Here is a 442693-nt window from a genome sequence, read left to right on the forward strand (position 1 = left end):
TGGTGGGAGTACTGATGCTTCTGGGTACTTTCAGCGAAGATACATCCGTTGGCCGTTACCCACGCCAATACTGGGCTCTGTATAACTGCTTGAGAACGGAGGTGTGTCTGAGCAACGCGGGCAATTTGCCAACGAGCTAATAGCTGTATCTGACGTATCATCTGTGTAATGTCGTTGGCTGCGAAAAACCGAATCGTCGTTATCACCGGGGCGAATGAGGGCATTGGCTACCACATGCTCACATCACTCCTCGAAAGCGGCTACCGCGTTGCTGGGCTGGATATCAACGGCGAACACATCTTGTCACTTCAGAAAACTCACCCAGAGCAGGTTCGTTTCGTTGCGTGTGATGTGACCGCAGATGACGCGGTTGAAACAGCAATCGAGGAGATAATCGACGACTGGGGGCGCATTGATATTCTCGTCAATAACGCCGCGATATTCAATTTCGCGCCCTTTGAAGCCCAGTCGCTTGCCGACACGAAACGCGAATTCGAGGTGAACTACTTCGGCTACATTCGGATGATTCACGCCGTCTTGCCACACATGCGAGCCCGAAATGAGGGCATCATCCACAACGTGAGCTCCGGGGCGGGTCTCGTTGGCCATCCCGGACTCACTGGCTACGCTTCAACAAAGGGTGCAATCGAAGCACTTGTCCGGTCTCTGCGACTGGAACTGCAACATGAAAACGTCTCGTGTACGCTGATGCACCCACCGCTTTCGAACACTGAGTCGGCAGCGGAACTTGGATATCCAGAATCACTGTTAAGTGATCCCGCTGATGTGGGCCGGAAATTGGCTGCACAAATCGAATCGACTGATCAAGTAATAACCGCTGATTGGCAAACGAAAATCGGACTGTATCTCTCTCAACGCATCCCATACTTGGTGAAAAAGGGGACTGAGCGATTCGTCACCCCTGCAAAATAACTATGCCACTCATCGGTTGATTCGTTGCAAAACGGGCCGGGCGCGATTATGAACCCCAGTCGCTCACTGCGTTCGCTCCTTCGTTCAAATCGCTTGTAACCCGCACATAATTCAGCTGTTCAGAGCACACGCTACGCGGTGCTCAGAGGGTAATGAATTATGAGAAGCGGGCCGGGCGCGATTATGAACTACGCCGAGACGGTCGGCTCGCTCCGCTCGCCGCTGCGACTCGTCTACTTCAAATCGCTCGTAGCCGTTTTGCCACTCATCAGTTGATTCGTGGCAAAAACGGGCCGGGCGCGATTTGAACCCACTCGCTTCGCTCGCGGAAACCGCAACAGGCGACCCGGATGGAGAGGCTACAGGCTCTGCGATGGAGCAACATGCCCGAAAATACTTTGGAGCCTATCAGCCCACGAGACGCCTACGACTGGTATCTCGACGCACAGACCCAAGAGTACAGTACCAACACCATCTACGCCCACAAATCCCGACTGGGTCACTTCCTGCGCTGGTGTGACCAAACCGGGATTGACAACATGAACCAGATAGACGGCAGGAAGGTCGAGCGATACAAAACGTGGCGGCAGCGAGAAGGGGGGTTGAACAAAGTGAGCCTGCGTACCCAGACCTCAACGCTCAAAGTGTTCTTGAGCTGGTGTGCGAGCATCGACGCAGTTCACCCGCATGTCGCAGAGAACGTCCGGGTTCCCTCCGTCAGCAAACGAGAGAAGAAACGGACGAAGGACGCAGACCCAGAGCAGATACTGGCCGCCCTTGACTACCTGCGAAAGTTCCACTACGCGACTAACAAGCACGTAGCGCTCACCTTGCTCTGGGAAACCGCGATGCGAACAGGTGGGTTACACAGCCTCGACTTCGGGGACTACTACCCCCGGAAAGCGTACCTGAAGCTCAAGCACCGACCTGAGACAGGAACCACGCTCAAGAATGGAGAGTCAGGAGAGCGACCAGTTGCACTGAATGACCGGACGTGCAACCTGCTGGATGACTACCTTGAGAACACGCGGGAACCCACGCAGGACAAGTACGGACGAGACCCGCTCATCACCACGTCGTTCGGACGGGCCGCAAAGGGGACTATCCGAATGTGGACGTACAAGTACACCCAGCCATGTCGTATCGGGCTTGAGTGTCCGGGCGGACGCAACCCAGACGTGTGCGAAGCTCGGCAAGAACACGAACAATGTGCTACCTGCCCGTACAACTACCATCCGCACGCTCTCAGGGGCGCAAGCATCACCCACCACCTGAATGACGGGTGGCCCGTGAATAACCTCTCAGAGCGCGTGGACGCCTCTCCAGAGGTCATCAATGACCACTACGATGAACCGACGGATGGAGACCGTCTCGATAGACAGTGGCGGTTCATGGACGAACACAGCTGAATAGGAGCGAGATGTCCCCGAACTTCAGAATTTTATGCTGGAACTCATTCGTGCAATCCCTTATTCAACAGACATAGAACTAACAGGGGAGGTTCAATGGCATTCTCTCTAACAGATGCGCTTCATTCCCACTAACCAAGTAGGTCGCCTTAGATGAACTATCAGCATCTGTTTGGTTGGTACTATATGAGTAGGGGTGAGAAACCTTCACCACATGTCCATCGAGACTGTAACTAATGACTGATGCTCGTTTCTTAGAAGTGACTTCAGACGTGTCCCACGCTGTGAGACAGGATGCATTTTCTAACGTTGTTTCTAAATACGCTTCCTCCTGTGTCAGCGCAGTATTTTTTGCACTTTGGTTAGTTACCACAACACCCACGACCAGTACTCCAACGATTACCAATAAGACTGAAAAGAATGGGCGATTATTCATTGATACCCACATTATTGATATGCGAATAAGTACTTTCTGTAGACTGAAAATATCAATATAAAATATACGTTAGAGCCTCACAGCACAACATTTGCTATCTTCGAGCGTCCATGCTCCCGTTCCATTTTTTTGCTGGAAACGACTGAGAACAACAGACACAAACGTTCTATCGTGGTTAGCTTATATACTTGATTTAAACAAGAACTGTAGCCGAAAGTATGGCTCTGTCAGTACGCAGGAAGCCTCCGCTACAATCCACCGCACCACCCGAACTGGAAGTCAAGTAGGACTGAAGAATCCTCACAGGCCCACTCTCTCCCTTCGGTCGAGTTGGTGGGCGGCGCTTCCTGCGTACTACCAGACCGAAAATACGAGGTTTATCACCCTGTTCTTGGGAGGATACTCATCACTCAATAGAATGGTTTACCCTTTATATACCCCTCATCGTGCCGTCTGCTAGGCGTTCTCGTTCTTCGAATTGCAGGTACCGCATTGGGTCTGCCGAGTCAGGATTCCGGAAGTAATTCTCCAATTTTGCATATTCTCGTCTAATCTCCTTTTCAGACAGTCCAAGATTTTTCGCAACCTCCGAGAACAACTTATCTCGATTTTCAGGCTTCTGGTTGTAGTGATACGACCGTTCTGTTTCGTCCTGATGAACGATTACTGCACAGACACAGAAGGCAATCAGTTCGGCCCGTTGTCCCCACTCTCTGAGGTTCAAACTCAGGAATGAGTGTCTGACACTGGAAAGCTGGAACGTGGTCAATTCCAAATGTCCTGAGATTATTTCAATCAAGTGTAAATTGTTTTGATAGTTGTACCATTTCTTGTTCACCCAACCACCATTTTTCAGCCCCCGGTTGTAGAAGTCTAAATTCTTGAATTTGAAATAATCCTCTGTTGCCCCCTCAATGTCTTGATACCGAATGTGGGTCGCGTTGTTTGTGTCTGGCTCTTCAAGAGTTCTTAGAGGGGGACTGGGTTGAGCTACTCCGGAGTATCTGTGAGGATTTCTCTGGTACTGCTGCCAATCGACGGGGACAATCTCACCGTCATGGATAAATCGCTGGTTCGTAGTGAGCATAACTCTGCTGAGGAGACATCAATAGATAATCAATTTTGTGCTTGGTCAATCTTACTGGAATAACTGGTACACCTATACCAACGGTTCCAAAATCACCAAAAATCTTCGTGCCGACTAACGCTCCCCCTGAACGAGTATTTTCGCCCAATGTCACAACCGTTCTCGTTGTGGGGGTTCCTGCTGGCGGACAGGAACCGTAGACCCGTTAGAATCCTCCTGCTGTGAGAGGTTTCAATGAAGTATCGGATACAGGAGAAGGATGCAGCAACTCATCAGCCGAAAAGCCCATAGATTAGGCAACCAACTAACATGAAATGGTCACTGGGTGGCTGAGGGGTGGTGCTCTTCTCCTTGGGATAGCTTGTCTCGTCTTTGCCGGAATCGGTGTGTATGGGCTGGCAACAGCGCCACCCGCCGGAGCGAGCTATGCAATAGCAACGGTCGAACCAGTTGAGGACACACCTCCTGCGACGAAGGTCATCGCGTACAGTCAGCTCCCACCAGCGGCACAGGCGTCGTTTGATGGCGCTCAACAGGATAGGACGGTGGTTGCGGTCTATGAGTCAGAAGACCCGGAGGCGGTTCGGAGCATCCTTGCCCATCGCTACGTGCGGAAAGACGGGAAGGACTTTCAGTATTCAGTCATCCACGGCGACAACACGTACCCCCGGAGTCACACAGTGCTTGTCCTCACCCTCTCGGGGCTATCTGGACTGGTGTTGGTCAGCTACGGGCTCGAAAAGCGAGACGGTCTCAGGTTGTCGAGTTGATGTTCTCAGGAAGTGCGTGTGTGCATCACTTCTATCAACCGACATCCTGTTGGATACAGCCTCTTTAGGCGATAAGCTATTCGAGTCATCTGTTGAGCGGTTCAGCGAATTGGAACAGTGACATACGCTTATGCTGGTCGAAGTTGACTACAGATTATCGCAGGACTGTGGCCCAATCGATTCGGTAGGTGACGAACTCAATCGCCTAATCTCAGTTCAGTATTTAACTGACGGACTTCCGTCTGTTGGATACAATTCCTCACGAAGTGAAGCGGGCCGGGCGCGATTTGAACACGCGACCGTCTGATTAAGAGTCAGACGCTCTGCCTAACTGAGCTACCGGCCCACGCAAATTCACCTAACGGCGGTTGATTAATATAGGTTGTGTTTCGGCAGGCGGCCGTCACGTCGTCGCATGACACCACCTGAAGAACCACCGCCGATAGAGAGATTTCTGCTGGCGTGTAAGCCACGATACGTGGCGAACGACAGGGTGAAACAAGCCGAATGAGGGACAAAAGGTGGGCAATATAAGTATCGTCCGCGGGATAGTCCGATTACGATGAGTACAGGCATCACGATGGCTTCGATGTCGTCCTACGCGATTCTTGGCTGTGGTAGCGTCGGGCACGCCGTCGCAGAGGAGTTGGTGGATGAGGGGAAGGAGGTTCTCATCTTAGACCAAGACCCCGGACGCGTCGAGGCCCTGCGTGACCAGGATTTGAACGCGAAAACCGCAGACATTCGCGAAGAAGACGTCATCGCAGAGTTAGATGAGACGGACGTCATTTTGATTCTCTCTTCAGACGTGGCCGCAAACCGGGAAGCCGTAGAGAACATCCGCGAGCGCGGCGGCGAGCAGTTCATCGTCGTCCGTGCCTCAGACCCCGTTTCGGCGGATGAACTCACGAAAGCCGGTGCGGACGTTGTCATCAACCCGTCTTCTGTCATCGCGGATTCCGCCCTGCGCGCTCTCGAAAGCGGCGAACTCGAATACAAAGCCGAACAGCTCGCCGAAGTCATCGACGACACGGAGTCGAAGATGGCGATTATCACCCACGATAACCCCGGTCCCGACTCCATCGCGAGCGCGGTTGCCCTTCAGGCAATTGCGAGCGCCCGCGGCGTCGAAGCCGACATTCTTTATGATGGCGAAATTGGCCACCAAGAGAACAGAGCCTTCGTCAACCTGCTCGGCATCGACCTCGTCTCCCGTGACGGAGTCAACCTCGATGACTACGACACCATCGCGCTCGTAGACCACGCGAAAGCTGCGGAAAACGCGGTGGACGTCGAAGCCGACATTTTCATTGACCACTTCGAACCTGACCCTGAGTACGATGCAGCGTTCATGGACGTGCGCCCGAACGTCTCTTCGACCTCCACGATTCTCACGAAGTACGTCCAAGAGTTCGATTTAACGCTCGGCAAGGAAGTCGCCACGGCGCTGCTCTACGGGATTCGCGCTGAGACGCTCGATTTCAAGCGCGATACGACGCCCGCAGACCTGACCGCCGCGGCCTATCTCTATCCGTTTGCTGACCACGACACGCTCGAACAGGTCGAGTCGCCGAGCATGAGCCCCGAGACGCTCGACGTGCTTGCAGAAGCCATCCGGAATCGTGACGTGAAAGGCAGTCATCTCGTCTCGAACGCTGGCTTCATCCGCGACCGCGATGCCCTCACGCAAGCCGCCCAACACCTCCTCAACTTAGAGGGTATCACGACGACTGCGGTGTTCGCCTTGGACGACGACACCATCTACCTCGCTGCCCGGTCGAAGGACATCCGGCTGAACATCAGAAACGTCCTCCAAGATGCCTTTGGCGAACTCGGCGAGGCGACGGGTCACTCGACCGACGCCAACGTCTCGATTCCACTCGGCATCTTCACGGGTATCGAAACGACCGAAAGCAACCGTGACACCCTCCTCCAACTCGTTGAAGAAGCCGTCCGCAGAAAGCTCTTTCAGGCGATGGGGGTCGAAGGAGCCAGCAGTAGCAGTGAAAGCGGAAACGGAAATTAGGCCGCGATTTCGTCGTCTTCTTCTGGTTGGCGCAGACGTTCTACGACGTCGTTGATGAGCACCACGTCGCCCACAGCGCGTACCCAGCGGTACGGAATGATGACCCCACGGTGCCCTTCGAGCCGGTTTCGGAACAGGTCGGTGTTGAGCTGACTCAGCGCGAGCCCCGTCACAACCTCTTGGTCGAGATCGAGTCGAATATCCTCGACCTCACCCACGAACACCCCGTTGTTGGAGTAGACTTCGCGGCCGACAAGGCTCGTAATTTCTTGCGGCATTGCGTCCATACATTCGAGGTCTGTCCAAGGGGCCTTAACTCTTGGCTGAGCGTCTGACGCAGCGCCGACGCGGGTGTCAGGGTTGTATCAGTTCAATGGGGTGGAGCGGCGACTCGGTTCTGAACGCCGCCAACTGTTCTTGACACGACGTGCCGCTTGCGACAACCTGCGTGGCATCAGCAAACTCCTCGGCCAACTGTTCACCGACGTCCATGCTCACCTCGTAGTACTCTTCTTTGTAGCCAAAGCTCCCGGCCATCCCACAGCAGTCAGCAGACGAGGTTTGTACGTCGTAGCCGAGGTCAGCGAGGACGGCTTCCGTGTACGCTGCCAACCCGTGCGAGCGTTGCTGGCAGTGGCTGTGGTAGGCAAGTTCTGTTTCGGAACCTTCAGTGAGCGCAGACGCATCCGCGCCGTTTTCGAGCAGCCCGTACACGTACTCGAACACCTCGTAGCTCGCCCCCGAAATGCGCTCGAAGGAGGCGGGTTCGAGGAACTTCTCGTAATCGTCGCGGAACATCGTGAGATCGCTCGGTTCGATGACCACAATATCTCTCCCCGCGTCGATGTGCTCTGCCACCTGCCCGTAGACGGTTTTCGCCTGCGTGCGTGCGGTTTCGACCATTCCCTGTGACAACGGCGCGCGCCCGCTTTCTTCGAGATGCGGAATCTGCACCCGACAGTCGAGCGCTTCGAGCACGCGCACGGCGGCTTTCCCGCGCGCCGGATTCACGTAGTTCGTGTAGATGTCTGGATAGAGCACCACGTCGCGGTCGTACGCTGCCACCGGTTCGCGCTCGGCCATCCACTCACGGAGCGTCTCGCCTGCGAACTCGGGCAGGTCGCGGCGAGCGTCGATACCAGCGACCGATTCGAGCAGCCTTCGCGCCGGGCCAATCTTCCCCACCCAATTCGAGACGGGCGCGAAGCGACTGCCCAGTTTGAAAAGCGTGCCCGCGTTGCCGAACACACGTTTTTGCAGGTCGAGGGTTCCCGGTTCTTCGTCCGGCGTCAAGCCTTCGACGAGGAAGCCAAGTTCGTCCTGTGGTTTGCCGCGATTCACGCGGTCGCGAACCACCGTGTTCACCCACGGAATGTCGATTTTCACCGGGCAGGTCGGCACGCACTGTGAACACCCGGTACAGAGGTCGTTGAACTCAGCTGCGGTGTCGAGTCCCGAGATTCCGGCTTCCCAGCCCGTACCGATGCCGCCGGTGTACGTCTCGCCACCGAAGCCGTGACCGCCGACGGCTTGGAAGTTGGCGCAGGTGTTCGCACACGCGCCACACCGGATGCAGTAGAGCGTCTCGCGGAGGTCTTCGTCCGCGCGCATCTCGCGGCGGCCGTTATCGACGAGCACAAGGTGGAAGTCGCGCTCGCCCGTCCCGAACTCGTTTGCCTCGAAATCGATTGTGGGGGTCTCTACCGGTGGCGTGAGCAGCGAGACGTACGACGTGATATCCTGACCCGTTCCTGTGCGGGCGATGAGTTCGACAAACGGTTGGAGGTCTGCGAGGGTCGGAACGAGTTTTTCAACGCCCGCCACCGCGACGTGGGTGTCCGGCGTGACCGCAGATTTGCGGGCGTTGCCCTCGTTCGTGACAATGGCGAGCGTTCCCGATTCAGCGACGATGAAGTTCGCCCCGGTCATGCCCACGTCGGCCTCAATGATCTTCTCGCCGACGATATCGCGGGCGAACGTGGTGAGCGCTTGCGGGTCGTCAGGGAGCGGCTCATCGAGGTCGAAGTGGTCGTTGAACAGGTCGGCGATTTCGTCGGTCGATTTGTGGAGCGCCGGGCCAATCAAGTGACTCGGCGTCTCGTGGGCTAACTGGATGACGAACTCGCCGAGGTCGGTTTCCCACACCTCGTATCCAGCGGCTTCGAGGTGTGCGTTGAGTTCGAGTTCCTCGGTCGTCATCGACTTGCTCTTGACGAGCGACTCCGCGTCCTTTGCGGCCATCACATCCTCGACGTAGCGGTTCGCATCCTCGGCGTCGGCTGCGACGTACACCTGCCCGCCGTTGGCTTCGACGGCCTCGGTGACCTCCTCGATGAGGTCTGGAAGGCGTTCGATGGCATCTTCCTTGATGGCTCGCGCCTCCTCTCTGAGTGCTTCGTAGCGGTCGAAGTGAGCGACGTTGAAGTCGGCGAGTTCCGCGAGGCCGCGTGTGTTGGTTCTGACGGCGTCACCCTCTTCGTCCATGAGCTTTCGCAACGCCGCCGCCTTCTGTCGGCGCGAACTCATCGTTCCTCCACGATGAGCACGTGAATGCTCTCAGGGCCGTGGACACCGCGAACGAGCGAGCCCATGTCGGCGGTCGCACTTGGGCCGGTGGCGAGAATTTGGGTGCGCGTGCCTGCGTCAAACTCTTCTTCGAGTTGGGAGAATGCGTCGGTCATGCTCGGTGTGATGTCCGCCTCCGCAACGACGATGACGTGGCGACTCGGATAGAGCGAGATGAACTCGTCTGCGTCAGTCGTCGTCCGGAGGGTGACGGTTCCGTAGTCGGCGACGGCGAGACCGGCGTGCGAGACGCCGGTTTCCGCGGCGAGCAGTTCTTGCGGCGTCGGGTCAACGGTGACGGAGGCGTCGTCGTACGAGAGCGATCCCCGGAGTGCGGTGCCGACGGTAGGTGGTTCGAGAAGGGCGGCGAGGTCGGTCGAAAACGTATCTGGAGACGTTCGCACGATGTCGTCCGCCTTCCCATCGAGTGCGGACTCGAACGTGCGGACGGTATCGGTACTCATGGCACGAACTGCCACGGCCTGCTAAATGATTGTTCGGGAACCGGTTACAGCGAATCGAGAACCTCAGCGAATGCCGCGAGTGCGGCTTCCACGTCTGCTGGTGACCGCGAAGCCGCGATTCGAAAGCCTTCAGGGACGCCGAAGAATCGGCCGGGGACGACGAGAATGCCTGCGTCCCACGCGGCGGCGGCGAGTTCGTCGCCATCGACTGCCTCGTGAAAGAGGAGCCCAAACGTACAGCCGGGCTGGATGGTTCCCGTGAGGTCGTCGCGGTCTTCGACGAACGCCGTGAGTTGGGCGTGGTTCTCCGTGAGGTGTGAGCGAGCGTGTTCTGCGAGCTGGGCTGCGTTGTGAAAGGCACGACGGGCGAGGGCGACGCTCGGGCCGGAAATCGACGGGACGTACTGCAAGATGTGATTTGCTCGCTTCACAAACGCGGCATCCGCGATGAGCCAGCCAATGCGGAGTTCACCGAGGCCGAGGAATTTCGTGAGCGACCCCGTGACGATGGTGTTGTCGAGTCCCGCTGCTGTGACGCCGCCGAAGGCGAGGTCACTGGCTGGCTCTTCAACGAACGCGCCGTACACCTCATCGACAAGCAAGCGCGCACCGGCGTTGGCACAGTCAGCTGCGAGGTCAGCGAGTGCGTCGCGGCCGGTCAAGACGCCCGAAGGATTGTGACGATTGGTGACCATGACGAGGTCTGTTTCGTCGGTGAGCGCGCTTTCGACCCGGTCTGCATCGAGTTGCCAATCGGTTTCCTCCATTCGAAGAAAGCGGTCGGTCTGGCTGTTGAGCGCTTCCGGCGTCACGACGAGCGGTTCGTAGCCCGGCTTTTCGACGAGGATTCGCTGTTCTGGGCTGTCTTCGGCTTCGCGCTCGATTCCAACGGTCGCCGCGATAGCGAGAAAGTTTGCGTGCGTTGCCCCGGCGGTGATGAGCACGTTTTTCGGCGCGACTCCGTAAGCGGCGGCAATCTGCGATTCGAGCGCTACCGTTTCGGGTGGGTCTTCGAGGCCTGAGAGGACCGATGGCGTTACACGCGTATACGAGGGACTGCTCGTGCGAAGGTCGCTCGACCCGAGGTCGTAGGCGGCCTCCTCTGGCCGCCCAGCAATCCAGTCGAGATACGAGATGACAGAGAACATAGTTTCTGTGTATCACCATACGAGTTTAGCTTTCCGCCGTGGGCGGCCAGCACACAGGGCGGTACGTGCGACCGACTGTCGAGATACATAAACACAGGAAATAGTTATATATGAGTGTTCACGGAGTGACCAAGTATGCAGTCAGTGAAGTAAATAGGTAAGCCAACAAAGAAACGGATGCCGGGTGCCTCTGACAAACCGGCAACGAAGACCGGTGGGGTGGCTTTGCCCGGGGCCGCCACACTCGGTTTCACTTTCGCTAAAAATTCACCCTGCTACCATTGGGTGGCACTGGATTTTCGAGAGGTTGGGTGGGCTCAGGGGGAATCGACCCCCTGAGGCCGAACATTACGGCTAATTTTCTGAGACGGCGTCGTCGCGCCACTGAGCGTACGCATCGAGAATTGCAGTCTCGTCAAATCGCTCGATACACGGCACGTCGTAGGGGTGGAGTTCACCAACGCGAGAGACGAGTGCATCGTACTGGGCGTCGGTGGTTTTCGCGAGAAGCGCGACTTCGTCGTCTTCGTGGACGGCGTCGTTCCAGCGGTACACCGACCGGCAAGGGAGGAGATTCACGCACGCCGCGAGTCGTGCTTCGACCAGCGCGTGGGCAATCGTGTCGGCGGCCTCCGGTGGGGCGGTAATGTAAACGGTGGGCATCGATGAGAAAATCGAGTCTGCTTAGGCTTCGAACGGGTTGTACGTGCCGTTTATATTCCACTCGTGGATGCAGTGGGGCGTGCCGATGCGCTTTTCGCCGTCAATCGTTGCGATTCGCCAGTTTTCAACCGCGTCGTCCCACACGTCAGCGCGCCCACACTGGAGGCAGGTTCGCTCTCGAGGTGGGACAATCGTTTCAGGCATGCGTGGTAACAGGCCACGCGGCATAATGAATCTCTCGTCTGCGCCCGGTCTGTCCATCGGCCCCACCGAAAGCACAAAGTGTTGTGCGAGCGACCCAACGGCAATGGGTCACACGGCCTGCTCGCTTGCTCACCATTCGACTTTGTACTACGCATGAACACCGCAACCCACCTCACAGAAACCCTCGTAGAACTGGACGTCGAGTTCGTTTTTGGCTACCCCGGCGGCCGCGTCATCGAACTGTTCTCAGAACTCGGTGACACGCCGATTCAAGTTATCCGCCCGCGCGACGAACGCGAAGCGAGCGTGATGGCGGAGCTGTACGGCCGACTCACCCGCAAACCAGGCGTCCTCGCCGGACAGGGACCATGGATTGGCAGCCTCGGCGCAATCGGACAGATGGAAGCCCGGCTCGGCTCTTCGCCGATGGTCGTCCTCACCGAAGCCTCAGAGCGCGGCGAGTATTCGACGCTCGCGCCGTACCAACAGGCAAGAGGCGACTACGGGGGTCTCTCACTTCCCGACATCCTCGGGGCGATAACGAAAGAACACTGGTTCCCTCGCACACCGGTCGAAACCCTACGGAGCGTCCACCTCGCGTTCAAACACGCGACCAGCGGGCGACCCGGCCCAACCGCCGTCATCCTTGATGGGGGTGCAGTCTCGAAGGAGGTTCCAGAAAACCCCGTGCCGCCGCTTTGGGACGCCAACGCACAGACGAAGACGTGGAAGTCCCGACCAACTGCTGGCGACCTCGACCAAGCTGTCGCCGCGCTCGAAGCCGCAGACCGACCGGTCATCGTCGCCGGCAATGGTATCCACGCCGCAGATGCCTACGACGAACTCGTCGCGGTCGCCGACGCCTACGACTGCGCCGTGGCGACCTCGTATCTCGGGAAATCCACCATCGCAGAGACCCACCCGCGCGCCGCTGGCGTCATCGGTTCGTTTGGTCACGAAGGCGCAAACCAAGTCGTGAGCGAGGCCGACGTGCTTCTCGTGGTTGGCTCGCGGCTCAACCCGATGGACTCGAACTGGCAAGCCCCCGAATTCATCCGCCCCGACGAGCAAACCATCATCCACGCGGACGCAGACACGCGAAACGCCGGGTGGGTGTACCCCGCAGACGTTGGCCTCATCGGCGACGCGAAAGAGACCTTGGCCGCGCTCGTAGCCCGTGGCGAGGCAGCTGCAGGGTGGGCGAAAGACCGGGTGGCCGAGGCTCAACAGGACTTCACCGCACCCGAGTGCGACTCGGACGCAGCTCCCGTCAAACCACAGCGCGCCGTCAAAGAAATCGAGCGCGTGGTTGACGAAGACACCATCGTTACCGCAGACTCCGGAAACAACCGCTTTTGGCTGTTAAACTACCTCCAGACGCCCGCGCCGCGAACCTACTTCGGGAGCGGTGGCGTTGGCGGGATGGGGTGGGCTGGTCCCGCGGCCGTAAGCGCGGCGCTCGCGACGGACAAAGACGTGCTTGCCGTGGCCGGAGACGGTGGGTTTGCGATGACGATGACCTCCATCGAGACAGCCGTCGAATACGGCGTCGCGCCCACCTACGTCGTGCTCAACGACACGAGCCTCGGGATGGTACGCGAGATGGACGCCGACATGCCTGGTGTGGAGTTCCAGAACACGGACTTCGTCGCCGTAGCGGAGGCGCTTGGCGGGACTGGGATTCGCGCAAACTCCCCTGGCGAACTCAGAGCAGGCCTCAAAGCAGGCAACGCCGCGGACACGCCAACGGTCATCGACGTGCGTATCGACCGGTCAGAACGGATGGCGGACACGCTTCAATCGTCGTTCTACGCCTCGGTTGGCGGCCTTCACGAGTGAACGACGAATTGGCGCACGATGCGGGCGACGAGAACGAACAGAAGTCCGCCGGTCACCATTCCGATTCCGAGAAGTCCCCAATCGCCGAGGCTGAGCGGGACGGTGCCAAAATAGGTGCGAAGCGGCGTGTAGACGACGGCGAGTTGGAGTGCAAGCGAGCCTGCAACCGCGAGAAACAGCCACCAGTTGATAACCGGCGTGCCGCGAAGCCAGCGCACGACGAACAGTTTGACAAATTCGAGCAGGACGAACCCCGTGAACACCATCGTGAGGGCGTAGGGTGTCACTGTTGGCGCGCCGTCGAGGACGACCACCATCAGTCCGAGCATCACCAGCGCGGCGGCCACGCCAGCCCCGCCAACAAAGCCAAGCAGTTCGCGGTCGAGGATGCCTGTGGCGCGCGCTCTTGGCTGTCTGTCCATCACATCGTCGCCCGTCGAATCAACACCAAGTGCGAGTGCGGGCAGACCGTCAGTAAGGAGGTTTATCCAGAGCAGTTGCACCGCCGGGAGGATGAGATACCCGGCGAGCGAGGCGATGAACACCAACAGCACCTCCGCGAAGTTCGCAGAGAGCAGGTAGGCAACGAACTTCCAGATGTTGTCGAAGACGGCCCGTCCGTTTCGGATTGCGGTGCGAATCGTGGCGAAATTGTCGTCGAGGAGGACGATGTCGCTGCTCTGGGCGGCCACGTCCGTCCCGCGTATTCCCATCGCCACGCCCACGTCTGCGCGCTTGAGCGCGGGCGCGTCGTTCACGCCGTCGCCGGTCATCGCCACGACGTGGCCCTGCGCCTGTAACGCTTCTAAAATTCGCACCTTGTGGGCGGGCGTCGCCCGGGCGAACACGGTGGTTCCAGACAGGCGCGCGGTGAGTTCGTCGTCGTCCATCGCATCGAGTTCCGTCCCGTCGAGCGTTGCGCCCGAAAGGCCAATATGGGCTGCGATGACGCTTGCCGTGACGCGGTTGTCGCCCGTGATGAGTTTGACGTCGATACCGGCGCGGTGGCACTCCGCGATTGCGGTGGCGACCTCTGGACGGGGCGGGTCAAGCAGGCCCTGTAACCCGACGAAGATGAGCGACTCGTCCGGGTCGTTGGTGGTGTTGTAGGCGAAGCCGAGAACGCGGAGCGCCGCCGCGGCGAAGGCGTCCGTTTGCTCGCGGATTTGCGCACGCAGGTCGTCAGTGAGCGGGACAACACCGGCCTCGGTGTGGACGTGTGAGCAGTGGTCGAGCACCGGTCGGGGAGCGCCTTTGACGAAAGCAACGTCGTCGTGGACGGTCATCATCTGCTGGGTCTCTGCAGAAAAGGGGCGTTCAGAGACGCGTGGGTGGGCGTCCCGAACCGCGTCCGGGTCGAGGCCGTACCAGCGCGCAGAGCCGAGTAACGCCTGCTCGGTCGGGTCACCCACGTCGTCGGTGGCGTCGTTGCAGACGACGCCGATTTCGAACAGGCGGCGCAGTCTGTCGTCCTCCGACGGGTCGTCTGCGAGCGAATACACGCGGTCTGGCACCCACACTTGACTCACGACCATCTCGCCTTCGGTGACGGTGCCCGTCTTGTCCGTGCAGATGATATCGACCGTTCCAAGGGCTTCGACCGCGGGGAGTGCCCGAACGAGGGCGTGTTCTGCGGCCATCCGTCTGACGCCGAGTGCGAGCGTGAGCGTCACCACCGCGGGAAGGCCCTCTGGAATGGCTGCCACCGCGAGGGAGACGGCGGCGAGCGCAGCCTGCACGGCGTCGGTTCCAGCGAGGACGACTAAGATTGGCGCAAGCAACGCAGACACGAAGAGAATGCCGATGCCGAGCGATTTTCCGAGCGCCGCGAGGTCGCGTTGAAGCGGCGTCAGCGGCGCGGTGGCTGCGGCGAGCGCCCCGGCGATTTCGCCCATCTCGGTGTCCATGCCGGTTGCCACGACGACGGCTTCGCCGCGACCGCGGGTGACGGTGGTTCCCCGGTACACCATGTTCGTCCGTTCGGCGAGTGGTGTGTCCGGAGAAACCGGCGCGACAGATTTTCCAACGGGCAAACTCTCCCCGGTCAGCGGCGCTTCGTCGCATTCGAGCGACTGGACCGAAGAGAGCCGGGCATCCGCCATCACGGCGCTGCCCTGCGTCAAAATAAGCATGTCACCGGGGACGACGTCGGTCGCCGGAATGTTCCGCTCACGGCCGTCTCTGCGGACGGTTGCGTTCGGCGTTGCGAGTTTTCGCAGGGCGAGCAGACTCTGCTCTGCGCGGTAGTCCTGTACGAATCCGAACGCGCCATTCGCGGCGACGATGATGCCGATAAGCAGCGCGTCGATGGCGTGACCAACGGCCGCAGAGAGAAGGGCCGCGACCACAAGTACGCCGATGAGCAGGCTCGAAAACTGGGCGACGAGTATCGACAGTGGTCGCCTGCCTTCGGTGTCGATGAGGTCGTTTTCACCGTGGGCTAAAAGGCGACGCGCAGCCTCGTCGCTCGACAAGCCGTCCGGTTGACTGCCGACAGAATCGAGCGTCGCCTCGACCGTCGCGTCGTGACCCACCACAGCCTACAGTTCGTCAGACTGATAGATAGGCGTAGCGTCCGTCTCACGGCAACGTTTTTCGCAATTCCCACCAACGTTCGTGACAATGGCAGAAACGGTACTCGTCACCGGCGGCACTGGCTTCATCGGCGCATACGTGGCCCAAGACCTCGTCCACGCGGGTCACGACGTGGTCGCGTACGACCTTTCGACCGACAAAACCCGCCTCGACAAACTCGGCGTGGCAGACGATGTGTCGGTGGTTCGCGGTGACGTGACCGACCCGACCGCCGTTGTCCGCGCGGTCAAAGAGTCGGGCGCGACGCGCATCATCCATCTCGCTGCGCTGCTCACGACGGCCGCAGAAGCGAACCCACGGGCCGCGATGGACGTGAACATCCAGGGGACGAACAACGTCTTCGAGGCGGCTCGCACCCTTTCTGACCAAGTCGAGCGCGTCGCGTGGGCCTCAAGCGCCGCCGCCTTCGCCCCGCCGAGCAACTACGGCGAGTGGGTGACCGAAGCCGACCTCGTGTATCCTGACACGCTCTACGGCGCGACGAAGGTGTACAACGAACATCAGGCGAAGGTATACTTAGAAGAGTTCGGCGTCTCGCACGTTGCCCTCCGCCCGACGGTAGCCTACGGCCCCTACCGAGAAACTGGCGGCTCTGCGTTCCTCGCCCAGATGATAGAGCGCCCCGCCCTTGGCAAGTCCTTCTCGGTCGAATTTGGTGACCAAATCATCGACTGGCAGTACGTCCGCGACATCGCCCAAGCGTTCCGCCTCGCCGCGTTCGCGCCCGAGGACGACCTGACACAGCGCGTCTACAACGTCCGCGGCGAACTCGCCACGATTCGAGAGGCTGCGGAGGTTGTGAAGAAGGTCATTCCGGACGCAGACCTCTCCGTCTCTGACGAAGGCGAACTGCCGTGGACGCAGGTGCTCGACATGACCAAAGCAAAGCAAGACCTCGGCTACGACCCCGAGTACGACCTCGAAACCGGGATTCGAGAGTACGTGAAAGTGCTCCGTGAAGAGGCTGGATTGGAACCGCTCTAATCTTCGTTCAACACGATTCCATCGTCTTTCACATTCGGCGCGCCGACGATGAACACTTCACCCGCGGTTACACAAACGAGTTGGCGGATTTCGTCGGGCGAGACGACCACCACGTCCCCCGCTTTCAGTTCTTCCGCCGAATCCTCGTAGTGCATCTCGAAGGTGCCGCTCAGGATGTGGTAGAGTTCTTCTTGGGTTTTCTGCCGGTGGCGATTCAGCCGTTGGCCGGGTTCGCACACCCAGACGTTCGGGCGCATCTTCTGTGGCCTGAGTTCGTAGCCGACGGCTTTCAGCTTTGGAGAGTCAGACCCGACTTCTCGCATCTCGATTTCGTCCAGATTCACCTTCGCGTGCATACCTGTATTTCGTCGGCTCACCGCAAAAAATCGCGCCCGTTACGCTTGGGTCTGGGAGTAGCGTTTGACCCACTCTTTCAGACTAATCCCCATCGTGGCCTGCGTGATGGCGTTCGAGGACGCCGAGTTCGCGCTTTTGACGAGTTCGGCTTCCATCGTCCGGCGTGGAATCTCGCCGATGAAATGCGGAATCGCGCGCTGGACGGCGAGCGGGACACCCACCTCATGGGCGAGGGCGTAGCCCGACAGTGAGTGCGGGATATCCTCGGTAACGTAGGTTGGGTTAGGGTCGGTCAGGTGGTCGTCCACGTGCGTGACGTATTCGTAGCACTTGCCCACGTCGTGGAGCAGGCAGGCGGCGCGAATCACGTCAAAATCGGGGTCAGCGCCGTGGAAGTCGCGCTGAATCTCCGCGCTCGCCACGGCGATTTTCACGACGCCACGGGTGTGTTCGACGTTGGTCACCTCGTGGATGTTCCATGCGTAGGGGATGTCCGCGATGTCGCGCCACCCGCCGCGTTCGAGACCGCGTGCCCACGCCTCGACGACACGGTCGCGGAGGTCGTCGTCGCGGATGGCATCGAGTTCAGGAAACGACTCTCTGACCTGTGCCTCTCGATCCATGGTCAGTGCCCCGTCTCGTCTTTCTGGACCGTTTCCTTCCCGATGAAGCGTGGGCGGTCGCCAATCGAGAGAAAGTTGTTCACGTCCTCGCGGGCTTCCTTTGCTTTGCCCTTTGCCGGGTCGTAGTCGCGCGAGCCTTCGCTCCCGAGCGCGTCGTGGAGCGCATCCAAATCCTCGAAGTAGAGTTCGGCCACGCCGTCGAACTCGGCGTTTTCGGGGTCGGTCGGCAAGATGGTGTCGTACTTGACGACGCCTTCGATTTCGCGAGCGATTGGCGTGTGGTTGTTCTGCCAGTGGTCGACGAATTCCTCGTGGGTCATCCCATCCTTGCGGACGAGGAACGCGGAGTGCTTGTAGAGGCCCTCGGTGTCGCCGCTCACGTCGTCTCGCTGGACGATGACCTCGCCGATGAACCGGGGGCGGCGCTGGATGTCGAGGAAGTTGTTCACGTCCTCACGAGCTTCTTTGGCTTTGCCCTTGGCCGGGTCGTAGTCGCGCGAGCCTTCGCTCCCGAGCGCGTCGTGGAGCGCGTCTAAATCCTCGAAATATAGCTCTGCGAGGCCGTCGAACTCGGCTGCCTCGGGCGTGACCGGGAGCACCGTCGCGTACTTGACGACGCCCTCGATTTCACGGGCGATTGGTACGTGGTTCGTCTGCCAATAGTCAACGAACGCCTCGTGGGTCAACCCCTCTTTTCTGACCAAAAGCGCGACGTGCTTGTACATGCGTCAGCGGATAGACTCAGGAGATCACAATAAACTATGAGGGATGGCGCTGGAAATTCAGTCAATTTCGCGGAACTTCTACGGTTAAGCCCTTACCCGTCGAAGATGCTGTATGAACCGTTCAGTTTTCGTAACGGTCCTCATGGGGCTGGTGGTAGTTCTAGCAGGATGTTCGGGGGGCGTCACAGACGAGACAACAACGACAGGGGCCGGGGCCGGAAACGATGTCACGACGACGACAACACAGACGACCACGATGGGAGAGCCGTACACGGCGTCCGGTGACGACCTTGACGCGACGACGCTGGCTGGCGCACACGAAGCGGCACTCAAAAACGCGGGGAGTTTCACGAATCAACTGAACATCTCAGTTGATACGACGAACGGTACGCTTGACCTCAACGCGGCGACGCGAGTGAATCTAAACGACGGAACGGCCACCCAGACGAATCTGCTCGCGTTCGATGAGTTCCGCTTTGAATCGACGGTATACACTGCTGGGTCATCATCCTACGAGCGCACCTACTTCCAATCGAACGATTCTGAGTACACTGAGTACCGCCAAGGAAGCGAACCGTATACCAATATGGAAGAGACAGAACCCGTGGACGTAACCGAGTCGATGCAGATTGACATCGTCACCGACACAGTTGACGGCGCAGACTGGACACAGGTTGGCGTCGAACAGTTCGATGGCGTTTCCGTGACGCGCTATGAGGCAAAGGGTGTAGAGAGCTTCAGAGACCTTCGGGAGGACATCGACCCGGCGAGCAACCAGACGATTACGAACGCACAAGCCGTGTTGCTCGTCGATGAGAACGGAATCGCTCGCTTCATCGAGATTCGGTTCGACGTCGAAGACGACGATGTCTCAGGGACGATTTACCTCATCTCCACGATGACCGATGTTGGCACCACGACAGTCGCAGAACCCGACTGGCTCGACCGCGCGAAACAGAGCTAATCGAATTCAATTTTTCACGAAAGACACAGCGCCGTAAAGGTTCTTCACGGTTGTCGGTGATTGATGCTGTATGACGCGATACCGTCGAGATTTCATGGAGGGAACCCGCGGCACGCAAGCGGTAGACTGGGAAGAGCGCATCAACACCCAGCGCCTCCGCGAAGAGCGCCACGCGCGGGCGGTCGAACAGCTCAACGCAGAAGGCCTCGGGAGCATGCTCCTCATCGACGACCCGAACGTCCGGTACGTGACCGGCCTCGCCATGACTGGCGGGAGTGGCGCAGACCATTATACGTTGCTCACAGCGGACGGCTCGGTCGTCCACTGGGACACCGCAGATCACGCGAGCAACCAGCGCTTTAACTGCCCGTGGCTCGCTGACATTCGCTACGCCTGCCCCGGCCTCGGAAACGTCCCACGGGCATCTGGAAGCCCCTCTGCCCGGAAGTTCTTACTCGGGAAGATGGCCGAAACCGTCGTCGAGGCGATGGAGGAGTACGGCGTCAAAGGCCAGCCCATGGGCATCGACGTGGCGAACGGCGGCCTCGTCTCTGCCTTCGAAGAGCGCGGCGTGCAGGTCGAAGCCGAGAAATGTTCGCGGGCGATGGAGACGGCGCGAAAGACGAAGACGAAAGACGAAATCGAGTGCCTGCGACAGGTCGCGGCCATCTGCGAAGCGGGCTTCCAGAAAATCAAGGAAGTCGCCCGTCCCGGCATGCGCGAATCTGAGGTGTGGGGCGAGGCTGTCCGCGAACTCTGGCGACATGGTGCGTTCGTCGGCGGGGGCTACCTCACCTCCGGGCCGAACACGTGGCCAAAACATCAGGCGAACACGACGGACAGAATCCTGCGACCCGGCGACCTCGTGTACGCCGACTTCTACAACATCGGCTATCTCGGCTACCGTTCGTGTTACTACCGCACCTTCTCGCTTGGCGAGCCAACGAAGGCGCAGAAAGAAGCCTACGAACTCGCTCGCTCGAACCTCTACGCCGTCCTCGACCGCATCGAACCGGGTGCGACGACCGACGACGTGTGCAAGGGTTTCCCCGACATGGAGGGCGAACACGCAGACTACTACGGCGCGACCGACCACTGGCAAATGACGACCAACCACTGGGCACACGGTCTCGGCCTCCAACTCTACGAGGTGCCGCTCATCTGGCGGGGTATCTCAGAAGACCACCCAATCGGACTGGAAGAAGGGATGACGATGGCCGTCGAAACGCAAGAACCCGCAGACAGACAGGGCGTGCGCTTAGAGGAGATGGTCGTCGTCAGGGAGAATGGCGTCGAAATCCTGAGCCAGTGGCCGTCTGACGAGATTACCGTTATCGACTATTGACGGTGGATGACGTAGACGGCTTCGGGGTAGGCTTTCTCACCGATGTACGTCTCGCCTTCGCGCTCAAGAGCGAATCCGTAGTCTTCGTAAAAGGAATTGCCGAGTCGGTTGTCTTTGAGCACCATCGCCCGGACGAGGTCGACGCCGCGGTCGAACAGTTCGGTGACCGCACTTTGGAGGAGGGCCGTGCCGACGCCGCTTCGTCGGGCTTCGGGATGGACGTACAGTCTGAGGATATCTCCCTCGTCGTGGTTCCAGAGGGCGTGGACGAAGCCCGTGACAGTGTCGTCTTTCTCCGCGACGAGCATGACGGTGTCCGTCCGTTCGATCTCCTTTTTGATGAGGGCGGGATTATACCAGTCAGCGACGCCCTCGCTTGCCGTTTCACGGCTGAGAATCGTCGGGTAGTCGCCCTCCCACGACGCCTGCGCAACTGTCAAAATCCCCGTTGTATCCTCCGGCATCGCGGCCCTCACTGACATGCATACTCATAGCACGACAGGTCGATTAGTCTTTTCGTCGAAGCCACACCTATAACGGTCGCTTGCGTGGGTCGCGTATGCAGATTGGTACGGGCCTGTTCACCTGCCAGCATCGCCCTGACGATGACCGCTCACTGAACGAAATCTATCAGGAGATGCTCACGCTCGGACGCGCCATCGAGGATGCAGGGCTTGCCAGTGCGTGGGTCTCAGAACACCATTTTACCGACGACAGCTACCTCTCAGGGACGATGCCCGCCCTCGGCGCACTTGCAGCCACGACCGACGCAATCGAGATTGGGACGTGCATCGCGCTCGCACCGCTCTACGACTCGGTTCGCCTCGCAGAAGACGCCGCCACCGTTTCCCTGCTCGCAGATGGCCGCCTCTCGCTCGGGCTGGCCGTTGGCTACGTAGACGACGAGTTCGATCGCTTTGGCGTGCCGAAAGACGAACGAACTGCCCGACTCGAAGACGCCGTTTCGGTCCTTCGCGGCGCGTGGTCTGACGGCCCACTCAATTTCGCCTCACAATTCCACAACGTGCCCGACGACACGCTCGTGACGCCGAAACCGGAGTCCGCGCCGCCGGTACTCCTCGGCGGAAAGGCCAAACCTGCGGTTCGCCGCGCCGCACGTCTCGCAGACGGGTGGATTGCCCCCTCTTCGCTCTCCATCAAAGGCGTAAAACTCCGACAAGAGGACATCCACACCGTCCGCGAGCAGGAAGGAATCGACGGCGAATTCACGACGTACCTGATTCAACATGGTTTCGTCGCAAATTCGAAGGAAGCGGCGTGGGAGACGATGAAAGACGGCTATTGCTACCTCCAGCGCAAGTACGCAGAATGGGGAAGCGGCGAGACACTCGACGAACTGCCTGGAGACCGCGTCGAGGAACTCAGAGAACAGGCCATCTTCGGCACACCCGAGCAAGTCATCGACCAACTCGAACCCTACCGCGAGGCGCTTGGAGATAATGTCCACTTCATCTTCCGCACCTACTACCCCGGCATCGGCACCGACGAGATGGTCGCATGTATCGACCGACTTGGTGACGAAGTCGTCCCACACTTCGCCTGAGGTTACACACTTTTCGCGTTCCCGGTCGTACACGAAGTATGGGCTTTCACACGTTCAACAAAGACCACGCAGGATTTCTTGATGACCCAATTCGCTATCGCTTCCTCTCGGTTGACGAACTCTTGGCTCACCTCGAACCCGAGAGCGAAATGACCGTCGGAGACCTCGGCAGTGGTACGGGATTCTACACCGACCACGTCGCACCCTACGTTTCGAAAGTGTACGCGGTGGACGTCCAGGAGGGAATGCACGACCTATACCGTGAGAAAGGCGTTCCCGAAAACGTCTCGTTGACCACGGCAGAAATCGGTGATTTGCCCTTCGCAGACGAGTCACTCGATGCGGCGCTCTCGACGATGACGTACCACGAGTTCGCGGATGACTCGGCGCTCGCGGAGGTACGTCGCGTGCTGAAACCCGGCGGCAAACTGGTCGTCGCAGACTGGTCTGCAAACGGCGAGAACGTCGAAGGCCCGCCGCTGACAGAGCGATTCTCACTCGCGGATGCGAAAGCGCATCTTGAAGCCGCCGGGTTCACCGTCGAATTTGCGAGCGAACGCGTGGAAACGTTCGTGGTTGTCGCGACGAAAAACTAGCTGAAGTCAGGGAGGTCTTCCGGAGCCTCGTATTCTGCTTCCCAGTCTACGTACTCCTCTTTTAACACGTCGCTCACGATCTGGCCGAGTTCGGTGAGTCCGGCGTTGATGGCAGAGACGTCACCCCACGAGGTGAGGCCGGGGTGGAGATTCTGTTCTTTCCAGTTTTCGGGGAGCCCCGGCGCGTGGTAGCCAACCCGGTCTGCAAAATCGTCCCAGAAGAAATCGAACTCGGAGATGAGCGAGAGGTCTTCGACGACGCCGAACTGGGCTTCGGTCACGTCCGTGTGCTCTGCCCACTCGTTGAACGAGCGTTCCCACGCACCGTCTTCTAAGAACTCCTGTAACTCCTCTCTGCGGTAGTCTTGGGAGCCAAACACCTCCACATCCTCGTAGTCAGCAACGTCCGTGTTGGCGACGATGCGCGGTGCGGGTGGGGCGTCGATGTCGAGACTCATAGGAGAATATATGTGAGAAGCCCGGATAAAACCGCGTCCCTACGCCCTGCCGTTCATTTCGGCTTCGGCGTTGAGGGCTTCGTCGAGGAGGCGTTGGCCGTCGGTAGTTGCCGCCTCGAGGTCGGGCACTTCCGTTGGCTTGTGGTGGTCGTCGATGGCGACGTAGACGAAAAACGACTCCGTCGTGAGTTCGGTGTCGCCGGTGAGTGGGTCTTCGCGGTAAGCGCGCAAGCGAACCCGGACGCTCGTCCGCCCGGCTTTGTAGACGTAGGCGCGGATGAGCGCGGTCTCACCAAGCGGAATCGGGCGGTGGAAGTTCACTTGGTCCATGCGCGCGGTGACGCAGGTTTCACCGGCAAACCGCATCGCTGACATCGCTCCGACTTCGTCCATCCACTTCATCACGTTGCCACCGTGGGCGATTTCGTAGGTGTTGGTGTGGTTTGGCAAGATGAGTTCACGATTCTCGATATACGTCTCCATGAGCGATGGCATACGTCGGGGTTTTCGCGGGAGGGAAATGAGTCTGCTGTCTCTCACGCTCGAAACCAAACTAGTACGATTCCAGACACGATTCGTGACCTTTACCGCACTCCGCCCCTGAGTGTGAGTGTATGTCACATGACAGGGTGACAGTTTCGCTCGACACCGACGCACGGGCGGCGCTCGAAGACCTGACGAGCCGCACCGGTGTGGGCCAGAGTGAGATGGTTCGACGCGCGCTCACCTTTTACGCCGCGAACTTTCAGGCCGCAACGACAGAGACGAGTGTAAATCTGCAAGACTACCACAAGATGCTCTCAGGTGGCGAACACGCACTGTTCGACATCGACTTCCTCCACTGCTTTCTCGACTACGTCGAAGGAGAAAACGGCGAGCCAGACCCGGAGTTTCTCGCGGACGCGGACAAAGTCTCAGACTACCACGCCCACGAGTACAAAGGCCAGTTCGATAACTTAGGCGAAATGCTCGAATGGCTCTCACTGTGTGGCTTTCTCACCGTCAGGCGCAGCGAGGAGAACACCTACCACGTCGTCTACCCCTCAGAACAGCTCCGCTGGTTCATGACCAGATTCATCCAACGGAGTTCGGTTCACCTGCCGTTCACAATCGAAATCGAAGAGGGACTCACGAAGGTGCTGATGACCGAAGTTCCAGAATAGTAGACCGCCGCTGCATAACTTTTCATACGTTTTCACAACAGTTCATACTCAGTATTGCTACTGTGAGACAGGGTAACAAGAGTCTATATATGGATAGTGGTCTGACTCCGACCATGGCATCGGGTGACAATTTCGTACGAGAACTTCAGCGTCGGCGGTTCCTGCGCCTCGCAGGGCTTGCAGGCGCGACCGGGCTCGCGGGATGTATCAGTCAAGAAGACGTCCAAGACGACGGCGGCTCCGATGGCGGTGGCGGCGGAACCGAAGAAGGCAGTGGCGGAGACGGTGGCTCTGAGACAGACGACGGCGACTCCGGCGACGGCGACAGCGGTGGCGACAGTTCGCCGGTCGATGTCGGCGTGGTCATCCCGTTCAGCGGCGACCTCTCTGACTTCGGTGGCCCAATGATGAACGCGCTCCGGATGGCCCAAGAGGACATCAACGCGGCGGGCGGCCCGCTCGGGCGCGAGCTTACCCTGCACGACGAGGACTCGGGCACCGACTCGACGCAGGGTGTGAACGCGGCGAACAAACTCGTGGACACGAACGACGTGAGCGCGCTCATCGGCGCGGTATCGAGCGGTGTCACCATCAGCATCGCAAAGTCGGTGACCGTGCCGAGCAACGTACTTCACATCACGTCCGCCTCGTCCTCACCGAGCATCTCGACGCTTGACGACAACGACCTCGTCTTCCGCACGCGGACAAACGACCGCTTCGTCGCAAAGGTGATGGCGAAAATCATCGAAGACCAAGGCGTCGAGAAGGCGTCGGTCATCTACATCAACAACGACTTCGGCGAGGCGCTCGCCGACACGTTCGAGTCGACCTTCTCGGGGACGACGACCACGACTATCGGGTACGAATCCGGGCAATCGTCGTACCAGCAAATTCTCGCAAAGGCGTTCGAAGACGACCCCGGCTTCGTCGCGTTCGCGGGCTACCCCGAGAGCGGGACGACCATGCTCAGCCAGTGGGCAGAAGAGGGCTACGGCGGCAACTGGGTGCTTCACACCAGCCTGCTCTCTGAGGACGTTATCGAAAACGTCGGCGCAGACGTGATGAACGGGATGTACGGCGTCCGCACGCAGCCACCAAGCGGTGGCGCGACGGAGACGTTCGTCTCGGAGTATCAGGAAGCTTACCCGGACGCGCAGGTGTTCGACCCGTACTCGTGGAACTCCTACGACGCGCTCGTCTCCTATGCGCTCGCCGTCCACAAAGCGGGCACGGACGACGCCGCAGACGTCAAAAAGGCCATGCGCGAGGTTTCGAACCCTGACGGCGAGCAAGTAAGTTACGCCGAGTTCGGTGCGGGCGTCGAGAAGTTAGACGCCGGAACGGCAATCGACTACAGCGGTCCGAGTGGCAACGTCAATTACGACGACAACGGCGACGTGGCCAGTGACATGGTTATCGTCCAAGTTGAGGATGGCGAGTTCAAAAACCAGGACACGATTCCAGCAGACGACCTCGTCTAACCACTTCAGTGAACCCATATTTCAGTACATGACCAACACAGCAGTGTCTACAAACGCGGAGGCCCCATGAGTGACGGACGGCGCATCGGCGTCGACATCGGTGGGACGTTCACGGACATCGTCACCATCCACGACGGCGAGGTGACGGTGAGCAAGACGCCATCGACGCCCGCCTCGCCCGACGAGGGCGTGATAAACGGGCTCCAGAAGGTGCGCGAACGCGAGGGCTTCGACGCCGCGGAAATCGGCTTTTTGGCTCACGGCACCACGGTTGCGACCAACGCCGTCTTGGAAGGCGAGTGGGCCGACACCGCCCTCATCACGACCGAGGGCTTTCGCGACGTGCTCGAAATCGGTAGACAGGCCCGGCCCGACATCTACGATTTTCAGGTCGAAAAGCCCGTGCCGGTGGTCGAACGCGACCGCCGCTACGAGGTGCGCGAACGCCTCGATGAGCGCGGGAACGTCCTCACGGAACTCGACGAAGCCGAGGTGCGCGACCTCGCCGCCCGTCTTATCGAGGCGGACGTAGACAGCGTGGCAATCAGCCTGCTCTACTCGTTCGAAGACGACAGCCACGAGCGGCGCGTCCGCGAGCTACTCCGGGAAGAAGGCTTAGACGCATCCTACTCACTGTCGAGCAATGTCCTTCCGGAAATCCGCGAGTACGAGCGCACGCTGACGACGGCACTAAACGGCGCGCTGAAACCGGTGATGGACCGGTACATCGGCAACTTAGAGACCAAAGTCGAAGCCGAGGGCGTCGGTGCGGAACTCAAAATCATGCAGTCAAACGGCGGCATCATCACCGCCGATATCGCGCGCGAACGCCCGGTCAACACGCTTCTCTCTGGGCCTGCGGGCGGCGTCCAAGGCGCAACCTACGTCTGTGGCCTCTCCGGCGAATCGAACCTCATCACGATGGACATGGGCGGCACCTCGTGTGACGTGTCGCTCGTCGAAAACGGCACGCCGCTCGTCTCGACGGATACGAACATCGGCGAGTACCCCGTCTCAGTCCCGACCATCGACATCCACACCGTGGGCGCGGGCGGCGGCTCAATCGCGTGGATTGACGCCGGGGGCGCACTCCGCGTCGGCCCGAAATCCGCGGGCGCAGACCCCGGCCCAATCTGTTATGGGCGCGGTGGCACCCAGCCGACGATTACCGACGCGAATCTCCTGCTCGGGCGCATCGACCCGAGCGCGTTCCTCTCGGGCGAACTCGACGTGGAACTCGAAGACGTGCGTCGTATCGTCAACGACCAAATCGCAGCCCCACTCGACATGACGGTCACAGAGGCCGCCCAAGGCATCTTAGACGTTGCGAACGCGAACATGGCACGAGCGCTTCGGGTCGTGAGCGTCGAACGCGGCTACGACCCCCGCGAGTTCGGCCTCGTCGCATTTGGCGGCGCAGGACCGCTGCACGCCTGCAAACTCGCAGAAGAACTCGACATTCCGAAGGTCATCGTCCCGCGGACGGCCGGTGTCCTCTCCGCGCTCGGCTTGCTCATCAGCGACATCCTCTACGACTACAGCACCTCGCGCGTGCGGCCGTGGCAGGACATCACGCCTGAGTCACTCGGCGCACAGTTCGCAGAGTTCGCGAAAAAAGGCGAACAGCGACTGGCCGCAGAGGACTTGGCCGCAGACGCGATGCAGTTCGAGCGGACGGTTGACCTGCGCTATGCGGGCCAAGCGTTCGAACTCTCCGTGCCGGTTCCAGACGGCGAATTGGACGACACGAAACTCTCGACCATCGCCGCGCAATTCCACGACCGCCACGAACAGCGCTACGGACACGCCTACCGTGATGAACCGGTCGAACTCGTCACCATCCGCCTGCGGGCGCGTGGCGTGGTCGAAACGCCAAATCTTCGCCCGGCGGATGCGGGCGGGGAAGTCGATGACGCCGTTCTTTCGGCCCGCGACGTGGCCTTTGACGGCGAAACGCACGAGACGCTCATCTATGACCGCGGCGACCTTCCAACGGGCGCGAGCTTCGAAGGGCCAGCCATCGTGAGCGGCGTCGAGAGTACCGTCGTCATCCACCCCGGCGGGCAGGTGTCGATAGATGACTTCGGCAGCCTGCACGTGGAGGTCTCCCAATGAACATCGACTCAGTCACGCTCGAAGTCATCAGAAACGCCTGTATCGCCATCGCAGAGGAGATGAACGCGAACCTGATTCGCACCGGTTACTCGCCGAACATCAAAGAGCGCCGCGACTGCTCGTGTGCGATGTTCGACGCGACGGGTGAACTCATCTCTCAAGCCGAAAACATGCCCGTCCATCTCGGCGCGATGCCGTTTTCGGTGGCCGCCGCCATCGACCGCTTCCCACCGGAAACGCTCGAAGAAGGCGATGCAATCCTGCTCAACGACCCGTTCCGCGGCGGGGCGCACCTGCCAGACCTGACACTTGTGACGCCCGTGTTCGTAGCGGGCGACATCGTCGCCTACGCCGCGAACCGCGCCCACCACGCCGACATTGGCGGGGCGCGAGCGGGCAGCGTGGCCGCAGACTCCACGGAGATTTACCAAGAAGGGCTGCGAATCCCACCCGTGAAACTGTTCGCCGGTGGCGAGGTGAACGAGCCGGTGATGGAGATGATTCTCTCGAACGTGCGCACGCCGGACGAACGCCGCGGCGACCTCCGGGCACAGGAAGCCGCGAATCAGACGGGCAAACGCCGGTTCATCGAACTGGTCGAAAAGTACGGCACGGACACGCTCTCAGTGGCGCTCGACGAAATCAAAGACTACTCAGAGCGACGGATGCGCGCAGAAATTGAGGAGTTGCCAGACGGCACCTACCAGTTCGACGACGTGCTCGACGACGACGGCGCGGGCAACGAGAACCTGCCAGTCGTCGCGCAAGTGGAGGTCGAAGGCGATTCCGTCCACGTCGATTTCACCGGGACGGCCCCACAGACAGACGGCCCCGTGAACGCGGTGTTCGCGGTCACAGCGTCTGCGACCTACTACGCCGTCCGCTGTGTGACCGACCCCGACATTCCGCCGAATCACGGGTGTTATCGGCCAATCGACATCCACGCGCCCGAGGGGACGATTGTGAACCCCCAACTCCCGGCGGCAGTCGTCGGCGGAAATTTAGAGACCTCCCAGCGCGTGACTGACGTGGTGCTCGGCGCGTTCGGCGGGCAGGTTCCAGAGCGCGTCGTCGCCGCCTGTCAGGGGACGATGAACAACATCACCTTCGGCGGCACTGACCCACGCGACGGCTCGCCATACGCCTTCTACGAGACGCAAGGCGGCGGCTTCGGCGGCCGCGCGGGCAAAGACGGCATGGACGGCGTCCACGTCCACATGTCGAACACGATGAACACCCCAATCGAGGTGCTTGAAACAGCCTACCCGCTCCGGGTGACGCGCTACGAACTGCGCGAAGATTCGGGCGGTGCGGGCGAGTTCCGCGGCGGCCTCGGCCTCCGTCGGGACATCCAAGTGCGCGACCACCGCGCGACGTTCAGTCTGCTCGCAGACCGCCACGTGAACGCCCCCTACGGCCTCGCTGGCGGCGAATCAGGCGGCAGAGGCGCGGCCTACCTCACCGACGACGGCGAGGAGACGAAACTCCCCCAGAAATCGACGCATAACCTCGAACCCGGCCAGACCGTGAGCGTACGGACGCCGGGGGCGGGTGGCTACGGCAGCCCCGACGACCGCGACCCCGAGGCAATCGCCCGGGACGTGCGCCTCGGAAAGGTGTCTGCCGACTTCGCCCGCGAACACTACGGCTACGAGGAATAAACATGGCGAACGCACCTGCACGGACACTCAAATACGCGCCCCACCTCGCGATGGGGTGCGTCGGGTACGTGACGTTCGCATACGCCGCCGTCCCGGACGTCCTCATGGCGACGTACGACGTGGGCTTTACCGCCGTTGGCTTGCTCATGAGCGCGGCGCTCGTTTCATTCGTCCTCGTGCAGGTGCCTGCAAGCCACCTCGTCGCCCGGTTTGCGACGACTCGCCTCCTGTTTGGCGCGGTGGTGTTTCACGCCATCTTCGCCGTTGCCCTCGACTTTGCGTCGAGCTACGAAACCCTGCTCGTCCTCCGGGCGTGTTGGGGGCTTGCCGGTGGGTTCGTTCTCTCGGTTGGCGCAACCCACATCGCCCGCCTCTACGCAGGCACGTCCGCGACGCACCATCAGGGTGTCTTCGGCGGGATGCTCACCTTTGGCGGTGCGATCGGCTTCGCCGCCGCCCCCACGCTCATCGAACTTGGACTGCTTCACAGTCCCGGTGCGCTGCTTTCTGTACCGGCGCTCGTCGCATGCTGGCGCGAGCGTCATGACGCACAGACGGCCCCATCAGGGGAGGGACCACGCGGAACCCTGTCATCCGTCCTCTCCCCGCCGGTCGTCCTCGCGTCACTTTGCTACATTGCAATTATCAGTTCATACATCACCCTCTCTACGTTCATCACGGCCTTCGCCGCGGATTTGAACGTGACCGGGCCGCTCAACGTGGCCGTGTTACTCACGGCGACTGCCGGGCGCATCACCGGCGGCACCGTCGTCTGGCGGTGGTCGCTTGGCGACCCGTGGTTTATCGGCGGCGCAACCGCCGTCGCCGCGGTCTGTTTTGGCGCGCTCGCGGTGGTTGCTCCATCGCCGCTGTTACTCATCTTACCCGTCGTGGCGATGCTCGCCGTATCGGTTCCGTTCGGCGCGGTGTTCAACGTCACCGCCGGAGCCACGTCCTCAGAGGGGTCGGCAATCGCGGTCGTCGTCGCGGCGGGCAACGTTGCGGCGTTGATTCTGCCAGCGGTCACGGGCGCGCTCCGCGACGCAACCGGCGAGTACGCGAGCGGATTCGTCTTGCTCGCCGCACTCAACCTCGTCGCGCTCGGCGCGGCCACATTGCTCGGCACGAAACAGTTCTCACCCCAGGTTCAGCACTCATGATTCGGAACACCACCCACACGGACGCACAGACCCACGCGGAGGTGGCTCGCTGATGGCATCGGCGGGCCTCCTTGACGCGATTTTACAGGGATTAATTACGGGTACGATTATCGCGGCGGGCGCACTCGGCCTGTCGCTCATCTACTCCATCGCGGAAGTGCCGAACTTCGCCCACGGCGACATGATTACCATCGGCGCGTATCTGACACTCGCGCTCAACAAACCCGGCGCGGTGCCGTTCGTCCCTGACTTCGGGGGCCTCCCGCTCATCGCCGCGGGCATCGTCGGTATCACCGTCGCCGGGGGAACTGGTGCGGTGTATGAACTCGCTATCTTCCGGCGGTTCCGGTCGAAAGGCGCAGACCTCATCACGATGGTCATCGTCTCGCTCGGCCTCGCGCTCGTGTTGCGCAACGTCGTGTTGTTCCTCGTCGGCTCGGGGAACATCAACTACAACACCGAACGCGTGACGAACACGAACGTCGAACTCTACCTGACCGGCAGCGGCCTCAGCGTCCAAACCGTCCAGCGGCAAGCGGGCGACCTCGTCACCCTCGGCGAATGGGGCTACGGCTGGCTTAGCCTGCTCGTCATCGTCGGTGTCGCCATCGCGGCGGGCATTGGCGTCTACCGCCTGCGAACCGACGACACGGGCTTCGAGACGGTACACCTCGTCTCCCCACGAGTCCTCGGCGTGGCAGCGGGTATCGCCACCTTCGGCGTGCTCGCAACCGTGCTCCAAGGCGCACCGCTCGCCATCGACGCCGCGGCGTGGTCTACGAGCATCGGCGTGAGCATCAAGTACGGCGTCATCCTCGGGCTGACGCTCGTCACGATGCTCGCCATGAATCTCCTGCTCAAGGGCACGCGAACGGGCCGGGCAATGCGCGCGACGGCGGACAACATGGCGCTCGCGGAGATTCGCGGCGTCAACATCGACCGCGTGCAGTTGGTCGTCTGGGTCATCGCAGCACTGCTCACCGCGCTCGCAGGGATTCTGACCGGCTGGTTTGCGAGCAACCTGAATCCGAACATGGGCTTTTCGCTGTTGCTCCCTATCTTCGCCGCCGTCATCATGGGCGGGATTACCTCGCCGTACGGTGCGGTGCTCGCCAGCCTCATCATCGGCGTCTCGATGGACGTGGGCGTGTTCTTGCTCCCTGCGGAGTTTGCGACCTACCGGACCGCAATTGCCTTCGTCATCCTCATCGCGGTGTTGCTTGTGAAGCCTGAGGGCCTGTGGGGTGATGTCTGATGGCGCTTGCTGATTTCTTCATCAGCCTCATGACGTTCGTGACCATCTACAGCCTCTTCGCGCTCGGGTTGAACGTGAAGTTCGGCTTTACCGGCCTCATCGACTTCGGGCACGTCGCCTACTTCATGATTGGCGCGTATGTCACCGTCTTCCTCGCCATGCCTGCGGGCATCTCAGAGACCTACGAAGGTATCTCTGGCCTCGGCCTCGCCACCATGTTCGCGGGTGTTCCGGGTGGCGACTTACTAGGGTGGGCACTCGCGCTCGTCCTTGGCATGCTCGCCGCGGCGCTCGTCTCGCTGCTCGTCGGGATTCCGACGATACGCCTGCGCGAGGACTATCTGGCGATTACCGCACTCGGCATTGCGACCATCCTGAACGCCGTGTTCCACAACGAACGCTGGCTGTTCAACGGCGCGTTCGGGATTCGTGAGATTCCACGCCCCCTCGAAGCTGTGTTCCCAATCGGGACGGGAAGCTTCCAACTCAATCTCCTCATCTTCGGCCTGCCTTCGGTGTTCGCCCTCGGGTATGTGGGCTACCGCACGGTGAAGGTCGTCCGCCCGCTCTCGGCGCGGGAAACTGCACTCGGTGTGGGAACCACCCTCGCACTGGCGGGGAGTCTCGGCTTCGTCATCACGACGATGCTCGGCCTCGTCGTGAATCTCGGCGTCGTCTCGCTCAACGTGGACAACACCATTGCGCTCCTGTTGCTCGTTCTCGCGGTGGTGCTCGGACGACAGGCGCTGCGCGAAACGGACCACATCGGCTCGTTGCTCGCGCTCGTCTCAGCGGTGTTGTTCAGCCTGTGGTATCTCGGACAGCCGCTCGTCAAACTCGTCACCGACGGAAACACGAGCGACTTGCTGCTCAACCTGTTCTGGCTCTACGACGCGAACGCTGGAAGCGCAGGCGGCCTCGACTACGACCGCTTTTTCTTCCTGTTCACGCTCGTGTTGCTCGCGGGCGCGTACTGGTGGGTCCAGCGCACCGTGAACAGCCCGTACGGGCGCGTCCTCCGAGCGGTTCGCGACGACGAGACGGTTCCGGAAGCCCTCGGGAAACCGACCTTCCGCTACAAGATTCAGAGCCTGATGTTCGGCTCTGCGCTCGCCGGCGCGGCCGGTGGGCTGTGGGCGGCGAACATTGGCTTCATCGACCCAACGCAGTTCGCTTCGACGGTGACGTTCTTTGCCTACACCGCGGTCATCATCGGCGGGACGGCGAACAACCGCGGTGTCATCCTCGGCACGGCGGTGTTCTGGGTCATCAACTCGGGGACGCGCTTCCTCGATGACTTCTTCCCGAGCGAGTACGCCCAGCAGCTCGCCGCGTTGCGACTCATCCTCATCGGGGGGCTGCTCATCGTCATCCTCTACTACCGGCCGGAGGGGATGCTCGGCGAGCAGGACTACGACATCGACCTCGGCCGGGGAGGTGTGAGCGATGACTGACATCCAGAACCCAATCCTCGACATTCAGGGCTTAGAAAAGCACTTTGGGGGTATTACCGCCATCGACGGCCTCGATATGCAGGTCGGCGACGGCATCACGGGTCTCATCGGCCCGAACGGTGCCGGGAAGACGACGTTTTTCAACTGCGTCACTGGCTTTCTCACGCCGGACGCGGGGAGCGTCGAGTTTGCCGGGACGAACATCACCGGCAAGCGTCCGTCTGCAATCGCAGACGAAGGGCTCGTCCGGACGTTCCAAATTCCCCGCGAACTGCCGGAGATGACTGTCCGTGAAAATCTACAACTCGCGCCGAAAGCCCAGAGCGGCGAAAACCTCGCCACCGCGTGGCTCCGCGGCGATTCGTTTGCTGAAGACGAACGGCGCGTCCGCCGAAAGGCGGCTGAGATGGCGGAGTTCCTGGAAATCGACCACGTCCTCGACGCGAAAGCCGGGACGCTTTCGGGGGGCCAGCGCAAGCTGCTCGAACTCGCGCGCGTCTTGCTCACCGAACCGGACATGGTTCTCCTTGACGAACCGCTTGCGGGCGTGAATCCGACGCTCGAACGCAAGATTCTCGCGCGCATCCACGACCTCGAAGCGGAGGGCTACAGCTTCCTCTTCATCGAACACGACATCGACATCATCATGGAAACCTGCGAACGCGTCGTCGTCATGCACCAAGGACAGGTGCTCACGGCTGGCGAGCCGGAGGCGGTAAAGCGCGACGAACGCGTCATCGAAGCCTACCTCGGGGAGGAGGTCTGAATGCTCGAACTCACGAACCTCGATGCGGGCTACGGCGACCTCCAGATTCTCACCGACGTGGACATGGTGGTCGAAGCAGGCGAATACGTGACGATTGTCGGCCCGAACGGCGCAGGTAAATCGACCGCGATGAAGTCCGTGTTCGGCTTGACGACGCACATGGGCGGCACTGTCACGTTTCGTGACGAAGATATTCAGGGCGTTGACACGCCCGAGATTATCCAGCGGGGAATTGGCTTCGTCCCACAGTCGGACAACATCTTCCCGACGATGACGGTGCAGGAAAATCTGGAGATGGGCGCGTACATCGACGACAGCGAAACGCAGGCAGCCATCGACGCCGTTTTCGAGCGGTTTCCCATCTTAGAAGAACGCAAGCGCCAGCGTGCGGGAACCATGTCCGGCGGCCAGCGCCAGATGCTCGCGATGGGGAGTGCACTCATGCTCGAACCGGATTTGCTCCTGCTCGACGAACCGTCTGCGGGACTCGCCCCGGATCTGGTCGATGAGATGTTCGACAAAATCGACGAGATCAACGATGCGGGCACGGCCATCATGATGGTCGAGCAGAACGCGAAGGAGGCGCTTCGCCGGTGTGACCGCGGCTACGTATTGGTGAACGGTGAGAACGCCTACGACGGGCCGGGCGACGAGTTGCTGGCAGACGACGAGGTTCGCCAGCGCTTCCTCGGGGGCTGAGTCAGAGACTCCGACAACGGTAAAAGCCGCGCCCCTGTAACGGAGGTGATGAGTGAGTCCGCGGAGCCGTCCCCCGCAGAAGGCAGCGTGCGTGTCGTGGGGACAGCCCACGTCTCCGCCGACAGCGTCGACGAAGTAGAGCAGGTCATCGACGACGAACGACCCGACGTGGTCGCCGTCGAACTCGACGAGGGTCGCTATCGCCAACTCAAAGGCGAGACGCCGGACAACCTCGACGCAAGCGACCTGCTTCACGGCAACACGGTGTTCCAATTTCTCGCCTACTGGCTGCTTTCGTACATTCAGACCCGAATGGGCGAGCGATTCGACATCAAGCCCGGCGCAGACATGATGGCGGCGGTCGAAACAGCAGAGTCGTTGGGAATTAACGTCGCCCTCGTTGACCGCGACATTCAGGTCACCATCCAGCGATTCTGGGCGCGGATGACCTTTTTCGAGAAGCTACGGATGCTCTGGCAGTTGACCGTCGGCCTCGCCGGATTCGGCGACGAAGCAGAAGACATTGACATGGACGAGCTGACTAACGCGGACGTGGTCACCGCGATGATGGCCGAATTCCGCCGCTTTTCGCCGGGCGGGGCAGAAGCCCTGATCGACGAACGCGACGCCTTCATCGCCCACCGCCTCGTGGCGCTGCGCGAACAGGGCTTCGACGTGGTCGCAATCGTCGGTGCAGGCCACCGTGCGGGGATTCTTGGCTACCTCGAAAACCCGGCCTCGCTGCCGCCGATGGAGAACCTCGTTGGCGTCCAGAAAAAGCGCTTTTCGGTGTACAAGGCGTTTGGCTACCTGTTCACCCTCGGTTTCCTCGTGTTCTTCATCCTGCTTGCGATGGCGGGCGCACGCGACGGCTTCCTGCTCGAACTGTTCGTCGCCTTCTTCCTCATAAACGGCATCTTCTCGTTTACGCTTGCGAAGGTCGCCGGTGCCCACTGGTCGAGCGCGACCATTGGCGGGGCCGTGGCGTGGATGACGAGCGTGAATCCACTGCTTGCACCCGGTTGGTTTGCGGGCTACGTCGAACTGCGTTACACCAGCGTCAACATCACAGACATCGGCAAACTCAACGACATTCTCTCTGACGAACAGAGCCCGATGGGCGACCTGTGGTCGCGGATGAAGGCCGTCCCGCTGTTTCGGCTCATTCTCATCGTGGCGATGACCAACATCGGGAGCATGATTGCGAGCGTCCTGTTCGCGTTCGTCGTCCTGCCGTACATGGCCGCTGACGTCGGCGGTATCGACGGGGTTGCCCGTCTGATGGTACAGGGCGCAGAAAACAGCGCAGACCTCATCTTGAGGCAGTTTACATGAATTTTAGCGCAAAAGAAGTCCAAGACCTCGTCATCGCGTGGATAGCCCTCGGCGTGGCGTTTACGTTCTTCCTCGCCGGGCCGAGTATCGTCCAATCAACCCAACTGCCGCTCGTCATCGGGGTGAGCATGCTCACCGTCGGCATTGGGTTCCTGCTCCACGAGTTGGCCCACAAGGTGACGGCCATCCGCTTCGGGCAGGTCGCGGAGTTCCGCGCCGACTACGGCATGCTCATGCTCGCCGTCGCGGCCGGACTCGCGGGCTTCCTGTTTGCCGCGCCGGGCGCCGTCTACCACGCCGGGCGCAACGTCACGAAGCGAGAAAACGGCCTGATTGCCCTCGCCGGGCCGGTCACGAACCTCCTGCTCGCGGCCGTGTTCGCGCCGCTCGCATTCGGCGTGGGCGGGACGCTTGGCTACGTTGGCCAACTCGGCTTGACCATCAACCTCCTGCTCGCCGGATTCAACATGCTCCCCTTTGGCCCGCTCGACGGCAAGAGCGTGTTTCGATGGAGTAAGGTCGTGTTCCTCGTGGTCTTCCTCCCGAGTGCGGCGCTCGCACTCCTCGCGTTGTTCAGATTCGGCCTCACGTAACCGGGCCGGGGAATCGGAGTCCTTTTTGTTCCATCCAACCCGCTCTCAGGCATGACCGACGAGGACGCAGAGGAACTCACGTACTCGAAGGCGGGCGTGGACATCGACGCGAGCGAACAAGCAACCGCAGCGCTCATCGGCGCTGTGGGCGACCTGGCGGGCGATTACGCGGGCGTCGTCGATATCGGTGATCGGTATCTCGGGCTTGCCACCGACGGCGTGGGGACGAAACTCCTCGTCGCGGAGCAACTCCATGACTACTCGACCATCGGGATCGACTGCATGGCGATGAACGCGAACGACCTCGTCGCGGCGGGCATCGAGCCAGTCGCCTTCGTGGACTACCTCGCCATCGACGTGCCGAACGACGAGATTGCACAACAGGTCGGCGAGGGCCTCGCAGAAGGCGCACGACAGGCGGGCGTCGCGCTCGTCGGCGGCGAGACGGCGGTGATGCCCGACGTCATCAAGGGCTTAGACCTCGCGGGGACGTGCGCCGGACTCGCGCCAAAGGACGCGATGTTCCCCGGTGAAGCCGAAGTTGGCGACGCGCTCGTCGGCTTCCCGTCTTCGGGCGTCCACTCAAACGGCCTCACCCTCGCACGGACCGCAGCGACGAGAAATCACGCGTACACAGACCCGTTCCCGGGCGACGAGTCGAAGTCCGTGGGCGAAGTGCTGCTCACGCCGACGCGCATCTACGCGGACATCCTCCCAGCACTCAGAGAGCACAACACCCACGCCGCAGCCCACGTCACGGGCGGTGGCTGGACGAACCTCACGCGCATGGGCGACCACCACTACGAAATCACAGACGCGTTCGACCCACAGCCAGTGTTCGAGTTCATCCAGTCAGAAGGCAACGTCGCAGACGAGGAGATGTACCGGACGTTCAACATGGGGACGGGCTTCGTCGTCGCCTGCTCGCCGGACGATGCAGAGAAACTGGTCGAAGCAACCGACGACGGAAAACTCATCGGCCACGTCGAAGACGGCGACGGAACGGTCTCGGTCCGTGGATTGACACTCGACTAACTACTTTATCCACCCCTCCTTTTTCTACGTATGGCCCCCGACGCGTCGCTCCCATCTTCAGTCCCCCTTACGTCCGAATATCGGGAGGTGAACGGCGTGACCCTGCACGTCATCACTGCGGGGCCGGAAGACGGCCCGCTCGTCGTGCTCCTCCACGGCTTCCCCGACTTCTGGTACGGCTGGCGCGAACAGATACCGGCGCTCGCAGACGCAGGCTTTCGCGTGCTCGTCCCCGACCAACGCGGCTACAATCTGAGTGACAAACCAAGCGGCGTCCGCGCCTATCGCATCTCGAAACTCGCAGGGGATGTCGCCGCGCTCATCCGGTCTGAAGGCCGTGACTCGGCCCACCTCGTCGGCCACGACTGGGGCGGCGGCGTGGCGTGGGACTGTGCGACCCGCTATCCCGAGATGGTAGACCGGCTTTGCATTCTCAACGCGCCACACCCGCGGGTGTTCGCGACCGCGCTGGCGACGAATCCTCGGCAACTGCTCCGAAGTTGGTACATTTTCTACTTTTTCCTCCCACTCCTTCCGGAGTGGACGCTCGGGCGAAATCGGCAGGCAACGCTCGAACTGGTGCTCACCGATAGCTCGCGGCCCGGCATCTTCCACGAGGGCGTGATGCGCTACTATCACGAAGCGTGGAGCCGAGACGGGGCGCTCAGGTCGATGATACACTGGTATCGGGCGATGCCGCTCGCGGGGCCACTTCCGCCGAAAACGCGGATTCGTGTACCGACACTCATCTGCTGGGGACAAGACGACGGAGCGCTGCGCCCAGAGCTGGCGGCAAAGAGTTTGGAGTACTGTGAAAATGGGACCCTCAAACGATTCGAGCGGGCGTCACACTGGGTGCACGTCGAAGAACCAACGGGCGTAAATGAGGCGCTGTGTGCCCATCTCGGCGTAGAATCTTAGCTCAGGTGGGCGGCGATGTCGGCTTCGGTGATGATACCGACCATCTGCCCGGAGTCGATGACGATGACGGCGTCGTGGTGATTCAGGTGGTTGTCGATTTCGTCGAGCGTCGCCTCGGGGGTGACCGTCGTAATCGACTCGCGCATCACTTCTGAGACCGGCAGGTCGCCTGCGTTATCGGTATCGCCGGCTTTGCGGATGTCTGAGTTGCTGATGAGGCCAACCGGGTAGCCGTCGTGAAGGACGGGAAGTTGGGAGAAGCCAGCTTTCAACATCAACTCGATTGCGTTTCGGACGCTGTCGTCCGGGGCGGTGCTGATGACATCTTCGTGCATCAGGTCTTCAGCCCGGAGAATGTCGCCCTCTGCCTCTTGCAGCGCGTTTACGATGCGTCGAAGCGTCGAGAGGCGCGGGTCTACGTCACCGCCTTCGATGCGTGCGATGAGCGGTTGGGACACCCCTGCCCGGTTTGCGAGTTCACTTTGGGTGAGACCCAGCCCGGTGCGTCGTTCCCGGAGGTCCGCTGGGGTCGGCAGTTCCATACGCAAAATTACTATGGGTTATACGAAAAACCTTCGGTTGCTCAGACGGTGGCGCTGAAAACGCGAAAAATGCTTACTGCTCGTCTTCGGTGTCGAGTTCGAACGTCTCGATGACGTTGAGGGGCACGTCGCGGAGCGCGCCACCGACTTCGCTCTTTGCGATGCGCTGGGCGTGTTCGGTACCCTCTGCGTTGAACACCTTCATCTCCAGGAGGAGACCGACGAGCGCCGTGTTCGCGGCGATGAACGCGGAGTCGAACGGCTCGTCACAGGCCGGACAGCCGGTGACGCCGACTTCGACCTCGACGTAGTCCATGTCCTTCTGGTTCAGTCGCTTCCCTGCTTCGCTGACCGCGACGCCGATGGCGTCGTCGATCTGCTTTACGTCTCTGACCAACCAGGCGGCTTCCATTGCGACCAAATAATCGCTCATACTCCTACTCAGTCGGCGGGGGGTTTGAAGCGTTGTGATTTCCCCGCGGAGCGCGCACGCTATCGGAATTATCGCTATAACTTATGCGTAGGGACGGGGTTGCTCATCGCTTGCTGATTGAACGCCCGGCCCAGTCTGTGTATTTTGTTGCGTCGGAATCAAGTTAGATTGAATCGATAGACGGCGCGGCGGTGTGCGGTGGCACCACCCCACATTTTAGTTCCGATGCGTAGGGAAGGTTTATATATACCCCCCTCGGCAGCAACAACCGAAGACGAAATGAACCGCCTCTACCGCGCAAGTCTGCTGGCCCTGTACCAACTGAGCATCTTCGCTGGCATTTTGCTCCTGCCGCTCGCCCTCGGCGCTCGCCGCCTCGGCATCCCACTGCCAATCCACCGTGTCATCGACCGGCTTGGGACCGCTGTTGACTCTGCTGACGACCGCTAACGACGAACCAACCGCCACCACCCTTTTTAAACACTTCCAGCTTCGAGCGGTCGCTCAAACCACGAGCCACCGGGTGATTTCACCCTGAAGAGGTGGTTTTATCAGTACTCGGCAACTAGGAACACGCAATGCGAGACCCAACGATTGGCTCTGAGTTCTCTCGGAACCTAAACCGCTTCGCCCCCCAGGATGCGAACCCGTATGCGTCCTCGTTCGCTTCGATTCCTGAGTTCGACGCCTCGAAAATCGACAACGACATGGTCAACAGCACCGGGACGACGACCATCGGCCTCACGACCGAAGACGGCGTCATCATCGCAACCGACATGCGCGCCTCCCTCGGCGGCCGCTTCGTCTCCAACAAGGACGTCCAGAAGGTCGAACAGATTCACCCGACCGGCGCGCTCACGCTCGTTGGCTCCGTCGGTGGTGCCCAGATGCTGATTCGTTCCCTGCGCGCAGAGGTCAACCTCTACCAGTCTCGTCGCGGCGAGGAGATGTCCATGAAGGCACTCTCCACCCTCGCAGGCCACATGTGCCGTGGACTGCCAACGACGCCAATCCTCGGCGGTGTCGACGACGACGGTCACCACGTCTACAGCATCGACCCAGCAGGCGGCGTCATGAAAGACGACTACACGGTCACCGGCTCCGGCCTAACCGTCGCCTACGGGACGCTCGAACGCCTCTACGAACCCGGTCTCTCGAACGAAGAAGCAATCGGCGTGGCCGCCGCTGGTGTCAAAGCCGCCGTCGAACGCGACACGGGCTCCGGTAACGGTGTCTACATCGCAGAGATTACCCACGACGGCGTCGACATCCACGGGCACAAAGACTTCAACGAAGTCTTATAGAGCCGTTTTCTGTTTTCGCATCGCAGCTTTTTCTCACAAGAGTGCGTTCACACTGAGCGGCCGTTCCCAGTTCCCACACCGACAGTGCGAGGCCACCGCACGAATCATTATCACTACTGCAGACGAATCTCTTTCAGGCATCTCGCGGGGTGTCCGAGGCTCACCAATGGTCAGTTTAGAGACGGCATTCATCGTGCTGGTAGTACTCGTCCCGCTCGCGGTCATTCTGGGGAGTGTCATCCTCTTTTCGTACGTCACAACCCAGTATCTCCAAACACGCGCCACAGTCTCTCACGGGTCGCTTTCTGCGGTGCAGGAACGCCTTGATGTGCTCGAAAGCGCCCGCTACATCACCTCGGGGACCATTGTGGACGTGCGCGAACATTCCCAGCGGTCGAAAAAATGGCTTTTCACCGGCCCTGCGGTTTCCGGAATTCAGGTCGTGATTGCCGTGCCGACCGAGACTGAGACCGACACCAGCCTCTGGTTCAAGACGCCCGAAAAACTCGATGGTACCTCGAAATTTGAGCGGTTTCTCGCCTACTGCAAGGTACACCCGAGCGAAGTCGAAGAACTCCTTGGCAAACAGGTTCCGGTCACGCTGAAAGACGGTGAGTGGCAAACGAACTGGATTACGGCCTCTCGGCGACGCGAACCGATTGTTTCGGTTTCGCAGGTTGTCTCCCGGCTGTTCGGCGAGGAAGAAGAAGACGTGGTGTAGTTCAGCTATCCGCCCACTTGGCAAACGTACCCTCGATGAGGGTGTCTTTTTGCTTTCGCATGTACTCGCGTTGCATCCCCGAGAGTGCGTCTGCGAAGGAGTCTCCCTTCTCGACGCGCGCGGTGACTTCGTCGTGTTTCCACTGCGCTGGCGTCATGCGGTGGCGTGCGCGCATCCGGAGTGGCCAGAGATATTTCGCGGCTTCTTCGTCCGAGTGACCGCGCAGTTTGAGGCCGTCTTTCGCGTGGGCGAAGATGTCTTCGTACATCGTTTCGAGATTCGTCGTTTCGCGGCCGTCGTTCGTAATCCATCGCATGTCTGCATCCAGCCCGTCGCGGACGGCGGCGTAGAAGTTCTCCTCTGCGAACTGCCAATCGAGGTCGGCGACCGGATGCTCCCTGCGCGGCAGGCTCTCCATCAGTCCGGCGAACATCGCTTGGAAGGCGATGGAGTCGCGGACGGTTGGCTGGGCGGGAATTGGTCGGAATTCGATGCGGGCGTTCGCCGCAGACCGCGTTGGCCCGCCGAACACCGGCCGCACCCACCGCCAGTACGTGCCGTGTTTCATCCGGAAGTGGGCAAACTTGTCGTCGAAGCGGTCAGACGCGGAGACGGGCATTGGGACGAGCGTCGAATCCTCGACGATGTTGTCGATGGCCGCTTCGACGCTGTCTATGTCACGCGGGAAGCTGACTTTTCCTTTCTCGCCGGTTGCCGGATTGAGCGCCGTCTCGAACACGCTGATACGGTTTTCCATCCACGCGTCGTCGAGAATCTCGTCTGTGGTGGCGTCCTCGTCGTAGAGATCTGCGGGGAAAAACGGCGCGTTCACGCCAAGAGCAAGCAGTGGTCCCGCGAATCGAAGCGCGTAGCGGAAGTGTCGCGGAAGGTCGCGCGCTTGGGCGACCTGATAGTGGGGTTGAATCGACGTGATAAGGCTCTCTGGCATTACCGTATCAGCCTGTAGCGAGACGTGTGGAGCTTCAAGCCGCATCCCGGCGTCGAGGCCGTCTTTTCGGTTCGCCATCGCGTGATAGCGCACCGAATCTGACATGTTAGTTGCAATCGTGACGTCGCCGTCAGTGATGCTGTTGGTCAGGTATTCGCGCGCTGATTCGCCCTCTGGCGGGATGGTCCACATGCCGTCGCTCACGAGGCGCATGCCCTCTGCACCGACGCACTCTTGGGCCGTCTGGAGGCGGGCGCGAACCTCTGCCTCCTGTGCGGCGAGGCCGTACTGATTGAGTGGTTGGGGGCTCGTGGACATCTCGGCGTTGTGCAGCCCGAGTTCCTTCTCGAAGCCGATGAATTCGAGCAAGCGTCGGGGAACCCGCATGAGTTCGCCCGCGCCGCCGCCGTCGTCGTGGCGACCCTCTGCGTCCGCGACGGCGTAGAACTCGTACTCGAAGCCGATGATGGCCTGTGGGTTGTCGAACGTGCCTGCTGCGACTTCCTCTTTGATGACCGAAGCGTCTTCTTCCACCCGTGTCTGGAACGCCTCTGCGTCGATTTCGAGGACGTCGTTGACCTGCGCAGCAAGGTCTAAGTCCATAGCCGAGGGTGAGAGGGCGACGACATAAAATCTCTTGGCAACACGTCAGCTTCGAGAAACGGTATCAAACGCCCCACAACGCGACGATACCGAGTGTCGTCACAACGGTGAGCAACAGTTGCAGTGGGGCGCCGACTCTGACGTAGTCGATAAAGCGGTAGCCACCCGGTGAGTACACCATGAGGTTCGTCTGATAGCCAACGGGCGTCATGAACGCCGTCGAGGCGGCGAACGTCACGGCGAGCACAAATGCGAACGGTTCGGCTCCAATTCTGAGCGCGGCATCGACCGCGATTGGCATGGTCAACACCACGCTTGCGACGGGCGTAATCACGTCTGCGAGCAGGCCGGTGAGCAGATAGAACAGTCCGAGAACGACGATGGCTGGGAGCACCGCACCGTACTCGACGATGATGCTCCCGAGGAAAGCTGCCCCACCCGTTTCCTGCATGGCGAGGCCGAGCGGGATGATGCCCGCGAGCAAGAAAATAACCTCCCAGTTCACCGAGTCGTAGGCCTCAGACGGCCGGATGACATCGGTCACGACCATCGCCACGACGCCGCCGAGCGCGGCGATGACGATGGGGAGCAGGTTCAACGCGGCGGTGGCGATGACCCCGGCGATGATAGAAAGGGCCAGCGCCACCTTCCGGCGGTCGAGCGGTTCTGGGTCGGTGAGCGCGCTCGTGTGGGCGACTTCGGTGATGAGCAGTTCACCGCGTTCTTCTAACAGTTCGACAGCAGAGTCGGTCGCGTGGAGCAAGAAGCCGTCCCCTTCCTGCAATTTCGGGCCGGAGAGGTGGTCGTGGAAGATGTCCTCACCGCGTCGGATGGCGAGCACCGTGGCCGCGTAGCGCTCTCTGAGACGCGCGGTTGCGAGCGTCTGGCCGATGAGCGAGGACTCGGCCGGGATGATGGTTTCGACGAGCGTGCCCGGGCCGCTCAGCGGGGCCAGTTCGAGTTCGGTCACCGGGGCTTTCCGCAGAACGCGCAGCGACTCACCGGCGGCGAAAGCGCTTATCGCGTTTTCGTCGCCTCGCACGGTGAGGATGTCGCGCACTTCGATTTCTTGGTCGGTCTCCTCTGCGAGATACAGACGGTCTCCGCGCGTTATCTGGAGCACGTCCACGTCGTAGACACGTTCTGCGAGTGCTTCGTTGATTTTCTCCCCGACGAGCGGCGAACTCTGGCTGACCGTGACCTTCACGAGATAGTCGGCTAACTCGAACTCGTCTGTAAGGTCTGCGGCGAGGATGCGCTCTGGCAGCAGATACTGGCCAATCGTCATCAGGTAGATGGCTCCGACCAGCAATATGAGAAAGCCAAGCGGGGTGAACTCGAACATCGAGAAGGGATGGTTGATGAGGTCAGCAGAGATGTCCGAGGCGACGATGTTCGTCGCCGTTCCGATGAGCGTGAGCGTCCCGCCAAGCATCGCGGCGTAGGAAAGCGGAATGAGCAGCTTTGACGGAGAGATGCGACTCTGGTCTGCGAGGTCGGTGACCATTGGGATGAACACGGCGACGACGGGTGTGTTGTTGATGATACCCGCGACTGGGCCAGTGATGCCGATGGTGGCCGCAAGCAGCTTCATGCGACTTCCCGCCGTGTACTCACCGACTCGACGGCCGAGTTGGGTCACGATGCCGGTTTGTTCGATGCCAGAGGAGAGAATGTACATTGCGACGATGGTGATGGTCGCCGCGTTCGAGAAGCCAGAAATCGCCTCCTGTGGAGAGATTTGCGTCCACGGCTGGAGGATGACCATGGTGACGAGCAGCGCAATCGCAGTGATGTCGGCGGGCAGCCGTTCGGTGACGAACAACACCACCGTGACGGCGATAAGGCCGAACACCACGAGCGCGCCGGTAGACGGTGGCGGAATTGCCATACCCAGTCATTCTCATGGCAAGACTATTACCATTGCCCCGCCCGTCGTTCGGGGCGTTTATTCTCACAGAGGACAACGGTTTCGTCAATGGAGTTCGCCGCGTTCGCCGCCCGCGCTCGCGCCATCGAAGCCGAGCCTGCAGACCTAGCAATCGTCTCGCTCGTTACGACCCTTTTTGCAGAAGCGGGCGACGACCTCGACACCATTTCGCGGTTCATCCAAGGCCGCGTGTTCCCCGCCCACGATTCGACCACGCTCGATATCGGCCCACGACTGCTGTACGAGGCACTCGCCCGTGCCGCCGGACAGAACATCTCCGCCGCAGCCGTCGAGGACCGCCTCGCCGAGATGGGCGAAATTGGCGAGGTAGCCGCGAGCTACGACTTCGGCGGCCAGCAAGGCCTCGCCGCGTTCGGAACAGGTGGAACGGACGCGCTCACCGTCGCTGAGGTGGATGAAGAACTACGCCGAGTCGCCGCCGCAGACGGGTCGGGGAGTCAAGACCGAAAACTCGACATCCTGTTCGGGTTGTTCAACCGCACCGACCCCGACGAAGCCCGGTATCTCGCGCGTCTCGTTCTTTCTGAAATGCGTATCGGCGTCGGGGAGGGAGCCGTGAGAGATGCCATCGCCCAAGCGTTCGAGGTCGATGTTGAACCGGTCGAACGCGCCTTGCAGGTATCGAACGATTACGGCCTCGTCGCCGTCACCGCCCGCGACGATGGCGAAGCTGGACTCGCTGACCTGACCCTCGAAATCGGGCGGCCCGTCCAGGCGATGCTCGCACAGGCGGGAACCGTCACGGATGCCCTCGAAGCGTGGGAAGAAGCCGCGGTCGAAGTCAAATTCGACGGCGCGCGCGTCCAGATTCACTCCGACGGCGAGGACGTCACCATCTTCTCGCGGAACATGGAGGAGGTGACCGAACCGCTGCCGGAAGTCGTGGCGTTCGTTCACGAACACGTCGCCGCCCCTGCCATCCTCGACGGCGAGGTCGTAGCCACCGACGACGACGGCCGCCCCCTGCCGTTTCAGGAAGTCCTCAAGCGTTTCCGACGAAAGCACGACGTGGCCCGCGCCCGCGAGGAGGTCGAACTCTCGCTGTACGTTTTCGACTGCCTGCACGCAGACGGTGACGACCTGTTAGAAGCCCCGCTCACGGAACGCCACGCTCGGCTCACAGACCTACTCGACGTGGGCGTTTCAGAACTGCACGTCACGGGCGACGCAGACGAAATTGCGGCTATCGAAGCCGACGCGCTCGAAGACGGCCACGAGGGTATCATGCTCAAGAATCCCGATTCGACGTACTCACCGGGTCGCCGCGGGAAAAACTGGCTCAAGCGAAAGCCAGCCGTGGAAACGCTCGACCTCGTCGTGACCGGCGCGGAGTGGGGCGAGGGCCGCCGGGCGAAGTTCCTCGGGACGTTCCTCCTCTCTGCGCGAACCGACTCGGGATACGAAACAATCGGCAAGGTGGCGACGGGCATCACCGACGAGCAACTCGCAGAACTCACGACCCTGCTCGAACCGCACATCGAACAGCAGTCGGGACAAACGGTCGAGATACACCCAGAAGTCGTGTTCGAAGTCGGCTACGAAGAGATTCAGACCTCGCCCACCTACTCCTCCGGCTACGCGCTCAGATTTCCGCGATTCCTTTCAGTGCGAGCGGACAAGACGGTCGATGACGCCGATTCGCTGGAGCGCGTCGAACGCCTCGCCCAAAATCAGTAAGCCACCTTCTTTGCCGTCGATTTCAAACCTGTGAGTATGACCTTCAGACACGACGGTCTGCTCGTCGATTGGCTCGGCTACGCGACCGTCCGCCTCGAATCCCAAGATGGGACGGTCGTCTACTTCGACCCCGGACGCTACGGCGTCTTAAACGACTACACCGCCCGAGACGGTGACGTGGTCTGCGTGACCCACGCCCACCACTACGACTCGGACGGCATCGAGCGCGTGGCGAAAGACGACGCGACGGTCGTCATCTTCGAGAACATCAACCACCGCTTCATCGACCGTGACGTGATGGACGTAAATCGCCTCCCCTATGAGGTGCGGAAGGTGGACGACGAGTCGGATATTGCCGTGGATGACGTTATCATCCGCTCGTTCGCGGCGTACAACGATCCCGACGGGCCACACCTCCGTGAAAACGGCGAGCCGTACCACAAAGAAGGGATGGGCGTTGGCTATCTCGTCACCCTTGATGGCATCAACGTGTTCTGGCCCGGCGACACGGACGTGCTCGACGGCCACGAGCGCCTCGACGTGTCGCTGTTCATGCCGCCGATTGGCGGGAGTTTCACGATGGACCGCCACGAGGCCGCAAACCTCGCAGAAGCCCTCGACCCCGACCTCGTCTGCCCGATTCACTACAACACCTTCGAGGCAATCGAAGCCGACAGCACGGCGTTCGCTGGAGACGTGGCTTCGCGGAGCGTTCCCGTGGTGCTCGATGAGCACTGAGGCGAGAAGGGCTAACTCGGTCGCCTGCGACACTATCGCATGGACACCACCAAGCAAGTGTACGAATCTGCGGCGTCAGGCTGGCAACGCGGCCTGTACGCGGACATCAAACACACCTTTCGCGCACCGCTCGTCAACTGGATTTTTCGGACGACGATGGCGAACGAACCCGCGTTTCTGCGGTACGCGTGGGGACAGGTCAAACCCGTCTTCGAAACCGAAGCGTTCGCCACATTCTCGGTGCGCTATCGTGACACCATCCTCGCGGAACTCGAAACTGGGCACGAACTCCCCGGGTACGAACCCGCAGATGTGGGTCTTACCCCCGCTGAATTCCGCGAACTGAACGGACAACTCACCACCTTCGACATCGTCTCGCCGCGACTCGCCGTCCTCTTTTCGCTCGTAGACCGTGGCCTGAACGGGGGCGACGTGGGAACAACTCCCGACACCAGCGAGGCCGCGTGTACGCCGTTTTCTGACTCTCTCGACCGAAATCGGGGGCTCGCACCAACAATGCTCCCACAAGGACACGTCCCCGACGAGGCCCAACAGGCACTCGACGGCCTGACCCAGTTCCACGGGTTCGGCGAGAGTCTTCCCAGTATCTACCGCTGTCTCGGGCAATGGCCGTCGTATCTGGATACGGCGTGGCGCGACCTCAAGCCGATTCTCGAAAGCGACGCCTTCGAACAGGCGGTGGCCGAGAGTGAATCGCTGAAAGGCGCGTTTGTCGAAGCCGTCGCCTTCAGGCCACAACTCGACCCGAGGACGCTCCGCGCGGTTGGGTTCTCGGAAACGACGATAGCGGCTGTCCAAGACCTCTTTTCGTCGTTCAACGGCGGCGCGGTCAGGACGGTCATCCCGGCGTTGCCACTCTTTGCGAAAACGGTAGGCGCAGAAGGGAAAAGAAGCCGTTAGATGATGTCCATCGCAGAGAGGCGTTCTGGCAGGTAGGTGTCGGTCACGAAGTCAAGCCCGCGCGAGGCGAGTGCCTGCTGTTCTGCCTTCTTGTCGATGTCGAGTTGGAGTTCGATCTGTTCGGTCCAGTAGTCGGATTGGAAGCGCGGGTCTTCGAGTTCGCTTTCGAGCGCGTTGCGGTCTGAGTCGCTGAGCGGGTCGGTCGGCAGGTCGTACTTCACGATGTCTTCTGGCTGGATGCCAACGAACTTCGCGTCGGGCGTGGCCAGATATTTCGACAGGTGGGCGCTCTTAATCGAGCCGTACGCAACGGAGCCGAAGATGCGGTACGACCACGGGTCGCCGTCTGTGAACACCACGACGGGCAGGTCGAGTTCGTTGTGCAGGCGCTTGGTGATGCGTCGGGTTGCCCGCGCGGGCTGTCCCTTCAGGTGGACGACGATGACGTTGTACTCCTCATCGAAGCCGTTTTCGACCAGTCGGTCGCGCATCCCACCGGTCTCCACACAGAGGATGAAGTCAGCGTCGTGGTCTAAGAACTCGATGGTGTCCGGATTGTTCGGGATCTGGTAGCCGCCTTCCCCGACGTCCTTCTGACAGTGGATGTCGCGTTCGCCACGGCGAGTCTGTTCGCGGAGGAACAGCGGCCCCATGAGCGTCGCTCCGGATTCTTCCGGGCGCATGTGCAGGTCTTCGCGGGTGACGTTCGAGACGATTTCTAAGTCTTCGATGAGTTGGTTCGACTCGTCCTGACTGGAGAACTGCGCTTCTTCCTCGTTCCACGATTCAGAGAGGTAGTACAACTCACGAAGGGTAGACGAGCGGTCTTCGTCCAGTTGTGTTGCGAGGAAGTCGATGGTGTAGACGGCTTTGAGCAGCTTTCGCGCCCCGCGGACGCTGTTCGCGCTCCGGGTGCTCTTTCGGTCGCCGTACACCCAGACGCCGAGCTCTTCGTCGTAGACGATGTTGCTCTTCGTCCGCGTGGGAATCTGCATCTTCGGGATGTCGCCCCCGGCGAACTGGTCGTAGAACGATGCGGCGAGGTCGATGAGTTGCTCGCGGGCAACGTCGTCGTTTTTACTTGGACTCATGCGTTTACTGTCAGGCGTTCATTCTCGACCCCGCTCACGCTGAGGTCGAACGATGCGTCGTCGTCTGCCACCGTGTATTTGAGTACGGCGTCATCTCCCGCGCTCACCTCGGCGGTCCACTTGATGAACCACTCGCCGTCCATTTCGACAACTGTTGCGCCTTTCGAGACGCTCTGTGGCTCTGCGGTGACGATATCGGTGAGTTCGAGGCTCGCATTCACGTTCGAGTGATTTTCGACCACTACTTCGACCGTGCCGTCCTCCACGTTTCGCTCGACGAGGACGTTGTTCATGATGCGCGCCATCGAGTCGTCGATGACCAGCGGCGGGCGTTTGGTGACCTCGGAGAGTTTCGTCGCCATCTTCGGGAGGATGGAGGCGAGGACGTCCTGTTTGCGCTGGCGCTTCTGGAGCGACCGGCGCTTTTTCAGGTAGGATTTGAGTTCGCGGGCCGCTTCGCGGATGGCGAGTTCGATTTCGTCGTGAATCGCCGGGACGTTTGCGAGGGCGTCTTTCGACTCGCTCGTGAACGGGACGTTGGTCGACGCGACGTGTACCATGATGACCGCGGGCCCTTTCGGCAGGCCGCTGCCGCCAGGTTGGTCTAAGCCGTAGTTGCGCCAGCCAATGGATTTCGTGACTTCCGTAATCGTACACGCCCCCTGCTGGTAGACCAGCGGTACGCGATTGGCGAAGCGAAGCAGTTCAACGGTTCCCTCCGCGGGAAGGTCGCCGCCGTAGGCGATACCGGCTTCCACGATGAACGGGTCGCCGCCGTGGACGTCTGCGTCGCGGGTCGCGGCGGAGTAGAAGTCCGCGTCGAACTCCTTTTTCAGCCCGGCGAGGAGCAGGTCGTCCGTAATCGGTGAGAGACACGTCGTGGGCGGCGCCATGATGTCGGCTTCGCGCATCCCTTCGAGCAGTTCGCTCGCCGTGTCTCGGCTTCCGGCAACTTCCTTGACGTTCGGGAGGTCGTCAGAAACCGTCTTCATGATACGCCAAAGCGCGTCTACGATGTTGTTTCGCGCCGTCTCCCCGACGGTCGCGTCTTCGCGCTTTTGGGTCTGCTCTGCGGCGCGGTCCACGAACGACCGGAGGGTTTTGAGTGTCGCGCGGTCGCGTTCGTTCTCACCACCAAATTTAGCCGCGATACGTTCTGCGAGGCTGTAGACGACGGCGTCGTCTTTGCGGCTGGTCGTCGCCTCGTCTACGAGCGAGTAGATGTCAGAAACACGGTTTGCAGCGATAACTTCCCACGCCGCCGCAACTGCGTTTTTGCGCACGGTTTTGCCGAACGTTGGGTCGAACGCATCTTCCGTCTCGTCTGCAACGTCTGCGACGACACGTTCGAGGTTGGTGTAGGAGACGCGCTCCATTACGGAAATACGGGAGGCGACCGTCTCTGCGAACGACTCTGTGGGTTTCTCGCCTTTGTTGACGACAGCCGCTTCGATGGCTCCGACGAGTGTCGTGACCTCGGGGTCGTCTTCAGAGCCGAGATTGACCTCCTCGGTCGCACCCGGCGGCATCCACGCCATCTCGCGGCCGAAGTGGCGGTCGCGGAAACCTTCTAAGATGCTTTCGGCCGTTTTCTTCCCGACGCGGGTGAACTCCTCTTGGAGGAAGCCGGAGACGGAGTGCGACGCCGTCCCATCAAGCATCTTGAGCAGTGTGCCGAGTTCAACGCCGTGTGGGTGCGGTCGAATCTCCTCAGTTTCTGCGGGCAGTTGGTCGGTCGCGCGTTCGAACTTGAACGTCTCCTCTGGCTCGCGCATCTCGATGCGAGCGTGGGGATTCACAACTGCGGTGTGCTTGATATAGCTGTGGAGGTTTGCGCGAGCGCGCATGTTCGCTTCCATCTCCAGCTCGATGCGCGTGCCGTGTGGGCGGTCCCACGTGGTTTCGCGCTCGGTCTGAATCTCCGGTTCGTTCGTGTCGGTGTCGATGATGAGTTCGAAGTATTTGGCCTCGGCACTCCCTTTCGTCCGACTCGTGATTTTCGCGGGTTTCCCGGAGGTGAGTTGTGAGTAGAGGACGGCCGCAGAGATACCGATACCCTGCTGGCCACGGGACTGTTCGCGCTTGTGGAAGCGCGACCCGTAGAGCAGTTTCCCGAACACCTTCGGGATTTGCTCGGCGGTGATGCCGGGGCCGTTGTCCTCGATGATGAGACGATAGTAGTCTCCCACCTCGGCGATTTCTACGTAGATGTCGGGGAGGACTCCGGCCTCCTCGGTGGCGTCGAGGGCGTTGTCGACAGCCTCCTTGACAGCAGTGACCAGACCGCGGGCACCGCTGTCGAATCCGAGCATATGCTTGTTCTTCTCGAAGAACTCGGCGATGGAGATCTCGCGCTGGCTTTGGGCCAGCTCTTCTGCGATCCCCTCGCCCTCGCCGAGTGTCGATTGGAACGAGGTCATTGAATGGTAGTTTATCGTGGGGGCATTAAAACGCCCGCGGTAGTAGAGTGAAAGTGAATATGGTGTCTGCGATTCTGAACGTTCAGGCTGGCAGGTTCACGCGCTGGATTACACGCCACGATACGAGGACGTGTGCACGCGCGGCTATCGGCGTTAATTCCGTGACAAATTGTGAGTGAAATCGAATGACGAAACTTACTTTCGCGCCCGCGCGTGCGAGGGGTTTATGACCCTTGCAACCTAAGCGAGAAACAGATTCTAATGTCCGATGAAGGCGAGTACGGAGCCGGCCAAATTCAAGTCCTCGAAGGGCTCGAAGCCGTTCAAAAACGGCCGGCAATGTACATCGGTTCGACAGATGCACGTGGGTTACACCACCTGGTCTACGAAGTCGTGGATAACTCCATCGACGAGGCGTTGGCTGGGTACTGTGACACCATCGAAGTCACCATCCACGAAGACAACTCCGTGAGTGTCTCTGACGACGGTCGTGGGATTCCGGTCGACACGCACGCAGAGTACGACCGCCCGGCGCTCGAAGTCATCATGACGGTGCTCCACGCGGGTGGGAAGTTCGACAACAAATCCTACCAAGTGTCCGGTGGCCTCCACGGCGTCGGTGTGAGCGTCGTCAACGCGCTCTCACAAGTCCTCGAAGTCGAGGTCAAGCGTGACGGTGCGGTCTGGAGCCAGCGCTACGAGCGCGGCCACCCCGTAGAAAACCTCGAAAAAGTCCGCGACATGGATGCAGACGAGGAAACCGGGACGACCATTCAGTTCTGGCCGGACATGGAGATCTTCGAGACGGGCGTGTACAACTACTCGACGCTCGAAAACCGGCTTCGAGAACTCGCATTCTTGAACTCCGGAGTCGAAATCTCGCTCGTAGACGAGCGCGAAGACGGCCGCTCTGAGACGTTCATGTTCGAAGGCGGCATCCGCGAGTTCGTCGAGTTCTTAAACGAAACGAAAACCAACCTCCACAACGACGTCATCTACTATGCGGACGAACAGGACGGCATTCACGTCGAAATCGCCGTCCAAGGCACGGAGGAACTCCAAGAGTCCATCCACGCGTTCGCAAACAACATCAACACGCGCGAGGGCGGGACTCATCTGACCGGGTTCAAAACGGCGCTCACGCGTGTCGTCAACGACTATGCGACGAAAAACAACCTCATCTCCGATCTCGACAACAACCTGAAAGGCAGTGACATCCGCGAGGGTATCACCGCCGTCATCAGCGTCAAACACCCCGACCCGCAGTTCGAGGGGCAGACGAAGACGAAACTCGGCAACAGCGAGGTTCGCGGGATTGTCGAAAGCATCACGCACACGCAACTCTCGACGTTCTTCGAGGAGAACCCGGACACGGCACAGGCAATCGTGATGAAGGCCGTCGAAGCCGCGAAAGCCCGGATGGCCGCGAAAAAGGCAGAAGAACTCACCCGCCGCAAGAACGCGCTTGGCTCCGGGTCGCTCCCCGGCAAACTCGCCGACTGCCAGTCGCGTGACCCGAAGGACTCTGAGCTGTTCGTCGTGGAGGGCGACTCTGCGGGGGGCTCTGCGAAACAGGGTCGCAACCCCGAGTTCCAAGCCATCCTCCCGCTCCGTGGGAAGATTATCAACGTCGAGAAACACCGCTTAGACCGCATCCTCGAAAACAACGAGATTCGTGCGCTGATTACCGCCATCGGGACGGGCATTGGCGACGAGTTCGACATCGAGGACGCGCGCTACGAAAAAATCGTCATGATGACGGACGCTGACGTGGACGGCGCGCACATTCGGACGCTCTTGCTTACCTTCCTCTACCGGCACATGCGGCCGCTGCTCGAAGCGGGCTACGTCTACGCCGCCCAGCCGCCACTCTACCGCATCCGCTACAAGGGCGAGACGTACGACGTGATGACTGAAGCAGAGCGGGAGAAAGTTGTCGAAGAAAAATGCAACGGGAAAGCCGAGAACGTCCAACGGTTCAAGGGCCTCGGCGAAATGAACCCCGAACAGCTCTGGGAGACGACGATGAACCCGGAAAACCGCATTTTAAAACGCATCACTATCGAAGACGGCGCCGCCGCAGACCGGATGTTCTCCGTGCTGATGGGTGACGCCGTTGGCCCGCGCAAGAAGTTCATCCAAGACCACGCGAAGAACGCGGAATGGGTTGATATCTAAATGAGTTCTGACGTACCTGCTGACGAGCCTGCAGAGATTCACTCGACCGTCCTCATAGAGGACGAAATGGAACAGTCCTACATCGACTACGCGATGAGCGTCATCGTCGGTCGTGCCCTTCCTGCCGTCGAAGACGGCCTGAAACCCGTCCACCGACGGATTCTGTACGCGATGCACGAGATGGGGCTGTCGAGTGGCTCTAGCCACCGAAAAGCCTCGTCCATCGTTGGCCAAACGATGGGTAACTACCACCCACACGGCGACAGCGCAATCTATGACGCGCTCGCCCGGATGGCACAGGACTTCTCGCTTCGCTATCCACTCATCGACGGGCAGGGGAACTTCGGGTCGATAGACGGCGACCCACCGGCCGCCATGCGGTATACGGAAGCGCGGATGAGTTCTATCGCAGAGGAACTCCTTTCTGACATCGAGAAGGACACGGTTGACTTCTCGGGCAACTACGACGACCGCCTGCAAGAGCCAGATGTCCTTCCATCGGCCATTCCAAACCTCCTGCTCAACGGGTCGTCCGGGATTGCTGTGGGAATGTCCACGAACATTCCGCCGCACAATCTGGGCGAAGTCATCGACGCAACCGTCGAGCTCATCGAGAACCCCGAGGCAGACGTCCAAGACCTGATGGAGTACGTCGAAGGGCCGGACTTCCCGACCGGAGCCAACATCGTTGGCCGCCAAGGCATCTACAACGCCTACACGACCGGCCGGGGTCGCCTGCGGGTTCGCGCCGAGTTCGAGGTCGAGGAGAACGAGAAGGACCGCGACCGCATCATCATCACGGAGATTCCGTATCAGGAGAACAAGTCGCGACTCATCGAGCGGATTGCGGACAACGTAAACGACGGCACGATAGACGGCATTTCGGACCTTCGGGACGAATCCGACCGCGAAGGGATTCGCGTCGTCATCGAACTCAAGCACAACGCGAACACGGACATCGTTCGCAACCAACTGCTCGAACACCACCTTGAGTCCACCTTCGGCGTCATCAACCTCGCGCTGGTCGATGGCCAGCCGCGCATCCTGACGCTAAAGGAGATGCTCGTCCACTACTTAGAACACCGCAAAGACGTCGTCCGGCGGCGTTCTGAGTACGAACTGAACGAGGCAGAAGAGCGCGCCCACATCTTGGAAGGGCGCCTGATTGCCTTAGAGAACGTTGAGGAAGTCGTCGAGACAATCCGCAACTCAGAAGACCGCGACGCGGCGAAGACCGGGCTGCAAGAGAACTTCGAACTCTCCGAAAAGCAATCTGAACACATCGTTCGGATGCAACTCGGGAGCCTCACGTCGCTCGAAGCCCAGGAAATCGAGACGGAGTACGACGACGTACTCGAAACCATCGAGCGCCTCGAAACCATCCTCGGCGACGAGGACGAGTTGCTCGCCGTCATCAGGGGCGAACTCCTCGCCATCAAAGACGAGTACGACGACGACCGCCGCACCTCAATCGTCGAGGATTACGGCACGGTCACGCACGAAGACCTCATCCCACAGGAGGACGTGCTGGTCGTCATCACGGAAGACGACTACGTCAAACGCATGCCCGTAAACCGCTTCGACGCTCAGGGTCGCGGCGGGAAGGGAATCATCGGGACGAATCTCAAAGAAGGCGACCGGGTTTCGAAGGTGTTCATGGCGAACACCCACGACTACCTGCTCGCCTTTACGAATCAGGGACAGGTCTATCAACTGAAGACCTACGAGATTCCAGAGGTCGGCAGGACGGCACGGGGGAAATCCGCCGTCAACCTGCTCAAACTCGACAAGGGTGAGGAGATTACGGCTGTCGTCAACACCGACGACTTCTCAGAAGAGGAGTATCTCACCTTTGCCACGAAACACGGCTACGTCAAGCGAACGGGTGCGGACAACTTCACCAACATCCTCTCGACGGGGATTCGCGCCATCCGCTTAGAAGACGGCGACGAACTCGTGGACGTCGAGATTACGGACGGTAAAGCAGACCTCCTGATTGCGACGGCGGGCGGCATGTCCATTCGGTTCGAGGAGACGGACGCTCGCGCTATGGGCCGCACCGCCCGTGGGGTAAACGGCATCAAGCTCTCGGGCGACGATACGGTCGCCGGACTCATCGCCGCAGACGAGTCCGCAGACCTACTGACCGTCACCGAGAACGGCTACGGCAAGCGCACGCCAATCAGCAAGTATCGCACCCAATCGCGCTACGGCAAGGGCCTCATCGACATCAAGACCAACGAGCGAAACGGCGAGGTCACCGCCATCAAGGCGGTCTCCGACGACGATGACGTCGTCGTGATGAGTGACGATGGCCAGATTATGCGCACCCACGTCGCAGACATCTCGGAGGTTGGCCGCAACACGATGGGTGTCATCGTGATGCGTCTCTCCGACGGCGACAAGGTGGCGAGCGTTGACGTGATTCCACCGCTCGACGCACGCGACGGCGCAAAAGATGACGAAGAAGACGAGGACGCAGAAGAAGTGGAAGCCGACGAGTAAGCACCCGGCAACCGCTGTCGCTGACCATACATTTTTGTGCACTGTTGTACATTGGCTTGCTACCATGCAACACAATTCGGGAGACAATCCGGGCAAATTCGGCACCTTTGGCGGCCGACACGTTCCAGAACCGCTCGAAGAACCACTCGCACAGTTGGGAGCGGCGTTCGACGAGATTGCGAAGTCGCCCGAGTTCAGAGCCGAGTTCTACGACCTACTCACGAAGTACGCGGGCCGTGAGACGCCGTTATATTACGCCGAAAACCTTTCTGCAGCGTACGGCGCAGACATCTATCTCAAACGCGAAGACCTGCTCCACGGCGGGGCACACAAAATCAACAACGCGCTCGGACAGGCGTTGCTTGCGAAGAAGGCGGGGAAAACGCGGCTCATCGCGGAGACGGGCGCGGGCCAACACGGCACGGCGACCGCCATGGTCGGTGCACTGTTCGGCCTTGACACCGAGATTTACATGGGGAAAAAGGACGTCGAGCGCCAGAAGATGAACGTCTTCCGGATGCGACTCATGGGCGCGACGGTGAACGAGGTCACCCGTGGCGGGTCGGGGCTCGCAGACGCCGTCGACGCCGCGCTCGAAGACTTTGCGGGGAACATGGACGACACGCACTACCTCGTTGGCTCTGCAGTCGGGCCAGACCCGTTCCCCCGGATGGTGCGCGAGTTCCAGTCCGTGATAGGCGAGGAAGCGCGCGCTCAGATACTCGACCAAACTGGGAGCCTGCCGGATGCGGCGGTCGCCTGCGTCGGCGGCGGGTCGAACGCGATTGGCCTGTTTCACGCCTTCCGCGACGATGATGTGACATTCTATGGCGGCGAAGGCGGTGGCGAAGGTGGAGATTCGAAGCGTCACGCCGCGCCGCTCGCGGCGGGGAAAGACGGCGTCATCCACGGGATGGCCACGCGCGTTATCGAAGATGACGTGGAAGTCCACTCGGTCTCTGCTGGACTCGACTATCCGGGCGTCGGCCCCGAACACGCCATGTTCCGGGCGGTTGGCCGGTGTGAGTATCGCGCCATCACCGACGACGAAGCCATCGACGCCTTCCGGACGCTAAGCGAGACAGAAGGCATCATTCCGGCGCTCGAAAGCAGTCACGCGCTCGCCCTCGCAAAGCAAGTTGCTGCCGACCACGATACTATCATCGTCAATCTGAGCGGCCGTGGTGACAAGGATATGGAGCAGGCTGCCTCGTTGCTCGACCTCGGCGCATAACGGCACTCCGCTCGGGACAGTCGTCTGGCGTGGCTGGAAGGGATGACGTTCAGATATGTAAATTCCGCAAGAATGCGTGCGATTGTCGAAGATTTTTCGATAAACTCGATTAATTTTTGTAGTAGTGTTACGACCGGAGTGACAAGGTATCGCCAGTTTATTCAGGCTCCAACCAGGCACCCGGTGCCGGTCGCTGGCAGTCGTACCACCCGACAAACAATGCCACTGGACAAAAACCGGTTTAACGACCTCTGGGGGAATCTCAACGACGTCCTCGAGGAGTTTATCGAACCGCCCGATGGTGAACGCGAGTTGGGCGACGAGGAGCCACAGATACGTGACGAGCAGGCAGCACCAACCGCTGAATCACCCACTGAATCGCCGCTCGACCAGTTGATATCGAGCGAGTCAAAGTCGAAGGCGGAAATCGTCCTCGAAACCGGGATGACGCCACAAGAACTGCTCATCGAACTGCTCGATGAGTACGATGGCAAGATGCGCCAACAGCAGGTCGTGAATGCGACGGGGTGGTCTGAAGCCTCCGTGAGTCGCCTCCTCACGAAGATGGAGCACGCAGAACAGATCACTCGGGTGCAGATTGGCAACGAAAAAGTCGTCTTTCTCCCAGACCACGTCCCTGACGCGGCCAAACACCCCTTCCAGCGAATTGCAGATGAGGAGATCCGTCGAGAGAGAATCGTAAACCGGAGTTGAGCGGGCTACAGAATCGTCTTCCCGAGGACGCTTGCGGCGAGTTCAGTTGCTAGTTCTGCAGTTTCGTTGTGTTCGTCGAGAATCGGATTCACTTCGACGATTTCGAGCGAGCGCATGAAGTCTGTTGCCCTGTTTTCCGCCGCAACGATTTCGAGTGCTGCGTGTGCCTCGCGGTAGGTGACGCCACCGCGAACGGGCGTCCCGACGCCGGGTGCTTCGTTCGGGTCGAGCCAGTCCATGTCGAGGCTGACGTGGACGCCATCGACGCCATCGCATGCGATTTCAATGGCATCGTCGACCACGGCTGAGACGCCGTATTCGTCGATATCGGACATCGTGAATGCCGTGATGTCGCTTTCGCGGATGGCCTCACGCTCGGCTTCGTCGACGCTCCGGAGGCCAACGATGACGATGTTCTCTTCGCGAACGTTCGGGGCGTGCGCCCACTCTGTGTCTGCAAATTCGTCGCGGCCGAGCACCGCCGCGAGCGGCATCCCGTGGACGTTCCCGCTCGGCGAGGTCGAGGGAGTGTTGAAGTCGCCGTGGGCGTCGAACCAGATGACACCGAGGCTCGCGTCTCTCGCGGCACCGGCCATCGTGCCAATCGCAATCGAGTGGTCGCCGCCGAGAACGAGCGGGAACTCGCCTGCGGACAGCGCAGCGGCAACGGTGTCCGCGAGTCGAGTGCACACCGTCGCCGTCTCATCGAGATATTTTGCCTTCCCGTGTTTTGGCTCACCGGCTTCCGGGTCGCGTAAGTGGGCGTGTGGGACGGTGATGTCGCCTGCATCGTTACAGGTGATGTCGAGTTTTTCCAGTCGGTCTACGAGGCCCGCGTATCGAATCGCAGAGGGGCCCATGTCAACCCCACGTCGGTCTGCGCCGAGGTCCATCGGAACCCCGATGAGTCGTGCTGGTTGCTGCATACAAACCACTACACGACAGGCCCTGAAAAAAGGAGTCGATTACTGATATTGTGCGCAGACGAGTTCCAGCCCTTCCTTGAAGGAGATGGCTGGTTCCCAGCCGGTTTCTGCTTTCATCTTCGAGCTGTCTGCCATCGTGTCGTGGACGTACACGTCCTCGGAGATGGGATTCTCGATGTACTCGGGTTCGACGCTCGTCCCAAGGGTGTCATTCAATTTCTCGACGAGCGTGGTGATGGTGTAGCTCTCGCCCGTGCCGAGGTTGTAGATGCCGGTGAGTTGGTGGTCTGCAGCGAGTTCGAGGCCACGGACGATGTCAGAGACGTGGGTGAAATCTCGGGTTTGGGTGCCGTCACCGTAGATGACTGGCGCCTCACCATTCGCAATATCGTCTGCGAACTGAGCGATAAGATTCGCGTACTCGCCTTTGTGTTCTTCTGCGCCGCCGTAGCCCTGGTACACCGAGAAAAACCGCATGCCTGCCATGTGCATGTCGTAGTGGTGGGCGAAGTACTCACCGTAGCGTTCGCGGGCGAGTTTCGACGCCTCGTATCCAGTCCGTGCAGCCACGCTCATCGACTCGGGAGAGGGTTCGGTTTGATTGCCGTAAATCGAGGACGTCGAAGCGTACACCACCGTGTCACACCCGTCGAGACGCGCTTGGTTCACGGTATTCACAAACCCTTCGACGTTGACGCGCGCGCCGGTCACTGGGTCGTCTTCGTGCATCTGATACGAGGAGAGAGCCGCGAGATGGAACACCACGTCAACGTCGGTCGGGAGGTCGTCATCGAGGACGCTTGTTTCGACGAATTCAACCGACGAATCGAGGTTCTCCGGCGTCCCGAGGTAACAATCATCGACGGCGATAACGTCGTTGTCTGTGGCGAGGTGGTTCGCGAGGTTCGAGCCGATGAATCCGGCCCCACCAGTCACGAGCACACGCATATCGTTCATTACCACAGCTAGATAGATGTGGGTGCAAAGAGGTACCGGAAACGGGACTCCAGCGACAATCTGTCCCGTCGCCTGCACGTAATTTCTGTCACTAATGTGTCTCGTACCCGGTCGATTTATCACGTACTATCCGCCGCCTTTAAGGAAATCTATCACGAAAGACGCCTATGTCATCAATTGAGCTGACCCCGAGCCAGAAACGCATCCTCTCTGCCCTGATTAACCTCCATCGCCAGACCGAAGACGCAGTAAAAGGCGAAGACATTGCGGCGGAAGTAGACCGGAATCCGGGCACAATTCGCAACCAGATGCAGAGCCTGAAAGCACTGCAACTGGTCGAAGGTGTCCCCGGCCCGAAAGGCGGCTACAAACCAACCGCAAACGCCTACGAAGCCCTCGAAATCCAGGACATGGACCAGCCAGCAGAGGTGCCGCTGTTCCACAACGGTGAGGCCGTAGACGGCGCAAACGTCACCCAGATCAACCTCTCGAGCGTCCACCACCCAGAACTCTGCCGTGCAGAGATTTCGCTTCGCGGCTCCATCCGTGAGTTCCACGAAGGCGACGAGGTCACCGTTGGCCCGACGCCGCTCTCGAAACTCGTCATCGAAGGCGTCGTTGACGGCAAAGACGACACAGACAACGTCATCATCCTGACGATTGACGACATGAAAGCGCCCGTCGGCGAGCCAAAGAAGTAACCCTCACTCTCATTTCAGTTTCTTCGCGGCGAGTGGCGACACGCTGCTAATTGGTGGCAATTATCATTGAAATCGGCCGCGGACGGCGTGACGATTCCAAAGCCTTTGTATCTCAGGACTTCAGAGTTGCCACCATGACCGAGAATATCGTGGTGCTCGGCGCGGGCTACGCCGGCGCAGCCGCGATTCAGAGCCTTGAAGCCGAAGTTGATAACGCAGATATTACCTGGATTTCGAAAGAGGACTATCATCTCGTCCTCCACGAAGTCCACCGTTGCATCCGCGACCCGAGCGTCCGGGACAAGATTTCGCTCCCCATCGCGGACATCAAATCTCCGAGCACTCGATTTATCAAAGCAGAGGTCGAGTCCGTCGACACCGACGACCGTGAAATCGAGCTTGACGACGGCTCGACCGTTGACTACGACTACCTCGTCGTTGGCCTCGGGTCGAAGACGGCCTACTACGGCATCCCGGGCTTAGAAGAAAACTCCCTCACGCTCAAAGGGCTAGACGACGCCCTCGAAATCCACAACCAGATCAAGGACGCCGCCCGTGAAGCCTCCCGCAACGACCCCGCCAAAATCGCCATCGGTGGCGCTGGGCTCTCGGGCATCCAGACCGCTGGTGAAATCGCGGAGTTCCGCGACATGCACCGCGCGCCACTCGAGATTTACCTCGTCGAAGCGATGGAGGAAATCTTCCCCGGACAGGACCCCGAAGTGCAGGGTGCCCTCAGAAAGCGTCTCCTCAAAGCCGACATCAACATCCTCACGAACGACCCAATCACCGAAGCTGCAGCAGACACCATCTACTTCGACGAGGGCGAACCCCTCGAGTTCGACGTGTTTGTCTGGACCGGCGGTATCACGGGACAGGACGCCCTCGAAGAGGCGAACGTCGAGAAGAACCACAACCGCGTGAACGCAGACGCGACGTTCCAGACCTCAGACGAGCGCGTGTTCGCCCTCGGCGACTCCGCTATCATCGAACAGCTCAACCAAGAGCGCCCCGCCCCGCCAACGGCACAGGCCGCGTGGCAGGCAGGCGGCGTCATCGGCGAGAACGTTGCACGCGCCATGAACGGACAGGCGCTCACCTCGTGGAGCTACAAAGACAAGGGGACGGTCGTCTCCATCGGCGACGACGCCGTTGCCCACAACGTCATGATGGTGCCAATCGGCACGTTCGGCGGCCCCGCAGCAAAAGTGCTGAAGAAGTCTATCGCTACCCGGTGGATTGCTGACGTGACCTCGGTGGGTCGCGCCGTCTCCGCTTGGGGCGACATGTAGAAGTCGGGAATCACGTTTCTGTTGCTGTCTGTGAGTGAGTCACCGAATTTGTTACTGGTTTCACGACCGGTCACCGCGAATGCGACTGACACCAGTTGACTGTCGCTTTCTGCGGTCTGTCTCGATTAACTGCGTGTTACGGCGGTGTAGTTGGCATAACAATGGCACAGACTGTCCACCTCTATCCTAGGGACTAGAGATGCACTGAGGCGAGCGAGTACCTGACGCGCCTCTCGGTCCACGACAAGGGGTGGAAATCATGACAGCAATCATTTCACGAAGAGCAGTTCTCAGAACAATCGGCATGGGTGGTCTCGTTCTCGCGATGGGAACCGTGAAAGCCGACGCGTGTGACGGCGTCGAGATACTGTTCTCCTTCGACGCCGCAAGCGGCGAGCTCCCGGAGAACCTCGCAGTCGATAGACGGGGGAACAAATATCTCGGCATGTCGACGCTCGGAGAACTCTGGAAAGTTCCAGCCGACAATACGACCCCGGAGACGCTTGCGACCTTCAGTGTCGGTGCAGGCTTCGGTGTGCTTGGCGTGACGGTCACTCCACAGGGAACCGCCTTCGTCTGCTTGTTGACCGGTGTTGGTGAGGGCGACGACGCAGCAGACACCCACGGTATCTGGAAAGTAGAACGGGATGGGACGAAATCGCTTGTTGCCCCGCTCCCGCCAACGACGTTCCCGAACGATCTCATGGCGTTCAGAGACGGGTTGCTCGTCACAGATTCTATCGGTGGCGCAGTCTGGTACGTGACCGAAGGGAGTGCCACGCCGTGGAGTACGGCGGAACTCCTCGAAGGAACGGGCGCGTTTGGCTTTGGGTTCCCCATCGGTGCAAACGGCATCGTCCGCGGCAAGGACGGTGCGGTCTACGTCGGCGTCTCAGAGCGAGGACACATCGTCAGGATTCCGGTCAACCCGGATGGAAGTGGGGGAACACCCGAACTGTTCGTCGCAGACGACCGGATTTTTGGGTGTGATGGAATTACCCTCGACAACCGTGGAAACCTCTACGTTGCGGTCATCGCACAGAACACCATCGTTCGGGTGAACGCCGATACTACGATAGAAACGCTGGCAACTGCCGAAGATGGTCTCGACGGCCCGTCGGACGTCGCGTTCGGAACGTCCCGGAATGAACAGCAATCGCTGTTCATCACCAACTTCGCGCTGCTCAACGCGGAGAATCCGATGCCAGGACTTGCAACGCTTTGCGTTGGGGTTCCTGGTCGGCCAGTAAACAGGTAACCCGAAGCCTGAGCTATTCGAGTGGGATGCCCGGATGCCACTGGTCGGCTCCGGCTTCCGCCGCGGCTTCGTCCATCTTCGCTAAGAGCCTCACCGCGAGAGAAGCTGTCTCCGCGGCGCGGCCTTCGCCTTCGGTGCGGAACTCGCCAGTGACGCGATTCGCGTAGACGGTGCAGACCGCACCCGCGCGAAGCCCGTAGATGTTGGCGATGGTCATGATGGCCGCGGCCTCCATCTCGATGTTCTTCACGTTCGCGTCCTTGAGTTCTTCAATCATCTCCTCGGCACCGCGGGCTTCAAAGCCCTCGAACCCGGCGCGACCCTGCCCGGCGTAGAAGCTGTCTGCGGACATCGTGATACCGGTGTGGTAGTCGTAGCCGAGGCGTTCTGCGGCTGCAATGAGCGCCATGACGACTTGTTGGTCTGCGACGGCGGGGTAATCCTCGCGGACGTATTCGGAACTCGTGCCTTCTTGGCGAACGCCACCGGTCGTAATCACGAGGTCACCAACGTCCATCTCGGGTTGGATTGCGCCACAGGAGCCAACGCGGATGAACGTGTCCACGCCGATGCGCGCGAGCTCTTCGACGGCGATGGCTGCGGAGGGGCTGCCGATGCCCGTGGAGGTGACGCTAATCTGCGCGCCATCGTAGCTGCCGGTTGCAGTGCGATATTCGCGGTGTGCACCGCGAATCTCGAAGTCGTCCCAGAACTGGGTAATCTTCTCTACGCGCTCTGGGTCTCCTGGGAGGAGCACGGCGTTTGCAACGTCGTCGGAGCTGACGCCGAGGTGATACTGTACGTCGTCGTTTGGGTCTTCTGCGTCCATTATTTGAGGTGAGATTCGGTGATGGTGTTCGGGAGCAGTTCGCCAAGGGTGTATTCTGTCACGTCTTCGCCTTCGTCACAGAGGACGGTGAGGGAAGGGTCGCAGAACTCAGACAGCGTCTGGCGACACATGCCACAGGGCGTGACGCCGTCGCGTCGCCCGGAGCTGACGGCGATGCGGGCGAAGTCGCGGTGGCCGTTTTTGACGGCTTCCGCGATGGCGACTTCCTCTGCGTGCAGGGAGTTCGAGTAGTTCGCGTTCTCCAGATTACACCCGGTGAACACGGTTCCGTCTGCGGTTTCAAGGGCTGCACCCACGCGATAGTCGGAGTACGGCACGTGTGCCGCCGACTGAATCTCGCGAGCGGCCGCGATGAGGGCGTCCATGCGCGACCTATGCGGAGGCGGTAAAAATAGCCACCGTGATTGCCTGAGAACTGTTGCGTGCGAAAGGTGACTGAGACAGTCAGAGAACCCTGAACTTGAAAGAATGTTGATATAGAATTGTCCCTTCTGTATCGTGGGGGACCCAAAATGAACGGAATTGACGGAAAGGTAGCGATAGTTACGGGAGCGAGTTCGGGAATTGGCCGTGCCACGGCACTGCGGTTTGCCGAAGAGGGCGCAAACGTCGTCGTCACAGATGTGCTCGAAGACGGTGGCCACGAGACAGTCGAATTGATAACCGACGCAGGCGGCGAGGCGACGTTCATCCGAGTCGATGTGACGGACGACGCAGACGTGACCGCGATGGTCGAGACGACGCTCGACGTGTACGGTGGCCTCGATTTCGCCCACAACAACGCCGGTATCGAAGGCGAGATGTCACAACTCGCAGACACGCCGGACGACGACTGGGCGCGCGTCATCGACGTGAACCTGACCGGCGTCTGGCGCTGTATGAAACACGAGATTCCGGTAATGGTAGAACACGGTGGTGGCGCCATCGTCAACACGTCGTCGGTCGCCGGACTGATGGCCGCTGGTGGCGGCCCCTACGTGGCGAGCAAACACGGCGTCATCGGCCTCACGCGCGTTGCGGCTGTCGAATACGCCAAACAGGGCATCCGCGTGAACGCGGTCTGTCCGGGCGTCGTCGACACGCCGATGGTGCGCCGCGCTGCGGAGGACACGCCGGAGCTCGTAGACCAGTTCGTCGCCATGCAACCGCTCGGCAGGCAGGCGCAACCCGAAGAAATCGCGAGCGCCGTTGTCTACCTCTGTAGTGACGACGCCTCGTTCATCACGGCGCACCCGCTCCCGGTCGATGGCGGGCTGTTGTCTACCTAACCGGAAAAATGCTTTTTCGCTCAATCTTCGCCCGAGTCGTAGTGGTCGCCAGCCGCGGCTGGCAGGCGCGTCCGGCCAACGAGCGCGAGCACGACGATGACGAGCACGAACGGAATCATCTGGATGATGGATTTCGGAATGCCGATGCCGAGAATCTGCAGGCGGAACTGCAGGGCTTCGAGCGTTGCGAACAACAACGAGGCGAGGAACGTTCCGACTGGGTTGTAGTTCCCGAACAGGTAGGCGGTGATGGCGATGAAGCCACGCCCGTTGACGATGGTCGCGCCGCCGCCGGTGAACTTCCCGACGAGCACGAGCGAGAGCGCCGCGCCGCCGATGCCGGTGAGTGCCCCAGAAAGCAGGACGCTCCCGTAGCGCACGCGGCGCACGTCGATACCCGCGGTGTCGAGTGCCTTCGGATTCTCACCGCTCGCGCGAATCCACTGCCCGAACGGCGTGTGGTAGAGGAAGTACCACGAGGCGGGCACGGCGATGAGCAGCATGTACACCGTTGGGTTCGCGTCGAACAGGATTGGCCCGACGACGGGTATCTGTGAGAGCCCCGGAATCGCAACCGTACTGAGCGTGTTCACGCTCGGAGAGTCGAACTGGCTGAACAGCACTTGCGCGGCGAACGGGCCGAGCCCAAGCGCAATCAGCCAGACGGCGAGACCAGCGATAATTTGGTCTGCCTCTAAGTCGATGGTGACCACGGCGAACAGCAGGGAGAGCAGGATGCTCGTGAGGACGCCAATGGCGAATCCAACCCACACCATGGTTTCTGAGGCCGCGCCGGGGTCGCCAGTCAACAGGGCGATGCTCGCCGCACCCGCGAATGCGGAGACGATGAGCAGGCCTTCGAGGCCGATGTTGATGACGCCCGCTTTCTCTGCGAACAGGCCACCGAGAGCAGCGAAAGCGATTGGAACCGCGGTGCGGAGCGCGGCAGACGCGAGGTTGCCGTCAATGAGGGCAAACACTTCGCCTGCCGTCTCTGGGTCGGTGACGGCAAGCGCGAGGACGGCGACCACCGCGAGAGCGCCAGTGCCGAGCGCGACTTTGCCGCGTTTGTCGAGTTGTTGGTATCGGTTCATTGGTCTTCACCGCCGTCGGTTGCGACGGCTGAATTCGAGCCGACGTTGAATCGCGTGCCGAGCATGCGGAAGAACTCGGGCATGGCGACGAACAGGATGATGAGGCCACGAAGGACGCCCACCAGCTGTGAGGGAACGTCGAGATTGAAGTCAATCGCGACGCGCCCGACTTTGAGCATGCCGAACAGGAACGCCGCAAAGATGGCTCCCACCGGATTGTTCCCGGCAAGGATGGAGACGGTGATGCCGTCGAACCCGAACGCCGGAGCCGTTGGCATCCAGCGGCCGGTCACCATCAGGATGTAGACCGCACCGGCGATGCCACCGAGCGCGCCCGACAGTCCCATCGAGATGACGGTCATCTTCTTCGCGCTGACGCCGCTGTAGGCGGCCGCGCCTTCCTGAATCCCGCTAATACGCAGGTCGTAGCCGAATGCCGTGCGTGCGAGGAACCACGTCATCGCGGCGACGAGTGAGAGTGCAATTGCGAGCGCGACGAGCGAGAAGTCACCCGGGAAGATTGACGAATCGAGCATCGCGTAGTCCGGAATCCGCGCCGTCTGCGTGTTGTTCGTGCTGTTCGGGTCTTTGAACCACGTCGAGACGATGAGCAGCGAGAGGAACGTCGCGATGAAGTTCAGCATGATGGTCGTGATGACTTCGTTGGCCTCTGCATAGGCCTTCAGCGCACCCGGGATGGCCCCGTAGAGGCCGCCAATGAGCGCACCAACGAACAGGCCGAGCGGAATCAAGATGAGGCCGCCAACGAGGCCGCCGGGGAGCGACGAAGCGAGCAGTGGGACGGTGATAGCCGTCGCCATAGAGCCCATCACGAACTGTCCCTGCGTCCCGATGTTGAACAGGCCAGCGCGGAACGCGAGTGCGACCGACAGCCCGGTCAGCAGGAGAATCGTCGTCTGCTGGAGCGTCTCACCGAACACGCCCGCATTCGAGAACGGGCCGGTGAACAGTTCGAGGTACACCGAGACGGGGTTGTAACACGAGTAGCCCACGCCCGGGAAGAACAGCACTGGTTGGGAACACTGTGCAACGAATCCGGCGGCCAGCACGACGATGCCACCGACGAAAATCGACGCGATGAGCGCGGCGATGCTGATGAGAATGCGTTCGAGGTTCGAGGCGGTGGTCATCCGCGCAACGGCGGCTTCGAACTGCTGTTTCACGAGTGGTCACCCCCGTCGAATCCAGCGGGATACTCCCCTGCCATGAGCAAGCCAAGTTCTTCTTCGGTCACGTTTTCGGGGTTGACGATAGCCATAAATTCGCCGTCGTGCATCACCGCAAGCCGGTCTGAAAGTTGGGTGACTTCTTCGAGTTTCGAGGAGACGAGTAAGACAGCCGTCCCCTCGTTTCTGAGGTCGATGAGTCGGTCGTGGATGAACTCAATCGACCCCACGTCCACGCCGCGCGTCGGGTGGGCGGCGACGACGAAGTCCGGATTCCGCTTGAACTCACGGCCAACGATGAACTTCTGTTGGTTCCCGCCTGAAAGCGACTCCGCGGTCGCGCGTTTGTCCGGCGGTCGCACGTCGTACTCGTCGATGATGTCTGCTGCGTGATTCTCGGTGTAGTCCCAGTCGATGCGCACGCCGCTCGCAAACGGCGCTGTATGCTGGTTGCCGAGGGCGGCGTTCTGGATAAGGTCGTAGTCCATGACGACACCACTTTCCTGCCTGTCTTCTGGGATGTAGGACATCCCGCGCTCGATGCGCCCTCTGCGCGGGAGGTCGGTGATGGTGTCGCCCTGATAGATAATGTCGCCCGTATCAATTGACGACAGCCCGGTGACGGCGTTGATGAGTTCCGACTGCCCGTTGCCGTCAACGCCTGCAATGCCGAACACTTCGCCCGCACGAACTTCGAAGTCTAAGTCAGATAATTTCGCCACGCCGCGGTCGTCGCGGACGCTCACCGAATCGACGCCGAGCACCTGCGAGCCGGGGTCTGCAGGCGCTTTATCGACTTCGAGCATGACCTCGCGGCCGACCATCAGCTCTGCGAGTTCTTCGCGGCTCGTGTCGTTCGCATCGACGCTGCCGACGTTCTTGCCGTCGCGGAGGACGGTGATGTCGTCTGCGGCCTCCATCGCCTCGCCGAGCTTGTGCGAGATGAAGATGATGGTCTTTCCTTGGTCGGTCAGTTCGTCAAACACGGTGAACAGCTCCTCTACCTCTTGGGGGGTGAGGACGGCTGTTGGCTCGTCGAGGATGAGGATATCTGCGCCCCGATAGAGGGCTTTCAGAATCTCGACGCGCTGTTGTTCACCGACACTCACTTTTTCGAGTGGCGCGGTGGGGTCTACGTCGAATCCGTATTTGTCGGCGAGTTCGGTGACTTCGGTGATGGCCTTCTGTCGGTCCATCGCCATGCCGAACCACTTTCGTGGTTCGTTCCCGAGGACGACGTTGTCTGCGACAGTCATCGGGTCGACCAGCATGAAGTGCTGGTGTATCATTCCGATGCCGGTCTTGATGGCGTCGCGGGGGGAGGAGAAGTCGCGGGGGGTGCCGTTTATGTTGACGGTGCCCTCGTTTGGCTTGTACAGTCCATAAAGGACGTTCATGAGGGTCGTCTTTCCGGCACCGTTCTCACCGAGCAGCGCGTGGACGCTTCCCTGCTCGACGGTCAGGTCGACATTGTCGTTGGCAACTACGCCCGGAAACCGCTTTGTAATCCCGGCTAGTCGTACGGCTGGTGTCTCACTCATTGAAATAGTTCCGCTAGTTTGCCCGAGGCTTCGGAGGGTTCAGGCAAGTATTGAACGGTTTCCGATTACAGCTCGGACGGAACCGTAATCTCGCCGTCTACGATCTGCTGTTTGCTCTCTTCGAGTTTGCTCTTTACGTCCTCGGGGATAGAGGAGCCGAGTTCCTGCCCGTACACTGCCTCGACACCGCCTTCGTCGAGACCGAGGCGGTTCTCGACGCCACCTTCGAAGCTGCCGTTGACGACGGCTTCGACCGACTCGTACACGGCGAGGTCAACGTGCTTGACCATGCTCGCGAGGATGACGTTCTTGTACTCGGCGTTGGATTTCGACTGGTCTGCGTCGACACCCATTGCGAAGCGTCCCTTCTGACGGGCAGCCTGGAAGACACCGAGACCGGTACCACCAGCGGCGTGGTAGACGATGTCCGCGCCGTTTTCGTACATCGTGAGCGCGATTTCTTTGCCCTTTGCGGGGTCGTTGAACGCGCCAGCGTAGGCGGACTGGACTTCGATGCTGTCGTCGTGGTGGGCAACGCCTGCTTTGAAGCCAGCGAGGAACTTTTCGATGAGCGGAATCTCGAAACCACCCACGAAGCCAACGGACTTCTGGTCTGGTTTCGTGGCGCTGTCGCCCGCGCTAAACTCTTGGGTCGTGAGCAGTGCCGAGAGGTAGCCAATCTGGAACGAGCCTTGGTGCTCTTTAAAGCGGTAGTTTGCGACGTTGCCGAGCATCTCGCCGTCTTCGGTCTGGGCAGTTTCGTCGATGAGGACGAAGCTCTGGTCTGGGAACTCTTGGGCGTTCGAGACCATCCCGTCTTTCTGGACGAAGCCGACGCCCGTCACGAGGTCGTAGTTCGGGTCGGTCTCCTGGGCGAAGCGCTTCTGGAGGTCGCCGACCTGCGAGGCTTCCTCTGGCTCTGCGTTCTCGTACGCCACGTTGTACTCTTCTGCGGCTTGTTTGACGCCTTGGTGGGCCATGTCGTTGAACGACTTGTCACCGAGACCGCCGGTGGCGTACACCATGCCCACGTTGACTGGGTCTTCGCCACCCTCGCCACCGTCGCCGCCGTCGGTGGATTCGCCGCCAGAGGATGAGTTCGTGTTCGTGGTACAACCGGCGAGGCCAGCGACACCGAGGGCGCTCGCTGCTTTGAGGAATCGTCTTCGGTCGACAGGCATGTCTCACAAAAGAAACGAAGAACTCTATAAATCGTTCGTTTTAGATTACAGTATGTGGTGGCTTAGCGCTTCACAACGGCTGTTTTTACGATTTCTATGACCGTGGAAACAAGGGTATCCACGTCCGCACTTTCTGCATACACTCTGACATACGGCTCGGTCCCGCTCGGGCGAACGAGCACCCACGACCCGTCTTCTCGTTCGAGGCGAACGCCGTACTCAGTTGATACAGTTGCGTCGGGGAAGGCGGCGGGAAGCGCCGTTTCGAGTTCAGCCATCGCGGCTTCCTTCCGGTCGTCGGGACACTCGGTGCTCACTTTGCGGTACGGGCGTTCGGTGACTGGTTCGCGGAGTGCAGAGAGGCCGTGAGCGGCGACGAGTCGGGCGAACACCGCGGCGCTCGCAGGGCCGTCAATCCAGCCGCCGAACTGGGTGTGGATGTGTTTCCACGGCTCTGCGGCGAACACGACGCGCGTCCCCTCTGTGCCGTTTTCGAGCGCGGTTTCGATACCTTCGTGGAGCGCGCCAAGTCGAATGCGCTCGACGCGACCACCGGCGTCGCGGACGCGCTCGTCGATGCGCGCAGAGGCGTTCGGCGTCGTCACGACGACGGGGTCTTCTGCGTCGCTCGTGCGCACGTAGTGTTCTGCGAAGATGGCGACGATGGTGTCCTCGTGGACGACTTCGCCATTGCCGTCTAAAAACACCGCACGATCTGCGTCGCCGTCGTGCCCGATGCCGAAGGCGAAATCGCCGTCTGCGAGGAACGCCCGCAGGTCTGCGAGCGTCTCGGGGGTTGGCTTGCTCTCGCGGCCGGGGAAGTGACCGTCTACGTTGCCGTTCAGCGTGACGACGTGCGCGCCGAGTTCGCGGAGGACGTAGGGCGTGGCGAGCGCGGCCATCCCGTTGCCGCAGTCGACGACGACTTTGAGGCCGTCGAGCGGCGCACCCATCGACGTCCCGTACTCACAGACGGCCTTCCGGTAGGCGGAGAGCGGTTCGCTCGTGCTCGCGACACCCCACTCGTCCCAATCGAGGGGCGATTGCCCTGCTTCGACCCGTTGTTCGATGCGGCGTTCTGCGTCGCGGTCGTATTCGACACCATCGCAAAAGAGTTTGAGCCCGTTGTCCTGTGGCGGGTTGTGACTCGCCGTAATCATCACGCCGTGTCGACCCTGCGCGGCGAATGCAAGCGCCGGAGTCGGCAGTTGTCCGGCGCGGTAGACGGTCGCACCGGCGCTTTCGAGTCCGGCTTCGAGGGCCGCGGCGAGCGCGGGGCCGGTTTCGCGGCCGTCGCGCCCAACGACGAATTCATCGTGTTCGTCGCCGGCGGCTCTGCCAACGGCGAGCGCCAGCGACGGCGTCACTCGGTCGCGGGCGCTTCCGCGGATACCCGCTGTTCCGAACAGTTCCATACCCCAAATTTTGCTGGCGGCTATTTATTTCCACGTAGTTCGAACCGTCAGAGTTCGACGCCGCTCGGGATGAGACTGTGTTGGTGGAGCAACTCACCCGTGTGGCTATAGACGAGGAAGGTCGCCTTCTCGAATGCAACGTCCTCTTCTGTGCCGTCTAACTGAAGGGTGTAGTGTTTCTCACCGTCCGAGAGATTACCATACCGCCGCGCGACGCGGATGAATCGGAGCACTTCGCGGGTTTCGAGATTTACTTCCAAGATGAACTCGCCGGTGGTCCGATTGGTCACCGCGAGGACGCCGTCGCTCCCGTCCGTAGTGAGGGGGCGTTTCAGTCGGAACGAAACGTCAACATCGGCGGCGGCGAGCGGTGTTCCATCGGCATGATTGTGCCACCCGCTGAACTTCTCACGCGGGCCGGTGTAAGAAATCGAAAGCGTTGGTTGCTGGGGCTCTGAGGTGTCGTCGTCGAGGTTTGTGAGGGAGACCCCGAAATAATCGCGCCTCATTGCGTGTGTCAAAGAGGCGCATAGGTATGAACGTACCGTTGTGTCAGACGCCCGTCTTGCGGTACTTTTTACTCACTGACAGTGGCGATGTGCAATATGGCATGGGTCAATAGTGAGTATGCAAACGAACTCGCCGTGTTGGCGACGTGGCTCTCGGCGCTGATGCCGTGGTCGTTTTCGTTCGCATCACTTGATTTCGGAACCGTCGTCGTCGTTCGATTTCTGTTCTTCCATATCCAGTACGTGCTCGGCGTCTCGTTTGGTGAGCAAGAACAGATTCTGTTCACCGTCCTCGAACTGCAGACGTTCTACGAAAACGCCCAGACCATCCTCGCCCAGCAGCTGTGGTTGGTCGGCGCAGTCGTGTTCATCCTCGCACTCGCGTTCAGCATCGCTCTATATCTCGCAGAAGACCGCGTAGCTGGCGCGCGCGCAGACCCCGTGCGGGTACTCGGTGGGCTGTTGCTCCTCACCGGGCTCGTGCTCACCGGCGCGACGGTCTTGCTCTACCAGTCGTTCATCGGCGTCGCTATCCCGCTTGGCGCGCTGTTCTTGCTCGTATTTGGCGTCACGCTCCTTCGGGTCGAACGCGCCTGAGATAGGGTCGGATTTATGTAGGTTCCGCCTGTCAGTCATGACAATAACCGGACGCCCACGTGGGGCAACGGCGGGGATTCCATGGCAAACGAGTTATCATCTGAAACTACCACACAGGCACACCACGACGAAGAAGCGAGCGTGCTCTCGCAGTTTCAACAGTGGCTTTCGCGCACATCGAAGATGTTGACCGGTTCGACGCTCAGCCTCACGAACTACGACCCGACCGCAGACGGGCCGCTCGTGACGTTCAGCGGGCTTGCTGGCTGGGAAGAACTCGACCGCTATTGGGTGAACGCCCCGTTCGCATTCGTCGCCATTCTCTACAGTCCCGAGAAAAACGACCACCGCTATCACGTCGTCGAGCCAGACCTCTCACCGGTCGAAGCCCGGTTGCTCGAAACGCTCGTAGACGACATCCGCGACCCGCTGCTGTACCGAGGCTCGACGAACACCGACCCCGAAGTGGTGTTGAAAGACGAACTCAGAAAGCGCCTTGAGGAGTACGGTGCGAGCGTCGAGATGGCGACATTCTACCGCCTGTTTTACTACCTCAATCGCTCGTTTCTCGGCTACGGCAAACTCGACCCGCTCATGCACGACCCACACGTAGAAGACATCTCGTGTGACGGCTACGACATCCCGTTGTTCATCTACCACGACGAACAGGACAACATCGAAACCACCATCACCTTCAGCCAAGCGGAACTCGACAACTTCGTCATCCAACTCGCCCAGCGCTCGGGTAAGCACATCTCGATTGGCGCACCCGTCGTCGGGACGACGCTCCCAGACGGCAGTCGTGCAGAACTCGTCATGGGCGAGGAAGTGACGCCACGCGGCTCTGCGTTCACGATTCGCCGCTACGCAACCGACCCGTTCACGCCAATCGACCTCATCAACTACGGGACGTTCACCCTCCGCCAGATGGCATATCTCTGGCTCGGCATCGAAAATGGACGGTCGCTCATCTTCGCGGGCGGGACGGCATCTGGGAAGACCACATCGATGAACGCCGTGTCGATGTTCATTCCACCGCGTGCGAAGGTGTTGACCATCGAAGACACCCACGAACTCACGCTCTTTCACGACAACTGGCTTTCTTCGGTCACCCGCGAACGCCTCGATGAGGGGGCAGACATCACGATGTACGACCTGCTTCGCTCCGCGCTGCGCCACCGTCCCGAGTACATCATCGTCGGCGAGGTGCGCGGTGAAGAGGCAATGACGCTGTTTCAGGCGATGAACACGGGTCACACCACCTACTCGACGATGCACGCAGACAGCGTCCAAACGGCCATCAACCGCCTCGAAAACGAACCCATCAACGTCCCACGCCAAATGGTCCAATCGCTCGACATCCTCTGCATCCAGTCGCTTGTCCGCGTCGAAGGCGAACGTTCGCGGCGCAATCGGACGATCGCTGAAATCGAGGGTATCAACCAACGCACGGGCGAACTCGACTACTCGACTGCGTACACGTGGGACGCGAGCACGGACACCGTCTCAGAGGGGACCAGTACCGTGTTAGACGAAATCAGAGACGAACGTGGGTGGTCGCAGAGCCAACTGCTCAATGAGGTGCGCAATCGTCGTCGCTTCCTCGAATATCTGCGCGAAGAAGGGATAAACGACTATCGGCAGTTCACCGCGATGGTAAACAAATACTACGCCGATACGGACGCGGTGATGGCGCAGGTTGACGCACACCGCACACAGGGACACGCAGCAGAATAATGGCTCAGATACCGCTTTCCGTGCTTCCGTTGGGTCTCGTCGCGATTGTTGTGGTGCTCCTCGCCGCCACCCCGTACAGCGACCGCCTCGACCGAATATCCACGCGTCTCGCCCTCGCGTCGTTCGGAAATCAGGTCGATAAAACAGCCACGCGTTTGGCGCGACGACGCACGCTCCAGCGCGCACACATCAACGTTCCGTACCGGGTGTACGCATCGAAATCGCTGCTGTACAGCGGGATTGTCGCCATCTGTGGAGCCATCATCGGTGCGTATCTCGCCACTTCGTTGCTCCTCGCCGTTGCCGTATGGAACGCACAGCTCGTCACCCAGATTCCCGCGCTGTCAGCCCTTGGACGGCTTCCCGGCGCACAGATTCCCGCGCTGCGACAGTTCCTATTCTTATTCTTCTCGGGCATCACCAGCGGTTTGCTCGCCGGGTACGCGACCTTCCGGCTTCGCTGGGGCGTTCCGAAAGCCTCCGCGGACGGGCGCGAACGCCGGATTGATGCGAGTCTCGCGCGGACAGTTGCGTTCATGTACGCCCTGTCGCGTGGCGGGATGGCGTTCCCGAAAATCATGCAGGCACTCCGCGACAACAGCGCCGTCTACGGCGAATCAGCGACGGAGTTCGCCGTCGCCGTCAGAGACATGGAGTTGCTCGGGGCAGACATCCTCACCGCCATTCAACGTGTCTCGCGGCGGACGCCGAGTCCGGAACTCAAAACCTTCCTCGAAAACCTCGCAAGCAACCTCCAGAGCGGCCAGAGCGTCTCCGTGTTTCTGCGAGAGGAGTACGACCGCCGAAAGCAAGAGGCAGAGGTTCGCCAGACATCGTTTCTCGAACTGCTCGGGGCGTTCGCGGAAGGCTACGTGTCGCTGCTCGTCGTCGGGCCGTTGTTCTTCATCACGGTGTTGCTCATCATCGGGCTCGTGAGCGGCGGGACGTTGGTCGCGCTCCAGGTGGTCGTCTATCTCGTGGTTCCCATCGCGACGCTCGCGTTCATCGTCTTTCTCGACCGCTATACGAATCCGACGGGCGGGTTTGCAAAGGAACGAACTGCAGTGTCATCACCGCTCGCCGTCACGGGTGTTCGCACGACCGACGCACCGGATGCGGCACGTGCACTCCCAGACGGCGGCTACGCCACGAATACGGAGCGTGAGGTGCAGGCGCAATTGAATCTGTACGAGCACTTTCGCACCATCGCGACGGTGCTCGAACGCCCGGTACAGACGCTAATCTCTCGACCGTTCGTGTTGCTCTACGTGACCGTCCCACTCGCCACGCTCTGGGTGATGGTTCATGCGTGGCCCGCGTTTATCCGCGGGACTGCGTCGATTCTGGTGCTTGACGACATCCTCGTCCAAAGCGTCCTGTTTATCACAGCAACGTTCGCGCTTGTCTGGGAGATGCACACCCACAGACGCGACACCATCGAAGCCGCGATTCCCGAATTGTTCGAACGTCTTGCGAGCCTCAACGAAGCTGGCATGTCAGTCGTTGGTGGTATCGAAAACATCCGATACAGCGACCTCGGGGCACTCGATACAGAGATGGAGCGAATCTGGCAGGACATCACGTTCGGCGCGGACGTTGAGACGGCGCTCCACCGCTTTGACCAGCGCGTTCGGGCACCGGGCGTTTCCCGCGCAGTGACGCTCATCACGAACGCAATCCGGGCGAGCGGCGACATCGCACCCGTGCTCAGAATCGCCGCAGATGAATCGCGCTCGCTCCAGCAACTGAAAGAAAAGCGCGAACAGGAGATGGTGGTCTATCTCATCATCACGTACATTTCGTTTTTCGTCTTCCTCCTCATCGTCTACGTGATGGTGAACGTGTTCATCCCGAGCATCCCATCGGGTGAACTCGTCGAATCGACCGGATTGACGGGACAAGTTGCGGGAATCACTGACGCAGGAAAACTCCAGTACACGACGGTTTTCTTCCACGCGGCGCTCATTCAGGGCTTTTTCTCCGGCCTCGTGGGCGGGCAGATGAGCGAAGGAACGATTCGAGCGGGCGCAAAGCACGCGACGGTGATGTTGCTCATCGCCTACGGGATGTTCCTCTTCGTCTGAGACAGAACTGAAAAGGCTTCAGAGCAAGTTGTGCGGGTATGGAACGGTCACGACAGGCGGTCAAAGACACCTACGACCGCATTGCGGCACATTTCTCGAAAACCCGTGAGTATGCGTGGCCAGAGATTGAGTCGTTTCTCGACAGCCAACAGCGCGTCCACACTGCCCTCGACGTCGGCTGTGGAAACGGGAGACACACGGAACTGCTCGCGGGCAGAGCAGACCAAGCAATCGGCCTCGACGTGAGCACAGGGCTCCTTCACGAAGCCCGCAAGCGTGCCACTGAGCGCGAGTTTGAAGCCGATTTTGTCGCTGGTGACGCGGCTTCGCTCCCATTCACTCACGACAGCATCACCCTCGCCGTCTACGTGGCGACGCTCCACCACCTCCCCGAACGCGAGCTTCGCCAAGCAAGTCTGAATGAACTGGCTCGCGTGCTCACATCGGGGAGCCGCGCGCTCGTGAGCGCATGGTCAACCGCCCACGACAGCTTCGACCACGAGGGAGACGAAGGGTTCGACACGATGGTCGATTGGACGCTCCCCGGTGGCGAAACCGTCCCGCGATTCTACCACATCTACGCGCCAGCAGAGTTCGAAGCCGACCTTGCAGCGAGTAATCTGCGCGTCGAGCAAACCGAAATTTCGAGCGGGAACTGTTATGCGGTCGTCACGCCGGAATGACCGTCACGGGGACGGGCGCGTGCTTTACGATGGTTTCTGAGGTGCTCCCGAGCAGGAAGTCTTCGAGCCGCCCGCGTTCGCCGTGGCGGCCGATGACGACTTGGTCGTAGTCGTCGGCTTCGAGGAGCGAAACGATGTGCTCGCCAATTTTGACGGAGGCCTTCGGCGAGTCGAGGCCGAGGCTCGTCACGAGTTCTGGCTCCGCGTCGATGCCAGCGGCTGAGAGCCTGTCTGTGGCTTTTTTGAGGAGTTCTTCGCTCGCGTCGGTCTCGTAGTCGGTGATGTGGATCACGTGGAGGGTGACGCCGCCCATGTTGTAGAGGTCGAGTGCGTAATCTAAGGCGGCGAAGCTACAGTCAGAGCCGTCGATGGGAACCAGGACGCGCATACGCCTAGATGGCCACCGGGCTACAAAAGATTCGTGCCGAGAAAAAGAAACACCCTTAACGGGGCACGATTTACACCTACTTGCGACACACGATTACCACGTCTGGCCTGGGCGGGTCGGACACGGTGTGGAGTATCATATCGTCGCGTGCTCGGGTTCTTCTGACCCGATTGCGCAACTTTCGTGTGATCGGTCCCCTCGTCGGTGTTCAAACAGAGCGCCGGTGTCTCGCGGAACGAAGTGACGCGAGGCTCGGGGCGCGAATGAAACGAGCGCCGGTGGTCTAACGGCATGACTTTGGCCTTCCAAGCCAACGATCCGGGTTCAATTCCCGGCCGGCGCATTCTGCGAGGAACAACGTGACGAGCGGATGCGCTACGGCGGGAATTGTGAACCCTGCAAGTCGCAGCGCGCGAGCGAAGTGAGCGCGACCGTCTTGCTCTGGTTCAATTCCCGGCCGGCGCACTCCCTGCGGTCGTTTGCCGCCCGACGTTCACCTCGCTTCGCTCGGTGAACTCCCGGAGAGACGAGGTCTCTCCGGCGTTCGCACCACTGACGCGGTGCTCACTCCCGGCCGGCGCATACCACAACCTCCCCTTATAGCGGTTTTCAGCAGTCACTATCGTGTAGGTCGAGATGTAGTTGCGAGGTTCGAGGTGAAACGAGAGTTAGGCTGTGGTATTTCCCGAAATGATTAGAGCTACGGTCGTCCTCTAATTACAAGTCCAATACCTTCCCGATATAGACGAGGAATTTCATAGATACGATTACCATTATCATCCCGATCTGTCCTGAAGAAACCAATATCGACCATTCGATCTATTGCGTTTTTTGGACTTGGATCAAGATCCTCAAACATTGTATATAAATCGTCGTATGAATATTCTGCTGTCTTTTTTGTGTCAAATCTGTCAAAATGTTCCTTCAAATCTGGGAATTCGCTAAGATACGTATTCACCCGCTGATTTGAAACTGTGTTATACGCATCCCGTACAGAATATCCCTCTATTAACCGATCTTTAGGATGTTCCTCTTTTCCAATTTCTTCTCTTACTGCTCCATTACAGAACGAGATGAGTTCACGAGGATATTTCCCACCGTGTCCGTCTTTAATTCGTGTAGTCATCCAATCGAAAAGCTCCGCCTCTCGTTCACCAGGATATACAGTGTCCTCGAATACAGAATAAAAAATCTCTTTTTGAGATCCCTGGTCGAAATTTTCAACTGTTCCTACATCAATTTCTGTCCCGATTGAATTTTCCACATACTCTTTGACGGAGTCGGATTGGAGCATCCGTTTATTCGTCATCTTTAATAGTTGTGAATCATCCCAATTTAGCTCAACTCTTTTGTCAGATACATGACTTTTATTCACGAAATTCAGTTCACTCCAAATATCTGTTCTGAGGAATATTTTCAGACGTATATTATCAAATTTTCCTAAAAACGTGAGTTGTGTTCGGAATAGAGCTTCAATAAGCTCTTTTCGCTTTTCTGGCTCTTTGCTCTCTAATTCGTCAATACGATCCAACAGAAGCCAGACCGTTTCATCGTTTTCGCTGAGCAAAGATTGTTCATTTTCTAATAAAAGCTCGGTATCAAATACCCCATTTGATGAACCGATTTCGATTGAAAAATTCCCATAAGAAAGTTTCCCACTTGAAGGCGGGTCACCAATACAATATTCCCAGACTGTTTTAAACACCGGAAGCAACCGCCAATCCTTCTGTTCATCTAATGCTCTAAGAACATTCCCGAGTTCTCCATCAGAAGTATACCCTGCTTCTCCCAACTTTTCAGCAATCTTGACTCCAATGTAGATCTCCCAGAAATCTTCATACGAGAATTCATCTTGATTTTTAATCTTTTGTAAATTTCTGTTATCCAGGCTTCGGAGATCGTTTCCTCCAGTAGCTTTTATTATATGTGTGTTTTTGGGAAGATCCTCTCCCAGAAAATTCTCTGCTTGGTCTTTAAAGTCTGTGAATAAACGGAACAGGGCACTTTTTCCTGAACCTTTAGGACCCAGAATGATTAGTGTATCTCTGTCAGAAATTTTGCCAAACCCTTGAGTTCGGACGAATCGCTTCGCCAATTTCTCTTCAGACTCAGCATCAACATTACCAAAATCAAGATCGTATAAATATTTGTTGTGATCAATCATACTTGTCAAAGTCACTGGAGTTATTTCAATTTTTCTGCTATAAGGTGTTAAACAAACCTTATTACGATGCTCTGACGCCCCTTCATAAATTAGGAAGTCGTAGTGTTGATAGAGTAACTGTGCTATTACGTTAACCCAGCCGTTGATAATATCCAATTGATACCTTTGGCTCCGATCGAAGCGGTCGTACCCTTCGTAGGTATACGATCCAATGCTGTCAGGTCAGCCTGAGCCATTTGGTTCGTCCGAGAACCTTTAGTCTTTCATAGAAGGCCCCGCGGTGCGTGGGCGTTTCAATACGAGAAATTTCGTCCCGCCGCCGACGTACTCGATTGTGTCGGTGAGTTCCCACCCGTCGGCCCCCAACTCGTTCAGGACGTCTCTTGGGTCTCTCGCTTCTTTTCTCGTCGGTTCGCGTTCTGGTCGAACCGTTAGATACTCCCACCCGCTTCCAGACTCGTCGCTCATAGTGCTGCTCTCATTCGAATTTTAGTAAGCGTGGTGGCCACCACACAGTTATCCCGAATGACTGGGAACACAGTAATACGCAATGCTCCACGATTATCACGTCCACTCGAATTACTCGGACGGGCGCTTTCTTTTCCAGATGTTGCAGGCCGCAGAGCAAGCCGGACTGAAGGGAATCGGGTTTGCAGACCACTGTAACGTCTCAGAGCGCGAGCGGATGCAGGACTTGAAACATCTTCTTGGATTCAACTTAGACCAGACGTACGACCGACGGCTGCGAGCGATAGAGAGCCTCAACGACCGCTTTGACGTCGAAATCTACAACGCAGTCGAGATGGACTACGACCCACGCGACACGGACGCGATTCGCGGATTTTTCAACGAAACCGACTTCGATTACACCATCGGGAGCGTCCACCACTTAGAGGACGTAAACGTCCACGTCGAGAGCTACTTCGGGAAGAAGTCGGAGACAGAGCGAAAGGCGCTCGTCAACGAGTACTTCAAAAAGCTCGTCGCGCTCGCAGAGTCAGAGCTTTTCGACATCGCGGCGCACGTCGATTTACTCGAACGCAACCCGGCATTCCGTGGGATGGGGACGGACGAACACTACCACGCCGTCGCACGGGCGTTCAAGCGCTCGCGGACGGTTCCAGAAATCAACGCCGGACGGGTGCTCACGGACTATGGGAAATTCCACCCGGTTCCAGGCTTCCTCGAAGTGTTCTGCGAACACGAGGTGCGCTTCACTGTTGGCAGTGACTCACACCGCCCAGAGGAGCTTGGCCCACGAGTGAAGAAACTGCGCACCTATCTCGAAGAAGAGGAACTCTCGCCGGTCTATCTCGTCTAAGCCTCGCCGAGGACTTTGCGAATGGCGGTTGCGACGTTGTCGAACGCCTGAATCGTGAGGCCGTCGGTCGTTGCGAACACGCCTTCACGGTCGGTGGTCACGCGGAGCAGGAAGCCGTTTTCGAAGGTGCGAATCGTGTACTTGTAATCGCCGAGTTCGGAGCCGCGGTAGGCTTCGCGTGTCGTCTTGAAACTGCGCCACTCGTTGCCGATGAATCCCGTAAGGTCTGCATCTTGTTCGAGGTCGTCGCGCAGATAGAGCTGGTCGAAGTCGTCGCGTGTGAAGTAGGTGACCGACCGAAGGCTGTCTCCCATTGCGGTTCGGCACGTTCGAACGATGACGTCAGCCGTGTCGGCTGAAAGCAAAGTGTTCTGCATTGGCTATATCATCATGATTTACCCATATAAATACGGTGGTCGGTGTGTTCCCTTGCCGCCGTCTGTCGAATCTGGTCAGTCGAATCGGGCCACTGCCCTGACGGGCGCACCGTCTGCGTCGGCGAGCGAGAGCGGGAACGCATCGAGGTGAAATCGGTCAGGCACGCGGTCGAGTTTGCACAGATTCTCCACGATGAGACAGTCGTGGCCGAGCAATGCGTGGTGAGCCGGGCTGCCGGTTGGCTCGCCCGCAGCCTCGTTCTGACTCGGCGTCGGGTCGGGGCTGAAGGCGTCGATGCCGACGTGAAGATTGCGGGTCGCACACCACTCCGCGACGGTGACATCGAGGTACGGGTGGTCGAGGTAGGCGTCCGTGCCCCAGTGCGCGTCCCAGCCGGTGTGAAACGCGAGCATGTCTGCGTCAGCGACATCGGTCTCGGCTGGTAAATCCGCGAGCCGAATCCGGTCTCGAGCGCCGCGGTGGCGACAATCGACGCATACCGCCTCGAACGAGAACGTCGAGATGGGGAAGGTATCGAGCGTCTTGCCGTTCTTCTCGGTGTGGCTTGGCGCGTCGATGTGGGTTCCGGTGTGACTCCCAAAAGACAGCCCAGTCACGCGATAGCCGTCGATTTGGTAGATGGCGTGGCCGCGGAACGTCACGGGTGGGTCGCCCGGATAGACGGGCATGCCGCCCGCAACTGGGTGCGTGAGGTCGATGGAAGTCATGTGTCTCCGAGTACCGTGGCGAGGTGTTCGTCCAGCTTCGCAAGCGGGACGGAAGGCGCGTCTGTCGCCGCCCCATCGAGTTCTTTGAAACCGGTTCCAGTAAGGATGAGCGCGACGCGGTCAGTTGCATCTACCTCACCGCGTTCTGCGAGTTGCCGGAGTCCAGCGAGCGCAACCGCGGAGGACGGTTCGACGCACAATCCTGCTTTGGTGGCGAGGTTGCCGGTTGCGTCGTGGATGGCGGCTTCTGACACCGATACGACCGCACCGTCAGTTTCGGCTGCGGCGGCGAGCACGCGATTGCCACTCGGTGGGTTCGCGTTGGCGATAGAGTAGGCGGCGGTTGGTTCGGGGTCGATTGGGCGAACCTCGTGGCCCTCGCGGAAGGCTTCTGCAATCGGGTCGCAGTTGGCGGCTTGCACGAAGTAGAGCCGCGGCAGGGCGTCGATGAGGTTTGCTTCCTTGAGTTCTCGCAGAGCTTTCCAGACGCCGCTTGCCTGCCCGCCGCTGCTTACCGGAAGACAGATTGCGTCGGGGACACCGTCAAACTGTTCTATGAGTTCGAGAGCAACCGTCTTTTGTCCGGCGACGCGCAGGGGTACGTCCGAGTTGACGAACTCGATGCCAAGTTCCTCTCCCAGTTCGAGACTGTCGAAATAGAGTTTCCCGTAGTCACCAGCCACACGAATGATTTCAGGCTCGTACTGGGAAATCGCGGCGAGACGCTTTTCGGAAATATCGTCGGGGACGAGCACGACGCAGGGAAGGCCTGTAGCCGCCGCGTGCGCTGCTGTACTCATCGCCATGTTCCCGTGCGAGACGGTTCCGACGGCGTTCACGTCCCGCGCTTCGGCCGCCGCCACCGCAACGGCGCTCCCGCGGTCTTTGAACGTCCCAGTTGGGTTTTCGGCTTCGTCTTTCACCCACAGGGTACAGCCCGCGTACTCGTCGAGTCGGGGCGTTCTGAGGAGCGGTGTGTTTCCTGCCGCCCAGCCAAGGCCGTCAGTCGGGGCTGCGGGCAGCAGCGACGCATAGCGCCAAACGCCGCGCACATCGTCGGTTGGCCACTCGAACGCTGTCGTATCGGTGTCGAACCAAACTGGTTCGCCACAATCACACCGGATGCGCGTCGCGTCGGACACTTCGTCGCAGGAATAACAGCGTGTGTTCATTACCAACCTGTACGCGAACCCACAGTATATGGGTTGGCCTCAGTCGGCGAGACCGTACCCGCGTTTGAACAGTGCAATATCGAGGGCGAGCACCGCGACGGTTGCACCCGTGAGCACCGCGAGGGCGAGGTTCGGGTCAACGTCGTAGTAGTCGAGGAAACCGTAGCGGACACCACTCACCATGTACACCATCGGATTCGCGAGCGAAATCGTGTACCACGGTTCCGGGAGCGCGTCCAAGGCGTAGAAGATGCCCCCGAAGAACACAAGCGGGCGGATGATGAACTGGTTCATCACGGTGAGGTAGTCAAAGTCGCGCGCCCAGAGGCCGCCAGCGACGCCGAGGCTCGCAAACAGCGATGGAATGACGACCATGAAGGCAACGAGATAGAGCGGGTGCTCGATGCCAACCGGCGTGAAAAACGCTCCCACGACGGAGATGATGATGCCAATGATGACACCGCGAAGCGCACTCGAGGCGACGTAGGCAAACACCATCTGCGGGTAGCTCATCGGTGAGGTGAGCGTTTCGTGAATATACTCGTTCCACCGGCCGTGGAAGATGGAGAACGAGGCGTTCTCGAACGCATTCGAAATCGTGCCCAACACGACGAGGCCGGGGAGGATGAACAGGACGTAGGAAAAGTCACTGGTCGGACCGATGCGCTCGCCGAGGATGACGCCGAACACCGAGAAATAGAGGACGTTCGTGATGAGCGGTGGCATAAACGTGTTACGAGGCCGACGGACGTATCGGAGAATCTCGCGGCGCACGAGCGTCAGGAAGCCAGTAAATCGGCTCATCGCTGTGCCTCCTGTTTTGCGCCCGCCGGTGGACGGTCGCCGTTTGTCGACTCTTGTCCGTTAGTGAGCGAGACGAACACCTCTTCGAGCGAGGTGCGAGAGATGTCTAAGTCCACGACCTCGTGGCCTGCGTCATCAAGCGCGAGGAGGACGTCGGGGGCGACGCTTCCCGCTCGGTGAGCGCGGACGACGAGCCGTCCCTGTTTCAGTTCGACCGACTGGACGCCGTCTACGGCCACGTCGGGGGCGGTGTTCGGCGGGTCGCGCAGCGTGATTGTGATATTGTCCACACCCTGGTCCATGAGGTCGTCGGGGCTTGCGACGGTCACTTTCTTGCCTTCGTTCATGATGGCGACCCGGTCACAGAGGCGCTCTGCTTCCTCGATGTAGTGGGTGGTGAGCAAAATTGTCGTGCCCTCCTCGTTCATCTCGGTGATGATGTTCCAGAGGTCACGCCGGAGTTGGACGTCCACACCCGCCGTTGGCTCGTCGAGAATCAGGAGGTCTGGTTCGGTGACGATGGCGCGCGCAAGGAGGAGTCGGCGCTTCATCCCACCTGAGAGCCAGTCAAAGCGCGTGTCGCGCTTGTCGTAGATACCGACCTTCTTGAGCGCGGCGTCCGCGCGCCGGGAGGCTTCTTCTTTGCCAATGCCGTGATAGCCCGCCTTGTGCATCAGCACTTCTTTGATGGGGAAAAACCGGTCGACGTTGAACTCTTGGGGCGCGACGCCGATCGCGTCGCGGGCCTGTTGGTAGTCGGCTTCTACGTCGTAGCCGAACACGCTGGCTTCGCCGCCGGTTTTGCGCACGAGGCCGGTGAGAATGGAGATGAACGTCGTCTTCCCCGCACCGTTTGGCCCGAGCAGGCCGAAAAACTCGCCTTGCTCGACGGCGAGGTCGAGTCCCTGCAACGCGTCTACGTCGCCGTAGGACTTTCGTAAGTTGTCTGTCTCAATCGCGAGAACCATCTACCGACACGAAAAAGCTGGGCACAGTTAACCCGCACTACTTGGGTTGGGCTTGCCGCCTTAGAGTTCGATGCGTTCGACGATTTGGTCGCCGTCCGTGTGCGTATTGAGCGCGACGATGCGGACGTAGCCTTCCAGCCCTGAGCCACGGAGTTTCGCCTTGAGGAGGTTATCGACCTGATAGACTCCTGCAGCGTTGGTCATCTCGATTTCGACGGTGACTGCAGTCTCGTCACCCTCTTGGAGCGTGACCTTTCGAATTGCCTGACTGGAGACGGTATTGATACCGCGCCCACCGCTCTCGTACGGGATGCGCGAGCGACCGTGTTCCATGTCAAGGGCGTCTGCGACGCGGATGACGCCTGCTTCGACCGTGAGTGGGTCTTCGACGGTGTGGTGACAGAGAATGGCGTGGAGGACTTCCGCCTTCACCTTCACCTGCTCAGTGATGGTGTCGTAGAACTCGGGGAGAACGCGGTCGAGAATGTCTGAGGCGAGTGGAATCGAGTAGTAGACGTGGTCGTCACGGTGGACGATGTGCCCGATGTCGTGTAACGTGGCAGCGAAGGCGATAATCACGGATTCGTCTTCTTCGGCGAGGCCCTGGTCGCCCGCGCCGTTGAACGAGATGCCGCCGCGCTTTAAGAGGTCGTAGAGGGTGAGCGCGCGGTCGCGGACGATTTCGATGTGCTTTGCGCCGTGGTCGTTGTAGCGCTTTCTCGCGACAGCGTTCACGTTCTGGGCCCGCAAAAGCGCCTGAATCTCCTCGTCGGTTTTGATAAAGGAGAGAACGCGGTGCAGTTTCTCGTCGGGGAACGAGTGGGCTGCACCCTGGTCGTACGATAGGATGTCACTCTCGCCATCTGGAAGGTCACTCATAGTGTACTGAACGCGGCGGAGCGAGAAAAAAACCTCGGGCGAGTGCGCGATTACGCGTCGGCTGCGGCCTGCGCGACTTCGTCGTAGTTTGGTTCGACGCCGGGATCGTCGCTGACCCACGAGTAGGTGACGTCGCCGTCTGCGTTGATGACGAACACGGAGCGCTTTGCGACGCCGTAGACGCCGAGGCCGTCGAAGTCCATCTCAACGTTGAACGCTTCGATGATCTCGCGGTTCAGGTCGGAGATGAGGCCGAAGTTGAGGTCGTTCTGGGCGCGGAACTCGTTGAGCGTAAACGGCGTGTCGCGGCTGACACCGAACACTTCTGCGCCGACATCCTCGAACTGGCTGAGGTTGTCGCGGAACGTACACATCTCGTTGGTGCAGACGCTCGTGAACGCGCCCGGGAAGAATGCGAGCACGAGTGGGGCGTCGTTGAGGCGCTCAGAGAGGTCGAACTCCTCGATGTCGCCGTTTGCTACCGGTGCGCTGAAGTCTGGTGCGTCGTCGCCAGTGTTGACCATTGCGTCTGGGCCTTACGGAGACAGTCAAAAGACGTTTGCGCTCTCGGCCAATCGCCCCGTCACAGACCAGTCAATCACGGGAGGGCTGTCGATTGCCTCACTTCTGGGAGGGTCTTGCCGGATGAGCAAAAAGCCTATATTAAACAGTAGGCAACGATGGGGTAGAGATGCTCGACACAATCACTCCGCTGTTCCCGGGAATCCCGGGCGGGCCGGAACTGCTCGTCATTCTGTTCATCGCCATCCTCCTGTTTGGCGCAAACAAGATTCCAAAGCTCGCCCGCTCTACCGGGCAAGCGATGGGTGAGTTCCAGAAAGGCCGCGAAGAAGTCGAAGGCGAACTTGAAGAGATGCGCAACAAAGGCAAAGACGAGGCAACCGACACCGAAGCGGCTGACGCAGACACCACGGACGCCGACGCAGACAAGGCAGAAACGCAGGCTGCCTCGGAAGAAGCCCAGCCAAACATCGGCGCAGACGACGAGGAAGACGACGTCGAAGCCGAGAAAGAAAAGTAAAAGAGTAATCGTTTTTCTCTCTCACCCTCGACCTATTAGCGGACGCGCCGTGTCTGTATTTCGAGGGCGTGTGGCCTAGTGGATAGGGCAAGCGGTTCCTAACCTCTTGATCGCGGGTTCAAATCCCGTCACGCCCGCTTCGACCTCGTTAGCACTCGGTCTCGCGGGCGTGACGACGTTCGCAAAAGCTCCGCTTTTGCTCACTCCCGCCACGCCCGTAAACTGTGTTGCGAGCGATGCGAGCAACCAGTTGAGAACCGTGTGGGATTTGCAACCCTGCCAGCCGCAGCGCGAACGAAGTGAGCGACCGTCTGGCTCTGGTTTGAATCCCGCCACGCCCGTTCTGCGACGAACGAAGGTGAGGAGCGAACGGGCCCGGAGATTCGTAACCCTACGAGACGAGCAAAGCGAGTCTCGGTCTGGTTCGAATCCCACCATGCCCGCTATCTTCTGTGACGCAAGTATATAGAAAAACGCCGTCAGTCAGACCGCTCTATCGTAAACGTTGTCCCGCACTCGGTGCAGTCGAACTCGAAACCGCCGGTGTCGGTCAGGTCGAGGCCATGGGCTGTTTCTTCCTCGCATTTTCGGCAGAAGGTGAGCGATTCGATTTCGTCCCAGTCGTGGCTCCTGCCGGGTGCGCCAAAGGCGAAGCCGACGGCCGTTTCGTCTTCCTCGTTGATTCCCTGCTGGAACTCGCCGGGGGCAAAGCGGATGGCTTCGCCCGCTTCGACGGTGACGCTGTCGCGTTCGTCGTCAACCAACGTCTCGAAGGTCGCCGCTCCCTCTTGGACGTAGAACACTTCTTCTTGGTCGTGGTGGGTGTGCAGGCCGCCCGAGAACGACTCGCCGGATTCGAGTTCGAAGTAGTTCATGGCGAAGTCTTCGGTGCCGAGCGCTCTCGAAACGGGGCGACGGACGCTGTGGACGTTCATCGGATTGGTCAGAATATCCACGTCGTCGATGGCGACTTTCTTCATAGCCTCACCTTTCTATTGGTCACCAAAAAGCGTGTGGCCAAAGCTGGAAGGGGCACTGACGAGGATACCGGCTACGGGTCGAGCAGTTTCGCTTCAGCTTTGCGCAAATGTTCTAAGAACGTCGTCTTCGACACGTCCATCTCTGCGGCCAGTTCCCGCGTCGAGACGCCGCGGGGCCACTGGTAGTAGCCGCGGTCGCGCGCCAGATTGAACGCATCGCGCTGGCTCGCAGTCAGGGTGTCACCGCGCTTTTTTCGCTCCGAGTCGGCTGGCGGCGACGCAGAGATACGAGAGACGGACACATCCGCGCCGGCGTCCCTGCGGACGCCGTCGAGTTGGGATTCGATTTCGCTTCGTTCGCCCGCGAAAACGACTTGCCAGTACTCGCGGCCGTCCTCGATGCGCACCGGTGCGCTGTGGACGAAGCCGTATTTCAACAGCGTCGGGCACACCATGTCTTGGGGTTTGTACTCCACGAAGAACTCGCGGGCGACGTTGCCCGGCGCGCTCGCTGAGGTCTGTTTACCAAACCGTTCTTGCAGTTCGTGGACCTCGCCTGCGTGTGGCGAGTCGTGGATGGTTTCGAGCAACTCCTCTACGTGGTCGAGCGTGTCGCCGTAGGCCGTGAACAGCCCGTTTACGACGGTGTCGGTCGTCTTTGGCGAGCTGTAGACCGCGTGGCCAAGTACTCCGCCGCCAACCTGCTCGGTCGATTCGATAGCCCAGCAGTTCGGGTGCCAGAGATTGAGCGTCAATCGAGTGCCCGCGTGCTGTCTGGTCTGGCTCATTAGCAAGGCAAACGAGAAGAACACACTTGTACCCTTCCATGGACGGGTTGGGTTATACCGCTCTTTCGACCCTAGATGAGCCATGGCTCAAGAGACGAACGTCTTTCAGCATTACATCAACGGTGAGTGGACGGATGGCGAAGGTGATGACACTTTCGTCAGTAAAAACCCGGCGACAGGAGCGGTGCTCGGCGAATTCCGCCGCGGCACCGAAGCCGACGTTGAGTCGGCCGTAGACATCGCAGAAGACTCGTTCGAGGAGTGGCGAAATCTCTCCCACATCGACCGCGCAGAGTACCTCTGGGACATCTACCACGAGCTGCGCGAGCGCACCGACGAACTCGCAGAAATCGTCACCAAAGAGTGCGGCAAAGAAATCTCCGAAGGCCGCGCCGACGTGGTCGAAGCCTACCACATGGTCGAATGGGCCGCCGCTGACGCCCGTCACCCGAAAGGCGACGTGATTCCGTCCGAGATTCCGAGTAAAGACGCCTATATGCGCCGTAAGCCACGCGGCGTCATCGGCTGCATCACGCCGTGGAACTTCCCGGTCGCCATCCCGTTCTGGCACATGGCCGTTGCGCTCGTTGAGGGCAACACCGTCGTCTGGAAGCCAGCTGAGCAGACGCCGTGGTGCGGACAGATCATCGCAGAAATGTTCGAGGACGCAGGCATCCCTGACGGGGTCTTTAACATGATTCAGGGCTTCGGAGACGCTGGCGCGGCCATCGTTGACGACCCAGCAATCGACACCGTACTCTTTACCGGCTCCGCCGAAGTCGGCCACGAAATCGCCTCCAAGGTCGGCGGCGAACCCGGCAAACTCGTCGCCGCGGAGATGGGTGGGAAGAACAACATCGTCATCACCGAGAACGCAGACCTCGATATCGCGGTGCACTCGGCGCTCATGTCCTCGTTCAAGACGACCGGCCAGCGCTGTGTCTCCTCAGAGCGTCTCGTCGTCCACGAGGAGGTCTACGACGAGTTCAAAGCGCGCTTCGTCGAACTCGCAGAGCAGGTGTCTGTGGGTAACCCACTTGACGAAAACACCTTCATGGGGCCGCTCATCGAGGACAGCCACAAAGAGAAGGTTCGCTCCTACGCAGAACTCGCCAAAAAAGAGGACGTGAACGTGCTCGTAGACCGCACGGAACTCGACGCAGACGAGATTCCAGACGGCCACGAAGACGGTCACTGGGTTGGCCCGTTCGTCTACGAAGCAGACCCGTACGAGCCGCTTCGTTGCACCCACGAAGAAGTGTTCGGCCCACACGTCGCCCTCCTCAAGTACTCGGGCGACATCGAGGAAGCCGTCTCCATCCAGAACGACACGGACTACGGCCTCGCAGGAGCCATCATCTCAGAGGACTACCGCCAAATCAACTACTTCCGCGACCACGCTGAAGTCGGCCTTGCCTACGGCAACCTCCCGTGCATCGGCGCAGAAGTACACCTCCCGTTCGGCGGCGTGAAGAAGTCTGGCAACGGCTACCCATCCGCCCGCGAAATCATCGAAGCCGTCACCGAGCGCACCGCGTGGACGCTCAACAATTCGAAGGAAATCCGCATGGCACAGGGCCTCTCCGCGGACATCAAGACCCAAGACGACTGAACGGAGTCGTCGCTTCGATTTTTCTCTCTGTTTTCGGGTGAGTACTGGTCGGTCTCGAAAAACGAGCGACGGATGCGTTCGGGAGTCCTAGGTTCCCGTCGCTTCAGGCATCGCGCCGATTTGCTGGAGCACGCCGACGAGGTCGGCTTCGCTCCATCGTTCGACTATCTTCCCGTCTTCGAACCGATAGACGACGATGCCGGACATGGTTACCTCCTTGCCCGTCGCTTCAACGCCCATGAAGGGCCCGTCGTGGGTTCCCATGAGGTCAAAACGCACCATCACTCGGTCGTCCTCTGCGAGCATGTCGTGAATATCGAAGCTGACGTCCGGGAAGGCGTGCGTGACAGATTCAGCGTGCGTTCTGAATGCGTCGATTCCACGTTGCTCACCCGGGGTGAGTTCGTCGCTCGATGCCGGCGTGTGATTAACCACGTCGTCAGCGACAAGCTCTTCTAACGTATCGATGTGTCCGTCTGTATGGTTCTCTATCGCTTCGAGGTACTGTCGTGCGAGTTCTTTGTTTTGGTCTGTTGTCAGGCCGCTTGTTGCTGCCATGTTTCCACCCCAGTATGTACTTGGTTACACGGGGAGATAAGGATAGGTTGAGACGTACTGAACCACTGGAGAGAGTCGCGTTCGAACGACGGGTTCCCACCGTTTCTCGCGGACTCTACTCCGACCGTGCATCCGAGTCACATACTGGCAACGGTTGCGTCCAACATGAACGTTTATGATAGTTCGGTTCGCAGGAAGGAGTGATGACACTTCATCACCACGCCGTAAGTCTTGCACGCAAACTCCGTCCGACCCAGCCTCGCTATCAAACAAATCGTAATCCACCCTCGACATGAGCACGAACTCGAAGACATACACCTTCCCCGGCGACAAGTGGGCCTCGCCCGCAGAACCGACACCAGAACCAACCGAACCAGCCTGGACACAGGCACAGCGAACCTTCTCTACGACGTGCAGAAGCCGTCTGCGGAACCTCGTTGACGCAGAAAATCAGAGTCAGCTCTCGACCAAGTGAGGAGAATCGATTAAGCCAGTTCGACGGCTGGGAACAGCTCGTCTAAGACTGGCTCGGAATCGAGTATCACGTAGCCGTCTTCGGTATTTTCAACCACGCCATCCGCTTCGAGATGCGAGAGGTGAGCGTACGCCTCGCCCGGGCCGTGGAGAATGTGAATCGAATGCAGGTCACCGAACAGGTGCGCACTCACCGTCCATGCGTCTGCAGGGCCGTGGTTGCGAAGGACATTGAGCACTTTTTCCGTGCGTTCGCGGTGGTGGTCGATGATGTACTTCGCGCGGCCTGCTGGGTCGTCGATGCGCTGGCGGTGACCGGGCCACGCGACGGTGTAGTCTGCGGCTACGATGTCCATCAGCGTATCGAGATATTTTTGCAGGGGTTTGTCTACGCGCACGTCAGCGCCGCCGACGTTTGGCGTGTATTTCGGAAGGAGTGCGTCGCCCGAGAGCAGTTCGTTGCCCTCGCCGCGGTCGACGACGAACCCACACTGACCGTCTGTGTGTCCGGGCATGTGGACGGTTTCGAACGTCAGGTCGCCCACCTCGAAGCGCGCACCCGCCTCGAATCGCGTAACGGTTGGCGCGCCATCTGACATCGTTTCAACGCCTTCGAGGAACGGGATGAGTTCTTCCTGTTTGTCCACAGGCATCCCCCACTCGTTCAACTTCGTTTTCTGGGCCTCGAACAACGACTCCCACGCGTCTACGTCGCGTTCGATGAGGTCTGCGTCCGCGTGGTGGGCGTAAATCGTCGCGTCGCTTTTTTCCTGAATGAATCCCGCCAATCCACTGTGGTCGCCGTGGAAGTGGGTCAGAAACACCGTTTCGATGTCCGCAAAGGAGAGGTTCTCGGAGGCGAGTGCTGACTGAAGTTGGTCGCGTACTTCTTCGACCGCAACGCCCGCGTCCACGAGCGTGACCGGTGTGTCCGGGTCGTCCGCACCGAAGAGGTACACGCTGTTTTCCCCCTCGAACACCGTACACTCAAGTTGAATCTGCTTCACACTCACTCTCACGGCGCAGAACACATGACTGTTTCTGGTGGGTGCTAACACCCAAGCGCTGGCTTGACCGTGAGCTCATCGCCCGCTCGAATCGCAGTTTCTGGCCCTCGTAACTCCTGTATTGCAGTGTCGTTCACGGAAACCTCGACGTGCCCGCGGAGTTGTCCGTTCGACCGAAACCAGAGTGCGTGAACGCTAGGATGTGTCTCCGCAATTTCCGAAAGCAGGGCAAACACGGTCGTCTCTGTCAAAACTGGTTCGGTGAGCGAAGCCTCGCCTATCGCGTCTGCGTAGGTCGAACCGAGGTGAACCGTGACCATTTGCCTCAGTCGTCTGCAGCCGCTTCACCCGCATCGTGTTTCGCAGCTGCTTCACGGAGTTTTTCCGAGATTGCTGGCGCTTCTGTGAGGTCGATTTCGCCGCCTGCGGCCTCAATTTCGTCTAGCGACATCGGGAACTTGCGAGCGCTGTAGTGGATGGAGATTCCAGCTTTCGCGCCTTCGCCGAGGGCGACGGGAATTTGGTTGTGGCCAGGCGTCACGTCACCGACCGCATAGATGCCTTCAACATTCGTCTCGCCGTGGTCGCCTGCGGCAATCATCCCGTCGTCGGTGAGTTCCACGCCGAGCGACTCGGCGAGGTCGGTGTTGAACTCTGAGCCGTACATCGGGAAGCCACCCTTGTACTCGCGGCGGGTGCCGTCTTCGAAGACAAAGCCGCCGAGCCACGTCGGGTCGTCTTCGTCTTGGAATTTTGACTCGATTTCCGCTTCGATGATCGTGACTGGGTGGGCGCGAAGGAGCTCGTCCGTTTCGTCAGACCACGTCGGCTCCTCACCGCGCAACAGCAGGTCAACGCGGTCGGTGAAGTTGAGCATAATCATCGCCACGTACGCGGCGCTGTTCGAGTGGCCCATCACGTACACCGGCTCGTCGACGAACATGTAGGCGTCACAGTGGAGACAGTAGTGGAGGCCACGACCCGTGCGCGGCAGTGGTGGGTCGGGTCGCTTGTCGTTGAAGCCCGTCGCCAACACGAGGAAGTCAGTGTAGACAGAGACGTTCCCGGCTTCGACGTGGTAGCGACGCGGCCCGTCCTCAGTCGCGGTAATCGAGGTGACGGTATCGCGGAAGTAGTCCGTGCCGTAGCCTTCTAACTGTTCGACTGCGGTTTGAAGGAATTCGTTGCCAGACACGTCTTCGGTGATGCCGATGACGTTGTGCGTCTCCATCATCATCGCCGCACGACCGCCGCCACGGTTGATGACCGCCGTGTCGTGGGACAGGCGGGTCGTGTACAGCGCGGCAGTCAATCCGGCGGGGCCACCGCCGACAACGGTCACATCGTACTCGGGCGTCTCACTCATGGCTCTGCATACAGGCGGGAGCCTCATAAGACGCTGGTAACCAGGCAGTAAGGGCGACAGTCGAGTCAGCCAATCATCGTTGCCACGCCTTTCGTCTGCCGGTAATCAGAGTTCAACAGCGCACGGAGGTTGGTTTCGAGGCGGTCTGCGTCGCCGCCGTCCCACTCGGTCGGGTCTCGAATCGGAAAGACGAGAAACCCGCCGCCGCGGATGTCGGTGGCGTGGAGGGCGGCCATGTCGAAATCGAGGTGACGCTCTTGAGTGGTGTACTCACGGACGACGTGGCGCGTGGCCTGCTCGCCGACCGGCAGCAAGATGTGGCCGTTGATGGCGCGCAGTTCGGCGTCGAAGAAGCGTTCGAGTGCTGCATACTGTTTTTCCGTGGGCGTTTTTCCGGCTGTGACGGCGCACATGTGGATGTACGACGCATACAGGTTGTCCGGCGTTGGTTCGTCTGCGTAGGTGGCATCGAGGAAGCCAAGCTCGTGGAAAATCGGCTGGAGGCGCTCTCCGGCCACGCTGTCGGTGAAGGGAACCCCGGTATCCGTTCCGCCGTGGACGCCCGGGTGGTCACCGATGAGGTGGAAATCAGCGTTTACGTCACCGTAGCCGAACGCCGTCTGCCCGGCGGTCTGTTCGTACTCTGCGGGCGTGCGCATTCCAAACGGGTTGCGCGTTCGGTCGGTAATCTTCTGCACGCCACCCGATAGCGCATTCTCCGATAAAACGCCAACGGTCGAGAGAGCCTCCCTCGCCCAGTTTTTCACGGTTTGTAACAGCGGGGGAACGTACTTCCCCGTTCCATGAGACAGTACGCTATGGCCGAATTTTCGAACACCTTTCACTACAACGGGGAAACGGTCGAGCCAGGGGAAGTGCGTACCCTCCGCCACGGAATCAGCGAGACGTATCTCGGTGACCCGGTCGAAATTCCCGTCACCATCATCAACGGTCGCCACCCCGGCCCGTCGGTGTTTCTCACCGCTGCCATCCACGGCGACGAACTGAACGGCGTCAAAGTCGTCCAAGAAGTCGCGTCGCGATACAGCCCAACCGAACTCCACGGCACCCTCGTTTGTGTCCACGTCGTGAACATCCCTGGCTACCTCGCTCAGCAGCGCTATCTCCCGATTTACGACCTCGACTTGAACCGGTCGTTCCCGGGGAGCGAACGATCGAACACCGCAGAACGCATGGCGAACGCCTTGTTTACGACGTTCATCAAGCAGTGCGACTTCGGCCTCGATTTCCACACCTCGACGCGCAACCGGACGACGATGTTCCACGTTCGCGCCGACATGAACAACCCCAACGTTGCCCGACTTGCGCGCTCCTTCGGGGCGAACGTCATCCTCGGCGGTGGCGGGGATGGCGGGTCGCTGCGCGGTGCGGCGACGAGCGCTGGCACGCCAACCATCACCATCGAGATGGGACAGGCACACCGCTTCCAACAACGGCTCATCAAACGGGCACTCGATGGGGTCGAAAGCGTTCTCGCGGAGTACGAACTGCTCCCCGACCGTGCCATTCACTGGCCTGGCTGGATAAAAGTGATAGACGACAGCAGCGACAAACGCTGGCTCAGAGCAGACGTAGGTGGCCTCGTCGAGATGCACCACGGACGGCGCGAGTTGGTGTACGAAGGCGAGGTGATAGCGACCATCAGCGACCACTTCAGAGACGAAGTACACGAGGTGACCGCGCCGTTTACAGGCTTGCTCGTGGGCTTGCTCCAAAACCCGGTTGCCGCGCCCGGCCACCCGCTCTGTCACCTCGTCTCGGTTGACGACCGAACCTTGGAAGTCATCGAATCAGAACAAGACCGGATACAACGGCGAAACGCGGTACTCGAAGGCTTTTAGTCCTCGAATAGCCCGCGAACCGCACTCAGTACTTTCTCGCGCTGGTGGTAGAACACGCCCGCCGTGCCGCCAATCGTGCCGAGGGTGAGCGTGTTCGTGTCCACGCCGCCCACGGTGTTTACTTCGGTCGTCGCTTTGATTTCGTGCCACGTCTCGCCGCCGTCGTGGCTGAACTCGACCGGGCCGAAAGTGTAGTCGCCGGTGGCTTCGACCCCCGTCGGCGCTTCTGCGAAGTAGTTGCGTACGCCGTCTGCTTCACTCACCGGCGTCGTGAATTCGACCATGCGCGCACCGCCTTCGAGGGAGGTGGTGTGGTCGTCGCCGTCCACCACTGACCACGACTCGGGGAGGCGGTCTCTGACGAGGACGGGTTCCCCCGCGTAATCAACCGAAAGCGTCACGTGGTCGGTCTGCCCGCCGGTGAACACGGAGCCGTCGTCCGACCGCGAGAGCGCGACAACCGGCGTCGCGCCGCTGATGGGGATTTCTGCGTTGTAGATGGCGTGGACGCCCTGATTGATGTCCGAGGCGAAGGTGACGCCGTTGCTCTCGTCTGCCCCCCAAATGTTCGGGGTGGTCGCATTCAGGCCGCCGAGCATGGAGTCTTCCGGCACGTCGTACTGCGGGCGCGACCAGCCATCTTCTTTGAGCGTCCAGCTCGCTGGGTCGATGCGGAGATACCGCAAGCCGCCGTGGTAGTGGGCTTGATGCACCCAGAAGTTCTCGTCGCCCGTTTCAGGGTCAAGGTGTTTTTCGACCGTCGAGTTGTGGGGACTCAACGCGAAGTTGGTAAAGGAGATGTCGTCTACGCCATCGATTGCGGCCGCGTTTTGCCACGTCCAGTTGTCGAGTTCGGGGAGTTCGGTGGTGCCAGCCTCCTCGTAAACCCCGTCTACATCCACCAGAAACACCGTTCCTGTGCTCTTTGGATTGGTCTTCTCTTCGACGCCCTCGTCGTAGTCGCCGGAGGGTTCTTCGTGGCTGGCGATGCAGACGCGCTTTCCGTCCACGAGGTCTGGCGCAGGCGTGGCGAAGTGTGCCTGTCGCATCTCGAACCTTCCGATCCGGGTGATGCTGGTCGGGTCGCTCACGTCTAACACTTGGAGGCCCGCGTCCCAGTAGGACAGATACGCCGTCGGCGTGCCCGTCTTCGGGTCGTCTTGGACTTCCACGTCGTGACAGTAGAAGAAGGGGAACGGCGCAGCGTCCGTGTTCGGCTCTTCTGGAACGGTCCACCGGTTCACGAGTTCGAGCAGGCCGGTATCGCGGTGGAACTCGAAGACGTACATCCCGGCGTCGCCTGCGTACTCGATGTCCTTACACGCAAAGACGTAGTCAGCGCCGCCGATGCGGTGGTGAAACAGGTTGTGAATCCCGGTCGAGAAAGCGTCAAACGTGCCCACGACGGTTGGATTCCCTTTGTCGGTGATGTCCACGGCGATGAGCCCGCCGGTGTTCGTCCCCGAGGTGCTGTCTGCGTCAGAATCCGTGCCCGTCGTCACTTCGTTGTACAGCGCCGAAATGGGCTGGGTGCCGAGGAACAGGTAGTTGCCGTCGGCAGAGCCCTTCACGTCCATGATAGCCGTGCCCGGACTCTGATTCCCGAAAAACGAGAGGACGGTCATCTCCGCCTGTTCTACGTCTGCCTGTGTCTCTGCGCGGTTGTAGTCGCTAATATCGACGATGGCTACGCCGCGCCCATCCGTCTCGGTGCGCGAGGAGAACAGCGAGACGAATGCATAGTCGCCGTGGGTGCGTATCTCGGTGACGCCGCCATAGTGGGGGTTTTCGGGGCGTCCAGCGGTGGACTCTCCGCCAATTCCGCCAAGACTGTGATAGCCGACGTTCGTGACGTTGTCGCTCGATTTGCCGACAGTCTCCGGCTTGAACGGGTCGTACTCGTCGCTCCCGGCCGCGACTCCAGAGACGGCAGCGACGCCGAGTGCACCGGCGGTGGCCTTCAAAATCGTTCTGCGTGTGGGTTTCCCAAGGGGAGTGGGTGGCATGGCAACCCAATCCATACAGTATCATTACGAATAGATTTTGGCAAAATCATCAAAATGTTCGCACAGTTGGCAGCAGAAAAGTGACAGCAGTGAGCGTTCAGTGGGCAGGGTTGTCCATCAGTGTATGGACGGTTACACCGTCTTACCGAAGCTTCCCGAGCAGCTCGTAGTCGTGGTCTGGCGTGTAGCGCCGGAACGCGAGACTGTTTGCGAGCACCGAAACGCTCGAAAACGCCATCGCAACCGCCGCGAGGACGGGTTGGAGCAGGCCAAGCGAGGCGAGCGGAATCATCGCGGTGTTGTACCCAAGCGCCCAGAACAGGTTCTGCTTGATTTTCTGGAGCGTGCCTTCGGAGATGCGAATGGCCTTGAGCACGTCCGCCGGGTCGTCGCGCATGAGCGTCACGTCTGCGGCTTCGATGGCCACGTCCGTCCCGCTCCCGAGTGCCGTCCCGACGTACGCGGCGGCGAGCGCGGGCGCGTCGTTCACGCCATCACCGACCATCATCGCCTTGCGGCCATCGGCTTGAATCGACGCTACTGCGTCGGCTTTGTCCTCGGGGAGCACCGCTGCGCGGACGTTTGCGGGGTCGATACCGACTTGTTCTGCGACCGCACGAGCCGTCCGCTCGTTGTCGCCCGTGATGAGCAACACCGAGAGGCCGCGCTCGCGGAGCGCTGAAACAGCGTCTGCCGCGTTCTCCTTGATGGTGTCTGCGGTGGCGACGACGCCGATGAGGGCCCCGTCAAGCGCGACGAGCATGGCGGTTTTCCCCTCGCGTTCGAGGCGCTCTAACGTCTCTTCGGCTGGCTCAGGGTCGATACCGTTGTCGGCCATGAGTTTGCGGTTACCGATGAGAACGGCCCCTTGACTCAGTTCGGCGCGGACGCCGTGGCCGGGGACGTTTTCGAACGAATCCGGGGTTTCGAGTGATAAGTCGCGTTCGTTTGCACCCTCCACGATGGCTTCGGCAAGCGGATGTTCGCTCCCGGATTCTGCGCTCGCGGCCATCGAGAGGACGAACGCCTCGTCGCCGAGTTGAGACTGGAGTTGCCCGCCGTCGGCTGCGGTGAGCGCGACCACGTCGGTGAGACGCATTTCGCCTTTCGTAAGCGTCCCCGTCTTGTCGAAGACGACGGTGTCAACGTCGCGGACGCGCTCTAAAATGTCGCCGCCTTTGAACAGGACGCCGTTTCGCGCGCCAATCGTCGTCCCGACCATGGTGGCCGCAGGTGTGGCGAGGCCGAGGGCGCACGGGCACGCGATGAGGACAGCCGAGGCGAACACGATGACTGCGAACTCGAAGACCGAGACGCCGCCGCCAATCACCTGTGGGCCGCCTTCGACGAGGCCCCACAACGGCAGGCGCTGGACGAATCCAGCGAGCACCTCGGGGAAGGCGAACCAGACGAGACTCCAGAACAGCGCGTTTGCGATGACTGCAGGGACGAAGGAGGCACTGATGCGGTCTGCGAGGTTCTGAATCTCCGGTTGGCGGCTCTGAGCCTCAGAGACGAGCGCGACGATTTGTTGAATCGCCGTTTCCTCTCCGACTTTCGTTGCTTCCACGACGAGCACGCCGTTTTCGTTGATGGTCGAGCCGACCACCTCGTCGCCGTCACCTTTTTCGACCGGGACAGACTCGCCGGTCACCATCGACTCGTCAACCGCGCTCTCTCCGGAGACGACGACGCCGTCGGTCGGAATCTTCTCGCCGGGGCGCACCTTCATCCGGTCACCGACTTCCACGGCTTCGAGAGGGACTTCGCGTTCGTTCCCCGCGTCGTCAACGAGCGTCGCGGTGTCGGCTTCGAGTTCGAGCAGTTCGCGGAGCGCGTCGCCCGCCTGCCCTTTCGAGCGGGCTTCGAGGTAGTTCCCGAGCGTGATGAACACGAGGATGAACGCGGCGGTGTCGAAGTAGACGGCTCCACCGACTAGCCCGAGCAGGACGGCGACCGAGTAGAAGTACGCTGTCGAAGAACCGAGGGCGATGAGCACGTCCATGTTCGCCCGCTGATTCTTCACGAGCGCGGTGTAGGAGTTCTCGTAGAACTCCTTGCCGAGGACGTACTGCACCGGCGTGGCAAAGAGGAATCCAATCCACCCAATCGGCAGGCCTAAGACGTTTTCTGGAAGGAGCACAGGGGCGAAGAGGTGGGCGAGAAGTATACCGAGCAGCGGGAGCGAGAGGGCTGCACCAAACATCACTAGTTTGCGCTGGCGGTCGATTTCCGCGTGACGAGCGGCGTCGCGACGCTCGCGCTCTGTGCCAGTGTCGCCCGTATCGTCGCGGACGGGCGTGTAGCCGGCTTCCTCGATAGCGTCGTAGAGCTGTGACCGCGTGACCTGTGCTGGGTTGTACGCGACGCGGGCTTCGTCGGTGGCGAAGTTGGCTTCGACGCTGATGACGCCGGGAACCCGCATGAGCGCCTGTTCATTGGTCGCCGCGCAGTTGGCGCAGGTCATGTCCGTAATGCCAATCGTAACCGTCTCGCGGGCCGCCTCGTAGCCCGCATGCTCGATGGCGTCGTAAATCGCACCGAGGTGTACCGTCTCGGGGTCGAACTCGACTGTCCCCTCGTCCGTGGCGTAGTTGATACTCGCCTCGGTGACGCCGTTGAGCTTCGTGACGGCCGTCTCGATGGTTTTCGAGCAGTTCGCACAGCTCATCCCCGTGATGGCGAACTGAACCCGTTGGGTAGTCATTGCCCAATAGTACGCACTGTAGATTGAAGCGGTTTGTCCCTCAGAAACCAGCGTAATTCGACCCCGCTAGCCTTTGATTCAAACATAAACTGTGGTGATTGGATGCGAAATCGAAATTGTCAACCGCAAAATGACCGCACATTCTAAGCCGCGTATGCCTCGTCCCGCCCGCGACCCAGATTCCTTGTTCGAGAGCGCGGTGGTGTACCCCAACGCCTTCGGTCCAGAGCACGTCGAGGAGGCACTCGACTGGTTGGCCGATTTCAACCGTGAAGCGTTCACAGAATACGTGGAAGTGACGATAATCACGGAACGAAAGCCGTGGGCGTGAGCGGAGACTTACTCGCTGTTTCTGAGTCGTGTAACGATGAGCGAGATGCCAATCCCGGTGAGCAGGAGGATGATGAGGTTGAACACCGCCTGAAATACCGGTTGGTAGTCACGGGCCACCCAAATCGAGATGATGCGGCCAACACTGAAGTAGAATTGAAGCGTCGCAATCGCCGCGAGCAGGGCGAGGCCGACGAGCGCACCCCAGTAGAGATAGGTCGGCAGGTCGTCTACGGAGGCGGTTCGAACAGCGGTCGTTGATTGGTCTGCGTCACTCATTTGTGGGGTCCTCGTTTGATTAGCGCGAGCGTTGCGATGGCCACGAGCGCGGCGAGGATGCCAAAGCCAGGGCCGGATTCTTCTGTTTGTGTCTCGGTGCCGGTCGGATTCTCGCGACCCCCTGAATCAGTCACAAAGTCGCCCGACTGGAGGCCCGTGTCGCGTTCGGTCGTGTTCACGGACACCGTCTCGTTCGGGTTCAGATTCGCCGCGGAACGGGTGTTGCCGACGATGACGCCATCTTTCCAGAGTGTGGCGTCGAGGTAGTAATTGTAGCCGTCTGGAACGTCGAGTGTGACCGACGGCGCTGCGGTGCGGCCGGGGGCGATTTCACCGACTTGCACCGACGCTTCGTCTGCGACGATGTTCGAATCAGCCTGTCGGGCCGTCACGACCAGTCTGAGGTCATCGTCTGCCTCGTCGCCGGTGTTCGTCAGGTAGGTCGAAACGTTGAGCATCGCGCGGTTCTCAGAGACCGATTGAATGCGATATTCGAGCGACGGCCGGTCTGGGAACTCGTGAAACTGCGTTGCGGTGCGTGCGTAGGCGGGGGTCAGGGTTTCGACGCCGCGAACCTCTTTCGTGCCGCGTTCGATGCGCCGGTCGTTGACGTAGGCGATGGACTCGATGCGGTAGCCGCCGGTTCGCGCGACGGTGAGCGAGCCAACTGCGGAAACCTCCTTCTCTGACTCGATAGTACCGACGGTGAGTGTGGTTTCCGTTTCGACCAGCCCTGTATCGAGGTCGATGGCTCGGAGCAGGATAGTCACGTTTTCGGAGGGGCCACCGCGGTGACTGAGGCGGGTATCAACAGAGAGGGTTGCAGAGCCGCCGGTGACGTTGGTGGAGGTAATCGTCATCTCTTCTAAGCCGAGGCGGCCCGCAGGTTCCCGGTCTAATTCCGGGTCTGCGAGCGTTCCGGGGACGAGGAACGCCGTGAGGAGGGAGACAACCACGAGAAGCCCCACACCCCCAGCGAGCAGTACTTCCTTTCGCATACGAAACGCTCAAGCAAATAACACATAAGTTTTGTGTGGCTGACAGCTGTTCGCGGCTCAGACACCCTGTTTCAGTTCCTCGTAGCGGTCGGTAAAGCGCGCCTCACACGACGAACAACAGAAGTGATAGCGGTCGCCGTCGAGGACGACGGACGTCCCTTCGGCGGTGACGGTGTTTCCACATTCGGCGCACTCGGGCGCAAACGCCGCCTCGCCAACGGCGGGTTGCCACGACACGTCTGAAAGGAGGTCTACGGAGTACGACTGGATGTCGTCGAGCGAGATGGCTTCGGAGAGGAGTGCTTCGACGTTTGGCTCACCGAGATGGCCCTGAAACACGACGTGTCCCTCGGCGGTGGTGAAGACGTGTTCGACTCCATCTATGTCGAGCACACCGGCTTTGACGCGTTCTGTGGCACCTGGTTTGACGGCGAGGTCTACCAACATTGGAAGCCCCTCGCTGAGCCGCGAGCGGTCGAGTGCGACGGTGAATCGCTTGATGAGGCCGAGGTCTTGGAGGCGTTCGACGCGGTCTGCAACGGTTGGCGGCGAGCGGTCTACTTCCTCTGCGATGTCGCTGTAGGGACGGCGGGCGTCTTCGACCAGCAGGCGCAAAATCGTGCGGTCGATGTCGTCGAGTGAAGTCATGGTTCAGTTCACGCGAACCACGAAAAAACCAGTTTCGGCAGTTATTCGGCCGAAATCGTCCCTTTCATTCCCGTGCCTTCGTGAGGAATACAGAAGTATTCGTACCGCCCCGGCACCTCGAAGGTGTGGGTGTACGTCTCGCCGGGTTCGATGAGGCCGCCGTTTACGTCGTTGCGGGCGGCCTTCTCGCTCGCGAACTCGCCGCTTGCGAAGTAGGCCGCGTCGCCCGGAATTCTCTGTTCGTAGGCCGTGACGGTGTGGCCGACTTCGCTGTCGTTGTCGAAGGTGACGGTCGTTCCCATATCCACGGTGAGCGTTTTCGGGTTGAATTTGAAATCTTTCATCCCAACGGTGTCGCCACCGGTTTCACTGCCGCTGCCGGTACACCCGGCGAGGGTGGTGGCGAGTGCCGCGCCACTGAGTGTGAGGAAGTCGCGTCGATTCATCCGTTAGAGTACCACCAGCAGGTCAGTCGCATACATGAGTACGAGTCCGGCAAGGAACCCGAGCAAGTTAAGCGAACTGCCTAGCTGTCCATTGCGCGAGATGAGGCCGCCAATCTCCCAGACGACTTGTAGGATTGCGCCCACGCCGATGGCGAGGAACAGCGCACCGAGCGTTGGCGAGAAGGCGAAGCTGCCAATCCAACCGCCGAAGATAACCGGAACCCCAGCGAGTGCGCCCATGGCCATGAAGTGCCCGAGCGACGGCCGCGACCCGCGCGTGACGGGAGCGACGACGGCGGGGCCTTCGGTCACGTTGTGGAGCATGAAGCCAATCACGAGGAACGCGCCGAGTGAGACGCGCCCGATGGCGAACGCGCTCCCAATGGCGAGCCCTTCTGCGAGGTTGTGGAGGCCGATGCCGAGCGCCACCATGTAGGCAATCCAGAGGCCAGAGGGTGTGCCCGTCTCTGAGGAGCGCCATTTCGTCACGGCTTGGACGATGAGGAGCGCGCCGAGAATGCCGAGGACGACGAGGAGTTGGCCCTCGAACGCCCCGGGAACTTGTTCAGCGATCTCGAATGCCTCGAAGCCCGCGTCGAACGCGAGGAAGACGAGGATCCCCACCGAGAAGGCGAGGATGGCGTGGAGCGCCCGGTCGCTCATCGACTGCATGAACGGGAACCAGAGCATCCCGAGGGCGACAGGAATAACGCCCACGAACAGGCCGATAATGGCGAGCGTCCAGAGGACGTCACCGCTTACGCCCGGACTCTGTTCGGGGGCCACGATGGTGTGGTGGATGGTCGTCCCGTCGTTCAAGACGAGCGCGGTCTCCAAGTCCCAACCGGGATTCCAGTGGTACGGTACCACCACTTGCGCAGATTCGCGCGCCCCAATAGTCCGCACCTCTTCGCCACCTTGCATCACCTGATGATTCCAGTAGGCGTCACCAACGAGCACCTGTGAGATAGTCACGTCCTCGGGGCCGTTGTTCACCACGTGTAAGACGATGGTATCATCGTTCGGAATCGTGTGGTGGGTGACGGATACGTCGGGAAGTGGCGCACCGGAGCCTTGGAGGCCCGCGAACGGCGTCGCCACGAAGAAGCCCGCGATGACGAGTGCGAGCAGCGCAATCGGGAGGATTGCAGCTAGCCAGCGTGGCAGGCCAAACGGCTTGTTGACGGTGTTCGTTCCGCCGTCACTTCTCGCCATTTAGACCACCTCGAAGAAGCTCATCCAGCCAAGTTCAGCGAACTCTGACTGGTGGGCGTGGAACATGTACAAGCCGGGTTCGTGGTCCGAGTAGTCGATTTCCAGAATCCCGCGCTGTGCCTGACACTGCATCACTGTGTCCACCGTCTTCAGGGTGGGCGTGAGCGTCGTTCCGTGGTCGTAGTAGTCGAAGAAGTTCGAGTGGGTGTGGAACGAGTTGATGGCGTCGAACTCAATGGCGTTCACGAGGTAGACGCGTTGGAGCTGCTGGCCATCGACCTGAATCGGGCGCTTCGTTTCGCCCGGTTCCCAGTTACCCTTCCCGTCGGTGTCGCCAACGCCGTAGGCGAACGCGCGGGTGTTCGCGGCGTACACTTCGTTGTCGCCGTCGAAGTTGGTGTCGAAGCCGTTCATGACCATCACCATCTCGTTTACGTCTTCGCCTTCGTCGTACTCGTGATTCCGACTCTCGGCTTTTGTGACGAGCTGGGAAACGAGGTCGTCGGTCATCGGTCCGTCGTAGTTGATGTAGTCGCGCGGATTCTCCCGCACCTGCTCTGGGTCGGGGTCGACGATGATGACGCCGTAGAGCCCCCGGTGGATGTGCTCTTTGAGCGGCAGCGAGTGGCAGTGGTAGAACTGCACGCCACACGGCTGGGCTTTCCAGCGATACGTGTAGGATTCGCCCGTTTCGAGGACACCCGGCCCATTCGTCGGGATGCCGTCCATCGCCGGATTGATGTTTTTCACGTGCGGGTGGATGGTGTGGGCGTGGCGGCCCCGGTTCGTGAACTCGACTTCGATAATGTCGCCTTCGGTCACCCGGAGCGTTGGCCCCGGAACCTGTCCGTTGTAGGCCCACGCGGAGAACGTGATACCGGGTGCGATTTCAATCTCCGTGTCCACAGCATTGAGTTCAAACCGACGGACACGCTGATCGCCTTCGAAGTAAACCTCTTGTTCGACTGACTCTTGACCGTCGTAGCCCGTGTTGAACTGATAGAGGTATTCGTGGGGGTCGAACTGGGTGCTCGAATACTCGCCCACGGCTCCGAAATTACCGTGGTGTTTCGTATCATCGTGGTCGCCTGCGGCTGCAACATCGTTGCTGAACCCGGCGATACCCGCCGCCCCGGCGAGTCCAAGCCCGCCAAGAACCGTGCGTCTGTCAATCGATTCGCCCTTGAGTGCTCCGACGAGCCGTTCTTCTAACGTCTTCGTCATCGCACCCGCTGTCTTGTAATCGTGGGATGGCATTCACGCCACCTCCGTTGCACTTTCTGACATAGTATCACTGTCACTGACGCGGATTACCTCCGCGATGCGCTCTGAGAGCGCGACTTCGGTGCCATCGGGGAGGCGAACTGTCACCAACCCGATTGGCGCGACTTCAACCACTTCGACCGGCGTACCGGGCAGAATCCCGGCGTCTGCGAGATACTCCAACTCGGCGGCACTGCCATCACGAACCCGTCGGATGACGACGGAATCACCGGCTGTGTGGGCAGTCAGCGCTGCCCCCATCGCATCCTCGATTGGGTCGAGGTTCGCGTTTGGAATTGGTGCGCCGTGAGGGTCGACTGTGGGGTTGCCGAGCATCTCGGCTACCCGGCGCTCGAACTCCTCGCTGATGTGGTGTTCTAAGCGGTCGGCTTCGTCGTGGACTTCCGCCCAGTCGTAGCCGAGGTGTTCTGCGAGATACGTTTCGAGCAAGCGGTGGTGGCGAAGCACTTCGAGTGCGACTGTCTCGCCTTCCGGGGTGAGACGGACGCCTTTGTACTCCTCGCGCTCGACGAGTTCGCGCGTTTCGAGTTTCTTCGCCATGCTCGTGACCGTCGGCGGTTTTACACCGAGGGTCTCGGCAATCGCGGAGGTTGAAATGGGACCATCAGTCTCTCGTTGGAGACTGTAGATGACCTTGAGATAATCCTCCATTTTGGCGCTTAGCATGAGGGATTTTAGACGCGTCTAAACTAAATATGTGTCGGAGGTATCTCGACAGCCACGATGCACTTACGGTGCTTGAGATAGCAGAAAACGAGTGACTGATGCCTACCGTCCCATCGTGTGGAACTCGTCGTTCGGGCGCATATCGGCGAAGTGAGCTAGCCGGTTCGAGAGGTTGAAAAATGCCGTGACGCTGCCGATGTCCCAAATTGCTTTGTCAGAGAAGCCCGCCTCGCGGAGTTTTTCGAAATCAGACTCATTGATTTCGGCCTGTCGTTCGGTGAGTTTCACTGCCACGCCGAGCATGGCCATGTGCTTTTCTGAAATCTCTGCGTTGCGGTAGTTCGAGGCGACTTGGTCTGCGAGCAGGGGTTGGTCGCTGAACAGCCGCAACAGCGCGCCGTGGGCGACGATGCAGTAATAACAATCGTTCGCGCCGCTCGCGGCGACGATTATCATCTCAATCTCTTCACGGGTGAGGTCAGTGTCCGAAACGAGCGCGTCGTAGTAGGCGAAAAACGCCCGGAAATGGGAGGGGCGGTAGGCGTAGGCCATGAACACGTTCGGCGTGAATCCGGCCTTCTCGGTCTCTTCTTCGATGCGCTCTCTGAGGTCAGCTGGCAGGTCCTCGAGGTCGGGCACGGGAAACCGCGTCATGGGTTCTTGTGGCATAGCCTACATGCCACTCGCCCGCGCTTAGCCCTTCCCCCGAACGCGATTGAGCGCGAGAAGCGCGCCGTAGATGAGAACGCCGCCGACGAACAGGGCGGCGGCAATCGCAAAGGGGCCAAACGTTGCGACAATCGTGTCGAGGAGACCGGCCATACCGTGCCTTTGGGTTCCAATGGCAAAGCCAGCCCGGAAGTTTATCTGTGAGAACGCAAATACGCCGGGTATGTACGCGACTGGCCACTACGGCGCGGCACTCCTCGTCTACGCGCCCCTCGGCGTCGCGCTGGCGCTGAGTGGACAGTTCGAACTCGCGGTTCTCGGTGGGGCGGGGATGCTTGCCTTCGCTACGCTCCCCGACATCGACATCAGAACACCGCTCATCCCGCATCGTGGCCCGACCCACACTATCCTGTTCGCTCTGCTCGTCGGAGCTGGGCTTGGCTGGGTTACGCTCCGACTCACCAACCCCACGCTCGCCATCTTCGGGTTCCTCATCGGCGCCCTCTCTATCACCGCCCACCTGCTCGCAGACTGGATTACGCCAATGGGCATCAAACCGTTCTGGCCGCTCTCACGACGCAACTACTCGCTCGACCTGACGACGGCAAAAAATCCCGTGGCCAACTACCTGCTGTTCGGGCTTGGCGTGTTCGTCACGGTCGTCGCATTGCTGGTCATACTCTAAGAACGGAGCGAATCAGCGACCAGACGCGCGTCTGTATGGTTAGATGTAGTCGTTTGCTTCGAGCTTGCCAAGGATGTCGTCGACGAAGGCTTCCGGGCTGTCGTACGGGAAGTCTCCGCCGCTGATTTTCGTGTTGAGCTCCATCGCCGTCATGGAGAAGTCACCAGACTCGAACTTCGTCGCTGGGCCGTTCGGGAGCGCTGGAACGAGGTCCATCGGGCTGGAAATTGGGTAGTTTGCACCTTCGAAGGCGTCAATCATCTGCTGGCGAAGTTCTGCTTTGTCTGCCATAACAAGCTATCACTGGTCCTCCGCAATGAAAAAACATTCGAGAACACCAGTCTTACCCGTTGTTAGGAGTTGTTTTCACGGCGACGCACTCCCGCAGCCCGCAGCTATTGTTTCGGACGATTTACTGTTGAAACAACACGAGAAACGGCCACAATGATTTTTGGTAACACACCGAGAAGAGTCAACCATGTCACATGACTCCGTGGACTACACTCAGTTCGAGGAAGGCCGCCACCTGAACTACTGGGAGCTAGACGAAACCCTCCAGTTCGAGGCTCGCCGGACGTATCCCGCAGACGAGTTTGAATGGGCAGAACCTCGACTTGGCGAGTTTGGCCACGTCGTTGGCCACACCATCGCGGACAACGCAGACACCATCGACAAACACGGTCCTGAACTCAGCACGTACTCGAAACACGGCGAGGTGATAAACGAAGTCGAGTATCACCCGAAACAGGCAGAAAACGAACGGCTCGCCTACGAGGCGGGCATCGTCGCAGATTCCTTCGAAGCACCCGAGGGTCGCACCTCGCCGCTCTGTCTCACGCACAATCTGACGATGGACCTCCTGCTCTCGTATGCGGACCCCGGCTTCACCTGTCCGGTAGCGATGACCGCAGGCGTCGCCCTCGTCCTCCAGAAGTTCGGCGACGGCACGACCGAGCAGTTCTACGAAGGCCTCACGAGCAAGAACCACGATTCGTTGCAGGAGGGCGCGATGTTCCTCACCGAAAAACAGGGCGGAAGCGACGTGGGCGCAAACGAAACCATCGCCGAGAAAGCGCCGGACGGCACCTACCGGCTCACCGGCGAGAAGTGGTTCTGTTCGAACATCGACGCCCAAGCCACGCTCGCCCTCGCGCGCAGACCTGGCGCGCCCGAAGGCACGAAAGGGCTTTCGCTGTTTCTCGTCCCCCACCGCCTCGAAAACGGCGACCTGAACGCCGCCATCTACCGCCGCCTGAAGGACAAACTCGGAACGACGAGCGTTCCCACGGGCGAAGTCGAGTTCCACGGCGCGACGGCCTACCTCATCGGAAAACCCGAACACGGCTTCCGATATATGACCGAGATGCTCAATTTAGAACGGCTTTCGAACGCCTTTGCCTCGGTGGGCGTGATGGGTCGCTGTCTCCTCGAAAGCAAGATTCACGCCGCAAACCGCGAAGCGTTCGGCAAACCAATCGACGAGTACCCGCTCATGCGCCGCGATCTCGTGGACATGGCCGTCGATTACGAAGCCGCCGCTGCATTTTCGTTCGAGGCTGCCCGCCAACTCGACGTTCGTGAGCGAAATGAGGGCGAGAGAGCCGAGGCCGCGTTCAAAGCCATGCGCGTGCTCGTCCCGATTGCGAAGTACAAAACCGGGCGCATGGCCGTCGATACAGCCTCCTACGCCTGCGAGATACTCGGCGGCAACGGCTACGTCGAAGCGTTCGTCACCCCACGCCTGCTCCGGGACGCGCAAGTGCTCCCCATCTGGGAGGGCACCTCAAACATTCTCTCACTCGACGTGCTCCGGGGGATGGCCCGCGAACAGTCCCACGAAAGCGTGATTGCGCTCGTAGAGGGGTGGCTCGGCAACACCGAACACGCCCATCTCGAACACCTCAAAGCGACCGTCGAAGCCGAGTTCGAATCACTCAGAGCGGCGTTTGCCACCCTCGCCACCGAGGACGATGAGTACGCCCAGCTGCACGCAAAGCAGCTCGCAGACTACATCTTCGACGTGGTGACCGCCGCGCTCTTGCTCGCGGAGGCGCAGGCGCAACTCGATACAGAAGACAACGCGCGCAAAGCCCTCGTCGCAGAACGGTTCATCGAAACTCGATTCGACACCCGCTCGGCGCGTGGACTTACTTCAGGGAGCCGCTTTGCTGTCGAACACTTTGCTGCAATCGTCCGTTACGCCGCGGTCGAACCCGACGCGCTCGTCGAATCGACGCCAGCAGACGACTAATCAGGTCGAAAGCGACGCGCCTGCACCCAGAATTAGCAAGCCACCAACGGTCAGCAGGGCGAGGCCGGGGACGAACGAATCGGTTGTGGTTTCGAGCGAGCCGATGAGAAATGGACCCAGAAACCCACCGATTTCGCCGACAGTGAACACGAGGCCGACCGCCGTCCCCGTAAGCTCCGGGCCGACGCCGTCTAACTCGACTGGGATGGCGCGTACGAGCGGCGATAGCGCGCCGATGCCGATGCCGATGACGAGTGCTCCGGCAACCGCAGCCGTGCCACCGAGCCCGGGAATCCACATGCCGAGCGAGCCTGCGGTCGTGACCACACCAATAGCTAACACGATTTTGCGATACGAAAGCCGTGACACGAACAGCGGGATGGCGAGTGCGCCGAGGATTTGTGCGCCGACCATGCCGCTCGTGATCGTCGCCGCGAGCGTCGGGGCAATGCCTCGATATTCGAGAATCGTCGCGAGCCAGCCCTGAATCCCGTGGAGGATGAACAGGTACATCGTCCCGATGACGATAACGCTCAGCATCCCCGGCGTGGTGAGCACCGCGCGAACGTTGGTGCGCGCAGAGTTGTGTTCGTCTGCGGGAGGCGCGTCGAGGTCGGCCCCGTTCGTTCCGCGCGTGACGAGAAACCAGCCGACGGAGAAAGCGATGCAGGCGACGCCACCCCAGAAAAAGACGGGGCGCCAGCCGCCGAGAAGTGGGCCGAGCACCCCGCGGCCGAGCGAGAACGCCGCCGCGACGCCGAGATACGACCCAATCATGTAGACCGAGGAGGCAACGCCGACGCGCTCTGCGGTATAGATTTTCGAGACGAGTTTTGGGAGGCCAAAGGTGATGCCCGTCCCGCCGACACCGAGCAACAGCGTGGGGAGCAACAGCGTCCAAAAGTCGGTCGCATAGCCACGGAAAATCTGGGCAACTCCGAAAATTACGAGCGCGAGGCCGACGCTCCGGCGCGGGCCGATGCGGTCTACGATGACGCCGCTCATCACCGAGAGCGGGATGTAGGAGAGTGGAATCGCACCGGCCAGAAACCCAGCTTCAGCAGACGTGAGCGTAAGCTCGGTCGAAATCGGGACGAGAAACGCGGGCAACGAAAACCAGACGAACATCAACGCGAGGTACGCGAGACTCCCGAGCGCGAGGAGCCCAGCAGAGCGTCGCGAAGCCATAGACTGTGCCATCAATACCCACTCGTCGGAGTCGTCCCTAATCAAACAGCGGGTGGCGGCAGACCCGACGACTTAGCGGGGGGTTTGGGTGCCCCACTTGTCGAGAGCGACTTTCAGCTCGGGGTGCGTTTCTGCGTACTCGGCGAGCGAGATGCCCTCCATCGAGGCATCGACCGACTGTCGGAACGCCTTCGCGCCCGCGGCGGTGCCGTCCGGGTGGCCGTGGATGCCGCCACCGGCTTGGATGATGAGATTCGAACCGAGACGGTTGATGAGTTCGTCCACGATGCCGGGGTGCAGACCGCCTGAGGCCACCGGCAACACGTCGTTCATGCCGTAGAGATCTGACTGGAGCCAGTCGTTGATGCCTGCGGTGTCTTCGTTTTCGAGCTTGCCCAAGTCCGCGGTTCCCGTGTGGATGTGGTCGACGCCGACGAGCCGCGAGATTTGTGCGAGGACGCGCATCGAGACGCCTTGGTCTGGGTGGCGGTCGAACGCGGCGTGCATCGCGCGGTGGGCGTGGATGGCGAGGCCCAAGTCCTCACAGCGTCGGCGCACGGTCTGGACGCTCGCCCAGCCCGCGGTCACGACGTCGACCATGACGAACTTCCCGCCGTGGTCTGCGACGAACTCGGCGCGTCGGAGCATCTCGTCGGTCTCTGCGGTGATATTCACGAGATAGTCTTTGCGCTCTCCGGTCTCTTCTTGGGCTTTGTCGCGGAGTTCGAGCGACCGCGCGACGCGTTCTTCGAACGGGTTGAACACTTGGTCGGTGAGGTTCTCGTCGTCTTTAAGCAAATCAACGCCACCCATCCACGCGTCGTAGCCGATTTGCGCGTGCGATTCGGTGTGGAGGCCGACTTTCGGCTTCGGGACGGTCGCCGTGACGGGACGGCCGTGAGCCGACAAGAGCTCCGTGGCGACCGACGAGCCGAACTGCGGCCCTGCGAAGCCTTCGACGATGGCTTCCGGCCACTCACAGTCTTCGAGGCGGATGGAATCGACCGCCTTCATCCCCATGATGTTCCCCGCGATACAGGAGAGAATCTGTGGCATGTTCCCCGGCTCGAACAGCGCCTCGGGGTAGGCGACGCGAACCGTGTTCCCTGAGAGGTCAAAGGCGGTGGCGCTGAGTTCGGTCACGCCGGCTTCGACCTGTAACTCGGCCCACGTCCCGTTCGAACTCTCGGAGGCGACCCGCGCGGCGGCGTCCTCCATGCTCATCCCCTCGCCGGGGCGGAGCGTGAAGGTGCAGACAAGGTCAGTGTCTACGGGTTCGTAGTCGAGGTCGAGGAAGTCTGAATACTCAATCCCTGTCATACCCCTAACATTCTACCCCCGAGTGTATAGCGTTTGTTGCGACTCAGGTCGCGTTATTCTCCAACGAACCGCTGCGGAGGAAAGTGTGGTCGTGACGTGAACACACCAATCCTGACTCCGCTGACAACGAAAGGAGAAAACTCCAACAAAACAGAACATTCAAAAATGACGATATGAAAATGGTTGGCAGATGGCAAACAAGCAACACCGCAGGCAGTTTCTCCGCACCGCGGGGCTCACAACTCTTGGCCTCCTCGCAGGATGTACTGGAAGCTCACCTTCTACTCAACAGACACAATCCACAGTCACAACCTCGCAAACACAAACTAAATCCACATCGAAAGAATCCGTCGAACACGACCATCAGAACAGCAATACCGTTGACTTCTCGGACGAAACGCTCGAACAAGCACGAGCCATCGGGAAGACCGTCCAGAAATCCGTGGTCAAACTCACGAATGGCAGTACCGGTGGGACGGGATGGATCATCGAAGACGGATACATCATGACCAACTCTCACGTCGTCCTCAATTCGGAAACGATGGCTGTCGAAACGTTCGATGGCAACACCGGAACTGCAACTCGTGTTGGCTACCATCAGAACATGGTTCCTGACATCGCATTGATGAAGACGGAGATAGAGACGCCAGCGCCACTGCCGGTGAAAACCGATGTCGATGTGTCGAAAGGCGACCCGGTTTTGATGGTCGGCCATCCGGGAAGCGTTGGCGACTGGGTGATTAGCGTGGGTCGATACGACTCATACCAGCAAGGGATCAATTGGGTGCTTTCTGACATTCCAACGAAAAGCGGAAACAGCGGCTCACCGCTGGTGACACTGGACGGCGTCGTGATTGGCTGCGTTAGTGGGGAATCGAAGGTGGGTGGCCAGAGCGGTGGTGTCGATCGGCCAGAGAAAGTGTACACCGAGTTCCCAGAGCCTGAAACGAAGACCACCGCCACACCGTCAGAAACGATCCAGAGGTGGGTTGGCGAGTGGAAATAGGTCGTTCCCGAAACGCCCCCCGAACGCTCTGTGGCCCGGTGTTTCCGAGTCGGCGTGTTTGGTAGGACGGAATCAGTACGTCGGTTCTTGCAGCTGTCGCAGCCCCCACGCCATGAGCACGTTGCTCGCAATTGCGGCGAGGGCGACGACGGGAACCGCTTGGACGAGATACGACGTGTCCCATAGCACGATTGAGACGGCGATGAGCAACGCAAGCTAGATGATGACGTTTACTGTCAACAGGTCGGTTCCACCTTCTCCGACGAATCGTGCAACTCGGTGTTCCATAATCCGTAGACGGGAGCAGACAGCATAATACGTGCTGACGAGTAGTGGAAGGTGGGCCGAAAAATTGCGGAAACTGAATCAACCGAGCCGACTCAGTCGTCTGCGGCCGCTGTCTCTTTGTGCTCGATGGTCGTTCCCAGTACGTCTAAGAACTGGGCGAGCCATTCCTGGTGATCTGGCCACGCTTGGCCCGTGACGAGGTTCCCATCGGTCGTCACGCTGTCTTCCCATTCCCCGCCCGCAGCGAGTACGTCCGGTTTCACGGCGGGATACGAGGTGCAGTGTTTCCCAGAGAGGACGTCCGCGGCGGCGAGAATCTGCGGGCCGTGACAGAGCGCGGCGATTGGTTTGTTCGCCGTGGCGAAGTGCCGGACGATGTCGAGGACATCCTCGTTCAGCCGCAGATACTCGGGCGCGCGCCCGCCGGGGATGACGAGCGCGTCGTAATCGGCCGGGTCGACGTCCGCAAACGTCGCGTTCAGCGCGAAATTGTGGCCGGGCTTTTCGGTGTACGTTTGGTCGCCTTCGAAGTCGTGAATGGCCGTCTTCACGGTGTCGCCGTCTGCCTTCTCTGGGCAGACCGCGTGAACCTCGTGGCCCACCATCTGGAGGGCCTGGAACGGCACCATCACTTCGTAGTCTTCGACAAAATCGCCGGTGAGTTCGAGAATGTTCATGTTCTCCACCGTGCACCCCTCTGTGCACACCTACTGTATGTGCATCGCTCCCAATAAACGTAAACGTCTCAGAGAACTTCGTCGATGTCCGCGAGCGAGTCGATGACGTAATCGGGTTCGACCGCTACTGCATCTCGGTTTTCGGCCGTCGTCACGCCCGAGCGCACGAGCACCGTCGTCATCCCGACGCGAGCGCCCATGGTGATGTCCGTGTGGAGGCTGTCACCGATGACGAGACACTCTTCTGGTTCGACGCCAAGGCGCGACAGTGCTAACTCGGCGGCTTCCTCGGAAGGCTTGCCGAGAACGTGGTCGACCGGGCGTTCTGCGACGCCTTCGATGGCGTGAATGATGGCTCCAGAGCCGGGAATCAGTCGCCCATCGCCGATAGGAACTCGCCGGTCTGGGTCGGTGCCAATGAACGCCGCGCCCGCCTGAATCGCCCAGAGCGCACTGGTGAGTTTTCGGTAGTCGAACGCCTTGTCCCACGACCCGACCAGCACGTCTGCGGCCTGCGGGTCGTCGGTGAGCGTGACTCCGGCAGCTTCGAACTGGGCGATGAGCCCGGGGTCGCCGATGACGAACACCTCGCCGTCTGCGTAGTTCGCGGTGAGATACGACGCGGTGACGGTCGCCGAGGACGCAATCTCGGCTTCGGCGACCGAGAGGCCGTGACCAGCAAGTCGCGTTTTGTATTCCGCTGGCGATTTCGTGGGGTTGTTCGAGAAAAAGACGAGGTTCAACCCTTCGCGTCGGAGGTGGTCGATACCGCCGCCAACGCCGGGAATCAGGTCGTCGCCTCGGTACACTGTCCCGTCCAAGTCTACGACGGCCCCGCGATAGGTCATTACCCGTCGTAGGCACGCCGGATGATTAACTCCAAGGGTCACACCATTATTCGAACCAACAGCGCGCGTGAAGGTCTTTTTCAAGCATGAACGAATCCGCCCGATAGAACAGGAAAGCGTACTCCTTTACGAACCCATCCGAGGTCGGCCCAGAGTAGATGACGCCTTCGAGGACGACCTGTGAATCGGGTTCCGTGGGAGCGATGACGCGACCGTGTGCGGACATCGCGCCTTCGCGTTCAGGGTCGGCCTCAGCGTAGCGTTCCATGAACGCAACCATTTCTTCCATCGCCGGTGACCGACCGCTTCGTTCGTCAGGATTCATGTAGCGCTGGTTGAGGAGGGCACGGGCGTCTGCGGGCGACAGCCCCTCGAATTTCACCTCGGGGGTGGTGGCGCTCCAGTCGATTTCGTGGCCGAAGATGATGCGTTCGCGGCCAGCATCCGTCGCGAGGTTCACACGACTGGTTGGGCGCGAGAGGAAATGGCGGTTTCCCGGTCGCCCAAATCTAGATAATCTCGCTCTGCGAAGTCTGCCCATGCGAGGGGGAGACTCAAAGCAGGATGTGGCATCAGCGTTTGGTCGAGCCAGCACGGGGTATCGGGACAGCCCAGTGCATCGCGGGGGCCGCGACTTGCGCTTGTTGAGCGAGTGGGCAAGTGAGGCTTCGCTCGCCCTTGACGTTGCAACGGGCGCGGGACACACCGCGAACGCGCTGATGAGAGCTGGCGTCGAAGAAGTGCTCGTCGTTGACCTCACCCGCGAGATGGTTGAGATGGCGCAGTCGTCGTTCCCGCTGCTCCGTGGCGTCGTCGGCGACGCAGAAGCCCTCCCGTTTGCCGACAACACCTTCGGTGCCGTCTCCTGTCGCATCGCCGCCCATCACTTTCCCGACCCCGAAGCGTTCGTCGCAGAAGTCGCCCGCATTCTCGCACCGAGCGGGGTGTTCGTCCTCGAAGACAACGTCGCCCCCGAAGACGAAGCGCTCGCAGCGTTCCTGAACACGGTCGAATCCATCCGCGACCCGACTCACGTCGAAAGCTACCCCGAACAGACGTGGCGTGACTGGCTGGATGATGCCGGATTCGTCGTCGAAGAAACCGCGTGGGTGCGCCGCACCCTCGAGTTCGACAGTTGGGTTGACCGGATGAACGTCCCCGAGGCTCGCCTCTCAGAACTCCAAACCATCTTCGACAAAGCCCCGAACGCTGCCCGCCGCTACTTCGACATCTGGTATGCAGAAAACGGCGTGGCGTCGTTCACGACGCCGAAACTGCTCGTCCGCGCTCGGGTCTGAGTCTACCTACTTTTCTTGGCGCAACTGTCGCTCCCAGCGCGGGCCAGCGCGATTGAGGAGGACCCAACCGCCGCCAGCCGCGAGCACGGAAAGGCCCACCGAGCTACCAGTCGTAAACAGCGGCGAGACGCTGTGGGCGAGCGAGGCGACGAGCAGCGGGACGGCGACAAGCGCGATGGCGACGCCGAACAGCACGAATCGCGGCGTGTCGAACAGCAGGTCGTTCGGGGCGAGACCAGTGAGCCACGCCGAGACACCAAATACGTAGACCGAAACGAGCGGGAAGATGACAAATCCGGAGACGACGCTCGTCACGTTGAATGCGAGCTCCGCGCCGATGAGGAACGCGAGCGAGACGGGAATTGTGAGGATGAGAAAGGCGTAGAACTTCGCGCGAAACACCCGCGAAAACGTAATCGGGTAGTGGAGATACTCGCTTGCGTCATCGAATTGGGTCACCCATGCGTAGGTGGTGAACGACCCAAGCCCGAGAAGTGTCCCGAGAGCGATTCCCGCACCCGGTCGGATGGCCGTGGCCTCTGCGACTTTATCGAGCAGGAAGCCAGTCGTGCCGAAGATGATGGCCGCGGAAATGATGACCTTCCAGAACGACCCACTGGAGCGTCCCACGTCGGTAATCGCCCGCGAGATGAGGTGCGGGTCGCGCCCCGGCAGCCGGTTTTTCAGCCCGGCGAGTCGTGAGGAGGGTTTTCGATGCGTGCGTTCTGCCCGCGGTTTGAACAGCGCAAGGCCGACGCCGCCAAGCGCGAGGAGGAGAACGAGTCCAACGCCAGCGCTCGTGAGCGTGGCCTGCTCGGTCAGCCCGAGGCTAAAGAGCGCGTAAATCGCGTTTCGAGCACCCACGATGAGCGCGCCAGCGCCGAGGAGGAACGTGGTGAGAACGAGTTTGCCGCGCGTCGAAACAGCGGCGGCGGCAAAGGAGAGCGCGACGCCGACGCCGAACACTTCCGCGACGGTTACCCACAGCAGCGCAATGCGCAGGGGCGACTGGCCCGCCTGCAGCGCAAACGGTGCGTAAGCGAGCACGACGGGCGTGATGTACAAGAAAACGTAGTAGACAAGGTCTTTTGCGAGAAACGTTGCGAGCAGGCGGCGTTGTGAGAGCGGGAGGGTGCGGGCAGAGAAGACGAGGAAGGTGATATCACCGAGCAAGTTTTCGAGCGCATCACGGCCGACGAAGCCAATCGTGCCGACCTGCAAGCCGAGGAAGAACACGATGGCGTGAAGCCCGAGTGCGATGCTTTCGACCGGGGTTCCGGTGAGGGTCAAAAACCAGTAGCTTACCCCGCAGATGAGACCGATAAACAGCGGAAACAAGGCAAAGCGCCCGGAGCCAAACAATCGGCTATGGAGCCGCCACTCCTCTTTGAGCATTCGGTAGAACAGGCTCATTGCAGCGCCTCTGCCTTCGCGGCGTCCACCTCAGAGAGAAAGTAGTCGAGCAGGCCAACGCCGCTATCGAGCGTCCGCGGGTCGCACTCTGCGGTGAGTTCGCCTTCTGTGAGGATGCCAACGTCCGTACAAATTTCTTCTGCGACGCTGATGAAGTGCGTCGAGAGAAAGAGTGTGTTGCCCACGTCGCAGTAATCGACGAACAGGCGTTTGACGCGCTCTTGCATAATCGGGTCTAAGTTCACGAGTGGTTCGTCGATGAACACGACCTGCGGGTCGTGGACGAACGCTTGGGCGAGCATGACGCGCTGGCGTTCGCCCTCAGAGAGGTCTGTCGTGAGCGTGTCGAGGCGGTCTTCGAACCCGAGGCGGTCGGCCCACCGCGCAATCTGGTACTCTGGGTCGTCTAAGTTACGCACTTCTGAGACGAAGGTCAGATACTCCCGCGGTGTCATGAAACTCGGCGGGTCCTCGCGCTCGGGGAGGATGCCAACATTCTCGCGCACCGCGACGGGTGCTTCGACAGGGTCGATGTCGAGGACGCGCGCAGACCCCGCGGTGGGGACGAGTTGGCCGGTGAGAATAGAGAGCGTCGTAGTCTTTCCCGAGCCGTTTGGCCCGAGCAGGCCGTAGAGCGAGCCGTGGTCGACCGAAAGTGAGAGGTCTCTGAGTGCCGCAAAGCCGTCGTACTCCTTCGTAAGGGAGGTCGTTTCGATGGCGGGCATTATTGGCGACATGAGCGCCGCTGAACATAACTATACTGTCGATAGAATAACATGTTTATCGGTCGGGAAGGTGGCCGTGGTATGGCTGGTACTCACCATGCAAGCCGACAGTAGCAAATCACCGACTGTGACCCGAATTGTTTTACGCCACTCCGCGCGAAACAGAGACACGGATGGTATTTCGGCGCGTCGTCAGCTCCGGGCTGTTCAGCAGAGAAAGCGGCCGCCGCAGACTCTTTATTGTCTATCTCCTCACGTTTCTGGGTGTTCTCATCGCGTTCACCGTGGCCTACAACACTGGAATGCGCGTGCTCGAAAACGACCCACAACCCATCTCGGATTCGCTCGTCGTAGTCGTTGAAACGTTTACGACGACTGGGTACGGTGAAGATGCGCCGTGGCAGACACTTCCAATGAAGGCGCTCGTCGTGTTCATGCAGTTTACGGGCATCTTCTTCGTATTTCTCGCCTTGCCCCTGTTCGTCGTGCCATGGATTGAAACCCGCCTGTCGATGCGCGCACCGAATTCGGTCGAAGAGCTCACAGACCACGTCATCATCTGTGGCTACACGCCGCGCGGCGAAACGCTGATCGACGAACTCGAACAGCGCAACATCCCGTCGGTGGTCATCGCTGCAAACCGTGAAGAAGCGAACGCCCTCTTCGAAAATGGTGTGCCGGTCATCTACGGCGACCCCGAGACGAACGAGACGCTGGAGGCCGCGAACATCGCCAAAGCGCGCGCAGTCGTCGCAGACGAAGACGACGAGACGAACGCGAGCATCGCACTCACGGCAAAAGACGTCTGTGACACCCAGGTCATCACGTTCGTCGAGTCGCACGATGTCGCCCGGTATCACCGCTATGCGGGGGCCGATTTCGTCTTTTCGCCGCGCAGACTCGTCGGTGAGAGCCTCGCGAACAAGGTGACGACGACGCTCAGCGCGGAACTCAGGGACACGGTCGAAATCGCGGACGATTTCGAGATTGTCGAATTCTCGGTTCAAGAAAACAGCCCGCTCGATGGTGTCTCCATCATGGAGAGCCAAATTGCAGAGAAAACCGGCGCGAACATCATTGGCGCGTGGCTCTCGGGTGAGTTTGTCAGCCCGCCGCCGCCGGAGACGGTCATCGACGAACACACCATGTTGCTCGTCGCCGGTCACGAGGAGCAACTCGAACAGGTAAAAGGCCTCACGCTCTCAGAAACCCGTCGCCATCGCCGAGGGGCGGTCGTCATCATCGGCTTTGGCGAAGTGGGCACCGAAGTCGCTCGCGCGCTCGATACGGCTGGCCACCCGCACACGGTGGTCGATATCGTGGAAAAAGACGGCGTCGATATCGTCGGAGATGCCACGGACGAAAAGACGTTGCGGCGGGCGAACATCGACGACGCGAGCGCAGTAATTCTCGCGCTCCCGGACGACACTGTGTCCGTGTTCTGTCTGCTCATCTTGCGCGAGCACTTCCCCGATATCGAGATTTTAGCCCGCGCAGAGGAGACCGACAGCGTACGGAAGATGTACCGCGCCGGGGCGGACTACGTCCTTGGGCTTGCCACCGTGAGCGGACGGATGCTCGCGTCGACCATCTTAGAAGAGGAAGTGATGACGTTCGACAAGCAAATCGAAATCGTTCGGATGAGCGCGCAGAATCTCGCAGGCCAGACAATTGCAGAGGCGGACATCCGCCAGCGCACGGGCTGTACTATCATTGCCGTTGAACGAAACGGCAGCGTGCTCACCGAAATCGGGCCATCGTTCGTCATCCAGCGAGACGACGAACTCATCGTGACCGGCCTCGACGACGACATCAACCAGTTTTCTACGCTTGCGGGTTAGGCGAGCAGGCGACGGGAAGCGAGGACCATCCAACTGGCGAACACGCACGCGCCGATGAACTCGGGGACAGCAAGCCCGCCGCGGGTAAGTGGACCCTGCGCAATCCAGACGAGCCACGTCATGATGTTCGTGATGCCGAGCCAGATGCTCACCAGCCCGGTTCGAGGTGCGCCCGCAAGCACCGACCCGGAGCCGTGAATCCAGAGGGCGACGGTAGTAAACAGGTAAAACGAGAGCGCCGCAGGGAAGTGATAGGTCGTTCCCATCGGGAACACGCCAACGAGAAACAGCCCGACGAGCGCGAGCGAGAGGAGGACAACGCCAATGCGCTGAAGGAGCTGTTCGCTCGCACGAAAGAACGCAACGAGAAACGGAACAGCGACGAGGCTTCCGAGCAGCAGGCCGCCGTTGAACAGCCATGCAGTTGCTGCGCCCACCGCACCGAGGTTTGAAAGGGCACTTTCGGTCCACGTGAACGTCGGAGAGAGGAGCGTTCCAAGAAGGATTGCCCCGAGAGTGAGCGTCGGGGCGAGAACGCCAGCCCACCCACCGACTCGCGCTGTTTGCATAACGTGGTTGAGATGACGATTCGAGAAAAAGCTGCTGGTGTCAACCGGTGTATATGTCCGTCTGTGGGTTAAATTTCGCCCACGCGAACCAGAACAGCGGCGAGACGTCGTTCGCCCGGGTCAGTTGGGTTCCGGCGTGGGGGCCGTCGAAGGCGACGCCGGTCGTCAGGTTCCACGTGGAATCGCCACCCGCCATCTCGTCTGGAGCGCCTGGTGCAAACGTTAAGACGTCGTCGCCAACCGTTCGGTCGTAGGCGACCAGCGACCCGTCGGTGAGCGCGGCGACAACAACGGGTCGCGAGCCGACCGTGTCGTTCACAACGCCAGCGCCATCAAGTTCGGGGAACGGATAGGCGCGCGCGGTGGCCCCATCGGTGACGCCGATGACGAGCGTTTTCGGGTGCAAGCGGTCGTCTTCGAACTCGGTGAAGCCAATTCCGATTTGGTCTGAGTTACCATACGAGGCGTAGGGGTTGGAAGAATAATCGCGCGAGGTTTCTCCGACGACGGTGCCCGACAACGGCGGTGGGAGGAGGACGACCGTGTCCGGGTGATTCGCCTGCCACGCGCCCCACGTCGTGAGCGATGATGGCGTGAGGGTGAGCGTATCACCGGTTCGGTCTCCTGAAATGGCCGTTGCGAGCAATTGACTCCAGAGGCTGTTCGTTTTCTCGTCGTACATCACGAGGTCTGCGTTCCAGAGCAGGCCCGAGACCCCGAAGTTCGTCACCTCGCCATCGACGGTGCGCTCTGCGGTGAGGCCGCTTCCACACAGCGGGCAGTAGGTCACGAGCAACGGGCCCTCGAACTCGTCGTTGACGATTTCGTGCCAGTTCAGGATTTTGAGCGGATACGCTCGCGCCTCGCCGTTTCGCTCGACACCGATGACACGGTCGTCCGGGGTGAGGCGCGGTCTTTCGGTGTACTCGCCGACGATGGAGTTTCTGCGGATCACTTCAATATTGTCCCAGTTCTCGCCAAACGCGGGGTCTACAATCGCTGGAATGGCGTCTTTCGGCGCGCCGCGATTCAACTCTTCGTCCGGAACTGGCAGTGTGAGTCCTTCGGGCGTTGGCGAGGATGTCGGTGTCTGAGAGCCGCCACCACCGCTTACACACCCAGCAAGCCCGATGAGACCGGCTGTGGCAACCGCGAGATACCGCCGTCGGTTCATGGTCTCTGTTGGCGCGCGCCCGATTAAGCCCCGGCGGGGTTGTGTGACTCCTGCTCACAAACGGCATATCCACTTCCTTCCTGGCGCCAACATTCAAATATGCAGTACACCCGGAGACGATTCCTCGGTGCGTCCGCACTCGCTGTTGGCAGTGGGCTCGCCGGGTGTACGAACGCGGCGAACCAACAGGAGCTGACCGTCGAAACGCTCGCCGTAGGTGGACTGAGAGGCGGGCCGCTCGTCGTCCAACCAACCGACCGACCGGTGTTACTCGACTTTTTCGCGACGTGGTGTGCGCCGTGCAAGCCCCAGATGAGCGACTTAGGAGAGATTCGCGCCCGCTACGGCCCCGACCAACTTCACATGCTGTCGGTCACCTGGGAGCGCGATGAAGCGGTCGTCCGCGGCTTCTGGGAGGAGTATCGTGGGTCGTGGCCGGTGGCGATGGACCCGGAGGTGACGACGGGCGAGCGTTACGGCGTCCAGAACCTTCCGACGCTGCTCGTGTTCACGCCAGAGGGTAAAGAGGTGTGGCGGCACGTCGGTCTCGCAGGACTGTCGTCAATCGAAGCTGCCCTCGCTCGCGCCGGAGTCGAGTGATGCTCGATGACCTCCGTCTCGGCTTTGCGTTCACCGCAGGCGTGCTCACCTTCTTTGCGCCGTGTTCGTACCCACTGCTGCCGGGCTACGTCGCGTACTATCTCGGGACGGCTTCGGATGACGAGCGAGCCGTCTCGAATCGGCTGTCTCAGGCGATTTTCGTCGGGTTGCTCGTGAGTGTTGGCTTCTTTCTCGTCTACGCCGCGCTCGTCGGCCTCGTCCTCGCTGTCGGGACGCGCGCGTTCGCCAACATCAGCGTCCTCGAACTGGTCGTTGGCACGCTGTTGATTCTCCTCGGTGGCGTGATGGCGCTTGACAAGACGCCGTCGTTTCTCCATCGCACCATCCAACTGCCCGAACGAAACCGGTCGAGTACGGGCTTCGTCCTCTTTGGCGTGGTGTACGCCGCCGCGGCCGCAGGGTGTACCGCCCCGTTGTTCATCGCAGTTGCGTTGTCTGCGCTCGCCGCTGGGCCGACGACGGCGTTCGCGACCCTCGGCGCGTACGCCGCGGGCATGAGTCTGCTTATGATTCTCGTCACCGCAGTCGCGGCGCTCGGGCGACACACGCTCCTCACAAAATTGTCGCAGAACACGGGGCGAGTCACGCGCGCTGCGGGTGTCTTGCTCGTGCTTGCCGGACTCGTCCAGATTTACCTGTTCCTCGTCGCTTTCGATGGGCTTCGATTACTCGGTCTTGGATGACTATCGAACCGACCGCCGCGCCACGAGCGATTGCTGGAGACGGTCTGCAACGGCATCCCTGAGCGTCGTCGCGGTCTGTTCGTCGATGTCTACCGCGCGCGCGTTCGCGCCGATAATGCTCCGCGCACCTGCTGTATCGACGCTCAACGTGGCAAGGTCGCGTCTTTGCTGGAAAACCGTCTCACTCGTCGCGACCGTTTGGACGCGGTAGTACGGCACGACCTTCGTGGTTCGCACCCAGAAGCCAGCCCGCGTTATCACGTAGTCGTCGGTGAGGGCGTACCCCAGATTCTTCCACTGGTAGTGTGCCGCGACAGGCGTGAGTACCACGCCGACCAGCGGCACCCACCACGCGATGTCGAAGGCGAAAACCTGTACGACGGCGTACAATAGTCCGGTTGCCACGAGGAGCACGAGCGTGTAGCGCACCGCATAGCGTTCACGGGCGCGTTTTGGGGGGCGCTCGAAGCTGAGCGTGCCGAACGGTTCGATGGTCTGTGCGAGCGAGAGGACACGCTCTGTTGGCGCGAGGGGAACCGCCGCCTCGGAGCCGCCGCGCCCGCCCTGTCCGGGAGCGTAGCCCGCCGTCTCGACACCAAGGCTCGCGTGGGAGACGAATCGTTGGAGGACGTTTTCACGTATCGTGAGCGCCTGCACCTTATCGAGCGGAATCGTGCCGTTGTACCGTTGGAGCAGCCCGCGTTCGTAGCGCAGGTCGCCGTTCGCTCGGGTGAGCCGGAAGCCGTAGTAGTTGGCAACCGCCGCTGCGCCGCTCGTCACGACGGAGAGGAGGATGAGCGCGACGACCCAGAGCGGGGCAGCGAGAATGAAGCCCGTAACCGGGTCTGCGAGCATGAAGCGCGACACGGTCGGCGCGACGACCGGGACCGCGAGGCTGAGCAAAGGGACGAATCGCAAGTCAAGCGAGACCAACGCGAGCAGGGCGAGTTCTCTGGTTGTGATTTCGTAGAGGAGCGTCGTGTCCTCGGCTGGTTCGTCTGCGGCCGTCTCACCGCGTTTGAGCCGGGCAACGTCATCGACGAGCTGTCCCGCCGCGGTCGTGCTCACGTACTGGAGGGCCGCTTCGGTCGAACTCCCTCCAGCAGTTTCGACACGGACTTCGGCGATGTCGAGTGCGCGCTGGAACAGATTTTGGTGGACATCGACGTTCTGGATGCGCCGAAGCGGGATTTCGCGATTCGTCCGCGAGAACACCCCGGAGGTGATGTCGAGTGAGTCTGCGGTGAGCGTGTACTCGAATCGCTGGTAGTAGCGCACCTGATACCCGACAAGGAGGGCACCGACGACCAACAGAAGGCCGCCAAGCGTGGCGACGCCAACTTCCATACCGAACATCGACGCAGAGCCAAAGCCAGCGAAGATGAGCACCCAAACGAGGCCGCCTGCGAAGCGAGCGAGTCGGTAGGGAATCGAAAGCGGACTGAGCTTCATACGGCGTCCTCGGGCTCTGCGTCGATGGCGAGTTCTTTGAGTTGGTTTTGGAGGTTATCTGCGCCGTCGGGGGTGAGGCCGGGGATGGTCACGTCTGCGCCGCGCGACCCGGCGGTGTACACCACCGCAGTTGCAAGTCCAACGAGGCGTTCGAGCGGGCCACGACGGGCGTCTACGTGCTGGACGCGGACGAACGGTACCACGGTGTTCACCCGGGTGAACACGCCGCGTTCTAAGTAGAGATAGTCCTCGTAGAGCGCAAAGCGCCAGCGTCGGTAGCGCGCAACCGCGAGCAGGCTTCCGACGAGCGCGAGAAAGCCGAACACGCCGCCTCCAAGGAGGAGGGTTTGCGTCGAAAAGCCATTTAGAAACGTCGCTGCGGCGGTGGCGACCGCGCCGAAAAAGAGGGCACCGACGACCGCCTGCCCAATCCAGAGTACCTGAACGCGCGCGTGGAGGCGGTGAAGCGTTCCTGCCGTGTCAGATTCCATTGGTGCTGTGTGGGCCGTCACAGGTCATAAACGTGTGTCCGAGAGCGATTCTCACTCGCACGCAGTCGTCCGTAGCGCTCCTCGAATCCCCACCGCTGGTGGTTGGGGGCGTGTGACTGGCGGATGAGGGGCAACACTGAAATTCGTTCATGCCTATTGGTAGCGTATGGCATTGGGGGCTGAGTCACCAGAGACGCGCGTCACCTATGCGCGGGTAGACTACCTCTTTCGTATCGGAATCGTCGTCGTCGGGGTCGCCGTCGTCGCGGCGACAATCGTGAGAGGGCTCGCAGGGATATTCGGCGTCATCCCCCCAGCGTTTGCCCCGCTCTCGTGGTCACAGGTGACTGGCGTGAGCGTCGTTGGCTCCGCAGGGGGCGTGTTCACCTACGCGCTCCTTGACCGGTATACGGCGCATCCACGGCGGAATTTTATGGCCGTCGCGGCAGTGATACTCCTTCTTTCGACTGCGCCACTGTGGGTTGCTGGGCGGATGGAAGGCGCCACCGTCCAGAGCATCTTCGTGCTTGCGCTGTTACACCTCGTCGTCGCAGTCGTGACGGTGGGATTGCTCGTCCGAATGGACCGCGGAACCGGGCGAGTCAACCCAGCAACCGCTAGCGATTCCTGAGAAAGTTATTTTCTATATCCCCGCGATAGACACGTTGTGAGTGTTATTGCCGAGTTTACCATCCCGTCGTCAGAATTTAATCTTGGGCGAGTGCTGCACACCGACTCAACGGTTCAAATCGACTTAGAACGGGTCGTCCCTACGTCAGAGGAGATTATGCCCTTTTTCTGGGCTTCTGGGGGTGATTTAGACGAGTTCGAGAGAATCGTCAGAGACAGCCCGGTTGTTAAAGAGCTGTCCCGGCTCGATGAGGTGGGCGACTCTGTACTCTATCGCGTCGAGTGGACGGAGTCAATCGAGAGTCTGGTATACGGCATCGCGGAGTCACAGGCGACAATTCTCAAAGCCCACGGCAACAAGACGTGGGCGTTCCACCTCCGCTTTGGCGACCACGCACACCTCTCTCAGTTTCACGAGTACTGTCTCGAACACGACATCACGTTCGACCTGACCAGAGTGTACACCCTCGCAGAAACCGAAGATGCCTTTGAATTTGGATTGACACCCGAACAACGCGACACGCTCATACTCGCTCTCCAACACGGCTATTTCGATGTCCCTCGGGAGTCGACGCTCAAAGACATTGCAACCGAGCTCGAGATAACCCAACAGGCGGTTTCAGAACGGGTTCGACGTGGGACGAAAGCCGTCCTCGAGGCGGTGTTGTTAGAAGAGCGTACATAAACGCCCTGAAATAACAAGCAACGGTGCGATAGTTCCTCCCTCAAATCTACAGATGTCGGGTTCGGTTGTGGCGAACTCGCCACGCTAGGGGTAGCGTACACCCGACGAGTTTGGGGAAAAGGGGCCGCTGTCCGGGGGTCTCCGGGGTCTCAATCCGCGGGGACCCGCGCCTAACCTTTCGGCGATGGGATTTTTGTGCTTATTCGTGTCCGGCAACGCGCACTGGTTGGTACGGCTCTTCGAGGTACGTCATGTCGCTTTCTGACAACGAAATGTCGAGCGCAGCGACGGCCTGCTCTAAGTGTTCGATGCTCGTCGTGCCGATAATCGGCGCGTCAACCCAGTCTTTGTGCAACAACCACGCGAGCGATAGCTGTGCCATCGTGACACCTTTGTCTGCTGCTACCTCCGCTACGCGCTCGTTGATGGTGCGTCCGCCGCCCTCAAGATACGGGTGTTTGCGGGCAAAGGTATCGGACTTCCCGCGCGTGGTGGCCTCTGATTCTTCGTGTGGCCGGGAGAGATAGCCACGCGCGAGCGGGCTCCACGGAATCACGCCGATATCCTTTTTCTCACAGAGTGGGAGCATCTCGCGTTCCTCCTCGCGGTAAAGCAGATTGTAGTGGTTTTGCATCGTCACGAAGCGCTCAATCCCGAGCGCCTCGCTCGTGTGAAGCGACTCTGCAAACTGGTGGGTCCACATCGAACTCGCACCGATGTATCTCACTTTTTCTCTTCGAACCGCATCCGACAGCGCGGAAAGCGTCACGTCGATTGGCGTGTTGTAATCCCAGCGATGGGTCTGATAGAGGTCGATGGTGTCCATGCCGAGCCGGTCTAGGCTCGCGTTCAACTCTTGTTCGATGCCCTTCCGCGAGAGGCCACTCGAATTGCGGTTTGCGTCGTCCATCTCGAAAAAGACCTTCGTGGCGACGACGTTCTCCTCGCGACGGCCTTCGAGGGCGGTGCCGAGGATGCGCTCTGATTCACCGACCGAATACATGTTCGCTGTGTCGAAGAAGTTGATGCCGAGGTCGATTGCCCGTTCGATGATGGGCAGGCTTTCTTCTTCCTCAAGCACCCAATCGCGCCATTTCGGGGTGCCAAAACTCATGCAACCAAGACACAGCCGACTGACCTCCATGCCAGTCGAACCGAGGGTGGTATACTCCATGCCAACAGGACACAGACCAGTACCAAAAAGCTACAGTTGGTCTTTGCCAGTTCGCCGCGCGAACTCGCGAAGCAAACCGAGACAGAGCGCACCAACGACGAGCGCCCCGGCCACGCTGATGAAGGAAATCGGAGCCGCGCTGTCGATGGCGAGACGCGCAATCGTCGAAGACGGGTGTTCTGGGAGGAACACCAGACTGGCGAAGAACAACAGCAGCCCTGTCGAATAGGCGAGTTGCGACCGCTGGCGGTCACCAAAGAACAGGGCAATTGCGGCCCCGCCACTCACGACCACCAGCGTGAGCGCGGTCACGAACACGAGGAGCAACCCAACATCGGAAATCGAGATGCCGTTGAGCGTAAGCAACACCAGCCACAGCGCCACCTGCGCGGGCGCAAGGACAACGGCGGCAAACAGTTTGCCATCGACGATATCGACCAGCGTGATGGGCGCAACTCGCAGGAGTTCGAACGTTCCGCGCTCGCGCTCTTCGGTGATGGAATCGACGATGAGCGACCCGCTGATGAACACCGGTAACAGACAGAGCAACGGGAGCAAGATGGTGTACGTAAAGCCGAAATACGGACTCGCAGACACCTCTCGTGGGAGAGTCACTGGCGTGGCCGAAAGCTCGTTCTGGCGCGCGACGCGCTCGTCGCGTTCGAGCGTTTCGAGCACCTCACGAACCTGTGTGACGACGAGCGTCGTGCGGAGGCTGCCTTTCGGCACGACTGTTTGGACCCCGATGCGGCCGTCGTCCCGATGGTTCGCAAGTAAGAGCGCATCGACACCCCCGTTCTCGAAGGCGCGTTCTGCTTGCTCGCGGCTGTCGAAAAAGCGGGCGCGGCTTCCAGATACCGGCCGAACGGCGTCTTCGACCGACTCGCTCGCATCGCCCGCGACGCCGACGGTGACGATTTGGCCGTCAGAGACGCTGCCGGGGTCATACAGCGAGACCAGCCCAACCACTAAAAACGACGAGAACGCCGCGATGAACAGTTGGATGAGCAGGGCGAGGACAATGGTCTTCTCGCTCGATATCGCCCCCAACTCACGCCGGGTGATGGCGAGACGTGGGTCACCCAAACTGCGTCACCACCGTTAGGTTGTACATCGTGTGAACGAAGATGGCCACGCCGAGGGCAACCGCGTAGGAACGCGCGCCGCGGGCGGCTCCAATCGCAGAGATGGTCGCGGTTACGACGTGGAGCGCAAGCGGCGCCAACAGGAGACCGAGGAGAGCGAGCCCGCTCGTTTCGATGCCCGTGAAGGCGACACTTCCCAACTGTAGCTCGGGAAGCCCGACAATCTGACTGATGAGCGTGAGCTTCTCTCCGAGGAAAAAGCCGAGTCCAGAAAGCGCCCCGAGAATGAGCGAAAGGGAGATGCGTCGGTCGAATTTCGCCGTCTCGAATCCGGCATAGATGTGGATGCTTTTTGCGATTTCTTCGACGAGCGCAATCAAAACCAGCAACACGGGTATCGAAAACGTCATCGGGAGCGCGAACAGTGTCGCAATCGCCATGAGTTCTGCGACGAACACGAACGGGATGAACAGTATCGAGAGGAACGCAATACTCCGCCGTCCGCGGATGCGACTCGAAACGGCGTCGAGCGCCTTCAGGTGAACCGCCCGCTGGGTGAACATGTCCTCCTCGCGGTAGACGCCGACGCCGAGGGTGAACAGGACCCCCGCAGTGAGATAAAGCGGCAGCGTTGCGAAAGCGTACTCACCCACGGTGATGGCTTGGGACTGGAGGTCGCGCACGACGAGCGTGAGCGGCGAGATGAGCGCAATCGCGTTCAGGTCGGTGAAGATGGCCGGGACGAAGGCGTAGGTCGTGAGAAACACGCTGATGGCAACGGTAACGAACGTGAGTTCCTTGAACGATCGGGCGAACATGCCCGCGAGAAACGACGCCGCGAGGAACACGAGTGCGAGCGGGATGACGGCCGTTATCGAGACGAGGCCGCCGCCGATGGCAAGTGCAATAATCGTCGTAATGGTGAGCGCTGCGGCGAAGTACGGGAGCGTTTTTCCGGCGACGATGTCGTAGCGAGACACCGGCGTGACGAGCAACAACACGCCTCGGCGGTTGATGCGTTCTTTGAGAATCGAGCCACCGTAGGCCTGAATCACGAAGTTCATCGGGAGGACGAACAGGAACGCAAGCGCGAGCGACTCGAAGGGGAACGGCGGCGTGATGTCGCTCGGCGTGTCGCCCGTGCCCCCGCCAAACAGCGCGTCGCTCACGGACCGGTCATTCTGTGGAAGCGGCGTACGGTCTCTGCCTCCGCCGTCGGTTTCACCGCCTGCCTCAGTCCTTTGTGCAGGCGTCTCTCCGCCCGCGGGTTGCGCCTGCGTCGTTGGTTGTGACTGCCCGACGTCACCCGGCACGACCACATCTCCCCCGCCGCGGTTGACGTAGGTGATGGAGACTGCGACCGGGAACGCCGCAGATTGGTTCTGCTCTGTCGCCATGACGCGGTCGTTGTAGCTCGCAACGGCGCGCCTAAGTTCGGTGAACGCGGCACGACCTTTTGGTGAATTGTTCACCCGGAATCGTCCGTCTTCGATGGCGATTTCAACGTCTTGCGTCCCCGGCTCGCGGATGGCGAACGTCGGGTCTGTAGCCACGGGGCCGTAGTACGGACTCGACTCATCGACGCTCACGCGGTAGATGCCGCGATCCAAGGTGACGCCGTGGCCAACGGCAGCCGACGAGACGAGGATGAGCAGCGCAATCGCGGCGATGCCCGCGACGAGGGTTTTGCGGTCTATCCCACCCGCGCCTTTGGTCACTTCCCAGCGGGCGATGCGCAGAATCTTCCGCGAGTTCACGCCGTCGTCGCTCCCTTCGCAAGGTCAAGGAAGATGTCTTCGAGGCTCGGTTCGTCGGTTCTGAGGTCTACCACGTCGCCGCCCGCCTCGCGCGCGGCCTCTCGAATCGAATCCACCTCGGCCATGCTCTCGACGACGATTTTGTGACGGCCGCCGTCGGGCGTCGTTTCGGGCAGAGGAACCGAAGTAAACACATGGTAGGCCGTCCGGCCGTGTTTTGCTCGAATCTCCTCGACCGTTCCGCGCGCCACGATCTCACCCTTGTTCATGATGACGAGGTGGTCGCAGATGCTCTCGACGTGATAGAGGTTGTGCGCGCTGAAGACGACCGTCTTGCCCTGCTCGCTCAACTCACGGGTGAATTCGAGGACGTAGTTCGTCGTGAGCGGGTCTAAGCCGCTCGCGGGTTCGTCGTAGATGAGCACGTCGGGGTCGTTGACGAGCGACCGGGCGATGGCGACCTTCCGGCGCATCCCCTTCGACATGTCCCCGAGTCGCCGGTCTCGGTAGGCGAGGTCTAAGGCGTCCAACGTCTCCTTGATGCGTTCGTTTGCCACGTCACGGGGCACGTCGTAGAGGTCTGCGAAAAAGCGAAGGTAGGAGTGGGGCGTCATCTCCTCGTAGAGCGGCGATTCTTCGGGCAGATAGCCGAGTTTTGTCCGCATTTGTGGGTCGTCTGCGGGGAGGCCAGCGACGGTCGCCGTGCCGTTCGTCGGCGTGAGCAGTCCGGCGAGCATCTTGAGCGTCGTCGTTTTTCCCGCGCCGTTCGGCCCGATGATGCCGAACACGTCACCGGGTTCGACAGAAAAGCTGCTATCCGAGACGGCGACGAATCCGCTGTATTCTTTCCTGAGGTTCCGAACCCGTATCATTCATCAGAACTGTATGAACGCAAAGACAATGTAGTTTTGCTACAGGAAATCCGCCCGAAAAACACGTGCCAGACCGCGAACCGCGTTGTTAGTTATCGTACGACCATCATGTCAGAGACGTAGTGGAGATCCTCACCAATCTCCTGTCCCTCACAGTCCTCTGTCGGACATCGATAGTACCACCCATCTCGTGTTGCCCGTCGTTCTGCAAATCGCTCACCACACTGGGAGCAAAACAACTGCGCGTCAGAGCAGTTGTCCTGGTGGAGCTGTAAGTCCAGTTTGCTGGTGAACGCCCGTTTGCAGTTTCGGCACGTGTGAACCATGCCTTACCCATACGCCTCCGAGGTAATAGAAACTCCGTTCTGTAATCCGACACAGTATGTCTAGTCCTAACATACGCTAGTATCGACACACAGAGAGAGCGTGCACTGGGAACGTGGATTTCTTCAAAACCAACATATCATAGAAAATAAAATTCTCACCGTGCCGTGAATACGCCGTTCCTGCCGCGTCGTTAAGCTGCGTTGATAGCTTCGAGCAGAAGGTCCGCACCGAGCGCCATCTCGCGCTCGGTCACGTCGAGCGGTGGGAGAAGGCGAACCGTCTTGTAGCCACAGCCGAGGATGAGCAAGCCGCGCTTCAACGCTTCGTTAATTACCGCATCGCGGCGTTCGCGCGAATCGAGTTCAACGGCGAGCATCAAGCCAAGCCCACGAACGTCTACGACCTTGCCGTTCGCGGCGTCGGCGAATTGTTCTTTCAACTGTTCACCGCGTGCGGTGGCGTTCGAAAGCAGGTCGTACTGCTCGATGGCGTCGAGCGTGAGCGTCCCCTGCATCGCGCCGAGGATGTCGCCCGCACCCCACGTCGAGGAAATGCGACCTTTCTCCGCCGGGAAGATGTCCGACCGTGAAACGGTCGCACCAACGCGAAGCCCCTTCGCGCAGGTGATGACGTCCGGCGTGATTGGGTAGTGGTCTGACGCCCACAGCTTCCCGGTGCGGCCGATGCCGGACTGGATTTCGTCCGCGATGAGCGTGATGTTGTACTCCGAACAGATGTCTGCGACTTCCTGCATGAACGCCTCGCTCGGGATGTTGTACCCGCCCTCGCCTTGGACGGGTTCCATGATGAGGTAGGCGACTTCTTCGGGGTTGATGTGGCCTTTCTTTGGATGCAGACGCTTTCGCAGCGAGGAGGTGTCGCCGGTGAAAAAGCCACAGTCACACGAATCGGGTGTGCAGCTGCGCTCGGCGCAGAATGGCGTGTCGTGAATCCCTGCGATTTCGGGGTAGTGGCGACGGTACACCTCTTTCGAGCGGTTGAGCGAGAGCGCGCCAAGGGTGCGTCCGTGAAACGCGCCTTGGAAGGTCAGCCCGTACTTTGCGCCGCCGCTGTTGTCGTAGCAAATTTTGATCGCGTTTTCGACGGCTTCTGCGCCGCTGTTCGAGAGGAACACGGTGTCCATGTCGTAGTGGGCGGTGATGTCCGTCAGTCGGTCCATCAGGACGGCCGGGCCGGGGATTTGTGGGTCGTCGGGGGTGCCCGCGCCCGCGACGTAGAAGTCTTGACCCGCAATCTTCATCGGGTCGACGAGGTCAAATCGTCGGAGTTTGTCCATGATTTTCGGGTTGTTGTACCCGAGCGGGGCGGCCCCCACGTGGCTCGTAAAGTCCATGAGCACGTTGCCGTCAACGTCGGTACAAAACGGGCCTTCTGCGTCCGCAGTGATATCCCAGACAAAATCGTAGACATAGGTGCTCGGCGCCGCGGTTTGCTGGTGGTATGACACCCATTTCTGAGCGCGTTTCCCGGGCAACTCGCGGACCTGTGGTCGAGCAGTCTCTCGGTCCATGCATAAAGTGCGCTACTAACCGTGATAAACTTGGTTGCGATACCGGCGAAATTTAGAACGTGACGACCACAGTCATCGCAGTCGCGGCAATGAGTAAAATGGCACTCCAAAACCCAACGCGAAGCGCGAACTTCCTGCTTGGTCCAAACGCGACGAGCGCGGCCTTCACGAGGATGCTCGATGCCGTGGCGATGAGAATGCCAACGATAGCTGTGTCGTACGGTAGCCCACCGGTTCGGTAGAGCACGACGGTGGAAGTGGTGACCCCGGCACTGGAGACGAGCCCCGAGAGAATCGCGGTCACGTAAAACCCAATCGTGCCGAATTGGGCTTCGGCGAGGCCCCCCGCGATAATGATGACGAGAAACATTGCGCCGAACCCGAGGGCGTTTCTGAGCGAGAAGGGGTTGTCGAGTTTCATCTCGACTTGCTCAGACCAGTCTGCGGTGTACGCCGCGACGAGCAAACTACAGAGGATGACCGCACCGAGCGGCGCGGCCGCCCCGACCAAGATGCGCTCAGCCGAAAGCGTAAATCCGATTGCGATGAGCAGATTGCGAAGCGCCATCGCCGCGTCCGCGAGGAGGATGGCGGCGACCGCATACGAGGTGGCGTCGGGGCGCTGGCGGACATGGTCCATCATCGTTCCGACGACCGCCGTCGAGGACGCGAGCCCACCGAAAAAGCCGGTGACGGCAATCCCACGGCCGCCGTAGCTCTTGACGATGGCGTAGTTCGCGATGCCGATGCCGGCGACCGTGACGACCATCAACCAGACGACCTGTGGCTCTGCGGCGACGCGAATCCCGTTTACGACAAAGCCAATTGGCTCACTCGGAAGCAACGGGAAGATGACGAACGCGAGGATGGCGAACTCGGTGGTCGAACGCACCTCTTCGCGCGACAGCCCCCATGCGAAACTGTGGAGTTCGCGTTTCAACACGAGCAACAGCGACGAGAGCATGGCAACCGCCACGCCCTCGATGATGAGGCCGCTTGCGACCAGCGAGCCAACGCCGTAGGCGACGAGCATCGACGTCGAAGTCGTAAGCGAGAGCCCCTTTTCTTCGTCTTTGAGCCCCTGAAATGCGAGGAGGACGCCCTGCACGATGATGAGGAGGCCACCCACCACGAGCAAGAGGTCGGTGTCAAGAATCGTGAACACCGCACCGAGCAGGCTCGTGAGCGAAAACGTGCGAATCCCCGCAGATTTCTGCGACCACTCGCGTTCGAGCCCAAGAAAGAGGCCGAGCGCGCCGGCGAGTGCGATGCGAACCACCATGCTATCGAGTGGTGCGAGCGCGATTTGGGCAACGAAATCAGTCACTTCGGGAACATTCACTGCCGATGACTATATAGCTCTCTCATCTTCCCACCCCACGAACGTTTATCCACTACGCACACAAACCGAGGGCCATGGTTGGTACGGACTTAGACCGCTCCCGCCTCGGTTGGTGGGCTGTCGGCGCAGTTCTCGGGATTTCCCTCCTGTTTGTCTTTTACTCGTTTATCGGCACGTTCGTCTTTGGCGTGTTCATCTACTACGCGACCCGGCCTATCTACGACCGGCTCAAAACGCGCATCTATCCGCGCTCGCTCGCCGCGTTCGTCGCGCTATTTACCCTTGCCCTGCCCGCGCTGGTGTTGCTTGCGTACTCCATCGCAATCGCCCTCCAAGAGCTGAACACCGTCCAGAACACGGTCGAACTCGGTCCGATCTCGTCTGCCGTTCAGCCGTATCTCAACGTCTCGACCATCGTCGATGATCCCGTCTCGTATCTCGAAACGGACACCGGCATCGAAACGCTCCAAGAGATTCTGAATCAGGGGCTCAACTATGCAGGATTCATCGGCAATCTCCTCTTACACCTGTTCGTCATGATTGCCCTCGCGTTCTATTTGCTGCGCGACGGCCACAAGATTACGCGGTGGTTCCAGAGTCGGTTCGGTGACGAACGCGGCGTGCTCGAAACCTACCTGAAAAACGTCGATGAGGACTTCCACAACATCTTCTTCGGCAACATCCTGAACGCCGTGTTGACCGCGATTATCGCCGTCCTCTCGTACTCGGTGCTCGACTTCATGAGTCCACCCGGCCTCGCCATCCCGTACGCCGCACTCATTGGCCTGCTCGCGGGGGTGGCGAGTCTCATCCCGGTCGTTGGCATGAAACTCGTCTACTTCCCCGTGACCGCGTATCTTGGCGTCGTCACAGTACTCTCTGACGAGCCGCAGTTCTGGTTCGTCATCGTGTTCGCCGCCGTCTCGTTCATCATCGTGGACACACTCCCCGACTTCGTGCTTCGCCCCTACGTTTCGGGGCGGAACCTCCACGTGGGTGCCGTGATGTTCGCCTACATCTTCGGGCCATTATTGTTCAGCTGGTACGGCATCTTCCTCGGCCCAATCTTGCTCGTGCTCATCGTCCACTTCGCCCGGGTTATCCTCCCGGAGCTCATTGCTGGCACGCAAATCCAACCGTATGCGGTTGACCCGACGTACTTAACAGAGCCACCCGAACCAGCAGCGAGTGTGGATGCGACGACCGACGGTGGCGAGAGCCAGTCGGCTGAGTAACAGTCTGTTTTGGGAGAACCGCAGAAAGCAGAAGACGGGCTATTCGATATAGCGCGCTTCCCAGTCGTTGCGCGCGTCGATTTCGCGGCGGCCACGACGGGTGAGCGTGTAGAAGTTCGTCCGGCGGTCGCGCTGTCCCTTTTCGACGAGGCCCTTGTCAACGAGGGTGTCGAGGTTCGGGTAGAGCCGCCCGTGGTGAATTTCTTTTTCGTAGTACTCTTCGAGTTCTTCTTTGATAGCGAGCCCGTGGGGGTCTTCGCTCCCAGCGATGACGTAAAGGAGGTCTCGCTGGAATCCTGTCAGGTCGTACATCTTTGCTTTCATTCAGACATATTAACCCGAATAGGATAAACATATCGGGCGGCAAAAGTGGTGGATAGATGGTTCTCCTTCTTGTGTTTTGCCACATATCTAGAAACTATTTGATTCTTGATGCGTGGGAGAAAGAGTGTGAATTTGATACTGACAGTTCGAACAGAATGTTATCCACGGTGTAATGAGAAAAACTCGGTGGCGAGAGCCTCGTAACTTATCCGTTCCGCTCTCGTAGAAGAGGGCGATGCCAGAAGAAGTATTATTCAAATCAGAGCAGTCACAGACACGCACAGAGGTTGCGACCTACCTACGCACGATTGCGGACAAGCTCGATGCAGGGGGTGAATTCACGCTTGAATCAGGTGGCGAGTCGGTCAGCATGAACCCACCCGCACGGGTCACCTTCGAGGTGAAAGCAGAGCGCGAAACGTCACGAGGTGCGAGTCAAGGTGAACTCAGCTTGGAGTTAGAACTCGAATGGGATGAGGGTGCAAGCGACGAAGACTCGTCGCTCTCAATTTCGTAGTGGTTATCAAAAGGTAAGCAACGCCTGAGGGAGCGGCCCCCAGGCATGCTTGCCGCCCTGAATTGGTCCCCGCTGACGCTTCGGCCCTCCAATCGAAGCGTCAACTGGATAAATTCCAGTATGATACATAAAAGTACCGAATGCGGTCTGAATCGCCTATATGTACTCTTCTTCGAGCACCCAACCGAGCGCTCGTTTATAATAGGTGAACATCTGTTTGACTCCCTTGTGGTTCATGTCCTCGTCTTCGAGTTCTTCTGCGAGAAATTCGTACTGTGCGCGAATTTCTTCTTCAGAGCGCATACGAATCGCTACACGTGCGGGCCAGAAGAACCTGTTCCCTACAGCCGGTCGAGTCGTGAAAGGCCATGCCAAAGCGCGTTCACGAGTCGCTCCTCGCCGGACCCACTTGCTGCGTCCCAGCCACGGGCGATGGCGTCTTCGATGACGGCGAGGTCGTGGTTCTCGAAGTTGTTGAGGCCGCGAAACTGTTCGAGTGCCTCTCGTTCTGCGTCTCCAAATGTCTCGTCGGCCGTCCCTTCGTAAAGTCCCAGTTTGGCGAGCGTCTCTGACACTTCCTGCGCCGACTCGCCAGCCAGTTCCCGCGTTTCCTCGGGGGCGGCCCGCGAAAGGAGCGTGATGTCGTAGCGCCGAAACACCCGTTCAAGTTCGGCAATTGGACTCTCGTGGTCGTCTACGCGCACGTCCACCCACCGGTCGTTTCCGCCGTCGTAGCCACCCTCTGGTTTGGCGATGTACATGGCCGCGCTCTGCTCACCGCGCTTGTCGCCGCCCGCGTCGTTTCCGGCGTGAAGCGCGGCCAGCAGCTTTTCGGGCAGGCCACCAGCCGTCTCCTCGAAGGCGTCGGCCATCGCGGTTAGCGTCTCCTCGCTCACGAGGATGTTACCTTGTACAGAGTAGTTCTCACCTTGCATGTCGCCCGCGTAGTCGAAACATTCCTCACCCGTAAAGGCCGCCACGGAGCCGTCTTGGCCGATGACGCCGACCTGCCGAGATTCGGCCTCATCGTCTGCGACGGTCAACTCCTCGATGACCGCTTCTGCGGACTCGCCCTCTCGGAGCAGTGCCAAGCCTTCAGGCCCGTATGCGACGTTTGCGAAGCTCTGGGTCGCAATCGCGCCCGCATCAGCGCTCACGAATGGGACGACGGAGCCGACGCTGATGAACTTCGAGTGGACGGCGACGCCAACGGCGTCCGTGTCGGGGTCGCGCGCAGCGATTGAGAAGGTCGCAGGTCGTGGTTGTGGCATACGAGAGCCACAACTGGCAGGCGCAAAAGCGTTCGGCGCTAGCCGATTTTTCGCGCCGTGAGCGGCTGGCGGCGCACGAGTCGGCAGTCGAACGCCGGATGCTCCACGAAGTGTCGCAACAGCATGTGGCGTCGGCCCCCGGTCAGCCCCGACCGGCTCAGGTCGTCCGCCGTGAACTCGTCTGGGAGGCGATCGTAGAGGCGTTCCAGTTCACGAACGTTCTCGAACACCTTGCTGTGGCCCGCCGACGTAGCGCCGCGCCGGGCGACGACATAGGAGCCATCTTCGCGGTAGGTTCCGGTCGTGTAGACGTACTCTCGGGTTTCGGTGAGGACGGTTTGGAGCGCGTCGCGCAGGCGGGTGGCGGTCGCTCTCGAAAGAACGGTCGTTTCATCGTTTACGCGCAGGACGGCACCTTCAGGCGTGCTCGTCACAGAAACAGTTTCATCGCCGGAGAATTTCTCGACCAGCCGCCTCGCGGCGACTTCGAGTATCCTCGGCACCGTCGTAGGTGAGTGTCTCACTCGACATTGTACGCCGTCGTAGGCGGCGGGCCACGATAAAAGGTGGCGGTCAGGCAGATCGAACTGTCGTCAGTCGGCGAGCGACTCGGTTCGATTTGCCTGCCGGATGTTCACCGCCGCGCGGTAGAGGATTGCGCCGCTCACGAGAATCGCCGCGCCGAAGATGAGCGCCATGCTCACCGTCGAGAGCAGGGAAATGGCGTACACCGCACCGAGTTTCTTGCTCGCAACGGCGAGTGCGCCCGCGAGCAACATCGCAGCGAAGTAGCCCTTGATGGCGTCTTCGTCCACGACATCGGTCGCGGCCGCCCCGACGCGCGCACCGAGGGCGCTCCCGGCGAGGAGCGTGGTCACGACGGGGAGGTCAACCGCGCCCTCCTGTGCGTAGCGGAACGCGCCGAACGCCCCGGAGATGGTGATTTGGAACACGTCCGTGCCGACCGCCACCGCCGCTGGGACGCCGAGGCCGTACATCATCGCGGGCATGAGGAGGAAGCCCCCACCAACGCCGAGGAATCCGGAGAGGACGCCAATGGCGAAGGCGATGGTCAGGCCAACCCACAGGGAAACTTCGATGCCGCCTTTGAGTTTGATGACCGGCGGCAGCCGGATGCGACGGAGCGCACGGAGGACGGCCGAATCGTCGTCACTTTCGGTACTGTCGGCAGTGCGGGCGTCTCTGAGGACGAACAGCCCAACCGTGGCGAGCAAGACGACGTACGCGACGCTCACGACCGTATCGGCGAGTCCGGCGGCTTCGAGGACGAGCACGAGCCGCTTGCCCACCTCGATGCCGGCGGTCATCCCGACGACGAACATCCCGCCGAGTTTGTAGTCAACCTGCCCGAGGTCACGGTGTCTGAGCGCGGCGATAATCGAGGTGCCGAACACGAACGCGAGGCCACTGCCGACCGCGACCTTCGCCGGATAGCCCATCACGAGCAAGGCGGGTGTGACGAGGAACGACCCGCCCATCCCGAAGAAGCCAAACAGGATGCCGATGAGGAGGCCAAAGCCGACGAACAACGCGGCGAGGCCAAGGCTCAAGCCGAGAATCGCCACGCTCAGTCACCCTGGACGGTTTCGCTGAGCGTCGGCCCAGCGAGGCTCGTGAGGGTGCCGTAGCCGACGTACAGCACCAGCGCCTCGCTCAGGACGAAGCCGACGGTTGCGGCCGCCTGGGCGGTTGCCGGAAGGGTTTCGATGCCGAACATCAGGTTCCCCCCGAGCGAGACGCAGGTTGTGTGGTGAGTCGAGTCGTGTGAGAGTCGTGTTGCGGTGTGTTCATCTTAATGTTATTACGATTTTGGAACTATTATACAATACTGTCTGTCAAATTTTTTGTCTACGCCGGTGCTGAATCGTCGCGTCGAATCGCCTTCCAGTAGCCCTGTACGTACGCGCCGACGAACATTCCGCCAATGGCGAGGAGTATGGGATAGTTCCCGATGCCAAGACTCGCGTAGCCTGCACCCGGGCAAATACCCGAAAGGCCCCAACCAGCGCCGAAGACGGTGCCGCCGACAAGCACGTCGCGGTCTAAGTCCTTGACCCGCGGTGTGTACTGGCGACCGGTGAGTGGCGCGTTTTGCAGGAAACGCGTACCCACAATGACCGCAAGCCCGGAGACGACGGCGGCCCCGCCCATCACGAACAGGAGGCCGAAGTCGTCGAACTGGAGGAAGTCGAGGACGACTTCCGGTTTTGCCATCTGGCTGAGCGCGAGGCCGAATCCGAAAACCAACCCGCCAACGAAGATGACGGGCATGAACAGCGGATGGCGCTCAGCGCTCACGGCGATACCCCCATTGCTTGCACGAGGTGTGCAATTCCGGCGGCCACCAGCAGAAAGACGGCGACGTTCGTGAGCGACGTGCGCGACCGCGAGCCAATTCCACAGACGCCGTGGCCGGAGGTACAGCCCTTCCCGAGGCGGGTGCCGATGCCGATGAGGACGCCCCCAACGAGGAGTCGCCACCATTGGACGTCGGTCACCCAAATGCCGTCCTGAAAGGCGAGCGCGTAGACGCCTGCACCGAGGACGATGCCGAGGGTGAACACGACGCGCCAGTCGCGCGACTCGCGGTAATCAAACCGGTTGAGCGGTTCTAAGTCGGAGACGTACGACAGCGACGATTCGAGGAACGTACTCGCTCCAGCGTGGATGCCGGTGGCGAGGTAGATGGTTGCGACGCCGACACCGATGAGGACGCCGCCGAGGGCGTACGGTACGACGCCTCTCGGGAACAGCGCGCTCAGGTCTAACGCAAGCTGAAGCGGGTACATGGATTAGTTGCTCGTGAGTGCGTCTTGGCTGGCCGCACAGTTATTTGGCCCGAGTTCGAGCGCGAACGCCTCTGCGTCGTCCACGTCAGCCGTGCCGAGGTTTGCGGCGATGATGTCCTCGTAGTTGGCCGGGCGGGGCGGCATATCCGAGAGAATGAACTCAACGAACTCGTCGCGGTCCATCGAGAGCGCTGCCATCGACGCTTCGAGGTCGCCAAGTCGGGCGGTGTACGTTCCGTCTCCCGCCGGCGTTGCCGCGTCGCTGAAGTGGGCTGGAGCCACGAGCGAGTCCGAGTCGCGGGTGAGGATGCGTTCGGTGAGCGAGTCATAGAGCAGTTTCGCCGCGTCTACTGCACCCTCAGCGCCATCCTCTAAGTCGGGGCGGGCAACGCTCTCGGTGAACAGTGTGTCGCCGGTGAACAGCACGTCACCGACCGCGTAGGCGGTCATGCCGGAGGTGTGGCCGGGCGTGTGGATGGCGGTGATGGTCACGTCACCAACCGTGAGTTCGTCGCCGTCTTCGACGGTCTCGTAGGTGTCGTCGTACTCGACACCGCGGGCTGCGGCGGCCGCTGGAATCCCGGCGGTTGCGTCTGTCTCGCGGGCCAGTGTGCGAACGCCGGAGATGTGGTCTGCGTGGATGTGGGTGTCGAGCGCGTACTTCAGCTCTGCGCCCATCGCGCGGGCGTCTGCGACGTATTCGTCTGCGAACGCCCGGAGTGGGTCGATAACGGCGGCTTCGTCGCCGGAGACGACCAGGTAGGCGAGACAGCCACTCGACGGCCGCTGGTACTGCGCAATCGTCGCATCCGTCTCGGTGTCGAGTTCCGTGTAGTCGTAGATCGACGCCCAGCCGTTCATCCCGCTCTGTAAGTGCGACACCTCGAAGCCGCGGTCTTCGAGCAAGGCGGCGACGTACTCGCTTGACCCGCCCTTGGCACAGAGGACGATGATTTCCTGGTCGTCTGGGAGGGCTGCGTACAGACTGTCATCGTCTTCGTCCATCAGGAACTCGAAGTAGGGCACGTTCTCGGTTTCGACGCACTTGCCGTCGATGTGCCACTGGTCGAACTCCTCGGTCGCACGCACGTCGAGGAGAAATACGGATTCTCCCTTGTCGATACGCTCTTTCAGGGTTTCCGGGCGGACGGCCGCGATGTCCGCCGCCGTTGTTGGGAACGCGTTGTTTGCCATCTGTGTAGCCGACCCTATCAGGTGCATCCTCAAAAGTGTTTGGACAGTTGTTCATAATTCTCGCAAAACCGTTTGGCAATGATGTGGGGGTGTTTGACTGGATAATTGACCCACAATAGTCTTTTATTGTGGTATTGGCTACTTGGCCGACACCGACATACTTTTCACAATCGCCACAATATTGCACAGATACAGCAAGACAAATGTTCGGTGATACTCCATGAACCAGAACGTAGACGTAGCAGAGACCCTCGACGCACGCGGCATGAACTGCCCGATGCCCGTGATGCAGACGAAACAGGCGAGCGACGACTTAGCGGAAAGAGCCATCCTCGAAGTGCTCGCCACTGATCCCGGTTCGATGAGCGACATCAAAGGCTGGGCGAATGGCGCACCCGGCGTCGAGCTGGTCACCCAGCACGAAGACGACTCGGCAGAACAGACCGTCTACAAACACTACATCCGCAAAACCGAATAACAATGGACAAAATTGGCATCATCGTTTCCGACGACAGCCCGAAGAATCTCGCAATGGCAATGAACCTCGGCCACACCGCCCTCACGACCGAAACGGAGGTTATGGTCTACTTCACGTTCGACGGCCTGACCCACCTGCTGGAAGGCGACAAGGACGTCTCCGAGATTCAGCCCCTCCTCGACCAAGGCATGCCGAACCCCTACGACATGCTCGGAATGTTCGTCGACCAAGGCGGCGACCTCGCAACGACCGTCGCGTGTACGACCACCCTCGACATGCTCCAGTGGGACCGGGACGCAATCGACGAAGCGGTCACCACCCAATTTGCAGGCGCTGCGACGTTCCTCGAAGTGATGGACGACGCAGACCAGGTGTTCAGTTTCTAACCACACTCATTTTTCCCCGACTCGATTGACTGTTCCCGTATTGCTAAGGCACAGCCTGCACATGCTCTGTGCATGCGCGTCGCAGCATTCACCGAACTCATCGGCCCTGAAGGCGTTGGCATCGTCGAGCAACCGACTCCCGAACCCGGACCGAGCCAAGCCGTCATCGACGTCGAAGCGTGCGCCATCAACCGCCACGACTTGTGGATTCTCGAAGGCGATTCCGCGATGGTCGCCACCGACGACCTCCCGTTCGTAAGCGGCCTCGACGTAGCGGGCGTCGTCCGCGAGGTTGGCGTTGGCGTCACTAGCGTCTCCCCCGGTGACCGCGTCGTGCTCTGTCCGAACGAAACGTGTGGCACCTGCCACTTCTGTCGAGAAGGCCCGGAGAACCTCTGTGAGTCCTACTCGCTCTACCACGGTGGGCTCGCAGAGCAAGCGCTCGTGACTGCAGACCGCCTCATCCAACTCCCCGAGAACGTAGATACCACCACGGCCGCGGCGATTCCAACGGCGTACATGACCGCCTTCCGCATGCTCAAGCGCGCAGAGGTCGGCCCCGGCGACCTCGTGTTCGTCCCCGGCGCAACGGGTGGCGTCGGTGTCGCAACCGTCCAACTGGCCTCGATTTTCGGCGCGGTCACGGTCGGAACGTCGTCGTCCGCAGAGAAACTCGCCCAACTCGACGCCCTCGGCCTCGACCACGCGATTCAGGGCACCGACCCTGACGAACTCCGCGAAGCGGTCGCGGCGATTGGAACCCCGGACGCCGTCATCAACCACCTCGGCGGCCCGTACACGAAACTCGGCCTTGGCCTGCTCCGACGCGGTGGCCGGATGGTCATCTGCGGCCGGACGGCAGGCGACAGCTCTGAAATCAACATCCCTGACCTCTTTCTCGGCCACAAGCGCGTCATCGGGAGTACGATGGGAACCCACGGCGACTTAGAGCGCCTCCTCTCGCTCGTCGCCGCCGGCGACCTCGTTCCAGAGATTGACGAAACCTACCCACTCGAAGAAACGGGTGCTGCGTTCGCGTCGATGCAAGAGCGCGATGCGGTCGGGAAAATCGTCGTCACGAACTGATACGCCAGAACTGTTTAGGCCGCGAATCGAGAACCAGCGACTATGGGTCCTAAAAACTCCGCCCTTCGCGTCGTCGGCCTGCTCGCGTTCGTCGTCGGACTCGTTGGCTTTCTTATCTACGGCTGGCGGTTCGACACGGGCGGTGACCCGATTGCGACGACCCTCGGCGTCGGCGCGGCGCTGCTCGCGATTCTCGTGACGCTTCGCCGTCGGCTGTAACATTTTCCACCGGAGTTTTGAGCCGTGGCACCCAACAATCACTAATGAAAATCCGTGGCGAGCGCGAGTGCAAGCGCTGTGGCACCCAGTGGTCGTACTACGAAACCGGCGGCGTCGAATGCCCGTCGTGTGGCAGCCTCGAAAGCGTCGGCATCTCCGGGGCGAAACAACATACCGCAACGCCCGATTCCCTCGACCTCACGGAGGCACGTGACCTTGCCTCTCGCGACGACCTTCGGGCGGCCGCCCGAACCGCGAAAGACGTCTGTCGGCGGTACGTCCACCGCCACGGCTTCATCAACGGCGGTGACCTCATCGCGCTTTCTCCGACCTACCTCGCCGCCGTCGAACTCCGCCACGTCGCAGACGTGGTCGGACGGGCGCTAAACCTCACCGACGACGAGGAGTTCTACTTCGTCTCGCTGCTACGCGGCGCGGACACGGGAGCGCGTCCAGACCCAAGCGAAGTCCCCGGTTCGCTCGCAGACGCCCGCGGCCTCGCCTACGCCGAAGCCGTGATGGCCTACCGCCGTGACCTCGACACCTACCTAAACGACCATCCAGACCAGCTGGCGAGGCAGGTGCTTGCGTCGCTCACAGAACACGTAAAACGGGTGCGTGCCCTCGAAGGCGATATTGCGCCAGAAAACGCAGAACGGCTCGTCGGTATCGCACAGGAACTCGGCACGTATCTGCGCGACGGCGACGAATCGGCGCTTGCAACGGCCCAAAACCGCCTTGCGTCGATAGAATGAGGGGGTTTACGGCAGGTCGACTGCAACGTCGGCGTCGAGACTCGCGCTTTTGACCGTGTTGTAGAGCAACATCGCAATCGTCATCGGGCCAACGCCACCGGGGACGGGCGTGATGGCGGCGGCTTTCTCCTTTGCGCTCTCGAACTCCACGTCACCGACGAGTTTGTAGCCCTTTTCCGTGTCGGCATCGACGCGGTTGACGCCCACGTCGATGACGGTGACGCCGTCTGTGAGCATTGAGCCGTCGATGAGTTCGGGGACACCAACTGCGGCGATGACGATGTCGGCTTGTTTCGTCTTCGCGGCGAGGTCTTTCGTTCGCGAGTGACAGACCGTCACCGTCGCGTTCCCGCCAGCGGTTTTCTGGATGAGCAGGTTCGCAAGCGGCTTGCCCACGATGTCGGAGCGGCCAACGATGACAACGTCTTTACCTTCCGTGTCCACGTCCGTGGCTTCGAGCAGTTTCTGAACGCCGTGGGGCGTGCATGGCTTGAACAACGGGTCACCAGCGACGAGGCGGCCAACGTTCTCGGGGTGGAAGCCGTCTACGTCCTTTGCAGGGTCGATGCGGCGGATGACCTCGCGTTTGTCGACGTGGTCTGGCACTGGCAGCTGGACGAGGATTCCGTGAACGTCGGGGTCTGCGTTCAGGTCGTCGATGGTCGCATAGAGCTCCTCGGCTGGGGCTTCGGGGTCGAGTTCGATGTGGATGCCGTTGATGCCGACTTCCTCACAGGCGCGCTGTTTCATCGACACGTACGTCTCACTCGCGCCGTCGTCGCTCATCAAAACGGTTGCGAGGCCGGGAGTCACGTCCGCGTCTGCGAGCGTCTCGATACTCGCGGCGAGGTTGTCTCGAATCTCCGCGGCGACGGCGTTCCCGTCGATGATAGTCGTCATTACCGAAACCGCGGACGGCGACCCACATTAATGCTCGGATTTGTGCCCATATACGCGATTCAAACGATGAAAATGAGCAAATGCGTGTATAAGTTAGGCTTCAGACCACGCTCTGAGCTCCGGTTCGAGTCCAATGACTCGGCTCTCGGTTACGTCGTCTCGCTCCCTGAACTCAGCGTGCACATCGTACGCGGCAGAGACGAGGTCGATCGAGTCCTCGTCCGTCGGCGCTCGATTGAGGAAGCCAATGCCGAGCGCAGCGGTGGCGTCAACCCGGCCACACAGCACGTGGAGGAATTTGAACACCGTGTTCGCGGTATGGAATTGCGCGAGCGTGGAGATGCTGTTCAGGCCGAGGCGAATCTGCCTGAAGCCTCGCTGATGGAGATACTGCATCGCGGTGGTAATGCGAATCCCAATCCCCGTCAAGTCGGTCGGTGACCCGACGTTGTAGACGGTGGCATCGTGTTCCATCGGAGAGGAATATCCAGAGCGAGCGTCGATGATAACGACGTTGGAGAGCGATTCGTCGCCGGTCACCGAACTGAGCGCAGAGAGGACCTTCTTCGCGCTCTTGTCCGTCGTGATGAAGATGACCCCCTCGCCTTCGGTTACGCCTTCGGCCATGAGCGAAAGGTACAGTTCATCAGCCCCGGTGTGTGGTGGCCCAGAAATGAGGATGTTTGTCCCGTTTTCAACCCGGTGGACGTCTCCGTCATCGCAGAGGTTCGTGATAGGATACATAGAGTAGTGTTAGTTGCTCAGTTGGCTGCTTTTCGATGGTGGCTCAGCGTCCATCGTGTGATGACGCTTGTTTTGGTGCGGCGATGTCGTCGATTGCGCTCACGAATCCGAAATCGTCCGCAAAACGGTCAGTATCGCCGTGGATGCGTTCGTGTAAGCGGTCTATCGTCGATGATAACTGTACGTATTCCTCGTTTTCTTCGAGTGCACTTGCATCGAACCGGTCGGTCAATAACCGCTGTTTTTTGAGCGCACTGAAGTACGCTTGCAAGTCGTCTTCGTACGCAGAAAGCGACAGCATTTCTGCGACGACTTCTTTGAGCTGGTCGCGCGTTGGTGGCTTCTGGACGTATGCGTCAAAGCCCATATTGATGATGTCGAAATCCGGTTCAACGGCGCTCACCATGACCACGCGACAGTCGAGGGCGCGCGCTCTGATTTGTTCGAGTACCGCATCACCCGACATGTCTGGCATCATTCGGTCTAAGAGGACGATGTCGATGTCGGGCGAGAGAGTGTCGAGCGCTTGTGCGCCATTGCTCGCGATGCGCACCTCGTAGTCGCGCTGTAAGAAGCGCTGGTACATGGTTGCAACGGCGGGTTCGTCCTCGACGATGAGGACCGTTGGGTGACTGGTTTCCTGTTCGTTGGTTTCGGGTTTCATTTTTATTGCGTGGATGGTTGTGAGCGTGGCAGGTGGCTGTCAGCGACGACGGACGGTTGTGGGAGTTCAATGACGAACTTCGCACCGTGGGGTTCTGCATCTTCGACCCAGATGCGGCCATCGTACGCCGATATCATCGTCTCACAGAAGAACAGCCCAAATCCAGAGCCTGATGTCTTCACGTGGGAGGTTTCGCCGCGTCTGAAGATGACCTCTTTTTTGTCATCGGGGACGCCGATGCCGTTATCCGTGACCTCGATGCGAACGCCATTAGTTGTTTCTTTGACAGACACTTCAATGCTCGGTGTGTCGACCTGTCCGTGTCTGATAGCGTTCGTGAGGATGTTACCAATTATCTCCTGGAGCATATCGTCTGCGAGCGCGTACACCGGAGTGCTCTCGACGGTGAGCGTCGCCTGCGGGTACGTCGATTTGATGCGGCCAACTTCGGCTTCGAGAACGGACTCGACATCGACCGGTTCTAACGCCGGCTCTTCTTCGCCGCTGAGCACCGCGAGCATGGTTCGCACCCGGTCTACGAGGTCAACGATGTCGTCGGCCCACTCGAGGATGGTCTCTGCATCGAACCGGTTCTGTTCGTCTTCTAAGTCATCGAGCAAGAACTCCGCGCTGCCTCGGATGACCGTCATGCCGTTGAGCACGTCGTGGCGCAGGAGACTGTCGAAAAATTCGAGTTGGGCGAAGCGAATCTCAAGTTCTTCTTTGTACTCGGTGAGCGACGCGTTGGCTTCACGGAGCTCTTTTTCCGCCTGTTTGAGCGGCGTGATATCGACGGCGACGCCGAGCAAACACGGCTCTTCGGTGTTCGGCATCGTTATCGGGAGCTTTCGCGTCTTGAAGATGCCTTCAGAGCCATCTGCGAGCGTGACCGATTCACCCTCGATGAGTATCTCGGTTCCGGTGTCGATGACGTGTTGGTCTATCTCTGCGACGCGAGCAACGATTTCAGCGTCGAGGATATCTTCATCGCTCTTGCCAACGAGTTCCTCTGGGCTGAGTCCGAACAGCGCACTCGCCGCCTCGTTTGCGAGGAGATACTCGCCGTCGTACGTCTTCACGAAGATGGCGTGTGGCACCGTATCGATAATCGTCCGGAGCCGTTCACGGCTGGATTCGAGCCGGTCTCTGTTCAGCTCTCCTCTGAGTTCGTACCCAATCCACTCAGCGAGCAACTGGACGAACGTCTCTTCGCTTTTCGTGAACGGTCGCTCACGCGGTTCGGCGCTCGAAAAGTTTACCGTGCCGAACGGCTCGTTGTCCACGACAACACTCGTGCCGATGTACGATTCGAGACCGAATGCTTCGTAGGCTGGGTGGCACTGTTCTCTGGCGGTCGATGCTTGCTCGTACGAGATGACCTCATCCGACGCAATCGTTTCGTTACAGAAGGTATCGGCAAGGTCGAACGTCGTTCCCGGCGTGATAGACCCGTCTGGGGTAACCGCGCCGACGACGGTGTAGTCATCGCCCTCTATGTTCGACAGGATTCCAATATCGAGGCCGAACCACTCACAGCCCAGCTCGAGCAACTGGTCGAGTTTCTCCTCGAACGGGAGCGACGAATCGGCACTAATGTGGGTGAGCTCTCGCATCGCTGCTTCGCTCTCTTTCAGTTTGTCTCTCGCTTCCTGGCTCGCCGTGATGTCTTGGAACGTCCCGCGGATGACCTGTCTTCCCTGTTCGCTCTTTTGAACCTCTCCGCGCAACCGAATCCATTTGAGCGAGTTGTTCTGGGTGACCACACGGAGGACAATATCCCAATTTTCGCCGTTTTCGAAGGCGCGTTCGACCGCCGCTCGAATCCGGGCTTGGTCATCCTCGTGGATGAACGAAATGGCCTCTTCGAGGGTTGGTTCATAGTCCAGTGGCAGTTCGTGGATGCGCTTTAGCTCGTCCGTCCACGTCATCTCTCGCGTTTCCATGTCGATTTCCCACGCACCAATCGACGCCATTCGCTGGACGCGCTCGAAGAGGTCTGCTGAGTGACGGAGTGCGGCTTCTTGCGCGTTCTTATCCGTCACGTCGTGGCCTTCGACGATGATGTAGACCACGTCGCCTTCGTCACCGAAATACGGCTTCATCGAAACGTCGTACGTCTTCCGTTCGCCAGTGGCCATGAGCGACACTTCGAGTTCGATGAGTTCGCCGGTTCGAGCCTGTTTGAGCGCAGTCGTGAGCCGTTTTTGTGACTTCGGAGTGATTGCATGAAGGAGCTCAGCGTCGAGAACGTGTCCAATTGCCGTGTCGCGCTCTACTTCAAGCAGGTCTTCGAATACTTGGTTCGCTTCGATGAGCGTCCCGTCCGGTCTGAGGACGCACATGAGTTCGTGCGAAGCGTCGAACACCGCGCTCAGGCGACGCTCTTGTTCTTTCTTTCGCGTCGTCTCCACCGAATAGACGGCGATTCCGTTTTCCGTCGGGTACACGCGAACCTCGACTTTGTATGCGTACGAACTCACTTTGGTTTCGAAAAACGCTGGCTCTCCGGTCTCGAACACTCGTCGGTAATATTCCTCGAAAATCGTCTCTTTGAACTCGGGAAACCGCTCCCAGATGACTTCTCCGACAACCGTCTCGCGGTCGTAGCCCGTTCGCTTCTCCATCGCCTCATTCCAGTAGGTGATGCGCCACTCCTGGTCTAATTCGAAGTAGGCATCGCTCATCTGTTCAAGTAAGGTTGCTGCTGAAAGTGACGGTGGAGACATAGAAGTATATCTATACTGTCTTGTTTTCTTATAAAACCAGCGGGGAAAATGCGAGCATGTAACTCACAGGCTCAATATTCGTCGAACGACTGCTTCTCTGACCCCTGTCTGACGGCTTCAGTCTCTCCAGTTTCGAGCGTAATACTCATCGCCTGCCCGCCGTAGCCGTGGGTCTGGTCGTGTCCACGGACGACGACGCGCGCCACGCCTTCGGGGATTTCGATGGTTCCTGAGCGAGTGAACTCCTGTGTTCCGTGCGCGTGGAGGAGTTCACGACGACCTAACTGTTCTCCAGCAAGGGTTTCGACCTGCCACCAGTTTGCGTACCCGTCCTCACCATCATCGTCGTGGAGCAGTGTCACGTCAAATCGATACGTCGTGTCTCCAGTCTTCTCGAACGCGACGGCCATCACGTTCGCTTCGCGCAAGTCGAGGTCTGTTTGTGTCGTCATTTCGGACTCCGAGGTGTCAGTCGTAGTTGGTTCAGCGCTCGTCGCGCTCGTCGCTGTCGACGGAGCGGTGTCCGCGTCCGTCCCGCCGCTCGTACACCCGGCGAAGAACACGGTTCCAGACACGAGTGCGAGGAGTCGGCGGCGTGAGAGAGAGAAAGCAGCGTGACTCATGCGTGTGTCTACGTTTGCCCGAGACGTTACCGTGACGGCTTAGTAGTCACCGGGGCGACGGCGGAGAAAGTCGAGGTCGTAGGCGCGTGCGAACTCACGGACGATGCGCTGGCCGATGACGACGGCGACGAGAAAGAGCGCGAATCCTACGGCCAAGACGGGTTCTGAGAACAGGCCGAGTACGTCACCGACACCGACACCTTCGCTGTTCGCGAGGGTACTCAGCCCGTCCGGATTCCGCACGAGCAGGAACATGAACATGAAAATCACTTCGACGAACAGGAGTTCTGTAATCAGGCTGAGTCCGACGATGTTTCCCATTCGAATCTGTCGGTCGCCAAGTCTCCCCACGGCCATAGAGAAACTACGAGCGTCGAGTCGATAAGCCTGCGTGAACAGTCTGAAAACGGAGAGTTTCGGATTATTCGTAAAGCGGGAACTCAGCGCAGAGGTCTGCGACTTCGCCTGCGGCCTCTGCTTTCACTTCGTCGTCGTCGTAGTTGTCAACGACTTTAGCGATGATGTCGCCCACCTTGCGAGTGGCGTCCTCGTCAAAGCCGCGCGTCGTGAGCAGCGGCGTCCCGGCGCGGATGCCACTCGGGTTGAACGGCGAGCGCGTCTCGCCCGGCACGGTGTTTTTGTTGAGGATGATACCGACTTCTTCGAGCGCTTCCTCTGCGTCGCCACCGGTCGTGTCCGGGTGCGATGGGCGAAGGTCGATGAGCAGGAGGTGGTTGTCCGTGCCGCCCGACACGATCGAAAGGCCGTGGTCTTTGAGCGTCTCGCCGAGCACCTTTGCGTTTTTCACGGTCTGGGCGGCGTACTCGGTGAACTCCGGCTGGAGGGCTTCTTTGAAGCCAACGGCCTTGCCTGCGATGTTGTGCATGAGTGGGCCGCCTTGGGTGCCGGGGAACACGGCCGAGTCGATGGCCTTCGCGTGTTCTTCGCTCGTCATGATGATGCCACCGCGACCCGCGCGGATGGTCTTGTGCGTCGAACCGGTGACGAAGTCTGCGATGCCGACCGGCGACGGGTGTTCGCCCGCGGCGACGAGACCCGTGATGTGGGCGATGTCGGCGAGGTGGTAGGCGTCTGCCGCGTCTGCGGCTTCCTGAATCTTGTCCCATTCGACGACGCGTGGGTAGGCGGAGTAGCCAGAGACGATGATATCCGGGTCGAACGCCTTTGCTTTCTCCATGATGCCGTCGTAGTCGAGGTAGCCGGTCTCTGCATCGACTTCGTACTGCTCTACCTCGTAGAGTTTGCCCGTGAAGTTCGCTGGGTGACCGTGACTCAGGTGGCCGCCGTGTGAGAGTTCGAGAGAGAGAATCTTGTCGCCGGGTTCGAGCATGGCGATGTAGACGCCCATGTTCGCCTGCGTCCCGCTGTGTGGCTGGACGTTCACGTGTTCTGCGCCCCAGAGTTCTTTCGCGCGGTCGATTGCGAGCTGTTCGACGACGTCTGCGTACTCACAGCCAGCGTAATAACGCGCGCCGGGATAGCCCTCTGCGTACTTGTTCGTGAGCGCACTCCCCTGTGCTTCGAGCACTGCCTCTGAAACGTGGTTCTCAGAGGCAATCATTTCGAGCGTTGAACGTTGGCGCTCGACCTCGTTTTCGAGTGCGTTTGCGACCTCCGGGTCAACTTCGCGAACCTGGTCGTAATCCATCGTATGAAAAGCTGAATCGCCTCGCTCAATAAGTGTACCTCTGTGTACGCAAGGCCAACACACCTATACTCCTAGAGGGTGAACTAACCGGTCAATGTTGCGCTGGGACCTGACTGCGTCCGGTGTGCGTCTCAGCAACGGTTCCACGTCGTTTTCATTCACCGCTCCTGACTGGCATCCAACAGCGGTGAGCCACACGCTTCCACGGCACATAAACGCCGTGACAGCCGGGACTGCTTCTCGCCTCCAACTCCCGGCACCAACCGGACGGCTCGTCACTGCGGACGGCACGCCACTTTCACTTTCTTCCAGCCGGTCGCTCACCGCTGATACCCACTACCTCACGGTTGGCCTGCAAACGTCGCGCAAGGCACTGCTTACCGATGGGAGCGGGGCGAAACAAGTCGCGCGCACGTCGGAGGCTGGGTTTGAAACGACGATTGCGTTCGACGGACCGGCAAGGATTCGCCCGCTCGGTAGCGACCTCTGCATCGACTTCGACCAGCAGACGGCGGTCACCGTGGGCGTCCCACACAAACACACGATTTCGGAAAACACCATCACTGTCACCCCCACGCCCGAAGGAATTGCAACCGCGCTCACGCACCTCGCTGCGGGGATGCCGACCACCGGCCCCGAGCGGTCGCATCCTGCGTGGCGACACCACCCGCCACTGGTCGAGATTGGGTCGCAAATCGACGTGCCGGTCGCCATCCAATCGCGCACCCCACAGACTGGAATCGAGTTGAAACTCCCGCCCGATACTGAATATCTGTACGTCGCCGCGCCGCTCGCGTACTATCTTGGAGCGCGCGTTACGGTTGAGAATCGGGCAGCACCAGTACTCCTCGCACCCGACGCGGACGTAGCCCACGCGTTCAACTCGCTTCCAGCGTTCCAGCACGAAGTGGCAAGCCTCCTGCGTCGCGTCTTCTTCGTCGATTGCCTTCTGCGGGACGATGGACACAGAACTTCTTCATCCGGCGACTCGCTGCTCACAGCGTGGGGGCTCTCACCTGAATCGCTCATGGAGGCGTCACTGGCGACACGCCTCGCTGCCACGCTGACGATTCCCCACGATGAAATTTCGCCACACCTGCCGGAGTGGTATCTCGCCACCTACGTTGACGCAGACCCCACGCACGTCCGGTCGTTCCCGTTCTTGCTCGACAGCATGAGTCTGGTCTACCTGCCAGAGGCGTCTGCGTTCGACGGCAAAGAGCTGATTCGTCGCTCGCTCGACGACTTCTACCGAGCAGGGCCACAGGCCGCGTCGGTGGACGTGCTGATGCCACGGCTCCAAGCTGGCTATCTCCACGGCTGGCTCGCGTCTGGGACGCCCATCGACGTGTTCAAACTCACCCACGCGGCCTACGAAAACCGCCTCAAATACGGACACAAAGACGGCGACCAGCTCACCGTCAATGTCGTCTTGAACGACGACGAGATGGACGCAGAACACGAAGAAGTGGCCGCGATATATCGCAACCGTGCTGTAGATGTGCCAATCGACCTCACCGTCCACAAATCGCTCAAGTGCAAGGACCTCGCGGCGGTGTTCGAATCGCCGACTGATTTCGTCCACTACATCGGCCACTGTGACGTAGATGGGCTTCGCTGTCCAGACGGCAACCTCTCGATTGCAGATATCGGCGAGATACAGGCGCGGACGTTCTTCCTCAACGCCTGTGGGTCGTATCACGAAGGCGTTTCGCTCGTAGAAAAGGGAAGCGTGGTGGGTGCGGTAACGCTCACGAAGGTGTTAAACGACCAAGCCGCAATCGTCGGCACGGCGTTTGCGCGGTTACTCATCAACGGCTACGATTTCGAGCGGGCGATGCAGCTCGCGCGGCGCAGAATCATGATGGGCAAAGACTACGCCGTCGTCGGCGACGGAACCTACGCGCTTACACCGGCAGACGAGGGGACGCCTGCAGTCGCGTGGATAGAAAAGCGCGGCGACCGGTTCGATCTGACCTACGAGGCACATGCCGCGTGGGCGAACGGCGCGACCTACCCAAACCCGCGCGACGACACGGACACAAACCTTTACGGGTCGAAGCCGACGTATTCACTGTCGAAAGCCGAACTCCGGGTGTTTCTCGATTCGCACGACCTCCCCGTCATCTTCGACGGCGATTTCACGTGGACGACCGACCTCATAGAAAAATTGTAAGTGAGAATTTTCGATAATAGTTCAGAACAACAGAGAATATCGTTGAACTAAGCCGTTCTTGCGCAACTATTGCACCTTCTCTCAAAAGTAGTTAATGTAGATTTGCTGATTTCAATGTAAAAGTAACGGTAAAATTAAATACTAATAGGGTCTTTTATACACGTACAGACATGAGTTCAAATTTACTAGAACCGGACATTGAAGGTATCCTTCGGGCGACGCTCGAGAACGCTTCGGGGGACGTTCTTGTGGTGAACCCATCGGACGAGACGGTAGAGGAGCTCGTAAGCGTCCTTGCCGACCTTTCTGACGCACCGTCGGTGCAGGTACTTGCTGACGATAGCGTTCTCAAAGACGTCATGGCAGACTTCATCGTCGCCTCAACCGCAGCAGACCTCATCGAAGCAGAAACACTCGCGCTCCACACCGTCGAGAGCCGACCTGAAAACTCGCTTCTCATCACCGAAGACAGCGTCGTCGCCGTCGTCGCTGCTGGTGACCGTGTCGCTGGTCTCTCGACTGACGATGACGCGTTCATCAAGAGTGCAAACGAGATGTACGCAGACCTCTGGGAACAGACGGCCGCGTTTACGCTCCGCACGCCACCGATTTCCCGCGTGCGCTCGTCGCTCTCTGAAGACCTTGGCTCCACCGTCGGTTCTGACTTCGAAGGCGTCCTCTCGTCGCTCGAAACCGCCCGCGGAGACGGCGATGGGCTTGACGAAGTGACCATCAGTCTGCTCGTTGCAGCGAAAAACGAAGCGCTCCTCTACGACATCAGCAAATGGGGCGAAGACGTGGGCATCGCTTCGAAAGCGACGTTCTCGCGCACCAAGACCAAACTCGAGGACATGGGCCTCATCACCACCGAAAAAGTGCCAATCGACGTTGGTCGCCCACGCCTCCGGCTCATGCTCGGTGACGAACGGCTGCGCGGTGCGAAGCCAGACCAGCTGGCCTCCGTCGCCCAGAGCATCTTAAACTAAGCCGCGAGACCCAGTCTTTTACCTGTGTTATTTCAAACTCTGCGTAATGACTCTCGGACTCGTCGGTGACGGACCTGCTATTTCTGCACTCGAAGCCGCGCTCGCAGATGTCTCAGTAACTGCTGAGCGAATTTCAGCAACCGACCTCGACAGCGTGGCGTTCGCCGCCGTCGTCGGAGACGTCGGTGACGCCGTCTTCCACAACGCGAACGACGCCGCGCTTGCTGGCGACACGACGTGGCTTGCCGTAGAACGCGGTGGCCTTGGCGGCCACGCCCTCGCAATCGACGGCGGAATCAGTGGATTCGGGCCGAACACCGGTTGTTTCGACTGTTTGTCCGGTCGCGTCGAAGCCAATCTCGAAGGGGACGCCGAAACCGCTGAGTCAGACCCGACGACGATGCGCGTCGCAGGTGCACTCGCCGGACGGGAACTTGCTACACTTGCCAGTGGAGCCGACTCGTCACTGCTTGGCGGCGTCCTCGAACTGCCCCACGCGACCCGCGAATTTCTCCCACTGCCGGGTTGTGACTGTGAGAGTGGAGCGAAAACCCACCTCTCGACCGAGTACGTCGAACGCGAGTTAGAAGACTCACTCGCCCGCGCAGAGCGCGCCATCGACAATCGCGTTGGGATAATCCACGAAGTCGGCGAAGCCGCGTCATTCCCGGTCCCCTACTACATCGCCCGCGGCGGTGACACCTCAGGATTCAGCGACGCAATCGCCGCACAGCAAGCCGCGGGCGTCGCTATCGACTGGAACGAGGCACTGATGAAAGCCGCTGGTGAGGCACTCGAACGCTACTGCGCGGGCATCTACCGGACGAGCGAGTTTACACAGGGTCAACCATCGGGGATGCCAAACGCCGTCAAACCGAGTGCGTTCGTCCTGCCGTGGGACGCAGCCGACGAGGCCCAGATTCCGTGGGTCGAAGGCGAACGCCTCGCCGGTGGCGACCCGGCGTATCTCCCCGCAGAGTTCGTCCACTTCCCGCCACCGACCCAACAGCACAAACCGGCGATTACGACCGGCCTCGGCCTCGGCAACTCGCTGCCGGAAGCCCTCCTCTCTGGACTCTACGAAACTCTTGAACGCGACGCAACGATGCTCGCGTGGTACTCAACGTTCGAACCGCTGAAACTCGACATCGAAGACGAGACGTTCGACACACTCGTCCGTCGTGCTCGGTCTGAAAACCTCGAAGTGACGCCGCTGCTCGTTACCCAAGACGTAGACGTACCCGTCGTCGCCGTCGCCGTCCACCGTGAGGGCGACTGGCCGCGCTTTGCGATGGGCTCTGGAGCCGACTGTGACGCGGTTTCAGCGGCCACCTCTGCGCTCGCCGAAGCCCTCCAGAACTGGACCGAACTCGGGTCGATGGGCAACGACGCGGCGATGCAAGCAGGCGCGTGGATTGGCCACTACGCGTCGTTCCCCGACGCCGCACAGGACTTTGTGGATGTGGACGCGACAGTCTCTGCGGAGGCCGTTTCGGTGGACGTCGCTCCGGAAAACGAGTTGCCAACGGTCGTCCAGCGTGCGGAGTCAGCCGGGATGGACGTGTACGCCGCCCGACTCACGACACGCGACGTAGAAGAACTCGGGTTCGAGGCGACCCGCGTGTTACTTCCGCAAGCACAACCGCTGTTCATGGACGAACCGTACTTCGGGAAGCGAGCAGAGACGGTTCCAGAAAGTCTTGGCTTCGAGGCGCGACTCGACCGCGAACCGCATCCGTATCCGTGAAGCAATCGGTTGCCTATCGGGTCGAAAGAGCAGTTATCGCCAACCCACCGAGTCCAGATACTGAACCCATTAAAAACGGGAGGAGAAAACCACTGAACAGGACGATTTGCCAGTACTGTGGCGTTGTCGTCGCAACCTGAAAAATGACGACTAGGAGGGTCAAGAGTGCTGTGACGCCACCGACGAGAAAGCCATCGCGTACCTGCGCAGGCCGAGACGCGGGAGAGTCCTGTACTGCGATTGCCCCACTGAGTAGCCCGACGATAGTGAACCCTGCCAATGCACCGCCTTCGCGTGAAGTAAGCAATTTACCGGCCGTGTCAGGGTTCAAAACCACCTCCAAAATCAGTACGAACATTCCAGCGGGTGTGAGCCGAACCCCACTGATTCCGAAGTAGCCAACCAACAGTCCGAGAGTCCAGAGAACGACGCCGATACAGACGAATCGCCATCGTATTTCAGAGATTCCAGTAGTGCCACGAGTGGCATAGAGGACACCCCCTACCACGAATACCGCGAGAAATAAACCACCAATGATAGCCTGTACTGGCCCCATAATATCAGTACTAGAGACAGTTGTATTAAATGATTGGTCGGAAGAATATGTGCCTGTGCCGTCTCAGATACCGAATGTCGCGCGGAGCATGTCGCGCGTGCCCGGCCCGAGCCCCACCGCGAGAATCGCAATGAGGAGCAAGATTGCGTAGCGCGGACTTTCCTCGAAGATGGTCTCATCGAACACCCAGACAACGGCGACGGCGGCGACGATTTTCACGACGAGGAACGGCCACGAGGTGCCGGTGACGGCGGCAATCGACTCGGGGAGAATCCCGTCGGTGAAGTTGATGATGAAGCGGTTGACCGGGTGTTTTGCGCTGTAGTAAAACGGTAAGCCAATCTCGACGGCCCAGTCTGCGGCGAGGACGTTTGCGACACCGTCCACAGCGTGACCCCAGATGATGACGAGGCCGATAGTTCCCGTCCCCTTGTTGATGTCGGGGGCGTACGTATCGACCAGCTTCCACGCGCCGTAGGCGATGATGGTCGCAAGCACCAACGTGAGAATCGTCATCTGCGGGAAGAAGCTGACGTAGTTCTCGGTGAACGCGAGCACCGTCAGGTAGCCAACCGTCCCGACCAGCAGGGCCGCGCCGAGCGCGAACAGCGGATTTCGGTAGGTGTCCACCGACCCGTTTCGCTCTAAGCCGACGCTCACGAGGATGGCGGCGAGCGTGAAGAAAAAGACGGTGAAGTAGATGAACGGGCTGATGATAAAGGCGCTCCACGGGAACGGAATCGCCGGGTCAACTCCGTTTCGCATGGCTGCAATTCCGGCGTCTTCGACGACGCGCAGTGCTCCGCCGAAGAACATGAACGGGAACAGCGCGAAGAACAGTTCGCGGTCTCTGCCGATGCCGAGGCCTCGAAGCAGGAAGATGAGGCCAACGAGCATGAGCAGGAGAATGACCGCGTAGCCAATCTCGGAGACGGCGGTGTAGCCGGGGTAGGCAACGAAGCCGCTTGCGGCGGTACACGCAGACGCACTATCGAGTAGCGTCGTCTCGCCACCCGACCGAACCGCACAGAACGCCCCGTTTCCGTCCGCGACGACCGGCCCCCAGAAGTAGTGCCAGAGGAACCCGTCCCAGACCGTCCGCGGGAAGGCGAGCGACCCGCCCACGAGCGCGACGGTGAGAGCGATGACGGCCGCCCACCACGTACGCACAGGGTCGAGTCGCTCCGAAAGCATATCCATGGGCAACAAACCGCAGGCCGAAGGTTTTACAGTTCCGGTCGTGTGCGATTGCGCTGCACAACGCACCAGCCGTTCGGGACGACGCCCCGAAGTGTCAACCCTTAATCCGCCCGCACCTCTCTGTGCTCACATGAACCCCATCGCAAAGCGCATCTACAACATCGCGCCCGACCCCGTCCGCCTCACCTTCGAGGACGGCACAACCGTCTCGCTCGCCATGCGAAGCGCCGAGTTCTTCCAAGAAGAGTTTCAGGGCGAAGGCACGTCGATGGACGATGACACAGCCTACCGCCTCATCACCGACGGCCCCAACAACGAGTCGCTCATCGCGGGCCGCGAAGTCGAGAGCGGCTGGGAGAACGCGGGCAAAGTGACCAAGGCAGAACCGGTCGAGTAGGCACTCAAGCGCGCGATTTCTGGAGAATGTTGCGAGGGCAAGATGCTCTCATCTTGCCGCACTCATTTCGTGGCTCGGTGGCCATGCCGAGCGGGTGCGAGCAGTTTTGCTCGCACGGCGCTGCGTGTTTGCAGCGCCTATCGAGTGCGAGGGACAGGATTTGAACGCCAGTCGCAACAAAGTTGCTCCTTTGTTCATATCCTTCCTTTTGCACCATCGTCGTCGCGGTTTTGCGACGACTCGTGAGTGCGAGGGACAGGATTTGAACCCGTGAACTCCTACGAGAGCGGAGCTTGAATCCGCCGCCGTTGGCCAGGCTTGGCTACCCTCGCACGCATACTGAATTCCACTGCCGGATAGGTAAAAGGTTCCGAAACCCGTTCACTCGGAACTCGACGACTGGCGACTAATCGCAAACAAAAACCCCGACAAAAACAGCAACTCGTTGCCCGAATAGATGTCGAGGACGGGTGCAATGAGCGTAAAAAACGATTGCGGGGCGGCGAAGCCGAGAATCGCCAGTAGCAGTGCGATTATCGCCGCGAAGCCCGCGAACCAGCGGGTGACTGTTCCGCTCACGAATCCGACGATAAAAATGAAAATCGCTTCGAGGAGTGCCATACCCGTACAGACGGGACAATTGGCCTTGAACTTCGCGTCGGTGCTACTCGCCCCAAATCGAGTCGGGGAAGAACGCTTCCGGGTCGTGGAGTTCAACCGAAACCGCCACGTCGCGCTGGAGGCGGTTCAGGTTGAGCGTGAGCGACTCGCCAATATGTTCGCGCAGTTCCGTGCCCTTCTCGAAGGGATAGTACCCCGGCACGAGCAACGCCTTCTTCTTGGAGGCGTCTCGCAGCACCGCGAGGAAGAAGACGGCGTCCGTTTCGGCGCGGTACACCTCCGATTCCTCGACCGTGTTGTTTTCGGTGAATTTGACGGCTTCTAAGTACTCGTCGTCCGCGACGAGAATGTCGAATCCGGGAAGCTGCATATCCGGAAACACCTGCCCCGGGTTCACCGTGACGACGCTCCACCCGCTGTCGCGGTACTGCTTTGCGGTGGCTTCCATATCCGAGATGAGCGTTTCCCAGTACTCGGCGACGGCGGCGGGCGCTTCGGCCTGTACGGCCGGGTTGTGCACGAACTCGTCTGGGTCGTCGTTATCGGTCATCAGTCATCCTCCGCTTGCATCGGCGCGTCAACCTCGCTTGGTTCGTACGCATCAGTGTGGGGAAGCGGTTCTGCATCCCAATAGGCGTGCTGGTCGTCGAGTCTGACGCACGCCGCCGTGTGGTCGAGACCCGCCGGGTAGTCGGCCGGTGGCGCGTTCTTACACGCCTCACGGGCGTACGGACAGCGCGTGTGGAACCGACAGCCAACAGGCGGATTGCGCGGGGAGGGAACGTCGCCCGGAAGCGCGTCCACACGCCTGCCGAACTCGCTCGTCTTTGCCCGCGGGACGCTCTGGAGGAGCGCCTCCGTGTAGGGATGTTGTGGGTCTTCGAATATCTGGTCTACCGGTCCTGTCTCGACGATTTTTCCGAGGTACATTACGGCAACACGGTCCGAGATGTGGCGCACCACAGAAAGGTCGTGTGCGACGAACAGGTAGGTCAGGCCGTACTCTTCTTGCAAGTCTTCGAGCAGGTTGAGCACCTGCGCTTGGACGCTCACGTCGAGTGCCGAGACGGGTTCGTCAAGCACGATGAACTCGGGGTCGAGGGCGAGCGCACGAGCAATCCCGATGCGCTGGCGCTGACCGCCCGAGAATTCGTGGGGATACCGGTCGATTTGGTCGGCAGAGAGGCCGACGCGTTCGAGCAGGTCTTTCGCCTTTGCCCGGCGCTCCTCGCGGTCTGCGAGGTCGTGGATGACGAGCGGTTCGGTGATGATTTCACCGGCGGTCATCCGCGGGTCGAGACTCGAAAACGGGTCTTGGAAGACGATTTGCGCCCGTCGCCGGAACGCGCGCAACGCCTCGTCGTCCATCTCGAAGATGTTCTCGCCATCGAATTTGACGCGCCCGCCGGTCGCCTCGCGCAGGCGAAGCAGGGTTTCGCTGGTCGTGGATTTCCCACAGCCCGACTCACCAACGAGGCCAAGGGTTTCGCCTTTGCGAACCTCAAAGGAGATGTTGTCCACTGCCTTCACGCTCTGGGGCTTGCGTCCGAGCATGCGGTCTAGGAACGTGTCCTGTTCGAAGTAGTACTTCTCCAGGTCTTCGACTTCGAGAATTGCCTTACTCATCGGTCACCACCTCCCTCGAAGTAGTCTTCGGGAAGGGCTTCGTGTTCGCTGTACGCCTGTGCTGCGAGCACACACCGCGCTTCGTGGGCATCGTCGCCCGACACCGCACGCATCGGCTGGCGGCCGAGGCAGTCGTGCATCGCGTACGGACACCGGTCTGCAAAGTAACACCGGTCTTCCATCTCTTGGTTTACGAGACTCGGAACGTTGCCTTCGATGGGCTGGAGTCGTGGAGCCGGGTCTTCTAAGTCCGGAATCGAGCCGAGCAACCCTTGCGTGTAGGGATGTGTCGGATCGTCGAACACGGCTTCGAGCGACCCCCGCTCGACGATTTCACCCGCGTACATGACGCCGACGCGGTCACACATCCGCGCCACGACGCCGAGGTCGTGGGTAATCAGCACGATGCTCATGCCACGGTCTTCCTGGATGTCGCGCAGCAGATTCAGAATCTGGGCCTGAATCGTCACGTCGAGCGCCGTGGTTGGCTCGTCTGCGATGAGCACGTCCGGTTCACCGGCGAGTGCCTGTGCGACCATCGCGCGCTGGAGCATCCCACCAGAGAACTCGTGTGGATACTGGTCGGCGCGCTCTACGGGGTCTGGAATCCCGACCTGTTCGAGCAGGTCGATGGCTCGCGCGTGGCTCTCCTCGCTCGTGTAATCCCGCGCTGGAATCACGGCATCAAGCAGGAGATTCGAGAGCCCGTATCCTTGCGTCCGCGAGCGCGTCCGGCGCGGGTTCGCCTTCGCGCGCTGTTGGACTTCGACGGCTTCTGCAATCTGTTCGCCCACGGTGAGCGAGGGATTGAAACTGCTCATCGGGTCTTGGAAAATCATGCTGAACTTCGGGCCGCGAAGCGATTGCCGGACGCCTCTCGGCAGTTGCCGGAGGTCTACGTAGTCGCCATCGACGGCCTCGGAGTTCTTCTCGCGGAACTCGTCTGCGAGTTCCGGATACCGGAACCAGACGTTTCCACCAGTCACGCGCCCCGGCGAGTCAACGAGGTCGATGACCGAGAGTGCGGTCACGGATTTCCCACTGCCCGACTCCCCGACGATGCCGAGAATCTCGTTCTCTTTGACGTCGAACGAAACCTTCTCGACGGCGTTGACCTGCCCTTCCTCGGTGAAAAAGCGGGTCGAGAGGTCTTCGACACGGAGGACATCACGGCGCATGAACGACGCCGTCATACGCCACCCTCTCCTTCGATACCGGGGTCAAGTGCGTCTCTGAGCCAGTCACCAACGAGGTTGAGACCAATGACGGTAATCACGATGGCGAGGCCCGGAATCGCGGCAATCCACCACGCGGTAGACTGATACTGTCGCCCGAGGGCGATGTCGAAGCCCCACGAGACGTTCGCGCCCGAAAAGCCAAGGAACGACAGCGCGCTTTCGAGCAAGATGATGGCGGCCACTTGAATCGTTGCAAGGACGAGAATCGGCGTGGCCGCATTTGGGAGCACGTGGCGTGTCAGGATGTACGAATCCTTCCCGCCCATCGAACGGGCCGCCTTGATGTAGGACTCTTCGCGCAAGCTGAGCGCCTCACCGCGGGCGACCCGGGCGAACCAGACCCAGTTTACGAGCGCGACGACAACGATAATCGTCCCCGGCAAGATAACGGTCGAGGGCATCGGTTCGGTCGAGAGGCCAACGAGGCCGCGGAACGCCTCTGAGAGTCCCGATATCACGAGTGGGTCAGGCAGTATCAGTTGGGCCTGTCCCGCCACGCCCACGAGGGCGATTGCGAGGACGAGCGATGGGAACGCGAGCATGATGTCCGCGCTGCGCATCAGTGCGTCATCGACCACACCGCGGTAGTAGCCCGCAGAGAGCCCGACGACGACGCCGATGAGCGTTGCGAGCGACGTGCCGAATATCCCGACGAGAATCGAGGTCCGCGCCCCGTAGATGACCCGCGAGAGGATGTCGCGGCCGTTACCGTCGGTACCAAAGGGATGGGCGAGCGTCGCATTCTCGTAGACGACTTGGGTTTCGGTTACGACCTGGCCGTCTTCGATGACGACGCGGCCGTCTTCCATTTTGGTCACTTCTTTTTCCTCTGCAGTGGAGAAGCCAAGCGGGGGCAGTCGAGCGTCGTCGAGCGACTGGTCGCTCGGATGATACGGCGCGATGAGCGGGGCGAGAATCGCCATCAAGAGGATGAACGCGACGATACCGATACCCACCTTTGCGAGGACGTTGCGATTCAGTTCGCGTTTGAGATTCCTGAGCGTACGTGGAGAGATCATCTTAGTCGAACCCCACTCTCGGATTGATGTAGGCGTAGAGCGTGTCTACGACGATGTTCACGAGGACGAAGCCAACGCCCACGACGATGAGCGACCCCTGAATCACCGGCCAGTCACGGCGGCTGATAGAGTCGATGATTAGCGTGCCAAGACCGGGCCAGTTGAACACCTGTTCGGTGATGACCGCACCGCCGATGAGCGTCCCCAACTGGAGGCCAATGACCGTGATGACCGGGATGAGCGTGTTGCGAAGCACGTGCTTGTAGCGCACGAGCGTCTCTGGGAGCCCCTTTGCGCGCGAGGCGCGGACGTAGGTTTTCCCGAGTTGGTCGAGCATCCCGCTTCTGGTCAGTCGCGTGATGAGCGCCGTGAAGTACGTCCCGAGCGTAATCGCCGGGAGCGTGATGTGGCTGAGCCAGTTTACGAATCCGTCAGCCGCGCCAGCAAACTGCCCGGCGGCGAGCATCGAAAACACCATGCTGAGGCCGACCGGTCTGCGGCTCGTCGGGAAGACGTTGAACTGGACGGCGAGGAGGATGATGAGCATGACCCCAAGCCAGAAGTTCGGCGTGCTGATTCCGACGAGCGAGAATATCGTCGCGCCGTAATCTGCGGGTTCGTGGCGACGGGTTGCGCTGATAACGCCGAGTGGGATGGCGATGATGACCGCAACAATCGTCGCAACGATTGCGAGTTCCAGCGTGGCTGGCAGCCGGGCGAGCACCCGCGAAAAAACGGGCGTGTTCGACACGAGCGACGTGCCGAAATCACCGAACGGAACACCAGCCAAGAAATCCAGATACTGGATGTGTAGCGGCTGATTGAGGCCTAATTCCTCGATGACGCGCGCCCGCGTCGCTGGGTCGACATCCGGCGGGAGCAACACGTTCGCTGGGTCGCCCGGCGAGACCAATCGGAGGGCGAACACGACAGTAATCACTCCCCAGATAACCAACACCCCCTGTAGCACCCGTTTTAAGAGAAAACGTCCAAGGCCCATTTGGACTAGTTTTTCGTAATCGCGTAGGCGTCGATGCGTTCGTCAGCGCGGGCCTCCCAGTTCAAGGCGCTGTTCACACCGTAGACGCTGTACTGCTGGTTGAGATACACCCACGGTGCCTCTTCGTTACACACGGCGTTTGCCTCCATGAGCGTCTGGGCGCGCGTCTCGCCCGACTCGTTGCCCGCGCGGGTGAGCAACTCGTCGAGTTGTTCGTTGCTGAACGTGGTGAGCGCACCGTCGCTTTTCAGGAGTGCCGTCATCACGAGGCCGCCGTCGAAGGTCGCCTCACCCCAGCCGATGAGGTACCACGGTGGCTTGTCTTCGATGTTGCCCGTGAGCAGTTCGTCCACGAGCGACCCGAAGTCGCGCTGGCGAACCGTGACCGACACGTTCGGCAGGTCGTTGACGAAGCCGGCGACTGCCTCTGCGATTTCTAAGTCTTTCAGGTAGCGGCCAACCGGAGTATGAAGTTCGAGTTCGACGCCCGCGTGGCCGGACTGTTCGACGAGTTCTGCGGCGCGCTCTGGGTCGTAGTCGTAGGAGGGGAGGTCTGGATTGTAGCCAACGAACTCAGGCAGGGTTGGCTGGTTGGTCGCAGCCGCGAACCCGTCGAGCACGTTCTGATTGATGCTTTCTACGTCAACTGCGTAGTTGAGCGCCTGACGGAACGCTTTGCTCGAAAACGGTTCGACGTCGTAGCGAAGCGCGTTGAAGATGACGCGCGTACTCGGTGCGGCCGCGATGGTCGCATTGTCGGAGCTGTTGACGCGCTGGACCTCTTGCGGTGGCACGTTGACGACGATATCAGACTCGCCTGCGAGCAGTTGGTTTACGCGCGTACTCGACTCTGCTGCGCCGCGGAACGTGACCGACGCCGCGGGGGCCGTGTCTTGCCAATAGTCGTCGTAGCGAGTGAGGGCGACTTCCTCGTCTTCGGTGTACGAGTCGAGCATGAACGGACCAGTTCCGTTCATGTCGCCTGCGATGTCTGCCTGTTCGCGGGCTTCGACCCACGACTTTTGCATGATGTCGCAGTAGGTCGCAAACTCAGAGAAGACGATTGGGTTGAGGCCGTCGCTCGTGACCTTCACCGCACCGTCCATCGCTTCTGCGCCGGTGACACCCGCGAGTTGGTCTGATTGCGGGCTCGCAAAGCCGACATCGTCGTTTACGATGCGGTTGATGCTGAAGGCAACGTCCTCTGCGGTCAGGGCGTCGCCGTTGTGGAACGTGACTTCGTCGCGAAGCTGGAACATGACGGCATTCTCGCCATCGACGCGGCTCCATTCGGTCGCGAGCGATTCGAGAACCTTCCCGTCCGCGTCGCGCGTGAGGACGCCCTCATACACGTGGAGCATGACGACCTCGGTCGGCGTTTCGCGGTGGTCGTGTGGGTCGAGTCCGGAGGGCAGCGACCCTTGGGTGATCGTGAGGTCGAAGTCTGCTTCGCCGCCGACGCTCGTCTCACCGCTCGTGGTCGTGGTGTCACCGCCAGACGTCGTCTCTTCCGTGGTCTCTCCGTCGCCCGTGTCGCCACCGGTACAACCAGCGAGCGCCACACTCGCTGCTGCGCCGCCTGAAAGCTTGAGGAACGTCCGCCGATCTACGGTATTTGATGGCATGGCTCTAAGATTACAAATAGGGACTAATAAAGGACACTATCAAATTTCGGATATATGTCGGTGTTTTTTCACGTGAAACCTTATTCCTGCAGCCGAATTTCTGGAGGAAATTGAAAGCAGTACTTGTTATATCTTTTGCCGCAATACGTAGGGTCATCTGCTAAAACATGCGTGTGCACACACTCGGTTCGGGCGATCCGGAGTTTGCGGTCGTCGCGTGCCTTCACGGAGACGAACTGTGCGGAAAGAACGCCATCGAGCGATTCCTCGCGGCGAAAATTCCCGTTGAAAAACCACTCAAACTCATCATCGCAAACGAGGAAGCCATCGCGGAAGGCGAGCGATTCCTCGACGAAGACCTGAACCGGGCGTTCCCGGGTCACGAAAACTCCGAGTCCCACGAAGACCGGCTCGCCGCCGCCGTCCTCGACGAACTCGACGGGCTCCAAGTGCTCGACCTCCACTCCACCGTGTCGTTCCCGGAACCGTTCGTGTTCTATCACCGCTTGACCTCGCATACCAGACGCCTGCTCCGGGCCACCGGCCTCGCGCGCGCCGTGAACATCAGCCACGTCGGCGGTGGACTCATCAACCACGTCGATGGCGTCGCCGTCGAATGTGGGCTAAAAGGGAGCGACGAGGCGAGCGAACACGCCTACAACGTGCTCGTAAACTTCCTCGCCTCTCACCGCATCATCGACCACGACCACGCCCTCTCCGACCCCGACGTGTACCGCGTGACTGAGGTCGTGCCGGGCGCAGGCTACGAGTTCTTGGGCGAGAACTTCGAGGAGGTCGAGGTTGGTGAGGTGTACGCGACCAAGGACGGCGAACCCGAAAAAGTCGCAGGCGAGTCGTTTTTCCCGGTGTTGATGTCCACGGGCGGGTATGACCACCTCATCGGGTTTGCGGCCCAACGGCTTGGTGCGCTTTCGTCGCTCGAAGACGACCCGAGCGACGACTGAGCGCGATTGCCCCTGTGAGAAGCTATCGTAGCTGACAACGTACTCTCAGGAATGGCGGTGTCGAAGTGGCGGAGCTACGGCGTTCTCAGCGGACTGTTTTTCCTCACTGCTGGGTTCATCGCCTACGCCATCGCCCCCGCAAGCGTCCTGCCGCTGTTCATGGAGTCGTTTGCTATCGATAGATCGACGGCGAGTGCATCGATTAGCGCCGTGTTCTTCACGTGGGCGTTGTTGCAGATTCCGGGCGGCTACGTGCTCGACCGCTACGATAACCGACGGCTCGTCCTCGGCGGCGGCGCGGTGTTCGTCCTTGCGGCCGCAAGCAGTGTTTTCGTCACGTCCTATGCCGTGTTCTTGGCGTTTCGACTGCTGAGCGGGGCGTGTGCCGTGTTCATCGTCGTTGGGAGCGTGAACGTTCTCAGCCGAACCGTCGCAGAGACGAACCGCGCTCTCAGCCTCAGTGTCTTCATCGCAAGCCCGCCACTCGGCGTCGCCCTCGCACAGTTTGCAGGCCCGCAACTCGCGCTTGCCTCCAGCTGGCAGACGGCATTTCTCGCCTACATCGCGCTCGCTCTCGTGGGCTATCTGCTCTTTTTCCTCGCCCTGCGCGACCCCATCCCCGTGAGCGGCCGGGTGTCGATTCGACAGTTCGCCACGACGCTCCGAAATCCCCACGTGTTGCTCATCTCGGTGGCCAACCTCTGTACCTACGCGGTGTGGACGTTCCTCACGACGTGGATGCCGAGTTACGGCACGGACGTCCTCGGCATCAATCTCGCTGCGGCAGGGGCGGCAACGGCGCTCGTTCCGCTCGCAGGAATCGTCGCGCGACCCGGCGGTGGCTGGCTGTCGGAGGTTCTCGAAGGGCGGCTGCGCCCCGTCATCCTCGTGTCGTTTGCGGCGACGGTGCCGATGCTCTATGGGCTGAGCAGTGCCCCGTCGCCGGTGGTGTTCGCGGTGTTTCTCGCCCTGACCGGCGCGGCGGTTAACCTTTCTGTCGGCCTCTATCTCGTCTACGTAAATCGGCTCACTGACGCAAGCACGCAGGGCACGAGTCTGTCTGTACTCCTTACCTTCTCGCAAGTTGGGAACCTCATCGCGCCGGTTGTCGGCGGCTGGGTCATCACCCAACTCTCGTGGACGGCAGGGTTCGGCTTCGCCGGTCTGCTCGCAGTACTTGGGTTCATCACAATCCTCCTTGCACCTGCCACGCGCGACTCCGTGACTCGTCCTCGCACCGAGTAGAACGCCCGAATCGTATCGCTTTTAGGTGGATAGGCGATTGTTTCGTCAATGATAGTCGAACAGTTAGGGGAGGGCGACCCCACCATCGCCGTCGTCGCAGGCATCCACGGCGACGAACCCTGCGGCGTCCGCGCAGTCGAGCGATTGCTCGACGAACAGCCACACGTCCGCCGCCCGGTCAAACTCGTCATCGCAAACGAGGAGGCCCTCGAAGCAGGCGTTCGCTTCCTCGATGAAGACCTGAATCGTACCTTCCCCGGCGACCCCGACGGCGACACCCACGAAGCGCGCCTCGCCGCGATGCTCGCAGACGAACTCGACTCCTGTTTGACGTTCTCGCTTCATTCTACGAAATCGCACGCAGAGCCGTTCGCCATCTTCGATGAGATGACCGAATACATCCAAGACATCATGCCTCGGCTTCCCATCTCGGCCGTCGTTGAGACGGGCAACTACGTCGAAGGACGACTGTTCACGAGCGTCGATACCATCGAAGTCGAGTGTGGCCTCCAAGGCACACACGACGCTGCAGAGAACGCAGACCGCCTCACGCGGGCGTTTCTCACGGCCACTGGCGTCCTACCGGGCGACGCACCGGAAAAGCCAGTCCCCCACTTCCGGCTTCAGAATAAAATCCCAAAAGGCCCCGCAGAGGAGTACGAAGTGTTCGTCGAAAACTTCGAGCCAGTCGAGGTAGGCAAACCGTTCGCAGCCGCAGACGGTGAGGTCGAAGTGGCGCGTGAACCGTTCTATCCGGTGTTACTCTCCGCGACGGGCTACAGAAACGTGTTTGGCTACACCGCCGATTATCTCGGCGAGTTGCGCGCAGACGGTTAGTCGTCCGCCTGCGACGCGCCGCGTGGGACGATGTTCTGATTCAATTTGAACAGATTCGTCGGGTCGTACGTTGTTTTAATCTCGACCAGCCGCTCGTAGTTCTCGCCAAAGAGGAGGTCGCCGGGTGCTTCATCGAAGCCGGGGAAGTTGCCGTATGCGCCAGCGACGCCTTCAAGCTGGCGGAGGTCGCTGATGCCGGTTCTGCCCCACGCCACGTTCGCGTCGTCCATCGCCGCATCCTCCCAGTTCGCCTCGTAGGTGACCATGTACGGCGCGTCGCGGTGAGCGAACGCCGTCTCGTCTGCGTCGCGGTCTGCAATCGCGCCGCCGAGGTGCCAGACATCGACGGTCGAGAGCGACGAGGGCGATTCTCCGTGGGTGTGAACGATGTGGTCGATAATTTCGTCAGTGAGGTCGTCTAGATAGACGGACTTCCAGTAATAGCGCAGGCCGTCGGGGTAGTCCTCGTCGAGTAAGCGTTGTAACTCCACATACGGGAGCGTGCCGCTGAAATCGACAATCGGGGCTGCGAGCGTCTTGAGAGGGGCGAACTCGGCGTCTGCATCCGACTCAGGCCCGTCGTACGCCCCGAACAGAATGACGGCTGGCTCGCCCCATGCCTCCTTCGGGAACTCCGCTAACTCGGGAACCGCGTAGGTGAACGCGAGCGTATTCGCGTCACGGGACGCTGTTTTCGTGTACTCACGATAGGCTTTCAGCACGTCCACCGCGTCGTCGCCGTGATACCAGACGAACAGCGACGGCAGCTCCGGGCCGACTTCGTACAACCGGAACTCGAAGGACGTGACGATGCCGAAGTTGCCCCCTCCGCCGCGAATCGCCCAGAACAGGTCGTCGTTCTGGTCTACGGTCGCCGTCCGCACCTGTCCGTCTGCGGTGACGATTTCTACCGAGACGATGTTGTCACAGGCGAGCCCGTATTTCCGTCGAAGGTGGCCAAGCCCGCCGTTCAGGGTCAGTCCGGCGACGCCGGTTGCGGAGACGACGCCGAGCGGTGTGGCGAGACCGTGCAACTGCGTCTCCCGGTCTACGTGGCCGAGGGTCGCTCCGCCCTGTGCGAGAACCGTTCTGGCCACCGGGTCAACCAACACGCCAGTCATAAGCGAGAGGTCGATGACGAGGCCGTCGTCCACGCTCGCGTAGCCCGCGACGTTGTGCCCCCCGCCGCGCACCGCGACCGGGAGGTCGTGTTCGCGCGCGAGGGCGACGGCTTCGACCACGTCAGCCGTGCCGGTACACTGTGCGATGAGTGCCGGTCGTTTGTCGATGACGCCGTTCCAGAGCGCCCGCGTCTCGTCGTATGCGGGGTCACCGGGTGTGATGACCGGCCCGGCAAATCGCGTTTCGAACGCCTGTATCGCGTCGGCCGTAAGTTCAACAGGCGTTGCGCCTTCAGTCGTCCGCCCCACCTTTGCCATACCCTCTAGTCGTCAAGGCAGGAAATAGCCTTCAACGACGGTTTTCAGGACACTCAAGTAGGGTTGAGTGTTCGCACGATGGGACGGCGAGTGTCAGTTCGTAGACAGCCTTATGCTGCCTGCCTGTGAAAATTACACGATGCTCACCGTGTTCAAAGAACTCCTCTTTCGAAACGAGACGTTTTGGGTAGCACTCGCACTGTGGGCTGGTGGGGTTTTCGTCGGAGACGTGTTCTTCGTCGGTTCGCGGTCTGTGGGTGAGTTACTCGCCGGTCTCGGCTTGCTCCTTATCACACTCCGGCTCCTCATCGGTTCGGGAGTTATCCTCCACCGAAGCTACCGTGCCGGGAAGACTGGCTACGAGGAAAGTATAGAGTAACTGTACGTACCGACAGGAACACACTGGTGGAGTGGGTAGTACCGGACATGGACGACCACACCCGCGACCCCTCCGTGAAACCGCCGCGTGGAAATCCCACCGGCTGGCGTGCAGACGGCCAATGGGAACACGCCACGCTCCGGCGCGCCGTCGTCCACGGGGTACGGCTCTATAACTCAGGCGAGTTCCACGAGAGCCACGACTGCTTCGAGGACGAGTGGTACAACTACGGTGCGGGGAAGACCGAAAGCAAGTTTCTGCACGGGATGGTGCAGGTCGCCGCGGGCGCGTACAAGCACTTCGACTTCGAAGACGACGCGGGGATGCGGTCGCTGTTCACCACGTCACTCCAGTATTTTCAGGGCGTCCCTCACGATTTCTATGGCGTGGACGTGCCTGACGTGCGCACCGTGTTGACGAATGCGCTCACCGACCCGACCGTGCTCCACGGCTGGCAGATTCGACTCGATGACGAACTACCGACGGCGAGAGACGCAGATTTCGCGTACGCAGAAGCACTCGATCACTGATTACTCGCCTTCGGGAGCGAGTTTCACGAGCGTGAGGTCGCGGTCTAGCATGCAGTAGTCGTGAGGTGGCTCCCCGACGATTTCTTCGATTTGATATTCCGTATCGAAGCTCGCGCCCATCGGGACGCAGTATTCGTGGCTCGGGCACTCGGTGTACGGACACGGCCCGGGAAGGGTGGCTTTACTCCCGGCATATGCGCCGCGAGCGGCGACGTTTGCGTAGACGGAGACGGCTTCGACTTCCACGGCTTTGACGCCCGCGTCGTGAACTGCACAGTCGAGCGTCTGGGCGTTTTCGCGGATACCGGTCACTTGGTAGCGCGTCCCGTCCGTGAGGTTGAGACATTGGTTGCGGTAGGGACACCCCTCGCAGGCACTCGATTCACCTTGGTAGATGAACTCCGTGCCGACTTCCGCGAGACGCGAACCGATGAGCGAGACCTTCGGCATAAACTGGGCTACGCCTGCCGGGTTGTTAAGCCTCGCGCCCCGTCAACTCGTCCAGTTTATCGAGATAGTCCTCGCGGGGTACCTGATACAGACCGCGATAGTCGAATTCGCCGGAAGCAAAGCGTTCTGTAAGCGAGAGCGCGCCCGAAACGGCGGCTTCGCGAGTGTCGAACGATTCTGCGGGGCGGCTCACGTCGGGTTCCAGATACAGCGTGATGTACCACGGGTCGTCGGGCCGAAGCTGGTGTTCGATGCCGGGGCGTCGATTTCGCCGTCCCTGCGTTAGATACAGCGTTGGCAGGCAGACGGGCGGGAAATCCTGTGTGTTGAACACGTCGGGACGGAAGGCGAGGACGGTACGCCCATCTTCCTCTTCAGACCAGACTTCCCAGCCAGCGGGGAGTGACTCGAACGAACTCATAACGGAAAATACCGGTGCCCGGGCAAAGAGTGGGGCGGTCTCTGAGCCTGCGCGCGCAAATTTCCCTTATAAACTATTTGAGTTAGCCCCCAGATTCCAGTCGGTTAGGAGGCAACAAAATGCCCATGTACCCTCTTTTCAGGGCTCAATTAACCCGAACGTACAGTGACAAAATCAGGTAGTGAGAGAATAGTTATATTGGTGGAGCACTCAAAGAATAAATAGTATCGGTGAGTTCGCTTACCGTACTGCCTGCTGTCTGGCCAGACGTACGCCGATTCGTGTTGTAACTCGCCACCCCAGAACGGGATTCGTTGCGTCTGCCGGATGGTAATAGTTCACACATGGCACACGACAACATCCGGTTCGACTCACTCCTTCGGAGTTCTCGCGGCGGACTAGCTGCCGACAGAGAAGGGTGCTTTCTGCGAGCGGACGCTTTCGCCATGGAGCGAGCTCGCCCAGTGTCCCACACCCGTAGTCGAGCGCAGATGGTGTCAGTCCCCGCCACGAGCACATCGAGGCGGCAATGGTCCGTGATAAAATGACAGGTGACATCGACACGTTAGAAATTTTGAGCGAGGAGTACCGCGAGTCCATTCCGGACGATTTCCGCGAGACGCGGACGTTCACGTGGTACTTACAGGAGGTCTTAGACCACCCTCGCATCGCCCGCAACGCACACCAGCGCGTCGCCGACATGTTCGACTTCTACGGTACAGAGTACAACGAAGATGCCGGAATCGTCGAATACAAGCTCGCGACAGAAGATCCGCTCCACGAGGGTGAAAACACCTTCTTTGGTCGGGTCATCCACGAAGCAATCCACGAGTTCGTAAACAAGGTGAAAAGTGGTGCCCGCGGCCTCGGCCCGGAAAAACGCATCAAATTGCTGCTTGGCCCCGTCGGGTCGGGGAAATCCGACTTCGACCGCCAGGTTCGCCACTACTACGAAGACTACACCATGCGCGAAGAAGGCCGCATGTACTCCTTCCAGTGGACGAACCTCTGTGACATCATCGACGACCAAGATCCGGCGGACGACCACGTCCGCTCGCCGATGAACCAAGACCCGCTCGTCCTCTTGCCACAAGCACAGCGCGACCAAGTGCTCGAAGAGATAAACGAGAATCTGGACGCGCCGTACACCATCCGCAACGAACAGGCGCTCGACCCGGCGAGCGAGTTCTACATGGACCGGTTGCTCGAACACTACGACGACAACCTCCAAACAGTGCTCGAAAACCACGTCGAAATCGTTCGACTCGTCGCAAACGAGAACAAACGCCAGTGCATCGAGACGTTCGAGCCAAAGGACAAGAAAAACCAAGACGAGACAGAGTTGACGGGCGACGTCAACTACTCGAAAATCGCCATCTACGGCGAGTCCGACCCGCGCGCGTTCGACTACTCGGGGGCGTTCTGTAACGCGAACCGGGGCATCTTCTCCGGCGAAGAGTTGCTGAAACTCCAACGCGAGTTCCTCTATGACTTCCTGCACGCGACGCAGGAACAGACCATCAAGCCCAAAAACAACCCGCGGATGGACATCGACCAGGTCATCGTTGGCCGGACGAACATGCCCGAATACCGCGAGAAAAAGGGCGACGAGAAGATGGAGGCGTTCAACGACCGCACGAAGCGCATCGACTTCCCGTACGTCCTCCAGTACGGAGAAGAGGCGAAAATCTACGGCAAGATGCTGCGCAACGCGGACGTGCCCGACGTGCACGTCGAACCGCACACCTTGGAGATGGCGGGGCTGTTCGCCGTCCTCACGCGCATCGAGCGACCCTCGACCGAGCACGTAGACCTGCTTCAGAAGGCGAAAGCGTACAACGGCGAGACCGACGACATCGACGACGTTGACGTGAAGAAACTGCAAGACGAAGCCGCCACCTCCGCCGACATCGGCGAGGGCATGGACGGCATTTCGCCGCGGTTCATCGGCGACGAAATCGCAGAGACCATCATGGACTCGATGCACCGTGGTCGCCAGTTCCTCGCGCCGCTCACCATGTTCAATCACTTAGAGGAGAACTTGGAGAATCACGGCTCGATCCCCGAGGACAACTTAGAGCGCTACCACCGCTACCTCGAGATGGTGCGCGAAGAGTACAAAGAACGCGCCATTGAGGACGTGCGCCACGCGCTCGCCTACGATCTGGACGAAATCCAGCGACAGGGCGAGAAGTACATGGACCACGTCATGGCGTACATCGACGACGATACCGTGGAAGACGAGATTACGGGCCGCGAATCCGGCCCAGACGAGAAGTTCCTCCGCTCTGTGGAGGAGAAACTCGACATTCCCGAAGACCGCAAAGACGACTTCCGCCAGGAAGTGTCGAACTGGGTCTCGCGCAGAGCGCGCGAAGGGACGAGTTTCAGCCCGCAGGACAACGAACGGCTCCGCCGGGCGCTGGAACGCAAGCTGTGGGAAGACAAAAAGCACAACATCAACTTCTCGGCGCTGGTTTCCGCTGGGGAACTGGACGACGAGGAGCGCAACGCCTGGATCGACGCGCTCGTAGACCAGGGCTACTCGCTCGAAGGGGCGAAAGAAGTCCTCGAATTCGCCGGCGCAGAGGTCGCAAAGGCGGAGATGGAGGAGTGATGATGCCGTGAGCAAAGGCACCGACTACATCGCCGCGGCGAACGAGGCGCTCAGAGAGGCCTACGAACAGCCGATGTCTCTGGCTGAGTACGTAGACGTCATCCTCGACAATCCGCGGTTGGCAAGCCACGCGACCAAGTACCTCCTCGAAGCAATCGAGAGTGCCGGGACGCGCACGGTCGTTGAAAACGGCGAGGAGAAACAGCGCTACTGTTTCTTCGACGACCCTTCACACGACGGCGAGCACGCGATTCTTGGCAACACGGAGTCGCTCAATGCCTTCGTCGACGACCTCCGGTCGATTGCGGCGCGCCGGGGCAAAGATGAGAAAATCATCTGGCTCCACGGCCCGACGGCGACCGGAAAATCAGAGCTCAAACGCTGTCTCATCAACGGCCTGCAGGCCTACTCGATGACCGAGGAAGGCCGACGCTACACTGTTGAGTGGAACATTAGTTCTGCGAACACCACGGGTGGGCTCACCTACGGCGACGAAGTCGAACTCACCGAAGACGACTGGTACGAGAGTCCGGTACAGGTACACCCACTCACGGTTTTCCCGCGCGAGGTTCGCGCCGAGTTATTGAGAGAACTCAACGCCCGGCCGGGCGACCACATCGACGTGGTCGTCGAAGGCCGACTCGACCCGTTCTGCCGCGAGGCGTACAACTTCCTAGAGGAGAAATATCGCCGCGAGGGCAAACACGACCTCTTCAGCGCCATCACGGACCCAAAACACCTGCGCGTGAAGAACTTTGTCGTGGATATCGGACACGGCGTGGGCGTCCTCCACTCGGAAGACGACGGGACACCAAAAGAGCGCCTCGTCGGCTCGTGGATGGGCGGAATGCTCCGCGAACTCGACTCGCGCGGGCGCAAGAACCCACAGGCGTTCAGCTACGACGGCGTGCTCTCACAGGGCAACAGCGTCATCACGGTGGTCGAAGACGCCGCCCAGCACGCAGACTTACTCCAGCGCCTGCTCAACGTGCCCGACGAGTCACAGGTAAAACTCGATAAGGGCATCGGGATGGACATCGACACGCAGTTGGTCATCATCTCGAACCCCGACTTAGAGGCGCGACTCAACCAACACGCAGAGCGCAACGACCAAGACCCACTGAAGGCGCTCAAACGCCGCCTCGACAAACACGAGTTTGGCTACCTGACAAACCTCAGTCTCGAAGCGGAACTCGTCAACCGAGAAGTCACGAACAAGCGCAACGTGTGGACAGTGACCGATTACGACGAGGTCAGAGACCTCATCCAGCAACCAGTTCGCCTCCAGGTGCGTGGTGGCGACCGCGATACGGTCGTTGAAAAAGAACTCGCGCCACACGCAATCGAAGCGGCGGCGCTCTACAGCGTCGTCACCCGCCTCGACAACGAAGACCTGCCTGCGGGCTTGACCCTCGTTGACAAGGCGTTGTTGTTCGACCAAGGCTACCTGCAAGAAGGCGACGAGCGCAGAGATATCGACGACTTCGAATTCGACCCGGACAGCCGCGATGGCGAGCGCGGGATTCCCGTCACCTTCACCCGCGACATCATCGCAGACCTGCTCAACCACGAGCAAGACCGCTATCACGCGACGCTGCCGGTCGAACACGTCATCATGCCACGCGACCTGCTGAACGCGATGGCAAAGGGCCTCGCAGAGGCTCCGGTGTTCTCCGCAGGGGAGCGCGCCGAGTTCGAAAATCGTGTCGTGACCGTGAAAAAACACATCTTCGACCAGCAAGAGCAGGACGTCATACAAGCGATAATGCGTGATAAGCGCGTTGACGAAGCGACCGTTGAGGAGTACATCGAACACGTCTACGCGTGGGCAAACGACGAGCAGATTGTGAACGCCCGCGGCGAGTCGGTTGACCCCGACCCGCTCAAAATGAAAATCTTCGAGACCGAACACCTCGGGCGGTTCGACGGCGAGGACTACCGGTCGAACAAACCAACGGCACCGGTCGAAGATTTCCGCCGCGAGAAAATCATCACGGCGCTCAACCGCCATGCGTGGCAAAACCGGGACGAAGACTTCCATGTCCGGGACGTGAACTTGAAAGAAATCCCCATCATCAAAACCGTGCTCGAACTGCACGACTGGGACGATGTTAAACGGATTTACCCGGACTTCAACCCTCGGCAGTGGGACGACCCGGCAACCGGCACGGAGACGACGACCGTGAAAGCGCACACGATCAAGAACATGGTCGAACTGTTCGACTACTCTGAGGCGTCTGCGGAGCTCACGAGCCGTCACGTCATGAAAGAGGTGGTACACAAATGGGACTGAGAGACGACGTTGAGCGCTACCGTGAGGTTGGCGAAGAACGCCGCCAAGACTTAGCCGAGTTCATTCAGTACGGCGACCTCGGCCGCAGCCTGCCCCACGAGGTGAAAATCCCCATCAAAATCGTGGATTTGCCCGGCTTCGAGTACGACCGCAGGGACCGTGGTGGCGTCGGGCAGGGCCAAGGCGGCACCCCCGACGTGGGAGCGCCCGTTGGCCAGCCACAACCAGGCGACGGCGAGGACGGCAAGCCCGGCGGGGAGGGTGGCGACCACGAGTACTACGAGATGGACCCCGAGGAGTTCGCCCAAGAGCTGGACGAAACCCTCGGTCTCGACCTCGAGCCGAAGGGCAAGGAAATCGTCGAAGAGATAGAGGGTGACTACACGGACATCACCCGAACCGGCCCCTCCAGCACGCTCGACTTCGAGCGGATGTTCAAAGAGGGGTTAAAACGGAAGCTGGCCTTCGACTTCGACCACGACTACGTCACCGAGGCGCTGAAAGTCGAGGGCTGGGGGCCAAAAGAGGTGTTCGAGTGGGCGCGCGCCCAGCACATGCCCGTCTCGCGTGCGTGGCTCGATGACCGCTATGCAGACATCCCAGACGAAGACCGCGCGACGTGGCCCTCGATAGAGAAGATGGAGGAGAACGTCGACCAAACAACCTCCATCGAGCGCATCCGCCGCGACGGTATCCGTCACCTGCCGTTCCGCCGCGAAGACGAGCGCTACCGCTACCCGGAAATCGTCGAAACCCGCGAGAAGAACGTCGTCGTGGTGAACATCCGCGACGTGTCCGGGTCGATGCGCGAGACCAAACGCGAACTGGTCGAACGCGTGTTCACGCCGCTCGACTGGTATCTGCAGGGTAAATACGACAACGCAGAGTTCGTCTACATCGCCCACGACGCAGAGGCGTGGCAGGTCGAACGCCCCGAATTCTTCGGGATTCGTTCCGGCGGCGGGACGAAGATTTCCTCGGCCTACCAACTCGCCAAGGTCATCCTCGATGAGGAGTACCCGTGGGCCGAATGGAATCGCTACGTGTTCGCCGCGGGTGACAGCGAGAACTCCTCGAACGACACCGAAGAGCGCGTCATCCCGCTGATGGAGGAAATCGACGCGAACCTCCACGCCTACGTGGAGACCCAGCCGTCGGGGAACGCCATCAACGCGACCCACGCAGAAGAGGTCGAACGCCACTTCAAAGAGAGCGACAACGTGGCGGTGGCCTACGTCACCAGCCCTGAGGACGTGTTAGACGCCATCTACACCATCTTGAGCACGGAGGAAACATGACCGGAGACGACTACGAGACCCGAAACGTTGCCGCACAGTTAGCAGAGCCGGTGCGCGAAGCGAACGCGCTCGCGCGAAAACTCGGCCTCGAACCGTACCCGGTCAACTACTGGGTCATCGACTACGACGAGATGAACGCGCTCATCGCCTACGATGGGTTCCAGACGCGCTATCCCCACTGGCGCTGGGGGATGAAGTACGAACAGCAACAGAAACAGACGCAGTTCCTCGGCGGCAAGGCCTTCGAAATCGTCAACAACGACAACCCGTCGAACGCGTTCTTGCAGGTGTCGAACTCGATGGCAGACCAGAAGGCCGTCATCACGCACGTCGAAGCCCATGCCGATTTCTTCCGCAACAACCGCTGGTTCCGGCTCTTTGCAGAGACGCAACCGAACGCGGCGGCGATGCTCGCCCGTCACGCAGAGACGATTGGCGAGTACATGGCCGATTCGGACATCGACCGCTCTGAGGTCGAAGCGTGGATCGACTCCATCCTCTGTCTCGAGGACAACATCGACCAACACCGGCCGTTCCGGTCTGCGTCGTATCGCGCCTCGCGGCTCCCAGACGAAGAGGACATCGACGAGCGCCTGAAGAGCCTCAACATCTCGGAGGAGGTGCTGCATGAGGTGTTCGACGAAGAATGGCTCGAAGCCCGCCGGAAGGGCGACGAGACGCCGACGTTCCCACCCGAACCGGAAAAAGACGTCCTCGCGTTCCTCTGGAGCTACGGCAAGCAGTTCGACGAAGAGAGCGGCAAGGCCCGCGACATGGAAGAGTGGCAACGCGACGTGCTCGAAATCCTTCGGCGCGAGTCCTACTACTTCGCCCCCCAGAAGATGACGAAAATCATGAACGAAGGGTGGGCGGCCTACTGGGAGTCGATGATGATGGGCGAAGAGCACTTTGCAGGTGCGGACGAGTTCATCAGCTACGCAGACCACCAAGCGAAAGTGCTCGGGTCGCCCGGCCTAAACCCGTACAAACTCGGGAAGGAACTCTGGGAGTACGTAGAGAACACGACGAATCGCGCGATGGTGGCAGAACGTCTACTCCGCATCGAGGACGTGACGTGGCGCAACTTCCACGACGTCATCGACTTCGATGCGGTGATGGAGTCCTTGCAGCCAGATGCGATGGTCGATTCGATTCGGAGAGAAACGCTGTCGAATCTCGACCCGGACGACCCGCGCATCGACGCAGACGCACTCGAACTCGCCAAAGCAGGCGAGATTGACGTAGACGACTACCCGTGGAAGGTGCTCACCTTCGAAGGGCTTGCAGAGCGCCACTTCTCGCTCGTCAAACACCAGAATCAGGGGTTCATAAAGCGCATCACCCAAGAGGAACTCGAACGGCTCTCGCGGTATATGTTCGACGACGCGCAGTACGCGACCGTCGGCGAGGCGCTTTCCGAGGTGGACTTCACGAAAGGCTGGGACCGGATGTTCGAAATCCGCGAGAGCCACAACGACGTGACGTTCTTAGACGAGTTTCTCACCCAGGAGTTTGTCGATGAGAACCATTACTTCACCTACGAGTACGTCCAAACGACGCGTGATTTCCGCGTGACGAGCGTGGACTACCGCGACGTGAAGAAGAAGCTCATGTTGCAGTTCACCAACTTCGGGCGACCGACGATACTCGTCCTCGATGGGAACTACAACAACCGCAACGAGTTGTTGCTGGGCCACCGCTACAACGGCGTCATGCTTGACTTAGAGCAGGCAACGCAGGTGCTAGAGCGTGTGTTCGACCTCTGGGGACGCCCTGTCTCACTCAAGACGATTATCAAAGAAGTCGATGACCACGCCATCGAAGTGGCTCGCCGTCGCGACCGCGAACCGGAGCCAGAAGAGCGTGGCAAGCTCATTCGCTACGACGGCGAGACGGTGAGCGTCGAAGACCTGCCGTGGGAGGAAGTCGAAGCCATCGCCGCAGACGATGTGGATTACGACACGAAACCAAAAGAGTGGCTGGCCTGAGCCAGCCACAGGTTTTTGACGGTTAGTTCGAGTTCGACTGCACCGTTTTCGCCGCTTGCTCGCCGTAAATCCGCGTGATTCGCTCCTCGAATTGGTCTACGATGTTGCGGCGTTTCATCTTCATCGATGGAGTGAGCAAGTCGTTTTCCGCCGTCCATTCCTCGGGGACGAGTTCGAACTGCTTGATTCGCTCAGACTTGCTGAACTGCTCGTTTTTCTCGTCGATGTCCGCCTGTACCCACTGTTTGACGCGTGGATGGTCACACAGTTCGGCTTTCGAGTCGGGAAGGTCGATATTCTCGCGCTTTGCCCACTCACGTAAGCTCTCGAAGTTCGGCACAACAAGCGCGGCGACGAACTTCTGGTCGTCGCCGAGCACCATGATTTGCTCGACGCGCGGACTCGTCGCAAAGGCATCTTCGATAGGGCCGGGTGCGATGTTTTTCCCCGTCGAGAGGACGAACAGTTGTTTCAGGCGGTCGTGGTAGATGAGGTAGTCGTCCGGGCCACGTTCGACGATGTCGCCGGTTCTGAACCAACCGTCTTGGGTGAACGCGGCGGCGGTAGCTTCAGAGTTCATCCAGTAGCCTGTGGAAACGTTTGGCCCTTTGACGAGGAGTTCACCGATTTCACCGCTCGCCTGCTTGCGTTGGTCGTCCGCAACGACGGTCGTGTCGAACTTGATGGAGACGTCCATGAGCGGGACGCCGAGGGTTCCAGGGCGCGGGTCTTCCGGTGGGTTCACCGTCAACACGGGCGCGGTTTCGGTCAGCCCGTAGCCTTCGAGGATGGGGAGTCCCATGCCGTTGAACAGCTCTGCAAGCTCCTTTGAGAGGCTGCCACCGCCGGAGATGAACATCTCGATGTTCCCGCCGAGTTGGTCTTTGACCGTCGAGAAGACGAGCCGGTCTGCGATGGCGTACTTGATGGTGAGCAGGGTGTCGGGGTTCTCAGAACGGTAGTGCGCTCGTCCGATGTCGATAGCCCAGTTGAAGATGCGCTCTTTGAGCGGTGATTGGCTCGCCTGCTCGCGCATCGAGTCGAAGATGCGTTCGTAAACGCGCGGGACGCTCGTCGCCGTCGTCGGGCGAACGATAACAATGTCATCGCCAACGGTGTCGGAACTCTCTGCGTAGGCAACCGTGCCCCCGGAGGCGAACATGACGAAGTGGCCCGCGGTTCGTTCGAAGACGTGAGCAAGCGGGAGAAATGAGAGTGCCGTCGTATCGGTGTCGATGGTCGGGACAGAGGGGTCGCGGTCAGGTCGCGGGGCGAATCGTCGGCGAATCTGATTCACGTTCGCGCGGAAGTTGCCGTGAGTCAGGCGGACACCCTTTGGCTTGCCCGTGGTTCCGGACGTGTAGATGAGGCTTGCAAGGTCGTCGAGTGAGCGGGTTGCAAGCCACTCCTCGTAGGCGTCTGGGTCGAACGTCGCTGCGCCCCGGTCGTGAACTTCTGCGAGCGTGTAGATGTCATTGCGGTCGTAGGAGGAGTCGACCGCGTCCATCACGACAATAAAGTCGAGTTTGAGGTCGGCTTCAACGTCGAGCACGCGGTTGAGCAACTCCTCATTTTCGACGACCACGCCGCGTGCGCCGGGGTTTGCGAGCAGGTATTCGACTTGCGTTGGCGAGGATTCGGTGTAGACTGTGGTCACGACGCAGCCAGCAGCAAGGAGAGCGAAATCAGTCTGTGCCCACTCCATTCGGGTGTCTGCGAAAATGCCGACGCGCGTGCCGTCTTCGACGCCAAGGTCGCGAAAACCAGCGGCGAGGTTGCGGACGATGTCGCGCATGTCCGCGTAGGTGAGCGAGGCGTACTGTCCGTCCGGCGCTTCGGGAAGGATGTCCGGCGTCAACGAGCGGTTGTAGATGCCGCCTTTGTACAACTGAGCGTCGTGGGCGGCGTTGCGCTCCGCGCTCGCCTCGAACAGCCGTGGAATTGTGTCATCGCCAATGACCTCGTCGCTATACTCCCGCTCTGCCGTGAGCCACTCGGCTGTCGTCATACTCCTGTCATTGAAGTCACGGGTTGTAACTGCTTCCCCTCTTATCGCCTGCGTTATTTATCCAGACACAACCCGACAGGAGCCGTTGTCCACGTCGCCTCGCGTGACCGAAGCAGTGCAATCCACACCAATTTGTGCCGCCCGTCAACCAATGGCAACCACCCCATCTACGGGTCGATACGGGCGCGAACCCACCAGAAATAATGTGCATAATATCCGAACAGTCCTGTCCGATTTACTGAATCTACAATTAACAATAATTAAGTTTATCTACTGAGACGTAGACTTTTGGATTGATGACTGCACGACAGTACACTGACGGTGAAAACACCGGCGCGCCAATCGTTCCACTCGTCGAAACACCAACACACATCAAGACCGACGGTGGCCAAAAAGACCAGCGCGCGTACCTTGAAGAGATGGTCTGGAGCCACTACATCTGAGGTTCTGCGACAGGGTGGGGAAACCATATTTTTCTGCGTCAATGTGTTCGTGAGTGAGAGCGATACTCAACGCACAAGATGCAGCGTAGCAGAACAACAATGTTGAGTGACAACTGGACGATTTGAAATTGGAAAAGTGCTCCGTCAGGGATTTGAACTTCACTCGCTCGTTGCACTCGCTCAAGCGTTCAATCCCTTCCTCCACATTCTGTACTCGCAACTACCTCGCTATCGCTCGGTAACTTGCTTCGAGAGAAATGCTCCGTCAGGGATTTGAACCCTGGTCATCGGCTCGAAAGGCCGAAATGATTGGCCGGACTACACCAACGGAGCGCTTACTGCGTTTCGCGCTACGTGCCACACGTCACTTCGTTCCGTGTGACAACGGAGCTCACTTCGTTCGCTCCGAGCATCGACGGACTTCGTCCGTCTCAACAACGGAGCACACTTGCTCATTCGGTCAGACAGTGGAGCTCATCCACCTGCTGTCGACCGGTTTCCCCTGCTTCGTCAGGGTACATTACTGCGTTTTGCGGAGAAAAGTTTAAACGTTCCGTTCCGTCGCCGCTGTGTTATTTGCCCGCAAACTCTGGGTCGCGCTTCTCCATGAACGCGGAAATACCCTCCATGAGGTCTTCTGTCGCCATCAGGTGCCCGAATGCGTTCGATTCGAGCGCGAGTCCGGCGTCGATGTTCTCCCAACCACGGAGCATCGCTTCTTTCGTCATCGACTGTGAGATTGGCGGGCCGCCGGCCAGTTTCGCGGCCAGTTCGTGGGCACGCTCCTCGAACTCGTCGTTCGGGACGACTTCGTTGAGGACGTTGTACTCGTACATCGTCTCCGCGTCGAAGCGCTCTGCGGTGAAGATGATCTCCTTTGCGCGGCTCATGCCGATGAGCCGTTGGAGGCGCTGGGTGCCACCCCAGCCCGGCAGGAGGCCGAGGCTGTGTTCTGGCAGGCCAATTTCTGAGCGTTCGGAGGCGATGCGCAGGTCTGCGCACATCGAGAGCTCGAACCCGCCGCCGAGTGCGAAGCCGTCGATGGCCGCGAGCACGGGCATCGAGCAGGATTCGAGCTTGCCAAAGGTTTCTTGGCCTTTCTTCGAGAGGTCGATGGCGTCGAGTGGGTCTGCGCTTCCAGCCATCGAGGTGACGTCTGCACCAGCGGAGAAGGCGCGCCCGCCCTTGCCGGTGATGAGGATTGCGCGAACCTCGTCGTCGTCTTCGAGGAGGTCGATTGCGGCTGCGAGGTCATCCAGCATCTCCTCGTTGACTGTGTTCATGCGCGCTTCCCGGGAGAGGATGAGGTGACCGACCTTGTCGCCGGGGTATTCGATTTCGATGGCGGAGAACTCGATTTCGTCGTCGCTACCGGCGTAGAAGCCGCCTTTGTCTGCGTGTTCGCGGAGGCCGTCAGAGACTTCGTAGCGGGCCGCACCGGTCTTCTCGTGGAGGTCGTCGAGCGTCTCGACGAGGACGGAGAGGCCGACTTCGTCAGCCATCTTCGCCGGGCCGGTTGGGTAGCCACCGCCGAGCATCACGGCTTCGTCGATGTCCTTTGCTGGGGCAACGTCGTTGCCGACAAGGTTGCCGACCTCGTTTGCCATCACGCCAAGCAGGCGGTGTTCGACGTCTTCGCGGCCTGCGTCGGTTGGGATGGTCGCGCCGTCGCCGTCTTCGTAGTCGTAGAAGCCCTTGCCGACCTTCTTGCCGTAGTGTTCTGCCTCGACCGTTTCCTTGAGCAGTGGGCACGGCGCGTAGGCCTCACCGAGCACGTCGTGCATGTAGTCGAGGACGTGGTAGGTCACGTCGTTGCCGACTTGGTCGCCGAGTTCGAACGCGCCCATTGGCAGGCCGAGTTCGAACTTGACGGTCGAATCGACTTCTTCCATCGTCGCGGTCCCGTCTTCGACAATCCAGCAGGCTTCGTTCATTAGCGGGACGAGAATGCGGTTGACGATGAAGCCGGGACTGTCCTTGCGCACGCGGACCGGCGTTTTGCCGAATGACTCTGCGAGTTCCTCGGTCAGGGCGAGGGTGTCTTCGCTCGTGTACGCGCCCGTGATGACTTCGACGAGCGCCATGCGAACGGGTGGGTTGAAAAAGTGCATCCCACAGAATCGCTCCGGGCGGTCTGTGACTTCGGAGAGTTCGGTGATAGAAAGCGAGGAGGTGTTGGTTGCGAAGATGGCGTGGTCGGGGGCGTATTCCTCGACTTCTGCGTACACCTCTTTTTTGATGTCCATCTTCTCGGGGACGACTTCGATAACGAAATCAACGTCAGAGACGGCTTCTTCGACGTCAACGAGCGGCGTGATGCGGTCTAAGGCGGCGCTCGCTTCCTCATCAGAGAGCTGGTCTTTCTCAGCGAGTTTCTGGAGCGACCACTCGATGTTGTCGTAGCCGTTCTGGACGAACTCTTCTTTGATGTCGCGGAGGTTCACGTCGTAGCCAGCGAGAGCGGCCAGTTCTGCGATGCCGTGGCCCATGTTCCCGGCCCCGAGAACCGCAATCGTGTTGATGTCATCAAGTTCCATGGTGTATCTGGTCATACATCCACGACACAGAGGTTTCAACGTTTTCCTTGTGCGATTTTGAAACGCGCGTTGAGTTTATCTACAGGCCTGAAAAACGCTAATTCAGTTTGAAATCGGTTACAAGGAATTAAGTATGCTATGACCATTCACACCCGCATGGAGTTTGGCTTTACCGACGAGCAAAAACAGATTCGAGAAGAGATTCGGCGCTTTGCCGAAAACGAGGTGAAACCCGTCGCGACAGAGTACGACGTCGAAGAAAAATATCCGCACAAAATCATCAAGAAGGCGGGCGACATGGGCCTGCTTGGCGCGAACATCCCAATCGAGTACGGCGGCGCTGGCTACTCGACGCTCGAACTCGCCATCATCATCGAAGAGCTGTTCGCCGCAGACCCCGGCATCGGCCTCTGTCTCACCTCCACTGGCTTCGGCGGCGAGGCCATCATGGAGTTCGGTACCGACGAACAGAAAGAAGAGTACCTCCCCGGCATCGCAAGCGGCGACGCCATCATGGGCGCTGCCATCTCCGAACCCGACACCGGCTCTGACGTGTCTTCTGTCTCCACGAAAGCCGAGAAAGACGGTGACGAGTGGGTGATTAACGGCAACAAGATGTGGATTACGAACGGCTCGGTCGGCGACTTCTTCGTCGTCCTCTGTAAGACCGACCCCGAAGCCGAAGGCCGCTACAACGGTTTCTCCCAGATTATCGTCGAATCCGACCGCGACGGCTTCGAGGCCGACAAGATCACGGGCAAACTCGGCATCCGCGCGAGCGACACCGCTGAACTCATCTTCGACAACGTGCGCGTGCCCGAAGCGAACCTCGTTGGCACCCGTGGTATGGGCTTCCTCCAGCAGATGCAGTTCTTCGACGAGACCCGCACCGGCGTCGCGGCACAGGGTGTTGGCATCGCCAAAGGGGCCTCAGAGCGCGCGCTTGAATACGCCAAAGAGCGCGAGCAGTTCGGCCGCCCAATCGGCGACTTCCAAGCCATCCAGCACAAGCTCTCGGATATGTACACGCGCACCGAAGCCGCCCGCAACCTCACGTACAAGTCTGCGTGGTCGGTGGACAACGAAGATGGCTTGCTCACGAAACTCGCGTCGATGGCCAAGGAATACTCCTCGCGCGTGGCCGTTGACGTCGCAAACGAAGCCGTCCAGATTCACGGTGGTGCAGGCTACGTCAACGACTTCGACGTCGAGCGCTTCTACCGTGACGCAAAAATCACCCAAATTTACGAGGGTACCACGGAGATTCAGAAGAACATCATCGCCCGCGAACTGTTGGGTAAAGGCTTCTAACGCAACTTTTTGAGCGGCGCGCATGAAGCGCGCCGCGAAAAACTTTCATGAAAAAGGTTGCGAGCGCATCCGCGCTCACTTTTCTGACTGGGCACACCTCCCACAACCGCACCGCACAGCACGATTTGTAATCGTTCCGGAACACGACTTCGTCTGAGTTTGCGCACTCGTCTCACAATCACCCGAACTGCAAACCCTCTTCAAACCCCCCGTATTACACGCTGGTAACAATGGTCGTCACCACCCGTGACCTGCGGCCGGTGTTGCCTGCTCACCAGCAGTCGCCACGCCGTACGTGTTGTTGCTGAACGACTCATTTCTACTCGCGTCGCAGCCGACCACTCTCACCCACTCAATCAATGTTCAGCCAACTTTCCGAAGACATTCACACCGCAATCGAAAACGACCCGGCCGCAAAGAGCACCGCAGAGGCGCTTACCTACCCCGGCGTCCACGCACTCCTGTTTCACCGCCTCGCCCACGCGCTGCACACCCGCGGCTTTCGCGTGACCGCCCGCATCATTTCGCAGTTCGCCCGCTTTCTCACCGGCATCGAAATCCATCCCGGCGCGACAATCGGGCGACGACTGTTCATCGACCACGGCATGGGCGTCGTCATCGGTGAAACCGCAATCATCGGCGACGACGTGGTCATGTTCCACGGCGTGACGCTCGGCGGCACGTCATCGAATCCGAAAAAGCGCCACCCGACCATCGGGAACAACGTATTGCTCGGCGCGAACGCGACGTTGCTTGGCCCCATCGAAGTCGGTGACGGCGCGCAGGTCGGCGCTGGTGGCGTCGTTCTCACTGACGTGGCCCCAGACACCACCGTCGTTGGTGTTCCCGCCGAGCCCGTAGAGGACTAGCGGAAACCGCTTTTTACATCCACCTCCTTTCCTGCACTGTGACCGACGCATACGCCCATCTGCGAACGGACTCGACGCTCGCCGCGCTGATTGACGAACACGGCGAGATTGCCGTAGAGCGAGCCGACGACCCCTTTGCTCGCCTCGTGACCGCAATCATCAACCAACAGCTCTCGGTGCAGTCTGCGGCCGCCATCCGCGGGCGGCTGTTCGACCGCTACGAAATCACACCAGACGGCATCCGCGCGGCGGATGAAGAAGGGCTCAGAGAATGCGGCCTGTCGAGTCAGAAAATCCGCTACGTGCGCAACATCGCAGCCCACTTCGAAGACGGCGTCTCCCACGACTACTTCGCGCCGATGAGCGACGAGGAAGTCATCGATGACTTGACCGAGATTACCGGCGTCGGCGTTTGGACGGCGAAGATGTTCCTCATGTCCGTCCTCGCCCGCGAGGACGTGTTCCCGGTCGAAGACTTGGGAATCAGAAACGGGATGACCAAACTCTACGACCTCGAAGACGAGCAGGCGATGGTTGAGAAAGCAGACGACTGGCGACCGTATCGCAGCTATGCGAGTCGCTACGTCTGGCGCGCTATCGACTGAGCGGTAATTCGCGGAGTGACAACTGTCTGTACGTGACTGCCGACGGCAACCAATCTTGTGGCTGGTGTTCACCGCACGCTGAAGCGCCATAAGGAACGGTTTTACGCCACCCTTCCTGAGAGCGTATATGTCCATCAGAACCGCCGCCCGCGCCGTCGTCATCGAAGACGGACGGCTCCTCGTCACCGAAAATGAGACCGACACCAACCGCTGGTATCTGACACCGGGTGGCGGCCAACAGGCAGGCGAGACGCTCCACGACACCCTCCGCCGTGAAGTGCGCGAAGAAGTCGGTATCGAGGTAACGGTGGGGCCGCTGGTCGCCGTCCAAGAGTTCATCCCAGAAAAACACGGCCGACCGGATGGCCAGCAGCAAACGAATTTTCTGTTTCGGTGTGAACGCACTGGCGGCACAGTCGAATCTGCAAACGACGACGACCCGTACCAGATTGGCTGTACGTGGCTCCGCATCACCGACCTCGAAACGGAGGCGTTTTTCCCGAAGGGACTGACGCCGCTGTTGAAGGCCGACGAACCAGAAAAAATGCCGGTCTATCTCGGCGAGACGCGGTAGTTACTCCTCTATATCCTGCTCTTCTTCTTCGTCTTCGGAGAAGTCCTCTTCTGCGAGACGGCGCACGTCGACGTGGTAGTGCTTGAGGATGTCCCGCCCAAGGAGCAGTGGGTAGTCCATGTGACTACGGTCTTCGATGCTTGCGGTGACGGTGTGTTGGGTGCCGCCAATCCCGACGACAAGGTCGACGACCGGGCGAGAGCGCCCAGATTTCAGGCTACCGGATTTGACACGGACGATGTTCTTGATTGGGCCAGTCCCGATTTCCGCGGCGAGTTGCGCGTCAATCGAGGTGCGCTTTGCGCCCGTGTCGGACTTCGCGAGGATGCTCTGACTGCCACGCGTTCCCGAGATAAGCACTTCCTCAGTGTAGCCAACCACGAGCGGCTCGGAGGGTGCCTTCTGGGCGCGACGTGGTTTGCAGGCGGGCACCGAGTCGTCGAGCGTCGCAGAGAGTTCGCGAACGCGCTCTTGGTCGACGTCGCCGCCCGCGGCTTCGATGGCGAGTTTGGCGATGTACGGCGCGGCACTGCGGCCGGTTGCCTCGTAGAGGCCTTTGAACCCAGCGGTCGGGTTGACTTCGAGGACGTACCAGCCGTCTTCACCTTCGACGATGTCCACACCGGCGTAGTCGAGGCCGATGATTTCCTTGGATTTGAGCGCCATCTCGCGCACTTCGTCGGGGAGGCGCTGGCTCGCGTCTTCGACGTCACCGCCAAGGGCGACGTTCGTCCGCCAATCGTCTTCGGGCGCATAGCGGTTCATCGCGCCGATAATCTCGTCGCCGACGACGTAGACACGCAGGTCTCGGTGGCGCTCGCCGTCGCGCTCGATGAGCTTCTGGAGGAACGCCTGCCGGGTCCCGACTTTCGGGTTGACGGGGTCGTCCAGGTCAACGCGCCACGTCCCACCGCCGTGGGTGCCGATGGCGGTTTTGTAGACCGCTTCCTCACCGAATCGGTCGCGGCCCGCGTTCAGGTTGTCGCTCGACAGCGCGAGGAGGGCGTCCGGAACGGAGACGCCGTTCGAGGAGAGTGCGGCGGCGGCGGCGAACTTGTGCATCGCCGTCATCGTCGCCATTGGTTTGTTGAGCATCGGCCGAAGCTTCTCGAACGTCATGGCGAGGCCGAGGCGTTCTGCCGGTTGCTCTACGTTCGAGAGGAGGAGGCGGTTCGCGATGATGTCAACGTCCGGTTTGAACGAGATTTCGCCGTCAACGATGTCAACCTGCGTGTTTTCATCACGCAGCCATTCGGTATCGTAGCCAAGGTCGTCAACAGCGTTGAGAATCGCTTTTGTCTCTTTGCTGTTATGCGTGCTCAAGACGCCCACAGTGATGTCGCCAGTCATTACCCACTCTTTTCTGCCCCCTTCAAAAGTAGTGTCGGTGTTCGTCTCACGGTGAATCCTTTTTATACTCCCCCGCCTGAGTCAAGTTATGTCAAACGCGGCACCGCCGTTTACATTCGACGGCGGCCGGGTCGACCCCGGCGAGACGCGAAACTTTCGGTACACTGTGAGCGAGACCTATCTCGGAGATCCGGTACGCATTCCGGTGACAATTGTCAATGGCGAGCACCCCGGTCCGACGGCATTCGTCGGGGCTGCTACCCACGGCGACGAGCTAAACGGCATCGAGGTTGTCCGAGAAGTCGCCCACGAGTGGGACCACACGAATCTCCACGGCACAATCGTCTGTATCCCCGTGATGAACGTCCCCGCGTTCATTGCTCAACAGCGCTATCTCCCCATCTACGACCGTGACCTGAACCGCTCGTTCCCGGGTAACGACTACGGGACGAGCGCGAAACGGATGGCCAATCGCATTTTCAAGAACTTCATCGAGCCGTGTGACTTCGCACTCGACTTTCACACCTCGACGCGCGGCCGGACGAACATGCTCCACGTCCGCGGCGACATGGCCAATGAGAAGGTCGCTCGCCTATCCCGGGCGTTCGCGTCGAACGTCATCCTCTCCGGGTCGGCACCAGACGGCTCGCTGCGCGGAGAAGCCACCCGCTACGGCGTGCCCTGTATCACCATCGAGATGGGCGAAGCCCACCGTTTCCAGCGCGAACTCATCGACCGCGCACTCGAAGGCGTCGAGAGCGTGTTCGCAGAGTACGGCATGCGCCCGACCAAATCCGTCCACTGGCCCGGCTGGCGGACGATCATCGAGGACACGAGCGAGAAGACGTGGCTGCGGGCAGACGCTGGCGGCCTCGTCGATATGCACTACGAACGCGGAGCGCTCGTCTACGAGGGCGACCGCATCTGTAAGATTACGAATCCGTTCAAGACAGACACCTCGGAGATCGAAGCGCCCTTCACGGGCCTGCTCGTCGGCGTGCTCGAAAACCCGCTCGTGTACCCCGGAAATCCGATTTGCCACCTCGTGAAACTGGACGAAACCACCCAACGCGCGCTCGAACGCGAGCAGACCGCGGCGATGAAGGCCGTCCACGAGAGCGAGCAGTCCTAACCACAGTTTTCACTTCTCGCGGACTCCGCCGGGTTAGTAACTTCTATACACCCGTAGTCCCACGCTCCGAGTAGGTACCATGAGTCAGTCTTACAACCGTGGCCTCATCGAGGACTTCGGCCGCTGGCGGGAGTTCTCCGCCGGGATGTGGGCTTGGATTTTCCACAAGTTCACCGGCTGGGTTCTTATTGGCTATCTCTTCACGCACATTGCCGTGTTGAGCACTGCAACCGCCAGCGACCCCGCGTTATACACTCAGACACTGCAGGGATTGGAGAGCCTGATGCTCGTCCGATTCCTCGAAGTCGGGTTGCTCGCGGTGGCCGTGTTCCACATCCTCAATGGCCTCAGATTGCTGTTCGTTGACCTCGGCGTCGGCCTCGAAGCCGAGGACAAGAGTTTCTACGCATCGCTCATCTTGACCGGTGCAATCGTCGTCGCAAGCGTGCCGACGTTCATGCACGGGGTGTTCTAAAATGGCAGAACGCTACTCCTCGTTCGAGTACGGTGGCACCCGCTGGCTGCTCCAGCGGCTGACGGCCGCCTTCCTCGTCGTCGTGCTTGCCTTCCACTTCATGCTTCTGCACTTTGCGAATCTCCCGTCTGAGATTACGATTGCCCAGACAGCCCAACGGATGCAGCAACCGGGCTACTTCGTCACGATGGTGCTGTTCCTCGTGACGGCAACGTTCCACGGCGTAAACGGCGTCTACAACGCGCTCGTGAACCAGGGCTTAAAGGGCACGCAGAAATCTGTCGTCAAGTACGTCCTCATCATCGCCGGACTCGCGCTGACCGCACAGGGCATCCGCGTGGCGATTGCAATGACCGGGGTGAGCCTCTAACTATGAGCACGCAAATTCCCGAAACTGAATCCGAATCAGAAGAGCTAGCACAGTCCTCGAAGCCAGAACACCAACAGCGCCGTATGGCCGAGAAACGCGAACGACGGGTCGAACGCGAGGCAGAAGCAGAAGCCGACGCCGCCGCGTTCGACGAGACCATCCACCTGAAGGTCTTCCGCTACGACCCGGAAGTCGAAGGCAAGAAAGAGCCGCGCTTCGACGACTTCCACGTCCCGTTCAAACAGGGCATGACGGTTCTCGACGCGCTCATGCAGGCGCGCGACATCTTCGACTCCAGTCTCACGTTCCGTCACTCGTGTCGTCAAGCCATCTGTGGCTCCGACGCGATGTTCGTAAACGGCAAACAGCGTCTGTGTTGTAAGACCCAAATCTCGGATCTTTCTGAGCCAGTTCGCGTCGAACCGCTCCCTCACCAAGAGGTCGTCAAAGACCTCGTCGTGGACATGGAGCACTTCTACGACCAGATGGAGTCGGTCGAACCGTACTTCCAGACGAACGACCTGCCCGCTGGCGAAGAACAGCGCCAGACCCGCGAGAACCGCGAGAAGGTCAAGATGTCCACGCGCTGTATCTGGTGTGGCGCGTGTATGTCCTCGTGTAACATCGCCGCTGGCGACAACGAGTATCTCGGCCCGGCCGCGCTCAACAAGGCCTACCGCTTTGCGATGGACGAGCGCGAGGGCGAGGACATGAAACAGCACCGCCTGCAGATTATCGAAGAGGAGCACGGCGTCTGGCGCTGTCAGACCCAGTTCTCCTGTACGAACGTCTGCCCGAAAGACATCCCGCTTACCGAGCACATTCAGGAACTCAAGCGAGAAGCGGTCAAGAACAACCTGAAATTCTGGTAACATGCACGAACACGACGTAATTGTGGTCGGCGCAGGCGGCGCGGGGCTCCGCGCGGCCGTGGCGGCCCACGAAGAAGGTGCGGACGTGGCAATGGTCACGAAGCTCCACCCGGTTCGCAGTCACACGGGTGCTGCAGAAGGTGGCATCAACGCCGCCCTCCGTGAGGGTGATTCTTGGGAAAGCCACGCCTACGACACGATGAAGGGGTCTGACTTCCTCGGTGACGCCCCGGCTATCGAAACGCTCTGTCAGACCTCGCCCGACGAGGTCATCCAACTCGAACACTGGGGCATGCCGTTCTCCCGCGAAGAAGACGGCCGTGTCTCCCAGCGCCCATTCGGTGGCCTCTCGTTCCCACGGACGACGTACGCCGGTGCCGAAACCGGCCACCACCTGCTCCACACGATGTACGAGCAGGTCGTCAAACGCGGCATCACGGTGTACGACGAGTGGTACGTCTCCCGCCTCGCGGTGACCGACCACGACGACCCAGAAGACCGCACCTGTCACGGTGTCGTCGCAATCGACATCCAGACCGGTCGCGTCGAGGGGTTCAAGGCAAACAAGGGTGTCATCATCGCAACTGGTGGGCCCGGACAGGCCTTCGACCACACGACGAACGCGGTCTCCTGTACCGGTGACGGCCCGGCGATGGCCTACCGAGCAGGCGTCCCGCTCGAGGACATGGAGTTCATCCAGTTCCACCCGACCACGCTGCCATCGACGGGGGTCCTCATCTCCGAAGGTGTCCGTGGTGAAGGTGGCATCCTCTACAACGCAAACGGTGAACGCCTCATGTTCGAGTACGGCTACGCGAACAACGACGGCGAACTCGCCAGCCGTGACGTGGTGGCGCGCGCTGAGTTGACGGAAGTCAACGAAGGCCGCGGCATCGAAGACGAGTACGTCCACCTCGATATGCGCCACCTCGGCGACGAGCGCATCATCGACCGCCTCGAGAACATCCTGCACCTCGCGGCTGACTTCGAGGGCGTAGACGGCCTTGAACGGCCGATGCCCGTCAAACCCGGCCAGCACTACGCGATGGGCGGCATCGAGACCGACGAGAACGGGGAAACCTGTATCGCCGGCCTCTACGCCGCAGGCGAGTGTGCCTGTGTGAGCGTCCACGGGGCGAATCGCTTAGGTGGGAACGCCCTGCCGGAACTCATTGTGTACGGCGCTCGCGCTGGCCGCCACGCGGCTGGCACGGACTTAGGCGAAGCGCAGATTCAGACCGGTCGGTCCGCAAAGTCCGAGGAGGGCAACATCGACAGTCCCGTCCCACTCGGTGCGGTTGACGCCACAGACGAGGACGTCGCCGCAGACGGTGCGGCAGTCGATGTCGAGACGGTCATTTCGAAGGCTGTCGAGGCCGAGAACGCCCGCATCGAGCGGCTGATGACGAAAGACGAAGGGCTTCAGCACGCAGAAATCCGTCACAAACTCCAGAAGGCAATGACGGCGAACGTGAACGTCTTCCGCACGGAAGACGGCCTGAAGCAGGCCCTGCGCGACATCCGCGAGGCTCGTGAGGCCTACGAGGACGTGTACGTCGCAGACCCAAGCCGGACGTTCAACACCGACCTCATCCACACTATCGAGACGCAGAACCTCATCGACATTGCAGAGACCATCACGGCCGGTGCGCTCGCCCGTACCGAATTCCGTGGCGCACACTGGCGCGCAGAGCACCAAGAGCGCAAGGACGAAGAGTGGATTAAACACACGCTCATGGCGTGGAACGACGGCAGCCCGGAACTCTACTACAAGCCAGTCATCTTAGAAGGCGAAGAGAAGACCTACGAGCCGAAAGTCCGCTCCTACTGAGCGAAATTTCTTCTTTCCCGTTTTTACCGAACGAAGAGTGGTAACGCAACCACCACACGACTATCCATTGAGTAGCGACACGACCACGACACAGTCCACGTGTGGTGCGTGGTGGAAGGCGGTCTGTGGTGACGGAGGCAGGTTGCGGGAGCGGGGCGGTTCAGCGTTGTCGGCTTCCGTGCGGTCTTGGCTCGAGTGAGTGATTTGTAGAGAGTGCAGAACACCTCATAAACCTCAACTTGCTAAACAGTTTCAATCGGATGGTAAAGCGCCCCACGCTGGCCGATAGTTCTTTTGTGCAGTATCCAAACTCTCAGGCAATGCAAGCAGTCATTCTTGCCGCCGGAGAGGGGACGCGGATGCGGCCGCTCACCACCTCCACCCCGAAACCGATGTTGCCCGTTGGCGACCGACCGCTCTCAGCACACACCGCAGACGCCGCCGTCGAGGCAGGCGCAGATGAACTCATCTTCGTCGTCGGCTACGAAGCCAAAGCAGTGCGCGACTACTACGGCGACGAGTACCGCGGCGTCCCTGTCAGTTTCGCCGTCCAAGAAGAACAAAATGGCACCGCAGACGCCGTTCGCGCAGCACAGAAACACATCGATGGCGACTTCACCGTCCTCAACGGCGACAACCTCTACGACAAGGAGGGCATCAAGGCGCTGTTCGATGAGGCTCCCGCAATCGCCGCCTTCCGCGTGCCAGAACCGTCTAACTACGGCGTCCTCTCGACCGACGACGGTCGGGTGACAGAGATTGTCGAGAAACCAGAGAACCCACCCACCGACCTCGCAAATGCGGGTTCGTACGCCTTCCCCGCCGAAGCCCGCGACTGGCTCGACGACGTCGAACTCTCTGAGCGCGGCGAGTACGAGATTACGGACGTGGTCGCTCGCGTCATCGAGAGCTACGACGTGACGCCAGTCGAGGTCACGCGCTGGCTCGACGTGGGCCGCCCGTGGGAGCTGCTCGAAGCGAACGAGTGGAAACTCTCCGAACTCGAACGCGACATTCAGGGCGAGGTGCTCGGCGATGCAGACCTGCGCGGCGATGTTGTGGTCGAAGAGGGCGCAGTTATCGAACCCGGCGTCGTGGTCGAAGGACCGGTGCTCATCAAATCGGGGGCACACGTCGGGCCGAACGCCTACATCCGCGGGGCGACGCTCATCAGTGAGAACTGTCATATTGGGCAGAGCGTCGAAATCAAAAACAGCGTCGTGATGCACGACACGAACGTCCCGCACCTGAACTACCTCGGTGACAGCCTCCTCGCGCCGGACGTAAACCTCGGGGCGGGCACGAAGGTCGCAAACCTCCGCCACGACGACGCGGACGTGAAGATGACGGTCAAAGGCGAGCGCACCTCGACGGGCCGCCGCAAGTTCGGCATTGTCGCCGGAGACGGCGCGAAAACTGCCATCAACACGAGTCTCAACGCCGGGGTCGTGCTCTCACCGGGGGCGACGACCACGCCCGGCGAGTCCGTCCTCCGCGACCGGTAACACACACCGCTTTCAGGTGCAGTGCTTTTTTCTGCTGTCGAATCGCTCGGCTATGACAACGCAAAACAATCACGGACGATAATCGAAGAATCGACAGACAGCACTGCCGTAACGGGTGCTTCTAAGTAGTCGTGCTACGATGACACACTCATATGGTTGACCCAACATCAGACCTCGGTGAGGATGTGACCGAGGAAACCGCCCCACAGTGTGCGACTTGTGGGACGAGTATCATAAACGACCCAGCCCACCGGGTACTCACGTGGATTGAAGATAATGAAGTGAAATCGCGACATTTCTGCAACGACCGGTGTCGCGAAGAGTGGGACCCAGAACAGTAGCCAACTCAGGGTGCGGGTGAGGGGAGCGCGCGGTGGGCGCGCGGTGGGAGCAAGTAGTTCGCCCGGTGTTTGACGAACATATATTCGAGGATGCCGTTGTTCACGCGCTGTTTGATAGCGGGGCTCGCTTCGACTTGTTTTTCACCGTTCATCGCCTCTCTCGTCTTCTCGAAATCGCCAATTCCGCGGTGAAGCGAGACGAAGTGGACGCCAGCCTCGCCGTCGTCGGTTGAGTCGAAGTCCCGTCGAAGGATGATTGGTTTGTCGTTCTCTCGCACGCTCGCCATTTTCTGTGAGTGACCAACACGGCCGTAGGTTCGTGCGTCTTCGTCAATCCGGTCTGCGCACTCGCCCGCTACCCGCGAGTCCGTGCCGAGGGTGTGGCCTGCGCCTTCGACGAGGCCTTCCTCTGCGTGGAACGGACAGAACATCTCTGCGACGCGCTCTTCGTGGTTCTGTTCGCCGTACCAATCGTCAAGGCGGAGACGAATGCGCGAGACGTGTTGGGTGCTCCCGCCCGCGAAAGGGCTGTCTTGAATCGTCACGCGGTCTTCTGTGGCCTGGTTGTCTTTGAATCCGGACTTGAATCCCATGTAGAGTGGGGAGTCTTCAGGCACGGGGTTGCCCTCGGGAATGCCGTCTACGTCCTGGTGTTCGGCTGGCAGGCCTTCACCGACGAATCCGGTGCGTCGCCCGGCTTTTTCGAAGATGCCGTCGAAGCTTGCAGCCATCTCGTGGCCGTTCAACGCCTCTTGGTCGCCCATCAGTGCCTCTTCTGCGGCGAGGACGACGTGGCCGTAGTCGCTTGCGAGATGAATGATGGCGTCATAGTCTTCGAGTTCCGGTTCCTCGAACGATGACAGCGCTTTGGGCTGTGGCAGGTCAACCGAGTCCGGGAGCGACTCGTCAAATCGGTCGAAGTACGCGGGCGAATAGCCCATCGTGAACAGCAGGCCGTTGTGGCTGCGTTCGTAGGCGTGTTCGAGGCTCTGAAGCGTGGCCTCGACGGTTTCTCGTTCTGCTGCTGTCGGCGTGTCGCCCGTGTAGTTGAACGGAAGGAGAAGGTGGTGTTTCGGCGCCATGACGTTGCCCACGTCACTGGTCATGAGCGAGTCGTTCCACGCGTGTTGGCGGGTCGGATACGACGAGAGGTCTTCGGGACCACTTGGCACGTCGGGGTTGCCTTCGCGGTCGAGGCAGGCTGATAAGGCAGCGGCACCGCCAATCGCGACGGCGCTTTTGACGAACGCTCGACGCGATATGCCACGGGTTTTGCGGGCCATTGGGAAAGAATTGGGAACGGGGAGGAAAATGTGTTCTGCTTAGCCCGTGACGACGGGGCGCGAGATAATCCAGAGCGAGAGCACGGTGTAGCCGACCATCAGCGCGACGAGCGGGACGTGTGCGCGTCGGGCCAGTGCGGGTGTTTCGTAGCGACGAATCGCAACGCCGTGGGCGGCGACGACGGCGACGACGTGCCCGACGACGATGAGCAACACCTGTGACCCCCAAAACAGGGGCAATGAAAGCCAGTCGGTGAGCGAGATGAGCGGCGCTGGTCCGGTGGTGAATCCAGCGAGTGCAAGCGCAACGAACTGTCCCGTGTTGTCGAGGACGAACGGATAGACGTGGGCGAGTTCGTACGCCACCGCAATCGGGAGAATCGTCGGAGCGAATACGAGTGCGGCCTCGTGCCACTCATTGCGGTTTCCGGCCTGCGTGACGAGCAGGACGATGAGCGCATAGCTTGTGAGGAAGCCAAGGAAGCCAAAGATGAACAGAAGGATATCGACGCTTCCACCGAGAGTAAGGCTAGAGCGAAGCTCCGTTGACAATGATTGGAACTCCGGCGTACTCGTAAAGCCATCGAAGCTAACGGTGTACACCGTGGCGATGATGAACGCCGTGAGGCTCAGGTCGCTCGCAGATTCGAGACAGCCAGCCCACGGCCGTCGAAGTTCTATTCGCGCGGTCCTGTCCGATGCGCGTGAGAAACGGATGGGTGCCACGCGCCCAAACAGGCGGTACAGTACGGCGAAGAAGTCTGCGCGCTCGAACCATGTTTCGCCGTAGTAGACGCCACCGACCACCATCACCAGCGCGTAGCCGAGGATGAACGTGGCCGTCGCTTGTGGGTCCCGTGGAATCGCGGTCAGATTCTCAAAGATACCGACGACGAGGAGGAAGCCACTGACTGCGGGCCAGTGGCCAAGCCACGCTGGATATGTCGAGAGTTGAAGGCTGCGTCCTTCGAGCCGAGAGAGGCCGCGATAGAGCGTGCGCCACGGCGAGAGAGTACGCCACGGGCTTCCCACGAGCAGCGAGACGATGGCGACGCCTTTGAGCCAGACCCACCAGCTAAAGAACGTCGCCGGATTTTCGGCTCCGGCCTGCTTGCCAAAGAGTCCCCAGAACACGGTGAGGGCGAGGAGGCTGAGAAACCCAACTCGTACAGCCAGCGTGAGCCTGTGGGTCAGATCCGCTGAGAGCGCTGTAAGGTGTGTGGTCCGGTGCGAACTCGGTTCGTGGGCCGAGATGCTGAGCCAGAGCGCTGTGACCGCCACGGTAACGCCCGCGCCCGCAAAGAGGAGTGTGAGCGGGAGCGGCGCCTCGAAACGTGACCCACCGACTTCGTGGGCGCTCACGACGCCGCTCGTGAGGAGGACGCAAAGCGCAGAGAGCAGCGCGCTCCGAAGGCGGAACATATGCTCTGTTCACCGGTTCGTGGGCAAGAAGGTAGCGAATCTGCTCATCTCCGGCTCACATCGCGCACGCGAGCGCGGGCAGCGGCGACGGTATCTGCGAAATCCGCGAGCGTGCGAGTGCCAAAGATGGCGACCAGTGTCGCGCCGACGAGGTCGAACAAGAGGTCGACGATGGTGTCTTCGAGGCTGTACTGGATGAGCAGCGGGCCAAAGCCGTAGATGTCTGCGAGGCTGTGTACCGTGAATTCGAGCACTTCCCAGAAGACGCCAAAACCGAGCGTGAATACGAGAATATAGACGAATAAGAACGGTTGTGGGAAGGAAACGACGTCGTGGTGTTTGTCGAAGACGCGGGCTGTAGTGTAGCCAACCCCCGCAACAATCGTCGCAGAGAGTGTGTGGGTGACGTGATCCCACCACCAGACGGTCGAATAGAGCCCAACCATCCCGATCGCGTGGAGGAGGACGGCAAGCGTAATCCAGAGGGTGAGCGCTGGATTCAGCGGGATTCGGTAGTCACGCTCGAGGAGGGCCGGAAGGAACGTAATCGCAAGCGCGATGAGCGCGTTGACGATGATGCTGACGTTCCGGTTGATCATGCCAACGACGAACACCCCAACAATGGCGAGTTGCATGAGGTGGCCAACCTGCCGTTGCTGGCGCGGAGAGACGTGCAACTGTGCAATCGTCATCACCGTATCCTACGTGGGGACGGGGTAAAATTACCCACATAGGATAGTTCACTGATAGGTTCCCGCATACCTATATACGCTGGATAGCCTACAAGAAGTGCAAATGATGGCAACGACCCACGCGCTTGTGGGCGCGATGGTGGCCGCTGTCACGCTGTTTCTCGCACCTGAGTACACACCAGTTGCAGTCACGGCGGGCATCGCTGGCGGTGTTTTCCCGGACTTGGACTTGTACTGGGGACACAGACAGACCCTGCATTACCCGGTGTACTTCTCGATTGCGGCAGTCGGTGCCACACTCGGTGCCGTGTACGTGCCCTCGATACTGACGGTTGCGCTCGCGTTCTTCCTGCTCGCCGCCGCAATCCACTCGGTGATGGATATTTTCGGCGGCGGGCTCGAACTCAAACCGTGGCAAGGCGGTTCAGACCGCGCGGTGTACAACCACTTTCACGGCGTGTGGCTGGTTCCACGCCGGTGGGTTCGCTACGACGGTGCGCCAGAAGACCTGCTTCTCGCGGGTGTGATGGGCCTCCCAGCACTCTGGCTCTACGACGGCGTCATAGACCACGTCATCCTCGGCGCGCTCGTCGTCTCGATTGGGTACGCGCTCGTGAGAAAACAAATGGTGTATCTGGCAGAGCGCCTCATTCCACAGGTCCCAGACCAGTACTTAGACCGCATCCCAGAGCGGTTTATCCGGGACTTTTCGCGATAGTTAGGCGACCTTAATGTAGGCGTAGCCCATCGCCTGCAGTCGCGTAAACTCGCCAACCCCGGAAGGCACGATTTTGACACCCTCTAAGAGGTCTTGTTCCGCGATGCCGATGGCGTCCATTGAGTTCTGACAGGCACAAAATGTGACTTGCTGCTCGTTTTGAAGCTGTTTGATTCGGTCTGGGTAGTCAGAACCTTCCGTCGTGAGAGCGTTTACAGCCTTGCTGTTCGCAACGAGGACGATGTCGTCTACGTCCACGGTTTCGTCTCCCTGGAGGTTTGCGACGTTGTTGAGGGCTTTTCGTTCGTTCTCTGCGCCATCGCTCTGGAGGTGGAAGACAGTACTCATGTCAAGGGGTTCTTCGGTCGTCGTGGTTTCTGTTGGTTCGTCTGTCTGCTGGTCAGTCGTCGCGGTCGCGTCGGTCGTCTGGCTGTCTGTGGGTTCGTCGGTACTCGACGCTCCGCCACTGGTACAGCCCGCGAGAAACAGCACGCCTGCAGCGGTTACAAAATGTCTGCGTTCCATTCGAGGGGGTGCTTACTCAGAGGGGGTTACGTACTGCGCTTTCCACTGCTCGCGCTCTTCGAACGCACGCCGTCCCTTCTCGCTCAGGTCGTAGTAGTTTGTCCGGCGGTCGAGTTCACCTTTCTCGACGAAGCCCTTGTCAACGAGGGTGTCGAGGTTCGGGTAGAGTCGCCCGTGGTGAATCTCCTTTTCGTAGTAGGCTTCGACCTCTTCTTTGATGGCGAGGCCGTGTGGTTTGTCGTGACCGCTGATGACGTACAGGAGGTCCCGCTGGAATCCCGTCAAGTCGTTCATTGGCATAGGAACATGTCTCCCAGCTATCCACATTATTATGTGCCGTCTAAGGGATTCTTTCTCGATGTCTAAGGTGTCCCAGCAATTTCACGGCGTCTTTATATAGGCGTAGCCAGCCGCTTGCAACCGGGTTAGCTCACCACCGCCAGAGGGGACCATCTCTGCGGCGGGGTGGAGGTCTGCTGCGCCGAGCGAACGGCTCTTGAGCGAGTTCGAGCAGACGCGAAACGAGACGCCGCGTTCGTGGAGTGTGGCAATTCGGTCTGCGTGTGGCTCACCGTGTCTGAGGAGAAAGACGCCGTCGCCGTTCGTGACGCACACGACTGACCTATCCGGGACGGTGGTGTCTGCGAGTAAGTTTTCGATGTTGGAGAGGACGGTCCCATACGCGGCTTCGCCACCGACGGAGAAATGAAAGACAGTGTTCATACCCACTCTCACGTCGGCTGAGGGCTTTGCTGTTTCAGAGGCCGAGCGCAGAAAGGAGGTTGTATCCAACGTCGAGCTGTTCGATGAGCTTGAAACCAACGTAGATGCCGACGATGCCCGCGATTCCGGCGAGGTTCGGTGGCGCGGGAATTGGAATCTGTAAAAAGCTAAACAGCGCACCGGTCGCAAAACCGGTTGCGAGTGCAAGCATGACGATTACGGTATCCATACCCTTCTTCTGTGGTCCATCACCTTCAGATGGCTGATTTCCTACAGCACCCCAGTTTGCCCCATCTGGATAGAGACGTACAACAGCGAGAACAGCGTGGCGTTGTAGAGGCCGTGAATCAGCGAAGGGACCACAATGTTCCCAGTTCGCTCGTACGCTGCACCGAAGACGAGCGCCGGGAAGAACAGAATCGTGATGCTCACGAGTCGGCCGCTAATGCCGCCAGTGAGCGCGACGAAATGTATGGCGGCGAACACCGCACTCGCGAGTATGACGCCCGGAACGGGACCGAGCACGCGGCGAATGGTTCCTTGGACGATTCCTCGGAAGAGCAGCTCTTCACCGGGCCCGATGAGAATGAACGAAGCTGGAATCAACACCAACAGGACTTCCGGATTCTGAATCCCGAGCTCTGCGGCCTGATTCGAGGAGGTTTGGACGCCGGTGAAAAAGACGAACAACCCGGCGAGGATGATGGCGACGATTGCGGTGACGTAGCCACCGACGACCCATCCAAGGTCTCTGAGCGTTGGGATTCGTGCGCCGATGAACGACGATGGCAGGTCACGCAGTTTGAGATAGCCAAGCGCAACGCCGCCAAAGGCGATTCCTTGCGTCATCACGAGCGAGATGACGATGAGATGGGTTGCCGCAAGTTCGAACCCCGCGAAAGAAAGGAGGAGAATTGTTCCAAGCGAGAGGGCAACACCAACCACAAGCCCGGCAGCCGCAACGACGAGGGCGAGTGCCACCGTCGAAAACGGGCGAGCCTGCTGTGTCGGAGCGGTCATACTAGAGCAAGGCGACAGACTCACAAAACGGTTCGGTCGAGAAGACACGGAAAAAGCGGTTTGGGGGGTGATTCCGTATCCCGGCAATCCACCGCGAGGGGTATGGGGGAAAACGCGATGAATCGTTTCGCATTCCAACAATATCTTCGCATCCTGACTGACCACTGCAGTGGTAATAACCATATCGTCAGACACAGAGCGGATTTACTAGCAGAAAGCGCCGTCTACGATTGCAATACTATCTACATTGAACTGATTGTATCCATCCATATAGACTCGCGAATCTGCAGGATACCTTAAGTGGTGGATGGTAACAATTAACACAATAGACTGTGAAGATTTGCGTAGAGGGGATGGAGAAATGAAGTGTGACAACTGTGAAACCGTCGGCGATTGGCTCGGAACGAACACGTCGTGGGAACCGGTCGGGCGCGAACCGGCCGCCCACCCACTCTACGAATGCATCGTGTGTGGAAATCGACAGTGGGCAAAGTGACAGACGGGGTTTCCTAACCCGCGCAGCTAGCTTTTTAATTATTGACCGTGATAATTAAGGTATGGCAGTATCAGTAGTCGTCACCCTCACCATCGTCTCGCTCATTGTCCTCACGCTCGCGTTTCTCGCCGGACGGTACCTCATTAGCCGCATCATGGCTCCGGACATCGAGATAGAGATTATCGAAGAGCCTGTCGTAGAGGAACAGCCCGGGCGCGGTGCAGTGTGAGCGTCCGCGTTATACAAGAGGTGGTACCGGAACCAAGCCAGGATCGGGATTCGAACCCGAGGAGTCTCGATTACAAGTCGAGTGCATGAACCGCCCATGCTCTCCTGGCGCACTCTGTGCTTATTCCTTCTCCTTTGAGTGATTATCGCTTTCGATGTGCTTCTCGAGTTCGACGCGATGGGAGTGGTAGCCGTGGCGCTCGTAGAACCGGATTGCGTCGGTGTTTGCGGCCATCACGTCGAGTGCGACCGTCTCTGCGCCTGCGTCGCGTAACTGCTCTTCTGCTGCGGCGAGGAGTTCCGAGCCAATGCCCTGTCCGCGGAAGCTTGGTTCGACGTAAATATTCATCACGATGCCCCGGGTCACGTCCTGCTGGTACATCCCGTCTTCAACGTCGAACATGACGAAGCCGATGATTGAGTCGTTTTCACGTGCGACGATGAGTTTGTCCGCGACGATAAAGCGCATGAGTGCTGCGCGGATGGTGTCCCGGTTTGCCGCAGCAAAGAGGTGGGACCCGTATGCGAGCTGACCGGTAGCGAGTTCGACCCAGAGGTCAGCAAGCGTCTCGACCGCTTCCATTTCCGGAACCCCGAGTTCCATCAGATGCGCAGAACCTCGATGGCGGGGAGCGACTCGCCGGTGAGCATCTTGAGCGCCGCGCCGCCGCCCGTACTCACGTGGGTAAAGCCCTCGATGCCAAGGCGTCTGAGCGCTGCGGCGGTGTCACCGCCACCGACGATGCTGTTTTCGGCCTTCGTCGCCGCGTTGTAGAGCCCCTTCGTCCCAACGGCGAACTGCTCCATCTCGAAGACACCAGCAGGACCGTTCAGAATCACGGTGCCCGCGTTCGCCATGATGTCTCCATAGAGGTCGACCGTGCGCGAGCCGATGTCGAGGGCTGGTTCGTCGGGTGCGGCGGGCAGGTCTGCAATCGAAATCTCTGCACGCTCGCCGTCTCGGTCGACGGCCACGTCTCGGGGGAGGATGATTTTATCGCCGTAGGCGTCGAGCAACCGGCCTGCGCGGTCGACTTCGTCCCAGTAGCCCTCGTCTAAGATGAACTCAGAACTCGCCTTGCCGAGATCGACACCCTTTGCGATGAGAAAGACGTTTCCGACGACCCCCGTAGTGAGGACGGTGTCCGCAAGCCCGCGTTCTAAAACGCTCTCTGCGACGTCAATCGAGTCGTTGACCTTCGCGCCACCCACGGCGTAGACCCGCGGCGTGGGTGCACTCTCGATGTCGCCAAGGATGTCGATTTCGCGCTCCATCACCCGACCAGCGTAAGCGGGAAGGCGAGTCGGGAACCCGACGAGCGAGGGCTGTGAGCGGTGGGCGGCGGCGAACGCGTCATTCACGTATGCGTCGAGCACGGGGACGAGGCGGTCGACGAGTGCGGTCTGCCCGGCGACCTCGGGGTCAAACTCCATGTACTCCTCGCTGTAAAAGCGGGTGTTCTCTAAGAGGACGGCCTCGCCGTTTTCGAGTTCGCCAATGGCGTCGCGCGCTTCTTTCGAGAAGTTCCCATCGCAATACGAGACGGGAAAGTCGAGAAGTTCGTCGAGTCGGTCTGCATGAGGAGAAAGCCCGGAAAAAGAGGACCCACCCGGCCGACCTTGGTGGGCAAGGATGGCGACGCGCCCGCCGCGAGAGAGGAGTTCTGCAAGTGTGTCTACGTGCGCGAGGATGCGTGCATCGTCTGCGAGCGAGCCATCGTCGGCAAGCGGACTGTTGACGTCGACGCGCACCCCAATCGTGGTTCCGTCCACGGAGAGGTCGTCGAGGGTCGGAATCATTAGCCACGACTGGGTTGCGCCGTCACAAATTCCTTTCTGCTCTGGGTGACCTGCAGAAGGGTACGTCTGACACCTTCACGAACGTTCATGGGCATTATCCAAACTATTGAATCGCACAACCCATATGAAGATTACCCCGCACATGGTCACCTGTCTCCTAACCTGACGATAAAACTGTCAAAATCCCCGGCCGAAGTAAGAAAGGTTTATTGATGATTCAAGACCCGGTATCCATGTGGAGCGTTCTCAATGGGTATAGCAGAAACTTACACGCGTGGGCGGCGGTTTGTCATAGAGCAACCGCTCGCGCTCCTGGTAGGATTCGTCGTTGTCTTGATGATTATCGACTTGCTTGATGGTCTCTCGACAGGACGAATCCAATTTTCGCGGATCGGGACCCTCGTATGGGATGGTCTCATGCAGGGTCTCGTCATCGGGCTTGCCGGTATCGGCCTCTCGATGACGTATAGTATTTTGAACTTCGCAAACTTCGCACACGGCGATTACATCACGAGCGGCGCGTTCGCTGGCTGGGCAACGACGTACCTCGTCGCCGGGCTTGGCCGTGCAGACGTCGGGTCGTTACTTCTCGTCGGTGCGAGCGGCTCTGTGTTCGGTGGTCAACTCGGCATTGGCATCACCGAAACGCCGCTTGCCATCATTCTCGGGATGGTTGTGGCGGGCGTGGCTGCGGTCGGATTGTCGCTGTTCATCGACCGCTTCGTCTACCGGCCGATGCGGGCAGAAGAGGGCATTGCCTTGCTCATCACGAGCATTGGTGTGGCGTTCGCTATTCGCTACCTCATCCTGTTCGTCTTCGGCTCTGACGTGCGCGGAACGACCGACGCAGGCGGCGTCCCAGAGGTCGCACCGTACTTCGTCGATGGCGCGATCAGAATCAGTATGCACGACGTGACCCTCGTGGTCGCAAGCGTCGGGCTGATGCTCGGCGTCCACCTCCTGCTCCAGCGCTCGAAGCTCGGAAAGGCAATGCGTGCGATGGCTGACAATAAAGACCTCGCACGGATTACTGGTATTCCAACCGAAGAAGTTATTCGGGCAACCTGGATTATCGGCGGCGCACTCACCGGCGTTGCTGGCTACATGTTCATCCTCTGGAAGGGGACGATTAGCTTCAACGACGGCTGGTTGCTCCTCTTGCTCATCTTCGCCGCGGTCATCCTCGGCGGGATTGGCTCTGTGTACGGCGCAATCGCTGGCGGCCTCGTGATTGGCCTCGCGGCCTCCGTGTCCGTCGTCTGGATTCCGTCCGAGTTCGCCCGGGCATCCGCGTTCATCGTGATGATTCTCATCTTGCTGTTCAAGCCAAGTGGGCTGTTCAGCGGGAGGGCAACCGCATGAGCGCAAAAGAGATGCTCGAAAACGAGCGGTCTGCACTTGCAGAACTCTGGGAGCGAGACATCGTCAAAGTCGCTGCTGTCTTCGGTGCGCTTTATTTCGCCTACATCATCGCCGGACTGGCGCTCGGCTTCGAAGTACGCGGGCAGATTAACGCCGTTGCACAACTCACGTTCTACATCGGCGTCTTCTCGCTGTTGGCACTCGCACTCAACCTCCATTGGGGGTACACGGGCCTGTTCAACATCGGGATTGCTGGCTTCATGGCCGTCGGGATTTACACGATGGCGATGGTCTCGAAACCAATCGCCACAGAGGGCGGTGCGGCCTCGGTGGGCGGCCTCGGGCTTCCCATCTGGGTTGGCATCATCGCCGGGATGGCCGCAGCGGCGTTGCTCGGCTTCATCGTGGCGTTGCCCGCGCTGAAATTGCGCGCTGACTATCTCGCAATCGTGACGATTGCCTTCTCTGAAATCGTCAGATTCGGCTACCTCTCTGGAACGTTCCAGAACATCACTATCTTCGGCTACGAAACTGGGACGGGCGGCGGCAGTGGTCTGATTCTCAACTTCAAAGACCCACTCCAAGCCCTCCTCGAAACGCTGTTCCTCTGGGATGCATATCTCGGCGTCGTGAGCGCGTTTACGGTTGTTGTGCCGGAGAATCCAAAACCAGTGGTCGATGGCCTCGCCTACGGGATACTGTTGCTCGTCTTCGTCGGGCTGTTCTACTGGTTGTTACAACGCACCGGCGAATCGCCGTTCGGGCGCGTGCTCAAAGCGATTCGTGAAGACGAAGACGCCGCAAACGCACTCGGCAAGAACACGAACCGGTTTAAAATCAAGTCCTTCATGCTCGGTTGTGCGCTGATGGGGCTTGCGGGCATTCTCTGGCTGATGAGTACGGGTGCTGTGACGCCCAACTTCTTCCTGCCACGCATCACGTTCTACGTGTGGATTGCCCTCATCATCGGCGGTGCTGGCTCGAACACCGGCAGTGTGCTCGGCGGCGCAGTGTTCGCTGCGGTGTTGTTCCAGGGGCCACTCTATGTGAAGAACCTGCTCGATACCGCACTCGACATCCCATCGCGCGGCCCGGCCGACTTCGGCCAAGCAATCGGGCCGCTGTTTTCGAGTCTCGACCCGATGCCGTTCATCATCTTCACGCTGAACAGCATCAACACACTCCAGCTCGTGTTCATGGGCCTCGTGCTCATCTGGCTGATGCACAACCGTCCAGAAGGCATGCTCGGCCACCGCAAGGAGATTGCGGCGAGCATCGACCTCGGGCGGCCTGAAACGACCAAGAAGCCAACGGCAACCGACGGCGGTGACGACCAATGAGCGATACAGAACAGGTAGCGCAAACGACGGTCAGTGGTCCAGACCTCACCGAATACCCCCTCGAAGTCGAGGGACTCTACAAATCCTTCGGCGGGATTCAGGCAGTAAACGGAGCGACGTTCAAAGTCGAACGTGGCACCATGACGGGGCTCATCGGCCCGAACGGGGCCGGGAAATCCACCACGTTCAACCTCATCATGGGGACGCACAAGCCCGACGCGGGCACTGTGCAGTTCAACGGTCACAACATCACCGGCCACCCGGCCCACGAGATCGCGAACAGCGGCCTCGTGCGCACTTTCCAGATCGCGCGTGAACTCGCAGACATGACCGTCTTAGAGAACATGATGCTCGCCCCGAAACACCAGAAGGGCGAGGCACTCTGGCGGTCGGTCGTCCCGTTCGCCCGCAACGACGTGGTCATGCAGGAACAGGAACTGCTTGACCGCGCGTGGGGCATGCTCGAATTCTTCGAAATCGACCACCTCGCAGAGGAGTACGCGGGCAACCTCTCTGGAGGCCAGCGCAAACTGCTCGAAATGGCACGCGCGTTGCTCACCGACCCCGACATGCTCCTCCTCGACGAGCCGTTCGCGGGAGTCAACCCGTCGCTCGAAAAGCGGCTGTTGAAACACATCCACGAACTGCGCGAAGAGGGCTACACGTTCCTGATTGTCGAACACGACATCGACCTCATCATGAACAACACCTCGCACGTCATCGTGATGCACCAAGGAAAGGTGCTGACCGAAGGCCCACCGCAGGAGGTCAAGGCAAACGAGGACGTCATCGAAGCGTACCTCGGGGGGACGGTATGAGCCTGCTCGAAGTCCGCGACTTAGACGCCGGTTACGGCGAGGACTTACAGATTCTCACCGACGTGGACATGGACGTTGGCGAAAGCGAGTACGTGACGATTGTCGGCCCGAACGGTGCGGGCAAATCGACCATGATGAAGTCCGTCTTCGGACTGACAACCCACATGGGTGGCACCGTAGAGTTCAACGGCGAGGAAATCTCCGGGCTGAACCCCGAAGAGATTATCCACAAGGGAATCGGGTACGTCCCACAGAACGACAACATCTTCCCGACGCTCACGGTCCAAGAGAATCTGGAGATGGGCGCGTACATTCTGGACGAACTGCCACAGGATGCCCTCAACGCAGTCTACGAGCGGTTCCCGATTCTCAAAGAGCGCAAAGACCAGAAAGCCGGGACGATGTCCGGCGGCCAGCGCCAGATGCTCGCGATGGGTCGGGCGCTCATGCTCGAACCCGAACTCCTCCTGCTCGACGAGCCATCCGCCGGGCTTGCCCCCGACCTCGTCATGGAGATGTTCGACAAAATCGACGAAATCAACGACGCAGGCACGGCCATCATGATGGTCGAGCAGAACGCGAAGGAAGCGCTTCGCCGGTGTGACCGCGGCTACGTCCTCGCAAACGGGCAGAACCGCTTTATGGACTCCGGCGACGCACTCCTCGCAGACGACGAAGTGCGCCAAGAGTTCCTCGGCGGGTAAGCGCGAGTTCAGTTTTTCTTTTTTTTGGCCCGGTACTGTTCTCACCGAAAGCTTATGCCAAAAAATGATGTATTTCCAACGTAATGGCCCCTCCGCTCACTCGTCGCGAAACGCTACTCGCAGGTGGCACGGCACTCGCCACACTCGCAGGGTGTGTCAGTTCGTCGCCTTCCGAATCGGAAGAGAACGCCACGACAACGTCGCCCCCAGCAACGACGACGGAATCAGCAGCAAGCGTCACCGTCAACGCTGTCAAGGTGACGCCAACAATCGTCACGTTCAACTCGCCCGATTCGACCCACACGATGGGCGAAAAAGACGAACAGTTCGCGCTTATCCGGGTATCAGCCGAGGAGGCGAACGCCCCTGCCCGCGACGATTTCTCGATTGGAGTCGGGGATTCGAACTATGCATCCCAGCCAATGGATTACGGGGAGCGATACAGCCGAATGTCGGGCTATCGGACGTTCTATGGCGAAGAATCATCCGGCTACCTCTTGTTCGTGCTTCCAAAGCCGATCTCGAGCGAGGAGGCCAGCCTGCAGTGGCCGAGTGGGGAGTACGCATTCGAGGCGGACACAGTCGCCGCGCTCTCCCAGCCACCGACGGACTTCGCAGTGCGCGAATTTTCCACCCCGGAAACAGTCAAAAGCGGCACAGAGGTCACCCTCACCTTGACCGTCGAGAACACCGGAAGCGCCGATGGAACGTTCGTCGGGGCGCTCAACCGAATCGGCCCACAGGTTGCCTACACGCCCGAAAAATGGGTCGAAGTCTCGATTCCGGCGGGCGAGTCACGAACGTGGACGTATTCCTACCGGCCGACCACTGGAGACGGCGGAGAAGGGTCGATGACGTATCGGATGCCGTGGCGAAACGGGAGCGAGGAGACGACCACGACTCTCGAATCGGACGACACTGAATAGACCTGCGGCTCAGCGCGTTTGCGTCGAAAGAAAAGGTGTAGATTTACTGGCCGAGGGCTTGTTCGACAACCGACGTGTACGAGGACTCGCCGATGTTGAACGCAACCTTGTTCGTGACCGTGCCGCCGAAGCTTCCTTCGAACACTTCTGCGAAGCGGTCGGACAGTTGCTGGCCGTAGTCGTTGTTGACGAACAGCGTCGCGGCTGTCGAACCGCTGAGGCGCTCTGCTGCGACCTGCGCCATGACGCGACCCTGCAGGAAGTCAGAGGGTGCCGTCCGGAAGATGTAGTCGTCGTCTTCCAAGTTGGAGACAGACAGTGCCGTCGAGGACGGCGAGCAGCCAACGACCTGGTTCGGGATGAACACTTGCTGTGAGACGGGCACGTTGACACCCGAGGATGCAGACCCACACACTGCGGGGTAGCCTGCATTGACGAGTGCCTGTGCGGCCGCCACACCGGAGTCCGGCGACGTCTGCGTGTCTTCGACCTGTGCATCAACGGTGATGTTGATGTTCGCATCGTTAACCTGCAGTGCGGGCAGGCGGGCTGCGTTAATCATCGGCTGCCCGACTGCGGCGAGGTCGCCGGTCTCAGGCAGGAGGATTCCAACCTTTACTTCGCGGCTGCCGCTGCCGGGTGCAGAGTCGGCCATCGGGCCGGAGCCGTCTGGGTTCTCGCTCTCGAAGTTCTGGGTGTCCTGTGCGGGCGAACTCTGGTTCGCGCGGTCGAACTCCCAGACGTCGTAGGCTGCGGACGCCGGGTCACCCTTGTCATCGAAGTTGACTGCGGAGGATGCACCCTGATAGTTGATGTCGTCACCGGCCGCGGCGGCTTCGACAGCATCAACGAAGTTCTCTGGACCGAACTCTTCGCCGGATGGGTTTGCGATGCGGCGCAGTTGGTCACGGATGTCCGTCCCGTTGTTTGCGCCTGCGGCGACGTTTGCGAGGATGAGGACTGCAACCGAGTCGTACGACTGGGAGGTGAACACGGACGGTGCCGCGCCGAACTCGTCTTGGAACAGTGATTCGAACGCTGCCTGGTTTGGCCCGCCTGCTGCGGGGGCCGTCCCGGTCACGTTCGCCATGTCGTTACCGACCTGGTCTGGGAGGGTGTTAGAGCGAAGCCCATCAGGTACCAGAATCTGTTCGCTGCCGTCGCTCAGGTTGTAGTAGTCACGGAACAGCTGGATACCCGACTCTGGGTAGCCAATCACGGTGATGACGTCTGGCGAGCCGTCCCCGCCGCCACCGCCACCGCCGCCGGTCGTGGTGGTACCGCCACCGCCGCCGCTCGTGGTCGTCGTCTCCTCACCGTCCGGACTGCCGATACAACCGGCCAATCCAGCAATCCCTGCTGCGCCAAGTCCCTTAAGGAACCGTCGGCGCTCGTTATTTGGTGCCATACAACTCGGTCTATTGGTCGTGAAGTTTATAAAACTACCCTTGAATATGTGACTCCCTGCCGCGGTTTTGATTTATTGTCGAAATAAAAGCGATGGTCAAATGTCACGACAATCGGGGCAAACAAGCTGCCCGTTGACATTCGCTAAATCTCTGGTTAACGACCCACAGACCTCACAGATGCTTTGATTCGAATACTCGGTATCGAGTGGATCCGCATCAGAAAGGGTCGGCTCTGTGTCGACTTCGTCGCCAGCACCGAGGTGGCCAAGAACCGATGCGGTAACCAAATCACGTTCGGTAACGATTCCGATAGGTTCGGTGCCTTCAAGCACGACGAGACGACCAGCATCCCCCCGCGTGAGCATGCTCGCTGCTTCCTCTACTGGCAAATCAGTCGAGACGGTGACGATACCGGGATGCATCACATCAGAAACGGTTGCAGAACTCGGATCCCTCCCGTTGAGAAACAGGCCAAGCATATCGCCTTCGGTGACGAGCCCAACGACCTCTTGCCCGCGTAAAACCACGGCACAGCCCTGTCCTTCGTCGCGGATGAGTTGGGCCGTGTTGACAGCCAAGTCAGCCTCGCTCACCCCGACAAATTCACGGGTCATCACATCGCGAATCGTGACGGTATCTCCCATATGAGAATGTTTCACACACTAGGGCTAAAAGCTACCTCCAGCATGCTTAAGGATACGCCCGCCGTATGTGTGTAATTACGCGTTTTCGAAGTCGAACTCGACCGCAGAGCCGGTGGCTCTGCATGTTTCGAGCGCGTGTTTTGCGGCCATGCCCGCATCCTGTGGCGAACGTGCTCTGCCGACGCCGACTTTGAGCTCGACGTTCACCGCTTCGCGGACGTGGTCAATTGCGTCTTGATACGCGGCTTCGTCCATGTCCGGGCAGACGGCGATGATGTTGTCGCCACCGACGAAAAACGAGAGCGCCCCGTTTTCTTCGCGCATGTAGCGCATCAATTCGGCGTAGCCCTGTTCGATGTTGATGAACGTGTCAAACTCGTTCAGGCGGTCTGTGTACTGACCCGTCGCGTCGTTCACGTCGAAGTGGGCGAGTTGGACGTCTGTTTCGGTGCGGAACTGCTCGTCGATGGTACGCCCGCGGAGAATCTCTTTCCGAGTCTTGTCCTGTGCGCTCCCCGCGTCTTGGAGTTGGCTGGTGGCGTCTTCGAGCGCCTGAATCGGTGACGTTCCAGTCGCCACGCTGAGGCTCACCGTCACCGGATAGCGGTTGCGGACGGATTCTTGAATCCGCGCATGGTCCTCAACGGAGAGTCCATTGCTCACCGCAATCATGTTGTCAAACCGGCTGAAGAAGATGTAGCCGTCGCGGTTGCCAAACAGTTGGGAGAGGTCTGCATACAGCCGCGATTGCAGCGTCTGGAGGTCAACTTCACGGCGTGGTTCGGGCGTGACCGTCCACGGCCCGTAGTTGTCAATTTGAATCAGGGTTACCTGCGTATTCGTCACGGTTGGTCGGCCCTACGGAGTCCGCGCGTATCTTTCTTTTCGATGCGGACGCCGTTAGGAGCCGAAAACAGATTCGTCTGCAGCGATGTCAGCGCGAAACGAGGTGAGTTTTTCGAGGGCCTCGTTTATCGCAATCAATTCAGGCTGGTTGTAGGCGGCTTTTGTCGCCCACGCATACCGAACCGTCTCCTCGTCGTCAATGAGGAACACCGCACGTTTTGGGACGTTTTTGTGCCCCTCCCACTCGTCGTAACAGACGTCAAAATCCGACGCGACGGAGCCGTCCGTGTCGGAGAGGAGAGGAAACCCGATATCGTACTGCTCTGAGAACTGTGTGTGTGGGAGTACGCAGAGTCGGTCGAGACTGCCCACACGTGGAGGTTTTCAGTAAACGAAAACCACGCTGCATCGCGGATGCTACACAGTTCCGGGGTGCAAACAGGACTGAAATCGAACGGATAGAACAACAGTCGTATCACAGCCCCATCACCCGTGTAATCGCTGAGGCTGAACGTCGTTTGTGCATCGTCTTCGACACCGACCAGCGAGAAAGATGGCGCCGGTTCCCCGTTTGTAACATAGAAACACAAACTCACCAATTGTGTGACTAGTCTGGTTTTTTCCAACTGCTTCGTGTGCAATGGTGGGTCTCCCCACAGCGTTGGGCGGTCTACGACCGAAATCCGCAGATTAAAACTACCGGGCACCCGACTCCGGAAACAATGATTCCCTCGTTCGTCATCGGCATCGCAGGCGGCACCGGTGCCGGGAAGACGACTGTCGCCCGAGAGCTTACGGAAGGCGCGGGCGATTCTGTCACCCGCATCCCGCTCGACAACTATTATAAAGACCTCTCGCACCTCGACATGGACGAACGCGCCGAGGTAAACTACGACCACCCAAACGCCTTCGAATGGGAACTCGTTCGCGAGCACATGGAGGCGCTCATGGAGGGCCAACACGTCGAAATGCCCCAATACGACTTCACGATTCACAATCGCAGCGAAACGTGTACCACCGTCCAGCCAACGGACGTCATCGTCTTAGAAGGCATCTTCTCACTCTATGATGAGCGTCTGAACGACATGATGGACCTCCGCGTGTACGTCGAGACGGACGCAGACGTGCGCATCCTCCGGCGCATCCGACGCGACGTTATCGACCGCGGGCGCGACCTTGACGGCGTCATCCAGCAGTACCTGAACACAGTCAAGCCGATGCATGAGCAGTTCGTCGAGCCGACGAAAAAGCACGCAGACCTCATCATTCCAGAAGGGGCAAACCGAGTTGCGGTCAACCTGCTCGCGGATAAAGTGCACGCAGAAATCAACGGGACGACGACGGAGTTGCGCGAGGCGTCAAGCCCCGGTCGGCCAGAATAAGTTACGCCTTTTGCTTGTCCGGGTTTTCGACGTTCGTATCGTAGTCCCAGAACCCACCGCGGCGCATACCACGGCCAAGGGCCTTGTGGAACTCAACGAAGTCGCCGAAGTTCTCTTCGGGAACGTGCTCGAAGATGTCCGCGACGCTCACGACTCGTTGGTAGTTGATACGGATGGGGTGGTCGCCGAACTGCGCTACGTAGTCCGCTTTGGCGAGCGGGAAGTCTTCGTCTTCGTTAATTTTCTTGGCAAGGATTGCGTGGCCGTATTTACGCATGCCCTCGCTGCCTTCCTCACCATCTGGGTCGTGGGGCCAGTCCATGCGTTGTGACAGTTCCCGACTCTCAAAAGGGTTTATGTTCCGGCGGTGGGCGGACGTTTGGAAGGGGTAGTCAGAATGCTAAACGGAAACGCAACGATATCGACAGTATCAGTGAGCAAGTTAGTGACCCCGCGCCCGACGACACAGGTACGACGTCCCAAAACTGCGTAGCACCGACTGGCACTTTTTAGTCGACGCCGAGAAAGCAGTTCGTATGACCGCTGACCTTCGGGCCGCGCTTCGCGCCCGCGAACCAGTGTGTGGCAGTTGGATTTCACTCGCAGACCCCGCCGTCGCAGAAGCCACGGCGAGCCTCGACTACGAGTTCCTGCTCATCGACACCGAACACGCACCCCATTCGGTCGAAACCGTCACCGACCTCGTTCGTGGTGTCGATGCCGCACCCGGCGACACAGAACCGTTCGTCCGTGCGGCGTGGAACGACCCCGTGCGAATCAAGCGCCTGCTCGACGTTGGCGTCGCTGGCATCATGGTGCCGATGCTCGAAAGCCGCGCTGACGCGGAAGCTTTCGTGAGCGCGACGCGCTACCCACCCGAAGGCGAACGCGGGATTGCCGCAAGCCGCGCCGCGCAGTACGGTCTCGACTTCGAGGAGTACGTCGCCCGCGCGAACGAGGAATTGGTGACGATTGGCCAAATCGAGAGCCGTGACGGCCTCGATGCCGTCGAAGAAATCGTGACCGTCCCCGGCCTCGACGCGCTGTTTATCGGCCCCGCAGACCTCTCCGGGGCACTCTCAGTGTTCGGCGAGTGGGATAGCGACGAACTCCGCGAGGCGATTGAGACGGTGCTTTCGACCGCCCACGCCCACGACGTCCCAGTTGGCACGCTTGCGAGTACGAATGACCAAATCGACGACTGGCTCGCACTCGGCTTTGACTACCTCATCGCAGGCATCGACGTGAGCCACATGCTTGCCGGAAGCGTGGCCGCAAAAGAGCGCTTCGACAACGCGATGGCAGAACGATAAACTACGACCCGACGTCCACCTGATAGTCTTTCAAAATATCACGGCCGATGATGACCGGATAGCTCATGTGGCTCCGGTCTTCGACGCTCGCCATGAGCGTGTGCGTCCGGCCGTTTATTTCAACTGTGATGTCCACGACAGGGCGCGTCTTCCCCGTCTTGTTGCTCCCCGAGACGATACGCGTGCGGTCGGTGATTGGCCCGGCCCCGATCTCTGCAGCCAGCGAAATGTCGATGCTCGTCCGTGTCGCGCCCGTGTCGGATTTCGCGGTGACGGTTTTCGCCCCCGACGTGCCGTAAACGGTCACGTCGTTGGTGTAGCCGATGACCGGCCGGGCTTCCGGCGGGGTGGCCGCAGACTCGTTGATGACCGACGGCATCGAATCGTCGAAGCCGGTCGCCAATTTCTCGACCAGTTCGGGGTCACACTCGCCACCCGCGCGCTCGATGGCGAGTGCAGCGATGTAGGGCGCAGGGCTGATACCCGTCGCCCCAAAGAGACCTTTGAACCCGGCCGTTGGGTTGACTTCGAGGACGAACCAGCCGTCTTCGCCTTCGATGAGGTCGATACCGGCGAAGTCGAGGCCCACGGCCTCTGTGGTTCGCAGTGCAATGTCTCGAACGTCCGCTGGGAGGTCGGCGGTGGCATCCTCTGGCTCGCCGCCAAGGGCAACGTTCGTCCGCCAGTCACCCTCGGGTGCGTGGCGCGTCATCGCCGCGATGATTTCGCCGCCGACCACGTACACGCGAACGTCGCGGTGTCGTTCTGCATCGACTTCGATGAACTCCTGTAAGAACGCCCAGCGATTACCGACCTGCGGCGAGAGAAGTTCGTCAGGCGACACTTTCCATGTCCAACTACCGTGCGTCCCGATGGCGGTCTTGTACACCGCCTCCTCGTCGAACTCTCCGCGCGCCTCGTTCAACCGACCCGGGTCGAGCGCGAGCAACTGATCTGGAACGGGAATTCCCGCCGCGGAGAGGCGCACCGCGGTCGAATACTTGTGCATCGCCGTGAGCACCGTGGTCGGGTCGTTGAGGACCGGCACGAGCCCTTTTATCGTGTCCGCGAGACAGAGCGCCTCGGTGGCGTAGTCGGCCTTCGAGAGCAGCAACCGGTTGATGACAATGTCAACGTCCGGTTCGAGCGTCGCCTGCCCCTCTCGAATCCGAACTTCGATGTTGTCCCGCCGGAGCCATTCCGGGTCGTGACCCAGTGCTTCGATGGCGTTGAGAATCGCCTTCGTCTCCTTCGAGCTATGGAGACTCAACACGCCAATTCGGAGCCGTCCGGCTTTCGTCATACCTTGTTTTAGTAACTCACGACACTTGAATCAATCTGCTAACAGGTGCTGGAGCCAAGATATGGACCAATCGCTCCGTGATTCGAAACGAAAACCGCGCGGCGCGTTGATGCGCCGCGTAATAACGGTGAGAATGGGAGCGAGCGAAACCGGTGGTTTCGCGAGTCACGAAGCACTCGCAGATTGCTTCGGAGGTGAGCAAATCCTTCGGATTTGCGAGCTTCAAAGCGGTCATAGACCGCTTTGTAATTTGAACTTCAGTCATTTCGCTCGCTTACGCTCGCTCCACTCCTTACTTCAAATCCCACTGTTCACGCTTCACTCGCTCACCGATTGCAGAGCGACGTGAAGCGCTCGCTCTGCGTTGTTGTTCGCGGTAGAAGGCGGTGAGAATGGGAGTGCGCAAACGCAGTGCGTTTGCGCGCCTTGATGCGGCGAAGCCGCATCTGCGTTTGAACCACGGTCGCAACTTCGTTGCGACCTGATTCAAATCCATTCGAACAAGTCCTTCGCGGCGCGTTCATGCGCCGCGTAATGACGGTGAGAATGGGATTTGAACCCATGAAGCCTTGCGGCTACCAGTTTTCAAGACTGGCGCATTTGGCCACTCTGCCATCTCACCAACAACCCGTCATACCGCGTCATCCGATTAAGGCCTGTCGCTTTTCAGTCGCGGGAGAGGACGAGGTCGCCGTCCGCCGCGACGACCGTCAGGCCAATTTCATCGAAGAAGGCCGCAGAATGCCGGGGATAGATGCGCCCGGCCGTTCGTCGCGCGTTGATGAGCGTGAGTGCCGTCACGAGGTCGTCGGCCGTCTCTACAACCGGGAGATTCGGTAGGAAATCAACCTCGAATCCGGCATCCAGCCCGCGGTCGGTGAGCGTCTCGACGGCCGGTTCGGTATACGCCGCCTCGAAGTCGATTGGGTCGTCGAAGCCCGCGTAGTACACCCGACCGTCAGTCGAGGGGCCGAGAATCACGGGATGGCGGCGCAGTTTCATCGCCCCGTTGTCGATTTCCTTGCGCGTGAGGAACATCGCGGTTGGTTCGACTGCCGCCGCAGTCTGGACTTCTTCGCGGTCGAGCAGGTGGGTGAGCGTGTTCCCGACGCGCCCGGAGAAGGTTTGGCCGACCTGCACCTCGAAACGCGCGTCTTCGGGCGATTGGAGACATTCGTCTGCGAGGTCACGGAGTTCCGATTCGACCGACTGCACTGTCTGGTGTTCTTCGGGCAAATCCTCGTCTGCACGGTAGTTTACGAGCAACTCGCCGCCGCTGGTTTCGACGGCGCGAAGCACGTCTTTCAGCATGGCTGCATAGAGGTCGGCTGTCTCTTCTTCGCTGAGTGGCGTCGTCTCGGCCAACTCAGTGAGCACGAGTCCCGGTCGTGGTGGGTCTGCGAGAACGGCAACCGTCGTCATGGAAAAATCTGCGTTCGGCGGACCCTTGAACCCGCCGCTTGGCGCTCGGCAGGCTGCGTCACTCCAACTGCTCAGAGAGTGCCGCTGCAAGCGCATCGTCAAGCACGCCCGCCCGGAGCAAGTCATCGACGGCCGCCATGTCGATGTGGAGTTCCCGGTCGTCAGTGAGCGGCGACACGACTTCTCGAATCACGTCGTAGGCGGCGGCTGTGCCGACGCCGTGGTCGAGGTCGCCGTCGATGAACTCCGCGGCCTGTGCGCCACAGAGCAGTTCGACGGCGACGACCATCCGGGCGTTTTCGAGCGTTTTTCGGGCGTTGTGCGCCGCCTGCGCGCTCATGCTGACGTGGTCTTCTTGATTCCCGCTCACGGGCGTGTTGTCCGCAGAGGCGCGGCCGAACGAGCGACACTCGTTGAGCAGCGAGGCGGCGGTGTACTGGGCAATCATCAGCCCCGAGCGCAGGCCGCTGTGTTCGGTCAGGAAGGGCGGCAGGTAGTCTTCTTGGATGTTCGGATTCACCATGCGGTCGGTTCGCCGCTCGCTGATTGCAGCGAGTTCGGTGAGCGCGTTTGCGACGTAATCGACGCGGAGCGCGAGCACCTCACCATGAAAATTCCCACCCGAGAGCACGGCCGCAGACTCCGTACCGCTGGCGCGCGAATCGACTTGCTCGCCGGGGAAGATGAGTGGATTGTCCGTTGCGCTGTTGAGTTCAATTTCGACGGTTTCGCGGAGGTGACCAACCGCTTCCCGGACTGCGCCGTGAACCTGCGGGAGACACCGAATCGAGTAGGCGTCTTGGACGCGGTCACAGTTGCGATGGGATTCGACGATTTCTGACTCCGCAGTCAGGCGCTTTACGTTCCGCGCAGCTGCCGCTTGGCCGGGATGCGGACGCACCGCAGACAGCGCCGGGTCGCACGACGCGGTGGTTCCCATCGTCACTTCCGTGGTGAGCGCCCCCGCCGTATCGGCGGCTCTGAGCAATGATTCTGCGTCCACGACGAGCAACGCGCCGAGACCGACCGTTAGCTGGGTTCCGTTGATGAGCGCGAGGCCTTCTTTCGACGCGAGCGTGAGCGGTTCGAGGTCGACGCGGGCGAGCGCTTCACCTCCACTCAGCCGTTCGCCATCAACGTGCGCTTCACCCTCACCAAGAAGCACGAGCGCCATGTGCGCGAGGGGGGCAAGGTCGCCGCTCGCACCGAGGCTGCCGCGCGATTTCACGACCGGGTGGACGCCCTCGTTCAGCATCGTCACGAGGTGGTCAAGGACGACTTCACGGATGCCAGAGAAGCCTTTCACCAGTGCGTTGATGCGGGTGAGCATCATCGCCCGTACCTCCTCGCGGATGAGTTCGCGGCCTGCTCCTGCGGCGTGACTCCGAATGAGATTGGTCTGCAGTTGTTCGATGTCCTCGCGGGGGATGCGTTCGTTCACGAGCTGGCCGAAACCGGTGTTCACGCCGTAGACGGCGTCTCCAGCATCGACCACGTCGTCTACGCGTTCGCGGGCGGCGCGGACGGCCTCACGAGCCTCGTCAGAAACGACGACCGAAACATTCTCGCGGGCCACGCGCGCGACGGCTTCCGGCGTCAGCGAGGCTCCATCGAGCGTAATCGGGTCGCTCATCGCGCTCCACCCCACACCAAAGATTGGCCATGCATAGTGTGAGAATCACGACAGACCGTGAAGTCGTTTTCGAGGCATTTGGAAACGGAGAAAACAGAACGCACGACACAGTTATGTGCCCACCGCCCGCGAATTCGCACATGACGTGGCAACAGTGGCTCGTTCGACTCGTGCTCTTTCTGACCGGACTGTTCTTGCTCGGCGCGCTCGTCGGCCTCGGACTCAACGGCGAACTCACGAATCCAGCCGCACTCGTGACGCTCGGCCTCGTCGGCGGGAGCGTCCTCGCCGTCATCGTCGTCGCGCGAAAATCAGAGACGTGGCTCGCCAATCCGTACTGGTAACTCAGCGCCCGCGGCGGCCTTTCGTCTGGCGGTAGTCGCGGCCCATCTCAGCAGAGAGGTGTTCGACGAACGCTTCGTACTCGTCGTCGTCCATCTCGTCTGGGGCGAGCATCGGAATCAACTCGAAGCCACGCCCACGAAGCGTCGTGGCGTGGCACTCGGCAATGTCGAGGTCGTCGGGATTTTTCGTCGTGTACTCGAAGGCGAGTGCAGACAGTGCCTCTTGACCAACGGGCACGATAATCTGGGGGTTAATCATCCGGAGTTCCGCGGTCATGTAGCCGTCACAGGCCATGATTTCCGAGTCTGTTGGCCCGCGATCTGGGTGGCGACACCGGGTGACGTAGGTGAGAAAGACGTTTTCGAGCGACGGCTCAGTAGCGTCCCGTGCTGAAGCACTAAAGCCGACGCGCCCGAGCAGTTCTTGGACGCGCTCGCCGCCTGCGTCGCCGGTGAACGGGATGCTCGTCTCGTCTGCGCCTGCGCTTGGCTGGCCGCCGATGAAGACGAACTCCGCGGACACGTCACCGTAGCCGTGAACCACGTTCGTCCGGGTGTCACAGAGCGCGTCGCAGTTCGCACACGCCTCGTCCATGTTGAACGGGTTCCGCAGGTTGTCGGGGTTCGCCGCCATCACTCGATGTTCGCCGGGTTGCGTGGGTGGTAGTCGGTGTCGTATTCGCCGACCTTCCCGTCGAGACGGTCGGGGTTCATCCGCCCGGAGAGGAGCATGTAGTCGAGAATCGTGAGCGCGAGCATTGCTTCGACCACTGGCACACCGCGCGGCGGCAAGACTGGGTCGTGGCGACCGATAACCTTCTCCTGTTTCTCCTCGCCGGTCTCCCAGTCAACTGTGGTCTGCGTTTTCGGGATGGACGTTGGCGCGTGGAGAGTCACTTCGCCGTAGATTGGCTGGCCGGTCGTGATGCCGCCTTGAATCCCGCCGTGGTCGTTGCCGACGGGCGTTGGGTCGCCGTTCTCGTCGAACATCCAATCTTCATTGCGCTCGAATCCAGTGAACGTGCGCGCCTCGCGCCCGAGGCCGAACTCGAACGCAGAGGCGGCGGGGACGGCCATCATTGCCTGACCGAGACGCGCGGAGAACGAATCGAACCGGGGCGCGCCGAGTCCGCGCGGGACGCCCTGCGCTTCGAAGTAGACGCTCCCGCCGATGGAGTCGCCTTCTTCTTGATATGTGTTGATGAGGTCGCGCATCTCATCGGCTGTTTCGGGATGGGCACAGCGCACCTCGTTTTCCTCAGAATGTTCGAGCATCTCCTCGAAACTCACGTCCGGCGAGACGATGTCGCCAATCTGGTTGACGTGGGCTTTCACCTGAATATCTTGCGTGGCGAGCAATTTCTTCGCAATCGCCCCTGCGGCGACCCAGTTGACCGTCTCGCGGGCAGACGAGCGCCCGCCGCCGCCCCAGTTGCGCGTGCCGAACTTCGCAGAGTAGGTGAAATCGCCGTGGCTCGGACGCGGCGCGGTGATGAAGGGTTCGTACTTCTTCGAACGGGCGTCCTTGTTCTGAATCGTCATCCCGATTGGCGTACCCGTGGTGTAGCCGTCTTGGACGCCGCTGTGGATTTTCACTTCGTCGGGTTCGCCGCGACTCGTCGTGATCATCGACTGGCCGGGCTTGCGGCGGTCTAAGTCGCCTTGAATGTCTTCTTCTGTGAGTTCCAGCCCGGCGGGACACCCGGAGACCGTGACCCCCATCGCGTCGCCGTGGCTCTCGCCGTATGTGGTGACTCTGAAGAGTCGGCCGAATTCGTTACCGTTCATTGCAGGCCACTCGGGTGGCCGCACATTTAGTGTTTACAGGACGTGGCGCAAAGTTGCCGCTTACTGGAGGGAAGCGAGGCGGCAAACCGCAAACGGACACAGCATTTCTTCGGGACTCAACCCGCCGTGTGAGCCGATTTGGTCGAGTTCGCCGTCGTTGTACCAGACGAGTTTGTCGCGTGGAACGGCCACGAGGTCGGGGGCGTGCGCTTCGAAGTGCGCCGATGGCTCGCGGTCACCGAACAACCCCCGCGCCGTGTACTCCTCGCGGTCGAACGTTTTCACATCCAGTTCGGCTTCGAGCAGGTCGCGCAGTGCTTCAACGTGGCCGTCGCGGACGTGGAACTGGAGATTCCGCCCGCTGCCGACCGCAGGGATTGGCTCGCCGTCGGGGCCGCGTTTCAGGTGGTCGCTGAGTCCGTCGATGGTGTCGAGGGCAACGTTCGTTTCAGGGTCGGTGTCGAGATGCCCGTGGTCTGCGGTGACGACGAGGAGCGTGTTTTCAGCGACTGCGGGGGCTACCCGTTCGACGAGTTCGCGTTGGATGTGCCCCGTAACTTTCGAGACCATCTTCTCGTACTCAGGTGATTCCGTGCCGTGCTGGTGCGAGACGGCGTCCACGTGCGGGATGTAGGCGTAAGTGTAACTCGACCCGTCCGCCGACTGGAGTGTTTTCCGAATGAGACGGCCCATGTGTGCGAGGTCACCGTACCCCGACACACTCGCGCCAGCCATAGCGAGTTTCGAGTGTTCGGAGCGGGAGATGCGCTCTGGCATGACGACGTGCGGGGAGACACCCGCATCGCGGGCGCGCTCGTACACCGTCTGCTCGGGCGACGAAAAGAGGAAGCGGCCGTCAAGTCCGTCGAAGTTCTCGGGCACATAGTCGCCATCGAGAGTCGAAAACGGAAGCGTCAGGAGAACTTGTGCCAGTTCCTCGTAGTACTGGAACCACCCGAGTAAGCCATGTTCGACCGGCTGGGTTCCCGTCGAGACGGTCGTGATGGCGGCAGCGGTCTCAGAGGGGTACGTGGAGGTGAGCGGCGTCACCGTGCCCTGTTTTGCGAGCGTGTCGAGAAAGTCGTATTTGTGCTGGTCGCGCGTCCACTGCTCGTAGCCAAAGCCGTCTACGAGCACCACGACGACGTGGTCTGCGTCGGTTTTGATGCCAGTGAATACATCATTTGGAAGGGTGCGCCGCGTCGGGGCATCGAAAAGCGAGAGAATCGTATCAGGAACGTTTGCGAAGCAAAATCCGTTGTAGTCGGGGAAGAGAAAACCATCTTCCGAGAAGTGGTCGAGAAGGTCGGCGGCAACGTCGTCCTGTCGCATTGCCACCACGTGGACGAGGGAGCGAAAAGAGGATTCCGGTAAGACAGAATCTTAGCCGAGGCGCTGGTCTACGCGTGCGCCCAAATCGTACAGCACATCGAAGAAGTTGGGGAACGACACGTCGACGTGTTCTGCGCCTTTGATTTTCGTCGTCCCCTCCGCGGCGAGGCCCGCGACGGCGAGGGACATGATGATTCGGTGATCATCTTTGCCTTCGACAGTCGCACCAGACAGGTCAGAGTCGCCGCCGTGGATGATGAGTTCGTCCTGCCGTTCGGTGACGGATGCGCCCAGCTTCGTGAGTTCTTCTGCCATCGCGCTCACGCGGTCGGTCTCCTTGAATCGGACGTGTTCGCAGTTCGTGATTTTGGTGTCCCCGTCTGCGACCGCGCCGAGCGTGGCGATGGTCGGGAGCAAATCGGGCGTGTCGCCCACGTCGAACTCGATGCCCGTGAGGTCGGATTGTCGAATCGTGATGATGCCGTCATCGTCGTCCCACTCGATGTCCGCACCCATGCCGAGGAGCACGTCCACGATGGCGCTGTCGCCCTGTGCGCTCGGGTGTGCGCCCGTGACGATGAGTTCGTCTTCTGCGGCGAGCGCGCCCGCGGCGAGCAGGTAGGACATAGAGGAAAAGTCGCCGGGGACGTGGTACTCGCCGTCTTCGGGTTCGTAGGACTGGCCGCCCGCGACCGCGAAGCCGTCGGGCGTAGGTTCCGCGTCAATGCCGAACGCGGCGAGCACTTCGAGCGTAATATCGACGTACGGTGCGGACTTGAGTTCGGTTTCTAAGTGAACCCCGATGCCCTGTTCGGTGGTCGCACCCGCCATCAGGAGTGCGGTGATGTATTGCGAGGAGACGTCGCCCGGAATTGAGACTTCGCCGCCCGCGAGTGGGCCGCGAATTGCGAGCGGCGCCTGTCCGTTGTCGCGGGTGCTCTCTGCTCTCGCGCCGAGTTCGGTGAGCGCGGAGAGGAGCGGGCCTTGTGGCCGGGAGCGAAGCGAACGGTCGCCCGTGAGCACGGTGATGCCGTCCGCGAGCGCGGCAGTGGCCGTCACGAGGCGCATCGTCGTCCCGCTGTTGGCGCAGTCGATGATGTCGCCAGGTGTGCCCGGTTTGCCGCCGAAGCCGGAGACGTCGAGGCCGCCGTCGATTTCTTCGACGCTTCCGCCGAAGGCTTCGACTGCGCGGATGGTCGCCTTGGTGTCGGCGCTCATGAGCGGGTCGTAGATGAGCGCGCCGTCTGCGTAGCCCGCGGCGAGGATTGCGCGGTGGGAGTAACTCTTCGATGGCGGGGCTTTTGCCCGCCCGGCAACGGTCGAATTCGAGATGTCAACGTCCATGGTTGGGTAGATGTGACCACTCGGTATCAGGATACCGGAGACGGAGAGAGCTGCCAGTCGCCACGGGGTTGCCCCGGTAGGATTTTAGCCATCGCTCACCCACCCGTGAGTATGCAACCGGACTTTTCCGAACTCGACGCCGCCCTCGATTCGGCGGGAGCAGATGGCTTTCTCATCTACGCCGCAAGCGACGACTCGAACCAGCGCTACCTCTCCGGATTCGACGCCCCAGACCCGTTCCTCACGCTCTACGACGGCGACGTGCACCTGTTCGTCTCGCCGCTCGAATACGGCCGGGCAAAAAAAGAGAGCGGTGCGGCCACCCTCGCTCGCGGGAGTGAGTTTGGCTACCGCGAACTTGTCGACGAGTACGGCCCGGCCGAAGCGACCCACCGCGTCTGGACGAACTTCCTCGACTCCCACGACGTGTCCTCCGTGCTCGTCCCCACCGACTTTCCGCTCGGCCACGGCGACGGCCTGCGCGGACAGGGTGTCGAGGTCACCGCGGACGACGATGACGTGCTCCGCGACATTCGCGCCGTCAAACTCCCGCAGGAAATCGCCCACGTACGCGCCGCCCAGAAGGCAAACGAGCAGGCGATGAAAACCGCAGAAACCCTCATCAGCGAGGCGTCGGTCGAAGACGGCGTCCTCTATCACGAGGGCGAACCGCTCACCTCAGAGCGCGTCCGCCAAGAAATCGAGCTGACCCTCCTCCGCCACGGCTGTGCGCTAGACGAAACCATCGTCGCCTGTGGCGTAGACGCCGCAGACCCCCACGACCGGGGCAGTGGCCCGCTGCTCGCCGAGGAGTCTATCATCGTGGACATCTTCCCGCGCGGTAAGGAGAGCAAGTACTTCGCCGACATGACCCGGACGTTCGTCAAGGGAACGCCGAGCGACGAGCTGCAAGCGTGGTACGACGTTACAGACGTTGCCCTCGAAGCCGCTCTCGACGCCGTGAAACCCGGTGCGACCGGCAAGGAGGTACACGACGTGGTCTGTGACATCTACGAGGAGGCGGGCTACCCGACGCTCCGCGCAGACGACACCACCGAAGTCGGCTTCATCCACTCGACGGGTCACGGCGTTGGTCTCGACATCCACGAGATGCCCTCGGTTAGCCCGCGTGGTGAGGAACTCAAACCCGGCCACATCATCACCATCGAACCCGGCCTGTACGACCCAGACGTCGGTGGCGTCCGCATCGAGGACATCATCGTCGTCACCGAAGACGGCTACGAGAATCTGACCGACTATCCGAAAACGTTCGTCCTCGACTAAACGAACCCCTTTTTGCTCCCGCGCGGATACGTCGCAGACATGGAACTGCTGGTCGTCGGTGCGGGCGCGATGGGCCGCTGGTTTGCAGAAAGCGTCGCCGACGAATGTGAGCTGGCCTTTGCTGACACCGACCCCGCGGCAGCAGCGGACGCTGCCGCCGAAATCGGTGGCCGGGCCGTCTCACTCGATACCGACGACCGCTTCGACGCCGTCTGCGTGGCCGTCCCCATCTCCGTGGTCGAACACGCAATCGCTGCACACGCAGACAAAGCAACCCGGGCGCTCCTCGATTTGAGCGGCGTGATGGCGAAACCGCTCGCTGCGATGGCGACCCACGCCCCCGACGTAGAGCACTGGAGCCTCCACCCGCTGTTCGGGCCGGCCAACGCCCCCGGGACGATTGCCGCCGCCTCGAACAACGCAGGACCGGTCACTGCCCGCCTCAGAAAAGCCCTCGAAGCCGCGGGCAACTCGCTGTTCGAGACCACCGCCGAAGAACACGATACGGCGATGGAAACGGTGCAGGCGAAAACACACGCCGCCATCCTCGCGTTCGCGCTCGCCGCAGACGACGTCCCTGACGAATTTCACACGCCCATCTCAGAGGGGCTGTTTTCGCTCGTAGACCAGGTGACCTCGGGCACACCACAGGTGTACGCAGAGATTCAAGACACGTTCGAGGGCGCAGAAGCAGTCGCTGCCGCCGCCAGAGAACTCGCAGACGCAGACCCAGAGACCGTAGAACGCCTCTATCGCAAATCACGACGATGAAACAAGAACACCGCACACAAGTCGTAGAGAACGCAAAGTATCTTCGCGCCGTCAGACCAATCGACCCCGACGAGATTTACGAATACGTTGATGGCGAACCACACCCTGCAGTCGTCCGACAGGTGCTCCGCGAGCATTCTGTCGAGCTCGGGATTGTCGAAACAGAAGACGGCACGTTCGTCCCCGCCGCAGACGAGCCGATTTCGACCACCTTCCACGGCGTGAAGGCGTTTCCAGCCGAGTACTCCGCGCGCGTAGAAGACTTCGTCGTCAGCCGATTCGGTGCGGGTTGGCCCTCCGGGGAGGGCGGCGACGTGCTCCGCTACAACATCCGAAAGCTGAAAGAGGACTACTTCGCCCAGAACCCGGTCGAATACGATGCGGACGCCGCGCTCGGCTACGCCGTCTACCATCTGCCCGACTACTACGCGACGGCACAGTACGTGTTCGCAGATATGCTTCGCCACGGGCTGCTGAGCGAACACACCCGGATTTTAGATGTGGGCGCAGGTGCGGGCGGCCCAGCGCTCGGCATCCACGACCTATTCCCCGACGACGCGCTCGTGGATTACCACGCGCTCGAACCGAGCGCTGGCGCAGACGTGTTCGAGCACATGCTCGCAGAGACGCGAGACACCTTCAGAACCGAACTCCACCGCGAGACCGCAGAAGCGTTCGCGCCGAGTGAAACCTACGACATCGTGTTGTTTTCGAACGTTCTCAGCGAACTCGACGACCCCGTTTCAGTCGTCAAAAAGTACGCGAAACACCTCGCAGAGGACGGCTCGATTGTCGCCATCGCGCCCGCCGACAGAAACACGAGCATCGGCCTGCGCGAGGTCGAGCGCACGGTCGAAAACGGCCTGTCAGTGTGGGGGCCAGCCGTTCGCATCTGGCCCGGATTCGCCCCCGCAGACGAGGGCTGGTCGTTCGACGTGCAACCAGACCTTGAGATTCCGGCCTTCCAGAAGAAACTCGATGAGGCGGGCGGTGGCTACGGCGAGTTCATCAACACAGACGTGCAGTACTCGTGGACCGTGCTGCGACACGACGACGACCAGCGCCTCGACATCGAGCCGAACATCAACCTATTCGCGCGGATGAACGAGATGGAAAAGCACGTCACCAAACGCATCGATGTGCTCGCAGTAAAGCTGAGTCACTCGCTTTCTGCGGAGGATGCCCACCAACTCTACAAGATTGGTGACGGCTCTGAGCAGATCGACCACTACGCGGTACGTACCCAAGAGACGACGACGAACGCGCCGCTCAAAGATGCAGAGTACGGTGACTTGCTCATCTTCGAAAACGTGCTCGTCCTCTGGAACGACGACGAGGAGGCGTACAACCTCGTCGTGGACGGCAAAACGACGGTCGATGCGATGCCTGCCTGAGGGCGGGGTGTTTTTGCGGCAGGCGACCGCATGTGTGCTATGAGCATGGAGATTCTGTTGACCAACGACGACGGCATCGACAGCACGGGGTTTCGCGTGCTGTACGATGCGCTCTCTGCGGTGGGGAACGTGACGGCTGTGGCCCCCAAAGAAGATCAGAGCGCTGTCGGGCGGAAGATGTCGCGGGAGGTTCGCATCCACGACCACGAACTCGGCTACGCAATCGAGGGGACGCCAGCCGACTGTGTGGTGGCCGGGGTGCAATCGCTCGGCCCCGACCCTGACATTGTCGTCGCCGGAATCAATCGCGGTGCGAACCTCGGCGAGTACGTCCTTGGGCGCTCGGGGACGGTAAGCGCCGCCGTCGAAGCCGCCTTCTTCGGGATTCCAGCCATCGCGGTCTCGCTCTACATCCCCGGCGGATGGAAGGCGTTTAAGAAACACCAAGAGACCGCACACTCCTACCGCGAGGCCGTCCGTGCGGCCGAATATCTCACGGCCCACGCGCTCAACGCGGGCGTGTTCGACCACGCAGATTACCTCAACGTAAACGCCCCCATGCCCGGCGACGAGCCTGCGGACATGGAAATCACCAGACCGTCCCACGTCTATCAGATGGACGCAGAGCAAAACGGCGAAACCGTGACGCTCCACGACCGCATCTGGGAGAAGATGGCCGAAGGCGACATCCCCGACCCGCGTGGGAGCGACCGCCGTGCCGTCGTCGATGGACGAATCAGCGTCTCACCGCTCACCGCCCCGCACACGACCGAGCACCACGAGGCGCTCGACGCGCTGGCTGAAACGTACCTGTAACCGAAAAAGCTGTGAGAAGGCGTTAGCTTGGTGGAATCTGTACGCCAATCTGGTCGAGCAGCGACGTCATACTCGCGCTGTCTTTCATTTCGACAACCCGCCCGTCTTTGATTTTCCGGACGCTGAAGCCATCGACGGCAATCTCGTTTCCGGTCGGCTTGTACCCACGGAACTGTCCCGTGTGCGTGCCGGTTATCGTCCACCAGGCGAACACCACATCACCCTCTGCGGCCAGTTCGTTCACTCTGACGTTCGCGTCTGGGAAGCCCTCGTCCCACTCGCGGTGGACGGCTTTGATGTCGGAGAGCGCGACGAGCGGTGCCGGGTCGCCCATCCGTCGGGTACCGACTTTCACGTCGGGCGCGTACAGTTCATCGAGTACGTCCAGTTTGTCTTCGTTCCATACCTCTTGCATCTCGCGCCGGACGAGCGCTTTATTTGCACTGAGTACGTCTATCGTTGCCATGAGTCACCCCTCATCTGGCTCGCAAACGAGCCTGAAGGTACATATTGGATGGGGAGTGAGAAAACCGTTGATAAATTAGCAGGAAAACGCGACTTTTCAGAGCCGGAAACAAACACTGAAGGCACACCTTGGTGACGAGTTTGTATGTCTGAATCCGACGCCATCGAGAAGGTGGAGTCGCCCGCAACTGTCTCGTCGCTTGCTGCGGATTTTCGCGCACTCGGTATCGAGGCCGGTGATACGCTGCTTGTCCACTCGTCGCTGAGTTCCCTCGGGTGGGTCGTTGGCGGGCCAACAGCCGTCATCGACGCGCTTCAGCAGGTGCTCACGGAACGGGGCACGCTCGTCATGCCGTCGTTTACTTCGCAGTACACGAATCCCGAACACTGGGAAGCACCGCCGGTTCCAGACCATTGGGTCGAGAGTATCAACGAGGAGATGCCGCCGTTTAGACCCGAAAGCACCCCAACGCGGGGGATGGGCGCAATCGGGGAGTGTTTCCGGAACTACGCGGACGTCCAGCGAAGCGCCCACCCTATCACCTCCTTTGCTGCGTGGGGTGCTGGGGCATCGGCCGTCGTTTCTGACCACGAGTTCGACTACGGTCTCGGTGAAGGCTCACCGCTTGCGCGCATCTACGACCGGGGCGGGAAAATCCTCCTCCTCGGCGTTGGCCACGCGAACAACACGTCGCTCCACCTCGGAGAATATCCCGCAAACTTCGAGAAAGAGACCGTCACCGAGCGCGCGCCCGTCGAACGAGACGGTGAGCGCGTCGTCGTCGAGTTCGATGACATTGAAATGAACACAGACGACTTCGAGGAACTCGGCGCCGATTTCGAGACCGACGGTGGCCTCACCGAAGGTACCGTCGCCGCCGCTGACGTGAAACTCGTAGACCAACAGGCACTCGTTGACTACGCAATCGAGTGGTTCGAATCCCACCGATAGGGCGGCGCTTTTAGAAAATCAAACGCGCGTGGTGAACGCGTATCAGTTCGGAGGAGACGAGGAGAGTGACAAAAAGGTACTACCGAGGAGGGTGGAAAACAGAAGCACATATTTGCGAACAGCAGATTGTCACACGTATGCGCCCGGCGTTCATCGAGCTATTGCAGAACAATGCAGAGCACGCAAACGAGTTCCAGAACCGATTCGACGACGTTCAAGACGCCCAACACCCGGCCGTCGTCACCGTCTGTTGTTCTGATTCGCGCGTCCTTCAGGACCACATCTGGGGCAACGACGAGCCCGGCCGGATCTTCACATGTGGGAACATCGGCAATCGCGTCGTCCAAGAAACCACAGCGGGTGAGGTCGTCTCCGGCGACGTGCTCTATCCCGTCGAACACACCGGCACGGACACCATCGTCGTCGTCGGGCACACCGGCTGTGGGGCGGTAACCGCGACCTACGACGCGCTGACTGGCGAAGTCTCGGAACCAGCGGGTATCGAACACTGTCTGGCGCTCTTAGCGCCACACCTCGAATCTGGCGTGGACGCGCTCCCGGACGACGTGAGCCGGAGCGGCGCAATCAACCGGCTCGTCGAGTACAACGTTGACCGGCAAATCGAGTTCCTCGAAGCGAGCGACGACATCCCCGACGGCGTTGACATCGTCGGAGTCGTCTACGACTTCCAAGACGTGTACTCAGACCGGCGCGGCGAAGTCCACGTCATCAACGTAAACGGCGAGACGAATGTCGAAACCCTGCGTGAAGCACACCCGGAGATCGAATCACGGATTCGGCGGCTCTGGGAGTACTAGGGCGTCCGAGCATCCGCGAGGGCTCCCGGTCCTCGCCCTCAAGGGTGAAGGTGGGAACAACGAAGCACGACAAGTCGCCCAAGAGCACGTCAAAGAACAGCACGGAAAGGAGTTCTCGCTCGAAGAAATCGAGCGCAGGTACGTAAAGATAGTATCAGTCTGAGGCCTGCGACGAGATTTTTTAGGTCGTAAATCCCGAGAGTACCCACAGGGTCTGACGCCAGTCACCTGCGCTTAGACGCGGACGCCCCAGAAAAAGGCGATTCCGAGCACCGTGACAATCGAGAGGAGCAACTGGAGGGGCGCGCCGACGCGGATGAAGTCGGAGAACGTGTAGCCGCCCGGCCCGTAGACGAACAGGTTGGTCTGGTAGCCAACGGGCGTCATGAACGCCGTCGAGGCGGCGAACGTCACCGCGAGCACGAACGCAAAGGCGTTTGCCCCAATGGACTGAGCAGCACTCGCCGCGACGGGAATCATGAGCACAACGCTCGCGTTGTTACTGATGACGCTCGTCAACAGCCCGGTTGCCAGATACAGTACCCAGAGCACGCCAATGGCAGGCAGGAACGTCGCAGTAGAGGCGACGGCGTTGCCGAGGAGGGCGGCCGCACCGGTCTGCTGGAGGGCGATGCCGAGCGGGATGACGCCGGCGAGCAGGAAGATGACGTTCCACTCGACGGATTTGTAGAGTTCGTTCGGTTTGAGGACGCCGCTCAGAATCATCGCCACCACGCCCGCGAGCGCGGAGACGACGATTGGAAGGATGTTCAGCGCGGGGAGTGCAACGACGCCCGCGACGATGGCGACGGCGAACGGGATTTTGTCGCTGCGGTAGTTCACGTCCTCGAACTCGTGGGCGACGATGAAGTCCTCGTTTTGGACGAGGCGGGTGAGGCTGTCGGGTGGCGCTTGGACGAGAACCGTGTCACCGACCCGGATACGAATATCCTCGAATCGGTCGCGGACGACTTTCCCCCGGCTCCGGAAGGCGAGGACGTTCGCGTCGTAGCGCTGGCGAAACGTCGAACTGGCGAGCGTCTCGCCGACGAGGAATGACCCAGAAGGGATGACGACTTCGACGAGCACTGGCTCTTCTTCGCCGGGGTGGAGGTCGTCTTCGGTTCGCGGCCCACCGACGAACTGGACGCCCTCTGCGTCCATGAGCCGTTCGAGCGTCTCGCGGTTCGTCCTGACCCGAAGGGTGTCGTTTTCGTGAATCTCCTTGCGAGCGAGGGGCTCTGAAAACTGCTCGCCGTAGCGAATCAACTGGAGCACGTCAATGTCGAGTTCGGCGTCACCGAGCGCTTCTTCGACCGTCTGGCCGATTAACGATGACTCGGCCGGGACGACCACGTCTGCGAGGTATTCTTGGAGGGCATACTCCTCGACCAAGTCCTCCTCTGCGGGCACGCGTTTCGGAATCAGCCAGACGCCCACCGTCATGAGATAGAGCGCCCCGACCGCGAACACGACGATGCCGAGTTTGGTGAACTCGAACATACCGTAGGCGTGCAGCCCGCTCGCGGGGTTCTCTGCGCCGAGCCGTGCCACGATGTCGCTCGCCAGAATGTTCGTCGACGTACCGATGAGCGTCAACATCCCCCCGAACATCGACGCGAACGAAAGCGGCATGAGCAGTTTTGAGGGCGACGTTTTCCCCTTGTGGGCGAGGTCTGCAATCACGGGAACCAAGATGGCGACGACGGGCGTGTTGTTCACGAAGCCAGAAATCGGCCCGGTGACGCCGATGGTCGCAGCGAGTTGTTTTCGCTGGTCAGTGCCCGCAAACGAGGCCATCTTCCGGCCGAGGAGTTGGACGATACCGGTTCGGTTGATGCCCGTACTCAAGATGAGCATGGCGAGGACGGTGATGGTGGCGGGACTCGAAAACCCCGAGATACCTTCCTGTGCAGAAACCTGCGTCCACGGTTCGAGCACCATCAACAGCACCATCACGATGATGGCGGTGACGTCAATGGGGAACCACTCAGTGGCAAACAAAAAGAGCGCGAGCGCAATGAGCGCGAAAACGACGAGCATTTCACCCGTCACTGGCGTCGAAGCCACAGCGGCCACCGCCAGCGCGGGCGCTAAGAGAGACATACACAACGGAGGGGGTAGCGAGGGAAAAACGCTGGTATCCGCGTCGGTCACAGTCCAGTCTGGTCGTGGACGGAGGCAGTTCTTGGCCCCTCCCGGCCGATGGCATGTGGCGGAATGCCGCGAGCGAGGATGGTGAGTGGGAGGTTATTCGATGGATTGGACGAACGTCACCTGCTTTTCCTCGAAGCCCGTATCCCGGTAAAACCGTCTCGCACCGTCGTTTCGCCACTCACAGGAGACTTTGGGGTGGTCGCAGTCGGCCGCGTGAGCCAGTTCCGTTACATTCTCTACGACGCGCGTGCCGTGGCCACGGCTTTGGTAGGCATCTTTGATATAGAGGTTCACAATCTTGAGATAGCGCGAGTACTGACGTGAGGAGTGTGTTCCGTCGCGGAGAGTGACAAAGCCAATCGTCTCGCCATCTACGTCGATGAGGTAGTTGGTGATGTCGTCGCGTTCGAGGTGGTTTCTAAACCCGTCTGCTGAAACCTCGGCTTGACTGTCGTACACTAATTCGTTGAACGGAGAGTATGGCTCATTGTCGGTGGCGAGGGCGTACCAGCACTCGATGAGCGTGGGAATATCGGTTTCAGTGGCTTCTTTCAGGTGCATTTTCACACTCGTGTAGTCGTATTGATACGCGAGCAATCTATCCTTTTCCCATACCCGTCTCACTCTCGTGGCAGGAATCTCATTCGGAGATCAACAAATAAACAGTACCACGAACAACTCGTCGCCGAGTGAGCAACGGCTTGATTTTTCAGAGATTCATCCACTCAGAGGCTGTCAGTGGACGGGTCAGTACCTCGCTCTACCTGCTCGTACAGGTAGTACGAATACACCACGGTAATCGCACTCGTCACCAGCGCGGGCACGAGCAGGAAGTAGATGGCGTACTCCCCGAACAGGAGCCCAACCAGCGAGATGACGGCGGTGAGTTTGAACAGCCGACCCGCGAGCACGTGGGTTCGGGTCCACACCACGTCGCTGCTGAGCGTCCACGGCGTGCGGACGCCGACGAACCAGTTGCGTTCTGCGTGGGTGAGCAGGATGCCAATGTAATAGAAGAGGAAGGCGACCGCCGCGAGGATGAGCAACGTGAAGTCGAACTCGTAGCCGAGGTTGAACGCGATGACGCCGACGTGGACAAGAGCGATGAATCCCGTGATGATGACGACCAGCCAGTCGTAGTACGGCCGAAACGACTGGATATTCTCGCGGCGGGGGTCGATGCGCGGGATGGCAGCGAAAAGCGCGAGCAAGAGCGCAGCGAGAACCGGCGCGAACGCAAGTGCAACCGGCTTCGACATCGTATCGTTTGGCACTCCCGCGGCGTTCCAGTGGGTGACGAGCCGGTCGGGAAGCGACGGTGCCGCGAGAATTCCCACAAGTGCAGCCACCAAGACGAACCCCGCCGCAATCGCAAACCGCTGCCGCGTATTCATGTGAATTGATACGACTGCAGTGGTAATGAACGAAGAGGCTAACCCTGAAAGGACAGACGAGTTACCCCTGTGTGGTATATCGCAGGACAACGGTGACCTGAAGCACACCAACTAGAACCTGCTCGTGTCTGTGGAGTGAGACAGAGATAACCGTCGAAGCGTCCTACTTCTATCGGGAGTTACACAATGGACATTTCTGAGATTGTTTCCACAGAGTTCACCGAGTTCGACATTGGAACACCGCTTTCGAAGGTGGCAGGCGCGTTCGAGAATCAAGAACTGAACGCAGTTATCGTGACGGATGGTGACGCTTATCAGGGAATCGTCAGCCGCCGACAGCTAGCCGCGTCGTCAAACCAGCCCTCTGCAAAGGTCGGCTCACAGGTACAACACGTACCGGCCGTCGATCGCACTGAGGACGTCCGCGAAGTCGCGCGACTCATGATTGGGAGTGAGGCCAAAACACTCCCCGTGCTCGATGATACCCGCATCTATGGTGTCGTGACAGCAGATGCAGTATTGGAGGCTGTGCGACCGTTTCTTGACGCCGTCACGGTCGCTGATGCCTACACGGAAGCGTTGATCAGTGCATCCCCCGAGACGACGATCGGGAAAGCCCTCAACATCTTACGAGAGGCGCGTATTGACCACCTCCCAATCGTAGACGACACCACACTCGTGGGAATCGTGAGTCTCTACGATGTCATCGACTTCACGACACGGGGCGGGAATAAGAGTCAAGGTGGCTCGTCGGGGACGTTCGGCGGTCGCGGCGGGAGCGAGAGCCATGGCGGCTTTGGCGCGCGTGGCGGAGGCAGCGACCGGATGCTCGATTTGCCGGTGGGAAATTTGATGTCGGATGTGGTCGTAACGGTTCGGCGAAAGACACCGCTCGATGAGGTGGTCGAAACGATGTTCGAACAGGAGATCTCCTCGCTCGTCGTCGTCGCCGATGGAACCGACGAACCGGTCGGTATCATCACGAAAACGGACGTCATCGAGGCACTCACCTGGGAGCAAGACAATCGACGGGCCGTGCAAGTGTTCGGGCTTGACTTGCTCGAAGACATGGACTACGACGACGTGTCCGCGCTAATCGAGAACCTGACAGCGAACTACGGAGAGATGCGTGTGATCAAGGCCAGTATCGAGCTCCATGAGCACAAAGAACAGAGTCGAGGGGTGCCGTTGGTGCTGGCACGGATTCGACTGGTTACAAACCGTGGCTACTTCACAGCCGAAGGGGAGGGCTACGGTGCTACCCACGCGCTCCGTCTTGCGGCGAATGCGGTCGAACGCCAAGTTCTCAAGGGGAAAACCTACGGCCAATCGAAGAAGCACCCAGACGCAGAAGAACAACAGCACCTCTACGGCTGGTGGCTCGGTGGGTAACCTTCGTTTTTAGCGGATGGGTCAGATGCGCTTCCATGGAACGTCGCGTCAGTGTTGTGTTTGTTGAATGAACTCGTCGAGTTGTTCTTCGATGAGTGTCGCAACGCGCTCGCTATAGCGCCAGAGCGCTGCGTTGAGTCGTTCTTCAGTCTGGTCGTCGAGCCCATCAATCCCCTGTAGCACAGAGTCTTTGGTAACCTGTGGATGATAGACGCAAACAACGCCAATCGAGTGGTCTGAACTCGCAGTTCCAGCCGTGTGGATTCCGTACTCGTCAGTGCCCCACACGCCATCACCACCGTGTCGCTCCAACGCGGAGTCGAGCGCATCAAGCAGCCGTACATCGTCGGGGGAGAGCAGTGGCGTCTCACCGGTGAATAGTTCAGTGTAGGCCTGCGTCCGAGCACTGTTTCGCCACTGCTCTAAGTGAGAACGCGCTCTAAGTACGAGTTGTCTCTCGTCGGGGAATTCAGCCATGCAACCTAGAGGAGTGCAACGCCAATCAACGTTTACCCGGCGTCACTCGTAGTTCGATGAGATGCGGGGAGTGGCCATAGTTTTCTTTCCAGAGTGCCAACTAGTCGCATGCCAAACTACGCAGCTATTTTCGAGATTGATTCGAAATCGGACGCAGAAGCAGTCAGACTCCTCGTCGAACGGGTGTATGATGCACTCCGAGAGGAAACGCAGGACATCGAGGATGGAAAAGCCAGTCTGAGCCAGATGCTCGACGAATTTAGAGCAATCCGTGACGCAGCCAGACACGCAGCACCCGGGACGCTTTCGATTCAGTACGAACAGTCCGACGAACCGTTCGAAGACTGACGTCTCGCTACCGAGAGTCGCGGATTTGACAGTCCCGGTACAGCCGTCAGGCTTCCGACTGATGTTCCAGCGTTCGTCTATTTCACCGCTTTCGCTCGCATGGCGGAAGAATTACGCTCGGAGGCCATTTCGTTCGTCTGGGTATCCATTCGTTCGAGTTGCGACGAGGACGCCCACGGAGTCACTGACGATTTTCACGTCGGTGAGCGTGTAGCCCGCATCGGCGAGCAGGTTCGCAACAGTCCCCATTTGCGGGAGTGTCTCGTAGTCGCCACGAGATTCCGGTGGCCCGAAGAACATCTTGTCGGCAACGACGAAGTGGCGGGGATTCAGTGACGAAATGCCCTCGATTGCGGCCCGTAACTCCTCTTCACCACCCTCGTCGTACGCCATGTAGAGTGCGTAACTTGCGACGACGACATCCACCGCAACGTCTACGTTCGGTTCCCGAAACGACCCGTGGTCGAACGAGACGTTTTCGACGCCTCTCTGCTCCGCCTTCTGTCGAGCATATCGAAGCCACTCTTCGTAGATGTCTCGACCAAGGACGCGTTCGCACTTCGATGCGAGTTTGAGTGCGACAATTCCGGTTCCCGTCCCCATGTCAACCACCGTATCGTCGCGTCCGATTGGAGCGTGTTCGACGATGTACGAAACGCAGGTCTGGTACGCCTCGTCCGCCGCGCTGTCTTCGTCGTAATCCATCGGCGTGTAGCCGTGAGAGTCGCCCTCCGGTTCGTTCATGGCTACGCAGCCGTAGCGCCGGTGGACAGATAAGGGTTCCAAGAGTTATCGTTGACAGGTTTGTGAAGCGGCGTCGAACCTTCGCTCTGCCTGCGTTTCCGAATGCGTTTCCGAATAATTCGTTGTTTGTTACCGCTTTTCGCGCTGTTCGACCTTGTTCAACTCGATGAGCAACCGGAAAATCGCTTTCACGAGATTCGCGTCCACCTCGAAGCGCTCTGCGTTCTTCCCGGCGCGCTCCATCACTTTGTCTTCTTGGGCCTCGTCGGTGGTCGGCAAGTCCAAATCCGCTTTCACCTGCGCAATCGTGTCCGCGACGTAGGTGCGCCGGGCGATGAGTTCGACCAGTTCGCGGTCGATGTCTTCGATTTCTTGGCGGTGTTCGTCGAGCGTCACTTCTGTGTCGCGCCGTGATTCTGTGTTGTCGTTAGCCATGTGTTTCCGTCTCGGTTGCTCCAGTGGTCTTCGAGTCGTTCCAGTGTCTCTCGGTCGCCAACGGCCGTAAAGCTCGGCCCCGTCCCCGACAGCGAGACGCCCCGCGAGAGGGGCATTGCTTCGACCAGTGGGTCGGTTGGGAAGTCGAGGGCGGCACAAAAGGCGAGGCCGTTTACGGTCATCGCGCGTTCGTACTCGCCCGAAAGGGCGAGGTCGGCGACGAGGTCTGCCATCGGCGCAATCTGCTTACATCGCGCCACGTCTGCGTCTGCGCTGAACGACTGTTCGTCGGGCGTCCAGACGAGTACGTCCCATTCGACTGCCTCGCGGTGGAGGAGTTCATCTTTCGTGTTGTCGGTGACGGTGACGCCGCCGAGCATGCTCGCGCTCGCGTCGTCGAACGCGCCGGTGACGGTGACGCCCACGTCGCGGGCGGCTTGCACGCCAATGCGCGCGGCGGCTTCTCTGTCGATGTCGGTGTCGAGGGCGGCGAGTGTGGCGAGCACCGTCGCGTTCGCGGCGGCGCTCGAACTCTTGAGTCCTGAGGCCATCGGCACGTCGCTCTCGGTGCGGACGTGGCCGCCTTCGCCGGTCCCGAACTGTTCGGTGACGAGTTCGACACACCGCTCGATGAGTCGCGTGTCGGCGTCTGGTGCGCCGTCTACTTCGCCGGTCACGCCAGTCTCCGCTTCGAGGCTGACGTGTGCGGTGGTGTAGCGGTCGATGGCGAACGCCGCGCCCGTCCCCGTCGCGAGTGCGTTGAGGATGGTTCCAGCGGCGGGTGCTGCTGCCGTGCCCTCCATGATACAGGTTCTCCTCCCCTACCCGCCTACTTACGCGTGGCGGTTGGCGCGGATTTAGCCGCCTGACAACGCCGGGTTTTTGCCGGGGAGTGCAGTAGGAATCGTATGAGCCTGCGCAACGACATCTCGCCCGAAACGCTCGGTATCGAACTCACCGAGGGGGGCATCGTCGTCCACTACACAGATGGCAGAGAGGTGTTCTACAACGGGATTCCCGCGAAGGTCGAAGGGACGGTCAAAACCGCTCCAGCCAAAGACGTTCACATCCTCGTCACCGACCCGACGGAGACCGAGGGCGTCGTCGTCTACGTGAACGACCGCAATACGGCAGACGAGATCCTCGAATCGACGGGCGTTGGGCGCGTCCTGTTGGCAGAGGACGAAGAGACCGCTATTTTCCCCGGCGTGACTATCCGCGATGCTGGTGGCTTCCGCGTCGAAGTCGAAGCAGACCCGGAGACGGTTCGCGGCCGTGTGTTCGTCTTCGAAGAGGACGACATGGGCGAACGCTCGTTCGAAATCGTGGCTCCACCCACAGACGACTGATTACTGAATGTAGTCGGCTCCCTCACCCTCACAGTTTTCCTCGTGTTGGCGCGCGTCTTCTTCGACATCGAACATGAGTCCGCAGTGGTCACACTCATACCAGGTCATGTTGTCGCGCTCGGTCGTTGAGACCATAGGTATGAACTGTCGCGTATCGATAAATTCGTTTCTCCGAGCGAACCGTAAAGAGCGCGGGGCCGCAAGGGAAGAGTATGAGTTCGGGTGTGCGAGACGAGGGGCTCACGCTCACGGTGCAGAGTGCCGAAAAACGCGACGCGGGACGGGGTGTCGCACGCCTTCCCGAAGCCGCACGGCGGACACTCGGCGTCCTGAGTGGTGACACGGTCATCATCGAAGGAACCGCCGCAACCGTCGCAAAAGTGTGGCCTGCAGGTGCTGGCCTCTCGAAAAAAGCGGTTAGAATCGACGCCGACACCCGCGCGAACGCCGGGGTCAACATCGGCGACGAGGTGCAGGTTCGACCGGTTGACGTGGCAGACGCCGCGATGGTCGAAATCACCCCCGAACACGAGTTTGCCGACGACGACGAGGCGACACGAGCCATCCGCGACGCGCTCGTAGACCGGCCGCTCACCGCAGGCGAACAGCTTCACGTCCCGCGACTCGGCAACGGCTCACTTTCCGTGACTCGAACCCAGCCTGACGGGATGGTTCGGGTGACGGGACAGACGCGCCTTGTCTTGCTCGAACCGAGTACCACCGCACCGAAGCAGGCTGCACGCCCCGTGACAACAGACGATTCGGGTGTCAACTACGAGGACATCGGCGGCTTAGATGACGAGCTAGAGCAGGTCAGAGAGATGATTGAGCTTCCGCTCTCAGAGCCGGAGCTGTTCACCCAGTTGGGCATCGACCCGCCGAAAGGCGTCCTGCTCTACGGGCCGCCCGGCACGGGCAAAACGCTCATCGCCAAAGCGGTGGCAAACGAAGTGAATGCCCACTTCTCGGTGATTTCTGGGCCGGAAATCGTCTCGAAGTACAAGGGTGAGTCAGAGGAGAAACTGCGCGAAGCGTTCGAGACGGCGACTGCAAACGCGCCAGCCATCATCTTCATCGACGAAATCGACTCGATTGCGGGCACCCGCGACGACGACGCCGACATGGAAACCCGTGTCGTCGCCCAGTTGCTCACCCTCCTTGACGGGCTTGAGGACCGCGGACAGGTCGTCGTCATCGGCGCGACCAACCGCGTTGATGCTATCGACTCCGCCTTGCGCCGCGGCGGGCGGTTCGACCGTGAAATCGAAATTGGCGTCCCCGGCATCGAAGGACGGCGCGAAATTCTCGACGTCCACACCCGTGGGATGCCACTCGCGGACGACGTGGACGTGGCACTGCTCGCAAAGCGTACCCATGGCTTCGTTGGCGCGGACTTGAAAACGCTCGCCACGGAAGCAGCGATGCACGCGCTTCGCGGCCGGGAAGACGGCACGCCGCTCACCGTCTCGCGCGCCGACTTTGAATCCGCGCTCGCGGTGGTTGACCCGTCAGCGATGCGCGAGTACGTGGCAGAGACGCCGAACGTGGACTTCAGCGCGGTTGGTGGGCTTGAAGCGGCAAAGCAAACCTTAGAGGAGGCGGTCATCTGGCCGCTCGAATACGGCGCGCTGTTCGAGGCGGCGAACACCGACCCGCCCTCTGGCGTGCTGTTGTACGGGCCGCCCGGCACTGGAAAAACGCTGCTTGCGCGCGCGCTCGCTGGCGAGAGTGGAGTGAACTTTATCCGGGTTGCCGGACCGGAGCTACTCGACCGCTACGTCGGGGAGTCAGAGAAAGCCGTCCGAAAGGTGTTCGACCGGGCGCGACAGGCCGCCCCCGCAATCATCTTCTTCGACGAAATCGATGCGATTGCTGCGCGCAGAGACGACAGCCACGAGGTGACCGAGCGCGTCGTCTCGCAACTGCTCACCGAGATGGACGGCGTCGTTGACAACCCGAACCTGATGGTGCTTGCAGCCACGAATCGACGGGAGGTCCTCGACCCGGCGCTCGTTCGCGCGGGTCGGTTAGAGACGCACATCGAGGTGCCCGCACCGGACGAAGCCGCCCGTCGGGCGATTCTCGCGGTGCACCTCGCAGGCAAGCCGCTTGCAGCCGATGTGGATGCAGAGAAACTGGCCACGGACACCCGTGGCTACTCGGGGGCAGACCTGCGGTCGGTGGTTCGACAGGCTGCGATGTACGCGATTCGGGAGTTTGCCGCAGAAAACGGTCCGGAAGCCGCAACAAGCCGCGCAGACGAGTTGGAGATTCGCGCAAGCCACTTCACACAGGCCGTAGAGCAGGTAGAGCCCTCGTTGACCTAAGTAGAGGCCGTGTCGCCTGCAGTTTGGTTGCTTAAGATGACAGTAATAAAAACAGTAATGCTTTGACAGTGGGGACGAACGTTGTAACAGAACTGATGGGTGACGAAGACAGGCCAGTCATTCTCGTTGTCGAAGACGAAGCTGACGTGGCAGAAACGTACGAGATTTGGCTCAGTGGCAAGTATGACGTGACCGTTGCAAATAACGGCCGTGAAGCGCTTTCAGCCATCACCGAAGAGGTAGACGTTGTCCTCCTTGACCGAATGATGCCGGGGCTCTCTGGAGACGAAGTGCTCTCGACAATCCGTGAGCGCGACCTCAACTGCCGAGTGGCGATGGTGACGGCCGTAGAGCCGGATTTCGACATTATCGACATGGGATTCGATGCCTATCTCAGCAAGCCGGTGAGCAAACACCAATTACACGACACCGTCGATAGTCTCGTAGAGCGAGCGACCTACTCTGGACTCCTACAAGAATACTACGCGCTCGCAGAGACGAAAGCAGCGCTTATGACCGGGAAACGTATCGAAGAACTCGAACAAAACGACGCATACAACGAACTCGAAGCCAAGCTAGCGGACGTGGAAGCACGGCTGGATGAGACGCAAGGTGGGTTCACCGACGAGACATCGTTTATCAGCGCACTTCGAGATTTGGGGGGTATGAATGGAGACCAATCGTAACACAGACGAAGAACAAACGGGCTACGAGCTGGAGGAAATTCTCCCCGAGGAGACGCTCCACGTCCCACCGGGCACGAACATTCTGATAGCCGGGCCGCCGATGAGCGGGAAGCGAGAACTGGCGTTGTCCATCCTCGCACAAGGTGCCACAAACGGAGAGGGGAACGTCATCGTCTCGACAGACCGCGGCGCAGACACCATCACCAAAGATTTCACAAAGCTGGTTCCGAACCTCGATCGAAAGTCGCTCGGTATCGTGGAGTCACGTGAATCGGGTGGCTCTGCAAAAGACGAGTTCGTCCACTCAGTTGCATCACCGGGCGACCTGACGGGCATTGGTATCGGTATCTCGCAGTTCATGCAGCGGTTCAGCCAGAACGGCATCACGCGAACGAGACTCGCCCTCGACTCCGTTTCGACACTGCTCTCGTATGTCGAAGTTCGGACGGTGTTCAAGTTCTGTCACGTACTCACTGCCCGACTGGAAGCGGTTGGCTATCTCGGCGTCTTCACCTTAGATACCGGCGCACACGACGCACAGGCCATAAACACCATCAAGCAGGTGTTCGACGGCATGATCGAACTCCGTGAGAGCGACACCGGTATCGAGATGCGCGTGGTTGGTCTCGGCGGCAAGCGCACGAAGTGGGCGGCGTACGAACCCAATCACTCTTAGGCGATGGCGCGCTACTCCGCAGTCGAATGAGTGACCAGCCGGGGGTGGCAGAAGTTGACGACGCAGACTGGCGCGACTACTTCGGCTTCGACGCCCCCTACGACCAGCAGGCGAAGGTCATAGAGCGCACCATCCGGACGGCAAAGGGGAAAGGCTACTTCGTCTTCGAAGGCCCGTGTGGCACGGGCAAGACGATGGCCGCGCTCACCGCTGCCTCCTATCTGGTCCGCGAAACAGACCTCTACGACCGCGTGGTCGTCGTGACGCCGGTCAAACAGCAACTCGCGCAGTTCGTTTCGGATATGCGCGCGCTCAACGAAGGCCGCGACGACCCACTTTCTGCAGTTGCGCTCGACAGCAAGGGTGACCTTTGTCCCTACGAGCGCGAAGGAATTTTTCCCGACGACGCGAGCGTCCACGACCGATGTGAAGACCTCAGAGACCACACCAGTTCGCTCGTGAAACTCAACGACGGCGAGAAAGGAGGGCTTCCGAAAGAGAGCGCCATTTCGGGCGTGCGTGAGGATGCAGAGAAATGGTGGGACCCCGCGCGCGCAGAGAAACTCGCCGCCGCTGCGAGACAGGACGCAGAGACGTGGCAGTCGCTCAACACGGCCACCCTCGAAACCGCCGGTGCGAAATCACCGTATCCAACCCACCAACCAACCGCGCCCGACGAGGTGCTTGATTCGGACACCGGCAACGGCCCGCTCTACTGTCCGTTCGAGGCCGACTGGTACGCTCGCGATAAGGGCTCGCCCGTCGGTTTCGAGCACGGCGAAAACGGCGTCGTGACCATCAACGAGTTGCTTCCCCAGTCGGTCGAACACGGCACCTGTCCCCACCGCGTGATGCAAGTGCTTCTCGGGAACGCAGAAGTCGTCATCGGGAACTACATGCACCTGTTCGACGGCCAGACGCGGGTGCTCACCGACGCGATTCTGGACGAAAACACGTTCGTCATCGTTGACGAAGCCCACCGCGTCGAAGAGCGCGTCCGCGACATCCTTTCAGACCGCGTTGGCCTCCACTCGTTGCGGCGGGCACGCGGCGACCTCCAGATGCTCACCAAACACGCGAGCAAGACACGCGAGCACAAGATGGAGGTGAACGAAGCCCTCGGCACCTACGAAGTGTCGCTCGACCACGTCCACCGCGCCATCGAGTTTTACAACGCCGTCATGGACTGGATGGACGAACGCATTACTGCTCACTTAGACGAGGAGTTCGACGACTGGCAGCGGGCGATTCAGTACGACGATTTCCCCGAAGAAGACATCGAAATCCCGCTCAGGCCGCCAGAGAGCGAGGACGTAGATGACCTCTCGACGTGGGCCAAAGCAGAGGGGTATGGCGAACGCCTCTGGCAGGCGATGGGACCGCTCGGCGTGGCCGTCGATGCCATCCTCGAAGAAATCGAGCCGAATCGAAGCACCGTCTGTGGCGCGGTTGGGACGCTCATGACGGGCTGGTGGGAGAACAGTCGAGCCACCTACTTCCGCGAACTCGTCCTTGAACATTCTCCAAAGGAACTCGGCGAGACAGCGAACGTCTGGGAACGCGCGTTCACGCCCGCGCTTGTCATGTACAACTGCCTCCCGTCTGAGGAGTGCAGAGAGATATTCAACACCGTTGGCGGTGGCGTGTTGATGAGCGCGACGCTCGAACCACTGAACGTGTTCCAAGAGGTCGTTGGCCTCGCTGACTTCGATCCAGATCGCCCCGTCGATGCCCACACGTTCGACCTTCGGTTCCCACCCGAAAACCGCGCGACGTGGGGCGTTGACCTGACGCCGTTTACCGCGCGAAATCGCGGGTCGCCAACCGCGGGTGAGGACAACACCGTTCGCGAGGAGTACGCCTACGCGCTGCGCGAACTCGCCCGCAGTCCGGGGAACGTTCTCATCTGCATGCCGAACTACCGAGAAGCGACGTGGGCGGCGGCTCGGCTGCGGGAGGACGTTTCGAAGCCCGTTCTCGTGGACGAAAGCTCGTCGAACGAGGACACAGAACGCTTGAAACAGTCGTTTTTCGACGGTGGCGAAAAGGTGCTCGTCACGAGTACGCGGGGGACGCTCACCGAGGGTGTCGATTATGACGGCGACAAACTCGCCACGTGTGCGGTCGTTGGCGTCCCGCTCGTGAACACGCGGTCGCCGCGCGTGCGGGCGGTTCGGTTCGCCTACGCAGAGGCGTTCGGTCCCGAGAACGCCTTCACCTACGCACTCACGGTTCCTGCGGTTCGCCGCACGCGACAGGCGCTTGGTCGCGTGATTCGCGGGCCAGACGAACGCGGTGTGCGCGCGCTCATCGACCAACGCTACTGCGAGACGACGAGACGCGATGACGTTCGTGCGTGTCTGTCTGCCGAAGAGCGGACCGAGCAAGTACGGATGACGCCAATGTTCCTGTCCGCGCAGATTGAACAATTTTGGAACAGAACGGGGAATTCGTGAACGAACCGATACCTTAGTATATAATCACGTCAATTGTTTACTATGTGGGATGCACACACCCCTATCACTGAGCAACAGCGCTGTTGCCCAACCTGCAATCGGCCGGTCACCGGAACCGTCATCAGTGGCCCCGAGCATGCCGCCTTCCGCCCATGTGGTCATCACATCCACCCGGTGAAACTCGATTAATCCCAGAACGATTTGGTGCGGGCGTACTGGCGTTCTTGACCCAGAATATCGCGGTAAAACTCGTCTTCGTTTTCGCGCAACTTGCCGATGATACGCGCGGCATTGTGCGGCCCGACGCCACGGGCGGCCAGCGCGATGATGGCCTGCTTGCCGTGGCTCTGGACGAGGCTGGCCGAGCGATAGGCCCGGCGCGTCATTTTCTCTTGGTCGTCGTCTTTCTCGCGGGCTTTGACCGCTGACACCACTTCGTCCGCCCACGGGTTGAGCGCGGCAATGCGACTCGACTCACAGAGCGGACACTGTGGCTGGTCGGGGATTCTGTGCACCTTTTGTGTGCGCTCCCAGTCCATGCAGTGCAGACAAAAGAGCAGCATCGTGTCGTTCTGAATGCGCTCACGGACGGTTTGGATGACGCTCGCATCAGCGTTTTCTGGGGCAAGGAGTTCCCGACCAGAGGAGCGACCGTCTACGCCAATCGCCGTCCGGCCGCCGACGGTGACGAGTTCGAGGTCGCCCGACTGCATCCGCGTAAGCAGCTCGGCGGCTCGCGCCACGTCCAAATCCTCGTGGAGGATTTCGCGCACGGCTTCGTCGTAGACCGGCGTCTCGCTGAGCGCGGCGAGCAGGCGGGAGAGACCGAACTGGCGCTTGCTGTCGCCTTGCCAACTCTGGAGTGAGCCGAACTTCGCCGCGACCTGTGCGAGTTTGAATTTGAGCGCATCTGCGTTCTTCAGGCTCAACTCAATGAGCGGCTGGAGGTGGGCTGGGTCGGTCGTTTCGAGCACTTCGACCACCGTGCGCGCCGTCACGTCGCGGGGCACTTCGAGTTCGATGCGGTAGGGGTCGACGTCGAGGCCGACCGAGGAGCCGGTGCGCTGGCCAATGAGCGCCGAAAGCACGCGCCCGAGCGTTTCGTTCACCTTGTGGCCGAAACAGGCATTGACGACGAGCGTCCGACCCTGAAATTCGATGACGACGCGGTCGTTCGTCGGGACGGGATGGCCTTGCTCTCGCTGACGGGCAATCGGTTTCACGGCTTTCTCGATGGTCCGTTGGTCTGCCGGATAGCGTTTTCCGAGGTCGCGCGCGACGGCCGTACGGTCGTCGTCGCCCTCCAATTGGCTGGCCGCGACTTCGCGCACCTCGCCGACCTCTTGGGCAACTTCGAAGGGAACCGGAATCTCGCTCCCCGTCCACGACGGTACTTCGCCCGAGGGGTCTTCGATTGGCGTCACCTGCACGCGCTGTTTTTCCTCGTCGATTTCGGTGATGCGCCACATCTCGCCGCGCTGGATGAACACCTCGCCCGGCCCGGCGAAGTTCACGACAAAGCGTTCGTCTAAGGTGCCGACCTGCCGTCCGCTCGCCATATCGTACACCTCGAAGGTTTCCTCGTCGGGAATCATCGAGAGGTTCGCGTAGAAATACCGCCACGTTCCGCCGCCCTTAGAGAGCAGGTCTTTCTCCTCGTCCAGCCAGAGGATGCGGTTGTACGAGAGTTCGTGGATGACGTCCTTGAACTGCTCCTCGGTGAGGTCGGCAAACGGGTAGGCGCGCGTCACGATTTCGTAGGCCTTGCGCCCCGAGATGTCGCCAAAGTCCATCACGACGCCCGCAATCTGGTTTGCGACGGTGTCGAGACTCCCGTGATGGATGTTTGTCTCTTCGACTTCGTTTACCCCGGCGCGGCGGGCGATGACCATGGCTTCGAACGTGTCGTCCGGGCGAGTCGTGATGATGGTTCCGTGGGAGGTTGCATCCCGGCGGTGACCCGCCCGCCCGACTCGCTGGAGCATCCGCGAGACTTCGCGAGGGCTCGAATACTGGATGACGTGGTCCACCCGGCCCACGTCGATGCCGAGTTCCATCGAGGAGGTACAAAGCAGCGCATCGAGTTCACCGGCTTTGAACTGGTCTTCGACCTCAACGCGGGCGTCTCTGGAGAGCGAGCCGTGGTGGACGCCGATGTTCAAGTCGAGTTCGTTGAATCGTGAGCCGAGGGCTTCTGCGGTCTGGCGCGTGTTCACGAAGATGAGCGTCGATTCGTGAGCATCCACGAGGTCGCGGATAGCTCTAACGTGGCTTGCGATGTCGGCTTCAGTCATCAACCGCCCCGCGAGGGTGTCGTCTTCGTCCGTGATTTCTGGCTCGAACACGGTCAAATCGACGCGACTGCCCACGTCCACCTCGACGATGGCACAGCCGCGGTCGCCGGTCAGGAACCGGCCGACTTCTCGCGGGTCGCCCACGGTTGCAGAGAGCCCAATGCGCTGGAACGACCCGGCAAGTTCGCGCAGGCGTTCTAACCCAATCGTCAACTGCGCGCCCCGCTTCGAGGCGGCGAGTTCGTGCACCTCGTCTACGACGACGTGCGAGACGTCTTCGAGGGCTTGGCGGAGTTTCTTCCCCGTGAGCATCGCTTGCAGCGTTTCCGGCGTCGTGACGAGCACGTCCGGCGGGTCGTTGGCCTGCTTGGTTCGCTGGTACTGCGTGGTGTCGCCGTGGCGCACGTCCACCGTCACGTCCAAGGTGTCACCCCACCAATCGAGGCGACTGCGCATGTCGCGGTTCAGCGCGCGAAGCGGGGTGATGTACAGTGCCGAAATACCCGCGCGCTCCTCGGGCGGTTTGGCGACGATAGCGTCGAACACAGGCAGCATGGCCGTCTCCGTCTTGCCCGTCCCAGTCGGGGCGATGACGAGTGCGTCGCGGCCGGAGGCGAGCGGCGGGATGGCGCGACGCTGGGGCGCGGTCGGCGTCGAAAATCCGCGCGCAGAAAGGGCCGTACGCACCGCCTCACCGAGCTGCGTAAACGCGTCCACACCCGCAACCTCGCCGTCTGACATTGTGGCTGGGTAACGCCCAGAGGAGGTTAAACCGCGCGGCCAGTCAGATTCGGGTATACTCCCCGAGGCGCGTGCCGTTGAGGAGGTACGCCTCGCCGTCGCTGAGGCCGTCGGGCAAAAACGGCGACAGAAAGCCATCTTTCTGGGCGTTCACCCACGTCCCGCCAACGAGGTCGTTGAACGCGGGGAACACGATGAACGGCGCGCCGCCGTCGAACGAGCGCCCGTGAAACTCGGCGAACGGTTCCGGATTCACCGTCCCGCGAAGCCAGATTCGCTCGGTGCGCCCGCCGCCCACTTCGTCGGTGAGATTCACCTGCGGATGTTCGTGGGCGGTACAGAGAATGTCGGCTTCGAGTACGTCGGGTGAGGGCCACGTGTGGCCGTGAGCGAAGCCAACGTCACCAATGCGGATGCCGTGTGCGGGCGTCACCTCGATGCCCTCGATGTGCTCTTCGATGTCGCCGTCGTGGTTCCCCTTCACGACAGTCACAGGACAAGAAAGGGCAGCAAGCAAGTCGTGTATCTCCGCGATTTCTTCCTCTGGGCCAGCGCCGATTGCGTTTCCGAAATCGCCCAGAATGATGACGCGGTCTGCGTTCGTTTCTGCTTTCAATCCGAGGAGTCGGTCGCGTCGCGCCGCCGCATTGCTCGGGACGGACACCCCATCCCAGCGCAGAGCGACTTCCAGCCCGGCGTGGTAGTCAGCCACGACGAGCGCGCGACTCCTGGAAAGGTCGGCTATCGCCGCCGCCTCCCCGGGAATCGGTTCGACCGAACTCGCCATCAGATTGCCGTGAGCGTCGATTCGTCGGGCTCGTAGCACTGTCCGTCCATGAGCGCGTCCTGAATCGCATCCTCGACGGCCTCGACGGAGACGCCGTGGGTGTCGACCACGGCAGCGATGATGGCTTCGCGGTCTGCCCCGTCGCCGTCATCGAGGTCGCGCATCGCGTCCAAGACAGCGGCTTCTAAGTCCACATCACCCTCGGCATCGTCATCACTGTCTGCGTCGGCTTCTTCTGGTTCTGGCTCTGGGTCCGGTTCTGGTTCAGCCGCTTCTTCGACGTCTTCGGGTTCTGGAACCTCGATGCCTGCTTCGCCCGCCGGGCCGACCTCGGAGCCGGTCGAGAACTCGGTGCCGAACTCCTCTTCGACCTGTTGGCGCTCCTCGTCGTCCATCTCGTACATCTCGTCGAACTCGCCGGGTTCGAAGTCTTCGAGGTCTTCTTCTTCTTCGAAGTCACCGAGTTCGTCACTGTCGTCCGTGGGTTCTGCCTGTTGGGTCGCCTCGGCCGCGTCCACGGATTCGGCTTCGGAGGCGGTTTCGGTCGCGTCCTCTTCGGGCGCTTCGGTGTCGATTTCTGGTTCCGACTCAACGGTCTGTTCTTCGACTTCCGGTTCGCTGTCTTCGATGACCGGGTCGTCCGTTTCAACCGGTTCTTCTGGGTCTGCTTCGACTGGCTCAGGCTCCGCTTCGTCGGCATCGAGGTCGGCTTCGACCTCGGCTTCGACGGATTCGATACCCTCGTCGGCTGCGTCGGTCACGGTTTCGACGGCGTCGAAGGAAGCAACCCGGGTTGGCCTCTCGGGGCCAGCCATCGACGGCGCTGCCTCGAACGACGGCACCGAGTCGCGGTCGCCCGTGACCACGGAGAGCGCCTGCGTCGCGAGCGACTCCATCGCCGCGAGATACGCAGGTGTCGTGCCGTAGTGATCGATTGCCTTCGGGATACCGGCGGCGAGGCTTTCTGAGACGCCCTGAGCCGCGAGTTGGGCGTAGAGGTCGTCGCCGCGAGCGTCGAGCGCGTGTGCACCTGCGAACGTCGAAATCCGTTCTAAGGTGCGCTCTGCGGTCGTGACCGTCCACCGCTCACGGGTCTCGGCATCGACTTCGCTGATGCTCTCTGGGCGGATGGAGGTGTACACGCGGTCAGAATCCGCTGGCTCGAACGTGCGCGCCTTGCCCGTCACCGCGACGAACGTCGGCACTGAGGCGTTTTCTAAGAACGTGAGCGCCTCCGGCTGGTACTGGCCCGCGTAGACGACGAACGCGCCGGTCGGGTCGACGATGCGGGCGCGAAGCTGGTCTTCGTTCACCGTATCGACTTCCGTGAGGACGCCCACGGCGAACATCCGATTGACACGCGCGCCGGTTGGCGTGACGACGTAGTTCGGGGCGCGCTCTTCGTCGGATTCCGAGTAGGACATCGACGCGGCGTCGAACTCCGCGGCGAACAGGCGGTGGGCGACTTCGCGGCCCACAGGCGTTGCGCTCATGCGTCCACCCCCGAGAGCACGGCCGTCGCACGCGCGGCCGGGTCGTCGTCGGATTTCCGGAAGGACGTGGCATCGAGATTCGCGCCGTAGTCATCGACGCTCAGACTGCCGCGGACGACGAACTCGCTGCCCACGACGTTCTCGCGGATGCTGTCTGCAACGACCTCTTGGTCCATCGCCTCGCGGGCGGCGGAGAGGGCGTCTTCGAGCGACCCGCCGTACACCTGCTCGGTCAGGTCGCGGTCTAAGATGACGGTGAGTGCGCCGGTGCCGTCATCGAGAATCGCCTTCACGCGCAGGTCGTCGTAGCCGTCTACCTGCCCGTGGGAGCGACACTGGCCTTTCTGGGTCACGCGATTGCACTCCGGACAGCGCTGGATGAGGCCGGAGCCGTCGCGCACCGAAAGCAGGTTACCAACAATTTCCACGTCGAACAGTCCGCCCATGGAGACGGCCTCGTCGATGCGTTTTCGCGGCGCATCGTCGCTCACTTCGAGGTCAGCGTCGAGTGCTTCGACCGCCGAGAACTCGGAGATGTTGACCGAGGGAATCCCACGGAATTCGCGGACGTACGCGCCGGTAACGCGAACGGACGCGCCTGCTTCGAGTTCTGCGTGTGGGTTCCAGTCGGTGAACGGCAGGCGGCCGGAGTCGTCTGCGAGCACACCCGAGAGGATGGTCGTCTCGCCGTCGCGGCCGCTGATGGTTTTCTCCTCCACTTCGCTGACCACGGCATCGACGTTGACGCCGCGATCGCCGGGTTTGAGTTCGGTGAGCGGCTTGTCGCCGCCCACTGAGAACGGAACCTCGATTTCCTCGGCTGGATCAACCGAGGAACTGTCTCCGAGGTTGAGTTCGGGATTCCCCTCCCACTCGCGGACACCGGCGTTCGTGACGGTGACCGTGTCACCGGCAGCGAGGCCGAAGTCGTGCCAGTCGGTGTAGGAAATTTTCCCCGTCTCGTCTGCGAGTTCTCCCTCGTGGATGAGGTGGTCTTCGTTCTGGTAGCGAATCGAGCGTTTGCCGACGGTGAGGACTTTCGCCGTCACCGTGACGTTCGAACTATCCGTGCCGATGTCCGCGATGGAGACGGTTTCTGGGGTGGGTGCACCTCCGCCACCGCCGCCGTACTTTCGGCGGACACTCTGTTTTGCTTCCTCCAGTGGAACGCTGTACTGGACGAGGTTTTCTAAGTCGCGTTTGACCTCCGCTTTGTCTGCGCCGAGAGCGGAGGCAAGCTCCTCGGCGGTGTCGTCGAGACTCATCACCGAACCTTCGTGCGGATTCCATAAAAAGCGTTCGTGGGAACCCCCCGTACCGAAAGCTGTTTTCACGCCGCTGACCTATCATCTTCCATGCGCGTCGTCGTCAATGCTGCCATGAGCGTGGATGGGAAGCTCTCGCACCGCGGCCGAAAGCAGGTGGTCATCAGCGGCGACGCCGATTTTGACCGCGTGGACGCCATCCGCGCCGAAAACGACGCCGTGATGGTCGGGGCGGGAACCGTCGTCGCAGACGACCCTAGTCTGACCGTCGATGACGAAACTCGCCGGGCAGCACGCAAAGCCCGTGGCGTTCCCGAAAATCCAGCGCGTGTCATCGCGGACTCCCACGCCCGCTGTCCGCGAGATGCCCAGATTTTCGACGAGCGCGCCCATACCTACCTGCTCGTGAGCGAAGCAGCCCACCCCGCGCGCATCAGCAAACTCGAACGTGAAGGCGTCACCATCATCACCGCGGGCGAAGAGCGCGTGAACCTGACAAGCGCCTTCGACGCCCTCGCAGACCACGGCATCGAGTCGATAATGGTCGAAGGCGGCGGCGAACTCATCTTCTCGCTGTTTGAAGAAGGCCTCGTTGACGAACTCACCGTGTACATCGGCTCCATGATTATCGGCGGTCGAGACGCCCCGACGCTCGCAGACGGGGAGGGCTTCGTCGCGGGGTTCCCGCGGCTCGAGTTGGCGGACGTACAGCGCGTGGACGACGGCGTCGTGTTGAGCTACGCCCCGGAAAACACTCAGTAATACCACCTATTTATATTACGTGCTCGTCGAGAGACGTGTATGACCTTCACAGCTCTCAGAAGTGGCGGCACCAAGCTGTATGCGAAGATGGGGCCCTCGTGGCTCGCCGGCGCTATCGCGGCGGGGCCGGCGACGATGGCATCGCTGCTCACCGCTGGCACCTCTTTCGGATTTACCCTCCTCTGGGTCGTTGTGCTCTCTGCGGTGCTCGGAACGCTCGCCCAGTACCTCGCGATGCAACTCGGTCTGCGCACCGAGGCTGGCCTCATCGCGGTCGTCGAACGACACCTCGGCAACGGGTGGGCGTGGTTGCTCGTCGCCGATGCCGTTCTCGCCGCAGGACTCGCCCAACTCGTCATCATGAAGGGTGTCGCCGACATCAGCGCGACCATCACGGGTATCGACGCCCGCATCTGGGGTGTCACATGGGCGCTCGTCCTCGCGTTCGGCCTCGCGGGCGGGGGCTACCGCGTGGCGGAGCTCGGAGCAAAACTCCTCGTTTCGGCGGTCGTCCTCGCCTTTGTCACGTCGCTGTTCGTCGTCCCAATCGACGCCGGTGCCGCGATAGCTGGCCTCATCCCGACGATGCCCACGGGTCTGTCGAGCGCGCTCGTCGTCGCCGGCATCCTCGGCGGTGCGGTACACATCACGCTCATCACGATGCACTCCTACACCATGCGCGCCCGCGGCTGGACCCGCGAAGATACGAACATCGCCACCACCGACGTCGTGGCGTCGATGTTCGTCGCCTTTGGCGTCTACAGCCTCGCCATCTTCCTTGTCGCCGCGAGCGTCCTCAACGGAGCCATCTCTCCTGACGGACTCACCCACGTCTCCGCCTCGCAGGCGCTCGGCCCGCTCGTCGGGGCGAACGCGAAGTGGCTCTTCTTGCTCGGACTGTGGGGTGCGGCCGTCTCCACGCTCGGCGGCAACACCGTCGTTCCGCCATTCTTACTGGCGGACAAACTCGGTTGGGGAACCACGGTCGAAGACACGCGGTATCGAGCACTCCTGGTCTCCTTCGCGCTTGTCTCTGCGGTGGGTCCCTTCGTCGGCGGGTCGTTCTTCCCGTTGCTCGTGCTCGTACTGGCGTTCGGTCTCGTCGGCACACCCTTCGCGATCGCCGTCGTCCTCGCGCTGCTGAACGACCGAGAAGCCGTCGGCGATACCGCCTCTCGATGGATGAACCTCGGGGGCGTTGCGCTCATCGCAATCACCATGGTCACGGCCGGGTCGTTCGTCCGTGGACACCTCTCCACGCCGACCGCCCCGCTGAGCGCCTTCGTTCTCGCTTTTGCCATCGTGCTCGGTGTAGCCACGCTGGCAGTGCTCACGATGGCGGCTCGAACGGCGCTGAGCGGGACGTCCCAGCCGTCCACCACACAGTAATGACCGGTGAATCCCCACTCTCTGGTCGCGTGCTCATCACCGGTGCGTCGAACGTCGGGAAGACGAAACGCACCGCCTGGGCGCTCAGCGACTGGATTGCAGACCACGGTCCAACGGGCGTCGTGGCTCTCGATTTCGCCCCAGAAATTGAACGCGACGGGAAGTTGCTCGGAGGGCGACTCACCCGCTTTCTCGACATTCCAGACAGCGTCTGGTACGGAGCCATCGAGGCACACGCCCCGCGGGCAACCGCCACAACGCCGGCAGCTGCAGAGCGACTGGCCACGGAAAACGCGAGCAGAGCCACCGCGCTCCTCGAAACCGCGCCGACACCGACCGCCGCATTCGTAAACGACGCAACGATTCCGTTTCAGGCGGCCGAAAGCGACGTCTCCCAACTGTTCGAGTGGCTCAAATCGGCCTCCGTGGTGGTTCTCAACGCGTTCGAAAGCGACGAACTCGGCCGTGACGACGCGATTTCGCGGCGGGAAAAACAGGTGCTTGAACGACTGCGCGACTGGGCCGAAAGCGAAGTGCGCCTCTAGTGGTCGTGACCGGTCATCTCGGCGAACGTCATGCCAAAGCGCTCTTCGAAGGTTTCGAGAACGCTCTCTTCGATGGCTTCGATGTCTGCGTCGAAGTCACCGTGGGAATGGTGGACGAGGGCGTGGGCGCGCTGGGCGAAGCCGATGAGGACGACGTCTGCGACAGTTTCTGCGGAGGACTCTTCCTCTGCGAGGAGGTCGATGAGTTCGGTCGGGAGTTCGACTTCGTCTGTCGAGCCGTCCGAGGATTCGATGCTGAACGTGGCTGTCTCTACGGAATCAGACATGAAATTCACTTTGCGCGTGGACGTAAAGGGTCTGTGGAATCTGTGCTTCGTGCGTGCACACGCGGTGCAGCGGCTCACGAGTGCGGAAACCAAAGAGAAAAATTCGAGTGGTTAGTCGTCAGATTCGGGGGCGGCGACCTGCTCTGTGGCGCGGTTTTCGCGGTCTAACTCCTCTAAATAGTCGTCTGCGTCGATGGCGGCCTGACAGCCCATGCCGCCTGCGGTGATGGCCTGCTGGTAGTGGAAGTCCACCACGTCGCCTGCGCCGAAAAGGCCGGGCACGTCCGTTGCAGTCTGGTGTGCGCCCTTGCCGCCTTTCGTAATCATGTAGCCGGCATCGTCCACTTCCACGCCCGTGCCTTCTAAGTAGCCCGTGTTCGGTGTGTGGCCAATGGCGAGGAACACTGCGCCGGTTTCGAAGTCGAATTCTTCAGTAGCGGGGTCATCGAGTTTCTCTGATGGGTGGCCCTCGGGATGGCGAATCATCCGGACGTGGCTCACACCGTCTTCTGGCGAGCCGTGGATTTCGGTGACTTCGGTGTTGCGCAGGATTTCGATTTTACCTTCATCGACCAGTTCGTCAACGCGGTCGATCCAGTAGTCCTCTGCGCGGAACTCCTCGCGGCGGTGGACGAGGTAGACTTTCGAGGCGAACTTCGTGAGGAAGGAGGCTTCCTCCATCGCGGCGTCGCCGCCGCCGATGACGACCATTTCCTCGTCGCGGAAGAACGCGCCGTCGCAGGTCGCACACGTGGAGACGCCGTAGCCCATCAGGTCGTCTTCGCCGGGGATGCCAAGGGTCCGGGCACTCGCCCCCGAGGCGGCGATGAAGGCGTCTGCGGTGATGACGTCGCCCGAGGTGAGTTCGATGCGGAACGGGCGCTCTGTGGCGTCAACTGACTTGACGACGCGGTTTTTCACGGTCGCGCCAAAGCGCTTTGCCTGTGCTTTCATGTTGTTCACGAGTTCAGGCCCGCTGATGCCCTCGGGGAAACCAGGATAGTTGTCCACTTCGGTCGTGAGGGTGAGTTGGCCACCCGGCTCTGTGCCTTCGAGCACGAGCGGTTCGTTGTTCGACCGAGCCGCATAAATGGCCGCGGTGAGCCCCGCGATGCCCGAACCGGCAATCACGAGTCTGTGGTGCTCAACCTCGGCTGCGTCGCCTTTTGACATGTGGACAAATTGACCGTGGACAAGTATTTACCTTGCGCTGTCTTGCGCGGGCACTACGATTTCGGATGGTTGTTCAGGCACGTTCCGGCCGTCGGTGCGAACGCCCATATTCGTCCCCACCAACGGATTTCTATGGCCGCTGATTTAGCAGAGAAGACGGAGCGCTACGAACGACTGCTGGCGGAGGCCCTCGACGCTGCAGAGGACGTGAACCCGCCGAACACGCCACTTGGGGAGTCGGCCGCCGAGTACCGCGAGATGGCACAGTCCTACCTCGATGACGGCCGCCACTTCAAGGCGAACGACGACCTCGTGAACGCCCTCGCGTCGTTTTCCTACGGTCATGGTTGGATGGACGCAGGTGCACGGATTGGGCTGTTCAAGGTTCCAGACGAGGGCCACCTGTTCACGGTCTAACCGCGAAAAAGCGCTTGGAAGTCACCGACGGCGCGAACACGACCCCGTCCCCTGTCGATGGGCTTACATGGTGTGGGTGAGTCATGCAGTCCAATGGAGGCTGCCCTCTGGTACGTGTTGACCGGTACCCGAGGCGGAGCCAATCGCGTTCGCCTGCTACAGGCGTTAGACCAGCAACCACGGAACGCAAACCAACTGGCCGAGGACTTAGAACTCAACTACAAAACGGTCAGACACCACCTCGATGTTCTCATGGACAACAACATTGTGACGACGAGCGGCGATGAGTACGGGGCAATCTATCTGCCGAGCGAGAATGCCCGCCATCACTGGGAGACGATAGAACAAATCGTAGCGCAGGTGGAGTGATTATGGTCGAATTTGGGCTAGTCGTTATATGTGACAGTAAGGTAGGTGCAGACAGATGAGTATCTGGGTCACGGTTGCACAAGGGGCAACTGCACTAAACGTCCTCCTCCTCGCAGGACTCGGTTACGTGTGGGGTCGCAACTACCTGAAATTCCGCTCAAAACACACCGTGGGGCTGTTCGTCTTCGCTATCTTCCTCCTCGCCCAGAACGCGCTCACGCTTTATTACTACCTCATCGACCCCGACCTCTCTGCGTGGTACGCCTCTGCTGTGCCTCAAATCGTCTGGCAAGCGATGATGCTGCTCGCAGTGTTGCAGTTCATCGGCCTCCTGTTTCTCTCGTGGACGGCGTGGGACTGACCCTCGGTGACCCTGTTACCCGGCTGCAAGACTGCCGAGAATCCCCAAGCACCCGACGAGTATCATCCCGACGCCGATAACCCGTGTGAGCAGCACGTTCCAGTCTGCTGGTTCGACGCCAGCAAGCGGTGTCGTGCTACCGATTGCATCAACCTGCTCGCCAAGGCGAGCCAGTCGATACGGCCACAGTGCTGCGGGAAGTCCTGCCAGCAGGAGAAAGATTCCGACTGGATTTATCATTCATTTTCTCAACCCGAGTCAGTCGGTAAATAGTTTCTCTCGAGGGAGCGCATGTTGCTCGCCGGGCGCCGGAACAACTCACACCACATTCCAGCCGGGGTTTAAGCCCCGTGCGCGCCTATTTCAGCTGATGTACCGAAATCGAACTGACGCGGGCGAGAAACTCGCCGCGGTCGTCGATGCCCACGACGTGGTGGCGGACATCGTCCTTGCGATTCCACGGGGTGGGATTCCTGTTGGGCGGATTGTCGCAGACTTACTTGACGTGCCACTCGACATTATCGTGGCGCGAAAGCTCGGTGCGCCGGACAATCCGGAACTCGCACTCGGCGCGGTCGCGGCAGACGGGAGCGTCTGGCGAAACGAGTCGCTCATTCAGACATTGGGCGTGAGTGAACCGTACCTTGAAGACACGATCGCCCGCGAACGGGAAACCGCTCGCGCGAAAGCCAAACGGTATCGTGGGGAGCGCACGCCACCCGAGTTAGCTGACACGCGTGTCGTCATCGTGGACGATGGACTTGCGACCGGGGCGACAGCACTCGCCTGCGTACGACTGGCAAAGGCAGCGGGGGCGAGCCGTGTGGTTCTTGCGGTTCCCGTTGCGTCTGAATCGGGCGCAGAGCGGCTTATGAGCGAGGCGGATGAGGTGATTTGCGAAATGACGCCAGCGTACTTCAGCGCCGTGGGACAGTTTTATGAAGATTTCGGTCAGGTGAGCGATGAGACGGTGATGGCGGCACTCGACGGTCGCGGGCGATAAATCCACTCTGTGTGGCCTCAGTCGCGTGGTTTTGGGCAGTACCATTTTGCGAAACATTTATAAACTTTACGCACTAACTATACGTAAGGTCAACACCCGGCTTTTTAGGGTTTCGTACCCCCGGCAGACACCCGCCCTGACCCAATGGAGAGACAGTAATGAGTGACACAACAATCAGGACATACACCGGCGAACAGCCGCAAAAAGAGAAGAAACGACTCGTCGATGAGACCGAAGTGTGCCCAGAGTGCAGCGGCCCCCTCATGTCGGACACCGAACACGGCGAGACGGTCTGTCGCAACTGCGGGCTCGTCGTCGAGGAAGCCGAAATCGACCTCGGCCCGGAGTGGCGCGCGTTCAATGCGAGCGAGAAGGACTCGAAGTCCCGCGTCGGTGCGCCAACGACGAAGATGATGCACGACAAGGGATTGTCGACGAATATTGACTGGCGAGACAAAGACGCCTACGGCAAGTCGCTCGGTGCCCGCCAGCGCGCGAAGATGCAGCGGCTTCGCACGTGGAACGAGCGCTTTCGCACCCGTGACTCCAAAGAGCGCAATCTGAAGCAAGCGCTCGGCGAAATCGACCGCATGTCTTCGGCGCTTGGCCTGCCAAGCACGGTCCGTGAGACAGCGTCGGTCATCTACCGCCGCGCGCTCTCTGAGAACCTGCTACCGGGTCGCTCCATCGAAGGCGTCGCTACGGCGTCGGTGTACGCCGCCGCTCGGCAGGCGGGAATGCCGCGCAGTCTCGATGAGATTGCGACGGTGTCGCGAGTCGATAAGATGGAACTCACGCGCACGTACCGCTACATCGTCCGCCAGCTCAACTTAGAGATTAAACCCGCGGACCCAGAGAGCTACGTCCCACGGTTTGCCTCTGACTTAGACCTCTCCGATGAGGCAGAGCGCGCCGCCCGTGACCTGCTTCGCAACGCAAAAGAGCAGGGCATCATCAGTGGCAAGTCGCCGGTCGGCCTCGCCGCCGCCGCCGTCTACGCCGCTGCACTGCTCTCGAACGAGAAGGTCACTCAGAGTCAGGTCTCTGACGTGGCGAACATCAGCGAGGTTACCATCCGCAACCGCTACAAGGAACTGCTCGAAGCCAACGGGAACTACCTCCCCGTATAAGTCAGGCAACAAAGCTTTTCATTGCAGCCTGCGAACAGTGTGCACACATGGTGGAAGCATACGTTCGTCTACTCTGTCCTGAATGCGGCAAAGATTGGGAATCGACGCCGGGTGACCTTCCGCCCTTGAAAACCACCTTCCATTGTCCGAACTGTCACGCGAGTCGCATGCTTTCTGAGTACATGCGAACCGAACACGACCTCGACACGCTCAAACAGTTCGAGTAAGCGCGTTGGCTGCGGTGCCGACTCGATTTTTCAGCCCCCAACACCACTCTCGTCAGCGCCGCGCACCGTACTGTGAGCTATATAGTCAATGTATGCAGAATGGACTGTTCAACTGACAAAAGCGTTGGCGTGAAATTCCGGCGAATACTGTCGATACAGCCCTTCTAATCCGGTACGTATGCTAACGAGACTCAAGATAGTAATATAACCCTCCGCTTGTAAGAGGCTGTTGTTATGAAGAAGCAGGAGCTCATCCACCTACACGGCCTCCTCTCGGAGGTATGCAACCACTACGAAGCAGAGTACGAAATCACAATTGAACACGAGGCATACGAGGCACTTGGAGTACGGCCGACCTCCATCCACAAATCCAAAACGGACCACAAAGCCGCAGTCTTTGCACTCGCAGACGGTATCACCGCAGAAATGACCGAGGCGGAATCCGAGAAGATCTCCGCCACGGCCGATTAATCGCGTCGCGACCGACGCAGTCTCTCTGACCTCAGAATCACCGAGTGGCGACGCTCGCTGAGACCGGAGTGCCTGAGAAAAATCGCAGCTGTCGTCAGTTATTATCGACGAGTTCCTCAACGTCAAGCGCATCCTCGTCTTCAGCTTCCGCATCGGCTACTTCATCGAGAATTCGCACCGTGAGAACATCGAGCGGGATGTTGTGGAGGCGCTGACCAATCTCTTTGCGCGCGATGCGCGAGGCGTGTTCTTCGCGTTCGACGTTGAACACGGTCATTTCGAGTTCGAGCGCGACGAGACTCTCGTCTGCGCTCAAGAATGCGGGGTCTAACTGCTCGTGGCAATGGGGGCAGACGCGCTCACCCATGTTGATTTCGACGTAGTTCAAGTCGGGATTGAGCATCTCGCCCGTTTTCGAGATGGCAATTCGAACCGCCTCGTCCGGCGTGCCGACGTCATACACCGGGACTGCGGCTTCGACGACAACTCTGCAGTCCATGAACTATTATTCACGGGCCTCTGGTAAGAAGGTTAGGACAAACCGACATGCGTCGCCTTTGTGACTTGTTTGTCATGTTGAAGGCGAAAGCACAAACCACACCCACTCCTCTACGGTGGTAATGGAATCGGGTACCCTTGCACTTACCAATCTTACAGGAGAATTTGACCTCCAATCGACGGTCGAAAGCGGCCAGTCGTATCTCTGGCGGCGCGAAGACGGCCGAATGTACGAACAGACCCCGACCTACGGCGGCGATGCGTGGTACTACACGGTCCTCCCGCGCGACGGCGACCCGGCTGTCGTGCGCGTTCGCCAAACCGATGGTCACCTCGAATGGGAATCCCAATTCGATGCGGAAGACACCCTCATCCACCTCCTCCGATTGGACGACGACCTCCCCGCGATTTTCGAAGAAATACCAGACGACCCCCTCGTAACCGCCGCCTACGACGCCTACAAGGGGATGCGACTCGTCCGCGACCCGCCGTTTCAGACGCTCATCTCGTTTATCTGCTCCGCCCAAATGCGCGTCGCGCGCATCCACGACATGCAACTCGGCCTCGCACGCACTTACGGCGAGAAAATTGAGTTCGATGGGAAAACCTATCACGCCTTCCCCACGCCCAAGGCGCTCGCACAAGCCAGCGAAGCCGAACTCCGCGACCTGAATCTCGGCTATCGCGCACCCTACGTCAAGCGCTCGGCCGAACTCGTCGCAGATGGCGTCGCCGCCCCCGAAGACGCCGTTGGACTGGACCACGAAGCCGCCCGTGACGAACTGAAAACGTTCGTCGGCGTCGGTGACAAAGTCGCAGACTGCATCCTTCTCTTCTCGCTTGGCTACCTCGAAGCCGTCCCGCTCGACACGTGGATTCAGTCGGCCATCGCAGACCACTACCCCGATTGCGAGAAGGGGAACTACCGGGACACATCACGGGCGATTCGCGCGCAGTTCGGCGGGAAATACGCGGGATACGCCCAGACGTACGTGTTCCATTATCTGCGAACCGGCGGCGACGCATAGGGCGAACACTTATTGTCAAATTATTCAGAGTACGTGCATGGACTCGCTGACGCGACGAGGGTTTCTCGTAGGCGGCGCTGTGGGCCTCGTCGTTGGTGCAGTCATCTACGGCAATCGAACCCCTCCCGAACCGCAGAAGCGCAGGACTGATAGCGTACTCATAGAGAACGCAACCGCAGAACCCCACCGCCTCTCCGTGGGTATTACAGAAGAAGGCACAGAGTACGCAATCTTCGAAAAGGAGTATCTCATCCCGAAAAAAATCGGACTTAAAGCGCCCGACGTCGCGCCCGTGTTTGACCGTGGTGTGAAAAGCGACTATTCGCTGGACGTTTCGCTGACCCTCGACAAGTCGAGCCACCGAACCGGAACGTGGAGTTTGGACGACTGTGTGGCCGCGCCGGGCGGCACGGGAAACCAGAACCTCATCATCCGCCTCGAAGAAGCAGGCGCACAGCGACCCGTCACAATCGCGCAGAACGGGTGTGACGAAATCTATCAACAGTTCACCCACTTCGAACCGGCCACCGAGTACGAAGTGTAGCCCCGGCCGTTCCCTGAACGTTTTCCACGTCCACAGCAAATCGTGTGTATGGCCGAAAAAGTGCGCGCACACGTCTTCGTGAGTGGGACGGTACAGGGCGTCTACTACCGCGCGAACACCCGCGACAAGGCACAGGAACTCGGCGTCTCCGGCTGGGTGAAAAATCTGTCCGACGGGCGGGTTGAAGCCGTATTCGAAGGCGATGAAACCGTCGTAGAATCACTCATCGAGTGGTGTCACACTGGCAGCCCAGCCGCGGAGGTGACCGGTGTCGAAGCGGAGTACGAGCCCCCAGAGAACGTGTCCGGATTCGAAATCAGACGCTAGGAGAAACTCACCTGACAGCCCTTCGACGTCTGTTCAGCAACTGATGCTACCGCCCCCGCACGTTTATCCTGCCCGAGCAACAACTCCCTGCCATGATTTCGAGCGACCGGATGGCCGCCGTAGACGAGAACGCGGCGGCTCTCGGAGTGCCCCAAAAACAGTTGATGGAGTCGAGTGGCAACGCCGTCGCTCGCGTCGTCCGTGACCTCGCCTCCCCCGGTGCGTCCATCGCTATCGTCGCCGGACGCGGAAACAACGGCGGCGATGCCTTCGTCGCCGCTCGCTTTCTCGATGACTACGACGTGACCGTCAACCTACTCGGCCGCGAGGAGTCCATCGCAACCGACATCGCCCGTGAGAACTGGGACGCCCTCAAGAAGGCCGAGTACGACATCCGAGAAGTCCGCGACTCGACGGCGCTCGATCTTGGCGACCCCGACCTCATTGTCGATGGGATGCTCGGCACAGGCGTGACGGGCGAACTGCGTGAACCCGAGAAGTCCGCAGCCGAAGCCGTAAACGCCGCCGGAGCAACGGTCGTCTCCGTGGACGTCCCGACGGGAATGGACGCGGACACCGGTTCCTCCGCCGGAATCGCGGTCGGCGCAGACCACGTCGTCACGTTCCACGACATGAAACCCGGCCTCGAAAACTTCCCAAACGTCACCGTCGCAGACATCGGGATTCCCGCCACCGCAGAGCTGTTTGTCGGGCCGGGCGACCTCCGCACGCTCACCCGAGTGTCGGAGAGCCATAAGGGCGACCACGGCCGCGTACTCATCGTCGGCGGCGGCCCGTACACCGGCGCGCCGGCGCTCGCAGGGCAAGCCGCACTCCGGGCTGGCGCAGACCTCGTGCGGGTCGCGTGCCCAAACACTGTCGCCCGCGAAATACAAGGCTACAGCGAGAACCTGATTCTCCGCCCGTTCGACGGCGACCGGCTCGGCCCCGAACACGTCGAGTTTTTACTTGAAATCGCCGCAGACCACGATACGGTCGTGTTTGGCCCCGGCCTCGGGAGTGCAAACGAAACTCTCGACGCGGTCGGTCAGTTCCTCGAAGCCTTCGACGGAACCGCCGTCGTGGACGCCGATGCGCTTCAAGTGGTTCCCGAAATCGAGACAGACGCCACGCTCATCTGCACGCCCCATCAAGGAGAACTCGCGAAAATGGGCGGCGAAACCGACGCCGACTGGCGTACCCGAAAGGAGTTGGTCGAGCAATTTGCGGAAACCCTTGGCCACGCGCTGCTCGTGAAAGGAGCCTACGACGTGATTTCAGACGGTGAGACGACGCGCGTCAATCGCACGGGCAACCCCGGGATGACCGTTGGCGGAACCGGCGACGTGCTCGCTGGCGCGACCGGCGCGCTCGCGGCGACACAAGAACCGATGCATGCTGCCGCCATCGCCGCATACGCGACGGGACGCGCTGGTGATTTGGTCGTCGAGGAGAGAGGATATGGTATGATGGCAACCGATTTACTTTCGACCCTCCCGGTCGCGCTCTGGGGTGAGCGCCGTGAGTGACGACCTGACGCACACGACGGAGTCCGGTGACGTACAAATGGTCGATGTGGGCAAAAAGCCCGACACCGCCCGCCGCGCCGTTGCGCAGGGCGACATCCACCTCAAACCCACAACTATCGCCGCCATCCGCGAGAGCGAGATTGGCAAAGGCGACGTGCTCGCAACCGCCCGCGTCGGCGCGATTCAGGCAGTCAAGCACACGTGGGAGACCATCCCGATGTGCCACCAGATTCCGATTACGAACGTGGACACCGAGTTCGAGGTCGGAGACGAGAAAATTACGCTGACTGTGGCCGTCGAAACCACCGGCAAGACGGGCTGTGAGATGGAAGCCTTAGAAGGCGTCACGACTGGCCTGAATGTCGTCTGGGACATGGTAAAAGCCGTCGAGAAGGACGAGAACGGGCAGTATCCGGCAACCCAGATTTCTGACGTTCGCGTGCTCGATAAAGAGAAGAAAACGCTCGAACACTCAGGCTGATTCTGCGAGCGGCAACTCGCCCGCTTTCGACCGCGATTTCTCGACAATTGCAGGCCGAGCTTCGAAGTCCACGATGACTTGGTCGCCGTAGTCAACGTCGTTCACGCGGGCGTTGTCGTGAATCCACGAAACGAGGCTCATCGTCTCGTCGGTCATCGGGAGGACGAGCCGCTCGTGTTCGAACGGCGGGAGCGCGCGTTCGATGCGCTCACAGAGCAGGTCCATGTTCAGGTTCTCCTTTGCGCTGATGACCACAGGGTCAGGCGCGAGCGCGGAGAGCGCCTCGATTTTCTCCTGCACTTCGGCCGGTTCCACCGCATCAGCCTTGTTCAGGACGGTCACGATGGGCGCTTCGTTGCGCTCGTACAGCGTGTCGTGGCAGGTGACGAGTTTCTCGCGGATGTCCTCAATAGGCTCTGAAACGTCCACGACGAGGAGGACGAGGTCTGCGTGATACACCGCATCGAGCGTGGATTTGAACGATTCGACCAGCCAGTGGGGCAGGTTGGTGATGAACCCGACCGTATCCGTGACGAGGACGTTTCGCTCCATGTCGGCGCGGCGAGTCGTCGTCCCGAGCGTGGTGAACAGGCGGTCTTCTGACTCGGCGGTCGCTTCGATGTCCGGGTGTAACGCCTCGTTTTCGTCGACGTCAACGTCTCGGGCGAGTTGCCGCAGGAGCGTGGATTTCCCGGCGTTCGTGTACCCGGCGAGCGCAACGAGGTCGAAGCCCGTTTCGCGGCGGTGTTCGCGGCGCTGTTCTTCGCGCCGTTCGATGCGCGTGAGTTCGTCACGGAGGCGCGAAATCTGGGATTTGATGTCGCGCTCGCGGTTCTGGTCGTACTCGCCAAGCCCCATGAACCCCGGACGCTCGTCGCGCTTTGCGAGGCTGGCTTTGGCCTCAGCACGCGGGAGTTCGTAGCGAAGGTTTGCGAGTTCGACTTGGAGTTGTGCCTTTCGCGTACGGGCACGCTGGCCGAAGATTTCGAGGACGAGTTTGAAGCGGTCTACGACCTCGACGCCTTCTGGCAGGCGCTTGCCGAGGTTGAACACCTGATACGGCCCGAGTCGATTGTCGAAAATGACGATGCCTGCACCCGTCTCTGTGACGAGCGCGGCGAGTTCGTCTGCCTTTCCCTCCCCGATGTGGAGGGCTGAGTCTGCCTCACGCGTTTGCGTGAGCGTCTCAGCGACGGTGTAGCCCGCCGCTGCTGCGAGGTCGCAGATTTCCTTGACATCGGCACTCCCCCTGTCGACACGTTTGACGATAACGGCCTTCATAGCAGTTCCTCGCCAGCAGTGGGAAGTGAAACACCCATCTCGACACGGCGCGCCACCGTGTCGCTGTCGGTCTTATTGACGGCAGCCCACCTCCGCGAAGCTACTGACGTTCATGGCCGTCAGTATGCGCCCGCACATCTTCAATGTCACGGCGTGACACTCTGGTTGGGCAGAGAGTTTAGGACAAAAGTCTTAACAGTTACGTGCGGAGTGTACCCTATGGTGGATATTAACCTCCAACAACTCGGCATCGAAGCCGGGGGTGGGGCCCTCATCGGGGCGATTATTGGCTATGCGGCAAAGAAGATAGCCAAGATTATCGCCGTCATCATCGGTCTCCAACTAGCCTTGTTCAAGTTCTTAGAATCGCGCCAGATTCTCACCGTCGATTGGGAGAAACTGACCGCCGGTTTCGTCAACGCAGGTGAGCAGGCGACGTCTGCAACCCCGCCGTCGTGGATTACGACGATTTTAGAAACGTTCGCCGTCGGTGCAAGCTTCACCGCGGGCTTCCTGCTTGGCTTCCGTAAAGGATAGTTTTGGACTCGATTTTTCCGTGTGGTCTGCGATTATAGCTCCTGCTCAACCCGGAGCGACCCCGAAAGGTGGTGGCCAGTCGGCGGCGAGAGCGTCAAGCCCGCCTCGACGAACCGTCGTTTCAACAGCCGTCTGAAATCAGAGCGTATCGTCGCAATGTTACTCCCGGCCGGGTCGTCAACCCAGAACTCGGCTTGCACGGTAATCGCATTCGGCCCGAGGTCCGTGATACGGGCGTTCGGCGCTGGCTCTGGCTCTGCTCGCTCCTGATTCGCCGCTACCTGTTGAATCTCGAGCAAGGCACGTTCTGTGTCCTCGTCGTAGGGCAAGTACACCTGCTCTGTCACCCGAAACGAATCGCGACCAAACGGGCGAGTGAGCGCGTTTGTCGTAAGCTCCGTGTTCGGGACGGTGATGGTCTCGTTGTTCGGCGTCCGAATCCGTGTGACCCTGAAATCGACGGCTTCGACGGTTCCCTGCCCGCCCGACCACGAAATCCAGTCGCCGACGTTGAAATCTGGGTCAGCAACGAGGAACATTCCGCTGATGAGCGACCCGAACACCTCCTGTCCGGAGATGCCAAGCAGAAACGTCAGCGCGGCGATGACGACCGCAGAACCGGTGAGGACGCTCCCGTAACCCGCGGCGATGATGCCCGCAAGCGTCGCCAACAGCGCAAATCCGACGCGGAGATACGTTTCTGCTGCTGTCTCTATCGTTGGATTGTTTCGATTGCGCGCTCGAACCACCCGAAGCATGAGCGGGATGAACAGAAAGCGACCGACGAGATACACGGCGAGTGCCCCGGCGAGAAACCACGAAACCTCCGTGAGCACCTCACGATAGGCAGAAAGCGACTCGGGGAGAGTCACCTGCAACACAATTTGTCCGACCATGTCAGTGCATCGGGTTGGACGGGGAAAAAGCGACCGCCGAGAATCGGTTACCGTGTCTTGATGTCGTCTTCGTCTTTGATGATTTGCGTCTCCGCCTCACCGCTCGATTGCTCGTTTACGAGGCTGTAGAACTCGTTTTGCAGTCCGGCGGGGAAGGTGATGACGCCGACCCACGAGCCGTCGTTTTGCCACTCTTCGCGCTCTAAGTCACCGAACTTCCGGATGCGAGCCTGTGCACTGCCTGCGTACTGGGCAGGAATTCTCGCGGCGATGGTCACCGTGTCGAAGCGAATCGGGATGACGGGGCGCAGCGCCTCAAGTGCGTCATCGACCTGTTCTTCTACGCGCTCCATCGGGTCAACTTTGAATCCGGCTTGTTCGAGCGCTGCTTCAATACGGTCTGGTGGGTGCGGGGCGTTGTCCATCTGCGGGTTGATGGCGTTTCGCGCGATGGTCGCCACCAACTGCTTTCGCTTCTGTTCTTGCATCTCGCGGCGCTGGTCTGCGGTAATCTGAATCTCACCGCGTTTGATGACCTCAGGGATAATCTCCATCGGGTCTGTCGTCCCGAACACCGACTCTAAGTCCTCTTCTGCCGGTCGGTCGCCGCGTGAGGCGTCTTCGAACACGTCGTCTGCGGCGATGACGTCCTCTAAGTCGCCTTTGAACTCGTCTCGTTTGATGGCCAGTGCGGCGTCCGGGTCAACGAGAACCTCAAATCGCGCACCGTGTGATTCGAGTCGGGCCGTGACGGCCTCGTCAAGTGAAATCATGGTACAAGATAGTACAGCACGGGTAAAGGGTGTTGTCCTCGAAAGCCCGAAAACGGGCAGAGTGCAACCGCTCGGCAGTGAGGAAAACGAAAGAACGGAACGATTATTCGTCGTCCGACTCGGTGTCGAGCAGGTCGAGTTCCGTGAGGTAGGATTCGACGGACTCGTCGTCTAATTCTGCGAAGTCTTCGTCGAGGGAAATGGTGGCGACACCGATGCCCTCTGGACGGAGTTTGCCGTCGTTGACCTCTGCGAGTGCGCGGAGGGCGAGACCGACACCAGCATCGAGGTCAAGTTCCTCAGAGTAGTTCGCTTCGAGGTAGTCTTGAATCTCACCACGGTCTGCGCCGACGGCGAGCGCCTTCCACTCGTACGGCGTCCCGGATGGGTCCGTCTCGTAGAGGCGTGGGCGGCCGTTTTCGATGCCGCCGATGATGAGCGCGACGCCGAATGGGCGTGCGCCGCCGACCTGCGTGTACTGCTGGATGTGGTCGGTGACTTCCTTCGTGAGCGTTTCGACGCCGATTGGCTCGCCGTAGCGCAGTTGGTTGATCTGCGCCTGGCGGCGGGCGAAGTCGATGAGCTGACGGGCGTCTGCGACGTGCCCGGCGCTTGCGATGCCGATGTGGTCGTCGGCCTTGTGAATCTTTTCGACGCTAGTGCGCTCCATGAGCGGCGAGCGAATGCGCTTGTCAACTGCGAGCACGATGCCGTCCGTCGTCCGGACACCGATGCTCGCGGTTCCTCGCTTGACTGCCTCACGGGCGTACTCGACCTGGTAGAGGCGTCCGTCCGGGGAGAAAATCGTAATTCCACGGTCGTAGGCCTGTTGTTGGGCTTGTCCCTGCATGTAGTATCACTCGAGATCGAGTTCTGTCGCCCCGACAAACGCGCCATCATCGCGCACGTCGAACCGGGAACCCCGTTCGACGGCGGACACATCTGCGCCTGCAAAGACGACTTTTCTCTGTGTCGGTTTTACCCTTCGGCGACCTATATACTTTTCTTCACAAGCACGCACCGTCCCGCTGATTCCGGCGACGGAAACGCCCACGGTGTCGCCCTCGATTTCGTGGAGGCAGGCGAGCGCTGCACGAGCACGGTCTTCCTCGCCGCGGCGCGTCCGCACGATGGCGTGCCCGTCGCCGTCTGCGAACGAAAACCGGATGACCTTCATGTCGAGGGTCGCCGCTCCCGGGTCGCCGTGGAGGTTCTGGGTGGCGTACCAGACGTGGCGCTGGAAGGTTCGGCGGTTGAAGCTCGTCTCTGGCCACGCCTCTATGTGGACGGCGAGATACCGCCACCGCGGGCGGATGTGTTTCGGGAGGTGTTTCATTTTGAAACCTCCTCGTAGCGCCCGCGAGTAACGCCAGGTTCGATGAACGACTCGTCCATTACCTCGCGGTTGTGCGCCGCGATGGTGCCCCACTCTTCGAGCCCGGCTTGCATCTGCACTTTCGAAAAGCCAATCGTCTCTCCAAGCGCGATGAGGTCGCGCGGGGCGCGCAGCGCTAAGTGGCTCTGTGGGTCGGCGCTCACCACATACGGCACGTCGTAGTACTCGACGAGTTCCCGGAGTTTGCGCAGATTTTGGAGCGCCTGCACTCTCGGGCCGCCGTGGCGACGGAGTACGTCACCGAAGTTGAACTCGATGCGGACGTTATTGCGCGCTGCGGCTTTTGCGAGGACGTGGTTCAGGTCGCCACGCCCGGCCATCGGGTGGGCGAGTACGTCCACGCGCTCTTGTTCGCACGCAAAACGATTTACCTTCGTGCTCCCGCCGTGGACGACGAGCATCGTCTTTTTCGGGCGGTAGTTGCCGACGTGACCGCTCGCCTGTGCGGGGTTGTCGGCGCGAATCTCGATGGCGTCCACGACATCGATGCCGGTTGCGTCGCTGAGTGACGCGCTGTCGAACTCGGCGGTGGCGTCCCCGTGATTCCGGACGACGATTCCGTCGTACCCATACGACTTCGCCGTCGCCGCGAATCTGGCCACGGTGCTGTCGCCGTCGGGGTGTGCGTGGACTGCTTCGTACATGTGCATCGAGCGGTGTCACTCTCGACTTTCCCGTCACCGAAAATAAAAGGCGCGACCCGGCCGCCGACTCAGTGTGTCGAATAGCCGTCGATGACGCCGCCACAATCCGGACACGAAACCATCTCAGAACCCGTCGTTTTTCGCCCACCGCCGGTTCTCGTCGATACACGGCTACCAGTCCCGTTCAATTCAGAGTTACAGTACGGACACGCTTGCATTCAATTGACGCCTCTTTCTCACACACACGGGGTGCCCCCATAAGCATTGTCACTAGGTAACACAACACATGTTTTTTGGGCGTCAGATGGCCTCTCTGACAATTTCGACTGCCTTCGCTTTCTTTGCGGGATACGCTTCGACCTTCCCGCGCAATGAGAGTCCTTCGCCCAGCTTTGCGATGTCTTTGAACGCCGCTTGCTTGTCGAGGTGGATGAAAAACGAGCAGTTGTCGTCTACGCGCTGGTCGATTTCTGCGCGCACTTGGTCGATGTTTTCGAGCGCTGCGAGCTTGTCGAGCACCACTCGCACGTCGTCTGCCTTTTCGACGCGGGCAGAGAGGATGACGATGCGGTCGCCGTGGTGGCCCTTTGTCTCCATCCGTTCGAGTTCGAATTCGTCGGGGAGAAACGCTCGAATCGCCTCTATGACGCGGTTTTCGTCCTCAGTTGCGTAGCAAAATGTGCGGAGGTCGATGTAGTGAAATGGAACCTTCGACATGGGCAGGCTTCGTGCCCGGTCGGTAAAAAGCGTCTTACTCGTCTTCGAGCCGTTCGAGTGAATCCTCGGAGAGCCCCTGCTCTTGCCCCTCGTCAAACATCACAGTGTACGTAGCGCCACCGAACATGTTTTCGATGACCTGGCTGATGGTACCGGACTGGCCGTCGTACTCACTGTGCTTGTCGTGCAGGATAACTTGGTCTCCTTCGTCAAAGCTCATAGGCATCCTTACAGCGACCCAGCTAAAAGTGTCGTGGTTCAGGTCTGTTTTGATGCCTCTCGTTGTGGACCGGAGCCAGCAATCGCAGGTCACGACGGCACGTGACCACACGACCACTCACACCCGACAAGACGGACTCCAGTCATGGTGTTTGTCTTACTGAACTGAAGAAAAATTCGTCGCGTGTCACCCAGATATGAAATAAAAATTGAAGCTCCCCACTCGAAAGATTGTCAAACTTCACTACTAACAGTTGGCCCGACCAAGAATATAAACAACTGTAGCAAAAAATCGAGAGTTGTGATGAGGAATACATCGTGAGCGACGACTGGGAGCATGTGCAATATGTCTCCAATTCAGCACACAGGACAGACGTTATGTGCCATCTTTTTGATAAGGGGCCAGCTTAACCGTCTGAAATTGCGACATCCGTCTCCCGGCCGCTCCCACACATCTCCCGCAGTATTGCCGAACTCAGAGACTGCGACCTCATCGACTTGCTCGTTCCTGAAGAGACACTGAAAGGCCGACTGTACGGACTTACCCCAACCGGGCAGGACGTCGTCTGGGACGTGTTCCGAAGCGGTGAAGCTGTCAGTTTCACAACCGTCACTCGCGAAGCATTTCCTTACGACGACCCGCTTTCGTTCCTCATCGACCACGCAGGGACTGCGCTCCGCGGCGTCGTCTCCTATACACGCGAGGCGGTCACGATGTACGTCCATATTCCAGAGCAAGTGAACAGGGCAGAGTCAACGGTGGCTGAGACGCTCAGCGACGTGGCAACCGACGTTCTCGCAGAAACCCCCAACAGACTCGACGACAAGGTCGGCTCGCTCACCTACGCCGTCCAAAGGGTTCGACACACAGACCATCTTACAACTCCCCTTCACCGACAACCAGCAAGTACTCGTGTCGTTCGATTCGTCCGTCGCGCTGTCGCTGCCGTCGATGGCACGCACCTGTCGCGCACGGCTCGCCTGAACTGGTCGAACATTTATTGCAGTGGCGACGCGAACAAACGGTAATGACTGACACGATTTGCGCTCTCTCCTCTGCGTTTCATGCGGTAACTACCCGGTTGACGTGGCGCACATGACGCCCGTAGACGACCTCTGGTTTCTCGCCTCAAAAGCAGACCAAGCCGCATCACAGGCCTATTACCAATTGTCTGAAGCCCACGACGAGTACACCGAACACACCCGAACCCACCGCGTCTCGCGCAACCGGTTTCGGACGCTCGCCCGGCGAATCAACGAGACAGGCGCACCCTACGGCGCACACACCATCGTCTACCAGCCGTGTGGGAAACTCCTGCTCTGTCGCCACGAAGGCGTCGACATGTGGGTGCTCCCCGGCGGCGGCGTCGACCCTGGTGAATCGTTCCACGAGGCCGCCCACCGCGAACTGGAAGAAGAAGCCGGTGTCGAAGCTACCTACGACGGGCTTGCGCTCTTGACCCGCATCCACCTTCGTTGTGGAAGCCACGGAACGTGGGGCGTCCTGCCCGTGTTCGCCGCGAGCGCGGACACGACAGCCCCGACGGTGAGCGACCCTGATAACGATATTTCGGCTGCAGAATGGTTCGACCACCTGCCCCCAGACACGCGCGACCGCGACGATCTCGTCAGCTGGCGCGAGCGATCACTGTCCGTGTGATACGCCGTCTCTGTCCTCTGCTTTCATCCGCCTGAGCGCCGCCACCGCGTTCGAGGCGTCGTAGCCGAAGTAGACGTTGTTCGCGTAGGCGTCTGCGACATCCGTCGCGTGGATGAGTTTGTCGATGTCCACGTCCACCGCGTACAGTTCGACGCTAAACGGCGTCGTGAGCAGGTCGAGAAAGCCAGTGACGATGATTTCGAGCCAGTAGGTCGTCGTGTACGCCATATCGTAGAGCGGGATGACGAACTCATCGACGTGTTCTTCGAGCGCGTCAAGGTCGAGCCCCGCCCGGCGGTAAAGATGACCGGGATACGGGTCAGGATACAACGTCAGATACACCTTGCCCGGAATCCGTGCGGCGGCTTCGGCGACGAACTCGGTGATAACCGACGCGCGCCACTCGTTTCGGTCGTCGTAGTCACTTGCTTCGAACAGCCGGTTGCACCGGTCACAGCGGCAGTAGCCCTCGCGCGGGAAGCCAACGTCGTCTAAGCGCACGTCTCCGTTCTGCTCGACACAATCATCGATGATTTCGAGCAGTCCGGCGCGATACTGCTCGTTGGTCGGGCAGATGTACGCCCAGTCGAAATACGGTTGGTCGCGGGTGGCGAGGTCGCCCGCGTCATTCACCGGGACGAGGTCGGGGTTGCCGTTTGCCGCGGCATTGTCGCCGAAACACGAGACCATGTTTATCGCGTTCGGGAGCGGGGCGGCGGCCCGGCCAGTCACGTCTTTCACTTCGTAAAACCCGCGGTCGAACTCGGTCAACTCGACCTCTGATGCGTTGCGTGTGACGACGCCGAACATACCCGAGGGTAGGCGGGTAGCGGGGTAAGTGATTCGAAAACAGTGGGCGTCTACTTCTTCGAGACGAGTTTCACGAGCAGTACGACGGCGATGAGGGCGAGCAGGAATTTGAATTTTCGAGCCATACCACGATATTCGTGGAGATGACCTAAAATTGTTCGGGCGCCAGACGCCCGCGCCGCGTTAGTCGTCGCTGATGTGTGCGGCGATGTTGTCCCGGACGATGGTCTCGCAGTAGTCACAGCGAACTGCGTCGTCGAGGACGGTAAAGCGCGTGTTCACCGGTTCTCGCTCGTTAGTGATGCACGACGGGTTCGGACATTCGAGGACGCCTTCAACGGAGTCCGGGCGCTCGACGCGGTGTTTGCGCTGGACTTCGTAGTCGCGGATGATGTTGATGCTCGCCATCGGCGCGATGAGCGAGATGACGTCCACCTCGTCTTGGCTCAGTTCGCGGCTCTCGACTTTCACGATGTCCTTCCGGCCGAGGCGGTCAGAGGGGACGTTCATCCCGACGCTCACGGCCTCGCCCGTAGAGCCGTCGATGCCGAGGATGGCAAGCACGTTCAGCGCCTGCCCGCCGGGGATGTGGTCGATGACAGTGCCGCTCTTGATTTTGCTGACGCGAAGTTCGTGGTCACTCATTGTCTAACATCATGTCGAGCAGCGCCATTCGGACGGGAATCCCGTTGTGAGCCTGCTCGAAGTAGTTTGCAAAGTCGGTCGCATCGACGTCCGCAGAAATCTCATCAACCCGTGGGAGTGGGTGCATGACGATGAGGTCATCCTTGGCCGCTTCGAGGAGTTCTGCGTCGATTTGGTACTGGCCTGCGACGGCGCGGTACTCGCTCTCGTCGGGGAACCGCTCGCGCTGGATGCGCGTGACGTAGAGCACGTCGAGGCTCGGGAGAATCTTGTCTAGCTCGGTGTGCTCTTTGACGTTCGCTCCGGCTTCGTGGAGGTCGTAGCGCACCCGACGCGGGAGTTTCAGGCTGTCTGGGCTGATGAAGTGCTGGCTCGCATCGACCTGCGTGAGCGCGTTTGCGAGCGAGTGGACGGTTCGCCCGTATTTGAGGTCGCCCATGATGCCCACGGTGAGGTCGTCGAAGCCAACGTTTTTGCGGATGGTGTAGAGGTCGAGCAGCGTCTGGGTGGGGTGTTGGCCCGCGCCGTCTCCAGCGTTCACGAGTGGCACGTCTACGTACTCTGCGGCCATGGTCGCAGAGCCCTGACTCGGGTGGCGAAGCACGATGCCGTCGGCGTAGCCTTCGATGACGCGAACGGTGTCTGCGAGCGTTTCACCTTTTTTGACGCTTGAGGCTTCGATCGAGCCCATGTCGATAACGTCGCCCCCGAGGCGTTTCATCGCCGTCTCGAAACTGAGGCGCGTCCGGGTACTGGGTTCGTAAAAAAGCAGTGCGAGGAGTTTGTCGGTGTGTCGGTCGGCGAACGCCGCCGGGTTTTCATCGATTTCGGCGGCATGGTCGAGGACGGCGTCGATGTCCGCCCGCGACAGTTGTTTCGCGCTGACGAGCTGGTCGGTCCACATCATCTAGAGGGCGAACGCCAGCACTCTTGAAACTCCCGACACCTCCCGAAGCTTCATGTCCGATGGCGGGGCCACCGACGCCATGCTCGCCGTTGCCGGAGGCAAAGGAGGCTGTGGAAAAACAACGACAACACTCGGACTCGCGGGTGCGCTCGCCCGCGCTGGACGCGACGTGGTCGCCGTGGACGCAGACTGTGCGATGCCAAATCTCCACGAACTGGCAGGCGTCCCCCGCAATCCCGGCCTTCCGGCGCTCGAAACCGATTCAGTGGAAGCGGCGAGCCACAGCTATCCTGAGAACCCTCGCGTCAGAATCGTCCCCGCTGGACCACCGAAGAGTGACTGTTCGCTCACTCGTGCGCTCATGAACCTTCCTGCCTCCCACGAAACGCTCCTCGACTGTCCGGCTGGAGCGGGGCCTGCTGCCGCTGGGCCGCTCCGCGTCGCAGACCGGACGCTGCTCGTCTCGACGCCGAATCCCGCGAGTCTCTGTGCTGCCGTGAAAACCGCGGCGATGGCCCGCGCGCTTTCGGCCCCGCCGATTGGCGTCCTCCTCACACGTTGTGAGACACCGCCCGCAGGCATCGGACGGCTCTTTGACTGCCCGGTACTCGGCTGTATCAGTCTCCCTGCTGACAGTATTTTCGAGAATCGGCAGACTGTAACGGAATTTGATACACTCCTCGGGCGAGGAGTTCTGGGGAACATTTAATTCGATACGGTCGCTACACGAACGTATGTCGAAGCGTCTGCCAACAGGAATCGACGTGCTCGACCGGAAGCTCGGCGGAGGCATTCCGGCAGGGAGCATCGTCGCGCTGACCGCACCGCCTGCGAGTCAGGCAGAGCTGTTCCTGTACGAGCTGACCGCCGGACGGCGGACGCTGTATCTCACCCTCGACCGAACCGAGCAGTCGGTCGCAGACAGCATCGTGGGGAGTTCTGCGCGCACCGGCAAGCCCACGATTCGCTACGTCTCGGGCGACGCACCGCTCGACCGGGCTGGTCAGATGGTGAAAAGCCTGCCCGACGAGTCGAACCTCATCATCGACCCGATAAACATCTTAGAAGAACAGGAAGCCCCGCGCTACCGGAACTTCCTGAACGAGTTGCAAAACCACATCTACAACACTGGCGGCCTCGCCGTCGTCCACGGGCTTGAAGGGCGAAACGTCCCAGCCCTGCGGGATACGACCGAGCACATGGTGGACGTGATTTTCCAACTCGAAACGAAAATTCAGGGCGACCAAATCGTCAACAAACTCGCCGTGCCGAAGTTCCGTGGCGGGGCCGCGCTCCCCGAAACCATCAAGCTGCAGCTTTCAGAGCGTGTCGCTATCGACACCAGCCGCGACATCGCATAGGGCCGGTTTCTCAGTTCCTTGCTTGCTGACACAGCCGCGGCTCACCGGCTAGAAAATGGAAAAACGGGAGCGACTTATTCTTCGTCTAAGTCTTCGACGAGTTCTTCTGCGTCGATGTCGGCGTCTTCGAGCGCGTCTTCTAAGTCAGCGCCGCCTGCGCCGCCCATGCCGCCCATCATACCGCCCATGCCGCCCATCATGCCGCCGGAGCCGTCGATGGTCTCCTGGATGATGACGCGGTCTAAGTCGAGACGGTCCATGATCTGCTGGGCAATCTGCTGTTTCTGGAACATCCACTGCTGGTTGAACGCGAGCTGTGGCGTGGACTCGATGTAGAGGGTCTCCTTCTCGACGGTTTCGAGTTCCGTCTCAGGCTCTGCGTCCTCGTCGTCGTCATCAGACTCGACGACAACTTCCTCTTCGACCTCGTCCGTCTGAATCCAGAGTTCTAAGTCAGCGTCGAGGTACATCCCGAGCAGCCCTTCTGCCTGCTCCTCGCGGTCTTCGACGACGCCGAGCACTTCAAACTCGTACTCGATGGCTTCGCCTGCGAGTGGGTGGTTGAAGTCAACGCGAGCGCGCCCGCCGATGATGGTCTCGACGTGGCCGTGCTGGCCGTCGATGTCGACGTGGCCGCCTGGGTAGCGGTCGTCTTCGGGGATTTTCGAGGCGGCGACGGTGCGGACTTCGGACTCGTCGTACTCGCCGAACGCTTCTGCGGCGGGGACGGTCACGGTGCCGGTGTCACCGACTTCGCCGCCGATGATTGCCTCTTCGACTGCGGCGAAGATGTGGCCTGCGCCGAGGACGATGGTGCGTGGGGCGAACTCGCCCTGGTCTGCGACGCCCTCTTCCTCTGCGATTTCTTCGTCCGTCGTGTCGACGAGTTGGCCGTCTTCGACGGTTCGGGCGGTGTAGGCGAGTTTGATGAAATCTCCGTCTTGGAGTCCGCCTTCCTCAGCCTCAGCCTCCTCCGCTTCGACTTCTTCTTCGACGTCTTCCGGTTGCTCGGCCTCCTCGGCCTGAGGTTCTTCACTCATACGTCAACGGACAGTCGTTGCACCCTTAAGAATCACGTTTCTCGCGCCCGAGAGATACCCACGCTTTTTGGCGGGGAACTCCTGTCTCAGCCCATGTACGAGGTTGAAGTCAAAGTTCGGGCAGCCCACGACGCCGTGCGCGATAAACTCGCCGCGCTTGGCGCGACGGAAGTTCGCACCGTCACGCAAGCGGACACGTACTACAACGCGCCCGACCGGGACTTTGCTGAAACCGACGAGGCGCTGCGCATCCGCCGAGAGCAGACCGACGACAACACCGTGTCGAAAGTGACCTACAAAGGCCCGCTCGTCGAAGAACACTCGAAGACACGCAAAGAAGCGGAAACGGTCGTCGAAGACGGCGAAACGATGGACCGCATCCTCACTGGGCTCGGCTACGACGCGACCGCGACCGTCGAAAAGCGCCGCCAGTTCTTCTGCGTCGATGGCTACACGGTCACCTTAGACGACGTAACCGGTCTCGGAGAGTACGTCGAAGTCGAGACAGAAGTTGCAGAAAATATCGAACCGGCCCGCGAAGGTGTCTACGAACTGCTCAGAACCCTCGATCTCGACCCAGACGCACAGATTCGCACGTCGTACCTCGGTTTGTTGCTCGAAGCGAATAACCACGAGTAATTATTCACCCGCCTGAGGTTTTCGGAAGTTATAGAAACGCCCGAACTGAAAGAAGTCCAATGACAGTACGCAATATTCGCGTCGAGCCAATCGACCGGCGCGCGGTCGAAGACCAGGAGGTCGAGATTGTCGAGCGAAAGGGCATCGGTCACCCAGATTCTATCTGCGACGGCGTCGCCGAGGCAGTGTGTCAGGCACTCGCAAACGAGTACTTAGAACGCGTTGGAAAGGTGCTCCACTACAACACCGACGAGACTCAACTGGTCGCCGGAAACTCGGAGCCAAAATACGAGGGTGGCGAGGTTATGAACCCCATCTATCTGCTGATTGTGGGCCGTGCGACCAAGGAGTACAAGTACAAGGACGACGAGGGCAAAAAGCAGACGATTCACATCCCAACTGAGAAAATTGCCCTCGGCGCGGCCCGCGACTATCTCTCTGCGCACTTCCCCGAAATCGACGTTGGAACGGACATCATCGTTGACGTGAAACTCGGTGAAGGCTCGGGCGACCTCCAATCCGTATTCGGTGAAGAGGACGCGACCATCCCGATGGCCAACGACACCTCCTTCGGCGTCGGTCACGCGCCGCTCTCCGAGACCGAAACCATCGTTCTCGAAACCGAACGACACCTGAACGGCGTCTACGGCGCAGACCACCCTGAACTCGGGCAAGACATCAAGGTGATGGGCAAGCGCGAGGACGACCACATCGACATCACCGTCGCCGCCGCGATGGTGGACAAGTATCTCTCAGACTTAGACGACTACATCGAGGCAGTCGAGAACGTCCGCGAGTACGTCACTGAACTCGCAAGTGAGTACACAGACCGCTCGGTAGAGGTGTACGTGAACACCGCCGACGACTACGAGAAAAAGTCAGTCTACCTCACCGTCACCGGCACGTCCGCAGAGATGGGCGACGATGGCTCGGTCGGCCGCGGCAACCGCGCGAACGGCCTCATCACCCCGAACCGCTCGATGTCGATGGAAGCGACCTCCGGGAAGAACCCCGTCAACCACATCGGGAAAATCTACAACCTCCTCAGCACGCAGATTGCAGAGGCTGTCGTCGCAGAGGTTCCCGGCATCCGCGATATGCGCATCCGCCTGCTTTCACAGATTGGCCAGCCAATCGACCAGCCACACGTCGCAGACGCCCGCCTCGTCACCGAGGAAGGTGTGGAACTCGAATCCATCGAGGACGACGTGAGCGAAATCATCGACCAACACCTCGCAAACGTCACCGACATCACGCGACGGGTCATCGACGGCGAGCTTTCGACGTTCTGAGTTTCGAAGGCGATAGGCGTTTATTCGCCCACCAATCACGTTCTTTTATGAATCCACCGGGAGCGGACACGGTTCTCGTCAGGTACGGCGACATGGGGGTGAAAAGTCCGCAGGTGCTCGGCCGCATGGAGCAGATGCTCTGTGACAACATTCAAGCGTTGCTCGACGACCGAGCAATTGCGGGCACAGTACGAAAAGAGCACTCCCGACTGTTTATCGACACCACCGAATCCTCCGTGGACGACGCCACCAACGCCGCGTGTGACGCTTTTGGCGTGGTGTCTGCAAGCCCCGTCACCATCACCGAACCGACGATGGACGCGATGGAAGCGGCTGTCGTGGAAGCCTCGCGTGAAGTCTACACTGGCGGTGCATTCGCCGTGAGCGCCCGCCGCGCAGGTGAGAAAGACGAACATCCGTTTTCTTCTGAAGACATCGAACGACAGGTCGGGGCGGCCGTCTGGGACGCCACCGAAGCCCGCTTCGAGCCGGAAGTTGACTTAGAACAGCCCGATTGCGAGTTGTTCGTGGAGTGTCGCGCAGACCACGCCTACGTCTACGTCGAAAAGCGCGCCGGGCCGGGCGGCCTGCCCCTCGGAACCCAAGACCCCGTCGTCGCGCTCATCTCCGGCGGCATCGACTCGCCCGTCGCGGCGTGGGAACTCATGAAACGCGGGTGTCCCATCATCCCCGTCTACTTCGACTTCGAGGAGTTCGGTGGGGTTGACCACCAAGCCCGCGTCGTAGAGGCTGTCGAGACGCTCTCGCGCTACGCCCCGAATCAGGACATGCGCCTGCGGATGGTTCCCGCCGGGAAGGTCGCCCGCCTGCTCGTCGACGAACTCGACAACACGCGGATGCTCTCGCTTCGCCGCTTCATGTTCATGGTCGCAGAGCACGTCGCCCGCGAGGAACACGCCGTCGGCATCGTCACGGGTGAGGCAATCGGCCAGAAATCGAGCCAAACAGGCGCGAACCTCATGACCACGACGGCGGCGACGAGCCTCCCGGTCTATCGCCCGCTCGTCACGATGGACAAGCCAGTGATTGTCGAACGCGCAAAGGAATTGGGCACGTTCCACACCGCGAACATCCAAGCCGGGTGCAATCGCGTCGCGCCGAACCGCCCGGAGACCCGCGCCAGCCTCGCACAGGTCGAATCTGCAGAGCCAGCAAACCTTCCGGAACTGGCCGTCGAAGCCGCGAAGTCGGCAACGCGCGTCTATCCGCAAACAACGTAATCGCTTTACGACGCCGTCAATTCGGTTTCACTATGACGCAGGTGTGTATCGTCGGGTCGCCGGAGGTTGAGCTTCGGTACGAACTGCTGTCGCGGGACACCGCCCGCGAGGCGCTCTCGACGTACCGACTGCACCAGCCCTACGCCAACTCGATTGCCGTCGATACGATTTCTCTCGGCGCAGCCGTCTCGTTGATGAACGACCTGAACTGGTATCTCGTCCGCTTCGCCCAGTTGACGCTCGTAACCGAACCGAGCGTCGCCGAAGACGAGTGGCTCTCACGGAAACTCGCCCGTGCCATCCGAGACGGGAGCATAACGCGCGAGCAGTCGGCCGAGTTCGTCCACATCTACGGGGTGAAAGACGGCGAACTCGTCGAACCGCTTGCTGTCGAACGCGACGGGGAACTGCCAGACTACGACAACACTGCGGTTGACGATACCGTCGTGGTACGGGTCACAGAAGCCGAATTTTAAGTCAATTTCTCTCGAATCGACGCCGAAACCGCTTCGAATGCGGTGGCTGCGCAGTCTACGTCGTCAGCGAGACTCAAAAATCCGTGACAGAGCGACGGCTCATGATGGTGGCGGACGTCAACTTCGGCCGCGGTCAATTGGGCTGCGTAGTCGAAGCCGTCGTCACGAAGCGGGTCGTGACCAGCCGTGACGATGACGGACGGGGCGAGTCGTTCGAACTCGGAGGCGGCAAGCGGCGCGACGAACGGATGCAATGCGTCAACGGGGCTTCGCACGTAGTGGTCGAAGTAGTGGCGCACGTCTTCGGTTTTGAGCAACGGTCCGTCTGCGTTTTCCACGTACGAGCCAGCATCGAACTGTGCGTTGAGAATCGGGTAGAGTAGGGCGTGGACGGCGAGGTCGTGTCCATCCTCGCGGGCCCAGCGCGCGACGGCCGCGGCGAGGTTGCCACCAGAACTCGAACCGACAATTCCCACGCGACTGGCATCACCGCCGAGCGCGTCGCCGAACTCCGTTGCCCATTCGAACGCGGCGTAGGCGTCTTCTAACCCGGCAGGGAACGGGTGTTCGGGCGCGAGGCGGTAGTCCACGGAAATGACGAGCGCGCCGACGCGCGCGGCGAGATTTCGACACAAGTCGTCGGCTGAATCGAGCGTCCCCATCGCCCAGAGGCCGCCGTGGTAGAAGACGAGAATCGGTGGCGTTTCGGCGGACGTGTTCGGGTGGTAGGTGCGAATGGGAATCGTGCCACTTCCCGCTCGCCGGTCGATGCCGAACGCTTCGATACGCGCGACTTCCGGGCCGCCGCCCGCAGAGAATAGGTCGTCTTCGAGCCGGCGGGCAGCCTCGGCCGAGAGGGCGTGCCACGGCGGAATCCCCATCGCTTCGATGTCTGCGAGGACATCGGCCAGTTGAGAATCGAGAGCGGTTCGTCTGGACATGAGCAAACCGACAAAGAGTGACAGTGTAAACGTGACGGCAGAACGGGGTTAGTCGAACAGCCCCGTCGAAAGATAGCGTTCGCCGCTGTCGGGGAACACTGTGACGACGAGCGGGCAGTCTGCGTCCGGCGAGCCACCGTCGGCCGCGGCCTCGCAGTCCACATCTTGTCTCGCAATCCGCGCTGCAACCTGACGCGCGGCGATTGCGGCCGCGCCGGACGATTGCCCCACGAGAATCCCCTCCTCGCGGGCGAGTCTTCGACACTCGACTTCCGCCTTTTCGAGTGGGACGGTCACAACCTCGTCAAGCAGGTCTACGTCAAGCAGGTCGCTGACGAAGCCCGGACCCATTCCCTGATAGTCATCGTTACCCGGTTTGCCCGTCGAGAGGACCGCGTTCTTCTCGGGTTCGACGGCGATGACGTCCATGTCGGGAAATTCCTCGCGCAGTCGCGTCGCGGTCCCGGTGATGGTGCCGCCCGTCCCGACGGCCGCGACGAACGCGTCTACGGTCCGGTCGCCAACGTCTTCTAAGATTTCTGCTGCCGTCGTCTGGTAGTGAGCGTCCGGATTGGCTTCGTTCTCGAACTGCCCGAGTTGGACGTAGCCTTCCTGCTCGGTGAGCATATCTGCGTGGTCGCGGGCGTCGGTCATCTCGCCTTCGACGAGTTCGAGATTCGCGCCGTAGGCGTTCATGAGCTGGCGGCGCTCTTTCGACTTCGAGGCGGGCATGACGATGGTGAGGTCGTAGCCGAGAGCGGCACACGCGAGGGCGATGCCGATGCCGGTGTTGCCGCTGGTCGGTTCGACGATGTGTGATTCGGCATCGAGCACACCGGCCCGTTCTGCGGCTCGAATCATGGAGATGGCCGGTCGGTCTTTGGCAGAGCCGCCGGGGTTAAACGACTCCAGCTTGGCCGCGATAATCGAGCCCGGTGGGGAACGAATCCGAACGAGCGGTGTCCCGACAGTATCGAGAATACTGTCTTTCATTGTACCCACCTACGGAACGGGCGCTTATACCGATGATGGACTCGGCCAACATGACTGACCGTTCGTGACGGAGCGTGGTCGTCCATGCACAGCTGCTCTCGTCGAACACCAGCCGTAATTCGGTAATAACCACCGTCGACCAGCCGTTTATTCCCCAGATAATAATGGCAGGGTACCGAATAGACAGACGTGTCCCCGTTAGTTGGCGACAACCGCTCACCGGTCGGCTAACGGGACGTAGCAGACGGCACAGAGACAAATCGGCTTCGCCACAGGGAGTTCCCTGTCGCGTGGCAAGGGATGGTGGTGCACCCACATCGTCATCACATCCGTGCCACCACCTTTCCTGCAAACGGTGTCGCTCCTGAAGCGCCGAGTCTCATCCGTCTCTTTTCGCGCCACTCATCGTCGGATTCGACCGCTCAATCGAGTGACACCGCCGCCTGCGCTTCCGACTGGGGAACCACGCGGCGAAGCTGTGACAAAAGGAACGCAAGATACACGCGCTCTGCATCTGCCACGCCATTGAGACTGACGACGGGATTCACGTCAACGACCATCGGGACTGGCCCATCGAGTACGTCAACTTCGAACAGGGAAAGCCCCGTGAGCGCCGCAATACGGTCGGTGAGCGCGATGAGCGGCGCCGTTGCGTTGAGTTCGCGCGCTACCACGCCGCGCCCGGTTCCGAGTTCGACCACCCGTATCGCCGACCCAACACGATACACCTTCAGGTGGCGCGCCTTCGGGAGATACTGCTGGATGAGTCGTGTGCCGGCGAACGTGGGTGATTCCTCGAAGAACACGTCGTGGTCGTGGGCGGCCGCATCCGTTTCGTGGAGCGTTTTGACAATGACCGGCGGTGGGAGCGTCACCTCGCTTGCGGGTCCATACTGGTACGTCGGAACCGGAACTCCACCCTGACTGAGCACGTCAAGTGTCGCCACGCGGTCGCTCGTGAGCGCGACGCTGAACGGTGGATTCAGGGTTGGAATGCCTGCGTGAGCCGCGCGGTGTAAGTCACGAAGTGAGGCGTCTCGTCGCTTTGCAAGGTGGTAGAAGTCGAAGCCGCACGTGTCAAGGTCGGTGTGGTCGGTGGTTGGGTCGAGGAGGGTGACCGTGACGCTGTCCGCAAGGCTCCGGAACACCCGCTGTTTCGTCTGGTCTCCACCCGTTTTCCAGTACGAAATTCCCACATGCGTCACAACGCTCTCAGTAATACGGTGAGTGGCTTAGCGTTTTTCTGAGCGCACACTGACTGTCCAGAATCGAGATACATACAGCTATTGTGCCAACAATAGATTTTAGTGAAATCCCGGAGGAGACCGACCGCATGGCAGTCGTGAGTGGGGAAAAACCGCCAAGGGCGCCACAGGTATCATCGATTCAGAGGAAGACTTGTGCTATCAATCGACACGATAGGAACGCTTATTCTCCCCGCATCTAACTCACGGGCAAGCCGCATGACCAGCCGGGAACTCCCCCAGCACACCAGTCGGCAGCCGCCCGCCCACACCCTCGACGACGCAGGCCCGCTGTTCGCCCGTTTCGCCCGTCCACGTACCGACACACAGACCACGCTTGCGATTATATCTGACGTCCACCTCTCGACTCGTGAGTCCGGGAGTTGGAAGGTGTATCATCGCACCGAACAACGCCTGCAAACCGCCATTGTGGACATCAACGCCCGCGACGTAGACGGCGTCGTGTTCACTGGCGACCTGACCGAAGATGGTGAGATAGGGGATTTCGAGCGCGTCGCAGCGCTGTTCGCAGACATCGACGCGCCCGCCGTCGCCGTCCCCGGGAACCACGACGTGCCAAAGGACTTCGACCAACACGACGTTGCCACCCTCGACTGGTTCGAGGAGACGTTCACGCCCGGTGGCCTCCCCTTCCGGACGCGCATCGGTGGCGTAGATGTGATTGGCCTTGACTCTGCTTCTGGCCCGAACGAGTCGCTTTCTGACACCCACCAGGGACAGATTTCAGCCACGCAGCTTGCGTGGCTCGATGAGGTACTCGATGAAGCGATTTGCCCGCTCGTGGTGATGCACCACAACCTCCCTGGGATGCTCGACCTGACCGGCGGCGTCTCGTGGCGCTCGTCGTTCCCGATGCTTGAGTACGACCCGCTCGTCGACGTGCTCGAAGCCCACGACGTGTCGCTCACGCTCTCCGGCCACCTCCACATTCCCGCAGTCGCACAGACTGCGCGCATCAACGAACTCATCTGCCCCGCCCTCTCCTCGTTTCCACAAGGCTACCTGTTGCTCACCGTCGATGAGATGGGAACCACCGTCCGGTACGTGCCCGTCGCAGACGGCGAAGGCGCGTCAGAGGCGTACATGCTCGCCCAAGACTACTCAGACCGCAGTAAGGCAGTCGCAGAGCTCACCCAGTTCCACCTCGAATCGCTTCCCTTGCACGACGAGTTCGCCTGAATTTGCACTGAGCGCGTTTGTTAAGTGAATCCACTTCGTAGCCGGGCCCATGGAAACGATGTCACCGAATCCCGTCTGGGACGCAGAGTCCTATCCCTCGACCGTCGAGACGTTCGCTGCGCTCGGCGACGAACTCACGATTCGCGTCTGGGGCGGCGATTGGTGTGGCGACTGCCGCAATCAACTCCCCGACTTCGCCGCTGCGATGGACGCCGCGGGCGTCCCCGAGGAGAACATCCACGAGTACCCAGTCGATAACGACAAAAACGGCGAGCTCACCGAGGAGTACGGCATCGAGTACATTCCAACCATCGTCATCGAACGCGATGGCGAAGAAATTGCCCGCTTCGTCGAACGAGAACCACAGCCTGCGGCCGTCTACCTCGCAGACCGCCTGCAAGAGACGCTTTAATCCACCTGATAGAAGTTCGATTTCTCTCTGTGTCGCTCGACTTTTGACGGCTCCCGCGTTCTCACGATCACAACATCATACAGTTGGTCTGCAGAGACCATGCTCCCAACGCTCGTCAGACTTGAGACGAGTCGTCCGGCGTTTTCGCTCCCGATGAACACCATCGACGCCTTCTCGTTTTTCGCAATGCGGCGCAGGGCAAGCGCAATCGTCCCCGACGTGGCAAAGCGGCCAACGGTCTCGTGGCGGAAATCCGCACTCGGCGCAATCTTGGTGACCTGTTTGTGCAGTTGAGAGACTATCGTCTCTACGTCGAACTCCTCGCCTGGCTCAACCCACCCGTGTGTGTTGGCGTACGAGAAATCATCCTGCGGGATGATGCTCACCGCAACGACGCGCTCGTTCAAAACCTTCCCAAACTCCGCTGCTCGAATCAATGCGGCCTCTGCAAGCTTCGAGCCGTCAAACGGCACGACAAACGTCATTGGTGACACGTTAGGTCGAACCAACAAAACTCCATGGGGGCGTTAGGTATCCGGTCGAAGCTGTTCTGCCCACGAAAGCGCTTCTTCGATGTCCGTCTGCGGCGGCGAGCAAGTGAACGACCGACAGACGTAGACGGTCGGTTTTTCCGCTTTCTGGGTGCGCTCTGCCCAGATTGGCGGCACTTCTTCGAGGCTTAATTCGCCCAACCACGCCTCCAAAGCAGTCTCCGTTGCGGGGCGACGCGAGAGCAGCAGACTCGGAACGTACGTGCCAGCAATGTGCTCACGCCACGTTTCTGGAAGCACATCCGCCACGACGGTCACTTCAAGGTCGCCCGTCGCGAGACGGTCTGCGGCGAGCGCGAGCGTGCCGTACTGGAGCGGATTCGCCTGAATCTTCGCAGAATGAGTTTCGACGACGCGCTCTGCCTTCTCGGCAAAGTTCTCCGCAGGGGCGAAGTGCGCAAGCGACTGGAACAGGTCGAGGGCGACGCCCACACTCGATGGCGTTGACTGGTCGCCGAGTTCCTGTGGCCGGGTGACGAGGGCTTCGCCGGATTCGGGGGTGAAATAGAGCGTGCCGCGCTCGTCGTCCCAGAACTCACGGTCGATGGCGCGAGCCAGTTGCAGGGCGAATGCGAGATGCGCCACATCGCCCGTTGCCTGATAGAGGGAAACCGCACCGCGTCCGAGGAAGGCGTAATCTTCGAGATAGCCATCGCCTTTCACGTCGCCGTCTTTGTACCGACGAGAAAGAGTCTGGGTTTCCTCGTCCCACAGATGGCGACGGACGAACGCGAGAGCGCGTTCTGCGGTGTCCGTGTACTGGTCTTCGAGGATGAAGCCACCCTCTGCGAACGCGGAAATCATCATCCCGTTCCAGCTTGCGAGCACCTTCTCGTCGCGTGCCGGACGGACGCGCTCGGAACGGGCTTCGAACACTTGCTCGCGGGCGAGGTCGATTTGTTCTTCGACTTCGGCTTCGCTCAGGTCGTACTTTTCTGCGATAGCTTCGATGCTCTTTGCGAGGCCGAGGACGGTCGTTCCCTCGAAGTTGCCGCGCTTCGTGACGCCAAAGCGGTCGATGAAAATGTTCGCCGCTTGCTCGTCTGAAACGGCGTCTCTGACCTGCGCGCGCGTCCAGACGTAGAACTTGCCTTCCTCGCCCTCGCTTTGGGCGTCTAACGTGCTGAAAAAGCCACCCTCGTCGTGGGTGAGTTCGCGCGAAACGAATTCGAACGTCTCGCGTACGACGTCGGCGTAGCGCTCGTTGCCGGTCACCTGATAGCCAGCAAGGAGGGCGCGGGAAATCTCGGCGTTGTCGTAGAGCATCTTCTCGAAGTGGGGAACCGTCCACGTCTGGTCGACGACGTAACGGTGGAAACCGCCGCCAGCGTGGTCGTACAGCCCACCCGAAATCATCGCATCCAGATTTTCGAGTGCGACTTCACGGTAGGCGTCGCGGCCGGTGCGCTCTGCGGCGCGAAACAGCAAGTCGAGGCGCGTGGTTTGGGGGAACTTCGGGCCGCTGCTGCCGAAGCCGCCGTACTCGCGGTCGGCACCCCGGAGCGCGGCGTTCGCGGCCGATTCGAGGTGGTCGGAGCCGGGAGCCTCGCCGGGTTGGTCGGGGACGGATTCGAGTTCGTCGGTGAGCGCCGCCGTCCACTGGGTCGCTCGGTTCTCCATTTCTTCGCGGTCGTGTTCCCACGAATGAGAGATGTTGTCGAGCAAGTCGAGAAAGCCCGGCATCTGGCCGCGCGGCTCTTTCGGGAAGTAGGTTCCCACGTAGAACGGTTTGCCCTGCGGGGTGAGCCAGACAGAAAGCGGCCACCCGCCGTGGGCGGTCACGAGCTGCCCGATGGTCTGGTAGATGCGGTCTAAGTCCGGTCGCTCCTCGCGGTCAACTTTGATGGGCACGAACTGCTCGTTCATCAACTCGGCCACCTGCTCGTCCTCGAAGCTCTCTTCTTCCATGACGTGACACCAGTGACACGCCGAGTAGCCAATCGAGAGGAAGATGGGCACGTCGCGCTCGCGGGCGGCGGAAAGGGCGTCGTCGTCCCACGGCTGCCAGTTCACGGGGTTGTCCGCGTGCTGTCGGAGATACGGGCTTTCCTCTTCCGACAACCGATTGCGTCCGGTGGGGTCGTCCATATCTGACGTACTGACTCCGGACACGTAAAAGGTCGAAGTTAGGTGCGATTCACTGTGGAAAGGGTACGAAATTAGCTACGCGGTTTCAGTATGGTGTTCCCCGCTTGCCTGCGCTTTCCCGCGATAGTAGAGCCAGAACAGGACGGCGAGCGTTATCGGAAAGAAAACGATGGCGACGAGCGCCAGTCCCGGAACCAGCAAGAAGAGCGCGAACCACTTCCACGAGATGAACGTGTCACGAGACATACAATCCAGTTCAGTTACTGGCCGTGAGTAGTTTGTGGTGACTGTTCTGAAATCTGATACAGTTATCTCTCTGAAGCGTTTTGGATACGTATGCGCCGGAATGCACAACCAAACGTCAGTTGGCTTCTCACACACGCCAAATACATCGCCGCCATCATCTTCGTCGGCTATTTTGCCGCACTCATCGTCGGGGAACTGTTCTCGATTATCCCACCGCTTCGTGGCCTTGGCTCCACGCTCGCGGGGACGCTTCAGTACACGGGTGTCGTCACCGCCGTCCTCTACGTCCTCTCGGTGAATCGGACGGGAAGATAATACACGTTCGTGGATAGTTTTCGTGTCCTGAAGAGCAACCTTTACACTCCTATGCGCAGGGTATTCGGATATGACCGAGACTATCCTGCTGGTCGGTGGCGGCGGCCGCGAACACGCCATCGCCCGCGCCCTCGCGCCCGACGTGAATCTGTACGCCTGTGCGAGCAACCGCAATCCCGGCATCGCGCGCCTCGCAGACGGGTTCGAGTCGCTCTCTGAGACCGACCCGGAGGCTATCGTCGCCTACGCTGAGGAGGTTGGCGCGACTGTCGCCGTTGTCGGTCCCGAGGCTCCGCTCGCGGCGGGCGTCGCAGACGCGCTTGATGAGGCGGGCATCTACGCTTTCGGCCCGCACGCCGAGGAAGCACGCATCGAGACGGACAAAGCGTTCCAGCGCCGGTTCATGCGCGATGCAGGCATTCCCGGCTGTCCCGACTTCGAGACGTTTGACGACGACGAGGAAGCCTGTGCGTTTATCGACGACTACGACGGCGACCTCGTGGTGAAACCGGCTGGCCTCACCGGCGGCAAAGGCGTCGTCGTCATGGGCGACCAAGTCGATGCGGAGGGCGCAAAGGAGTACATCCGCGAGAACGACTACGACCGCATTGTTTTGGAAGAGCGCCTCATCGGCGAGGAGTTCACGGTGCAAGCGTTCGTGGCGAACGGCGAGTTCCGCGCCACGCCCGCCGTCCAAGACCACAAGCGCGCTTACGAGGGCGACGAGGGGCCGAACACCGGCGGCATGGGGAGCTACTCGGACGCAACGTGGGCACTTCCGTTCATGACAGAGGGCGACTACGACGCGGCGCTCGATATTCTCGACGCGACGGTGTCCGCACTGGATGGGTACAAGGGCATCCTCTACGGCCAGTTCATGCTCACGACGGAAGGGCCGAAAGTCATCGAGTTCAACGCCCGGTTTGGCGACCCCGAGGCGATGAACACCCTGCCCGTCCTCGAAACCAAGTTCGTGGACATTCTCACCGCCGCCCGCGACGGCGAGGACCTGCCGGAACTCGCCTTCGCCGCACAGGCAACGGTGTGCAAATACGCAGTTCCCGACGGCTACCCCGAGAATCCGACGGCGGGAACCAAAGTCGAGGTTGACGAAGAGAGCGCCGGAGACGCCCTGCTCTACTACGCAAGCGTAGACGAGCGCGACGACGGCATCTACACGACCACGTCGCGTTCGTTCGCGCTCGTCGGCGTCGCGGATACGATTGCTGAGGCCGAAGAAATCGCCGAGGATGCGCTCGCCGTCGCTGGCGAAGACGGCCTCCACATCCGTCATGACATCGGGAAGGCAGACTTAGTACAACGAAGAATCGACCACATGGAAGAACTCCGCAGGTAGTCCAACCCGCCACAGCACACGGGCCGGGAAGCGCGTCTCGTCGCGCGACCCGGGGAAGGGTTGGCGTGCAAGCATTCACCGTGGCTCGTGATTCGTGCGGTCTTGGTAACCCAACAAACACACCGTTCTCCGTAAACGCGGTTCCTTTTAGCGCCACGCCGCCTACACGACTCCAGTGACTGATTCAGAGGTACCCGAAGACCCCCCTGAACCCGAACATGCGTCCGAAACCACAGCAGACGAGACGCCCGACGCCCTCGATATAGACGAGTTCTACGACGTACTCGAAGACCGGGGCCGCCCCATCGTCACCGCGAGCGAAGTCGCCCGGTGGCTGAACACCTCCCAAGCCGAGGCCAGCGACGCCCTCGCCGCGCTCACCGGAGATGGCCGCGTCGAATCGCTCGACGTGGAAACTGACCCGGTCGTCTGGTATCCCCGCGATTGGAAGGAGACGACGAACCGCGAGCGTGTCGTCCTGTTCCCGAAACGCCGTGAGGTGGTCGTAGACCATCCCTCGCAGTTCACCCGCGCCCAGCTCACGCAGTTCGCCCACCTCGTCGAAACCAACCGAACCGGCGGCTACGTGTACAAACTCCGCGAAGAGGACATCTGGCAGGCCCCCTACGACAGTTTAGACGACCTCTTGCGCACGATGCGCCAAGCGTTTGGCGAGCGCTCGCCCCATCTCGAAGAGTGGGTCGAAAGCCAGTGGGAGCGGGCCCGGAAGTTCCGCCTCTACACCCACGAAGACGGCTACGTCGTCCTCGAAGCAGGCAGCGCAGACTTACTCGGCAACGTCGCCCTCCCGAAACTCACGAACGGGGAGATTCGCGCCCGCATCTCTGACGAGGAGGCGTGGGTTGCGAGCGAAGCGACCGCCTCAGTCAAACGCACCCTCTACGAGGCGGGTTATCCCGTACAGGACGAACGCACCTTAGAGGAGGGTGCCGCCCTGCCCCACGACCTGCACCTGCAATTGCGCGACTACCAGCAAACCTGGGTGACGCGCTTTCTCGAAGCCAAATCCGGCGTGCTCGTCGGGCCACCGGGAAGCGGGAAAACCGTCGCTGCGCTTGGCGTGATGGCCGCCGTCGGCGGCGAGACGCTGATTCTCGTTCCGGGTCGGGAACTCGCCGCCCAGTGGCGCGACGAAATCCTGCTCCACACCACCTTAGAACCGGACCAAGTCGGCGAGTATCACGGCGGAAAGAAAGAAATCAGACCCGTCACCATCGCCACCTATCAGACGGCGGGGATGGACCGCCACCGAATGCTATTCGACGAACGACGCTGGGGGCTTATCGTTTATGACGAAGTCCACCACATCCCGAGTCCAATCCACCGCCGGAGTGCAGATTTACAGACGCGACACCGCCTCGGCCTCTCTGCGACGCCCATCCGCGAAGACGACAAGCAACAGGAGATTTTCACGCTCATCGGGCCGCCAATCGGCACCGACTGGGGGGCGCTGTTCGAGGCGGGCTACGTCGCAGAACCGGAGGTGGAAATCCGCTACGTGCCGTTCGTGGACGACCTCGGCGTGAACGAGTACGGCAGCGCCGATGGCCACGAAAAGCGCATGATTGCCGCCTCTAACCCGGCGAAGGTTGCGGAAGTGCGGGCGATTCTCGGCGAACACCCCGGCGAGAAGGCGCTCATCTTTGTCGAGTACTTAGACCAAGGCAAGCAGTTGAGCGAAGAACTCAACATCCCGTTCGTGAGCGGCGAAACCCCGCACGCAGAGCGCAGACGGCTGTTCTCACAGTTCAATACCGGCCCGCGTGACGCGCTCATCGTCTCGCGGATTGGCGACGAGGGAATCGACCTGCCCGAAGCGTCGGTGGCCATCGCCGCCTCCGGCCTCGGCGGGTCGCGGCGGCAGGGCGCACAGCGTGCTGGACGAACCATGCGACCGATGGGCAACTCCCGGATGTACGTGCTGGCGACACGCGGAACTGCGGAGGAAGATTTCGCCCGCCAGCGCATGCGCCATCTCGCGGCGAAAGGCGTCCGCATCGTCGAAGCCGAATCGAGCGCGTGGGAGTAGGTTCAAATCCCTCACGGGCGAACTGTTCTGCGTGACTGACGACGCCCCCACCTCGCGCCACGACCGTATCACGCGCCACCCAACGCCGGGGACGCAAAACTCGCTTCGCCACTGGACGAGCGCCCGCAATCCGCTTCGGGTGATGCTCAACTACACCTTCATCGTCCTCGCTCGCATCTCGCCGAGCCTGCGGCTCAAAAATCTGCTCTTGCGGGCGATTGGCGTGACCATCGGGACGGGCGTCTCGTGGGGCCTCGAATCGACGCCGGACGTGTTCTGGCCCGACCTGATTACGGTCGATGACCACGCAATCATTGGCTACAACGCGACGATTCTCTGTCACGAATTTCTCCAACACGAGTACCGAACCGGCGAGGTACACATCGGCAAACGCGCGATGATTGGCGCGGGCGCAATCGTCCTGCCGGGCGTGACCATCGGCGACGGCGCGCAGGTAGCGGCGAACTCGCTCGTGACGCGCGACGTGCCTGCCGGGGTGACGGTTGCGGGTGTCCCGGCAACAGAAATGGACGCAGACGACAGCTAGGTTCGAATCCGAACGATACCCGAGTCGAAGACGTGGGCGTTCGGGATGATGTACTCTTCACCGTCGCTTTCGATGTGCGTGACGAACACGTCTACTTCTTGGACGATGCCCCGACGCTCGCCAATCGCAATCTCGTCGCCGATGCCGTAGGGCTGGTTAAGCAGGAGGTAGATGCCCGCCGCACTCGACGTGAGCAGGTCGCGGAAGGCAAGCCCGCCGAGGAACACGACGCCGAACACGTACACACCGAGCAAAATGAGCAGCGCGCCCGTCGCCACACCAATCTGACCGAGTGCGATGAGGACAGCGATGTAGATGATGCTATAGCGAACGATTTTCGGGATGATGTTCACTTCGGGGAGTTTGATGCTCCGAAGCCGCTCGCTCACGACGAGTTCTGCCTTATCCGAGATGATGAGCCCAAGAATGATGGCGAGCGCGGCGACGAACAGCCGCGGCATGAACGCCGTGAGTTGCCCGAAAAAGAACTCCGTGCTCAGCCCCGCGATGCGAAGCGCGAGCAACGCCGCGAGCAGGGCGATGAACAGCGCGGTGAGCTGCGCGAGTAAGGAAACCGTGGACGTTCCGAGGCCGCGAGCGGTTCGCTCGAACGGTGTCCCTTCGACCGCTTCTGGTACGCCAGACGAGACGAGCACCCGGCGCAAGCCACGGCTCACCACGTACCCAAGCACCAACCCGCCAATCAGGACGAGCAGCGCGACGAAGAAGCGAAACTCGTCGGTGAGCAACTGTTCGAGTTGCGAGATGATCTCCACCATGGCTCAGTACTCCTCAGGGTCGAGTTCTAAGATGAGTTCGCCGCCTTTGAACGCCCGAACCAGCCCGTCGCTCTCGCTCAACACGATGCAGATGGCGTTGGTGTCGCGGGTGGTCGCCGCCGCCGCCATGTGGCGCGCCCCAAGCCCTTTGGGGATGTCAACGCCCTCCGCAGACGGTTCGAGATAGCGGTAGGCAGAGACGATTTTGCCCGCATCGGAGATGACGAACGCACCGTCGAGCCGGGAGAACTCTTTGAGCATGACGTTCACGATAGGGTCGCCGACGTGGACGTGCGATTTCTCGAACGGGTTGTACGAGAGCGGACGGGATTTGTTCATGACCTTTCCCGCGTCGCCAACGACGAACAGCGCGCCCACTGGCTTGCCCTTCTGGCCTTTCTTCCCGAGTTCGATGGCGACTTCGAGGACGTCGCGGATGACCGCCGGTTCCGCCCGCGAGTTCATGAAGAGGTCGTAGATGCCCGTGTGGGTGAATTCGCTCGCCCGAACCCGCGTGAGCGAGTCGATGTCCTCGTCGAACATCTTCGTCGCACAGAGGAGGTCATCGCCGTCGTCGATGAGGTCGTTTTCGATGGCGCCCTCGATGCCGTAGCGAATGCGTGCGGCAACGTCATCGAACTCAAGCGGAAGTTCCACAAAATCGGGCGCTGAGACGGTGTTTTCGGGGGAAATGACCACGACCTCAATGTCATCAACCTCTGCGAACCGCCCGTAGTACGACGCGCTTGGGGAGAACAGCAAGATTGCATCAACATCGGACACAATCGGCCCAAGGAGGTCGTGGATTTCACTCATTAGTTCTATCAACTCGTGAAGCCGACAAAAAGGTTTGTGGCGCCCGGATGCGATTTCGCGACACAACCTGCATTACAGTTAGCACTCCGTGCCGTGAAACGAACACACAGCCCACTCGCACAGTCGACCGCCACGGCCACGTCGTGTCAGCACCTCACCCAAATCCCGCGATTTTGCGTGTGACCGAACACTTAACCCTGCGACCGCCTATTACCGGGCAATGCGAACAACCCACACAGCAACGCCCTGGTGGGGACTGCGAGTCGCGCTCGTAGCCCTCATCCCAATCGCAGCCCTCGTCTGGTATTTCGCCGGGCTGCAAACCCTGTTCTGGTGGGTTCTCGTCCCCTTTTTCCTCGGCGTCGCGGGCATCCGCATCGGTACTGCACTCCAACGAAGCCGCGCCCCGGCCCGCGCGGTCGATGGAACCGGCAAAGAACACCTCCGATTTTCAAAAACGAATCAGGCAGAGCCAATCGCGGAGGTCGAGACGGAGCGAATTACGGACGGCGGGAGACGGAAAGAGTGAATTTGGTATCTCACACTGTACCAATTGACTATCAAAAAGAAATTAACTATTGTTCAAATTGTCCCACAGGTTCTTGAAGTTCTTCTTTTAAGATGTCCACTGCATTATAGTACACCTCATAATAATTGGATAAGTCAACTTCTTCATCAATATGCTTTGAGTCCTGTTCTGCTTGGTGCAGAAATTTTTCAATTTCACTATCGTCAGTAAGATGTTTTCCACCAACCCGTGCTAAAGCATGATTCATCCCCATTAATGCCAGCATCAATTCTTTTTTCTGCTGAGGGTCTGTCAGATATAATTGTGATTTGATAATTAACCCGCGAATTTCGCGAGTTAATTCATTTACCTTAGAAGCTTGCTCTTGTGTGATACCAGAAGTTTGGATTTCCCTATACAGATCTCTGTGAGGGACATAAGCCATTAAGATAGAATGTGCTTCTGCCATCCGATCGTGTAAAGAATATAGTATTTCAACCTTATGTTCTGTGTATAACTCTGCACGGCGGCGACGATCTTCGCTATCTTGTTGGAGTTTGGTTTGATAAAGCCCAAACGCTCCGCCGACAAGCGAGCCTAGTAGCGTTCCTCCGACAGCAAAAGCGACGCTTGAAACCATATTCAATTGATCTTCATCGTAAGTGAAGAGAGTTGCCTATCGCCAACTATCTGTCAATTCCCCCTACCTACTCAGTTTACGAGCAACTTTTCCCCAACAGAGCGAGGGTTGCGAGAAGTACCTGGAACCCAATTTGAACCGGAGCGAGACGTTCCTGCTCGGGCCTGCGGCCCAGCGCGGGCTGCGACTTGCAGGACTCAAATCGTTCCGTTCGAGTTTCGTCGCTCGCCAGTTTGCTCGCGACAGAAAATGCGTGGGACCGGATTTGAACCGGCGGACCTCTACAGGACAGCGTCCTAAGCGCTGCGCCGTTTCCTGGCTTGGCTACCCACGCGCGTCTCGTGATTTCCCGCATTCAACAAAATACCTGTCGCTCTCCGGTGGCGAGGGCTTATCACCGATGGCGGCCAAGCCTGCTGCGTGTATCGAGCCCGCGACCAAGTCGAAAACGAGGCGTGGCTGGCCAAACTCGAACAGGCCGCAGACCGGCTCTCGCTCGGGACGGAGGCGCGCTCGCGTGCCAAAGACCTTTTTCTCTCGACGGTTCCGGAAAAAGACCGCTCGAAGCCTGCGGTCATCGCGGCGAGTCTCTATGCAGGTGCGCTCATCGCGGGCGACGAACGCTCACAGGGCGACGTGGCAGACGCCGTCGGGGTCGCACGGCTCACGATTCAACAGCGGTGGAAGTCGTTGTTAGAAGAAGCGGGACTCAGGCCGCCGGGCTGGTAGCTTACTGTTCGCGCTCTGCGGGTCGGCCGTCGCGTTCTGGGGTCAGGTTGCCGTGCTGGTCGATTTCGCCGCGAACGATGCGTGTACTCGAAATCACGTCCTCGTCTGTCGCGTAGACGCGGTCGACGACTTCGATTCTGAGTGGGTCGAGGCCGCGTTCTTCGCGGATTTCGTTGACGAGTTCGCCCCCGCGCTGGGTTTCGGTGGAGACGATGAGCACGTCGAACTGGGGTTCGGTGGCGATGCCGGTTGGCTCTTCGAGCGTGCGGATTTCCCACTCGCGGTCGTACTCTGTGGCGAAGCGTCGCAACTCGGCTTCGAGGTCGGCTTTGCGCTCCTCGTAGGGCCGTACGTACCGGTCTTCCTTGCGCGTTTGTGGTGCAAGCGCGTCGCTCGTGAGGCCAACAGTCACGTCACCCAGTTCGAAGGCTCGTTTGAGCAGCTTCCGGTGCCCATCGTGAACCGGATCGAACGTCCCGCCCAGCGCGACTTTCATAGTGCACTCATCGGCCGCCGCTGGCTTAGTGGCTTCGACTCAATGTATGTCACTCGTCGTCTGCTTCCTCGACGGTGATGGTGACGGGCTCTGTTGCCGTGGTCAAGTCGCGCTTCCCGAGGTAGCAATCGAGGTTGAACACCGTGTTGAGTTCGTCCTGCACCTGCTCTGCGAGCGTGGTGACGAGGTCGCTCGGGGGCATGGCCGTGTACTCGTAGGGGTTGTTTCCGGCCCCGGAGTTCTTGCGCTTTCTGCGGTCTAAAATGCCTTCGGCGTGGAGTTCTGCGAGTGCTTCGCGAACCGTGCTCGGATAGAGGCCAGTTCCCTCTGCAATCTCGTCGCTCGTGCCCCACGGGCGTTGGCGAAGATGTACGTAAATGCGCGCCCGGGTTTCCGTATCGAGCACCCACGAGAGGAGCTCGACGATGCGCTCATCGAACTGGTCTACGGCGCGGTCAGCTTCGTCTTCGAGCCGTGCCCGGTGTTGTTCGAGTTTCTCTCGTGGCCGCCTCCGACCACCGGCCGACGCAGAATCCTGGTCGGCCTCACCCTCCTTTGAACTATCTGGTGAGTTATCAGCAGCCATACGTCCTCTTACGCGGGACAAAAGCGATTGCCGGGTAAAAACCTTGGCTACAGCCGAAGCGCGTTACACAGGGCGTCCATCCCCTCTTCTGCGAGCACTCTGCGCTGGAAGTCTGCGCCGCTTTCGCCGTCGTACAGCTCTTTGATGCCTGCGATGTCGAGGCGGTCGCACTCTCTATCTACAATCTCGCCGAGCGTGCTCGTCCCCTGCCGGTCTTTGTCGATGAAGGAGGCGTCGTGGCCGTAGCGAAGCGCCCGCCACTTGTTCTCATCGAGGAGTTCGCGACGGTGTCTGAACCCGGCTTCGCCGTCGTCGTAGCGTTCGCCCAAGTCTTCGACCAGCGCCGCCGTGTACTCGACGAAGGCGAGCACGCGGTCTGGGTCTCGCTGCCCGTCAGGCGTCCGCACTTCGAGCGTGCCGTAGGCCGTGTGCGGGCGCACGTCGTACCAGAGTTCGCCGCGGTCGTTTATCGACCCTTGATTCACCATCATGTGCTCGAAGCTGAGGAAGTCCTCGTAGTCCTCGAAGTCGGTCGGCATCCCCGTGTTCGGAAGGTTTTCGAAAATCTTTGCCCGGGCAGACGAAAGTCCCGTGTCGAAGCCGTTCCAAAACGGCGAGTTCGCAGAGAGCGCGAGCATGACCGGGAGATGCCAGCGAATCTCGTTTGCAATCCAGACGGCTTTGTCCGCGTCGTCAACGCCGACGTGGACGTGCAACCCCGCCGTCGTGTTACGGTGTTGTGGGTACTGGATGCGGTCGAGTTGCGCTTTGTAGCGTGATTTTTCTGCGTGTTCGAGTTCGCGCCATTTCGCCGCCGGGTGGAGGCCCGCAGCCGCGATGCCGAAGCCGTGGGTCTCTGCGTGGCTGGTGAGTGCCTCGCGGATAGCAAGCAGATTCTCGCGGGCGTCAGAGAGGCGTTCGATTATCGGCGTCTGTGTCTCGATAGTGCACTTAAACAGTTCGTGGTCGATGCGGTTTTGGAGAAGCTCAGGTGGCGTAGACTCGTAGACGAGTTCGTCAGTGCCCGAGGTCGGACGGCCTGCGTCATCGATGACGAAAAACTCCTCTTCGATTCCGAGCGTCCCGGTCTGCGTGAAATTCTCGGCAGAGCCCGTATCCATCGTTATCCGGGATAGGGCCGCCGTAACTTAAACAGTTCTGGCTTTCGCCACCGTGGTTACGCGCTGGTAACGTGGGCAGGGGTTCGTTCAGTCGTCGTCTTCGTCGTGGTCGTCGCGTTCCTTATCATCTCGGTCGTCATCGTCCTTCCTGTCGCTCTGATACCGACGGAGCCACCGGCGAGCCGGGCGACGACGTGGGCGGCGCGCGTCGCGGTCGACGGCCACCACGAGGTCAAACGGATTGGCTGCCGGTTCGTCGTCCGGCGTCAGGTACCCCATCGCGAACACGGTGTAGATGTCGCCACGGTCGAGCGTCACGGGGAACGTCCCGACGACAGGGCCGTCGTTTCCGGCAGTATCTCCGCGTATTTGCACATCGTAGCTTCCGGCTGGAACCTCGATGTACTCGGCTACATCGCCGAACGCAGGCCCGTCGAAGAGGGTGACCGCACCGTCTACCACCGTCACGTCGACGGCAGGTGCGTCAGGCGAGGCGTGAACCACGCGAATCCGGGCGTTCTTCCCGCGAACACGGCGCAGGGTATCGACGAGGACGAGTGGGCGGAACGTCCCTTCTGTGAGTTCACCGATTGCGGCGATGGTGTAGACGTTCCGTTCGACCGTCACGTCGCCGTTGAACGCCACCGTATCTTCGTCACCGGCAGCCGTGATTTTCACCGTGTACGTCCCGACCGGGAGGGGGAGGTAGTCACTGACGGCTTTGAAGGGCACGTCAGCGAGGACACGCTGCTCGTTTACGTACACATCGACGTTTGGTGCGTCGGGCGATGCGTGGGCGACACGGACGAGCGCCCACTGCGTGCGTTCTGCGGCGGCGGTTCCGGCGAAGGCAGCGCTACCGAGAGTGGCTGTGGTTCCGACAAGGGCGAGCGATTTCAGGACTGAGCGTCGAGAGGTTTGCATGGAACGATTCCTCACCGTACAGAACGCCTGCAGAACAAATAGCGAGAATCCCGAACCAGTTCGGGAGCGGGTTTCGGGTTGCGGTTTCTGCCTCAGCGTGGGGTCGCAACGACACCGAGATGGTCTTCGTGGAATGGTTTGAGCCGCGCCGTCTCCACGATATCGTAGCCCTCTGCCAACTCCGCGAGGACGTCATCGAACACGCCGCCGGGGTCGCGCGTCACGTCCTCGCTCCGCGCTTTGATGGCGATGAGCGCCCGCCCGTCGTCAGCGAGGAACTGCTTGTTTCGAAGTGCGACCGTCGCCTGCCCGCGGGTCGCCACGTCCTGAATGAGGACGTCGAGATTCGATTCGACGACGTGGGCGTAGGTTTCTGGTTTTCGGGCGTCTTTGAGCAACGGAAACAGGTTCTCGCGGTCGCGAGCGACGCCCACGAGGTCGCGGACCGGGCGTGGCGCAAACTCCACGGCGTAGGTCGGCCCCGAGAAGTCGGCGACGTGGCTCACGGTCGTCCCGCTCGCCGCGCCGAGATAGAGCACTTTCTCGCCGCCAGATAGGCCAACGTCCATCTCCGTTTCGAGCATCGCACCGAGCTTCGAACGGTTTGCGTCCCACAACCGCCAGCCTTCGCTCACTGGTTCGCCGTACACCGCCTGCCCTTGCGTCGCAAGCCGCTCTTGTCCGTCGAATGTGCGCCGGGAAACACCGTCTGGCAACATCAGTTGTCACCTCGTGCTTGGATGGTCGCAATGCGTTCGTCCAGTTCGTTCTTTAACTCGGGGCGCAGGTCGCCCGCGTAGTGGTCGATACGCGCCGCAATCGAGAGCTTCCCAGCGAGCGCACGGGACGCAGACCCTCTATCCTCCCGGCGGGTGTGACGAATCGCCGGGTGCATGAAGATGATGCCGTGTTTCGGCGAGGAGGCTTGGCCCTTCAAGTGCGCGAACAGGGCGTCTTCTGCGCCGAGCACCTGCACCGTCCCGCTCGGCTTCTTTGCGAGCGTGTCGAGCCCACCGGCGAGGGCGATGAGTCGGGCGGCAAGCACCGGCTCTGCCAGATTCGAGAGGTTGGGGGCAATGAGCGGCGTCGTCTCCTCGACGAAGCGCTTGAGCGCGTCGGCTTCGTCGTCGAGGTCTGCACACCGCGACGCAAGCGAGATGAGTTGTTCGTCCGCAGCATCCTCCGGTTCACGGTCTGCGAGGTCGCGGGCGTAGTCCACACCCGTACCGGCGTCGGCAAACCGGCTCCCGGCCCACTCCGCGACGCGCTCTGCGAGTTCGTTTGCCATCCGCCGGGCGTCGTCCATCGCCCGGACGGCGTGAATCAACTGCTTGTCGGTCGCCCGCTCTTTCTCGACGACTTCCCGACGGGCCGCCTCGACGGTTGCCGCGTGGAGTTGGTCGTAATATGCGTCCTCATCAGCAGCAAACCCGGCAGAGACGGCCGCGGTGGGCCAGTCGGCAGGCGCGTCGGCTGCCCCCTCGATAATCCGCGCGACGGCCGCGGCGGTGTCGTCGGGTGCGAGGCCGACGAACCATCCGTTTTCAGTCATACCTGTCGGTAGCGAGTGGGATGTGGTTAAAAGGCGCGCTCTGGTAGTCGTCTACCCGAACTTCTCGAACGGCTGGTCACAGCCGTTGCAGTAGTGCATCGACCGGCAGAGCCCCGGCCCCTTCGGGTGGTCGCGCACCGTGTCGTCAGAGCCGCAGTACGGGCAAACGGCGGGGGACTCGTCCTCGGACGTCGTAACGCTCGGGTCGTTAAATCGCATGGGTTAGATGGACAGCCCGAACTCGCGCAGGGCCTCCTTCCCCGGTTCGGTGACCATCTCGACCGTCCACGGCGGACTCCAGACGAGGTCGAGGTCCATGCTCTCGACGCCCTCCACGGCGGCGACAGCGTCTTCGATGTCCGTCGTGAGCATCTCGCGGGCCGGACACCCGGTGTAAGTGAGCGTCATCTTCACGTCAGCGTGGCCGTCTTCGACGGTGACGCCGTAGATGAGCCCCAAGTCAACGATGCTGACCGGCATCTCCGGGTCTTCGATTGCGTAAAGGGTGTCCCAGACGCGGCGTTCGACACCCGTTGTGCCCTCGCCGGTTGCGGGCAGTCCCTCGCGTTCCGGACCGTGGACGTAGTCGGTGTGCGAACACGGGGTGGCAGTGTTTTCGGTTGGGTTACTTGACATCGTCAGGGTCCTTGAGCAGCTTCGTCGGGGTGCTCAGCCCGAGCGTACGGTAGGTGTGCGTGAAGTCCTCGTAGAGTGGCTCCCAGTCTGCGGTGTGGTCGCCGTGACGACCGGTTTCCGCGGGCAATTCCAGCAGGTCACTTTCTGCTTCCGGCACGGAGAGGCCGAGCGACGAGAGGAACGGCAAGGTGATTTCGAGCCACTGCGCGCGGAGGTCGGCGAGTGGTTCGGTGCGGATGCCGAGTTCCACGATGTCGGCTTCGTGTTCGCTTGGTTCGAACAGCGTGAGCGCGTAGGGGAACAGGCGGTCGAACGCCTGCTGGACCTTCTCGCGACCCGGTTCGTCGTCACAGAGACGTTCGAGCCAGTTCTGGCCGTGTTCTAGGTGGTAGCGTTCCTCCATCTGCACCTTCTCGACGCGGTCACGCAGCCGTGGGTACGCAGAGCCCTGAATCGATTCGAGGTGGAGTTTCTCGTAGGTGTCGAACAGATACCCACGAAGGATGGAATCCGCCCAGTCGCCTTCGATAATCGGCAGCTCGACCAGCGTCGAGTGGCGGAAGTCGCCCGGAGGTCGCTCCCAGATGAGTTCCGGTTCTTCTACGCCAAAATCTTCTAAGAGGTCGTACCAGAGGCGGGCGTGGCCGTACTCGTCCTGTGCGATATTCGCAATCGCGAGGTCGGATTCGAGTGTCGGCGCGCGAACCTGCCACTCGGTGTAGCGCTCTGCGAGGACGAACTCGTCGTCAGCCATCCGGAAGATGACCTCGGAGACGGCCTGCTGCTGCGTGTCGTCTAACTCTGCCGGGCCGGGGAGTTCGGAGAGCGCCATTAGTGCTCCCTCCGCTGGCGTTCGGCTTCGATTTGCTCCTTCTCCGAATCCTCGATTTCCTTTGCGAAACTCGCGTCCGTGTTGAACGTCATCGCCCAGCGGTACAGCTTGTCCGTCGTGCCGCCAAAGGAGGCTTCCTCTGCGTCAACCTCACCGATTTCGTCTTTCGGGACGACCCACAGGCTGTGGGTCGGGCGACGGCGGGCGTGTTGGACCTGTGCGAACATGAGTGCCATGTCGCGGTCTGGCGCGTGGACGTTGCCACAGTGGGTGTGGTAGCCGCCCTGCTTTTCCTGTCTGAAAACTTCCCAAATCATGTTAGTCAGCCGCCTGTGGGGTTGGGCCGGTGTTTTCGAGCGATTCGGTGACCCATTCGACGGCGTCTTGGGCCGCCTTGCGGGTGTTGATTTGGCCGAGGCCGGGTTCGTACTCGTTTTTCGCAATCTGGAAGAACTCGTCCCAGTCTAAGTCTTCCTCTACGACTTCGTAGTTGCCCGTCTCTTCGTCGAAGTTGATGCGCGGGTATTCGGGGATTTCGAGGCCGTAGCGCTCTGCTTTCGGGATGTAGACGGTGAGGAACTCGTTTCTGAGTTCGTCGTTCGACTTACGTTTTAAGCCCACCTTCGACGCGAAGTCGTGGTGGACGCTCTTGTCGTTGGTCGGGCCGAAGAACTGGATGATGCGCGGCCACCATTCCTCGAACGCTTCCTGCACCAACTCTTGGTGCTTTTTCGGCCCCGTGCCGAGTTCGCGGAGGATGTGCTCGCCGTGTTTGATGTGGAAGCCTTCCTCGAAGCAAATCTTGTCCATCGCGTGGGCGTACGGCTCCCAGCTCGTGTCCTTGAGCGTCGCCTGTCGGCGCATCGCGGCTCCGTCAACGAAAAAGCCAATCATCGGCACTTCCCACCAGTGTTCCATCGGGTAGTGGAAACAGTTCAGGAACTTGCCCTTCCCGTTGGCGAGTTCGTCAAGCATCTGCTCGCGCGTTTTCACGCCGAGGGACTCTGCGGCGCGGTAGAGCAGTTGACCGTGACCGATTTCGTCTTGCACCTTCGCACTGAAGGCGAGTTTGCGGTCGAGGCTCGGCGCTTGGCGGATGAACGGGCGTTCTAAATACGCGCCCATAATCTCCGAGTTCGCGTGGAACTGAATCATCCGCGTCGCCGCCTCGCGGTACTCTTGGGGCAGGTCATCTTTCGGGCTGAACGCCCGCGGACCTGCTCGCTCGAACACGGTATCGAGATCCATGATGGAAAATAATAACAGACGATACCGGATACTCGTTACCCCGTTCATGACAGGGCTTTAAATATTATGGCGGCCAATATCTCCGCATGATTGCCGAGTGCCTCGTCGTGGAGTTTCGCGTGACGGGGGACAACTGCCCACTCGCAGATGCCTCCCAAGAGGCCGGGACGACGGTCGTCGCCCGCCCGCCCCAACTCAGAGCAGACGGGAACGTCCTGCTCCGATTCAGCGCGCCAACCGACGACGTCGCCCCGATTCTCGACGCAGACGAGCGGGTGCGCTACCTCCACATGTCCCAGACGGAAGGCCGGTTCAACTTTCGGTGTCTCGCAAAACAGCGGTGTGTCGTCCACGATCTGACGAACGCGGGCCTGCTCGTTGAGTCGCTCCAATACCACCGCGGAACCGAACGTCACACCGGCGCGGTCGTCGGCCGTGACGTGCTCCAGGGCGTCCTCGATACGGTGGCTGCACGGAATGCGGAGGCCGGGGCAGACGCCGTTGGCGTCACATTAGAACGCATCTACCCACTTGGCACAGACGACGAGACGACCGTTGCCCAGCAATGGGACATCACGCCTGCCCAAGAAGAAGCGCTCAGAACGGCCGTAGAGATGGGATATTTTGAAGTTCCCCGAAAAGTCGATGCGTCGGCGGTTGCGGCGGCGCTCGACATCAGTAAATCGTCGTTCTTAGAACGCTTACACCGCGGCGAGCGCGGCCTGTTCTCGCAGGTGTTTTAGCCCGTTTTGTACACGCCACGAACGCTCGCGACTTCGTTTTCGCTTTCGTCCGTAACCATGACGTCTACCACGCCGACAGAGGAGCCACAGCGCACCACGTTGGCTTCGGCGTAGAGGTCGCCGGTTCCGGCTTTCAGGTAGTCGATGCGCATGTCGATGGTCGGGACGGGTTGGTCGACGAGCGAGACAAGCGCCGCGCCGCCAACCGTGTCTGCGAGCGTGAACGCCACGCCGCCGTGAGCCATAAGTTTGTCAGAATTCCACGAGAGTTCCTGGCGCATCTCGATGTGGCCTTCGGCGTGGCCGTCTTCGGCAGCGGTAACCTCGACGCCGAGAAAATCAGCAAACGGCATCCCTTCGAAGAAGGCTTCTACGTCCATGTCGCGGGAGACGCTCGCGGGGTGGTTAAAACTGTGCCCCGCGCCCGAGAAAACAGTTGATTGGCTCGTCGAACGCCGCGGCGTGATGGATGACCGCCTCATGGCCAATCCCCAGAAGAATTTCTCCTTCGCCGCCGAGTCGCTCGGCCGTCTCGCGGAAGTCTCGCTCTGCGAAAAAGGGGTCTGCCGTCCCGCCAACCGTGAGCGTCGGCACCTCGATTTCGGGAAGCAACTCGGTCGCATCGTGGGCGAGACACGCCTCCGCCGCGCCAATGAAATCGGCGGGTGTCCTCGGCCCGCGCGTGACGAAGTCGTAACCCCGCGCCCCGAGCGAGAAGCCGCGTCTGAGCAGCCCCGTCGCCACGGCATCGACGGCCTCACAGTAGATGGAGTTCCACTGATTCGCTCGCCCCCAGTCGCGCCACCGGGCGATGGTCTCGTGCCCGGCATCGCTGAGTTTCGCCGCAGACAGGCCGAGTATCGCGCCGGTCACGAGGTCGGGGCGGGCGGCAGCGAGGTGTTGGACGATGAACCCGCCCATCGAGAGGCCCATGACTGCCGCTGGGCCTGTTTCTTCGAGGACGGCTGCGTAGCCGTCTGCCATCTCTTCCGTCGATTGGGTTTCGACACCCACCGGCCGAGAGACCATCGAGACAGTGTGGTTGGCGGCGTAGCGATTGCAGTAGGCGGCGACGATGCGTGCAAACCAGAACGTCTCGGTCACACGCATGAGTGGGTCGTTCAAACCCGGAATGATGAGAAGCCTGTTTGGGCCGTTTCCAACCGTGACCGTCGGGTGTCCGGCGAGCGTTTCTTTTCTCACAGGCCAAGGAACACTTCAGCGTTTTCCCAGAGCAGTTTTCGCTGAACGTCCTCGGGGTAGTCCGTGTACTCTCTGAAGTTGTCGAGCCACTTTTTCGGGCCAATCATCGGGTAGTCGGTGCCGAACATCGTCTTGTCTTTGAGCAGGGTGCCAGCGTAGTGGAGCCACTCGTCGTCGATGTACTTCGGCAACCACCCCGAGAAATCCATGTGGACGTTGCCCTTCTGCTGGCAGATGGCGAGCTGTTCGCGCTCCCACGGGAACGCCGGATGTGCGATGAGAATCTGGAGGTCGGGATGCGTCGCGGCCACGTCGTCGATGAGCATCGGGTTGCCGTACTTGATTCTGAGCCCTCGGCCGCCCGGACTGCCCGCGCCGAGCGTGGAGTTGCCGCCGTGAAAGATGACGGGCACGCCGAGGTCTTCGATGGTGTCCCAGAGCGGTTCGTGTTCCGGGTCGCTCGGGTCGAACCCCTGGGCGATTTGCTGGAACTTGAACCCCGAAAGGCCGAGGTCGTTTACGGCGCGCGCTGCTTCCTCGACGCAGTCGTCTTTGAGCGGGTCGATGCTTCCGAAGCCGATGATAAAATCCGAGAATTCGTCGCGGACGCCTGCGACGTAGTCGTTCGTCACGGGCGGGTTGCCCGTGTTCGTCTCCGCGTCCCACCCGACGAGGACGACCTGTTTGACGCCGGCGGCGTAGTACTCCTCGCGCATTCCGTCGTAGGTGTCGAACTCCATCTCCGCGCCAAATTTTTTGGCGGCGTCGCGCATCATCTCGCCGCCAGCGTCCTCCAAGAACTCCTTGGTTGGCTGGTGAGCGTGCATGTCGATGGCGCGTGGTTCACCGTCTGCGAGGACATCTACAGGCATACCTCGTTAATTAGTCCCACACGGTGAAAAAGTGATGCCGTCAGTCAGCAGGTTGGTCTGGGATGGCCCCGACCTGGCGCATCAGGCCGAGCATGTCCCACTGCGGGAACCCCTCGACGATTTTGCCGTTTTTGATGCGGTGTTCGACGATGCCTTCGATGCTCACGGACTTACCCGTCGCCTCGAGCTCACCGAACGGCCCCGTCTGCGTGCCGGTCATGGTGAGTCGCGTCACGACGTGGTCGTCGTCTGCGAGCTGGTCGTGGATGGTCATTTTCACGTCCGGGAACGCCGTCGTGAATTTGGTGAGCAGCTTTCTGAACTCTCTGCGTCCGTGGAGTTCGCGTCCGCTTTCTGCGTCGTGGTGCGTGTACGTTTCTGCGAACAGGTCGTCGATTTTGTCGAAGTTCTTCTCGCTCAGTACCTCTTCGAAAAATCGGCGTGCAAGCTCTTTGTTCTCAACTGTTGGTGATTGGATTGCCATGAGTGCTACCCAGTAGAGGTAGGGCGTCTGTGAGCAAGTCCCTTGCTTGAATGTCAGAAAAGTTAGCGTGATTCGGGTTTATTCGCCGGGTTTCGGTGCAACACCGAGTTGTTGCATCAGCCCAAGCAGGTCTGAGTGGACCCACGACTCGGCAATCTTCCCATCTTCCATGCGGTACATGGTCATCCCCTCGATTTGGCCCTTCTTGTTCGTTGGCGGGATGCCGAGGAACTCGCCCTCGTGGGTGCCCTTATACGTGAAATTCGCACAGATTTTGTCACCCTCAGCGACGACGCGATTCAGGTCTGCGCTGAAGTTCGGGAAGCCCGCGAACACGTCTCCCCAGCTTTCCCGAAGTTCATCGAGACCCGTCGCGTCAGGGCGAGCGTCCGCGTAGTGGGTGACACAGTCGGCTGTATAATATTTCGAAATGTCATCCAGCTTCTTGTCGTTCATCACATCGACAGCCATGCTCAGAACGAGGTCTTTCATCTGTTTTACATCTTGGACGGCCATTTTCAATCCCTCACTACTGTATCGTCGGAATAGGAGAAATCTGTATGTAGAATGGCTGGAAACGGGGAATTTCCGGGAAATAAGACGACTATTCTTGGCTTGGGATGAGTTCGAGCTGTTGCATCAGGCCGAGGAAGTCGGCGCTCGCCCATGTCTCTGCGACTTTGTCTCCCTCCATCCGGTTGATGACGATGCCCGAGATTTTGGCCGTGCGGTTGGTCGCGGGCATTCCCATGAACTCGCCGTCGTGAGTTCCGTTGTAAGTGTAGCGCGTGACGACTTTGTCCCCCTCTACGATTTGGTCTTCGATGGTCGCTTTGAGGTCAGAGAATGACTCGTGAAACAGCTGTAAATACGCTTTGAACGCCTCACGTCCCTTGATTTCGTCCGGTAACGATGTCTCGTGGACGACGATGTCGTCGGTCATGAGTTCATCCAGGAGGTCGTAATTGCGCCCGTTGAACACTTCGTCGTTAAATCGAACGACGCGTGACTTCGCATCTCGTGGTGATAGTTCTGCCATGGATTTGCACCATATATCACTACGATGATGGCGGAGAAAGCATTACCCTAACGGGCTTTTTTAGGAGAGTAACAGAAATATGTGACAGTTCAGTCGCGGCGTTTGAACATGAACTTCATGTCGCCTTGGAAGACGACCGTTCCGTCTTGATTCGTCGTCGTCGCGTCGATGACCACGAGGCCCGCGTCGTCGCGGCTCTCGAACTCGCGTTTCTCGGTGACTTCGAACTCAGCAGAGAGCGTGTCGCCGATGAACACGGGGTTCGGGACGTCCATGTAATTCATTCCGAGGAAGGCGATGACGGTGCGCTCTACGAAGCCACACCGCTGGACCAATCCCGTGGTCACGATGAACGTCATCGGACCGTGACCGATGCGCTTGCCGAACGGACCGTCTTTCGAATATTCTTTGTTCGTGTGGAGTTCCGTCCAATCGCCCGCAAACGCGGAGTGGTTGACGAAGTCCGTTTCGGTGATGGTTCGCCCGACGCTCTCGAAGGTTTTGCCCACTTCCATGTCCTCGAAGAAGTGTGGTTCGTAGCTGTATGGCACATGCTGCCTTCACCGAAAGATGAGAAAAAATTACCGGGAATTACGCGCGGTGGTCAAACACGCGCTGTACCTTCCCGACCGTCGTCCGCTCGATAGTGTTCGGTTCGACGACGTGCAGTTCGGAGAGTTTCACGCCCAGTTTCGAGTTTAACTTCTTGCGAATCCGTTCTGCGAGGCCCGCGACGTCCGCCACGTCCGCGTGGTGCTCGACCGTCAACTCCATCGTGTCGAGCGCCCCCTCGCGGCGCAGGTCGATGCGGTAGTGAGGTGCGACTTCCGCAAATTCGAGCATGGCTTGCTCGATTTGACTCGGGTAGACGTTCACCCCGCGGACGATGAGCAGGTCGTCGACGCGCCCGGTGACGTTGTCCATCCGGACGTGGGTGCGCCCGCAGTCGCACTCGTCGTAGTTGAGCGACGTGATGTCGCCTGTTCGGTACCGAAGCACGGGCATCGCGTCTTTCGCAAGCGTCGTGAGCACGAGTTCGCCCTCTTCGCCCTCGGACAGCACCTCGCCGGTGTCGGGGTCGATGACTTCGGGATAGAAGAAGTCCTCCCAGATGTGGAGGCCGTCTTGGGCTTCTGCACACTCGATGGAGACGCCCGGCCCGACGATTTCAGAGAGTCCGTACACGTCGATTGCGGTCACGTCAAGCGCCTCTTCGATTTCTTCGCGCATCGGGTCAGTAAAGGGTTCTGCGCCGATGATGACCGTCGAAAGCGGGAGGTCGTGGGGGTCTACGCCGCGCGCTTCGATGGCCTCTGCGAGGTAGAGACAGTACGACGGTGTACACGAGAGCACGGTGCTCCCCAAGTCTTCGAGGAAGTCGATTTGTCGGTCGGTGTTCCCGCCGCCGATGGGGATGACCGTCGCACCGAGTTCTTCTGCGCCGTCGTGAAAGCCGAGCCCGCCAGTGAACAGACCGTATCCGTAGGCGTTCTGGACGGTATCGGAAGCCGAAACGCCCGCGGCGACGAGCGACCGGGCCATCGCCTCGCGCCACACCGCGAGGTCTTCGCGGGTGTACGCCACGATTTTCGGCTTGCCTGTGGTTCCAGACGACGCGTGGAGTCGGACGATGTCCTCGCGCGGGACGGCAAACAGCTTGTCTGGGTAGTTGTCGCGCAGGTCTTCTTTCGTGGTGAACGGCAGCTTCTCGATGTCGTCAATGGACTCGATTGTATCCGGGGAGACGCCCGCCTCCTCGAACGTCTGTGCGTAGTACGGGACGGCGGCCGCCTGCTGGACCATCCGTTTCAGTCGGTCGGTTTGCACCGTTCGAAGCTCTTCCCGAGTCGCCGCCTCCACATCGCCATGCATACGTTCTGAGGTTTGACACCACTCCACAAATCTATTCTGTCGGACAATCCCACACGTTTCTGCACGCCAAAGCCAACAGAGTATATTTTCCAGCCCCCGAACGGGGCAGTATGCGCGACGTGTATCTCGTGGGCGCGGCCCAGTCCGATTTCGGGTCGTTCCCAAACGAATCCTATCGGTCACTGTTCGAGCAGGCGTACACCGCGGCGCTTTCGAGCGTTCCCGACGGCATGGATGCAGCAGACATCGACGAAGCCGTCATCGGCACGCTCGGCGTTGGCGGCCGCCAGATTGGGCTCCCCGGCCCGGCGGTCACCGAACACGTCGGGCTGTCGGGGATTCCCTGCACCCGCGTCGAAAACGCGTGTGCGGCCTCCGGCTACGCCGTCCGACAGGCCGTCCAAGCCGTGAAAAGCGGGATGGCAGACGTGGTTCTCGCGGGCGGCGTTGAAATCATGACCGACCTCTCAGGTGACGCCACCCGCTGGTGGCTCGGCGTCTCTGGAGAGACGGAATGGGAACGCCTCTCTGGAACCACCTTCGCGGGTGTCTACGCCCAGATGGCGAGTTCGCACATGAAGAAATACGGGACGACCACAGAGCACCTTTCGCACGTTGCTGTCAAGAACCACCGAAACGGGGCGAAAAATCCCCACGCACAACTCAGATTCGAATGTTCGCTCGAAGACGCGATGAACGCCCCAACCGTCGCAGACCCGCTCACGCTGTATCACTGCTGTCCGACGACCGACGGCGCGGCCTGTGCGCTCATCGTGAGCGAAGACGTGGTAGACGAGTACACCGACGACCCCATCCGCGTCGCGGGCGTGGGCGCTGGCTCCGACAAAATCGGCCTGTTCCAGCGCGACACGTACTCGGGCGTCCCGGCCTCACAGCGCGCCGCTGAGCAGGCCTACGAGATGGCGGAGGTCGGCCCCGAAGACATCGACTTCGCAGAAGTTCACGACTGTTTTTCGATTGCCGAACTCATGGCCTACGAAGACCTCGGCTTTTGCGAACCGGGTGAGGCTGGCCCCTACGTCGCTTCGGGGGCGACCGACTACGGCGGCGACGTGGTCGTAAACGCTTCGGGTGGCCTCAAGAGCAAAGGCCACCCAATCGGCGCGACCGGCGCGGGACAGGTCGCAGAGGCGTTCACACAACTCTCTGAGAATGCAGGTGACCGACAGGTCGACCACGCCCGCTACGGGCTGACGCACAACGTCGGCGGGAGCGGTGGCGCGGCCGTCGTTCACATCTTCGAAAAGGAGGCGGGCCAATGAGCGACCCACGAATCACCGCTGTCGGCGCGTACGCGCCGCGCTTTCGGATTGCTGGCAGCGAATTTGCACAAGAGTGGAGTCGCGGGCCCGCCGGAATTACCGAGAAATCGGTGCTCGACGCGGACGAGGATGCGTTGACGATGGCCGTCGAAGCCGGGAAACGCGCGCTTGCTGCCGCAGACTGCTCGGGTGCGGATGTCGCCCACCTCTCGTTCGCTTCCTCGACGCCACCTGCCGAAGAAGAAGACCTGACCGCGCGACTCGGGTCGATGCTCGGCGTGGCAGAAGCCACACCGCGCCAGCAGTTCGGCGGGAGTACGAGAGCGGGCGTGCAAGCGCTCCTCGCCGGACTTGAAGCGGGGCCGTGGAACGACAGCGTTGGCCTCGTCATCGCAAGCGACTGTCCGCGAGGGCAGCCTTCTGATGCCCACGAACACGCCGCCGGTGCGGGAGCCGCGGCGTTCGTCCTTGGTGAGAAAGGCGCGGAAGTCGTGAGTCAAGGCGAGTTCACGACGCCCTATCCCGGAACTAGATTCCGCGAGCACGGAAGCGAGTCCGTAGACGGCCTCGGCGTGACGGGCTACGACCGTGAGGCGTTCACGGAGACGATTCGTGGCGCGGTCGAACAGGTGTACGTCGGAGACATCGAAGCGGCGTGCTTGCAGGCTCCGGACGGAAAGGTGCCCTATCGGGCCGCCAACGCACTCGATATCGACACAGCACTCGTGCAAGCCGGAACCACCGTCCACGACCACGGCGACACGGGCGCGGCGAGCGTGCCACTCGGCCTCGCAAAAGCCCTCGCCGCGGGCGGTGAGCGCGTCCTCGGCGTGGGCTACGGCGCAGGGGGCGGTGCGTCCGCCTTTGTCGTAGACGCCGGGCGCGACGTGGCGACGAACCTCGCGCTCTCAGGCGACAAAGCACTCACGTATGCCGAGTATCTCCGTCGCCGGGGCGATTTGACCGGCGACTCGCCTGCAGGCGGTGGCGCGTACGTTTCGATGCCCGCGTGGCACCAGTCGCTCCCACAGCGCCACCGACTCGTCGCGGGCGAGTGTGTCGAGTGCGGCGCGCTTGCGTTCCCGCCGGAAGGTGCGTGCGACGAGTGTGGCAGTTTGGGAACGTTTGAAGACGTGCAGTTACCGGGTACGGGCACCGTCGAAGCCGTGACGAGAATCGGACAGGGTGGCGCGCCCCCTGAGTTCGCCGTCCAGCAAGCCCAGAGCGGCGACTTCGGCATCACGATTGTCGCCTTCGAGTACGACGGCAAGGCGGTGAGCGCCCCGGCGCAGGTGGCCTACGGCGACCTGTCGGTCGGTGACGAAGTGACGGCAATTATTCGCCGCATCTACACCCAAGAGGGCGTCACCCGCTACGGGTTTAAGGTGCGGCCGGCAGACGATAACGATTAACTCGGTTCGCGTTCGCGTGTCGATATGCACGTCACTGTACTTGGTGCAGGAACCATGGGTCACGGCATCGCGCAAGTCAGCGCGATGGCCGGTCACGACGTATTTCTTCGAGATATAGACGAGAGCGTACTGAGCGAAGCGCGCGGCGCAGTGGAGCGCAATCTCCAGGGCGGCGTCGAGCGCGAGAAGCTCACCGAAGCCGAGATGGACGCTGCGCTCTCACGGCTCACGACGACCACCGACCTCCGAGAGGCCGCAGGCGAGGCTGACCTCATCGTGGAAGCCGTCCCCGAACGCCTCGACCTCAAACAGCAAGTGTTCGCGGACGCCGAAGCCGTCGCCCCTGAAGACGCCATCCTCGCCACCAACACCTCCTCGCTTTCCGTGACGGAGATTGCGAGCGAACTCAGTTCGCCACACCGGGCCATCGGGCTTCACTTTTTCAACCCGGTTCACATCATGGCGCTCGTGGAAGTCGTCCTCGCAGAGCAGACCGACGACGCCACCGAAGCGGCGGCCGTCGAGTTCGTCGAGGGTATCGAAAAGACGCCAATCGTCGTCACGGATTCGCCCGGCTTCGCCTCCTCCCGACTCGGCGTCACCATCGGCGTCGAAGCCATGCGAATGTACGAAGAAGGCGTCGCAAGCGCGTCGGACATTGACGAGGCGATGACGCTCGGCTACAACCACCCGATGGGGCCACTCGAACTCACCGACTTGGTGGGTCTCGATGTGCGTCTCGATATTCTCGAATATTTGCGAGAAGAGTTGGGCGAGCGGTTCCGCCCGCCACAGGTGCTCAAGCGCAAGGTTCGCGCCGGGCATCTCGGTCGGAAATCCGGGCAGGGCTTCTACGAATGGGACGAGGGTGAAAATGTGGGGGAAGTCGAGCGATGAGTGACCTCGAATCTGTCGCCGCAGACTGCTCGCTCGTTCACCTCGACGTGGGAAGCGAACACGAGTACGTCGCCACCGTCACCATCGACCGTCCTGACGCGCGAAACGCACTCAACTCACAGGTTCGCACCGAGTTGAAACGCATCTTTGCTGCGCTCGAAGACGCAGCCGAAGTTCGCGTCGTCGTCCTCACGGGCGCAGACGAGGCGAAGGCGTTCGTCGCGGGCGCAGACGTGGGCGAACTGCGCGAGCGGACGACGCTCGAACAACGAACCGTCAGCCGACGCCCGCGCATCTACGAAGTGGTCGATGACCTCCCGAAACCGGTCATCGCGCGCATCAACGGCCACGCGCTCGGCGGCGGCTGTGAACTCGCACAGGCCTGTGACGTGCGCATCGCCTACGAGAAGGCGAAATTGGGACAACCAGAAATCAACCTCGGCATCATCCCCGGCGGTGGCGGCACCCAGCGCTTGACGCGACTCGTGGGTGAGGGCCACGCCATGCGCCTGATTCTCTCTGGAGAGCTGATTTCGGCTACGGAAGCACAGGATATCGGCCTCGTCGACGAGGTGTACGGCGACGACGGATTCGACGAACGCGTCTACGACCTCGCGGGAAAGATGGCCGACAAAAGTCCTGTCGCGCTCGAATTCGCCAAAGACGCGGTCAAGGCTGCCTCGCGCATGGAGTTAGAACAGGGCATCGAGTACGAAGCAGAGCTGTTCACCCAGCTGTTTGCGACCGAGGACAAACAAGAGGGCATGGACGCCTTCTTCGAGAAGCGCGACCCCGAGTGGACGGGGAAATAATCAGGCCTTCCAGTCGTCTTGGGCCTGTTCGTTCGACTGTAGTTCACCTTTTGCGTGGCGTTCGCGCGGCCAGAACGTGATGCCAGCGATTGTCGCATAGAAGAGGCTGACAGCTCCCGACACGGCGACGCCGGGCAGACGGCCGATGCTCGCCCGTTGGAGTAAACCCGCGTCGGTCGCGTCGAACACGGCGAGGTGGATAATCCACGCGAGCAACAGAACAATGAACAGCGGAAAGTAGATACGGCGGCTTCTGCGGGCGAGCGCCTCTGCGAGCGGCGTTTTGACCGTCGGCGTCCGGAGGTCGTGGCTCAAGAGCTTGCGCCACCCGCGCTGTTCTGCACCCTCCGGGTCGAGGGCGTTTGCGAACACGTTCTCCTCTAACAGCCGCACCCGCGAGCGCCACACGTCGTAGATGCGGTAGCGCCTCGCCTCGAAGACGAGAAACAGCGCCACCATCACCATCCCGACGAGGATGACGTAGTGGGGGCGGGTGTCTGCAGAAAAGGCCCACGTGAGCAACGTCGCCGTGAGCACGACCGCCCAGTTTGTGGTGCGGTCGAGGCGCGTGCGCCACGCATTCGCCCGCCCAACCTCGCCCCGGTAGACGTGCCCCATCAACGCGAGAAAGTCGCTGCGGTCGGTCGCCGCCTCACCTGCGACCTCTCTCCCTTCGCGCGCCTCGGGGTCGAAGTGGTCGTCCGAACTGGTCATTCAGAGACGATGTTCGTATTTCTTGATAAACCCACTAGCCCACGAGCGTCACACCGATGAGCGTCCCGACGCCGTAGGTGAGTGCCGCGGCGGCGAGACCAATCAACACCTGTCTGCCTCCAGAGTAGAGCAGGCTGCGGCCGGTGAGGAGGGTGATGGCCGCACCAATGCCGAACAGCGCGATGGCGCTGAGCCCGAGGCTCGTGAGGACGGCGTTCGTCCCCGAGAAGAACGCAAACGGCGCGACGGGCACGAGCGCCCCGAGTGCGAAGAGAACGAACGACGTTCCCGCAGCCTCCCACGCCGAACCGCCGAGTTCCTCGGGGTTGATGCCAAGCTCTTCGCGCGCAAGGGTGTCGAGTGCCGTCTGTTCGTCCGCGAGGAGGCGCGCAGCCAATTCACGGGACTGCGTTTCTGTCAGTCCTTTCGCTTGATAGATGAGTGCGAGTTCTTCTGCCTCCTCTGCTGGAGTCTCGCTGAGTTCTTCGGCTTCGATGTCTATCTGCCGTTGATAGAGTTCTCTCGAACTCTGTACCGAGAGCCACTCACCCATCGCCATCGACCCGGCTCCGGCGAGCAGTCCGGCGAGGCCGGTGATGAGGATGGCAGACCCTGAGAGTGCGGCCCCCGCAACGCCCATCACGAGACTCAGATTCGAGACGAGGCCGTCGTTCGCGCCGAGCACCGCCGCTCTCAGTGCGTTCCCGCTCGCAGCGCGGTGGCGGCCTTCGAGGCGAGCGAGGACGCTTCCCTCGACACCCGTCGTCGAATCGATGGTGCGGAGCAACGTGGCGTGCGACCGCTCGTCTGCCGGTAGCGACGTGCCGGTCACCTCCGGTTGGCCGAGATAGCCCGCGTGCCCGGCGCGCTCTGCTGCGGTGAGCGTGGGGAGAATCGTCTGTGCGCCAAATTGCCGGGCCAGCCACGAGAGTGCGCGTGCGCGCCACGACGGCCGTGCGTCGGGGAGCGAACCACCTGCTTCGCGGAGCCTGTCGGCCCAAAACTCGGCGTGTTTCGTTTCCGTCTCTGCGAGTTTCGCGTACACCGCTGCGAGCTGCGGTTGCGATTCGGTTTCAGCGAGCGTCCGATAGAGCGACGCGCTGTCGATTTCATCCTGCCAGTTCGCCTGATACCGGGCGGTGTCTGCCATCCCCACCATACGAAGCTGTACGGTTGCTGTCGGCTTAGCCCACACCCTCACGGGCAGAGTTTTACGCCCGGCGTGGGACGAAAGGCTATGGATAGCCGCGCAAACGGGTCGCGTGACGACCGCGCTTCGTTCGCAGACCTGGTCCAGCAGTTCGACCGCCTCGAATCGACGGTCGATGGTGAGGCCCGCGAACAGGTGCGAGAGGCGCGAGCGATTGCCATAGAGGCGAGCCAAACCACCTCCTCGGTGTTCGGCAACACCATCAAGGGGTTTGACCGCGCAGACGCCGCAGAGGCGTTCGTCGGGGCGATTATCTTCGGGATTCCGATGTTCGTAGAGAGTGGCACGCTCGAAGCGGGCGCGTTCATCGCGACGCATCCGGGCTACCTGCTTGCGACGATTGGGATTGCGATCTCCATCGTGATTGGCCTCCTCTACGTCGCAGACATCCAAGACGTGCGGATTACGAACCCGATTTTAGGCGTGTTTCCCCGGCGGCTCGTCGGCGTCGTCGCCATCTCGTTCGGGGCGGCCGTGTTGATGATGAGCGCGTGGGGGCGCGTCTCGTGGGACGACCCGTGGCTCGCGCTCTGTCAGGTGAGCGTCGCGTTCGTCCCGATGGCAATCGGTGCGGCGCTTGGTGACATTCTCCCGGGGAGTTGAGTCCAACTCCGTTTGATAACGGTTAAAAGCCGCGAGACGGAAGAGGGGGTATGAGCGGGAGTAACCAAATTTCTGCACGGAAGTGCGTTTCGTGCGGAATCAACATTTCCGGCACCAACGCCGCCGCATTCGACTGTCCAGACTGCGGCCAGCAGATTTACCGCTGTGCGAAGTGCCGAAAGCAGAGCAACCTCTATGAGTGTCCTGACTGCGGATTCACCGGTCCATAACCATGGGAAAAGTAGCCGCCAAGATGAAAGTCATGCCGAACAGCCCTGAAATCGACCTGGACGACCTCCAGGACCGCCTTGAGCAGTCCCTGCCAGAAGGCGCAAAAATCAACGGCTTCGAGCGCGACAACGTCGCATTCGGCCTCATCGCACTCCTGCCAACCGTCATCGTCCCAGACGGTGCTGGTGGCACGGAAGCGGTCGAAGAAGCCTTCATCGAAGTCGATGGCGTCGAGTCCGTCGCCGTCGAGAACGTCGGCCGCATTTAAGCCGACATCCTTTCTGTTGCACGCTACCCCGTGAGCCACGCGGCCATTCAGCGAAGCGACGCGAGAATCTCTTTGATGCGCATCGTGCCTTCGGGCACGGTGCCGCCGTGATAGCAGTGCGTCGTCGTCACGTCGAACGTGGCGAGTTTTTCGACCGACTCCGTGGCCGTCTCCATGTCCGGGGTGAACGCCGGTCTCGGCCCGATGAGTCCGTCTGCGACGTTGAGCGCGTCACCCGCGATGAGCGTATACGTGGTGGGGAAATACAGCGAGCAGTGGCCCGGCGAGTGGCCCGGCGTCGAGACAACCTGCATCGGCCCAGCCTCGGTTCTGAAGCTGACGCCATCGACGAGTTGGACGTCAACGGGAACTGGGTCGGGAACCCAGTTGCCCTTCGCTGGTGGTTTTTTGCCTTCGAGATAGGGGACTTCCCGGCCGTGCGTGCAGACGAGCGCGTGGGTTCTACTGACGAGGCGCGCCAGTCCAGCGGCGTGGTCTGCGTCGTGGTGCGTGATGATGATGGCACTGATGTCTTCGATGCCGTACCCAAGCGTTCTGAGGTGGGCGTCGATGTCGCCGTGGGCGTCCGGAACCGCCGTGTCAACGAGGATGAGGCCATGGTCGGTTTCGACCGCAACGGGATGAATCTCGATGTCGTGGTCGCCAAACGGCACGGAAAGGGGAATGGGGTGTATCGCGTCGGGGAGTACCATACCCCCGGTACGTCGGCAGATGAGGTAAAGTTACAGCGCGGCGTCGAACGCCTGCTGGAGGTCTGCTTTCAGGTCGTCTACGTGCTCGATGCCAACGCTCACGCGGATGAGGCCATCGGTGAGCCCTGCCGCGAGGCGCTCCTCTTTCGGGATGGCCGCGTGAGTCATCGCCGCCGGTTGCTCGATGAGGCTCTCGACGCCGCCGAGGCTCTCTGCGAGCGTGAACACTTCCGTCTCTTTTACGACCGTGCTCGCCTGTTCTAACGTGCCGTCGAACTCGAACGAAAGCATCCCCCCGAAGTCGTCCATCTGTTCTGCGGCGAGGTCGTGTTGTGGGTGTGATTCGAGGCCGGGGTAGTACACTTTCGAGACGGCGTCGTGCGTGTCGAGCCACTCGGCGAGGTCACGGGCGTTGTCGCAATGGCGGTCCATGCGGACGGGGAGCGTCTTCGTGCCCCGGAGCACGAGGAAGCAGCCGAACGGGCCGGGCGTCGCACCAACCGAATTCTGGTAGAACCCAATCTCCTCGTCCAAGTCCGCATCGTCGGTGATGAGCGCGCCGCCGATGACGTCAGAGTGGCCACCGAGGTACTTTGTCAAGGAGTGAGCCACGATGTCAGCGCCGTGGTCAAGCGGGCGCTGGAGGTACGGCGTGGCGAAGGTGTTGTCCACGGTACACAGCGCGTCGTGTTCGTGGGCGATGTCCGCGAGCGCACCGATGTCGTTTACGTTCATCAGCGGGTTGGTCGGCGTTTCGACCCAGACGAGTGCCGTCTCCTCGCGCATGGCGTCGCGGACGGCGTCGTGATCGGTGGTGTCCACGAAGTCGAAGTCGAGGCCATACTTCTCGTACACCTGCGTGAAGATGCGGTGAGTGCCGCCGTAGACGTCGTTTCCGGCGACGACGTGGTCGCCCGAGTCGAGGAGGTTGAGGACGGTGTTGATTGCGCCCATTCCCGAGGAGAAACAGCGACCGAAGTCGCCGTTTTCGAGCGCGGCGAGGTTTGCTTCTAAGTCCGTGCGGGTGGGGTTGCCCGTGCGCGAGTACTCGTAGCCGCGGTGGTCGCCGGGGCCGTCTTGGACGTAGGTCGAATTTGCGTGAATCGGCGTCATCAGCGCGCCGGTCTCCTCGTCGGGTTCCTGGCCGGCGTGGATGGCGCGGGTCTCTATGTGTTCGTCCATGCGCGCCACGTGGGGAGCCTGCGGGTTACGTCTACCGTTCTCGTGTGCAACCTATTTGTGGGGATGAGATTCACCACGCTTAAGTTCGGGAACTGGCTGGTGTCGAAGGGTTCAACCAATGGAAATCAGAACGGGACTCTCTTACGGCGACGTGCTCCTCGTGCCACAGCGGTCTCCAGTGGCCAGTCGGAGCGACGTCGATCTCTCGACGCACCTCACGCCGACTCTCGAACTCGACACGCCGCTCGTGAGCGCGGCGATGGACACCGTGACCGAAGCCAAAATGGCAATCGCCCTCTCCGAACTCGGCGGCCTCGGCACCATCCACCGCTTCCTGAGCATCGAAGAACAGGCCGCGCAGGTGCGCGCTGTCAAAGATGCAGGCGAGCGCGTGGCCGTCGCCGTTGGCATCAACGAAGACTTTCTCGAACGCACTGAGGCGTGTCTCATGGCGGGCGCAGACTGCATCATGATGGACGTCGCCCACGGCCACATGGAGGCGTGTCTCGACGCCGCCGCGCGCATCGACTGGGAGTACGACGCCGAACTCGTCGTTGGCAACATTGTGACCGCAGAGGCGGTGCGCGATCTCTACGAAGCGGGTGCAGACGGCGTGAAAGTTGGCGTTGGGCCGGGCTCGCACTGCACGACGCGAAAGGTTGCGGGCGCGGGCAAGCCACAGCTCACGGCCATCGACGACTGTGCCGAGGTTGGCTCGGAGTTGGGCGTCCCCATCTGTGCGGACGGCGGCGTGCGCACCTCCGGCGATGCTGCGAAGGCGCTCATGGCCGGGGCTGACACCGTCATGATGGGCAGTTTCTTCGCCGGAACCGACGAATCGCCGGGCGCGATTGTCACCCACGGAACCCAGCAGTTCAAGCGCACCCGTGGGATGGCGAGTTCGGCCGCTGCGGACGCGCGGACGGACAAAGAAAGCAACCCGAGCGCAGACGAGGGCGTCGATGGACTGACGCCGTACAAAGGGCCGGTTGCGCCGCTCGTCAAAGAGTTCCTCGCGGGCGTTCGCTCTGGCGTGAGCTACTGTGGTGGGCACACCCTCACAGAGGCGCGCAAAAACGCGGAGTTCATCCGCGTCGCCCAGAGCGCCCACGAGCGCGAGGGGGCACACGGGGTTGCACTCGACGTAGAACCGGCAGACGAACAGGCTCCCGTCCCGCCACTGCAGTAGCGCCGCCGGACGGAACGGGAACGCACGTTTTATTAGTCCGACCGGATAAGATTGGCCCACGACTATGCCGAACTCACACGGGCCTCTCAGTCACACCCGGCACAAACTTTCGAACAAACCACGAGAGCGCGGTACGTCGCCGCCACAGCGCTCGGTCCAGCAGTTCGAAGCTGGCGAGAAGGTGCACATGCACATCGACCCATCCGTCCCGAAAGGACGCTTCCACCCACGCTTCAACGGCCACACTGGCGAAATCATCGAACAGCAGGGCCGCGCGTACAAGATCGAAATCAATGACGGTGGAAAGCGGAAAACCATCATCGCGAAGCCCGCTCACCTCCGCCGTCAGAAATGACCATCTTCAAAGAAAAGCTCGACGAGGAGTATCTCACCATCTCCGAGGCGAAAGAACTCCTCGCCGACATCGAGATGGAGCGCGCCGCGGACGAAGAGCGTGAGATGCGCTACGAACTCGCGCGTGCAATCGAGCACGTAAACCGCTTTGCCGTCCTCTCCGCCGAGGACGCAAACGAGCTCGTCGCAGAGCTTGAGGAGCTCGAGAAGGTCGCAGAGCCAACCGCGTACAAAATCGCAGACCTCCTGCCACGCGACCGCGACGAACTGCGCGCCATCTACGCCCAAGAACGCTATGCGCTTTCGGGCGACGAACTCGACGAGATCCTCAACATCGTCTCGAAATACGTCTAAGTGGCGACTATTTAAGTTCGCCACCGTCGTACGGTTTTTCATATGAGCGATACCGAGAGCGGTGATGTCACGACAGCCGTTATCCTCGACTACCTCCCCCACGGAAAGAGTGGCGACGACCGGCCGAGCTATCAGAAGCCGGCTATCGCGTACGCGCTCACCGAGGCGACGTTCGACCTCGTTGAATGTACACTCACTGAGGGTGCAGACCTGAACATCGGTGACCGCGTCACAATCAAGCCACAGGACGAGCAGGTGGAGTCGGTAACGCACGTCGAGTACGACGACCTGACGGGCGCGTCGCGCGCAGAACTCGAATACGTCGTCCGCGACATCGTCGAAAACAACGAACAGCGGTTCGTGGATTTCTACAACGACGCCCAGCCAATCTCGCTGCGCCTCCACCAACTCAACTTGCTTCCTGGCATCGGGAAGAAACTGCGCAACAATATCTTAGAGCAACGCAAACGCGGCCCCTTCGAGAGCTTCGAAGAGCTAGAAGAGCGCGTAAAGGGCCTGCATAAGCCAAAAGAGGTGCTCGTCGAACGCATCTTAGAAGAACTCCACGACGACGACCTGAAGTACAAGGCGTTCGTCCGCCGAGAGAACTGAAGGCTTTAGATACGGGCGGCCGCCTACTCGCCTACAACCAATGACGAACGCAGATGAGAACTCGACGCGCGCCGAACAGACCGGCCATCGACAGGCACGCGCACTCATCAAGCGGGCAGGCGTCCGCGCGGACACGAACCAAGACCAGCACTTTCTCGTAGACGACAGGGTTCTCGACAGGCTCCCGAGCCACGCGACCGAGGCGGGTATCGACTGCTCGCACGTGCTCGAAATCGGGCCCGGCGCGGGCGTCCTCACCGACCGCCTGCTTGCCGTTGCGGATAAAGTGACGGCCGTCGAGCGTGACAAGCGCTTCGCAGAATTTCTGCGTCGGGAATTTTCGGACGAAATCGAGGCGGGCAAACTCACTCTCATCGAAGGCGACGCCCTCGACGTGGAACTGCCAACAGACGTGACGGCCTCGATCTCGAATCTCCCGTACAGCGTCTCCAGTGAGCTTTCCTTCCGATTGCTCCCGCGCGATATCCCACTCATCTTGATGTTCCAAAAGGAGTTTGCAGAGCGCATGGCCGCAGAGCCAGCCACCGACGAGTACGGCCGATTGTCGGTGACTGCGGGTCACTACGCCGACATCGAAGTTGTCGAGTCGGTTCCAAAATCCGCCTTCTCGCCGCCACCACAGGTCGAGAGCGCAATCGTCCGGGCGATGCCGCGAACCCCGGAGTACGAAGTGCCCGACGATGAGTTCTTTTTGAACTTCGTGACCGCGGTGTTCACCCAGCGGCGCAAGACGATGCGCAATGCGGTACGGAACACGGCCCATATCTCACACCTCGGTGACCCGAAGGCCGTCGTCGCGGCGGCCGACGAAGAGCTGATGAGCATGCGCGCTGGCAAGGTCACCCCGGCACAGTTCGCTGAACTTGCGACGCTCGCCTACGAGGTGGGCAACCCCGACGTATGAGCTTTCACACGCCCTTCCTCGTGTGGCTTGAATCGCTGTTTTTGACTCCCGAGTCGAAAATCGCGGGGACGGTCGCCGTCGTCGTCGGGCTAGTCGTTGGTGGGTTGGTGTTGCGAAAAGCCGGAACTCTGCTCAAACAACGCTACGGTTCGTGGCAGGTCGAAGTCGCCCAGATTACCGTCGGCGGCGCACTCATGACTGGGTCGGTGCTCATCTTGGTCAGCATCTGGGGGGCAACCGCTCAAGTCGTCTCCGCGCTCGCCGTGCTCAAACTCTCTGGTGAGGATAGCGTGTTGGTGCTGTTTACCGTCATCTTGTTCATCACGGCGGTTGCGCTCATGCGCGCGCTCAAACATCTGGTGGACAAGTTCGTCGACGAACACGATGCGGTCACCGACCACCAGCGACAGATGGCCAATCGTACGATGCAGGTCATCATCTTCGCGCTCGCGTCACTCGTCGCGCTCTCGTTGTGGGGTATCGACATCCAGAACCTCCTGCTCGGCGCTGGCTTCCTCGGCTTGGTGCTCGGGCTTGCCGCCCGTCAGACGCTCGGCTCCGCGCTCGCGGGCTTTGTCTTGTTGTTCAGCCGCCCCTTCGAGGTGCGTGATTGGGTTGAGATTGGCGACTATGAAGGAATCGTCACGGACATCACCATTGTGAATACCCGCATCCGGACGTTCGACGACGAGTACCTCATCATCCCGAACGACCAGGTGACGGGCAACGAAGTGGTGAACAAATCGCGTCGCGGACGGCTTCGTGTCACCATAGACGTGGGCGTCGATTATGAGACGGACGTAGACCACGCCGTCGAAGTCACAACCGAGGCGATGAGTGGCCTTGACGAGATTCGCTCGGTGCCGAGCGCCCACGCCGTGCTCAAGTCGTTCGGTGATTCTGCGGTTATCCTCGAACTGCGCTTTTGGATTGATAACCCCACGGCGCGCAAGAAGTGGGACGCACAAACTGCGGTCATCAGCGCCGTAAAACGTGCCTTCGACGCCGAAGGCATCAAAATCCCGTTCCCACAGCGCGAACTCATGGGTCGGTCTGAGGCAGGCGGTTTTCGCGTCAGCGACGAAGCCCCACCAACGACGGGCGTCGCTGAATCGGCGCCGACGGAAGCGGAGGCTGACGGTGGTGCTGACGATACGGACGCTGACGACACGGAGGACGAACAATGAAAGACCTCGCAGAACGCCGCGGTGTCGAGACGGAGGTGTACCAGCCAGCCGAAGATTCGCAGCTGCTCGCTGAAGCGGCGGTGGCACACGTCACGCCCGACGACGTGGTGTTAGAAGTTGGGACCGGCTCTGGCTACGTGGCCGCCACTATCGAACAGGAAGTCGGTGCGCGCGTCGTCGGCTGTGACCTGAACCCCCACGCCTGCGAGCAAGCGCGCGAGCATGGGGTCGAAGCCGTGCGGATGAATCTGACCGACGGCTTTCGTGACGGCGCGTTCGACGTGGTGGTGTTCAACCCGCCGTACCTCCCGACAGACCCCGACGAAGCGGGCGACGATTGGATGGAAGTCGCACTCTCCGGCGGCGAGAACGGCCGTGAAGTTATCGACCCGTTTCTCGAATCGGTGGGGCGTGTGCTCGCGCCAGACGGCTACGTGCTGTTGCTCGTGAGCACGCTCACGAATCTCGAAGCCGTGCGTGACACCGCCGCTGGCGTCGGCTTTTCAGCAGAGACTGTTCACGAAGAGTCCTACCCCTTCGAGCGGCTGACCGTCGAACGACTCAGCAGAAAATAATAACTCAAAGTAATTTGTCGAAGTAGTAAATATTAAACAGCAGCATATCTTTTAGCCGAGTGAATGACAGAGTTCGTCGCTACAACACCGGGGCTCTTCCCGCTGCCCGACTGGGCGAAAGATGAGCTATCTGACCTGAAAGGTCACCAGAAAGAAGACCTCGTCTCGGGGAACGAAGGCCCTGAAATCACGGCCGTTATCGACCGTGCCCGCACCGCCGTCATAGAAGACCAACAGAACGCTGGTCTCGACCGCACCGTCGAAGGCCAACTTCGGTGGGACGACATGCTCGCCCACCCACTCGCCGTCCACGAAAACGTCGAAACCCACGGCATCGTCCGCTATTACGACAACAACAACTTCTACCGCGACCCCGTCGTCACGGGCGAACTGACCTTCAGCGGCGACGTTGCAGCTGAACTCGACGCAACCGCAGAGCAAGCAGACAATCTGCAAGCGGTGCTTCCCGGCCCGTACTCGCTCTGTGACCTCGCAACGAACGAGTACTACGAAGACGACGCGACGTTCTTAGACGCCGTCTCTGAGTTCCTCGCGGGCGAAGTCGATGCGTTCCCGGAGACGGAGACGCTCTATCTGCTCGAACCATCGCTCGTGACGAACGCGCCAGGAGACGGCGATGACGCCCACGCGAGCGAAGCGATTGACGCCGTGGCAAGCGCGACGGACGCAGACGTCGTTGTCCACACCCACTACGGCGCGCTCACCGAGAAAGTCCACGCACACCTCCTCGACGCCGACGTAGACGCAATTGGCTACGACTTCATCTCGAACCACGAAGAGAACCTCTACAACATCAACGAGTACGGCACGAAATCCGCGATTTCGCTCGGTCTGCTCGACGGGCAGAACACTCTCGTCGAAACGCCGGAGAAAATCAACGAGCGCGTCGATTGGGTGCTCGACAACACCCCCGCCGCCTCGTTCGACACCGTGTACATGACACCAAACACAGAGCTGTTCTACCTGCCGGTGAACAAATACCAAGAAAAACTCGCCGCACTCGGCGAGGCGGCCGCCCTGCGCGCGGAGGTGACCACGGCATGACCCGTGAACAGTTCCGCCCCGCAGACCACCCGAACGAGAACTTCATCCTGACGACGGTCGTCGGGAGCTACCCGAAGCCAAAGTGGCTAGACCGCGTTCGCACCCTGTACCACGACGAGAACGCTGACTTTGACGACGATGACTGGGAGGAAGCGACCAACGACGCCTCCCGCCTCATCACCCAAGAACACGAACGCGCCGGTATCGACGTGGTCGTAGACGGCGAGATGCGCCGCACCGAGATGGTCGAGTACTTCGCCCACCGCATCGAGGGCTACGAGTTCAACGGCCCCGTAAAAGTGTGGGGTCACAACTACTTCGACAAGCCAAGCGTCGTCTCCGAAGTCGAGTACGACGAGACGTGGCTGGTCGAGGAGTACAAGTACACTGCAAGCGTCGCAGACCACCCGGTCAAGGTCCCAATCACCGGACCGTACACGCTTGCGAACTGGTCGTTCAACGAGGCCTACGAGGACGAAGAAGCGCTTTCCTACGACCTTGCAGACCTCGTGAACGAAGAAATCGAAAAGCTGGTCGAAGCCGGTGCGCGCTACATCCAGATCGACGAACCCGCCCTCGCAACGACGCCGGACGACCACGCCATCGTCGGCGAGTGTCTCTCCCGCATCGTCGCAGACATCCCCGAAGACGTGCGCATCGGCCTCCACGTCTGTTACGGCGACTACTCGCGTATCTACCCAGAGATTCTCGACTACCCCGTGGATGAGTTCGACTTAGAGCTTGCAAACGGCGACTACGAACAGTTAGACGTGTTCAAATCGGCTGAGTTCACGAAAGACCTCGCCCTCGGCGTGACAGACGCCCACGTCGCGGAAGTCGAGAGCGTCGAACAAATTAAAGCAAATATCAAGAAAGGACTCGAAGTCGTTCCTCCAGAGCAGCTCGTCGTCAGCCCCGACTGCGGGCTGAAGCTCCTGCCCCGCGAGGTCGCCTACGGCAAGATGGCGAACATGGTAACCGCGGCCCGCGAAATCGAGGCCGAATTGGATTCGGGCGAACTCGAACTCGACTGGGAACCGGTCAAAGCCGACTAACGCGGTCCGACTTTTCACTCCGGTTTCGTCGCCATCAGCGAAAACGTGAACGGCAGGTCTATTTCGAGACCGGGGACGTACCACCAGCCGTCGTCGGCTTGCTCCATCGATTCGAACATTTTGAACGTCCCAAAGGGGTGTTCGTGGACGAACTCGATGTCGAGTCCGGCAGCGAGGAGCGAATTGAAAATGTCGCTCATGCTGTGATACCACTGGTAGGTCGTCGGATTGTCGAACGACGCGTCCGGGGCGGCGTACGAGCCGTCTGCGTCGTAGCGTTCGGGGGTATTGTCGTGGAAGTACGGATAGTCGAACTGTGCCGTGCCGTCTGCGTCGAGAGCGGAGAGCGTACCCATGTACGGGTGGGCTTCTGCGATGTAGAACGTGCCGCCGGGCTCGAGGAAGTGGGCGATGAGTGCTGCCCACGCGCCGAGGTCAGCGAGCCAACAGAGCACGCCGTAAGACGTGAACACGATGTCGAATTGTTCGTCGAGATGGCTCTGCAGGTCGTAGATATCCGCGGCGATGAACTCGGCGTCGAGGCCCGTTTCAGCTTGGAGTTCGCGGGCTTTTTCGATAGCTTGCTCCGAATAATCGACGCCGGTGACAGTCGCGCCGTCACGCGCCCACGAAAGTGAGTCAAGACCGAAGTGGCACTGGAGGTGGAGCAGTTTGCTCCCAGAAACGTCTCCGAGTTCCTCGCGCTCGAGCGACTGGAGTGACGACTCACCGGCGAGAAACGCATCGACATCATAAAAGTCAGTATCAGGATGCAACACCGCCCGTTCCTCCCAATTTTCCTTGTTCGCAGTGTGGAATTCGTCCATGCCAAACTAAGCAACAGGAACGCTGTTAGCCGTTCTGCATCGAACGAGTTCCGGACAGACACACAAATGGCGTGTTTCACCCGGACGGTGCCTCTGTAGCAGTTTCCGTTTATCTCCCCTATCCCTTACCCGTAGGCATTCAGCCGTGCCCCCGAACGGCGAGAACGCCCTGTGTCGCCGTCGCGTGATGTATCACGATGGCGAGGCAGAATTGTTGCTGCCTGGCCCCCAACAGGACACAAATAGTAGTTGGGCTGGAGTTGGCATAAATGTATCTGCGTTGATAAGTATTCGAGAGATTGGTAGTATAATAATCGGTTCCTGTGAAAACAGTACACGGTACTTTCGCCACGGGCGTTCGGAATATGACTGGAAAAATGTACGTTTTTTCAGAGACGTTCGGGACACTCTCTTCGGGTGCTACAGCGACTCCTGGGCGAATACGCACGGTTCGTGTCACTGTGAGATTTGAAGTGCGTCAGGCAGATGGCCGTTGCTCACCAGACTGTGAAAATGGAAAAAACCCGAACTGGCTTATTCGTACAGCCAGCCTTCGTTGATGCGCTCGTAGTCGACGAGTTCGTCCTCGTCGAAGAAGAGCGCGATTTCGCGTTCGTTTGCGCCCTCGTCCTCGTGGTCCGAGCCGTGGATGACGTTGCGGCCAAGGTCGAGGCCGAAGTCACCGCGGATGGTTCCCGGAGCGGAGTCGGCGGGGTCAGTTTCGCCCATCATACCGCGAACCTGTCGCGTCGCGTCCTGTCCTTCCCAGACCATTGCGAAGACTGGGCCGGAGGTGATGAACTCGACAAGCCCGGAGAAGAAGGGCTTGCCCTCGTGCTCGCCGTAGTGCTCGTGGGCGAGTTCCTCGTCGATCTGCATGAACTTGCCCGCGACGAGCTTCAGTCCGCGGTCTTCGAAGCGAGAGACGATCTCGCCGATGAGGCCGCGCTGGACGCCGTCAGGCTTGACCATCACGAAGGTGCGTTCGCTCATTCTTCAGTTTCCTCTTCTTCTGCCTCTGCGGCTTCGAGGTCGGGTGCAGCGTCTTCTTCTTCGTCGGCTGCTTGCTCTGCCTCAGCTTCCGCAGCGGCTTCTGCTTTCTCGCTGGCGCGTTTGTTGACGCCGCTCTGGCGGCGCCCTTCTTCGGTCCAGCGAACGTCGCGAGCTTCACGGCCGAGTTCGGCGTTCTTCTCGCACTTCGATGAGCAGTAGTTTACGGTACGCCCGTCGGTGAAGACGAACATCGTCCCGGTGCCGGGCTCGATGTCGTCGCCACAGTAATCACAGTCTCGTGTGCGAACCATTATTGGCCTCCAATGGAGTCAGCTTCACGAGCCGTTTCGCGCAGTTGCAGGATGTCGCCCTCGCGGACGGGACCAAGGACGTTTCGGGTAATGATACGGCCCTTGTTCGAGCCCTGCTGGATGCGGCACTTGACCTGCATCGCCTCGCCGTGCATCCCGGTCTTGCCGACGACCTCGATGACTTCGGCGGGGGTGGCTCCGTCAGTATTCTCTTCAGCACTCATCAACGGTCACCTCAGCGGAGGTCCTCAAGCTTTCCGGCGATGTCCTCGACCTGGTCTGCGGCCTCACCGGCGTCGGTGATGGCTGCAGCCGCGCTGCCGACTTCGAGTCCGGCCGCGTGGCCGACATCGTCCTGGGTCTCAACGAAGAGGAATGGAATTCCCTTCTCGTCCGAAAGCTCTGGGAGGTGCATAACAATCTCCTCAGGCTGGACGTCTTCTGCGATGAAGACGAGTTGCGCGTTGCCGCGCTCGACAGCTTTCGTGGTCTCGTTCGTTCCTTTCTTTACAGCTCCCGTATCCCGCGCAACTTCGAGCGCCTCGAGGGCAGACTCTTGGAGGTCGGCGGGTACATCGAAATCGACGTACACTGGCATAGTATGTTCACCTCCTGTACGTGGGCTCGCGCTCCCCTGCCGTAAGGGTCCTGAATGGCTAGGAGCATCATCAACCCCGCACAGGCTGTAACGCTCAGTAGAGAGTCCCACCATAAAAGCGCTTTCAATGCGAATACGCCATGCGACGGTGAGACACGCACAGAAACGCCCTTTTTCTCAGGGGCATTTTGTCACGACATGGACTCTCTCGTGGCCGCCCTCCGCGCCGAAGCCAGCAGTGCAAACGAGCGCCGACTGCTCGTTCTCGCTGGCGAGCGCGACGCGACGGTCACAGCCGCCGACAGCGCACTCCGTGAAGCCGACATCCCCCGCGACGAAACCACGTTTCTCAGCCATCACGACGACCTTGCCTGCGAACGTGTCGCCCCTAAACGTGCTGGCTCCCTCCTTGGCACCACGCGAACCGCTGTCGTCATCGACGCCCACGACGCCTTCCGGCCGAACGCGCTCGGTCGTTCCGTGGGTGCCGTTTCGGGCGGCGGCCTCGTGCTCTTGCTCACGCCACCACTCGACGAGTGGCCGAACCGACGAGATGGCTTTGATGATGGACTCGCGGTCCCGCCGTTCAGCCGCGAGGAGGTCACGGGCAACTTCAGAACTCGAACGGTCGAGTTGCTCAAAACACACCCCGGGGTCGCCATCTTCGACGCGGACGCAAACACCATCATCAAAGACGGCCTGACCGACCCCTTCGCGGCCCGACAACGCGAACCACCAGCGCCACCGAAAACCCACGTCTTCCCCGCAAATGCCTACGCCCGTTGTCTCACCGACGACCAAGCAACGGCCGTCTATAGGTTTGAGCAACTCACTGAGCCGGACACCGCGCTCGTGGTCGAAGCCGACCGCGGTCGCGGAAAATCGAGTGCCGCCGGACTCGCCGCCGGGTCGCTCGCCGACGCAGGCGAAGACGTACTCGTCACTGCCCGGGCGTACGAAAGCGCAGCCGAAGTGTTCGCCCGAGCACGCGAACTGCTCTCTGCACTCGGTGTACTCGCTGACGTGAACCACCCGGCCAATCCCTCGCTGCTCACGACGACCACGGGCGGCCGCGTGCGATTCGCCAAGCCCGCAGAAGCGACTGACCTTCCGGAGAACCCGGACGTGGTCATCGTAGACGAAGCCGCTGCACTCCCCGTGCGCGTCCTCGAACGGTTCCTCGCCGCCTCCCGCGTGGCGTTCACCACGACCGTCCACGGCTACGAAGGCGCGGGTCGGGGCTTTTCGGTCAGGTTCCGCGACCGACTTGACGAGACCAACCACGACGTGACCGACGTGCGCCTCGACGAACCCATCCGGTACGCGCCGGGTGACCCGGTCGAAATCTGGGCGTTTCGCACCCTCTTACTCGACGCACGTCCGGCGGTTGAGCCACTCGTTGAACACGCGACGCCCGAGACGGTCAGCTACGAAGCCTACACGGGCGAAGAACTCAGGCAGGACGAACACCTTCTGCGCGAAGTGTTCGGCTTGCTCGTCTACGCCCACTACCGAACCGAACCCGACGACCTTGCCCGCCTCCTCGACGCGCCGAACCTCTCCCTCCGGGTGTTGACCCACGAGGGCCACGTCGCCTGCGTCGCCCTCCTCGCCCGCGAAGGCAACCTCCCTGAAGCCCTCCGCGCAGAGATGTACGACGGTGGGAGAGTGCGCGGAAACATGCTCCCCGACGTGCTCACGAGTCAGGTCAGAGACGAGGACGCAGGAATCACAGAAGGGCTCCGCGTGATGCGGATTGCGACTCACCCGGCCGTTCGCTCACTGGGGCTTGGCTCACACCTGCTCGCAGAAATTCGCTGCGAGTTCGAAGAGTCACTCGACTGGCTTGGCGTTGGCTACGGTGCGACGCCCGAACTCATCGACTTCTGGCACCGAAACGGCTACCACACGGTATATCTCTCGACCGGGCGCAACGACGCGAGCGGCGAGCACTCTGCGGTGATGCTCTGTCCCCTCTCTGCGGCGGGCCACGACCTCCACGACCGACACGTCCGGTGGTTCACCGAACGAACGCGGGACATGCTCTCTGACGTGCTTTCGGAACTCGATACCGACGTGGTTCGCGCGGCGATTCGAGCCACGGAGTCGGCCATCGCCCTCTCCTTCACCGACCGTGAGTGGCGACTGCTCGCGGGCGCGGCCTTCGGCCCCGGTATCTCTGAGGTCGCACCCGCTGCGGCGCGGAAGCTGGCGATGAAACACCTCGCAGACCCGGCGGATACAGCCCTGCTCACCGACCGCCAAGAGCGGCTGCTCGTCCGGAAGGTGCTGCAAGCAACCCACTGGCGAACCGTCACCGACGAGTTCGGCTTTCACTCGCCCGCCCACGCGATGCGCGAGTTGAGCGCGACGCTCCGCCCGCTCGTCTCCGTCTACGGCCCACCAGTCGCGCAACTCGAACGGCGGCGGTTCGACTGATGGACGCCCTCACCGTTCTCGCCTTTGGGTTGCTCATCCTCGGCGTCGTCGGCAGCGTCGTTCCGCTCCTACCCGGTGCGCCGACCTCGCTCGCGGGCGTCTACCTCTACTGGTGGCACTCGGGGTACGCAGAACCTACCTTACTCGCACTCGTCGGATTGACAGTCCTTGGCCTCACCGCAATGACGTTCGACTACCTCGGAGGCGCGGTGGCCGCCAAAGTGAGCGGCACGTCGTGGAAAGTCTCCGCGCTCGCGGGACTCATTGGCTTCGCGCTCCTGTTCGTCCTTGGCCCGCTCGGCATCTTCCTCGGCGTTGCAGGAACCGTGTTCGCCTTCGAATACCGCAAACACGAAGACGTAGACCAGAGCGCGCGGGCGGCGATGTACACGACCATCGGCATCCTCGCCTCTGCGGTGATGCAGGTGCTCCTGACCACATCGATGCTTGTCGCGTTCATTCTCGTTATCTGACCCACGGAAGGATTGTTACCGTGGCCCACTAATGCCCGCCATGCGACACTGTGACGAATCCGGCTGTCACGAGCGCGCGGCCGTTCGCCTCCACATCCCGTGGGCCGATAGAAAAGACGTCTGTACGGCGCACGCTCGGGCGATGGTGCAACGCGACGGCATCGTCGCAGAGCCCCTCCCGGGCGCGGAGAAACACTGGGTGTAAGTCAGTTCAGGGGTGCGTGTAGTAGACGAGCGACTCGTCGTCGCCGTGGGCATCGACGCGGACGAAGCCGATGCGCTCGAACTGAATCACGTCGTCTACGGCTGTTTCTGTGAAGTCCGGTTCTGCGTGGCCGGACACGTCACCGTCCATCGTCCGCATCGTGACGGGGACGCTCGCGTCTGCTGAGACCCAATGGATGACATCGACGCCCTCCTCGCGCACCGCAGACAGGTCGTTACTGAGGTATTCGAGCGCGTCGCGGGTGTGCTGGAACAGGCCGAGGCCCTTGAGCCAGACGCGTTCGCCGTTTGCGGGCACGTCGTCGGCTTCGATGAGAACTGCACCCTCGACAGGGATGTCGCGTTTCCCGCGGTCTTCGTGGTCGGGGTGGAGCGGTGGGTGACCGACTTCAGGCGCACCGACGACGGGGAGTTCCTGTCCGTCACGGACGAGGAAGTAGCGGTTTGCCTGGTCGTCTACGAGCGCGCGGTTGTTCGCGTAAATCGAACTCATGGCGAGGTCGACGTTGCTCGTAGACGTGCCGAGTTGAATCATCGCGTCGGTGATTGCCTCGCCGCGGATACCGCGACGGCGGACACTCTTCAGTGTCGGTGCGCGCGGGTCGTCCCAGCCGTCGAGTTCGCCGTCCGCGATGAGTTGCTTGATAGTCGAGGTGGACATCTTCACGTCGTAGGCGTCTATCTGGACGTGGCCCCAGTGGATGACCTCAGGATACTCCCAGCCGAAGTAGTCGTAGACGAACTGCTGGCGCTTTGCCGAGTCCTGGAGGTCGATGCCGCGGATGATGTGCGTGACGCCCGTGAGGTGGTCGTCGATACCAGATTGGAAGTCGAGCATCGGCCAGCAACGGTAGTCTGCAGCCTCCTCACGCGGGTGTGGCGTATCGACCATGCGGAAGGCAACGAAGTCGCGCAGCGCTGGATTTTTGTGTTCGATGTCCGTCTTCACGCGGAGCACCATCTCACCGGCGCTGAACTCGCCTGCCACCATCTGTTCGAACTCGTCTTTCGTGGTCTCCACGTCCTTGTCGCGGTGTGGACACGGCTTGCCTGCGTTCTTGAGCTCTGAGAAGGCCTCGCCCGTACACGAGCAGGTGTACGCACCGCCCATCTCGATGAGGTCGCGGGCGTGGTCGTAGTAGATGGGCACGCGGTCTGAGGCGCGCATCACGTCGTCCGGCTCGAAGCCGAGATACTCAATGTCCCCTAAGATGGCGTCGTAGGCGTCTAAGTCCGGCCGCTTGGTCTCCGGGTCGGTGTCGTCGAATCGGCAGACGAACCACCCGTCGTACAGTTCCTTATACGTCCCGATGACCGCGGGCATCCGCGCGTGGCCAAGGTGCCACGGGCCGTTCGGATTGGGCGCGGTGCGCATCCGAATCTCGTCGTACTCTGCTGCGTTTGGGAGGTCGGGGAGCACTCGGTCGTCTGCCTCGTCCTCTGCGTCGAGTTCTTCGAGCCACTCGGGGGCGAGGACGGCGAGGCGCTCGCGCTTTTCTTCCGTCGAGGCGCTGTTCACCTTCGCGACGATTGGGCCGATGATGCCCGGAATGTCGCCACCGTGCGGGCGGAACTCAGGGTTCTCGCCCATGAGGGGACCCATGATGGCTCCCACATCGGCGTCGCTCTCGTGTTTGACGGCGTTGATGAGCGCGTGTTTCTCGGCCTCCTCTTCGATTTGCTCGCGGAGATCCTCGTCCATTGGGTGAGCGTTCGCTGTGGCGGGTCAAAACTACGTTGAAAACGCGCGGAAAATCGGGGCGCGTCGGTGCTCAGTAGCCGCGGTCGATGAGGTAGTCCGCGATGTCGAGCAACAGGTCGTGGGCTTCGTTGTCCGGAAGCACGTCGATGCGGGCCTTCCCGTCTGCGACGAGTCGCTCTGCGGTCTCTCGTGCATAGTCGATAGAGCCCGACGCCTCGAGCGTCTCGACCGCCGCGTCGATTTCTGCCTCTGAGACACCCTCGACCGAGTCCGTGGTGACGAGCGAGTCAACGTCCACACCGTGCTGGCGGGCGTGGAGCGTGATAATCGTCTGCTTGTTCTCGACGAGGTCGCTCCCGCGTTGCTTGCCGAGTTTCTCACTTGGAACGGTGAGGTCGAGCAAGTCGTCTTGAATCTGGAAGGCGCGGCCAACGTCGAGTCCGTAGCCGTAGAGGGCTTCGACAGTCTCGTCATCTGCGCCAAGCAGGATGGCCGGGATGGCCGTCGCCGCGGCGTAGAGGACTGCCGTCTTCTGCTCTGCCATCTCCAGATACTCCTCCGGAAGCACATCCGTCCGCGTCTCGAAGGCCACGTCAAGCGCTTGGCCCTCGCATATCTTGGTGCAGGTCGTCGCGAGCATCGAGAGCGCGCGTACAGAGCGGTCTGCGGGCGCACCCGTTTCGAGCATAAACTCAAATGCCTTCGAGTAGAGCGTGTCACCCGCGAGAATCGCCGTCTCCAAGTCGTATGCGCGGTGGACAGCCGGTGCGCCCCGACGCAGGTCGTCGTCGTCCATGATGTCGTCGTGAATCAGCGTAAACGACTGGATGACTTCGATACTGACGGCTGCTGCCATCAGGTCGATGGTGACGCCGTTGAGCGTCGGGAACTCGCGGTAGTCCGTCTGCTCCGGGTTCACATCCACGAGCGCCTCGCCGACCAGCAACAGCATGGCCGGGCGCAGTCGCTTACCACCGGCATCGAGCAGGTGGCGCGACGCCTTATAGAGGCGTTCGGGGCTAGTGACCGGCAAGTCCTCGCCGATAGCCGCATTTACGAGGTCGCGGCGGGCGGCGATTGCGTCTGTGACTGCCATGTTCCGCATATCCATTTACTCGACCAGTTGGATGATGTTCCCGTTGCGCGTGACGTGCAGGTCACGGCCCATCGTGTAGCCCTCGTTTTCGGCGAGGTCGACGTACGGCGCGAAGCCTTTCATGTCCTGGTGGGCCGGGATGACGTGCTGTGGTTGGAGCGTGCGGAGCATCTCGTAGAGGCCTTCCTGGGACATGTGCCCGGAAACGTGGACGTCGTCGTAGATGCGTGCACCCTGCATGCGCAGGAGTTTCTCAGACTGATAGCGCTGGCCTTCGTTGGTTGGCTCCGGGATGACACGCGCAGAGAAGACGACTTTGTCGCCTTCTTCCAGTTCGTACGGCGTCTCGCCGCGACCCATGCGCGTGAGCATGGCGCGTGGCTCGCCCTGGTGGCCGGTCACGATCGGCAGGAAGTTCTCCTTGCCCTCTTTCATGATGCGCTTGAACGTGCGGTCGACCGACTTGCGGTGGCCGTACATCCCGAGGTCGTCTGGGAAGTCAACGAAGTTCAGGCGCTCTGCGGTGCCCGAGTACTTCTCCATCGAGCGACCGAGCAGGACTGGCTGGCGGCCGATGTCCTCTGCGAACTCGACGAGCGACTTCACACGCGCAACGTGCGAGGAGAACGTGGTAGCAACGATGCCGCCGTCGTAGTCCTCCATGCTGTGGATGACGTCTTTGAGGTGTTTGCGCGCGACGGACTCACTCGGCGTGCGGCCCTTGCGACCGGCGTTCGTACAGTCTTCGATGTACGCGAGGACGCCGTTTTCGGAGTTGGCAATCTCGCGGAACCGCTTCATGTCGATTGGGTCGCCGAGCACTGGCGTGTGGTCCATGCGCTTGTCGAGGCCGTAGACAACCGCACCCTCCGGGGTGTGGAGGACGGGGTTGATGGCGTCGATGATGGAGTGGGTGACGTTGACGAATTCGAGCTCGACTTCCTCGGAGATGGACATCGTCTCGCCAGGGTCCATCTTGATGAGGTCGTTTTGGACGCCGAACTTCTCTTCGCCCTCGATCTGCTGTTTGACGAGTTCGATTGTGAACGGCGTCGCCACAATCGGGGCGTTGTAGCGGTGGGCGAGCTTGCTGATTGCGCCGATGTGGTCAAGGTGACCGTGGGTCGGGACAATTGCTTTGACGTCTCCCTCAAGGTCGCTCATGACACGGTCGTCCGGAATCGCACCCATGTCGATGAGGTCTAAGCTGTGCATTCGTTCGGTCTCGACGTTGTCGTGAATCAGGACCTGTGAAAGGTTGAGGCCCATGTCGAAGATTACAACGTCGTCACCTGCGCGGACGGCAGTCATCTGCCGACCGACTTCTTCATAGCCGCCTATCGTAGCAATTTCAATTTCCATGGTTATAGCTCCGAGCGGAGCCCTCCAACCAGACGGTTCTGCATGAGCCTCCGGCGGGTCCCCGCCGAACGCCCACAACCGCACGAGGTGGACGGCTTGCTGTCTCGGTTACGGAACGGTACGAACTCGGGTCTTAAAAAGAACGTGGAATGGTGGGGCGCGTGAACTCAGTCGCCCCGGCCGTCGATTCGCGTCCCCGGGGCCTCTCCTGCGAGAAACGCGGCGAGACCATCAAGGCCGAAGATGTCGGCGGGCGCACCGAGTTCGAGCAGTTCACGGACCTTCTGTGCCATACCACCAGACACGTCCGTCGTCTCACTTCCGCCGAGTGCTGGTGCGACCGACTCGAAGTCCGTGATTTCGGTGATGACGTTTTTCGATTCGTCGAGTACGCCAGGCACGCCAGAACAGATGCCAACGCGGTCTGCATCAAGCGATTGGGCAAGTGCGGTCACGATTTCGTCGCCGCTCACGACGGTCACGCCCTTGCCTTCGTGAGCGATGACATCGCCGTGGAGCACGGGGACAAAGCCCTCTGCGAGCAGCGTTTCGACGGCCGTCGTGCAGAGCGTGAGCGCCCCCTCAGCGTCCCGCGACGCCGTAGAAAGCGTATGTACTGGCACAGCGGGCACGCCCGCTTTGTTCAGGCGGTGGACGACGACCTCGTTCAGGCGCTTCATCGCCTCGTGGATATCGAGGACGGCGTCCGGGTCGTGGGTGCCGTCGGTGGTCGAAACGTCGTACTTGCTCGCGTGGTGGTGGCCAAAGCTCCCGCCGCCGTGGACGAGAACGAGCCGTGACACGTCGGCGTCTGCGAGCATGCCAACTGCCTTTCCGAGGCGAGGGTCGTGGATTTTCTCTACGCCCTCTTTCTCGGTGATGACGCTTCCGCCGAGTTTGAGCACCGTCGTCATGGTTCCTCCACGCGGACGCCTTCGGTGTCGAGTTCGGCGCGGAAGGCATCCTCACAGCCCATGGTAAAGCGAAGCGCCGTCGCCGTTGCGTCCGTCTCGTCGAGTGCGACGATACAGCCGCCGCCACCGGCTCCCGTGAGTTTTGCACCGAGCGCATCGGCGTCGCGGGCGGCCCACACCATCGTATCGAGCGAGCGCGAGGAGACGCCAAGCGCTTCGAGCAGGCCGTGATTGAAGTTCATGAGTCGGCCGAGTTCCTCGATGTTACCGTCTGCCAACGCCTGTTCGCCGTGGCGAACGATGTCGCCAATCGCGGTCACGGTGTTCGCGGCGAAGTCGTACTCCTCTCTGAGTTTGCGAACCCCCGCGACGAGCACGCCCGTGTCGCCCGCACCGCCGTCGTAGCCGATAACGAACGGGAGGTTCTCGGGCGCTTCGATGGTTCGACAGTCATCGCCTTCGACGCGCACCGCCCCACCCATCGCAGAGCAGAACGTGTCCGCGCGCGACGCCTGCCCGTCTTGGACGTCGAGTTCGACCTGATAGGCGCGGTCTGCGAGTTCTTCGTTCGTGAGTTCCACGCCAAGTTCGCGCGTGGCGGCGTCGATGGCCGCGACGACTACCGCGGCAGAAGAGCCGAGGCCCGCACCGAGGGGAATCGCGCTTTCGATGGTGATGTCGAAGCCAGCGTCTGGCTGGTTTGCTGCGTCTCTTGCCTGTGAAACGGCGCCATCGATGTAGCCCATCGCGGCGCGAACGAGGCCGCTCGGCACGTCGACGTCCGGTGCGCCGCCCGCATCGCCGCTGTACTCGACGGTGAACCCATCGAGGGTGAGGTCGGCTGCCTGCACGCGAAGGCGGCCGTCATCGCGGGCGTCTACGGTCACTCGCGCTCGGCGTTCGATAGCACAGGGGACGGCTGGTTCCCCGTACACGACGGCGTGCTCACCAAAGAGATAGACTTTGCCTGGAGCACTTGAAACGGTCATTACCTATTCGAGGGTGCGAGGCATAACAGTAGTTGCGAATTTACCCGTCGCGCATCCTCACATTTCAATAGTGATGGCCGCAATCCCTGCAGTTATGTCAATCACCGCGCGAATGCGTCGCCACGTAGAGGAGACGATTCGCCGGTTCGACGCGGCCTACGGCACCTACGAAATCGTCGAGAAGGAAGAGACGTGGCCCACCGGGCGCTACGATGGAGCCGCCGCCCACTTCGAGGAAACCGGTGACCTCGGCGGGGCGGGCGTCTGGCTCTCGAACCGTGATGGCGAAGTGCTGCTCATCCGACGAGTAGACGATGTCGCGTGGACCGCGCCGGGTGGCTACATCAACCCCGATGAATCCTACGAAGAAACCGCCCGCCGCGAAGTACGTGAGGAGACGAGCGTCGAGTGTTTGCTCACCGGACTCAACCAAGTCCACGTCACGGCCGTTACCGACGAAGCCGACCCCAGCCGACCAGAACTGTTCAATCTCTCTGTTGTGTTCGACGGCCAGCACCTCTCGGGGTCGCCAGAGGCCGATGCAGACGAAGTCGAATCGGCGCGATGGTGGGACGTGCTCCCAGAAAAACTCCACCATCCAGAGCTCCACCAACTGCCGCTCCCCGAGCCAACGCCGTCGCTCACGGACGAAGAATAAGAAACGAAAAAGGGCAGCTTAAATCTCGCTCTCGAAGTCGTCGAGGGCGTAGGACGGCTCTGCGCCGCGGCGGTCGAGCGTCTCGTTGGCAAGCAGCCAGTAGACGACCGACAGCGCTTTGCGACCCTTGTTGTTCGTTGGGACGACGAGGTCTACGTTGCTGGTCGAGTTGTTGGAGTCGCACATTGCGATGACCGGGATACCAACGGTGATGGCCTCTTTTACGGCCTGACTGTCACCGATTGGGTCGGTCACCACGACGACGTCCGGCTCGATGTAGCCTGCGTAGTCGGGGTTGGTCAGCGTTCCGGGGATGAAGCGGCCCGTGCGGGCACGTGCGCCGACGGCGTCGGCGAACTTCTCTGCCGGGAAGCGACCGTACTGGCGACTGGAGGTCACCAGAATCTGTTCTGGGTTGTAGCCCGCAAGGAAGTCCGCAGCGGTGCGGATGCGCTCGTCTGTTTTCGAGATGTCAAGGACGTACAGACCGTCGTCACGGACGCGGTGAATGAACCGCTCCATGTACTTGGTCTTCTGCTGGGTACCGATGTGGACACCAGCGGCGAGGTAATCCTCGACCGGGATGAGGAGGTCTGCCTCCTCCTGGTTGTCCATTACGTCCTCGTCAAGCACGGGGCTCTCTTCTTCGGCCTCTGCGGCCGGCTCTTCGTCATCTGCCTCTCGGACGTCCGTGTCGGGGTCGACCTCGGGTTCCGCACCGGCCTCGCCGGTCGGCTCCGTGTCGATCTCCTCCTCGGCCGCCTCGAGGCCTTCTTCTTGTTCGTTATCGCTCATGCGTTTGCCTCGATTCGGATGAGTTCGTTGAGTTTTGCAGTGCGCTCGCCGCCAACGGCACCGGTCTTTACGAACGGTGCGTCGGTCGCGACAGCGAGGTGTGCGATCGTCGTGTCCTCTGTCTCACCACTGCGATGGGAGATGACCGGGTCGTACCCGTTTCGGACGGCGAGTTCGACGGCGTCGAACGCGTCACTCAGCGTGCCAATCTGATTTGGCTTGATGAGGATGCTGTTTGCCGCGCCCATGTCGATGCCGTCGGCGAGTCGCTCGGTGTTGGTGACGAACAGGTCGTCCCCACAGATGAGCGTCTGGTCGCCGACTTTCTCGGTGAGCGCTTTGAAGCCGTCAAAGTCGTTCTCGTCGAGGGCGTCCTCGACGTACACGAGGTCGTAGTCAGTGACGAGGGAGGCGATGTAGTCTACTTGTTCGTCAGGCGTGCGCGTGACGTCTCCGTAGTGGTACTCGCCGTCTTCGAACAGTTCGGATGCGGCCACGTCGAGGCCGAATCGAATCTCGAAGCCAACGTCGTCTTCGACCGCGTCGGTTGCTTCGGCCATGATGTCGAACGCTTCGGCATCGTCAATCGACGGCGCCCACGCGCCCTCATCGCCTTTCGCTGCCGCAACGCCGCGTGCGGAGAGCAGTTCTTTGACCGTGTCGTGAACTGCCGCGTTCGCAAACACTGCGTCCTCGACGCTCGGTGCGCCGACGGGGGCCGAAAGGAACTCCTGGATGTACGTCGCGTCGGTGGCGTGTTCACCGCCGCCGATGACGTTGCCGAGGGGGACGGGGAACGAGTTTCCGCGGAACGTTCCACCGAGATGCTGGTAGAGGGGCGCGCCGAGCAAGTCGGCGGCCGCCTTTGCCGCGGCCATCGAAATGGCAACGGCGCTGTTTGCACCAAGCTCGGAGAAGTTATCCGTCCCGTCTGCAGCGCGCAGTGCTGCGTCAACGCTGCGCTGGTCGCCTGCGTACACCTTCCCGACGAGTCGGGGGATGGCGTGTTCCCGGGCGGCCGCGATGGCCTCTTCTACGGGGAGTTCGATGGCTTCGAATTCGCCTGTGCTCGCGCCACTTGGGGCGGCCGCACGGCCGAATCCGCCGCTCTCGGTGCGCACGTCTGCTTCGACCGTCGGGTTGCCCCGGGAGTCGAGAATCGCGCGTAAGTGAACCTCGGAGATGAGTGTCACTGCTTTGCACCTCGATTGACAGTGAAAGGCAGGACACCGGCGTCGAACTCCTCGGCTGCGATGAGAATCGGTTGGGATTCGTCCGTCTCGATGAGTACGGGCGCGCCGTACGACACCTGCAGGGCGCGTGCCCCGAGGATGCGTGCTTTTTCGTACCGGCTGTATCGTTGCATGGATATCACTGGTATGGGGCGACGACATCGACGAGGTCGCGGTGCGACACTAGCATGCGCCGACAGCAGAATCGGTCCAGCCCGAGGTCGTCGAGTACTTGTTCGGGGTCTTCATCGCCATCTAAGGCGCGTGCTTCGAATTCTTCCCAGTGTTCGCCGACAACTTTGCCGCACGTGAAACACCGGACTGGTATCATCATGGCGTGGTCACCTCAGCGGTAGGACTTCTGGTAGCGGGCACGAGCGCCAGGCCCGCCCCACTTCTTTGGTTCAGACTGGCGAACGTCGTTCACCAGCAGGGAACGGTCGAACTCCATGAACGCGTCGCGGAGTTCGGCGTCCGCAGAGTGCTCAACCAGTCCACGCGCGATGGCGGTGCGGACTGCGTCGGCCTGTCCGACGACGCCGCCGCCTTGCACGTGCACTTCGATGTCGACCGAGTCGCGCAGGCCTTCGGAGATGCGGAACGGCTCCAGCATCTTGAGGCGGGCGAGCTCTGGTTCGACCAGTTCGACTGGCTGGGAATTGATACGCACACGACCCTCGCCTGCTTTGACCGTTGCACGGGCGATGGCCGTCTTCTTCTTACCACTCGTATTCGTTACCATGTGACGTTGGCCCCCAGTTTTTCGCTCACTTCGCCCAGTTGGACGAAGCGAATGTTCGATAAGCGGTCGAGCGACGTGCCTTCAAGCACTTCGCCGTCTTCGTCGTACGGGTTACCCACGTAGACGCGGACGGATTCGAGCGCCTCGCGGCCACGCTGCGTTTTGTATGGCAGCATGCCGCGGATGGCGCGCTTGAAGATCATGTCGGGACGCTTTGGGTAGTATGGGCCCTGGTCAGAGCCGATCTCTGCGCGTTTTTCGTAGACCGAGAAGATGTCCTCTCGGCCGCCAGTGATGATGGTTTCTTCTGCGTTCACCACGGCAACGCGCTCGCCGTCTAAGGCGAGCTGGGCGACCTGACTGGCCACCCGACCCATGATGCAGTCGCGGGCGTCGACGATGACGTCGACGTCAAATTCGGCTGCGCTCATTGAATCACCCGGATGTTCGTTCCGTTGGGGTTCTGTTCTAGAATCTGTTCCAGCTTGACTGGCTCACCGACTTGCTTGATCTTCGTCTCTGCGGACGACGAGAAGTCGACTGCAGCGACGGTGACCGACTTTTGAAGGACACCACTGCCGAGCACCTTACCGGGTACAACGACGGTTTCGTCCTCTTTGGCGTACCGCTCGATACGGCCCAGGTTGACCTCTGCGTGGTTACGCCGGGGCTTTTCGAGTCGGTCAGCAACATCGCTCCAGATGTCGGCACCCGAATCACGGGCGGTCGACTTCAGGTCGGCGATGAGACTGGCGAGCCTCGGATTCGTCTTACTCATAATATCGCTCCTGATGGAAAACTGAGTGCAGGGGGCAGGATTTGAACCTGCGGACTCCTACGAGACAGCGCCCTGAACGCTGCGCCGTTGGCCTGACTTGGCTACCCCTGCTCGCATGCATGTGTTTTGGGTTGGCCTTCAAACCTGTTTCGATTGCACACCCGGTCCTGCCGGTGGTTTTGTGGGCAGGCGTCCGGGTTTGAATGTGGTTTGAAGGGATCATTGGTCTGCTTACAGTTGGACTGCTTCTTCGAGTTCTGCGGCGCGGTCGCCGAGACTGTCGGCGGCGGCGAGGACGAGGTCTGCGACGGTGAACGACCCGTCGGTTTCGACGTCGAACACGAACGCGTTCGGGACGTCGGTGACTTCGACTTCCTTGCCGGGATACCGCTTCGAGAGGTCGTGGTCGAACTCCTCAGTGCCGACCAGTTCTCCGTCTTCTTCGATTACACCACGAAGGATGTTCGGTTCGTCATCTTCGAACTCGCCTGCGTCGCCGACGACTTCGACACGCTGGAGGTGTCGGTAGCCAACGGCCACCCCACCTTGGAACTTCGCGTGGGATTTGCCGGTGTCGAGAACCGCGTCGGCCTCGAATTCGAGGCGCTGGCTCTCTTTGAGTTCGACGATGGGGACGTTCTGGTCTGCGGGCTGGACGAGGTCGTCCGCCGAGACGAGGTCGCCCGAGTAGGCCGTTGCCGGACCTTTCACGTCGAGGCTCAGAGTGACGGTGTCACCGAGCTCGAACTCACCGATTGGCGAGGTGAGCGGGACGAGGCCCAGTCGCAGGGCGATCATCTCGTCGAACATCACACTCGAGTTCTCGATGAACCGAACCGTGTCGATCGACAGCGTGGGCACGTCCGTAATCATCGCGCGGCGGATGCCGTTTGCGAATGCCGGGGTGACCCCACGGACGAGGAATCGCGACCTGCGATCCGTGTAGTCGATGAACTCCACTTCGTAGTCGACAGCCATTGTTAGAACCCGCTGTTCTTAGGGGCACGAGTGCCGTCGTGCGGAATTGGCGTTACGTCTTCGATGCGGCCGATTTCGAGGCCGGCACGGGCAAGCGCGCGGATGGTCGCCTGTGCGCCGGGGCCTGGGTTCTTCTGGAGGTTGCCACCGGGGCCGCGCACGCGGACGTGCAGGCCAGTGATACCAGCGGCGTGAATCTCCTCTGCAACCGTCTCAGCCATCTGCATCGCCGCGTACGGGGATGCTTCGTCACGGTTCTGCTTGACCACGGTACCACCGGACGATTTGACAATCGTCTCAGCGCCCGTCTGGTCGGTTACCGTAATGATGGTGTTGTTGAACGATGCGTAGACGTGGGCAATGCCCCATTTTTCTTCTTCAGAACTCATTGTTGGTCCTCCGAACGCTCAGGGTGCAGGTCGTCTGCAAGTGGGCTGGTCTCGTCGAACGCGACCGAATCCTCGTCTGTGACCGACACCTTCGCCGATGGCGCGGTGACGCGGCTCCCGTTCACGGTGACGTGACCGTGGACGATGAACTGACGGGCCTGCTTTGGCGTGTGACCGAGGCCTTTGCGGTAGGCAATCGTCTGGAGACGACGTTCGAGCACGTCGTTCACGTCGAGACTCAGGACGTCGTCAAGGCTGTCGTCCTCAGAGAGGACGCCGATGCGCTTGAGACGGGCGAGGAACTGGGAACCGCGCTCGGTTGCGAGTTCCGTGTCGCCCTGCGTCTGCCCGAGCAGTTCGCGGGCTTCGCGGCGGTAGTTACGCAGTTCCGACTGCGCCTTCCAGAGTTCTTCTTTGTTCTTCAGGCCGTAGCGACCGGCGAGCCCGTGCTCTTCGGCGATGCGCTCGCCCTGGAACGGGTGGTTCGGGGTTTCGTAGAACTTCGTGTTCTGTCCGGGAAGCGACATTTATTACTCCTCCTCCTGTTTGATGGCTTCGATGTTGACACCGATGGTCCCCTCCGAACGCCCCGTGGACTTGGTGCGCTGACCGCGGACTTTCTGTCCGCGCTTGTGGCGTGCGCCCTTGTAGGAGTTGATCATCTTCATCCGGTTGATGTCACGCGTTCGCGTGAGGTTCACGTCGTTACCGGTGATGTGTTTCGTCTCGCCCGTGTAGAAGTCGCTCTGACGATTCGTGAGCCACACTGGCACTTCGTCTGCGTACTCCTCTACGAGGGAGACAATCGATTCAATCTCATCGTCCTCGAGGCGGCCGAACGTGGAACGTCGGTCGATGTCGGCTTTTTTCGCGATGATGCGGGCCGTCCGTCGGCCAATGCCGTTCATCTCACTCAGTGCACGCTCGATGCTCTTCGTACCATCGAGGTCTGTCTGTCCGATCCGAACGAAGTATCTGATGTCGTCTTGTTCTTCGTCCGTGGTGGGTTCTTCTGCACTCATTGTTGCTGAATGGTTGATGAAGCAACTTCGTTGCTTCGGTCGAAAGTGTCCGTTTTTGGACGTTCGAGACGTCGTGGCGGGGATTCGAACCCCGGAGGCTTGACGCCACAGAGTTAGCAACCCTGCGCCTTGGGCCAGACTTGGCTACCACGACCTGCGCTCAGTATCTTCGCCCAGTTGGACTCGGGGCCTATGCCCCTACAGCTATTCGCTTACACTGGTACAAATCCGGTTAGGGTACTTAAACACAACGAAAGCAACCCGACCGACCGTCATGCTGTCTCACGGCAAACACGGGTGAAAATAGCCAGACGTTCCTCGAATCGTTCGCTACTAGAACAGTCCCAATTTTAAACAAGAAACAGGGTTTGAGCAGGCCGGCACTCAGACGCCGACCGTCTTCTCGGGGAGGTACTTCTCGTTTACCACCCACTCACCATCTTCTTCGACGAGATACTCGCCGTAGTACGGCACGCGATTCGCCACGACTTCGCGGAACGCCGAACGAATCTCGGCTTTGGTCATCTCACCCATCGGCCGAAGGTCGTCGTTTCGGTTGAGACACCCCTTCAGATATCCTTCGTGCGTCACGCGCACGCGATGACAGTTTGCACAGAAGCTCTTGTTCCCGACCGGGTCAACGATTTCGACCATGCCCTTCCCGATATAGTAGCGCTTTCTCCCGTGCATGTTTCGGCGTTCGATGCGGTCTGCCTGCTCTGCGAGCCAGTCGTGAACCCGCCCGATGTCGATAGCCCACTCGTCGTGGCCAGTCAGTTCCGGCATGTACTCGATGAGCTGGAGTTGCAGACCCTCGTTTTCAGCAACGTGGTCTACCATCTCAGGGACGTAACCCGCTGTCTGCTTGAACACGACCATGTTCAGCTTCACGGGGTCGAGCCCGGCGTCGAGCGCCGCTTGCACGCCTTCGAGCACGCGGTCGTAGGCACCACTTTTCGTAATTTCCGCAAACTCCTTCGGGTCGAGGGCGTCCTGTGAGACGTTCACCCGCGCGAGACCAGCTTCTTTGAGCGCCTCCGCCCGTCCTGGTAAAAACGTCCCGTTCGTCGTCAGCGACACCTCCATCGAGTCGGGTGTGCGCCGGATAATCTCCTCTAAGTCTTCGCGCAACATCGGCTCCCCACCCGTGAACTTCACCTTCTCCACCCCAAACTCCGTTACGACCTCCAGAAAGCGAACCACCTCATCCGCGCTCATCTCGTTTTCTTGCGGATCCATCGGCCCGCGCGTGTCCCCGAGCCCCTCGTTGTGGCAGTAGACACAATCAAAATTACACCGGTCGGTCAGCGAAATCCGCACACCGGATACCTCGCGGCCAAAATCGTCCGTGAGCATATGACACACTTCTCGTGCGTCCGCATAAGTTGGCGGGGCAAATCGGCTACAGTGTAACCATAAACAGTTACGTCTTCAGGTGTCTTGCAACGAGAGCACGTTTCGAATCCACGTGTGAACCGACACAACTCCGAATCGGTCTGGGCCTTCACAAGCCTTATCGCCCCGTCACGATGTACGTGCGACCATGGACAAAGCGGACATCCTCGACCTCCTGCGACGGGTAGACGACCCTGATCTCGGCGACGATATCGTCTCGCTGAATCTCGTAAACGAGGTCACTATCGACGCAGACGACACCGTCCACATCTCACTCGCGCTCGGTGCACCCTACTCTCCGAACGAAACAGAAATCGCCGCTCGTGTACGCGAAATTCTCGCAGCAGAAGGCATTGAGCCAGAACTCACCGCAGACGTAGACCGTGGTATCACCGCAGAAGAAAGCATCCTCCCGAACGTCAAGAACATCATCGCCGTCGCCTCCGGCAAAGGCGGCGTCGGGAAATCCACGGTCGCCGTGAACCTTGCCGCTGGCCTCTCCCAGATGGGCGCGCGCGTCGGGCTCTTCGACGCGGACGTGTACGGCCCGAACGTTCCGCGGATGGTCGGCTCGGACGAACGCCCGAAAGCCACCGCCGAGGAGAAAATCGTCCCACCCGAGAAATTCGGGATGAAGCTGATGAGCATGGCCTTCCTCACTGGCCAAGACGACCCAGTCATCTGGCGCGGCCCAATGGTCCACAAACTGCTCACCCAACTCTGGGAGGACGTCGAATGGGGCCACCTCGACTACATGATTATCGACCTGCCACCCGGCACCGGCGACACCCAACTCACCCTCCTCCAAACCGTCCCCGTCACCGGCGCAGTCATCGTCACGACCCCACAGGAGGTTGCCCTTGACGACGCCCGAAAAGCTCTCCGGATGTTCGGCAAACACCAAACACCCGTTCTTGGCATTGTCGAAAACATGAGTTCCTTCCGCTGTCCAGACTGCGGCAACGACCACTCCATTTTCGGCGAAGGCGGCGGCGAGCGCTTCGCAGAGGAAGTCGAGATGCCGTTCCTCGGGAAAATCCCACTCGACCCGCGCGTCCGCACGGGCGGAGACGAAGGCAAACCCGTCGTGATGGACGAAGACTCAGCGACCGGCGACGCATTCCGTGAGTTCACGGAGAATACTGCCACGAACGTCGGGGTTCTACTTCGCCGACGGATGCAATAACCATGGTCGAACCGGACACCGAGCGGATGGACACGCTCCGCGAAATCGCAGACGAGGTGCGCGACGGGTCGGACGAAGCCGACAAGATTTCGGCGCTCCTGTACCGCGTAAGCGACCTCTACGACCCAGCCGAGGAGACCACACCACAGGACATCTACCTCAACATGAAGTTCATCCTGCAAGTGGTCGAACGTGGCACGTTAGAACGCTAGAGCCAGCGTTTTAGCAACGCGAATCCGACGAGCAGTGCGCCACCAAAATACGCCAGTGGAACGTCGTAGAACGACTGCCCACCACTCACCTGCATCGCCAAACTCTGCTGGCCTGATTCATTTTCGTAGGTGTACGGGTCCGACGCCCATGGTGGCATCCCAGGCTCGTACGATTCGTTCCACATGCTGGTGTTCTTCCCGGCTTGCCCGACAAAGCCAACCTGGTCGTACGCGGTGGACTCATCAGACATGTTCTCGTCATAGAGGCGGGCTTCGCCTTTAATGACAGAGCCGCGTTCGTCGAGGAGTTCTACTTTGATTGTTTTGTTGCCGTAGGGGCCGGGAGATGCGAGGTAGAAGCTCCCCTCTGTTCCAGTGGTGTGAACCAGTAAGCTCGCACCATAGAGTTGATTTCCAGGATTCTCTATGGTCACATAGGCAACTGACGAGGGTTCTCCATCGACCGTTCCATTTGCAATTCGAACGTTCGTGATCTGTGGAGAGGGTATTTCAGGCGAATTGGCCGCATCAATGGGATAGGTTACATAGAAATTTGTCGAATTTTCGAATGTTGCGAACGTGATTTCATGTTCGTTTTTTTGAACGTTGAATCCCTGGGTGATGTTCCATGAGTGAGACCAAGTTTCGCCTGGTGCGATTTCAAATGAAGATTTGTTAAATATTCGCTCATCTACCTCAACGAGAGCACCTGTAGAGACTGTCCGACTAGTGGGGTTATATGCAGTTGTTGATACTATTCGAGTTGATTGATTAAACGAAACCTCAAATCGAATTCCTTCGAACGAAGTTATCACTCTAACGTCATCGTTTGAATCGCCTCCATTCATGGCTGTAATTAGTGGGGAAGATCCACTTACAGCAGCCACTGGCGCTGCACAAAGCGCCAAAGTAGCGACGACAATAGCAAGTCGTTTCATTAATAGAGAATATTATCTTACTATTACTTATTTAATTAACGTTCTAAATTCAAATATTATACACAATGACGGACTGCCCCTGATTGTGTATTACAATTTCCTGTCGAACCACCATTCGACAACGAATCGATGATTTCTTGTTTCGATTTTGCGCCAGAAGCACGATAGGTTTGCGTCGAATCTTGTGAAACCACTCTCGTTTTCTCGCCAGTTTTTGAGCTACGATATTCGACAACGTGGTCATTCGTGACCGTGGCAGTGGTCTCGATGACATTTGCTTCGTCGCCGTAGTGGTCGTACCACGCATCCGTAACACCGATCTGTTTTGTCATTACCCACTCAGTCGTGGGTTCAGTGTCGCCGATGCGATACTCACTAGAGAGCTTTGAGAGTGACTTTGCAGTGGCTGGATTCGTAGTTGTTTTGTAATGTTGCCATTCGTACTGCGCCGATTGTGAGAGAACGGTACGCTCGGCGATATACGACGTTGTCGTCTCCTGATGTTGCTCTTCGTATCGATACTCGTACTGCGTTTCGTAGTCTGCAGAGTCGATTTTCTCTTTCCGAGTGTCCCCCGTGAAATCGTCTCCCCACGAACGCTTACTTGTCGCCCAGTAGGTTTCTGTTTCTTCGTCGGTGTAGGTGTAGCGCTCGCGGGACGGAAGACAAATCCCATAACCGATACAGCGCGATGTGGTTCGGTACCCGGTGCGTTCAACGGTGTATTCGTGCTCGTACTCTTTGAGGAGTCTGTAGTCTGCGTCGTCCACTTTGACCTGCCGTGTATTACCAGTAAATTCGCCACGGCCGCTTTGACTATCTCGCCACTCCGTTTCAACGGTCGTCCAGCGCTCGATATGGCTCGAAGTTCCTGCAGTACTCCAACTTGGATTTGACCGAAGGAACACGTCTCGGTATCGACGAGTCCCGAACGATTCCGTCTGCGTCGTGTATTGTGCGTCTTGAATTTTCTCCAGATGCTCAATCGTGTACTCGGTTCCCGTGTTCGACTCTCGTGTGACCGTATACCCATCAGCGAGACGGGCATCACGAGAACTTTCTGAGAGTGCCGTCACTTGCCGAATCCGTGGCTTCTGGACGTGATACGAGACGTTTGAGACAGAGATATTGGTGGGGTAGATTCGTGATATGTAGAGGGTATTTACCTCGGGAATTTCCGCCGTTGAGTGAGCACGTTCTGGGTTTGCTTCATTGTAAATTACAACCTCTGTCTGTTCCCCATTTGTTAGCTCAGACGCTGGTATTTCGATTATCGCAGTTCGCCACTCCGAACGTAGCTCATCCGTATCGTACGTTCCATTTTCAGCGGCTTTCTGTGGGTCGTAGACCTTTCGATTCCATGAGACAATGGTTTCGTCGGCTCCAACTACGTCAACCCCGAGTGAAACATTGTACGTACTCTTGGTGAATTTGAACGGTGCAGACTTAACTCTAAATCTAACCGTCTCGTTGGCGAAGTATGGTCCGGTCGAAATTTCTTCTATTTCACCTACGTTCGGTGCAAAGTAATCGTGGAAATTGTATGAGCGAGACTCGGTATTATCTAACCGGTCAATTACTGTGATCTTCGCAAGTTCGAAAGAATCAAACTTGGCTGTAGAGTTATCCGCTGTGATTGGGACTGCGCCTTGAGACCAGGTATAGCGCAATTTTGATCCGTCAGGGTCGAACGAATTGCTTGCATCAACGACGATACCCCAATCAGGCTTATAGAAGCCAGTACCGTCATAGATTACTTCAATACGGAGTTCCGGGTCGCTTGGAGTGATTTCAAGTATATTCGAAGTAGACCCGCTGAAAATTTCTGAGTTTGAACTGCGCGTAGACACAGACCATGTTTGCTTTATCTCAAACGTTCCAGGAACATTGGCAGCCCAATAAGAATGAATTGTAAGGACGTCAGTTTGTGGATTATAGTCGCGAATACGGCGATAATCACTTTGTTGTAATTCAAACTTTTCCGAATTTTCATAGTGGCCACTAGACACATCGAAATCATCCGGGTCGACGCCGTTCAAGTCCACCTCCAACACATGATGTGCTGCGTAGCGACTGGCATTGATTCGGGTATGGTACGAATCGACTGGTGTATTCACAAACTCGCTACTGAGAACAACCGGTTTGCCGACTGGTGTGACGACTTGGGAAGTAGTCGAAACCTGCCCCTTCGAATCCACAGCTCTGACGGTAATGGTTTGATTCTGTTGTGTTGTTACACGCTCGCTGAATCGAAGATCGAGCTGCGCTCCACTATTTGGATTGGCCAGTCTGGTTGCTTGCATCGAGGTTGAATCTATTTGTGTGCCATCTACGGACACTGACACAGACTCGAGGTTTCCGTATGCGTCCGACCCGGAGGCAAGCCCAGTAATCGACCCGAACCATTGCAGCTGTGAGAGTGTGACGTTTGGCTGTGGGTCAGCAACAACGCGGGTTGTTGAATCGTCGAATCGAGCGATGTTCTCAGAGCCATCGGTGTACGTGACGATTGCGAAAAGCGAGTGGTCACCCGGAGTCCACGTCAGGTTCTGTGTTGTGCCAGTGGCGGTGACAGTACCGTCTTTGTACCAGGACACGCGGTCGACCGCGTTTGCAGTGCCGGTCAGCGTGATCGAATAGGAACCACGGAGTGGGCGCGCACCAAGAACGGTCTGCGGGCCAGAAATCGTGGGAGTGCGACCAGACGCGAGAGACCGTGGCGGTGTGTTGGCTTCATCCGACGGAGACTTGCCATCAGTGGTGTTTCCACCGCCCGACGAGGGTACGGAGGTTGCCTGAATCGCCCATGTATCAGAGGCGGTCAACCCATCGTGGTCGTATACGGTCGCACGAACGGTGTGTGAACCAATCGTTCCAAAGGTTGTAGACAGCGTATTCGTTGGCTGTCCAGCAGAGAGTGAACGATTCGTAACAACTCGGCCGTCGACCGTCCATACAATATGAGAAAGTGGGGCACCTCCCCGCGAGATGGTTGCATTGGTTGTGGCAGCAGTTCCGGCTTCGATAGTCTGCACACCAGCGAGTGTCACGTCTGGTGGATTTCCTGTTTCGACGGTGATATAGAGCGTATCAGTCCGCTTCGCGCCCGCATCGTCGGTGACGGTGACTGAGACAGTGTATTCGCCAGTTTGGGTGGGGCGAAATTCAGTGCGCGCGCACGAGCGACAGCGCGGAGCGAGGAGTGTCCCATTCGGAGCGTAGATTTCCCAGTCGTAGGCAGTAAGTTGCCCGTCTGGGTCGCGTGAGCCGGTCGCGTCGAGTTGGACAACAGTGCCACGCGAAACAGTCTGATCGAGACCTGCATCTGCGAGTGGCGCTTCGTTCGTCGGTGACAGAGCGACCACCGGTGAAATGAGCGACAAGACGACCACGATAGCGAGAGCGACTGAGCGTATCATATCGGAATTGTCAGAAATTACAAACGCTATAGTTTATAAAATTTAACATTCGCGTATTATTTAATTTACAGTGTTTAGACCAATTCTTGGGAGAGTTATCGAAGAGAGAAATGTACGTCGGAAAATCGGACACTGCGCAAGGATATTCCGCTCATTTTTACCCACCCGCCCCTACCGATGAGGTATGTCTGTCTACCGCGGGATTCTCTTCCGGGCATTCGTCGCGGGTGTCATCGCGTTCGCGTTGGCGACGGCAATCGGGATGCTCACCAAAGATTTTGCAGCGAGTTTTCCAAGCGGGCTTGGCGTCGGAATTGGAGTTGCGCTCTCGATTGCCCTGACCGGCCTCTGGCTCGCCCGCGGTGGGTGATAAATCGGGTAAAACAGGCCGCTTACGGGGGCGAAACGCTATATTTCCAGACTCCCTCCGTTCAGCCATGAGCACAGAGACGCAAGCGACAGAAGACGACGTGCGAGAACGCATCCGGTTGTTCATGATGCGAAACTTCCCGCAGATTCAGATGCACGGTGGGAGTGCAGCGATTCAGGACTTAGACCTCGAGAACGGTGAGGTCTCTATCTCTCTGGGTGGGGCGTGCAGCGGTTGTGGCATCTCTCCGATGACGGTGCAGGCGCTCAAACACCGCCTCGTCGCTGAGATTCCAGAAATCAACGCGGTCCACGCCTACACCGGGATGGACAGCGCGCCGAGCATGCCGTCCTTTTCTGGACAGGATGATGACGAGAACCGCCCACAAGCACCCTTCTAAACGCCTTTCTATGTTCCGGCTATACACCGGTTATGAACGATACGAGAGCGCGCGTGCTGGCTGCGCTCGCAGACGGCTCGCTCTCCGGGCCTGAGCTCGCCGAAAAGCTCGAGATTTCGCGGGCGGCCGTCTGGAAACACGTCGAAGCGCTTCGCGAGGCCGGATTCGTAATTGAGAGTGATGGAGACGGCTACGTTCTCACGGAAATTCCCGAATACGGCGGCCCCGCCGTCGAATTTGGCCTCGACGCCCCCTACAGCATCGAATATCACGAGTCGATTGATAGTACGAACCGGCGGGCGCGTGAGCTGGCCAAAGAGGGCGCAGAAAACGTCGTCGTGCTCGCAGACGAGCAGACAGGGAGCCGCGGGAGACTAAATCGCGACTGGCAAGCACCCGCCGGTGGCGTCTGGATGAGTCTCGTACTCCGGCCCGAACTTCCGACAGCTCATGCGCCCCTGTTGACGCTCGCTGCCGCCGTTGCAGTCACAAAAGTTGCACGAGAGGCGGGCGTCGAAGCCGTCATCAAGTGGCCAAACGACGTGCTTGTTTCGACAGCCGACGGCGAGAAGAAGCTCTGTGGCATCCTCACTGAGATGGCGGGTGAAGCAGACCGTGTCTCGTGGGTCGTCGTCGGCATTGGCATCAACGCAAATTTGGATGCAGACGAGATTCCAGAGACAGCGACGAGCCTCCAGCTAGAAGGTGAAACGGTAAACCGCCGAATCGTGGTGCAGCGCGTTCTTGAGGAGTTTACTGTCCTCGCAGCCGATACGGACGCAATCCTGCCTGCGTGGCGTGAATATGCGCTCACGCTCGGCCAGTATGTGCGCGTAGAAACGGCAAACGGCGACGTACTCGGCGAGGCAGTGGACGTAGAGTTCCCGGGGACGCTGGTGTTAGAAACAGAAGACGGCACGGTCCGCATTTCGGCGGGTGAGTGCGAGCACCTCCGGCCGGTTCAGTCGCGCTGAGAGGTGACGCGGACGGTCAACACCGGAGTATCGGACGTTCGCACGACTTTTTCTGCCACACTCCCCAGCAGCAGGCGGTCGATACCGCCCCGACCGTGGGTACCCATGAATATCAGGTCACAGTCCTCATTTTTCGCATAACGGACGATTTCTTTACTCGGTGAGCCTTCGAGGAGAACACGCGTTACCGGAACGCGGCCGTCGATGAGTTCTTCCAGCCTGTCGAGTGCCGTATCGCCCTCGTTCGAGAGCATTTCGCTCACGCCGTCCCACGAGGTTTCCATCGGTAAATTCGCGAAACTCGCCGTGTTGATGACGTAGACAGCGTGAATTGTGGCATCGTGGACCTGTGCGAGTTGCACGACTTGTTCGACGACGCTGTCAATGCCGTCAGAACCATCCGTTGGAACGAGAATGCGCTCGTACATCGTGTTAGTCGATAACACATTCAGTCCGACGACTCTTAACTGTTGTAGCGACGGTGACGGTTGAGACTTGTAGATATATTTGAAAACCAAAAAGTTTGGCTCTGGTCGAGCAGTTGTCAGAAGCTATATTCCAAATTTGTAACCTGTTGCCACGCGGTTAGAGATGGACGGATTTTACGTCGCTCGCGCCAGCTCGCCGGACGACGGCTCTGACGACGTCTTTGGCACCGGTGAGGTTATCAGAATCACCGTCGAGCACCTGCAACTTTGCTGGTCGGCCCGTTTCGAGCACACCGTAGTCGAGACCAGCGATTTCGGCCCCGTTGATAGTTGCCATCTGCAACACGTCGGTCGCGGACACGTCTGCGAGTTTCGCGGTGAACTCCATCTCGCGGAACATCGAGGGGCTGTTGAGCATCACGTTGTCCGTGCCGAGGGCAACCGTCGTTCGCTCGCACCACTCTGCAATTGGTGGGATACCGACGTTCGTGACGAGGTTCGACCGCGGGCAAACGACGATTGGGATATTGTTGTCTTCGACCCGTTCAAAGTGAATCGGCTGCGGGTGTACCATGTGGACGAGAAAATCCGGGTCTAAGTCGAGCGCCGGGTTGATGTCGAGTTCGTCGCGTTCACCCGCGTGGATGCCGAACAGCTTGCCCGCTTCCCGTGTGGCAGTTCGTTCGCTCCCAAATTCCGCGTCTCTCGCGCCGCTCGCACCGTAGCCGTCGCTGGCGTCCATCGCCGCAAGCTCTTCACGACCGAGGATGACGGGTTCGACCGGCTGGGCGCTCGCGGCTTCGCGGAGCGCTTCGACGCCGTCCGTGCCGCCTTCGCGGAATTCGATGAACGCCGCGGTCCCGGTCTGTTGCATAAAGGAAATCGACCGGCGCATCGCGGCGATGAGTTCCTGCTGGTCTGCGGCTCTGAGCAGGCGGTGTTTCAGGCCGTCCGGTGGGGCGACGAGTTCGTCCAGTGAGAGGCCGCCGCCGGCTTCTTTCGCAATCGAGTCGCCGATGTGGGTGTGGGCGTTTACGAACGCCGGGAGGATGATGTCTGTCGAGTCCGTGGGTGCTTCTTCGATAGCGGTGATTTCGCCGTCTTCGACGACGAGTCGCCCTTCGATGGGGTCGAACGACCGCCCGCGCAGAATCGTCCCTGTGAGTTCCATAGACGAGTGATTCGAGGCCATCTTATTCAAACTCGTCAAGTCGCGCGTGGATGCCGTGGCGCACGTCTTGGACGAGCGCGCCGTCGATGTCGAGCCCAAGTTCTCTGACGGCAGCGTTTCCGACGCGTTCTGCGACCGACGCTGGCGCATAAACGCCAAAACGCCACTGGTCGCGTTGGGCGGTTTCGAGCGCGCCAACGAGTGTCGATTGCTGGTCAAGTGGGCGGATTTCCCCGTTCACGATGACCCGTGTCGAGGACTCTTTCATCTTCGGTCGGGACGGAATGTCGAGGAGCACTTCGTCTACATCAACTTCGGCTTGGACCGCGATTTCCGTCTCCCACTCGTGGATTTGCTCGCGGCTTGCGTCGATGACGTCGTCGGCAACGTCGCGCATCTCCGCCCAGATGCCGCGTTTGTAGAGGTCGCGGTAGCTGAGGCGGTCTGCGAAACCGCGGGTTCCGTCGAAGGTGCGGAGCGCGACGATGAGGTCGTGGTCGTCCATCCGGCGAAGAGTTTCGGGCGTGACGACGTCGTTTTCGAGCAGGTGTTCGGTCGCGCGCCGGAGCATCGTCTTCCCGATACGAGCGACGTGGTGGTTGTAGACGGTCGGATTCATCAACGCTCGCGCGAGCAGCAGACTCTCTGCGGTCTGGACGTTTCCCTCTGCAAGGACGAGTTCGCCGTCGACGAAACGGAGTTCGCGGACGAGTCGGCCGTGGTCGATTGTGCCGTAGGGGACGCCCGTATGGTGGGCGTCGCGCAGGAGGTAGTCCATGCGGTCGACGTCAAGTTCGCCCGAGACAACTTGGCCAAGTTCGCCGTCGCCCGCGACGAGGTCTGCGACCTTGTCTGGGTCGAGGTCGTGGGCTCGAAGGATGTCGCCGACGGTCCCCGTGTCGAGCAGTTCGTGCACGTCGTCGTGGTACTTGCCCGTGTGGTGTTCGATGATGGATTCGATGTTGTGCGAAAACGGCGTATGACCAACGTCGTGGAGTAAGGCAGCTGCCCGAACGCGTTCGGCCTGTCGGCCTTCGACACGCAGGTGGCGCAGGGCTTGGGTGGCGAGGTGGTAGACGCCGAGGCTGTGTTCGAATCGTGAGTGGTTCGCAGAGGGGTAGACCAGCCCCGCCGTGCCCAACTGCTTTACGTGGCGTAACCGCTGGACTTCCGGGGTGTCGAGTAAGTCCTGGGCAACGCCCGCCACCTCGATGTGGTCGTGGACGCTGTCCTTTATATGCTTCATACGCCCCCGTTCGGCGGCTTGGTACAAAACATCGCGGCCGAGAGAATCGCCGGGGAACTGGCAAGTCGTGTACACTGTGACCACACAACATTCAATTCGATGAGGTTTAGCAGGAAAAAATAGGCAGATTAAAACCGGCACACTGGTTAGCCCGGCTTGATGCCTAGTGACAAACAAGCCGGGTCTGACGAGCTCGATGAGACCCTCCGCCAAGAGTTGGCAGAGGGGTCATCAGCCCGATCGGGTCCAACCTTAGAGTTCTACGGAGGGAAGTGGATGAGCGCCCTTCCGATTGGATTGTTCATCGTGTGGGCCATCTTCCAAAGTGGCCTTCTCGGAATCGGTGACACGACAGGACTTTCGATTGGGATGCTCGTCTCCCTGACCGTCGGGATGCTGTTCGTCAAAGGCGACTGGAAAGAGTACGCGAACGTCATCTTCGAGGGCATGACCCGCCGCGTCGCGGCGACCGCCATCGTCGCGTGGCTCTGGGCAGGTATGTTCGCCCAGACGCTCCAAGACGGCGGCTTCGTGGACGGCCTTGTGTGGGCCGCACAGGTCATGCCTGTGAGCGACGCGCTCTTGCCCCAACTGTTCCCCGCCGTGACGTTCATCCTCGCCGCATTGCTCGCAACCGGTATCGGAACGGGATACGGGACGACCATCGCCTTCACTGGCCTGTTCTTCCCCGCTGGCCTCCTGCTCGGGGCGAACCCCGTGCTCCTGTTCGGCGCAATCCTCTCCGGCGCGGTGTTCGGGGACAACCTCGCACCCGTGAGCGACACGACCATCGTGAGCGCCGTCACCCAGGACTCAGACATCGGTGGCGTCGTCGCCTCCCGGTTCAAGTACGCCTTCGTGGCCGCCGCGCTGGCGTTCACCGCGTACATCATCATGGGCCTGTCGATGCCCGGAATCGACATCGGGCAGAACGCCCAACAACTGCTCGAAGCGCAGAGTAATCCGCTCGGCCTCGTCCACCTCATCTCGATGGGCGTCGTCATCGTGACGGCAATCCGCGGCCGCCACATCGTGGAAGCCATCTCGTGGGGTATCTTCACGGCCATCGCCGCGAGCCTCGCGTTCGGGCTTGCCTCTGTTCAAGACATTCTCGTGTTCAACGCGCCCGAAGGCGCACCGTTCGCCGCCATGCTCGACGTGCTTCCGTTCGTCCAAGTCGTCGAAGAAGGGACGGGCGTCGCCGGCAGCCTCGTCACTGGGGCCTCTGGCTTCTTCCCGCTCATCGTCCTGACGCTGCTCATCGTCGCCGGTGCGCAGGTCATGATTCGCGGTGGTGGCTTCGAAGCCCTCCAGAACCTCCTGCTCAACGTCGTCGCCACGAACGTCCGGCGCGCGGAGACGACGATGGTGCTCGGCACGGCCTCCGTGAACGCGATGATCACGATTAACACCGCGGCTGAAATCGCCATTGCGCCGTACATCTCGCGCATGGGCGAGAAGTTCAACATCAACGGCTACCGCCGAGCGAACATCTTAGACGCGAACACCTCCGCACTCGGGTACATCTTCCCGTGGGCAGGTGGCGTCCTCGTCGGCGTAACCCAGATGGAGCAACTCGCCGCAAACAACGGCGAATTTGCGTGGTTTACCCAAGAGATGGTCGTGAACGCCATCTCCGTGGTGCCGTTCGTCTTCCACGGCTGGTTCCTCGTCGGCGTGTTCCTGCTCGCTGCGCTCACCGGCTACGGGCGCGAATACATCCCAGATCGTGAATCGAAGGAGGTGGCTCGCGTATGAGTTTCCTCTCTGACCTCTTTCGGACTTCGACGCCGTCGTTCGACCCCGGCGACGAGTTCTCGGTGTTCATCACCGGATTCAACCACAGCGGTGCCGTCGCCCGCGTTGGTGACACCATGCTCTACGTCGATGGCGCGACGCAGGCACACGTAGACCAGAAAGTCACGGTTCGCGTCACCGCCTTCGACGAAAGCACGCACGAAGGCGAAGCCGAACTGCTCGACAACTAACTTCTCCCGCCTTTCGAGGGCAGTGTTTAACCCACCGGCCAGTCACCACTCTGGCATGGTCACGTTTCTCGCAGGCGGCACGGGAACACCCAAGCTTCTCTCGGGTGCCGATGCCGTCTTTTCGCCCGCAGACACCACCGTCGTCGGCAACACCGGCGACGACGTGGAACTCGGCGGCCTCCTCGTCTGCCCCGACATTGACACCGTCCTCTTCTCGCGAGGCGGCGTCCTCGACACCGAACGGTGGTGGGGCATTAAAAACGACACCGAAGAGACGAATCGCGCGCTCCACGACCTCGCAGAAGACGCGGGCTTCGCTCCCGGTCCGCGCTATCTCCCCGCCGACACACAGACCGACGGCAGACGACTCGCTCGCTGGCGACGATTTTCTGGTGTCGGTGAGTTCATGACCATCGGAGACCGCGACCGCGCGGTACACATCACCCGGACGAGCCTCCTCGACGAAGGCCACTCGCTGACCGAAGTCACACAGACGCTCGCAGCCGCCTTCGACGTAGACCTCACGGTCCTGCCGATGAGCGACGACCCCATGGCGAGCATCATCCACACAGACGAAGGCGAAATGCACTTTCAGGAGTTCTGGGTCGGTAAACGTGCCGAACCGGAAGTCGAGCGCGTGGAGTTCCGCGGAGCGGAGGACGCCCGCGCGACGCCTGCCGTCCTCTCAGCCCTCGAAAATCCCGTCGTCATCGGGCCGTCGAATCCCGTCACGAGCATTGGCCCGATGCTCGCCATCCCCAAAATCCGGGACGCACTCGCGGAGACAACGGTCGTCGCCGTCTCGCCATTCATCGAAGACACGGTATTCTCCGGGCCTGCGGGCGACCTCATGGCTGCGTCGGGCTTCGACCCGAGTACGGCGGGCGTTGCAGAATCCTACCCGTTCGCGGATGCGTTCGTCCTCGACACCGACGACGACACCCCACTCGACCGCCCAACCGTGAAAACGGATACACGCATGGATACGCAAGCGGACGCCACCCGCGTCGCAGAGGCCGTCGCCGCCGCGTTGGAGGTGGCCTGAATGTTCGAACCGCGTGTCGCGCTCGCCAGCCTTTCGGGAGAGTCGGACGCCGCGTGGGCGCGCGAGGGGTCTGCCAACGCCGGAGCCGCGTTCCTTGGTGGCGTTTCTCTTGACGAACAGACGCGCAATGCGGCCAGCAAACTCGTCGCCCGTGACCGAACCGAGTTCCTCCCGGACGACCCGCTCGCGTTCATCGACGGAGAGTTGGCTGCCCTTGCAGACGCGGCGCTCGTGCCTGCAGTGAACGTCCGAACCGTCACGACCGAACCACTCCACGAGGCTGCACAACTGTGTGTTTCCCACGACGCCATCCTCGAACTCAACGCCCACTGCCGACAAGCCGAGATGTGCGCGGTGGGCGCAGGCGAAACGCTCCTTGCGGATACCGACCGACTCTGTGAGTACGTTTCTGTGGCAGCAGAGACGGGCGCGACGGTGAGCGTAAAGGTTCGCGCCGAAGTCGAAGGCGTCAACCTCGAGGAGACGGCCAAACGAGTTGACGCCGCCGGAGCCGACATCCTCCACGTCGATGCGATGGACTCAGAGGCCGTCATCGCGGAGGTGGCCAAGTCCGACCTGTTCATCATCGCCAACAACGGCGTGCGCGGTACGGAGACCGTGAGAGAGTACGTCGCCTACGGTGCGGATGCGGTGAGCGTCGGGCGGGCGAGCGACAATCCGACGGTCATGGCACGGGTTCGCCACGCGGTCGACCAGTTCGGAGGTGCGCGATGAGAACCCCTGCACAGAACGCCGAACTCGCCTTGCTCCTCGAAGTGGCCAGTACGCCAAAACCGGGCAACGTAGACCGTCACCGTGATTATGATGACCTGCGCTTCGAGCACTTCCTCGCCGGGGCCGTCGGGGCGCAAAACGGCCTGCAACTGGCCGCCGAGGGCGAGCCACTCGGCCACGCCTTCGAGCGAGCGGTGTCGGGCATGGCGGAGCAACGCGGCGGCAACACCCAGTTCGGGGCGTTGCTCTTGCTCATCCCGCTCGTACAGGCGTCGACCGGTGAGTTCTCGCCAGCGGCGACTCAGCGTCTCGTGAGAGAGACGACGATTGAGGACGCAGCGAACTTCTACCGCGCGTTTGAGCACGTGGACGTGTTCGTGAGCGACCCCCCAGAAGACGCAGACGACCTCGACGTGCGCCGTGGCTCACAGGCGATTCCGACGCTCGAAGCCCGCGACGTTACGCTCTACGACGTGATGGAGATGAGCGCCGAGGGCGATGGTGTCGCCCGCGAATGGACGACCGGCTTCGAACGCTCGTTTGCGGGCGCAGAGCGCCTGCGCCAGTTGTCGGGGCCGATTACCGACCGCACCGCGACCCTGTTCCTCGAACTACTCGCCGCCGAACCGGACACGTTCGTCGAAAAACACCACGGCGAAAAGGTGGCTGCCGAGGTGAGAGAGCGCGCCCAAGCCTATTTACGGCGGAAAGCAGACCCTGAGAAATTGGCAGACCAGTTCGTCAAAGAGGGCATCAATCCGGGAACCACTGCTGATATCGTGGCCGCGGCGCTGTTCATCGCGCTCGAACGAGGCCTGCAGGTATGACGTGGCCAGTCGAACTGCGCGGCGTGACCGAATCGCTCGTCACGACGCACGGGCCGAACGGGAAGTGGAACGTCGCCGCGCTTGGCCTCCACGCTGGGTCGCCGGTGACCGCGCGCACCTACGGGCGGACGCGCACATGGCGCAACTTCCACGAGGAAGGCGAGGGCTACGTCCAGTTTCCGACCGACCCTGTGGACTTCGTCGATGGCGCGCTCTCGGTGTACGAGGTTGGCGACCCGGTTCTCGACAGCGCGGCGGCGTGGGCGCGCGTCGAAGTCGAGCAGGTCGATTCGATAGAGCAGGGGGACATCACCGTCGAAACGTGGGCGTTAACGCCGCTCGAGTCGAAAGTCGAAGCAGAATCCGTACCGACCATCAATCGCGGGTTCAACGCGGTCATCGAGGCAACAGTGGCCGCCTCACGCCTCGACGTGCCCGAATACGACACCAAAACACTCACAGCACGGCTCGAATATCTGGCCGACGTGGTTGCGACGTGCGGTGGGCCACGGGAACACGAGGCACTCAATCGCCTGCAATCGCACGTTTCGTGGGAGTGAGAACGAACGTTTTTAGTCGCTGAACGGGGAACCAGACGGTAATGGCAATCAAACCCGCCTACGTCAAGAAGACCGGTCACCAACTGATGGAGCAGTACCCAGACGCCTTCAACACGGACTTCGAGCACAACAAGGACACCGTCGAAGAACTCACCAACATTGAGTCCAAAAGCGTCCGTAACCGCATCGCCGGGTACGTCACGCGCAAAATCAAGACCGCCGTATAAGCCGTTCTCATCTCTCCGCGTTCCCCCTCGTAGAGTGCCTGCTGTCGCTCGATTGACAGCCGTGTGTATGTAACACATGCAGGTTCCACAATTGTTTTGAAGGGCCCTCTCTCTACGTCAGGTGATGACTGTCAAGGTAGGCATTCTCGGAGCCACCGGTGCCGTAGGGCAGCGGCTTATCCAACTCTTAGAACCGCACGACCAGTTCGAAATTGCCGCGCTCACCGCAAGCGAAACCAGCGCGGGTAGAACGTACCGAGACGCTGCAAAGTGGCGCGTGAACACCCCAATTCCAGACTCCGTTGCAGACCTCACCGTCTCCGACACGACGCCCGACGACGTCCCGGACGACGTTGACCTCCTGTTCTCTTCGCTTCCGTCCTCCGTCGGCGCGGCCGTCGAAGAAGGCTTCGCGCAAGCGGGTTACATCGTCTCCTCTAACTCCTCTAACTGGCGGATGGCCGCAGACGTGCCGCTCATCATCCCCGAAGTGAACGCAGACCACCTCGGCCTGCTCGAAGTCCAACAGGACAATCGCGGCTGGGATGGCGCAATCGTGAAGAATCCGAACTGCTCGACGATTACGTTCACCCCGACGCTCGCCGCGCTCGCAGACTTCGGCTTAGAGCGCGTCCACGTCGCCACCCTCCAAGCCGTCTCCGGAGCGGGCTACGACGGCGTCACGTCGATGGAAATCATCGACAATGCCATCCCGCACATCGGCGGCGAAGAAGAGAAGTTAGAGACCGAATCACGCCGCCTGCTCGGCGAGTTCGACGGCGCGGAAGTCTCGCTTCACGACGTGGAAGTGTCTGCCTCGTGTAACCGGATTCCGACGCTCGACGGCCACTTAGAGAACGTCTGGGTCGAAACCGCAGACGAACTGACCCCGGAGGCGGCGGCGACCGCGATGACCGAATATCCCGGCCTCGACCTTCCGCTGTCGCCCGACCCGTTCATCCACGTCTTTGAGGACGACGAACGACCACAGCCACGCCTCGACCGCGACCTCGGCGACGGCATGAGCGTCTCCGTTGGCGGGCTGGCTGAATCTACGTTTGGGTTGCAGTACAACTGTCTCGCGCACAACACCATCCGTGGGGCCGCAGGCGCGAGCGTGCTGAACGGCGAGCTTCTTCTCGATAAAGACTATCTCTGAAAGAAAGAAGGGCGTTCCGTGTTCATGTATTGACCCCTGTTCACGGCGTGAACGTTGAACAGTGAATGAGTATATCGTCTGTTCGATTGTAGTAGAAAATGCATCCGATTGCAATTGGGGGATTGTGGCCGGATTGCTCTGCACGTGTATCGCGGTTTCCACAGTTCAGAAGGGGTAGGGAGTCGGGTTCAGTGTCTCTAGCAACGCAGGACATCGGAGAAACCTTGGGGGAGGTCTGCTCTAGATGACCTGGTTTTTAAGGGTGTTGCCAACTCCAACGTCGGATATTCGGTTGAGATTTCTTGCCACAATTGCAGCGACTCTATCGTAGTAGGCAGGCGTATACCCGGAGTTATGCGGCGTGATGAGTACATTCGAGAAGCCCCAGAGCGGATGGTCTTCTGGCAACGGCTCTGGGTCGGTCACGTCGAGGGCTGCCCCGCGAAGCTTGCCGAGGCGAATGGCGCGAACCATCGCATCCGTCTCCACGACGGGGCCGCGGGCAACGTTCACTAAAACCGCCGCTGGTGGCAGCGTCGCGAACGCCTCGCGGTCGATAAGCCCGCGCGTTTCATCGGTGAGCGGGCAGGCGAGCACGAGGTACTCCGTCCGCGCGAGTGCCTCGTGGAGGTTATCGAAGCCGAACACTTCGTCGGTCGGGCCGCCTTTTTCCGGTGTGTAGCGGATACCGAGGGTTTCGACGCCGAAGCCCTGCAGGCGTTCGACGACCGCCTGCCCAATCGCACCGAGGCCGACGATGGTGATGGTCGAGCCTTTGAGTTCGCGAGTTTTGTAGTGTCGCCATTCGCGTTCCTGCTGGCGACGCCATCCTTCGGGGAAACGCCGGGCGAGCGCGAGCATCGACGCGACGACGTGTTCGCCGATGTTTGGGCCGTGAACACCGGAGGCTGTCGTGACGGCGATGTCTCTGGCTTCGAGTTTGTCGAGCGGCAGATGATTGTAGCCTGCGAAAACGCACGCGAACAGTTCTAAGTCTTCTGCGGCGTCTAACAGGTCGTCGTCGATGACGCCGCCGGTTGCGACCGTGGCGTGTTTGATGAGCGTCCGCTCTTCTGCGGGCGTCTTCGCCACGGCGATGTCGGCGTCTGGGAGTTGTTCGCGAAGGGCGTCTGCGTACTGTTCTACGGGCATCCCGTGGACGCACCGGCGAAGCACCAGCACGTCGGGTGAACGGGTCAGTGTGACCACCGCGTGTGCATACGCCGTGATTTTCGCCCCCTCGTATTACGATTACCGACCGACGAACTCCGCAGGCGATTTCTCGAAGAAGGCGTCGTGGCCGCGCGCGAAGTCGTCTGAGGTTGCCAGCCCGGAGATGCGCTCCAGTTCGGACGTGAGCTGTTCAGAAAGCGTGTTGTCGAAGCTCTCGTGGAGCAAGGCGCGGGTTTCTGCGTAGGCCGCCGTCGGGCCGCTTGCGAGACCCGCGGCGAGGTCTGCGAGGTGGGCTTCGAAGTCGTCGTCTGCGACTCGTTCCGTTGCAAGGCCGAGCGAGACCGCTTCCTCGCTGCCGACAGGTTCGTCGCGCAGCGTGAGGCGCTGGGCTTCTCTGAGGCCGACGAGTCGCGGGAGGAAGTAGGTCGAACCGCCGTCGCCAGACAGGCCAATGCGCGGGTAGGCGAACTCGAAGCGCGCCGATTCGGCCGCGAGGACGATGTCGCCACAGAGCGCGAGGCCGAGGCCGCCGCCCGCGACCACGCCGTTTACGCCCGTGACGACGGGCATCGGGGCGTTCACGAGCGCAGTGACAATCGCGTGAAGGTCGGTGGCGAGGTGCCGGAGGCGTTTTTCATCACTTTCGTCGCCCGAGAGCGTGCCGAGGTCTGCGCCGGTACAGTACGTGCCCCCGCTTCCCGTGAGGACGAGACAGCGCACGTCGTCGCGAGCGACGGCGTCGTAGGTGGCTTCGCGCAACTCGGCAGCCATCTTGCGGTCGAGTGCGTTGTGCGCGGCCGGTCGGTCTAATCGAATCGTGCAAACTGCATCGTCGTCGGTGACGGTTACGTATTCGAACTCGGACATGGCAAAGAGAGGGCAGGCCAGCCCCAAAACTGTGCCGTCACTCAGTTCGCCCGCTAGCGGTTCGGGCCATCATTTTGGAGGACGGTTCGTGTCGAGGAGTCCAGTCAGGCTCTCCTTCGTTGGGGTAATCCCAAAGACGCGAACGAACTCGAGTGCGACACACCGTGGATATTGGTATCTGAGGGATAATCGGTGAACTGATTGCAAGTAGAACAGTCAATATCTGTGGAATAGTCCGAAGCAGTCCGGGAGAGTCGGTGGTGTGGGGAGGTTTTCGTCACACCTGACGGGGCAAAGGGTCAGGAATTTAACCCCGCCATGCGCGGGTATTGGTATGAAGCGAGTTGACGTTGCGATAGTCGGCGGGGGGCCTGCTGGCTCCTCGGCCGCAAAGGCGGCGGCAGAACGAGGTGCCGACGCCATCGTTTTAGAGAAGGGGGTACCCCGTGCAGACCGCGAGCAACTCGGCCCGGATTCGACCGACGCCGCGGGGATGCTCGACTACTGGATCGACCTGATGGACATGGAGCCCTCTGAGTTCCCTGAAGACGTTATTCTCTCTCGTCTCGACGGCGCACAGTTCATCGGTCCAACCGAGAAGTTCACCCTCCAGAAAACCGGCATCCCGGCGAAGTACGACGGCTTTGGCTTCTGTTTCCACCGCGCTCGATTCGACGACTGGCTGCGCGCCGAAGCCGAAGAAGCCGGTGCCGAATATCGCGTGAAAGCCGCCGTCCGGAACGTCGAAACGACGCTTGCCGGTGGCCCGAAACACACGCTCACGCTACGCGATGGCTCAGAAATCGAAGCCGAGTACCTCGTGCTCGCAGACGGGCCACAACGCCAGGTCACGATGGACACCGTAGACCAGTTCATGCCCGCTGGCCGCTCCGTGGCCGACTATCTCGGCCCGAAAAAGGCAAACCACATCGCGTATCAGGAACACCGCGAGTTCCCCGAGGAGTTAGTCGAGCGCAACCTCATCAAGTTCTGGTGGGGGCTCATCCCCGGTCACACAGCGTATCCATGGGTGTTCCCGAACGACGGGACCGTCCAGCGCGTGGGCCTCACCATGCCGATTGGCATGAATCTTGAAGATGTGCAGTACCCACACGAGTACAAACTGCTGCGCCACGACGACACGCAGATTCCGGCCGGTCGTGTCTACCTCCGACGGCTGCTCGAAATGCTCTACGGCGACGAGTACGACATCGAGGACGACTTCCCGCTCGTCGAAACTCGCGGCAAGAACAAGGGCACGGAAGCCTACCCAATCTCTTCGACACGCCCAATCGATTCCCCCGTGGCCGCGAACATCGCCGTCACCGGCGGCGCGATGGGCGGCACGTCCCACTTCCACGAAGGCGGCGACCACGTCGCCGTCCGCACGGGCAAACTCGCGGGTGCAATGGCCGCCGCAGGAACGCTCAACTCCTACAACACGGCGTGGAAGCGCGCCCTCGGGAGCGAAATCCTGCGGAGCGTTGCGATGGCCGACTACGTCACCGATTTCACACCCCGCGACTGGGACAAGACGTTCGGCACGCTCGATCGCATCTTAGACCGCGGCGGTTACACAACCACACAGGCGCTCTCCTCGGGCGTCGCCGGGATGAAACTGGCCGCAAAGTACCGCAAAATCAAGCTCGGCTATCGGAACCACTCCTACGTGCAGATTCACGAAGACGAGTACACGGCGTAAAAAGGGTTTAAACCGGCGGCCCGCTAACATCCGTTTGCGTGCCATTAGTCCCCGCCCGAGCGTACCTGTTCAGGGTGCAATGACTGTGCGGCGAACCCAGGCACGCGACATACGGAGAATCCGCCATTCGGCGGCGCCTGACACGAGGGTTTCCCGGTTGACGCGGCACGCCGCCTCGGGATGATACCGGCCGTTAGTGTCTCGGGCGACACTGTCTCCATTCGAAACGATTCAGTGAGTGGCTACTGTGTTCAGAACTCGCCTGCGATGATGTCTGCGACGCGCTGGCGGTCGAACAGTTTCGTATCTCCGTCTTCTTCGCCGAACACGTCCGGGTAAAGTTGTTGTGCGCCGCGTTCGGTGAGGAACAGGTTATGAATCGGTCCTTGGAACAGGTAGCCACCGCGGTACACCTGCTCGTTTTGGACGGCGGTGAGTTCGCGTGCCAGTGAGTGCTCCTGCATGAACGCGAGCACCGTGTCGCGGAACTCGGCCGCACTCTTGCGCTCGTGGGCGCGCAGCATGATGACGTCCGGGTCGATTTCGAGCATCGTCTCGTAGTCGATGCGCCCGCGGTCGGTCGTGCTGAGGCCTTGGATACCCGTGCCTGAGAGCGCGTCGCTCACGCCGAGGTCGCGCCACTGTTTCTTGCTCGTGCCCTTGTCGTTCAACCGGTAGGGTGAGAACTCCTCGGGTTCGTTGCTTCCCTCGTACACCAGCAACACGTTCGGCCGGTCGTCTGCGGGTGGCAGTTTGGTCTGGATATTGGCGATGAACGCGTTGTGGAGTTCCGCGAACGCCTCGTAGCGTTCCTGTTCGCCGAACAGCTGGGCCACTTTCTCGAAGGCTTCGTACAGCGTGTAGTAGCGGTAGTCGTGCCAGTCGTCCTCGCGGCGGAAAATGAGATTCCCGAAGAAGGGGCCGACGTTTTCCGTGATTTCGGCCACGTCCTCCTCGCTCCAGTCGAACCAGTTTATCAGCATTTGCGGGTCCATCACGTGGACGTCGTTATCGAGTTCGTAGAAGATCTCCTTCGACATCCCCGCCTCGCCGAGGTCGTTCGCTTCGAGCATGTCGCGGTTTACGCTCACGCCGGGGAGTTCGTCGTACACCTGCGTGTAGTAGCGACCCGACCCGCCGATGCCCGTCATCCCATCGCCTTTGCCGAGGGCGACGCCCATGTCCGCGTAGCCGCCGTCGTAGGCGACCCATTTCTCTGGAACCGACTCGAACGTGAGTTCACCGACTGGCTCCATCGAGGCGGTGTAGCTGCTCGACTCGGTTTCGGTCGTCTGCCCGGCGGTGGCCGTGTCACTCGCCGCCGATGTCGTGGTCTCTGCTGGCGTGTCACCCGTACAACCCGCGAGCAGACCAGCGCCGAGCAGCGCGCCGCCGTAGGTGATGAAGTTTCTCCGCGTCGGTGCATCTCGTGATTCCTCAGTGCCCGTCATGGTTTTAGGCCCACCTAAACCAACATAACTGTGTCGATTTTTAGGCCAACCTAAATTCTTGTAGCAGCGTGCGTGCAGCTGAGCCGTGGCTTGTTTCGACCCAACCCCGGAGCGAAACGTTATCCTCACTTGCCCGTCTTCTCACACCCACTCGATGAACCAACAGCGCTTCGTCACACTCGCGGCGCTCGCCTTTGGCTTGATTCTGGTGAGCTTCATCATTCTCGGCTTCTCGCGGCTCGTCCTCCCGTTCAGAACGGCGCGCGTGCTCGCCGCGCCGACGACGTTTGCGGCCTTTTTACTCGTCCTTTACCTCCTCGTGCGCGGCGTCCTTTCTGCACTCGGCATCGCCAAAATCCGCGAGGAGTGAAGCCTCAAATCGTCGTTGGAACACTCAAAGACCCATTTGAGCTATGCGAAGGGCCTTTTGCTGGGGTGGCGTACAGTGTGGTAATGGCCCGCTTGCTCCCACTGCGGGCGGACCCGGAAATTTCCCCGGGTGACCCGCGATTGGTGGACGTAGACAGCGAGGCGGCAGACGAGGTGTTCGAGGCGCTCGCTTCGCGCACCGCCCGCCGAATTCTCGCCGTCCTCTACGACGATGCCCGCACACCCACAGAAATCCGCGAGGAAGTGGGCACGTCGCTCCAGAACGTCCACTACCACCTCGACAAACTCCAGAACGCCGGGCTCATCACACCCGCGGGCACCGGCTACTCTGAGAAGGGCAAGGAGATGACCGTCTTTGCGCCGACCAACGAGTCGGTCGTGCTGTTCGCGGGCGACGAACGCCAACAGTCACTGCTGCGGGGCGTGCTTACCCGACTCGTCGGCGCAATCGTGTTGCTCGCTGGGGCGACTCTCGGCCTCCAATACGCCCTCGCAAACTGGTTCGTCCAGTCAGGTGGCGCGGAGACGGCGGGAGCCGATGCCGCCACAGACGGCGCGATGGCGGCAGAAGAAGCCGCGAGAACCACCGCCACGGCCGCCGCCCAAACTGGACCCTTCTTAGACCCCGCGCTCGCCTTCTTCCTCGGCGGGTCGTTCATCATCCTGCTCGCCATCTCGTGGTGGGCCTACCAGCAAGCCTGAGTGGAAACCGTTTTTCCCGTCTCGCCCGAAGCCTCGGGCATGGACCCTACACCCGTCGCCGACCTCGGCCCGGACGCGCGTCGCGCCCTGTTCGCGCGCGATGCGGGCATCGACGAGATTCGAAGCGACGTTGCAGACATCGTCTCTCGCGTCCGCGACGAGGGCGACGTTGCCCTGCGCCAGTTCTCAAAAGAGTTTGATGGCGTAGACGTTGGCAACCTCGACATCACCGACCAAGCAGAACGCGCCGCAGAAGCGATTGACGACGACATCCGCGACGCTATCGAGACGGCAGCGGCGAACATCCGTGCATTCCACGAACGCCAACTGCCAGAAGACTGGCGCGTGAGCGACGACGGCCGCGAACTCGGCCGTCGCTTCCGTCCGCTCGAACGCGTCGGCGTCTACGTCCCCGGGGGCGCGGCGGCCTACCCGTCGAGCGCGCTGATGGGCGTCATCCCCGCACGGGTCGCGGGCGTCGACCAAGTCGCCGTCGCCACGCCTCCGGCGAAGAAGGTAAACCCGGTGACGCTCGCTGCCATCCACATCGCTGGGGCGGATGCGGTCTATCAAGTTGGCGGCGCACAGGCCATCGCCGCGTTCGCCTACGGGACGGAAACCCTCCCTCGCGTTGAGAAAATCGCCGGGCCGGGCAACAAGTGGGTCACGGCGGCGAAAGCCGAGGTGCGCGGTGACGTGGAAATCGACATGCTCGCGGGGCCGAGCGAATTGCTCGTCGTCGCAGACGAAACGGCGAATCCGCGATTCGTCGCCGCAGACATGCTCGCCCAAGCAGAACACGACCCGAACGCCGCGGTCGTGACGGTCACCGACAGCGAGGAACTCGCCGCAAACGTAGCAGAAGAACTCGAAAAACAGGCGAGCGAGCGCGAACGCGAGGACATCATCCACGAAGCGCTCGAAAACGACGCGAGCGGCCTCTTCGTCGCCCGCTCGATGTCAGAAGCCATCCTGTTCGCAGAGGAGTACGCCGCAGAGCACCTTTCGATTCAGGCCGACGACGACGAGTCGATTCTCAACCGGATTGCGAGCGCCGGAAGCGTCTTCCTCGGGCCGTACACGCCCGTGGCTGCTGGCGACTACGCCTCGGGGACGAACCACGTCCTGCCGACCAACGGGCAGGCGAAGGTCACGGGCGGCCTCTCAGTGGACACATTCATGCGCTCGACGACTGTTCAGCGCCTCACGTCTGCGGCACTCTCAGACCTCTCACAGACCATCACGACGCTCGCAGAGGCAGAAGGCCTCGAAGCGCACGCAGAGAGCGTCCGGACGCGACTTCAGGACTGAGCGTTCGGGTTGCGCGGGAGTTCGAGTTCGAGAAACCCCTCGCCGGTGGAGGTTTTGAACAGCCGATTTTCATGGGAGAGCGAGAACTGCGTCCGGATACGGACGGGGAGCGCTTCTGGCATCCGGTCTGCCTGCAACCGAAGCTCGATGCCGAGCGAGCCACGTCCGACTGGGCCGACCTCGGGTACGTCGATGATGGTTCGTTCCGCCTGTGCACCGCGCCCGAACGTCATTTCGGGCCAGGGACTCGCCTCGGGGCGGTCGAGCGAGACGACGACGCGCGGGCCATTTGGGGTAGACGGAGCCAATATCTCGTAGCGGAAGGAATCGAGGTGCGTACCCTCGCGGTGCCAGATGTTGAGCCATAGCCCAAAGCGCCCGTTTTCTGGGTCAAAGTGGCGTTCGGTTGCTGACACCGTGGCGGTGCGCTCGCCGTTATCGAAAAAGGTGAGCGCGGCTCCGTCCTCGTTCGGCAACCGCTTCCAGTCGAGGTCGTTCGACCCGAGACAGCCGGCCAGCGGGAGGGCGCTCGCCCCGGCGACGGTGGCGAGCAGGTGGCGGCGGTTCATGATACTATTCTAACTAGAACGGGTAAGTGTTTTCCGTTCACTTACACCCCGTACACAATCGAATTACCCTCAGCAAGCGTCTATATTTGCGGAGAAACACCAATGCAATCATCTGCATCTATCGACATCGCCCAGCCGGTTCAGGACGTGTACGCCTACATCTCGTCCGTTGAGAACATGGCGAACTGGGTGGATGGCGTGAGCAACGTCCAGCACGTTTCCGGCGAGCCCGACGAAGAGGGCGCGACGTACACGAGCGACTACACCTACGGCGGCAGAACGACGGAGATGACCTACGAGATTACCACCGCAGAGCCGCCAAACCGCTTTGCGATGGTCGGGACGGGGCCGTTCCCGTTCGAAGGTGAACTCCTGCTCACTGCGACGCCGTCAGGGACGCGCGTGACGAACACCATCGAGGCGGGTGCAGACGGTCGGTTCACGAAGGCGATGTTCACCGTGTTTCGGCCGGTGATGCGCCGGATGATGGCACGCCAACTCGGGAAGGAACTCGCAATTTTAAAACGCCACCTCGAATCGGCGTCGCCGAGCGAAGTAGCGGCCTGATCCGGCGTCAGCGTTAACACCCTGGAACAAGAATCTACTGTCATGAGCACAGGTACGGCCGAACACGGTGCTGAGACGTTCATCGAGGTGACCGAGCAGGCGGCAGAAAAAGCGCTCTCGCTCATCGAAGGCGAAGGTCTCGAAACCGACGAGGCAGGACTGCGATTGTACGTCCAGCAAGGCGGCTGTGCTGGCCTCTCCTACGGGATGCGCTTTGACAACGACGCCGAAGAAGATGACCGTGTGTTCACCCACCACGGGCTTCGGATTTTCGTCGACCCGGCGAGTATGAACTACATTCAGGGAAGCGTCTTGGACTTCGAAGACGGCCTGCAAGGGGCGGGCTTCCACGTCGAAAATCCGAACGTGGTGAGTGAGTGTGGGTGTGGCGAAAGCTTCCGTACCTGATTACTCTTCGAGCCGGAACGCCACTTCGACCGTCGCCTGATACTGCCGTCCCTCGACTGATGCGATTTCGACGCCAAGTTCTTCGACTTCAATCCACTGGACGTTGTTGAGCGTCGCCTCCGCGCGGTCTACAGCGTCGTCTACTGCCTTATCGAAACTCTCTGTACTGCTGCCGATGAGGGTAATTTTCTTGAAAACCATCCCACCGCGTACAAAGCCCCGCAAGCGGGTTAAATGTATGGGCAGTGTTAACTTAGCTCCCCCGGGACTGTCGCGGTCGAATCCCGCGTGAGCGAACGCGCCCAACGAGCTGCTGGCTCAGGCGGCGAATCCGCCCGGCTTTCACCACTAGCATGGCGACCGTCTCGACCCAACTCAGTCGAAGGACGTCGAACGGGAGACAACCCCTGAGTCGGGTCGAAAGCGGTACGGAGTCAAGTTCCCACCAGTCAGCGTCGGCTTTGCCGTGACGATACGATTTCTCCCAGTACTGGCGCACAGAGGTGGCAAAGTAGTGTTCGACCATCATCTCCGGGACGTAGTAGATTTGGAACTGCTCGCTGATTCTCCTGCCAAGTTCGGTCTCCTCGTGGCCGTGGTGGAAGATTTCGTTGAACCCGCCAACGGCGTCGATGACTTCTCGACGCATGGCCATGTTACAACCCACGATGAGGTCGGTCGGCTTCTCCTCGTCACCTTGGTCGTACCATGGCAGGCGCTTGTGGGTGATTGGGGCGTCGGCTGGCTGGAACACCCGACCGGCGACGACGGGGTGGCGGTCGAGTGCGGCACTCACTGCCGCTAAATAACCCGGGCGGGGAATCGAGTCATCGTCCAGAAAGACGAGTTTGTCCGCCTTCGCTCGCTTGATAGCCTCGTTTCTCGCCCGCGATGCGCCCTTATCTCCCCGGACGACGACCTCGTAATCCGTGAACGCTTGGCGTGAAAGCGCCTGCACGCACGGCACGTCTTCAGGCGAAAGCAACGTTGGAATGATGATACTGAGTTCGACCATGCGCGAGATACTGTCCGTACGAGAGAGACGACGTTCGCGTATTTAGTCCTATGCGAAAATTGATATAACCACACTCAGCAAACGCTGATTTCGGCCAAATGCTCGATAAAATACAGGAATGCGGACAGTCTCAGAAACCAGATAATTGACGACGTTTCGGCAATTCCGTGTATTTCACTCGGACGTCCGCAAATCGAGACGCATGCGAACGGCGTCAACGACGCCCGTGAGGTGGGCGGTTCCCCAGACGGCGACGACGACCGCGCCAATCGTATCGAAGATGAGGTCTAACATCGTGTCCTCTAAGCCGTACTGGGTGAGGACGCCGGGGATGCCGAGCAGGCGCGCCGTCTGGTCTAAGGTGAACTCGATGACTTCCCAGAAGACGCCAAAGGCGAGCACGAACAGCAGGATGTAGACGAACATGAACTTCGGCGGGAGCGAGATGCTGTCTGAGTGTTCGTCTATCGCCCGTGCGGTGGCGTAGCCAACGGCGGCGACGATTGAGGACGAAAGCGCGTGGGTAAGGTGGTCCCACCACCAAACGCTCCGATAGAAACTCCCGATTTCGCTGCCGGGAATCCCGACCGTGCCAAGTGCGTGGAGGAAGACAGCGGCTGTAATCCAGAGTGTGAGTCCGGCGTCCATCGGGATGTTGTAGTCGCGTTCGAGGAGCGGCGGCAGTTGCACGACGAGCAGGGCCACGGCGGTGTTCACCATGATGCCGCCGTTTCGCCGTTCGATTCCGATGAAGAACATCCCGACGAGGAGCACCTGCATGACGTGGGTGAGCTGGCGCTGGCGGTGTGCTGAGATACCGAGGCGTTTTCGCAGATTCATCACCGTACCCCGCCTGCGTCGTCTGGTTTGTGAACCTCGATTGGAGCGCGACGACGGAAGTAGAGGTCGAACACAACGCCCGCGAGGACGCCTGCGGCCGTCGACCAGACGAACTCCCACATGAGCGCTTCTTCGCTCACGAGAAAGCCGGTGCTGAGATACAGGTCAGCAACCCAGCGAGTGACCGCCCACACGCCCGCCGCGGCCATGGTTGCGATGATAACGAACAGGATCGCAAAGCCGTGGGTCATTTCGACGGGCGTGAACACGTGGAGTTCAACGGCGACGATGAGCGCGAGTGCGGCCACTGAGAGGTACGTTGCGAGTTGGCCAGTCACCGGAAGCGTCGCAAACGCCCGGCCAAACATCGGTAAGACCGCGAGCACGAGAACTTCCCACGGCAACATCGCCCGAGGATTGCGGTACGCAAGTGCCGGAACGAGCGCGAGCGCCACCACACCGGTCGCAAACAACGCCCACAGAAGGTCGCCGCCAAGCAGACTTTCGCCGACGACGACGAGCACAAAGCCGACTAACAACCACGAAAGCAGGGCGTTGAGACTTGCATCCTCAACGACACTTCCGAGTTTACCCGTCCGAGCCATGGGAATCTGTAGACAGCGCAGGCGTTAGTAACCTTCCCTTAAATTGCCAAATAGGCGACGCCGTAGCCGACCACAGCGAGGGTAATCGCCGCAAGGCCAGTCACCGTCGCGTCGAGAACGTGGGCTTCGGTGAGCGCCCAGTTCGTTGGCCGCCGTGGACGGACGCCGACCGCACCGAGGGCAAGGACGCTGAACACGAAGTGGTAGGACGTATCGAGCGTTGGCGCGGGCAACAGCACGGCCGCAGCCGCATAGCCACCGCCGAGGGTTGCCCGACGGTTCAAATACGAATTGAGCGACCGACCGTCGAGCGAGAGATACACGAACAGCGCGAGCCAGATGGTTGCGAGTTCGATGAGGAACGCTCCAAGGAGGTGCATCGTCGGGTCGGGATGGAGTGTCACGCGCCCCGCCAACACCGTCACATCAAGCGGATAGAGCAAGCGCGGCGCGCTCCCGGTGAACAGGTCGCCGAAAGGATGGCTCAAGAAGCCAACGAGCGCCGTCGCACAGAGCGCGCGCGGAGAGAGCGATGCCCACCGTCGCATGCCAAGCGTGACAGCGATGGCGGCGACGACGAACGCGAGCATCACGGCCGCCCCGAGCAGTCCGCTCTGAGTGAAGGCGGCAGCGATGAGTCCGGTGAACACGGCGCCTGCGGCGAGAACTGCCCACCATGCTCCGGCGTCGGCGCGCCCCAACAGGAAAACGCCGACGGCCGCGATGACGCCGACGAGCAGCGAATGGGTGACCACGCGGTGGACGAGCGTGCTGGTCGCCCAGAACGCTTCGGTGGCGTCGAGCACGCCAGTTGCACTCGACTGGAGCAGACCGAACACGGCGTAGCTCATATCCACGTCGGGGACGGTGGCGAACGCCCCGGCCGCGATACTGAGCGCCAGCGCGCGCTCTCGGGAGCACCCATATCGCGTGGCGAGGGCGGCCGCGATGGCGAACGCGACCATCGCATGACCGATGAACATTGTGACAAACTGCGACGAGAAGCGATATAAGCTTCTCGGGGGTTACGTCTCGTCGTCTAGCTTCGTCCACTTCTGCTCGATGTCGCCGTTCGCGCGAACGACGGTGTTTCCATCGACCGCAAGGCGCGTTTTCCTGAGTTCGATGGATTTGACGACGCCTTCTATGTCACCGGCTTTCACCCTGTCACCTGGCATGAAATCTGGGTCACGAAGCAGGTAGACACCCGCGACGGCGTCTTTTATCATCCCCGAGAGGGCATACGAGACGCCGAGGGCGAGGAATCCCGTGGCCGTGCCGAGCGACGAGGCGATGACCGTGAGACCCACGATGGAGAGAAACGACAGCGCGACGCCGAACCACAAAAACACGGCGACAACGGTGGCGATGAACTGGCGGTAGACCGGCGAGTCACCGACGATGGTGCGTTTCAACACGGCTTTGACCACGAACATGAGCAGCTGGACGAACACCCCCGCGATGACGAGAAACACGAGGCCGCTGATGAGGTTTGGCAGCGCGGTCGTCAGGTCGGCGACGAACTGGTCGAGGGCTGTCTGCACCAGTGACAGTCCCGATTGCAGGAGAATCATTTGGTGCTACCACGGTCGCCCGGTCATTAACTTCCGGGGGCGACTGCCGTCTTGGACATCCTTTTTTGTGTGCCCTGTGAACGCACTCCTATGAACCGACCAGACGTCACAGAACTTCTGCCCCCTGAACGAACGCTCATGGGTCCCGGCCCGAGCGACGTCCACCCCCGCGTCCTGAAGGCGATGAGCACGCCACTCGTTGGCCACTTAGACCCCTATTTCATCGAAATCATGGACGAGGTGCAGGACTTGCTTCGCTACACCTTCCGCACTGACAACCAGTGGACGATTCCGGTGAGTGGAACCGGCTCTGCGGCGATGGAAGCCGCAATCGGCAACGTCACCGAACCCGGCGACACCGTGCTCGTCCCGACCAACGGCTACTTCGGCAGCCGGATGGCTTCCATGGTTCGCAGAGCAGGCGGCTCTGTCGTCGAAGTCGATGCGCCGTGGGGCGAACCGCTCAACTCCGCAGACGTAGAAACCGCCTTTGCAGAACACCAACCAGACGTATTCGGGTTCGTCCACGCGGAGACGAGCACGGGCGTCCTCCAGCCGGAAGTCTCACAACTCACGGACATCGCCCACAGCCACGATGCGCTCGTCATCGCCGACACCGTCACGAGCCTCGGTGGCGTCGAACTGCGCGTCGATGAGTGGGGCGTGGACGTGGCCTACTCCGGGCCACAGAAGTGCCTCTCGTGTCCGCCGGGGGCGAGCCCGCTCACGCTCAACGACCGCGCGATGGACAAGGTGCTCTCCCGTGAGGAAGACCCCCGCTCGTGGTATCTCGACCTTTCGCTCTTGCAGGGCTACTGGGGCAACGACCGCGCGTACCATCACACCGCGCCCATCACGAACGTCTACGGCCTGCGCGAGGCGCTCCGACTCGTCGCAGAGGAGGGCATCGAAAATCGCTGGGAACGCCATCGGCATGTCGCAGGCGGGCTGAAAACAGGCATCGAAGCGATGGGCCTCGAAATGAACGCCCCAGATGAGTACTGGCTTCCGAGCCTGAACGCGGTACGCGTCCCCGGCGGCGTCGAAGCGGGCACAGTCATCTCGCGGTTGCTCGCAGACTACGACATCGAGATTGCGGGCGGGCTTGGCGACCTCGCGGGCGAAATCTTCCGCATCGGTTGTATGGGTCACTCGGCTCGACCGAAAAACGTGATTGCGCTCCTCGGGGCGCTCGGCAGCGTCCTCGAAGACGCAGATGTGGACGTTGACGTCCCCGCTGGACTCGCCGCCGCGAATTCGGCGCTTTAGGCGAGCGGTGCGGGGCCAACGACGGGGTGGATGACCTCATAGTCGTCGTCGGCCACGCTGATAATCGCCCAGTCATAGTCGGGTTTTTCCGAAAGCAGGCGGCGGCGAAGCGACGACGCCGTTCGTTCCCACGTCACGAAACAGCGCAATGTGCCGGTCGTTGGGAGCGCCCCGTCGCCCGCGGTGGCTGTGACGTTTACTGTCCGCCACTTGCGCTCTGCTGTGAACTCGGTACCTGACCCGGACACGGTGTATCCGAGGCTGGTGAAAATCGACCTCGCCTCCTCGACTGGTGGCATGGTAACAGTCGCCATTCGACAGTGAGTAACACGGCGTGCCTCTTAACTGTTCGGCCCGTCGTGGAAATCGCAAGAAGGAGACGCCGTGTAACTATTCGTGAGCCGCGTCCCACTCGTCAGCTTTGTGGATGTTACCGCAGTCGTTGCATTTGATGCGGCCCATCGAATCCATGGCCGTGTTGAGCGAGTCGCAGTGCGAGCAGTAAAAGCCCCAGCGGTTTTCGCCATCGTCAGTCTCGTAGACGACGAGGAACGGCCCTTTCGACCCGCGCTCTGCCTCAGTCTCGGTTACGTAGAGCGTCTCGCCACTGTCGGTCGCTATCGCATCCATGTATGGTAGTTTCGCTCGCCCCGGATAAAGAAGTACCCAATCCCGAAGTCGTTATCACAGGCGGCCTACATGCACCGTCAATGACGGTGCGTCTCCTCCACTACTCCGACATCGAGAACATCTACGACGACCCAGAACGCGCGGGGCGACTCGCCGGACTCGTCAACGCACGCAGAGACGAGGACACGCTCGTTCTCGGAACCGGTGACAACACCGCACCGGGCGTGCTCTCGCTCGTTACGGAAGGGAGACAGGCACTCCCCCTGTTTCGCGCAATCGAACCGGACGCAGAGACCTTCGGCAACCACGACTTCGACTACGGCCCCGACGCCACCCGAGACGTGGTTCGCGCCTCGCCCCAGACGTGGGTGAACGCCAACACGTGGGACGGCGACGACCTGTTCGGCGCAGACGTGGGCGTGGTTCCGCACACCGTCGTCACGGTTGGTGACACGCGCATTGGCCTGTTCGGCGTGACAGACCCCGCGACGCCGTCGCTCACGCCGCGGGCCGCCTCGCTCACCTTTTCAGACCCCATCGAAGCCGCCGAGAACGCCGTGTCCGCGCTCGAAGCAAAAGGCGTAGACCACATCGTCGCGCTCTCGCATCTCGGCGGCCGCGACGAGGAACTCGCCGTCTCCGTGGACGTAGATGTGATTCTTGGCGGCCACATCCACACCGAGCGAATCGAACGCATCGACGGGACGCTGCTCACGCGCCCCGGCGTCAACGGCGAGGTACTTCTTGAAGTCGAACTTGGCGAGAAAGCCGTGACCCGCCACGAGGTTGCAGACGGCCCCAAAGACGGCGTGGTGACCGATTCCCTGCGCGACTTGCTGGCTGATGCGGGCGTTCACGAGGTTGTTGGGCACGTAGACGACCCACTCGAACGCTCAGAGCGAACCGCCTTTCGCGGCGAGAGTCGCGTCGGAAACTTCGTCGCAGACGCCTATCGCTGGGCCGGAGACGCGGACGTTGGCCTCCAAAACTCCGGTGGGATTCGCTCTGGGCCAGCGATTGCGGGCGACGTGACGGTGCGCGACCTCATCAGCCTCGTCCCGTTCGATGAAGCCGTTGCGGTCGTGGAACTCACCGGCGACGAATTGAACGCCGTCTTCGAGCAGGCAAACGGCGGCAACGTGGACTTTGGCGAACCACACTGGTGGCACGGCCACGTGAGCGGCGCACAGCTCACCTACGACCACGCAGCAGGCGAGTTGGCGTCCGCAACAGTCAGCGGCGAGCAAATCGACCCGACGGAGACGTACACCCTCGCAACGACCGAGTACCTGCTCCACGCCTCCCACGAGTTTCCCGCGCTCTCTGCTGAGTTGCAGGTCGCTCGCCTCGACACCCAGTACGAGGTGCTCGCAGACTTCGCCCGCACAGAAGGCGTCGCGCCCACGGTCGAGGGAAGAATCAGCAGAACTGGCGTATAAGCAAAAGGTTGAGGCCCCTTGCGTGTGTCTCACCGATAATGACGCTCGTCATCGTTCCTGTCCGGTATCCGCTGACTGAGCACTCTCACGCCACCGTCGAGAAGGCGATTCAGGTGGCAGACGAGCTAGATGCAGACCTCACCGTGTTGCACGTCAATCTCTATCAGGCGAGTCGCCACGTCTCGCGGGCGGACTTGAAAGCCACCGTCGAACGCGAGTTCGGCCGCCTCCCTCGCGCCCGCTACGTCACCCGCGACGGATTCCTTATCGAAGAGACTATCCTCGATGAAGTGGCCGCAGAGGGCGCAGACGTGGTCGTTATCGGTCGCAAACAGGTGAGCCGCTGGCGGCGCATGGTTCGGACGCTCATCGACGACCCGGACATCGAACACTTCCTCAACGAAAAGCTGGATTGTAAAGTGATTACCGCGTCTACTGCTTGAGCCGGTCTTGCGTCGAGACGTTGAGTTCGCCACTCGTCTCGTCGAACACCATGTGCGAGTGGGGGTATGGAATTTTCACGTCGGCGTCTTCGAGCCGTGCCCAGACGTTCTCCTGCACCTTCGACCGAGCGGTGAGCAGTTTGTACGGCTGTTTCACCCAGTAGCGGAGCCGAAGGTTAATTCCGTGGTCCGCGAAGGTTTCGATGTAACACGTTGGCTTCGCCGGATACCGCGCACTCCCGATGCGAATATCTGGACCGCCTTCGATGACTTCATCGACATCAGCGGCCGCTTGCTCCATGATTTGCCGCGCCTGTTTCACGTCGCCCTCGTAGGTGACAGTCATATCGAGGGAGAGCCGCGTCCGCTCGTCCTCTGCGGAGTAATTGATGACGTCGCGGTCGCGAATCTTCCCGTTCGGAATGACGAGAAAGGTGTTGTCGAGCGTGAACACCTTCGTGTAACGAAGGGTGATGTCTTCGACGAAGCCCGTCTGCCCGCGGTCGACGATTTCTATCATGTCGCCAATCTCGTAGGCTTGGTCTGTAAGGACGAACAGCCCGTTTACGATGCTCCCGATGATGGGCGCGAGGATGAAACCAACCGCGGCGGAGAACACCGTGACCGAGAGGGTGAGATCTGATACCTGAAGGCCAAGAATGTAGATGGCGAGCAGCCCAGCAGCCACCATGATGGCCGTCTGCACCGACCGAAGGATGGTTCGGGTGATGCTTGGGCGACGGAATCGGCGGGCGACCCGACGGCTGAGTAGTTGCAACAAGGTGCGCGAAATCACGTAGGCGACGACGAGTACGAAAATCGCGGCGATGACTCTGAAAACGATGGGTGGGATGAATCTGGTGACCCCATCTACGACCGACGTTACCCACGGCGGTGTGGCCGTCTCATTACTTTGGAGGAAAAGCCATCCCAGTCTCGTCATGTTCATTCCGATACTGGCAGGCGAAAAAAGGGTTGCGCACGACTCGCGGTAACGCCTAAGCGACTAGCGCGTGAGTGTTCACCATGGACTACCGCATGCCACCTGCCTTAGAGCGCATGTTCAACGTTACCCAAGACGAGCAGCCAGCGTCGACGCTCATCGCTGGCTTTTCACAGCCCGGCCTCGCGGGGCTGACGGCCGTAGATTACCTCGTCGAGCACTTGGACCTGCGCCAAACTGGCTACATCACGACTGACCAGCTCCCCTCAATTACGCCGTTTAACGAAGGGCGGCCCCGCCACCACACGCGGCTGTTCACCCGAGACGACCTCGACGTGACGTTCCTCGTCGGCGAGCTGTTCGTCCCCGTCTGGGCGGCAGACTCGTTCGCCCAGTCGATTCTCCAGTGGGCAGACGAAAACGGCGTAAGCGAAATCGCCCTGCTCTCTGGCGTTCCGATTCCCCACGGCCCCGACGACCACCGCACCTTCTACATCGCAACCGATGACTACCGGGAGCGACGGCTCACTGACGATGCGGTCACACCGATGGTAAACGGCTATCTCGACGGCGTAAACGGGAGCATCATCGAACGTGGGATGGATTCCTCGCTCGCGGCGTGTGTTTTCACCACGCCCGTCCACGGGCAAGCACCCGATGTGGAAGCAGCACTTCGCCTCTTGGATACCGTGAGTCAGGTGTACGACCTCACCGTCGATACCGAACCGCTCGAATCGTTCGCAAAGGCCGTCCAGCAACACTACGCAGACCTCGCAAACCGCTTAGAACAGGTCGAACAGCAGGCCAAGCCCGAAGACCGGATGTACATGTAGCCTAGAAGAAAATCGGGTACCAGAGGTTGGTGGCAAGCCCCATCCAGAGGCCGTAGACGAGCCCGAACAGGACGTGGACGAGGAAGTATCGAAGCGCCTGCCCTTCGGTGAGTTCGACGTGTATCAGGCCAACGGCAACGGCGATCACTGAGATGCCGTAGAACACCATTCCAAAGACGATGCCCGTAAGCATTGCTTCGGGGAAGGTGTTGTAGTACGCCGGGTTGTGAAAGCGGATGACATTCCAGAGCACCCACGGAAAGCCAGCGGCGAGTGTGGTGCCAATCAGAAACAAGAGGATGATTGGCCCGGCGTACTGCGACCCGAACAGCAAGCGACCGCCGGTGAGGCGATTCCAGAGTTCTGTCGTTGGAAACGGCAACTCACCGCGATAGTTTAAAAAAGAAACCGTCATGACGAGTGTTGCGGCGAACCCGCCTGCCACGGCGACCAGCGTAATTGGCTGTGGCGAAAACATCGGCATACTAGACAGTCTGTGTGAACGCCCATAGTAAGCAACTGCCTTCGTCGCGGTAAGCGGTGAGTAACCGCCACACATCCCCGCCCAGTAGCTATTTCTGCCTGAGTCGTGAGGCGTGACCTGTGCACCCATTTCGTGCTGTGCTGTTCGATATGGACGGCGTAATTGTCGATTCACAGAAGTATTGGTCAGGCTACGAACACGACCGCATCTTCCCACAGGCGGTCTCTGGTGACATTGAGCCGGAAGACATCACGGGGATGAACGTCGAAGACCTCTACGACCATCTCGACGCAAACTACGAGACGAAGCTTTCGAAGGCAGCTTTTCTCGACTGCTACGACGAGACGGCGACGCGCGTCTACCGCGAAGACGCCGCGCTCATGGACGGGTTTCACGACCTCGTCGCCGCGCTCCGCGAACAGGGCATCAAAATCGCGCTCGTCTCCTCCTCACAGCGCAACTGGATTGAGCTGGTACTCGACGAGTTCGATTTAGGTGACGCCTTCGACCGCGTCGTGAGCGCCCAAGATATCGACGCGGCGAGCAAGCCCGCCCCAGACATTTTCCACCACGCAGCAGCGTTGCTCGACGTATCACCAGAAGACTGCGTCGTGGTCGAAGATTCGACCCACGGTGTCGAAGCCGCCGTGACCGCTGGGATGTACTGTATTGGCTATCAAAACGAAGGTAGCGGACAAGACCTCACGAAAGCCGACGAGATAGTACCGTCGCCAGCCGACCTCAGACGGGCGTTACTCGATTAGAACTGTTGGGTGCCGTGGTCGGTGATGACTGACTCGATGAGGCGGATTGGCGTCGCGTCGTAGGCCGGATTTTCGAGTTTGAACCCTTCTGCGGGTTCGAGCATGACCTCACTGCCGGAGCGAATTTCGTTTTCGAACACGAAGCCGTCTTCGATGATTTTCGCTCGTGACCCGACGACGACCACTGGAACGCCGACGTCTGCTGCGGTTGCGGAGATGGGGAACGTCCCGACGCGGTTGTAAAACAGGTCGCCGACAATGCAGTCCATCCCGAAGAACACGGCGTCACACTCAGGGAGGAAGTGGCCACAGGCGCTGTCAACGATAAGGTGTGTTTCGACCCGGTCGATACCCGACAGGACGCGCGCCGTCTTACGACCGAGATAGCGTGGGCGGGCCTCGGTGACGTAAACAGTGAGGTGTTTGCCCTCTTTTGCCGCCTGTTCTACGGCTTCGAGGACGGTCGACGAGTAGTCGTGGGTGAGAATCGTCATCCCATCTTCGAGGTGCGAAGAAGCGTTGGCTGCGGCCCGGTCTTTTGCCTTCTCGACTTGGCTTACGACCTCGTCGATAGCGGCGAGCGTGAGCTTTTTCGCTTCCTCTACTGACTCCGCGTCGCCCGCAGTCACGAGGTCGACAATCTGGCGCTGGGTGTTGTACAGCGAGGCGTGTGAGGGGTTTGCCCGGCGCAATGCGCTACTGTTTCGCTCTAAGTCGCGAATGTACTCCTCTACGGTCACGAACTCTCGCTCTGTGAGGTCAGCGAGGGCTGCTGCGGCCTTCACGGCGACTACCGAGGAGCTGTGCGTCTGCATATCGAGAATCTCCTCGACCGTCTCGTCTATCATACCTCTCGCTTCTCGTTCGGAGCAAAAGAACTTCTGGGTCGTGCGTCTCTCAGCCTTTGATGTTGCAGACCGGAAGCGCCCGCGCAACCTTGTCGCCGATGCCGAGCGCGTCCGAGACGCGGATGACCTCGTCTATGTCCTTGTAGACGCCGGGCGCTTCCTCTGCGACCGTCGCCCCGGACTGGGCTTTGACGTAGATGTGCTGTTGCTCGCGCAGTTCTTCTCTGACCGTCTCGCCCCAGAACTCCTGTTTTGCCTGTGTGCGACTCATGACGCGCCCTGCGCCGTGGGCGGTCGAGCCAAAGGTGAGGCCAAGCGAGTTCTCCCCGCCGCGCAGGATGTAGCTGTGCGTGCCCATCGAGCCGGGGATGATGATTGGCTGACCCACGTCGCGGTAGGCGGGTGGAAGTTCGGGCCGCCCTGCCGGGAACGCCCGCGTCGCCCCTTTCCGGTGGACAAACAGTTCGCGCTGTTCGCCATCGACCTCGTGAACCTCCTTTTTGGCGATGTTGTGGGCCACGTCGTAGAGCAGGTTCATCTCCATCTCCTCCCACGGGCGGTCGAACACGTCTTCGAACACCGTGCGAGTACGGTGCATGATGAGTTGGCGGTTCACCCACGCGAAGTTGATGGCCGCGCACATCGCGCCGTAGTAGTCCTCAGCGAGTTGGCTGCCCGCGGGCGCAGCGGCGAGTTCGCGGTCTGGAAGTTCTGCGAGCAGGCCGCTGTGTTGTTTCTCGATTTTCCGCAAGTAGTCCGTACAGACTTGGTGGCCAAGCCCTCGGGAACCGCAGTGGATGAGGACCACAATCTGGTCTTCAGAGAGGCCGAACGCCTCGCCCACATCCTCGCGGAACACGTCGGTCACGCGCTGGACTTCGAGGAAGTGGTTCCCCGAACCGAGCGAGCCAAGCTGGTTTCGCCCGCGATTTTTCGCTTTCTCAGACACCTTGTCGGGGCGCGCGTCGGGTCGGAAGCCCTCGTCCTCGCAGTGGGCGAGGTCGGCTTCGGTGGCGTAGCCCTGTTCGAGCGCCCACCGCATCCCCTTATCAAGGACTTCGTTAACCGTGGCGACGCTATCTTGGACGACGCCGCCGCCGCCGAGGCCAGAGGGGATGGCGTCGAACAACGCCTCGACGAGTTCCTCCTCGTGACCTTTGAGGTCGTCGTAGGTGAGGTTCGTCGTCATCATTCTGACGCCGCAGTTGATGTCGTAGCCGACCGCGCCGGGCGAGATACAGCCGTCTTCGGTGTCGATTCCGGCGACGCCACCGACCGGGAAGCCGTAGCCCTGATGGCCATCCGGCATACAGATGGCGTGGTTCTGGATACCCGGCAGGTGAGTGGCGTTTTTGAGTTGGGTGAGCGTCAGATCGTCGCTAATCTGGTCAAGGAGGGTCTCGCTTGCGAGCACGCGGGCGGGGACGCGCATGTCGCCGTCTTTGGGAATCTCCCAGACGAACTCGCGGAGCTTGTGAAGCGTGATGTCACCAGCTTCGTAGGTAGTCATAGCTGAACCTACGGCCGCCGGGCGGAATAGGTTTTCATCTGTGGATTCGCGCGACCGTCAGGCGTCGAAGACGACGTAGCCGTCCCAGCCCGCTGACGTTTCCTCGATGCGCATTTCAGAATACGTCACGGCCTTGATGTCGCGGGCGGTCACGTCCGCGAGCGGGACACCGCGCGCACTCGCTTCCACGACCCACTCGCCGTTTTCTTCGCTGACGGTGGTCTCGTTCTCCACGGGGAGCACGAGGCGCACGTCGCGCTCGTAGATGAGGTCATCGAGATAGTCAAAGAGCGCCGCTTCACGACTCTCCGCGCGGACGGTGAAGGAAAATCGCTCGCCTGTCTCCGGAAACTCGTCACACATACAGGCGGTGAGGCCGTCACCGAAGGCGGCAAACAGGGCAGAGAGCGTCTCGCCGGTCGCGGCGACACCCACGTCTGCGGTGTGCTCTTTCAGCTCGAAACTCACGACAGCGCCTCCGCGATGGTCATACCAATTCTTTAGACCGCATCGTCTTTTTCCTCGCGGTTTCCGGGTGCGGCGTCAGGTGCTTCAACGTCAGAGTCGACTTCGTCTTGTTGGACCTTCTCCTGTTGATTGATTCCTGTGAGTCGCGTCAGCTGCTCTGAGGTGAGGGCGGTCCCCTCGCCGCTCGACTCGCCAACGGCAACCCCGCTCGTCACGATGGCACGAACCCCCTCTTCGACGGTCATGTCCACGTCGTGAACCTTCTCAACGGGCAGGTGGACGAGAAAGCCGCCCATCACCGGGTTTGGCGCGAGCGGGAGAAACAGCGTCTGCATATCGTCGTGGCCCGCCGCGGTCTCGATTTCCTCCGGTGTATCGGCGGTGAGAAAGCCAATCGTGTACGCGCCCTCGTGGGGGAACTCGACGATTTTGACCTCCTGGAAGCTCTGTGTGTCGCTCTCGATGAGCACGTCGCTCATCCGACGAAAGCTGTGATAGACGCCACCCACGCCCGGAATCGCCTCTACGAGCGTGTGAAACCGGTCGGCCATGTGCTCGCCGCTCGTCCCCTCAGAGACGATGCCGACAACGAAGATGATGACGACGGTGGCGACGATGGCGGTGGCCTGCACCAGAAAACCCGGCATGTTGATGGTCCAGAAGTAGTTCGCAACCTGGACGAACGGAGCCAAAATGTCAGAGACGAACCGCACGATGAACCCGAGGACGATGAACGTGATGATGAGCGGAATCGTGAGTGCGGCCCCGCTCAGGAAGATTTGCCGAACGCGGAGCTTGAAACTTTGTGCGTGTTCTCGTGGCAAGTCCCCCTCGCCATCACCCGAATTCATTACCGGCTCGTATCACCCCACTGCCGAAAGTGTTGTGGCAAGGGCGGTGGTATTATATCGACTCCGTCGCTATAATCCGTGATAGTGAGCGTCAACATCGAACTGCGCGTCGCCGGGCCTGGCAATGACGCTTTTGCGAAGGAGGCCTGGGAACTAAAAGAACATATCCGGAAAAACGAGGGGTTCCTCCGCCAGCGACGTGGCTTTTTCATGGACGCCTACCGCCGGTCTACGGCGTACCTGCTCGTCGAAGACGGCCCCGTAGAGAAGCTCGTCGCGTTCTGTTCGGTCCGTCGTGACGGCTACATTCTGTTTCTCGCGGTCAATGCCGACTACCGCGGCGAGGGCTTTGCAGAACGGCTCGTCAAAGCCATCGCAGAGGAGTACGGCTCCGTGAGCTGTCACGCGCGAACCACGAACGAACAGGCACTCGGCTTTTACAAACACATTGGCTTCAAAATCGTCCGCGAAGTCACCAACTACTACGAAGACGGCGGTGCGGCCTACTATCTGCGACTTGGCAACAGTTCGATTACGAGCAAGTTCTCTGAGTTCATGCGGCGCTGAAGGGCAAGTCCTTTCTAACCGTACGACGAATCCCGGTCGATGGAAGAGCGCACGCGTGCGTATCTCCGTGGCCGCTTTCGAGACTACTACAGACGCCACGAGATAACGCCACCACCGAACGCCCACGAGCGAGAGTGGGGCTTCATCCCGTGGACCGAGTCGCCGGGCACGACGATGGTTCGCCACCGGTCGCTCCTCGACTTGGGCGACCTCGGTGAATTTCTCCAGCACAAGCGCCCCCGCCACGTCTACTTCTCCGCCGGGCAGTACGCAGACCCGAGTGCGAACTCGATGACGAAAAAGCGCTGGCAAGGTTCAGACCTCGTCTTCGATTTGGACGCAGACCACCTGCCCGCTGTAACCCTAGGCGAGGACTCCTACGCAGAGATGCTCGAAAAGTGTAAGAGTGCACTCATGCGCCTACTCTCGTTTCTCGACGACGACTTCGGCTTTACCGATACACAGGTGGTGTTCTCTGGCGGGCGAGGCTACCACGTCCACGTCAGAGACCCGGGCGTCTTCGACTTAGAGCGCGAGGAACGCCGCGAAATCGTTGACTACGTCCGCGGCATTGGCCTCGACTTTGACGAACTCATCGCCACAGAATCCGTCCAAGGACTCGGCCGTAAAACGCCCGCCGACAAGCGCACGCTGCGCATTCGCGGCGGCTGGGGGAAACGCGCCCACCGCCACCTTATGAGCTACGTCGATGCCGTCCTCGAACAAGACGAAGAGACGGCCTTAGAGCAACTCCAGTCGAGAGACGGTGTGGGCGAGGGTCGCGCGAAGGCGGCACTCACCGCAATGCAGTCGAATCGTGACGCAATCGCGGCTGGAAACATCGACGTCCACCCCGCGTTCTACCGGATTGCGCGTGACGTGATGCGCGAGGTCGTTCCGCTCGACAACGCACCGATTGACGAACCCGTGACCACCGACACGAATCGCCTCATTCGCCTGCCGGGAAGCCTCCACGGCGGGAGTGGCCTGCAGGTGCTTCGCCTCGAACGCGACGAACTCGCCGCGTTCAACCCACTCGAAGCGGCTGTGCCCGAAACGTTCGTGGGTCACGACATCACGGTGGAAGTCACGAACGGCGGGACGGTCGAACTCGGTGGCGATAGTTTTACACTGTCTGAAGGAGATGTTACAGTTCCAGAGTATCTGGGCATCTTCCTGATGGCCAGAGGACGCGCAGAGAAGGGCAAAGAATGAATCTAGACGACCTCCAATCTGTCCGAAGCAAAGAGCGACAAAAGGACAGCCTGCAGCATCTTCGTGCGACCTTTTATGCCGACGCTGCGGAGTTCATTCAGTCGCTGCGCGACGAGCGCGAGGCCGCTGCCGCGCGCGCAGATGACCCCTTCGACTCACCCGACGTTCGACGGCTTTCTGACGACATCAAAACCGCAGAGAGCACCGTCGAAGCCGTCTACGAACGCCGCATTGGTAAACTCGTCAAGATGGCAAGCCTCGACGCTGCGGGCATGCCAGTCGACGACGACGGCCTCACCGCAGAGGAAGAAGGCGTCTACGAGCAACTCGTGACGGCAATCGAGGAAAATCGAGCACACGTCCTGTCGGTGCTTTCGGGCGAAGGCGTCCCGACCAGCACGGACGACGAGCCTGCGGAGGCAGACCCAGCGCCTGAGCCAGCAGACACGCCCGCATCTGGTATCAGCGCCGCCGATATGATGGGCAGCGACGGAACAGCGGACGAGCAGGCGGACACCCAGCCGGTGCCACCTGACGAACCGGCTCCAGACGAGCCAGCGCCCGAGATTCCGCCCGACGAACCTGAACGCCCAGCTCCTGACCAGCCCGAAGCCACGGCTGAAACGGACGTGGCGGACGCAACCGAGGACACAGACGCCGAGCCGGACGACGAGCGCACGACCGTCCGCATCACCAAAGACGTTGGCGAGATTTTCGGTATCGACCAGCGCACCTACGTCCTCTCTGCAGAAGACGTGGTGACGCTGCCATCGGCCAACGCGAAGCCACTCGTTGACCAAGACGCCGCGGAGCCGCTGAACTAAGCCGTTTCTTCTGCCGCACAGTTGTTCGGTCCGAGTTCCAACTCCGTCGCTTCTTGGTCGTCGGAAATTGCTCGCATACCCGTGTTGATGGCGATAACCGTCTCGTAGTTCGGCGGTTTTTCTGGCAAGGTTGCGGTGATTCGGTCGACAAACTCGGCTTCAGGGAGTGTGAGCAGGGACAGGTCGGTGCGCACGGTGTGGATGTCCGTGTAGATGGGGTTGCCCGGGGTGGCATTTGGCGACGAGCCGTCTGCGCTGATGGTGAAGTGACCGGGGAGGACGAGCACGTCGTCCGGTTCTGCGAGCAGCGTCCCGTGGAGCGACTGATACAGGAGTCGCGCACCGTCTGCGGCGTCTGCGTCGCCGAACTGGAGTTCGGTGCGGCCCACAGAGTTCGTAAACAGCGTATCGCCCGTACACACGGCCACGTCGTCTACGAGGTAGTTCACCATCTCTGAGGTGTGGCCAGGGACGGCGACGGCCTTTATCGCCACGTCGCCGACGGTGACGACGTCGTTGCGTCCGAGCGCGTCGTAGTCGTATGTCACGCCGCGGTCGGTCGCACGTTCGCCGAGATGGTAGGTCGCGCCCACGGCGTCTGCGAGTGCGCGGCCGCCGCTCAGGTGGTCTGCGTGGACGTGTGTGTCGAACACGTCCGTTATCTCGACGCCATGGCGCTCTGCGAGCGAGACGAACTCCGCGGTGTGACGGGTCGCATCTATGACCGCCGCCGTCCCCGTGTGTCGGGCGATGATGAGATAGGAAAGACAGCCCTTTGCCCGGCGTTGTACTTGAATGACGGTCACTTTGTCAGAATCGGTCGGAATGGTGACGGTGTCGTACACCGCGCTCCACGCTTTCATGCCGCCTTCGACGAGCGACACGTTCGCGTAGCCGAGGGCGGAGAGTGCGTCTGCGAAGCGGTCAGAGGAGATTCCTTTCGCACAGATGGTGACGATGCGGTCGTCGGTGGTCACGCCGAGTTCGTCGAAAATCTCGTCTTTGGTCACCGGGTCACCTGGTTTGTACGGAAAGTTCTGGGCACCTTCAACGTGCCACGCCGCGAAATTATCCGGTGGGCGAGTGTCGATGAGGGCAAACGAAACGTCGTCGTCTACGAGCCGACGGAGGTCGTCTGCCGTGATGCGGGATACCATACTAGTCCAGACGGACAGGAAGTGGATTAACTATTGCCCGACCAGCCGTGCGGCTTCGGCACACAATCGAAACGGTGGTTTCTGATTCGGACGCTGGGCGAGTGAGCGACGAGAGCGGCGCGAGACCGGAGGGAACCACCAGCATACGAACCATTATTGCTGTTCGACCGAGTAGGTACAGGTAACCGATGGCCGACTCGATGGCAGAACTACTGCGCAAAGACATGGAGTGTGAGGGACTCCTCGAATGTTTCCACGGACTCCGTGAACTCGACCGGGACTGCTTCAGCGTGCTCGCACAGTCAGACGAAGCGTTGACGATCGACGAAATCGCGGACCAAGTCGGGCGAGAGCGCTCTACCGCCTACCGCGCCGTCCAGCGCCTCCTGCAAGCAGGCTTCATCCAGAAAGAACAGGTGAACTACGAACAGGGCGGCTACCACCACGTCTACACCACCGCGGCCGCAGACGAGGTCGCAGACGAACTCCAGCGCCTCCTCAACGACTGGTACGCGAAGATGGGCACGCTCATCCAAGAGTTCCGGACGAAATACGACCGCGAACCGCTCGAAGTGACCGAATAGCGGCTTTTGCTGCGGGTTTTAGTGCGTCGTGAGCGACGGCTGGAGCTGTTGAAACGTCAAAAAAACCAGCTTTCGAAAGCCTTCGGGCGCGCACCCAAGCCGGTGTTATTGGAAGGTGCGGCCGAACTCGCGCTCTTCGGTCTCCGGTTCGCGCTGCTGGAAGCGCTGTTCGATTTCGTCGTAGCGACGCTTCGTTTCCTCGGTGACCGATGCCTGAACTTCCTTCATCGCCTTCTTGAAGTGCGCGCGGGTCACGCGAACGTTGTCAACGCCCGTAGCGATGTCTTCGGGCGAGACACTGCGGATGAACTCGCGGCTCGCGGCCATCGACGCTTCACGCACGAGCGCTTCTAAGTCGGCGCCGACGAAGCCCTCAGTATCTTTCGCGAGTTTATCGAGGTCAACGTCGTCTGCGATTGGCTTGTCCGTGGTGTGGACGTCCAAGATGGCGCGACGCGCGTCCTCGTCCGGGACGGGAACGTGGATGTGGCGGTCTAAACGACCCGGGCGCAACAGCGCAGCGTCGATGAGGTCTGGCCGGTTGGTCGTCGCAATGACGACCACGTCTTCGAGTTCTTCTAACCCGTCGAGTTCGGTCAGGAGCTGTGAGACCATGCGTTCAGAGACGCCGGAGTCACCCATGCGCTGGCCGCGTTCTGAGGCGATGGAGTCGATTTCGTCGAAGAACACCACCGTCGGGGCGTTCTCGCGGGCTTTCGCGAACACTTCGCGGACACCTTTCTCCGACTCACCGACGAACTTGTTGAGCAGTTCGGGGCCTTTGATGGAGATGAAGTTCGACTCGGCCTCGTTTGCGACGGCCTTTGCGAGCAGCGTCTTCCCCGTGCCCGGTGGGCCGTAGAGCAGGACGCCCTTTGCGGCTTCCATGCCCATCGTCTCGAACACCTCGGGGTATTCGAGTGGCCACTGGATGGTCTCGCGGAGGCGCTCTTTCGTGTCTTCTAAGCCACCGACGTTCTCCCACGACACGTCCGGCGCTTCGACGAACACCTCACGGAGCGCGGAGGGCGAGATGCCCTTCAGCGCCTCTTTGAAGTCGGTTTCCGTGACCTGAATCGACTCAAGGACGTCCGCGTCGATCTCGTCGGCTTCGAGGTCGAGGTCGGGACGGATGCGCCGCAGTGCGTTCATCGCGGACTCGCGGGCGAGCGACTCTAAGTCGGCGCCGACGAAGCCGTGGGTGTTCGCGGCGTACATCTCAAGGTCGATTCCCTCAGCCAATGGCATCCCGCGGGTGTGCACCTGCAGAATCTCTTTGCGACCCTGTTTGTCCGGGACCCCGATTTCGATTTCGCGGTCGAACCGTCCGCCGCGGCGCAGTGCCGGGTCGATGGCGTTGATACGGTTGGTCGCGCCGATGACCGTCACCTGCCCGCGCTCGTTCAGCCCGTCCATGAGCGAGAGGAGTTGGGCGACGACGCGGCGTTCTACGTCACCGGAGGTCTCCCCGCGCTTTGGCGCGATGGAGTCGAGTTCGTCGATAAAGACGATGGCCGGTGCGCCCTCTTCTGCGCGTTCGAACACCTCACGGAGTTGTTCTTCGGACTCTCCGTAGTACTTCGACATGATTTCGGGACCCGAGATGGTCTCGAAGGTGGCGTCGATTTCGTTCGCCACGGCCTTTGCGATGAGCGTCTTCCCCGTGCCCGGTGGGCCGTGGAGGAGCACGCCTTTTGGCGGTTCGATGCCGAGTTGCTGGAACAGCTCGGGGTGGCGCATCGGCAGTTCAATCATCTCGCGGACCTGCTCTAACTCCTTGTCGAGGCCGCCGATGTCCTCGTAGGTGATAGAGGGGCCGCCAAGCGGACTGGTTCGTTCCGTGCCGCGAATCTGCTCTGCTGGCTTCTCGCTAATCTCGATTTCCGTCGAGTCGGTGACGACGACCGTACCAGACGGCGTGACGCCCGCGATACGAAGCGGAATCTTCTGATTCGACATGCTCGTCATCGGGCCAAAGCCGAGCGAGAACGGCACCGTCTGGCCTTTGGTGATGGCTTGTCCGGCGAGCTTATCGCGGATGTACGGGCCGATGTTTCCGCGGATACGGAGATTCTGTGGCAGGGCCACCGTCACCTTCGTTGCGGGTTTCACGTCGGCTTTCTCGACGGTCACGCGGTCGTCGATGCCGACGTCTGCTTCCTGGCGGAGGCGGCCGTCGATGCGAATGATGCTTCGCCCTTCGTCCTCGGGGTAGCCGGGCCAGACCCGGGCGACGGCGCGCCCACTGTCTTTCCCTTCGATAACGATGTAATCGCCGTTTTCGAGGTCGAGTTCGGCCATTGCTGCGCGGTCTACGGCGGCCAATCCACGACCGGCGTCTTTCTGTTTTAGGGGTTTGACGGTGAGCTTCATCGGTCTACCTCGATAGTAAGGATGCCATTTTTGATAAACGCTCTTGCCCCGCCCTCCGTGGGTATCTCGATTTCGAGCTGCTCGTCGTCATCCCAGACAACGATTGCGGTGTGGTCGAGGACATCGACCGAGGCACCACCACGCATGCCGAGGTCGGCCGCAAAGACCGTCGTGTCGGCGTAGTCGTAGCGGGTAAACTGCCCCTCATCGCCGCCCGGACTGTCTTGTAGCGTGATTTTCATACTAACCTATAGTTAGTTATCTCTATATTTAACTGTTTCGCTGAGAACCGTTGTACAGCGCAGGGAATCGATTGTGCGGTAGTATTGCGGTTCAGTGTTCTAAACTTATCCGTCGCGCCTGTGTCGTCTCACATATGCACACCGTAACGCACCACGGACGGGAGACAGCGTATCGGCGCACTGACTTCGGCGACGACGGCCCCCCAATCTGCTACGTCCACGGCAGTGGCGGCACCCACCGGGTCTGGGCGGGCATCTACGGACGCCGCTCGAACGCCCGTCCGGCAGTCGCCCTCGACCTGAGCGGCCACGGTGACTCCGACGATTTCGACGCCGAACCCGGCTTTGCAACACTTTCTGCGTACGCAGACGACGTGCTCGCCGTCTGTGAAGAGACCGGCGCAACCGTCCTCGTCGGCAACTCACTCGGCGGCGCAGTCATCATCCACCTGCTGGTCGAACGCGGCTTCGAACCGGAGGCCGTCGTCCTCGCGGGCTCGGGCGCGAAACTCGCCGTGCTCGATGACCTCCTCAATCTCTTCGAGACGGACTTCGAGCGCGCCGTCTCGTTTCTCCACGGCGAGGACATGCTGTTTCACGACACCACGACGAGCGTCACCGACCACTCGAAGGCCACGATGAACGCGGTGGGAAAAGCCGTCACGACGAGGGATTTCCGCACCTGCCACACGTTCGACGAACGAGACGCGCTTGGAACTATCGAGACGAGAACCCTCGCGCTCGTCGGTGAGTACGACCGACTCACACCAGTTTCGTATCACGAATATTTGGTCGAGAACATGCAGAATGCGACACTCGCCATGATAGAAAACGCCGCCCACCTCGCAATGATAGAACAACCAGACGCCTTCGCCACCGCAATCGAGCGCTTTCTCGCTCAGTAGAGGTTGTCGAGGTCTTTCTCGACGTGGCTGTGTTCGGGGCCGGGGAAGCTCCCGTCGCGCACCTCGTCTGCGTACGCAGTAATCGCCTTTTCCATCTCCGCGCGCACGTTACCGAACTGTTTTGCGAACGGTGGTTGCCAGTCGCTCGTGCCGACGACATCATCAACGACGAGCACCTGTCCGTCCGTGTCCGGGCCAGCACCGATGCCGATGGTCGGAATCGCTAACGTTTCAGTCACCTGCGCGGCGAGGTTCGCAGGGACGTGTTCGAGCACAAGCGAGAACGCACCCGCATCCTCGTGCTGTTTGGCGAGTTCGAGAATTTCCGTGGCCGAGTCCCGCGTCGTGCCTTGGCGGGTGTAGCCGCCGAGTTGGTTCACCTGCTGGGGCGTCAACCCGAGGTGTGCCATGACCGGAATCCCGAGTTGCGTGAGTTTGCGCGTCAGTTCGACAGTGTGTGGCCCGCTCTCGATTTTGACGGCTTTCGCCCCCGCTTCCTTGAGCATGCGCCCGGCGTTTTTGATGCTCTCTGCGTCATCTACGCCAAAGCTGAGAAACGGCATGTCCGCCACAACGAGAGCGTTTTCGGTCGCACGGGCGACGGCGGCCGTGTGGCGCACCGTATCGTCAACCGTCACGGGGAGCGTCGAGTCGTAGCCGAGCGAGGTGTTCCCGAGGCTGTCACCGACGAGCAGAATATCGAGGCCCTGTGCATCGGCAATCGCGGCGGTCGGCGCATCGTAGGCCGTCATCATCACAATCCGCGTCTCGCCCGCCATATTGCGGATGTCCTTGACTGTCGTGGGCATATGACAGCAGTGGTCGGGGTGGGATTAAACGTATTCGGTCACCCGCACGCAGTGGCGCAAAACGGCAACCATTAACCACCCGCCACCGCAACGAGAACCTGTGCCAGCACGCGTCGAGACGACCGAGGTCGAGGGAATTGACTACACGTGGGTGATGCAGGTCACGTTCGTCCTCACCATCGCCATCGGCGCGCCCGTCGTCACGCTGCTTTCGATTCCCTACACCCTTCCAACGTGGGGGGCGCGCGCGTCGTTTGCGATTCGCGTCGGCGCAATCATCTGGTTGCTGACGGCGCTTTCAGTCTACACCTACGCGCGGCGCAACGTTTCGACGTAGACGAACCTCGTCCCCGCTCGTGTCGCGGTCTCTGCGTCACTTTTCGAGTCCCCGATGAACACCGTCTCAGCCGGGTCCGCGTCGAGGTCCTCGATGACGGCCAGCAACGGTTCTGGGTGGGGCTTCTGTTCGGGGAGCGAATCGCGCCCGACCATCGCAGAAATACGCTCTGAGAGCCCGTGGGTTTCGAGGGCGATGTGTACCGCAGACGCGCAGTTGAGCGAGCACACCCCAACCGGGATGTTCGCTGGAATTGCGTCGGCCAGAAACAGCCGCGTCGAGTTGCGTGCGCCGGTCCGTTCGTGGTCTGCGATAATCGACTCGACGAGCGCGCCGTTGTCGGTTTCTTTGCCAAGCGAGAGCAGCCCCCAGAGGTCTTCACCGTCCGTTTCAACCCCGCGACTTTCGAGGGCTGCGGTGACGTTTTCTCTGACCGCGTTCCAATCGACGTCGAGCCGGACGAGCGTGCCGTCTAAATCATAAACAATCGCGTTTGCCGACGCGAGCGTGGAGGGGGACATAGAGAGTGTCTGACTGCCGAATAAAAATGGCTTCTGGCTACTGGTTTTTGACTGCCGCCTCGACGCTGGTGACGACACCAGTCACCGCACTCCCCGGGGCCAACCCAATGAACAACCCGTCATCACCGGACAGGAGTCGAATCGCAATCATGTTCCCCATGTAGGTGACGAAGGCTCGAACACCGGCTGGGTCTACGAACAGGTCTTTGAACAGCTCGCGCTCGGTGAAATCTAAGTGAACGTACGAATGGATGGTGTCAAAATGAGCCGTCATCTGCTCGCGGTCCTGATAGAGGGTATCGACAACGTCTGAGACGTACAGAATATTGAACGCCTCTGTGTTGTACTCGACGCCGATGAGTACCTCTGCATCGGAAATCGAAGCCGCCGCTTCGAGTGCGGCCTCGGCGTCGAAATCAACGACGGTAGTTGTGCCCGTGAAGTTCATTCAAACCCCTTCACAGCTATCCGATAAAAGGGTACTGTCAGTGCACGCAGTCAGGAAACGGACGCCGCTCCGCTACCCGAGTAAGTTGCGCGCGATGACCATCTTCTGGATCTCGGAGGTGCCCTCGTAGATGGTTGTAATCTTCGCATCGCGGTACATCCGTTCGACCGGGAAGTCCGTGGTGTAGCCGTAGCCGCCGTGAATCTGGACGGCCTGATTTGCGACCTGTACAGCGTTTTCGCTCGCGAAGTACTTGGCGATACTCGCGGCCATCTGGACGTCTTCACCGGCGTCGTCGCGGCGGGCGGCGTCGCGGGCGAGCAGGCGTGCAGCCTGCACTTTTGTCTGCATATCGGCGAGTTTGTGTTGGATGGTCTGAATCTCGGCGATTGGCTCGCCAAACTGCTCGCGCTCTTGGGCGTAAGAAAGCGCTTCATCAAGGGCTGACTGGCCCACACCGACTGCCTGTGAGGCGATGGCGATGCGCCCGCCGTTTAAAATAGAGAATGCCGCAGAGAGCCCTTTCCCAACCTCAGTCAAGCGGTTCTCTGCAGGGATGTGCACGTCATCGAAGATGAGCCCCGTCGTGTCGCTCGCTCTGAGACCGAGTTTGTCCTCTTTCTTGCCGACTTCGACGCCCGGCGTGTCCTTCGGGACGAGGAACTGGGTGACCGTCCGCGGGTCTTCGCGGTCGGTCTTTGCGAACACGACGGCCACGTCAGAGCGCTGGCCGTTCGTGATCCACTGCTTTTTCCCGTTGAGTACGTACTCGTCGCCAACACGCTTCGCTTCGGTTTCCATCTGCGCGGGGTTCGAGCCTGCGCCCGGCTCTGAGAGACAGAACGCGCCAATCGACTCGCCGCTTGCGAGGCGGGGGAGCCAGTGCTCGCGGTGTGCGTCGCTTCCGAACTCGTCGATACAGGCGTTTACGAGGTACTGGACGGACATCGCCGTCGCCGCCGCGAGCATGCCGTAGGCGACTTCCTCGTTTACGATGCTGTAGGTCATCCGGTCGCCACCAAAGCCGCCATACTCCTCAGGAATGTTGAGGCCGAGTAAATCGAGGTCAGCAAGGCCCTGCCAGACCTCCTCTGGGAACACCTGTTCTCGGTCTGCTTGCTCGGCCGTCGGTCGAATCTCGTTTATCGAAAATTCGCGCACCGCCTCTTTGATGGCCTGTTGTTCGGGCGTGAGTTCCATACCCACAATCTAGAGGGCGGGTCGAAAAACTTGCCCCTTTTTCACTCGGCGAGGGTGAGGTCGAAATGCGCTTCTAAGGCTTCGATGACCGAGCCACCGACGCCTGCGCTCGTCGCCCGTCCCTGTTCGACGGCGAGCAGGTCGTCTTCTGCGAGGTCTAAGTCAGCGGCGAGGTCTTCGACCGTCAAGCCAGCGTCTTGGCGCGCTTCGGTGACGAGGTCTGCGTAGCCTTTCACGAGATACGGAAGCGGGTCGTCGTCGTAGTGAGTGCCCTCTTTCTCCCAGCGGGTGGGGTCGCCTTTGCGCGCGTCCGCCATCCGCGCAACGTTTCTCGCCGCCCGCTTTTTCCGGCTCTCGCGGCGTTCTTCTGGTTCGTTCATCCGCTCTTTGCGTTCGCGTTTCGAATCGCCGTGGGGCGCACAGTCACGGCAGACGAGCAACTCGGCTCCGGCTATCGATTCCGTCCGGAGGTCGCCGGTGGTTTTGCCACAGAGCTCACACGAGTCGCCACCGCCGCCACCGAGGCTACCGCCGGTCGAGTACTTGGCCATGGTCGATTTTAGGGGAATTGACCGTTTAAAACGTGCGCTTCCCTCAGTTTTCTGCGAAGCGTTCGACAATCCAACCAGAACACCTATACAGGGTTGTGACACGTACAATCGCATGCACCGCCGCCATTTCCTCCACCTCGGAGCTATTTCAACGCTCGGTCTCGCTGGGTGTCTCAATCAAGGGACACAAGGTGACGCCGACACCACGACCACTTCGCAAACGACGACTGCGACAACGGCGGCGGCAACAGACGAGGAGAGTCGTGGCGTCTACATTCAGTCGTTCGTCGAGGGGATGTACATGGCCGGGATGGCCGATGCTGGCCCGTACAAAGTCGGCCTGATGTACACCGTCCCCCACGAGTTTTGGAACGTGAATGGAGCCAGCCTCCAAAAAACCGCCATCGAATCGTCCGATTCGGTGCACCTGATGACGACCGTCTGGGACCCAGAAACCGGGATTGTCCTGCCCGAATCAGGCGTCTCAGTCGAACTCGCTGGCCAAGAAGAAGTCATCTATCCGATGCTCTCCCAGCGCATGGGCTTTCACTACGGCGACAACATGCCGCTCGGCGACGACGGCACCTACACCGCAACCGTCTCAGTCGGCGGCATGAACATCCGACGCACCGGCGCGTTCGCAGAGAAATTCGGCGACCCAGCCTCCACCGACATCGAATTCGAGTTCACGAAAGATACTCGCGAGCAGATTTCCGTCACCGAAATCGAAGAGGCGGGCAATCCCGGTTCAGTCAAACCAATGGACATGATGATGCCACTCGGCTTCGCGCCCGAGCGCGACGCGCTCCCCGGCACGCTCCTCGGTGAAGCAAAAAGTGGGGATGCGTTGTTCTACGCGACGCTCCTCTCCGGTGGCGACGTGCCAGCCGGTATCGACGCCGAGAGCTACCTCGCCGTGTCGGCGAGAACACCGTACAACCGGTTTGTCCTTCCGGCGATGGCGCTCAGTGGAACACTTTCACGCGGTGGCGAAGAGGTTTATAGTGGGATGTTCGAGCGAACGCTCGACCCCGACCTCAATTACCACTACGGCGCGGACGTCTCTGGTGTCGAATCCGGCGATACGCTCACGCTCACCGTTGAGACGCCACCACAGGTCGCGCGTCACGAGGGTTACGAGACCGCCTTCCTCGACACGACCCCGTTCGAGGTGACGCTGTCCGGGCAGTGAGGCTTTATTGACGGCGGGTGAACGGAGCGATAATCGATGAAACGGACGAGTCGAGCGGTTGTTGCACTGGCCCTCACGCTTTCACTCCTCGCAGGTGCGACAACGGCGAGCGCCCACGGAAACCACCTGAGTGCAGACAGCCAAGTGTCCGGCGACGGCTCGGTCATGGTCGAACGGCTGTTCGTCGACCAAGCCGCGTACCTCGTGTTGCACGCAGACAACGACGGGAATCCGGGCAAAGTGATTGGGCACAAAGCCGTCTCTCGCGGCTTTCACGCACCGATTTCGGTGGAGATGAGCGACGAGTTCTGGAACGACATGGCGGGCAACGAAACCGTCTGGGCAGTGCTCCACGAGGACAACGGCGACGGCGAGTTCAACCCGAAAAGTGACGGGGAACTCCAAGCCTTCGGTGGGGCCGCAGCCACGCCAATCACGGTGCGAAAAGGCGCAGGTTCCGTCTCCGTCGCCGCCGCCGGGTTCAGCGTGAAAGAGACGCAGGTGAACAACGTGACAATTCCGCAGGTCACGACCAGCCAATCGAGTTTCCTCGTCCTCAGAACCAACACGAACGGTGCGCCCGGTGAAATCGTCGGCCACGCACCGCTCGCGGCAGGAACAGAGACCAACGTCCCCGTCATCATCAATGAAACCTACTTCGACGCCCAGCAAGCCCAGTTCCTCCTCTGGGCAACCGTGTACGAAGACAACGGCGACGGCGAGTTCGACCCCGCGACCGACAAACTCGTCACAGCCGGTGGCGTGCCGGTCGCATCGCTGTTCACCGTCGCAAAACCGCTCGGAGACAACTCGGGCGACGGCGGATTGGTGAACACACCGTCACAGACGGCCACCCAAACCACGACGGACGCCGAACCAACGCAGACACCCACAACGACAGAGGGCCCCGGATTTGGCGTGCTGGCGGCGCTCGTCGCGCTCTCCGGGTTCGTCTGCATCCGACTCGGCCGCCGCGTGTGACACTGTCCCAGTTTCGATGACTGAACCAGAAACGTCTTTTTTAACCCTCTTATATACTCACAGCAATGAATCGGCGCACGTTTCTTCGAGCCAGTGCCCTCACCGGCGCAGCCTCGCTCGCTGGCTGTACCGGGTTGTTCGAGAGTCAATCAGTTCGCGAACCACCGCTCGCAGACTTCCGACCAAACGCCGTCTACCTCCCGACTCACGCAGAGGGGATGGAGATGGCAGGCATGGGAAAGGGCGGAGACTACCAGTTCGGGCTGATGTACAGCTACCCACACCGATTCTGGAACATGAACGAGCGTGCAACCCAGAAGACGAGCGTCACCGCAGAAGACACCGTCCACCTGATGGCAGTCGTCTGGGACCCAGAAACGGGCACCGTCCTCCCCGAAACCGGCCTGTCGGTCGAACTCGACGGCGAGGAAGAAGTCATCTATCCGATGCTCTCTCAGCAGATGGGCTTTCACTACGGCGACAACATGCCGCTCGGCGAAGACGGCACCTACACCGCAACCGTCTCAGTCGGCGGCATGAACATCCGACGCACCGGCGCGTTCGCAGAGAAATTCGGCGACCCAGCCTCCACTGACATCGAATTCGAGTTCAGTCAAGAAACCCTCGAAGCCCTCCCGTATCGCCTGCTCGAAGACGAAGCCGGGAACAAAGGTGCGCTTGAACCCATGCAGATGGGAATGATGCCAAGCGCCACCGCGCCAGCGAAAGACGCCTTACCCGGTGCGTTCATCGGCGAGGCCACGAGCGGCGATGCGCTGTTCTACGCGACGCTCCTCTCCGGTGGCGACGTGCCAGCCGGTATTGACGCCGAGAGCTATCTCGCGCTCTCTGCACGTACGCCGTACAACCAGATGGTGCTCCCGTCGATGGGGCTCTCCGGGTCGCTCGCAAGTGGTGGTGAAATCGTCTCCGAACTCACCTTCGTCCGTACCTTAGACCCCGACCTGAACTACCACTACGGCGCGGCACTCGACGGAGCTGCGTCGTGGGACGAACTCAGTATCACAGTGGACATCGTCCCACAGGTCGCTCGCCACGAGGGCTACGAAACCGCCTTCCTCGACATGGAACCGATGACGATTCAGCGCTCGTCGTAAGTGTAGGCAAATACCCGGCCGTCGCCGTACATCACGTAGATTTCTGCCGCCCCGTCACCGTCCGTGTCCGCGAGCGCCGGGTGCGTGAAAATTTGGACGTCGCGCTGGCTGGTCGCAAGCACGGCGCCGGTTTTCGGGTCGACGACCGAAACGATGCCGTCGTTCGACACTGCGACGAGTTCGTCCTCGCCGTCGCCGTCCACGTCGCCGAGTTTCGGCGGCGGCATCATCTGTACCGACTCGGTGGTGAGCGTTGTCTCCCACTCGATGTCGCCGGTAGCGGCGTCGATGCTCCGCAGGTTGCCGTCTTTGGCCGTCGCGTACACCTCTGTGTCGCCGTCGCCATCACCGTCACCGAAGGCGTGTACCGCCGCGAGTTGACCGAAGTTGTGTTCCCACTGCACCGCGCCGGCTGCGCCATCGACCATGCCCACATCACCCCCGACCGTCGCCACGACGATTTCGTGTTGGGCGTCGTCGTCTGCCTGCCCGGCGGTCATCCACGTGATGGAGCCGTCGAATGGCGAAATCGTCCACTGTTCGGTGCCGTCTGCTTCGTATAGCCGAATTTCGCCGCTCGACAAGCTGAGCGCGACTTCGGCTTGCCCGTCGCCGTCGAAGTCAGAGACGGCAGGCTGGCCCCACACGTACGTCGAGAGGTTGTCTGTCCACAGGGCGGTGCCGTCGGGGCGAATCACGGCGACCGTCCCTTTGATGTCAACGACGACGATTTCTGCCGTTCCGTCGCCGGTCACGTCTGCGACGACTGGTTGCGTGTAGCCATACGAACTGAGTTCGTAGCGCAGTTCCTCTTCGCCCGTGAGCGGGTCGAACGCGATAACGGCCTGCTCGGTGGTCGCTGCGATGACCTCGCGAGTGCCATCGCCGTCGTAATCAGCGAGCGCGGGGTCTGCAACCGAGTGAATCTCACAGCCGTCTTCGGGAATCTGATGTGTCCACCGCGTCTCTCCCGTGCTCCCAGAGAGGGCGACAAGCGCACACCCCTCCGGGTCGGTGGGGCCGCTCACCGGCGCGTACACCCACGGTTGGCCGTGGATTCGTCCCGCGGCGGGCGCGTGGTGGTTCGATTGGACGGAGCGCCCGGTGTCAGAGACCCACTGCTCGGTGAGCGTGCCACTCGGATTCAAGACGTTCGTCGCGCCGAGGGCGGCGAGGCTCCCGAGGGTCACCACGAGGAGGGCGAGGGCGAGGGCCGTCCGGGGTCGCATACGTGAAGGTGGCAACTCAGGAGAGAAAAGCCCTTCTCGTTCGTGAGCGAGCCGAATTTGAGCGGGCAATCACGCCGCCGTCTGCCATGTGAGCGCCTCCCGACCACGGCGGGAAATGAACACCCTTTTATTTACCCCCGAGAAAGCAAAGATTGCTTACAAAGAACGGCTTGCGTGGGTAGCCAAGCCAGGCCAACGGCGCAGCGTTGAGGGCGCTGTCCTGTAGAGGTCCGCCGGTTCAAATCCGGTCCCACGCACTGCTACGGCACGTTCATCCGTGCCTTCAGTGCGGGTGCTCGTCTCAGAGACAGCACCCACGCACAAACTTACTGACGACGTAATAACCGAGAGCCGATGGTCTCGACTGATAGTCCAGTCGAGGTTCGTGGGAGAGCCAACGGCTCGCAAAGCAAACATCGTCCCGAAAGTCCGTAGTGACAGGTAAATTTACATATACTGTGTAGACACATGTTGTCATGGCGCGGACGGGTGACACGGGCAATGGACTCTGGATAAGATGGTTTGCGCGAAAAACGAAGTGTGACAGAGTAGCAACAAGGTTGTTCGGTGAAACAACGTACGGGCCGTTTCTGTTCATCCTCTTGATCGTGCTTCTCGATGGGCCGCTGCTCTCTCTCGTGGGGGCGATACAGACCAGCGAGGTTTTACTCGCCGAAAATCCGGGTGAGTGGGTGTTGTTGCTGGCGTGGCCGTTCGTCGTGTGGCTCATCCTTCGACTCGAAACGCGGTATGCGGACACGGTCGCCGAACTTCCCGAGACCGAACGTGACCTGCTCACCGGGCCTGCTCCAACGCGAAATCGCGTGCTCGCTTTTCTCGGCGTTCCGGTCAGCGCCTCATCAAAAGCAGAGGCGAATCTCGATACCATCGCTCCCTCGAAAGTGAAAATCGGTGCACTCACCTGCGGGTTGTTGTTTCACGGATCGTGGTTGTTATTCGACCCCGGAGCGGGCCAATTCGTCACCGAGACGGCTGGGCCACTGGTTGCGACGGTCAAATTCTACGGCATTTACCCGCTTATCTACTATCCTCTCGGCGCGGAATTTCTCGCGCTCTATCTCGGCATTCACGTGATTCTCCCGTTCAAGATTCGACAGGCGCGACTGTTCGATTTCTCAGACCCGCAGGGCTTTGCGGGCCTCGAACCCGCGGGCGAGCTCGTGAAAAGTACCTCGAACTACTTCTTGCTGCTCGTAACGATCTTCGCCGTCTTCCAGACAGTTGCGCGCGGAACGGGGCTTTCGAACGCATTTCCGACCACCCTCATCGTCGCCGGAATGGGCGTCGGACTCGTACTCTTTTTCGCCCCCGTGTTCTGGCTCAACGCCTACATGCAGGAGGCAAAACGCCAGAAAATCGAGGCCATCGCAACGCAGATTCGCGCTTCCGGCCCGGACGACGAGATGTTCCCGTACAAGAAACTCGGAACCCCCGAGAATGCAGGCGAGTACACTCACCGCTTCATTCAACTCCAGCGGGTTGAGCATACGAACGAGTATCCGGTCGACTTCTCGATTCTACAAGAGTTCCTGCTCGCGTTGGTGTTGCCCTACGCGCTTTCAAAACTGTTCGACATCGCGCTGACCTCGGTGTGAGGCCGGTTACTGTCCGTTACAACCGGCTTCGAACACGTCTTTGTGCAGTTGGCTCGTCACCGTCTGCATCAGCGTTTCAAGGTTCACTGTGTCCGCGCGATTGTACTTGATGAGCGTGTCGAGCGACCCGTCTTTCCCGCGTTCGTGTTCGCGCCAGAGGCGGACGGCGTCCCGGCCCGTGATGTCCGGTTCGTCGCGGTCGATGCCGATGTCTTTCTCGATCTGTTTCAGGCCCCCAGAGAGACCGAGCTTTTTGCAGGTGTACATCAGGTCGATGTGCGGGTGGTCGATGTCGATGTCGAACGACCCTTCGAGGAAAGGAACGTCGAAGCGTTTGCCGTTGAACGAGGCGACAATTTTCGCCTCGGAGAAGATGTTGTCGAGCGCGTCGACGGTGAGGTTGTCATCGCGGATGAGCGTCGTCGTCTCGCCGTCTTGGTGGAAGCTCACGGTCGTCACCACGGAGTTTGTGTGGCTCAGACCGGTCGTCTCGATGTCGAAAAAGCACACGTCAGACGCGAAGTTCTCGTAGATACGCCACTGCTCGCCAGACGGAAAGATGGCGTCGAAGTGGCGGGCGTCACCAGCGGCCAGGCGGTCGTACCCTTCGTCGATGAACTGCTCGATTTTGTCTGCTTTCCGCTCACTGACCGCCGCGCGGTCGAATTCGTCCCAGTGGGTGATGCCCGACTGCCAGAGCTTGCGCTCGGTGCCAGCGCCAACCCCGGTGACGGGAATAAAACTATTCTCGATACGCATGTCGAAAGAAGGGCTGTCGGCCGACGTAAAGCCGTTGTCTTCGTGGTCAGAACTCACCGTCGAAGATGGCTTCTGAAATCGCCATCTCTGACACAACGTCGTTGGTGAGCAGTCGCTCTCTCGCGTCCGCGAGCGCCTCGTCGCGGGCAGCCTCATCGCGTTCGTCACCTGCGAGCGCGCTGTCGCGCAAGTTGATGGCGACCTCGCTGAGCACGGCCGCCACTCGCTCTAGCTCGTTGAGCAATGAATCGAACGACAGCGGGCGGTCGAGTTGCGTAAACGCTGTGGCCAACAGATCAAGGTCGAGACTCACCGCCTCGAAATCCTCCTCCGCGTCGTCGTAGTTGCGCGCGAACAGCCGCGAGACGCCCGTATCAAAGGCGTCGAGAATTGCCCTGAACTCGCGGAGCAACGCAGCGAGGTCGCCGCTCACCAGAATCTCTGCCTCGAACTGCGCAACCTTACCATCGTACTCGGTCTGTGTGAGGGTATCCGTCGCTGTCGTGCTTGCTGCATCCGTCTCGTCGCGGAGGGTGGCAAGGAGCGAAGTAGCCGCCTCGCGCGCATCACGTGATTGGTTGAGCCCCGCGGTGAACTCGAATGAATCGTCGGCATACAGTCCTCCTGTAGCACGCACAGACTGTTGGTACGTCGTGATAACGCGGTCTTGACACCGGGCGGCGTAGCGGACGAACTCGCCCACATCGCGGAGTTGTGCGCTTCGCTCCAGTTGGGCGTCAGTCCCGAACTCGTCTGCGGTGTCGAGTCTGTCCCACGACTCTCTGACCTTGTTGCCGATGGGCGTCCACTCGAAGTCGTCGGTGGCAGCGGTTACGCGAAGAATCGACGCGCCCGTCCCGTAGTCGCTGTAGAGCGTGACTGCCTCTGCGAGATGGAACTCGGCTCGGATGAGCGCTTCACGCGCCGTCTCGTTCTCTGCTGGTGGTTCTGGCGTCTCCGTCTCGGTTGGTGTCTCCGTTTCCGTGGGCGTCTCAGTCGGCGCTTCTGTGGTCGGTTGTGCGGTCGTTGTCGTCGCCGTGGTCTGGGTCGGAGTGGTCGGCGTGGTCGTAATATCGTCTCCTGTCTCCGTGGTCGTGGTTGGCTCCGGTTGGGTAGTCGAACACCCGGCTGCGAGGAGGAGGCCGGACGTGATGAGGAAGTGACGGCGAGGAAGCGTCATCCTACTCTAGGTGGGGCGACAGGAAGATGGTTATAACTGGGTTAACGCGCTCTCATTGCAGAAAGCATCGAGTAACGGCTATCCGTCCGCGGTGACAAGACGGGCGCATGGAGGTTCTCACCAGAGACCGCGTCCCGGCGCTCACAGGGCTGCTTACGGTCGTCTCACTGGCGCTCGTCTTCGGAGCCGTGCTTGGAGCCATCCCGACGGCCATCCTTCCACGCGCGCCTGAATGGGTGTATGAGGCGATTCCACACCTCAACGCCACCATCAGCTTCGTTGCTATCCTGACCATCGCTCAGGGCTGGCGCTGGATTCGACAGGGACAGGTGCTGAAACACCGCGCCGCGATGCTCACCGCGCTTGGCCTGTTTGCGGTGTTCCTCACGCTCTATCTGTACCGCATCTCGTTCGTGGGGACGACGAGCTTCATGGGGCCAGAAACGATCAAGCTCTACCTCTACTACCCGTTTCTCGCCATCCACATGCTGTTCGCTATCGTTTGTATTCCGTTGCTCTACTTCGTCGTGCTCACCGCCCTCACCCGGCCGATTCGAGAGATTCCCCAGTCGAGTCACAAACGCGTTGGGAAGATTGCGGCGGCGCTGTGGCTCGTCTCCTTCTCGATGGGGATTGGTGTCTACCTGCTGCTCTACATCATCTACTGACCGAAGAACTGTTTTCAGAAGTTAGTCGTCGCCGAACACCGGCCGCGACACGTCTCTGTCCGTCTCCTCGCCGTTGATGTCGTAGGGGTATTCGCCCGTGACACAGCCGAGACAGAGGTCGAGGCGTTCGGCTTCTAATACGTCTGCAATCGCGTCGATGGAGAGATACGAGAGGCTGTCTGCGTTGATGACATCACGGATGTCCGCGACCGATTTATCAGAAGCAATCAGCTCCTCGCGGGTAGCCATGTTGATGCCCATGTAACACGGCGCGATGATGGCGGGTGCGCCGATGCGCATGTGGACTTCCTCTGCGCCTGCGTCTTTGAGCAGTTGGACGAGCTGGTTCGACGTGGTTCCGCGAACGATGGAGTCGTCGATGATGGTGACGGTTTTCCCCTCGATAGTGGATTTGATGGGGTTCAGTTTGAGGCGCACCGCACGCTCTCGCTCGTCCTGTGTCGGCATGATGAACGTCCGCCCGACGTAACGGTTTTTCATGAGTCCTTCTGCGAACTCAACGCCGTCGCCTGCGGCGTCCGCGTAGCCAGAGGCAAATGCGCGACCGGAGTCGGGTACGGGCATCACCACGTCCGTGTCGATGCCGCTTTCCTCCCAGAGTTTGCGTCCGAGTTCGCGGCGCACCTCGTAGACGAGTTTGCCGTCGATAATCGAGTCCGGGCGGGCGAAATAGACGTATTCGAAGAAACAATGTGCCGTATTGTCGAGTTCGACGAGTTGGTAGGAGTCGAAGTCAGAGCCGTCTTCTGCGAGCACGATGAGTTCGCCCGGTTTCACGTCGCGGACGAGGTCGCCGTCTAAGGTGTCGATGGCCGCACTCTCTGAGGCGAGAACGTAGCCGTCTTCGAGTTTGCCAAGGACGAGCGGGCGATTCCCCTGTGGATCGCGGACGCCCATCACCGTGTCGTCGTGCATAATGGTGAGGGCATAGGAGCCGTGAATCCGGTTCATCGTCTTCTTGACGGCGCGCACGAGGTCGCCGTCTAAGAGGTTGCGGGCAAGGTCGTGGGCGATGACTTCCGTGTCGCCGTCCGAGGTGAACGCGTGGCCGTGGGCTTCGAGTTCGGCGCGAATCTCGTCTGCGTTCACGAGGTTGCCGTTGTGTGCGAGCCCGAGCGAGCCACTCTTAAAAGAAACCGAGAATGGCTGGGCGCAACTCGAATCGACGCTCCCGGCTGTGGGGTAGCGGACGTGGCCGATACCGACCTGCCCGTGGAGGCTGTCTAAATCTTTGAGCGTGAAAGCGTCGCCAACCAGCCCCATTTCGACGTGGCTGTACTGTTGGAAGCCGTCGTGGGTCACGATGCCCGCTGACTCCTGCCCACGGTGTTGCAGGGCGTACAGCGAGTAGTAAAGCGGTCGCGCGGCGGGTCGGTCAGCCAGCGAGATGCCGACGACACCGCACTTTTCGGTCAAGCCGTATTGGAATTGTGGGGAATCCCGCCCGTCTGCCATGGTCGTTCGTGTGGCGGCCAACCGTAAAAACCCCCGCCATTGTGTCGTAATCGCCTGAACTTCTCGCCAAAATATACACGTTCGTGTATAGAGGCGGCGACGTCACACGCGGCGCTCTCGTTCAGCGTGTAATGAGAACACCACGCATGCGTGAGCAGATGCTCACGAAGCGAGGAGAGAGAAAATTTCACGCGACCGCAACCGCGGCCGCAGATTCGTCGCGTCTATTCGCCGGCTTTCGACTGCCAGGCGTACTCACGGCGTTTGGCCGTTTTCCCGAAGCCACAGGACGCACAGACCTTCTTTCTGCTGTGATAGGACTTGTTCCCGCAGCGACGACACTTCACGTGGGTCGTCTTGTTCTTCTTACCCTGGCTTGGAGTACCTGCACCAGTCATGGAGTAATCGTGACGACGTTATCGCCGCGTATAATGGTTGTGTCTTCATCCGACTCAACCACGAGATTCATATGCTGGTCGTAGCCGGCGAGCTCGCCGGTGAACACCTCACCATCTTTCAGGCGAACGGTGACTTCCTCCCCTAACGACGCCTCAAGGACGTCGAGCGGTCGTCCACTCATACCCATACGGCCCTTCGTCGCGGTATTAAACGTACCGGCCTTGTCCCGTCAGAGCGACACCGAGAACGTACCAAACTCGGCGGCCTGCGCTGCAATCTCTCCCAACAGGTCGGAAACGGCCATGAGATCGTTGGTATCGATGACCTCGACTGGCGTGTGCATATAGCGATTCGGCAGCCCGATGTTGAGCGACGGAATGCCGCCACGCGTCGTGAAGAAAGCGTCTGCGTCGGTTCCGGTGAACGACCCAGCCGCCTGCAACTGTACGTCGATTGATGCAGCGCCTGCGGCCTGTCGAGCGAGCGCAACGACGCGCGGATGATTCGCAGAGCCACGAGCGATGACCGGCCCCTCACCGAGCGAAATGTCCCCGCCCTTGTTCGCGGGCGCATCAGGGCTGTCGGTCGCGTGGGTCACGTCCACCGCAATGGCCACGTCCGGGTTCAAGTCGTGGGCAATCATCTTCGCACCCTGTAAGCCGATCTCTTCCATCACCGTACTCACGGCGTAGACGGTCGCGTCAACCTCGGCTTCTGTCGCTTGCCGGAGGCCTTCTGCGGCCGCCCAGATACCGATTCGGTTGTCCATCCCGCGCGCCGAGAGCCGCGTTCCGTGGAGGTCGTTGACGGTCGAGGAGAACGTCACAGCGTCCCCAATTTCGACGAGTTCCTCGGCTTCGTCCTTGTCGCCTGCACCGATATCGACGTGTTGTTCGGTAATCTCTGAGACCTTCTCGTCGTCCCCGTCGCGCAGGTGAATCGCCGCCTGCCCGACGACGCCAGAGACCGGGCCGTCTGCGGTGTGTACCGTGACGTGTTGGCCCCGTGAGACGGTTTTGTCCGCCCCGCCGATTTTATCGAGTCGGAGAAAGCCGTTGTCGTCGATGGTGCGGACGATGAAGCCAATCTCGTCTGCGTGGCCGGTGAAGGCCAGTTCTGGGTCGCCGCCGTCGTAGACGGCGATTGCGTTGCCGTAGGCGTCGGTGTGAACGTCGTCTGCGAACTGCGAGACGTAATCCACCCAGACGCGCTGAGCAGGAAGTTCAAACCCGGACGGACTTGGCGCTTCGAGGAGCGAATCGAGAAACGCTCGCTGGGACTCGTTCATGGGCAAAACTCGGGGTGAGAAACCTATCAATCCCCCGAAGCAGGCCACAACCGATAAACAGTTGGTCATCCAATAGAACAGTATGGGAAACTTCACTCTCTTCGAGGTGCACCTGCACGGCGAGAACGGCGGCGGCTTCCAATTTGGCCCGACGTTCTCGAAGTCAGGCAGTACGGACGAGTCTGAGAAGACAGAATCGTCAGAGAAATCGCGTCGCTTTGGCCGGTTCCGCCGGTCGAAAAGCGGCGACGAAGACGCGACCGACGAAACGGAAATCGAAGTCGAAGACGGCGAAATGGACGAGACAGCGGGCGGAAAGAGCGCGAGTGGCAAAGGTGCGCTCATCGCAATTCTGTTCCTCCTCGGCGCGGTGATGCTCGTAAAGAAACTCCGCGGGGGCGACAGCGACGAAACCGAAGTCGACCTCGACTAGGCACAACCCATTTTACCAGCGCTCTCCAAACAGAGTCGTGAACTTCTTTCGTAGCGTCAAAGCGGTCACCAGTGCGACCGGCGACGGCCCCATCGACTGGCAAGCCGTCGCGGAAGCCACGAAAGCCGCGACTGACCCCGGCGATCTGGCGTTAGCCGACCGAGAGCAGGAAGGCTACGCAAACGACGTCCGCGACGCCCGTAATCGGGTACGAGAAGTGTCCGGCATCGACTTCGACGTGCCGCGCACCGTCGAAATCCAGCACCGCCACCACTGGGTGGACGCCAATATCACCACCTTTGAGCGCGTGATGGCCCCACTCGAAAACCAACAACTTTCGGTGATTCCCGGCGTCGCCCGTGTCGTGAACACGGGGACGATGGCGTTCGCCCTCTCCTTCCTCGCAAACAACGTCCTCGGCCAGTACGACCCACTCCTGCTCGCAGAGGAGTCGAAAGAGCAACTCGAGCACGGCCTCTACTTCGTTCACCCGAACATCGTCCGCGTGGCCGACATGCTCGACGCGCCCTTCCCGCGCTTCCGTCGCTGGATTGCCTTCCACGAGGTGGCCCACGCCGCCGAGTTCGGGGCCGCACCGTGGCTCTCTGACCACTTAGAAGCCCAGATGCGCGCGGGTATCGACGACCTCTCGTCTGGTACCATCAACCGCGAAGCGTTCACCGAACTGAACACCGCGATGACCGCCGTCGAGGGCTACGCCGAACTCATCATGGACCACGCCTTCGACGACGAGTACGAAGACCTCCGACGCAAACTCGACGAGCGCCGGAAAGGCGGCGGCCCCGTCGCTCAACTCGTCCGCCGGATGCTCGGCATGGGCATGAAACGCCGCCAGTACGAACTCGGCAAGGAGTTCTTCGAGATGGTGGCCGCGGTGCGCGACATCGAAACCGCCGCCCTCGTCTGGGAACAGCCAGCGAACCTCCCGACGAAAGACGAGTTGGAGAATCCGGCCCGCTGGATTGCGCGGGTTGCCTGAAGAGAGCAATTTTTGAGAATTATGAGGGGAAAATCGACCGGATAGAGTTACCAATTGCTTTTGTGAAATCGACAAAAGTATTGTAGATTTTTAGTCGATGGTCTCTATCCTTATCTCTCCGCTTTCCCTCAGCTCTATAGATTTCTCCGAGTGCCGACCGCTTCATATGTCGCAATCGCATCCGCTCATCCGCCGATAATGAATACAACTCTTCATGTTGGTTGTCATGAGTCCATGCTCTATCTGTACCCTCTAATCCACCTTTTGGAGGGAAAATTTCTTTGAACCTCAAGAATTCATCCTCTAGAAGCCACCGTTCTTCGTTTACCCTCTCAAGAGTCCAATCCTCCATTTTCCGGTGGTCAAACCGTTCATCTAACCGGTTTTCGAGAATATCGATTCTCGATTTATTCGGGCTGTGTTCATTCACTAGGCATGAATAGAACAGCCAATTCAGTAAAATCTCCGGTTAGTTTATATAAATAAGAAGAATGAGGTTGAGTTCGTTTACTCTTCGACGGACTCGAACACCGGCGACGGCTGGCCTTCGTGCTCGAACACGTCAGAGAGCGTCACGGTGTCGCCGATTTCGACATCGTCTGAGACGCGGCCAACGGTTTTTGCCTCGCCGAGTTGCACAATCGCAATCTGGAAGCCGGCATCAAAGCCAATCGGCGAGACGGCAATCGTGGATTCTGAGTAGACTTCGCCCGTGGTTTCGAGTTCGACGGTCGAGATGTCGCGGCTGCCACAGCGCACGCACGCGGCTTTCGGCGCGGCGGTCTGGTGGCCGCAGTCGGCACACTCCTGTCCGAGTAGCGTGCCGTCTTTGAGTGCTTCACTCCAGCTTGCGTAGTCGAGGAATTCCGGGATTTCTAGTTGGCTCATGCGCGCACCTCCAAGACCGAGACGAGCGTGGTGCCGGCGTCGCCACCGAGGTTGTGGGCGATGCCCGTTTCCACATCTGCAATCTGTCGGTCGCCCGCGTCGCCGCGGAGTTGTTCGACGAGTTCGACGAGTTGTGCTGTGCCGGTCGCGCCAATCGGGTGGCCCTTCGCTTTGAGGCCGCCGCTCGGGTTGATTGGCATCTCGCCGTCGATGTAGGTTCGGCCGTCGGCGGCCGCGGGGCCGCCCTCGCCGTCTTCGAACAGGCCGAGTGCTTCCGAGGCCATGACTTCCGCGCCGGTAAAGCAGTCGTGGACTTCCGCGAAGTCAACGTCGTCTGCCGTGATGCCAGCCTGCTCGTAGGCCTGCTCTGCGGCGCGACGGGCCGACATCGTGGACGGGAAGTCCGGTTTGTCAGCGAGCGGGACGATGTCCGTGCCGTGGCCAACGCCGGTCACGTCCACGGGGGCGTCGAACTCGTCTGCGATGTCGTCTGAGACGACGATGACCGCGCTCGCGCCGTCCGAGAAGGGACAGCAGTCCATGAGATGGAACGGGTCTGCAATGATTGGCGAGTCGAGGACGTCCGAAACGTCGATGTCGCGGCCGAAGTGCGCTCGCGGGTTGTGCGCGCCGTGGGCGTGATTTTTCACTGCGACGGAAGCGAGTTGCTCCGGCGTCGTGCCGTACTCGAACATGTGTCGCTTCGTGAGGAGGGCGAACACGCCGGGGAAGGTGAGGCCGGTTGGCTGTTCGTACTGGCGGTGACTGGCGGAGGCGAAAATGCGCGTCATCTCGCCGGTTCCAAGCCCGGTTTCCGGCGTACAGCGCTCGACCCCGCCGACGATGACCACGTCGTGGAGGCCCGACTCCACGTCTTGGACGGCGTGTTTGAACGCGTTCGAAGAGGTCGCACACGCGTCCTCGAAGCGCTGACACGGCACGCCCGCGATGCCGATGTGCGAGGCGAGTGTCGGCGCGAGGTGGGTGTCGTTTTCGGTCTGACCGCCCATCGCATTGCCGAGGTAGAATGCGTCGATGTCACCGGCTTCGACACCGGCATCATCCAGTGCTGGAAGGGCTGCTTCAGCGAAGAGTTCTGGTAAGGTTGCTTCGTGGACGCCGAACTTCGTCATGCCGGCTCCCACGATACTTGCTCGTGCCATCTGTTCTCATCCAGATTTTCAGTTTCACGGTAATCAATCGTGTGATTCCGTCATGCCTGTCCGATTTATCGTCGCCGTCGGGCGTCGCCCGCGATATCGCCCGTCCCCGGAAATACCAGCCAGACGAGCAAGACACCGAGCGCTGACCCGGCGAGGAACGCCACGCCAAATTCGACAAGCGTCGGCGAGGAGGGAATCGTGATGAGTCCGGCAGAGGCACCAACGAGCACCACGAAGCCAATTTTCAGCCGCAGCGTCGCCGCGGTTCGTTCCTCGCTCGATATGGGGCCGACCATCACCGGCCTCCCGTACACAGCATCATAGTCTGGCTCACGACTGCGCGAACCTTAATGTACGTGAAAACGCTACGAAGGCGGTCACATAAAGCCGCGACCGACCTCATCCTCTTCGATAAGGTCGTCGAGTTCGGCGTCGAGGAGTTTCTCCGCCTCCTCGAACGTGGACGAAAGCTCACCGAGGTTCGCAGACCGCTCGGTGTGGTCGAACTCAAGCGGGCCGAACGCCGGACTCTCCAGTGCGCCCATCACGTCCTCAAACAGCGCGTTCGGCGTCGTTGGCGCATCTGCGTGGGCTTTCAGAATCTCGGTGAGTTCCTTGCCCGTGCGCTCGGCTTTCGACTCCTCGATGGGAGACTGGATGCCAAAGCGCCCGCCGACCTTCTCGTTTGGGAAGAAAGATTCAATATCGTCGTCGATTCGTCGGGCGACGCGCGTTCCGACGCCCTTCACCTCGAAGGGATTTTTCGCGTAGGTCTTGAGTTGGAAGACGCCCGCCTTCGGGTGGCCGAGGTAGAGGTCTTCGCCGAGGCCTCGATTGCGATTGCCAGCGACTGCTCGCCAGTCGCCTGCGTCCGCACCGCTTTCGACAACGTCTTCGAGGATGTCTTGCCAGTTCCGGACGCGCATACCGAGTCCTAGCGACGGGGTGAGAATGAATGTATCGCCTGTCGGCACTTTCTGGGCCTATCCGGCTACCAACTGCTCAGTGCCTGTGAGCCGTGGGTGGCGTAGAGAATCCCCGCGAACGTGAGCACGCCCGAGATGGCCGCCACGCCGCCGAGGTAGAACACCCATTCGATGCCGAAACTGGCCCAGAGCAGGCCTGCCGCAATCGGAGCCAGCACGCTCCCCGGTCGCCAGACGAGTTCGCGGATACCGAAACTGGACGCCACCCCACCGCCCTCGCTCCCCTCGTCTGCGAACAGCGCCATGCTCGCCGGTTCGCGGAGGCTGTCCGCAACCCCGAGGAGACCACTCAGCGCAATCAGCGGGAGGAAGGCGGGCGACAGTGGGCCGAGAAACGGGAACGCAGCGGGAGCGCCGAGCCACGCGCCCAGTGCGGGTGAGAACGGGACGGCGAGTGAGATGAGGCCGTAGAGGCCGCCGCCGATAAAGATGAACCACGCGCGGCCCACGCGGTCTGAGAGCCGTCCCGTGTGTGGCTGGGCGAGCATGTTGGTGAACTTCTCTGCAACGATGGTCAGGCTCACGGCGAGGGCGCTGTAGGCGAGGCCGCCGCGAAGCGCTGCGACGCCCGCGTAAATCGGAATTCACGTCCGGACGAGCGTCACTGCGACGGCATACTGGGCGCGAAAGCTCGTGAGCGTGAGAATCCGCCGATTGAGCGCGAGGTCGGTGAGCGCAAATCCGTCGCCACCCGTGGTTTCGTCCGGTTCGAGAAACAGCCAGACGCCGAGCGTGGCGGGGACGAGCAGTGCGACGATGACGGCAAAGACAACCTCGAAGCCGTACTGTTCGTAGAGCACGCCCGCAGAGAGCGTTCCGAGGATACCCGCCGCAAATCGCCACGCGTTTGCCTTGCCGATGTAGTTCGCCCGCTCTGTATCGGGGGCGAGTTCGCCCACGAGCGAGAGCGCCATCAGGCTGGTTCCGGTGATGGCGAGCCCTTGGAGGCCGCGTGCGAGGAGGAAGCCGCCGGTCGAAGACACCAGCGCGAAGCCGACGTAGGCCGCGATGCTGATGAGCAGGCTAGCGAGGAGAATGCGGCGTTTGTCGTAGCGGTCGCCGCCGTAGGCGAGTGGGAGCACGGCAACGGCTTGGGCAAGCGTGAGCGAGGTGACGAACATCCCAAGGACGAATCCAGAGGGATTGAGCAGGTCGATGTACTCAGAGAGCAGCGTCAGCAGCGTCACGAGGCCGAATCCGGCGGCAAAGCGGGTGAGATAGAGGGCGGAGAACTGGAGGGAGTCGCGGGTCACACTCGAATGGACTGAACAGCGTCGAATAGCCCTTGCGAACGCGGATGAGCGGCAGGATTTTTCACCGCTCGTCACGGAGGACAGACGTGCATCTACGGGGTCCCGTCGTCGAGGTCGGCGAGAAGCGGTCAGTCAACACGAAATACGGAGAGAGTGACTTAGCAGAGGTCACGCTTCGGCCCGAAGACGGGCAGGCAGACCCCGTGAAACTCACGCTCTGGGGGAAGTGGGCAGAAACGGCCGAGTATCTCGAACCCGGCATGGAGCTCGTCGTGAAGGACGCAGACGAACGCGAGTATCAGGGCGAAACCCAGTTTTCGACCACCGGCGACACCATGGTCGTGGTCGAACCCACCTTCCTCGTGAACGTGACCGACATCCGCTCGTGGGTACAGTGCCCGCGGATGTACTACCTCAACAAAATCACGGGCATCCCGCTCAACTACCCCGTCATCAAAGGGACAATCGTCCACGAGGTGTTCGGGGACCTCCTCCGCGGCGGCAACCTTGACGACGCCGTCGCAGACCGCGTCGAAGAAGCGGGCTTAGACCTCGGCCTGCTCGAAAAAGACACAGAAGAAGTCCACGAGGACGTGAAAGCCAACGCCCGCGCCATCGAAGGGTGGCTTGCCCAAGGAACGCTCGGCACCGAAGACGACTGGCGCAGCGAGCAGACGCTCATCAGCCAGACCTACGGCATCAAGGGCCGGGCCGACGCCCTCCGTCGCGGCATGCCCGTCGAACTCAAGACGGGGAAGAACACGAATCGAGAACCACGATTTCAGGACAAGGTGCAGGTCGCCTGTTACTCCCTTCTGCTCTCAGACCGCGGCGAGATGCCCGATACGGGAACCTTGCTCTACACGAAAAACGCCGCCTTAGACCGCGCCGAAGCCTCAGGCGACCTCTCGCCCGCAAAGGAGTTCTCGATGGGCAAGGGCTTCCTCGCGTTTGTCCTCAGGAAACGCAACGAAATCGCCGCGATGGAGTTCGACATGTCCGTGCCCACGGGCGAGGAGGCGAACGCGAAGTGCGAGTACTGCTTCGAGCGCGACAGTTGCATGGTCATCGCGGGTCGCCTTGGCCAGCACTCGAAAGCCGGGACGATTGGCGATTCGGTACCTGACGAGGAACGCGACTACTTCGAGCAGTTTTACAAACTCGTCGAACACGAACGCCGGGCAGTGCACAGAGAATACGCGAAACTCTGGGAACAGACCGCAGCGGAACGCGCTGACGCCGACCTCGCACTCATTGATTTAGAGCCAACCGGCCAACAACAACTCGAAGACGGCCGCTGGGAGAATCATGCGACCTGCGACGACCCAGTCTCAAAGCTGCGAAACGGGGACTTTGTCCTCGCAAGCGACGGCGACCCAGTGCAAGGCCACGCCGAACTTGGGCGTATCACGAAACTCGGCTCCGAAATCACAGTCGTCACCGACGAACCCCTCTCACTCCGCCGCCTCGACGTGTACCCCTCCGAACTCTCCGCAGACCGCATGCTCGTCGCGCTCCACGACGCCATCTTGACGGGCGAAGAACGGCGCAAAGACATCCTCTTTGGCCGTCGAGAACCCGCATTCCGCGACGAAGAAGTCACGTACATCGACAACAACGACTCGCAGAACGCGGCGGTGAACCTTGCGGTGACCGCAGAAGACTGCGCGCTCGTCCACGGGCCGCCGGGAACCGGAAAGACGTACACTATCGCGCGCATCATCCGCGCCCTAGTGGAGCGAGGCGATCGCGTCCTGCTCTCTGCGTTCACGAATCGAGCGGTGGACAACGCGCTCGAAGCCCTTCGTGACCAAGGCTTCGAAGACTTCGTCCGCGTCGGCTCCGAAAACGGCGTGCGCCACGACATGCAGGACAAGCGCTTGGAGACGCGCGGTGAGCCAACCGTGCAAGCCGCGAAAATCACCGACGCGCCGGTCGTCGCCGCCACAACCGCGGCCTGTGGCTCCCGCGTCATGCGCGAACAGGAGTTCGACGTGGCCCTCGTAGACGAGGCCGCCCAACTCACCGAACCGGGAACGCTCGCGGCCATCAATTTGGCTGAAAAATTCGTCCTCGTTGGCGACCACGAACAGCTCCCACCGGTCGTTCAGTCAGAGCCGGAAGACGAGGACGGCGACCTCTCGCTGTCGCTGTTCGAGCGCCTCCACGACCAGTTCCCCGAGGCGTCGGTGATGCTCGACCGCCAATATCGCATGGCACAGAAGATTCAGGCGTTTTCCTCCAGAGAGTTCTACGGCGGCAAACTCCGCCCGGCCACGCCCGAGGTGGCTGCCCAGCGCATCGAGCAACTGGCTGGCGTCGATACCGCCAAACTCCCCGACCACCTCACCGATACCGTTTCGTTTGTCGACCCCGACGGAACCGCACGCGGGAACACGAACCCGGACGAGGCGAAGGCGGTCGCGGACGTGGTCGCGGCCTACGCGGATGCAGGCGTCCCACACGCAGACATCGGCGTCATCGCGCCGTACCGGGCGCAGGTGGCGGAGATTTCGAGAACCGTGCCCGAAACCGTCGCTGTGGACACCGTAGACCGCTTCCAGGGGTCGAGCAAGGAAGTTATCATCGTCTCCTTTGTCACCACAGAAACGCTCGACAGCCCCATCTTCAAAGACCACCGTCGCGTGAACGTGGCGCTGACGCGGGCGAAGAAGGCGCTCGTGCTCGTCGGGGACGCAAACGCGCTCTCGACGATGGACTTGTACGCGCGGATGGTTGCGTGGGCGCGGTAGCGAGGAAAACTCCTTTTCCGCAGGCGAGCGTCTGATTCAGTATGCGACTCACGTTTCTCGGAACCGGGAGCGCGATGCCCACCGGCGAACGCGCCCAGACCGGCATCCTGCTCGAATCGGACGGCGAACGACTACTCGTCGATTGTGGCAGCGGCGTCCTCCACGCGCTCGCCCGCACCGAAGTAGGGTACGAAGGCGTGGATACCGTCCTCCTGACCCACCACCACTTAGACCACGTCGCAGACCTCCTGCCCCTGCTCAAAGCCCGCTGGCTCGCGGGCGAAGAAACGCTGACAGTCGTCGGGCCGCGCGGCACCGCAGACCTCGTGACTGGACTGCTCGACGTCCACGACTACCTCAAAGAAAAGGTTGACGTAGACTTCGAAGAAGTCGGCCCCGACGCTCCATTTTCGCTCAACGGGTTCGACATCACCGCGATGGAGACCATCCACTCGATGTACTGCCTCGCCTATCGGTTTACGCCAGAAAATGGCGGCCCCGTGTTCACGTTCTCGGGCGATTCGGAAGCGTTCCGCGAGCTAGCCGAGTTCGCCGAGGGGTCTGCAGTCCTCGCCCACGACTGCTCGTTCCCCGACGAGATCGACGTGTCGAACCACCCGACGCCGAGCCAACTGGGCGAATCGCTCTCCGGACTCGACATCGGGCGCGTGTATCTCACCCATCTCTATCCGCACACGAACAACAAGCACCGCGAGATGCTCGACTCGATTGGTAAACACTACGAGGGTGACGTTCGGTTCGCAAAAGACGGCCTGTCGCTCGGTATCGGCGAAGAGTAACGAGCGATTGTTTCTGTCAGAGACAGCCGAAAACTTATGCCAATTGGTTGATTTTTCTGGTTCGTGCTCTCTGCTCGCCGGATTCTACGTACCGTCTTCTTTGCGGGGTTGTTCCTCTCAATCGGCGCGTTTGCGAGTCCCGCATTCGTCTCGACTGACGGAACCTACACGATGACGTACACTGGGAGTGATTTTCAGGCAGATGCGATTCACGACTCGGCCTATTTTTGGAGCGACTTGGGAGACATGTCGCAGGATGCAGTGAAAGCGGCGAAAGAAGACGGCCAAACGACCGTTTCAGAGAGGTACCAATACGTCGCTGTACCTGAAGACAAACAGTTCTCGGTCATCAGAGACGAGGCTGTCTATCAGTACAGAATTGACCACACGTACGACAACGAATGGCTCGACTTTCGAGACGAGGCAATGGCCGCAGGCGGCGTGCTGATGGTGCTCGTCGTCATCGTCGGAAATCTCCGCCACTACCGCTGAATCTTACTGCAACCGATATCGGAGAATTGCTGCGATACCCCCGAGATTCGAGAGCTGTTCGCCCGGTGGGAACTCACTCGAAAAGACAGTTACGCCGCCGCCTTTTTGTTCGACTTCTTGAATCAGGTCGTTCACGTCGAAGGCCCACTCGCCCTGCCCGCCGCGTTCCATGCGGAGGCGTTCGTCGAGGATGAGCAGGTTTTCGACTGCGCCGTAGTCTGAAGCTTTCTGGACTTGTTCGACGCCGTAGGCGGCTTTCGCGTCCTGTGCGATGTTCTCCATCAGCGTGTCGATGAGTCCTGCTTCCTCTGCGATTCTGGTTTCGGCTTGCACCTCGTCCACCGCGCCGCGTTTCAGTACTTCGTGGACGCCGCGGTCGCCAACGGCGCTCGTATCGACCATCGTGATTTTGTCGGCGATGTCTTTCGCGTTCTCTTGGAGGAACTTGAGTGCGTCCTGTTTGGTGAATCCCGGTCCCGCGAGGATGATTGCATCCACTTCAAGATGCGAGAGAACGCTCGCAATTTCCTCGAACAGCTCGCTCCTCGCACGGGCGAACTCGCCTTTCCCGGTCGGCCCGGAGATGGAGGCGTACTCGTCGGTGCCGTACTGGGCAACCGTATGGACGTAGGCTTGGGCTTCTTCGACGGTGACGATGGCCACGTCGGGATTCTCGGTGGCTTCGACGGCGTCTTCGAGGCGGTCGAGTTGGTCTGCTTTCCACACCTTTTCGACGGTGAGTTCTTCGCGCTCTTCGACGTTCAGCGTGTGGTGGAAGCCGAGTTGGTCTTCTCTCGAACAGCCCACAATCGTCCCGCTCACCCGCAGGCGGTTTGCGAACTTGTGGAACTCCGTTTCGTCTACGTCGAGGGTGACGTTCATCGGTTCGCGCTCGCCGCCCGTGTCGCGCATCATGTCGTCGTCGCGCTGGATGCGGCGTGTCGTGTCCCCCGAGACGTGGTCTCCCGGCTCTAAAATATAGGTGAGATGCCAGAGGTCATCGAGGCTTTCCGGCACGAGCACGATGCGCTCGCGGCCGCCCTCTGTCCGTGTCCGACTGGCGATTCGCATTAATCAATACTTGTATTCAAGGATTAAATGCTCTCTCAATCGAATTTTAAGAATTAACTGACGAGATTATTCTGCAGATCCAGATTTTGTTTTCGGCGTTTCTCGAACAACAACCGTCCCTGCTAACCGATCCCCAATGCGTTGCCGTTTATCCGACATTGCCATTACAATGAAGCCAACAAGGTAGTAGAATAATCCATCAATTATTTCTAAGAGATTTCTAACTAATGCTGACCCCATATTGCAGGCCTCACCGTTCTCTTTAACCACTTTTATCCCAAAAAGACGCTTACCAATAGTTTGTCCATCCCAAACACCTTCGAGAAGGAACCCATAAAAGAAACTAGCCAAAAATCCACCAAACAGACCAATGAGTCCGAATCCCGCAACGGCACCTTCATCGCCACCTCCAATTAATCCTCCAAATCCGCTAAATAGGTAGAATACTAGGAAAAACAGCATAACGATTATTATTGTGTCTACTATTTGAGCACCAATTCGAGCACCAATTACGTCACTATCATCTCGAGTTGGTGGTTGTTGATAACCTGACATCAAAAATGATGACTGTCTCAAAGGTAATAAAAATGTTGGCGAGCTTATTTTTCCACACAATCATATAATAGGTACTCATCTTTTTAAATAGTGCGGCGCAAATCTATTCGAGACTTTGATACTCTTAAAATTGTTTTCCTCAGTCAGGTTCGTCAATCCAACCAATTACATTCAGCATTAATGGAATATGAACCGATATCCAGCGCCAAAATAATCAATTCAAAGAAATGTAAGTAGTTCATACCAATAGCCATACCACCCCCTCGTTCTAGGGTCTATGGCTACTGAAACCTCACAACCAGTTGACGAACCACAAATGTCCCAACAGTCGGGAACCGGCCTCGACGAGAACGTCGGCGGTGCGCTTTCTTACGTACTCGGCTTCATCACGGGTATCATCATGTACTTCGTGGAACCCGAAAACGAGTTCGTGCGCTTCCACGCCGCACAGAGCATCGCGCTCTCTGCCGTCCTCATCGTCGTGAGCATCGTCTTGAGCGTTATCTCGACGCTCATCACATCGTTGTTCTTCGTCAATAGCGCCGGGACGTTCGCGCTGTTCAGCATCCTGTCACTCATCGTTGGCCTCATCTACCTCGTGTTCGCCGTGGGCTCGTTCGCCCTCTGGATTTACATGATGGTTCGGGCCTACCAGGGACAGACCCCACGTATCCCGATTGCAGCGAGCATCGCAGACCGGATGGTCTAATCGCGCATCCGACTCCCGCCGGGCGGGAGGAACTCCTGGATTTTATCCGGTGACGCCACCTTCCGCACGAACGACGTGTCCGCAAAGCGCTCGCGGAACTCGCGATAACACATCTTCGCCATGTCGTTTTGGGCGTACTGTCCGGGTTCGAGTTCGATGTACGTCTCAGCCTGCTCTTTGATGGCAGACGGCGGGCCGCCGATGACCTCCGTACGCGGTTCACAGCGAATCCCCACAGCAACGCCGACCTCGGTGTTCTTGAAGTAGGTTCGGTCGCCGCGGATGGTGAACGCACCCTTCTCTAAGTATTCGCCGCTCTCTGGCGTTTTCGACACCTGGTCTTTGTTCACCATGTATGCCTCGTCGGCAAAGCGACCGTCTTTCCAGACCGACGAGTAGGAGACAGCGAACTGGGCGGCCTCCTTCTTACTCTGTTCGGGGATGTCCACGTCGCGGGCTGGTTCGCTTGGGCCGGTTGCCTTCAGAATCGTGATGGGGCCGCCGTGGGCCTGCGTGTGGAAGAACAGGTCGCCTTTGTCGAGATACTTCTTTACGAGTTCCTCGTTGTCGTCTGCGTTGCGCCCGCCGATGACGAGAAAGCCGTCGCTCGTGTGGAACCAGCGAAAGCGCTCGTACCACTGTTCGTTCTTTCGAATCGGAATCGACTGGAGTGAGAGCCAATCGGCCTCTTCTTTGTCTTCGGCTGGGTCGTCCGGCTCCGCATCCCCGGCTTCCCACTCGTCGCGCTGGCGTTTGATCGACGCCAACTCTTCGCGAGTGTCCTCGACGGCGGCGAGCGCGCCCTCTTTCTTTTCTGCGATTCGCTTCGCCTCGGTGTAGAGGCGGTCTGCGTTGTGTTCGACGCCTTGGGTCGTGTCGAGGTCGATTGTGTAGTCGTCGATGGTAATTGTCACCGTCGCCGTCGAGCCATCGACGTTCTCAACCGCCTCTGCGGCGGGAATTTCTCGCTCCGTCCCTTCCTCGAACTTCGCTTCGATTTCGCGCCACGGAACACCCTCGTCACGCGCGCCACGGACGGTCGAGAGAATGTCGTTTACGAGGTCGTACTCGCGGTAGAGCAACTCCGCGCGCTCGCGCTCTGCGTCCGCCTGCTCGTCGAACCCGGAGATGGCCTGCTCTTGTTGCTCGATGATGCGCTGTTGGCGCTCGATGCGCTCTTCGAAGTCGGGGCGATTGCTCCCGGCGCTTTGTTTCGGTTTGCCGCGCTGTTCTGCGTCGTCGGCTTCGAGGCGCATGAAGTACTCATCAAGCGCGTCGTTGAACGTCGGGAACGACTCCTCATCGAACTCGCCGTGTTCTTCGAGGGGAATCGGCGTCACGTCAACCGGGCGGTCGTCTTCGGTGTAGAGTCGCGGCTCGATGTTGCCCGGATTGAGCGAGTCTTTGAGCCGACCGAGTGCGTCATAGAGCGCCTCGAAGTCCTCTTCGGTCGCGTCGTCGATGTCCACCACTTTCTCGACACCAGCGCGGGTACAGAGTTCCTCAGCATAGAGGCCACCGAAGTTGAGTTGCGTCGCAAGCGTCCGCACGAGGTCAGTGTCGGATTGCTCCATCTTCGCCACGAACTGCTCGTAACTCGCCTTGAACGGGTGAAAGCGCGAAGACGGGAACTCGTAAATCGAACCCGGTGCGACCGTCCGCGACTTCAGGCGGACGGTTTCGAGGCTGCTGATGACCTCTCGGTCTTCGTTGAGCACGGCGATGTTCCCCTGCCCGAATAGCTCTGCGACGATGGTCGTGTTCTGGTCTTCGCGAGTGAAGTGAAAGGAGAGGATGCGGTCGAACTCGAACTGTTCGACGCCGGCGAAATCCGCACCCGACAGTCGGTTTCTCAGCATCATCGCGAAGTTCGGCGGGCGACCCGGCGCGTCCGGAACGTGTTCGGGCGCGAGGAGGTGGGCGCGCTTTTGCTCGCCAACTTCGATCATCAACTCGATGCGCCCCCGCTCGAAATCACGCATCTTCAGCCGGAGCAGGTCGTCGTCGTAGAGGTAGGCCTTGTCGACTTTGGCCCCCTCGTACGACCCGAACTCCGTGACGAGCGCGGCGAGGTCAACGCTCGTCAGTTCCCGTTTCTGGTCCATATCCGACAAAGCGGGTGAATTGGGAAAGGTATGTCGCTATGGCGAGTCCAAAAAAGGCTACGCAGACGGCGGCGCGACCATGCCGTGGCGCGAGAGAATCACGCGAACTGCCACCGCTGTCCAGCGAATGCGCATGTCGAGCGTGGTGTCGCGTTTTGCCGTCTCGATGAGGAACGCAGACGCGCCGAGTTCACCAACAGCGCGGCGAGTAAGCGAGTGACCAGTTCCCATCAGGATGTTTCCGCGCTTGAACTTGTGTTCAGCCATCGAGTCGGGAACCTCGTGGTCGTTGAGGTAGGCAATGGCCGCGGCCGTATCGTCTCGTGCAGCGCCTTCGACGCCGGGAAAGATGGCCTGACCCACGCCCCCTTCGTCAACTTTGAAAATCCCCCGCGAGCTGTGGAGGTCGATGACGATGTCCGGGTCGTGGTACTCGATGGCCGTCCAGATGGCGTTTGCGAGCGACGAGTTGCTCGGCTGTCCGACAGGGAACTGATTGTTCAAATCGGTGCCGAACGCCTTGCGCGTCCGATTCTGCACCGCGCGCTTGTTCGACTCGGGGATGATGACGAGCGTGCCGCTAGTGACCGTCCAGTTGGTCATGTTCCGTGCCGCAGTGAAGCCCGCGACCTCGTTGCCGTGCATCCCGCCAATGACCACCGCGGTTGGGCCGGGCTGGGTGGCTTCGATGACGTACACGTCAGTCTCGTTTGCCGTGCCCGGCAACAGCGTGTAGCGCGAGACGGTCTGCGTCTCAGATTCGCGTAGCACCTCTTGGTCGGGGTTCGGAAACGGCTCGGGCGTGGGCCACGGCGTTCGCGGCGTCTGCGTCTCCACCTCGTTTCCGGGCACATCTGGCACGCCGGGCACCGATGCGTTGATAGCCGGCGCTACCGGTGGGCTTCCGCCGAAGAAAACCACCCCCACCCCAGCGAACACCACGATTCCGACGGCGACGATCGCGACCACTTGCGCGGCCTGATTCGTTCCCATCTAGTAGGAAAACCGACGCTCTGTGGGGTGATAATTAAACGCCGCGTAGCAATTCGCTTATCCGACGCATAATGCATGAAACAGTCTGCAAAAGTGGCAATAGGCGGTCTACAGGTGCTTGCTCACGTACGGGCCGTCTTGGTGATAGCCGAGCTTCTTCCGGTAGTATTCGCGCACGCCGATACCGGAGATGACGCTCATCTTGTCGAATCCGGCCTCGCGGGCGATTTCCTCTGCGTGGGCGAGGAGTTTCTTCCCGTAGCCACGGTGTTGCCAGTCGCCTTCGCCCTTCCCGACGCCGATTTCGTTGCCGTAGACGTGGAGTTCGCGGATGAGCGCAGCGTTGTCGAGTTCGCGGCGCACGGGATTGCCGGGGAAGCGCAGGCGACAGAACCCAATCAGGAGGTCTTTGACCGGGTCTTCGAAGCTGATGAAGTGTTCCTGTCCGCCCGCAGCCTCGTACTCTAACACCTGCAACTCGATGTTCTCCGGGTCGGGGTCTTCGTCGTTCATCCCGACCTCGCGGGCACGGATGTCGCGGCACTTCCCGCCGTTCTCCTCGAGGCGTTGTTCGGCGAGTTGCCGAAGGTTCGACTTCCACACACCCGCGTCGATGAAGTCTGCAGGGATGTCGCGCTGGACGCGCTGGAGGCGGGTGTAGGGCGGAATCATGTCCATCGCTTCTGCGACGATGTCCGCGGCCTCTTCGTTGTCGAGCGGTTCGTACTCGTCGCGTCGCCACATGTCGTAGGTGATGGTGTCGCGGACGACGAGCGTCGGGTAGATTTTGAGGAAGTCGGGCCGCCAGTCGGGGCTCTCGAACAGTTGGCGGAAGTCTTCTACGCACATCTCGTGAGACATTCCCGGTTGGCCGGGCATCATGTGAAAGCCGACTTTGAACGCTGCATCGCGCAGGCGGCGGTTCGCGTCGAGTGATGCCTGAATCCCGTGGCCGCGGTGCATGTCGCGGTTGATGCGCTCGTAGGTCGTCTGGACGCCGACCTCGACTTTCGTCCCGCCGAGGTCGAGCATGCGGTCGATTTGCTCTGGGTCACACCAGTCGGGCTTCGTCTCGAACGTCGTCCCGATGTTGCGGATGTCGCCAGTCTCGTTTTCGGCGATGACGTCCTCTAAATATTTGAACTCGTAGTCGTCGAAATCCTGTGCGAAACTCACGCCCTCTGCGGGTTCCGGCTGCTTGTCTACGTCGTAATCGTTCAGCGCTTCGAGTGCGCGTTTGACGAACCATTCTTGGTAATCGTGGCTCCGCGCAGTCATCGTCCCGCCCATCAAAATGAGTTCGACCTTGTCAACGGGGTGGCCAATCTCGCGGAGCTGTTCGAGCCGGAGGGTGACCTGTCCGTACGGGTCGTAGTCGTTTTGGACGCCGCGGGCGGCGGCGGGTTCGTGGCCGGTGTAGCTCTGCGAACTGGAGAACTCGGAGGCAGGGCCGCCGGGACAGTAGAGACATTTCCCGTGGGGGCACATGTGCGGGCTGGTCATGATGGCGACGGGAGAGACGCCGGAGGCCGTCCGCACGGGTTTGCGCTGGAGCACCTCGATGAGTTCGTCGCGGCGCTCGAACGGGCCGTAATCGAGCAGTTCCGTGTTCTTTGGAACTTTCGGCGAAGAGAACTCAGAACAGACGTTCAGCTTCTCCTTCTCGAGATTGTCGCTGTCGATATCGCCTGCGAGAATCCGCTCGACAAGCTCTGCGCAGGCCTGCTCGAACGCATCCGTTTCCGTGGGTTCGGTGTCAGTTCGCATCAGCAGTTGCTATGGGTAGGTCATGGCGTGTGGCGAATAAGATTGTCGCTCGGAAACCGGACGTCGTCGTGTGTAGACAGGGCACACACGTATTTCTCCGCAATTCGCGTAGAATCCCACATGGCTTCGTTCGACTTTCACGTCGTCACCGCAGACCGATGGAGCGACTTCGAAACCCTGTTCGGTGACAACGGCGCCTGTGACGGCTGTTGGTGCATGTGGAACCGACAGACGCAGGCCGAGTACAACGCCAATCGAGGCGCGTCGAATCGCCAGCAAATGCACGATCTCATCCACGCTGATGAGAAACCCGGCATCCTCGCCTACGCCGACGGCGAGCCAGTGGGCTGGTGTTCGGTCGCGCCCCGCGAGGAGTTCGGCCGCCTCGCGCGCTCGCCGATAACGAAACCCGTCGATGACACGGCTGTCTGGTCGGTTGTGTGTTTCTACGTGGACAGAACTGCACGTGGACAGGGCCTCACGGCCGCCCTCCTCGACGCCGCAAAGGAGTATGTCCGCGAACAGGGTGGGACGGTGCTCGAAGGCTACCCGGTTGACCCACAGGGAGAGCGCGTCTCAGCAACTTCGGCGTGGCACGGACTGGTGGACGTCTTCGAAGAAGCAGGATTCGTTGCGGTGGCACGCCGGAAAGAGACGCGGCCAGTGATGCGCTTTGAGATAGAGACGGCGTAGTCACTCGAGAGTGTGAGAACGAGGAGAGAAGTTCGAATTACGCGAGCTGTTCTGCGACCGTTGCGATGACGGCTTCGAGAACGGCGTCGCGCTCGCCGACGAGGAATTCGAGTTTCCCATCGTGGGCGCTGCGCGGGGTGACGCCCGCGTTTGGCACGCGGAGGCGTGCGGCTTCTGCGACTTCGCGGACGTCCACGTTGGTCGTCGCGCGGATGTGGATTTCGTCGTCTGCGAGGCCGATGGTCACGAACGGTTCGCCCTCGCGGTTGCGGCGGTGGACCTCGTCGAGGAGGAGTTCCGTCGGCGGGAAGTCGAAGCGGTTCGTGAACGCGTCGGTGTCGAGGACGGCGAAGTTGACGCCGCCTTCGTCCACGTAGTCTAAGTTGGCTTCCGCGGTCTCGAGTTCGTCGTCGAGCTTGGTGCGGAACTGCTGGGCGATGTGGCTTGCAAGCCCGCCGACTTCGCCAAAGAGGAGGTCAGTGATGACCTCGCGCTTGTCCTCGTAGGACTGGTAGTAGGCTTCGAGCGCGATGGCTTCGCGGAGTTCGCGGGTTGCGTTCTCGTCGTAGCCAGCGTTCGCGGCGAGTTCGACATACTGTGCGGGTGCGTCCTCCCAGAAGCTGACTGCAGGAAGGTGGGCGAGGTCGTCGCGGACGCCGTTGTTGACGTTCACGGCGACGTTCGCGCCGAGGACGGCGCTCGTGAGGTTTGCCTCAACGTTCTCGTCTGCGAGGTTCGGGTTGAGCATCGTGTCAACGGCGGCTGCGACTTCCTCATCTGCAACGGCGGCGTCAACGACGACCTTCGGCGCGCCGTAGATGTCGAGGAGTTCGAGGCCGTCGAGCGACTCCTTCGTGGAGCCTGCGGCGGCGAGGACGAACAGTGGGAACTGCTCGTCGTGACGGTCGCGGTTCGAGAGCATGTTGGTGACGTCGCCAGTTGCGTCGTCCATGCCGTACACGCCGTCCTGCAGTGGACGACGGTCGAAGTAGTGGTAGATGGCGTCTTCGCGGGAGTGTTCCTCGCGGATGAGTGGGAGGGTGGCGCGCTCGATTGCTGCGCCGGTGAGGTAGCCGTCTGCCGTTGCGCTGTGGCGGACGATGACCGGACGACCCTCGATGACGGCGCGGCGGATGGCGGTCGCGACGTCGCGGATCTCTTCGGAGAGCGCGGAGACTGCAGCATCCTCTGCGAGTGGCTCGGTTGCCTCGGGGCGCGCGCGGGCGTCGAGGGCGTTTTTGAGACGGCCTTCGACGGCATCGCGTTCGCCGCCTTCTAAGATGTCGAGTTCTTCGGTCTCGACTTGGAGTTCGTCGCGGCGCATCTCGACTTCGCCGTTGAGACCGATGATGTCACCAACTTCGACTTCTGGGTACGCGCGAACGCCTGCTTCGACGAATGCGGCGGCGTCTACGGTGCCGGTTTCGTCGCGGACGGTGAACACGGTCGGGCCGCTTGTCTGACGGACACCGGTCACGGTGCCTTCGAGACGGGCCTGCTCGCCGACGTGGTCAGAGAGCGTGCCGATTTCGGTTCGCTCGTAGGTGGCGTCGGACTCAGCGTCCTCGGCTGATTCTGCGTCCTGTTCTTGGGCGTGTTCTTCGTGCGTGTCTTCCGGCTCGGCCTGCGTCTCCGTCTGCTCCTCAACTTCTTCGCTCTCTGCCTGCTTTTGCTTGCGGCGTGCGTCGTCTTTCTGTTGCTTTGCTTTCTGCTTGTCAGAAAGCGTCTGGCGGACGACCGCGCGCTTTTCTTTCTTTGGCGTTTCCGCTGGCATCTCGTCGCCCTGTGGCGTCTGGATGAGTTTGCCGCGGAACTCATTGTCCGCTTGGCGAATCGACCACGCGAGGTCGATGTTGCCGTTGTTGTGGACTTTCGTGACCTGGACGTAGACCGGGTCGCCTTCGTTCCAGTTGAGGGAGTCGAGACGGCGGTCTAATTCGCTCTTGTGGAGGAGACCGGTGACGCGCTCGCCGATGTCGATGAACACACCGAACTCAGCGAAGCCGTCAACGGTGCCTTTGTAGAAGCGGCCGGGGGTCAGCTGACCGGGTCGGTTACCAGTGAACTCGAAGACGACGTCCTCTTGATGGACGTCACAGATGGGGCCGTTTGCCTCAGCCCCGCAGATGATACACTTATCCATTAGCCGGTAAAAACGGTCCTGGCCTAAAACGGTTATCGGATTCCTGCTGTCAGCGACCTACTCGAATATCGCAGTTTCTGCTTCGAGTGAGTCTATCTCGTCTCGGACTTTCTGGGCGTCGTCGGGGAACAGCGCAACCTGCACCTCGTTGCCCTCATCGTCGTGAAACACGAGTTTAACGCGCTTGTCGCCGAAGGCTCTGGCCTCCGCCTCGCTCACGTCGAACAGCTTCGCCGTGGCGGATTTGTTCGCCGGACCGACGTTTTTGAGCGCGCCATCTTTCAGTTCGACCATGAACTCGGAGAGTTGGAGTGTCAGCATGCCTCTCGGTTTGCAGCGGAGGGCTTAAACGATACCGAGAAGCGTCTCGAACGCCGGGAAGCCACGGAATCCAAACCCGAAGATGATGGCTGCGGGAATCGCCCCGAGCACCACCGCGCGCAGAAGCGACACCCGGTGGATTTTGTGGACGCCGATGACGAGGAGCACGGCTCCGTACAGCGCACACACCGCCCGCAACGCGGGTATTGGAATCCCTGCAAACACACACGGGGCCGCGGCGTATGCCAACAACTGCACCGTCTCGCTCACGCCGCCGCGCTCGGGCGCAAATGGAATCAACAGGAGCGTCTGGACGGCGGCGGTCAGGTGGAGCGCAGCGGGCGCGACGAACAGCGCCGCGAGCGCGAGCGCGAAGATGAACGAGAGTTCCGTTTGCCCCCCGAAGACAGGATAGGCGTTCTCCACGAGCAGAAAGCGTGTCGCCTCCTCGATGGTGACGACAAGGCCCGCGAACACGAGGCCGGGCGCTTGGTCGCCCGGCGCGACGGCTGCGCGAAAGAAGCGGTGCGGGCGAAACAGTACTTCGACCCACGCCTGCGCGAGTGCGACCGGGCCGCGGTCGCGGCCACCGGTCGGGTTTTCGACCCACTGAGTCACAGGCGTTCTAGTCGGTGCGAAGGGTATGACAGTTGCGACAGCGCGCTTCGTAGCTCTCCTCTGCGCCGACGAGAATCGTCGGGTCGTCGACGTGCGCAGGCACGCCGTCGATAAGTCGCTGTGTGCGGGTTGCGGGTTCGCCACACTCGATACAGATTGCCTGTACCTTATCGACGTACTCTGCAACCGCAATCAGATTCGGAACCGGCTCGAACGGCTCGCCACGGAAGGTCATGTCGAGACCGCTTGCGATGACGCGGCGGCCGTCTGCTGCGAGCTGCTCGCAGACGGAGACGAGATTCTCTGAGAAGAAGTTCGCTTCGTCGATGCCGATGACCTGCTGGCCGTTCAGCGCCTCGAAGATTTCCGGGCCGGGATTCTCAGGGTCAACGACGAGTGCCTCCCACTTTGCGCCGTCGTGGGAGCCAATCGTTTCGGTACCGTAGCGGTCGTCGATGGAGGGCTTGAATGCCGCGACCTCCTGCCCGGCGATTTCGGCGCGTCGAAGGCGACGGAGCAACTCCTCCGTCTTTCCGGAGAACATACAGCCGGAAATCACCTCAACCCAGCCGCTGTTCGTGATAGCGTGCATACCCTCTACACGAACGAGCAAGCAGCAAAATAGTTGTCAATCACGGCAGCGCGACACTCCGGAAATCTTAGTCGTCCGCGCCGACGTTCTCCGCGCTCTCTGCGGTGCGCGGGTCGGCTTCGATGTTCCAAAACTGTACCACGCGCCGCCCGAGAGTGCGGACGCGCTTTTCCATCTCTTCGTCTACGAACTCGCCGTCGTAGAACTGGTCGCGGACGCCCGGAATCGCTGCCTGATGCGGGAGAACCCACGCCCCAAGAGAACGGCCGACGCTCCGGAGGTGTTCGAGTGCCGTCGTTGGGAACCGACCGCCGGAGACCGCGAGCAGGCCCACAGTTTTGTCGTCGAACTCGTCGAAGCCAGCGTAGTCGAGGATGGTTTTGAGCGGCGAGGAGTACGAGCCGTGGTACATCGGCGTTCCCAGGATGATGGCGTCTGCTGCCTGCAGTTTCTGCATCAGTGCGGGAACATCGCCGGGTTCGCGGTCGTCCGCATCGAAGATGGGGATGTCCATCCCGATCGGGTCGACGAGTTCGGTCGTCGCGCCCGCGAGTTCGGCTTCAGCAAGCGCGTGATTCAGCGCGATACGAGTGTAGCTCTCGTTACGGAGACTGCCGCAAACGGCAACGACGTGGGGAGTATTGGCCATAACACAAATTCGCCGTCGGAGGCGCAAAAGCCATCGGGTCTCTGTCAGCGTCGCAAGGAGGCGTCGCCCGTCTCCGCGTCGAAGGCCACGAGTTCGTCGCGGTCGAGGTCAGAGAGCAGTCCGGAAAGCCATTCGCGGCCGTGTTCGCCCTCTGGCGTGTAATCCACCCGCACGCGCGGCCCGAGTTCGTCCAACGTGAGCGAGTCGTACTCTTTGAGGACGTTCACGACGCGCCCGCGGAACTGGCGACGACTGCCCTCAAACTTCGGTTGCGTGGGTACGTCGGGTGCGGTGAAGTCGCCCGTCTCGTAGGCGTGACACCACGTGCGCCACGGACACTCCGCCACGTCGCACTCGGGAACCTTCCCGCAGGCGACGCCGCCGAGTTCCATGATGGCGTTGTTCCACACCCGCGACTGGCCCGCGGGCATGAGTTGGTTGGCAGCTTCCTCAAACACCGCATCGTCGTCCGAGAGGTCGAACGCACGATACGTGACGCGTTTGACGTTCGTATCGACCACCGCGTCGCCGGTGTTGAACGCGAAACTCGCCACCGCGTTCGCGGTGTACGGGCCAACGCCCATGAGTTCCTGTAAGCCGTCGGGCGTTTTCGGGAACTCGCCATCGAACTCCTCGACCACCTGCCGGGCGGCTTCGTGGAGGTACTTCGCCCGGTTGTTGTAGCCGAGGCTCATCTCGCTCCAGAAGCCGACCACGTCGGCGCGGTCTGCGGCGGCGAGCGCGTCGGGCGTTGGCCAGCGGTCGAGAAACGCTTCCCACGCTTCGACGACGCGCCCGAGTTGGGTCTGTTGGCTCATCACTTCAGAGACGAGGATGGCGTAGGGGTCGTCGGTTCGTCGCCACGGGAAGTCGCGGTGGTCCGCCTCGTACCACTCGACCAGCGCCTGCTGGACGGCATCGAGGTCTGCAGGGAGCGACCACGCTTCAGTCATTGGGCGACGGTAGGCACAGAGCGCGTTTAGGGGTAGTGGTTTTCTCCCCGCACAGAGTGGGTCAGTCATGGCACGACAGAACGTTTCGAGCGGGACGAAATGGGAATCGGTCGTTGGCTACTCGCGGGCGGTGCGAATCGGCAATCGAGTTTCGGTATCCGGAACCACCGCAACCGACGAGTCGGGAGCAGTCGTTGGCGCGGGCGACCCGTACGCCCAGACGAAGCAAGCGCTCACAAACGTGGCGGTGGCACTCGAAAACGCCGGAGCGAGCTTCGAAGACGTGATTCGCACTCGCATGTTCGTCACGGACATCGACGCGTGGGAGGAAGTGGGCCGCGCCCACGGAGACGTGTTCGCAGCCATCCGCCCGGCGACGAGCATGGTCGAGGTGAGTCGCCTGATTGACCCGGAAATGCTGGTGGAGATTGAAGTGGAAGCAGTCGTCGAACCCGAATGAGCGGGAAACAATCAACTCGATGGCTCGTGAACGGTGGGCTATGCGTCTGACTCCCGCCACGCTCCTCTGGTTCGGTATCGTGCTCGTCGTCGTGGGACTCACGCCGAAGGTGTGGTGGCCGAGAATCGGCCTCGCTTGTATTGCCGTCGCCATTCCGTGGTACGCGCTCTCGGCAGTCGAACGCAGCGAAGCCACGAGCTGAGCAGGCGAAACCGGTTTCAGTCGTCCCAACCACCTACCGGCTATGAGTCTCGACGACCTCTCTGAGGATATCGAAAATCAGTATACGGCGCTCGATGAGTCGTTGCCCGTGTCGTTAGACCGGGAGACGAAAAACGAGCTCGCGGTGCTCACGACCGCGCTCGAACCGGACAACCCGGACGAACTCGTCCGCCGAGCCGTACACCTCCTGTTTCAGTCGATTGTCGAACGTGGGACGCTTGATTTCCACCTTCGACGGCGCTACGACGTGACCTACGACGAGTACCTCTCGGGGATGACCTACGAGGACATGACCGGCGGCTACGACTACCCCCAGCGCGACGACGAGCGGCGCTACCAGTTCTGATTACTTCGGCCGTTCGAGCGCGTAGCGGTCTGACGTTTTTGCATACCAGTTGCCCGAAAGCCGACCCACGGCATCGAGTTTTTCAACGTCGAGTTTGCCTGCTGTCGTCGCCTCGTCTGCGACGTGGACGTTCACGACTTCGCCGAGCACCATCGAGGAGGCTCCGACGTCAACGAAATCGGCGAGGCGACACTCGTAGGCCACCTTCACGCCCGCGACGCGCGGCGGGGCAACCTTGGTCGATGGCGCGCGCTCGAGGCCCGCGTGGTCGAACTCGCTTTCGCCGTGGGGGAGCGTGGCCGAACTCTGATTCATCTGTTCGACGAACTCTTCGGTGACGACGTTCACGACGAACTCCTCTGTGTCGAGGATGTTCTTTGGGGTGTCCTTCAGGTCGTCGCCGCGGTCTACGGGCGCGAACATGATGGTGGGTGGTTCGACGCTCACGACGTTGAAAAACGAGTACGGCGCGAGGTTGTCAACACCGGCTTCGCTGTGGGTGCTCACCCACGCGATCGGGCGCGGGATGACGCCGGCTGCGAGCGTGCGATACAGGGTTCCGTCGAGGGTGGTGGGGTCGATTTCCATTGGTGATTATATGCGCGGATGAAATCGCGCTGCAAAGGTGGTTGCGTGTCAGGACTCCTCGTAGATGAGCGTGGTGGTGTCGGTGGTCGTCGAAGCGCCATTTTCTTTAGGCAGAAATAGGCATGATTTTATACCATTGTGAACATCTCCCAGTCACACGCCGACGTGTGGGACTGTCGGCATCCGGCGAGGGGGGATAGGTTGTGACCGAATTTCAATAGAGCAAAATGTACAACGACGCAGTCAGTGACAATGGGAGCGCCGGGGAGCAAACAGCGGTTTCAGCAGGCGAAGAGCCAATTGCTCAGTGTGTCGCGATCGTAGAGGGGTACGACGACGCACCCGACGAGTGTACGATTTTCCCGCTCTACGTGGACGAAACGGTACAGACGACGACGTGGATTTCAGCCGCGGAAGGGTCGTTCGTCCGCCTTCGCGAGATGTGCTAAGTCGTTAGAAGAGGCCCATGTCGAGCGCGTAGGGCCACGTCGTGCCGCCGAGGGCGAGCACGATGAGGACGCCACCGAGCAGTCCAACGTTTTTCAAGAAAGCGGTCATCTCCGATTGCTGTTGGTCTTCCGGTGCGTTCCAGAAGTCGTGCATCTTCGGGGTAGCGACAATGAGGAACGTGGCGAGGGCACCAGCGCCAATCACGGGGTAAAAGCCGAGAATCAGCGAAAGGCCACCGAAGACGAGCATGACACCTGAGGCCACCACCGAGAGCGTCGGCGCTGGGACGCCTTTCAGCTCCGCGTAGCCGCTCATCTGGTCGGTCTGCATGAAGTGGTTGATGCCAGTAAAGGCGAGCATGCCGCCGAGGAGGACGCGAGCGAGCAGGAACGCAATCGCGCCACCGGTCGTTTCGAACACCATCAGGCAGTCACCTCCACCGGGCGAGTGCGTGTCAGTTGGGTACGGGGTTTCGTGTAGAGAGTTGGTAGCATCACGTTACCAGCCACGAGCCAGACAAACATACAATTTATCTGACATAAATGTTACCAGGTGACTTTGACAGCCACCCCGTTACACCGATGTCACTGACAGAGCGTCACAATCGGAAGAAAAACCGCGAGTTAGTCGTACTTCTCGGGGTACGCTGCCGCGAGGAGGTCGCGTTGTTCTGCAAAGCGCGTCCGGATTGGGTCGATGATGTCGGAGATGTACGCGCCCGTTGCCTTCTTCAAGTCGAGGGGGTGGAGGTCTTCTGCAACGAAGTCGGCTTCGAGGTCGTCGTAGTCGTCGTAGACGATGTCGCCGCCGTACTTCTCGGGGCGGTCGATGACGAACGGCTCGCCGCGCTCTTCTAAGATTGGGAAGACAAGGAAGCGGAGGTATTCGAGCACGCCGTTTTCCTCGACTTCGCCCTGCGGGCAGTACGCGTCGGTGATTTTCTCGACCACAACGTCCGCCTCGTCGGTGAGATTCACTTTCGACGATTCGTCAGAGGCGCTCATCTTGCCGCCCGAGAGCCCGGACAGAAGCGGTGCAAAGACACAAATTGGCGTCTCGAAGCCGTGTTCGGGGAGGACTTCGCGGCTCAGCATGTAGATGCCGCGCTGGTCGATGCCGCCGTAGGCGATGTCGGCGTCAAGCGCGGGGATGTCGAGGGTCTGCATCAGTGGGTAGATGAGGCCGCCAAGTTTCGGATTGTCGCTCTGGCGGACAACTTCGCTCCCGGCTCGCTGGACGCGGCTGATAGTCGTATCCGCGGCCATTCGGAGCAAGTCGAGCGAGTAGTCGCGTTCCAACTCGAAGTCGCGTCCGCGGATGAACTCGATTTGTGAGCCATCTGCACCGGCGGCGTCAATCATGCCCTCGATGGCTTCTTGGTAGTAGTCGGTGCGGGCGTCTAAGAGGTCGAACGGGCTCTTTTCGTCGTCTAAGTGTGCGTGGAGGTCTGCGACGAGGACCTTCACAGTGAGACCGGCGTTGAGGAAATCGGCGAGTTTGCGCATCGTCGTGAAGTGGCCAATGTGCATTTCGCCGGTCGGAGCTAAGCCGATGTAGACGGTGGGCGTCTCCGTTGTGGCGAAAATTTCCGAAAGCTCCTCTTCGGTGACGACCTCCTCTGTGTTGCGCGAAACGAGGTGTACGCGCTCCTCTCGGTCCATACGGGTGTTTGCCGTGGGCGGTGGTTAAAGGGTTTGATTCACGGGACGCTACCTCTCATGAACAGCAACATTATTACGTTCAGAAACATCCACTTTGTATGGTACTCTTCAGGCAGCAAAGCACAGACGAATCTTCGTCTGTCAACCGCCGAGACTGGCCTGAAGAAACACGGAGCAGGACAGCACCGCAGTCTCCGCCCTTTGGGCGTGAAAAATCGCACCCGCCACAGCCGTGGAGACAGCGGCACAGAATCCAACGGCAGTCGAATCCAGGGCAGTCGTGTGGCATCGCGCCTGCGATACCCGATGAAAGATACGAACTGCGGTCCTGTGAATCGAACAACGAACGGACTCCTTCAATTTGCCTTACATACACCGCGACCGCCACCGCGTTGTCACTACGCACGATATGACCGAGCCCACGTCTGATAACACGCCGCTTGGCCGCCTTACGGAGACGGTACAGCGACTCACGGAAAGCGATTCACCGACAGCCCTGTATGACCGGCTCGTCGCGGGTGGTGAGCGTCTTGCTGGCTGTGAGCAACTCATCGTCTACGAGTTTAGCGAAGAGCAAGGCGTGTTAATTCCCGTCGCTGGAGCCAAAGGCGAAACAACGGCTCCGGTCGAACACGGCGACGGCATCGTCTGGGAGGCGTTCATGGAGGGGCACGTGGTTCGGTCTGACCTCGCCAATGAAACGGTCATCGCCGTCCCCATCTCCACGCACGGCGTGGTTGTCGCAACCCTCGACCAAAACGTCCCGGCCGAGACGAACGAGGCGCTCACGGTACTCGCTCACACCGTCGCCGCGTTCCGCGACCGACAAAAAAGCGACGAGCGCGCGCAGGCGCACGAACACCGGGTTGACGAACAGGCACGCGACCTCGAACGTGCGGCGACGCTGAACGCCATCTTCGGTGCGGTTGGCGAAGCAATCGTGACTGCTTCGACGCTCAGCGAACTCAGTGAGGCGGTGTGTGAGAGTTTCGAAGCAGCAAAGCCGTACGTGTTCGCGTGGCTGTGCCGATACGACGATGCCACATCGACACTCGACGTGGTCTCCCAAGCGGGAATTGCGAGCGACTACGGTGAGCAGTTTACGAGCGCAGACCGCACGCCGAATTTGATGGAGACACTCGCGGCGACCGTGACGGCGGAAAACGAAGCCACCGTCGAAAACGTGCTCGATTCGGCCGAGTGGCGCACAGAGCGCAAAGACGCACTCACCCACGGCTTCAACTCGGTGGTCGCGATTCCGATCGGAACTGGCGAGCAGACGACGCACGTGTTGTTCGTCCACGTTGCGACGGCCCACTCGGTCACGGACACCGAACTCACGGCGTTCTCGAATCTCGGCCAACTCATCGGCCACGGCTTCCAAACCGTCGTCCGCGCGGGTCGTCAACTGACCGACGAGCGTGTCGAAATCGAAGTCCACACTGCAGACGAGCGCCTCCTTTGCAATCGTCTCTCGGCGAAGCTCAACTGTCGGATGAACATCGAAGGCATCTTATCGCAAGCAGAAGGGCAGACCGTAGCGTTCGTCTCGTTCGTTGACATCGACCCGGACAGTATCCTCGAAACCGCCACTGAGATGGAGAACGTGGTGGAGTTGGGCTTGATTTCCGCATCAGACAGTGTCTGCCTGTTCGAGATGCGCTTTTCAGAACCCGCGCTGATAGAGATTCTCGACGCACACGGCGCGGTGTTAAAGGAGATGGGAACCCAGCACGGACAGAGCCACATTCTCATTGACGTCCATCCTGACGTGTCAGTGCGCGAGATAGTGGACGCAATCAAACGCGCCTATCCCGACACCACGCTTGCGGCCCGCCGCGACCACACCACGCCGCGACAGACGCGCCACACGTTCTACGCACTCCTCGAAGCAGAGCTGACGGAAAAGCAGCTCACCGCGCTCAAAACAGCGTACCTCGGCGGATTTTACGAGTGGCCACGGGTGACCAACGGCGAGGAACTCGCCGCGACGCTCGACATCTCCGCGCCCACGTTGCAGTACCATCTGCGCGCGGCAGAACGCAAGCTC

The 442693-nt window shown here is 60.5% G+C and carries 484 protein-coding genes, 11 tRNA genes and 1 pseudogene (2 of these 496 only partly in view); 216 read left to right on the forward strand and 280 right to left on the reverse strand.

The window, feature by feature from the left end; translation table 11 throughout:
* The 3 genes from V5N47_RS00595 to V5N47_RS00605 all read left to right on the forward strand — a co-directional run.
* Positions 1 to 15, forward strand: partial view of a hypothetical protein gene (locus V5N47_RS00595; protein ID WP_338728839.1) — the 3' end only. Its footprint begins 1080 nt before the window's first position; the window shows 15 of its 1095 coding nt (coding positions 1081–1095); the start codon falls outside the window, past its left edge; its stop codon occupies positions 13 to 15.
* A gap of 153 nt (positions 16 to 168) precedes the next feature.
* A complete protein-coding gene (locus tag V5N47_RS00600) occupies positions 169 to 933 on the forward strand; it encodes an SDR family NAD(P)-dependent oxidoreductase (protein ID WP_338728840.1) in 765 nt (254 codons plus the stop codon).
* 383 nt (positions 934 to 1316) lie between these two features.
* A complete protein-coding gene (locus tag V5N47_RS00605; protein ID WP_338728841.1) occupies positions 1317 to 2342 on the forward strand; it encodes a site-specific integrase in 1026 nt (341 codons plus the stop codon).
* Positions 2343 to 3208: 866 nt separating this feature from the next.
* Here the strand turns inward: V5N47_RS00605 and V5N47_RS00610 are convergent.
* Positions 3209 to 3865 (reverse strand): hypothetical protein, encoded by a 657-nt coding sequence (locus tag V5N47_RS00610; protein ID WP_338728843.1) that lies wholly within the window; start codon positions 3863 to 3865, stop codon positions 3209 to 3211.
* 386 nt (positions 3866 to 4251) lie between these two features.
* On the opposite strand from V5N47_RS00610, the gene V5N47_RS00615 reads away from it, so the two are divergent.
* Positions 4252 to 4635 carry a hypothetical protein gene (locus tag V5N47_RS00615; protein ID WP_338728844.1) on the forward strand — a complete coding sequence of 128 codons (384 nt, stop codon included), beginning with the start codon at positions 4252 to 4254 and terminating at the stop codon, positions 4633 to 4635.
* 272 nt (positions 4636 to 4907) lie between these two features.
* On the opposite strand, the gene V5N47_RS00620 is transcribed toward V5N47_RS00615, so the two are convergent.
* A tRNA-Lys gene (locus V5N47_RS00620) sits at positions 4908 to 4981 on the reverse strand.
* A 216-nt stretch (positions 4982 to 5197) separates the two neighbouring features.
* On the opposite strand from V5N47_RS00620, the gene V5N47_RS00625 reads away from it, so the two are divergent.
* Positions 5198 to 6661 (forward strand): DHH family phosphoesterase, encoded by a 1464-nt coding sequence (locus V5N47_RS00625; RefSeq protein WP_338728845.1) that lies wholly within the window; start codon positions 5198 to 5200, stop codon positions 6659 to 6661.
* On the opposite strand, the gene V5N47_RS00630 is transcribed toward V5N47_RS00625, so the two are convergent.
* The 6 genes from V5N47_RS00630 to V5N47_RS00655 all read right to left on the reverse strand — a co-directional run bounded on the left by V5N47_RS00630 (position 6658) and on the right by V5N47_RS00655 (position 11705).
* On the reverse strand, positions 6658 to 6948 hold the full coding sequence (locus tag V5N47_RS00630) for a PRC-barrel domain-containing protein (RefSeq protein ID WP_338728847.1): 291 nt from the start codon (positions 6946 to 6948) through the stop codon (positions 6658 to 6660). The genes V5N47_RS00625 and V5N47_RS00630 overlap by 4 nt on opposite strands.
* A 67-nt stretch (positions 6949 to 7015) precedes the next feature.
* Positions 7016 to 9187, reverse strand: a complete 2172-nt coding sequence (locus V5N47_RS00635; protein ID WP_338728849.1) for an LUD domain-containing protein — start codon at positions 9185 to 9187, stop codon at positions 7016 to 7018.
* Complete coding sequence (locus V5N47_RS00640; protein WP_338728851.1) at positions 9184 to 9690, reverse strand: LUD domain-containing protein; 507 nt, start codon at positions 9688 to 9690, stop codon at positions 9184 to 9186. The genes V5N47_RS00635 and V5N47_RS00640 overlap by 4 nt, the downstream gene beginning before the upstream one ends.
* Positions 9691 to 9734: 44 nt before the next feature.
* Entirely contained in the window at positions 9735 to 10838 is a 1104-nt protein-coding gene (locus V5N47_RS00645) for a pyridoxal phosphate-dependent aminotransferase (protein ID WP_338728852.1), read from the reverse strand.
* A 354-nt stretch (positions 10839 to 11192) separates the two neighbouring features.
* Positions 11193 to 11501 carry a divalent-cation tolerance protein CutA gene (cutA, locus tag V5N47_RS00650; protein WP_338728853.1) on the reverse strand — a complete coding sequence of 103 codons (309 nt, stop codon included), beginning with the start codon at positions 11499 to 11501 and terminating at the stop codon, positions 11193 to 11195.
* Between the two features lie 21 nt (positions 11502 to 11522).
* Positions 11523 to 11705 (reverse strand): HEWD family protein, encoded by a 183-nt coding sequence (locus V5N47_RS00655; RefSeq protein ID WP_338728854.1) that lies wholly within the window; start codon positions 11703 to 11705, stop codon positions 11523 to 11525.
* 153 nt (positions 11706 to 11858) lie between these two features.
* Between V5N47_RS00655 and V5N47_RS00660 the strand changes: the two genes are divergently transcribed.
* Positions 11859 to 13544, forward strand: a complete 1686-nt coding sequence (locus V5N47_RS00660; RefSeq protein ID WP_338728855.1) for a thiamine pyrophosphate-binding protein — start codon at positions 11859 to 11861, stop codon at positions 13542 to 13544.
* Here V5N47_RS00660 and V5N47_RS00665 read toward each other — a convergent pair.
* The gene (locus V5N47_RS00665; protein WP_338728856.1) at positions 13535 to 16081 is read right to left on the reverse strand and encodes a cation-translocating P-type ATPase; all 2547 of its coding nucleotides are present in this window, start codon (positions 16079 to 16081) and stop codon (positions 13535 to 13537) included. The two genes, V5N47_RS00660 and V5N47_RS00665, sit on opposite strands and share 10 nt — an antisense overlap.
* Positions 16082 to 16166: 85 nt before the next feature.
* Between V5N47_RS00665 and V5N47_RS00670 the strand changes: the two genes are divergently transcribed.
* Positions 16167 to 17123 (forward strand): NAD(P)-dependent oxidoreductase, encoded by a 957-nt coding sequence (locus V5N47_RS00670; RefSeq protein ID WP_338728858.1) that lies wholly within the window; start codon positions 16167 to 16169, stop codon positions 17121 to 17123.
* Here V5N47_RS00670 and V5N47_RS00675 read toward each other — a convergent pair.
* From V5N47_RS00675 to V5N47_RS00685, 3 genes are read right to left on the reverse strand one after another with little or no spacing between them, the layout of a single operon-like run.
* Positions 17120 to 17479 carry a cupin domain-containing protein gene (locus tag V5N47_RS00675; RefSeq protein ID WP_338728859.1) on the reverse strand — a complete coding sequence of 120 codons (360 nt, stop codon included), beginning with the start codon at positions 17477 to 17479 and terminating at the stop codon, positions 17120 to 17122. The two genes, V5N47_RS00670 and V5N47_RS00675, sit on opposite strands and share 4 nt — an antisense overlap.
* A gap of 39 nt (positions 17480 to 17518) precedes the next feature.
* Positions 17519 to 18103 (reverse strand): HD domain-containing protein, encoded by a 585-nt coding sequence (locus tag V5N47_RS00680; RefSeq protein WP_338728860.1) that lies wholly within the window; start codon positions 18101 to 18103, stop codon positions 17519 to 17521.
* A gap of 2 nt (positions 18104 to 18105) precedes the next feature.
* The gene (locus V5N47_RS00685; RefSeq protein ID WP_338728861.1) at positions 18106 to 18828 is read right to left on the reverse strand and encodes an EthD domain-containing protein; all 723 of its coding nucleotides are present in this window, start codon (positions 18826 to 18828) and stop codon (positions 18106 to 18108) included.
* A gap of 112 nt (positions 18829 to 18940) precedes the next feature.
* Here V5N47_RS00685 and V5N47_RS00690 point away from each other — a divergent pair, with 112 nt between their 5' ends.
* Together V5N47_RS00690 and V5N47_RS00695 are read left to right on the forward strand one after the other, a co-directional pair.
* Positions 18941 to 19792: a hypothetical protein gene (locus V5N47_RS00690; protein ID WP_338728863.1), complete on the forward strand. Its 852-nt coding sequence runs from the start codon at positions 18941 to 18943 to the stop codon at positions 19790 to 19792.
* Positions 19793 to 19862: 70 nt separating this feature from the next.
* Entirely contained in the window at positions 19863 to 21137 is a 1275-nt protein-coding gene (locus tag V5N47_RS00695; protein WP_338728865.1) for a Xaa-Pro peptidase family protein, read from the forward strand.
* On the opposite strand, the gene V5N47_RS00700 is transcribed toward V5N47_RS00695, so the two are convergent.
* Positions 21131 to 21619, reverse strand: coding sequence for a GNAT family N-acetyltransferase (locus V5N47_RS00700; RefSeq protein WP_338728867.1), 489 nt, complete (start codon positions 21617 to 21619; stop codon positions 21131 to 21133). The two genes, V5N47_RS00695 and V5N47_RS00700, sit on opposite strands and share 7 nt — an antisense overlap.
* A 77-nt stretch (positions 21620 to 21696) precedes the next feature.
* On the opposite strand from V5N47_RS00700, the gene V5N47_RS00705 reads away from it, so the two are divergent.
* Together V5N47_RS00705 and V5N47_RS00710 are read left to right on the forward strand one after the other, a co-directional pair.
* Entirely contained in the window at positions 21697 to 22701 is a 1005-nt protein-coding gene (locus V5N47_RS00705) for an LLM class flavin-dependent oxidoreductase (RefSeq protein ID WP_338728869.1), read from the forward strand.
* A gap of 38 nt (positions 22702 to 22739) precedes the next feature.
* Entirely contained in the window at positions 22740 to 23297 is a 558-nt protein-coding gene (locus V5N47_RS00710; protein WP_338728870.1) for a class I SAM-dependent methyltransferase, read from the forward strand.
* On the opposite strand, the gene V5N47_RS00715 is transcribed toward V5N47_RS00710, so the two are convergent.
* Positions 23294 to 23755: a hypothetical protein gene (locus tag V5N47_RS00715; RefSeq protein WP_338728871.1), complete on the reverse strand. Its 462-nt coding sequence runs from the start codon at positions 23753 to 23755 to the stop codon at positions 23294 to 23296. The genes V5N47_RS00710 and V5N47_RS00715 overlap by 4 nt on opposite strands.
* Positions 23756 to 23794: 39 nt before the next feature.
* Entirely contained in the window at positions 23795 to 24250 is a 456-nt protein-coding gene (locus V5N47_RS00720) for an acyl-CoA thioesterase (RefSeq protein WP_338728872.1), read from the reverse strand.
* A gap of 119 nt (positions 24251 to 24369) precedes the next feature.
* Here V5N47_RS00720 and V5N47_RS00725 point away from each other — a divergent pair, with 119 nt between their 5' ends.
* From V5N47_RS00725 to V5N47_RS00785, 13 genes are all read left to right on the forward strand, one after another.
* Entirely contained in the window at positions 24370 to 24918 is a 549-nt protein-coding gene (locus tag V5N47_RS00725; protein ID WP_338728874.1) for a ribbon-helix-helix protein, CopG family, read from the forward strand.
* A 113-nt stretch (positions 24919 to 25031) separates the two neighbouring features.
* Complete coding sequence (locus tag V5N47_RS00730; protein WP_338728877.1) at positions 25032 to 26399, forward strand: ABC transporter substrate-binding protein; 1368 nt, start codon at positions 25032 to 25034, stop codon at positions 26397 to 26399.
* A 66-nt stretch (positions 26400 to 26465) separates the two neighbouring features.
* Positions 26466 to 28514, forward strand: a complete 2049-nt coding sequence (locus V5N47_RS00735) for a hydantoinase/oxoprolinase family protein (RefSeq protein WP_338728879.1) — start codon at positions 26466 to 26468, stop codon at positions 28512 to 28514.
* Positions 28511 to 30175 carry a hydantoinase B/oxoprolinase family protein gene (locus V5N47_RS00740; RefSeq protein WP_338728881.1) on the forward strand — a complete coding sequence of 555 codons (1665 nt, stop codon included), beginning with the start codon at positions 28511 to 28513 and terminating at the stop codon, positions 30173 to 30175. Before V5N47_RS00735 ends, V5N47_RS00740 begins: the two co-directional genes overlap by 4 nt.
* Positions 30176 to 30177: 2 nt before the next feature.
* On the forward strand, positions 30178 to 31335 hold the full coding sequence (locus tag V5N47_RS00745) for an MFS transporter (protein WP_338728883.1): 1158 nt from the start codon (positions 30178 to 30180) through the stop codon (positions 31333 to 31335).
* A gap of 52 nt (positions 31336 to 31387) precedes the next feature.
* Positions 31388 to 32590, forward strand: coding sequence for a branched-chain amino acid ABC transporter permease (locus tag V5N47_RS00750; protein WP_338728884.1), 1203 nt, complete (start codon positions 31388 to 31390; stop codon positions 32588 to 32590).
* On the forward strand, positions 32590 to 34044 hold the full coding sequence (locus V5N47_RS00755; RefSeq protein WP_338728886.1) for a branched-chain amino acid ABC transporter permease: 1455 nt from the start codon (positions 32590 to 32592) through the stop codon (positions 34042 to 34044). The genes V5N47_RS00750 and V5N47_RS00755 overlap by 1 nt, the downstream gene beginning before the upstream one ends.
* The gene (locus V5N47_RS00760) at positions 34037 to 34810 is read left to right on the forward strand and encodes an ABC transporter ATP-binding protein (RefSeq protein WP_338728887.1); all 774 of its coding nucleotides are present in this window, start codon (positions 34037 to 34039) and stop codon (positions 34808 to 34810) included. Before V5N47_RS00755 ends, V5N47_RS00760 begins: the two co-directional genes overlap by 8 nt.
* Positions 34811 to 35509 carry an ABC transporter ATP-binding protein gene (locus V5N47_RS00765; RefSeq protein ID WP_338728888.1) on the forward strand — a complete coding sequence of 233 codons (699 nt, stop codon included), beginning with the start codon at positions 34811 to 34813 and terminating at the stop codon, positions 35507 to 35509. It abuts the gene before it with no gap.
* 48 nt (positions 35510 to 35557) lie between these two features.
* Positions 35558 to 36844 carry a TraB/GumN family protein gene (locus V5N47_RS00770; protein WP_338728889.1) on the forward strand — a complete coding sequence of 429 codons (1287 nt, stop codon included), beginning with the start codon at positions 35558 to 35560 and terminating at the stop codon, positions 36842 to 36844.
* The gene (locus tag V5N47_RS00775; protein WP_338728890.1) at positions 36841 to 37437 is read left to right on the forward strand and encodes a metalloprotease; all 597 of its coding nucleotides are present in this window, start codon (positions 36841 to 36843) and stop codon (positions 37435 to 37437) included. Before V5N47_RS00770 ends, V5N47_RS00775 begins: the two co-directional genes overlap by 4 nt.
* A 51-nt stretch (positions 37438 to 37488) precedes the next feature.
* Positions 37489 to 38472, forward strand: a complete 984-nt coding sequence (purM, locus tag V5N47_RS00780) for a phosphoribosylformylglycinamidine cyclo-ligase (RefSeq protein WP_338728891.1) — start codon at positions 37489 to 37491, stop codon at positions 38470 to 38472.
* A 30-nt stretch (positions 38473 to 38502) separates the two neighbouring features.
* Positions 38503 to 39393 carry an alpha/beta hydrolase gene (locus tag V5N47_RS00785; protein ID WP_338728892.1) on the forward strand — a complete coding sequence of 297 codons (891 nt, stop codon included), beginning with the start codon at positions 38503 to 38505 and terminating at the stop codon, positions 39391 to 39393.
* On the opposite strand, the gene V5N47_RS00790 is transcribed toward V5N47_RS00785, so the two are convergent.
* Both V5N47_RS00790 and V5N47_RS00795 read right to left on the reverse strand, forming a co-directional pair.
* Entirely contained in the window at positions 39390 to 39935 is a 546-nt protein-coding gene (locus tag V5N47_RS00790; RefSeq protein WP_338728893.1) for a CBS domain-containing protein, read from the reverse strand. The two genes, V5N47_RS00785 and V5N47_RS00790, sit on opposite strands and share 4 nt — an antisense overlap.
* Positions 39936 to 40008: 73 nt before the next feature.
* Complete coding sequence (locus tag V5N47_RS00795; protein ID WP_338728894.1) at positions 40009 to 40368, reverse strand: DUF555 domain-containing protein; 360 nt, start codon at positions 40366 to 40368, stop codon at positions 40009 to 40011.
* A gap of 279 nt (positions 40369 to 40647) precedes the next feature.
* Between V5N47_RS00795 and V5N47_RS00800 the strand changes: the two genes are divergently transcribed.
* The 3 genes from V5N47_RS00800 (at position 40648) to V5N47_RS00810 (ending at position 42393) form a co-directional block, all read left to right on the forward strand.
* Positions 40648 to 40818: a hypothetical protein gene (locus V5N47_RS00800; protein WP_338728895.1), complete on the forward strand. Its 171-nt coding sequence runs from the start codon at positions 40648 to 40650 to the stop codon at positions 40816 to 40818.
* Positions 40819 to 40946: 128 nt separating this feature from the next.
* Complete coding sequence (locus V5N47_RS00805; RefSeq protein WP_338728896.1) at positions 40947 to 41672, forward strand: proteasome subunit beta; 726 nt, start codon at positions 40947 to 40949, stop codon at positions 41670 to 41672.
* Between the two features lie 166 nt (positions 41673 to 41838).
* Positions 41839 to 42393 (forward strand): hypothetical protein, encoded by a 555-nt coding sequence (locus V5N47_RS00810; protein ID WP_338728897.1) that lies wholly within the window; start codon positions 41839 to 41841, stop codon positions 42391 to 42393.
* Position 42394: 1 nt separating this feature from the next.
* Here V5N47_RS00810 and V5N47_RS00815 read toward each other — a convergent pair whose 3' ends face one another.
* Complete coding sequence (locus V5N47_RS00815) at positions 42395 to 43945, reverse strand: hypothetical protein (protein ID WP_338728898.1); 1551 nt, start codon at positions 43943 to 43945, stop codon at positions 42395 to 42397.
* Positions 43946 to 44009: 64 nt separating this feature from the next.
* Complete coding sequence (locus V5N47_RS00820) at positions 44010 to 45836, reverse strand: SLC13 family permease (RefSeq protein ID WP_338728899.1); 1827 nt, start codon at positions 45834 to 45836, stop codon at positions 44010 to 44012.
* A gap of 87 nt (positions 45837 to 45923) precedes the next feature.
* On the opposite strand from V5N47_RS00820, the gene ligA reads away from it, so the two are divergent.
* Genes ligA through V5N47_RS00835 form a run of 3 tightly spaced genes read left to right on the forward strand, consistent with a single transcriptional unit; the run spans position 45924 to position 49232 of the window.
* On the forward strand, positions 45924 to 47573 hold the full coding sequence (ligA, locus tag V5N47_RS00825; protein WP_338728900.1) for an ATP-dependent DNA ligase LigA: 1650 nt from the start codon (positions 45924 to 45926) through the stop codon (positions 47571 to 47573).
* Between the two features lie 36 nt (positions 47574 to 47609).
* Positions 47610 to 48311, forward strand: a complete 702-nt coding sequence (locus V5N47_RS00830; RefSeq protein WP_338728901.1) for an MBL fold metallo-hydrolase — start codon at positions 47610 to 47612, stop codon at positions 48309 to 48311.
* A 39-nt stretch (positions 48312 to 48350) separates the two neighbouring features.
* Positions 48351 to 49232 (forward strand): halocarboxylic acid dehydrogenase DehI family protein, encoded by an 882-nt coding sequence (locus tag V5N47_RS00835; protein WP_338728902.1) that lies wholly within the window; start codon positions 48351 to 48353, stop codon positions 49230 to 49232.
* Here V5N47_RS00835 and V5N47_RS00840 read toward each other — a convergent pair.
* Positions 49229 to 50323, reverse strand: a complete 1095-nt coding sequence (locus V5N47_RS00840) for a DNA topoisomerase IV subunit A (protein ID WP_338728903.1) — start codon at positions 50321 to 50323, stop codon at positions 49229 to 49231. The two genes, V5N47_RS00835 and V5N47_RS00840, sit on opposite strands and share 4 nt — an antisense overlap.
* A complete protein-coding gene (locus V5N47_RS00845) occupies positions 50320 to 52743 on the reverse strand; it encodes a DNA topoisomerase VI subunit B (protein ID WP_338728904.1) in 2424 nt (807 codons plus the stop codon). The genes V5N47_RS00840 and V5N47_RS00845 overlap by 4 nt, the downstream gene beginning before the upstream one ends.
* 261 nt (positions 52744 to 53004) lie before the next feature.
* Here V5N47_RS00845 and gyrB point away from each other — a divergent pair, with 261 nt between their 5' ends.
* The 4 genes from gyrB to V5N47_RS00865 all read left to right on the forward strand — a co-directional run bounded on the left by gyrB (position 53005) and on the right by V5N47_RS00865 (position 59374).
* Positions 53005 to 54921, forward strand: a complete 1917-nt coding sequence (gene gyrB, locus V5N47_RS00850; RefSeq protein ID WP_338728905.1) for a DNA topoisomerase (ATP-hydrolyzing) subunit B — start codon at positions 53005 to 53007, stop codon at positions 54919 to 54921.
* The gene (gene gyrA, locus V5N47_RS00855) at positions 54922 to 57426 is read left to right on the forward strand and encodes a DNA gyrase subunit A (protein WP_338728906.1); all 2505 of its coding nucleotides are present in this window, start codon (positions 54922 to 54924) and stop codon (positions 57424 to 57426) included.
* A 64-nt stretch (positions 57427 to 57490) separates the two neighbouring features.
* On the forward strand, positions 57491 to 58660 hold the full coding sequence (gene trpB / locus V5N47_RS00860; RefSeq protein WP_338728907.1) for a tryptophan synthase subunit beta: 1170 nt from the start codon (positions 57491 to 57493) through the stop codon (positions 58658 to 58660).
* A gap of 219 nt (positions 58661 to 58879) precedes the next feature.
* Positions 58880 to 59374, forward strand: a complete 495-nt coding sequence (locus V5N47_RS00865) for a helix-turn-helix domain-containing protein (RefSeq protein WP_338728908.1) — start codon at positions 58880 to 58882, stop codon at positions 59372 to 59374.
* A 5-nt stretch (positions 59375 to 59379) separates the two neighbouring features.
* On the opposite strand, the gene rocF is transcribed toward V5N47_RS00865, so the two are convergent.
* Both rocF and V5N47_RS00875 read right to left on the reverse strand, forming a co-directional pair.
* Positions 59380 to 60300, reverse strand: coding sequence for an arginase (rocF, locus tag V5N47_RS00870; protein WP_338728909.1), 921 nt, complete (start codon positions 60298 to 60300; stop codon positions 59380 to 59382).
* A 39-nt stretch (positions 60301 to 60339) separates the two neighbouring features.
* Positions 60340 to 61257, reverse strand: a complete 918-nt coding sequence (locus V5N47_RS00875) for an NAD-dependent epimerase/dehydratase family protein (protein WP_338728910.1) — start codon at positions 61255 to 61257, stop codon at positions 60340 to 60342.
* 167 nt (positions 61258 to 61424) lie between these two features.
* Here V5N47_RS00875 and V5N47_RS00880 point away from each other — a divergent pair, with 167 nt between their 5' ends.
* The 3 genes from V5N47_RS00880 to V5N47_RS00890 all read left to right on the forward strand — a co-directional run bounded on the left by V5N47_RS00880 (position 61425) and on the right by V5N47_RS00890 (position 64508).
* Positions 61425 to 61958: an Rrf2 family transcriptional regulator gene (locus V5N47_RS00880; protein ID WP_338728911.1), complete on the forward strand. Its 534-nt coding sequence runs from the start codon at positions 61425 to 61427 to the stop codon at positions 61956 to 61958.
* A 134-nt stretch (positions 61959 to 62092) separates the two neighbouring features.
* A complete protein-coding gene (locus V5N47_RS00885; RefSeq protein WP_338728912.1) occupies positions 62093 to 63250 on the forward strand; it encodes an NAD(P)/FAD-dependent oxidoreductase in 1158 nt (385 codons plus the stop codon).
* A gap of 304 nt (positions 63251 to 63554) precedes the next feature.
* Complete coding sequence (locus tag V5N47_RS00890; RefSeq protein WP_338728913.1) at positions 63555 to 64508, forward strand: hypothetical protein; 954 nt, start codon at positions 63555 to 63557, stop codon at positions 64506 to 64508.
* Positions 64509 to 64521: 13 nt separating this feature from the next.
* On the opposite strand, the gene V5N47_RS00895 is transcribed toward V5N47_RS00890, so the two are convergent.
* Both V5N47_RS00895 and cdd read right to left on the reverse strand, forming a co-directional pair.
* Positions 64522 to 65337 carry a nucleoside phosphorylase gene (locus V5N47_RS00895; protein WP_338728914.1) on the reverse strand — a complete coding sequence of 272 codons (816 nt, stop codon included), beginning with the start codon at positions 65335 to 65337 and terminating at the stop codon, positions 64522 to 64524.
* Positions 65337 to 65723, reverse strand: a complete 387-nt coding sequence (gene cdd / locus V5N47_RS00900) for a cytidine deaminase (protein WP_338728915.1) — start codon at positions 65721 to 65723, stop codon at positions 65337 to 65339. The genes V5N47_RS00895 and cdd overlap by 1 nt, the downstream gene beginning before the upstream one ends.
* Positions 65724 to 65870: 147 nt before the next feature.
* Between cdd and V5N47_RS00905 the strand changes: the two genes are divergently transcribed.
* Entirely contained in the window at positions 65871 to 66626 is a 756-nt protein-coding gene (locus V5N47_RS00905) for an SDR family oxidoreductase (protein WP_338728916.1), read from the forward strand.
* A 20-nt stretch (positions 66627 to 66646) separates the two neighbouring features.
* On the opposite strand, the gene V5N47_RS00910 is transcribed toward V5N47_RS00905, so the two are convergent.
* From V5N47_RS00910 to V5N47_RS00935, 6 genes are all read right to left on the reverse strand, one after another.
* Positions 66647 to 67720, reverse strand: coding sequence for an ABC transporter permease (locus tag V5N47_RS00910; protein WP_338728917.1), 1074 nt, complete (start codon positions 67718 to 67720; stop codon positions 66647 to 66649).
* Positions 67717 to 68904, reverse strand: a complete 1188-nt coding sequence (locus V5N47_RS00915; protein ID WP_338728918.1) for an ABC transporter permease — start codon at positions 68902 to 68904, stop codon at positions 67717 to 67719. The genes V5N47_RS00910 and V5N47_RS00915 overlap by 4 nt, the downstream gene beginning before the upstream one ends.
* On the reverse strand, positions 68901 to 70448 hold the full coding sequence (locus V5N47_RS00920) for an ABC transporter ATP-binding protein (RefSeq protein ID WP_338728919.1): 1548 nt from the start codon (positions 70446 to 70448) through the stop codon (positions 68901 to 68903). The genes V5N47_RS00915 and V5N47_RS00920 overlap by 4 nt, the downstream gene beginning before the upstream one ends.
* Before the next feature lie 65 nt (positions 70449 to 70513).
* Positions 70514 to 71629: a BMP family protein gene (locus tag V5N47_RS00925; RefSeq protein WP_338728920.1), complete on the reverse strand. Its 1116-nt coding sequence runs from the start codon at positions 71627 to 71629 to the stop codon at positions 70514 to 70516.
* 62 nt (positions 71630 to 71691) lie between these two features.
* Positions 71692 to 73044, reverse strand: a complete 1353-nt coding sequence (locus V5N47_RS00930) for a phosphopentomutase/phosphoglucosamine mutase (RefSeq protein ID WP_338728921.1) — start codon at positions 73042 to 73044, stop codon at positions 71692 to 71694.
* A gap of 47 nt (positions 73045 to 73091) precedes the next feature.
* On the reverse strand, positions 73092 to 73553 hold the full coding sequence (locus tag V5N47_RS00935) for a DUF5793 family protein (protein ID WP_338728922.1): 462 nt from the start codon (positions 73551 to 73553) through the stop codon (positions 73092 to 73094).
* A gap of 96 nt (positions 73554 to 73649) precedes the next feature.
* Between V5N47_RS00935 and V5N47_RS00940 the strand changes: the two genes are divergently transcribed.
* From V5N47_RS00940 to V5N47_RS00955, 4 genes are all read left to right on the forward strand, one after another.
* The gene (locus V5N47_RS00940; RefSeq protein ID WP_338728923.1) at positions 73650 to 74150 is read left to right on the forward strand and encodes a hypothetical protein; all 501 of its coding nucleotides are present in this window, start codon (positions 73650 to 73652) and stop codon (positions 74148 to 74150) included.
* Between the two features lie 81 nt (positions 74151 to 74231).
* On the forward strand, positions 74232 to 75887 hold the full coding sequence (locus V5N47_RS00945) for a type II/IV secretion system ATPase subunit (RefSeq protein ID WP_338728924.1): 1656 nt from the start codon (positions 74232 to 74234) through the stop codon (positions 75885 to 75887).
* Positions 75887 to 77971, forward strand: a complete 2085-nt coding sequence (locus V5N47_RS00950) for a type II secretion system F family protein (RefSeq protein WP_338728925.1) — start codon at positions 75887 to 75889, stop codon at positions 77969 to 77971. The genes V5N47_RS00945 and V5N47_RS00950 overlap by 1 nt, the downstream gene beginning before the upstream one ends.
* 38 nt (positions 77972 to 78009) lie before the next feature.
* Positions 78010 to 78654, forward strand: a complete 645-nt coding sequence (locus V5N47_RS00955) for a class I SAM-dependent methyltransferase (protein WP_338728926.1) — start codon at positions 78010 to 78012, stop codon at positions 78652 to 78654.
* Here the strand turns inward: V5N47_RS00955 and V5N47_RS00960 are convergent.
* Positions 78641 to 79042, reverse strand: a complete 402-nt coding sequence (locus V5N47_RS00960) for a universal stress protein (RefSeq protein ID WP_338728927.1) — start codon at positions 79040 to 79042, stop codon at positions 78641 to 78643. The genes V5N47_RS00955 and V5N47_RS00960 overlap by 14 nt on opposite strands.
* A 272-nt stretch (positions 79043 to 79314) precedes the next feature.
* On the opposite strand from V5N47_RS00960, the gene V5N47_RS00965 reads away from it, so the two are divergent.
* Positions 79315 to 79385: transfer RNA gene (locus V5N47_RS00965), tRNA-Gly, on the forward strand.
* A gap of 357 nt (positions 79386 to 79742) precedes the next feature.
* Here the strand turns inward: V5N47_RS00965 and V5N47_RS00970 are convergent.
* Complete coding sequence (locus tag V5N47_RS00970) at positions 79743 to 81206, reverse strand: hypothetical protein (RefSeq protein WP_338728928.1); 1464 nt, start codon at positions 81204 to 81206, stop codon at positions 79743 to 79745.
* 255 nt (positions 81207 to 81461) lie between these two features.
* Entirely contained in the window at positions 81462 to 81674 is a 213-nt protein-coding gene (locus V5N47_RS00975; RefSeq protein WP_338728929.1) for a DUF4177 domain-containing protein, read from the reverse strand.
* Positions 81675 to 81756: 82 nt separating this feature from the next.
* Here V5N47_RS00975 and V5N47_RS00980 point away from each other — a divergent pair, with 82 nt between their 5' ends.
* Complete coding sequence (locus tag V5N47_RS00980) at positions 81757 to 82527, forward strand: PHP domain-containing protein (protein WP_338728930.1); 771 nt, start codon at positions 81757 to 81759, stop codon at positions 82525 to 82527.
* On the opposite strand, the gene V5N47_RS00985 is transcribed toward V5N47_RS00980, so the two are convergent.
* The 7 genes from V5N47_RS00985 to V5N47_RS01015 all read right to left on the reverse strand — a co-directional run bounded on the left by V5N47_RS00985 (position 82524) and on the right by V5N47_RS01015 (position 87980).
* Positions 82524 to 82904 carry a hypothetical protein gene (locus V5N47_RS00985; RefSeq protein ID WP_338728931.1) on the reverse strand — a complete coding sequence of 127 codons (381 nt, stop codon included), beginning with the start codon at positions 82902 to 82904 and terminating at the stop codon, positions 82524 to 82526. The genes V5N47_RS00980 and V5N47_RS00985 overlap by 4 nt on opposite strands.
* 75 nt (positions 82905 to 82979) lie before the next feature.
* Positions 82980 to 83633, reverse strand: coding sequence for a cyclase family protein (locus V5N47_RS00990; RefSeq protein ID WP_338728932.1), 654 nt, complete (start codon positions 83631 to 83633; stop codon positions 82980 to 82982).
* Entirely contained in the window at positions 83630 to 84805 is a 1176-nt protein-coding gene (gene thrC, locus V5N47_RS00995; RefSeq protein ID WP_338728933.1) for a threonine synthase, read from the reverse strand. The genes V5N47_RS00990 and thrC overlap by 4 nt, the downstream gene beginning before the upstream one ends.
* A 39-nt stretch (positions 84806 to 84844) precedes the next feature.
* Entirely contained in the window at positions 84845 to 85609 is a 765-nt protein-coding gene (locus V5N47_RS01000) for an ABC transporter permease (RefSeq protein WP_338728934.1), read from the reverse strand.
* The gene (locus V5N47_RS01005) at positions 85606 to 86577 is read right to left on the reverse strand and encodes an ABC transporter ATP-binding protein (RefSeq protein ID WP_338728935.1); all 972 of its coding nucleotides are present in this window, start codon (positions 86575 to 86577) and stop codon (positions 85606 to 85608) included. The genes V5N47_RS01000 and V5N47_RS01005 overlap by 4 nt, the downstream gene beginning before the upstream one ends.
* A gap of 60 nt (positions 86578 to 86637) precedes the next feature.
* The gene (locus tag V5N47_RS01010; protein WP_338728936.1) at positions 86638 to 87456 is read right to left on the reverse strand and encodes an HD domain-containing protein; all 819 of its coding nucleotides are present in this window, start codon (positions 87454 to 87456) and stop codon (positions 86638 to 86640) included.
* Positions 87457 to 87506: 50 nt separating this feature from the next.
* Entirely contained in the window at positions 87507 to 87980 is a 474-nt protein-coding gene (locus tag V5N47_RS01015) for a redoxin domain-containing protein (RefSeq protein WP_338728937.1), read from the reverse strand.
* 200 nt (positions 87981 to 88180) lie between these two features.
* On the opposite strand from V5N47_RS01015, the gene V5N47_RS01020 reads away from it, so the two are divergent.
* On the forward strand, positions 88181 to 88498 hold the full coding sequence (locus V5N47_RS01020) for a twin-arginine translocase TatA/TatE family subunit (RefSeq protein WP_338730314.1): 318 nt from the start codon (positions 88181 to 88183) through the stop codon (positions 88496 to 88498).
* Positions 88499 to 88562: 64 nt separating this feature from the next.
* A tRNA-Arg gene (locus V5N47_RS01025) sits at positions 88563 to 88635 on the forward strand.
* A gap of 342 nt (positions 88636 to 88977) precedes the next feature.
* Here V5N47_RS01025 and V5N47_RS01030 read toward each other — a convergent pair.
* Entirely contained in the window at positions 88978 to 89478 is a 501-nt protein-coding gene (locus V5N47_RS01030) for a cupin domain-containing protein (protein ID WP_338728938.1), read from the reverse strand.
* A 71-nt stretch (positions 89479 to 89549) separates the two neighbouring features.
* Complete coding sequence (locus V5N47_RS01035) at positions 89550 to 90266, reverse strand: helix-turn-helix domain-containing protein (RefSeq protein WP_338728939.1); 717 nt, start codon at positions 90264 to 90266, stop codon at positions 89550 to 89552.
* A gap of 82 nt (positions 90267 to 90348) precedes the next feature.
* Between V5N47_RS01035 and V5N47_RS01040 the strand changes: the two genes are divergently transcribed.
* Positions 90349 to 91878: an aldehyde dehydrogenase family protein gene (locus tag V5N47_RS01040; protein ID WP_338728940.1), complete on the forward strand. Its 1530-nt coding sequence runs from the start codon at positions 90349 to 90351 to the stop codon at positions 91876 to 91878.
* Positions 91879 to 91965: 87 nt separating this feature from the next.
* Here the strand turns inward: V5N47_RS01040 and V5N47_RS01045 are convergent, their stop codons facing one another.
* Positions 91966 to 92436: an ester cyclase gene (locus tag V5N47_RS01045; RefSeq protein WP_338728941.1), complete on the reverse strand. Its 471-nt coding sequence runs from the start codon at positions 92434 to 92436 to the stop codon at positions 91966 to 91968.
* Between the two features lie 292 nt (positions 92437 to 92728).
* On the opposite strand from V5N47_RS01045, the gene V5N47_RS01050 reads away from it, so the two are divergent.
* Positions 92729 to 92911 carry a hypothetical protein gene (locus V5N47_RS01050; protein WP_338728943.1) on the forward strand — a complete coding sequence of 61 codons (183 nt, stop codon included), beginning with the start codon at positions 92729 to 92731 and terminating at the stop codon, positions 92909 to 92911.
* 10 nt (positions 92912 to 92921) lie between these two features.
* Here the strand turns inward: V5N47_RS01050 and V5N47_RS01055 are convergent, their stop codons facing one another.
* The 4 genes from V5N47_RS01055 to V5N47_RS01070 all read right to left on the reverse strand — a co-directional run bounded on the left by V5N47_RS01055 (position 92922) and on the right by V5N47_RS01070 (position 95981).
* Positions 92922 to 93917: an MBL fold metallo-hydrolase gene (locus tag V5N47_RS01055; protein ID WP_338728944.1), complete on the reverse strand. Its 996-nt coding sequence runs from the start codon at positions 93915 to 93917 to the stop codon at positions 92922 to 92924.
* 44 nt (positions 93918 to 93961) lie between these two features.
* The gene (locus V5N47_RS01060; RefSeq protein ID WP_338728945.1) at positions 93962 to 94237 is read right to left on the reverse strand and encodes a MoaD/ThiS family protein; all 276 of its coding nucleotides are present in this window, start codon (positions 94235 to 94237) and stop codon (positions 93962 to 93964) included.
* 5 nt (positions 94238 to 94242) lie between these two features.
* Positions 94243 to 95283: an NAD(P)/FAD-dependent oxidoreductase gene (locus V5N47_RS01065; protein ID WP_338728946.1), complete on the reverse strand. Its 1041-nt coding sequence runs from the start codon at positions 95281 to 95283 to the stop codon at positions 94243 to 94245.
* Positions 95284 to 95348: 65 nt separating this feature from the next.
* On the reverse strand, positions 95349 to 95981 hold the full coding sequence (locus tag V5N47_RS01070; RefSeq protein WP_338728947.1) for a uracil-DNA glycosylase family protein: 633 nt from the start codon (positions 95979 to 95981) through the stop codon (positions 95349 to 95351).
* 120 nt (positions 95982 to 96101) lie between these two features.
* Between V5N47_RS01070 and V5N47_RS01075 the strand changes: the two genes are divergently transcribed.
* Positions 96102 to 97145 carry a succinylglutamate desuccinylase/aspartoacylase family protein gene (locus V5N47_RS01075; RefSeq protein WP_338728948.1) on the forward strand — a complete coding sequence of 348 codons (1044 nt, stop codon included), beginning with the start codon at positions 96102 to 96104 and terminating at the stop codon, positions 97143 to 97145.
* On the opposite strand, the gene V5N47_RS01080 is transcribed toward V5N47_RS01075, so the two are convergent.
* Both V5N47_RS01080 and V5N47_RS01085 read right to left on the reverse strand, forming a co-directional pair.
* Entirely contained in the window at positions 97142 to 99151 is a 2010-nt protein-coding gene (locus V5N47_RS01080; RefSeq protein ID WP_338728949.1) for a hypothetical protein, read from the reverse strand. The genes V5N47_RS01075 and V5N47_RS01080 overlap by 4 nt on opposite strands.
* A gap of 142 nt (positions 99152 to 99293) precedes the next feature.
* Positions 99294 to 101858: a copper-translocating P-type ATPase gene (locus V5N47_RS01085; protein ID WP_338728950.1), complete on the reverse strand. Its 2565-nt coding sequence runs from the start codon at positions 101856 to 101858 to the stop codon at positions 99294 to 99296.
* Positions 101859 to 102012: 154 nt separating this feature from the next.
* On the opposite strand from V5N47_RS01085, the gene V5N47_RS01090 reads away from it, so the two are divergent.
* Positions 102013 to 102189, forward strand: a complete 177-nt coding sequence (locus tag V5N47_RS01090) for a hypothetical protein (protein ID WP_338728951.1) — start codon at positions 102013 to 102015, stop codon at positions 102187 to 102189.
* Between the two features lie 8 nt (positions 102190 to 102197).
* Here the strand turns inward: V5N47_RS01090 and V5N47_RS01095 are convergent, their stop codons facing one another.
* The 9 genes from V5N47_RS01095 to V5N47_RS01135 form a co-directional block, all read right to left on the reverse strand.
* The gene (locus V5N47_RS01095) at positions 102198 to 102467 is read right to left on the reverse strand and encodes a hypothetical protein (protein ID WP_338728952.1); all 270 of its coding nucleotides are present in this window, start codon (positions 102465 to 102467) and stop codon (positions 102198 to 102200) included.
* Complete coding sequence (locus tag V5N47_RS01100; protein ID WP_338728953.1) at positions 102464 to 103465, reverse strand: PGF-CTERM sorting domain-containing protein; 1002 nt, start codon at positions 103463 to 103465, stop codon at positions 102464 to 102466. The genes V5N47_RS01095 and V5N47_RS01100 overlap by 4 nt, the downstream gene beginning before the upstream one ends.
* 57 nt (positions 103466 to 103522) lie before the next feature.
* Complete coding sequence (locus V5N47_RS01105; protein WP_338728954.1) at positions 103523 to 104113, reverse strand: AsnC family transcriptional regulator; 591 nt, start codon at positions 104111 to 104113, stop codon at positions 103523 to 103525.
* A gap of 41 nt (positions 104114 to 104154) precedes the next feature.
* Positions 104155 to 104559 (reverse strand): plastocyanin/azurin family copper-binding protein, encoded by a 405-nt coding sequence (locus tag V5N47_RS01110; RefSeq protein WP_338728956.1) that lies wholly within the window; start codon positions 104557 to 104559, stop codon positions 104155 to 104157.
* 3 nt (positions 104560 to 104562) lie between these two features.
* Positions 104563 to 105774 carry a metal transporter gene (locus tag V5N47_RS01115; RefSeq protein WP_338728958.1) on the reverse strand — a complete coding sequence of 404 codons (1212 nt, stop codon included), beginning with the start codon at positions 105772 to 105774 and terminating at the stop codon, positions 104563 to 104565.
* Complete coding sequence (locus V5N47_RS01120) at positions 105775 to 107031, reverse strand: multicopper oxidase domain-containing protein (protein WP_338728960.1); 1257 nt, start codon at positions 107029 to 107031, stop codon at positions 105775 to 105777.
* The gene (locus V5N47_RS01125) at positions 107032 to 107724 is read right to left on the reverse strand and encodes a metal-dependent transcriptional regulator (RefSeq protein ID WP_338728962.1); all 693 of its coding nucleotides are present in this window, start codon (positions 107722 to 107724) and stop codon (positions 107032 to 107034) included.
* A gap of 102 nt (positions 107725 to 107826) precedes the next feature.
* Positions 107827 to 108393 carry a peroxidase-related enzyme gene (locus V5N47_RS01130; RefSeq protein ID WP_338728964.1) on the reverse strand — a complete coding sequence of 189 codons (567 nt, stop codon included), beginning with the start codon at positions 108391 to 108393 and terminating at the stop codon, positions 107827 to 107829.
* A 24-nt stretch (positions 108394 to 108417) separates the two neighbouring features.
* A complete protein-coding gene (locus V5N47_RS01135; protein WP_338728966.1) occupies positions 108418 to 108546 on the reverse strand; it encodes a hypothetical protein in 129 nt (42 codons plus the stop codon).
* 70 nt (positions 108547 to 108616) lie between these two features.
* On the opposite strand from V5N47_RS01135, the gene V5N47_RS01140 reads away from it, so the two are divergent.
* Entirely contained in the window at positions 108617 to 109078 is a 462-nt protein-coding gene (locus tag V5N47_RS01140) for a metal-dependent hydrolase (protein WP_338728968.1), read from the forward strand.
* A 39-nt stretch (positions 109079 to 109117) separates the two neighbouring features.
* Here the strand turns inward: V5N47_RS01140 and V5N47_RS01145 are convergent, their stop codons facing one another.
* Positions 109118 to 109369: an MTH865 family protein gene (locus V5N47_RS01145; RefSeq protein ID WP_338728970.1), complete on the reverse strand. Its 252-nt coding sequence runs from the start codon at positions 109367 to 109369 to the stop codon at positions 109118 to 109120.
* Between the two features lie 187 nt (positions 109370 to 109556).
* Between V5N47_RS01145 and V5N47_RS01150 the strand changes: the two genes are divergently transcribed.
* The gene (locus V5N47_RS01150) at positions 109557 to 111329 is read left to right on the forward strand and encodes an acyl-CoA dehydrogenase family protein (RefSeq protein ID WP_338728972.1); all 1773 of its coding nucleotides are present in this window, start codon (positions 109557 to 109559) and stop codon (positions 111327 to 111329) included.
* Here V5N47_RS01150 and V5N47_RS01155 read toward each other — a convergent pair whose 3' ends face one another.
* Together V5N47_RS01155 and rbcL are read right to left on the reverse strand one after the other, a co-directional pair.
* Positions 111330 to 112517 (reverse strand): MFS transporter, encoded by a 1188-nt coding sequence (locus tag V5N47_RS01155; protein WP_338728974.1) that lies wholly within the window; start codon positions 112515 to 112517, stop codon positions 111330 to 111332.
* A gap of 72 nt (positions 112518 to 112589) precedes the next feature.
* Positions 112590 to 113837 (reverse strand): type III ribulose-bisphosphate carboxylase, encoded by a 1248-nt coding sequence (rbcL, locus tag V5N47_RS01160; RefSeq protein ID WP_338728976.1) that lies wholly within the window; start codon positions 113835 to 113837, stop codon positions 112590 to 112592.
* Between the two features lie 190 nt (positions 113838 to 114027).
* Here rbcL and V5N47_RS01165 point away from each other — a divergent pair, with 190 nt between their 5' ends.
* Complete coding sequence (locus tag V5N47_RS01165) at positions 114028 to 114843, forward strand: serine protease (RefSeq protein WP_338728978.1); 816 nt, start codon at positions 114028 to 114030, stop codon at positions 114841 to 114843.
* Between the two features lie 380 nt (positions 114844 to 115223).
* Here V5N47_RS01165 and V5N47_RS01170 read toward each other — a convergent pair whose 3' ends face one another.
* The 3 genes from V5N47_RS01170 to V5N47_RS01180 all read right to left on the reverse strand — a co-directional run bounded on the left by V5N47_RS01170 (position 115224) and on the right by V5N47_RS01180 (position 117116).
* The gene (locus V5N47_RS01170; RefSeq protein ID WP_338728980.1) at positions 115224 to 115808 is read right to left on the reverse strand and encodes a DJ-1/PfpI family protein; all 585 of its coding nucleotides are present in this window, start codon (positions 115806 to 115808) and stop codon (positions 115224 to 115226) included.
* A 68-nt stretch (positions 115809 to 115876) separates the two neighbouring features.
* Positions 115877 to 116656, reverse strand: a complete 780-nt coding sequence (locus V5N47_RS01175) for an HAD-IIA family hydrolase (protein WP_338728982.1) — start codon at positions 116654 to 116656, stop codon at positions 115877 to 115879.
* A 46-nt stretch (positions 116657 to 116702) separates the two neighbouring features.
* The gene (locus tag V5N47_RS01180; RefSeq protein WP_338728984.1) at positions 116703 to 117116 is read right to left on the reverse strand and encodes a hypothetical protein; all 414 of its coding nucleotides are present in this window, start codon (positions 117114 to 117116) and stop codon (positions 116703 to 116705) included.
* Between the two features lie 154 nt (positions 117117 to 117270).
* Between V5N47_RS01180 and V5N47_RS01185 the strand changes: the two genes are divergently transcribed.
* Positions 117271 to 117954, forward strand: coding sequence for a class I SAM-dependent methyltransferase (locus V5N47_RS01185; RefSeq protein WP_338728986.1), 684 nt, complete (start codon positions 117271 to 117273; stop codon positions 117952 to 117954).
* Between the two features lie 6 nt (positions 117955 to 117960).
* Here the strand turns inward: V5N47_RS01185 and V5N47_RS01190 are convergent, their stop codons facing one another.
* Entirely contained in the window at positions 117961 to 119367 is a 1407-nt protein-coding gene (locus V5N47_RS01190) for a hypothetical protein (RefSeq protein ID WP_338728988.1), read from the reverse strand.
* Positions 119364 to 120092 (reverse strand): ABC transporter ATP-binding protein, encoded by a 729-nt coding sequence (locus tag V5N47_RS01195; protein ID WP_338728990.1) that lies wholly within the window; start codon positions 120090 to 120092, stop codon positions 119364 to 119366. The genes V5N47_RS01190 and V5N47_RS01195 overlap by 4 nt, the downstream gene beginning before the upstream one ends.
* Positions 120093 to 120265: 173 nt before the next feature.
* Here V5N47_RS01195 and V5N47_RS01200 point away from each other — a divergent pair, with 173 nt between their 5' ends.
* Positions 120266 to 121933, forward strand: a complete 1668-nt coding sequence (locus V5N47_RS01200) for an NAD-binding protein (RefSeq protein WP_338728992.1) — start codon at positions 120266 to 120268, stop codon at positions 121931 to 121933.
* Here the strand turns inward: V5N47_RS01200 and V5N47_RS01205 are convergent.
* Together V5N47_RS01205 and V5N47_RS01210 are read right to left on the reverse strand one after the other, a co-directional pair.
* Positions 121930 to 122502, reverse strand: coding sequence for a DUF998 domain-containing protein (locus V5N47_RS01205; RefSeq protein ID WP_338728994.1), 573 nt, complete (start codon positions 122500 to 122502; stop codon positions 121930 to 121932). The genes V5N47_RS01200 and V5N47_RS01205 overlap by 4 nt on opposite strands.
* Before the next feature lie 40 nt (positions 122503 to 122542).
* Positions 122543 to 123676: a DUF3179 domain-containing protein gene (locus V5N47_RS01210; protein WP_338728996.1), complete on the reverse strand. Its 1134-nt coding sequence runs from the start codon at positions 123674 to 123676 to the stop codon at positions 122543 to 122545.
* Between the two features lie 99 nt (positions 123677 to 123775).
* Here V5N47_RS01210 and V5N47_RS01215 point away from each other — a divergent pair, with 99 nt between their 5' ends.
* Positions 123776 to 124276: a TlpA disulfide reductase family protein gene (locus V5N47_RS01215; RefSeq protein WP_338728997.1), complete on the forward strand. Its 501-nt coding sequence runs from the start codon at positions 123776 to 123778 to the stop codon at positions 124274 to 124276.
* Positions 124276 to 124980 carry a cytochrome c biogenesis protein CcdA gene (locus tag V5N47_RS01220; protein WP_338729000.1) on the forward strand — a complete coding sequence of 235 codons (705 nt, stop codon included), beginning with the start codon at positions 124276 to 124278 and terminating at the stop codon, positions 124978 to 124980. Before V5N47_RS01215 ends, V5N47_RS01220 begins: the two co-directional genes overlap by 1 nt.
* Here V5N47_RS01220 and V5N47_RS01225 read toward each other — a convergent pair whose 3' ends face one another.
* On the reverse strand, positions 124981 to 126432 hold the full coding sequence (locus V5N47_RS01225) for a PH domain-containing protein (RefSeq protein ID WP_338729003.1): 1452 nt from the start codon (positions 126430 to 126432) through the stop codon (positions 124981 to 124983).
* The gene (locus V5N47_RS01230; RefSeq protein ID WP_338729005.1) at positions 126429 to 126923 is read right to left on the reverse strand and encodes a PH domain-containing protein; all 495 of its coding nucleotides are present in this window, start codon (positions 126921 to 126923) and stop codon (positions 126429 to 126431) included. Before V5N47_RS01230 ends, V5N47_RS01225 begins: the two co-directional genes overlap by 4 nt.
* Positions 126924 to 127089: 166 nt before the next feature.
* Here V5N47_RS01230 and V5N47_RS01235 point away from each other — a divergent pair, with 166 nt between their 5' ends.
* Both V5N47_RS01235 and V5N47_RS01240 read left to right on the forward strand, forming a co-directional pair.
* Positions 127090 to 127554, forward strand: coding sequence for a DUF6069 family protein (locus V5N47_RS01235; RefSeq protein WP_338729007.1), 465 nt, complete (start codon positions 127090 to 127092; stop codon positions 127552 to 127554).
* Positions 127555 to 127590: 36 nt separating this feature from the next.
* Positions 127591 to 128238 carry a helix-turn-helix domain-containing protein gene (locus tag V5N47_RS01240; RefSeq protein ID WP_338729009.1) on the forward strand — a complete coding sequence of 216 codons (648 nt, stop codon included), beginning with the start codon at positions 127591 to 127593 and terminating at the stop codon, positions 128236 to 128238.
* A 199-nt stretch (positions 128239 to 128437) separates the two neighbouring features.
* On the opposite strand, the gene V5N47_RS01245 is transcribed toward V5N47_RS01240, so the two are convergent.
* The 7 genes from V5N47_RS01245 to V5N47_RS01275 all read right to left on the reverse strand — a co-directional run bounded on the left by V5N47_RS01245 (position 128438) and on the right by V5N47_RS01275 (position 136266).
* Positions 128438 to 129412, reverse strand: coding sequence for an aldo/keto reductase (locus tag V5N47_RS01245; protein ID WP_338729011.1), 975 nt, complete (start codon positions 129410 to 129412; stop codon positions 128438 to 128440).
* 30 nt (positions 129413 to 129442) lie between these two features.
* Positions 129443 to 130498 carry an ABC transporter permease gene (locus V5N47_RS01250; RefSeq protein ID WP_338729013.1) on the reverse strand — a complete coding sequence of 352 codons (1056 nt, stop codon included), beginning with the start codon at positions 130496 to 130498 and terminating at the stop codon, positions 129443 to 129445.
* A complete protein-coding gene (locus V5N47_RS01255; RefSeq protein WP_338729015.1) occupies positions 130491 to 132254 on the reverse strand; it encodes a PrsW family intramembrane metalloprotease in 1764 nt (587 codons plus the stop codon). The genes V5N47_RS01250 and V5N47_RS01255 overlap by 8 nt, the downstream gene beginning before the upstream one ends.
* Positions 132251 to 133126 carry an ABC transporter ATP-binding protein gene (locus V5N47_RS01260; protein WP_338729017.1) on the reverse strand — a complete coding sequence of 292 codons (876 nt, stop codon included), beginning with the start codon at positions 133124 to 133126 and terminating at the stop codon, positions 132251 to 132253. Before V5N47_RS01260 ends, V5N47_RS01255 begins: the two co-directional genes overlap by 4 nt.
* A gap of 92 nt (positions 133127 to 133218) precedes the next feature.
* Positions 133219 to 133452 (reverse strand): transcriptional regulator, encoded by a 234-nt coding sequence (locus V5N47_RS01265; RefSeq protein ID WP_332899254.1) that lies wholly within the window; start codon positions 133450 to 133452, stop codon positions 133219 to 133221.
* A 191-nt stretch (positions 133453 to 133643) separates the two neighbouring features.
* A complete protein-coding gene (locus V5N47_RS01270) occupies positions 133644 to 134984 on the reverse strand; it encodes an aminotransferase class III-fold pyridoxal phosphate-dependent enzyme (protein ID WP_338729021.1) in 1341 nt (446 codons plus the stop codon).
* 52 nt (positions 134985 to 135036) lie between these two features.
* On the reverse strand, positions 135037 to 136266 hold the full coding sequence (locus V5N47_RS01275; protein WP_338730316.1) for a DUF4010 domain-containing protein: 1230 nt from the start codon (positions 136264 to 136266) through the stop codon (positions 135037 to 135039).
* Between the two features lie 134 nt (positions 136267 to 136400).
* Between V5N47_RS01275 and V5N47_RS01280 the strand changes: the two genes are divergently transcribed.
* Positions 136401 to 137561 carry an AI-2E family transporter gene (locus V5N47_RS01280; protein WP_338729022.1) on the forward strand — a complete coding sequence of 387 codons (1161 nt, stop codon included), beginning with the start codon at positions 136401 to 136403 and terminating at the stop codon, positions 137559 to 137561.
* 39 nt (positions 137562 to 137600) lie between these two features.
* Here V5N47_RS01280 and V5N47_RS01285 read toward each other — a convergent pair whose 3' ends face one another.
* Positions 137601 to 137873 (reverse strand): helix-turn-helix transcriptional regulator, encoded by a 273-nt coding sequence (locus V5N47_RS01285; protein WP_338730317.1) that lies wholly within the window; start codon positions 137871 to 137873, stop codon positions 137601 to 137603.
* A gap of 247 nt (positions 137874 to 138120) precedes the next feature.
* Here V5N47_RS01285 and V5N47_RS01290 point away from each other — a divergent pair, with 247 nt between their 5' ends.
* Positions 138121 to 138402, forward strand: a complete 282-nt coding sequence (locus V5N47_RS01290) for an amphi-Trp domain-containing protein (protein WP_338729024.1) — start codon at positions 138121 to 138123, stop codon at positions 138400 to 138402.
* Between the two features lie 156 nt (positions 138403 to 138558).
* On the opposite strand, the gene V5N47_RS01295 is transcribed toward V5N47_RS01290, so the two are convergent.
* From V5N47_RS01295 to V5N47_RS01330, 8 genes are all read right to left on the reverse strand, one after another.
* Positions 138559 to 138705, reverse strand: coding sequence for a hypothetical protein (locus V5N47_RS01295; RefSeq protein WP_338729026.1), 147 nt, complete (start codon positions 138703 to 138705; stop codon positions 138559 to 138561).
* 38 nt (positions 138706 to 138743) lie between these two features.
* Positions 138744 to 139673: a DUF1028 domain-containing protein gene (locus V5N47_RS01300; RefSeq protein WP_338729028.1), complete on the reverse strand. Its 930-nt coding sequence runs from the start codon at positions 139671 to 139673 to the stop codon at positions 138744 to 138746.
* 38 nt (positions 139674 to 139711) lie between these two features.
* Positions 139712 to 140197, reverse strand: a complete 486-nt coding sequence (locus tag V5N47_RS01305) for a hypothetical protein (RefSeq protein ID WP_338729030.1) — start codon at positions 140195 to 140197, stop codon at positions 139712 to 139714.
* Between the two features lie 69 nt (positions 140198 to 140266).
* Positions 140267 to 141259 carry a sulfite exporter TauE/SafE family protein gene (locus tag V5N47_RS01310; RefSeq protein ID WP_338729032.1) on the reverse strand — a complete coding sequence of 331 codons (993 nt, stop codon included), beginning with the start codon at positions 141257 to 141259 and terminating at the stop codon, positions 140267 to 140269.
* Between the two features lie 2 nt (positions 141260 to 141261).
* Positions 141262 to 141411, reverse strand: a complete 150-nt coding sequence (locus tag V5N47_RS01315) for a hypothetical protein (RefSeq protein WP_338729034.1) — start codon at positions 141409 to 141411, stop codon at positions 141262 to 141264.
* Between the two features lie 131 nt (positions 141412 to 141542).
* Positions 141543 to 141965 carry a DUF6691 family protein gene (locus V5N47_RS01320; RefSeq protein ID WP_338730318.1) on the reverse strand — a complete coding sequence of 141 codons (423 nt, stop codon included), beginning with the start codon at positions 141963 to 141965 and terminating at the stop codon, positions 141543 to 141545.
* Between the two features lie 23 nt (positions 141966 to 141988).
* Positions 141989 to 142483, reverse strand: a complete 495-nt coding sequence (locus V5N47_RS01325; RefSeq protein ID WP_338729036.1) for a YeeE/YedE family protein — start codon at positions 142481 to 142483, stop codon at positions 141989 to 141991.
* A gap of 3 nt (positions 142484 to 142486) precedes the next feature.
* On the reverse strand, positions 142487 to 143677 hold the full coding sequence (locus tag V5N47_RS01330) for an MBL fold metallo-hydrolase (protein WP_338729038.1): 1191 nt from the start codon (positions 143675 to 143677) through the stop codon (positions 142487 to 142489).
* Between the two features lie 220 nt (positions 143678 to 143897).
* On the opposite strand from V5N47_RS01330, the gene V5N47_RS01335 reads away from it, so the two are divergent.
* From V5N47_RS01335 to V5N47_RS01355, 5 genes are all read left to right on the forward strand, one after another.
* Entirely contained in the window at positions 143898 to 144155 is a 258-nt protein-coding gene (locus tag V5N47_RS01335) for a sulfurtransferase TusA family protein (protein WP_338729041.1), read from the forward strand.
* Between the two features lie 2 nt (positions 144156 to 144157).
* Positions 144158 to 144541 carry a DsrE family protein gene (locus tag V5N47_RS01340; RefSeq protein WP_338729043.1) on the forward strand — a complete coding sequence of 128 codons (384 nt, stop codon included), beginning with the start codon at positions 144158 to 144160 and terminating at the stop codon, positions 144539 to 144541.
* 72 nt (positions 144542 to 144613) lie between these two features.
* Positions 144614 to 145627 carry a zinc-binding dehydrogenase gene (locus V5N47_RS01345; RefSeq protein ID WP_338729045.1) on the forward strand — a complete coding sequence of 338 codons (1014 nt, stop codon included), beginning with the start codon at positions 144614 to 144616 and terminating at the stop codon, positions 145625 to 145627.
* Positions 145628 to 145669: 42 nt separating this feature from the next.
* On the forward strand, positions 145670 to 145846 hold the full coding sequence (locus tag V5N47_RS01350; RefSeq protein WP_338729048.1) for a multidrug transporter: 177 nt from the start codon (positions 145670 to 145672) through the stop codon (positions 145844 to 145846).
* 44 nt (positions 145847 to 145890) lie between these two features.
* Positions 145891 to 146601 (forward strand): TFIIB-type zinc ribbon-containing protein, encoded by a 711-nt coding sequence (locus tag V5N47_RS01355; RefSeq protein WP_338729050.1) that lies wholly within the window; start codon positions 145891 to 145893, stop codon positions 146599 to 146601.
* Positions 146602 to 146607: 6 nt separating this feature from the next.
* Here the strand turns inward: V5N47_RS01355 and V5N47_RS01360 are convergent, their stop codons facing one another.
* From V5N47_RS01360 to glyA, 7 genes are all read right to left on the reverse strand, one after another.
* Positions 146608 to 147501 carry a bifunctional methylenetetrahydrofolate dehydrogenase/methenyltetrahydrofolate cyclohydrolase gene (locus V5N47_RS01360; RefSeq protein ID WP_338729051.1) on the reverse strand — a complete coding sequence of 298 codons (894 nt, stop codon included), beginning with the start codon at positions 147499 to 147501 and terminating at the stop codon, positions 146608 to 146610.
* A 93-nt stretch (positions 147502 to 147594) separates the two neighbouring features.
* The gene (locus tag V5N47_RS01365; RefSeq protein WP_338729052.1) at positions 147595 to 148245 is read right to left on the reverse strand and encodes a hypothetical protein; all 651 of its coding nucleotides are present in this window, start codon (positions 148243 to 148245) and stop codon (positions 147595 to 147597) included.
* Positions 148246 to 148288: 43 nt separating this feature from the next.
* Positions 148289 to 148909, reverse strand: a complete 621-nt coding sequence (locus tag V5N47_RS01370) for a response regulator (protein ID WP_338729053.1) — start codon at positions 148907 to 148909, stop codon at positions 148289 to 148291.
* A gap of 2 nt (positions 148910 to 148911) precedes the next feature.
* Positions 148912 to 151635, reverse strand: coding sequence for a PAS domain-containing protein (locus V5N47_RS01375; protein ID WP_338729054.1), 2724 nt, complete (start codon positions 151633 to 151635; stop codon positions 148912 to 148914).
* Between the two features lie 71 nt (positions 151636 to 151706).
* On the reverse strand, positions 151707 to 152258 hold the full coding sequence (locus tag V5N47_RS01380; protein WP_338729055.1) for a hypothetical protein: 552 nt from the start codon (positions 152256 to 152258) through the stop codon (positions 151707 to 151709).
* A gap of 39 nt (positions 152259 to 152297) precedes the next feature.
* Positions 152298 to 152615 carry a hypothetical protein gene (locus V5N47_RS01385; RefSeq protein WP_338729056.1) on the reverse strand — a complete coding sequence of 106 codons (318 nt, stop codon included), beginning with the start codon at positions 152613 to 152615 and terminating at the stop codon, positions 152298 to 152300.
* Between the two features lie 64 nt (positions 152616 to 152679).
* Positions 152680 to 153927 carry a serine hydroxymethyltransferase gene (glyA, locus tag V5N47_RS01390; protein WP_338729058.1) on the reverse strand — a complete coding sequence of 416 codons (1248 nt, stop codon included), beginning with the start codon at positions 153925 to 153927 and terminating at the stop codon, positions 152680 to 152682.
* 94 nt (positions 153928 to 154021) lie between these two features.
* Between glyA and V5N47_RS01395 the strand changes: the two genes are divergently transcribed.
* From V5N47_RS01395 to V5N47_RS01405, 3 genes are all read left to right on the forward strand, one after another.
* On the forward strand, positions 154022 to 156103 hold the full coding sequence (locus V5N47_RS01395; protein WP_338729060.1) for a hypothetical protein: 2082 nt from the start codon (positions 154022 to 154024) through the stop codon (positions 156101 to 156103).
* Between the two features lie 170 nt (positions 156104 to 156273).
* Entirely contained in the window at positions 156274 to 157089 is an 816-nt protein-coding gene (locus V5N47_RS01400; protein WP_338729062.1) for a DUF5821 family protein, read from the forward strand.
* Positions 157090 to 157135: 46 nt separating this feature from the next.
* Complete coding sequence (locus V5N47_RS01405; RefSeq protein WP_338729064.1) at positions 157136 to 158836, forward strand: YcaO-like family protein; 1701 nt, start codon at positions 157136 to 157138, stop codon at positions 158834 to 158836.
* Between the two features lie 619 nt (positions 158837 to 159455).
* On the opposite strand, the gene V5N47_RS01410 is transcribed toward V5N47_RS01405, so the two are convergent.
* Complete coding sequence (locus tag V5N47_RS01410) at positions 159456 to 160592, reverse strand: DUF63 family protein (RefSeq protein WP_338729066.1); 1137 nt, start codon at positions 160590 to 160592, stop codon at positions 159456 to 159458.
* A gap of 130 nt (positions 160593 to 160722) precedes the next feature.
* Here V5N47_RS01410 and V5N47_RS01415 point away from each other — a divergent pair, with 130 nt between their 5' ends.
* On the forward strand, positions 160723 to 160989 hold the full coding sequence (locus tag V5N47_RS01415; protein ID WP_338729068.1) for a hypothetical protein: 267 nt from the start codon (positions 160723 to 160725) through the stop codon (positions 160987 to 160989).
* A gap of 247 nt (positions 160990 to 161236) precedes the next feature.
* On the opposite strand, the gene V5N47_RS01420 is transcribed toward V5N47_RS01415, so the two are convergent.
* The 8 genes from V5N47_RS01420 to V5N47_RS01455 all read right to left on the reverse strand — a co-directional run bounded on the left by V5N47_RS01420 (position 161237) and on the right by V5N47_RS01455 (position 168118).
* A tRNA-Leu gene (locus tag V5N47_RS01420) sits at positions 161237 to 161321 on the reverse strand.
* 49 nt (positions 161322 to 161370) lie between these two features.
* Positions 161371 to 161610, reverse strand: a complete 240-nt coding sequence (locus V5N47_RS01425; RefSeq protein ID WP_338729070.1) for a hypothetical protein — start codon at positions 161608 to 161610, stop codon at positions 161371 to 161373.
* A gap of 43 nt (positions 161611 to 161653) precedes the next feature.
* Positions 161654 to 162160, reverse strand: a complete 507-nt coding sequence (locus tag V5N47_RS01430; RefSeq protein WP_338729071.1) for a hypothetical protein — start codon at positions 162158 to 162160, stop codon at positions 161654 to 161656.
* Entirely contained in the window at positions 162160 to 163236 is a 1077-nt protein-coding gene (locus V5N47_RS01435; RefSeq protein WP_338729072.1) for an ABC transporter ATP-binding protein, read from the reverse strand. The genes V5N47_RS01430 and V5N47_RS01435 overlap by 1 nt, the downstream gene beginning before the upstream one ends.
* A complete protein-coding gene (locus tag V5N47_RS01440; protein ID WP_338729073.1) occupies positions 163233 to 164429 on the reverse strand; it encodes an ABC transporter ATP-binding protein in 1197 nt (398 codons plus the stop codon). The genes V5N47_RS01435 and V5N47_RS01440 overlap by 4 nt, the downstream gene beginning before the upstream one ends.
* Positions 164426 to 165493: an ABC transporter permease gene (locus V5N47_RS01445; protein ID WP_338729074.1), complete on the reverse strand. Its 1068-nt coding sequence runs from the start codon at positions 165491 to 165493 to the stop codon at positions 164426 to 164428. Before V5N47_RS01445 ends, V5N47_RS01440 begins: the two co-directional genes overlap by 4 nt.
* 1 nt (position 165494) lies before the next feature.
* Entirely contained in the window at positions 165495 to 166493 is a 999-nt protein-coding gene (locus tag V5N47_RS01450) for an ABC transporter permease (RefSeq protein WP_338729075.1), read from the reverse strand.
* Between the two features lie 5 nt (positions 166494 to 166498).
* Positions 166499 to 168118: an ABC transporter substrate-binding protein gene (locus V5N47_RS01455; protein WP_338729076.1), complete on the reverse strand. Its 1620-nt coding sequence runs from the start codon at positions 168116 to 168118 to the stop codon at positions 166499 to 166501.
* A gap of 167 nt (positions 168119 to 168285) precedes the next feature.
* Between V5N47_RS01455 and V5N47_RS01460 the strand changes: the two genes are divergently transcribed.
* From V5N47_RS01460 to V5N47_RS01470, 3 genes are read left to right on the forward strand one after another with little or no spacing between them, the layout of a single operon-like run.
* Complete coding sequence (locus V5N47_RS01460; RefSeq protein WP_338729077.1) at positions 168286 to 169083, forward strand: succinylglutamate desuccinylase/aspartoacylase family protein; 798 nt, start codon at positions 168286 to 168288, stop codon at positions 169081 to 169083.
* A gap of 51 nt (positions 169084 to 169134) precedes the next feature.
* Positions 169135 to 170328 (forward strand): MFS transporter, encoded by a 1194-nt coding sequence (locus V5N47_RS01465; RefSeq protein ID WP_338729078.1) that lies wholly within the window; start codon positions 169135 to 169137, stop codon positions 170326 to 170328.
* A gap of 48 nt (positions 170329 to 170376) precedes the next feature.
* Positions 170377 to 171165, forward strand: coding sequence for a succinylglutamate desuccinylase/aspartoacylase family protein (locus V5N47_RS01470; protein ID WP_338729079.1), 789 nt, complete (start codon positions 170377 to 170379; stop codon positions 171163 to 171165).
* On the opposite strand, the gene V5N47_RS01475 is transcribed toward V5N47_RS01470, so the two are convergent.
* Positions 171162 to 172604 carry an FAD-binding oxidoreductase gene (locus V5N47_RS01475; RefSeq protein WP_338729080.1) on the reverse strand — a complete coding sequence of 481 codons (1443 nt, stop codon included), beginning with the start codon at positions 172602 to 172604 and terminating at the stop codon, positions 171162 to 171164. The genes V5N47_RS01470 and V5N47_RS01475 overlap by 4 nt on opposite strands.
* A 139-nt stretch (positions 172605 to 172743) precedes the next feature.
* On the opposite strand from V5N47_RS01475, the gene V5N47_RS01480 reads away from it, so the two are divergent.
* Both V5N47_RS01480 and V5N47_RS01485 read left to right on the forward strand, forming a co-directional pair.
* Entirely contained in the window at positions 172744 to 172983 is a 240-nt protein-coding gene (locus V5N47_RS01480; protein ID WP_338729081.1) for a hypothetical protein, read from the forward strand.
* A gap of 47 nt (positions 172984 to 173030) precedes the next feature.
* Entirely contained in the window at positions 173031 to 173513 is a 483-nt protein-coding gene (locus V5N47_RS01485; RefSeq protein ID WP_338729082.1) for a DUF309 domain-containing protein, read from the forward strand.
* On the opposite strand, the gene V5N47_RS01490 is transcribed toward V5N47_RS01485, so the two are convergent.
* Both V5N47_RS01490 and V5N47_RS01495 read right to left on the reverse strand, forming a co-directional pair.
* Positions 173514 to 173963: a UPF0179 family protein gene (locus V5N47_RS01490; RefSeq protein WP_338729083.1), complete on the reverse strand. Its 450-nt coding sequence runs from the start codon at positions 173961 to 173963 to the stop codon at positions 173514 to 173516.
* Between the two features lie 25 nt (positions 173964 to 173988).
* On the reverse strand, positions 173989 to 174384 hold the full coding sequence (locus tag V5N47_RS01495) for a DUF5820 family protein (protein ID WP_338729084.1): 396 nt from the start codon (positions 174382 to 174384) through the stop codon (positions 173989 to 173991).
* 544 nt (positions 174385 to 174928) lie between these two features.
* Here V5N47_RS01495 and V5N47_RS01500 point away from each other — a divergent pair.
* Genes V5N47_RS01500 through V5N47_RS01515 form a run of 4 tightly spaced genes read left to right on the forward strand, consistent with a single transcriptional unit; the run spans position 174929 to position 182580 of the window.
* Positions 174929 to 177001, forward strand: coding sequence for a serine protein kinase PrkA (locus V5N47_RS01500; RefSeq protein ID WP_338729085.1), 2073 nt, complete (start codon positions 174929 to 174931; stop codon positions 176999 to 177001).
* Positions 177002 to 177008: 7 nt separating this feature from the next.
* A complete protein-coding gene (locus V5N47_RS01505; RefSeq protein WP_338729086.1) occupies positions 177009 to 179294 on the forward strand; it encodes a kinase anchor protein in 2286 nt (761 codons plus the stop codon).
* Positions 179285 to 180592, forward strand: coding sequence for a YeaH/YhbH family protein (locus V5N47_RS01510; protein WP_338729087.1), 1308 nt, complete (start codon positions 179285 to 179287; stop codon positions 180590 to 180592). The genes V5N47_RS01505 and V5N47_RS01510 overlap by 10 nt, the downstream gene beginning before the upstream one ends.
* Positions 180589 to 182580 (forward strand): SpoVR family protein, encoded by a 1992-nt coding sequence (locus tag V5N47_RS01515; protein ID WP_338729088.1) that lies wholly within the window; start codon positions 180589 to 180591, stop codon positions 182578 to 182580. The genes V5N47_RS01510 and V5N47_RS01515 overlap by 4 nt, the downstream gene beginning before the upstream one ends.
* A gap of 22 nt (positions 182581 to 182602) precedes the next feature.
* Here the strand turns inward: V5N47_RS01515 and V5N47_RS01520 are convergent, their stop codons facing one another.
* Positions 182603 to 184588 carry a long-chain fatty acid--CoA ligase gene (locus V5N47_RS01520; protein ID WP_338729089.1) on the reverse strand — a complete coding sequence of 662 codons (1986 nt, stop codon included), beginning with the start codon at positions 184586 to 184588 and terminating at the stop codon, positions 182603 to 182605.
* Between the two features lie 296 nt (positions 184589 to 184884).
* On the opposite strand from V5N47_RS01520, the gene V5N47_RS01525 reads away from it, so the two are divergent.
* Positions 184885 to 185031, forward strand: coding sequence for a hypothetical protein (locus V5N47_RS01525; RefSeq protein ID WP_338729091.1), 147 nt, complete (start codon positions 184885 to 184887; stop codon positions 185029 to 185031).
* Positions 185032 to 185289: 258 nt separating this feature from the next.
* On the opposite strand, the gene V5N47_RS01530 is transcribed toward V5N47_RS01525, so the two are convergent.
* Both V5N47_RS01530 and V5N47_RS01535 read right to left on the reverse strand, forming a co-directional pair.
* Positions 185290 to 185364, reverse strand: a tRNA-Glu gene (locus V5N47_RS01530).
* A gap of 239 nt (positions 185365 to 185603) precedes the next feature.
* Positions 185604 to 187568: a 3-hydroxyacyl-CoA dehydrogenase NAD-binding domain-containing protein gene (locus V5N47_RS01535; protein ID WP_338729092.1), complete on the reverse strand. Its 1965-nt coding sequence runs from the start codon at positions 187566 to 187568 to the stop codon at positions 185604 to 185606.
* A 156-nt stretch (positions 187569 to 187724) separates the two neighbouring features.
* On the opposite strand from V5N47_RS01535, the gene V5N47_RS01540 reads away from it, so the two are divergent.
* The 4 genes from V5N47_RS01540 (at position 187725) to V5N47_RS01555 (ending at position 190927) form a co-directional block, all read left to right on the forward strand.
* Positions 187725 to 188879 (forward strand): acyl-CoA dehydrogenase family protein, encoded by a 1155-nt coding sequence (locus V5N47_RS01540; RefSeq protein WP_338730321.1) that lies wholly within the window; start codon positions 187725 to 187727, stop codon positions 188877 to 188879.
* Positions 188880 to 189238: 359 nt separating this feature from the next.
* The gene (gene cysE, locus V5N47_RS01545; RefSeq protein WP_338729093.1) at positions 189239 to 189748 is read left to right on the forward strand and encodes a serine O-acetyltransferase; all 510 of its coding nucleotides are present in this window, start codon (positions 189239 to 189241) and stop codon (positions 189746 to 189748) included.
* Between the two features lie 38 nt (positions 189749 to 189786).
* Positions 189787 to 190353 (forward strand): DNA-3-methyladenine glycosylase 2 family protein, encoded by a 567-nt coding sequence (locus V5N47_RS01550; RefSeq protein WP_338729094.1) that lies wholly within the window; start codon positions 189787 to 189789, stop codon positions 190351 to 190353.
* 127 nt (positions 190354 to 190480) lie between these two features.
* On the forward strand, positions 190481 to 190927 hold the full coding sequence (locus tag V5N47_RS01555; protein ID WP_338729095.1) for an NUDIX domain-containing protein: 447 nt from the start codon (positions 190481 to 190483) through the stop codon (positions 190925 to 190927).
* On the opposite strand, the gene V5N47_RS01560 is transcribed toward V5N47_RS01555, so the two are convergent.
* Positions 190928 to 192277, reverse strand: coding sequence for a RimK family alpha-L-glutamate ligase (locus tag V5N47_RS01560; RefSeq protein WP_338729096.1), 1350 nt, complete (start codon positions 192275 to 192277; stop codon positions 190928 to 190930).
* An 88-nt stretch (positions 192278 to 192365) separates the two neighbouring features.
* Here V5N47_RS01560 and V5N47_RS01565 point away from each other — a divergent pair, with 88 nt between their 5' ends.
* From V5N47_RS01565 to V5N47_RS01595, 7 genes are all read left to right on the forward strand, one after another.
* Complete coding sequence (locus V5N47_RS01565; RefSeq protein ID WP_338729097.1) at positions 192366 to 193409, forward strand: succinylglutamate desuccinylase/aspartoacylase family protein; 1044 nt, start codon at positions 192366 to 192368, stop codon at positions 193407 to 193409.
* 79 nt (positions 193410 to 193488) lie between these two features.
* Positions 193489 to 193884, forward strand: a complete 396-nt coding sequence (gene sdhC / locus V5N47_RS01570) for a succinate dehydrogenase, cytochrome b556 subunit (protein WP_336359534.1) — start codon at positions 193489 to 193491, stop codon at positions 193882 to 193884.
* Between the two features lies 1 nt (position 193885).
* Positions 193886 to 194254 carry a succinate dehydrogenase hydrophobic membrane anchor subunit gene (locus V5N47_RS01575; protein ID WP_338729098.1) on the forward strand — a complete coding sequence of 123 codons (369 nt, stop codon included), beginning with the start codon at positions 193886 to 193888 and terminating at the stop codon, positions 194252 to 194254.
* A gap of 2 nt (positions 194255 to 194256) precedes the next feature.
* Positions 194257 to 195126, forward strand: coding sequence for a succinate dehydrogenase/fumarate reductase iron-sulfur subunit (locus V5N47_RS01580; protein ID WP_338729100.1), 870 nt, complete (start codon positions 194257 to 194259; stop codon positions 195124 to 195126).
* 1 nt (position 195127) lies between these two features.
* Positions 195128 to 196957 (forward strand): FAD-binding protein, encoded by a 1830-nt coding sequence (locus tag V5N47_RS01585; RefSeq protein WP_338729101.1) that lies wholly within the window; start codon positions 195128 to 195130, stop codon positions 196955 to 196957.
* A 320-nt stretch (positions 196958 to 197277) separates the two neighbouring features.
* Positions 197278 to 198462 carry a bifunctional sugar-1-phosphate nucleotidylyltransferase/acetyltransferase gene (glmU, locus tag V5N47_RS01590; protein WP_338729102.1) on the forward strand — a complete coding sequence of 395 codons (1185 nt, stop codon included), beginning with the start codon at positions 197278 to 197280 and terminating at the stop codon, positions 198460 to 198462.
* 152 nt (positions 198463 to 198614) lie between these two features.
* The gene (locus V5N47_RS01595; RefSeq protein ID WP_338729103.1) at positions 198615 to 198803 is read left to right on the forward strand and encodes a hypothetical protein; all 189 of its coding nucleotides are present in this window, start codon (positions 198615 to 198617) and stop codon (positions 198801 to 198803) included.
* A gap of 5 nt (positions 198804 to 198808) precedes the next feature.
* Here V5N47_RS01595 and V5N47_RS01600 read toward each other — a convergent pair whose 3' ends face one another.
* Genes V5N47_RS01600 through V5N47_RS01610 form a run of 3 tightly spaced genes read right to left on the reverse strand, consistent with a single transcriptional unit; the run spans position 198809 to position 202200 of the window.
* A complete protein-coding gene (locus V5N47_RS01600) occupies positions 198809 to 200086 on the reverse strand; it encodes a Tat pathway signal protein (RefSeq protein WP_338729104.1) in 1278 nt (425 codons plus the stop codon).
* 39 nt (positions 200087 to 200125) lie between these two features.
* Positions 200126 to 201508, reverse strand: a complete 1383-nt coding sequence (locus V5N47_RS01605; RefSeq protein WP_338729105.1) for a hypothetical protein — start codon at positions 201506 to 201508, stop codon at positions 200126 to 200128.
* Between the two features lie 44 nt (positions 201509 to 201552).
* Positions 201553 to 202200, reverse strand: a complete 648-nt coding sequence (locus tag V5N47_RS01610; RefSeq protein ID WP_338729106.1) for a hypothetical protein — start codon at positions 202198 to 202200, stop codon at positions 201553 to 201555.
* A gap of 103 nt (positions 202201 to 202303) precedes the next feature.
* On the opposite strand from V5N47_RS01610, the gene V5N47_RS01615 reads away from it, so the two are divergent.
* The gene (locus V5N47_RS01615) at positions 202304 to 202918 is read left to right on the forward strand and encodes a metal-dependent hydrolase (protein WP_338729107.1); all 615 of its coding nucleotides are present in this window, start codon (positions 202304 to 202306) and stop codon (positions 202916 to 202918) included.
* On the opposite strand, the gene V5N47_RS01620 is transcribed toward V5N47_RS01615, so the two are convergent.
* From V5N47_RS01620 to V5N47_RS01640, 5 genes are all read right to left on the reverse strand, one after another.
* The gene (locus V5N47_RS01620) at positions 202919 to 203443 is read right to left on the reverse strand and encodes a DsrE family protein (protein WP_338729108.1); all 525 of its coding nucleotides are present in this window, start codon (positions 203441 to 203443) and stop codon (positions 202919 to 202921) included.
* 12 nt (positions 203444 to 203455) lie between these two features.
* On the reverse strand, positions 203456 to 203737 hold the full coding sequence (locus V5N47_RS01625) for a PadR family transcriptional regulator (protein WP_338730322.1): 282 nt from the start codon (positions 203735 to 203737) through the stop codon (positions 203456 to 203458).
* Between the two features lie 87 nt (positions 203738 to 203824).
* Positions 203825 to 204166, reverse strand: a complete 342-nt coding sequence (locus V5N47_RS01630) for a DsrE family protein (protein WP_338729109.1) — start codon at positions 204164 to 204166, stop codon at positions 203825 to 203827.
* A gap of 34 nt (positions 204167 to 204200) precedes the next feature.
* The gene (locus V5N47_RS01635; RefSeq protein WP_338729110.1) at positions 204201 to 204395 is read right to left on the reverse strand and encodes a DUF1427 family protein; all 195 of its coding nucleotides are present in this window, start codon (positions 204393 to 204395) and stop codon (positions 204201 to 204203) included.
* Between the two features lie 41 nt (positions 204396 to 204436).
* The gene (locus V5N47_RS01640; RefSeq protein WP_338729111.1) at positions 204437 to 205186 is read right to left on the reverse strand and encodes a type II CAAX endopeptidase family protein; all 750 of its coding nucleotides are present in this window, start codon (positions 205184 to 205186) and stop codon (positions 204437 to 204439) included.
* A gap of 361 nt (positions 205187 to 205547) precedes the next feature.
* Here V5N47_RS01640 and V5N47_RS01645 point away from each other — a divergent pair, with 361 nt between their 5' ends.
* The gene (locus V5N47_RS01645; RefSeq protein WP_338729112.1) at positions 205548 to 205682 is read left to right on the forward strand and encodes a hypothetical protein; all 135 of its coding nucleotides are present in this window, start codon (positions 205548 to 205550) and stop codon (positions 205680 to 205682) included.
* Between the two features lie 61 nt (positions 205683 to 205743).
* Positions 205744 to 205911, forward strand: a complete 168-nt coding sequence (locus tag V5N47_RS01650) for a hypothetical protein (protein WP_338729113.1) — start codon at positions 205744 to 205746, stop codon at positions 205909 to 205911.
* A gap of 35 nt (positions 205912 to 205946) precedes the next feature.
* Here the strand turns inward: V5N47_RS01650 and V5N47_RS01655 are convergent.
* The 3 genes from V5N47_RS01655 to V5N47_RS01665 form a co-directional block, all read right to left on the reverse strand.
* Positions 205947 to 206020: transfer RNA gene (locus V5N47_RS01655), tRNA-Thr, on the reverse strand.
* An 11-nt stretch (positions 206021 to 206031) separates the two neighbouring features.
* Positions 206032 to 206514, reverse strand: coding sequence for a GNAT family N-acetyltransferase (locus tag V5N47_RS01660; protein ID WP_338729114.1), 483 nt, complete (start codon positions 206512 to 206514; stop codon positions 206032 to 206034).
* Positions 206514 to 207710, reverse strand: a complete 1197-nt coding sequence (locus V5N47_RS01665; RefSeq protein WP_338729115.1) for a phosphoglycerate kinase — start codon at positions 207708 to 207710, stop codon at positions 206514 to 206516. Before V5N47_RS01665 ends, V5N47_RS01660 begins: the two co-directional genes overlap by 1 nt.
* A gap of 249 nt (positions 207711 to 207959) precedes the next feature.
* Here V5N47_RS01665 and V5N47_RS01670 point away from each other — a divergent pair, with 249 nt between their 5' ends.
* The 5 genes from V5N47_RS01670 to V5N47_RS01690 all read left to right on the forward strand — a co-directional run bounded on the left by V5N47_RS01670 (position 207960) and on the right by V5N47_RS01690 (position 212860).
* Complete coding sequence (locus V5N47_RS01670; RefSeq protein ID WP_338729116.1) at positions 207960 to 209072, forward strand: branched-chain amino acid ABC transporter permease; 1113 nt, start codon at positions 207960 to 207962, stop codon at positions 209070 to 209072.
* Positions 209069 to 210412 carry a branched-chain amino acid ABC transporter permease gene (locus V5N47_RS01675; RefSeq protein ID WP_338729117.1) on the forward strand — a complete coding sequence of 448 codons (1344 nt, stop codon included), beginning with the start codon at positions 209069 to 209071 and terminating at the stop codon, positions 210410 to 210412. Before V5N47_RS01670 ends, V5N47_RS01675 begins: the two co-directional genes overlap by 4 nt.
* Positions 210409 to 211230, forward strand: coding sequence for an ABC transporter ATP-binding protein (locus tag V5N47_RS01680; protein WP_338729118.1), 822 nt, complete (start codon positions 210409 to 210411; stop codon positions 211228 to 211230). The genes V5N47_RS01675 and V5N47_RS01680 overlap by 4 nt, the downstream gene beginning before the upstream one ends.
* The gene (locus V5N47_RS01685; protein WP_338729119.1) at positions 211227 to 211934 is read left to right on the forward strand and encodes an ABC transporter ATP-binding protein; all 708 of its coding nucleotides are present in this window, start codon (positions 211227 to 211229) and stop codon (positions 211932 to 211934) included. Before V5N47_RS01680 ends, V5N47_RS01685 begins: the two co-directional genes overlap by 4 nt.
* A gap of 83 nt (positions 211935 to 212017) precedes the next feature.
* Positions 212018 to 212860 (forward strand): hypothetical protein, encoded by an 843-nt coding sequence (locus V5N47_RS01690; RefSeq protein ID WP_338729120.1) that lies wholly within the window; start codon positions 212018 to 212020, stop codon positions 212858 to 212860.
* Between the two features lie 43 nt (positions 212861 to 212903).
* Here V5N47_RS01690 and V5N47_RS01695 read toward each other — a convergent pair whose 3' ends face one another.
* The 5 genes and pseudogenes from V5N47_RS01695 to V5N47_RS01715 all read right to left on the reverse strand — a co-directional run.
* Positions 212904 to 214268, reverse strand: coding sequence for an ABC transporter substrate-binding protein (locus V5N47_RS01695; protein WP_338729121.1), 1365 nt, complete (start codon positions 214266 to 214268; stop codon positions 212904 to 212906).
* 96 nt (positions 214269 to 214364) lie between these two features.
* Complete coding sequence (locus V5N47_RS01700) at positions 214365 to 214913, reverse strand: CBS domain-containing protein (RefSeq protein WP_338729122.1); 549 nt, start codon at positions 214911 to 214913, stop codon at positions 214365 to 214367.
* A 75-nt stretch (positions 214914 to 214988) separates the two neighbouring features.
* Positions 214989 to 215759, reverse strand: coding sequence for a GTP cyclohydrolase III (locus V5N47_RS01705; RefSeq protein WP_338729123.1), 771 nt, complete (start codon positions 215757 to 215759; stop codon positions 214989 to 214991).
* Between the two features lie 54 nt (positions 215760 to 215813).
* Entirely contained in the window at positions 215814 to 216131 is a 318-nt protein-coding gene (locus V5N47_RS01710) for a redoxin domain-containing protein (protein ID WP_338729124.1), read from the reverse strand.
* Positions 216132 to 216145: 14 nt separating this feature from the next.
* Positions 216146 to 216466 (reverse strand): annotated as a pseudogene (locus V5N47_RS01715) (redoxin domain-containing protein); the annotation flags it as partial.
* Between the two features lie 15 nt (positions 216467 to 216481).
* Here V5N47_RS01715 and udk point away from each other — a divergent pair.
* A complete protein-coding gene (gene udk, locus V5N47_RS01720) occupies positions 216482 to 217141 on the forward strand; it encodes a uridine kinase (RefSeq protein WP_338729125.1) in 660 nt (219 codons plus the stop codon).
* A gap of 1 nt (position 217142) precedes the next feature.
* Here udk and V5N47_RS01725 read toward each other — a convergent pair whose 3' ends face one another.
* Positions 217143 to 217463 carry a DUF5785 family protein gene (locus tag V5N47_RS01725; protein WP_338729126.1) on the reverse strand — a complete coding sequence of 107 codons (321 nt, stop codon included), beginning with the start codon at positions 217461 to 217463 and terminating at the stop codon, positions 217143 to 217145.
* Between the two features lie 214 nt (positions 217464 to 217677).
* On the opposite strand from V5N47_RS01725, the gene V5N47_RS01730 reads away from it, so the two are divergent.
* On the forward strand, positions 217678 to 218454 hold the full coding sequence (locus tag V5N47_RS01730) for an aldolase/citrate lyase family protein (protein WP_338729127.1): 777 nt from the start codon (positions 217678 to 217680) through the stop codon (positions 218452 to 218454).
* A gap of 1 nt (position 218455) precedes the next feature.
* Here the strand turns inward: V5N47_RS01730 and V5N47_RS01735 are convergent, their stop codons facing one another.
* From V5N47_RS01735 to hutH, 4 genes are all read right to left on the reverse strand, one after another.
* Positions 218456 to 219757, reverse strand: a complete 1302-nt coding sequence (locus tag V5N47_RS01735; RefSeq protein ID WP_338729128.1) for a RimK family alpha-L-glutamate ligase — start codon at positions 219755 to 219757, stop codon at positions 218456 to 218458.
* 538 nt (positions 219758 to 220295) lie between these two features.
* Positions 220296 to 220379, reverse strand: a tRNA-Ser gene (locus tag V5N47_RS01740).
* Between the two features lie 44 nt (positions 220380 to 220423).
* Positions 220424 to 221179, reverse strand: a complete 756-nt coding sequence (locus V5N47_RS01745; protein ID WP_338729129.1) for a hypothetical protein — start codon at positions 221177 to 221179, stop codon at positions 220424 to 220426.
* 58 nt (positions 221180 to 221237) lie between these two features.
* The gene (gene hutH, locus V5N47_RS01750) at positions 221238 to 222812 is read right to left on the reverse strand and encodes a histidine ammonia-lyase (protein ID WP_338729131.1); all 1575 of its coding nucleotides are present in this window, start codon (positions 222810 to 222812) and stop codon (positions 221238 to 221240) included.
* Between the two features lie 140 nt (positions 222813 to 222952).
* Here hutH and V5N47_RS01755 point away from each other — a divergent pair, with 140 nt between their 5' ends.
* Entirely contained in the window at positions 222953 to 223156 is a 204-nt protein-coding gene (locus V5N47_RS01755; protein ID WP_338729132.1) for a hypothetical protein, read from the forward strand.
* Between the two features lies 1 nt (position 223157).
* Here the strand turns inward: V5N47_RS01755 and V5N47_RS01760 are convergent, their stop codons facing one another.
* From V5N47_RS01760 to aroA, 4 genes are read right to left on the reverse strand one after another with little or no spacing between them, the layout of a single operon-like run.
* Positions 223158 to 223790 carry a uracil-DNA glycosylase gene (locus V5N47_RS01760; protein ID WP_338729134.1) on the reverse strand — a complete coding sequence of 211 codons (633 nt, stop codon included), beginning with the start codon at positions 223788 to 223790 and terminating at the stop codon, positions 223158 to 223160.
* Positions 223790 to 224944 carry a chorismate synthase gene (gene aroC, locus V5N47_RS01765; protein ID WP_338729135.1) on the reverse strand — a complete coding sequence of 385 codons (1155 nt, stop codon included), beginning with the start codon at positions 224942 to 224944 and terminating at the stop codon, positions 223790 to 223792. The genes V5N47_RS01760 and aroC overlap by 1 nt, the downstream gene beginning before the upstream one ends.
* 60 nt (positions 224945 to 225004) lie before the next feature.
* Positions 225005 to 226276: an alkaline phosphatase family protein gene (locus V5N47_RS01770; RefSeq protein WP_338729136.1), complete on the reverse strand. Its 1272-nt coding sequence runs from the start codon at positions 226274 to 226276 to the stop codon at positions 225005 to 225007.
* 51 nt (positions 226277 to 226327) lie between these two features.
* A complete protein-coding gene (aroA, locus tag V5N47_RS01775; protein WP_338729137.1) occupies positions 226328 to 227620 on the reverse strand; it encodes a 3-phosphoshikimate 1-carboxyvinyltransferase in 1293 nt (430 codons plus the stop codon).
* Between the two features lie 111 nt (positions 227621 to 227731).
* On the opposite strand from aroA, the gene V5N47_RS01780 reads away from it, so the two are divergent.
* Genes V5N47_RS01780 through surE form a run of 4 tightly spaced genes read left to right on the forward strand, consistent with a single transcriptional unit; the run spans position 227732 to position 231885 of the window.
* On the forward strand, positions 227732 to 228904 hold the full coding sequence (locus V5N47_RS01780; protein ID WP_338729138.1) for a Xaa-Pro peptidase family protein: 1173 nt from the start codon (positions 227732 to 227734) through the stop codon (positions 228902 to 228904).
* Between the two features lie 39 nt (positions 228905 to 228943).
* A complete protein-coding gene (locus tag V5N47_RS01785; RefSeq protein WP_338729139.1) occupies positions 228944 to 229675 on the forward strand; it encodes a prephenate dehydrogenase/arogenate dehydrogenase family protein in 732 nt (243 codons plus the stop codon).
* Positions 229672 to 231069: a class I SAM-dependent methyltransferase gene (locus tag V5N47_RS01790; RefSeq protein ID WP_338729140.1), complete on the forward strand. Its 1398-nt coding sequence runs from the start codon at positions 229672 to 229674 to the stop codon at positions 231067 to 231069. The genes V5N47_RS01785 and V5N47_RS01790 overlap by 4 nt, the downstream gene beginning before the upstream one ends.
* A gap of 45 nt (positions 231070 to 231114) precedes the next feature.
* Positions 231115 to 231885: a 5'/3'-nucleotidase SurE gene (gene surE / locus V5N47_RS01795; RefSeq protein WP_338730323.1), complete on the forward strand. Its 771-nt coding sequence runs from the start codon at positions 231115 to 231117 to the stop codon at positions 231883 to 231885.
* A 22-nt stretch (positions 231886 to 231907) separates the two neighbouring features.
* On the opposite strand, the gene V5N47_RS01800 is transcribed toward surE, so the two are convergent.
* Positions 231908 to 232351, reverse strand: coding sequence for an ester cyclase (locus tag V5N47_RS01800; RefSeq protein ID WP_338729141.1), 444 nt, complete (start codon positions 232349 to 232351; stop codon positions 231908 to 231910).
* Positions 232352 to 232495: 144 nt separating this feature from the next.
* Between V5N47_RS01800 and V5N47_RS01805 the strand changes: the two genes are divergently transcribed.
* Positions 232496 to 233302 carry an AAC(3) family N-acetyltransferase gene (locus tag V5N47_RS01805; protein ID WP_338729143.1) on the forward strand — a complete coding sequence of 269 codons (807 nt, stop codon included), beginning with the start codon at positions 232496 to 232498 and terminating at the stop codon, positions 233300 to 233302.
* A gap of 137 nt (positions 233303 to 233439) precedes the next feature.
* Positions 233440 to 234120 carry a carbonic anhydrase gene (locus V5N47_RS01810; RefSeq protein ID WP_338729144.1) on the forward strand — a complete coding sequence of 227 codons (681 nt, stop codon included), beginning with the start codon at positions 233440 to 233442 and terminating at the stop codon, positions 234118 to 234120.
* 234 nt (positions 234121 to 234354) lie between these two features.
* Here the strand turns inward: V5N47_RS01810 and V5N47_RS01815 are convergent, their stop codons facing one another.
* The 3 genes from V5N47_RS01815 to V5N47_RS01825 form a co-directional block, all read right to left on the reverse strand.
* Positions 234355 to 236163 (reverse strand): SLC13 family permease, encoded by a 1809-nt coding sequence (locus tag V5N47_RS01815; protein WP_338730324.1) that lies wholly within the window; start codon positions 236161 to 236163, stop codon positions 234355 to 234357.
* Positions 236164 to 236370: 207 nt separating this feature from the next.
* Positions 236371 to 236838, reverse strand: coding sequence for a GNAT family N-acetyltransferase (locus tag V5N47_RS01820; protein WP_338729145.1), 468 nt, complete (start codon positions 236836 to 236838; stop codon positions 236371 to 236373).
* A 164-nt stretch (positions 236839 to 237002) separates the two neighbouring features.
* Positions 237003 to 237671: an SdpI family protein gene (locus tag V5N47_RS01825; protein ID WP_338729146.1), complete on the reverse strand. Its 669-nt coding sequence runs from the start codon at positions 237669 to 237671 to the stop codon at positions 237003 to 237005.
* Between the two features lie 186 nt (positions 237672 to 237857).
* Here V5N47_RS01825 and V5N47_RS01830 point away from each other — a divergent pair, with 186 nt between their 5' ends.
* Positions 237858 to 239063, forward strand: coding sequence for a CBS domain-containing protein (locus V5N47_RS01830; RefSeq protein ID WP_338729147.1), 1206 nt, complete (start codon positions 237858 to 237860; stop codon positions 239061 to 239063).
* A 48-nt stretch (positions 239064 to 239111) separates the two neighbouring features.
* On the opposite strand, the gene V5N47_RS01835 is transcribed toward V5N47_RS01830, so the two are convergent.
* Positions 239112 to 239540, reverse strand: a complete 429-nt coding sequence (locus V5N47_RS01835; RefSeq protein WP_338729148.1) for a hypothetical protein — start codon at positions 239538 to 239540, stop codon at positions 239112 to 239114.
* A gap of 108 nt (positions 239541 to 239648) precedes the next feature.
* On the opposite strand from V5N47_RS01835, the gene V5N47_RS01840 reads away from it, so the two are divergent.
* Entirely contained in the window at positions 239649 to 239888 is a 240-nt protein-coding gene (locus V5N47_RS01840) for a hypothetical protein (RefSeq protein ID WP_338729149.1), read from the forward strand.
* Positions 239889 to 239999: 111 nt separating this feature from the next.
* On the opposite strand, the gene V5N47_RS01845 is transcribed toward V5N47_RS01840, so the two are convergent.
* From V5N47_RS01845 to V5N47_RS01855, 3 genes are all read right to left on the reverse strand, one after another.
* Positions 240000 to 240632 (reverse strand): methyltransferase domain-containing protein, encoded by a 633-nt coding sequence (locus V5N47_RS01845; protein ID WP_338729150.1) that lies wholly within the window; start codon positions 240630 to 240632, stop codon positions 240000 to 240002.
* Between the two features lie 129 nt (positions 240633 to 240761).
* On the reverse strand, positions 240762 to 241067 hold the full coding sequence (locus V5N47_RS01850) for a chorismate mutase (protein ID WP_338729151.1): 306 nt from the start codon (positions 241065 to 241067) through the stop codon (positions 240762 to 240764).
* Positions 241025 to 241870, reverse strand: a complete 846-nt coding sequence (locus V5N47_RS01855) for a shikimate kinase (RefSeq protein ID WP_338729152.1) — start codon at positions 241868 to 241870, stop codon at positions 241025 to 241027. The genes V5N47_RS01850 and V5N47_RS01855 overlap by 43 nt, the downstream gene beginning before the upstream one ends.
* A 105-nt stretch (positions 241871 to 241975) precedes the next feature.
* Between V5N47_RS01855 and V5N47_RS01860 the strand changes: the two genes are divergently transcribed.
* The gene (locus V5N47_RS01860) at positions 241976 to 242416 is read left to right on the forward strand and encodes a DUF5796 family protein (protein ID WP_338729153.1); all 441 of its coding nucleotides are present in this window, start codon (positions 241976 to 241978) and stop codon (positions 242414 to 242416) included.
* Here the strand turns inward: V5N47_RS01860 and V5N47_RS01865 are convergent, their stop codons facing one another.
* Complete coding sequence (locus tag V5N47_RS01865; RefSeq protein ID WP_338729154.1) at positions 242417 to 242551, reverse strand: hypothetical protein; 135 nt, start codon at positions 242549 to 242551, stop codon at positions 242417 to 242419.
* A 77-nt stretch (positions 242552 to 242628) separates the two neighbouring features.
* On the opposite strand from V5N47_RS01865, the gene V5N47_RS01870 reads away from it, so the two are divergent.
* The 4 genes from V5N47_RS01870 to V5N47_RS01885 all read left to right on the forward strand — a co-directional run bounded on the left by V5N47_RS01870 (position 242629) and on the right by V5N47_RS01885 (position 248561).
* The gene (locus V5N47_RS01870; protein WP_338729155.1) at positions 242629 to 244743 is read left to right on the forward strand and encodes an AAA family ATPase; all 2115 of its coding nucleotides are present in this window, start codon (positions 242629 to 242631) and stop codon (positions 244741 to 244743) included.
* Positions 244744 to 244838: 95 nt separating this feature from the next.
* Complete coding sequence (locus V5N47_RS01875) at positions 244839 to 245429, forward strand: response regulator (RefSeq protein WP_338729156.1); 591 nt, start codon at positions 244839 to 244841, stop codon at positions 245427 to 245429.
* Complete coding sequence (locus V5N47_RS01880) at positions 245413 to 246105, forward strand: RAD55 family ATPase (RefSeq protein WP_338729157.1); 693 nt, start codon at positions 245413 to 245415, stop codon at positions 246103 to 246105. Before V5N47_RS01875 ends, V5N47_RS01880 begins: the two co-directional genes overlap by 17 nt.
* A 26-nt stretch (positions 246106 to 246131) precedes the next feature.
* On the forward strand, positions 246132 to 248561 hold the full coding sequence (locus V5N47_RS01885) for an ATP-dependent DNA helicase (protein WP_338729158.1): 2430 nt from the start codon (positions 246132 to 246134) through the stop codon (positions 248559 to 248561).
* 185 nt (positions 248562 to 248746) lie between these two features.
* Here the strand turns inward: V5N47_RS01885 and V5N47_RS01890 are convergent, their stop codons facing one another.
* From V5N47_RS01890 to V5N47_RS01905, 4 genes are read right to left on the reverse strand one after another with little or no spacing between them, the layout of a single operon-like run.
* Positions 248747 to 251596 (reverse strand): DEAD/DEAH box helicase, encoded by a 2850-nt coding sequence (locus V5N47_RS01890; protein WP_338729159.1) that lies wholly within the window; start codon positions 251594 to 251596, stop codon positions 248747 to 248749.
* Positions 251597 to 251639: 43 nt separating this feature from the next.
* A complete protein-coding gene (locus tag V5N47_RS01895) occupies positions 251640 to 252383 on the reverse strand; it encodes a metallophosphoesterase (protein ID WP_338729160.1) in 744 nt (247 codons plus the stop codon).
* Positions 252383 to 253876 carry a hypothetical protein gene (locus V5N47_RS01900; RefSeq protein WP_338729161.1) on the reverse strand — a complete coding sequence of 498 codons (1494 nt, stop codon included), beginning with the start codon at positions 253874 to 253876 and terminating at the stop codon, positions 252383 to 252385. Before V5N47_RS01900 ends, V5N47_RS01895 begins: the two co-directional genes overlap by 1 nt.
* The gene (locus tag V5N47_RS01905; RefSeq protein WP_338729162.1) at positions 253873 to 255141 is read right to left on the reverse strand and encodes a Single-stranded DNA binding protein; all 1269 of its coding nucleotides are present in this window, start codon (positions 255139 to 255141) and stop codon (positions 253873 to 253875) included. Before V5N47_RS01905 ends, V5N47_RS01900 begins: the two co-directional genes overlap by 4 nt.
* 90 nt (positions 255142 to 255231) lie before the next feature.
* On the opposite strand from V5N47_RS01905, the gene V5N47_RS01910 reads away from it, so the two are divergent.
* From V5N47_RS01910 to V5N47_RS01920, 3 genes are read left to right on the forward strand one after another with little or no spacing between them, the layout of a single operon-like run.
* Positions 255232 to 255903, forward strand: a complete 672-nt coding sequence (locus V5N47_RS01910) for a 2,5-diamino-6-(ribosylamino)-4(3H)-pyrimidinone 5'-phosphate reductase (protein ID WP_338729163.1) — start codon at positions 255232 to 255234, stop codon at positions 255901 to 255903.
* A 39-nt stretch (positions 255904 to 255942) separates the two neighbouring features.
* Positions 255943 to 257292, forward strand: a complete 1350-nt coding sequence (locus V5N47_RS01915) for a divalent metal cation transporter (protein ID WP_338729164.1) — start codon at positions 255943 to 255945, stop codon at positions 257290 to 257292.
* Positions 257292 to 257837 carry a hypothetical protein gene (locus V5N47_RS01920; RefSeq protein ID WP_338729165.1) on the forward strand — a complete coding sequence of 182 codons (546 nt, stop codon included), beginning with the start codon at positions 257292 to 257294 and terminating at the stop codon, positions 257835 to 257837. The genes V5N47_RS01915 and V5N47_RS01920 overlap by 1 nt, the downstream gene beginning before the upstream one ends.
* On the opposite strand, the gene V5N47_RS01925 is transcribed toward V5N47_RS01920, so the two are convergent.
* Together V5N47_RS01925 and V5N47_RS01930 are read right to left on the reverse strand one after the other, a co-directional pair.
* Positions 257834 to 258124 (reverse strand): hypothetical protein, encoded by a 291-nt coding sequence (locus V5N47_RS01925; RefSeq protein WP_338729166.1) that lies wholly within the window; start codon positions 258122 to 258124, stop codon positions 257834 to 257836. The genes V5N47_RS01920 and V5N47_RS01925 overlap by 4 nt on opposite strands.
* A gap of 111 nt (positions 258125 to 258235) precedes the next feature.
* Positions 258236 to 259297 (reverse strand): FAD-dependent oxidoreductase, encoded by a 1062-nt coding sequence (locus V5N47_RS01930; protein WP_338729167.1) that lies wholly within the window; start codon positions 259295 to 259297, stop codon positions 258236 to 258238.
* Positions 259298 to 259429: 132 nt separating this feature from the next.
* Between V5N47_RS01930 and V5N47_RS01935 the strand changes: the two genes are divergently transcribed.
* From V5N47_RS01935 to V5N47_RS01945, 3 genes are all read left to right on the forward strand, one after another.
* Positions 259430 to 259714, forward strand: coding sequence for a DUF357 domain-containing protein (locus V5N47_RS01935; protein WP_338729168.1), 285 nt, complete (start codon positions 259430 to 259432; stop codon positions 259712 to 259714).
* A 93-nt stretch (positions 259715 to 259807) separates the two neighbouring features.
* Entirely contained in the window at positions 259808 to 260083 is a 276-nt protein-coding gene (locus V5N47_RS01940) for a winged helix-turn-helix domain-containing protein (protein WP_338729169.1), read from the forward strand.
* A 55-nt stretch (positions 260084 to 260138) separates the two neighbouring features.
* Complete coding sequence (locus V5N47_RS01945; protein ID WP_338729170.1) at positions 260139 to 260444, forward strand: hypothetical protein; 306 nt, start codon at positions 260139 to 260141, stop codon at positions 260442 to 260444.
* 15 nt (positions 260445 to 260459) lie between these two features.
* On the opposite strand, the gene V5N47_RS01950 is transcribed toward V5N47_RS01945, so the two are convergent.
* The gene (locus V5N47_RS01950; protein WP_338729171.1) at positions 260460 to 260684 is read right to left on the reverse strand and encodes a hypothetical protein; all 225 of its coding nucleotides are present in this window, start codon (positions 260682 to 260684) and stop codon (positions 260460 to 260462) included.
* A gap of 130 nt (positions 260685 to 260814) precedes the next feature.
* Here V5N47_RS01950 and V5N47_RS01955 point away from each other — a divergent pair, with 130 nt between their 5' ends.
* The 4 genes from V5N47_RS01955 to V5N47_RS01970 all read left to right on the forward strand — a co-directional run bounded on the left by V5N47_RS01955 (position 260815) and on the right by V5N47_RS01970 (position 263275).
* Complete coding sequence (locus V5N47_RS01955; protein ID WP_338729172.1) at positions 260815 to 261447, forward strand: phosphoribosyltransferase family protein; 633 nt, start codon at positions 260815 to 260817, stop codon at positions 261445 to 261447.
* Positions 261448 to 261605: 158 nt separating this feature from the next.
* Complete coding sequence (locus tag V5N47_RS01960) at positions 261606 to 262577, forward strand: transcription initiation factor IIB (RefSeq protein ID WP_338729173.1); 972 nt, start codon at positions 261606 to 261608, stop codon at positions 262575 to 262577.
* Between the two features lie 47 nt (positions 262578 to 262624).
* Positions 262625 to 262804: a hypothetical protein gene (locus V5N47_RS01965; RefSeq protein ID WP_338729174.1), complete on the forward strand. Its 180-nt coding sequence runs from the start codon at positions 262625 to 262627 to the stop codon at positions 262802 to 262804.
* A 234-nt stretch (positions 262805 to 263038) separates the two neighbouring features.
* Positions 263039 to 263275, forward strand: a complete 237-nt coding sequence (locus V5N47_RS01970; protein WP_338729175.1) for a UPF0058 family protein — start codon at positions 263039 to 263041, stop codon at positions 263273 to 263275.
* Positions 263276 to 263369: 94 nt separating this feature from the next.
* Here the strand turns inward: V5N47_RS01970 and V5N47_RS01975 are convergent, their stop codons facing one another.
* The gene (locus V5N47_RS01975; RefSeq protein ID WP_338729176.1) at positions 263370 to 263774 is read right to left on the reverse strand and encodes a DUF555 domain-containing protein; all 405 of its coding nucleotides are present in this window, start codon (positions 263772 to 263774) and stop codon (positions 263370 to 263372) included.
* Positions 263775 to 263895: 121 nt separating this feature from the next.
* Here V5N47_RS01975 and V5N47_RS01980 point away from each other — a divergent pair, with 121 nt between their 5' ends.
* The 5 genes from V5N47_RS01980 (at position 263896) to moaC (ending at position 267682) form a co-directional block, all read left to right on the forward strand.
* Positions 263896 to 264801, forward strand: coding sequence for a DNA glycosylase (locus tag V5N47_RS01980; RefSeq protein ID WP_338729177.1), 906 nt, complete (start codon positions 263896 to 263898; stop codon positions 264799 to 264801).
* A 37-nt stretch (positions 264802 to 264838) separates the two neighbouring features.
* Positions 264839 to 265345, forward strand: a complete 507-nt coding sequence (locus V5N47_RS01985) for a hypothetical protein (RefSeq protein ID WP_338729178.1) — start codon at positions 264839 to 264841, stop codon at positions 265343 to 265345.
* A 48-nt stretch (positions 265346 to 265393) separates the two neighbouring features.
* Entirely contained in the window at positions 265394 to 265672 is a 279-nt protein-coding gene (locus V5N47_RS01990; RefSeq protein ID WP_338729179.1) for an acylphosphatase, read from the forward strand.
* A 92-nt stretch (positions 265673 to 265764) separates the two neighbouring features.
* Positions 265765 to 267201, forward strand: coding sequence for an NAD(P)H-hydrate dehydratase (locus V5N47_RS01995; protein WP_338729180.1), 1437 nt, complete (start codon positions 265765 to 265767; stop codon positions 267199 to 267201).
* Positions 267194 to 267682 (forward strand): cyclic pyranopterin monophosphate synthase MoaC, encoded by a 489-nt coding sequence (moaC, locus tag V5N47_RS02000; RefSeq protein WP_338729181.1) that lies wholly within the window; start codon positions 267194 to 267196, stop codon positions 267680 to 267682. The genes V5N47_RS01995 and moaC overlap by 8 nt, the downstream gene beginning before the upstream one ends.
* Here the strand turns inward: moaC and hflX are convergent.
* Positions 267674 to 268963: a GTPase HflX gene (hflX, locus tag V5N47_RS02005; RefSeq protein ID WP_338729182.1), complete on the reverse strand. Its 1290-nt coding sequence runs from the start codon at positions 268961 to 268963 to the stop codon at positions 267674 to 267676. The genes moaC and hflX overlap by 9 nt on opposite strands.
* 219 nt (positions 268964 to 269182) lie before the next feature.
* Here hflX and V5N47_RS02010 point away from each other — a divergent pair, with 219 nt between their 5' ends.
* The gene (locus tag V5N47_RS02010) at positions 269183 to 269500 is read left to right on the forward strand and encodes an FUN14 domain-containing protein (protein ID WP_338729183.1); all 318 of its coding nucleotides are present in this window, start codon (positions 269183 to 269185) and stop codon (positions 269498 to 269500) included.
* A 32-nt stretch (positions 269501 to 269532) separates the two neighbouring features.
* Here the strand turns inward: V5N47_RS02010 and V5N47_RS02015 are convergent, their stop codons facing one another.
* From V5N47_RS02015 to V5N47_RS02045, 7 genes are all read right to left on the reverse strand, one after another.
* Positions 269533 to 270396 carry a mechanosensitive ion channel domain-containing protein gene (locus V5N47_RS02015; RefSeq protein ID WP_338729184.1) on the reverse strand — a complete coding sequence of 288 codons (864 nt, stop codon included), beginning with the start codon at positions 270394 to 270396 and terminating at the stop codon, positions 269533 to 269535.
* 47 nt (positions 270397 to 270443) lie between these two features.
* Entirely contained in the window at positions 270444 to 271169 is a 726-nt protein-coding gene (locus tag V5N47_RS02020) for a ribosome assembly factor SBDS (RefSeq protein ID WP_338729185.1), read from the reverse strand.
* Between the two features lie 103 nt (positions 271170 to 271272).
* Complete coding sequence (psmA, locus tag V5N47_RS02025) at positions 271273 to 272019, reverse strand: archaeal proteasome endopeptidase complex subunit alpha (RefSeq protein WP_336359597.1); 747 nt, start codon at positions 272017 to 272019, stop codon at positions 271273 to 271275.
* 6 nt (positions 272020 to 272025) lie between these two features.
* The gene (locus V5N47_RS02030; RefSeq protein WP_338729186.1) at positions 272026 to 272505 is read right to left on the reverse strand and encodes an Rpp14/Pop5 family protein; all 480 of its coding nucleotides are present in this window, start codon (positions 272503 to 272505) and stop codon (positions 272026 to 272028) included.
* On the reverse strand, positions 272502 to 273209 hold the full coding sequence (locus V5N47_RS02035; RefSeq protein ID WP_338729187.1) for an RNase P subunit p30 family protein: 708 nt from the start codon (positions 273207 to 273209) through the stop codon (positions 272502 to 272504). The genes V5N47_RS02030 and V5N47_RS02035 overlap by 4 nt, the downstream gene beginning before the upstream one ends.
* A 300-nt stretch (positions 273210 to 273509) precedes the next feature.
* Positions 273510 to 273926 carry an RNA-binding protein gene (locus tag V5N47_RS02040; RefSeq protein ID WP_338729188.1) on the reverse strand — a complete coding sequence of 139 codons (417 nt, stop codon included), beginning with the start codon at positions 273924 to 273926 and terminating at the stop codon, positions 273510 to 273512.
* A 34-nt stretch (positions 273927 to 273960) separates the two neighbouring features.
* The gene (locus tag V5N47_RS02045; protein ID WP_332899403.1) at positions 273961 to 274146 is read right to left on the reverse strand and encodes a DUF1918 domain-containing protein; all 186 of its coding nucleotides are present in this window, start codon (positions 274144 to 274146) and stop codon (positions 273961 to 273963) included.
* Between the two features lie 497 nt (positions 274147 to 274643).
* Here V5N47_RS02045 and V5N47_RS02050 point away from each other — a divergent pair, with 497 nt between their 5' ends.
* Positions 274644 to 275174: a hypothetical protein gene (locus tag V5N47_RS02050; protein WP_338729189.1), complete on the forward strand. Its 531-nt coding sequence runs from the start codon at positions 274644 to 274646 to the stop codon at positions 275172 to 275174.
* A gap of 67 nt (positions 275175 to 275241) precedes the next feature.
* Positions 275242 to 275805: an NUDIX domain-containing protein gene (locus V5N47_RS02055; RefSeq protein ID WP_338729190.1), complete on the forward strand. Its 564-nt coding sequence runs from the start codon at positions 275242 to 275244 to the stop codon at positions 275803 to 275805.
* Here the strand turns inward: V5N47_RS02055 and V5N47_RS02060 are convergent.
* The 3 genes from V5N47_RS02060 to pyrB form a co-directional block, all read right to left on the reverse strand.
* A complete protein-coding gene (locus tag V5N47_RS02060) occupies positions 275791 to 276615 on the reverse strand; it encodes a hypothetical protein (RefSeq protein ID WP_338729191.1) in 825 nt (274 codons plus the stop codon). The genes V5N47_RS02055 and V5N47_RS02060 overlap by 15 nt on opposite strands.
* Positions 276616 to 276798: 183 nt before the next feature.
* Positions 276799 to 277260, reverse strand: a complete 462-nt coding sequence (gene pyrI, locus V5N47_RS02065) for an aspartate carbamoyltransferase regulatory subunit (RefSeq protein WP_338729192.1) — start codon at positions 277258 to 277260, stop codon at positions 276799 to 276801.
* Positions 277253 to 278164 (reverse strand): aspartate carbamoyltransferase, encoded by a 912-nt coding sequence (pyrB, locus tag V5N47_RS02070; protein ID WP_338730325.1) that lies wholly within the window; start codon positions 278162 to 278164, stop codon positions 277253 to 277255. Before pyrB ends, pyrI begins: the two co-directional genes overlap by 8 nt.
* 55 nt (positions 278165 to 278219) lie before the next feature.
* On the opposite strand from pyrB, the gene V5N47_RS02075 reads away from it, so the two are divergent.
* Both V5N47_RS02075 and V5N47_RS02080 read left to right on the forward strand, forming a co-directional pair.
* Positions 278220 to 278876, forward strand: coding sequence for a P-loop NTPase (locus tag V5N47_RS02075; protein WP_338729193.1), 657 nt, complete (start codon positions 278220 to 278222; stop codon positions 278874 to 278876).
* A gap of 25 nt (positions 278877 to 278901) precedes the next feature.
* On the forward strand, positions 278902 to 279528 hold the full coding sequence (locus tag V5N47_RS02080) for a transcriptional regulator (protein ID WP_338729194.1): 627 nt from the start codon (positions 278902 to 278904) through the stop codon (positions 279526 to 279528).
* 74 nt (positions 279529 to 279602) lie between these two features.
* Here the strand turns inward: V5N47_RS02080 and V5N47_RS02085 are convergent, their stop codons facing one another.
* Complete coding sequence (locus V5N47_RS02085) at positions 279603 to 280568, reverse strand: peptidylprolyl isomerase (RefSeq protein WP_338729195.1); 966 nt, start codon at positions 280566 to 280568, stop codon at positions 279603 to 279605.
* A 93-nt stretch (positions 280569 to 280661) separates the two neighbouring features.
* Here V5N47_RS02085 and cyaB point away from each other — a divergent pair, with 93 nt between their 5' ends.
* Genes cyaB through V5N47_RS02105 form a run of 4 tightly spaced genes read left to right on the forward strand, consistent with a single transcriptional unit; the run spans position 280662 to position 284216 of the window.
* Complete coding sequence (gene cyaB, locus V5N47_RS02090) at positions 280662 to 281207, forward strand: class IV adenylate cyclase (RefSeq protein ID WP_338729196.1); 546 nt, start codon at positions 280662 to 280664, stop codon at positions 281205 to 281207.
* Positions 281208 to 281266: 59 nt separating this feature from the next.
* Positions 281267 to 282499, forward strand: a complete 1233-nt coding sequence (locus V5N47_RS02095; protein WP_338729197.1) for a methionine adenosyltransferase — start codon at positions 281267 to 281269, stop codon at positions 282497 to 282499.
* Positions 282500 to 282546: 47 nt separating this feature from the next.
* Positions 282547 to 283740: a tRNA sulfurtransferase gene (locus tag V5N47_RS02100; protein ID WP_338729198.1), complete on the forward strand. Its 1194-nt coding sequence runs from the start codon at positions 282547 to 282549 to the stop codon at positions 283738 to 283740.
* A 32-nt stretch (positions 283741 to 283772) separates the two neighbouring features.
* Complete coding sequence (locus V5N47_RS02105; protein ID WP_338729199.1) at positions 283773 to 284216, forward strand: DUF5804 family protein; 444 nt, start codon at positions 283773 to 283775, stop codon at positions 284214 to 284216.
* On the opposite strand, the gene V5N47_RS02110 is transcribed toward V5N47_RS02105, so the two are convergent.
* The 3 genes from V5N47_RS02110 to V5N47_RS02120 form a co-directional block, all read right to left on the reverse strand.
* Positions 284213 to 285157, reverse strand: a complete 945-nt coding sequence (locus V5N47_RS02110; RefSeq protein WP_338729200.1) for an alpha/beta hydrolase — start codon at positions 285155 to 285157, stop codon at positions 284213 to 284215. The genes V5N47_RS02105 and V5N47_RS02110 overlap by 4 nt on opposite strands.
* Before the next feature lie 48 nt (positions 285158 to 285205).
* Positions 285206 to 286150 (reverse strand): PLP-dependent cysteine synthase family protein, encoded by a 945-nt coding sequence (locus V5N47_RS02115; RefSeq protein ID WP_338729201.1) that lies wholly within the window; start codon positions 286148 to 286150, stop codon positions 285206 to 285208.
* A 422-nt stretch (positions 286151 to 286572) separates the two neighbouring features.
* The gene (locus V5N47_RS02120) at positions 286573 to 287355 is read right to left on the reverse strand and encodes a hypothetical protein (protein ID WP_338729202.1); all 783 of its coding nucleotides are present in this window, start codon (positions 287353 to 287355) and stop codon (positions 286573 to 286575) included.
* A 258-nt stretch (positions 287356 to 287613) separates the two neighbouring features.
* On the opposite strand from V5N47_RS02120, the gene V5N47_RS02125 reads away from it, so the two are divergent.
* Together V5N47_RS02125 and V5N47_RS02130 are read left to right on the forward strand one after the other, a co-directional pair.
* The gene (locus tag V5N47_RS02125; protein WP_338729203.1) at positions 287614 to 288594 is read left to right on the forward strand and encodes a metallophosphoesterase; all 981 of its coding nucleotides are present in this window, start codon (positions 287614 to 287616) and stop codon (positions 288592 to 288594) included.
* A 49-nt stretch (positions 288595 to 288643) separates the two neighbouring features.
* On the forward strand, positions 288644 to 289006 hold the full coding sequence (locus V5N47_RS02130) for a thioredoxin family protein (RefSeq protein WP_338729204.1): 363 nt from the start codon (positions 288644 to 288646) through the stop codon (positions 289004 to 289006).
* Here the strand turns inward: V5N47_RS02130 and V5N47_RS02135 are convergent.
* The 3 genes from V5N47_RS02135 to V5N47_RS02145 all read right to left on the reverse strand — a co-directional run bounded on the left by V5N47_RS02135 (position 289003) and on the right by V5N47_RS02145 (position 291891).
* Positions 289003 to 289491: a universal stress protein gene (locus tag V5N47_RS02135; RefSeq protein ID WP_338729205.1), complete on the reverse strand. Its 489-nt coding sequence runs from the start codon at positions 289489 to 289491 to the stop codon at positions 289003 to 289005. The genes V5N47_RS02130 and V5N47_RS02135 overlap by 4 nt on opposite strands.
* Positions 289492 to 289533: 42 nt before the next feature.
* Entirely contained in the window at positions 289534 to 291645 is a 2112-nt protein-coding gene (locus V5N47_RS02140) for a thioredoxin domain-containing protein (RefSeq protein ID WP_338729206.1), read from the reverse strand.
* Positions 291646 to 291720: 75 nt separating this feature from the next.
* Entirely contained in the window at positions 291721 to 291891 is a 171-nt protein-coding gene (locus tag V5N47_RS02145) for a hypothetical protein (RefSeq protein ID WP_338729207.1), read from the reverse strand.
* A gap of 90 nt (positions 291892 to 291981) precedes the next feature.
* Here V5N47_RS02145 and V5N47_RS02150 point away from each other — a divergent pair, with 90 nt between their 5' ends.
* The 4 genes from V5N47_RS02150 (at position 291982) to V5N47_RS02165 (ending at position 296160) form a co-directional block, all read left to right on the forward strand.
* On the forward strand, positions 291982 to 292206 hold the full coding sequence (locus tag V5N47_RS02150; protein WP_338729208.1) for a hypothetical protein: 225 nt from the start codon (positions 291982 to 291984) through the stop codon (positions 292204 to 292206).
* A 70-nt stretch (positions 292207 to 292276) separates the two neighbouring features.
* On the forward strand, positions 292277 to 293563 hold the full coding sequence (purD, locus tag V5N47_RS02155; RefSeq protein WP_338729209.1) for a phosphoribosylamine--glycine ligase: 1287 nt from the start codon (positions 292277 to 292279) through the stop codon (positions 293561 to 293563).
* Positions 293564 to 293825: 262 nt separating this feature from the next.
* Positions 293826 to 295613 carry a DEAD/DEAH box helicase gene (locus tag V5N47_RS02160; protein ID WP_338730327.1) on the forward strand — a complete coding sequence of 596 codons (1788 nt, stop codon included), beginning with the start codon at positions 293826 to 293828 and terminating at the stop codon, positions 295611 to 295613.
* 31 nt (positions 295614 to 295644) lie between these two features.
* Positions 295645 to 296160, forward strand: coding sequence for an acyltransferase (locus V5N47_RS02165; protein ID WP_338729210.1), 516 nt, complete (start codon positions 295645 to 295647; stop codon positions 296158 to 296160).
* On the opposite strand, the gene V5N47_RS02170 is transcribed toward V5N47_RS02165, so the two are convergent.
* Together V5N47_RS02170 and dacZ are read right to left on the reverse strand one after the other, a co-directional pair.
* On the reverse strand, positions 296157 to 296939 hold the full coding sequence (locus V5N47_RS02170) for a mechanosensitive ion channel domain-containing protein (protein ID WP_338729212.1): 783 nt from the start codon (positions 296937 to 296939) through the stop codon (positions 296157 to 296159). The two genes, V5N47_RS02165 and V5N47_RS02170, sit on opposite strands and share 4 nt — an antisense overlap.
* Positions 296940 to 296942: 3 nt before the next feature.
* Positions 296943 to 297755: a diadenylate cyclase DacZ gene (gene dacZ / locus V5N47_RS02175; protein ID WP_338729214.1), complete on the reverse strand. Its 813-nt coding sequence runs from the start codon at positions 297753 to 297755 to the stop codon at positions 296943 to 296945.
* A gap of 220 nt (positions 297756 to 297975) precedes the next feature.
* On the opposite strand from dacZ, the gene V5N47_RS02180 reads away from it, so the two are divergent.
* Positions 297976 to 298284 carry a hypothetical protein gene (locus tag V5N47_RS02180; protein WP_338729215.1) on the forward strand — a complete coding sequence of 103 codons (309 nt, stop codon included), beginning with the start codon at positions 297976 to 297978 and terminating at the stop codon, positions 298282 to 298284.
* A 46-nt stretch (positions 298285 to 298330) separates the two neighbouring features.
* Here the strand turns inward: V5N47_RS02180 and V5N47_RS02185 are convergent, their stop codons facing one another.
* A complete protein-coding gene (locus tag V5N47_RS02185) occupies positions 298331 to 298903 on the reverse strand; it encodes a hypothetical protein (RefSeq protein ID WP_338729216.1) in 573 nt (190 codons plus the stop codon).
* A 250-nt stretch (positions 298904 to 299153) separates the two neighbouring features.
* Positions 299154 to 299237 (reverse strand) — tRNA-Leu (locus V5N47_RS02190).
* An 86-nt stretch (positions 299238 to 299323) separates the two neighbouring features.
* On the opposite strand from V5N47_RS02190, the gene V5N47_RS02195 reads away from it, so the two are divergent.
* The gene (locus tag V5N47_RS02195; RefSeq protein ID WP_338729217.1) at positions 299324 to 299632 is read left to right on the forward strand and encodes a transcription initiation factor IIB family protein; all 309 of its coding nucleotides are present in this window, start codon (positions 299324 to 299326) and stop codon (positions 299630 to 299632) included.
* Between the two features lies 1 nt (position 299633).
* On the opposite strand, the gene V5N47_RS02200 is transcribed toward V5N47_RS02195, so the two are convergent.
* The 11 genes from V5N47_RS02200 to paaA form a co-directional block, all read right to left on the reverse strand.
* Positions 299634 to 300128, reverse strand: coding sequence for a phosphopantetheine adenylyltransferase (locus tag V5N47_RS02200; RefSeq protein ID WP_338729218.1), 495 nt, complete (start codon positions 300126 to 300128; stop codon positions 299634 to 299636).
* 49 nt (positions 300129 to 300177) lie between these two features.
* Entirely contained in the window at positions 300178 to 300714 is a 537-nt protein-coding gene (locus V5N47_RS02205; RefSeq protein WP_338729219.1) for a winged helix-turn-helix domain-containing protein, read from the reverse strand.
* 47 nt (positions 300715 to 300761) lie between these two features.
* A complete protein-coding gene (locus V5N47_RS02210) occupies positions 300762 to 301835 on the reverse strand; it encodes a glutamate--cysteine ligase (protein ID WP_338729220.1) in 1074 nt (357 codons plus the stop codon).
* 87 nt (positions 301836 to 301922) lie between these two features.
* A complete protein-coding gene (locus tag V5N47_RS02215) occupies positions 301923 to 302759 on the reverse strand; it encodes a DUF4397 domain-containing protein (RefSeq protein WP_338729222.1) in 837 nt (278 codons plus the stop codon).
* 92 nt (positions 302760 to 302851) lie between these two features.
* Entirely contained in the window at positions 302852 to 303481 is a 630-nt protein-coding gene (locus V5N47_RS02220; protein ID WP_338730328.1) for a fibrillarin-like rRNA/tRNA 2'-O-methyltransferase, read from the reverse strand.
* Positions 303478 to 304311 (reverse strand): NOP5/NOP56 family protein, encoded by an 834-nt coding sequence (locus V5N47_RS02225; protein WP_338729223.1) that lies wholly within the window; start codon positions 304309 to 304311, stop codon positions 303478 to 303480. Before V5N47_RS02225 ends, V5N47_RS02220 begins: the two co-directional genes overlap by 4 nt.
* A 51-nt stretch (positions 304312 to 304362) precedes the next feature.
* The gene (gene paaE / locus V5N47_RS02230; protein WP_338729224.1) at positions 304363 to 304530 is read right to left on the reverse strand and encodes a 1,2-phenylacetyl-CoA epoxidase subunit PaaE; all 168 of its coding nucleotides are present in this window, start codon (positions 304528 to 304530) and stop codon (positions 304363 to 304365) included.
* A gap of 3 nt (positions 304531 to 304533) precedes the next feature.
* The gene (gene paaD / locus V5N47_RS02235) at positions 304534 to 304947 is read right to left on the reverse strand and encodes a 1,2-phenylacetyl-CoA epoxidase subunit PaaD (RefSeq protein ID WP_338729225.1); all 414 of its coding nucleotides are present in this window, start codon (positions 304945 to 304947) and stop codon (positions 304534 to 304536) included.
* Positions 304937 to 305779, reverse strand: coding sequence for a 1,2-phenylacetyl-CoA epoxidase subunit PaaC (gene paaC, locus V5N47_RS02240; RefSeq protein ID WP_338729226.1), 843 nt, complete (start codon positions 305777 to 305779; stop codon positions 304937 to 304939). The genes paaD and paaC overlap by 11 nt, the downstream gene beginning before the upstream one ends.
* Complete coding sequence (paaB, locus tag V5N47_RS02245) at positions 305779 to 306096, reverse strand: 1,2-phenylacetyl-CoA epoxidase subunit PaaB (RefSeq protein ID WP_338729227.1); 318 nt, start codon at positions 306094 to 306096, stop codon at positions 305779 to 305781. The genes paaC and paaB overlap by 1 nt, the downstream gene beginning before the upstream one ends.
* A 1-nt stretch (position 306097) precedes the next feature.
* Positions 306098 to 307027 carry a 1,2-phenylacetyl-CoA epoxidase subunit PaaA gene (gene paaA, locus V5N47_RS02250; protein WP_338729229.1) on the reverse strand — a complete coding sequence of 310 codons (930 nt, stop codon included), beginning with the start codon at positions 307025 to 307027 and terminating at the stop codon, positions 306098 to 306100.
* 86 nt (positions 307028 to 307113) lie between these two features.
* Between paaA and V5N47_RS02255 the strand changes: the two genes are divergently transcribed.
* A complete protein-coding gene (locus tag V5N47_RS02255) occupies positions 307114 to 307770 on the forward strand; it encodes a helix-turn-helix domain-containing protein (RefSeq protein WP_338729230.1) in 657 nt (218 codons plus the stop codon).
* Here V5N47_RS02255 and V5N47_RS02260 read toward each other — a convergent pair.
* From V5N47_RS02260 to paaK, 8 genes are all read right to left on the reverse strand, one after another.
* Positions 307767 to 308150 (reverse strand): PaaI family thioesterase, encoded by a 384-nt coding sequence (locus V5N47_RS02260; RefSeq protein ID WP_338729231.1) that lies wholly within the window; start codon positions 308148 to 308150, stop codon positions 307767 to 307769. The two genes, V5N47_RS02255 and V5N47_RS02260, sit on opposite strands and share 4 nt — an antisense overlap.
* A gap of 25 nt (positions 308151 to 308175) precedes the next feature.
* Positions 308176 to 308973, reverse strand: coding sequence for an alpha/beta hydrolase (locus V5N47_RS02265; protein ID WP_338729232.1), 798 nt, complete (start codon positions 308971 to 308973; stop codon positions 308176 to 308178).
* Positions 308970 to 309845: an amidohydrolase family protein gene (locus V5N47_RS02270; RefSeq protein WP_338729233.1), complete on the reverse strand. Its 876-nt coding sequence runs from the start codon at positions 309843 to 309845 to the stop codon at positions 308970 to 308972. The genes V5N47_RS02265 and V5N47_RS02270 overlap by 4 nt, the downstream gene beginning before the upstream one ends.
* A gap of 40 nt (positions 309846 to 309885) precedes the next feature.
* On the reverse strand, positions 309886 to 310329 hold the full coding sequence (locus V5N47_RS02275; RefSeq protein ID WP_338729235.1) for an ester cyclase: 444 nt from the start codon (positions 310327 to 310329) through the stop codon (positions 309886 to 309888).
* A gap of 78 nt (positions 310330 to 310407) precedes the next feature.
* On the reverse strand, positions 310408 to 310845 hold the full coding sequence (locus V5N47_RS02280) for an ester cyclase (protein ID WP_338729236.1): 438 nt from the start codon (positions 310843 to 310845) through the stop codon (positions 310408 to 310410).
* 88 nt (positions 310846 to 310933) lie between these two features.
* Positions 310934 to 311368 carry an ester cyclase gene (locus V5N47_RS02285; RefSeq protein WP_338729237.1) on the reverse strand — a complete coding sequence of 145 codons (435 nt, stop codon included), beginning with the start codon at positions 311366 to 311368 and terminating at the stop codon, positions 310934 to 310936.
* Positions 311369 to 311457: 89 nt separating this feature from the next.
* A complete protein-coding gene (locus V5N47_RS02290; RefSeq protein ID WP_336359638.1) occupies positions 311458 to 311919 on the reverse strand; it encodes a MaoC/PaaZ C-terminal domain-containing protein in 462 nt (153 codons plus the stop codon).
* 40 nt (positions 311920 to 311959) lie between these two features.
* On the reverse strand, positions 311960 to 313240 hold the full coding sequence (paaK, locus tag V5N47_RS02295) for a phenylacetate--CoA ligase PaaK (RefSeq protein WP_338729238.1): 1281 nt from the start codon (positions 313238 to 313240) through the stop codon (positions 311960 to 311962).
* 110 nt (positions 313241 to 313350) lie between these two features.
* Between paaK and V5N47_RS02300 the strand changes: the two genes are divergently transcribed.
* From V5N47_RS02300 to V5N47_RS02315, 4 genes are read left to right on the forward strand one after another with little or no spacing between them, the layout of a single operon-like run.
* On the forward strand, positions 313351 to 314523 hold the full coding sequence (locus V5N47_RS02300; RefSeq protein WP_338729239.1) for a thiolase domain-containing protein: 1173 nt from the start codon (positions 313351 to 313353) through the stop codon (positions 314521 to 314523).
* Positions 314520 to 315935 (forward strand): 3-oxoacyl-[acyl-carrier-protein] synthase III C-terminal domain-containing protein, encoded by a 1416-nt coding sequence (locus V5N47_RS02305; RefSeq protein ID WP_338729240.1) that lies wholly within the window; start codon positions 314520 to 314522, stop codon positions 315933 to 315935. The genes V5N47_RS02300 and V5N47_RS02305 overlap by 4 nt, the downstream gene beginning before the upstream one ends.
* Positions 315936 to 315959: 24 nt before the next feature.
* Entirely contained in the window at positions 315960 to 316832 is an 873-nt protein-coding gene (locus V5N47_RS02310; protein ID WP_338729241.1) for a 3-hydroxyacyl-CoA dehydrogenase family protein, read from the forward strand.
* Positions 316829 to 317644, forward strand: a complete 816-nt coding sequence (locus V5N47_RS02315) for an enoyl-CoA hydratase-related protein (RefSeq protein ID WP_338729242.1) — start codon at positions 316829 to 316831, stop codon at positions 317642 to 317644. Before V5N47_RS02310 ends, V5N47_RS02315 begins: the two co-directional genes overlap by 4 nt.
* On the opposite strand, the gene V5N47_RS02320 is transcribed toward V5N47_RS02315, so the two are convergent.
* Both V5N47_RS02320 and V5N47_RS02325 read right to left on the reverse strand, forming a co-directional pair.
* A complete protein-coding gene (locus V5N47_RS02320; protein ID WP_338729243.1) occupies positions 317645 to 318358 on the reverse strand; it encodes a DUF2270 domain-containing protein in 714 nt (237 codons plus the stop codon).
* Positions 318359 to 318392: 34 nt separating this feature from the next.
* Entirely contained in the window at positions 318393 to 319517 is a 1125-nt protein-coding gene (locus V5N47_RS02325; RefSeq protein ID WP_338729244.1) for a VIT1/CCC1 family protein, read from the reverse strand.
* Positions 319518 to 319595: 78 nt separating this feature from the next.
* Between V5N47_RS02325 and V5N47_RS02330 the strand changes: the two genes are divergently transcribed.
* Genes V5N47_RS02330 through V5N47_RS02340 form a run of 3 tightly spaced genes read left to right on the forward strand, consistent with a single transcriptional unit; the run spans position 319596 to position 320670 of the window.
* Positions 319596 to 320171 (forward strand): DUF2391 family protein, encoded by a 576-nt coding sequence (locus tag V5N47_RS02330; RefSeq protein WP_338729245.1) that lies wholly within the window; start codon positions 319596 to 319598, stop codon positions 320169 to 320171.
* A gap of 50 nt (positions 320172 to 320221) precedes the next feature.
* Positions 320222 to 320401 (forward strand): HVO_2753 family zinc finger protein, encoded by a 180-nt coding sequence (locus V5N47_RS02335; protein ID WP_338729246.1) that lies wholly within the window; start codon positions 320222 to 320224, stop codon positions 320399 to 320401.
* Positions 320402 to 320403: 2 nt separating this feature from the next.
* Positions 320404 to 320670: an elongation factor 1-beta gene (locus V5N47_RS02340; protein WP_338729247.1), complete on the forward strand. Its 267-nt coding sequence runs from the start codon at positions 320404 to 320406 to the stop codon at positions 320668 to 320670.
* A 47-nt stretch (positions 320671 to 320717) separates the two neighbouring features.
* Here the strand turns inward: V5N47_RS02340 and V5N47_RS02345 are convergent, their stop codons facing one another.
* Entirely contained in the window at positions 320718 to 321383 is a 666-nt protein-coding gene (locus tag V5N47_RS02345) for an MBL fold metallo-hydrolase (protein ID WP_338729248.1), read from the reverse strand.
* 30 nt (positions 321384 to 321413) lie between these two features.
* The gene (locus tag V5N47_RS02350) at positions 321414 to 322565 is read right to left on the reverse strand and encodes a cystathionine gamma-synthase (protein WP_338729249.1); all 1152 of its coding nucleotides are present in this window, start codon (positions 322563 to 322565) and stop codon (positions 321414 to 321416) included.
* Between the two features lie 118 nt (positions 322566 to 322683).
* On the opposite strand from V5N47_RS02350, the gene V5N47_RS02355 reads away from it, so the two are divergent.
* The 9 genes from V5N47_RS02355 (at position 322684) to V5N47_RS02395 (ending at position 329881) form a co-directional block, all read left to right on the forward strand.
* Positions 322684 to 323754 (forward strand): guanosine monophosphate reductase, encoded by a 1071-nt coding sequence (locus V5N47_RS02355; RefSeq protein WP_338729250.1) that lies wholly within the window; start codon positions 322684 to 322686, stop codon positions 323752 to 323754.
* A 64-nt stretch (positions 323755 to 323818) separates the two neighbouring features.
* Positions 323819 to 324109 carry a 50S ribosomal protein L21e gene (locus V5N47_RS02360; RefSeq protein ID WP_338729251.1) on the forward strand — a complete coding sequence of 97 codons (291 nt, stop codon included), beginning with the start codon at positions 323819 to 323821 and terminating at the stop codon, positions 324107 to 324109.
* On the forward strand, positions 324106 to 324462 hold the full coding sequence (locus tag V5N47_RS02365) for an RNA polymerase Rpb4 family protein (RefSeq protein WP_338729252.1): 357 nt from the start codon (positions 324106 to 324108) through the stop codon (positions 324460 to 324462). The genes V5N47_RS02360 and V5N47_RS02365 overlap by 4 nt, the downstream gene beginning before the upstream one ends.
* Positions 324463 to 324504: 42 nt before the next feature.
* Positions 324505 to 325074, forward strand: a complete 570-nt coding sequence (locus tag V5N47_RS02370) for a DUF655 domain-containing protein (RefSeq protein ID WP_338729253.1) — start codon at positions 324505 to 324507, stop codon at positions 325072 to 325074.
* A 40-nt stretch (positions 325075 to 325114) separates the two neighbouring features.
* Positions 325115 to 325999 (forward strand): 16S ribosomal RNA methyltransferase A, encoded by an 885-nt coding sequence (locus tag V5N47_RS02375; protein WP_338729254.1) that lies wholly within the window; start codon positions 325115 to 325117, stop codon positions 325997 to 325999.
* Entirely contained in the window at positions 325996 to 327186 is a 1191-nt protein-coding gene (locus V5N47_RS02380) for a mechanosensitive ion channel family protein (RefSeq protein ID WP_338729255.1), read from the forward strand. Before V5N47_RS02375 ends, V5N47_RS02380 begins: the two co-directional genes overlap by 4 nt.
* Positions 327183 to 327761 (forward strand): HemK2/MTQ2 family protein methyltransferase, encoded by a 579-nt coding sequence (locus V5N47_RS02385; protein ID WP_338729257.1) that lies wholly within the window; start codon positions 327183 to 327185, stop codon positions 327759 to 327761. Before V5N47_RS02380 ends, V5N47_RS02385 begins: the two co-directional genes overlap by 4 nt.
* Before the next feature lie 63 nt (positions 327762 to 327824).
* Positions 327825 to 328826, forward strand: a complete 1002-nt coding sequence (locus V5N47_RS02390) for a 5-methyltetrahydropteroyltriglutamate--homocysteine methyltransferase (protein ID WP_338729258.1) — start codon at positions 327825 to 327827, stop codon at positions 328824 to 328826.
* Positions 328823 to 329881: a methionine synthase gene (locus V5N47_RS02395; RefSeq protein ID WP_338729259.1), complete on the forward strand. Its 1059-nt coding sequence runs from the start codon at positions 328823 to 328825 to the stop codon at positions 329879 to 329881. The genes V5N47_RS02390 and V5N47_RS02395 overlap by 4 nt, the downstream gene beginning before the upstream one ends.
* 14 nt (positions 329882 to 329895) lie before the next feature.
* Here the strand turns inward: V5N47_RS02395 and V5N47_RS02400 are convergent, their stop codons facing one another.
* The 5 genes from V5N47_RS02400 to rpl7ae all read right to left on the reverse strand — a co-directional run bounded on the left by V5N47_RS02400 (position 329896) and on the right by rpl7ae (position 332610).
* Positions 329896 to 330708: a class I SAM-dependent methyltransferase gene (locus tag V5N47_RS02400; RefSeq protein WP_338729260.1), complete on the reverse strand. Its 813-nt coding sequence runs from the start codon at positions 330706 to 330708 to the stop codon at positions 329896 to 329898.
* A 534-nt stretch (positions 330709 to 331242) separates the two neighbouring features.
* Positions 331243 to 331701 carry a nucleoside-diphosphate kinase gene (gene ndk / locus V5N47_RS02405; protein ID WP_332899475.1) on the reverse strand — a complete coding sequence of 153 codons (459 nt, stop codon included), beginning with the start codon at positions 331699 to 331701 and terminating at the stop codon, positions 331243 to 331245.
* Entirely contained in the window at positions 331698 to 332012 is a 315-nt protein-coding gene (locus V5N47_RS02410; protein ID WP_338729262.1) for a 50S ribosomal protein L24e, read from the reverse strand. The genes ndk and V5N47_RS02410 overlap by 4 nt, the downstream gene beginning before the upstream one ends.
* The gene (locus V5N47_RS02415; protein WP_332899477.1) at positions 332012 to 332236 is read right to left on the reverse strand and encodes a 30S ribosomal protein S28e; all 225 of its coding nucleotides are present in this window, start codon (positions 332234 to 332236) and stop codon (positions 332012 to 332014) included. The genes V5N47_RS02410 and V5N47_RS02415 overlap by 1 nt, the downstream gene beginning before the upstream one ends.
* A gap of 11 nt (positions 332237 to 332247) precedes the next feature.
* Positions 332248 to 332610: a 50S ribosomal protein L7Ae gene (gene rpl7ae, locus V5N47_RS02420; RefSeq protein WP_332899478.1), complete on the reverse strand. Its 363-nt coding sequence runs from the start codon at positions 332608 to 332610 to the stop codon at positions 332248 to 332250.
* A 198-nt stretch (positions 332611 to 332808) separates the two neighbouring features.
* Here rpl7ae and tmcA point away from each other — a divergent pair, with 198 nt between their 5' ends.
* From tmcA to V5N47_RS02435, 3 genes are read left to right on the forward strand one after another with little or no spacing between them, the layout of a single operon-like run.
* Entirely contained in the window at positions 332809 to 335049 is a 2241-nt protein-coding gene (gene tmcA / locus V5N47_RS02425; RefSeq protein ID WP_338729263.1) for a tRNA(Met) cytidine acetyltransferase TmcA, read from the forward strand.
* Positions 335049 to 335522 carry a DUF456 domain-containing protein gene (locus V5N47_RS02430; protein WP_338729264.1) on the forward strand — a complete coding sequence of 158 codons (474 nt, stop codon included), beginning with the start codon at positions 335049 to 335051 and terminating at the stop codon, positions 335520 to 335522. Before tmcA ends, V5N47_RS02430 begins: the two co-directional genes overlap by 1 nt.
* A gap of 31 nt (positions 335523 to 335553) precedes the next feature.
* On the forward strand, positions 335554 to 335727 hold the full coding sequence (locus tag V5N47_RS02435) for a hypothetical protein (RefSeq protein ID WP_338730362.1): 174 nt from the start codon (positions 335554 to 335556) through the stop codon (positions 335725 to 335727).
* A 6-nt stretch (positions 335728 to 335733) separates the two neighbouring features.
* Here the strand turns inward: V5N47_RS02435 and V5N47_RS02440 are convergent, their stop codons facing one another.
* The 5 genes from V5N47_RS02440 to mvk all read right to left on the reverse strand — a co-directional run bounded on the left by V5N47_RS02440 (position 335734) and on the right by mvk (position 341810).
* Complete coding sequence (locus V5N47_RS02440) at positions 335734 to 337449, reverse strand: glutamate--tRNA ligase (protein WP_338729265.1); 1716 nt, start codon at positions 337447 to 337449, stop codon at positions 335734 to 335736.
* Positions 337450 to 337519: 70 nt separating this feature from the next.
* Positions 337520 to 338560 (reverse strand): polyprenyl synthetase family protein, encoded by a 1041-nt coding sequence (locus V5N47_RS02445; RefSeq protein WP_338729266.1) that lies wholly within the window; start codon positions 338558 to 338560, stop codon positions 337520 to 337522.
* A complete protein-coding gene (locus tag V5N47_RS02450; RefSeq protein ID WP_332899484.1) occupies positions 338561 to 339907 on the reverse strand; it encodes a ribonuclease J in 1347 nt (448 codons plus the stop codon).
* A gap of 167 nt (positions 339908 to 340074) precedes the next feature.
* Positions 340075 to 340821: an isopentenyl phosphate kinase gene (locus tag V5N47_RS02455; protein ID WP_338729267.1), complete on the reverse strand. Its 747-nt coding sequence runs from the start codon at positions 340819 to 340821 to the stop codon at positions 340075 to 340077.
* A complete protein-coding gene (gene mvk, locus V5N47_RS02460) occupies positions 340818 to 341810 on the reverse strand; it encodes a mevalonate kinase (RefSeq protein WP_338729268.1) in 993 nt (330 codons plus the stop codon). Before mvk ends, V5N47_RS02455 begins: the two co-directional genes overlap by 4 nt.
* A 94-nt stretch (positions 341811 to 341904) precedes the next feature.
* Here mvk and V5N47_RS02465 point away from each other — a divergent pair, with 94 nt between their 5' ends.
* Positions 341905 to 342468 (forward strand): NUDIX domain-containing protein, encoded by a 564-nt coding sequence (locus V5N47_RS02465; protein ID WP_338729269.1) that lies wholly within the window; start codon positions 341905 to 341907, stop codon positions 342466 to 342468.
* 18 nt (positions 342469 to 342486) lie between these two features.
* On the opposite strand, the gene rpsB is transcribed toward V5N47_RS02465, so the two are convergent.
* The 14 genes from rpsB to moaA all read right to left on the reverse strand — a co-directional run bounded on the left by rpsB (position 342487) and on the right by moaA (position 349760).
* Positions 342487 to 343263 (reverse strand): 30S ribosomal protein S2, encoded by a 777-nt coding sequence (rpsB, locus tag V5N47_RS02470; protein ID WP_338729270.1) that lies wholly within the window; start codon positions 343261 to 343263, stop codon positions 342487 to 342489.
* Positions 343260 to 344456 carry a phosphopyruvate hydratase gene (gene eno, locus V5N47_RS02475; RefSeq protein ID WP_338729271.1) on the reverse strand — a complete coding sequence of 399 codons (1197 nt, stop codon included), beginning with the start codon at positions 344454 to 344456 and terminating at the stop codon, positions 343260 to 343262. The genes rpsB and eno overlap by 4 nt, the downstream gene beginning before the upstream one ends.
* On the reverse strand, positions 344453 to 344635 hold the full coding sequence (locus V5N47_RS02480) for a DNA-directed RNA polymerase subunit K (RefSeq protein ID WP_332900102.1): 183 nt from the start codon (positions 344633 to 344635) through the stop codon (positions 344453 to 344455). The genes eno and V5N47_RS02480 overlap by 4 nt, the downstream gene beginning before the upstream one ends.
* A complete protein-coding gene (locus V5N47_RS02485) occupies positions 344635 to 344829 on the reverse strand; it encodes a DNA-directed RNA polymerase subunit N (RefSeq protein WP_332899490.1) in 195 nt (64 codons plus the stop codon). The genes V5N47_RS02480 and V5N47_RS02485 overlap by 1 nt, the downstream gene beginning before the upstream one ends.
* A gap of 12 nt (positions 344830 to 344841) precedes the next feature.
* Positions 344842 to 345237, reverse strand: a complete 396-nt coding sequence (locus V5N47_RS02490) for a 30S ribosomal protein S9 (RefSeq protein ID WP_332899491.1) — start codon at positions 345235 to 345237, stop codon at positions 344842 to 344844.
* Positions 345231 to 345668, reverse strand: coding sequence for a 50S ribosomal protein L13 (locus tag V5N47_RS02495; RefSeq protein WP_338729272.1), 438 nt, complete (start codon positions 345666 to 345668; stop codon positions 345231 to 345233). The genes V5N47_RS02490 and V5N47_RS02495 overlap by 7 nt, the downstream gene beginning before the upstream one ends.
* Complete coding sequence (locus tag V5N47_RS02500; RefSeq protein WP_332899493.1) at positions 345665 to 346015, reverse strand: 50S ribosomal protein L18e; 351 nt, start codon at positions 346013 to 346015, stop codon at positions 345665 to 345667. The genes V5N47_RS02495 and V5N47_RS02500 overlap by 4 nt, the downstream gene beginning before the upstream one ends.
* A gap of 26 nt (positions 346016 to 346041) precedes the next feature.
* Positions 346042 to 346126, reverse strand: a tRNA-Leu gene (locus V5N47_RS02505).
* 120 nt (positions 346127 to 346246) lie between these two features.
* Positions 346247 to 346993: a DNA-directed RNA polymerase subunit D gene (locus V5N47_RS02510; RefSeq protein ID WP_332899494.1), complete on the reverse strand. Its 747-nt coding sequence runs from the start codon at positions 346991 to 346993 to the stop codon at positions 346247 to 346249.
* Positions 346994 to 346995: 2 nt separating this feature from the next.
* A complete protein-coding gene (locus V5N47_RS02515) occupies positions 346996 to 347382 on the reverse strand; it encodes a 30S ribosomal protein S11 (protein ID WP_338729273.1) in 387 nt (128 codons plus the stop codon).
* The gene (locus tag V5N47_RS02520) at positions 347379 to 347909 is read right to left on the reverse strand and encodes a 30S ribosomal protein S4 (RefSeq protein WP_338729274.1); all 531 of its coding nucleotides are present in this window, start codon (positions 347907 to 347909) and stop codon (positions 347379 to 347381) included. Before V5N47_RS02520 ends, V5N47_RS02515 begins: the two co-directional genes overlap by 4 nt.
* A gap of 3 nt (positions 347910 to 347912) precedes the next feature.
* The gene (locus tag V5N47_RS02525; RefSeq protein ID WP_338729275.1) at positions 347913 to 348404 is read right to left on the reverse strand and encodes a 30S ribosomal protein S13; all 492 of its coding nucleotides are present in this window, start codon (positions 348402 to 348404) and stop codon (positions 347913 to 347915) included.
* A 69-nt stretch (positions 348405 to 348473) separates the two neighbouring features.
* A tRNA-Ser gene (locus tag V5N47_RS02530) sits at positions 348474 to 348558 on the reverse strand.
* 230 nt (positions 348559 to 348788) lie between these two features.
* Positions 348789 to 349760: a GTP 3',8-cyclase MoaA gene (gene moaA, locus V5N47_RS02535; RefSeq protein WP_338729276.1), complete on the reverse strand. Its 972-nt coding sequence runs from the start codon at positions 349758 to 349760 to the stop codon at positions 348789 to 348791.
* Positions 349761 to 349947: 187 nt separating this feature from the next.
* Here moaA and V5N47_RS02540 point away from each other — a divergent pair, with 187 nt between their 5' ends.
* Together V5N47_RS02540 and V5N47_RS02545 are read left to right on the forward strand one after the other, a co-directional pair.
* On the forward strand, positions 349948 to 350985 hold the full coding sequence (locus V5N47_RS02540; RefSeq protein WP_338729277.1) for an Mrp/NBP35 family ATP-binding protein: 1038 nt from the start codon (positions 349948 to 349950) through the stop codon (positions 350983 to 350985).
* A 2-nt stretch (positions 350986 to 350987) separates the two neighbouring features.
* Positions 350988 to 351197, forward strand: a complete 210-nt coding sequence (locus tag V5N47_RS02545) for a hypothetical protein (RefSeq protein ID WP_338729278.1) — start codon at positions 350988 to 350990, stop codon at positions 351195 to 351197.
* Here the strand turns inward: V5N47_RS02545 and V5N47_RS02550 are convergent.
* Both V5N47_RS02550 and V5N47_RS02555 read right to left on the reverse strand, forming a co-directional pair.
* The gene (locus tag V5N47_RS02550; RefSeq protein WP_338729279.1) at positions 351194 to 352135 is read right to left on the reverse strand and encodes a hypothetical protein; all 942 of its coding nucleotides are present in this window, start codon (positions 352133 to 352135) and stop codon (positions 351194 to 351196) included. The genes V5N47_RS02545 and V5N47_RS02550 overlap by 4 nt on opposite strands.
* A 56-nt stretch (positions 352136 to 352191) precedes the next feature.
* Positions 352192 to 355554: a PKD domain-containing protein gene (locus tag V5N47_RS02555; protein WP_338729281.1), complete on the reverse strand. Its 3363-nt coding sequence runs from the start codon at positions 355552 to 355554 to the stop codon at positions 352192 to 352194.
* A gap of 184 nt (positions 355555 to 355738) precedes the next feature.
* Between V5N47_RS02555 and V5N47_RS02560 the strand changes: the two genes are divergently transcribed.
* The 3 genes from V5N47_RS02560 to V5N47_RS02570 all read left to right on the forward strand — a co-directional run bounded on the left by V5N47_RS02560 (position 355739) and on the right by V5N47_RS02570 (position 357298).
* A complete protein-coding gene (locus V5N47_RS02560; protein WP_338729282.1) occupies positions 355739 to 355924 on the forward strand; it encodes a hypothetical protein in 186 nt (61 codons plus the stop codon).
* 67 nt (positions 355925 to 355991) lie between these two features.
* A complete protein-coding gene (locus V5N47_RS02565; RefSeq protein WP_338729283.1) occupies positions 355992 to 356324 on the forward strand; it encodes a NifU family protein in 333 nt (110 codons plus the stop codon).
* A 32-nt stretch (positions 356325 to 356356) separates the two neighbouring features.
* On the forward strand, positions 356357 to 357298 hold the full coding sequence (locus tag V5N47_RS02570; RefSeq protein ID WP_338729284.1) for a biotin--[acetyl-CoA-carboxylase] ligase: 942 nt from the start codon (positions 356357 to 356359) through the stop codon (positions 357296 to 357298).
* Here the strand turns inward: V5N47_RS02570 and V5N47_RS02575 are convergent.
* From V5N47_RS02575 to V5N47_RS02585, 3 genes are all read right to left on the reverse strand, one after another.
* Entirely contained in the window at positions 357286 to 357726 is a 441-nt protein-coding gene (locus V5N47_RS02575; protein WP_338729285.1) for a universal stress protein, read from the reverse strand. The genes V5N47_RS02570 and V5N47_RS02575 overlap by 13 nt on opposite strands.
* Positions 357727 to 357883: 157 nt before the next feature.
* The gene (locus tag V5N47_RS02580; protein WP_338729286.1) at positions 357884 to 358897 is read right to left on the reverse strand and encodes an amidohydrolase family protein; all 1014 of its coding nucleotides are present in this window, start codon (positions 358895 to 358897) and stop codon (positions 357884 to 357886) included.
* A 22-nt stretch (positions 358898 to 358919) separates the two neighbouring features.
* The gene (locus V5N47_RS02585; RefSeq protein ID WP_338729287.1) at positions 358920 to 360143 is read right to left on the reverse strand and encodes an HD domain-containing protein; all 1224 of its coding nucleotides are present in this window, start codon (positions 360141 to 360143) and stop codon (positions 358920 to 358922) included.
* A 159-nt stretch (positions 360144 to 360302) separates the two neighbouring features.
* Between V5N47_RS02585 and V5N47_RS02590 the strand changes: the two genes are divergently transcribed.
* The 8 genes from V5N47_RS02590 (at position 360303) to asd (ending at position 366684) form a co-directional block, all read left to right on the forward strand.
* On the forward strand, positions 360303 to 361901 hold the full coding sequence (locus tag V5N47_RS02590) for a Na+/H+ antiporter NhaC family protein (RefSeq protein WP_338729288.1): 1599 nt from the start codon (positions 360303 to 360305) through the stop codon (positions 361899 to 361901).
* On the forward strand, positions 361898 to 362131 hold the full coding sequence (locus V5N47_RS02595) for a hypothetical protein (protein WP_338729289.1): 234 nt from the start codon (positions 361898 to 361900) through the stop codon (positions 362129 to 362131). The genes V5N47_RS02590 and V5N47_RS02595 overlap by 4 nt, the downstream gene beginning before the upstream one ends.
* A 55-nt stretch (positions 362132 to 362186) precedes the next feature.
* Positions 362187 to 363176, forward strand: a complete 990-nt coding sequence (cofD, locus tag V5N47_RS02600; RefSeq protein WP_338729290.1) for a 2-phospho-L-lactate transferase — start codon at positions 362187 to 362189, stop codon at positions 363174 to 363176.
* Positions 363177 to 363911 (forward strand): tRNA-dihydrouridine synthase, encoded by a 735-nt coding sequence (locus V5N47_RS02605; RefSeq protein ID WP_338729291.1) that lies wholly within the window; start codon positions 363177 to 363179, stop codon positions 363909 to 363911.
* Positions 363908 to 364738, forward strand: a complete 831-nt coding sequence (locus tag V5N47_RS02610; RefSeq protein WP_338729292.1) for a triphosphoribosyl-dephospho-CoA synthase — start codon at positions 363908 to 363910, stop codon at positions 364736 to 364738. Before V5N47_RS02605 ends, V5N47_RS02610 begins: the two co-directional genes overlap by 4 nt.
* Positions 364735 to 365298: a DUF447 domain-containing protein gene (locus V5N47_RS02615; RefSeq protein ID WP_338729293.1), complete on the forward strand. Its 564-nt coding sequence runs from the start codon at positions 364735 to 364737 to the stop codon at positions 365296 to 365298. Before V5N47_RS02610 ends, V5N47_RS02615 begins: the two co-directional genes overlap by 4 nt.
* A 41-nt stretch (positions 365299 to 365339) precedes the next feature.
* Positions 365340 to 365525 carry a 30S ribosomal protein S17e gene (locus V5N47_RS02620; protein ID WP_338729294.1) on the forward strand — a complete coding sequence of 62 codons (186 nt, stop codon included), beginning with the start codon at positions 365340 to 365342 and terminating at the stop codon, positions 365523 to 365525.
* A 124-nt stretch (positions 365526 to 365649) separates the two neighbouring features.
* Entirely contained in the window at positions 365650 to 366684 is a 1035-nt protein-coding gene (asd, locus tag V5N47_RS02625; protein ID WP_338729295.1) for an aspartate-semialdehyde dehydrogenase, read from the forward strand.
* A gap of 240 nt (positions 366685 to 366924) precedes the next feature.
* On the opposite strand, the gene V5N47_RS02630 is transcribed toward asd, so the two are convergent.
* Positions 366925 to 367836, reverse strand: a complete 912-nt coding sequence (locus V5N47_RS02630; RefSeq protein ID WP_338730331.1) for a D-2-hydroxyacid dehydrogenase — start codon at positions 367834 to 367836, stop codon at positions 366925 to 366927.
* A 99-nt stretch (positions 367837 to 367935) separates the two neighbouring features.
* Positions 367936 to 368724 carry an enoyl-CoA hydratase-related protein gene (locus V5N47_RS02635; RefSeq protein WP_338729296.1) on the reverse strand — a complete coding sequence of 263 codons (789 nt, stop codon included), beginning with the start codon at positions 368722 to 368724 and terminating at the stop codon, positions 367936 to 367938.
* 334 nt (positions 368725 to 369058) lie between these two features.
* Between V5N47_RS02635 and V5N47_RS02640 the strand changes: the two genes are divergently transcribed.
* A complete protein-coding gene (locus V5N47_RS02640; RefSeq protein ID WP_338729297.1) occupies positions 369059 to 370426 on the forward strand; it encodes an NAD(P)/FAD-dependent oxidoreductase in 1368 nt (455 codons plus the stop codon).
* Positions 370427 to 370677: 251 nt separating this feature from the next.
* Here the strand turns inward: V5N47_RS02640 and V5N47_RS02645 are convergent, their stop codons facing one another.
* Positions 370678 to 371877: an ABC transporter substrate-binding protein gene (locus V5N47_RS02645; RefSeq protein WP_338729298.1), complete on the reverse strand. Its 1200-nt coding sequence runs from the start codon at positions 371875 to 371877 to the stop codon at positions 370678 to 370680.
* Positions 371878 to 372031: 154 nt separating this feature from the next.
* Here V5N47_RS02645 and V5N47_RS02650 point away from each other — a divergent pair, with 154 nt between their 5' ends.
* The 3 genes from V5N47_RS02650 (at position 372032) to hisD (ending at position 374280) form a co-directional block, all read left to right on the forward strand.
* Positions 372032 to 372247: a hypothetical protein gene (locus V5N47_RS02650; protein WP_338729299.1), complete on the forward strand. Its 216-nt coding sequence runs from the start codon at positions 372032 to 372034 to the stop codon at positions 372245 to 372247.
* Positions 372248 to 372330: 83 nt separating this feature from the next.
* Positions 372331 to 372969, forward strand: coding sequence for a helix-turn-helix domain-containing protein (locus V5N47_RS02655; RefSeq protein WP_338729300.1), 639 nt, complete (start codon positions 372331 to 372333; stop codon positions 372967 to 372969).
* Positions 372970 to 373008: 39 nt separating this feature from the next.
* Positions 373009 to 374280 (forward strand): histidinol dehydrogenase, encoded by a 1272-nt coding sequence (gene hisD, locus V5N47_RS02660; RefSeq protein WP_338729301.1) that lies wholly within the window; start codon positions 373009 to 373011, stop codon positions 374278 to 374280.
* Here the strand turns inward: hisD and V5N47_RS02665 are convergent.
* Positions 374271 to 374849 carry a hypothetical protein gene (locus tag V5N47_RS02665; protein WP_338729302.1) on the reverse strand — a complete coding sequence of 193 codons (579 nt, stop codon included), beginning with the start codon at positions 374847 to 374849 and terminating at the stop codon, positions 374271 to 374273. The genes hisD and V5N47_RS02665 overlap by 10 nt on opposite strands.
* Before the next feature lie 102 nt (positions 374850 to 374951).
* Here V5N47_RS02665 and V5N47_RS02670 point away from each other — a divergent pair, with 102 nt between their 5' ends.
* The gene (locus V5N47_RS02670; RefSeq protein ID WP_338729303.1) at positions 374952 to 375416 is read left to right on the forward strand and encodes an SRPBCC family protein; all 465 of its coding nucleotides are present in this window, start codon (positions 374952 to 374954) and stop codon (positions 375414 to 375416) included.
* Positions 375417 to 375458: 42 nt separating this feature from the next.
* Positions 375459 to 375824 (forward strand): iron-sulfur cluster assembly accessory protein, encoded by a 366-nt coding sequence (locus V5N47_RS02675; RefSeq protein WP_338729304.1) that lies wholly within the window; start codon positions 375459 to 375461, stop codon positions 375822 to 375824.
* Here V5N47_RS02675 and V5N47_RS02680 read toward each other — a convergent pair whose 3' ends face one another.
* The 6 genes from V5N47_RS02680 to V5N47_RS02705 form a co-directional block, all read right to left on the reverse strand.
* Positions 375825 to 376025, reverse strand: coding sequence for a dodecin (locus tag V5N47_RS02680; protein WP_338729305.1), 201 nt, complete (start codon positions 376023 to 376025; stop codon positions 375825 to 375827). It lies immediately after the preceding gene.
* Between the two features lie 52 nt (positions 376026 to 376077).
* Entirely contained in the window at positions 376078 to 376839 is a 762-nt protein-coding gene (locus V5N47_RS02685) for a glycosyltransferase (RefSeq protein WP_338729306.1), read from the reverse strand.
* Positions 376840 to 377013: 174 nt separating this feature from the next.
* Positions 377014 to 377679, reverse strand: coding sequence for a hypothetical protein (locus V5N47_RS02690; RefSeq protein WP_338729307.1), 666 nt, complete (start codon positions 377677 to 377679; stop codon positions 377014 to 377016).
* A complete protein-coding gene (locus tag V5N47_RS02695) occupies positions 377679 to 378284 on the reverse strand; it encodes a hypothetical protein (protein ID WP_338729308.1) in 606 nt (201 codons plus the stop codon). The genes V5N47_RS02690 and V5N47_RS02695 overlap by 1 nt, the downstream gene beginning before the upstream one ends.
* Positions 378285 to 378322: 38 nt before the next feature.
* Entirely contained in the window at positions 378323 to 379267 is a 945-nt protein-coding gene (locus V5N47_RS02700; protein ID WP_338729309.1) for a metal-dependent hydrolase, read from the reverse strand.
* Positions 379268 to 379309: 42 nt separating this feature from the next.
* The gene (locus V5N47_RS02705) at positions 379310 to 379849 is read right to left on the reverse strand and encodes a mechanosensitive ion channel domain-containing protein (RefSeq protein WP_338730333.1); all 540 of its coding nucleotides are present in this window, start codon (positions 379847 to 379849) and stop codon (positions 379310 to 379312) included.
* Positions 379850 to 379948: 99 nt separating this feature from the next.
* Here V5N47_RS02705 and V5N47_RS02710 point away from each other — a divergent pair, with 99 nt between their 5' ends.
* On the forward strand, positions 379949 to 381127 hold the full coding sequence (locus V5N47_RS02710; RefSeq protein ID WP_338729310.1) for an alanine--glyoxylate aminotransferase family protein: 1179 nt from the start codon (positions 379949 to 379951) through the stop codon (positions 381125 to 381127).
* On the opposite strand, the gene V5N47_RS02715 is transcribed toward V5N47_RS02710, so the two are convergent.
* Complete coding sequence (locus V5N47_RS02715; protein ID WP_338729311.1) at positions 381124 to 381441, reverse strand: hypothetical protein; 318 nt, start codon at positions 381439 to 381441, stop codon at positions 381124 to 381126. The two genes, V5N47_RS02710 and V5N47_RS02715, sit on opposite strands and share 4 nt — an antisense overlap.
* A 76-nt stretch (positions 381442 to 381517) precedes the next feature.
* Positions 381518 to 381757 (reverse strand): DUF5816 domain-containing protein, encoded by a 240-nt coding sequence (locus V5N47_RS02720; RefSeq protein WP_338729312.1) that lies wholly within the window; start codon positions 381755 to 381757, stop codon positions 381518 to 381520.
* Positions 381758 to 381837: 80 nt separating this feature from the next.
* On the opposite strand from V5N47_RS02720, the gene V5N47_RS02725 reads away from it, so the two are divergent.
* Positions 381838 to 383196: a bifunctional metallophosphatase/5'-nucleotidase gene (locus V5N47_RS02725; RefSeq protein ID WP_338729313.1), complete on the forward strand. Its 1359-nt coding sequence runs from the start codon at positions 381838 to 381840 to the stop codon at positions 383194 to 383196.
* 38 nt (positions 383197 to 383234) lie between these two features.
* Entirely contained in the window at positions 383235 to 383639 is a 405-nt protein-coding gene (locus V5N47_RS02730) for a universal stress protein (RefSeq protein ID WP_338729314.1), read from the forward strand.
* On the opposite strand, the gene V5N47_RS02735 is transcribed toward V5N47_RS02730, so the two are convergent.
* The gene (locus tag V5N47_RS02735) at positions 383629 to 384582 is read right to left on the reverse strand and encodes a mechanosensitive ion channel family protein (RefSeq protein WP_338729315.1); all 954 of its coding nucleotides are present in this window, start codon (positions 384580 to 384582) and stop codon (positions 383629 to 383631) included. The two genes, V5N47_RS02730 and V5N47_RS02735, sit on opposite strands and share 11 nt — an antisense overlap.
* 83 nt (positions 384583 to 384665) lie before the next feature.
* Between V5N47_RS02735 and V5N47_RS02740 the strand changes: the two genes are divergently transcribed.
* Positions 384666 to 385415: a PAC2 family protein gene (locus tag V5N47_RS02740; protein ID WP_338729316.1), complete on the forward strand. Its 750-nt coding sequence runs from the start codon at positions 384666 to 384668 to the stop codon at positions 385413 to 385415.
* Between the two features lies 1 nt (position 385416).
* On the opposite strand, the gene V5N47_RS02745 is transcribed toward V5N47_RS02740, so the two are convergent.
* Positions 385417 to 385899, reverse strand: a complete 483-nt coding sequence (locus V5N47_RS02745; protein WP_338729317.1) for a hypothetical protein — start codon at positions 385897 to 385899, stop codon at positions 385417 to 385419.
* A 137-nt stretch (positions 385900 to 386036) separates the two neighbouring features.
* Here V5N47_RS02745 and V5N47_RS02750 point away from each other — a divergent pair, with 137 nt between their 5' ends.
* Positions 386037 to 386663: an HAD-IA family hydrolase gene (locus tag V5N47_RS02750; RefSeq protein ID WP_338730335.1), complete on the forward strand. Its 627-nt coding sequence runs from the start codon at positions 386037 to 386039 to the stop codon at positions 386661 to 386663.
* Here the strand turns inward: V5N47_RS02750 and V5N47_RS02755 are convergent.
* The 4 genes from V5N47_RS02755 to V5N47_RS02770 are packed head-to-tail and all read right to left on the reverse strand — an operon-like array spanning position 386660 to position 390340.
* Complete coding sequence (locus tag V5N47_RS02755; protein WP_338729319.1) at positions 386660 to 387511, reverse strand: translation initiation factor eIF-2B; 852 nt, start codon at positions 387509 to 387511, stop codon at positions 386660 to 386662. The genes V5N47_RS02750 and V5N47_RS02755 overlap by 4 nt on opposite strands.
* A 49-nt stretch (positions 387512 to 387560) precedes the next feature.
* Positions 387561 to 389021: an RtcB family protein gene (locus tag V5N47_RS02760; RefSeq protein ID WP_338729320.1), complete on the reverse strand. Its 1461-nt coding sequence runs from the start codon at positions 389019 to 389021 to the stop codon at positions 387561 to 387563.
* A 57-nt stretch (positions 389022 to 389078) separates the two neighbouring features.
* Positions 389079 to 389489: an archease gene (locus V5N47_RS02765; RefSeq protein ID WP_338729321.1), complete on the reverse strand. Its 411-nt coding sequence runs from the start codon at positions 389487 to 389489 to the stop codon at positions 389079 to 389081.
* A gap of 32 nt (positions 389490 to 389521) precedes the next feature.
* On the reverse strand, positions 389522 to 390340 hold the full coding sequence (locus V5N47_RS02770) for a DUF502 domain-containing protein (RefSeq protein ID WP_338729322.1): 819 nt from the start codon (positions 390338 to 390340) through the stop codon (positions 389522 to 389524).
* An 84-nt stretch (positions 390341 to 390424) separates the two neighbouring features.
* Between V5N47_RS02770 and V5N47_RS02775 the strand changes: the two genes are divergently transcribed.
* Genes V5N47_RS02775 through V5N47_RS02785 form a run of 3 tightly spaced genes read left to right on the forward strand, consistent with a single transcriptional unit; the run spans position 390425 to position 392946 of the window.
* Positions 390425 to 390907 (forward strand): N-acetyltransferase, encoded by a 483-nt coding sequence (locus tag V5N47_RS02775; RefSeq protein ID WP_338729323.1) that lies wholly within the window; start codon positions 390425 to 390427, stop codon positions 390905 to 390907.
* 39 nt (positions 390908 to 390946) lie between these two features.
* Positions 390947 to 392122 carry a DNA primase small subunit PriS gene (gene priS / locus V5N47_RS02780; protein WP_338729324.1) on the forward strand — a complete coding sequence of 392 codons (1176 nt, stop codon included), beginning with the start codon at positions 390947 to 390949 and terminating at the stop codon, positions 392120 to 392122.
* A complete protein-coding gene (locus V5N47_RS02785) occupies positions 392119 to 392946 on the forward strand; it encodes a hypothetical protein (protein WP_338729325.1) in 828 nt (275 codons plus the stop codon). Before priS ends, V5N47_RS02785 begins: the two co-directional genes overlap by 4 nt.
* On the opposite strand, the gene V5N47_RS02790 is transcribed toward V5N47_RS02785, so the two are convergent.
* The gene (locus V5N47_RS02790; RefSeq protein WP_338729326.1) at positions 392943 to 394103 is read right to left on the reverse strand and encodes a rhodanese-like domain-containing protein; all 1161 of its coding nucleotides are present in this window, start codon (positions 394101 to 394103) and stop codon (positions 392943 to 392945) included. The genes V5N47_RS02785 and V5N47_RS02790 overlap by 4 nt on opposite strands.
* 188 nt (positions 394104 to 394291) lie before the next feature.
* Here V5N47_RS02790 and V5N47_RS02795 point away from each other — a divergent pair, with 188 nt between their 5' ends.
* Positions 394292 to 394687 carry a helix-turn-helix domain-containing protein gene (locus V5N47_RS02795; RefSeq protein WP_338729327.1) on the forward strand — a complete coding sequence of 132 codons (396 nt, stop codon included), beginning with the start codon at positions 394292 to 394294 and terminating at the stop codon, positions 394685 to 394687.
* 105 nt (positions 394688 to 394792) lie between these two features.
* On the opposite strand, the gene V5N47_RS02800 is transcribed toward V5N47_RS02795, so the two are convergent.
* Both V5N47_RS02800 and V5N47_RS02805 read right to left on the reverse strand, forming a co-directional pair.
* Positions 394793 to 397060: a CDC48 family AAA ATPase gene (locus V5N47_RS02800; protein ID WP_338729329.1), complete on the reverse strand. Its 2268-nt coding sequence runs from the start codon at positions 397058 to 397060 to the stop codon at positions 394793 to 394795.
* On the reverse strand, positions 397057 to 397302 hold the full coding sequence (locus V5N47_RS02805) for a hypothetical protein (protein WP_338729330.1): 246 nt from the start codon (positions 397300 to 397302) through the stop codon (positions 397057 to 397059). The genes V5N47_RS02800 and V5N47_RS02805 overlap by 4 nt, the downstream gene beginning before the upstream one ends.
* A gap of 134 nt (positions 397303 to 397436) precedes the next feature.
* Here V5N47_RS02805 and V5N47_RS02810 point away from each other — a divergent pair, with 134 nt between their 5' ends.
* On the forward strand, positions 397437 to 398207 hold the full coding sequence (locus V5N47_RS02810; protein WP_338729331.1) for an alpha/beta hydrolase: 771 nt from the start codon (positions 397437 to 397439) through the stop codon (positions 398205 to 398207).
* Here the strand turns inward: V5N47_RS02810 and panB are convergent.
* Positions 398201 to 399016, reverse strand: a complete 816-nt coding sequence (gene panB / locus V5N47_RS02815) for a 3-methyl-2-oxobutanoate hydroxymethyltransferase (protein ID WP_338729332.1) — start codon at positions 399014 to 399016, stop codon at positions 398201 to 398203. The two genes, V5N47_RS02810 and panB, sit on opposite strands and share 7 nt — an antisense overlap.
* A gap of 100 nt (positions 399017 to 399116) precedes the next feature.
* Here panB and V5N47_RS02820 point away from each other — a divergent pair, with 100 nt between their 5' ends.
* Positions 399117 to 399353 carry a DUF5822 domain-containing protein gene (locus V5N47_RS02820; protein ID WP_338729333.1) on the forward strand — a complete coding sequence of 79 codons (237 nt, stop codon included), beginning with the start codon at positions 399117 to 399119 and terminating at the stop codon, positions 399351 to 399353.
* Here V5N47_RS02820 and V5N47_RS02825 read toward each other — a convergent pair.
* The 4 genes from V5N47_RS02825 to V5N47_RS02840 form a co-directional block, all read right to left on the reverse strand.
* On the reverse strand, positions 399326 to 399874 hold the full coding sequence (locus V5N47_RS02825; protein ID WP_338729334.1) for an HAD-IA family hydrolase: 549 nt from the start codon (positions 399872 to 399874) through the stop codon (positions 399326 to 399328). The genes V5N47_RS02820 and V5N47_RS02825 overlap by 28 nt on opposite strands.
* 37 nt (positions 399875 to 399911) lie before the next feature.
* Positions 399912 to 400322 carry a hypothetical protein gene (locus V5N47_RS02830; RefSeq protein ID WP_338729335.1) on the reverse strand — a complete coding sequence of 137 codons (411 nt, stop codon included), beginning with the start codon at positions 400320 to 400322 and terminating at the stop codon, positions 399912 to 399914.
* 72 nt (positions 400323 to 400394) lie between these two features.
* Positions 400395 to 401522: an acyl-CoA dehydrogenase family protein gene (locus tag V5N47_RS02835; protein WP_338729336.1), complete on the reverse strand. Its 1128-nt coding sequence runs from the start codon at positions 401520 to 401522 to the stop codon at positions 400395 to 400397.
* 41 nt (positions 401523 to 401563) lie between these two features.
* Positions 401564 to 402073 carry a transcriptional regulator gene (locus tag V5N47_RS02840; RefSeq protein WP_338729337.1) on the reverse strand — a complete coding sequence of 170 codons (510 nt, stop codon included), beginning with the start codon at positions 402071 to 402073 and terminating at the stop codon, positions 401564 to 401566.
* Positions 402074 to 402185: 112 nt separating this feature from the next.
* Here V5N47_RS02840 and V5N47_RS02845 point away from each other — a divergent pair, with 112 nt between their 5' ends.
* From V5N47_RS02845 to V5N47_RS02855, 3 genes are all read left to right on the forward strand, one after another.
* The gene (locus tag V5N47_RS02845; protein ID WP_338729338.1) at positions 402186 to 403265 is read left to right on the forward strand and encodes a hypothetical protein; all 1080 of its coding nucleotides are present in this window, start codon (positions 402186 to 402188) and stop codon (positions 403263 to 403265) included.
* 36 nt (positions 403266 to 403301) lie between these two features.
* Entirely contained in the window at positions 403302 to 404246 is a 945-nt protein-coding gene (locus tag V5N47_RS02850; RefSeq protein WP_338729339.1) for a PGF-CTERM sorting domain-containing protein, read from the forward strand.
* Between the two features lie 65 nt (positions 404247 to 404311).
* Positions 404312 to 405364, forward strand: coding sequence for a twin-arginine translocation signal domain-containing protein (locus V5N47_RS02855; RefSeq protein ID WP_338729340.1), 1053 nt, complete (start codon positions 404312 to 404314; stop codon positions 405362 to 405364).
* Here the strand turns inward: V5N47_RS02855 and V5N47_RS02860 are convergent.
* Positions 405349 to 406593: an FG-GAP-like repeat-containing protein gene (locus V5N47_RS02860; RefSeq protein ID WP_338729341.1), complete on the reverse strand. Its 1245-nt coding sequence runs from the start codon at positions 406591 to 406593 to the stop codon at positions 405349 to 405351. The two genes, V5N47_RS02855 and V5N47_RS02860, sit on opposite strands and share 16 nt — an antisense overlap.
* A gap of 172 nt (positions 406594 to 406765) precedes the next feature.
* Between V5N47_RS02860 and V5N47_RS02865 the strand changes: the two genes are divergently transcribed.
* Positions 406766 to 406850: transfer RNA gene (locus V5N47_RS02865), tRNA-Leu, on the forward strand.
* Positions 406851 to 407069: 219 nt separating this feature from the next.
* Positions 407070 to 408209, forward strand: a complete 1140-nt coding sequence (locus tag V5N47_RS02870; protein WP_338729342.1) for a hypothetical protein — start codon at positions 407070 to 407072, stop codon at positions 408207 to 408209.
* 6 nt (positions 408210 to 408215) lie between these two features.
* Here V5N47_RS02870 and V5N47_RS02875 read toward each other — a convergent pair whose 3' ends face one another.
* Together V5N47_RS02875 and V5N47_RS02880 are read right to left on the reverse strand one after the other, a co-directional pair.
* A complete protein-coding gene (locus tag V5N47_RS02875; RefSeq protein WP_338729343.1) occupies positions 408216 to 408968 on the reverse strand; it encodes a ribonuclease H-like domain-containing protein in 753 nt (250 codons plus the stop codon).
* A gap of 46 nt (positions 408969 to 409014) precedes the next feature.
* Entirely contained in the window at positions 409015 to 410148 is a 1134-nt protein-coding gene (locus V5N47_RS02880; protein WP_338729344.1) for a hypothetical protein, read from the reverse strand.
* Between the two features lie 107 nt (positions 410149 to 410255).
* Here V5N47_RS02880 and V5N47_RS02885 point away from each other — a divergent pair, with 107 nt between their 5' ends.
* On the forward strand, positions 410256 to 410816 hold the full coding sequence (locus tag V5N47_RS02885) for a DUF420 domain-containing protein (protein ID WP_338729346.1): 561 nt from the start codon (positions 410256 to 410258) through the stop codon (positions 410814 to 410816).
* Between the two features lie 21 nt (positions 410817 to 410837).
* On the opposite strand, the gene purF is transcribed toward V5N47_RS02885, so the two are convergent.
* From purF to V5N47_RS02905, 4 genes are all read right to left on the reverse strand, one after another.
* Positions 410838 to 412253 (reverse strand): amidophosphoribosyltransferase, encoded by a 1416-nt coding sequence (purF, locus tag V5N47_RS02890; protein ID WP_338730337.1) that lies wholly within the window; start codon positions 412251 to 412253, stop codon positions 410838 to 410840.
* A gap of 263 nt (positions 412254 to 412516) precedes the next feature.
* A complete protein-coding gene (locus tag V5N47_RS02895; protein WP_332899570.1) occupies positions 412517 to 412690 on the reverse strand; it encodes a 50S ribosomal protein L37e in 174 nt (57 codons plus the stop codon).
* On the reverse strand, positions 412687 to 412872 hold the full coding sequence (locus tag V5N47_RS02900; protein WP_276246897.1) for an LSM domain-containing protein: 186 nt from the start codon (positions 412870 to 412872) through the stop codon (positions 412687 to 412689). The genes V5N47_RS02895 and V5N47_RS02900 overlap by 4 nt, the downstream gene beginning before the upstream one ends.
* Before the next feature lie 48 nt (positions 412873 to 412920).
* Positions 412921 to 413979 carry a M20/M25/M40 family metallo-hydrolase gene (locus V5N47_RS02905; protein ID WP_338729347.1) on the reverse strand — a complete coding sequence of 353 codons (1059 nt, stop codon included), beginning with the start codon at positions 413977 to 413979 and terminating at the stop codon, positions 412921 to 412923.
* An 82-nt stretch (positions 413980 to 414061) separates the two neighbouring features.
* Between V5N47_RS02905 and V5N47_RS02910 the strand changes: the two genes are divergently transcribed.
* Both V5N47_RS02910 and V5N47_RS02915 read left to right on the forward strand, forming a co-directional pair.
* Complete coding sequence (locus V5N47_RS02910; RefSeq protein WP_338729348.1) at positions 414062 to 414412, forward strand: hypothetical protein; 351 nt, start codon at positions 414062 to 414064, stop codon at positions 414410 to 414412.
* Between the two features lie 37 nt (positions 414413 to 414449).
* On the forward strand, positions 414450 to 415412 hold the full coding sequence (locus tag V5N47_RS02915) for a zinc-dependent metalloprotease (RefSeq protein ID WP_338729349.1): 963 nt from the start codon (positions 414450 to 414452) through the stop codon (positions 415410 to 415412).
* 19 nt (positions 415413 to 415431) lie between these two features.
* On the opposite strand, the gene V5N47_RS02920 is transcribed toward V5N47_RS02915, so the two are convergent.
* The 7 genes from V5N47_RS02920 to V5N47_RS02950 form a co-directional block, all read right to left on the reverse strand.
* A complete protein-coding gene (locus V5N47_RS02920; RefSeq protein WP_338729350.1) occupies positions 415432 to 415842 on the reverse strand; it encodes a hypothetical protein in 411 nt (136 codons plus the stop codon).
* A 77-nt stretch (positions 415843 to 415919) separates the two neighbouring features.
* Entirely contained in the window at positions 415920 to 416300 is a 381-nt protein-coding gene (locus V5N47_RS02925; protein ID WP_338729351.1) for a zinc ribbon domain-containing protein, read from the reverse strand.
* On the reverse strand, positions 416297 to 417463 hold the full coding sequence (locus tag V5N47_RS02930) for a thiolase domain-containing protein (protein WP_338729352.1): 1167 nt from the start codon (positions 417461 to 417463) through the stop codon (positions 416297 to 416299). The genes V5N47_RS02925 and V5N47_RS02930 overlap by 4 nt, the downstream gene beginning before the upstream one ends.
* A 65-nt stretch (positions 417464 to 417528) precedes the next feature.
* Positions 417529 to 417759: a hypothetical protein gene (locus tag V5N47_RS02935; RefSeq protein ID WP_338729353.1), complete on the reverse strand. Its 231-nt coding sequence runs from the start codon at positions 417757 to 417759 to the stop codon at positions 417529 to 417531.
* An 81-nt stretch (positions 417760 to 417840) separates the two neighbouring features.
* Complete coding sequence (locus V5N47_RS02940) at positions 417841 to 418389, reverse strand: hypothetical protein (RefSeq protein ID WP_338729354.1); 549 nt, start codon at positions 418387 to 418389, stop codon at positions 417841 to 417843.
* 65 nt (positions 418390 to 418454) lie between these two features.
* A complete protein-coding gene (locus V5N47_RS02945; RefSeq protein WP_338730339.1) occupies positions 418455 to 419033 on the reverse strand; it encodes an MFS transporter in 579 nt (192 codons plus the stop codon).
* Positions 419034 to 419702, reverse strand: coding sequence for an MFS transporter (locus V5N47_RS02950; protein WP_338729355.1), 669 nt, complete (start codon positions 419700 to 419702; stop codon positions 419034 to 419036). It abuts the gene before it with no gap.
* Positions 419703 to 419788: 86 nt separating this feature from the next.
* Here V5N47_RS02950 and V5N47_RS02955 point away from each other — a divergent pair, with 86 nt between their 5' ends.
* From V5N47_RS02955 to V5N47_RS02965, 3 genes are all read left to right on the forward strand, one after another.
* Entirely contained in the window at positions 419789 to 422455 is a 2667-nt protein-coding gene (locus V5N47_RS02955; protein WP_338729356.1) for an AAA domain-containing protein, read from the forward strand.
* Between the two features lie 41 nt (positions 422456 to 422496).
* On the forward strand, positions 422497 to 423255 hold the full coding sequence (locus V5N47_RS02960; RefSeq protein ID WP_338729357.1) for an MBL fold metallo-hydrolase: 759 nt from the start codon (positions 422497 to 422499) through the stop codon (positions 423253 to 423255).
* 63 nt (positions 423256 to 423318) lie between these two features.
* Positions 423319 to 423747 carry a hypothetical protein gene (locus V5N47_RS02965; protein WP_338729358.1) on the forward strand — a complete coding sequence of 143 codons (429 nt, stop codon included), beginning with the start codon at positions 423319 to 423321 and terminating at the stop codon, positions 423745 to 423747.
* Positions 423748 to 423750: 3 nt separating this feature from the next.
* On the opposite strand, the gene V5N47_RS02970 is transcribed toward V5N47_RS02965, so the two are convergent.
* Together V5N47_RS02970 and V5N47_RS02975 are read right to left on the reverse strand one after the other, a co-directional pair.
* A complete protein-coding gene (locus V5N47_RS02970) occupies positions 423751 to 424818 on the reverse strand; it encodes an mRNA surveillance protein pelota (protein ID WP_338729359.1) in 1068 nt (355 codons plus the stop codon).
* 66 nt (positions 424819 to 424884) lie between these two features.
* Positions 424885 to 425373 carry an RDD family protein gene (locus tag V5N47_RS02975; protein ID WP_338729360.1) on the reverse strand — a complete coding sequence of 163 codons (489 nt, stop codon included), beginning with the start codon at positions 425371 to 425373 and terminating at the stop codon, positions 424885 to 424887.
* Between the two features lie 316 nt (positions 425374 to 425689).
* Between V5N47_RS02975 and V5N47_RS02980 the strand changes: the two genes are divergently transcribed.
* Complete coding sequence (locus V5N47_RS02980; RefSeq protein ID WP_338729361.1) at positions 425690 to 426082, forward strand: hypothetical protein; 393 nt, start codon at positions 425690 to 425692, stop codon at positions 426080 to 426082.
* Here the strand turns inward: V5N47_RS02980 and rqcH are convergent.
* The 3 genes from rqcH to V5N47_RS02995 all read right to left on the reverse strand — a co-directional run bounded on the left by rqcH (position 426079) and on the right by V5N47_RS02995 (position 430947).
* Positions 426079 to 428187 (reverse strand): ribosome rescue protein RqcH, encoded by a 2109-nt coding sequence (gene rqcH / locus V5N47_RS02985; protein WP_338729362.1) that lies wholly within the window; start codon positions 428185 to 428187, stop codon positions 426079 to 426081. The two genes, V5N47_RS02980 and rqcH, sit on opposite strands and share 4 nt — an antisense overlap.
* A 57-nt stretch (positions 428188 to 428244) precedes the next feature.
* Positions 428245 to 429180: a succinylglutamate desuccinylase/aspartoacylase family protein gene (locus V5N47_RS02990; RefSeq protein WP_338729363.1), complete on the reverse strand. Its 936-nt coding sequence runs from the start codon at positions 429178 to 429180 to the stop codon at positions 428245 to 428247.
* 108 nt (positions 429181 to 429288) lie between these two features.
* Positions 429289 to 430947 (reverse strand): tRNA uridine(34) 5-carboxymethylaminomethyl modification radical SAM/GNAT enzyme Elp3, encoded by a 1659-nt coding sequence (locus V5N47_RS02995; protein WP_338729364.1) that lies wholly within the window; start codon positions 430945 to 430947, stop codon positions 429289 to 429291.
* 120 nt (positions 430948 to 431067) lie between these two features.
* On the opposite strand from V5N47_RS02995, the gene V5N47_RS03000 reads away from it, so the two are divergent.
* Positions 431068 to 431640, forward strand: coding sequence for a GNAT family N-acetyltransferase (locus V5N47_RS03000; RefSeq protein ID WP_338729365.1), 573 nt, complete (start codon positions 431068 to 431070; stop codon positions 431638 to 431640).
* A gap of 37 nt (positions 431641 to 431677) precedes the next feature.
* Here the strand turns inward: V5N47_RS03000 and V5N47_RS03005 are convergent, their stop codons facing one another.
* The 6 genes from V5N47_RS03005 to V5N47_RS03030 all read right to left on the reverse strand — a co-directional run bounded on the left by V5N47_RS03005 (position 431678) and on the right by V5N47_RS03030 (position 436916).
* Positions 431678 to 433783, reverse strand: coding sequence for an OB-fold nucleic acid binding domain-containing protein (locus V5N47_RS03005; RefSeq protein WP_338729366.1), 2106 nt, complete (start codon positions 433781 to 433783; stop codon positions 431678 to 431680).
* 57 nt (positions 433784 to 433840) lie between these two features.
* Positions 433841 to 434104, reverse strand: a complete 264-nt coding sequence (locus V5N47_RS03010; RefSeq protein ID WP_338729367.1) for a hypothetical protein — start codon at positions 434102 to 434104, stop codon at positions 433841 to 433843.
* 24 nt (positions 434105 to 434128) lie between these two features.
* Positions 434129 to 434722: a YIP1 family protein gene (locus V5N47_RS03015; protein ID WP_338729369.1), complete on the reverse strand. Its 594-nt coding sequence runs from the start codon at positions 434720 to 434722 to the stop codon at positions 434129 to 434131.
* 7 nt (positions 434723 to 434729) lie between these two features.
* Positions 434730 to 435314, reverse strand: coding sequence for a thymidine kinase (locus tag V5N47_RS03020; protein WP_338729370.1), 585 nt, complete (start codon positions 435312 to 435314; stop codon positions 434730 to 434732).
* Between the two features lie 67 nt (positions 435315 to 435381).
* Positions 435382 to 435963 (reverse strand): NADPH-dependent FMN reductase, encoded by a 582-nt coding sequence (locus V5N47_RS03025; protein ID WP_338729371.1) that lies wholly within the window; start codon positions 435961 to 435963, stop codon positions 435382 to 435384.
* A 44-nt stretch (positions 435964 to 436007) separates the two neighbouring features.
* Positions 436008 to 436916 carry an A/G-specific adenine glycosylase gene (locus tag V5N47_RS03030; protein ID WP_338729372.1) on the reverse strand — a complete coding sequence of 303 codons (909 nt, stop codon included), beginning with the start codon at positions 436914 to 436916 and terminating at the stop codon, positions 436008 to 436010.
* 67 nt (positions 436917 to 436983) lie between these two features.
* On the opposite strand from V5N47_RS03030, the gene V5N47_RS03035 reads away from it, so the two are divergent.
* From V5N47_RS03035 to V5N47_RS03045, 3 genes are read left to right on the forward strand one after another with little or no spacing between them, the layout of a single operon-like run.
* Complete coding sequence (locus V5N47_RS03035) at positions 436984 to 437376, forward strand: RidA family protein (RefSeq protein WP_338729373.1); 393 nt, start codon at positions 436984 to 436986, stop codon at positions 437374 to 437376.
* 40 nt (positions 437377 to 437416) lie between these two features.
* Positions 437417 to 437578 carry a hypothetical protein gene (locus tag V5N47_RS03040; RefSeq protein ID WP_338729374.1) on the forward strand — a complete coding sequence of 54 codons (162 nt, stop codon included), beginning with the start codon at positions 437417 to 437419 and terminating at the stop codon, positions 437576 to 437578.
* Positions 437579 to 437620: 42 nt separating this feature from the next.
* A complete protein-coding gene (locus V5N47_RS03045; protein ID WP_338729375.1) occupies positions 437621 to 437944 on the forward strand; it encodes a hypothetical protein in 324 nt (107 codons plus the stop codon).
* Here V5N47_RS03045 and V5N47_RS03050 read toward each other — a convergent pair whose 3' ends face one another.
* Complete coding sequence (locus tag V5N47_RS03050) at positions 437945 to 438532, reverse strand: flavin reductase family protein (protein ID WP_338729377.1); 588 nt, start codon at positions 438530 to 438532, stop codon at positions 437945 to 437947.
* 227 nt (positions 438533 to 438759) lie between these two features.
* On the opposite strand from V5N47_RS03050, the gene V5N47_RS03055 reads away from it, so the two are divergent.
* Positions 438760 to 438981 carry a hypothetical protein gene (locus V5N47_RS03055; protein ID WP_338729378.1) on the forward strand — a complete coding sequence of 74 codons (222 nt, stop codon included), beginning with the start codon at positions 438760 to 438762 and terminating at the stop codon, positions 438979 to 438981.
* A 4-nt stretch (positions 438982 to 438985) separates the two neighbouring features.
* Here the strand turns inward: V5N47_RS03055 and V5N47_RS03060 are convergent, their stop codons facing one another.
* The gene (locus V5N47_RS03060) at positions 438986 to 439405 is read right to left on the reverse strand and encodes a DoxX family protein (protein WP_338729379.1); all 420 of its coding nucleotides are present in this window, start codon (positions 439403 to 439405) and stop codon (positions 438986 to 438988) included.
* Positions 439406 to 439605: 200 nt separating this feature from the next.
* Positions 439606 to 440643, reverse strand: a complete 1038-nt coding sequence (locus V5N47_RS03065) for a tyrosine--tRNA ligase (RefSeq protein ID WP_338729380.1) — start codon at positions 440641 to 440643, stop codon at positions 439606 to 439608.
* A 409-nt stretch (positions 440644 to 441052) separates the two neighbouring features.
* Between V5N47_RS03065 and V5N47_RS03070 the strand changes: the two genes are divergently transcribed.
* On the forward strand, positions 441053 to 442693 hold the 5' portion of the coding sequence (locus V5N47_RS03070; protein ID WP_338729381.1) for a bacterio-opsin activator domain-containing protein. 30 nt of this gene lie beyond the right edge of the window; 1641 of the gene's 1671 nt are visible here — the first part of the coding sequence; it begins with the start codon at positions 441053 to 441055; its stop codon lies off the right edge, out of view.

It is taken from the genome of Haladaptatus sp. DJG-WS-42, assembly GCF_037198285.1.
In the GTDB taxonomy this organism is placed as follows: domain Archaea; phylum Halobacteriota; class Halobacteria; order Halobacteriales; family Halococcaceae; genus QDMS2.

Coding starts and splice junctions, on each gene's coding strand:
- V5N47_RS00600 (WP_338728840.1), top strand. CDS start 169: ATGTCGTTGGCTGCGAAAAACCGAATCGTCGTTATCACCGGGGCGAAT.
- V5N47_RS00605 (WP_338728841.1), top strand. CDS start 1,317: ATGCCCGAAAATACTTTGGAGCCTATCAGCCCACGAGACGCCTACGAC.
- V5N47_RS00610 (WP_338728843.1), bottom strand. CDS start 3,865: ATGCTCACTACGAACCAGCGATTTATCCATGACGGTGAGATTGTCCCC.
- V5N47_RS00625 (WP_338728845.1), top strand. CDS start 5,198: ATGAGTACAGGCATCACGATGGCTTCGATGTCGTCCTACGCGATTCTT.
- V5N47_RS00630 (WP_338728847.1), bottom strand. CDS start 6,948: ATGGACGCAATGCCGCAAGAAATTACGAGCCTTGTCGGCCGCGAAGTC.
- V5N47_RS00635 (WP_338728849.1), bottom strand. CDS start 9,187: ATGAGTTCGCGCCGACAGAAGGCGGCGGCGTTGCGAAAGCTCATGGAC.
- V5N47_RS00640 (WP_338728851.1), bottom strand. CDS start 9,690: ATGAGTACCGATACCGTCCGCACGTTCGAGTCCGCACTCGATGGGAAG.
- V5N47_RS00645 (WP_338728852.1), bottom strand. CDS start 10,838: ATGTTCTCTGTCATCTCGTATCTCGACTGGATTGCTGGGCGGCCAGAG.
- cutA (WP_338728853.1), bottom strand. CDS start 11,501: ATGCCCACCGTTTACATTACCGCCCCACCGGAGGCCGCCGACACGATT.
- V5N47_RS00655 (WP_338728854.1), bottom strand. CDS start 11,705: ATGCCTGAAACGATTGTCCCACCTCGAGAGCGAACCTGCCTCCAGTGT.
- V5N47_RS00660 (WP_338728855.1), top strand. CDS start 11,859: ATGAACACCGCAACCCACCTCACAGAAACCCTCGTAGAACTGGACGTC.
- V5N47_RS00670 (WP_338728858.1), top strand. CDS start 16,167: ATGGCAGAAACGGTACTCGTCACCGGCGGCACTGGCTTCATCGGCGCA.
- V5N47_RS00675 (WP_338728859.1), bottom strand. CDS start 17,479: ATGCACGCGAAGGTGAATCTGGACGAAATCGAGATGCGAGAAGTCGGG.
- V5N47_RS00680 (WP_338728860.1), bottom strand. CDS start 18,103: ATGGATCGAGAGGCACAGGTCAGAGAGTCGTTTCCTGAACTCGATGCC.
- V5N47_RS00685 (WP_338728861.1), bottom strand. CDS start 18,828: ATGTACAAGCACGTCGCGCTTTTGGTCAGAAAAGAGGGGTTGACCCAC.
- V5N47_RS00690 (WP_338728863.1), top strand. CDS start 18,941: ATGAACCGTTCAGTTTTCGTAACGGTCCTCATGGGGCTGGTGGTAGTT.
- V5N47_RS00695 (WP_338728865.1), top strand. CDS start 19,863: ATGACGCGATACCGTCGAGATTTCATGGAGGGAACCCGCGGCACGCAA.
- V5N47_RS00700 (WP_338728867.1), bottom strand. CDS start 21,619: ATGTCAGTGAGGGCCGCGATGCCGGAGGATACAACGGGGATTTTGACA.
- V5N47_RS00705 (WP_338728869.1), top strand. CDS start 21,697: ATGCAGATTGGTACGGGCCTGTTCACCTGCCAGCATCGCCCTGACGAT.
- V5N47_RS00710 (WP_338728870.1), top strand. CDS start 22,740: ATGGGCTTTCACACGTTCAACAAAGACCACGCAGGATTTCTTGATGAC.
- V5N47_RS00715 (WP_338728871.1), bottom strand. CDS start 23,755: ATGAGTCTCGACATCGACGCCCCACCCGCACCGCGCATCGTCGCCAAC.
- V5N47_RS00720 (WP_338728872.1), bottom strand. CDS start 24,250: ATGCCATCGCTCATGGAGACGTATATCGAGAATCGTGAACTCATCTTG.
- V5N47_RS00725 (WP_338728874.1), top strand. CDS start 24,370: ATGTCACATGACAGGGTGACAGTTTCGCTCGACACCGACGCACGGGCG.
- V5N47_RS00730 (WP_338728877.1), top strand. CDS start 25,032: ATGGCATCGGGTGACAATTTCGTACGAGAACTTCAGCGTCGGCGGTTC.
- V5N47_RS00735 (WP_338728879.1), top strand. CDS start 26,466: ATGAGTGACGGACGGCGCATCGGCGTCGACATCGGTGGGACGTTCACG.
- V5N47_RS00740 (WP_338728881.1), top strand. CDS start 28,511: ATGAACATCGACTCAGTCACGCTCGAAGTCATCAGAAACGCCTGTATC.
- V5N47_RS00745 (WP_338728883.1), top strand. CDS start 30,178: ATGGCGAACGCACCTGCACGGACACTCAAATACGCGCCCCACCTCGCG.
- V5N47_RS00750 (WP_338728884.1), top strand. CDS start 31,388: ATGGCATCGGCGGGCCTCCTTGACGCGATTTTACAGGGATTAATTACG.
- V5N47_RS00755 (WP_338728886.1), top strand. CDS start 32,590: ATGGCGCTTGCTGATTTCTTCATCAGCCTCATGACGTTCGTGACCATC.
- V5N47_RS00760 (WP_338728887.1), top strand. CDS start 34,037: ATGACTGACATCCAGAACCCAATCCTCGACATTCAGGGCTTAGAAAAG.
- V5N47_RS00765 (WP_338728888.1), top strand. CDS start 34,811: ATGCTCGAACTCACGAACCTCGATGCGGGCTACGGCGACCTCCAGATT.
- V5N47_RS00770 (WP_338728889.1), top strand. CDS start 35,558: ATGAGTGAGTCCGCGGAGCCGTCCCCCGCAGAAGGCAGCGTGCGTGTC.
- V5N47_RS00775 (WP_338728890.1), top strand. CDS start 36,841: ATGAATTTTAGCGCAAAAGAAGTCCAAGACCTCGTCATCGCGTGGATA.
- purM (WP_338728891.1), top strand. CDS start 37,489: ATGACCGACGAGGACGCAGAGGAACTCACGTACTCGAAGGCGGGCGTG.
- V5N47_RS00785 (WP_338728892.1), top strand. CDS start 38,503: ATGGCCCCCGACGCGTCGCTCCCATCTTCAGTCCCCCTTACGTCCGAA.
- V5N47_RS00790 (WP_338728893.1), bottom strand. CDS start 39,935: ATGGAACTGCCGACCCCAGCGGACCTCCGGGAACGACGCACCGGGCTG.
- V5N47_RS00795 (WP_338728894.1), bottom strand. CDS start 40,368: ATGAGCGATTATTTGGTCGCAATGGAAGCCGCCTGGTTGGTCAGAGAC.
- V5N47_RS00800 (WP_338728895.1), top strand. CDS start 40,648: ATGAACCGCCTCTACCGCGCAAGTCTGCTGGCCCTGTACCAACTGAGC.
- V5N47_RS00805 (WP_338728896.1), top strand. CDS start 40,947: ATGCGAGACCCAACGATTGGCTCTGAGTTCTCTCGGAACCTAAACCGC.
- V5N47_RS00810 (WP_338728897.1), top strand. CDS start 41,839: ATGGTCAGTTTAGAGACGGCATTCATCGTGCTGGTAGTACTCGTCCCG.
- V5N47_RS00815 (WP_338728898.1), bottom strand. CDS start 43,945: ATGGACTTAGACCTTGCTGCGCAGGTCAACGACGTCCTCGAAATCGAC.
- V5N47_RS00820 (WP_338728899.1), bottom strand. CDS start 45,836: ATGGCAATTCCGCCACCGTCTACCGGCGCGCTCGTGGTGTTCGGCCTT.
- ligA (WP_338728900.1), top strand. CDS start 45,924: ATGGAGTTCGCCGCGTTCGCCGCCCGCGCTCGCGCCATCGAAGCCGAG.
- V5N47_RS00830 (WP_338728901.1), top strand. CDS start 47,610: ATGACCTTCAGACACGACGGTCTGCTCGTCGATTGGCTCGGCTACGCG.
- V5N47_RS00835 (WP_338728902.1), top strand. CDS start 48,351: ATGGACACCACCAAGCAAGTGTACGAATCTGCGGCGTCAGGCTGGCAA.
- V5N47_RS00840 (WP_338728903.1), bottom strand. CDS start 50,323: ATGAGTCCAAGTAAAAACGACGACGTTGCCCGCGAGCAACTCATCGAC.
- V5N47_RS00845 (WP_338728904.1), bottom strand. CDS start 52,743: ATGACCTCGTTCCAATCGACACTCGGCGAGGGCGAGGGGATCGCAGAA.
- gyrB (WP_338728905.1), top strand. CDS start 53,005: ATGTCCGATGAAGGCGAGTACGGAGCCGGCCAAATTCAAGTCCTCGAA.
- gyrA (WP_338728906.1), top strand. CDS start 54,922: ATGAGTTCTGACGTACCTGCTGACGAGCCTGCAGAGATTCACTCGACC.
- trpB (WP_338728907.1), top strand. CDS start 57,491: ATGCAACACAATTCGGGAGACAATCCGGGCAAATTCGGCACCTTTGGC.
- V5N47_RS00865 (WP_338728908.1), top strand. CDS start 58,880: ATGCCACTGGACAAAAACCGGTTTAACGACCTCTGGGGGAATCTCAAC.
- rocF (WP_338728909.1), bottom strand. CDS start 60,300: ATGCAGCAACCAGCACGACTCATCGGGGTTCCGATGGACCTCGGCGCA.
- V5N47_RS00875 (WP_338728910.1), bottom strand. CDS start 61,257: ATGAACGATATGCGTGTGCTCGTGACTGGTGGGGCCGGATTCATCGGC.
- V5N47_RS00880 (WP_338728911.1), top strand. CDS start 61,425: ATGTCATCAATTGAGCTGACCCCGAGCCAGAAACGCATCCTCTCTGCC.
- V5N47_RS00885 (WP_338728912.1), top strand. CDS start 62,093: ATGACCGAGAATATCGTGGTGCTCGGCGCGGGCTACGCCGGCGCAGCC.
- V5N47_RS00890 (WP_338728913.1), top strand. CDS start 63,555: ATGGGTGGTCTCGTTCTCGCGATGGGAACCGTGAAAGCCGACGCGTGT.
- V5N47_RS00895 (WP_338728914.1), bottom strand. CDS start 65,337: ATGGACGCAGAAGACCCAAACGACGACGTACAGTATCACCTCGGCGTC.
- cdd (WP_338728915.1), bottom strand. CDS start 65,723: ATGGACGCCCTCATCGCGGCCGCTCGCGAGATTCAGTCGGCGGCACAC.
- V5N47_RS00905 (WP_338728916.1), top strand. CDS start 65,871: ATGAACGGAATTGACGGAAAGGTAGCGATAGTTACGGGAGCGAGTTCG.
- V5N47_RS00910 (WP_338728917.1), bottom strand. CDS start 67,720: ATGAACCGATACCAACAACTCGACAAACGCGGCAAAGTCGCGCTCGGC.
- V5N47_RS00920 (WP_338728919.1), bottom strand. CDS start 70,448: ATGAGTGAGACACCAGCCGTACGACTAGCCGGGATTACAAAGCGGTTT.
- V5N47_RS00925 (WP_338728920.1), bottom strand. CDS start 71,629: ATGCCTGTCGACCGAAGACGATTCCTCAAAGCAGCGAGCGCCCTCGGT.
- V5N47_RS00930 (WP_338728921.1), bottom strand. CDS start 73,044: ATGGAACTGTTCGGAACAGCGGGTATCCGCGGAAGCGCCCGCGACCGA.
- V5N47_RS00935 (WP_338728922.1), bottom strand. CDS start 73,553: ATGAGGCGCGATTATTTCGGGGTCTCCCTCACAAACCTCGACGACGAC.
- V5N47_RS00940 (WP_338728923.1), top strand. CDS start 73,650: ATGGCATGGGTCAATAGTGAGTATGCAAACGAACTCGCCGTGTTGGCG.
- V5N47_RS00945 (WP_338728924.1), top strand. CDS start 74,232: ATGGCAAACGAGTTATCATCTGAAACTACCACACAGGCACACCACGAC.
- V5N47_RS00950 (WP_338728925.1), top strand. CDS start 75,887: ATGGCTCAGATACCGCTTTCCGTGCTTCCGTTGGGTCTCGTCGCGATT.
- V5N47_RS00955 (WP_338728926.1), top strand. CDS start 78,010: ATGGAACGGTCACGACAGGCGGTCAAAGACACCTACGACCGCATTGCG.
- V5N47_RS00960 (WP_338728927.1), bottom strand. CDS start 79,042: ATGCGCGTCCTGGTTCCCATCGACGGCTCTGACTGTAGCTTCGCCGCC.
- V5N47_RS00970 (WP_338728928.1), bottom strand. CDS start 81,206: ATGATTGATCACAACAAATATTTATACGATCTTGATTTTGGTAATGTT.
- V5N47_RS00975 (WP_338728929.1), bottom strand. CDS start 81,674: ATGAGCGACGAGTCTGGAAGCGGGTGGGAGTATCTAACGGTTCGACCA.
- V5N47_RS00980 (WP_338728930.1), top strand. CDS start 81,757: ATGCTCCACGATTATCACGTCCACTCGAATTACTCGGACGGGCGCTTT.
- V5N47_RS00985 (WP_338728931.1), bottom strand. CDS start 82,904: ATGCAGAACACTTTGCTTTCAGCCGACACGGCTGACGTCATCGTTCGA.
- V5N47_RS00990 (WP_338728932.1), bottom strand. CDS start 83,633: ATGACTTCCATCGACCTCACGCACCCAGTTGCGGGCGGCATGCCCGTC.
- thrC (WP_338728933.1), bottom strand. CDS start 84,805: ATGAACACACGCTGTTATTCCTGCGACGAAGTGTCCGACGCGACGCGC.
- V5N47_RS01000 (WP_338728934.1), bottom strand. CDS start 85,609: ATGAGCCGATTTACTGGCTTCCTGACGCTCGTGCGCCGCGAGATTCTC.
- V5N47_RS01005 (WP_338728935.1), bottom strand. CDS start 86,577: ATGGTTCTCGCGATTGAGACAGACAACTTACGAAAGTCCTACGGCGAC.
- V5N47_RS01010 (WP_338728936.1), bottom strand. CDS start 87,456: ATGAGTGACCTTCCAGATGGCGAGAGTGACATCCTATCGTACGACCAG.
- V5N47_RS01015 (WP_338728937.1), bottom strand. CDS start 87,980: ATGGTCAACACTGGCGACGACGCACCAGACTTCAGCGCACCGGTAGCA.
- V5N47_RS01030 (WP_338728938.1), bottom strand. CDS start 89,478: ATGAAGAAAGTCGCCATCGACGACGTGGATATTCTGACCAATCCGATG.
- V5N47_RS01035 (WP_338728939.1), bottom strand. CDS start 90,266: ATGAGCCAGACCAGACAGCACGCGGGCACTCGATTGACGCTCAATCTC.
- V5N47_RS01040 (WP_338728940.1), top strand. CDS start 90,349: ATGGCTCAAGAGACGAACGTCTTTCAGCATTACATCAACGGTGAGTGG.
- V5N47_RS01045 (WP_338728941.1), bottom strand. CDS start 92,436: ATGGCAGCAACAAGCGGCCTGACAACAGACCAAAACAAAGAACTCGCA.
- V5N47_RS01050 (WP_338728943.1), top strand. CDS start 92,729: ATGAGCACGAACTCGAAGACATACACCTTCCCCGGCGACAAGTGGGCC.
- V5N47_RS01060 (WP_338728945.1), bottom strand. CDS start 94,237: ATGGTCACGGTTCACCTCGGTTCGACCTACGCAGACGCGATAGGCGAG.
- V5N47_RS01065 (WP_338728946.1), bottom strand. CDS start 95,283: ATGAGTGAGACGCCCGAGTACGATGTGACCGTTGTCGGCGGTGGCCCC.
- V5N47_RS01075 (WP_338728948.1), top strand. CDS start 96,102: ATGGCCGAATTTTCGAACACCTTTCACTACAACGGGGAAACGGTCGAG.
- V5N47_RS01080 (WP_338728949.1), bottom strand. CDS start 99,151: ATGCCACCCACTCCCCTTGGGAAACCCACACGCAGAACGATTTTGAAG.
- V5N47_RS01085 (WP_338728950.1), bottom strand. CDS start 101,858: ATGACTACCCAACGGGTTCAGTTCGCCATCACGGGGATGAGCTGTGCG.
- V5N47_RS01090 (WP_338728951.1), top strand. CDS start 102,013: ATGCCTCGTCCCGCCCGCGACCCAGATTCCTTGTTCGAGAGCGCGGTG.
- V5N47_RS01095 (WP_338728952.1), bottom strand. CDS start 102,467: ATGAGTGACGCAGACCAATCAACGACCGCTGTTCGAACCGCCTCCGTA.
- V5N47_RS01100 (WP_338728953.1), bottom strand. CDS start 103,465: ATGCGAAAGGAAGTACTGCTCGCTGGGGGTGTGGGGCTTCTCGTGGTT.
- V5N47_RS01105 (WP_338728954.1), bottom strand. CDS start 104,113: ATGACTTCACTCGACGACATCGACCGCACGATTTTGCGCCTGCTGGTC.
- V5N47_RS01110 (WP_338728956.1), bottom strand. CDS start 104,559: ATGAATCGACGCGACTTCCTCACACTCAGTGGCGCGGCACTCGCCACC.
- V5N47_RS01115 (WP_338728958.1), bottom strand. CDS start 105,774: ATGGCGAGAAGTGACGGCGGAACGAACACCGTCAACAAGCCGTTTGGC.
- V5N47_RS01120 (WP_338728960.1), bottom strand. CDS start 107,031: ATGCCATCCCACGATTACAAGACAGCGGGTGCGATGACGAAGACGTTA.
- V5N47_RS01125 (WP_338728962.1), bottom strand. CDS start 107,724: ATGCTAAGCGCCAAAATGGAGGATTATCTCAAGGTCATCTACAGTCTC.
- V5N47_RS01130 (WP_338728964.1), bottom strand. CDS start 108,393: ATGCCACAAGAACCCATGACGCGGTTTCCCGTGCCCGACCTCGAGGAC.
- V5N47_RS01135 (WP_338728966.1), bottom strand. CDS start 108,546: ATGGCCGGTCTCCTCGACACGATTGTCGCAACGTTTGGCCCCTTTGCG.
- V5N47_RS01140 (WP_338728968.1), top strand. CDS start 108,617: ATGTACGCGACTGGCCACTACGGCGCGGCACTCCTCGTCTACGCGCCC.
- V5N47_RS01145 (WP_338728970.1), bottom strand. CDS start 109,369: ATGGCAGACAAAGCAGAACTTCGCCAGCAGATGATTGACGCCTTCGAA.
- V5N47_RS01150 (WP_338728972.1), top strand. CDS start 109,557: ATGTCACATGACTCCGTGGACTACACTCAGTTCGAGGAAGGCCGCCAC.
- V5N47_RS01155 (WP_338728974.1), bottom strand. CDS start 112,517: ATGGCTTCGCGACGCTCTGCTGGGCTCCTCGCGCTCGGGAGTCTCGCG.
- rbcL (WP_338728976.1), bottom strand. CDS start 113,837: ATGACAGGGATTGAGTATTCAGACTTCCTCGACCTCGACTACGAACCC.
- V5N47_RS01165 (WP_338728978.1), top strand. CDS start 114,028: ATGGCAAACAAGCAACACCGCAGGCAGTTTCTCCGCACCGCGGGGCTC.
- V5N47_RS01170 (WP_338728980.1), bottom strand. CDS start 115,808: ATGAACATTCTCGAACTCACCGGCGATTTTGTCGAAGACTACGAAGTG.
- V5N47_RS01175 (WP_338728982.1), bottom strand. CDS start 116,656: ATGACCTATCGCGGGGCCGTCGTAGACTTGGACGGGACAGTGTACCGA.
- V5N47_RS01190 (WP_338728988.1), bottom strand. CDS start 119,367: ATGAGCCTGTTCTACCGAATGCTCAAAGAGGAGTGGCGGCTCCATAGC.
- V5N47_RS01195 (WP_338728990.1), bottom strand. CDS start 120,092: ATGCCCGCCATCGAAACGACCTCCCTTACGAAGGAGTACGACGGCTTT.
- V5N47_RS01200 (WP_338728992.1), top strand. CDS start 120,266: ATGGTATTTCGGCGCGTCGTCAGCTCCGGGCTGTTCAGCAGAGAAAGC.
- V5N47_RS01205 (WP_338728994.1), bottom strand. CDS start 122,502: ATGCAAACAGCGCGAGTCGGTGGGTGGGCTGGCGTTCTCGCCCCGACG.
- V5N47_RS01210 (WP_338728996.1), bottom strand. CDS start 123,676: ATGAACCGACGGCGGTATCTCGCGGTTGCCACAGCCGGTCTCATCGGG.
- V5N47_RS01215 (WP_338728997.1), top strand. CDS start 123,776: ATGCAGTACACCCGGAGACGATTCCTCGGTGCGTCCGCACTCGCTGTT.
- V5N47_RS01220 (WP_338729000.1), top strand. CDS start 124,276: ATGCTCGATGACCTCCGTCTCGGCTTTGCGTTCACCGCAGGCGTGCTC.
- V5N47_RS01225 (WP_338729003.1), bottom strand. CDS start 126,432: ATGAAGCTCAGTCCGCTTTCGATTCCCTACCGACTCGCTCGCTTCGCA.
- V5N47_RS01230 (WP_338729005.1), bottom strand. CDS start 126,923: ATGGAATCTGACACGGCAGGAACGCTTCACCGCCTCCACGCGCGCGTT.
- V5N47_RS01235 (WP_338729007.1), top strand. CDS start 127,090: ATGGCATTGGGGGCTGAGTCACCAGAGACGCGCGTCACCTATGCGCGG.
- V5N47_RS01245 (WP_338729011.1), bottom strand. CDS start 129,412: ATGGAGTATACCACCCTCGGTTCGACTGGCATGGAGGTCAGTCGGCTG.
- V5N47_RS01260 (WP_338729017.1), bottom strand. CDS start 133,126: ATGATACGGGTTCGGAACCTCAGGAAAGAATACAGCGGATTCGTCGCC.
- V5N47_RS01265 (WP_332899254.1), bottom strand. CDS start 133,452: ATGGTTCACACGTGCCGAAACTGCAAACGGGCGTTCACCAGCAAACTG.
- V5N47_RS01270 (WP_338729021.1), bottom strand. CDS start 134,984: ATGGACCGAGAGACTGCTCGACCACAGGTCCGCGAGTTGCCCGGGAAA.
- V5N47_RS01275 (WP_338730316.1), bottom strand. CDS start 136,266: ATGGTGGTTCGCATCGCACTCGCCGGCGCGCTCGGCCTCTTTCTTGGG.
- V5N47_RS01280 (WP_338729022.1), top strand. CDS start 136,401: ATGGTTGGTACGGACTTAGACCGCTCCCGCCTCGGTTGGTGGGCTGTC.
- V5N47_RS01285 (WP_338730317.1), bottom strand. CDS start 137,873: ATGTACGACCTGACAGGATTCCAGCGAGACCTCCTTTACGTCATCGCT.
- V5N47_RS01290 (WP_338729024.1), top strand. CDS start 138,121: ATGCCAGAAGAAGTATTATTCAAATCAGAGCAGTCACAGACACGCACA.
- V5N47_RS01295 (WP_338729026.1), bottom strand. CDS start 138,705: ATGCGCTCTGAAGAAGAAATTCGCGCACAGTACGAATTTCTCGCAGAA.
- V5N47_RS01300 (WP_338729028.1), bottom strand. CDS start 139,673: ATGCCACAACCACGACCTGCGACCTTCTCAATCGCTGCGCGCGACCCC.
- V5N47_RS01315 (WP_338729034.1), bottom strand. CDS start 141,411: ATGTTCGGCATCGAAACCCTTCCGGCAACCGCCCAGGCGGCCGCAACC.
- V5N47_RS01320 (WP_338730318.1), bottom strand. CDS start 141,965: ATGCCCGTCATCTTCGTTGGCGGGTTGGTTTTCGGATTCGGCCTCGCG.
- V5N47_RS01325 (WP_338729036.1), bottom strand. CDS start 142,483: ATGTACCCGCTTCAGCTTGCGTTAGACCTGAGCGCGCTGTTCCCGAGA.
- V5N47_RS01330 (WP_338729038.1), bottom strand. CDS start 143,677: ATGGCAAACAACGCGTTCCCAACAACGGCGGCGGACATCGCGGCCGTC.
- V5N47_RS01335 (WP_338729041.1), top strand. CDS start 143,898: ATGAACCAGAACGTAGACGTAGCAGAGACCCTCGACGCACGCGGCATG.
- V5N47_RS01340 (WP_338729043.1), top strand. CDS start 144,158: ATGGACAAAATTGGCATCATCGTTTCCGACGACAGCCCGAAGAATCTC.
- V5N47_RS01345 (WP_338729045.1), top strand. CDS start 144,614: ATGCGCGTCGCAGCATTCACCGAACTCATCGGCCCTGAAGGCGTTGGC.
- V5N47_RS01350 (WP_338729048.1), top strand. CDS start 145,670: ATGGGTCCTAAAAACTCCGCCCTTCGCGTCGTCGGCCTGCTCGCGTTC.
- V5N47_RS01355 (WP_338729050.1), top strand. CDS start 145,891: ATGAAAATCCGTGGCGAGCGCGAGTGCAAGCGCTGTGGCACCCAGTGG.
- V5N47_RS01360 (WP_338729051.1), bottom strand. CDS start 147,501: ATGACGACTATCATCGACGGGAACGCCGTCGCCGCGGAGATTCGAGAC.
- V5N47_RS01365 (WP_338729052.1), bottom strand. CDS start 148,245: ATGTATCCTATCACGAACCTCTGCGATGACGGAGACGTCCACCGGGTT.
- V5N47_RS01370 (WP_338729053.1), bottom strand. CDS start 148,909: ATGAAACCCGAAACCAACGAACAGGAAACCAGTCACCCAACGGTCCTC.
- V5N47_RS01375 (WP_338729054.1), bottom strand. CDS start 151,635: ATGTCTCCACCGTCACTTTCAGCAGCAACCTTACTTGAACAGATGAGC.
- V5N47_RS01380 (WP_338729055.1), bottom strand. CDS start 152,258: ATGAGTCACGCTGCTTTCTCTCTCTCACGCCGCCGACTCCTCGCACTC.
- V5N47_RS01385 (WP_338729056.1), bottom strand. CDS start 152,615: ATGGCCGTGGGGAGACTTGGCGACCGACAGATTCGAATGGGAAACATC.
- glyA (WP_338729058.1), bottom strand. CDS start 153,927: ATGGATTACGACCAGGTTCGCGAAGTTGACCCGGAGGTCGCAAACGCA.
- V5N47_RS01395 (WP_338729060.1), top strand. CDS start 154,022: ATGTTGCGCTGGGACCTGACTGCGTCCGGTGTGCGTCTCAGCAACGGT.
- V5N47_RS01400 (WP_338729062.1), top strand. CDS start 156,274: ATGAGTTCAAATTTACTAGAACCGGACATTGAAGGTATCCTTCGGGCG.
- V5N47_RS01405 (WP_338729064.1), top strand. CDS start 157,136: ATGACTCTCGGACTCGTCGGTGACGGACCTGCTATTTCTGCACTCGAA.
- V5N47_RS01410 (WP_338729066.1), bottom strand. CDS start 160,592: ATGGATATGCTTTCGGAGCGACTCGACCCTGTGCGTACGTGGTGGGCG.
- V5N47_RS01415 (WP_338729068.1), top strand. CDS start 160,723: ATGAACCCCATCGCAAAGCGCATCTACAACATCGCGCCCGACCCCGTC.
- V5N47_RS01425 (WP_338729070.1), bottom strand. CDS start 161,610: ATGGCACTCCTCGAAGCGATTTTCATTTTTATCGTCGGATTCGTGAGC.
- V5N47_RS01430 (WP_338729071.1), bottom strand. CDS start 162,160: ATGACCGATAACGACGACCCAGACGAGTTCGTGCACAACCCGGCCGTA.
- V5N47_RS01435 (WP_338729072.1), bottom strand. CDS start 163,236: ATGAGTAAGGCAATTCTCGAAGTCGAAGACCTGGAGAAGTACTACTTC.
- V5N47_RS01440 (WP_338729073.1), bottom strand. CDS start 164,429: ATGACGGCGTCGTTCATGCGCCGTGATGTCCTCCGTGTCGAAGACCTC.
- V5N47_RS01445 (WP_338729074.1), bottom strand. CDS start 165,493: ATGATCTCTCCACGTACGCTCAGGAATCTCAAACGCGAACTGAATCGC.
- V5N47_RS01450 (WP_338729075.1), bottom strand. CDS start 166,493: ATGGGCCTTGGACGTTTTCTCTTAAAACGGGTGCTACAGGGGGTGTTG.
- V5N47_RS01455 (WP_338729076.1), bottom strand. CDS start 168,118: ATGCCATCAAATACCGTAGATCGGCGGACGTTCCTCAAGCTTTCAGGC.
- V5N47_RS01460 (WP_338729077.1), top strand. CDS start 168,286: ATGCGTGTGCACACACTCGGTTCGGGCGATCCGGAGTTTGCGGTCGTC.
- V5N47_RS01465 (WP_338729078.1), top strand. CDS start 169,135: ATGGCGGTGTCGAAGTGGCGGAGCTACGGCGTTCTCAGCGGACTGTTT.
- V5N47_RS01470 (WP_338729079.1), top strand. CDS start 170,377: ATGATAGTCGAACAGTTAGGGGAGGGCGACCCCACCATCGCCGTCGTC.
- V5N47_RS01475 (WP_338729080.1), bottom strand. CDS start 172,604: ATGGCAAAGGTGGGGCGGACGACTGAAGGCGCAACGCCTGTTGAACTT.
- V5N47_RS01480 (WP_338729081.1), top strand. CDS start 172,744: ATGCTCACCGTGTTCAAAGAACTCCTCTTTCGAAACGAGACGTTTTGG.
- V5N47_RS01485 (WP_338729082.1), top strand. CDS start 173,031: ATGGACGACCACACCCGCGACCCCTCCGTGAAACCGCCGCGTGGAAAT.
- V5N47_RS01490 (WP_338729083.1), bottom strand. CDS start 173,963: ATGCCGAAGGTCTCGCTCATCGGTTCGCGTCTCGCGGAAGTCGGCACG.
- V5N47_RS01495 (WP_338729084.1), bottom strand. CDS start 174,384: ATGAGTTCGTTCGAGTCACTCCCCGCTGGCTGGGAAGTCTGGTCTGAA.
- V5N47_RS01500 (WP_338729085.1), top strand. CDS start 174,929: ATGACAGGTGACATCGACACGTTAGAAATTTTGAGCGAGGAGTACCGC.
- V5N47_RS01510 (WP_338729087.1), top strand. CDS start 179,285: ATGGGACTGAGAGACGACGTTGAGCGCTACCGTGAGGTTGGCGAAGAA.
- V5N47_RS01515 (WP_338729088.1), top strand. CDS start 180,589: ATGACCGGAGACGACTACGAGACCCGAAACGTTGCCGCACAGTTAGCA.
- V5N47_RS01520 (WP_338729089.1), bottom strand. CDS start 184,588: ATGACGACAGCCGAGTGGCTCACGGCAGAGCGGGAGTATAGCGACGAG.
- V5N47_RS01525 (WP_338729091.1), top strand. CDS start 184,885: ATGACTGCACGACAGTACACTGACGGTGAAAACACCGGCGCGCCAATC.
- V5N47_RS01535 (WP_338729092.1), bottom strand. CDS start 187,568: ATGGAACTTGATGACATCAACACGATTGCGGTTCTCGGGGCCGGGAAC.
- V5N47_RS01540 (WP_338730321.1), top strand. CDS start 187,725: ATGGAGTTTGGCTTTACCGACGAGCAAAAACAGATTCGAGAAGAGATT.
- cysE (WP_338729093.1), top strand. CDS start 189,239: ATGTTCAGCCAACTTTCCGAAGACATTCACACCGCAATCGAAAACGAC.
- V5N47_RS01555 (WP_338729095.1), top strand. CDS start 190,481: ATGTCCATCAGAACCGCCGCCCGCGCCGTCGTCATCGAAGACGGACGG.
- V5N47_RS01560 (WP_338729096.1), bottom strand. CDS start 192,277: ATGACTGGCGACATCACTGTGGGCGTCTTGAGCACGCATAACAGCAAA.
- V5N47_RS01565 (WP_338729097.1), top strand. CDS start 192,366: ATGTCAAACGCGGCACCGCCGTTTACATTCGACGGCGGCCGGGTCGAC.
- sdhC (WP_336359534.1), top strand. CDS start 193,489: ATGAGTCAGTCTTACAACCGTGGCCTCATCGAGGACTTCGGCCGCTGG.
- V5N47_RS01575 (WP_338729098.1), top strand. CDS start 193,886: ATGGCAGAACGCTACTCCTCGTTCGAGTACGGTGGCACCCGCTGGCTG.
- V5N47_RS01580 (WP_338729100.1), top strand. CDS start 194,257: ATGAGCACGCAAATTCCCGAAACTGAATCCGAATCAGAAGAGCTAGCA.
- V5N47_RS01585 (WP_338729101.1), top strand. CDS start 195,128: ATGCACGAACACGACGTAATTGTGGTCGGCGCAGGCGGCGCGGGGCTC.
- glmU (WP_338729102.1), top strand. CDS start 197,278: ATGCAAGCAGTCATTCTTGCCGCCGGAGAGGGGACGCGGATGCGGCCG.
- V5N47_RS01595 (WP_338729103.1), top strand. CDS start 198,615: ATGGTTGACCCAACATCAGACCTCGGTGAGGATGTGACCGAGGAAACC.
- V5N47_RS01600 (WP_338729104.1), bottom strand. CDS start 200,086: ATGGCCCGCAAAACCCGTGGCATATCGCGTCGAGCGTTCGTCAAAAGC.
- V5N47_RS01605 (WP_338729105.1), bottom strand. CDS start 201,508: ATGTTCCGCCTTCGGAGCGCGCTGCTCTCTGCGCTTTGCGTCCTCCTC.
- V5N47_RS01610 (WP_338729106.1), bottom strand. CDS start 202,200: ATGACGATTGCACAGTTGCACGTCTCTCCGCGCCAGCAACGGCAGGTT.
- V5N47_RS01615 (WP_338729107.1), top strand. CDS start 202,304: ATGATGGCAACGACCCACGCGCTTGTGGGCGCGATGGTGGCCGCTGTC.
- V5N47_RS01620 (WP_338729108.1), bottom strand. CDS start 203,443: ATGGAACGCAGACATTTTGTAACCGCTGCAGGCGTGCTGTTTCTCGCG.
- V5N47_RS01625 (WP_338730322.1), bottom strand. CDS start 203,737: ATGAACGACTTGACGGGATTCCAGCGGGACCTCCTGTACGTCATCAGC.
- V5N47_RS01630 (WP_338729109.1), bottom strand. CDS start 204,166: ATGAACACTGTCTTTCATTTCTCCGTCGGTGGCGAAGCCGCGTATGGG.
- V5N47_RS01635 (WP_338729110.1), bottom strand. CDS start 204,395: ATGGATACCGTAATCGTCATGCTTGCACTCGCAACCGGTTTTGCGACC.
- V5N47_RS01640 (WP_338729111.1), bottom strand. CDS start 205,186: ATGACCGCTCCGACACAGCAGGCTCGCCCGTTTTCGACGGTGGCACTC.
- V5N47_RS01645 (WP_338729112.1), top strand. CDS start 205,548: ATGAAGTGTGACAACTGTGAAACCGTCGGCGATTGGCTCGGAACGAAC.
- V5N47_RS01650 (WP_338729113.1), top strand. CDS start 205,744: ATGGCAGTATCAGTAGTCGTCACCCTCACCATCGTCTCGCTCATTGTC.
- V5N47_RS01660 (WP_338729114.1), bottom strand. CDS start 206,514: ATGGAACTCGGGGTTCCGGAAATGGAAGCGGTCGAGACGCTTGCTGAC.
- V5N47_RS01665 (WP_338729115.1), bottom strand. CDS start 207,710: ATGATTCCGACCCTCGACGACCTCTCCGTGGACGGAACCACGATTGGG.
- V5N47_RS01670 (WP_338729116.1), top strand. CDS start 207,960: ATGGGTATAGCAGAAACTTACACGCGTGGGCGGCGGTTTGTCATAGAG.
- V5N47_RS01675 (WP_338729117.1), top strand. CDS start 209,069: ATGAGCGCAAAAGAGATGCTCGAAAACGAGCGGTCTGCACTTGCAGAA.
- V5N47_RS01680 (WP_338729118.1), top strand. CDS start 210,409: ATGAGCGATACAGAACAGGTAGCGCAAACGACGGTCAGTGGTCCAGAC.
- V5N47_RS01685 (WP_338729119.1), top strand. CDS start 211,227: ATGAGCCTGCTCGAAGTCCGCGACTTAGACGCCGGTTACGGCGAGGAC.
- V5N47_RS01690 (WP_338729120.1), top strand. CDS start 212,018: ATGGCCCCTCCGCTCACTCGTCGCGAAACGCTACTCGCAGGTGGCACG.
- V5N47_RS01695 (WP_338729121.1), bottom strand. CDS start 214,268: ATGGCACCAAATAACGAGCGCCGACGGTTCCTTAAGGGACTTGGCGCA.
- V5N47_RS01700 (WP_338729122.1), bottom strand. CDS start 214,913: ATGGGAGATACCGTCACGATTCGCGATGTGATGACCCGTGAATTTGTC.
- udk (WP_338729125.1), top strand. CDS start 216,482: ATGATTCCCTCGTTCGTCATCGGCATCGCAGGCGGCACCGGTGCCGGG.
- V5N47_RS01725 (WP_338729126.1), bottom strand. CDS start 217,463: ATGGACTGGCCCCACGACCCAGATGGTGAGGAAGGCAGCGAGGGCATG.
- V5N47_RS01730 (WP_338729127.1), top strand. CDS start 217,678: ATGACCGCTGACCTTCGGGCCGCGCTTCGCGCCCGCGAACCAGTGTGT.
- V5N47_RS01735 (WP_338729128.1), bottom strand. CDS start 219,757: ATGACGAAAGCCGGACGGCTCCGAATTGGCGTGTTGAGTCTCCATAGC.
- V5N47_RS01745 (WP_338729129.1), bottom strand. CDS start 221,179: ATGACGACGGTTGCCGTTCTCGCAGACCCACCACGACCGGGACTCGTG.
- hutH (WP_338729131.1), bottom strand. CDS start 222,812: ATGAGCGACCCGATTACGCTCGATGGAGCCTCGCTGACGCCGGAAGCC.
- V5N47_RS01755 (WP_338729132.1), top strand. CDS start 222,953: ATGACGTGGCAACAGTGGCTCGTTCGACTCGTGCTCTTTCTGACCGGA.
- V5N47_RS01760 (WP_338729134.1), bottom strand. CDS start 223,790: ATGGCGGCGAACCCCGACAACCTGCGGAACCCGTTCAACATGGACGAG.
- aroC (WP_338729135.1), bottom strand. CDS start 224,944: ATGAACGGTAACGAATTCGGCCGACTCTTCAGAGTCACCACATACGGC.
- V5N47_RS01770 (WP_338729136.1), bottom strand. CDS start 226,276: ATGCGACAGGACGACGTTGCCGCCGACCTTCTCGACCACTTCTCGGAA.
- aroA (WP_338729137.1), bottom strand. CDS start 227,620: ATGGACGTTGACATCTCGAATTCGACCGTTGCCGGGCGGGCAAAAGCC.
- V5N47_RS01780 (WP_338729138.1), top strand. CDS start 227,732: ATGCAACCGGACTTTTCCGAACTCGACGCCGCCCTCGATTCGGCGGGA.
- V5N47_RS01785 (WP_338729139.1), top strand. CDS start 228,944: ATGGAACTGCTGGTCGTCGGTGCGGGCGCGATGGGCCGCTGGTTTGCA.
- V5N47_RS01790 (WP_338729140.1), top strand. CDS start 229,672: ATGAAACAAGAACACCGCACACAAGTCGTAGAGAACGCAAAGTATCTT.
- surE (WP_338730323.1), top strand. CDS start 231,115: ATGGAGATTCTGTTGACCAACGACGACGGCATCGACAGCACGGGGTTT.
- V5N47_RS01800 (WP_338729141.1), bottom strand. CDS start 232,351: ATGGCAACGATAGACGTACTCAGTGCAAATAAAGCGCTCGTCCGGCGC.
- V5N47_RS01805 (WP_338729143.1), top strand. CDS start 232,496: ATGTCTGAATCCGACGCCATCGAGAAGGTGGAGTCGCCCGCAACTGTC.
- V5N47_RS01810 (WP_338729144.1), top strand. CDS start 233,440: ATGCGCCCGGCGTTCATCGAGCTATTGCAGAACAATGCAGAGCACGCA.
- V5N47_RS01815 (WP_338730324.1), bottom strand. CDS start 236,163: ATGCTCGTCGTTTTCGCGCTCATTGCGCTCGCGCTCTTTTTGTTTGCC.
- V5N47_RS01820 (WP_338729145.1), bottom strand. CDS start 236,838: ATGCACCTGAAAGAAGCCACTGAAACCGATATTCCCACGCTCATCGAG.
- V5N47_RS01825 (WP_338729146.1), bottom strand. CDS start 237,671: ATGAATACGCGGCAGCGGTTTGCGATTGCGGCGGGGTTCGTCTTGGTG.
- V5N47_RS01830 (WP_338729147.1), top strand. CDS start 237,858: ATGGACATTTCTGAGATTGTTTCCACAGAGTTCACCGAGTTCGACATT.
- V5N47_RS01835 (WP_338729148.1), bottom strand. CDS start 239,540: ATGGCTGAATTCCCCGACGAGAGACAACTCGTACTTAGAGCGCGTTCT.
- V5N47_RS01840 (WP_338729149.1), top strand. CDS start 239,649: ATGCCAAACTACGCAGCTATTTTCGAGATTGATTCGAAATCGGACGCA.
- V5N47_RS01845 (WP_338729150.1), bottom strand. CDS start 240,632: ATGAACGAACCGGAGGGCGACTCTCACGGCTACACGCCGATGGATTAC.
- V5N47_RS01850 (WP_338729151.1), bottom strand. CDS start 241,067: ATGGCTAACGACAACACAGAATCACGGCGCGACACAGAAGTGACGCTC.
- V5N47_RS01855 (WP_338729152.1), bottom strand. CDS start 241,870: ATGGAGGGCACGGCAGCAGCACCCGCCGCTGGAACCATCCTCAACGCA.
- V5N47_RS01860 (WP_338729153.1), top strand. CDS start 241,976: ATGAGCCTGCGCAACGACATCTCGCCCGAAACGCTCGGTATCGAACTC.
- V5N47_RS01865 (WP_338729154.1), bottom strand. CDS start 242,551: ATGGTCTCAACGACCGAGCGCGACAACATGACCTGGTATGAGTGTGAC.
- V5N47_RS01870 (WP_338729155.1), top strand. CDS start 242,629: ATGAGTTCGGGTGTGCGAGACGAGGGGCTCACGCTCACGGTGCAGAGT.
- V5N47_RS01875 (WP_338729156.1), top strand. CDS start 244,839: ATGGGTGACGAAGACAGGCCAGTCATTCTCGTTGTCGAAGACGAAGCT.
- V5N47_RS01880 (WP_338729157.1), top strand. CDS start 245,413: ATGGAGACCAATCGTAACACAGACGAAGAACAAACGGGCTACGAGCTG.
- V5N47_RS01885 (WP_338729158.1), top strand. CDS start 246,132: ATGAGTGACCAGCCGGGGGTGGCAGAAGTTGACGACGCAGACTGGCGC.
- V5N47_RS01890 (WP_338729159.1), bottom strand. CDS start 251,596: ATGTCAGACGGCGAGGTTGCGGGTGTGGACGCGTTTACGCAGCTCGGT.
- V5N47_RS01895 (WP_338729160.1), bottom strand. CDS start 252,383: ATGGCGAGTTCGGTCGAACCGATTCCCGGGGAGGCGGCGGCGATAGCC.
- V5N47_RS01900 (WP_338729161.1), bottom strand. CDS start 253,876: ATGAGCGCAACGCCTGTGGGCCGCGAAGTCGCCCACCGCCTGTTCGCC.
- V5N47_RS01905 (WP_338729162.1), bottom strand. CDS start 255,141: ATGAGTCTCGACGACACCGCCGAGGAGCTTGCCTCCGCTCTCGGCGCA.
- V5N47_RS01910 (WP_338729163.1), top strand. CDS start 255,232: ATGCGCGTCGTCGTCAATGCTGCCATGAGCGTGGATGGGAAGCTCTCG.
- V5N47_RS01915 (WP_338729164.1), top strand. CDS start 255,943: ATGACCTTCACAGCTCTCAGAAGTGGCGGCACCAAGCTGTATGCGAAG.
- V5N47_RS01920 (WP_338729165.1), top strand. CDS start 257,292: ATGACCGGTGAATCCCCACTCTCTGGTCGCGTGCTCATCACCGGTGCG.
- V5N47_RS01925 (WP_338729166.1), bottom strand. CDS start 258,124: ATGTCTGATTCCGTAGAGACAGCCACGTTCAGCATCGAATCCTCGGAC.
- V5N47_RS01930 (WP_338729167.1), bottom strand. CDS start 259,297: ATGTCAAAAGGCGACGCAGCCGAGGTTGAGCACCACAGACTCGTGATT.
- V5N47_RS01935 (WP_338729168.1), top strand. CDS start 259,430: ATGGCCGCTGATTTAGCAGAGAAGACGGAGCGCTACGAACGACTGCTG.
- V5N47_RS01940 (WP_338729169.1), top strand. CDS start 259,808: ATGGAGGCTGCCCTCTGGTACGTGTTGACCGGTACCCGAGGCGGAGCC.
- V5N47_RS01945 (WP_338729170.1), top strand. CDS start 260,139: ATGAGTATCTGGGTCACGGTTGCACAAGGGGCAACTGCACTAAACGTC.
- V5N47_RS01950 (WP_338729171.1), bottom strand. CDS start 260,684: ATGATAAATCCAGTCGGAATCTTTCTCCTGCTGGCAGGACTTCCCGCA.
- V5N47_RS01955 (WP_338729172.1), top strand. CDS start 260,815: ATGTACCGAAATCGAACTGACGCGGGCGAGAAACTCGCCGCGGTCGTC.
- V5N47_RS01960 (WP_338729173.1), top strand. CDS start 261,606: ATGAGTGACACAACAATCAGGACATACACCGGCGAACAGCCGCAAAAA.
- V5N47_RS01965 (WP_338729174.1), top strand. CDS start 262,625: ATGGTGGAAGCATACGTTCGTCTACTCTGTCCTGAATGCGGCAAAGAT.
- V5N47_RS01970 (WP_338729175.1), top strand. CDS start 263,039: ATGAAGAAGCAGGAGCTCATCCACCTACACGGCCTCCTCTCGGAGGTA.
- V5N47_RS01975 (WP_338729176.1), bottom strand. CDS start 263,774: ATGGACTGCAGAGTTGTCGTCGAAGCCGCAGTCCCGGTGTATGACGTC.
- V5N47_RS01980 (WP_338729177.1), top strand. CDS start 263,896: ATGGAATCGGGTACCCTTGCACTTACCAATCTTACAGGAGAATTTGAC.
- V5N47_RS01985 (WP_338729178.1), top strand. CDS start 264,839: ATGGACTCGCTGACGCGACGAGGGTTTCTCGTAGGCGGCGCTGTGGGC.
- V5N47_RS01990 (WP_338729179.1), top strand. CDS start 265,394: ATGGCCGAAAAAGTGCGCGCACACGTCTTCGTGAGTGGGACGGTACAG.
- V5N47_RS01995 (WP_338729180.1), top strand. CDS start 265,765: ATGATTTCGAGCGACCGGATGGCCGCCGTAGACGAGAACGCGGCGGCT.
- hflX (WP_338729182.1), bottom strand. CDS start 268,963: ATGAAGGCCGTTATCGTCAAACGTGTCGACAGGGGGAGTGCCGATGTC.
- V5N47_RS02010 (WP_338729183.1), top strand. CDS start 269,183: ATGGTGGATATTAACCTCCAACAACTCGGCATCGAAGCCGGGGGTGGG.
- V5N47_RS02015 (WP_338729184.1), bottom strand. CDS start 270,396: ATGGTCGGACAAATTGTGTTGCAGGTGACTCTCCCCGAGTCGCTTTCT.
- V5N47_RS02020 (WP_338729185.1), bottom strand. CDS start 271,169: ATGATTTCACTTGACGAGGCCGTCACGGCCCGACTCGAATCACACGGT.
- psmA (WP_336359597.1), bottom strand. CDS start 272,019: ATGCAGGGACAAGCCCAACAACAGGCCTACGACCGTGGAATTACGATT.
- V5N47_RS02030 (WP_338729186.1), bottom strand. CDS start 272,505: ATGAAACACCTCCCGAAACACATCCGCCCGCGGTGGCGGTATCTCGCC.
- V5N47_RS02035 (WP_338729187.1), bottom strand. CDS start 273,209: ATGTACGAAGCAGTCCACGCACACCCCGACGGCGACAGCACCGTGGCC.
- V5N47_RS02040 (WP_338729188.1), bottom strand. CDS start 273,926: ATGTCGAAGGTTCCATTTCACTACATCGACCTCCGCACATTTTGCTAC.
- V5N47_RS02045 (WP_332899403.1), bottom strand. CDS start 274,146: ATGAGCTTTGACGAAGGAGACCAAGTTATCCTGCACGACAAGCACAGT.
- V5N47_RS02055 (WP_338729190.1), top strand. CDS start 275,242: ATGACGCCCGTAGACGACCTCTGGTTTCTCGCCTCAAAAGCAGACCAA.
- V5N47_RS02060 (WP_338729191.1), bottom strand. CDS start 276,615: ATGTTCGGCGTCGTCACACGCAACGCATCAGAGGTCGAGTTGACCGAG.
- pyrI (WP_338729192.1), bottom strand. CDS start 277,260: ATGAGTGACCACGAACTTCGCGTCAGCAAAATCAAGAGCGGCACTGTC.
- pyrB (WP_338730325.1), bottom strand. CDS start 278,164: ATGTGGACCGACCAGCTCGTCAGCGCGAAACAACTGTCGCGGGCGGAC.
- V5N47_RS02075 (WP_338729193.1), top strand. CDS start 278,220: ATGTCCGATGGCGGGGCCACCGACGCCATGCTCGCCGTTGCCGGAGGC.
- V5N47_RS02080 (WP_338729194.1), top strand. CDS start 278,902: ATGTCGAAGCGTCTGCCAACAGGAATCGACGTGCTCGACCGGAAGCTC.
- V5N47_RS02085 (WP_338729195.1), bottom strand. CDS start 280,568: ATGAGTGAAGAACCTCAGGCCGAGGAGGCCGAGCAACCGGAAGACGTC.
- cyaB (WP_338729196.1), top strand. CDS start 280,662: ATGTACGAGGTTGAAGTCAAAGTTCGGGCAGCCCACGACGCCGTGCGC.
- V5N47_RS02095 (WP_338729197.1), top strand. CDS start 281,267: ATGACAGTACGCAATATTCGCGTCGAGCCAATCGACCGGCGCGCGGTC.
- V5N47_RS02100 (WP_338729198.1), top strand. CDS start 282,547: ATGAATCCACCGGGAGCGGACACGGTTCTCGTCAGGTACGGCGACATG.
- V5N47_RS02105 (WP_338729199.1), top strand. CDS start 283,773: ATGACGCAGGTGTGTATCGTCGGGTCGCCGGAGGTTGAGCTTCGGTAC.
- V5N47_RS02110 (WP_338729200.1), bottom strand. CDS start 285,157: ATGTCCAGACGAACCGCTCTCGATTCTCAACTGGCCGATGTCCTCGCA.
- V5N47_RS02115 (WP_338729201.1), bottom strand. CDS start 286,150: ATGAAAGACAGTATTCTCGATACTGTCGGGACACCGCTCGTTCGGATT.
- V5N47_RS02125 (WP_338729203.1), top strand. CDS start 287,614: ATGACCAGCCGGGAACTCCCCCAGCACACCAGTCGGCAGCCGCCCGCC.
- V5N47_RS02130 (WP_338729204.1), top strand. CDS start 288,644: ATGGAAACGATGTCACCGAATCCCGTCTGGGACGCAGAGTCCTATCCC.
- V5N47_RS02135 (WP_338729205.1), bottom strand. CDS start 289,491: ATGACGTTTGTCGTGCCGTTTGACGGCTCGAAGCTTGCAGAGGCCGCA.
- V5N47_RS02140 (WP_338729206.1), bottom strand. CDS start 291,645: ATGGACGACCCCACCGGACGCAATCGGTTGTCGGAAGAGGAAAGCCCG.
- V5N47_RS02145 (WP_338729207.1), bottom strand. CDS start 291,891: ATGTCTCGTGACACGTTCATCTCGTGGAAGTGGTTCGCGCTCTTCTTG.
- V5N47_RS02150 (WP_338729208.1), top strand. CDS start 291,982: ATGCGCCGGAATGCACAACCAAACGTCAGTTGGCTTCTCACACACGCC.
- purD (WP_338729209.1), top strand. CDS start 292,277: ATGACCGAGACTATCCTGCTGGTCGGTGGCGGCGGCCGCGAACACGCC.
- V5N47_RS02170 (WP_338729212.1), bottom strand. CDS start 296,939: ATGGTGGAGATCATCTCGCAACTCGAACAGTTGCTCACCGACGAGTTT.
- dacZ (WP_338729214.1), bottom strand. CDS start 297,755: ATGAGTGAAATCCACGACCTCCTTGGGCCGATTGTGTCCGATGTTGAT.
- V5N47_RS02180 (WP_338729215.1), top strand. CDS start 297,976: ATGCGAACAACCCACACAGCAACGCCCTGGTGGGGACTGCGAGTCGCG.
- V5N47_RS02185 (WP_338729216.1), bottom strand. CDS start 298,903: ATGGTTTCAAGCGTCGCTTTTGCTGTCGGAGGAACGCTACTAGGCTCG.
- V5N47_RS02200 (WP_338729218.1), bottom strand. CDS start 300,128: ATGAAAGTCGCGCTGGGCGGGACGTTCGATCCGGTTCACGATGGGCAC.
- V5N47_RS02205 (WP_338729219.1), bottom strand. CDS start 300,714: ATGGCTGCTGATAACTCACCAGATAGTTCAAAGGAGGGTGAGGCCGAC.
- V5N47_RS02210 (WP_338729220.1), bottom strand. CDS start 301,835: ATGGATACGGGCTCTGCCGAGAATTTCACGCAGACCGGGACGCTCGGA.
- V5N47_RS02215 (WP_338729222.1), bottom strand. CDS start 302,759: ATGCAAACCTCTCGACGCTCAGTCCTGAAATCGCTCGCCCTTGTCGGA.
- V5N47_RS02225 (WP_338729223.1), bottom strand. CDS start 304,311: ATGACTGAAAACGGATGGTTCGTCGGCCTCGCACCCGACGACACCGCC.
- paaE (WP_338729224.1), bottom strand. CDS start 304,530: ATGCGATTTAACGACCCGAGCGTTACGACGTCCGAGGACGAGTCCCCC.
- paaD (WP_338729225.1), bottom strand. CDS start 304,947: ATGTCAAGTAACCCAACCGAAAACACTGCCACCCCGTGTTCGCACACC.
- paaC (WP_338729226.1), bottom strand. CDS start 305,779: ATGGCGCTCTCCGAACTCCCCGGCCCGGCAGAGTTAGACGACACGCAG.
- paaB (WP_338729227.1), bottom strand. CDS start 306,096: ATGATTTGGGAAGTTTTCAGACAGGAAAAGCAGGGCGGCTACCACACC.
- paaA (WP_338729229.1), bottom strand. CDS start 307,027: ATGGATCTCGATACCGTGTTCGAGCGAGCAGGTCCGCGGGCGTTCAGC.
- V5N47_RS02255 (WP_338729230.1), top strand. CDS start 307,114: ATGATTGCCGAGTGCCTCGTCGTGGAGTTTCGCGTGACGGGGGACAAC.
- V5N47_RS02260 (WP_338729231.1), bottom strand. CDS start 308,150: ATGGACGTAGAAGCCTTCTTCGAAGGGATGCCGTTTGCTGATTTTCTC.
- V5N47_RS02270 (WP_338729233.1), bottom strand. CDS start 309,845: ATGCCTGTAGATGTCCTCGCAGACGGTGAACCACGCGCCATCGACATG.
- V5N47_RS02275 (WP_338729235.1), bottom strand. CDS start 310,329: ATGGCAATCCAATCACCAACAGTTGAGAACAAAGAGCTTGCACGCCGA.
- V5N47_RS02280 (WP_338729236.1), bottom strand. CDS start 310,845: ATGGCCGTCCAAGATGTAAAACAGATGAAAGACCTCGTTCTGAGCATG.
- V5N47_RS02285 (WP_338729237.1), bottom strand. CDS start 311,368: ATGGCAGAACTATCACCACGAGATGCGAAGTCACGCGTCGTTCGATTT.
- paaK (WP_338729238.1), bottom strand. CDS start 313,240: ATGCATGGCGATGTGGAGGCGGCGACTCGGGAAGAGCTTCGAACGGTG.
- V5N47_RS02300 (WP_338729239.1), top strand. CDS start 313,351: ATGCGCGACGTGTATCTCGTGGGCGCGGCCCAGTCCGATTTCGGGTCG.
- V5N47_RS02305 (WP_338729240.1), top strand. CDS start 314,520: ATGAGCGACCCACGAATCACCGCTGTCGGCGCGTACGCGCCGCGCTTT.
- V5N47_RS02310 (WP_338729241.1), top strand. CDS start 315,960: ATGCACGTCACTGTACTTGGTGCAGGAACCATGGGTCACGGCATCGCG.
- V5N47_RS02315 (WP_338729242.1), top strand. CDS start 316,829: ATGAGTGACCTCGAATCTGTCGCCGCAGACTGCTCGCTCGTTCACCTC.
- V5N47_RS02320 (WP_338729243.1), bottom strand. CDS start 318,358: ATGACCAGTTCGGACGACCACTTCGACCCCGAGGCGCGCGAAGGGAGA.
- V5N47_RS02325 (WP_338729244.1), bottom strand. CDS start 319,517: ATGGTGGGGATGGCAGACACCGCCCGGTATCAGGCGAACTGGCAGGAT.
- V5N47_RS02330 (WP_338729245.1), top strand. CDS start 319,596: ATGGATAGCCGCGCAAACGGGTCGCGTGACGACCGCGCTTCGTTCGCA.
- V5N47_RS02335 (WP_338729246.1), top strand. CDS start 320,222: ATGAGCGGGAGTAACCAAATTTCTGCACGGAAGTGCGTTTCGTGCGGA.
- V5N47_RS02340 (WP_338729247.1), top strand. CDS start 320,404: ATGGGAAAAGTAGCCGCCAAGATGAAAGTCATGCCGAACAGCCCTGAA.
- V5N47_RS02345 (WP_338729248.1), bottom strand. CDS start 321,383: ATGGTACTCCCCGACGCGATACACCCCATTCCCCTTTCCGTGCCGTTT.
- V5N47_RS02350 (WP_338729249.1), bottom strand. CDS start 322,565: ATGGACGAACACATAGAGACCCGCGCCATCCACGCCGGCCAGGAACCC.
- V5N47_RS02355 (WP_338729250.1), top strand. CDS start 322,684: ATGGAAATCAGAACGGGACTCTCTTACGGCGACGTGCTCCTCGTGCCA.
- V5N47_RS02360 (WP_338729251.1), top strand. CDS start 323,819: ATGCCGAACTCACACGGGCCTCTCAGTCACACCCGGCACAAACTTTCG.
- V5N47_RS02365 (WP_338729252.1), top strand. CDS start 324,106: ATGACCATCTTCAAAGAAAAGCTCGACGAGGAGTATCTCACCATCTCC.
- V5N47_RS02370 (WP_338729253.1), top strand. CDS start 324,505: ATGAGCGATACCGAGAGCGGTGATGTCACGACAGCCGTTATCCTCGAC.
- V5N47_RS02375 (WP_338729254.1), top strand. CDS start 325,115: ATGACGAACGCAGATGAGAACTCGACGCGCGCCGAACAGACCGGCCAT.
- V5N47_RS02380 (WP_338729255.1), top strand. CDS start 325,996: ATGAGCTTTCACACGCCCTTCCTCGTGTGGCTTGAATCGCTGTTTTTG.
- V5N47_RS02385 (WP_338729257.1), top strand. CDS start 327,183: ATGAAAGACCTCGCAGAACGCCGCGGTGTCGAGACGGAGGTGTACCAG.
- V5N47_RS02390 (WP_338729258.1), top strand. CDS start 327,825: ATGACAGAGTTCGTCGCTACAACACCGGGGCTCTTCCCGCTGCCCGAC.
- V5N47_RS02395 (WP_338729259.1), top strand. CDS start 328,823: ATGACCCGTGAACAGTTCCGCCCCGCAGACCACCCGAACGAGAACTTC.
- V5N47_RS02400 (WP_338729260.1), bottom strand. CDS start 330,708: ATGGACGAATTCCACACTGCGAACAAGGAAAATTGGGAGGAACGGGCG.
- ndk (WP_332899475.1), bottom strand. CDS start 331,701: ATGAGCGAACGCACCTTCGTGATGGTCAAGCCTGACGGCGTCCAGCGC.
- V5N47_RS02410 (WP_338729262.1), bottom strand. CDS start 332,012: ATGGTTCGCACACGAGACTGTGATTACTGTGGCGACGACATCGAGCCC.
- V5N47_RS02415 (WP_332899477.1), bottom strand. CDS start 332,236: ATGAGTGCTGAAGAGAATACTGACGGAGCCACCCCCGCCGAAGTCATC.
- rpl7ae (WP_332899478.1), bottom strand. CDS start 332,610: ATGCCAGTGTACGTCGATTTCGATGTACCCGCCGACCTCCAAGAGTCT.
- tmcA (WP_338729263.1), top strand. CDS start 332,809: ATGGACTCTCTCGTGGCCGCCCTCCGCGCCGAAGCCAGCAGTGCAAAC.
- V5N47_RS02430 (WP_338729264.1), top strand. CDS start 335,049: ATGGACGCCCTCACCGTTCTCGCCTTTGGGTTGCTCATCCTCGGCGTC.
- V5N47_RS02435 (WP_338730362.1), top strand. CDS start 335,554: ATGCCCGCCATGCGACACTGTGACGAATCCGGCTGTCACGAGCGCGCG.
- V5N47_RS02440 (WP_338729265.1), bottom strand. CDS start 337,449: ATGGACGAGGATCTCCGCGAGCAAATCGAAGAGGAGGCCGAGAAACAC.
- V5N47_RS02445 (WP_338729266.1), bottom strand. CDS start 338,560: ATGGATATGCGGAACATGGCAGTCACAGACGCAATCGCCGCCCGCCGC.
- V5N47_RS02450 (WP_332899484.1), bottom strand. CDS start 339,907: ATGGAAATTGAAATTGCTACGATAGGCGGCTATGAAGAAGTCGGTCGG.
- V5N47_RS02455 (WP_338729267.1), bottom strand. CDS start 340,821: ATGACGACGGTGCTCAAACTCGGCGGAAGCGTCATCACCGAGAAAGAG.
- mvk (WP_338729268.1), bottom strand. CDS start 341,810: ATGACCGTTTCAAGTGCTCCAGGCAAAGTCTATCTCTTTGGTGAGCAC.
- V5N47_RS02465 (WP_338729269.1), top strand. CDS start 341,905: ATGTCAATCACCGCGCGAATGCGTCGCCACGTAGAGGAGACGATTCGC.
- rpsB (WP_338729270.1), bottom strand. CDS start 343,263: ATGAGCGATAACGAACAAGAAGAAGGCCTCGAGGCGGCCGAGGAGGAG.
- V5N47_RS02485 (WP_332899490.1), bottom strand. CDS start 344,829: ATGATGATACCAGTCCGGTGTTTCACGTGCGGCAAAGTTGTCGGCGAA.
- V5N47_RS02490 (WP_332899491.1), bottom strand. CDS start 345,237: ATGGTAACGAATACGAGTGGTAAGAAGAAGACGGCCATCGCCCGTGCA.
- V5N47_RS02495 (WP_338729272.1), bottom strand. CDS start 345,668: ATGAGCGCAGCCGAATTTGACGTCGACGTCATCGTCGACGCCCGCGAC.
- V5N47_RS02500 (WP_332899493.1), bottom strand. CDS start 346,015: ATGAGTAAGACGAATCCGAGGCTCGCCAGTCTCATCGCCGACCTGAAG.
- V5N47_RS02510 (WP_332899494.1), bottom strand. CDS start 346,993: ATGGCTGTCGACTACGAAGTGGAGTTCATCGACTACACGGATCGCAGG.
- V5N47_RS02515 (WP_338729273.1), bottom strand. CDS start 347,382: ATGAGTTCTGAAGAAGAAAAATGGGGCATTGCCCACGTCTACGCATCG.
- V5N47_RS02520 (WP_338729274.1), bottom strand. CDS start 347,909: ATGTCGCTTCCCGGACAGAACACGAAGTTCTACGAAACCCCGAACCAC.
- V5N47_RS02525 (WP_338729275.1), bottom strand. CDS start 348,404: ATGAGTGCAGAAGAACCCACCACGGACGAAGAACAAGACGACATCAGA.
- moaA (WP_338729276.1), bottom strand. CDS start 349,760: ATGCTCACGGACGATTTTGGCCGCGAGGTATCCGGTGTGCGGATTTCG.
- V5N47_RS02540 (WP_338729277.1), top strand. CDS start 349,948: ATGGACAAAGCGGACATCCTCGACCTCCTGCGACGGGTAGACGACCCT.
- V5N47_RS02545 (WP_338729278.1), top strand. CDS start 350,988: ATGGTCGAACCGGACACCGAGCGGATGGACACGCTCCGCGAAATCGCA.
- V5N47_RS02550 (WP_338729279.1), bottom strand. CDS start 352,135: ATGAAACGACTTGCTATTGTCGTCGCTACTTTGGCGCTTTGTGCAGCG.
- V5N47_RS02555 (WP_338729281.1), bottom strand. CDS start 355,554: ATGATACGCTCAGTCGCTCTCGCTATCGTGGTCGTCTTGTCGCTCATT.
- V5N47_RS02560 (WP_338729282.1), top strand. CDS start 355,739: ATGTCTGTCTACCGCGGGATTCTCTTCCGGGCATTCGTCGCGGGTGTC.
- V5N47_RS02565 (WP_338729283.1), top strand. CDS start 355,992: ATGAGCACAGAGACGCAAGCGACAGAAGACGACGTGCGAGAACGCATC.
- V5N47_RS02570 (WP_338729284.1), top strand. CDS start 356,357: ATGAACGATACGAGAGCGCGCGTGCTGGCTGCGCTCGCAGACGGCTCG.
- V5N47_RS02575 (WP_338729285.1), bottom strand. CDS start 357,726: ATGTACGAGCGCATTCTCGTTCCAACGGATGGTTCTGACGGCATTGAC.
- V5N47_RS02580 (WP_338729286.1), bottom strand. CDS start 358,897: ATGGAACTCACAGGGACGATTCTGCGCGGGCGGTCGTTCGACCCCATC.
- V5N47_RS02585 (WP_338729287.1), bottom strand. CDS start 360,143: ATGAAGCATATAAAGGACAGCGTCCACGACCACATCGAGGTGGCGGGC.
- V5N47_RS02590 (WP_338729288.1), top strand. CDS start 360,303: ATGCCTAGTGACAAACAAGCCGGGTCTGACGAGCTCGATGAGACCCTC.
- V5N47_RS02595 (WP_338729289.1), top strand. CDS start 361,898: ATGAGTTTCCTCTCTGACCTCTTTCGGACTTCGACGCCGTCGTTCGAC.
- cofD (WP_338729290.1), top strand. CDS start 362,187: ATGGTCACGTTTCTCGCAGGCGGCACGGGAACACCCAAGCTTCTCTCG.
- V5N47_RS02605 (WP_338729291.1), top strand. CDS start 363,177: ATGTTCGAACCGCGTGTCGCGCTCGCCAGCCTTTCGGGAGAGTCGGAC.
- V5N47_RS02610 (WP_338729292.1), top strand. CDS start 363,908: ATGAGAACCCCTGCACAGAACGCCGAACTCGCCTTGCTCCTCGAAGTG.
- V5N47_RS02615 (WP_338729293.1), top strand. CDS start 364,735: ATGACGTGGCCAGTCGAACTGCGCGGCGTGACCGAATCGCTCGTCACG.
- V5N47_RS02620 (WP_338729294.1), top strand. CDS start 365,340: ATGGCAATCAAACCCGCCTACGTCAAGAAGACCGGTCACCAACTGATG.
- asd (WP_338729295.1), top strand. CDS start 365,650: ATGACTGTCAAGGTAGGCATTCTCGGAGCCACCGGTGCCGTAGGGCAG.
- V5N47_RS02630 (WP_338730331.1), bottom strand. CDS start 367,836: ATGCCCGTAGAACAGTACGCAGACGCCCTTCGCGAACAACTCCCAGAC.
- V5N47_RS02635 (WP_338729296.1), bottom strand. CDS start 368,724: ATGTCCGAGTTCGAATACGTAACCGTCACCGACGACGATGCAGTTTGC.
- V5N47_RS02640 (WP_338729297.1), top strand. CDS start 369,059: ATGAAGCGAGTTGACGTTGCGATAGTCGGCGGGGGGCCTGCTGGCTCC.
- V5N47_RS02645 (WP_338729298.1), bottom strand. CDS start 371,877: ATGACGGGCACTGAGGAATCACGAGATGCACCGACGCGGAGAAACTTC.
- V5N47_RS02650 (WP_338729299.1), top strand. CDS start 372,032: ATGAACCAACAGCGCTTCGTCACACTCGCGGCGCTCGCCTTTGGCTTG.
- V5N47_RS02655 (WP_338729300.1), top strand. CDS start 372,331: ATGGCCCGCTTGCTCCCACTGCGGGCGGACCCGGAAATTTCCCCGGGT.
- hisD (WP_338729301.1), top strand. CDS start 373,009: ATGGACCCTACACCCGTCGCCGACCTCGGCCCGGACGCGCGTCGCGCC.
- V5N47_RS02665 (WP_338729302.1), bottom strand. CDS start 374,849: ATGAACCGCCGCCACCTGCTCGCCACCGTCGCCGGGGCGAGCGCCCTC.
- V5N47_RS02670 (WP_338729303.1), top strand. CDS start 374,952: ATGCAATCATCTGCATCTATCGACATCGCCCAGCCGGTTCAGGACGTG.
- V5N47_RS02675 (WP_338729304.1), top strand. CDS start 375,459: ATGAGCACAGGTACGGCCGAACACGGTGCTGAGACGTTCATCGAGGTG.
- V5N47_RS02680 (WP_338729305.1), bottom strand. CDS start 376,025: ATGGTTTTCAAGAAAATTACCCTCATCGGCAGCAGTACAGAGAGTTTC.
- V5N47_RS02685 (WP_338729306.1), bottom strand. CDS start 376,839: ATGGTCGAACTCAGTATCATCATTCCAACGTTGCTTTCGCCTGAAGAC.
- V5N47_RS02690 (WP_338729307.1), bottom strand. CDS start 377,679: ATGAATCTGCGAAAACGCCTCGGTATCTCAGCACACCGCCAGCGCCAG.
- V5N47_RS02695 (WP_338729308.1), bottom strand. CDS start 378,284: ATGGCTCGGACGGGTAAACTCGGAAGTGTCGTTGAGGATGCAAGTCTC.
- V5N47_RS02700 (WP_338729309.1), bottom strand. CDS start 379,267: ATGTTCATCGGTCATGCGATGGTCGCGTTCGCCATCGCGGCCGCCCTC.
- V5N47_RS02710 (WP_338729310.1), top strand. CDS start 379,949: ATGAACCGACCAGACGTCACAGAACTTCTGCCCCCTGAACGAACGCTC.
- V5N47_RS02715 (WP_338729311.1), bottom strand. CDS start 381,441: ATGGCGACTGTTACCATGCCACCAGTCGAGGAGGCGAGGTCGATTTTC.
- V5N47_RS02720 (WP_338729312.1), bottom strand. CDS start 381,757: ATGGATGCGATAGCGACCGACAGTGGCGAGACGCTCTACGTAACCGAG.
- V5N47_RS02725 (WP_338729313.1), top strand. CDS start 381,838: ATGACGGTGCGTCTCCTCCACTACTCCGACATCGAGAACATCTACGAC.
- V5N47_RS02730 (WP_338729314.1), top strand. CDS start 383,235: ATGACGCTCGTCATCGTTCCTGTCCGGTATCCGCTGACTGAGCACTCT.
- V5N47_RS02735 (WP_338729315.1), bottom strand. CDS start 384,582: ATGACGAGACTGGGATGGCTTTTCCTCCAAAGTAATGAGACGGCCACA.
- V5N47_RS02740 (WP_338729316.1), top strand. CDS start 384,666: ATGGACTACCGCATGCCACCTGCCTTAGAGCGCATGTTCAACGTTACC.
- V5N47_RS02745 (WP_338729317.1), bottom strand. CDS start 385,899: ATGCCGATGTTTTCGCCACAGCCAATTACGCTGGTCGCCGTGGCAGGC.
- V5N47_RS02755 (WP_338729319.1), bottom strand. CDS start 387,511: ATGATAGACGAGACGGTCGAGGAGATTCTCGATATGCAGACGCACAGC.
- V5N47_RS02760 (WP_338729320.1), bottom strand. CDS start 389,021: ATGACTACCTACGAAGCTGGTGACATCACGCTTCACAAGCTCCGCGAG.
- V5N47_RS02770 (WP_338729322.1), bottom strand. CDS start 390,340: ATGAATTCGGGTGATGGCGAGGGGGACTTGCCACGAGAACACGCACAA.
- priS (WP_338729324.1), top strand. CDS start 390,947: ATGGAAGAGCGCACGCGTGCGTATCTCCGTGGCCGCTTTCGAGACTAC.
- V5N47_RS02785 (WP_338729325.1), top strand. CDS start 392,119: ATGAATCTAGACGACCTCCAATCTGTCCGAAGCAAAGAGCGACAAAAG.
- V5N47_RS02790 (WP_338729326.1), bottom strand. CDS start 394,103: ATGGTATCCCGCATCACGGCAGACGACCTCCGTCGGCTCGTAGACGAC.
- V5N47_RS02795 (WP_338729327.1), top strand. CDS start 394,292: ATGGCCGACTCGATGGCAGAACTACTGCGCAAAGACATGGAGTGTGAG.
- V5N47_RS02800 (WP_338729329.1), bottom strand. CDS start 397,060: ATGAAGCTCACCGTCAAACCCCTAAAACAGAAAGACGCCGGTCGTGGA.
- V5N47_RS02805 (WP_338729330.1), bottom strand. CDS start 397,302: ATGAAAATCACGCTACAAGACAGTCCGGGCGGCGATGAGGGGCAGTTT.
- V5N47_RS02810 (WP_338729331.1), top strand. CDS start 397,437: ATGCACACCGTAACGCACCACGGACGGGAGACAGCGTATCGGCGCACT.
- panB (WP_338729332.1), bottom strand. CDS start 399,016: ATGCCCACGACAGTCAAGGACATCCGCAATATGGCGGGCGAGACGCGG.
- V5N47_RS02825 (WP_338729334.1), bottom strand. CDS start 399,874: ATGTCCCCCTCCACGCTCGCGTCGGCAAACGCGATTGTTTATGATTTA.
- V5N47_RS02830 (WP_338729335.1), bottom strand. CDS start 400,322: ATGAACTTCACGGGCACAACTACCGTCGTTGATTTCGACGCCGAGGCC.
- V5N47_RS02835 (WP_338729336.1), bottom strand. CDS start 401,522: ATGGAACTCACGCCCGAACAACAGGCCATCAAAGAGGCGGTGCGCGAA.
- V5N47_RS02840 (WP_338729337.1), bottom strand. CDS start 402,073: ATGGCCAAGTACTCGACCGGCGGTAGCCTCGGTGGCGGCGGTGGCGAC.
- V5N47_RS02845 (WP_338729338.1), top strand. CDS start 402,186: ATGCACCGCCGCCATTTCCTCCACCTCGGAGCTATTTCAACGCTCGGT.
- V5N47_RS02850 (WP_338729339.1), top strand. CDS start 403,302: ATGAAACGGACGAGTCGAGCGGTTGTTGCACTGGCCCTCACGCTTTCA.
- V5N47_RS02855 (WP_338729340.1), top strand. CDS start 404,312: ATGAATCGGCGCACGTTTCTTCGAGCCAGTGCCCTCACCGGCGCAGCC.
- V5N47_RS02860 (WP_338729341.1), bottom strand. CDS start 406,593: ATGCGACCCCGGACGGCCCTCGCCCTCGCCCTCCTCGTGGTGACCCTC.
- V5N47_RS02870 (WP_338729342.1), top strand. CDS start 407,070: ATGGCGCGGACGGGTGACACGGGCAATGGACTCTGGATAAGATGGTTT.
- V5N47_RS02875 (WP_338729343.1), bottom strand. CDS start 408,968: ATGCGTATCGAGAATAGTTTTATTCCCGTCACCGGGGTTGGCGCTGGC.
- V5N47_RS02880 (WP_338729344.1), bottom strand. CDS start 410,148: ATGACGCTTCCTCGCCGTCACTTCCTCATCACGTCCGGCCTCCTCCTC.
- V5N47_RS02885 (WP_338729346.1), top strand. CDS start 410,256: ATGGAGGTTCTCACCAGAGACCGCGTCCCGGCGCTCACAGGGCTGCTT.
- V5N47_RS02895 (WP_332899570.1), bottom strand. CDS start 412,690: ATGACTGGTGCAGGTACTCCAAGCCAGGGTAAGAAGAACAAGACGACC.
- V5N47_RS02900 (WP_276246897.1), bottom strand. CDS start 412,872: ATGAGTGGACGACCGCTCGACGTCCTTGAGGCGTCGTTAGGGGAGGAA.
- V5N47_RS02905 (WP_338729347.1), bottom strand. CDS start 413,979: ATGAACGAGTCCCAGCGAGCGTTTCTCGATTCGCTCCTCGAAGCGCCA.
- V5N47_RS02910 (WP_338729348.1), top strand. CDS start 414,062: ATGGGAAACTTCACTCTCTTCGAGGTGCACCTGCACGGCGAGAACGGC.
- V5N47_RS02925 (WP_338729351.1), bottom strand. CDS start 416,300: ATGAGCCAACTAGAAATCCCGGAATTCCTCGACTACGCAAGCTGGAGT.
- V5N47_RS02930 (WP_338729352.1), bottom strand. CDS start 417,463: ATGGCACGAGCAAGTATCGTGGGAGCCGGCATGACGAAGTTCGGCGTC.
- V5N47_RS02935 (WP_338729353.1), bottom strand. CDS start 417,759: ATGGTCGGCCCCATATCGAGCGAGGAACGAACCGCGGCGACGCTGCGG.
- V5N47_RS02940 (WP_338729354.1), bottom strand. CDS start 418,389: ATGCGCGTCCGGAACTGGCAAGACATCCTCGAAGACGTTGTCGAAAGC.
- V5N47_RS02960 (WP_338729357.1), top strand. CDS start 422,497: ATGCGACTCACGTTTCTCGGAACCGGGAGCGCGATGCCCACCGGCGAA.
- V5N47_RS02970 (WP_338729359.1), bottom strand. CDS start 424,818: ATGCGAATCGCCAGTCGGACACGGACAGAGGGCGGCCGCGAGCGCATC.
- V5N47_RS02975 (WP_338729360.1), bottom strand. CDS start 425,373: ATGTCAGGTTATCAACAACCACCAACTCGAGATGATAGTGACGTAATT.
- V5N47_RS02980 (WP_338729361.1), top strand. CDS start 425,690: ATGTCCCAACAGTCGGGAACCGGCCTCGACGAGAACGTCGGCGGTGCG.
- rqcH (WP_338729362.1), bottom strand. CDS start 428,187: ATGGACCAGAAACGGGAACTGACGAGCGTTGACCTCGCCGCGCTCGTC.
- V5N47_RS02990 (WP_338729363.1), bottom strand. CDS start 429,180: ATGGGAACGAATCAGGCCGCGCAAGTGGTCGCGATCGTCGCCGTCGGA.
- V5N47_RS02995 (WP_338729364.1), bottom strand. CDS start 430,947: ATGCGAACTGACACCGAACCCACGGAAACGGATGCGTTCGAGCAGGCC.
- V5N47_RS03000 (WP_338729365.1), top strand. CDS start 431,068: ATGGCTTCGTTCGACTTTCACGTCGTCACCGCAGACCGATGGAGCGAC.
- V5N47_RS03005 (WP_338729366.1), bottom strand. CDS start 433,783: ATGGATAAGTGTATCATCTGCGGGGCTGAGGCAAACGGCCCCATCTGT.
- V5N47_RS03010 (WP_338729367.1), bottom strand. CDS start 434,104: ATGCTGACACTCCAACTCTCCGAGTTCATGGTCGAACTGAAAGATGGC.
- V5N47_RS03020 (WP_338729370.1), bottom strand. CDS start 435,314: ATGCACGCTATCACGAACAGCGGCTGGGTTGAGGTGATTTCCGGCTGT.
- V5N47_RS03025 (WP_338729371.1), bottom strand. CDS start 435,963: ATGGCCAATACTCCCCACGTCGTTGCCGTTTGCGGCAGTCTCCGTAAC.
- V5N47_RS03030 (WP_338729372.1), bottom strand. CDS start 436,916: ATGACTGAAGCGTGGTCGCTCCCTGCAGACCTCGATGCCGTCCAGCAG.
- V5N47_RS03035 (WP_338729373.1), top strand. CDS start 436,984: ATGGCACGACAGAACGTTTCGAGCGGGACGAAATGGGAATCGGTCGTT.
- V5N47_RS03040 (WP_338729374.1), top strand. CDS start 437,417: ATGCGTCTGACTCCCGCCACGCTCCTCTGGTTCGGTATCGTGCTCGTC.
- V5N47_RS03045 (WP_338729375.1), top strand. CDS start 437,621: ATGAGTCTCGACGACCTCTCTGAGGATATCGAAAATCAGTATACGGCG.
- V5N47_RS03050 (WP_338729377.1), bottom strand. CDS start 438,532: ATGGAAATCGACCCCACCACCCTCGACGGAACCCTGTATCGCACGCTC.
- V5N47_RS03055 (WP_338729378.1), top strand. CDS start 438,760: ATGTACAACGACGCAGTCAGTGACAATGGGAGCGCCGGGGAGCAAACA.
- V5N47_RS03060 (WP_338729379.1), bottom strand. CDS start 439,405: ATGGTGTTCGAAACGACCGGTGGCGCGATTGCGTTCCTGCTCGCTCGC.
- V5N47_RS03065 (WP_338729380.1), bottom strand. CDS start 440,643: ATGGACCGAGAGGAGCGCGTACACCTCGTTTCGCGCAACACAGAGGAG.